This is a genomic window from Stenotrophomonas sp. KH_029, assembly GCF_057839765.1.
The window spans coordinates 1,552,560-2,005,408 of sequence record NZ_CM174498.1 but is presented as its reverse complement, the minus strand read 5'-3'; the positions used below and the strand labels follow the sequence as shown (position 1 = coordinate 2,005,408).

Annotated in this window: 412 protein-coding genes, 11 tRNA genes, 1 other RNA gene and 4 pseudogenes (2 of these 428 cut by a window edge); 190 read left to right on the top strand and 238 right to left on the bottom strand. The window is 67.9% G+C overall.

The window, feature by feature from the left end; all coding sequences use genetic code 11:
• The 42 genes and pseudogenes from rpoN to AC3ITM_RS09030 form a co-directional block, all read left to right on the top strand.
• On the top strand, positions 1–1,325 hold the 3' portion of the coding sequence (gene rpoN / locus AC3ITM_RS09235) for an RNA polymerase factor sigma-54 (protein WP_489269887.1). The gene continues 85 nt to the left of window position 1, outside the view; the window shows 1,325 of its 1,410 coding nt (coding positions 86–1,410); the start codon falls outside the window, past its left edge; the stop codon is at positions 1,323–1,325.
• Positions 1,326–1,339: 14 nt separating this feature from the next.
• On the top strand, positions 1,340–1,717 hold the full coding sequence (locus AC3ITM_RS09230; RefSeq protein WP_228886919.1) for a response regulator: 378 nt from the start codon (positions 1,340–1,342) through the stop codon (positions 1,715–1,717).
• Complete coding sequence (locus tag AC3ITM_RS09225) at positions 1,714–3,210, top strand: sigma-54 dependent transcriptional regulator (protein ID WP_489269886.1); 1,497 nt, start codon at positions 1,714–1,716, stop codon at positions 3,208–3,210. The genes AC3ITM_RS09230 and AC3ITM_RS09225 overlap by 4 nt, the downstream gene beginning before the upstream one ends.
• 636 nt (positions 3,211–3,846) lie before the next feature.
• Positions 3,847–4,209 carry a flagellar hook-basal body complex protein FliE gene (gene fliE / locus AC3ITM_RS09220; RefSeq protein ID WP_489269885.1) on the top strand — a complete coding sequence of 121 codons (363 nt, stop codon included), beginning with the start codon at positions 3,847–3,849 and terminating at the stop codon, positions 4,207–4,209.
• Between the two features lie 27 nt (positions 4,210–4,236).
• Positions 4,237–5,880: a flagellar basal-body MS-ring/collar protein FliF gene (gene fliF, locus AC3ITM_RS09215; RefSeq protein ID WP_489269884.1), complete on the top strand. Its 1,644-nt coding sequence runs from the start codon at positions 4,237–4,239 to the stop codon at positions 5,878–5,880.
• 13 nt (positions 5,881–5,893) lie between these two features.
• Complete coding sequence (gene fliG, locus AC3ITM_RS09210) at positions 5,894–6,880, top strand: flagellar motor switch protein FliG (protein ID WP_489270069.1); 987 nt, start codon at positions 5,894–5,896, stop codon at positions 6,878–6,880.
• Positions 6,877–7,512: a FliH/SctL family protein gene (locus AC3ITM_RS09205; protein ID WP_489269883.1), complete on the top strand. Its 636-nt coding sequence runs from the start codon at positions 6,877–6,879 to the stop codon at positions 7,510–7,512. Before fliG ends, AC3ITM_RS09205 begins: the two co-directional genes overlap by 4 nt.
• Entirely contained in the window at positions 7,509–8,891 is a 1,383-nt protein-coding gene (locus AC3ITM_RS09200; RefSeq protein WP_489269882.1) for a FliI/YscN family ATPase, read from the top strand. The genes AC3ITM_RS09205 and AC3ITM_RS09200 overlap by 4 nt, the downstream gene beginning before the upstream one ends.
• 3 nt (positions 8,892–8,894) lie before the next feature.
• Positions 8,895–9,353, top strand: coding sequence for a flagellar export protein FliJ (gene fliJ / locus AC3ITM_RS09195; protein WP_228886913.1), 459 nt, complete (start codon positions 8,895–8,897; stop codon positions 9,351–9,353).
• The gene (locus AC3ITM_RS09190; RefSeq protein WP_489270068.1) at positions 9,353–10,489 is read left to right on the top strand and encodes a flagellar hook-length control protein FliK; all 1,137 of its coding nucleotides are present in this window, start codon (positions 9,353–9,355) and stop codon (positions 10,487–10,489) included. Before fliJ ends, AC3ITM_RS09190 begins: the two co-directional genes overlap by 1 nt.
• A gap of 499 nt (positions 10,490–10,988) precedes the next feature.
• Positions 10,989–11,522, top strand: coding sequence for a flagellar basal body-associated FliL family protein (locus AC3ITM_RS09185; protein ID WP_489269881.1), 534 nt, complete (start codon positions 10,989–10,991; stop codon positions 11,520–11,522).
• Positions 11,523–11,531: 9 nt separating this feature from the next.
• Entirely contained in the window at positions 11,532–12,539 is a 1,008-nt protein-coding gene (fliM, locus tag AC3ITM_RS09180) for a flagellar motor switch protein FliM (RefSeq protein WP_489269880.1), read from the top strand.
• Entirely contained in the window at positions 12,536–12,874 is a 339-nt protein-coding gene (gene fliN, locus AC3ITM_RS09175) for a flagellar motor switch protein FliN (RefSeq protein ID WP_489269879.1), read from the top strand. Before fliM ends, fliN begins: the two co-directional genes overlap by 4 nt.
• Positions 12,871–13,272 carry a flagellar biosynthetic protein FliO gene (gene fliO, locus AC3ITM_RS09170; RefSeq protein WP_489269878.1) on the top strand — a complete coding sequence of 134 codons (402 nt, stop codon included), beginning with the start codon at positions 12,871–12,873 and terminating at the stop codon, positions 13,270–13,272. Before fliN ends, fliO begins: the two co-directional genes overlap by 4 nt.
• A gap of 2 nt (positions 13,273–13,274) precedes the next feature.
• Entirely contained in the window at positions 13,275–14,057 is a 783-nt protein-coding gene (fliP, locus tag AC3ITM_RS09165; RefSeq protein ID WP_489269877.1) for a flagellar type III secretion system pore protein FliP, read from the top strand.
• A 58-nt stretch (positions 14,058–14,115) separates the two neighbouring features.
• On the top strand, positions 14,116–14,385 hold the full coding sequence (locus AC3ITM_RS09160; protein WP_017356083.1) for a flagellar biosynthetic protein FliQ: 270 nt from the start codon (positions 14,116–14,118) through the stop codon (positions 14,383–14,385).
• Between the two features lie 14 nt (positions 14,386–14,399).
• The gene (fliR, locus tag AC3ITM_RS09155) at positions 14,400–15,191 is read left to right on the top strand and encodes a flagellar biosynthetic protein FliR (protein ID WP_489269876.1); all 792 of its coding nucleotides are present in this window, start codon (positions 14,400–14,402) and stop codon (positions 15,189–15,191) included.
• Between the two features lie 174 nt (positions 15,192–15,365).
• Positions 15,366–17,476 (top strand): annotated as a pseudogene (locus AC3ITM_RS09150) (putative bifunctional diguanylate cyclase/phosphodiesterase).
• A 191-nt stretch (positions 17,477–17,667) separates the two neighbouring features.
• Positions 17,668–18,798 (top strand): flagellar biosynthesis protein FlhB, encoded by a 1,131-nt coding sequence (gene flhB, locus AC3ITM_RS09145; protein WP_489269875.1) that lies wholly within the window; start codon positions 17,668–17,670, stop codon positions 18,796–18,798.
• A complete protein-coding gene (flhA, locus tag AC3ITM_RS09140) occupies positions 18,795–20,903 on the top strand; it encodes a flagellar biosynthesis protein FlhA (RefSeq protein ID WP_489269874.1) in 2,109 nt (702 codons plus the stop codon). The genes flhB and flhA overlap by 4 nt, the downstream gene beginning before the upstream one ends.
• Before the next feature lie 149 nt (positions 20,904–21,052).
• Positions 21,053–22,750, top strand: a complete 1,698-nt coding sequence (flhF, locus tag AC3ITM_RS09135) for a flagellar biosynthesis GTPase FlhF (RefSeq protein ID WP_489269873.1) — start codon at positions 21,053–21,055, stop codon at positions 22,748–22,750.
• On the top strand, positions 22,737–23,624 hold the full coding sequence (locus tag AC3ITM_RS09130) for a MinD/ParA family ATP-binding protein (protein WP_489269872.1): 888 nt from the start codon (positions 22,737–22,739) through the stop codon (positions 23,622–23,624). Before flhF ends, AC3ITM_RS09130 begins: the two co-directional genes overlap by 14 nt.
• Complete coding sequence (locus AC3ITM_RS09125) at positions 23,621–24,367, top strand: RNA polymerase sigma factor FliA (protein WP_228886902.1); 747 nt, start codon at positions 23,621–23,623, stop codon at positions 24,365–24,367. Before AC3ITM_RS09130 ends, AC3ITM_RS09125 begins: the two co-directional genes overlap by 4 nt.
• 16 nt (positions 24,368–24,383) lie before the next feature.
• Positions 24,384–24,776 (top strand): chemotaxis response regulator CheY, encoded by a 393-nt coding sequence (gene cheY, locus AC3ITM_RS09120; RefSeq protein WP_228886901.1) that lies wholly within the window; start codon positions 24,384–24,386, stop codon positions 24,774–24,776.
• Positions 24,776–25,390 carry a protein phosphatase CheZ gene (locus AC3ITM_RS09115; RefSeq protein WP_489269871.1) on the top strand — a complete coding sequence of 205 codons (615 nt, stop codon included), beginning with the start codon at positions 24,776–24,778 and terminating at the stop codon, positions 25,388–25,390. The genes cheY and AC3ITM_RS09115 overlap by 1 nt, the downstream gene beginning before the upstream one ends.
• Positions 25,391–25,660: 270 nt before the next feature.
• Positions 25,661–27,472: a chemotaxis protein CheA gene (locus AC3ITM_RS09110; RefSeq protein ID WP_489269870.1), complete on the top strand. Its 1,812-nt coding sequence runs from the start codon at positions 25,661–25,663 to the stop codon at positions 27,470–27,472.
• A gap of 110 nt (positions 27,473–27,582) precedes the next feature.
• Positions 27,583–28,323 (top strand): flagellar motor protein, encoded by a 741-nt coding sequence (locus tag AC3ITM_RS09105; RefSeq protein ID WP_489269869.1) that lies wholly within the window; start codon positions 27,583–27,585, stop codon positions 28,321–28,323.
• A gap of 1 nt (position 28,324) precedes the next feature.
• Positions 28,325–29,293 carry a flagellar motor protein MotD gene (motD, locus tag AC3ITM_RS09100; protein WP_489269868.1) on the top strand — a complete coding sequence of 323 codons (969 nt, stop codon included), beginning with the start codon at positions 28,325–28,327 and terminating at the stop codon, positions 29,291–29,293.
• A gap of 4 nt (positions 29,294–29,297) precedes the next feature.
• On the top strand, positions 29,298–30,080 hold the full coding sequence (locus AC3ITM_RS09095; RefSeq protein ID WP_489269867.1) for a ParA family protein: 783 nt from the start codon (positions 29,298–29,300) through the stop codon (positions 30,078–30,080).
• A complete protein-coding gene (locus AC3ITM_RS09090) occupies positions 30,077–31,345 on the top strand; it encodes a chemotaxis protein CheW (protein ID WP_489269866.1) in 1,269 nt (422 codons plus the stop codon). The genes AC3ITM_RS09095 and AC3ITM_RS09090 overlap by 4 nt, the downstream gene beginning before the upstream one ends.
• Before the next feature lie 388 nt (positions 31,346–31,733).
• On the top strand, positions 31,734–32,042 hold the full coding sequence (locus tag AC3ITM_RS09085; protein WP_228886894.1) for an STAS domain-containing protein: 309 nt from the start codon (positions 31,734–31,736) through the stop codon (positions 32,040–32,042).
• A complete protein-coding gene (locus AC3ITM_RS09080) occupies positions 32,039–32,404 on the top strand; it encodes a response regulator (protein ID WP_228886893.1) in 366 nt (121 codons plus the stop codon). The genes AC3ITM_RS09085 and AC3ITM_RS09080 overlap by 4 nt, the downstream gene beginning before the upstream one ends.
• Before the next feature lie 57 nt (positions 32,405–32,461).
• Positions 32,462–34,444 carry a chemotaxis protein CheA gene (locus tag AC3ITM_RS09075; protein WP_489269865.1) on the top strand — a complete coding sequence of 661 codons (1,983 nt, stop codon included), beginning with the start codon at positions 32,462–32,464 and terminating at the stop codon, positions 34,442–34,444.
• A 647-nt stretch (positions 34,445–35,091) separates the two neighbouring features.
• The gene (locus AC3ITM_RS09070) at positions 35,092–37,332 is read left to right on the top strand and encodes a methyl-accepting chemotaxis protein (RefSeq protein ID WP_489269864.1); all 2,241 of its coding nucleotides are present in this window, start codon (positions 35,092–35,094) and stop codon (positions 37,330–37,332) included.
• 168 nt (positions 37,333–37,500) lie between these two features.
• Entirely contained in the window at positions 37,501–38,283 is a 783-nt protein-coding gene (locus tag AC3ITM_RS09065; protein WP_489269863.1) for a flagellar brake protein, read from the top strand.
• A gap of 722 nt (positions 38,284–39,005) precedes the next feature.
• Positions 39,006–39,497: a chemotaxis protein CheW gene (locus AC3ITM_RS09060; RefSeq protein WP_489269862.1), complete on the top strand. Its 492-nt coding sequence runs from the start codon at positions 39,006–39,008 to the stop codon at positions 39,495–39,497.
• A 150-nt stretch (positions 39,498–39,647) separates the two neighbouring features.
• Positions 39,648–40,031 carry a hypothetical protein gene (locus AC3ITM_RS09055; RefSeq protein WP_489269861.1) on the top strand — a complete coding sequence of 128 codons (384 nt, stop codon included), beginning with the start codon at positions 39,648–39,650 and terminating at the stop codon, positions 40,029–40,031.
• Positions 40,032–40,127: 96 nt separating this feature from the next.
• Positions 40,128–42,488, top strand: a complete 2,361-nt coding sequence (locus AC3ITM_RS09050) for a methyl-accepting chemotaxis protein (protein WP_489269860.1) — start codon at positions 40,128–40,130, stop codon at positions 42,486–42,488.
• Positions 42,489–43,568: 1,080 nt separating this feature from the next.
• The gene (locus AC3ITM_RS09045) at positions 43,569–45,836 is read left to right on the top strand and encodes a methyl-accepting chemotaxis protein (protein WP_489269859.1); all 2,268 of its coding nucleotides are present in this window, start codon (positions 43,569–43,571) and stop codon (positions 45,834–45,836) included.
• A gap of 59 nt (positions 45,837–45,895) precedes the next feature.
• The gene (locus tag AC3ITM_RS09040; RefSeq protein ID WP_489269858.1) at positions 45,896–46,762 is read left to right on the top strand and encodes a CheR family methyltransferase; all 867 of its coding nucleotides are present in this window, start codon (positions 45,896–45,898) and stop codon (positions 46,760–46,762) included.
• Positions 46,759–47,355 carry a chemoreceptor glutamine deamidase CheD gene (cheD, locus tag AC3ITM_RS09035; RefSeq protein ID WP_228884916.1) on the top strand — a complete coding sequence of 199 codons (597 nt, stop codon included), beginning with the start codon at positions 46,759–46,761 and terminating at the stop codon, positions 47,353–47,355. Before AC3ITM_RS09040 ends, cheD begins: the two co-directional genes overlap by 4 nt.
• Positions 47,352–48,407: a protein-glutamate methylesterase/protein-glutamine glutaminase gene (locus AC3ITM_RS09030; protein WP_489269857.1), complete on the top strand. Its 1,056-nt coding sequence runs from the start codon at positions 47,352–47,354 to the stop codon at positions 48,405–48,407. Before cheD ends, AC3ITM_RS09030 begins: the two co-directional genes overlap by 4 nt.
• 300 nt (positions 48,408–48,707) lie before the next feature.
• On the opposite strand, the gene acnB is transcribed toward AC3ITM_RS09030, so the two are convergent.
• The 3 genes from acnB to AC3ITM_RS09015 all read right to left on the bottom strand — a co-directional run bounded on the left by acnB (position 48,708) and on the right by AC3ITM_RS09015 (position 51,985).
• Complete coding sequence (gene acnB / locus AC3ITM_RS09025; protein WP_489269856.1) at positions 48,708–51,293, bottom strand: bifunctional aconitate hydratase 2/2-methylisocitrate dehydratase; 2,586 nt, start codon at positions 51,291–51,293, stop codon at positions 48,708–48,710.
• Between the two features lie 61 nt (positions 51,294–51,354).
• Positions 51,355–51,753, bottom strand: a complete 399-nt coding sequence (locus tag AC3ITM_RS09020) for a type II toxin-antitoxin system VapC family toxin (RefSeq protein WP_228884936.1) — start codon at positions 51,751–51,753, stop codon at positions 51,355–51,357.
• A gap of 7 nt (positions 51,754–51,760) precedes the next feature.
• Positions 51,761–51,985 (bottom strand): AbrB/MazE/SpoVT family DNA-binding domain-containing protein, encoded by a 225-nt coding sequence (locus tag AC3ITM_RS09015; RefSeq protein WP_228884937.1) that lies wholly within the window; start codon positions 51,983–51,985, stop codon positions 51,761–51,763.
• Positions 51,986–52,269: 284 nt separating this feature from the next.
• Between AC3ITM_RS09015 and acnA the strand changes: the two genes are divergently transcribed.
• The gene (gene acnA, locus AC3ITM_RS09010) at positions 52,270–55,023 is read left to right on the top strand and encodes an aconitate hydratase AcnA (protein ID WP_489269855.1); all 2,754 of its coding nucleotides are present in this window, start codon (positions 52,270–52,272) and stop codon (positions 55,021–55,023) included.
• A 131-nt stretch (positions 55,024–55,154) separates the two neighbouring features.
• Here the strand turns inward: acnA and AC3ITM_RS09005 are convergent, their stop codons facing one another.
• Both AC3ITM_RS09005 and AC3ITM_RS09000 read right to left on the bottom strand, forming a co-directional pair.
• Positions 55,155–55,628 (bottom strand): hypothetical protein, encoded by a 474-nt coding sequence (locus AC3ITM_RS09005; protein ID WP_489269854.1) that lies wholly within the window; start codon positions 55,626–55,628, stop codon positions 55,155–55,157.
• Between the two features lie 145 nt (positions 55,629–55,773).
• Complete coding sequence (locus AC3ITM_RS09000) at positions 55,774–56,466, bottom strand: hypothetical protein (RefSeq protein ID WP_489269853.1); 693 nt, start codon at positions 56,464–56,466, stop codon at positions 55,774–55,776.
• Positions 56,467–56,552: 86 nt separating this feature from the next.
• Here AC3ITM_RS09000 and AC3ITM_RS08995 point away from each other — a divergent pair, with 86 nt between their 5' ends.
• From AC3ITM_RS08995 to rpfF, 7 genes are all read left to right on the top strand, one after another.
• Positions 56,553–56,744 carry a hypothetical protein gene (locus AC3ITM_RS08995; protein ID WP_489269852.1) on the top strand — a complete coding sequence of 64 codons (192 nt, stop codon included), beginning with the start codon at positions 56,553–56,555 and terminating at the stop codon, positions 56,742–56,744.
• Between the two features lie 166 nt (positions 56,745–56,910).
• Positions 56,911–57,189 carry a hypothetical protein gene (locus tag AC3ITM_RS08990; RefSeq protein WP_489269851.1) on the top strand — a complete coding sequence of 93 codons (279 nt, stop codon included), beginning with the start codon at positions 56,911–56,913 and terminating at the stop codon, positions 57,187–57,189.
• Between the two features lie 209 nt (positions 57,190–57,398).
• Complete coding sequence (locus AC3ITM_RS08985) at positions 57,399–58,055, top strand: hypothetical protein (RefSeq protein WP_489269850.1); 657 nt, start codon at positions 57,399–57,401, stop codon at positions 58,053–58,055.
• A 12-nt stretch (positions 58,056–58,067) separates the two neighbouring features.
• Positions 58,068–60,143 carry a hypothetical protein gene (locus tag AC3ITM_RS08980; protein ID WP_489269849.1) on the top strand — a complete coding sequence of 692 codons (2,076 nt, stop codon included), beginning with the start codon at positions 58,068–58,070 and terminating at the stop codon, positions 60,141–60,143.
• A gap of 6 nt (positions 60,144–60,149) precedes the next feature.
• Positions 60,150–61,808 (top strand): XVIPCD domain-containing protein, encoded by a 1,659-nt coding sequence (locus tag AC3ITM_RS08975; RefSeq protein WP_489269848.1) that lies wholly within the window; start codon positions 60,150–60,152, stop codon positions 61,806–61,808.
• Positions 61,809–62,228: 420 nt separating this feature from the next.
• On the top strand, positions 62,229–63,905 hold the full coding sequence (locus AC3ITM_RS08970; protein ID WP_489269847.1) for a long-chain fatty acid--CoA ligase: 1,677 nt from the start codon (positions 62,229–62,231) through the stop codon (positions 63,903–63,905).
• A gap of 209 nt (positions 63,906–64,114) precedes the next feature.
• Positions 64,115–64,984, top strand: a complete 870-nt coding sequence (rpfF, locus tag AC3ITM_RS08965; protein WP_228884944.1) for a diffusible signal factor synthase RpfF — start codon at positions 64,115–64,117, stop codon at positions 64,982–64,984.
• A gap of 55 nt (positions 64,985–65,039) precedes the next feature.
• Here the strand turns inward: rpfF and AC3ITM_RS08960 are convergent, their stop codons facing one another.
• From AC3ITM_RS08960 to AC3ITM_RS08920, 9 genes are all read right to left on the bottom strand, one after another.
• The gene (locus AC3ITM_RS08960; RefSeq protein ID WP_489270067.1) at positions 65,040–67,217 is read right to left on the bottom strand and encodes a response regulator; all 2,178 of its coding nucleotides are present in this window, start codon (positions 67,215–67,217) and stop codon (positions 65,040–65,042) included.
• A gap of 544 nt (positions 67,218–67,761) precedes the next feature.
• Positions 67,762–68,901, bottom strand: coding sequence for a cyclic di-GMP phosphodiesterase response regulator RpfG (rpfG, locus tag AC3ITM_RS08955; protein WP_489269846.1), 1,140 nt, complete (start codon positions 68,899–68,901; stop codon positions 67,762–67,764).
• 196 nt (positions 68,902–69,097) lie between these two features.
• Positions 69,098–70,609 carry a lysine--tRNA ligase gene (lysS, locus tag AC3ITM_RS08950; protein WP_489269845.1) on the bottom strand — a complete coding sequence of 504 codons (1,512 nt, stop codon included), beginning with the start codon at positions 70,607–70,609 and terminating at the stop codon, positions 69,098–69,100.
• Between the two features lie 120 nt (positions 70,610–70,729).
• Complete coding sequence (locus AC3ITM_RS08945) at positions 70,730–72,373, bottom strand: acetolactate synthase large subunit (protein ID WP_489269844.1); 1,644 nt, start codon at positions 72,371–72,373, stop codon at positions 70,730–70,732.
• Positions 72,374–72,435: 62 nt separating this feature from the next.
• Positions 72,436–73,821, bottom strand: coding sequence for an NAD-dependent succinate-semialdehyde dehydrogenase (locus AC3ITM_RS08940; RefSeq protein WP_489269843.1), 1,386 nt, complete (start codon positions 73,819–73,821; stop codon positions 72,436–72,438).
• Between the two features lie 221 nt (positions 73,822–74,042).
• Positions 74,043–74,825, bottom strand: coding sequence for a helix-turn-helix transcriptional regulator (locus tag AC3ITM_RS08935; RefSeq protein WP_489269842.1), 783 nt, complete (start codon positions 74,823–74,825; stop codon positions 74,043–74,045).
• Between the two features lie 99 nt (positions 74,826–74,924).
• Positions 74,925–76,050 (bottom strand): peptide chain release factor 2 gene (gene prfB / locus AC3ITM_RS08930; RefSeq protein WP_489269841.1). Its coding sequence is split into 2 segments (ribosomal slippage): positions 74,925–75,974 and positions 75,976–76,050, totalling 1,125 coding nucleotides; the frame shifts between segments, so codons are not numbered across the junction.
• A 55-nt stretch (positions 76,051–76,105) separates the two neighbouring features.
• Entirely contained in the window at positions 76,106–77,011 is a 906-nt protein-coding gene (locus AC3ITM_RS08925) for a LytTR family DNA-binding domain-containing protein (RefSeq protein WP_489270066.1), read from the bottom strand.
• A gap of 128 nt (positions 77,012–77,139) precedes the next feature.
• Positions 77,140–80,022: a DUF2135 domain-containing protein gene (locus AC3ITM_RS08920; RefSeq protein ID WP_489270065.1), complete on the bottom strand. Its 2,883-nt coding sequence runs from the start codon at positions 80,020–80,022 to the stop codon at positions 77,140–77,142.
• A 163-nt stretch (positions 80,023–80,185) separates the two neighbouring features.
• Here AC3ITM_RS08920 and AC3ITM_RS08915 point away from each other — a divergent pair, with 163 nt between their 5' ends.
• On the top strand, positions 80,186–81,238 hold the full coding sequence (locus AC3ITM_RS08915; RefSeq protein WP_489269840.1) for a DUF1176 domain-containing protein: 1,053 nt from the start codon (positions 80,186–80,188) through the stop codon (positions 81,236–81,238).
• 51 nt (positions 81,239–81,289) lie between these two features.
• Here the strand turns inward: AC3ITM_RS08915 and AC3ITM_RS08910 are convergent, their stop codons facing one another.
• The 7 genes from AC3ITM_RS08910 to dapB all read right to left on the bottom strand — a co-directional run bounded on the left by AC3ITM_RS08910 (position 81,290) and on the right by dapB (position 90,880).
• Complete coding sequence (locus tag AC3ITM_RS08910; protein ID WP_489269839.1) at positions 81,290–81,856, bottom strand: hypothetical protein; 567 nt, start codon at positions 81,854–81,856, stop codon at positions 81,290–81,292.
• Positions 81,857–81,986: 130 nt separating this feature from the next.
• Complete coding sequence (recJ, locus tag AC3ITM_RS08905) at positions 81,987–83,744, bottom strand: single-stranded-DNA-specific exonuclease RecJ (protein ID WP_489270064.1); 1,758 nt, start codon at positions 83,742–83,744, stop codon at positions 81,987–81,989.
• Between the two features lie 216 nt (positions 83,745–83,960).
• Positions 83,961–84,881 (bottom strand): phosphoglycerate mutase, encoded by a 921-nt coding sequence (locus AC3ITM_RS08900; RefSeq protein WP_489269838.1) that lies wholly within the window; start codon positions 84,879–84,881, stop codon positions 83,961–83,963.
• 7 nt (positions 84,882–84,888) lie between these two features.
• Positions 84,889–85,353, bottom strand: coding sequence for a transcription elongation factor GreA (gene greA, locus AC3ITM_RS08895; RefSeq protein WP_228885244.1), 465 nt, complete (start codon positions 85,351–85,353; stop codon positions 84,889–84,891).
• Between the two features lie 8 nt (positions 85,354–85,361).
• The gene (gene carB, locus AC3ITM_RS08890; RefSeq protein WP_489269837.1) at positions 85,362–88,604 is read right to left on the bottom strand and encodes a carbamoyl-phosphate synthase large subunit; all 3,243 of its coding nucleotides are present in this window, start codon (positions 88,602–88,604) and stop codon (positions 85,362–85,364) included.
• A 147-nt stretch (positions 88,605–88,751) separates the two neighbouring features.
• Complete coding sequence (carA, locus tag AC3ITM_RS08885; protein WP_489269836.1) at positions 88,752–89,882, bottom strand: glutamine-hydrolyzing carbamoyl-phosphate synthase small subunit; 1,131 nt, start codon at positions 89,880–89,882, stop codon at positions 88,752–88,754.
• A 257-nt stretch (positions 89,883–90,139) separates the two neighbouring features.
• The gene (dapB, locus tag AC3ITM_RS08880; protein ID WP_489269835.1) at positions 90,140–90,880 is read right to left on the bottom strand and encodes a 4-hydroxy-tetrahydrodipicolinate reductase; all 741 of its coding nucleotides are present in this window, start codon (positions 90,878–90,880) and stop codon (positions 90,140–90,142) included.
• A gap of 197 nt (positions 90,881–91,077) precedes the next feature.
• On the opposite strand from dapB, the gene AC3ITM_RS08875 reads away from it, so the two are divergent.
• Complete coding sequence (locus AC3ITM_RS08875; RefSeq protein WP_489269834.1) at positions 91,078–91,479, top strand: MerR family transcriptional regulator; 402 nt, start codon at positions 91,078–91,080, stop codon at positions 91,477–91,479.
• A gap of 52 nt (positions 91,480–91,531) precedes the next feature.
• On the top strand, positions 91,532–92,113 hold the full coding sequence (locus AC3ITM_RS08870) for an NAD(P)H-dependent oxidoreductase (RefSeq protein ID WP_489269833.1): 582 nt from the start codon (positions 91,532–91,534) through the stop codon (positions 92,111–92,113).
• A gap of 42 nt (positions 92,114–92,155) precedes the next feature.
• On the opposite strand, the gene AC3ITM_RS08865 is transcribed toward AC3ITM_RS08870, so the two are convergent.
• The 3 genes from AC3ITM_RS08865 to AC3ITM_RS08855 are packed head-to-tail and all read right to left on the bottom strand — an operon-like array spanning position 92,156 to position 94,520.
• Positions 92,156–92,410, bottom strand: coding sequence for a DUF6587 family protein (locus AC3ITM_RS08865; RefSeq protein ID WP_489269832.1), 255 nt, complete (start codon positions 92,408–92,410; stop codon positions 92,156–92,158).
• Positions 92,410–94,269 (bottom strand): ferrous iron transporter B, encoded by a 1,860-nt coding sequence (feoB, locus tag AC3ITM_RS08860; RefSeq protein ID WP_489269831.1) that lies wholly within the window; start codon positions 94,267–94,269, stop codon positions 92,410–92,412. The genes AC3ITM_RS08865 and feoB overlap by 1 nt, the downstream gene beginning before the upstream one ends.
• On the bottom strand, positions 94,266–94,520 hold the full coding sequence (locus AC3ITM_RS08855; RefSeq protein WP_228885245.1) for a FeoA family protein: 255 nt from the start codon (positions 94,518–94,520) through the stop codon (positions 94,266–94,268). Before AC3ITM_RS08855 ends, feoB begins: the two co-directional genes overlap by 4 nt.
• Positions 94,521–94,666: 146 nt before the next feature.
• On the opposite strand from AC3ITM_RS08855, the gene AC3ITM_RS08850 reads away from it, so the two are divergent.
• From AC3ITM_RS08850 to AC3ITM_RS08820, 7 genes are all read left to right on the top strand, one after another.
• The gene (locus AC3ITM_RS08850) at positions 94,667–95,455 is read left to right on the top strand and encodes an enoyl-CoA hydratase-related protein (protein WP_228884975.1); all 789 of its coding nucleotides are present in this window, start codon (positions 94,667–94,669) and stop codon (positions 95,453–95,455) included.
• Between the two features lie 10 nt (positions 95,456–95,465).
• Entirely contained in the window at positions 95,466–95,852 is a 387-nt protein-coding gene (locus AC3ITM_RS08845) for a VOC family protein (protein WP_489269830.1), read from the top strand.
• A gap of 174 nt (positions 95,853–96,026) precedes the next feature.
• A complete protein-coding gene (locus tag AC3ITM_RS08840) occupies positions 96,027–96,920 on the top strand; it encodes a hydroxymethylglutaryl-CoA lyase (RefSeq protein WP_489269829.1) in 894 nt (297 codons plus the stop codon).
• Positions 96,917–99,481: a sensor domain-containing protein gene (locus AC3ITM_RS08835; RefSeq protein ID WP_489269828.1), complete on the top strand. Its 2,565-nt coding sequence runs from the start codon at positions 96,917–96,919 to the stop codon at positions 99,479–99,481. Before AC3ITM_RS08840 ends, AC3ITM_RS08835 begins: the two co-directional genes overlap by 4 nt.
• 92 nt (positions 99,482–99,573) lie before the next feature.
• On the top strand, positions 99,574–100,344 hold the full coding sequence (locus AC3ITM_RS08830; RefSeq protein ID WP_489269827.1) for an SDR family NAD(P)-dependent oxidoreductase: 771 nt from the start codon (positions 99,574–99,576) through the stop codon (positions 100,342–100,344).
• Between the two features lie 78 nt (positions 100,345–100,422).
• Positions 100,423–100,989: an elongation factor P-like protein YeiP gene (gene yeiP / locus AC3ITM_RS08825; protein ID WP_489269826.1), complete on the top strand. Its 567-nt coding sequence runs from the start codon at positions 100,423–100,425 to the stop codon at positions 100,987–100,989.
• Complete coding sequence (locus AC3ITM_RS08820) at positions 100,979–101,521, top strand: hypothetical protein (RefSeq protein WP_489269825.1); 543 nt, start codon at positions 100,979–100,981, stop codon at positions 101,519–101,521. The genes yeiP and AC3ITM_RS08820 overlap by 11 nt, the downstream gene beginning before the upstream one ends.
• 12 nt (positions 101,522–101,533) lie before the next feature.
• On the opposite strand, the gene AC3ITM_RS08815 is transcribed toward AC3ITM_RS08820, so the two are convergent.
• The 4 genes from AC3ITM_RS08815 to AC3ITM_RS08800 form a co-directional block, all read right to left on the bottom strand.
• Entirely contained in the window at positions 101,534–102,049 is a 516-nt protein-coding gene (locus tag AC3ITM_RS08815) for a hypothetical protein (RefSeq protein WP_489269824.1), read from the bottom strand.
• 98 nt (positions 102,050–102,147) lie between these two features.
• Entirely contained in the window at positions 102,148–102,537 is a 390-nt protein-coding gene (locus AC3ITM_RS08810) for a nuclear transport factor 2 family protein (RefSeq protein ID WP_489269823.1), read from the bottom strand.
• Between the two features lies 1 nt (position 102,538).
• Positions 102,539–105,652: a multidrug efflux RND transporter permease subunit gene (locus AC3ITM_RS08805; protein WP_489269822.1), complete on the bottom strand. Its 3,114-nt coding sequence runs from the start codon at positions 105,650–105,652 to the stop codon at positions 102,539–102,541.
• Between the two features lie 69 nt (positions 105,653–105,721).
• Positions 105,722–106,873, bottom strand: a complete 1,152-nt coding sequence (locus tag AC3ITM_RS08800; protein ID WP_489269821.1) for an efflux RND transporter periplasmic adaptor subunit — start codon at positions 106,871–106,873, stop codon at positions 105,722–105,724.
• 128 nt (positions 106,874–107,001) lie between these two features.
• Here AC3ITM_RS08800 and AC3ITM_RS08795 point away from each other — a divergent pair, with 128 nt between their 5' ends.
• Positions 107,002–107,748, top strand: a complete 747-nt coding sequence (locus tag AC3ITM_RS08795; protein ID WP_489270063.1) for a response regulator — start codon at positions 107,002–107,004, stop codon at positions 107,746–107,748.
• Positions 107,748–108,815: an ATP-binding protein gene (locus AC3ITM_RS08790; RefSeq protein ID WP_228884993.1), complete on the top strand. Its 1,068-nt coding sequence runs from the start codon at positions 107,748–107,750 to the stop codon at positions 108,813–108,815. The genes AC3ITM_RS08795 and AC3ITM_RS08790 overlap by 1 nt, the downstream gene beginning before the upstream one ends.
• Here the strand turns inward: AC3ITM_RS08790 and AC3ITM_RS08785 are convergent.
• From AC3ITM_RS08785 to AC3ITM_RS08775, 3 genes are all read right to left on the bottom strand, one after another.
• Positions 108,793–110,610: a DUF7844 domain-containing protein gene (locus AC3ITM_RS08785; RefSeq protein WP_489269820.1), complete on the bottom strand. Its 1,818-nt coding sequence runs from the start codon at positions 110,608–110,610 to the stop codon at positions 108,793–108,795. The genes AC3ITM_RS08790 and AC3ITM_RS08785 overlap by 23 nt on opposite strands.
• A complete protein-coding gene (locus AC3ITM_RS08780) occupies positions 110,610–110,906 on the bottom strand; it encodes a DUF2388 domain-containing protein (RefSeq protein WP_489269819.1) in 297 nt (98 codons plus the stop codon). Before AC3ITM_RS08780 ends, AC3ITM_RS08785 begins: the two co-directional genes overlap by 1 nt.
• A gap of 61 nt (positions 110,907–110,967) precedes the next feature.
• Entirely contained in the window at positions 110,968–112,356 is a 1,389-nt protein-coding gene (locus tag AC3ITM_RS08775) for an FAD-binding oxidoreductase (protein ID WP_489269818.1), read from the bottom strand.
• Between the two features lie 185 nt (positions 112,357–112,541).
• Here AC3ITM_RS08775 and serA point away from each other — a divergent pair, with 185 nt between their 5' ends.
• Complete coding sequence (serA, locus tag AC3ITM_RS08770; protein WP_228884999.1) at positions 112,542–113,783, top strand: phosphoglycerate dehydrogenase; 1,242 nt, start codon at positions 112,542–112,544, stop codon at positions 113,781–113,783.
• A 183-nt stretch (positions 113,784–113,966) separates the two neighbouring features.
• Here the strand turns inward: serA and AC3ITM_RS08765 are convergent, their stop codons facing one another.
• Positions 113,967–114,551 (bottom strand): NUDIX hydrolase, encoded by a 585-nt coding sequence (locus AC3ITM_RS08765; RefSeq protein ID WP_489269817.1) that lies wholly within the window; start codon positions 114,549–114,551, stop codon positions 113,967–113,969.
• A 184-nt stretch (positions 114,552–114,735) separates the two neighbouring features.
• Between AC3ITM_RS08765 and AC3ITM_RS08760 the strand changes: the two genes are divergently transcribed.
• From AC3ITM_RS08760 to mtnC, 5 genes are all read left to right on the top strand, one after another.
• The gene (locus tag AC3ITM_RS08760) at positions 114,736–116,214 is read left to right on the top strand and encodes an amino acid permease (protein WP_489269816.1); all 1,479 of its coding nucleotides are present in this window, start codon (positions 114,736–114,738) and stop codon (positions 116,212–116,214) included.
• Positions 116,215–116,283: 69 nt separating this feature from the next.
• Positions 116,284–117,711, top strand: a complete 1,428-nt coding sequence (locus AC3ITM_RS08755; RefSeq protein WP_489269815.1) for an amino acid permease — start codon at positions 116,284–116,286, stop codon at positions 117,709–117,711.
• Positions 117,712–118,298: 587 nt separating this feature from the next.
• A complete protein-coding gene (locus AC3ITM_RS08750; protein ID WP_228885006.1) occupies positions 118,299–118,934 on the top strand; it encodes a methylthioribulose 1-phosphate dehydratase in 636 nt (211 codons plus the stop codon).
• 175 nt (positions 118,935–119,109) lie between these two features.
• Complete coding sequence (locus AC3ITM_RS08745) at positions 119,110–119,673, top strand: 1,2-dihydroxy-3-keto-5-methylthiopentene dioxygenase (protein ID WP_489269814.1); 564 nt, start codon at positions 119,110–119,112, stop codon at positions 119,671–119,673.
• Positions 119,674–119,676: 3 nt separating this feature from the next.
• On the top strand, positions 119,677–120,375 hold the full coding sequence (gene mtnC / locus AC3ITM_RS08740; RefSeq protein ID WP_489269813.1) for an acireductone synthase: 699 nt from the start codon (positions 119,677–119,679) through the stop codon (positions 120,373–120,375).
• Positions 120,376–120,513: 138 nt separating this feature from the next.
• Here the strand turns inward: mtnC and AC3ITM_RS08735 are convergent, their stop codons facing one another.
• From AC3ITM_RS08735 to AC3ITM_RS08705, 7 genes are all read right to left on the bottom strand, one after another.
• Entirely contained in the window at positions 120,514–120,966 is a 453-nt protein-coding gene (locus tag AC3ITM_RS08735; protein WP_489269812.1) for a hypothetical protein, read from the bottom strand.
• Between the two features lie 69 nt (positions 120,967–121,035).
• A complete protein-coding gene (locus AC3ITM_RS08730; protein WP_489269811.1) occupies positions 121,036–123,678 on the bottom strand; it encodes a beta-mannosidase in 2,643 nt (880 codons plus the stop codon).
• Between the two features lie 70 nt (positions 123,679–123,748).
• Positions 123,749–124,942: an AGE family epimerase/isomerase gene (locus AC3ITM_RS08725; protein ID WP_489269810.1), complete on the bottom strand. Its 1,194-nt coding sequence runs from the start codon at positions 124,940–124,942 to the stop codon at positions 123,749–123,751.
• On the bottom strand, positions 124,939–125,934 hold the full coding sequence (locus AC3ITM_RS08720) for a carbohydrate kinase family protein (protein ID WP_489269809.1): 996 nt from the start codon (positions 125,932–125,934) through the stop codon (positions 124,939–124,941). Before AC3ITM_RS08720 ends, AC3ITM_RS08725 begins: the two co-directional genes overlap by 4 nt.
• A 6-nt stretch (positions 125,935–125,940) precedes the next feature.
• The gene (gene fucP / locus AC3ITM_RS08715) at positions 125,941–127,227 is read right to left on the bottom strand and encodes an L-fucose:H+ symporter permease (RefSeq protein WP_489270062.1); all 1,287 of its coding nucleotides are present in this window, start codon (positions 127,225–127,227) and stop codon (positions 125,941–125,943) included.
• A 69-nt stretch (positions 127,228–127,296) separates the two neighbouring features.
• Positions 127,297–128,340: a LacI family DNA-binding transcriptional regulator gene (locus AC3ITM_RS08710; protein ID WP_489269808.1), complete on the bottom strand. Its 1,044-nt coding sequence runs from the start codon at positions 128,338–128,340 to the stop codon at positions 127,297–127,299.
• 117 nt (positions 128,341–128,457) lie between these two features.
• Positions 128,458–130,923 carry a GH92 family glycosyl hydrolase gene (locus AC3ITM_RS08705; RefSeq protein WP_489269807.1) on the bottom strand — a complete coding sequence of 822 codons (2,466 nt, stop codon included), beginning with the start codon at positions 130,921–130,923 and terminating at the stop codon, positions 128,458–128,460.
• A gap of 449 nt (positions 130,924–131,372) precedes the next feature.
• Here AC3ITM_RS08705 and AC3ITM_RS08700 point away from each other — a divergent pair, with 449 nt between their 5' ends.
• Entirely contained in the window at positions 131,373–134,447 is a 3,075-nt protein-coding gene (locus AC3ITM_RS08700; RefSeq protein ID WP_489269806.1) for a TonB-dependent receptor, read from the top strand.
• Between the two features lie 405 nt (positions 134,448–134,852).
• On the opposite strand, the gene AC3ITM_RS08695 is transcribed toward AC3ITM_RS08700, so the two are convergent.
• The 15 genes from AC3ITM_RS08695 to hisS all read right to left on the bottom strand — a co-directional run bounded on the left by AC3ITM_RS08695 (position 134,853) and on the right by hisS (position 148,891).
• Positions 134,853–135,581 carry a copper homeostasis protein CutC gene (locus AC3ITM_RS08695; RefSeq protein WP_489269805.1) on the bottom strand — a complete coding sequence of 243 codons (729 nt, stop codon included), beginning with the start codon at positions 135,579–135,581 and terminating at the stop codon, positions 134,853–134,855.
• Between the two features lie 2 nt (positions 135,582–135,583).
• A complete protein-coding gene (locus tag AC3ITM_RS08690) occupies positions 135,584–136,582 on the bottom strand; it encodes a glycosylasparaginase (protein ID WP_489269804.1) in 999 nt (332 codons plus the stop codon).
• Positions 136,583–136,640: 58 nt separating this feature from the next.
• Positions 136,641–137,696 (bottom strand): glucokinase, encoded by a 1,056-nt coding sequence (locus AC3ITM_RS08685; protein WP_489269803.1) that lies wholly within the window; start codon positions 137,694–137,696, stop codon positions 136,641–136,643.
• A 121-nt stretch (positions 137,697–137,817) separates the two neighbouring features.
• Positions 137,818–139,416 (bottom strand): calcineurin-like phosphoesterase C-terminal domain-containing protein, encoded by a 1,599-nt coding sequence (locus tag AC3ITM_RS08680; protein WP_489269802.1) that lies wholly within the window; start codon positions 139,414–139,416, stop codon positions 137,818–137,820.
• Positions 139,417–139,555: 139 nt separating this feature from the next.
• Positions 139,556–140,176: a bifunctional phosphoribosyl-AMP cyclohydrolase/phosphoribosyl-ATP diphosphatase HisIE gene (gene hisIE, locus AC3ITM_RS08675; protein ID WP_489269801.1), complete on the bottom strand. Its 621-nt coding sequence runs from the start codon at positions 140,174–140,176 to the stop codon at positions 139,556–139,558.
• A complete protein-coding gene (hisF, locus tag AC3ITM_RS08670; protein WP_489269800.1) occupies positions 140,166–140,942 on the bottom strand; it encodes an imidazole glycerol phosphate synthase subunit HisF in 777 nt (258 codons plus the stop codon). Before hisF ends, hisIE begins: the two co-directional genes overlap by 11 nt.
• Positions 140,936–141,670, bottom strand: coding sequence for a 1-(5-phosphoribosyl)-5-[(5-phosphoribosylamino)methylideneamino]imidazole-4-carboxamide isomerase (hisA, locus tag AC3ITM_RS08665; protein ID WP_489269799.1), 735 nt, complete (start codon positions 141,668–141,670; stop codon positions 140,936–140,938). The genes hisF and hisA overlap by 7 nt, the downstream gene beginning before the upstream one ends.
• Positions 141,667–142,269 carry an imidazole glycerol phosphate synthase subunit HisH gene (hisH, locus tag AC3ITM_RS08660; protein WP_489269798.1) on the bottom strand — a complete coding sequence of 201 codons (603 nt, stop codon included), beginning with the start codon at positions 142,267–142,269 and terminating at the stop codon, positions 141,667–141,669. The genes hisA and hisH overlap by 4 nt, the downstream gene beginning before the upstream one ends.
• Positions 142,266–143,339 (bottom strand): bifunctional histidinol-phosphatase/imidazoleglycerol-phosphate dehydratase HisB, encoded by a 1,074-nt coding sequence (gene hisB, locus AC3ITM_RS08655; RefSeq protein ID WP_489269797.1) that lies wholly within the window; start codon positions 143,337–143,339, stop codon positions 142,266–142,268. Before hisB ends, hisH begins: the two co-directional genes overlap by 4 nt.
• Complete coding sequence (gene hisC / locus AC3ITM_RS08650) at positions 143,336–144,427, bottom strand: histidinol-phosphate transaminase (RefSeq protein WP_489269796.1); 1,092 nt, start codon at positions 144,425–144,427, stop codon at positions 143,336–143,338. The genes hisB and hisC overlap by 4 nt, the downstream gene beginning before the upstream one ends.
• Positions 144,424–145,719, bottom strand: coding sequence for a histidinol dehydrogenase (gene hisD, locus AC3ITM_RS08645; protein ID WP_489270061.1), 1,296 nt, complete (start codon positions 145,717–145,719; stop codon positions 144,424–144,426). Before hisD ends, hisC begins: the two co-directional genes overlap by 4 nt.
• A gap of 11 nt (positions 145,720–145,730) precedes the next feature.
• Positions 145,731–146,642 (bottom strand): ATP phosphoribosyltransferase, encoded by a 912-nt coding sequence (gene hisG, locus AC3ITM_RS08640; protein WP_489269795.1) that lies wholly within the window; start codon positions 146,640–146,642, stop codon positions 145,731–145,733.
• An 11-nt stretch (positions 146,643–146,653) separates the two neighbouring features.
• Complete coding sequence (locus AC3ITM_RS08635) at positions 146,654–146,980, bottom strand: YerC/YecD family TrpR-related protein (RefSeq protein ID WP_489269794.1); 327 nt, start codon at positions 146,978–146,980, stop codon at positions 146,654–146,656.
• A 208-nt stretch (positions 146,981–147,188) separates the two neighbouring features.
• Entirely contained in the window at positions 147,189–147,497 is a 309-nt protein-coding gene (locus AC3ITM_RS08630) for a hypothetical protein (protein WP_489269793.1), read from the bottom strand.
• Complete coding sequence (gene hisS, locus AC3ITM_RS08625) at positions 147,494–148,891, bottom strand: histidine--tRNA ligase (protein WP_489269792.1); 1,398 nt, start codon at positions 148,889–148,891, stop codon at positions 147,494–147,496. Before hisS ends, AC3ITM_RS08630 begins: the two co-directional genes overlap by 4 nt.
• A gap of 139 nt (positions 148,892–149,030) precedes the next feature.
• Between hisS and AC3ITM_RS08620 the strand changes: the two genes are divergently transcribed.
• A complete protein-coding gene (locus tag AC3ITM_RS08620; RefSeq protein WP_489269791.1) occupies positions 149,031–149,792 on the top strand; it encodes a helix-turn-helix domain-containing protein in 762 nt (253 codons plus the stop codon).
• A 54-nt stretch (positions 149,793–149,846) separates the two neighbouring features.
• Positions 149,847–150,020, top strand: coding sequence for a hypothetical protein (locus tag AC3ITM_RS08615; protein ID WP_489269790.1), 174 nt, complete (start codon positions 149,847–149,849; stop codon positions 150,018–150,020).
• A gap of 240 nt (positions 150,021–150,260) precedes the next feature.
• On the opposite strand, the gene thrC is transcribed toward AC3ITM_RS08615, so the two are convergent.
• The 6 genes from thrC to AC3ITM_RS08585 all read right to left on the bottom strand — a co-directional run bounded on the left by thrC (position 150,261) and on the right by AC3ITM_RS08585 (position 157,132).
• Positions 150,261–151,553 (bottom strand): threonine synthase, encoded by a 1,293-nt coding sequence (gene thrC, locus AC3ITM_RS08610; RefSeq protein WP_489269789.1) that lies wholly within the window; start codon positions 151,551–151,553, stop codon positions 150,261–150,263.
• A gap of 34 nt (positions 151,554–151,587) precedes the next feature.
• Positions 151,588–152,517 (bottom strand): homoserine kinase, encoded by a 930-nt coding sequence (locus AC3ITM_RS08605; protein ID WP_489269788.1) that lies wholly within the window; start codon positions 152,515–152,517, stop codon positions 151,588–151,590.
• On the bottom strand, positions 152,514–155,033 hold the full coding sequence (thrA, locus tag AC3ITM_RS08600; RefSeq protein ID WP_489269787.1) for a bifunctional aspartate kinase/homoserine dehydrogenase I: 2,520 nt from the start codon (positions 155,031–155,033) through the stop codon (positions 152,514–152,516). The genes AC3ITM_RS08605 and thrA overlap by 4 nt, the downstream gene beginning before the upstream one ends.
• A gap of 89 nt (positions 155,034–155,122) precedes the next feature.
• Positions 155,123–155,260, bottom strand: a complete 138-nt coding sequence (locus AC3ITM_RS08595) for a hypothetical protein (protein ID WP_489269786.1) — start codon at positions 155,258–155,260, stop codon at positions 155,123–155,125.
• A 124-nt stretch (positions 155,261–155,384) separates the two neighbouring features.
• Complete coding sequence (locus tag AC3ITM_RS08590; protein ID WP_489269785.1) at positions 155,385–156,332, bottom strand: DMT family transporter; 948 nt, start codon at positions 156,330–156,332, stop codon at positions 155,385–155,387.
• A gap of 71 nt (positions 156,333–156,403) precedes the next feature.
• Positions 156,404–157,132: a helix-turn-helix transcriptional regulator gene (locus tag AC3ITM_RS08585; RefSeq protein WP_489269784.1), complete on the bottom strand. Its 729-nt coding sequence runs from the start codon at positions 157,130–157,132 to the stop codon at positions 156,404–156,406.
• 179 nt (positions 157,133–157,311) lie between these two features.
• Between AC3ITM_RS08585 and AC3ITM_RS08580 the strand changes: the two genes are divergently transcribed.
• Positions 157,312–157,791: a GNAT family N-acetyltransferase gene (locus AC3ITM_RS08580; protein WP_489269783.1), complete on the top strand. Its 480-nt coding sequence runs from the start codon at positions 157,312–157,314 to the stop codon at positions 157,789–157,791.
• On the opposite strand, the gene AC3ITM_RS08575 is transcribed toward AC3ITM_RS08580, so the two are convergent.
• Together AC3ITM_RS08575 and AC3ITM_RS08570 are read right to left on the bottom strand one after the other, a co-directional pair.
• Complete coding sequence (locus AC3ITM_RS08575; RefSeq protein ID WP_228885057.1) at positions 157,792–158,079, bottom strand: hypothetical protein; 288 nt, start codon at positions 158,077–158,079, stop codon at positions 157,792–157,794. It lies immediately after the preceding gene.
• Positions 158,080–158,233: 154 nt separating this feature from the next.
• Positions 158,234–158,683: a PA2169 family four-helix-bundle protein gene (locus AC3ITM_RS08570; RefSeq protein WP_489269782.1), complete on the bottom strand. Its 450-nt coding sequence runs from the start codon at positions 158,681–158,683 to the stop codon at positions 158,234–158,236.
• 484 nt (positions 158,684–159,167) lie between these two features.
• Between AC3ITM_RS08570 and AC3ITM_RS08565 the strand changes: the two genes are divergently transcribed.
• Entirely contained in the window at positions 159,168–159,641 is a 474-nt protein-coding gene (locus tag AC3ITM_RS08565; protein ID WP_489269781.1) for a hypothetical protein, read from the top strand.
• A gap of 303 nt (positions 159,642–159,944) precedes the next feature.
• Here the strand turns inward: AC3ITM_RS08565 and AC3ITM_RS08560 are convergent.
• Positions 159,945–160,250 (bottom strand): annotated as a pseudogene (locus AC3ITM_RS08560) (BLUF domain-containing protein).
• Between the two features lie 153 nt (positions 160,251–160,403).
• On the opposite strand from AC3ITM_RS08560, the gene AC3ITM_RS08555 reads away from it, so the two are divergent.
• Positions 160,404–160,625 (top strand): hypothetical protein, encoded by a 222-nt coding sequence (locus AC3ITM_RS08555; protein WP_228885060.1) that lies wholly within the window; start codon positions 160,404–160,406, stop codon positions 160,623–160,625.
• On the opposite strand, the gene AC3ITM_RS08550 is transcribed toward AC3ITM_RS08555, so the two are convergent.
• A complete protein-coding gene (locus AC3ITM_RS08550; protein ID WP_489269780.1) occupies positions 160,603–160,893 on the bottom strand; it encodes a hypothetical protein in 291 nt (96 codons plus the stop codon). The genes AC3ITM_RS08555 and AC3ITM_RS08550 overlap by 23 nt on opposite strands.
• 148 nt (positions 160,894–161,041) lie before the next feature.
• Here AC3ITM_RS08550 and AC3ITM_RS08545 point away from each other — a divergent pair, with 148 nt between their 5' ends.
• Positions 161,042–161,533 carry a DUF6265 family protein gene (locus AC3ITM_RS08545; RefSeq protein ID WP_489269779.1) on the top strand — a complete coding sequence of 164 codons (492 nt, stop codon included), beginning with the start codon at positions 161,042–161,044 and terminating at the stop codon, positions 161,531–161,533.
• Between the two features lie 12 nt (positions 161,534–161,545).
• On the opposite strand, the gene AC3ITM_RS08540 is transcribed toward AC3ITM_RS08545, so the two are convergent.
• The 3 genes from AC3ITM_RS08540 to kdsA all read right to left on the bottom strand — a co-directional run bounded on the left by AC3ITM_RS08540 (position 161,546) and on the right by kdsA (position 163,512).
• The gene (locus AC3ITM_RS08540; protein WP_489269778.1) at positions 161,546–162,316 is read right to left on the bottom strand and encodes a DUF2306 domain-containing protein; all 771 of its coding nucleotides are present in this window, start codon (positions 162,314–162,316) and stop codon (positions 161,546–161,548) included.
• A 152-nt stretch (positions 162,317–162,468) separates the two neighbouring features.
• Positions 162,469–162,545: transfer RNA gene (locus tag AC3ITM_RS08535), tRNA-Arg, on the bottom strand.
• 121 nt (positions 162,546–162,666) lie between these two features.
• Positions 162,667–163,512 carry a 3-deoxy-8-phosphooctulonate synthase gene (kdsA, locus tag AC3ITM_RS08530; RefSeq protein ID WP_489269777.1) on the bottom strand — a complete coding sequence of 282 codons (846 nt, stop codon included), beginning with the start codon at positions 163,510–163,512 and terminating at the stop codon, positions 162,667–162,669.
• Positions 163,513–163,746: 234 nt separating this feature from the next.
• Between kdsA and amaB the strand changes: the two genes are divergently transcribed.
• The 9 genes from amaB to AC3ITM_RS08485 all read left to right on the top strand — a co-directional run bounded on the left by amaB (position 163,747) and on the right by AC3ITM_RS08485 (position 171,987).
• Positions 163,747–165,279 (top strand): L-piperidine-6-carboxylate dehydrogenase, encoded by a 1,533-nt coding sequence (amaB, locus tag AC3ITM_RS08525; protein WP_489269776.1) that lies wholly within the window; start codon positions 163,747–163,749, stop codon positions 165,277–165,279.
• Positions 165,276–166,040, top strand: a complete 765-nt coding sequence (locus AC3ITM_RS08520; RefSeq protein ID WP_489269775.1) for an SDR family NAD(P)-dependent oxidoreductase — start codon at positions 165,276–165,278, stop codon at positions 166,038–166,040. Before amaB ends, AC3ITM_RS08520 begins: the two co-directional genes overlap by 4 nt.
• A 46-nt stretch (positions 166,041–166,086) precedes the next feature.
• Positions 166,087–166,371 carry a DUF4190 domain-containing protein gene (locus AC3ITM_RS08515; protein ID WP_489269774.1) on the top strand — a complete coding sequence of 95 codons (285 nt, stop codon included), beginning with the start codon at positions 166,087–166,089 and terminating at the stop codon, positions 166,369–166,371.
• A gap of 13 nt (positions 166,372–166,384) precedes the next feature.
• Positions 166,385–167,155: a class I SAM-dependent methyltransferase gene (locus AC3ITM_RS08510; RefSeq protein WP_489269773.1), complete on the top strand. Its 771-nt coding sequence runs from the start codon at positions 166,385–166,387 to the stop codon at positions 167,153–167,155.
• Positions 167,156–167,164: 9 nt separating this feature from the next.
• Positions 167,165–168,220, top strand: coding sequence for a quinone-dependent dihydroorotate dehydrogenase (locus AC3ITM_RS08505; protein ID WP_489269772.1), 1,056 nt, complete (start codon positions 167,165–167,167; stop codon positions 168,218–168,220).
• Complete coding sequence (murB, locus tag AC3ITM_RS08500; protein WP_489269771.1) at positions 168,217–169,269, top strand: UDP-N-acetylmuramate dehydrogenase; 1,053 nt, start codon at positions 168,217–168,219, stop codon at positions 169,267–169,269. The genes AC3ITM_RS08505 and murB overlap by 4 nt, the downstream gene beginning before the upstream one ends.
• Positions 169,270–169,301: 32 nt before the next feature.
• On the top strand, positions 169,302–170,189 hold the full coding sequence (locus AC3ITM_RS08495; RefSeq protein ID WP_489270060.1) for a DMT family transporter: 888 nt from the start codon (positions 169,302–169,304) through the stop codon (positions 170,187–170,189).
• A 146-nt stretch (positions 170,190–170,335) separates the two neighbouring features.
• On the top strand, positions 170,336–170,683 hold the full coding sequence (locus tag AC3ITM_RS08490; RefSeq protein ID WP_489269770.1) for a helix-turn-helix domain-containing protein: 348 nt from the start codon (positions 170,336–170,338) through the stop codon (positions 170,681–170,683).
• The gene (locus AC3ITM_RS08485) at positions 170,680–171,987 is read left to right on the top strand and encodes a type II toxin-antitoxin system HipA family toxin (protein WP_489269769.1); all 1,308 of its coding nucleotides are present in this window, start codon (positions 170,680–170,682) and stop codon (positions 171,985–171,987) included. Before AC3ITM_RS08490 ends, AC3ITM_RS08485 begins: the two co-directional genes overlap by 4 nt.
• A 21-nt stretch (positions 171,988–172,008) precedes the next feature.
• Here AC3ITM_RS08485 and AC3ITM_RS08480 read toward each other — a convergent pair whose 3' ends face one another.
• The 6 genes from AC3ITM_RS08480 to AC3ITM_RS08455 form a co-directional block, all read right to left on the bottom strand.
• Complete coding sequence (locus AC3ITM_RS08480) at positions 172,009–173,043, bottom strand: phosphotransferase (RefSeq protein WP_489269768.1); 1,035 nt, start codon at positions 173,041–173,043, stop codon at positions 172,009–172,011.
• A 240-nt stretch (positions 173,044–173,283) separates the two neighbouring features.
• Entirely contained in the window at positions 173,284–174,093 is an 810-nt protein-coding gene (locus AC3ITM_RS08475; protein WP_489269767.1) for an APH(3') family aminoglycoside O-phosphotransferase, read from the bottom strand.
• Between the two features lie 43 nt (positions 174,094–174,136).
• Positions 174,137–175,177, bottom strand: a complete 1,041-nt coding sequence (locus tag AC3ITM_RS08470) for a DUF418 domain-containing protein (protein WP_489269766.1) — start codon at positions 175,175–175,177, stop codon at positions 174,137–174,139.
• The gene (locus tag AC3ITM_RS08465; RefSeq protein ID WP_489269765.1) at positions 175,174–175,761 is read right to left on the bottom strand and encodes a TetR/AcrR family transcriptional regulator; all 588 of its coding nucleotides are present in this window, start codon (positions 175,759–175,761) and stop codon (positions 175,174–175,176) included. Before AC3ITM_RS08465 ends, AC3ITM_RS08470 begins: the two co-directional genes overlap by 4 nt.
• A gap of 102 nt (positions 175,762–175,863) precedes the next feature.
• Positions 175,864–177,042, bottom strand: a complete 1,179-nt coding sequence (locus tag AC3ITM_RS08460; protein ID WP_489269764.1) for an MFS transporter — start codon at positions 177,040–177,042, stop codon at positions 175,864–175,866.
• A gap of 171 nt (positions 177,043–177,213) precedes the next feature.
• Entirely contained in the window at positions 177,214–178,119 is a 906-nt protein-coding gene (locus tag AC3ITM_RS08455; protein ID WP_489269763.1) for a LysR family transcriptional regulator, read from the bottom strand.
• Positions 178,120–178,275: 156 nt separating this feature from the next.
• On the opposite strand from AC3ITM_RS08455, the gene AC3ITM_RS08450 reads away from it, so the two are divergent.
• From AC3ITM_RS08450 to AC3ITM_RS08435, 4 genes and pseudogenes are all read left to right on the top strand, one after another.
• Positions 178,276–178,662 carry a GNAT family N-acetyltransferase gene (locus tag AC3ITM_RS08450; protein WP_489269762.1) on the top strand — a complete coding sequence of 129 codons (387 nt, stop codon included), beginning with the start codon at positions 178,276–178,278 and terminating at the stop codon, positions 178,660–178,662.
• Positions 178,663–179,064: 402 nt separating this feature from the next.
• Positions 179,065–182,100 (top strand): galactose-binding domain-containing protein, encoded by a 3,036-nt coding sequence (locus AC3ITM_RS08445; protein WP_489270059.1) that lies wholly within the window; start codon positions 179,065–179,067, stop codon positions 182,098–182,100.
• 277 nt (positions 182,101–182,377) lie between these two features.
• A complete protein-coding gene (locus tag AC3ITM_RS08440; protein WP_228885099.1) occupies positions 182,378–182,692 on the top strand; it encodes an ArsR/SmtB family transcription factor in 315 nt (104 codons plus the stop codon).
• Between the two features lie 2 nt (positions 182,693–182,694).
• Positions 182,695–183,139: pseudogene (locus AC3ITM_RS08435) on the top strand (SRPBCC family protein).
• A 100-nt stretch (positions 183,140–183,239) separates the two neighbouring features.
• Here AC3ITM_RS08435 and AC3ITM_RS08430 read toward each other — a convergent pair.
• Positions 183,240–183,875: a helix-turn-helix domain-containing protein gene (locus tag AC3ITM_RS08430; protein ID WP_228885101.1), complete on the bottom strand. Its 636-nt coding sequence runs from the start codon at positions 183,873–183,875 to the stop codon at positions 183,240–183,242.
• Between the two features lie 343 nt (positions 183,876–184,218).
• Between AC3ITM_RS08430 and AC3ITM_RS08425 the strand changes: the two genes are divergently transcribed.
• From AC3ITM_RS08425 to AC3ITM_RS08395, 7 genes are all read left to right on the top strand, one after another.
• Positions 184,219–186,177, top strand: a complete 1,959-nt coding sequence (locus tag AC3ITM_RS08425) for a serine hydrolase domain-containing protein (RefSeq protein ID WP_489269761.1) — start codon at positions 184,219–184,221, stop codon at positions 186,175–186,177.
• A 33-nt stretch (positions 186,178–186,210) separates the two neighbouring features.
• Positions 186,211–187,209, top strand: coding sequence for a dipeptide epimerase (locus AC3ITM_RS08420; RefSeq protein ID WP_489269760.1), 999 nt, complete (start codon positions 186,211–186,213; stop codon positions 187,207–187,209).
• The gene (locus AC3ITM_RS08415; protein WP_489269759.1) at positions 187,206–189,224 is read left to right on the top strand and encodes a serine hydrolase domain-containing protein; all 2,019 of its coding nucleotides are present in this window, start codon (positions 187,206–187,208) and stop codon (positions 189,222–189,224) included. The genes AC3ITM_RS08420 and AC3ITM_RS08415 overlap by 4 nt, the downstream gene beginning before the upstream one ends.
• Before the next feature lie 19 nt (positions 189,225–189,243).
• Positions 189,244–190,542, top strand: coding sequence for a peptide MFS transporter (locus AC3ITM_RS08410; protein ID WP_489269758.1), 1,299 nt, complete (start codon positions 189,244–189,246; stop codon positions 190,540–190,542).
• Positions 190,543–190,738: 196 nt separating this feature from the next.
• Entirely contained in the window at positions 190,739–191,782 is a 1,044-nt protein-coding gene (locus AC3ITM_RS08405; RefSeq protein WP_489269757.1) for an N-acetyltransferase DgcN family protein, read from the top strand.
• Positions 191,779–192,780: a class A beta-lactamase gene (gene bla, locus AC3ITM_RS08400; RefSeq protein WP_489269756.1), complete on the top strand. Its 1,002-nt coding sequence runs from the start codon at positions 191,779–191,781 to the stop codon at positions 192,778–192,780. Before AC3ITM_RS08405 ends, bla begins: the two co-directional genes overlap by 4 nt.
• A complete protein-coding gene (locus AC3ITM_RS08395) occupies positions 192,777–193,919 on the top strand; it encodes a YkvI family membrane protein (protein ID WP_489269755.1) in 1,143 nt (380 codons plus the stop codon). Before bla ends, AC3ITM_RS08395 begins: the two co-directional genes overlap by 4 nt.
• Here the strand turns inward: AC3ITM_RS08395 and AC3ITM_RS08390 are convergent.
• Positions 193,889–194,800, bottom strand: a complete 912-nt coding sequence (locus AC3ITM_RS08390) for a LysR family transcriptional regulator (protein ID WP_489269754.1) — start codon at positions 194,798–194,800, stop codon at positions 193,889–193,891. The genes AC3ITM_RS08395 and AC3ITM_RS08390 overlap by 31 nt on opposite strands.
• Positions 194,801–195,064: 264 nt before the next feature.
• On the opposite strand from AC3ITM_RS08390, the gene AC3ITM_RS08385 reads away from it, so the two are divergent.
• The 4 genes from AC3ITM_RS08385 to lpdA are packed head-to-tail and all read left to right on the top strand — an operon-like array spanning position 195,065 to position 200,114.
• Entirely contained in the window at positions 195,065–196,315 is a 1,251-nt protein-coding gene (locus AC3ITM_RS08385; protein WP_489269753.1) for a 3-methyl-2-oxobutanoate dehydrogenase (2-methylpropanoyl-transferring) subunit alpha, read from the top strand.
• A 4-nt stretch (positions 196,316–196,319) separates the two neighbouring features.
• A complete protein-coding gene (locus AC3ITM_RS08380) occupies positions 196,320–197,363 on the top strand; it encodes an alpha-ketoacid dehydrogenase subunit beta (RefSeq protein WP_489269752.1) in 1,044 nt (347 codons plus the stop codon).
• Positions 197,364–197,366: 3 nt separating this feature from the next.
• Positions 197,367–198,704, top strand: coding sequence for a dihydrolipoamide acetyltransferase family protein (locus AC3ITM_RS08375; protein WP_489269751.1), 1,338 nt, complete (start codon positions 197,367–197,369; stop codon positions 198,702–198,704).
• A gap of 3 nt (positions 198,705–198,707) precedes the next feature.
• The gene (lpdA, locus tag AC3ITM_RS08370; protein WP_489269750.1) at positions 198,708–200,114 is read left to right on the top strand and encodes a dihydrolipoyl dehydrogenase; all 1,407 of its coding nucleotides are present in this window, start codon (positions 198,708–198,710) and stop codon (positions 200,112–200,114) included.
• Between the two features lie 218 nt (positions 200,115–200,332).
• Here lpdA and AC3ITM_RS08365 read toward each other — a convergent pair whose 3' ends face one another.
• Both AC3ITM_RS08365 and AC3ITM_RS08360 read right to left on the bottom strand, forming a co-directional pair.
• Positions 200,333–201,607: an MFS transporter gene (locus AC3ITM_RS08365; RefSeq protein ID WP_489270058.1), complete on the bottom strand. Its 1,275-nt coding sequence runs from the start codon at positions 201,605–201,607 to the stop codon at positions 200,333–200,335.
• A gap of 92 nt (positions 201,608–201,699) precedes the next feature.
• Positions 201,700–202,152 (bottom strand): hypothetical protein, encoded by a 453-nt coding sequence (locus AC3ITM_RS08360; protein ID WP_489269749.1) that lies wholly within the window; start codon positions 202,150–202,152, stop codon positions 201,700–201,702.
• Positions 202,153–202,240: 88 nt separating this feature from the next.
• Between AC3ITM_RS08360 and AC3ITM_RS08355 the strand changes: the two genes are divergently transcribed.
• Both AC3ITM_RS08355 and AC3ITM_RS08350 read left to right on the top strand, forming a co-directional pair.
• Positions 202,241–202,831 (top strand): helix-turn-helix domain-containing protein, encoded by a 591-nt coding sequence (locus AC3ITM_RS08355; RefSeq protein WP_489269748.1) that lies wholly within the window; start codon positions 202,241–202,243, stop codon positions 202,829–202,831.
• A 26-nt stretch (positions 202,832–202,857) separates the two neighbouring features.
• The gene (locus AC3ITM_RS08350; RefSeq protein WP_489269747.1) at positions 202,858–203,187 is read left to right on the top strand and encodes a hypothetical protein; all 330 of its coding nucleotides are present in this window, start codon (positions 202,858–202,860) and stop codon (positions 203,185–203,187) included.
• An 84-nt stretch (positions 203,188–203,271) separates the two neighbouring features.
• On the opposite strand, the gene AC3ITM_RS08345 is transcribed toward AC3ITM_RS08350, so the two are convergent.
• On the bottom strand, positions 203,272–204,168 hold the full coding sequence (locus AC3ITM_RS08345; RefSeq protein WP_489269746.1) for a LysR family transcriptional regulator: 897 nt from the start codon (positions 204,166–204,168) through the stop codon (positions 203,272–203,274).
• 158 nt (positions 204,169–204,326) lie between these two features.
• Between AC3ITM_RS08345 and AC3ITM_RS08340 the strand changes: the two genes are divergently transcribed.
• Positions 204,327–204,962: an FMN-dependent NADH-azoreductase gene (locus AC3ITM_RS08340; RefSeq protein ID WP_489269745.1), complete on the top strand. Its 636-nt coding sequence runs from the start codon at positions 204,327–204,329 to the stop codon at positions 204,960–204,962.
• A gap of 175 nt (positions 204,963–205,137) precedes the next feature.
• Here AC3ITM_RS08340 and AC3ITM_RS08335 read toward each other — a convergent pair whose 3' ends face one another.
• The 4 genes from AC3ITM_RS08335 to AC3ITM_RS08320 form a co-directional block, all read right to left on the bottom strand.
• Positions 205,138–206,346 carry a hypothetical protein gene (locus AC3ITM_RS08335; protein WP_489269744.1) on the bottom strand — a complete coding sequence of 403 codons (1,209 nt, stop codon included), beginning with the start codon at positions 206,344–206,346 and terminating at the stop codon, positions 205,138–205,140.
• Between the two features lie 136 nt (positions 206,347–206,482).
• A complete protein-coding gene (locus AC3ITM_RS08330; RefSeq protein ID WP_489269743.1) occupies positions 206,483–206,806 on the bottom strand; it encodes a hypothetical protein in 324 nt (107 codons plus the stop codon).
• Positions 206,764–208,947: a M20/M25/M40 family metallo-hydrolase gene (locus AC3ITM_RS08325; RefSeq protein WP_489269742.1), complete on the bottom strand. Its 2,184-nt coding sequence runs from the start codon at positions 208,945–208,947 to the stop codon at positions 206,764–206,766. Before AC3ITM_RS08325 ends, AC3ITM_RS08330 begins: the two co-directional genes overlap by 43 nt.
• A gap of 218 nt (positions 208,948–209,165) precedes the next feature.
• Positions 209,166–210,068: a LysR family transcriptional regulator gene (locus AC3ITM_RS08320; protein WP_489269741.1), complete on the bottom strand. Its 903-nt coding sequence runs from the start codon at positions 210,066–210,068 to the stop codon at positions 209,166–209,168.
• A gap of 138 nt (positions 210,069–210,206) precedes the next feature.
• Here AC3ITM_RS08320 and AC3ITM_RS08315 point away from each other — a divergent pair, with 138 nt between their 5' ends.
• Complete coding sequence (locus tag AC3ITM_RS08315; RefSeq protein WP_489269740.1) at positions 210,207–211,397, top strand: MFS transporter; 1,191 nt, start codon at positions 210,207–210,209, stop codon at positions 211,395–211,397.
• Between the two features lie 345 nt (positions 211,398–211,742).
• On the opposite strand, the gene guaA is transcribed toward AC3ITM_RS08315, so the two are convergent.
• The 12 genes from guaA to ndk form a co-directional block, all read right to left on the bottom strand.
• Positions 211,743–213,308, bottom strand: a complete 1,566-nt coding sequence (gene guaA, locus AC3ITM_RS08310; RefSeq protein WP_228885136.1) for a glutamine-hydrolyzing GMP synthase — start codon at positions 213,306–213,308, stop codon at positions 211,743–211,745.
• Between the two features lie 111 nt (positions 213,309–213,419).
• Positions 213,420–214,877, bottom strand: a complete 1,458-nt coding sequence (guaB, locus tag AC3ITM_RS08305) for an IMP dehydrogenase (protein WP_228885138.1) — start codon at positions 214,875–214,877, stop codon at positions 213,420–213,422.
• A gap of 198 nt (positions 214,878–215,075) precedes the next feature.
• Complete coding sequence (gene folD, locus AC3ITM_RS08300) at positions 215,076–215,960, bottom strand: bifunctional methylenetetrahydrofolate dehydrogenase/methenyltetrahydrofolate cyclohydrolase FolD (RefSeq protein WP_489269739.1); 885 nt, start codon at positions 215,958–215,960, stop codon at positions 215,076–215,078.
• A 101-nt stretch (positions 215,961–216,061) separates the two neighbouring features.
• Complete coding sequence (locus tag AC3ITM_RS08295; protein WP_228885142.1) at positions 216,062–217,891, bottom strand: monovalent cation:proton antiporter-2 (CPA2) family protein; 1,830 nt, start codon at positions 217,889–217,891, stop codon at positions 216,062–216,064.
• 286 nt (positions 217,892–218,177) lie between these two features.
• The gene (gene moeB / locus AC3ITM_RS08290) at positions 218,178–219,314 is read right to left on the bottom strand and encodes a molybdopterin-synthase adenylyltransferase MoeB (protein ID WP_489269738.1); all 1,137 of its coding nucleotides are present in this window, start codon (positions 219,312–219,314) and stop codon (positions 218,178–218,180) included.
• A 108-nt stretch (positions 219,315–219,422) separates the two neighbouring features.
• Positions 219,423–220,814 (bottom strand): ribosome biogenesis GTPase Der, encoded by a 1,392-nt coding sequence (der, locus tag AC3ITM_RS08285; RefSeq protein WP_489269737.1) that lies wholly within the window; start codon positions 220,812–220,814, stop codon positions 219,423–219,425.
• A 12-nt stretch (positions 220,815–220,826) separates the two neighbouring features.
• On the bottom strand, positions 220,827–222,035 hold the full coding sequence (gene bamB, locus AC3ITM_RS08280) for an outer membrane protein assembly factor BamB (protein ID WP_228885148.1): 1,209 nt from the start codon (positions 222,033–222,035) through the stop codon (positions 220,827–220,829).
• A complete protein-coding gene (locus AC3ITM_RS08275) occupies positions 222,035–222,673 on the bottom strand; it encodes a YfgM family protein (RefSeq protein WP_489269736.1) in 639 nt (212 codons plus the stop codon). The genes bamB and AC3ITM_RS08275 overlap by 1 nt, the downstream gene beginning before the upstream one ends.
• 58 nt (positions 222,674–222,731) lie before the next feature.
• Positions 222,732–223,595, bottom strand: coding sequence for a helix-turn-helix domain-containing protein (locus tag AC3ITM_RS08270; RefSeq protein WP_489269735.1), 864 nt, complete (start codon positions 223,593–223,595; stop codon positions 222,732–222,734).
• A gap of 6 nt (positions 223,596–223,601) precedes the next feature.
• Positions 223,602–224,399 (bottom strand): tetratricopeptide repeat protein, encoded by a 798-nt coding sequence (locus tag AC3ITM_RS08265; protein WP_489269734.1) that lies wholly within the window; start codon positions 224,397–224,399, stop codon positions 223,602–223,604.
• On the bottom strand, positions 224,386–225,591 hold the full coding sequence (gene rlmN / locus AC3ITM_RS08260; RefSeq protein ID WP_228885153.1) for a dual-specificity RNA methyltransferase RlmN: 1,206 nt from the start codon (positions 225,589–225,591) through the stop codon (positions 224,386–224,388). The genes AC3ITM_RS08265 and rlmN overlap by 14 nt, the downstream gene beginning before the upstream one ends.
• Positions 225,592–225,601: 10 nt before the next feature.
• A complete protein-coding gene (ndk, locus tag AC3ITM_RS08255; RefSeq protein WP_489269733.1) occupies positions 225,602–226,027 on the bottom strand; it encodes a nucleoside-diphosphate kinase in 426 nt (141 codons plus the stop codon).
• 321 nt (positions 226,028–226,348) lie between these two features.
• Here ndk and AC3ITM_RS08250 point away from each other — a divergent pair, with 321 nt between their 5' ends.
• The 3 genes from AC3ITM_RS08250 (at position 226,349) to AC3ITM_RS08240 (ending at position 230,724) form a co-directional block, all read left to right on the top strand.
• Entirely contained in the window at positions 226,349–227,008 is a 660-nt protein-coding gene (locus tag AC3ITM_RS08250) for a TetR/AcrR family transcriptional regulator (RefSeq protein ID WP_489269732.1), read from the top strand.
• Between the two features lie 44 nt (positions 227,009–227,052).
• Positions 227,053–229,425, top strand: coding sequence for a 3-hydroxyacyl-CoA dehydrogenase/enoyl-CoA hydratase family protein (locus AC3ITM_RS08245; RefSeq protein WP_489269731.1), 2,373 nt, complete (start codon positions 227,053–227,055; stop codon positions 229,423–229,425).
• 90 nt (positions 229,426–229,515) lie between these two features.
• A complete protein-coding gene (locus AC3ITM_RS08240) occupies positions 229,516–230,724 on the top strand; it encodes an acetyl-CoA C-acyltransferase (protein ID WP_489269730.1) in 1,209 nt (402 codons plus the stop codon).
• A 169-nt stretch (positions 230,725–230,893) separates the two neighbouring features.
• Here the strand turns inward: AC3ITM_RS08240 and galU are convergent, their stop codons facing one another.
• From galU to cmk, 8 genes are all read right to left on the bottom strand, one after another.
• On the bottom strand, positions 230,894–231,778 hold the full coding sequence (gene galU / locus AC3ITM_RS08235; RefSeq protein WP_489269729.1) for a UTP--glucose-1-phosphate uridylyltransferase GalU: 885 nt from the start codon (positions 231,776–231,778) through the stop codon (positions 230,894–230,896).
• Positions 231,775–233,682 carry a polysaccharide biosynthesis protein gene (locus AC3ITM_RS08230; RefSeq protein WP_489269728.1) on the bottom strand — a complete coding sequence of 636 codons (1,908 nt, stop codon included), beginning with the start codon at positions 233,680–233,682 and terminating at the stop codon, positions 231,775–231,777. The genes galU and AC3ITM_RS08230 overlap by 4 nt, the downstream gene beginning before the upstream one ends.
• A 4-nt stretch (positions 233,683–233,686) precedes the next feature.
• Positions 233,687–234,673 carry an MraY family glycosyltransferase gene (locus tag AC3ITM_RS08225; protein ID WP_489269727.1) on the bottom strand — a complete coding sequence of 329 codons (987 nt, stop codon included), beginning with the start codon at positions 234,671–234,673 and terminating at the stop codon, positions 233,687–233,689.
• Positions 234,674–234,676: 3 nt separating this feature from the next.
• Positions 234,677–235,855 (bottom strand): lipopolysaccharide assembly protein LapB, encoded by a 1,179-nt coding sequence (lapB, locus tag AC3ITM_RS08220; RefSeq protein WP_489269726.1) that lies wholly within the window; start codon positions 235,853–235,855, stop codon positions 234,677–234,679.
• 6 nt (positions 235,856–235,861) lie between these two features.
• The gene (locus AC3ITM_RS08215) at positions 235,862–236,152 is read right to left on the bottom strand and encodes a hypothetical protein (protein WP_228885170.1); all 291 of its coding nucleotides are present in this window, start codon (positions 236,150–236,152) and stop codon (positions 235,862–235,864) included.
• A 122-nt stretch (positions 236,153–236,274) separates the two neighbouring features.
• A complete protein-coding gene (locus tag AC3ITM_RS08210; protein WP_017355596.1) occupies positions 236,275–236,580 on the bottom strand; it encodes an integration host factor subunit beta in 306 nt (101 codons plus the stop codon).
• A gap of 87 nt (positions 236,581–236,667) precedes the next feature.
• The gene (rpsA, locus tag AC3ITM_RS08205; RefSeq protein WP_228885171.1) at positions 236,668–238,353 is read right to left on the bottom strand and encodes a 30S ribosomal protein S1; all 1,686 of its coding nucleotides are present in this window, start codon (positions 238,351–238,353) and stop codon (positions 236,668–236,670) included.
• Positions 238,354–238,548: 195 nt separating this feature from the next.
• Entirely contained in the window at positions 238,549–239,229 is a 681-nt protein-coding gene (gene cmk / locus AC3ITM_RS08200) for a (d)CMP kinase (RefSeq protein WP_489269725.1), read from the bottom strand.
• A gap of 194 nt (positions 239,230–239,423) precedes the next feature.
• Between cmk and ykgO the strand changes: the two genes are divergently transcribed.
• From ykgO to AC3ITM_RS08170, 6 genes are all read left to right on the top strand, one after another.
• Entirely contained in the window at positions 239,424–239,549 is a 126-nt protein-coding gene (ykgO, locus tag AC3ITM_RS08195; RefSeq protein WP_017355593.1) for a type B 50S ribosomal protein L36, read from the top strand.
• A gap of 166 nt (positions 239,550–239,715) precedes the next feature.
• Positions 239,716–240,042: a hypothetical protein gene (locus tag AC3ITM_RS08190; RefSeq protein ID WP_489269724.1), complete on the top strand. Its 327-nt coding sequence runs from the start codon at positions 239,716–239,718 to the stop codon at positions 240,040–240,042.
• A 44-nt stretch (positions 240,043–240,086) separates the two neighbouring features.
• Positions 240,087–241,124: an agmatine deiminase family protein gene (locus AC3ITM_RS08185; protein WP_489269723.1), complete on the top strand. Its 1,038-nt coding sequence runs from the start codon at positions 240,087–240,089 to the stop codon at positions 241,122–241,124.
• Between the two features lie 281 nt (positions 241,125–241,405).
• Positions 241,406–242,293: a carbon-nitrogen hydrolase gene (locus AC3ITM_RS08180; RefSeq protein WP_489269722.1), complete on the top strand. Its 888-nt coding sequence runs from the start codon at positions 241,406–241,408 to the stop codon at positions 242,291–242,293.
• 20 nt (positions 242,294–242,313) lie between these two features.
• Positions 242,314–242,844 carry a GNAT family N-acetyltransferase gene (locus AC3ITM_RS08175; protein WP_228885178.1) on the top strand — a complete coding sequence of 177 codons (531 nt, stop codon included), beginning with the start codon at positions 242,314–242,316 and terminating at the stop codon, positions 242,842–242,844.
• On the top strand, positions 242,837–244,069 hold the full coding sequence (locus tag AC3ITM_RS08170) for a TraB/GumN family protein (protein ID WP_489269721.1): 1,233 nt from the start codon (positions 242,837–242,839) through the stop codon (positions 244,067–244,069). The genes AC3ITM_RS08175 and AC3ITM_RS08170 overlap by 8 nt, the downstream gene beginning before the upstream one ends.
• Positions 244,070–244,492: 423 nt before the next feature.
• Here AC3ITM_RS08170 and AC3ITM_RS08165 read toward each other — a convergent pair whose 3' ends face one another.
• Genes AC3ITM_RS08165 through AC3ITM_RS08155 form a run of 3 tightly spaced genes read right to left on the bottom strand, consistent with a single transcriptional unit; the run spans position 244,493 to position 252,239 of the window.
• A complete protein-coding gene (locus tag AC3ITM_RS08165) occupies positions 244,493–247,588 on the bottom strand; it encodes an efflux RND transporter permease subunit (RefSeq protein ID WP_489269720.1) in 3,096 nt (1,031 codons plus the stop codon).
• The gene (locus tag AC3ITM_RS08160) at positions 247,585–251,100 is read right to left on the bottom strand and encodes an efflux RND transporter permease subunit (protein WP_489269719.1); all 3,516 of its coding nucleotides are present in this window, start codon (positions 251,098–251,100) and stop codon (positions 247,585–247,587) included. The genes AC3ITM_RS08165 and AC3ITM_RS08160 overlap by 4 nt, the downstream gene beginning before the upstream one ends.
• Positions 251,097–252,239: an efflux RND transporter periplasmic adaptor subunit gene (locus AC3ITM_RS08155; protein ID WP_489269718.1), complete on the bottom strand. Its 1,143-nt coding sequence runs from the start codon at positions 252,237–252,239 to the stop codon at positions 251,097–251,099. The genes AC3ITM_RS08160 and AC3ITM_RS08155 overlap by 4 nt, the downstream gene beginning before the upstream one ends.
• A 204-nt stretch (positions 252,240–252,443) precedes the next feature.
• On the opposite strand from AC3ITM_RS08155, the gene AC3ITM_RS08150 reads away from it, so the two are divergent.
• Positions 252,444–252,839, top strand: coding sequence for a c-type cytochrome (locus AC3ITM_RS08150; RefSeq protein WP_489269717.1), 396 nt, complete (start codon positions 252,444–252,446; stop codon positions 252,837–252,839).
• A gap of 8 nt (positions 252,840–252,847) precedes the next feature.
• Complete coding sequence (locus AC3ITM_RS08145; protein ID WP_228885184.1) at positions 252,848–253,309, top strand: c-type cytochrome; 462 nt, start codon at positions 252,848–252,850, stop codon at positions 253,307–253,309.
• 132 nt (positions 253,310–253,441) lie between these two features.
• Here AC3ITM_RS08145 and AC3ITM_RS08140 read toward each other — a convergent pair whose 3' ends face one another.
• Both AC3ITM_RS08140 and AC3ITM_RS08135 read right to left on the bottom strand, forming a co-directional pair.
• Positions 253,442–255,322 (bottom strand): ATP-binding cassette domain-containing protein, encoded by a 1,881-nt coding sequence (locus tag AC3ITM_RS08140; protein WP_489269716.1) that lies wholly within the window; start codon positions 255,320–255,322, stop codon positions 253,442–253,444.
• A gap of 36 nt (positions 255,323–255,358) precedes the next feature.
• Positions 255,359–256,258, bottom strand: a complete 900-nt coding sequence (locus AC3ITM_RS08135; protein WP_489269715.1) for a LysR family transcriptional regulator — start codon at positions 256,256–256,258, stop codon at positions 255,359–255,361.
• A 106-nt stretch (positions 256,259–256,364) separates the two neighbouring features.
• Here AC3ITM_RS08135 and AC3ITM_RS08130 point away from each other — a divergent pair, with 106 nt between their 5' ends.
• From AC3ITM_RS08130 to dbpA, 3 genes are read left to right on the top strand one after another with little or no spacing between them, the layout of a single operon-like run.
• On the top strand, positions 256,365–257,441 hold the full coding sequence (locus AC3ITM_RS08130; RefSeq protein WP_489269714.1) for a YeiH family protein: 1,077 nt from the start codon (positions 256,365–256,367) through the stop codon (positions 257,439–257,441).
• A 27-nt stretch (positions 257,442–257,468) separates the two neighbouring features.
• Positions 257,469–257,753 carry a hypothetical protein gene (locus AC3ITM_RS08125; protein WP_489269713.1) on the top strand — a complete coding sequence of 95 codons (285 nt, stop codon included), beginning with the start codon at positions 257,469–257,471 and terminating at the stop codon, positions 257,751–257,753.
• 48 nt (positions 257,754–257,801) lie between these two features.
• A complete protein-coding gene (gene dbpA / locus AC3ITM_RS08120) occupies positions 257,802–259,178 on the top strand; it encodes an ATP-dependent RNA helicase DbpA (RefSeq protein WP_489269712.1) in 1,377 nt (458 codons plus the stop codon).
• Between the two features lie 448 nt (positions 259,179–259,626).
• Here the strand turns inward: dbpA and AC3ITM_RS08115 are convergent, their stop codons facing one another.
• The 5 genes from AC3ITM_RS08115 to AC3ITM_RS08095 form a co-directional block, all read right to left on the bottom strand.
• Positions 259,627–260,163, bottom strand: a complete 537-nt coding sequence (locus AC3ITM_RS08115) for an adenine phosphoribosyltransferase (protein ID WP_489269711.1) — start codon at positions 260,161–260,163, stop codon at positions 259,627–259,629.
• 137 nt (positions 260,164–260,300) lie between these two features.
• Positions 260,301–261,866: a protein adenylyltransferase SelO gene (locus tag AC3ITM_RS08110; RefSeq protein ID WP_489269710.1), complete on the bottom strand. Its 1,566-nt coding sequence runs from the start codon at positions 261,864–261,866 to the stop codon at positions 260,301–260,303.
• Positions 261,867–261,903: 37 nt separating this feature from the next.
• Positions 261,904–262,596 carry a glutathione S-transferase gene (locus AC3ITM_RS08105; protein ID WP_489269709.1) on the bottom strand — a complete coding sequence of 231 codons (693 nt, stop codon included), beginning with the start codon at positions 262,594–262,596 and terminating at the stop codon, positions 261,904–261,906.
• Positions 262,597–262,746: 150 nt separating this feature from the next.
• A complete protein-coding gene (locus AC3ITM_RS08100; protein ID WP_006451993.1) occupies positions 262,747–262,956 on the bottom strand; it encodes a cold-shock protein in 210 nt (69 codons plus the stop codon).
• A gap of 364 nt (positions 262,957–263,320) precedes the next feature.
• Positions 263,321–264,229 carry a pseudouridine synthase gene (locus tag AC3ITM_RS08095; protein ID WP_489269708.1) on the bottom strand — a complete coding sequence of 303 codons (909 nt, stop codon included), beginning with the start codon at positions 264,227–264,229 and terminating at the stop codon, positions 263,321–263,323.
• A 41-nt stretch (positions 264,230–264,270) separates the two neighbouring features.
• Between AC3ITM_RS08095 and AC3ITM_RS08090 the strand changes: the two genes are divergently transcribed.
• The 3 genes from AC3ITM_RS08090 (at position 264,271) to AC3ITM_RS08080 (ending at position 268,167) form a co-directional block, all read left to right on the top strand.
• Complete coding sequence (locus AC3ITM_RS08090) at positions 264,271–264,822, top strand: YaeQ family protein (RefSeq protein WP_228885195.1); 552 nt, start codon at positions 264,271–264,273, stop codon at positions 264,820–264,822.
• On the top strand, positions 264,819–266,003 hold the full coding sequence (locus AC3ITM_RS08085; RefSeq protein WP_489269707.1) for a BaiN/RdsA family NAD(P)/FAD-dependent oxidoreductase: 1,185 nt from the start codon (positions 264,819–264,821) through the stop codon (positions 266,001–266,003). The genes AC3ITM_RS08090 and AC3ITM_RS08085 overlap by 4 nt, the downstream gene beginning before the upstream one ends.
• Positions 266,004–266,094: 91 nt before the next feature.
• On the top strand, positions 266,095–268,167 hold the full coding sequence (locus AC3ITM_RS08080) for a GGDEF/EAL domain-containing response regulator (RefSeq protein WP_489269706.1): 2,073 nt from the start codon (positions 266,095–266,097) through the stop codon (positions 268,165–268,167).
• Positions 268,168–268,234: 67 nt separating this feature from the next.
• Here AC3ITM_RS08080 and AC3ITM_RS08075 read toward each other — a convergent pair whose 3' ends face one another.
• On the bottom strand, positions 268,235–268,831 hold the full coding sequence (locus AC3ITM_RS08075) for a TetR/AcrR family transcriptional regulator (protein ID WP_489269705.1): 597 nt from the start codon (positions 268,829–268,831) through the stop codon (positions 268,235–268,237).
• Between the two features lie 132 nt (positions 268,832–268,963).
• Between AC3ITM_RS08075 and AC3ITM_RS08070 the strand changes: the two genes are divergently transcribed.
• The 3 genes from AC3ITM_RS08070 to AC3ITM_RS08060 are packed head-to-tail and all read left to right on the top strand — an operon-like array spanning position 268,964 to position 271,407.
• Positions 268,964–270,205 carry an MFS transporter gene (locus AC3ITM_RS08070; RefSeq protein ID WP_489269704.1) on the top strand — a complete coding sequence of 414 codons (1,242 nt, stop codon included), beginning with the start codon at positions 268,964–268,966 and terminating at the stop codon, positions 270,203–270,205.
• Positions 270,202–270,948 carry an MFS transporter gene (locus AC3ITM_RS08065; protein WP_489269703.1) on the top strand — a complete coding sequence of 249 codons (747 nt, stop codon included), beginning with the start codon at positions 270,202–270,204 and terminating at the stop codon, positions 270,946–270,948. The genes AC3ITM_RS08070 and AC3ITM_RS08065 overlap by 4 nt, the downstream gene beginning before the upstream one ends.
• Before the next feature lie 27 nt (positions 270,949–270,975).
• Complete coding sequence (locus AC3ITM_RS08060) at positions 270,976–271,407, top strand: hypothetical protein (protein WP_489269702.1); 432 nt, start codon at positions 270,976–270,978, stop codon at positions 271,405–271,407.
• Positions 271,408–271,459: 52 nt separating this feature from the next.
• On the opposite strand, the gene fabV is transcribed toward AC3ITM_RS08060, so the two are convergent.
• The 6 genes from fabV to queA all read right to left on the bottom strand — a co-directional run bounded on the left by fabV (position 271,460) and on the right by queA (position 278,818).
• Positions 271,460–272,719 (bottom strand): enoyl-ACP reductase FabV, encoded by a 1,260-nt coding sequence (gene fabV, locus AC3ITM_RS08055; RefSeq protein ID WP_489269701.1) that lies wholly within the window; start codon positions 272,717–272,719, stop codon positions 271,460–271,462.
• Between the two features lie 433 nt (positions 272,720–273,152).
• The gene (gene secF, locus AC3ITM_RS08050) at positions 273,153–274,130 is read right to left on the bottom strand and encodes a protein translocase subunit SecF (protein WP_228885202.1); all 978 of its coding nucleotides are present in this window, start codon (positions 274,128–274,130) and stop codon (positions 273,153–273,155) included.
• A gap of 15 nt (positions 274,131–274,145) precedes the next feature.
• Positions 274,146–275,999, bottom strand: a complete 1,854-nt coding sequence (gene secD, locus AC3ITM_RS08045; protein ID WP_228885203.1) for a protein translocase subunit SecD — start codon at positions 275,997–275,999, stop codon at positions 274,146–274,148.
• 61 nt (positions 276,000–276,060) lie between these two features.
• A complete protein-coding gene (gene yajC, locus AC3ITM_RS08040) occupies positions 276,061–276,405 on the bottom strand; it encodes a preprotein translocase subunit YajC (RefSeq protein WP_228885204.1) in 345 nt (114 codons plus the stop codon).
• Between the two features lie 148 nt (positions 276,406–276,553).
• The gene (tgt, locus tag AC3ITM_RS08035; protein WP_489269700.1) at positions 276,554–277,684 is read right to left on the bottom strand and encodes a tRNA guanosine(34) transglycosylase Tgt; all 1,131 of its coding nucleotides are present in this window, start codon (positions 277,682–277,684) and stop codon (positions 276,554–276,556) included.
• A 66-nt stretch (positions 277,685–277,750) separates the two neighbouring features.
• A complete protein-coding gene (gene queA, locus AC3ITM_RS08030; RefSeq protein ID WP_228885206.1) occupies positions 277,751–278,818 on the bottom strand; it encodes a tRNA preQ1(34) S-adenosylmethionine ribosyltransferase-isomerase QueA in 1,068 nt (355 codons plus the stop codon).
• Positions 278,819–279,028: 210 nt separating this feature from the next.
• Here queA and AC3ITM_RS08025 point away from each other — a divergent pair, with 210 nt between their 5' ends.
• Both AC3ITM_RS08025 and AC3ITM_RS08020 read left to right on the top strand, forming a co-directional pair.
• Positions 279,029–280,525, top strand: a complete 1,497-nt coding sequence (locus AC3ITM_RS08025) for an aminotransferase class III-fold pyridoxal phosphate-dependent enzyme (RefSeq protein ID WP_489269699.1) — start codon at positions 279,029–279,031, stop codon at positions 280,523–280,525.
• 182 nt (positions 280,526–280,707) lie between these two features.
• A complete protein-coding gene (locus AC3ITM_RS08020) occupies positions 280,708–281,301 on the top strand; it encodes an LOG family protein (protein ID WP_489269698.1) in 594 nt (197 codons plus the stop codon).
• A 1-nt stretch (position 281,302) separates the two neighbouring features.
• Here AC3ITM_RS08020 and AC3ITM_RS08015 read toward each other — a convergent pair whose 3' ends face one another.
• Positions 281,303–284,182, bottom strand: coding sequence for a bifunctional diguanylate cyclase/phosphodiesterase (locus AC3ITM_RS08015; RefSeq protein WP_489270057.1), 2,880 nt, complete (start codon positions 284,180–284,182; stop codon positions 281,303–281,305).
• A 243-nt stretch (positions 284,183–284,425) separates the two neighbouring features.
• Between AC3ITM_RS08015 and AC3ITM_RS08010 the strand changes: the two genes are divergently transcribed.
• The 5 genes from AC3ITM_RS08010 (at position 284,426) to AC3ITM_RS07990 (ending at position 288,547) form a co-directional block, all read left to right on the top strand.
• Positions 284,426–284,944 (top strand): RNA polymerase sigma factor, encoded by a 519-nt coding sequence (locus AC3ITM_RS08010; protein ID WP_228885209.1) that lies wholly within the window; start codon positions 284,426–284,428, stop codon positions 284,942–284,944.
• Positions 284,941–285,876, top strand: a complete 936-nt coding sequence (locus AC3ITM_RS08005) for a hypothetical protein (RefSeq protein WP_489269697.1) — start codon at positions 284,941–284,943, stop codon at positions 285,874–285,876. The genes AC3ITM_RS08010 and AC3ITM_RS08005 overlap by 4 nt, the downstream gene beginning before the upstream one ends.
• Before the next feature lie 39 nt (positions 285,877–285,915).
• Positions 285,916–286,524 (top strand): IMPACT family protein, encoded by a 609-nt coding sequence (locus AC3ITM_RS08000; protein ID WP_489269696.1) that lies wholly within the window; start codon positions 285,916–285,918, stop codon positions 286,522–286,524.
• A complete protein-coding gene (locus AC3ITM_RS07995; protein WP_489269695.1) occupies positions 286,517–288,283 on the top strand; it encodes an ABC transporter transmembrane domain-containing protein in 1,767 nt (588 codons plus the stop codon). The genes AC3ITM_RS08000 and AC3ITM_RS07995 overlap by 8 nt, the downstream gene beginning before the upstream one ends.
• Before the next feature lie 69 nt (positions 288,284–288,352).
• Complete coding sequence (locus tag AC3ITM_RS07990; RefSeq protein WP_228885213.1) at positions 288,353–288,547, top strand: hypothetical protein; 195 nt, start codon at positions 288,353–288,355, stop codon at positions 288,545–288,547.
• Positions 288,548–288,694: 147 nt separating this feature from the next.
• Here the strand turns inward: AC3ITM_RS07990 and AC3ITM_RS07985 are convergent, their stop codons facing one another.
• The 6 genes from AC3ITM_RS07985 to hrcA all read right to left on the bottom strand — a co-directional run bounded on the left by AC3ITM_RS07985 (position 288,695) and on the right by hrcA (position 296,548).
• Positions 288,695–289,804 (bottom strand): prephenate dehydrogenase, encoded by a 1,110-nt coding sequence (locus AC3ITM_RS07985; protein WP_489269694.1) that lies wholly within the window; start codon positions 289,802–289,804, stop codon positions 288,695–288,697.
• Positions 289,801–290,709, bottom strand: a complete 909-nt coding sequence (gene pdxY / locus AC3ITM_RS07980) for a pyridoxal kinase (RefSeq protein WP_489269693.1) — start codon at positions 290,707–290,709, stop codon at positions 289,801–289,803. Before pdxY ends, AC3ITM_RS07985 begins: the two co-directional genes overlap by 4 nt.
• A gap of 806 nt (positions 290,710–291,515) precedes the next feature.
• Positions 291,516–292,649, bottom strand: a complete 1,134-nt coding sequence (gene dnaJ, locus AC3ITM_RS07975; RefSeq protein WP_228885216.1) for a molecular chaperone DnaJ — start codon at positions 292,647–292,649, stop codon at positions 291,516–291,518.
• 161 nt (positions 292,650–292,810) lie between these two features.
• A complete protein-coding gene (gene dnaK / locus AC3ITM_RS07970) occupies positions 292,811–294,739 on the bottom strand; it encodes a molecular chaperone DnaK (protein ID WP_228885217.1) in 1,929 nt (642 codons plus the stop codon).
• A 142-nt stretch (positions 294,740–294,881) separates the two neighbouring features.
• Positions 294,882–295,397, bottom strand: a complete 516-nt coding sequence (gene grpE, locus AC3ITM_RS07965; RefSeq protein ID WP_228885218.1) for a nucleotide exchange factor GrpE — start codon at positions 295,395–295,397, stop codon at positions 294,882–294,884.
• A gap of 83 nt (positions 295,398–295,480) precedes the next feature.
• Positions 295,481–296,548: a heat-inducible transcriptional repressor HrcA gene (gene hrcA, locus AC3ITM_RS07960; protein ID WP_489269692.1), complete on the bottom strand. Its 1,068-nt coding sequence runs from the start codon at positions 296,546–296,548 to the stop codon at positions 295,481–295,483.
• Positions 296,549–296,659: 111 nt separating this feature from the next.
• Here hrcA and recN point away from each other — a divergent pair, with 111 nt between their 5' ends.
• Positions 296,660–298,321, top strand: a complete 1,662-nt coding sequence (gene recN / locus AC3ITM_RS07955) for a DNA repair protein RecN (protein WP_489269691.1) — start codon at positions 296,660–296,662, stop codon at positions 298,319–298,321.
• 78 nt (positions 298,322–298,399) lie between these two features.
• On the opposite strand, the gene AC3ITM_RS07950 is transcribed toward recN, so the two are convergent.
• Complete coding sequence (locus AC3ITM_RS07950) at positions 298,400–299,317, bottom strand: LysR family transcriptional regulator (protein ID WP_489269689.1); 918 nt, start codon at positions 299,315–299,317, stop codon at positions 298,400–298,402.
• A gap of 97 nt (positions 299,318–299,414) precedes the next feature.
• On the opposite strand from AC3ITM_RS07950, the gene AC3ITM_RS07945 reads away from it, so the two are divergent.
• The gene (locus AC3ITM_RS07945; RefSeq protein ID WP_489269687.1) at positions 299,415–300,656 is read left to right on the top strand and encodes an SGNH/GDSL hydrolase family protein; all 1,242 of its coding nucleotides are present in this window, start codon (positions 299,415–299,417) and stop codon (positions 300,654–300,656) included.
• Between the two features lie 168 nt (positions 300,657–300,824).
• On the opposite strand, the gene fur is transcribed toward AC3ITM_RS07945, so the two are convergent.
• Entirely contained in the window at positions 300,825–301,232 is a 408-nt protein-coding gene (gene fur, locus AC3ITM_RS07940; protein WP_228885224.1) for a ferric iron uptake transcriptional regulator, read from the bottom strand.
• 103 nt (positions 301,233–301,335) lie between these two features.
• On the opposite strand from fur, the gene AC3ITM_RS07935 reads away from it, so the two are divergent.
• Complete coding sequence (locus tag AC3ITM_RS07935) at positions 301,336–301,731, top strand: outer membrane protein assembly factor BamE (protein ID WP_489269685.1); 396 nt, start codon at positions 301,336–301,338, stop codon at positions 301,729–301,731.
• Positions 301,732–301,748: 17 nt separating this feature from the next.
• On the opposite strand, the gene AC3ITM_RS07930 is transcribed toward AC3ITM_RS07935, so the two are convergent.
• Together AC3ITM_RS07930 and AC3ITM_RS07925 are read right to left on the bottom strand one after the other, a co-directional pair.
• Positions 301,749–302,006, bottom strand: coding sequence for an RnfH family protein (locus tag AC3ITM_RS07930; protein ID WP_489269683.1), 258 nt, complete (start codon positions 302,004–302,006; stop codon positions 301,749–301,751).
• Between the two features lie 3 nt (positions 302,007–302,009).
• The gene (locus AC3ITM_RS07925) at positions 302,010–302,438 is read right to left on the bottom strand and encodes a type II toxin-antitoxin system RatA family toxin (protein WP_489269681.1); all 429 of its coding nucleotides are present in this window, start codon (positions 302,436–302,438) and stop codon (positions 302,010–302,012) included.
• 61 nt (positions 302,439–302,499) lie between these two features.
• Between AC3ITM_RS07925 and smpB the strand changes: the two genes are divergently transcribed.
• Positions 302,500–303,003, top strand: a complete 504-nt coding sequence (smpB, locus tag AC3ITM_RS07920) for an SsrA-binding protein SmpB (RefSeq protein WP_228885229.1) — start codon at positions 302,500–302,502, stop codon at positions 303,001–303,003.
• Positions 303,003–303,428 (top strand): GNAT family N-acetyltransferase, encoded by a 426-nt coding sequence (locus AC3ITM_RS07915; RefSeq protein WP_489269679.1) that lies wholly within the window; start codon positions 303,003–303,005, stop codon positions 303,426–303,428. The genes smpB and AC3ITM_RS07915 overlap by 1 nt, the downstream gene beginning before the upstream one ends.
• A 90-nt stretch (positions 303,429–303,518) precedes the next feature.
• Here the strand turns inward: AC3ITM_RS07915 and AC3ITM_RS07910 are convergent, their stop codons facing one another.
• Positions 303,519–304,199, bottom strand: a complete 681-nt coding sequence (locus tag AC3ITM_RS07910; protein ID WP_489269677.1) for an isochorismatase family protein — start codon at positions 304,197–304,199, stop codon at positions 303,519–303,521.
• A gap of 117 nt (positions 304,200–304,316) precedes the next feature.
• On the opposite strand from AC3ITM_RS07910, the gene AC3ITM_RS07905 reads away from it, so the two are divergent.
• The 3 genes from AC3ITM_RS07905 (at position 304,317) to ssrA (ending at position 306,335) form a co-directional block, all read left to right on the top strand.
• Complete coding sequence (locus AC3ITM_RS07905) at positions 304,317–305,243, top strand: LysR family transcriptional regulator (RefSeq protein WP_489269675.1); 927 nt, start codon at positions 304,317–304,319, stop codon at positions 305,241–305,243.
• A 93-nt stretch (positions 305,244–305,336) separates the two neighbouring features.
• Positions 305,337–305,693, top strand: a complete 357-nt coding sequence (locus AC3ITM_RS07900) for a hypothetical protein (protein WP_489269673.1) — start codon at positions 305,337–305,339, stop codon at positions 305,691–305,693.
• Positions 305,694–305,932: 239 nt separating this feature from the next.
• Positions 305,933–306,335, top strand: a transfer-messenger RNA (tmRNA) gene (ssrA, locus tag AC3ITM_RS07895).
• 391 nt (positions 306,336–306,726) lie between these two features.
• Here ssrA and AC3ITM_RS07890 read toward each other — a convergent pair.
• Entirely contained in the window at positions 306,727–307,149 is a 423-nt protein-coding gene (locus tag AC3ITM_RS07890) for a hypothetical protein (RefSeq protein ID WP_489269671.1), read from the bottom strand.
• Between the two features lie 108 nt (positions 307,150–307,257).
• Here AC3ITM_RS07890 and AC3ITM_RS07885 point away from each other — a divergent pair.
• Positions 307,258–307,434, top strand: a pseudogene (locus AC3ITM_RS07885) (helix-turn-helix transcriptional regulator); the annotation flags it as partial.
• Between the two features lie 204 nt (positions 307,435–307,638).
• Here AC3ITM_RS07885 and AC3ITM_RS07880 read toward each other — a convergent pair.
• Positions 307,639–307,950, bottom strand: a complete 312-nt coding sequence (locus tag AC3ITM_RS07880; protein ID WP_489269669.1) for a hypothetical protein — start codon at positions 307,948–307,950, stop codon at positions 307,639–307,641.
• A gap of 86 nt (positions 307,951–308,036) precedes the next feature.
• Positions 308,037–308,573 (bottom strand): GNAT family N-acetyltransferase, encoded by a 537-nt coding sequence (locus tag AC3ITM_RS07875; protein ID WP_489269667.1) that lies wholly within the window; start codon positions 308,571–308,573, stop codon positions 308,037–308,039.
• A gap of 287 nt (positions 308,574–308,860) precedes the next feature.
• Between AC3ITM_RS07875 and AC3ITM_RS07870 the strand changes: the two genes are divergently transcribed.
• Together AC3ITM_RS07870 and AC3ITM_RS07865 are read left to right on the top strand one after the other, a co-directional pair.
• The gene (locus AC3ITM_RS07870) at positions 308,861–309,727 is read left to right on the top strand and encodes an endonuclease/exonuclease/phosphatase family protein (RefSeq protein WP_489269665.1); all 867 of its coding nucleotides are present in this window, start codon (positions 308,861–308,863) and stop codon (positions 309,725–309,727) included.
• 79 nt (positions 309,728–309,806) lie between these two features.
• Positions 309,807–310,190, top strand: coding sequence for a VOC family protein (locus tag AC3ITM_RS07865; RefSeq protein WP_489269663.1), 384 nt, complete (start codon positions 309,807–309,809; stop codon positions 310,188–310,190).
• A gap of 165 nt (positions 310,191–310,355) precedes the next feature.
• On the opposite strand, the gene AC3ITM_RS07860 is transcribed toward AC3ITM_RS07865, so the two are convergent.
• The 6 genes from AC3ITM_RS07860 to AC3ITM_RS07835 all read right to left on the bottom strand — a co-directional run bounded on the left by AC3ITM_RS07860 (position 310,356) and on the right by AC3ITM_RS07835 (position 318,063).
• Positions 310,356–311,786, bottom strand: coding sequence for an efflux transporter outer membrane subunit (locus AC3ITM_RS07860; RefSeq protein WP_489269661.1), 1,431 nt, complete (start codon positions 311,784–311,786; stop codon positions 310,356–310,358).
• The gene (locus AC3ITM_RS07855) at positions 311,780–312,517 is read right to left on the bottom strand and encodes an SDR family oxidoreductase (RefSeq protein ID WP_489269659.1); all 738 of its coding nucleotides are present in this window, start codon (positions 312,515–312,517) and stop codon (positions 311,780–311,782) included. Before AC3ITM_RS07855 ends, AC3ITM_RS07860 begins: the two co-directional genes overlap by 7 nt.
• Before the next feature lie 25 nt (positions 312,518–312,542).
• Positions 312,543–315,713, bottom strand: coding sequence for an efflux RND transporter permease subunit (locus tag AC3ITM_RS07850; RefSeq protein ID WP_489269657.1), 3,171 nt, complete (start codon positions 315,711–315,713; stop codon positions 312,543–312,545).
• A gap of 106 nt (positions 315,714–315,819) precedes the next feature.
• Positions 315,820–317,037: an efflux RND transporter periplasmic adaptor subunit gene (locus tag AC3ITM_RS07845; protein WP_489269655.1), complete on the bottom strand. Its 1,218-nt coding sequence runs from the start codon at positions 317,035–317,037 to the stop codon at positions 315,820–315,822.
• A gap of 91 nt (positions 317,038–317,128) precedes the next feature.
• Positions 317,129–317,902, bottom strand: coding sequence for an SDR family NAD(P)-dependent oxidoreductase (locus AC3ITM_RS07840; protein WP_489269653.1), 774 nt, complete (start codon positions 317,900–317,902; stop codon positions 317,129–317,131).
• Entirely contained in the window at positions 317,899–318,063 is a 165-nt protein-coding gene (locus AC3ITM_RS07835; protein ID WP_489269651.1) for a hypothetical protein, read from the bottom strand. The genes AC3ITM_RS07840 and AC3ITM_RS07835 overlap by 4 nt, the downstream gene beginning before the upstream one ends.
• 211 nt (positions 318,064–318,274) lie before the next feature.
• Between AC3ITM_RS07835 and AC3ITM_RS07830 the strand changes: the two genes are divergently transcribed.
• A complete protein-coding gene (locus AC3ITM_RS07830) occupies positions 318,275–319,297 on the top strand; it encodes a LysR family transcriptional regulator (protein WP_489269649.1) in 1,023 nt (340 codons plus the stop codon).
• A gap of 296 nt (positions 319,298–319,593) precedes the next feature.
• Positions 319,594–322,638 (top strand): TonB-dependent receptor, encoded by a 3,045-nt coding sequence (locus tag AC3ITM_RS07825; protein ID WP_489269647.1) that lies wholly within the window; start codon positions 319,594–319,596, stop codon positions 322,636–322,638.
• Positions 322,639–323,031: 393 nt separating this feature from the next.
• Here the strand turns inward: AC3ITM_RS07825 and AC3ITM_RS07820 are convergent, their stop codons facing one another.
• Together AC3ITM_RS07820 and AC3ITM_RS07815 are read right to left on the bottom strand one after the other, a co-directional pair.
• A complete protein-coding gene (locus AC3ITM_RS07820) occupies positions 323,032–323,727 on the bottom strand; it encodes a YiaD family glycine zipper/OmpA-like lipoprotein (protein ID WP_489269645.1) in 696 nt (231 codons plus the stop codon).
• Between the two features lie 135 nt (positions 323,728–323,862).
• The gene (locus AC3ITM_RS07815) at positions 323,863–325,278 is read right to left on the bottom strand and encodes a cryptochrome/photolyase family protein (protein WP_489269643.1); all 1,416 of its coding nucleotides are present in this window, start codon (positions 325,276–325,278) and stop codon (positions 323,863–323,865) included.
• A 215-nt stretch (positions 325,279–325,493) separates the two neighbouring features.
• On the opposite strand from AC3ITM_RS07815, the gene AC3ITM_RS07810 reads away from it, so the two are divergent.
• The 3 genes from AC3ITM_RS07810 to AC3ITM_RS07800 are packed head-to-tail and all read left to right on the top strand — an operon-like array spanning position 325,494 to position 327,014.
• Positions 325,494–326,123, top strand: coding sequence for a superoxide dismutase (locus tag AC3ITM_RS07810; RefSeq protein ID WP_489269641.1), 630 nt, complete (start codon positions 325,494–325,496; stop codon positions 326,121–326,123).
• Entirely contained in the window at positions 326,123–326,677 is a 555-nt protein-coding gene (locus tag AC3ITM_RS07805; RefSeq protein ID WP_489269639.1) for a flavin reductase family protein, read from the top strand. The genes AC3ITM_RS07810 and AC3ITM_RS07805 overlap by 1 nt, the downstream gene beginning before the upstream one ends.
• 10 nt (positions 326,678–326,687) lie before the next feature.
• Entirely contained in the window at positions 326,688–327,014 is a 327-nt protein-coding gene (locus AC3ITM_RS07800) for a tetratricopeptide repeat protein (protein WP_489269637.1), read from the top strand.
• A 25-nt stretch (positions 327,015–327,039) separates the two neighbouring features.
• Here the strand turns inward: AC3ITM_RS07800 and AC3ITM_RS07795 are convergent, their stop codons facing one another.
• Genes AC3ITM_RS07795 through AC3ITM_RS07780 form a run of 4 tightly spaced genes read right to left on the bottom strand, consistent with a single transcriptional unit; the run spans position 327,040 to position 332,729 of the window.
• On the bottom strand, positions 327,040–327,678 hold the full coding sequence (locus AC3ITM_RS07795; RefSeq protein WP_489270056.1) for an inorganic diphosphatase: 639 nt from the start codon (positions 327,676–327,678) through the stop codon (positions 327,040–327,042).
• 52 nt (positions 327,679–327,730) lie between these two features.
• Positions 327,731–329,080, bottom strand: coding sequence for a purple acid phosphatase family protein (locus AC3ITM_RS07790; protein ID WP_489270055.1), 1,350 nt, complete (start codon positions 329,078–329,080; stop codon positions 327,731–327,733).
• A 32-nt stretch (positions 329,081–329,112) separates the two neighbouring features.
• On the bottom strand, positions 329,113–330,225 hold the full coding sequence (locus AC3ITM_RS07785; RefSeq protein WP_489269635.1) for a phytase: 1,113 nt from the start codon (positions 330,223–330,225) through the stop codon (positions 329,113–329,115).
• Entirely contained in the window at positions 330,225–332,729 is a 2,505-nt protein-coding gene (locus tag AC3ITM_RS07780) for a TonB-dependent receptor (RefSeq protein WP_489270054.1), read from the bottom strand. Before AC3ITM_RS07780 ends, AC3ITM_RS07785 begins: the two co-directional genes overlap by 1 nt.
• 600 nt (positions 332,730–333,329) lie before the next feature.
• On the opposite strand from AC3ITM_RS07780, the gene upp reads away from it, so the two are divergent.
• Positions 333,330–333,965, top strand: a complete 636-nt coding sequence (upp, locus tag AC3ITM_RS07775) for a uracil phosphoribosyltransferase (RefSeq protein ID WP_489269633.1) — start codon at positions 333,330–333,332, stop codon at positions 333,963–333,965.
• Positions 333,966–334,073: 108 nt separating this feature from the next.
• Entirely contained in the window at positions 334,074–334,358 is a 285-nt protein-coding gene (locus AC3ITM_RS07770) for a PsiF family protein (RefSeq protein ID WP_489269631.1), read from the top strand.
• A 154-nt stretch (positions 334,359–334,512) separates the two neighbouring features.
• On the opposite strand, the gene AC3ITM_RS07765 is transcribed toward AC3ITM_RS07770, so the two are convergent.
• From AC3ITM_RS07765 to rsmD, 6 genes are all read right to left on the bottom strand, one after another.
• Positions 334,513–335,400: an MBL fold metallo-hydrolase gene (locus AC3ITM_RS07765; RefSeq protein WP_489269629.1), complete on the bottom strand. Its 888-nt coding sequence runs from the start codon at positions 335,398–335,400 to the stop codon at positions 334,513–334,515.
• Between the two features lie 91 nt (positions 335,401–335,491).
• Positions 335,492–337,219 carry a gamma-glutamyltransferase gene (gene ggt / locus AC3ITM_RS07760; protein ID WP_489269627.1) on the bottom strand — a complete coding sequence of 576 codons (1,728 nt, stop codon included), beginning with the start codon at positions 337,217–337,219 and terminating at the stop codon, positions 335,492–335,494.
• A complete protein-coding gene (locus AC3ITM_RS07755) occupies positions 337,216–337,497 on the bottom strand; it encodes a YfhL family 4Fe-4S dicluster ferredoxin (protein ID WP_228887506.1) in 282 nt (93 codons plus the stop codon). Before AC3ITM_RS07755 ends, ggt begins: the two co-directional genes overlap by 4 nt.
• A 127-nt stretch (positions 337,498–337,624) precedes the next feature.
• Positions 337,625–338,116: a hypothetical protein gene (locus AC3ITM_RS07750; protein ID WP_228887507.1), complete on the bottom strand. Its 492-nt coding sequence runs from the start codon at positions 338,114–338,116 to the stop codon at positions 337,625–337,627.
• 47 nt (positions 338,117–338,163) lie between these two features.
• Positions 338,164–338,673, bottom strand: a complete 510-nt coding sequence (gene coaD, locus AC3ITM_RS07745) for a pantetheine-phosphate adenylyltransferase (RefSeq protein ID WP_489269624.1) — start codon at positions 338,671–338,673, stop codon at positions 338,164–338,166.
• A 7-nt stretch (positions 338,674–338,680) separates the two neighbouring features.
• Positions 338,681–339,286 (bottom strand): 16S rRNA (guanine(966)-N(2))-methyltransferase RsmD, encoded by a 606-nt coding sequence (gene rsmD, locus AC3ITM_RS07740; protein WP_489269622.1) that lies wholly within the window; start codon positions 339,284–339,286, stop codon positions 338,681–338,683.
• 362 nt (positions 339,287–339,648) lie between these two features.
• On the opposite strand from rsmD, the gene htpG reads away from it, so the two are divergent.
• Positions 339,649–341,553, top strand: a complete 1,905-nt coding sequence (gene htpG / locus AC3ITM_RS07735) for a molecular chaperone HtpG (protein ID WP_489269620.1) — start codon at positions 339,649–339,651, stop codon at positions 341,551–341,553.
• Positions 341,554–341,718: 165 nt separating this feature from the next.
• Here the strand turns inward: htpG and AC3ITM_RS07730 are convergent, their stop codons facing one another.
• Positions 341,719–342,015: a hypothetical protein gene (locus AC3ITM_RS07730; protein ID WP_489269618.1), complete on the bottom strand. Its 297-nt coding sequence runs from the start codon at positions 342,013–342,015 to the stop codon at positions 341,719–341,721.
• Between the two features lie 145 nt (positions 342,016–342,160).
• On the opposite strand from AC3ITM_RS07730, the gene ftsY reads away from it, so the two are divergent.
• From ftsY to AC3ITM_RS07715, 3 genes are all read left to right on the top strand, one after another.
• Positions 342,161–343,483, top strand: a complete 1,323-nt coding sequence (gene ftsY / locus AC3ITM_RS07725; protein ID WP_489269616.1) for a signal recognition particle-docking protein FtsY — start codon at positions 342,161–342,163, stop codon at positions 343,481–343,483.
• Between the two features lie 116 nt (positions 343,484–343,599).
• On the top strand, positions 343,600–344,739 hold the full coding sequence (mutY, locus tag AC3ITM_RS07720; protein WP_489269614.1) for an A/G-specific adenine glycosylase: 1,140 nt from the start codon (positions 343,600–343,602) through the stop codon (positions 344,737–344,739).
• A gap of 5 nt (positions 344,740–344,744) precedes the next feature.
• Complete coding sequence (locus AC3ITM_RS07715; protein WP_228887514.1) at positions 344,745–345,014, top strand: oxidative damage protection protein; 270 nt, start codon at positions 344,745–344,747, stop codon at positions 345,012–345,014.
• A gap of 204 nt (positions 345,015–345,218) precedes the next feature.
• Here AC3ITM_RS07715 and AC3ITM_RS07710 read toward each other — a convergent pair whose 3' ends face one another.
• From AC3ITM_RS07710 to AC3ITM_RS07665, 10 genes are all read right to left on the bottom strand, one after another.
• Positions 345,219–345,683: a DUF6491 family protein gene (locus tag AC3ITM_RS07710; RefSeq protein WP_489269612.1), complete on the bottom strand. Its 465-nt coding sequence runs from the start codon at positions 345,681–345,683 to the stop codon at positions 345,219–345,221.
• Positions 345,684–345,769: 86 nt separating this feature from the next.
• Positions 345,770–346,483 (bottom strand): lipoprotein-releasing ABC transporter ATP-binding protein LolD, encoded by a 714-nt coding sequence (gene lolD, locus AC3ITM_RS07705; RefSeq protein WP_489269610.1) that lies wholly within the window; start codon positions 346,481–346,483, stop codon positions 345,770–345,772.
• Positions 346,476–347,717 (bottom strand): lipoprotein-releasing ABC transporter permease subunit, encoded by a 1,242-nt coding sequence (locus AC3ITM_RS07700; RefSeq protein ID WP_489269608.1) that lies wholly within the window; start codon positions 347,715–347,717, stop codon positions 346,476–346,478. The genes lolD and AC3ITM_RS07700 overlap by 8 nt, the downstream gene beginning before the upstream one ends.
• 23 nt (positions 347,718–347,740) lie before the next feature.
• On the bottom strand, positions 347,741–348,190 hold the full coding sequence (locus AC3ITM_RS07695; protein ID WP_489269606.1) for a hypothetical protein: 450 nt from the start codon (positions 348,188–348,190) through the stop codon (positions 347,741–347,743).
• Positions 348,141–348,389, bottom strand: a complete 249-nt coding sequence (locus AC3ITM_RS07690; protein ID WP_038689039.1) for an FAD assembly factor SdhE — start codon at positions 348,387–348,389, stop codon at positions 348,141–348,143. Before AC3ITM_RS07690 ends, AC3ITM_RS07695 begins: the two co-directional genes overlap by 50 nt.
• Positions 348,390–348,560: 171 nt before the next feature.
• A complete protein-coding gene (locus tag AC3ITM_RS07685; protein WP_088432210.1) occupies positions 348,561–349,346 on the bottom strand; it encodes a succinate dehydrogenase iron-sulfur subunit in 786 nt (261 codons plus the stop codon).
• A gap of 163 nt (positions 349,347–349,509) precedes the next feature.
• Positions 349,510–351,300, bottom strand: a complete 1,791-nt coding sequence (gene sdhA / locus AC3ITM_RS07680) for a succinate dehydrogenase flavoprotein subunit (protein ID WP_228887519.1) — start codon at positions 351,298–351,300, stop codon at positions 349,510–349,512.
• A gap of 31 nt (positions 351,301–351,331) precedes the next feature.
• Positions 351,332–351,718, bottom strand: coding sequence for a succinate dehydrogenase, hydrophobic membrane anchor protein (gene sdhD / locus AC3ITM_RS07675; RefSeq protein WP_489269602.1), 387 nt, complete (start codon positions 351,716–351,718; stop codon positions 351,332–351,334).
• Positions 351,715–352,107, bottom strand: a complete 393-nt coding sequence (gene sdhC / locus AC3ITM_RS07670) for a succinate dehydrogenase, cytochrome b556 subunit (RefSeq protein ID WP_489269600.1) — start codon at positions 352,105–352,107, stop codon at positions 351,715–351,717. Before sdhC ends, sdhD begins: the two co-directional genes overlap by 4 nt.
• A 56-nt stretch (positions 352,108–352,163) precedes the next feature.
• Positions 352,164–352,337 (bottom strand): DUF1674 domain-containing protein, encoded by a 174-nt coding sequence (locus tag AC3ITM_RS07665; RefSeq protein ID WP_228887522.1) that lies wholly within the window; start codon positions 352,335–352,337, stop codon positions 352,164–352,166.
• 39 nt (positions 352,338–352,376) lie between these two features.
• Between AC3ITM_RS07665 and ygfZ the strand changes: the two genes are divergently transcribed.
• On the top strand, positions 352,377–353,240 hold the full coding sequence (gene ygfZ / locus AC3ITM_RS07660; protein ID WP_489269597.1) for a CAF17-like 4Fe-4S cluster assembly/insertion protein YgfZ: 864 nt from the start codon (positions 352,377–352,379) through the stop codon (positions 353,238–353,240).
• Between the two features lie 225 nt (positions 353,241–353,465).
• Here the strand turns inward: ygfZ and AC3ITM_RS07655 are convergent, their stop codons facing one another.
• Positions 353,466–354,560, bottom strand: coding sequence for an ABC transporter ATP-binding protein (locus AC3ITM_RS07655; RefSeq protein ID WP_489269595.1), 1,095 nt, complete (start codon positions 354,558–354,560; stop codon positions 353,466–353,468).
• Positions 354,561–354,913: 353 nt separating this feature from the next.
• Here AC3ITM_RS07655 and zwf point away from each other — a divergent pair, with 353 nt between their 5' ends.
• The 5 genes from zwf (at position 354,914) to AC3ITM_RS07630 (ending at position 360,860) form a co-directional block, all read left to right on the top strand.
• On the top strand, positions 354,914–356,350 hold the full coding sequence (gene zwf, locus AC3ITM_RS07650) for a glucose-6-phosphate dehydrogenase (protein WP_306433113.1): 1,437 nt from the start codon (positions 354,914–354,916) through the stop codon (positions 356,348–356,350).
• Positions 356,347–357,354: a glucokinase gene (gene glk / locus AC3ITM_RS07645; RefSeq protein ID WP_489269593.1), complete on the top strand. Its 1,008-nt coding sequence runs from the start codon at positions 356,347–356,349 to the stop codon at positions 357,352–357,354. The genes zwf and glk overlap by 4 nt, the downstream gene beginning before the upstream one ends.
• Positions 357,351–358,073: a 6-phosphogluconolactonase gene (pgl, locus tag AC3ITM_RS07640; protein WP_228887527.1), complete on the top strand. Its 723-nt coding sequence runs from the start codon at positions 357,351–357,353 to the stop codon at positions 358,071–358,073. The genes glk and pgl overlap by 4 nt, the downstream gene beginning before the upstream one ends.
• Positions 358,074–358,117: 44 nt before the next feature.
• Positions 358,118–360,034, top strand: coding sequence for a phosphogluconate dehydratase (gene edd, locus AC3ITM_RS07635; RefSeq protein WP_489269591.1), 1,917 nt, complete (start codon positions 358,118–358,120; stop codon positions 360,032–360,034).
• A 166-nt stretch (positions 360,035–360,200) separates the two neighbouring features.
• Positions 360,201–360,860, top strand: coding sequence for a bifunctional 4-hydroxy-2-oxoglutarate aldolase/2-dehydro-3-deoxy-phosphogluconate aldolase (locus tag AC3ITM_RS07630; RefSeq protein WP_489269589.1), 660 nt, complete (start codon positions 360,201–360,203; stop codon positions 360,858–360,860).
• Between the two features lie 236 nt (positions 360,861–361,096).
• On the opposite strand, the gene AC3ITM_RS07625 is transcribed toward AC3ITM_RS07630, so the two are convergent.
• The 4 genes from AC3ITM_RS07625 to ispG all read right to left on the bottom strand — a co-directional run bounded on the left by AC3ITM_RS07625 (position 361,097) and on the right by ispG (position 364,359).
• The gene (locus AC3ITM_RS07625; RefSeq protein WP_489269587.1) at positions 361,097–361,429 is read right to left on the bottom strand and encodes a hypothetical protein; all 333 of its coding nucleotides are present in this window, start codon (positions 361,427–361,429) and stop codon (positions 361,097–361,099) included.
• 106 nt (positions 361,430–361,535) lie between these two features.
• Positions 361,536–362,183 (bottom strand): response regulator, encoded by a 648-nt coding sequence (locus AC3ITM_RS07620; RefSeq protein ID WP_228887530.1) that lies wholly within the window; start codon positions 362,181–362,183, stop codon positions 361,536–361,538.
• A 222-nt stretch (positions 362,184–362,405) separates the two neighbouring features.
• Complete coding sequence (locus AC3ITM_RS07615) at positions 362,406–363,113, bottom strand: phosphatase PAP2 family protein (RefSeq protein WP_489269585.1); 708 nt, start codon at positions 363,111–363,113, stop codon at positions 362,406–362,408.
• Positions 363,094–364,359 (bottom strand): flavodoxin-dependent (E)-4-hydroxy-3-methylbut-2-enyl-diphosphate synthase, encoded by a 1,266-nt coding sequence (gene ispG, locus AC3ITM_RS07610; RefSeq protein ID WP_228887532.1) that lies wholly within the window; start codon positions 364,357–364,359, stop codon positions 363,094–363,096. The genes AC3ITM_RS07615 and ispG overlap by 20 nt, the downstream gene beginning before the upstream one ends.
• 143 nt (positions 364,360–364,502) lie before the next feature.
• Here ispG and AC3ITM_RS07605 point away from each other — a divergent pair, with 143 nt between their 5' ends.
• Positions 364,503–365,729 carry an ATP-binding protein gene (locus tag AC3ITM_RS07605; protein WP_489269583.1) on the top strand — a complete coding sequence of 409 codons (1,227 nt, stop codon included), beginning with the start codon at positions 364,503–364,505 and terminating at the stop codon, positions 365,727–365,729.
• 2 nt (positions 365,730–365,731) lie between these two features.
• Positions 365,732–366,295, top strand: coding sequence for a response regulator transcription factor (locus tag AC3ITM_RS07600; RefSeq protein ID WP_489270053.1), 564 nt, complete (start codon positions 365,732–365,734; stop codon positions 366,293–366,295).
• A 36-nt stretch (positions 366,296–366,331) separates the two neighbouring features.
• Here AC3ITM_RS07600 and AC3ITM_RS07595 read toward each other — a convergent pair whose 3' ends face one another.
• From AC3ITM_RS07595 to pcnB, 8 genes are all read right to left on the bottom strand, one after another.
• Positions 366,332–366,769 carry an XVIPCD domain-containing protein gene (locus AC3ITM_RS07595; protein WP_489269581.1) on the bottom strand — a complete coding sequence of 146 codons (438 nt, stop codon included), beginning with the start codon at positions 366,767–366,769 and terminating at the stop codon, positions 366,332–366,334.
• Positions 366,770–366,782: 13 nt separating this feature from the next.
• Entirely contained in the window at positions 366,783–368,297 is a 1,515-nt protein-coding gene (pgi, locus tag AC3ITM_RS07590; RefSeq protein WP_489269579.1) for a glucose-6-phosphate isomerase, read from the bottom strand.
• Positions 368,294–368,674 (bottom strand): aspartate 1-decarboxylase, encoded by a 381-nt coding sequence (panD, locus tag AC3ITM_RS07585; RefSeq protein WP_228887537.1) that lies wholly within the window; start codon positions 368,672–368,674, stop codon positions 368,294–368,296. Before panD ends, pgi begins: the two co-directional genes overlap by 4 nt.
• A gap of 150 nt (positions 368,675–368,824) precedes the next feature.
• The gene (locus AC3ITM_RS07580; RefSeq protein WP_489269577.1) at positions 368,825–369,142 is read right to left on the bottom strand and encodes a DUF5076 domain-containing protein; all 318 of its coding nucleotides are present in this window, start codon (positions 369,140–369,142) and stop codon (positions 368,825–368,827) included.
• A gap of 20 nt (positions 369,143–369,162) precedes the next feature.
• Positions 369,163–370,005: a pantoate--beta-alanine ligase gene (panC, locus tag AC3ITM_RS07575; protein ID WP_489269575.1), complete on the bottom strand. Its 843-nt coding sequence runs from the start codon at positions 370,003–370,005 to the stop codon at positions 369,163–369,165.
• A complete protein-coding gene (gene panB, locus AC3ITM_RS07570; RefSeq protein ID WP_489269573.1) occupies positions 370,002–370,817 on the bottom strand; it encodes a 3-methyl-2-oxobutanoate hydroxymethyltransferase in 816 nt (271 codons plus the stop codon). Before panB ends, panC begins: the two co-directional genes overlap by 4 nt.
• A 31-nt stretch (positions 370,818–370,848) precedes the next feature.
• Positions 370,849–371,337, bottom strand: a complete 489-nt coding sequence (gene folK / locus AC3ITM_RS07565; protein WP_489269571.1) for a 2-amino-4-hydroxy-6-hydroxymethyldihydropteridine diphosphokinase — start codon at positions 371,335–371,337, stop codon at positions 370,849–370,851.
• 3 nt (positions 371,338–371,340) lie between these two features.
• Complete coding sequence (gene pcnB / locus AC3ITM_RS07560; RefSeq protein ID WP_489270052.1) at positions 371,341–372,708, bottom strand: polynucleotide adenylyltransferase PcnB; 1,368 nt, start codon at positions 372,706–372,708, stop codon at positions 371,341–371,343.
• Between the two features lie 50 nt (positions 372,709–372,758).
• On the opposite strand from pcnB, the gene AC3ITM_RS07555 reads away from it, so the two are divergent.
• Positions 372,759–372,833: transfer RNA gene (locus AC3ITM_RS07555), tRNA-Glu, on the top strand.
• A gap of 149 nt (positions 372,834–372,982) precedes the next feature.
• Here AC3ITM_RS07555 and AC3ITM_RS07550 read toward each other — a convergent pair.
• On the bottom strand, positions 372,983–374,413 hold the full coding sequence (locus tag AC3ITM_RS07550) for a sugar porter family MFS transporter (protein ID WP_489269569.1): 1,431 nt from the start codon (positions 374,411–374,413) through the stop codon (positions 372,983–372,985).
• 314 nt (positions 374,414–374,727) lie between these two features.
• Here AC3ITM_RS07550 and AC3ITM_RS07545 point away from each other — a divergent pair, with 314 nt between their 5' ends.
• Together AC3ITM_RS07545 and fdxA are read left to right on the top strand one after the other, a co-directional pair.
• Complete coding sequence (locus AC3ITM_RS07545; protein WP_489269567.1) at positions 374,728–375,666, top strand: SMP-30/gluconolactonase/LRE family protein; 939 nt, start codon at positions 374,728–374,730, stop codon at positions 375,664–375,666.
• Between the two features lie 105 nt (positions 375,667–375,771).
• Positions 375,772–376,095: a ferredoxin FdxA gene (gene fdxA / locus AC3ITM_RS07540; protein WP_228887545.1), complete on the top strand. Its 324-nt coding sequence runs from the start codon at positions 375,772–375,774 to the stop codon at positions 376,093–376,095.
• Positions 376,096–376,264: 169 nt separating this feature from the next.
• Here fdxA and AC3ITM_RS07535 read toward each other — a convergent pair whose 3' ends face one another.
• Together AC3ITM_RS07535 and dapA are read right to left on the bottom strand one after the other, a co-directional pair.
• Positions 376,265–376,786, bottom strand: coding sequence for a hypothetical protein (locus AC3ITM_RS07535; RefSeq protein ID WP_228887546.1), 522 nt, complete (start codon positions 376,784–376,786; stop codon positions 376,265–376,267).
• A gap of 26 nt (positions 376,787–376,812) precedes the next feature.
• Positions 376,813–377,706 carry a 4-hydroxy-tetrahydrodipicolinate synthase gene (gene dapA / locus AC3ITM_RS07530; protein ID WP_489269564.1) on the bottom strand — a complete coding sequence of 298 codons (894 nt, stop codon included), beginning with the start codon at positions 377,704–377,706 and terminating at the stop codon, positions 376,813–376,815.
• A gap of 96 nt (positions 377,707–377,802) precedes the next feature.
• Here dapA and AC3ITM_RS07525 point away from each other — a divergent pair, with 96 nt between their 5' ends.
• The 10 genes from AC3ITM_RS07525 to AC3ITM_RS07480 all read left to right on the top strand — a co-directional run bounded on the left by AC3ITM_RS07525 (position 377,803) and on the right by AC3ITM_RS07480 (position 383,784).
• Positions 377,803–378,432: a glycine cleavage system transcriptional repressor gene (locus AC3ITM_RS07525; protein WP_429000410.1), complete on the top strand. Its 630-nt coding sequence runs from the start codon at positions 377,803–377,805 to the stop codon at positions 378,430–378,432.
• A gap of 78 nt (positions 378,433–378,510) precedes the next feature.
• A complete protein-coding gene (locus AC3ITM_RS07520) occupies positions 378,511–378,990 on the top strand; it encodes a peroxiredoxin (RefSeq protein WP_489269562.1) in 480 nt (159 codons plus the stop codon).
• 81 nt (positions 378,991–379,071) lie between these two features.
• A complete protein-coding gene (locus AC3ITM_RS07515) occupies positions 379,072–380,469 on the top strand; it encodes a PhoH family protein (RefSeq protein WP_489269560.1) in 1,398 nt (465 codons plus the stop codon).
• Positions 380,466–380,966, top strand: a complete 501-nt coding sequence (locus AC3ITM_RS07510) for a hypothetical protein (RefSeq protein WP_489269558.1) — start codon at positions 380,466–380,468, stop codon at positions 380,964–380,966. The genes AC3ITM_RS07515 and AC3ITM_RS07510 overlap by 4 nt, the downstream gene beginning before the upstream one ends.
• A gap of 29 nt (positions 380,967–380,995) precedes the next feature.
• Positions 380,996–381,664: a YoaK family protein gene (locus AC3ITM_RS07505; RefSeq protein WP_489269556.1), complete on the top strand. Its 669-nt coding sequence runs from the start codon at positions 380,996–380,998 to the stop codon at positions 381,662–381,664.
• 46 nt (positions 381,665–381,710) lie between these two features.
• Positions 381,711–382,520, top strand: coding sequence for a bifunctional hydroxymethylpyrimidine kinase/phosphomethylpyrimidine kinase (thiD, locus tag AC3ITM_RS07500; protein WP_489269554.1), 810 nt, complete (start codon positions 381,711–381,713; stop codon positions 382,518–382,520).
• A complete protein-coding gene (locus AC3ITM_RS07495) occupies positions 382,517–383,356 on the top strand; it encodes an alpha/beta hydrolase family protein (protein ID WP_489269552.1) in 840 nt (279 codons plus the stop codon). Before thiD ends, AC3ITM_RS07495 begins: the two co-directional genes overlap by 4 nt.
• Before the next feature lie 61 nt (positions 383,357–383,417).
• Positions 383,418–383,494: transfer RNA gene (locus AC3ITM_RS07490), tRNA-Arg, on the top strand.
• A gap of 54 nt (positions 383,495–383,548) precedes the next feature.
• Positions 383,549–383,625 (top strand) — tRNA-Arg (locus AC3ITM_RS07485).
• Between the two features lie 82 nt (positions 383,626–383,707).
• Positions 383,708–383,784, top strand: a tRNA-Arg gene (locus tag AC3ITM_RS07480).
• A gap of 155 nt (positions 383,785–383,939) precedes the next feature.
• Here the strand turns inward: AC3ITM_RS07480 and AC3ITM_RS07475 are convergent.
• Together AC3ITM_RS07475 and AC3ITM_RS07470 are read right to left on the bottom strand one after the other, a co-directional pair.
• Positions 383,940–385,085, bottom strand: coding sequence for an alpha/beta hydrolase family protein (locus AC3ITM_RS07475; protein WP_489269550.1), 1,146 nt, complete (start codon positions 385,083–385,085; stop codon positions 383,940–383,942).
• A 342-nt stretch (positions 385,086–385,427) separates the two neighbouring features.
• Positions 385,428–386,354, bottom strand: a complete 927-nt coding sequence (locus AC3ITM_RS07470; protein ID WP_489269548.1) for a LysR family transcriptional regulator — start codon at positions 386,352–386,354, stop codon at positions 385,428–385,430.
• A gap of 141 nt (positions 386,355–386,495) precedes the next feature.
• On the opposite strand from AC3ITM_RS07470, the gene AC3ITM_RS07465 reads away from it, so the two are divergent.
• Positions 386,496–387,197: a pirin family protein gene (locus AC3ITM_RS07465; RefSeq protein WP_489269546.1), complete on the top strand. Its 702-nt coding sequence runs from the start codon at positions 386,496–386,498 to the stop codon at positions 387,195–387,197.
• A gap of 58 nt (positions 387,198–387,255) precedes the next feature.
• Here AC3ITM_RS07465 and AC3ITM_RS07460 read toward each other — a convergent pair whose 3' ends face one another.
• Positions 387,256–389,385 carry a TonB-dependent siderophore receptor gene (locus tag AC3ITM_RS07460; protein WP_489270051.1) on the bottom strand — a complete coding sequence of 710 codons (2,130 nt, stop codon included), beginning with the start codon at positions 389,383–389,385 and terminating at the stop codon, positions 387,256–387,258.
• A gap of 275 nt (positions 389,386–389,660) precedes the next feature.
• On the opposite strand from AC3ITM_RS07460, the gene AC3ITM_RS07455 reads away from it, so the two are divergent.
• Positions 389,661–390,356 (top strand): hypothetical protein, encoded by a 696-nt coding sequence (locus tag AC3ITM_RS07455; RefSeq protein WP_489269544.1) that lies wholly within the window; start codon positions 389,661–389,663, stop codon positions 390,354–390,356.
• A gap of 111 nt (positions 390,357–390,467) precedes the next feature.
• Here AC3ITM_RS07455 and AC3ITM_RS07450 read toward each other — a convergent pair.
• The 16 genes from AC3ITM_RS07450 to rlmE all read right to left on the bottom strand — a co-directional run bounded on the left by AC3ITM_RS07450 (position 390,468) and on the right by rlmE (position 406,180).
• A tRNA-Ser gene (locus tag AC3ITM_RS07450) sits at positions 390,468–390,560 on the bottom strand.
• A gap of 82 nt (positions 390,561–390,642) precedes the next feature.
• Entirely contained in the window at positions 390,643–390,846 is a 204-nt protein-coding gene (gene csrA, locus AC3ITM_RS07445; protein WP_019183311.1) for a carbon storage regulator CsrA, read from the bottom strand.
• Between the two features lie 141 nt (positions 390,847–390,987).
• The gene (gene alaS / locus AC3ITM_RS07440; protein ID WP_489269541.1) at positions 390,988–393,633 is read right to left on the bottom strand and encodes an alanine--tRNA ligase; all 2,646 of its coding nucleotides are present in this window, start codon (positions 393,631–393,633) and stop codon (positions 390,988–390,990) included.
• Positions 393,634–393,740: 107 nt separating this feature from the next.
• Positions 393,741–394,232 (bottom strand): recombination regulator RecX, encoded by a 492-nt coding sequence (gene recX / locus AC3ITM_RS07435; RefSeq protein ID WP_489269539.1) that lies wholly within the window; start codon positions 394,230–394,232, stop codon positions 393,741–393,743.
• 111 nt (positions 394,233–394,343) lie between these two features.
• Positions 394,344–395,384: a recombinase RecA gene (recA, locus tag AC3ITM_RS07430; protein ID WP_489269537.1), complete on the bottom strand. Its 1,041-nt coding sequence runs from the start codon at positions 395,382–395,384 to the stop codon at positions 394,344–394,346.
• A gap of 203 nt (positions 395,385–395,587) precedes the next feature.
• Complete coding sequence (lexA, locus tag AC3ITM_RS07425; RefSeq protein ID WP_228887662.1) at positions 395,588–396,238, bottom strand: transcriptional repressor LexA; 651 nt, start codon at positions 396,236–396,238, stop codon at positions 395,588–395,590.
• A gap of 440 nt (positions 396,239–396,678) precedes the next feature.
• Positions 396,679–398,358 carry a 2-polyprenylphenol 6-hydroxylase gene (gene ubiB / locus AC3ITM_RS07420; protein ID WP_489269535.1) on the bottom strand — a complete coding sequence of 560 codons (1,680 nt, stop codon included), beginning with the start codon at positions 398,356–398,358 and terminating at the stop codon, positions 396,679–396,681.
• Between the two features lie 35 nt (positions 398,359–398,393).
• Positions 398,394–398,888, bottom strand: coding sequence for a CinA family protein (locus AC3ITM_RS07415; RefSeq protein WP_489269533.1), 495 nt, complete (start codon positions 398,886–398,888; stop codon positions 398,394–398,396).
• A 134-nt stretch (positions 398,889–399,022) separates the two neighbouring features.
• Positions 399,023–400,333, bottom strand: a complete 1,311-nt coding sequence (gene hflX, locus AC3ITM_RS07410) for a ribosome rescue GTPase HflX (RefSeq protein WP_489269531.1) — start codon at positions 400,331–400,333, stop codon at positions 399,023–399,025.
• Between the two features lie 26 nt (positions 400,334–400,359).
• Positions 400,360–400,641 (bottom strand): RNA chaperone Hfq, encoded by a 282-nt coding sequence (hfq, locus tag AC3ITM_RS07405; protein WP_123728913.1) that lies wholly within the window; start codon positions 400,639–400,641, stop codon positions 400,360–400,362.
• 106 nt (positions 400,642–400,747) lie between these two features.
• Complete coding sequence (gene miaA / locus AC3ITM_RS07400; RefSeq protein ID WP_489269529.1) at positions 400,748–401,701, bottom strand: tRNA (adenosine(37)-N6)-dimethylallyltransferase MiaA; 954 nt, start codon at positions 401,699–401,701, stop codon at positions 400,748–400,750.
• Positions 401,701–402,600, bottom strand: a complete 900-nt coding sequence (gene folP / locus AC3ITM_RS07395) for a dihydropteroate synthase (protein ID WP_489269527.1) — start codon at positions 402,598–402,600, stop codon at positions 401,701–401,703. Before folP ends, miaA begins: the two co-directional genes overlap by 1 nt.
• Before the next feature lie 57 nt (positions 402,601–402,657).
• Positions 402,658–403,161: a hypothetical protein gene (locus AC3ITM_RS07390; RefSeq protein ID WP_489269525.1), complete on the bottom strand. Its 504-nt coding sequence runs from the start codon at positions 403,159–403,161 to the stop codon at positions 402,658–402,660.
• 91 nt (positions 403,162–403,252) lie between these two features.
• Positions 403,253–403,441 carry a hypothetical protein gene (locus AC3ITM_RS07385; RefSeq protein WP_489269523.1) on the bottom strand — a complete coding sequence of 63 codons (189 nt, stop codon included), beginning with the start codon at positions 403,439–403,441 and terminating at the stop codon, positions 403,253–403,255.
• Positions 403,442–403,547: 106 nt separating this feature from the next.
• The gene (gene ftsH, locus AC3ITM_RS07380; RefSeq protein WP_489269521.1) at positions 403,548–405,494 is read right to left on the bottom strand and encodes an ATP-dependent zinc metalloprotease FtsH; all 1,947 of its coding nucleotides are present in this window, start codon (positions 405,492–405,494) and stop codon (positions 403,548–403,550) included.
• A gap of 53 nt (positions 405,495–405,547) precedes the next feature.
• Complete coding sequence (gene rlmE, locus AC3ITM_RS07375; protein ID WP_228887670.1) at positions 405,548–406,180, bottom strand: 23S rRNA (uridine(2552)-2'-O)-methyltransferase RlmE; 633 nt, start codon at positions 406,178–406,180, stop codon at positions 405,548–405,550.
• 66 nt (positions 406,181–406,246) lie between these two features.
• Between rlmE and yhbY the strand changes: the two genes are divergently transcribed.
• Positions 406,247–406,552: a ribosome assembly RNA-binding protein YhbY gene (gene yhbY / locus AC3ITM_RS07370; RefSeq protein ID WP_228887671.1), complete on the top strand. Its 306-nt coding sequence runs from the start codon at positions 406,247–406,249 to the stop codon at positions 406,550–406,552.
• 18 nt (positions 406,553–406,570) lie between these two features.
• The gene (locus AC3ITM_RS07365) at positions 406,571–406,945 is read left to right on the top strand and encodes an Mth938-like domain-containing protein (protein WP_489269518.1); all 375 of its coding nucleotides are present in this window, start codon (positions 406,571–406,573) and stop codon (positions 406,943–406,945) included.
• A 169-nt stretch (positions 406,946–407,114) separates the two neighbouring features.
• Here the strand turns inward: AC3ITM_RS07365 and AC3ITM_RS07360 are convergent, their stop codons facing one another.
• The 4 genes from AC3ITM_RS07360 to surE are packed head-to-tail and all read right to left on the bottom strand — an operon-like array spanning position 407,115 to position 409,975.
• A complete protein-coding gene (locus AC3ITM_RS07360; protein ID WP_489269516.1) occupies positions 407,115–407,891 on the bottom strand; it encodes a peptidoglycan DD-metalloendopeptidase family protein in 777 nt (258 codons plus the stop codon).
• The gene (locus AC3ITM_RS07355) at positions 407,888–408,502 is read right to left on the bottom strand and encodes a YqaA family protein (RefSeq protein WP_489269514.1); all 615 of its coding nucleotides are present in this window, start codon (positions 408,500–408,502) and stop codon (positions 407,888–407,890) included. The genes AC3ITM_RS07360 and AC3ITM_RS07355 overlap by 4 nt, the downstream gene beginning before the upstream one ends.
• 19 nt (positions 408,503–408,521) lie before the next feature.
• Positions 408,522–409,199: a protein-L-isoaspartate(D-aspartate) O-methyltransferase gene (locus AC3ITM_RS07350; protein WP_228887257.1), complete on the bottom strand. Its 678-nt coding sequence runs from the start codon at positions 409,197–409,199 to the stop codon at positions 408,522–408,524.
• Positions 409,196–409,975, bottom strand: coding sequence for a 5'/3'-nucleotidase SurE (gene surE / locus AC3ITM_RS07345; RefSeq protein ID WP_489269512.1), 780 nt, complete (start codon positions 409,973–409,975; stop codon positions 409,196–409,198). The genes AC3ITM_RS07350 and surE overlap by 4 nt, the downstream gene beginning before the upstream one ends.
• A gap of 186 nt (positions 409,976–410,161) precedes the next feature.
• Here surE and AC3ITM_RS07340 point away from each other — a divergent pair, with 186 nt between their 5' ends.
• Positions 410,162–410,701: a Smr/MutS family protein gene (locus AC3ITM_RS07340; RefSeq protein WP_489269510.1), complete on the top strand. Its 540-nt coding sequence runs from the start codon at positions 410,162–410,164 to the stop codon at positions 410,699–410,701.
• 164 nt (positions 410,702–410,865) lie between these two features.
• On the opposite strand, the gene truD is transcribed toward AC3ITM_RS07340, so the two are convergent.
• The 8 genes from truD to AC3ITM_RS07300 all read right to left on the bottom strand — a co-directional run bounded on the left by truD (position 410,866) and on the right by AC3ITM_RS07300 (position 417,506).
• Positions 410,866–411,909 (bottom strand): tRNA pseudouridine(13) synthase TruD, encoded by a 1,044-nt coding sequence (gene truD, locus AC3ITM_RS07335; protein ID WP_489269508.1) that lies wholly within the window; start codon positions 411,907–411,909, stop codon positions 410,866–410,868.
• Entirely contained in the window at positions 411,906–412,403 is a 498-nt protein-coding gene (gene ispF, locus AC3ITM_RS07330) for a 2-C-methyl-D-erythritol 2,4-cyclodiphosphate synthase (protein WP_489269506.1), read from the bottom strand. The genes truD and ispF overlap by 4 nt, the downstream gene beginning before the upstream one ends.
• A gap of 35 nt (positions 412,404–412,438) precedes the next feature.
• Positions 412,439–413,134, bottom strand: a complete 696-nt coding sequence (gene ispD, locus AC3ITM_RS07325) for a 2-C-methyl-D-erythritol 4-phosphate cytidylyltransferase (protein ID WP_489269504.1) — start codon at positions 413,132–413,134, stop codon at positions 412,439–412,441.
• A complete protein-coding gene (ftsB, locus tag AC3ITM_RS07320) occupies positions 413,134–413,484 on the bottom strand; it encodes a cell division protein FtsB (protein WP_489269502.1) in 351 nt (116 codons plus the stop codon). The genes ispD and ftsB overlap by 1 nt, the downstream gene beginning before the upstream one ends.
• A gap of 4 nt (positions 413,485–413,488) precedes the next feature.
• Positions 413,489–414,775, bottom strand: coding sequence for a phosphopyruvate hydratase (gene eno, locus AC3ITM_RS07315; protein WP_489269500.1), 1,287 nt, complete (start codon positions 414,773–414,775; stop codon positions 413,489–413,491).
• 64 nt (positions 414,776–414,839) lie between these two features.
• Positions 414,840–415,178 (bottom strand): hypothetical protein, encoded by a 339-nt coding sequence (locus tag AC3ITM_RS07310; protein WP_489269498.1) that lies wholly within the window; start codon positions 415,176–415,178, stop codon positions 414,840–414,842.
• Between the two features lie 44 nt (positions 415,179–415,222).
• Entirely contained in the window at positions 415,223–416,887 is a 1,665-nt protein-coding gene (gene pyrG / locus AC3ITM_RS07305; protein WP_489269496.1) for a CTP synthase, read from the bottom strand.
• 379 nt (positions 416,888–417,266) lie between these two features.
• A complete protein-coding gene (locus AC3ITM_RS07300; protein WP_228887248.1) occupies positions 417,267–417,506 on the bottom strand; it encodes a hypothetical protein in 240 nt (79 codons plus the stop codon).
• A gap of 164 nt (positions 417,507–417,670) precedes the next feature.
• Here AC3ITM_RS07300 and parE point away from each other — a divergent pair, with 164 nt between their 5' ends.
• The gene (gene parE, locus AC3ITM_RS07295) at positions 417,671–419,560 is read left to right on the top strand and encodes a DNA topoisomerase IV subunit B (protein WP_228887247.1); all 1,890 of its coding nucleotides are present in this window, start codon (positions 417,671–417,673) and stop codon (positions 419,558–419,560) included.
• Positions 419,561–420,409: 849 nt separating this feature from the next.
• The gene (locus AC3ITM_RS07290; RefSeq protein ID WP_489269493.1) at positions 420,410–420,961 is read left to right on the top strand and encodes a GNAT family N-acetyltransferase; all 552 of its coding nucleotides are present in this window, start codon (positions 420,410–420,412) and stop codon (positions 420,959–420,961) included.
• A 279-nt stretch (positions 420,962–421,240) separates the two neighbouring features.
• Here the strand turns inward: AC3ITM_RS07290 and AC3ITM_RS07285 are convergent, their stop codons facing one another.
• Complete coding sequence (locus AC3ITM_RS07285) at positions 421,241–422,362, bottom strand: inorganic phosphate transporter (RefSeq protein WP_489269491.1); 1,122 nt, start codon at positions 422,360–422,362, stop codon at positions 421,241–421,243.
• An 11-nt stretch (positions 422,363–422,373) separates the two neighbouring features.
• Positions 422,374–423,000 carry a DUF47 domain-containing protein gene (locus AC3ITM_RS07280; RefSeq protein WP_228887243.1) on the bottom strand — a complete coding sequence of 209 codons (627 nt, stop codon included), beginning with the start codon at positions 422,998–423,000 and terminating at the stop codon, positions 422,374–422,376.
• 282 nt (positions 423,001–423,282) lie between these two features.
• Here AC3ITM_RS07280 and AC3ITM_RS07275 point away from each other — a divergent pair, with 282 nt between their 5' ends.
• Together AC3ITM_RS07275 and AC3ITM_RS07270 are read left to right on the top strand one after the other, a co-directional pair.
• Positions 423,283–424,593: a hemolysin family protein gene (locus AC3ITM_RS07275; protein WP_489269489.1), complete on the top strand. Its 1,311-nt coding sequence runs from the start codon at positions 423,283–423,285 to the stop codon at positions 424,591–424,593.
• The gene (locus tag AC3ITM_RS07270; protein ID WP_489269487.1) at positions 424,577–425,233 is read left to right on the top strand and encodes an exopolysaccharide biosynthesis protein; all 657 of its coding nucleotides are present in this window, start codon (positions 424,577–424,579) and stop codon (positions 425,231–425,233) included. Before AC3ITM_RS07275 ends, AC3ITM_RS07270 begins: the two co-directional genes overlap by 17 nt.
• 120 nt (positions 425,234–425,353) lie before the next feature.
• On the opposite strand, the gene AC3ITM_RS07265 is transcribed toward AC3ITM_RS07270, so the two are convergent.
• The 4 genes from AC3ITM_RS07265 to AC3ITM_RS07250 form a co-directional block, all read right to left on the bottom strand.
• Positions 425,354–425,863, bottom strand: a complete 510-nt coding sequence (locus AC3ITM_RS07265; RefSeq protein ID WP_228887240.1) for a pyridoxamine 5'-phosphate oxidase family protein — start codon at positions 425,861–425,863, stop codon at positions 425,354–425,356.
• Positions 425,864–426,051: 188 nt separating this feature from the next.
• A complete protein-coding gene (locus AC3ITM_RS07260; protein ID WP_489269484.1) occupies positions 426,052–427,038 on the bottom strand; it encodes an LLM class flavin-dependent oxidoreductase in 987 nt (328 codons plus the stop codon).
• Positions 427,039–427,191: 153 nt separating this feature from the next.
• Complete coding sequence (locus AC3ITM_RS07255; protein WP_489269482.1) at positions 427,192–427,947, bottom strand: sulfurtransferase; 756 nt, start codon at positions 427,945–427,947, stop codon at positions 427,192–427,194.
• Between the two features lie 49 nt (positions 427,948–427,996).
• Positions 427,997–428,362: a DUF6164 family protein gene (locus AC3ITM_RS07250; protein WP_228887237.1), complete on the bottom strand. Its 366-nt coding sequence runs from the start codon at positions 428,360–428,362 to the stop codon at positions 427,997–427,999.
• Positions 428,363–428,427: 65 nt separating this feature from the next.
• On the opposite strand from AC3ITM_RS07250, the gene AC3ITM_RS07245 reads away from it, so the two are divergent.
• Complete coding sequence (locus tag AC3ITM_RS07245; RefSeq protein ID WP_489269480.1) at positions 428,428–428,868, top strand: FKBP-type peptidyl-prolyl cis-trans isomerase; 441 nt, start codon at positions 428,428–428,430, stop codon at positions 428,866–428,868.
• Between the two features lie 9 nt (positions 428,869–428,877).
• Positions 428,878–430,137, top strand: coding sequence for a TIGR03862 family flavoprotein (locus AC3ITM_RS07240; protein WP_489269478.1), 1,260 nt, complete (start codon positions 428,878–428,880; stop codon positions 430,135–430,137).
• A gap of 65 nt (positions 430,138–430,202) precedes the next feature.
• Here AC3ITM_RS07240 and AC3ITM_RS07235 read toward each other — a convergent pair whose 3' ends face one another.
• The 5 genes from AC3ITM_RS07235 to AC3ITM_RS07215 all read right to left on the bottom strand — a co-directional run bounded on the left by AC3ITM_RS07235 (position 430,203) and on the right by AC3ITM_RS07215 (position 435,487).
• Positions 430,203–430,712, bottom strand: coding sequence for a GNAT family N-acetyltransferase (locus AC3ITM_RS07235; RefSeq protein ID WP_489269476.1), 510 nt, complete (start codon positions 430,710–430,712; stop codon positions 430,203–430,205).
• The gene (locus AC3ITM_RS07230; RefSeq protein ID WP_489269473.1) at positions 430,712–432,334 is read right to left on the bottom strand and encodes an FMN-binding glutamate synthase family protein; all 1,623 of its coding nucleotides are present in this window, start codon (positions 432,332–432,334) and stop codon (positions 430,712–430,714) included. The genes AC3ITM_RS07235 and AC3ITM_RS07230 overlap by 1 nt, the downstream gene beginning before the upstream one ends.
• A gap of 31 nt (positions 432,335–432,365) precedes the next feature.
• Entirely contained in the window at positions 432,366–433,652 is a 1,287-nt protein-coding gene (locus AC3ITM_RS07225) for a nucleotide sugar dehydrogenase (RefSeq protein WP_489269471.1), read from the bottom strand.
• Between the two features lie 299 nt (positions 433,653–433,951).
• Entirely contained in the window at positions 433,952–434,407 is a 456-nt protein-coding gene (locus tag AC3ITM_RS07220; RefSeq protein WP_489269469.1) for a BLUF domain-containing protein, read from the bottom strand.
• 108 nt (positions 434,408–434,515) lie between these two features.
• Positions 434,516–435,487 (bottom strand): TraB/GumN family protein, encoded by a 972-nt coding sequence (locus AC3ITM_RS07215; protein ID WP_489269467.1) that lies wholly within the window; start codon positions 435,485–435,487, stop codon positions 434,516–434,518.
• A gap of 168 nt (positions 435,488–435,655) precedes the next feature.
• Between AC3ITM_RS07215 and AC3ITM_RS07210 the strand changes: the two genes are divergently transcribed.
• On the top strand, positions 435,656–436,084 hold the full coding sequence (locus AC3ITM_RS07210) for an HD domain-containing protein (RefSeq protein WP_489270050.1): 429 nt from the start codon (positions 435,656–435,658) through the stop codon (positions 436,082–436,084).
• 14 nt (positions 436,085–436,098) lie between these two features.
• Here the strand turns inward: AC3ITM_RS07210 and AC3ITM_RS07205 are convergent, their stop codons facing one another.
• Positions 436,099–436,791 (bottom strand): glutathione S-transferase family protein, encoded by a 693-nt coding sequence (locus tag AC3ITM_RS07205; protein ID WP_489269465.1) that lies wholly within the window; start codon positions 436,789–436,791, stop codon positions 436,099–436,101.
• 190 nt (positions 436,792–436,981) lie between these two features.
• Positions 436,982–437,896: an IS110 family RNA-guided transposase gene (locus tag AC3ITM_RS07200; protein WP_489266115.1), complete on the bottom strand. Its 915-nt coding sequence runs from the start codon at positions 437,894–437,896 to the stop codon at positions 436,982–436,984.
• A gap of 424 nt (positions 437,897–438,320) precedes the next feature.
• On the opposite strand from AC3ITM_RS07200, the gene AC3ITM_RS07195 reads away from it, so the two are divergent.
• On the top strand, positions 438,321–438,719 hold the full coding sequence (locus tag AC3ITM_RS07195) for a hypothetical protein (RefSeq protein ID WP_489269463.1): 399 nt from the start codon (positions 438,321–438,323) through the stop codon (positions 438,717–438,719).
• A gap of 45 nt (positions 438,720–438,764) precedes the next feature.
• Here the strand turns inward: AC3ITM_RS07195 and AC3ITM_RS07190 are convergent.
• The 3 genes from AC3ITM_RS07190 to AC3ITM_RS07180 form a co-directional block, all read right to left on the bottom strand.
• Positions 438,765–438,851, bottom strand: a tRNA-Leu gene (locus AC3ITM_RS07190).
• Between the two features lie 60 nt (positions 438,852–438,911).
• The gene (hemN, locus tag AC3ITM_RS07185; RefSeq protein WP_489269461.1) at positions 438,912–440,321 is read right to left on the bottom strand and encodes an oxygen-independent coproporphyrinogen III oxidase; all 1,410 of its coding nucleotides are present in this window, start codon (positions 440,319–440,321) and stop codon (positions 438,912–438,914) included.
• Positions 440,322–440,365: 44 nt separating this feature from the next.
• The gene (locus tag AC3ITM_RS07180) at positions 440,366–440,803 is read right to left on the bottom strand and encodes a group III truncated hemoglobin (RefSeq protein ID WP_489269459.1); all 438 of its coding nucleotides are present in this window, start codon (positions 440,801–440,803) and stop codon (positions 440,366–440,368) included.
• 184 nt (positions 440,804–440,987) lie between these two features.
• Between AC3ITM_RS07180 and AC3ITM_RS07175 the strand changes: the two genes are divergently transcribed.
• Together AC3ITM_RS07175 and AC3ITM_RS07170 are read left to right on the top strand one after the other, a co-directional pair.
• Positions 440,988–441,284 (top strand): hypothetical protein, encoded by a 297-nt coding sequence (locus tag AC3ITM_RS07175; RefSeq protein ID WP_489269457.1) that lies wholly within the window; start codon positions 440,988–440,990, stop codon positions 441,282–441,284.
• Positions 441,285–441,286: 2 nt separating this feature from the next.
• Entirely contained in the window at positions 441,287–442,366 is a 1,080-nt protein-coding gene (locus AC3ITM_RS07170; RefSeq protein WP_489269455.1) for a 4Fe-4S dicluster domain-containing protein, read from the top strand.
• A gap of 58 nt (positions 442,367–442,424) precedes the next feature.
• On the opposite strand, the gene AC3ITM_RS07165 is transcribed toward AC3ITM_RS07170, so the two are convergent.
• The 6 genes from AC3ITM_RS07165 to AC3ITM_RS07140 all read right to left on the bottom strand — a co-directional run bounded on the left by AC3ITM_RS07165 (position 442,425) and on the right by AC3ITM_RS07140 (position 445,278).
• Positions 442,425–442,661 (bottom strand): hypothetical protein, encoded by a 237-nt coding sequence (locus AC3ITM_RS07165; protein ID WP_489269453.1) that lies wholly within the window; start codon positions 442,659–442,661, stop codon positions 442,425–442,427.
• 315 nt (positions 442,662–442,976) lie between these two features.
• A complete protein-coding gene (locus AC3ITM_RS07160; protein ID WP_489269451.1) occupies positions 442,977–443,426 on the bottom strand; it encodes a BLUF domain-containing protein in 450 nt (149 codons plus the stop codon).
• Between the two features lie 154 nt (positions 443,427–443,580).
• Positions 443,581–443,654 (bottom strand) — tRNA-Cys (locus AC3ITM_RS07155).
• A gap of 74 nt (positions 443,655–443,728) precedes the next feature.
• Positions 443,729–443,804: transfer RNA gene (locus tag AC3ITM_RS07150), tRNA-Gly, on the bottom strand.
• A gap of 147 nt (positions 443,805–443,951) precedes the next feature.
• Positions 443,952–444,027, bottom strand: a tRNA-Gly gene (locus AC3ITM_RS07145).
• A gap of 138 nt (positions 444,028–444,165) precedes the next feature.
• Positions 444,166–445,278 carry an NAD(P)/FAD-dependent oxidoreductase gene (locus AC3ITM_RS07140; RefSeq protein WP_489269449.1) on the bottom strand — a complete coding sequence of 371 codons (1,113 nt, stop codon included), beginning with the start codon at positions 445,276–445,278 and terminating at the stop codon, positions 444,166–444,168.
• 254 nt (positions 445,279–445,532) lie between these two features.
• On the opposite strand from AC3ITM_RS07140, the gene cqsA reads away from it, so the two are divergent.
• Positions 445,533–446,774: an alpha-hydroxyketone-type quorum-sensing autoinducer synthase gene (gene cqsA, locus AC3ITM_RS07135; protein WP_489269447.1), complete on the top strand. Its 1,242-nt coding sequence runs from the start codon at positions 445,533–445,535 to the stop codon at positions 446,772–446,774.
• A 72-nt stretch (positions 446,775–446,846) separates the two neighbouring features.
• Positions 446,847–447,194, top strand: coding sequence for a hypothetical protein (locus AC3ITM_RS07130; protein WP_489269445.1), 348 nt, complete (start codon positions 446,847–446,849; stop codon positions 447,192–447,194).
• A 95-nt stretch (positions 447,195–447,289) separates the two neighbouring features.
• On the opposite strand, the gene AC3ITM_RS07125 is transcribed toward AC3ITM_RS07130, so the two are convergent.
• From AC3ITM_RS07125 to lpxK, 6 genes are all read right to left on the bottom strand, one after another.
• Positions 447,290–447,365, bottom strand: a tRNA-Gly gene (locus AC3ITM_RS07125).
• Positions 447,366–447,411: 46 nt separating this feature from the next.
• A complete protein-coding gene (pgsA, locus tag AC3ITM_RS07120; RefSeq protein ID WP_228887205.1) occupies positions 447,412–448,035 on the bottom strand; it encodes a CDP-diacylglycerol--glycerol-3-phosphate 3-phosphatidyltransferase in 624 nt (207 codons plus the stop codon).
• A 9-nt stretch (positions 448,036–448,044) separates the two neighbouring features.
• Positions 448,045–449,889, bottom strand: coding sequence for an excinuclease ABC subunit UvrC (gene uvrC / locus AC3ITM_RS07115; RefSeq protein WP_489269443.1), 1,845 nt, complete (start codon positions 449,887–449,889; stop codon positions 448,045–448,047).
• A complete protein-coding gene (locus AC3ITM_RS07110) occupies positions 449,886–451,301 on the bottom strand; it encodes a hypothetical protein (protein ID WP_489269441.1) in 1,416 nt (471 codons plus the stop codon). The genes uvrC and AC3ITM_RS07110 overlap by 4 nt, the downstream gene beginning before the upstream one ends.
• A 102-nt stretch (positions 451,302–451,403) precedes the next feature.
• Positions 451,404–452,177, bottom strand: a complete 774-nt coding sequence (gene kdsB / locus AC3ITM_RS07105; protein WP_489269439.1) for a 3-deoxy-manno-octulosonate cytidylyltransferase — start codon at positions 452,175–452,177, stop codon at positions 451,404–451,406.
• 94 nt (positions 452,178–452,271) lie between these two features.
• Positions 452,272–452,849, bottom strand: the 3' portion of a protein-coding gene (gene lpxK / locus AC3ITM_RS07100) for a tetraacyldisaccharide 4'-kinase (protein WP_228887201.1). It continues 445 nt past the right edge of the window; only the last 578 of its 1,023 coding nucleotides appear in the window; the start codon falls outside the window, past its right edge; the stop codon is at positions 452,272–452,274.

The following is a 452,849-nucleotide window of genomic DNA, read 5'->3' as shown; positions in this document are numbered from 1 at the left end:
ATGGCATGCAGCTGGAGCTGGAGATCCGCCGCGCCCTGGACACCAATCCGCTGCTGGAACTGGAAGAAGCGCCCGAGCCGGCCGCCGAGGAGGCCAGCGAGCCGACCACCACGCTGGAAGTGGCCGCCTTCGACGAGCTGCCGGAAAGCGCGATGTGGGACGTGGCCGGCGCCAGCTGGCAGGACGGCGACGACGACCGCCTGCAGCGCATCGCCGCCGACGAGTCCAGCGACCCGCAGCTGCGCGCCCTGCAGCGCCTGGCGCTGGAGCTGGATGCGCGCGAACTGGCGGTGGCCAGCTTCTGGCTGGAGCACTGCGACGACGCCGGCTACCTGCAGGCGCCCCTGGCCCAGCTGCAGCTGCTGGCCAGTGCCCGCTGCGACGTCGACGCGGCCGGGGTGGAAGCGGTGCGCCAGCAGATCCTGCACGGCGACCCGGCCGGCCTGGCCGCCTGCGACCTGCACGAATGCCTGAGCGTGCAGCTGCGCGCCCTGCCCGGCCGCGTGCCGGCCCGGCACCTGGCCCAGCGCGTGCTCGATGAAGGGCTGGCCAGCCTGGCCGCCCACGATTACACGGCTCTGTCCAGCCAGCTCGACGCCGAGGTGGCCGACATCCGCGAGGCGGTGCGGCTGATCCTGTCGCTGCAGCCGCGCCCGGGCGAAAGCCTGCTGCCGGACCGCACCGGCGTGGTCATCCCCGATGTCATCGCCTGGCACGCCGACGGCCAGTGGCGGGTGGCGCTGAACCCGGCCACCAGCCGCCGCCTGAGCATCAACCCCGGCTACGAACACGCCCTGGCCGAGGCCGGCGAGGCCGCCCAGCCGCTGCGCGAGATGCTGCAGGAAGCGCGCTGGCTGACCCGCGGGCTGTCGATGCGCTATGACACCCTGCTGCGCACCACCCGGGTGATCATCGAACGCCAGGCCGGGTTCCTGACCCGCGGCGAGGAAGCGATGGCGCCGCTGACCCTGAAGGAAGTGGCCGATGCGATCGGCATGCACGAATCCACTGTGTCGCGCATCACCACCGGCAAGTACCTGCAGACCCCGCGCGGCACGCTGGAGCTCAAGCACTTCTTCGCCGTCAGGCTGGAAGGCGCCAGCGTCTCCGGGCAGGCGGTCAAGGCCATGGTGCGCCGGCTGATCGACGCCGAACCGGCCGGCCGGCCGCTGGCCGATGAGGCCATCGCCGGCCTCCTGTCGCGCCAGGGGGTGAACATCGCCCGTCGCACCGTTGCAAAATACCGCGAACAACTGGACATCGCCCCGGCCCGCGAACGCCGCCGTGGCAATGCCCGCACCCCGCAATTGGCCCGGGTGGGCTGAAGGAAATGCACGCCATGAACAAGCTCACCGTCCTGCTGGTCGACGACCACGAGGGCTTCATCAACGCTGCCATGCGCCACTTCCGCAAGGTCGACTGGCTGGAAGTGATCGGCAGCGCGGCCAACGGCCTGGAGGCGATCGAACGCTCCGAGTCGCTGCGCCCGCAGGTGGTGCTGATGGACCTGGCGATGCCGGAGATGGGCGGGCTGCAGGCCACCCGCCTGATCAAGTCGCAGGACGATGCGCCCTACATCGTCATCGCCAGCCACTTCGATGACGTCGAACACCGCGAACATGCCCTGCGTGCCGGTGCCGACAACTTCGTCAGCAAACTGTCCTACATCCAGGAAGTCATGCCGATCCTGGAAAGCCTGAAGGGGAATGCAGCATGAGCGAATCACGCATCCTGGTGCTGGACAACGACGCGGTGCGGGCCGAACGCACCGTTGCCCTGCTCGAATTCATGGACTTCAACCCGCGCTGGGTTGCCGACGCAGCCGACATCGACACCACCCGCCAGCGCCCCAACGACTGGATGGCGGTGATCATCGGCACGCTGGACCCCGGCGCGCGCAGCGATGCGCTGTTCGCCTGGGCCGGCAAGGGCCCGTTGCCGCCGCCGGTGATGCTGATCGACGGCGATGCCGGCGCGTTCGCCCGCCAGCATGGCCTGCACGATGCCAATGTCTGGCCGCTGGAGGCGCCGCTGCGGCATGCGCAGATGGAAGCCCTGCTGCGCCGCGCCAGCCTCAAGCGGCTGGACGCCGAGCACCAGGCCGGCGCCGTGCAGGAACAGGGGCCCACCGGCGACGGCGCGGCGGTCACCGCGTTGCGCCGGATGATCGACCAGGTCGCCGCCTTCGACACCACCGTGCTGGTGCTGGGCGAGTCGGGCACCGGCAAGGAAGTGGTGTCGCGCGCGATCCACCAGCGTTCGCCACGCCGCGATGGCCCGTTCGTGGCGATCAACTGCGGCGCGATCCCGGCCGATCTGCTGGAAAGCGAACTGTTCGGTCACGAAAAAGGCGCGTTCACCGGCGCGTTGAATGCGCGCAAGGGCCGCTTTGAAATGGCCGAGGGCGGCACCCTGCTGCTGGATGAAATCGGCGACATGAGCCTGCCGATGCAGGTCAAGCTGCTGCGCGTGCTGCAGGAGCGCAGCTTCGAGCGGGTCGGCGGCAACCAGACCATCCGCTGCAACGTGCGGGTGATCGCCGCCACCCATCGCGACCTGGAATCGCGCATCGCCGACGGCAAGTTCCGCGAGGATCTGTTCTACCGCCTCAATGTGTTCCCGATCGAAGTCCCGGCGCTGCGCGAGCGCAGCGAAGACCTGCCGGCGCTGGTGACCACCATCGCCGGCCAGCTGGCCCGCACCGGCCGCGGCGAAGTGCGCTTCACCGCCGAGGCCCTGCAGGCGCTGGCCGGGTATGAGTGGCCGGGCAACGTGCGCGAGCTGACCAACCTGGTCGAACGCCTGGCGGTGCTGCATCCGTCCGGTCACGTGCGCGTGCAGGACCTGCCGGCGCGCTACCGCGGCGATTTCGCTGCCAGTGCCGTCGTCGCCACGCCTGCGCCGGCTCCGGCCGTCGACGAGCGCCTGGACCTGCGCAGCTTCTCCTTCCACACCCCGGCCCCGGGCGCCGCGGCGCCACTGGAAAACGGCATCGGCCCGGTCACCCGCAGTGCCGCCCTGCCCGACGCCGGGCTGGACCTGCGCAACCACATGGCCAACATCGAGTTGAACCTGATCAACGAAGCCCTCGAGCGCACCCAGGGCGTGGTCGCCCACGCCGCCCAGCTGCTCGGCCTGCGCCGCACCACCCTGGTGGAAAAGCTGCGCAAGTACGGCATCGAACGCGACCACGCCGAACTGGCCGGTTGAACCAGGCACCACGCCGGTAGGGTCGGTTCCCAAACGACTGCCGGCGTACCCCCACCGTTCGATGGCGCCATGACCTGCCTCGGGGAAGGTGCCGTTTCGATCCCGGGTCATGCGTGCAACGGCATGGCGCGGTCCATCGGCGGTCGCTAGGCCCGCCCTGGTAGGGTCGGTTCCCAAACGACTGCCACGACACCCCCACCATTCGATGGCGCCATGACCCACAACGGGGAGGCGCTTTTCCGATCACGGGTCATGCGTGCAACGGCGTGGCACGTCCATCGGCAGTCGTTTGGGAACCGACCCTACCAAGGCCGACGCGACGGGGCGGATTTTCGGCCGTCGTCCGGCATCGTCCGACGCCCATCGCAATGCCACGCCGGCAGGCCCGGTTCCCGGCCTCGCCCCGCTTCGATATCGCCATGGCCAACAACGCGAACAGCGCCCTGCTGGTTTTCTGACGCCGGCGATCCGTCACCGTACGCGCCCGCCATCGCCGTTGCCCGGCCCCACCCCGCACCGGCGACGCCGCGACGGAAATCCGTTCACCACCACCTTGCTGAACGGTGCAGCGGTTTCGGCACGCCACTTGCAACGTCTTCACCTGTATCCCCCATCCCAGCTTACGGAACGTTCCAGATGTCGCACTCCGTCAACTCCGTCCTCACCCAGATCCGCTCCTTCCAGACCCAGATGGGCCAGTCCGCCGTCAGCCCGCTGACGGAGGCGCCGAAGAGCAATGCCATCCAGGGCTTGGTCTCTCCCCAGGAAGTGCAAGGCCCCAGCTTCACCGAAACCCTGCGTGGCGCCATCGCCGGCGTCAACGAAGCGCAACAGAAATCCGGCGCCCTCGCCAAGGCCTTCGAACTGGGTGAGCCCGGTGCCGACCTGGCCAAGGTGATGGTCGCCTCGCAGCAGTCCCAGATCGCCTTCCGCGCCACCGTGGAAGTCCGCAACCGTCTCGTCCAGGCTTACCAGGACGTGATGAACATGCCGCTGTAAAGCGCGCTGTCGCAAGGATAGAAACGCATGGCCCTGTCGCTTTCCAAGGAATCCCTGAACGCCGAAAAGGCCGGCCAGTGGTTCGACCGGCTGCAAAGCCTGCAGATCACCCGTCGGCTCGGCATGATGGCGATGATCGCCGTGGCCGTGGCGGCGGGGCTGTTCGTGTTCTTCTGGTCGCAGAAGCCGGGCATGGTGCCGCTGTACACCGGGCTGGACCAGAAGGCCACCGCCGAGGCCACCGACCTGCTGCGCACCGCGCAGATTCCGTTCGAACTGGACCCGGCCACCGGCGGCATCACCGTGCCGGAAAAGAACCTGCACGATGCACGGCTGAAGCTGGCCGGCTCCGGGCTGACCGACAGCGGCCGGCTCGGGTTTGAGCTGATGGAACGCGACCCCGGCTTCGGGGTCAGCCAGTTCATGGAGAACGCGCGCTACCAGCATTCGCTGGAGACCGAACTGTCGCGCACCATCAACACCCTGCGCCCGGTCCGCGATTCGCGCGTGCACCTGGCCATTCCCAAGCCCAGCGCGTTCACCCGCCAGCGCGACGTGGCCAGTGCCTCGGTGGTGCTGGAACTGCGCGGCGGCCAACAGCTCGAGCGCGGCCAGATCGATGCGATCGTGCACATGGTCGCCGCCAGCATCCCCGACCTGGCGCCGGAACGGGTCACCGTGGTCGACCAGAGCGGGCGCATGCTCAGCGTGTCCGACCCCAACAGCGATGCGGCGATGAATGCCGCCCAGTTCGAACAGGTGCGCCGCCAGGAAACCTCGTTCAACCAGCGCATCCGCGAACTGCTCGAACCGATGACCGGCCCGGGCCGGGTCAACCCGGAAACCAGCGTGGACATGGATTTCTCGGTGATCGAGGAAGCCCGCGAGCTCTACAACGGCGAGCCGCAGAAGCTGCGCAGCGAGCAGATGAGCGAAAACAGCACCAGCACCCCCGGCCCGCAGGGCGTGCCCGGCGCCGCCAGCAACACCCCGCCCGGCCCGGCCGCCGCGCCGGCCACCGCCGCGGTGCCGACCGAAACGGCCAAGAACGCCACCCGCAACTACGAGCTGGACCGCACCCTGCAGCACACCCGGCAACCGGCCGGCCGGATCAAGCGGGTCTCGGTGGCGGTGCTGGTGGACAACGTGCCGCGCGCCGGCGCCAACGGCAAGAGCACCGAGCAGGCGCTGTCGGCCGCCGAGCTGACCCGGGTCGAAGCCCTGGTCAAGCAGGCGGTCGGCTTCAACGCCGAGCGTGGCGACACGGTGTCGGTGATGAACGCCCCGTTCGTGCGTGAGGTCGTCCCGGTCGAAGGCCCCAAGTGGTGGGAACTGCCGCAGGTGCAGGACGGCCTGCGTCTGCTGCTCGGCGCGATCGTGGTACTGGCCCTGGTGTTTGGCGTACTGCGCCCGGCGCTGCGCTCGATCACCGGCCAGAACAGGAAGGACAGCGACCAGGCCCTGGAACCGCACACGGCCGACGTACAGCTGGTCGATGACGGCGAAGGCCTGCCCGTACTGGGCAGCGACCGCCTGCATGCGGCCGGGCATGAACCGCTGGCACTGCCGGTGGACTCCTACGAGGAACGACTGCGCATGGCGCGTGAAGCTGTAAAGACCGATTCCAAGCGCGTGGCCCAGGTGGTCAAGGGCTGGGTGGCCAATGACTGATGCAATCCCACCGCTGACCGGCGTCCAGCGCGCTGCCGTGCTGCTGCTGTCGTTGGGCGAACTGGACGCGGCCGAAGTGCTGCGCCACATGGAACCCAAGGAAGTACAGAAGATCGGCATCGCCATGGCGACCATGACCGACATCACCCGCGACCAGGTCGAATGGGTCATGGACCAGTTCAATTCCGAACTGGGTTCCAAGACCTCGCTGGGGGTGGGCTCGGACGACTACATCCGCAACATGCTGGTGCAGGCGCTGGGCAGCGAGAAGGCCGGTAACCTGATCGACCGCATCCTGCTCGGGCGCAACACCACCGGCCTGGATGCGCTGAAGTGGATGGACCCGCGCGCGGTCGCCGACCTGGTGCGCAACGAACACCCGCAGATCATCGCCATCGTCATGGCCCACCTGGAAACCGACCAGGCCGCCGACGCGCTCAAGCTGCTGCCCGAACGCACCCGGGTGGACGTGCTGCTGCGCATCGCCACCCTGGACGGCATCCCGCCCAACGCGCTCAACGAACTCAACGAGATCATGGAGCGCCAGTTCGCCGGCAACCAGAACCTGAAGTCGTCCAACATCGGCGGCGTGCAGTGCGCGGCCAACATCCTCAACTTCATGGACAGCGGCCAGGACCAGGCGATCCTGGGCGAAATCGCCCGCATCGACGCGCCATTGAGTACCCGCATCCAGGACCTGATGTTCGTGTTCGACGACCTGGTCGACCTGGACGACCGCGAGCTGCAGCTGGTGCTGCGCGAAGTCAGCGGCGAACGGCTGGGCCTGGCCCTGCGCGGGGCCGACATCAAGGTGCGCGACAAGATCACCCGCAACATGTCCCAGCGCGCCGCCGAAATCCTGCTCGAGGACATGGAAGCGCGCGGCCCGGTGCGGTTGTCGGATGTGGAAGTGGCCCAGCGCGAGATCCTGGCCATCGTCAAGCGCATGGCCGATGAAGGCACCGTCACCATCGGCGGCAACGCGGAGGCGATGCTGTGAACAATGCCGTGCGCTGGCTTGCCCCGGACCTGCTGGCGGTGCCCGAACCGCTGCAGGACGAGCAGTTCGAACTCACCGACTCCGATCCCGAACACGAGCCGGAACCGTTGCTGCAACTGCCGACCCTGGAAGAGATCCAGGCGATCCAGGAAAGCGCCGAAAAGGACGGCTTCGAGCAGGGCCACGCCGACGGTCTGGCCCAGGGCCAGGCCGAAGTGCGCCGCCTGATCGCGCAGATCGAGGGCATCCTGGACAACTTCGGCCGGCCGCTGGTACGGCTGGAAAACGAAGTCGTGGCCGCGCTGGGCGAACTGGCCGTGCGCATCGCCGGCACCCTGGTCGGCCGCGCCTACCAGGCCGACCCGGCGCTGCTGGCGCAGCTGGTGGATGAAGCGGTGGATGCAGTCGGCGGTGCCAACCGCGAGGTCGAGGTGCGCCTGCACCCGGACGATATCGCCGCGCTCACCCCGTTGCTGCAGCTGTCGGCCAACCAGCGCCTGAGCGCCGACCTCAGCCTGAGCCGGGGCGACCTGCGCGTGCATGCCGAAGCGGTACGCATCGACGGCACCCTGGAGGCGCGCCTGCGTGGCGCGCTGGACGCGGTGCTGCGCAAATCCGGAGCCAGCGCATGAACACCGACCCGGTGATTCCGCCCGCCGCCGACTGGGCCGCCGCGCGCAACCTGCGCCTGGCCGCCCGCCTGGACGGCATCCAGCCCGACGGGGCCCATGGCCGCGGGCTGATCCGCGAAGGCGTGCTGCGCCGTGCGGTCGGCCTGACCCTGGAAGCGGTCGGCTGCGAATCGCCGATGGGCGCCAGCTGCAAGGTCGAAGTGGCCGATGGCGGCTGGGTCGATGCCGAAGTGGTCGGCTTCGCCGGCGAACGCACCTACCTGATGCCCAGCGCCGAACTGCATGGCCTGCTGCCCAATGCACGGGTGATTCCGGTCCTGGGGCGCGGCGGCGTGGAAGTGGGCGAAGGCCTGCTCGGCCGGGTCATCGACAGCGATGGCGTGCCGCTGGACGGCAAGGGCCCGATCCGCGCCGAAGGCACGGTGAGCATGGCCGGGGTATCGATCAACCCGCTGGCGCGCGAACCCATCACCCAGCCGCTGGATGTCGGCGTGCGCGCGATCAACGCGCTGCTGCCGATCGGCCGCGGCCAGCGCGTGGGGCTGTTCGCCGGCTCGGGCGTGGGCAAGTCCACCCTGCTGGGCATGATGACCCGCTATACCGCCGCCGACGTGATCGTGGTCGGCCTGATCGGCGAACGTGGGCGCGAAGTGCGCGATTTCGTCGAAAGCACCCTGGGCGAGGAAGGCCTGCGTCGCGCGGTGGTGGTGGCCAGTCCGGCCGACCGGCCGCCGCTGGCGCGCCTGCACGGCGCCTACCGCGCCACCGCCATTGCCGAATGGTTCCGCGACCAGGGCCTGAACGTGCTGCTGCTGATGGACTCGCTGACCCGCTTTGCCCAGGCCCAGCGCGAAATCGGCCTGTCGGTCGGCGAGCCGCCCACCACCCGCGGCTACCCACCGTCAGTGTTCGCCAAGCTGCCGGCGCTGGTCGAGCGCGCCGGCAACGGCGCCAAGGGCCGCGGTTCGATCACCGCCTTCTACACCGTGCTGACCGAAGGCGACGACCCGCAGGACCCGATCGCCGATGCGGCGCGCGCCATCCTCGATGGCCACATCCTGCTCTCGCGGCGGGTCGCCGACAGCGGCCTGTATCCGGCCATCGACGTGGAATCGTCGGTCAGCCGGGTGGTCACCGAAATCGCCGACGAACCGTGGCGGCTGCGCATCCGCAAGCTCAAGCGGCTGGTCTCGGCGTATTCGTCCAACCGCGACCTGATCGCGATCGGCGCCTACCAGCGGGGCAATGACCCGGCCACCGACGAAGCACTGGAACGCTGGTCGGACATCGTTGAATTCCTCGGCCAGGACGTTGGCAAGGCCGCCGACCTGCCACACAGCCAGGCCGCACTCAAGCGCCTGGTGGAACCAGAGAGCTAAGCCATGATGCAATCCAAGCGATTCGACCCATTGCTCAAGCGTGCCCAGGACCACGAAGACGAGGTGGCCCGCGACCTGGCCGAACGCCAGAGTGCGCTGGACACCCATCTGTCGCGCCTGGACGAGTTGCGCCGCTACGCCGAGGAATACGCCAACGCGCAGCTGGCCGCCACCAGCCCGGCCCAGTTGCTCAACCGCCGCGCGTTCCTGGACCGCCTGGACAGCGCGGTGGCCCAGCAGCGCCAGACCGTGGACCACAACCGCGAAAAGGTCGACGCCGAACGCGCCCGCCTGATCCTGGCCAGCCGCGACAAGGCGGTGCTGGAGCAGTTGGCGGCCAGCTACCGCGCGCAGGAAAAAGTGGTCACCGACCGCCGCGACCAGCGCGAGATGGACGACCTGGGCGCGCGCCGCAGCCGCCTGGCCCGCAACGAAGACACCGACAGCGGAGAGACCCCGTGATGCCCCCCACCCTGCTTGGCAGCAGCGCCCCGGCTTCCACCGGCGGCGCCGGTACGCCCGGCGCCGGCCCACGCAGCACGGGCGCCGGCAGCGACCGTCGGGACTTTGACGCGCTGCTCAAGGCCGACAGCGGCGGCAAGACCACCGCGCCCACGCCAGCCGCCACCGCGCCTGCCGACAACGGCAGCCCCGCGGCCGACGAGGCCCCGCCCCGCCCCGGCAGCAGCGAACCGGCCCCGGCCGGCGACCCCGCCGCCACGCCCGCTGCCGCCGCCACCGACAAGCCCGCCCCCGGCGAGCCGGCCGACGACAGCGACGCCGCGCCGTGGCCGCCGCTGGGCCTGGCCGGGCTGGCCCTGGCCGGCCTGGAAGCGGTGAGCGTGATGGCCCCACCCGCCGCCAATGCCGATGCACCGGCAACGGCCAAGGCAGATCCGCTGTTGCCGGCGTTGCCGACGGCCGCAGCCGCCGCTCCGAACGCGTCGACCGGCCTGCCCGCGACGGCAGCCACGGCGACCAGCACTGCGGCTGCGCCGATCGCCCTGCCGCTGGACGCCGAGGTCGACACCGACACCGTCCTGCCGACGGCGGTGACCGACGCCATCGCCGGCGCAGGAGCCGATGCCGATGCCCCGCCCACCCCGCTGCTGCACGCCCTGCACAGCGTGGCCGAGCTGAAGACGGCCGTCGCCGCGGCACCGTTCAGTGGCGACCCGACCGCGCCGGTACAGGTAGGCGGCGATGATTTCGACGACGCCATTGGCGCCCGCATCGGCTGGCTGGCCGACCAGAAGATCGGCCACGCGGTCATCAAGGTCACCCCGCACGACCTGGGCCAGATCGAAGTGCGCCTGCAGATGGACGGCGACAAGGTCCACGCCAGCTTCAGCAGCGCCCATGCCGAGGTCCGCCACGCGCTGGAAACCAGCCTGCCGCGCCTGCGTGAACTGCTGGGCGAACAGGGCTTCCAGCTCGGCAACGCCGACGTGGGCCAGCAGCACACCGCCCAGGACGGCAAGGCCGGCAGCGGTCAGGCCGGCCAGGCCGGCCCCGACGCGGACCCGGCGCTGGCCGACACCACCGTCTCGCCGTCGCAGTTGATGCGTCAGCGCGGTTTGGTGGATGCGTACGCCTGATCCTGCGAAGGACCACCAGGGCCGCTGGCCGTTGCCAGCGGCTTCATGCATTCAGGCTAACAGCCGCTGGTTGATGGCATGCCCCGAACTGGGCCGTCCGGTGCGGGTTTGCGGGATCGGTCCTCATAGGAAGAGCAGACTCGCCTAGCGAGTCCGAAGCATGGTGGTTTCACCGTGCTATTGCTCTCCCGTGGCAACGACACACCGTCAAAGGCGGGTCGGGGCGGGTCGGGGCGGGTTTGCGGGGGTGTGAGCCGCATGGATGCGGCGACCAAGCCCCCATGGATGGGTTCACGGCGTCCCCCGCAAACCCGCACCGTCCCGCCCAACCAGAGGATCGCTGGCCACCGGCTGTTCGCCTGAGCGCATGACGCTGCCGGGCAAGGCCCGGCATCCCACTGACTGTCGAGTTCCGGCGTCGCCTTCGCCGTCAAATTTCCGGCAACGAGAAACCGTCGTGGTTCGGCACACCCTTTGCATGTAGCCAGGAAGCAATCCAATGGAGCTTCCCCTCGTGGCCGCAGCCGCCGACAAAACCAAGAAATCCGCCGACAAGGACAAGGCCGCCAAACCGCGCAGCCCCTTGCTGGTCACCGCCCTGGTGGCCGTGCTCGCCGCCGGCGCCGCCGGTGGCGGTGCGTGGTATTTCGCCACGTCCTCCCAGCACGACAAGGCCCCGGCCAAGCCGGCCGCGTCCAAGGCCGTGCCGGCACCGGCACAGTACTTCGGGCTGGAACCGCCGTTCGTGGTCAACCTCAACAGCAGCCTCGACGGCCCGCGCTACCTGCAGGTGGAAGTGCAGCTGATGACCCGCGACCCGGCCGCGCTGGAGAGCATCAAGCTGCATGCCCCGGCCATCCGCGCCAAGCTGCTGATGCTGTTCTCGCAGGTCCAGCCGAGCCAGATCGCCGACCGCGCCGGCAAGGAACGCCTGCAGGCCGACTCGCTGGCCGAAGTGCAGAAGCTGCTCAAGGCCGAAACCGGCAAGCCCGGCGCCGACGAACTGCTGTTCACCAGCTTCGTCACCCAGTAAGGGCACACCATGAATGACCTGCTCTCCCAGGACGAAATCGATGCGCTGCTGCACGGCGTGGATTCGGGTGCGGTCGAAACCGAGATCGATGCCGCCCCCCCCGGCGAAGCGCGCAACTACGACTTCGCCAGCCAGGACCGCATCATCCGCGGGCGCATGCCAACCCTGGAAATGGTCAACGAGCGTTTCGCCCGGCTGTGGCGGATCGGCCTGTTCAACCTGATCCGGCGCTCGGCCGAGCTGTCGGTGCGCGGCATCGAGCTGATCAAGTTCAACGACTACATGCACTCGCTGTATGTGCCCACCAACCTCAACCTGATCCGCTTCAAGCCGCTGCGCGGCACCGGGCTGATCGTGTTCGAGCCGACCCTGGTGTTTGCGATCGTGGACAACTTCTTCGGCGGCGACGGGCGTTACCCGACCCGCATCGAAGGCCGCGAATTCACCCCCACCGAGATGCGGGTGATCCACCTGCTGCTCAAGCAGACCTTCGCCGACCTGCGCGAAGCCTGGGCGCCGGTGATGGACGTGGAGCTGGAATACATCAACTCGGAAATCAACCCGCACTTCGCCAACATCGTCACCCCGCGTGAGTACGTGGTGGTCTGCCGCCTGCACGTGGAACTGGACGGCGGTGGCGGCGACATCCACGTCACCCTGCCCTACTCGATGCTCGAGCCGATCCGCGAACTGCTCGATGCCGGCATCCAGAGCGACCGCAACGACCGCGACGAAAGCTGGGGCACGATGCTGCGCGAGCAGCTCAACATCGCCGAGGTCACCCTGTCCAGCGTACTGGCCAGCAAGCGCATGAGCCTGCGCGAGCTGACCAACCTGAAGGTCGGCGACATCCTGCCGATCGAACTGCCGCCGCAGGTGCCGCTGTGCGTGGAGAACATCCCGGTGTTCACCGGCCAGTTCGGCGTCGCCAACGGCATGAACGCCGTGAAGATCACCGCCACCCATCCGCCGGGCACCCGCCCGCGTGTTCCCGTTATCCAGGAAGACCCGCAATGAACGACATCCTATCCAATGAACCGGCACCGGCGCAGTTCACCACCCTGCAGTCCGACGACACCAGCGCGGGCCCGGAACTGAACCTGGACGTGATCCTGGATGTACCGGTCACGCTGTCGCTGGAAGTGGGCCGCGCCCGCCTGCCGATCCGCAACCTGCTGCAGCTCAACCAGGGCTCGGTGGTGGAACTGGAGCGCGGCGCCGGCGAATCGCTGGACGTGTTCGTCAACGGCACCCTGATCGCCCATGGCGAAGTGGTGGTGATCAACGACCGCTTCGGCGTGCGCCTGACCGACGTGGTCAGCCCCAGCGAACGGATCCGGAGACTGCGTTGATCGCATCGCTGCTCATCGCCGCCGGCGCGCCGGCGGTCAAGGTCGGCCAGCATGCCGCCGCCGCGCCGAGCATGTTCGGCGCGGTGTTGGCCCTGCTGGCGGTGCTGGCGTTGATCGTCGGCCTGGGCTGGCTGCTCAAGCGCATGCCCGGCAGCGGCTTCCGCCCGGCCGAAGGCCTGCGGGTGGTAGCCAGCCTCAACGTCGGCGCCAAGGAACGGGTGGTGGTGGTGGAGGTCAACGGCGAGCAGCTGCTGCTGGGCGTCACCGCCGGCGGCATCCGCACCCTGCACCAGCTGCCCGAGCCACTGCCCACGCCGGCGCCGGCACGCCTGCCGGACTTCAAACACCTGCCCAATTTCGCCCAGCTGCTGCAACAGCGGCTGCGCAAGGAACCCTGATCATGCGTGGCCCGACCGTTTCCTGGAGCCGTTACCTGCCGTTGCTGCTGACCCTGCTGCTGTGCGCGCTGCCGGCGCTGGCCATGGCCGCGCCCGGCCTGCCCGCCACCCCGTCGCTGCCGGATGTGACCGTGGGCAAGATCGGCGGCGCGCCGGTCAGCCTGCCGCTGCAGACCCTGCTGCTGATGACGGCGATCACCCTGATCCCCTCGATGCTGCTGGTGCTGACCGCCTTCACCCGCATCATCATCGTGCTGGGCCTGCTGCGCCAGGCGCTGGGCACCGGCCAGACCCCGTCCAACCAGGTGCTGCTGGGCCTGGCCCTGTTCCTGACCGCGATGGTGATGCTGCCGGTGTGGCAGAAGGCCTGGGGCAGCGGCATGGCGCCCTACCTCGATGGCCGGATCGACTTCCAGACCGCCTGGACGCTGACCACCCAGCCGCTGCGCGCCTTCATGCTGGCGCAGATCCGCGAAACCGACCTGATGACCTTCGCCGGCATGGCCGGGCATGGCACCTATGCCAGCCCCGACGCGGTGCCGTTCCCGGTACTGGTGGCCTCGTTCGTCACCAGCGAACTGAAGACCGCCTTCGAAATCGGCTTCCTGATCTTCATCCCGTTCGTGATCATCGACCTGGTGGTGGCCAGCGTGCTGATGTCGATGGGCATGATGATGCTCTCGCCGATGCTGGTATCGGCCCCGTTCAAGATCCTGCTGTTCGTGCTGGTCGACGGCTGGGTGCTGGTGGTTGGCACGTTGGCCGCCAGCTTCAACGCGGTGTAGAGGGCCACACCGCCACAGGCGCCCGGCCCACCTCACCTCAACGTAATAGTGACCTCTTATGACTCCAGAACTTGCCCTGACCGAACTGCGCGGCGGCCTGATCACCGTGTTGTGGGTGGCCGGCCCGCTGCTGCTGACCGTGCTGATCGTCGGCGTGGTGGTGGGCGTGGTACAGGCCGCCACCCAGCTCAACGAACCGACCATCGCCTTCGTGGCCAAGGCGGCGGCTTTGACTGCAGTGCTGTTCGCGCTGGGCAGCCTGCTGATCGGCCACCTGGTCGAGTACACCACGCTGCTGTTCCAGCGCATTCCGCACCTGATCGGCTAGCGCGAGGCGCCCTGATGGACTCCGCCACCCAGATGGCCGCCGATGGCCTGCAGGCCTTCGGCATGATCGGCACCATCCTGTGGACCATGCTGCGCATCGGCGCAATGCTCATGGCCATGCCGCTGATCGGCACCCGCGCGGTGCCCTCGCGGGTGCGGGTGATGCTGGCCGGTGCCCTGGCGATCGCCCTGTCGCCGCTGCTGCCGCCGGTGCCGGCCTGGACCGGCTTCGATGCGGCCACGGTGTTGAGCATTGCCCGCGAACTGGCCATCGGCGTGTCGATCGGGTTCCTGCTGCGGCTGGTGTTCGAAGCCGGCGCGATGGCCGGCGAGCTGGTTGCCCAGGGCACCGGCCTGGCCTTCGCGCAGATGAGCGACCCCCTGCGCGGCGGCAGCTCGGGGGTGATCGGGCAGTGGTTCTACCTGCTGTTCGGGCTGCTGTTTTTCGCCAGCAATGGCCACCTGGCGTTGATCGCGCTGGTGATGGACAGCTACAAGGCGGTGCCGATCGGCGCGCAGCTGCCCGATATCGATGGTTTCCTCAGCGCCGCGCCCACCTTCGTGCTGCAGGTGTTCCGCGGCGCGCTCGGGCTTGCCCTGCCGCTGACGGTGGCGATGCTGGCGGTGAACCTGGCCTTCGGCGTACTGGCCCGCGCCGCGCCGGCACTGAACCCGATCCAGCTCGGCCTGCCGGTGGCGCTGCTGCTGGGCCTGTTCCTGCTCACCGCGCTGGCCGGGGAAATGGGCCCGCCGGTGCAGCGCCTGTTCGATGCCGCCTTCCAGGCCGCCGACGGCGTGACCGGCTGATCCACCGGCCACCACCAAATAATGTCGTTTACCCCTTGCGAGCCCCCCCGGCACTGGCGGTAGGCTGTGGGCTCCGCACGGTGTACCGGTGTCGGTCAGTGGCAGCCCGGCTTGGGCATGCCTGCGCCATCGCCCCTACGCCCACGCAGATGTGCAGACCAGGGAGAGTCATCGATGCTCATCGGCAGCTATGCCCCGTCGTTGGTGGTGGTTTCGCTGCTGGTGGCCATGCTCGCCTCGTTCACCGCACTGGACATGGCCAACCGGGTCACCACCGCGCCCACCCCGCGGCTGAGCGCGCTGTGGTTGTTCGGCGGCGGTTGCGCGATGGGCCTGGGCATCTGGTCGATGCATTTCATCGGCATGCTCGCCTTCCGCCTGCCGATCCCGCTGGGTTACGACCTGGGCTGGACCTGCGTGTCGCTGCTGGCCGCGATGGCCTCCTCGATCTTCGCCCTGTGGCTGGTCTCGCGGCCGACCCTGCCGCATTCGCGGCTGGCGCTGGGCGCGCTGCTGATGGGCAGCGGCATCGCTTCGATGCATTACCTGGGCATGGCCGCGCTGCGCATGCAGCCGGGCATCGACTACCACCCCGGCTGGCTCACGCTGTCGCTGCTGATCGCGGTGGCCGCCTCGTGGGTGGCCCTGTTCGTGGCCTTCCGGCTGCGCCTGAGCCAGCGCCGGCTGCGCCACCGCGTGCTGCCGGCGGTGGTGCTGGGCACGGCCATCGTCGGCATGCACTACACCGGCATGGCCGCCGCGCGGTTCCCGGCCGACAGCATCTGCGGCGCAGCCGGCGCCGCGGGCCTGCAGACCCAATGGCTGGCCGCGACCGTACTGGTGCTCACCCTGGCCATCCTCGCCGTGGTGCTGATCGTGTCGTGGCTGGACCAGCGCATGCAGGCGCAGCTGTTGCGCCTGCGCAATGAACGCCTGCGCACCTCGCTCGACGATGCCCAGGCCGAACTCACCCAGGCCGCCCTGCACGACCCGCTGACCCGCCTGCCCAACCGCCGGCTGCTGCAGCAGCGCATCGAACAGGCACTGGCCGACGCCGAACAGCATGGCCGGCGTTTTGCGGTGATGTTCATGGACCTGGATGGCTTCAAGCAGGTCAACGATGCCTACGGCCACCAGACCGGCGACGCCCTGCTGGTGACCGCACCCGCCAGCTGCTGCGCCCCAGCGACGTGCTGGCGCGGCTGGGTGGCGACGAGTTCGTGCTGGTGGTGCACATCGACAACGATGAAGACATCGCCACCCTGGCCAGCCGCATCATCCAGGCCGTCGGCGGCGGCCCGCTGCTGCCCGACCACGACCTGCAGGTCACCGCCAGCATCGGCATCGCCATCTGCCCCGACCATGCCGCCACCGAACGGCAGCTGATGGCCTTTGCCGACGCGGCCATGTACCAGGCCAAGGAAGCCGGCCGCAACGCGTATGCGGTGTTCGCCGACTGGATGAACGACAGCGCCGAGCAGCAGTTCCAGCTGCTGGCCGACCTGCGCCGTGCGATCGGCACCGACCAGCTGTTCCTGCATTACCAGCCCAAGATCCGCGTGGCCGGCCAGGGCGTCAGCGGCGCCGAAGCCCTGATCCGCTGGCGCCACCCGCAGCAGGGCCTGATTCCGCCGGACCGCTTCATCCGCCTGGCCGAACGCAGCGGGGTGATCAACGACATCGGCCGCTGGGCGCTGGACGAAGCCTGCCGCCAGCTGCGCCAGTGGCAGGATGCCGGCCATGACAGCTGGACCGTATCGGTGAATCTTTCGCCGATCCAGTTCAGCGCCCCGCACCTGCTGCAGGAAGTGCGCGACGTACTCAAGACCCACCGCCTGGAGCCGCGCCGGCTGGTGCTGGAGATCACCGAAAGCACGGTGATGCGCGATACCGAGGCCAGCCTGAAGCTGCTGCAGGCCATGGCCGGCCTGGGCGTGGGCATTTCCATCGACGACTTCGGCACCGGCTATTCCAGCCTGCTGTACCTCAAGCGCCTGCCCGCCACCGAGATCAAGATCGACCACGCCTTTGTGCGCGACCTGGAAAACAGCTCCGAAGACGTGGTGATCGTCTCGGCCATCGTCGCCCTCGGCCACGCCCTGGACATGGACATCGTCGCCGAAGGGGTGGAAACCGCCGGCCAGCGCGTCTACCTGGAACGGCTGGGCTGCGACTACCTGCAGGGCTACCTGCTCGGCCGCCCGGTCGACCCGGAGCGGTTCATGCAGCTGCATGACCACCCGCGCCCGCGGGTGGAGGTGGCGGCAGGCTGGCAGAAGCCGTAGTGCCGGCCGCTGGCCGGCTCCTCATGAACCCGACGCCGGATGCTTCTGACATCGCCTGGAGCCGGCCGGCGGCCGGCACTACCGGTCGCGCGCGGCCATGTGAAGCCGGCCAGCGCGCATTGTCGAGGCCCGCCCCCGTCACGGAACGGTTCTTGCACGACTCCGGGTAATCCCCCTGCGTCGTGTCCCTGATGTCCGAGAACGAACAAGCCGGCGAAAAAACCGAACAACCTACCGAAAAACGCCTGCGCGACGCCCGCGAGCAGGGCAACATCCCGCGTTCGCGGGAGTTGGCCACCGCCGCGGTGTTCGGCGCCGGGGTATTGGCGCTGCTGGCCTATTCGGGGGCGATCAGCAGCAACGCCAAGGCCTGGATGCAGTTGGCACTGAGCCCCGAGCCGGGCCTGCGCCTGCAGCCGCAGGCCCTGTTCGGGCATTTCGGCCAGCTGCTGCTGCAACTGCTGTGGGCGATGTGGCCGCTGGTGCTGATCTGCCTGCTGGCCAGCTTCCTGTCACCGGTGCTGATGGGCGGGCTGCGCTGGTCGAACAAATCGATGATGCCCGACTTCAAGCGGATGAGCCCGATGGCCGGGATGAAGCGCCTGTACGGGCCGGAGGCGATCGCCGAATTCACCAAATCCCTGCTGCGCATCGCCTTTGTCGGCACCGCCGCCGGGCTGGTGGTCTGGCACGGGGTCCGGCCGCTGCGCGACCTGCTCAACCAGCCGCTGGAAGCGGCCATGGTGCACGGACTGGGCTTCACCCTGAAGCTGCTGCTGGCCACCGGCGGGGCGATGCTGCTGCTGGCGGCCATCGATGCGCCCTACCAGCGCTGGAACTGGATGCGCAAGCTGAAGATGACCCGCGAAGAGCTGCGCCGGGAGATGAAGGAAAGCGAGGGCAGCCCGGAGGTGAAGGGCCGCATCCGGCAGCTGCAGCAGCAGCTGGCCAACCGCCGGATGATGGAGGCCGTGCCGACCGCCGATGTGGTGGTGGTCAATCCCACCCACTACGCGGTGGCCCTGAAATACGAGGGCGGCAGGATGGGCGCGCCCACCGTGGTGGCCCTGGGCGTGGATGAAACCGCCCTGCGCATCCGTGAAGTGGCCGACGGCAACAAGGTCGCCATCGTCGCGGCGCCGCCTTTGGCACGCGCCTTGTATCGGGAAGGTCAACTTGGCAAGGAAATTCCCGTGAGACTGTATTCGGCCGTGGCCCAGGTCCTGTCCTACGTTTACCAGCTGCGCACCTGGCGCGGCGGCCCGATGCCGGCTGCGCCCAGCATCGATGTGGATGAATTTGCCAGGGGAGCGCGCCCATGAGCGCCCAGTCGGCCGCTACCGGCATGAACATCCGCAAGGCGCTGGACATGATCCGGCACGGCCTGGGCGCCCCGCTGATCGTGCTGGCGCTGCTGGCCATGGTGGTGGTGCCGCTGGCTGCCCCGGTGCTCGATGCGCTGTTCACCTTCAACATCGCCATCTCGCTGATGGTGCTGCTGGCGGTGGTGTACGTGAAGCGCCCGCTGGATTTCACCATCTTCCCGATCGTGCTGCTGATCACCACCATGCTGCGGCTGGCACTGAACGTGGCCTCCACCCGGGTGATCCTGCTCAACGGCCAGAACGGCCACGAAGCGGCCGGCAAGGTGATCGCCGCGTTCGGCGAGTTCGTGATCGGCGGCAACTACGCGGTTGGCATCGTGGTATTCGCGATCCTGACCATCATCAACTTCGTGGTGATCACCAAGGGTGCCGGCCGGGTCTCCGAAGTGACCGCCCGCTTCATCCTCGATGCCATGCCCGGCAAGCAGATGGCCATCGATGCCGACCTCAATGCCGGTTTGCTGACGCGTGAGGAAGCCAAGGCCCGGCGCGAGGAAGTGCGCGAGGAGGCCGACTTCTACGGCGCGATGGACGGTGCCAGCAAGTTCATCCGCGGCGATGCGATCGCCGGCATCCTGATCCTGTTCATCAACCTGCTCGGCGGGCTGGCCGTGGGCGTGCTCCAGCACGGCATGCCGTTCGGCGATGCGGCGGCCACCTATACGCTGCTGTCCATCGGCGACGGCCTGGTAGCGCAGCTGCCCGCGCTGCTGGTGTCCTCGGCGGTGGCCATGCTGGTCACCCGCGCCTCGCGCTCGCAGGACATGGGCCAGGCCATGATGGGCCAGGTATTCGGCCAGTACCGCGCGCTGACCATCGCCGCCGTGATCCTGGGCCTGGTCGGCCTGGTGCCGGGCATGCCCAACGTCGCCTTCTTGACGCTGGCGGCGATCCTCGGCTTCGTGGCCTGGAAGGCGTGGAAGAAGAGCCTGGCCGCGACCGGCGGCGGCGACGCCCCGGCCATCGGCCGCGGCGAGACGCTCGGCCTGCCCGGCGCCGCCCCGCCGCCCACCGCCGAGCTGACCTGGGACGAGCTGCGCCCGGTCGACCCGCTGGGGCTGGAAGTGGGCTACCGGCTGATTCCGCTGGTGGACAAGAACCAGGGGGGCGAGTTGATGGCGCGCATCAAGGGCGTGCGGCGCAAGCTCACCCAGGACATCGGCTTCCTGATTCCCTCGGTCCACATCCGCGACAACCTGGAGCTGCCGGCCACCGCCTATCGCCTGCTGATCCATGGCGTGCCGGTAGCCACCGCCGAGATCCATCCCGACCGCGAACTGGCGCTGGATCCGGGCAGCGCGCTGGGCGCGCTGGAAGGCATCGCCGGCAAGGACCCCGCCTTCGGCCTGGATGCCACCTGGATCCAGCCGCACCAGCGCGCCCATGCCGAATCGATGGGCTACACCGTGGTCGATCCGGCCACCGTGGTGGCCACCCACCTGTCGCACCTGATCCGCGAACACGCCCCCGAGCTGCTCGGCCATGAAGAAGTGCAGCAGCTGCTGGCCAACCTGGCCAAGAGTGCGCCCAAGCTGGTCGAGGACCTCACCCCCAAGACCCTGCCGCTGTCGGTGGTGGTGCGGGTGCTGCAGAACCTGCTGATCGAACGCATCCCGGTCCGCCAGCTGCGCAAGATCGTCGAATCGCTGGTGGAAAACGGCCCGGCCAGCCAGGACCCGGCCGTGCTGACCGCCGCGGTGCGCAATGCGCTGGGCCGTTTCATCGTGCAGGAGATCGCCGGGATGTCGGCCGAATTGCCGGTGTTCACCCTCAACCCGCAACTGGAACGCGTCTTGCAGGAGTCCACACAGGGCAACGGCGCCGCGCTGGAACCCGGACTCGCCGAGCGACTGCATCAAAGCCTGGCCGAATGTGTCGGCAAGCAGGAAGCGAAGAACGAGCCGGCGGTCGTGCTGGTACCCGGCCCGGTACGTGCCGCGCTGGCACGGCTGGTGCGCCACAGCGTCCCCTCGCTGTCGGTGCTGGCCTACAGCGAGGTGCCCGAGGACAAACGGTTGAAGCTGGTCGGCACGATCAGCTGAGCCGGAACTCCGACGGCAACGCGCCAGAAAACAGACACCTCATTCGATACCACCGCAGCAGGAAATAAAGGGAAACCCGGACCGTGCAGACCACCGACAACCAGAGCTTCCCTTCGCCCACTCCGCCGCCCCAGTCCCGGTACCACAGCATGAAAATCAAACGCTTCGTCGCCCCCGATATGCGCTCGGCCATGAACCTGGTGCGCAAGGAACACGGTCCTGATGCGGTGATCCTGTCCAACCGCCGGATCGAGGAAGGCGTCGAAATCGTGGCGGCGGCCAACTACGACGAAGGTGCCGTGCAGCGCGCCCTGGAAGCGGCGCGCAAGGACGTCGCACCGGCACCGGCGCCGGCACGCCCGCGCAATGCCGCCGATGCGGTGATCGCCGCGGTGACCCGGCGCAGGGCGCCGGTGGCCGTGCCCGAACCGGTGGCGGCCACCACCTCGGCGGTAGCCGCGCTGGCCCGTGCCGCGGTCGGCGCCACCGGGCGCACCCTGGACAGCGCCAACGAAATCGTGTCGCCGCCGGGCAGCAGCGGTTTTGCCGCCACCCTGGCCCGCGCCACCCTGGCCCGCGCCGGCCTGGACACCGCTGCCAACGCGGTGGCGCTGCCGGAAAATATCTTCTCCACCTATCCGCTCGAGCCGGCCGCAGCCGCCGCCCCGGCCGCCCCGCTCAACCGCGCCCGTTTCATCATCGACCCGCCGCTGGACGAGCTTGCCGAAGACCTGCCGTACACCCCGGTGGCGGCCAGCGTGGCGATGCCGCCGCTGCCGGTGACCATCACCGCCGTGGCGATACCGGCCCAGGCGCCGGCCCTGCCCGCCGAACCGGTCGCGCTGGCCGAACCGGCCGCCAGCACCGCAGCGGTCATCGCCGTCGACCCCGCCAGCACCCAGCCGGCGCCGGCCCCGGAACTGGTGATGGTGCCGCGCGATGACGAGGAACTGCGCCAGCTGCGCCATGAAGTGGCCGGCATGCGCCAGGTCATCGAACGCGAAATGCACCGCTTCACCGACGAGCGCCTCCGCGGCAGCCCGGTGCGCGCCTCGGCGCTGGACCTGATGGACGAATACGGCTTCGATGCCGGCATCAGCCGCGATGTGGCCATGCAGATCCCGCTGGACACCGAAGCCCACCGCGCCCGCGGACTGATGCTGGGGCTGCTGTCCAAGAAGCTGCCGATCGCCCCGGTCGATCCGCTCGAGGCCGGCGGCGTGATCGCCCTGGTCGGCCCCACCGGCGCCGGCAAGACCACCACCATTGCCAAGCTGGCCTCGCGCTTTGCCGAAAAGCACGCCGCCCGCGACGTGGCCCTGGTCACCACCGACACCGGCCGCATCGGCGCCCGCGAGCAGCTGTACGGCTTCGGCCGCCAGCTCGGCATCGCCGTGCACGAGGCCAGCAGCGGCAGTGACCTGAACCAGCTGCTGGAGCGCCTGCGGGACTACAAGCTGGTGCTGATCGACACCGCCGGGCTGGGCCCGCGCGACCGCGCCCTGGCCGCCCAGTTGCAGTGGCTGCGCGCGGCCGAACAGATCCGCACCCTGCTGGTGCTGCCGGCCAACACCAGTTTCGGCGACATGGACGAGGTGGTGCGCCGCTTCAGCGCGGCCAACCCGCAGGGCGTGGTGCTGAGCAAGCTGGATGAAACCGGCCGCTTCGGCAGCGCCCTGTCGGTGGCCGTGGACCACCGCCTGCCGATCACCTGGGTCACCAATGGCCAGGACGTTCCCGAAGACCTGCACCGGGCCAGTGCGGCCAATCTAGTCCTTCGCCTTGAAGATTTGCGCCGCGCGGCCGATATGCCCTGCAACCCGGAGTTCAACCATGCCGTCGCGTGAGTATGCCAAGCTGACCAAGACCTTCCCGCTGTCGGCCACCCGCAGCCAGCCGCTGGGGCCTGTGCGCACCATCGCCGTGACCGGCGGCAAGGGCGGCGTGGGCAAGACCAACGTGTCGGCCAACCTGGCCGTGGCCCTGGCCGACATGGGCAAGCGCACGCTGTTGCTGGACGCCGACCTGGGCCTGGCCAACATCGATGTGATCCTGGGCCTGCAGCCCAAGCTGACCCTGGCCGACCTGGTCGCCGGGCGCTGTTCGCTGGACGAGGTGATCCTGGAAGGCCCCGGCGGCGTGCTGGTGGTACCGGCCGCGTCCGGCCGCCGCCACATGGCCGAACTGCAGCCGGCCGAACATGTCGGCCTGGTCAATGTGTTCTCCGAACTGGAGCGCGAGCTGGACTTCATGGTGGTGGACACCGCCGCAGGCATCACCGACGGCGTGCTGACCTTCTGCCAGGCCGCGCAGGATACCGTGGTGGTGGTCTGCGACGAGCCGGCCTCGATCACCGACGCCTACGCGCTGATCAAGGTGCTCTCGCGCGAACGCGGCGTGGACCGCATCCAGGTGGTGGCCAACATGGTGCGCGACCCCAACGAGGGCCGGGTGCTGTACGAAAAGCTGACCCGGGTCTGCGACAAGTTCCTGGCCGATGTCTCGCTGAACTACCTGGGCTGCGTACCGCAGGACGACTGGCTGCGCCTGTCGGTGCAGCGCCAGCAGCCGGTGGTCAAGGCCTACCCGTCCAGCCCGGCCGCGCAGGCGATCACCGAGATCGCCCGCCGCACCGCGCGCTGGCAGGCCCCCACCGAACCGCGTGGCGGGGTCGAATTCTTCCTGGAACGCATCCTCAAGCAACGCGGGGTGGCCGCATGAAAGGCGCCGCACAATACAAAGAAGTCCAGCGCACCGCCGCCAACGAGTGCATTGCCCAGCACTCGGACCTGGTCCGGCGCATCGCCCACCACCTGGCCGCACGCCTGCCCGCCAGCGTGGAGGTGGATGACCTCATCCAGGCCGGCATGATGGGCCTGATCGAGGCCTCGCGCAGCTACGATGCCGACCAGGGCGCCTCGTTCGAGACCTACGCCTCGATCCGCATCCGCGGCTCGATGATCGACGAGATCCGCCGCGGCGACTGGGTACCGCGCTCGGTGCACCGCCGCGCCCGCGATGCGGCCTCCACCATCCGCCGCCTGGAACAGACCACCGGCCGCGCCGCCAGCGCCACCGAGGTTGCCGCCGCGATGGAGATGCCGCTGCCCGACTACCTGCGCCTGATGGAAGACGCCGCGCGCGGCCAGGTGCTGAGCCTGGAATCGCGGATCGAAGACCAGGGCGAGCTGGACACCGTCGCCCAGGGCGGGCCGACCCCGCAGCAGGTACTGGAACGCGGCGAGTTCGGCCGCGAACTGGGCAATGCGATCGGCCTGCTGCCCGAACGCGAACAGCTGGTGCTGTCGCTGTACTACGAGCAGGAACTGAACCTGAAAGAGATCGGCGCCGTGCTGGGCGTCAGCGAATCGCGTGTGTGCCAGATCCATGGCCAGGCCGTACTGCGCCTGCGCGGCCGATTGAAGATCTTCGAGGCGGCTGACGCCGGCCTTGAGAACCACTGATACCGAGGAAAGTGCTTTGAACAAGAACATGCGTATCCTGATCGTCGACGATTTCTCGACCATGCGTCGTATCGTCAAGAACCTGCTGGGCGATCTGGGCTTCACCAATACGGCCGAAGCCGAGGACGGGCATGCCGCGCTGTCTCTGTTGCAGAGCCAGTCGTTCGATTTCGTGGTCACCGACTGGAACATGCCGGTGATGACCGGCATCGACCTGCTCAAGGCGATCCGCGCCGATGCCAAGCTCAAGACCCTGCCGGTACTGATGGTCACCGCCGAAGCCAAGCGCGAGCAGATCATCGAAGCGGCCCAGTGCGGGGTCAATGGCTACATCATCAAGCCGTTCACCGCCCAGACCCTGGAAGAGAAGCTCGGCAAGATCTTCGAACGCCTGGCAGCGAGCGCCTGATGGAAACCCTCAGCGAAAAATCGGCGCTGGTGCAGCGCCTGCAGGATGCCCTGGCCGCGCTGGAAAGTGGCGACGAAGCCGGCTGGCGCCGGGAAATCGACGCACTGGCCGCCCTGCGCACCCAGCCGATGATGGCCGGGCTGAACCGGCTCGCACGCGAGCTGGGCCAGGCGCTGGGCGAGCTGCCCAGCCTGCCCAGCGAAGCCGGCGAACTGGACGATGCCTGCGCGCGCCTGGATCACGTGGTGGCGATGACCGAACAGGCCACCCACCGCACCCTGGACCTGGCCGAGGAATGCCGGGCGCTGACCGAACAGCTGCGTGCCAACGGCCTGACCGCCGACCAGGGCCAGCAGCTGGACCAGATCCGCCACAACCTCACCGAAATCGCGCTGACCCAGAGCTACCAGGACCTGACCGGGCAGATCATCCGCCGCGTGGTCGGCATCGTGCGCCGCGTGCATGAAGGTTTCAGCGCGCTCGGCCTGCCGCCGCAGGACGACGCCGCCAGCAAGCGAGACAACGGCCTGGCCGGCCCGGCCGTGTCCGGCCTGGACCGCCACCAGGTGTCACAGGTCGACGCCGACGACCTGCTCTCCGATTTGGGGCTTTGAGGAGGGATCCATGAACATTCAAATGAGTGCGAAGGCCGCTGACGCGGGTCGAGACAAGGCGGACGCCGCAGCGCAGGCAGGCCGCCTGGGCAAGGCGTTCAACACAGTATCGGCCCGCGTCAGGGGCCTTCCCGAAGGGCCGGGTGCCTGTGGCGCTGTGGACTACGGCGCGCGGCTTGGCTTGGGGCCCACCCAAGCCGGCGCCACGCACCTTGCCACACCGCCACAGGCGCCCGGCGCACCTCATTTCAATGCTCATGGAGCCCTCCTATGAGCGCTGTTCCAGACGATATTGCCGCCGACTTCATCCTCGAGGCCCAGGAAATCCTGGACCGGCTCGGCGAACAGCTGGTGTCGCTGGAGCAGTCGCCCCAGGACAGCGACCAGCTCAACGCGGTGTTCCGCGGCTTCCACACGCTCAAGGGCGGCGCCGGCTTCCTCGGCATCCAGGCCATGGTCGAGCTGTGCCATGCCGCCGAGGAAACCCTGGGCATGGCCCGTTCGGGCAAGGCCACCCTGCAGGCGCATCACTTCGATGCCGCCCAGCAGTCGCTGGACTACCTGCAGTCCATGCTCGATGCGGTCTCGGCCGGCACCGAACCGGGGTTTGCCCCGCCGGAGCTGATCGCCCAGTTCGACGTCAACGGCCCGGCCACGCCGGCGCCGGTAGCCGCTGCGGCCAGCGGTGAGCTGATCACCGATGACGAGTTCGAGAACCTGCTCGACCAGTTGCATGGCGGCGCGGCGCCCAGCGCGGTGGCGCCGACGAAGAAGGCCGATGACGGCCTGATCGGCGAAGACGAATTTGAAGCCCTGCTCGACCAGCTGCATGGCGGCGCCGTGCCCGGCGCCAAGGCGGCGCCGGCGGCCACGCCTGCCGCGCCGCGCGCGCCGGCACCGGCCGCAGCGCCCAGGCCGGCCGCCAACAAACCGATGGCCGAAGCCGAACACACCGTGCGCGTGGACACCAAGCGGCTGGACGCGATCGTCAACCTGATCGGCGAGCTGGTGCTGTCGCGCAACCGGCTCAAGACCCTGCGCGCGCGCCTGCACGATGAGGAACTCGACCGCGCCGTGTCCACCCTGGACATCGCCACCGCGCGCCTGCAGTCGGCGGTGATGCGCACCCGCATGCAGCCGGTCGGCAAGGTGTTCTCGCGCTTCCCCAAGGTCGCCCGTGATGTTGCCCGCAACCTGAAGAAGGAAGTGGAGCTGGAGCTGGTCGGCGCGGAAACCGAGCTGGACCGCAACCTGGTCGAGGCCCTGGCCGATCCGCTGGTGCACCTGGTGCGCAACGCGATCGACCACGGCGTGGAAACCCCGGAACTGCGCGAAGCCCAGGGCAAGCCGCGCAGCGGCCACGTGCGCCTGTCGGCGCAACAGGAAGGCGACTACGTCAGCATCGAAGTGCAGGACGACGGCGCCGGCATCGACCCCGAGCGGCTGCGGCAGAAGGCCCGCGAAAAGGGTTTGATCGACCCCGAGGCGGCCGCCCGCCTGAGCAGCGAGGAATGCCTGCACCTGGTGTTCCTGCCCGGTTTTTCCACCAAGCAGGAAGTCACCGACATCTCCGGCCGCGGCGTGGGCATGGACGTGGTGCAGTCGCGCATCCGCGAACTCAGCGGCCAGATCCAGATCCAGTCCGAACTGGGCCGCGGCAGCCGTTTCCTGATCCGCGTGCCGCTGACCCTGGCGATCCTGCCCACCCTGCTGGTGCAGGCCGGCGAGGACGTCTACGCGCTGCCGCTGGCCCGGGTGATGGAAGTGCTGCACGCGCCCAACACCTCGCTGGGCTGGTTCGACGGCCGCGCCGTGCTCGACCGCAAATCGCACACCCTGCCGCTGGTGGACCTGCGCCACTGGCTGGCAGTGGAACCGGCCGCCTCCCCGCTGCTGACCATCGTGGTGCTGCAGGCCGGCGAAGCCCGCTTCGGGCTGGTGGTGGACCAGGTGCGCGGCCGCGAGGAAGTGGTGATCAAGCCGCTGCCCAAGGCCCTGCGTGGGCTGCGCGGCTACGCCGGGGCCACCCTGATCGGCGACGGCCGGATGTCGCTGATCCTGGACGTGGATGGTCTTCGGTGAGGCGGGCCGGGTGTTCCCGGCGGCCTCAAATCGCCCCAAAAGTGTGACCGCCGCAACACCGCTCCCGGTCGGCGTCTCAAGTCCCCTTCACGCAAGCCGATAACGGACCCATGGACAGACTCAGCCTCATTGGACTTTTCCTCGCCCTGGCCTCGCTGGTCGGCGGCAGCATCCTCAAGGGAGCCGGTCTGGCGTCGCTGTGGTCGCCGGCCGCCTTCGTGATCGTCATCGTCGGCACCATCGCCTCGATCCTGCTGCACACCTCCCCGGCGGTGTTCAAGCACGCCTTCAGGATCGTGCGCTGGGTGATCCTGCCGCCCAGCAGCGACCGCCACGCGCTGATCCGCCAGATCGTGGACTGGAGCAACATCGCCCGCCGCCAGGGCCTGCTGGGCCTGGAGGCGCAGGTCGAGGCGCAGGACGACCCGTTCCTGCGCAAGGGCCTGCAGCTGCTGGTCGACGGCGTCGAGCCGGAAACCATCCGGCACATGATGGAAATCGAATTGAGCAGCCAGGAACACCAGGACCTGGCCGCGTCCAAGGTATTTGAGGGCATGGGCATCTATGCGCCGACGCTGGGCATCATCGGCGCGGTACTGGGCCTGATCGCGGTGATGAAGAACCTGGCCGACCCCAGCAAGCTCGGCCACGGCATCGCCGCGGCGTTCACCGCCACCATCTACGGCATCGCCTCGGCCAACCTGCTGTTCCTGCCGGTGTCGGCCAAGCTCAAGAGCGTGATCCAGCACAACAGCCGCGACCGCGAAATGATCATCGAAGGGCTGATCTCCATCGCCCAGGGCGAAAACCCGCGCAACATCGAAACCAACCTGTCCGGATTCCTGCACTGACATGGCCCGTCGCAAGCACCACGAAGAGCATGCCAACCATGAGGCCTGGGCGATTCCGTACGCCGACCTGATGACGTTGCTGCTCGCGTTTTTCGTGGTGATGTATGCCATTTCCTCGCTCAACGAGGGCAAGTACCGGGTCATGGCCGATGCGCTGACCACCGCCTTCGGCGGCGCGCCGCGCACCATCAACCCGGTCCAGGTCGGCAACCAGCAGGTACAGGGCGGCGGCTGGGACAGCCCCTCGGTGATCAAGGCCGGCAACCGGGTCGGCCCGGCCGCGCCGGCGCCGTCCAACGACCCTACCCTGCTGCCGGCGATGGCCGCGCAGATGCGCATGCCGGTCTCGGTGCGCAACCAGGAACAGCTGCAGCGCGCCGAGCGCCAGCTCAACACCATCGCCGACAAGCTCACCGCCACCCTGGCCCCGCTGATCGAGCGCGGCATGATCACCGTGCGCCGCACCGAGCTGTGGATCGAGGTGGAAATCAACAGCGACATCCTGTTCCCGACCGGCTCGGCCACGCTGGACGTGCATGCGCGCGACACGCTCTCCAAGCTGGCCCAGGTCCTGCGCGATTCGCCCAACGGGGTGCGCGTGGAAGGCCACACCGACAACATTCCGATCGCCACCGCGCTGTTCCCGTCCAACTGGGAACTCTCGGCCGGGCGCGCGGCCAGCGTGGTGCACCTGTTCGCCGACCAGGGCCTGCAGCCGTCGCGGCTGGCGATGGTCGGCTACGGCCAGTTCCGCCCGCGCGAAGACAACGCCAACGCCGAAGGCCGCAACCGCAACCGGCGGGTGATGGTGATCATCCTGGCCGATACCGCCCAGCGCGTGGACCCGATCGGCCCGCAGCTCACCGCCGATACCCCGATCGCCCCCATTGGTTCCGACCCGCGGTCGGAACGTCTCACCCCGGCCGGCAGCCACGTTGGCGCCACCGCTCCCCCTGCAATGAAGGACTGAACCGATGCGCATCTGGGCAATCGCCAATCAGAAAGGCGGCGTGGGCAAGACCACCACCAGCCTGGCCCTCGGCCGTGGCCTGGCCACGCTTGGCCACCGCGTGCTGTTGATCGACCTCGATCCGCATTCCTCGCTGACCCGCGCCTTCGGCGTGCCGCTGGATCCGCCGCCGTCGGGCGTGCTGGAACTGTTCGCCACCCCGCCGGCCGAGCTGTCCACGCTGGCCCACCGCAGCGATATCCCCGGGCTGGACTACGTCTGCGCGCAGGCGGCGCTGGCCACGCTGGAACGGCGCAGCGCCAACCAGCCCGGCCTCGGCCTGGCGCTGCAGCACGCGCTGGCCCGCCACCAGGGCCAGCACGACTACATCCTGCTGGACTGCGCGCCCACCCTGGGCCTGCTGATGATCAACGCGCTGGCCGCCGCCGACCGCCTGGTCATTCCCACCCAGGCCGAACCGCTGGCCCTGCACGGGCTGGATGGCATGGTCCGCACCGGCGAAATGGTCGAACGTTCGCGCCGCCGCCCGCTGCCGATGTCGATCCTGCCGACCCTGTTCGACCGCCGCACCCGCGCCGGCAACGAAACGGTCAAGCTGATGCAGGACAAGCACGGCCACCGGGTCTGGGAAGACGCGATCCCGGTGGACACCCGCATCTGCAACGCCGCCAGCCTGACCGTGCCACCGCAGTCGGAGGACTACCCCGGCCGCGGCCTGGCCGCCTACCGCCGCGCCCTGGAATGGATCCTGGCCGACGACGCGCTGCAGATGGAGCGCGCGGCATGAGCACCGTCGGCGTACTGGACGACTATCTGGAACAGCTGCTGGGCGATGCCGTGCCGGATGTCGCCGCGCCGCTGGAGATGTCCGTCGCCCCGGCCGCGGCCGTAGTCGCGCAGGATGAGGCCGAAGCCGAAGGCGTCGCCCTGGCGATCAGCGCCGAATTCGCGCCGCCGGCGGAGGGTGACGCCGCGCCATGCGCGGCTGACGCGGCCGTGCTCAAAGAACGAATGAACGATCCGGCGCTCGACCCACCGGTCGAGACCGTTGCCATCGCGCACGACAGCCCGACCGCGCCCGGAACGCCCGCCAACCTGGCCCTGCTCGACGAGTTGATGAACGACCCCGCGCTCGGCCCGCCGGTCGAGGCCGTTGCGGTCGTGCACGACAGCCCGACCGCACCCGGAACGCCGGCCAACCTGGCCCTGCTCGACGAACTGATGAACGACCCCGCGCTCGGCCCGCCGGTCGAGGCCGTTGCGGTCGTGCACGACAGCCCGACCGCACCCGGAACGCCGGCCAACCTGGCCCTGCTCGACGAACTGATGAACGACCCCGCGCTGGGCCCGGTCATGGCCGCCGATGCCGCCAGCGACGCACGCCCCGGCTGGGACGACCTGCCCGACGAGGTCGTCCACGATACCCCCGCCCCGGTCGCCACCGTAGCCGCACCGGCTCCGGCCGCACGCCCGGCGCCGGCGCCCCGCGCCCTGCCGGCAGCGCTGCCGATGAGCGCGCCCAGTGCCCGCACCGCCGCCCCGGCGCACACCCGCCCGGGCAGCTGGCAGGAACTGCAGGCGCAGGCGCACAACCCGGCCTCCAGCCCACGCGAGAACCGCCGCGCCAGCGAACGCACGTCGCGCTGGCTGCGCCTGCGTTGTGGCCCCCAGGCCTATGCGCTGGAACTGCTGAAGGTGCAGGAAGTGGTGCTGCCGGTCCCGCTGCTGCCGCTGCGCGGTACCGCTGCGGCGATGCTGGGCATCATGAACCTGCGTGGCCAGGTGGTGCCGGTGATGGACCTGGGCATCCACCTCGGTGCCGGCCCGGCCCAGGACGATGCCAATACCCGCATCGTGGTGCTGGAAGAAGACGGCGAGACCATGGGCCTGCGCGTGTCGGCGGTGGAGGACGTGGCCAACCTCACCGAATCCCAGATCGAACCACCCGATACCGCACGCATCTGCCAGATCTCCAACGACCTGTTCCGCGGCGTCGCGCGCGTCACCGCCCAGCCGATGATCCTGCTCGATGCCACGCAGCTGTTGAATTGAGCGGTGATCCTGCTCGATCCCACGCAACCGTTGAATTGATCGGTAGATCCACGCCATGCGTGGATGCTCTCCGTTCAGGCGTGATGACCGCCCGACCGGCGGCTTCGACCATTGTTCAACCTCAGCGGGGGCCGGCGGGATGTCATCGATCGGTCTGCGGACGATGGTGCCGCGCTGCGCGCGGTATCCACGCATGGCGTGGATCTACGCGGACCTGCCCCGTGCGAGGGGACGGATGCGGCGCATCGGCATTCCACCCGGCCGCGCACGCGCGGTTCGCCGCGCGACGCCGGGAACGGCGGTCCACCTGGATGCCCTTGGCGCCCCCCCCTAAAGGTTTGGCGAAATGGGCCGTTATAAACCTCGGAACCGTTTGTCCGGAGCAACAATGAGCACTGTGGCCCTGGGTGGTGATCTCGGCATCGAGACCAGCACCGAGCTCAAAACCCGACTGGCCCCCTTGGTGGACCAGCCCGGGCAACTGACGCTGGATGCCAGCGAAGTCAGTCGTATCCATACCGCGGCAATGCAGGTCCTGTGCGCCTTCGTCCACGCCCGCCACCAGGCAGGCCACCGGACCGCATTCGACGCCTGCACTGCCACCTTCCGTGACGCCGCGCGCCTGCTCGGCGTCACCCAGGCCCTGGGCCTGGATGCACCCCATGACAACCTGAAATCTGTGGAGAACCCGGCATGAGCGCACGTATCCTGGTGGTGGACGACTCGGCGTCGATGCGCCAGATGGTCTCTTTCGCCCTCACCTCGGCCGGTTTTTCCGTCGAAGAAGCCGAAGACGGCGCCGTCGCCCTGGGCCGGGCCAAGGGCCAACGCTTCAACGCGGTGGTCACCGACGTCAACATGCCCAACATGGACGGCATCTCGCTGATCCGCGAACTGCGCCAGCTGCCGGACTACAAGTTCGTCCCGATGCTGATGCTGACCACCGAATCGGCCGCCGACAAGAAGTCCGAAGGCAAGGCCGCCGGTGCCACCGGCTGGCTGGTCAAGCCGTTCAACCCCGAACAGCTGGTCGCCACCGTGCAGAAAGTGCTGGGCTGATCCCCGCACCGTTCGCCGCTCCACCCTTCCCTTTCCCGCAACCGGACCCCACGCCCCATGAGCATGGATCTGCAACGTTTCCACGCCACGTTCTTTGAAGAAAGCCGCGAGGGGCTGGATGCGATGGAGGCTGGCCTGCTGGCGCTCGAATCGGGCCAGCAGGACCCGGAGATCATCAACTCGGTGTTCCGCGCCGCGCATTCGATCAAGGGCGGCGCCGGCACCTTCGGCTTCGACGCGATCGCCGCGTTGACCCACGTGCTGGAAACCCTGCTGGACGAACTGCGCGCCGGCAAGCGTGCGCTGGAAGCCACCGCGGTGGATGCCATGCTGTCATCGGTGGACGTGCTGCGCGCCCTGCTGCGCGAAGCCGAGCACGGCCAGCCGGCCGACCCGCAGGCGGTGGCCGCGATCAAGGCGCGCCTGGAAGCGGTGCTGTCCGGCCAGGCCGTGGCGGCCAGCGCCGCGCCGGCCGCCGCCAAGGCCGATGACACCCCCGAAGCCTGGCAGATCGGCTTCGCGCCGGCGCCGTCGCTGTTCATGAGCGGCAACGACCCGCTGCGCATCATCCGCGAACTGGAACACCTTGGCGCACTGCAGGTGGCCGCGCGCATGGACCGCCTGCCCGGCTTCGACCAGCTCGACCCGCTCGAAGCGCACCTGGCCTGGGACCTCGGCCTGGTCGGCAAGGTGCCACGCAGCAAGATTGAAGACACCTTCGCCTGGGTAGTGGACGACTGCGAACTGGACATCCGCCCGGCCGCACCGCCCAGCCTGGCCACCAGCGCCCCGGCCGCCGCCGTGGCCGCCCCGGCAGCAGCGGCCAGCGCCGCACCTGCCGCAGCGCCCGCTGCCGCCGCCGCGCATGAAGCGGAAACCTCGATCCGCGTCGCCGTGGAAAAGGTGGATGCCCTGATCAACCTGGTCGGCGAACTGGTGATCACCCAGGCCATGCTCAAGCAGGTCTCCCATGCGCTGGACCCGGCCCACGCCGAGCAGCTGCTGACCGGCCTGGACCTGCTCGAACGCAATACCCGCGACCTGCAGGAAGCGGTGATCGGCGTGCGCATGCTGCCGGTGGACGCGGTATTCCGGCGCTTCCCGCGCCTGGTCCGCGACCTGTCCTCGCGGCTGGGCAAGCAGGTGCGCCTGCGCACGCTGGGCGAAGGCACCGAACTGGACAAGGGCCTGATCGAAAAGATCGCCGACCCGCTGGTCCACCTGGTGCGCAACTCGATCGACCACGGCCTGGAAATGCCCGACGTCCGCCGCGATGCCGGCAAGGACGAGACCGGCACGATCACCCTGGCCGCCTCGCACCAGGGCGGGCATATCGTGATCGAAGTCAGCGACGACGGCCGTGGCCTGAACCGCGACAAGATCCTGTCCAAGGCACTGGAACGCGGCCTGAGCGTGCCCGACAACCCCACCGACGCGCAGGTCTGGGACCTGATCTTCCAGCCTGGCTTCTCCACCGCCGATGCGGTCACCGACCTGTCCGGGCGCGGCGTGGGCATGGACGTGGTCCGCCGCAACATCCAGGCGCTGGGTGGCGAAGTGCAGCTGGAAAGCCGGGCCGGCAACGGCACCCGCGTACTGATCCGGCTGCCGCTGACCCTGGCCATCCTGGACGGCATGACCGTGTCGGTGGCCGGTGAAACGGTGATCCTGCCGCTGGCCTACGTGCTCGAAGCGCTGCAGCCGCAACCCGATGACGTGCGCACCATGGCCGGCGAAGGCCGCGTACTGCGCGTGCGCGGCGAATACCTGCCGATCCTGTCGCTGAGCGAGTACTACGGCTTCGGCGGGCGCACCCGCGATGATTCGCTGGTGGTGGTGGTCGAAGGCGATGGCCAGAAGATCGCGCTGGAAGTGGACGAACTGGTCGGCCAGCAGCAGGTGGTGGTCAAGAACATCGAGAACAACTACCGCCGCATCAGCGGCGTGTCCGGCGCCACCATCCTCGGCGATGGCCGGGTCTCGCTGATCGTGGACATCGGCGGGCTGGTGCGCTCGCTGCGGGTGCCACAAGCCGCGTGATACTTCGCAATCGCGAAGTATCCCCAAGGTTTGCGTTGCAAACCTCGGGCCCCGGCTTACAACCACCCAACACCCCCCGCCGTCGGCGCGCCCCTCGGTACGCCACCGCATGCGCGATGGCTCCCCACGTTCGGCTGCGCAGAACGTGGGCCCCGACTTACTACCTTCCAACACCCCGCGCCGTCGGCGCGCCCCCGCTACTAGCGGGAGCTCCTGGTCTGCCGGTTGTGCGCACCCGCCGGTGGTGCCGGCCGCTGGCCGGCCTTTCGGTTTGTCTGATGGGTTCATGGTTGCCGGCCGGAGGCCGGCACTACGGGTGTGCCGTTCCTGGGATTTCCGGCCGGCGGCGTCCGCAGAAACTGTGATGTCGCGCGGCGGCTATACGTTGGCGTATTGAGGCGTCTGCGCGGCCTGCCGGCCCAATCCCTTGCCAATACTTGCTCCTGCAACCACTTCCGATGCGACCGGCCTGCGGCCCTTACAAAAAAAATGTGACATCCAACACTCAAGTTGCGGCACTGCAGCGCCGTTATCCCGGGAGAGCGATGACGCCATCGTCACGCGGCCTGCGCCCCACCCGCACTCGCAACCACCTTTCGCCCAGCACCCCACGGCTGTGCGCCACCGCCCTGTCCGGAGTTCACACCATGAAGTGGTTCCACGATCTGCCCATCGCCCGCAAGCTGGCGGTAGGGTTCACCCTCACCACACTGATGACCGTCGTCCTGGGCGTGTTCGCCCTGGTCCGCCTCAACGGCGCCAATGCCGAACTGGCGTCGATGGCCGGCAACAACATTCCCAGCCTGCGGCACCTGGGCGAAGCGCGCTCGGTACTGGGCGAGTTCCGCACCTATGAGCTGGCCCAGCTGAGCATGCTCGACCAGCCCGACAAGGTGGCCGACTACAACAAGCGCATGGACGCCTCGGCCAAGCTGGTCCGCGACGAGCTGGCCGCCTATGCGGCGCTGCCGGCCGATGACCGCGAGCGCGCGCTGTATGCCAAGGTGGCCGCCGATACCACCGCCTACTTCGCCGCCAACACCGAGATGCGCGCAGCGGTGGCCGCCGGCGACGGCGTGCTGGCACGGGATGTGTCGGACAACAAGTCGCGCCCGGCGCGCCGCCAGCTGTTCGACGACCTCAAGGAGCTGGGCACCTACAGCAACGGCCTGATGGCCAGCCGCATCGACGACGCCAACGCCACCCACCGCACCAGCGTGATCGCCATCATCATCTGCATGGTGCTGCTGTCGCTGGTCGCCGCCGCGCTGGCCTGGACCATCTCGCGGGTGATCACCCGCCCGCTGTCGCAGGCCGTGCATGCGATCAAATCGGTGGCGCGCGGCGACCTCAGCGTCACCATCCGCAGCACCAGCGCCGACGAGGCCGGGCAGATGCTGGCCGCCACCGGCGAAATGACCAGCATGCTGCGCCGCTACTCCGATGAAACCCGGCAGATGGCGGCCATGCATGCCGGCCCGGACATCTCCCACCGCATGCCGGTGGACTTCCCGGGCGTCTACGGCGAGCTGGCAGTGGGCACCAACACGGTGGTGTTCGACCACCTCGATGCGATCCAGGACGCCATCACCGTGCTCAACCAGTACGCGGCCGGCGACCTGTCGCAGAATGCGCGCCGCCTGCCCGGCAGCCGCGCGATCCTGCACGAATCGATGGATGCGGCCAAGGCCAGCCTGCTGGCGATCAATACCCAGATCCAGTCGCTGGCCCAGGCAGCCGCCGCCGGCGATTTCAGCCAGCGCGGCGATGCGATGCGCTTCGACCACGATTTCCGGGTGATGATCCAGCACCTGAATACCATGATGGAAGTGGCCGACGGCAACCTCACCCAGCTCTCGCAGCTGCTGCAGGCCATCGCCAACGGCGACCTCACCGCGCGCATGCACGGCCAGTTCCATGGCGTGTTCGCCAGCATGCGCGACGATGCCAACGCCACCGTAGCCCAGCTGACCCAGATCGTCGGCCGCATCCAGCAGGCATCCTCCAGCATCAGCACCGCCGCCGGTGAAATCGCCTCGGGCAACAACGACCTGTCGCAGCGCACTGAGCAGCAGGCCGCCAACCTGGAAGAGACCGCCGCCTCGATGGAGGAACTGACCTCCACCGTACGCCAGAACGCCGAGCACGCCCGCCAGGCCAACCAGCTGGCCATCGGCGCGCACAGCGTGGCCACCCAGGGCGGCGAAGTGGTCGGCCGCGTGGTCAGCACCATGCACGAGATCGACGCGTCCTCGCGCCGCATCGCCGACATCATCACCGTGATCGACGGCATCGCCTTCCAGACCAACATCCTGGCCTTGAACGCCGCGGTCGAAGCGGCCCGCGCCGGCGAACAGGGCCGCGGTTTCGCCGTGGTCGCCTCCGAAGTGCGCACCCTGGCCCAGCGCTCGGCAGGCGCGGCCAAGGAGATCAAGGGCCTGATCGATGAGTCGGTCGGCAAGGTCGCCGAAGGTTCGGCCCTGGTCAACCAGGCCGGCGCCACCATGGGCGAGATCGTCGCCTCGGTACAGCGCGTCACCGACATCATGGCCGAGATCTCGGCGGCCTCGCAGGAACAGTCGGCCGGCATCGAACAGGTCAACCAGACCGTGGTGCAGATGGACGAAACCACCCAGCAGAACGCCGCCCTGGTCGAAGAAGCCACCGCTGCGGCACGCTCGATGGAAGAGCAGGCCGGGCACCTGACCGATGCGGTCGCGCTGTTCAAGCTGGACGGCCAGGCCGCCCCGGCACAGGCCGCCGTTGCCCCGCGCGCAAGCCACGCGGCAATGGCGCCCCGCGCACGCACGGCGGCCGCTGCCCCGGTACGTCGCCTGCCGGCCCGCGAGCCGGTACTGGCCAACGAGGGCGACTGGCAGGAATTCTGAGCCCGCCCCGCGCCTAACCCTGGACACCCCGCTTCGGCGGGGTGTTTTTGTTGCGGCGCACAGCAACTGCGCCGGGGATTGCCCCTACATAATTGTGACGCACTGCCGATAAACGGAAAGAGCCGCCCTGTCCTGCGACACCGGCACCCGCCCAACCCAGCAGATTCCATGTCCGAAGGCAGCCTTCCCGCACACGACCAATCCCATGCCGGGCCCGACGCCGGTACGGACGACAGGTTCCTGGTCCGCAACCCCCGGCAGATCCGGCAATTGCTGCAGGCGCTGATCGACCAGCGTTCGCTGATCAACGCGCACATCGACGGCCGCGACCAGTCCTTCCCGACCGCGATCCTGGAGCTGGACGAAGACGAGGACGAACTGCTGCTGGACGGCAGCCCGTCAGAGTCGTCCAACCGCGCCGCCGAACAGGCCGACCACCTGCTCTGCTTCGGCCAGCTCGAACGGGTGATGGTGCGCTTCCGCCTGGACGGGCTGCAGCGCGTCCACAACGATGGCCACATCGGCTTCCGCACCGCCTTCCCCAGCGAGCTGGTGCACCTGCAACGGCGCGAGCTCTACCGCCTGGAAACCCCGATCACCGATTCACCACAGCTCACCCTGCCCGCCAACGAGGACCGCGGCGAGCCCTTGTCGCTGCGCGTGGTCGATATCAGCGGCGGCGGCCTGGCAGTCACCGTGGCCACCGACTGCAACGTATTTGGCCTGCAGAAACGCTACGACGGCTGCCGCCTGGACCTGCCCGACAGCGCCCCGATCACGGTGTCGCTGGTGACCTGCAACATGCGCGCGCAGAAGCTGCCCAACGGGGCGGAAATGAAGCGCGTGGGCCTGCGCTTCGACAACCTTCCCCGCGGCGCCGACAGCGCGATCCAGCGCTACATCTTCCGCATCGACCGGCAACGTAGCGCACGCAAGAACGGGGAAAGTTGAGGGCTGCTGCTTTATCGTTTTTTAGGAAGAAGCGGCGGTTGGGGATGCTGTGGGCGGGGCGGTGGGAGCGGGTTGGCGGGACACGCCGTAAACCCATCCGTGGGGGCTTGGCGAAAACATCCATGTTTTCGACAGTCCCGCCAACCCACTCCCACCGCCCCGCGGATAGATTGTCGGCGCCGTATTGAGAGCAGCAGCTGGATGGTGGTGGGAGGTGCCGAGCATGGCTCGGCACTACCCTCCCTCAACCCCACGGGCGACCACTTCACCCAAACGCAGCAGCGCCTTGGGTAGGTCCGAGCCATGCTCGGCAGCAGAGCACCCGATACACCCACCCGCAAAGCGCCATGACCGTTTTTCCCATGCGAACCAGCCAACCGTCAAAGGCCAGGCGTGGGTGGGTTGGCGGGACTGTCGAAAACATGGGTCCGGCGCATGCGCCGGACGGGTTGGGCACGACGCCCAACCCCGGCCTTGCCGGATGCGCAGGACAGCGCATGCGAGCAAGTTTTCGCCAAGCCTACAGGGACGTACTTGCGGCGTGTCCCGCCAACCCACCCACGCCTGGCCCTCCCCGGCACCAGCACACCGCCTTCGCTTTCAGCTTTCAGCTTTCAGCTCCAAGCCCAATCCCCACAATCCTAAAGTCGCCCCCATCCAGGCCGATATCCAGCGTGACGCCCGGTTTTCTTGACCGCCACGCCCGACCCAGGATCCCCTCGATGAACGACCACAATCCCAACGCCGCCAGCAGCGGTGGCGAGTACCTCAGCTTCACCCTCGGCGCCGAGCACTATGGCGTGGACATCCTCAAGGTGCAGGAAATCCGCGGCTACGACTCGGTTACCCGCGTGCCCGACGCGCCCGATTACATCAAGGGCGTGATCAACCTGCGCGGCACCATCGTCCCGGTCATCGACCTGCGCCTGAAGCTGCGCCTGGAAAACGCCACCTACGACGCCTTCACCGTGATGATCGTGCTCAACGTCGAAGACCGCGTCGTCGGCATCGTCGTCGACAGCGTCTCCGACGTCATCCCGCTCAGCGCCGAACAGATCCGCCCCACCCCCGAGTTCGGCGCCGCCGTCGATACCCGCTTCATCTCCGGGATCGGCACCCAGGACGACCGCATGCTCATCCTGCTGGACATCGAAACCCTGCTCGACAGCGCCGACATGGGCCAGCCCCAGGTCGTCGAAGACGCCGCCGCCTGACCCTGCCCACCACCCGGCCGCTGAATTGCACAGCATCGTGAAAAAAATCTTAAGTTCCGCCCAGGACGGCCGATAGCTGGTTCAGGACCCGGCCGTCCAGGGCTGCCCAAGGCCGGGCCAACTTGTCCATATCCCCCGGAGAAACTCCCGATGAAGTCCCTGTTTGCGCTGTTCTCGGTCGCCGTGCTCGCCGCCACCGCCTCGTCCGCCTACGCCCAGTCGGCCGACATGATCCCGCCGGAAATGGCACCGCGCTCGGTCGGCAAGGACGGCATGGTCTGCGGCAAGGTCGAAAAGGCCCGCTACGCCGAAGGCTCCGAAGGCCAGCCGACCTTCCTGTACATGGGCGGCGCCTTCCCGCGCCACACCTTCTCGGCGCGTATCGCCGGCGCCAACCGCAGCAAGTTCAGCTTCCCGCTGGAATCGCTGGAAGGCAAGACCGTCTGCGTGATCGGCAAGATCGCCCGCGATGCCTCGCGCGCTGAAATCGAGGTCAGCTCGCCGGCCGGCCTGAAGCTGGCCAACATCAAGTAATCCGCCCCACGCCCTGCCACGCCGGCCCAGGCCGGCGTGGTCGCTGCAACCGGGTGCCAAGCCCGGACGCGTTTGCCACTGGAGACCGCACCGACCATGCCGTGGATCAACAACCTCAAACTGATGCCCAAGCTGATGCTGACCTTCGGCATCCTCCTGCTGGTGATGCTGCTGCAGGGCATCGTGGCCTACCAGGGCCTGCACTCGCTCAACAACGTCACCACCGAGTTGGCCGGGCACCGGATGGAAAGCATCCGCACCGCGGGCGAAATCCGTGGCATGGTCGGCGAGTACCGCAATTCGGCCTACCAGGGCCTGATCCGCGCCAGCGATGAGGTCAAGGCGCAGGCCAAGACCCGTGCGGTCGAGCTGCGCGGCAAAATCGACCTGGCCGTCAAGAAATACCCCGAACTGATCGACAATCCCCAGCAGAAGAAGTTGTTCGACACCTTCGCCAAGGATTGGAAGGAGACCCTGGCGTCCTACGACGCGGTCACCGAAATGCTGGAACTGGACCTGCCCGACGATGCCATCGATACCTTCGTCGGTGAAACCCGTGCCAAGCATTTCAAGGCGTCGGCCGCCCTGGAGGCCCTGATCGCCGAAGACAACCGGCTGGCCCGCGCATCGCGCGAGGAAGCCGAATCCACCTATGCCACCTCCGCCACGCTGACGATCATCGCCCTGCTCGGCGGCGCCGCTGCCGGCCTGGTGCTGGTGTGGCTGTTCGCCCGCTCGCTGGTGGGCAGCGTACGCGGCGCGGTATCGGTGGCCAACGATGTCGCCGGCGGCAAGCTCGACGGCCATATCGACCTTACCCGCAAGGATGAAGTGGGCGACCTGCTGCAGGCCATGCAGCGCATGCAGCGCGACCTGCGCGAGCGCACCGAGACCGACCAGGCCATCGCCCGCGAGAACCTGCGCATCCGCACCGCGCTGGACTACAGCTCCACCGGCGTCTACCTCACCGACGACAGCCTCAACATCGTCTACAGCAACCGCGCCCTGCAGCAGACCCTGAGCCAGTACCAGGACGACATCCGCCAGGCACTGCCGGACTTCGACGCCGGCGCCTCGCTGATCGGCCGCCCGGTCAGCAGCCTGGAACACCGTGGCGAGATGGACCCCAACGTGCTGTCCAGCCTCAAGCAGCACGGCGTGGCCCGCCGCCCGATGCAGTTCGGCCAGGCCCAGTTCGCCCAGGTCATTTCCAGCATCCGCAACGAAGACGGCCAGACCGTGGGCCACGTGGTGGAATGGCGCGACCGCACCCCCGAAGCCCTGGTCGAAGCCGAAGTGGCGCGCGTGATCGCCCAGGCCGCCGCCGGCGACCTGTCCGGCCGCATCAGTGCCGAAGGCAAGGACGGCTTCTTCCTGCAGCTGGCCCAGCAGATCAACGGCCTGCTCGACGCCAACGCGGCCAGCATCGAACAGATCTCCGGCCTGCTCACCGCACTGTCGCAGGGCGACCTGAGCGTGCGCATGCACGGCGATTTCCAGGGCGTGTTCGCCAGCATGCGCGACGACGCCAACGCCACCGCCGAACAGCTCAGTGGCATCGTCACCCGGATCAAGCACTCCAGCCAGGCCATCAGCTCGGCCGCCAGCGAGATCGCCACCGGCAACAGCGACCTGTCGCGGCGCACCGAGCAGCAGGCCGCCAACCTGGAGGAAACCGCCGCTTCGATGGAGGAACTGACCTCCACCGTGCGCCAGAACGCCGAGCACGCCCGCCAGGCCAACCAGTTGGCCATCGGCGCGCACAGCGTGGCCACCCAGGGCGGCGAAGTGGTCGGCCAGGTGGTCACCACCATGAGCGCGATCCAGACCTCCTCCAGGAAGATCGCCGAAATCATCTCGGTGATCGACGGCATCGCCTTCCAGACCAATATCCTGGCGTTGAATGCCGCAGTCGAGGCCGCGCGTGCCGGCGAACAGGGCCGCGGCTTTGCCGTGGTCGCCTCCGAAGTGCGCACCCTGGCCCAGCGCTCGGCGGCAGCGGCCAAGGAGATCAAGGGCCTGATCGACGACTCGGTCGGCAAGGTCAACGACGGCTCGGCCCTGGTGCACAAGGCCGGCGCCACCATGGGCGAGATCGTCGCCTCGGTGCAGCGCGTCACCGACATCATGGCCGAGATCTCGGCGGCCTCGCAGGAGCAGTCGGCGGGCATCGAACAGGTCAACCAGACCGTGGTGCAGATGGACGAAACCACCCAGCAGAACGCCGCCCTGGTCGAAGAAGCCACCGCCGCGGCGCGCTCGATGGAAGAGCAGGCCGGCCAACTCAGCGACGCGGTGTCGATCTTCAAGCTCGACGAATACGACCTGCCGGCCGCCGTTGCCGCCCCTGCCCCGCGCGCGCCACGCCCGGTGGCGGCTGCGCCGGCCCCGGCCCGCCGGACCACTGCCCGCCCGGTCGCCACCGAGCTGGCCGACGGCGACTGGCAGGAGTTCTAAGCACGCCAAGCGTCCATGCATCTGCAACGCAGAAAGCCCCGATGCTTCGGCATCGGGGCTTTTTTGTTGGTTCTTCACCGATTTGCGGGTAGTCAACTGCGAACTACAGCATCAGATCAAAGGCAGTGACCGATGTTTGCGCTGATTGGGCTGGCGCGGGTGGGTTGGCGGGACACGCCGTGAACCCATCCGTGGGGGCTTGGCGAAAACATCCATGTTTTCGACAGTCCCGCCAACCCACCCGCGCCAACCCTCCACACATGGCCGGTGCGCACCGGAAAGCGTAGGTCCGAGCCATGCTCGGACAACGTGATGCCGAGACCAAGTGTGTCCGATCACGGGTCGGACCTACCTCCGATGGGGTGCCAGGAATTAGAGCAGCAAGGCCGACCGATGGTTGGATGCCGTTGCCGTTGCTGTCGCTGGTAATCTTGACCTTGATTTACCTTCCCCTTGGAGCGAGCCGAGCATCGCAATCCCATTCGTCCGGGAACAGGCGCGTGGCGACGCGTTCTTCACTACGGACATTCATTGCTACGGAGGCGCGGGCGAAGAGGTGCGGGCCAAGCGTGAAGCGTGCTGAGGGCTGCGTGGCAGCACATGGGCGCGTGGCGACGCGCTGGACCAATCGGCGCCCGTTGGTCTGGGGGCGCGAGCGTAGCGAGTTCCGCACCGTCCCTTGCCGACGCGAGAAGCGCAGGGAACCGGCGGGCATAGCCCGCCGGCGAGCGGACGGGGGCGTGTTCTTTGGTTACTTTCTTGCACGAGCACCAGCGCTGCCGGAGCGGCGCGGAACAGCGTAGCTGGCCCGTAGGGTGGCGCACAGGGATGTGCGCCATCAGAAAGTGACTCGCGCCCCGCAGGGGCACGAAACGCCTTTGAATTTGTCCGCGAAACGGAAACAGCAGCGCCAACGCATCCGGACGTAGCTCCGCCCCCTCCGTGGATGCTCCCTGCCGCGGCGAGCGGATCATCCCAGGCACAACCTGAATACGCTCAGCCAGCCCACCTCAATAGGTGCCGTGCGCGGCCGATAACAGCATTGCCGCGACACGAATGTCGACCCTCGATGCCCTGCCCATGAATCTGATCAGCCGCTGGAACCAGTACTTCTCCAACCTGTCCGTCAGGCGCAAGCTCAACCTGCTCACCGTGCTGATCGCCGTGGGCGTGATCGCGCTGTCGGTGATCGCCGCGCGCATGCAGTACCTGGACCTCACCGAGACCCGCAAGGACAGCCTGAAGATCCAGGTCGAACTCACCTACGGCATCCTGGAGCATTACCACCGCCTGGCCGAAACCGGCGAGCTGACCGAACCGGCGGCCAAGGCCGCTGCGCTGCAGGCCCTGGAGCGCATGCGCGCCGACAAGGACGCCTACTACTACAGCATCTACGACACCCGCTACCGCGTGCTGATGCACCCGTTCCGCAAGGACCTGATCGGCAAGGACATGAAGGACTTCCGCTCCGAGGACGGCGTGCGCCTGTTCCACGACATGGTCCAGGTCGCCGGCCAGGGCGGCGGCGTGGTGTCCTACAAGTGGGCCAAGGCCGGCGAGGAAGGCCTGTTCGACAAGGCCTCCTATGCCGGGATGTACAAGCCCTGGCAGTGGGTGGTCAGCAGCGGCGTCTACATGCACGACGTCCAGCAGCAGGCCCTGGTGTTCACCGCGATCATGGCCGCCAGCGGCGGCGCCGTGGTCCTGGTCGTGCTGGCCCTGAGCTGGCTGATCGGCAACCGCATCACCCTGCCCCTGCGCCAGGCCACCCACGTCGCCGAAAGCATCGCCGCCGGCAAGCTGGACAGCCGCATCGGCGAGCAGCCCCACGACGAACCCGGCCGCCTGCTGGAAAGCATGGCGCGCATGCAGAGCCAGCTGCATGCGGTGATCGGCGGCCAGCGCGAGATGGCCCGCCAGCATGATGCCGGCCAGACCAGCTTCCGCATCGACGAAAGCGCCTTCCCCGGCGAATACGGGCTGATGGTGCATGAAACCAATACCCTGGTCGGCGCGCACGTGCAGACCATGCAGGAGGTGCTGCAGGTGGTGCAGGCCTATGCGGTTGGCGACCTGTCGGCCGACATCGCCCGCTATCCCGGGCAGAAGGCCGCCATCACCGCCACCGTCGACACGGTCAAGCACAACCTGGGCAGCATCAATGCCGAGATCAAGCGCCTGGCCGCGGCCGCAGCCGCCGGCGACTTCAGCCAGCGCGGCGACAGCGCCCGCTTCGATCATGATTTCGGCCTGATGATCGCCAACCTCAACGCGATGATGCAGGTCAGCGACGACAACCTGGGCAAGCTCTCCCTGCTGCTCTCGGCCATCGCCGAAGGCAACCTCACCGTGCGCATGCAGGGCGATTTCCAGGGCGTTTTCGCGCGCATGCGTGACGATGCCAATGCCAGCGTGTCCCAGTTGACCCGGATCGTCGGCCAGATCCAGACCGCGGCCGGCAGCATCAACCTGGCGGCCGGTGAGATCGCCAGCGGCAACAGCGACCTGTCGCGGCGTACCGAGCAGCAGGCCGCCAACCTGGAGGAAACCGCCGCTTCGATGGAGGAACTGACCTCCACCGTGCGCCAGAACGCCGAACACGCCCGCCAGGCCAACCAGCTGGCCATCGGCGCGCACAGCGTGGCCACCCAGGGCGGCGAAGTGGTCGGCCAGGTGGTCACCACCATGAGCGCGATCCAGACCTCTTCCCGGAAGATCGCCGACATCATCGCGGTGATCGACGGCATCGCCTTCCAGACCAACATCCTGGCCTTGAATGCCGCAGTCGAGGCCGCCCGTGCCGGCGAACAGGGCCGCGGCTTTGCCGTGGTCGCCTCCGAAGTGCGCACGCTGGCCCAGCGCTCGGCGGCAGCGGCCAAGGAGATCAAGGGCCTGATCGACGACTCGGTCGGCAAGGTCAACGATGGCTCGGCCCTGGTGCACAAGGCCGGCGCCACCATGGGCGAGATCGTCGCTTCGGTGCAGCGGGTGACCGACATCATGGCCGAGATCTCGGCGGCCTCGCAGGAACAGTCGGCCGGCATCGAACAGGTCAACCAGACCGTGGTGCAGATGGACGAAACCACCCAGCAGAACGCCGCCCTGGTCGAAGAAGCCACCGCTGCGGCACGCTCGATGGAAGAACAGGCCACCCAGCTGGCCGATGCGGTGTCCATCTTCCGCCTGGACAACCAGGTGGCCGCTGCGGTCAGCGCGGTCACCGCACGCATCGCCGTGCCTGCACCGCGCACGACCCGCAGCGCCGCCAGCCAGGCGCGGCGCGCGCCGGCCACCCCGGTGCAGGCGCATGGCCGCGCGCCCGACGACGGCCAGTGGCAAGCATTCTGACCCGATCCTTCGCGGTGGCCGCCCGGCCACCGCAACGTTCCTCTACAGCGAGCCCGCCCGTGTCCACGCCCCCAGTTTCGGCTGCCGCCGCCTCCCAGAACGGCCGCGAATTCGAGTTCGCCGACCGCGATTTCCGCCGCGTCTGCGACCTGATCTACCAACGCGTCGGCATTTCGCTGGCACCGGCCAAACGCGACATGGTCTATGGCCGCCTGTCGCGGCGCCTGCGCGCGCTCGGCCTGCGCAATTTCTCGGACTACCTGGACCAGCTCGAAGCGCACGGCGGCGAGGAATGGCAGGCCTTCACCAATGCGCTGACTACCAACCTCACCGCGTTCTTCCGCGAACCGCATCATTTCGAAAAGCTCGACACCGAGCTGCGCGCGCGGGGCGGCCACGGCACCCTGCAGCTGTGGTCGTGCGCGGCCTCCACCGGCGAAGAACCCTATTCGATGGCGATCACCGCCTGCGAAGCCTTCGGCACGCTCAAGCCACCGGTGCGCATCCTGGCTACCGATGTGGACACCCAGGTGCTGGCCACCGCCAGCCGTGGGGTGTATGCGATCGACCGCGTGGCCGGGCTCGACCCGGCGATCAAGAAGCGTTACTTCCAGCGCGGCAGCGGCCCCAACGAGGGCCAGTGCCGGGTCCATCCGGCACTGCGCGACCTGATCGATTTCCGCCCGCTCAACCTGCTGGCCAGCCGCTACGACGTCGGCGGCCCGTTCGACGCGCTGTTCTGCCGCAACGTGATGATCTACTTCGACAAGCCCACTCAGCGCGGCATCCTTTCGCGGCTGATCCAGCACATGGGCGATGACGGCCTGCTCTACACCGGCCACTCGGAAAACTACCTGCACGCCGCCGACCTGATCCAGCCGTGCGGGCGCACCCTGTACAAGCGTGCCCCGGGGGCTCCGGCATGAACCTGGCCGCACGCAACGACGAGGTGATGCGCTATTACGACAGTCGCTTCAAGGTCACCGCGGCCAAGCTGCTGCCCACCCAGTACCTGGTGGTGGACGATGACACCGCGCTGACCACCACCCTGGGCTCATGCGTGGCCGCCTGCCTGCGCGACCCGGTGCTGAAGATCGGCGGGATGAACCACTTCCTGCTGCCCGAGGGCAATGTCGGCGACGGCGCGCCGGCGCGCTATGGCAGTTACGCGATGGAACTGCTGATCAACGACCTGCTCAAGCGCGGCGCCCACCGCAAGCGCCTGGAAGCCAAGGTGTTCGGCGGCGCCAACGTGCTCAAGGGCTTCACCAGCAACCCGGTCGGTACCCGCAACGCCGAGTTCGTGCGCCAGTACCTGCAGGCCGAACACATTCCGGTGCTGGCCGAAGACCTGTGCGGCATCCATCCGCGCAAGGTGTGGTTCTTCGCCACCACCGGCCGGGTGGTCGTCCAGCGCCTGCCGCATGCCCACGAGGCCGAAGTGGCCGCGACCGAATCGGCCGTGCGTGCGCGCCTGTCCAAGGCCCCGGTCACCGGTGGCGTGGAGCTGTTCGAATGACCCAGAACGGCCCTTGCCGCGTGCTGATCGTCGACGACTCCGCCGTCGTCCGGCAGATGCTCAGCGAAATCCTGGCCAGCGACCCGGCCATCGAAGTGGTCGGTACCGCGGCCGACCCGTTGCTGGCCCGCGAGAAGATCAAGCGCCTGGCGCCAGATGTGATCACCCTGGACGTGGAAATGCCGCGCATGGACGGGTTGGCGTTCCTGGAAAATCTGATGCGCCTGCATCCGCTGCCGGTGGTGATGATTTCCTCGCTGACCGAGCGCGGCGCCGACACCACCCTGCAGGCGCTGGCGCTGGGCGCGGTGGATTTCGTCTCCAAGCCGAAGTTCGACGTGGCCCATGGCCTGCAGGCCTACGCCGAGGAAATCATCGACAAGGTCAAGATGGCCGCCCGCTCGCGGGTACGCACCCTCGCCCGCCCGCCCACGCCGCGCATCACCCTGGATACGGTGGCAGCGACGGCGCCGGCGCGCAGCATCCAGTTCCGCACCACCGACCGCCTGATCGCCATCGGCGCCTCGGCCGGCGGCACCGAAGCACTGCGCGTGGTGCTCGAAGGCATGCCGGCCGACGCCCCGGCCGTGGTGTTGACCCAGCACCTGCCGGCCACCTTCAGCACCCCGTTCGCCGAACGCCTGGACCGCCATTCGGCGATGTCGGTGCGCGAGGCCAGCGATGGTGAAGCGGTATTGCCGGGCCACGCCTACCTGCCGCCGGGCGGCAAGCACCTGCGGATCATCCGCGACGGCGCCCGCTGGCGCTGCCGGGTCGACGACGGCCCGGCGGTCAACCGGCACAAGCCGGCGGTGGATGTGCTGTTCCGTTCGGTGGCCGAAAGCGCCGGCGCCATCCTCACCGGCATGGGCGACGACGGTGCGCGCGGCCTGCTCGAACTGCGCAATGCCGGCGCGCCGACCCTGGTGCAGGATGAAGCCACCAGTGTGGTCTGGGGCATGCCCGGCGCGGCGTTCAAGCTCGGCGCCACCGACGAGCAGGTCCCGCTGGAGCGGATCGCCGAGCGGTTGATGGCAATGGCGCGCGGGTAACGCAAGGGGCGGCAGGCTCTGCTCGCTGCCGACGCGATGCATGGCGGCATCGATCCGACCGGCACGGCCTTGCCGCTCCGGTAGGGTCGGTTCCCAAACGACTGCCGACGCACTGCCCGGGTGCATTGACGCATGGACCCCACCGAAGCGCCATGCTCTTCAACGCCGGTCGGACACTGCCGTCGATTGCGCCACAAACGATATTGCCGTCGTTGGCAACCGGTCGTGCGGCATCATGACAAAGAAAAACCCCCAGCTTTCGCCGGGGGTTTTCGTTCAACGCATCAAACCATCAGTGGATCAGGCAGCAACCGTGTTGGCCACGTCCTGGTAGTCCTCGATCTGGTCGAAGTTCATGTAGCGGTAGATGTCCTTGCTGCTGGCATCGAGCACGCCGATGTCGGCCATGTACTCTTCCTTGGTCGGGATGCGGCCCAGACGCGAGCAGATCGCGGCCAGCTCGGCCGACCCCAGGTACACGTTCGAGTTGCGCCCCAGGCGGTTGGGGAAGTTGCGGGTGGAGGTGGAGAACACCGTGGCGCCCTCGCGCACCTGCGCCTGGTTGCCCATGCACAGCGAGCAGCCCGGCATTTCCATGCGCGCCCCGGCGGTGCCGAAGGTGCCGTAGTGGCCTTCCTTGGTCAGCTCGGAGGCATCCATCTTGGTCGGCGGGGCAACCCACAGCTTGGTCGGGATGTCGCGCTTGCCTTCCAGCAGCTTGGCCGCCGCGCGGAAGTGACCGATGTTGGTCATGCACGAACCGATGAACACTTCGTCGATCGCCGCACCGGCAACCTCGGACAGCGTCTTGACGTCGTCCGGGTCGTTCGGGCAGGCCACGATCGGCTCGTGGATGTCGGCCAGGTCGATCTCGATGACAGCGGCGTATTCGGCATCGGCATCCGGTGCCAGCAGCTCCGGGTTGGCCAGCCAGGCTTCCATCTTCTCGATGCGGCGGGCCAGCGAACGGGCATCCTGGTAGCCTTCGGCGATCATCCACTTGAGCAGCGTGATGTTGCTGGTCAGGTATTCGATGATCGGTTCCTTGTTCAGGTGCACCGAGCAACCGGCCGCCGAACGCTCGGCCGAGGCATCGGACAGCTCGAAGGCCTGTTCGACCTTCAGCTCCGGCAAGCCTTCGATTTCCAGGATGCGGCCGGAGAAGATGTTCTTCTTGCCGGCCTTGGCCACGGTCAGCAGGCCGGACTTGATCGCGTACAGCGGGATCGCGTTGACCAGGTCACGCAGGGTCACGCCCGGCTGCATCTTGCCCTTGAAGCGGACCAGCACCGATTCGGGCATGTCCAGCGGCATCACGCCGGTGGCAGCCGCGAAGGCCACCAGGCCCGAGCCGGCCGGGAACGAAATGCCCACCGGGAAACGGGTATGCGAGTCGCCGCCGGTGCCCACCGTGTCGGGCAGCAGCATGCGGTTGAGCCAGCTGTGGATCACGCCGTCGCCCGGGCGCAGCGAGATGCCGCCGCGGGTGGAGATGAATTCCGGCAGGGTGTGGTGGGTCTTGACGTCCACCGGCTTCGGGTACGCCGCGGTGTGGCAGAACGACTGCATCACCAGGTCGGCCGAGAAGCCCAGGCAGGCCAGGTCCTTCAGTTCGTCACGGGTCATCGGGCCGGTGGTGTCCTGCGAGCCCACCGAGGTCATCTTCGGTTCGCAGTAGGTGCCCGGGCGCATGCCCTGGCCTTCCGGCAGGCCACACGCACGGCCGACCATCTTCTGCGCCAGCGAGAAGCCCTTGCCGGTATCGGGCGGGTCCATCGGCAGGCGGAACAGGTCGGTCGGGGCCAGGCCCAGCGCTTCACGCGCCTTGGCGGTCAGGCCGCGGCCGATGATCAGCGGAATGCGGCCACCGGCACGCACTTCGTCGAACAGCACGTCGGACTTGACCTTGAACTCGGCGATCACCGCGCCGTCCTTCAGGGCCTTGCCGTCGTACGGGCGCAGCTCGATCACATCGCCCATGTTCATCTGGGTGACATCCAGCTCGATCGGCAGCGCGCCGGCATCTTCCATGGTGTTGTAGAAGATCGGGGCGATCTTCGAGCCCAGGCAGACGCCGCCGAAGCGCTTGTTCGGGATGAACGGAATATCTTCGCCGGTGAACCACAGCACCGAGTTGGTGGCCGACTTGCGGCTGGAACCGGTGCCGACCACGTCGCCCACGTAGGCCACCAGGTGGCCCTTATCCTTCAGCGATTCGATGAACTTGACCGGGCCGCGCTTGCCGTCTTCTTCCGGCTCGATGCCATCACGCTTGTTCTTCAGCATCGCCAGGGCGTGCAGCGGGATGTCCGGGCGGGTGGTGGCATCCGGGGCCGGCGACAGGTCGTCGGTGTTGGTTTCACCGGTCACCTTGAGCACGGTGATGGTCAGGCTCTCGGGCACCTGCGGGCGGCTGGTGAACCACTCCGCATCGGCCCAGCTGCGCAGCACGCCCTGGGCGTTGGCATTGCCGGCCTTGGCCTTTTCCTGCACGTCATGGAAGGCATCGAACACCAGCAGGGTCTTCTTCAGCGCCTCGGCGGCGATCGCGCCGACGGTGGCGTCGTCCAGCAGTTGGACCAGCGGGGCGACGTTGTAACCGCCGAGCATGGTGCCCAGCAGTTCGGTGGCGCGCTCACGGCTGATCAGCGGGTTGGTTTCGCTGCCGAAGGCGATCGCGGCCAGGTAGGAGGCCTTGACCTTGGCGGCGTCATCAACGCCGGCCGGAACGCGCTGGGTCAGCAGGTCGAGCAGGAACTCGGCCTCGCCGACCGGCGGGTTCTTCAGCAGTTCGATGACCTCGGCCGTCTGCTGGGCGCTCAGCGGCAGCGGCGGGATGCCCAGCGCGGCGCGCTCGGCTACGTGGTGGCGGTAGGCTTCCAACATGACAACTCCCGGGAAATTCTTTGAAGAAACTTCGGTTGAATACTACGGTTGAAAAATGGGCTCAGGCTTGCGGCACGATCAGCTTCAGGCCCTTGAAGTAGTCGCGGTAAAACGTGTCGTTCCAGGTGATCAGGCCATCGCACTGCAGCAGTGCGTGCGAGCCAACCATGAATTCGTCGATGCCGCGCCGGCCGCCGCCGCGCTGGCGGTGGCGGCGGTGCATCTCGCCGGCGCGCAGGGCGGACTTGGCTTCCAGCGGGCTGAAGTGGATGCCCATTTCTTCCAGCGCTTCGAGCACCTCGGCGCCGCCGTGCAGCGACGCGCAGATTTCGGCCAGGGTCACCGCGCACACCACCACGCGCCCGCCGACCAGGCTCTGGCGCAGGCAGGCTTCCACCGCGTCGGCCTGCGGGCCGTTGCTGAGCAGTTCGATCAGGACCGGGGAATCGACGGCGATCATCGCGCGCTCATTCGGCGTCGCGCACCGCATCGACCGCGGCCTGGGCCGAATCGAAGCCGTCCAGCGCGAACTTGCCGCGGGCGCGCGAGATGGCATCGTCCACGCTCTTGCGCAGGATGATCCGGCTGCCGTCCAGCTCGACTTTCAACAAGGTGCCCTTGGTCAGGCCCAGCGCATCCCGGACCGCCTTGGGCAGGGTGATCTGTCCGCGTTCTGCAACGGTGGCTTCCATGGGTAGGCCCTCCAAAGTATGCACAAATTATACATACTTCCGGGAGCATACTTCCACCACCGCCCCGCGTCGGGCCGACCGGCTGTTGGCCGGTAAAGGATCCGCCTTATCAGTGACATCGACGATACAACTCTCCGTGTAGCCTGAGACCAACGGCCGCAGGCGCATCACCGGATGAATCGTTCATACTCGGGACGATCGCCGGCCTGGTCCGCCACCGGCACACGCAAGCACGGCCCGCCCCGCAGGCCATTGCAAGCCATCCGCAAGAGGAGTCACCCCGCATGAGCGATTCGTTCTCCACCCGCAGCCAGCTGGACGTCGCCGGTACCACCTACGACTACTTCAGCCTGCCCAAGCTGGGCCAGCAGTTCGATATTTCCCACCTGCCCTATTCGATGAAGATCCTGCTGGAGAACCTGCTCCGGCACGAGGATGGCGGGGTCACCGTCGGCCGCGATCACATCGAAGCGGTCGCCCGCTGGAACCCGAAGGCCGAGCCGGACACCGAGATCGCCTTCATGCCCGCCCGTGTGGTGCTGCAGGACTTCACCGGCGTGCCCTGCGTGGTCGACCTGGCCGCCATGCGCGATGCGGTGGTCAAGCTGGGCGGCCGCCCGGAGCAGATCAACCCGCAGATCCCCTCCGAACTGGTGATCGACCACTCGGTGCAGGTGGATGTGTTCGGCACGCCCGACGCGCTGGACCTCAACGGCAAGATCGAGTTCCAGCGCAACCAGGAACGCTATGGCTTCCTGCGCTGGGGCCAGAAGGCGTTCGACAACTTCAAGGTGGTGCCGCCCAATACCGGCATCGTCCACCAGGTCAACCTTGAGAACCTGGCCCGGGTGGTGATGACCGCCGACAAGGACGGCAAGGCGGTTGCGTATCCAGACACCGTGTTCGGCACCGACAGCCACACCACCATGATCAATGGCATCGGCGTGCTCGGCTGGGGCGTGGGCGGCATCGAAGCGGAGGCGGCCATGCTCGGCCAGCCGTCCTCGATGCTGATCCCGCAGGTGGTCGGCTTCAAGCTGACCGGCCGCATGCCCGAAGGCGCCACCGCCACCGACCTGGTGCTGACCGTCACCCAGATGCTGCGCAGCCACGGGGTGGTCGGCAAGTTCGTCGAGTTCTTCGGCGAAGGCCTGCAGCACCTGCCGCTGGCCGACCGCGCCACGATCGGCAACATGGCCCCCGAGTACGGCGCCACCTGCGGCATCTTCCCGATCGATCACGAATCGCTGACCTACCTGCGCCTGTCCGGGCGCAGCGAAGCGCAGATCGCGCTGGTGGAAGCCTATGCCAAGGCCCAGGGCCTGTGGCACGACGCGCAGACCGCGCACGCCAGCTACAGCGCCACGCTGGAACTGGACATGGGCACGGTCAAGCCGTCGCTGGCCGGCCCCAAGCGCCCGCAGGACCGCGTGCTGCTCGAAGACGTCAAGCAGAACTACCGCGACAACCTCGGCGGGTTGACCACCCAGCGCGACAAGCGCAATGAAGCGGTGTCCACCTTCGTCAACGAAGGCGGCGGCGCGGCGGTGGGCAACGAACAGCTGGCCAAGGGCTATGCCGACGTGGAGATCGACGGCAACCGCTTCCGGCTCAAGGACGGTGCGGTGGTGATCGCCGCGATCACTTCGTGCACCAACACCTCCAACCCGGCGGTGATGATCGGTGCCGGCCTGCTGGCGCGCAACGCCGCCGCCCGCGGCCTGGACCGCAAGCCATGGGTCAAGACCTCGCTCGGGCCGGGCTCGCGGGTGGTCACCGACTATCTCGAGAAAGCCGGCGTGCTCACCGAACTGGAGAAGATCGGCTTCTACGTGGTCGGCTACGGCTGCACCACCTGCATCGGCAACTCCGGCCCGCTGCCCACCGAAGTCAGCGCCGGCATCGCCAGCGGCGACCTGGTGGTGACCTCGGTGCTGTCGGGCAACCGCAACTTCGAAGGCCGCGTGCACCCGGAAGTGAAGATGAACTACCTGGCCAGCCCGCCGCTGGTGGTGGCCTATGCGATCGCCGGCACCGCCGACATCGACCTGACCACCGAACCGCTGGGCACCGGCAGCGATGGCCAGCCGGTGTACCTGCGCGACATCTGGCCCAGCAACAAGGAAATCGGCGATGTGATCGCCGCCACCATCGGCCCGGAGATGTTCAAGCAGAACTACGCCGATGTGTTCAAGGGCGATACCCGCTGGAACACCATCCAGTCGCCCGACGGCGACCTGTACGACTGGGACGGCAACTCGACCTATATCAAGAACCCGCCCTACTTCGACGGCATGACCATGCAGGTCGGCCATATCGAAGACGTGCACGGCGCGCGGGTGATGGGCCTGTTCGGCGATTCGATCACCACCGACCACATCTCCCCGGCCGGCAACATCAAGAAGGATTCCCCGGCCGGCCGCTTCCTGCAGGAACGTGGCGTGCAACCGGCCGACTTCAACAGCTACGGCAGCCGCCGCGGCAACGATGACGTCATGGTCCGCGGCACCTTTGCCAACATCCGCATCAAGAACCTGATGTTCGGCGGCGAGGAAGGCGGCAACACGCTGTACTTCCCCAAGGCCGGCGGGCAGCCGGAGAAGCTGGCGATCTACGACGCGGCCATGCGTTACAAGGCCGAAGGCGTGCCGCTGGTGGTGTTCGCCGGCAAGGAATACGGTACCGGCTCCTCGCGCGACTGGGCGGCCAAGGGCACCAACCTGCTGGGCGTCAAGGCGGTCATCGCCGAAAGCTTCGAACGCATCCACCGCTCCAACCTGGTCGGCATGGGCGTGCTGCCACTGCAGTTTGCCGCGGGCGAGAATGCCCAGAGCCTGGGCCTGGACGGTTCGGAAACGATCGATATCACCGGCCTGAACGACGGCGCCAGCAAGACCGCCACCCTCACCGCCACCAGGGCCGACGGCACTGCCACCTCCTTCCAGGCCCACGTCATGCTGCTGACGCCCAAGGAAGTGGAGTACTTCAAGCACGGCGGCCTGCTGCAGTACGTACTGCGCCAACTGGCGGCAAAGTAAGCGGAAGCGGCTCCCGGCCGCGAGTGCATCGGCCGGCCACCCCCTAGTCGGGGTGGCCGCGCAGCGGCCGAGGCTCCGGTTGCTGGCGGGATGGGCCCCAAGGTCTGCAGCGCAGACCTTGGCCGGCGCAGCTAGCGCCCGGCCCGCACCCCATACAGATACCAGTCGGCATCGCGGCGCCCGCCGTACAGCACCACCGCGCTCAAGCCCCCCTTGCCGACGGTTTCACCGTCAGCGGCGGCTACGTTGCGTACTTCCACCAGCATCACGAACGGCGGATGCGGCGCATTGCCGTGCCGGTAGCAGACCACCCCGCGGTCGTCCGGATGCACGTTGGCGTCGAACCCGTCCGGGCATGCCACGCGGCCGAAACGGTAACCGTAGTCATGCCCGATAGCCGGATCGACCGCAAAGGCCGCATAGGCCACCGTGCCCTGCCCGCCCGCATGCGCGGGAACCTGCAGCCGCATGGTGGCGGTCTGGCCGGGGGCCAGTATCGGGAAATCCAGCTGCTGGATCGGCGACGGCTGTTGCGCCAGGGCGCCGCCGGCCGGCGTGGCCAGGCACAGCAGCAGGAAGGTCATCGGGGCTCTGACAGCCATCATCGGCATCTCGTTACGCGGCAGGGACGATCAGTCTGTGCGCCGAAGCACCGGCTTGGCTGTCGGAACCGTTGCAACCAAGTAAATGTGTCGATTCCGTCACACGCTGACACCACCCGGGATGTACACAGCATTGGTTAAAGTTTCCCTAGCCGGACATCATGATCGGCGCACGGCATTCGTCCTGGAAATTCGCCATCTTCTTGTCGAGCATACGGCGCAGCTTTGGAATTTTCGAGACCTTGTCGCGCATCACCGCGATTGGAATGACACCCTTGGCGATGACCTGCGTACCGCCGAATTCATTGGGCTGGCCTCTGATGTTCCATACCAGTGCGTCAAACCCCTTGCCAAAAGCCAGCAGATCGTCAAGCGGGATGACTGCCTTGCTGCTCAGGTTGCCATTGCTGAACTGGTTCCAGAGCATCATGTTTGTCAGGCTGGTGGAGGTCGGCGAAAAGACGTGTTCCGGCCTGGATGATCGGTAGAGATGGATCCAGCTGCGTTGCGGGTTCTTCAAGGGGCGATCGATCTGTTTCGCATCGAACCAGAAGCTAAGTATCACTGCGACGTCGTCTTCAGGGACCGTCTTCTGCGCCGTAGCTTGGGCGGGCCAATGATAGCTAATAACCAATTTCAAGCTCATTCCGGGATCAAACAGAATACTCTCCTTCGGCTGCCACTGGTAAGTGTCCGATGTCGATGACGTGGCCACTCCATTGTTGACGGTCAGACTGCGGGACGCAACCCACTCTCCGCCGGCATCCTCTTCTGCAACAACACAACTCAGATTCACGCCCTGAGCCTGAACCGGATAGATAGCCAATAGAATTGCAATCATGCAAAACCGCCTGCCGACACTAGTAAAAACAGATCTTCTCAACACTTTAAATCCCTCTTCAATGCACTTATTCACAATTCCGGATGATGGACACCAAGAAGATGCGTAGCCAACATGCAGACTACTACGCCCGCAACGATGCCTGCATTGCCGATGCACTGAACCCTCCATCCAGACTCGAGCACGGCGACCTGCGTATTAATGCCGCCGGCCAGCCAGCCATCAATGTACTGCAGGAAGAACTAGCGCCGCATCAGCATTGCCGCCAATCCTTGTAGGAATTTCCTGATAGAGGAATGTCAATGCATGACTGCCTGGACTCAAATTCCAAGTGTCACTCCCCGAAATCACGCAGGATGTCAGAATGGAAGGGCAGTACAGCCGCTGCCGCCGTTCAGATCCTCACCAATGCATAGCCGTCGCCGATGGTGGAAAATGAGACCCATGTCCTCTGTGGATTGTTTCGACCATGTCAGCATGCAGGCGTCAATCATGACCCCGGCTGCGGCCGTGTCTATGCAAGCCTCTCGGGCATTCGCCGCGACTGGCCTGGACGGGGCAACATACTTCGGCGAGATCAAACGGGCATATCTGGAAAATAACAATGATTTCAATATTGTGGTCGACTCTTTCGAGTACAGATCCGAAAGGGACGTCAGCATGCCTGGCACGGATGTGCGAGAGATTTTTCGCCAGTTGAGGAAATCGCTGCTCGGGCCATGATCGTCCAGCTCATCCAGGCTGGTCTCAAGTTCGAGACACCGCCATCTCGGTTAAGGCAGACAGATACATCCCATTTCATGGGAGAGGTGGTTTTTAGCGAGGGATGGGTGCTCTTCAGGAGGATAGACGCTCTTCAGTGCAGATCAAACAGGAGCATTCAGTGACCGGCACTTCGCCCCAATGATGCGAACATCAGCATTGGAGATGGAGTGAATCTGTCGCTCCGAATGGTGAAAAATGAGCGCCATTTCTCCTCCGAAGAAGTGGCGATTGTGCGACCATGCAGCCATCAACCAAGGCCGCCGGTTGAAGACACGCCCAATAGACGCTTGATGATATCTGCAACATTCAGTAAAGGAGTGCGCATGTCTTTTGATTTCAAGTCACGATCAAGATCATCATTTGACGAAGAGAGCGGCGTCTCCATCCCGCAGCCGCGAATGCTTCCGGCCTCTTGCGCCGGAAGCGATGACAATATTGAGTATCAATACTCATTCTTCCTTGATGGCAAGGATATTGGCGGACTTGGCCTTCTAGGAACTTGTGGATTTACCGAGAGACAAGGGCGTCGGGAGCAGTTATTTACCCTTGATCTTGGCCGTGAAGGGGTCTTGAGAAGTGCGCTTGGATTCAGGGAGACCCTAGGCAACTCCGACGATGAATTTGTGTTTCTTCGCGGACTGGCGCAGGGCCTGGTTATGGCGTATGCAGGGCGAACCGACAATGATGACGATGTGCGCTATGTTGCAATCGCCGACGCGGACTCCCTAGCCCGCGCTGGAATGCATATCCCTGATGATGTTATTTCCTGGGTCGAAGGAGTGATTCTATTAGCTGAGGCTTATGTCCCGGCTCATATTGACTAAGGACTGCGCCTTGTGAACGACTTCACTTTCGATCAATTCGCTCGCACCACTCTGGGAGGAGCTCGTAATGCCGCGGATGGTGCGCGGCTGTCGCCGCAGCAGATGGAGAGTCTGGTTGCCTATCTGAAGTCACCCGAGTCTGGCCCGGACGGTTCGACGAGCTTTGCAGGATACCTCGCTGACAAGATGCAGGCTCATCCACCAGAGTTTTCTCCAGGCAGGGACTACGTCGGCTTCTCAGGGATTGATAGCGGCGGCTCCTCGAATTTTGATAACGCCAAGAACTATATTCGTCATCTTGGGGGAAAGGCAGGGGTTATTGGCGAAACCCCCTGGGGCCAATTAGTCCAAGACTTGGAACTGGATGCGTCGCGCCATCCGGACTTCAATGTGATGGAAGGCAACTTTAGAAGCTTCATGAGAGCGCAGGGGGCTGTGCCGTACGGTGGGAATTACCGGAGCGCCCTGCTTGACATCATGTGGAACGCCGGTAGCCCAAAGTACTTCGAGAACGCGATCGCCACTGGCAAGCCCATCCTGGCCTTCGTCGAGAACGCGCCGGAGGGGCGCGGCTTCAGCACTTTCGAGCTGCCTACGGTGCTCAAGTATCCGAACGCGGTAATCAACGGCTACCCCAGCGCGATGTTCGGGCCGGACCCGCTTGCGTTTGTCAGCAGATCCGCAGCCGAGTATCAGAGCCTGGAGCGGACCATCGTGCAGGCAGCTACGGCCAACAGCGGGCATGACGTGAGCCTTGCCCGGATGCGTGCCGAGCTCAGGCCGATCGACGGCTACGACGCCGTCAACAAGGCGTTGTTCAACCGGCCAGTGGACGAGTTCAGATCGCTGAGCTTCGCCGAGATGACGGCCACCCGTTCGCATTGGGCGGCCACGCGCGTTGGTCTGGCGATCGAGCCCCGCGGTGTCGTCGATGCGCCCGAGCGTTTGCTGCGTACGCCAACCGAACCCGGCGCGCCACGTGGCCCACCTGTCACTGCCGAGTTTTCGTCGGATTCGGCCATGCGTGGGCTGCATCCTGAGGTGAGCCCCGGCCTCAAAGCCGCCGGCATCGCCGGCACCGCGCTGCTGGCCCACGACTTCGCCACCTCCGGCCACAAGTGGGTGCAGCTGCAGTCGCAGGGCAACCAGACCGGTGCGGACTCCACCGCCGCGCATTTTGTCGGCCGCAATGTCGGCGGCGCGATGGGTGGGTTCGTGGCTGGCGCCGGCGTGGGCCTGCTGAGCGGCTCCTGGACCGGCCCCGTTGCGCTGGGCGCCGGGCTGGGCGGCGGGGTGATCGGCGCCTATATGGGCGAACGCTGGGCCGAGCAGAAGGATATCGACCGGATCTACACGCAGGAAGATCCGCTGGGCCGGGTGTGGACGCGCCAGCCGGGCGATGCCGATGGGCGTTGGCTGCGCGCTGCGCACCAGCAGCAGGTACAGACCACCGCGCTGGGCGGCGAGGTGGAGGTGCGGCCGGTGCAGACCGCGCTGGGCCAGGACGTGTACTTCCGCGAGCAGTATGTGGCTACCGGGCGGCTGGAGCGGCTGTTGAACTATCAGGCCGCCAACGCCTCTTACGCGTTGGGCCTGACCAACCCGCCGCCGCCGAAGGATCCCTACCGGCTGGACGCCAGCGCGCAGACGCAGCCGCCGCGCGCGCCGTTCGAGCAGCAGCGCGACTTCGTGCGCGATGCGCAGTCCGGGCAGTGGCAGTTGGAGATCAAGGAACTGCTGGACGGCCGTGTTCCCAGTATCCACAAGCACCCGGTGGAGCCCGAACGCGCGCTGGACCTGGACCAGCAGGCGCGCACGGTGATCGCGCAGAACGCGGCCAATACCCCGGCGGCGATGGCGGCACGCTACGCGGTGGCCCATGCGCAGGGCCGCTGGAGCGACTTCGACCCGGCGCTGCCGCCGGCGATCCGCGCCGCGCAGGCGCAGGCCGATACGCTGCGCGCCAGCGACGGCAACGCGTACACCCGCCAGGTCGATGGCCAGTGGATACGCGGCGGGCGGGTGTTCGACAGCACCGCCACGCTCAACCTGCGCGACGAACTGGAACTGACCTGGCAGAGCCAGTAGGCCGGCGTGCAGGACACCCGGGCGATGGCCCGGGAGGCGGCGGCCACCCTGCAGCTGGCCCCGGAAGGCGTGCGCGGGCAGCTGGCGGCGCTGTATGCCCAGCACGGTATCGAACGCAGCGAAGCGCAGCTCGATGCCAGTGCCGCCACGGTGGAACACCACCATGCCCGCGATGGGCTGCAACACGACTTCACCCTGGCACTGATGCCCGACCCGCGCACGCACGCGCCCAGCGCGGACAGCGCGGACAGCGCCATTGCCAGCTTCGCCGCCGACGGCGGCAACCGCATGCTGCTCAGGAGCACCACCACCGCCGAGGAGGTCGCGCAGCTGCAGGCGCGGCGCGCACCGGGAGGCGCGGGCGAGGAAAACCCGCTGCCCGATGCCCTGGAACTGCGCATCGATGCGCTGTCGCCGCAGCAGCGCGAGGCTTACCAGCAGGCGCTGCGCGAAGCCAACCGGCAGGGCGTGTCGACCCAGGCCGCGCAACAGGCGGCCAGCTTTGCGGCGGTCAACCTGCATGCGCCGCCGGCAGAAGCGACCCGGGCGCCGCAGGCGGTGGTCGAACTGGAGCGGCAGCGCGATGCGCCCGGCCCGCCTGCCGCTGCGACGCAGGCGGTGCCATCCGGGCCGCCGCCGAGCGTGCCCCACAGCCTCCCGGCGCACCTCGCAGCGGTCGGACCGGTCGCGCAACCTGATGCTGCCCAGCCCCGTTACGAGCGGGAAGCGCCGCCGGCACCGGCCGCCACCGAACATCCCGCCCCGCCACAGCCACCGGCCAGCCAGCCGGCTGCCGGGCAGGCCACGCCAACGCCTGGGGCGCCGCCCGCGCCGGAGCATCCGCTCCCACCTGCCCAGCCCCAGGACACAACGCGACAGGCGGTGGCGCCCGCTGCACGGGAACCGCTGGCACCACCGTCGCCACCGAATACGCCGGCCGAGACCATGCAGCGCCACGCTGCCGACGATCACGTCCATCAACATCCCGGGCTGTCGGGCAACACGGCAGCCTCCGTGCAGGGCGCACCGATGCGCCCGTTGCCGGACGCGGCAGCGCAGGCCACGCCTGCCCCGGCGATCACGCCGGATATCCCTCAGGAACGACAGCACCCGCCGGCAGGGCATTCCGCGCCAGCCTCCGCGACGGACGCGCGCCCGCATACCGGCACCGAAAGCCCGTACCCGCAAAGCACACCACCTCTCACCGCTCCCGCCACGCCCGCACCGGCGTTGACGCCGATGCAGGCCGGCCATCCCGACCACGCGCTCTACCAGCAGGTGCGCGACGGGGTAGCCGCCCTGGACGCCAAACACGGGCGCCAATTCGATGAGACCAGCGAACGCATGACCGCCAGCCTGCTGGTGCTGGCCAAGGGCAGCGGGCTGGAGCGGGTGGACCATGTGCTGCTCAGCAATGCCACTGCCCAGCTGCCGGCGGCGCACAATGTGTTCGTGGTGCAGGGCGAGCTGAACGATCCGGCGCACCAGCGTGCGCTGATGCCCACCCTGCAGGCCGCGCAGACCCCGGTGGACGAATCGCTGCAGCAGTTGGATGGGGTCAGCCGCGAGCAGCAGCAACGCCTGCAGGCGCAGCAGCTGGAACAGCAGCTGCATGACGAGCGCGAGCAGCAGGTCATCCAGTCGCGTGCGGCCAGCATGGGCTGAGGCACGGCCGCGCGCCCTGCCCGGCTGCGACCTGATACTGCGTTAGTGCTTCCGGTCGCACGAGGACGCCCGCAAGAGCCGGCAGGTGGGGCCACGAGCTCGGCCGTCCTGCCATCGAACGGCGGAACATCCTATCTGTTCAGATTCGCATTATCAGGACGCCAAGCCAGACCGACAGGGGGCCACGTACTTGCCATGCCGGGCCGGCAAGGCGCAGCTATCGACGCTGGGGGACAGCACTCCACCCAAAGCCGGATGCGTCATGCAGCAGGGGCTTTCCCTGGCCACGTCGATGCGATGTGCAACCCTTTTTCACCAGACCTTCGCGTTTCCCATTCGGAACGGTATGCTGCGAAGGTATGAAACGGCCGATACTGTCGGTCATCGCACCACACCACCCATGATTCCTGGAGGGGGAATATGAGTCTGGAACGTCCCTGGCTGCAGAGCTATCCCACCGGCGTGCCTGCCGAGATCGACGTCAACGAGTTCCACTCGGTCTCGGCCGTGTTCGATACCTCGGTGGCCAAATACCGCGACCGCCCCGCCTACTCCAGTTTCGGCAAGGTGCTCACCTACGGGGAAACCGACGCCCTGGTCGAACAGTTCGCCGCCTACCTGCTCGGCGAGCTGCAGCTCAAGAAGGGCGACCGCGTCGCGCTGATGATGCCCAACTGCCTGCAGTACCCGGTGGCTACCTTCGGCGTGCTGCGCGCCGGGCTCACCGTGGTCAACGTCAACCCGCTCTATACCGCACGCGAACTGCGCCACCAGCTGGTCGATTCGGGCGCTGCGGTGCTGGTGGTGGTCGACAACTTCGGCGACACCGTGCAGCAGGTCATCGCCGACACGCAGATCAAGCAGGTGATCACCACCGGCCTGGGCGACATGCTCGGTGCAAAGGGCGTGGTGGTGAACTTCGTGCTGAAGTACATCAAGAAGATGGTGCCCAACTACAGCCTGCGCGGCGCGGTCCGCTTCAGGCAGGCCCTGAAGCTGGGCAGCGCCCACACCCTGCCCACGGTCGAAATCGACCACGACGACGTCGCCTTCCTGCAGTACACCGGCGGCACCACCGGCGTGGCCAAGGGTGCGATGCTGACCAACCGCAACCTGATCGCCAACATGCAGCAGGCCTCGGCGTGGCTGTCCACCTCGGGCATCGAGCCGGGCAAGGAAGTGATCATCACCGCCCTGCCGCTGTACCACATCTTCGCGCTCACCGCCAACGGCCTGGTCTTCATGAAATTCGGTGGCTGCAACCACCTGATCACCAACCCGCGCGACATGAAGGGCTTCGTCAAGGAACTCAAGGCGACCCGCTTCACCGCCATCACCGGGGTCAACACGCTGTTCAACGGCCTGCTCAACACCCCCGGCTTCGAGGAGATCGACTTCTCTTCGGTGAAGTTCACCCTGGGCGGCGGCATGGCGGTGCAGCGCGCGGTGGCCGAACGCTGGAAGAAGGCCACCGGGGTGACCCTGGTGGAAGCCTACGGGCTGACCGAAACCTCGCCGGCGGCCTGCATCAACCCGCTCGACCTGCCCGAGTACAACGGCGCGATCGGCCTGCCGATTCCCTCCACCGATGCCTGCGTGAAGGACGACAACGGCGTGACCCTGGCCAGTGGCGAGGTCGGCGAGCTGTGCATCAAGGGCCCGCAGGTGATGAAGGGCTACTGGCAGCGCCCGGAGGAAACCGCCCAGGCGATCGACGCCGACGGCTGGCTGCACACCGGCGACATGGCGCGGATGGACGAACACGGCTTCTTCTACATCGTCGACCGCAAGAAGGACATGATCCTGGTGTCCGGCTTCAACGTGTACCCCAACGAGATCGAGGATGTGATCGCGATGATGCCCGGCGTGCTGGAAGTGGCCGCGGTCGGGGTACCCGATGAAAAGTCCGGCGAGGTGGTCAAGGTGGTCATCGTCAAGAAGGACCCCAACCTGACCGTGGAGATGGTCAAGGAGCATGCCCGGGCCAACCTGACCGGCTACAAGCACCCCAGGATCGTGGAATTCCGAAAAGAGCTGCCGAAGACCAACGTCGGCAAGATTCTGCGCCGCGAACTGCGTGACAGCCCCGCCCCGTAAGGGTTTGCGGGCACTGGATGGGCATTGGGCCCCTGCCGGCGACGGCGGGGGCCTTTGCGTTGGGGCCGCCCCGGCCCCGGCGGCCCCGGGGGGCGCTTGCGGGGGGTTCACGACACGCGCATAGAATCACTCGCCGCCGCAGGTTCTGCTCGCCCCCTTCATTCTCCGTCCGCATTGCGGTCGGCCGGACGGTCTTACGGAGAACACCCATGTCTGCTGTCCATCCCTTTGCCCCCCGCCCACAACCCCACCCCACCCTGCGCATCACCGAAGAGCCGCAGCGCGAGGTGTACTGGATCCACATGCACGCCAACCTGGCCGGCCAGCCCGGCCGGCCCTGCTTCGCCTCGCAGCTGGTGGACGACATCGTGGGCTACCAGCGCGAGCTGGGCGAACGACTGCGCATTTCCCACGCGTTGTCCCCGCACGTGGTGCTGGCCTCGGACAGCGACGTGTTCAACCTGGGCGGCGACCTGGAGCTGTTCTGCCGGCTGATCCGCGAGGGCGACCGCGCGCGCCTGCTCGACTATGCGCAGCGCTGCGTGCGCGGCGTGCATGCCTTCCACGCCGGGCTGGGCGTGCGCGCCCACAGCATCGCCCTGGTCCAGGGCAATGCGCTGGGCGGCGGCTTCGAGGCGGCGTTGAGCTGCCACACCATCGTGGCCGAGGAAGGCGTGCTGATGGGCCTGCCGGAGGTGCTGTTCGACCTGTTCCCCGGCATGGGCGCCTACTCCTTCATGTGCCAGCGGGTCAGCCCGCGCCTGGCCGAGAAGATCATGCTCGACGGCAACCTGTACACCGCCCACCAGCTCAAGGAAATGGGCTTGGTCGATGTGGTGGTGCCGGCCGGCGAAGGCGTGGCCGCGGTCGAGCGGGTGATCAAGGACAGCAGGCGCATTCCGCATGCCTGGGCGGCGATGCGCGAGGTGTCCGAGGTGTCCAGCATGGTGCCGCTGCACGAGATGATGCGGATCACCGAGATCTGGGTCGATACCGCCATGCAGCTGGGCGAAAAGTCGTTGCGGACCATGGACCGGCTGGTGCGCGCGCAGGGGCGGCGCAGCGGCGACGCCCGCTGACCTGCGGCCATGTGCGGCACGGCAGGTTCCAACAGGCTCGTTCAGGCGACAGGGGTCAGGACGGAGAGCGCTCGTCGCCGCCGTGTTGCCGTAGCGCGGCAGCACGGGCGTCGAGTGCCTTTCTGCCCTGGCGCAGCGCATTGACCAGGTTGGACAGCCGCAGGCTCCATTCGGCCTTCAACTGCCAGTCCGGCATGCGCATCAATTCGCCGCCGGCCGTGGCCACCTGTACCAGCCCCAGGTTGCTGGCCACCCCGCGCAACGCGTGGGCGTGCTCGCGCAACTGGTCCCAGGACTGCTGATCGCCACTGTGCTGGATGCGGGCCATGCAACCGTCCACATCGCTCAGGCACTGGGCAATGAACTGCTGTTCGAAGCCCTCGCCCATGCCCAGCGCGGCAAGCTCGTCGAGCACCGCAGGATCCAGCGCACCGGCTGCCATCGGTGCCGCAGATACGGCCTGGATGCCGGCCTCGGGGCGGATGTTGGCCGCGATATCGGCCAGCACGTCGAGCAACCGCGTGGCCACCACCGGCTTGGCCAGGAAGGCCCGGGCACCGGCCTGCTCGCAGCGCAGGATCGAGTCGGGGGTGACATCGGCACTGAGCACCATCACCGGCATGTACGGCATGCCGCTGGCCTGCATCACCCGCAACTGCTTGAGCAGGTCCAGGCCGCTCATGCCGGGCATGTGCAGGTCCACGATCGCGGCATCGAAGTCGGCCTGCTCCATCAGGTCCAGCACCTGCTCGCCGCCGTTGACGCAGAATACCTTGTGCCCGGCCTTTTCCAGCAGGCGCTGCAACACCATGCGGTTGGCCTCGTGGTCGTCGGCCACCAGAACGCGCAGGCTGCGTACCCGCGCGCGATGGCGCAGGAACGGGTTGGAGAAGGCGATCACATTGCCGCCTTCGGCCGATTCGGCGCCCAAGGGCGGGGCCGAGGCCACGTCCAGCGCGATTTCCACCCAGAACACACTGCCGCGCGGTGCGTTGGCCAGGTAGCCGATGCGCCCGCCCATCGCCTCGACCAGCCCCTTGGCGATCGACGTGCCCAGGCCGGTGCCCTCGTGGCGCCGGGCCAGACCCACATCGGCCTGCTCGAAGGCCTCGAACAGGCGTTCGCGCAACGCCGCCGGCACGCCGATGCCGCTGTCGCGCACCTCGAAACGCAGGGTCGCCCGCCCACCCTCGCCGACCGGCCCGTCCAGCACCGATACCTGCAGGTGCACGAAGCCGGCATCGGTGAACTTGACCGCATTGCCCATCAGGTTCAACAGGATCTGCTGCAGATGGCCGGCATCGCCGCTCAACCGCGGCGGCACCTGCTCATCGACCATCACCCGGTATTCCAGCGCCTTGGTCCGCGCCTGCGGGGTGAGGATCAGGTTGATCGCCTGCAGCACATCGGCCAGCGCGAATTCATGGCGCTCCACCCGCACCTTGCCGGCCTCGATCGCCGAGATGTCCAGCACTTCCTCCACCAGCGCCAGCAGGCTGCGCGCCGAGGCCTGGATGGTGTTCAGGCACTCGCGCTGCTCCTCGTCCAGGCGCGTGGTGGCCAGCACCTCGGTCATGCCGGCCAGGCCATTGAGCGGGGTGCGGAACTCATGGCTCATGTTGGCCAGGAAACGGCTCTTGGCCTCGTTGGCCTGGCGCGCTTCGGCCACTGCCCGGGTCAGCGCGTGCAGCAGCGAATCGAAGTACAGCGGGATGGCGCCCAGCCCCAGCAACAGGCCCCAGCCCAGGTAGCTGTGCTGCTGCCAATACGGCGACAGGGTCACCGTGCACAGGAAGGCCAGGCAGCCCATCGCGGTGGCCACGCGCAGGTAGGTGCTGCCATAGCGCATGCCGTTGCCGATGGTGACCCACAGGCAGACCGCGTACAGCGGCGCGGCCGGCTCGCCCTGGATGGTCATGATCACGCCCATGCAGGAGTAGTCGGTCAGCATGCCGATCACCCGGCGCACATGCGACACCCCCGGCCGGATCAGGATGCCGACCAGCAGCCCGGCGGAAATGGTCAGCTCGAAGGCCAGGATCAGCCAGGTCGCCAGCAGCGTGTCGCCGTCGGTTTCCAGGTAGCGCCAGCCCAGGTAGATGATGAACAGCGCCGTGATCGCGATGCGGATCAGGTTCTGCGCGTGCTCGCTGTCGGGCCGGCCGGCCAGCCGCTGCCTGAAGCGGGCCAGCAGATGGCCCCTGGCCGGTTTCAGCTTTGCGGTGTCATGCATGGTCGGCACCTGCGTGCGTCGGCGCAGCAGGGTGGAACAGCACAGCGGCACCGCCGCCAGCCCCAGCCACAGGAAGAAAGCCAGCCGGGCATTGTCCATCCAGTACGGCGTCAGCAGCACGGTGGTACCAAACCCGAGCAGGGCCAGGGCGATGGCGCCGGCCAGGTACCGGTTGCCATAGCGCAGCCCGTTGCCCACCGTCACCCACATCACCACCGCATACACCCAGGCCAGCGGCTCGCCCATCTGGATCATGCCCAACGCGATCAGGCCGTAGTCGGACAGCATGCCCACCACCCGGCGCGCATGCGACCGCTGCGGCCGCCACAGCAACCAGGCAAACAGCAGCAGCGACATCGCCAGCCCGGTCAGGGTGGTGGCCAGCACCCCGTGGTACTGCTCCAGCAGATGCTGGCGGGCGCCGGACAGCAGCACATACACCAGGATCAGCGTGATCAGGGCCATCCGCACGATCACCTGCCCGTGCTCGGTATCCGGACGATGCGCCAGCCGGCGCTTCAGCCGCGGGTACAGGGACGGCATCTCACATCCCCGGGCGCAATGAAGCGGTCGAGTGCTGGGCGCAGATATCGTCGAGCTGCTCGCGGCCGCGCAGCAGGGCATCCACACAGCGCGGGTCGAACAGGCGCCCGCGCTGGGCGTACAGGTAGGCCAGGGTCGCCTCCATCGTCCATGCTTCCTTGTAGGGACGCGGCGAAATCAGCGCGTCGAACACATCGGCCACCGCCACGATCCGCGCTTCCAGCGGGATCGCATCGCCGATCAGGCCATCGGGGTAGCCGCTGCCGTCGTAGCGCTCGTGGTGGCGCAGCGCGATCAACGCGCCCACCTGGATGAAGCGGTTCTGGCTGCCGCTGAGCAGTTCATAGCCGATCCGCGGATGGCGGCGCATGATCGCCAGCTCTTCCTCGTTGAGCTTGCCCTGCTTGAGCAGCACTGCATCGGGAATGGCGATCTTGCCCATGTCGTGCAGTGGGGCGGCCATTTCGATCAGTTTGGCTTCTTCTTCGGGCAGGCCCAGCTGCTCGGCGATCAGCCCGGCCACGTGCGCCATGCGCTCCAGGTAGGCGCTGGTACCGGCATCACGGAACTCGATCGCCCGCGCCAGCCGCGACAGCGTCTCGCGTTCGCGCTCTTCCACCTCGTGCATGCTGGCCAGCAGCCGCTGCTCCAGCGACAGGGCGCGTTGCTTGACGTTTTCCGACTGCTGGCGCAGCTGCAGCAGGTTGTAGCAGCGGGCACGCAGTTCGCGCGGGCGGATCGGCTTGACCAGGAAGTCGATCACGCCCGCCTCCAGCGCGGCCTGGCGGACCGGCTCGTCGCCGACCACGGTGATCAGGATCACCGGGATGTCGCGGTGCTTGGGCAGCCGGCGGAAGCGGCGGGCGAACTCCAGCCCGTCCATCTCCGGCATGCGGTAGTCGAGCAGCAGCAGGTCCACCGCCTGCGACTCGCACCAGGCCAGCGCGGTCAGCGGATCGCCGAAGTCATGCACGCTCAGCTCCGGCGCGATGTCCTCAATCACATGGCGCAGCATGGTTCGCGCGGACGTCTGGTCGTCAACGATGACAATATTCAAGGCTGCTTCCGTCGTCTTCCTGGACCACACTGGGACATGCTGCGGAGAGGATACTCCGCTACTCTGCACACTGGCACCTTGCATGGCTCCGCCTCCGACATGATCTCCCGGTTCATGATCGTGGTCACAGTGTGATGCCGATGTCACGCATCGCCGAACCCGTCCATGTGCCTGCACCATCCCGACTGCTGCGGTCGATGGCTACGTGGGCACCATACCCGGGCCGCCCCGGCAGCGGAACCCCGCCCGGGCGCCCATCGGGCCACCCGGGACGCAGTTCTCAGTTTTCCGGGCGCATGTACGGGAACAACAGCACGTCACGGATCGAGCTGCTGCCGGTCAGCAGCATCACCAGCCGGTCGATGCCGATCCCCAGCCCGCCGGTCGGGGCCATGCCGTACTCCAGCGCACGGATGTAGTCGGCGTCGTAATGCATGGCCTCGTCGTCGCCGCCTTCCTTGGCCGTAACCTGGGCCTGGAACCGCGCCGCCTGGTCTTCCGGGTCGTTCAACTCGGAGAAGCCGTTGGCCAGCTCCTTGCCGTTGATGAACAGTTCGAAGCGGTCGGTGTAGCCGGGCTGGTCGTCATTGGCACGGGCCAGCGGCGACACCTCGACCGGGTGGTCGGTGATGAAGGTCGGCTGGATCAGGGTGTGCTCGACGGTGGCTTCGAAGATTTCCAGCAGCAGCTTGCCCCAGCCGTAGGACGGCTTGATGCGGATCTTCAGGCGCTCGCAATGGGCGGCCAGCGCATCGCGGTCGGTGCAGTCGGCGGCGCTGATCTCCGGGTTGTGGTGGCGTACCGCCTCGTCCATGCGCCAGCGGCGGAACGCCGGGGCCAGGTCGATCGTGGCGCCGTCCCAGACCACCGTGGTGGTGCCCAGCACCTGGCTGGCCACGTCGCGGATAACCCCTTCGGTCAGGTCCATCACTTCGGTGTACGTGGCATAGGCCTCGTACAGTTCCATCATGGTGAATTCCGGGTTGTGCCGGGTGCTCACGCCTTCATTGCGGAAGTTGCGGTTGATCTCGTATACGCGCTCCAGGCCACCCACGACCAGGCGCTTGAGATACAGCTCCGGGGCTACCCGCAGGTACAGGTCCAGGTCCAGCGCGTTGTGGTGGGTGGTGAACGGCTTGGCCGTGGCGCCGCCGGGGATGTAATGCATCATCGGCGTTTCCACTTCGAGGAAATCGCGCTGGTCCAGCCAGGCGCGCATCGCCCGGATGATCCGCGAGCGCTTGATGAACACCTCGCGCGACTCGGGAGTCACGATCAGGTCCACGTAACGCTGGCGGTAGCGCTGCTCCACGTCGGCCAGGCCGTGCCACTTGTCCGGCAGCGGGCGCAGCGACTTGGTCAGCAGACGGATGCTGCTGGCCTTGACCGACAACTCGCCGGTCCTGGTGCGGGTCAGCCCGCCCTCCACGGCGATGATGTCGCCCACGTCCCAGCCCTTGAAGGCGGTGTAGGCATCGCCCAGGGTGCTGCCCTGCAGGAACAGCTGGATGCGGCCGGATTCGTCCTGGATCTGGGCGAAGCTGGCCTTGCCCATCACCCGCTTGGCCATCAGCCGGCCGGCCATCTTCACCTGGCGGTCGGCGGCTTCCAGCGCCTCGGCAGTCCACCGCTCGGCGTCGGCAAACTCTTCCTGCAGGCTGCCGGCGAATTGCGCGCGACGGAAATCGTTCGGATACGCGATCCCCTGCCCGCGCAGCGCGTTGAGTTTCTCACGGCGCTCAGCGATCAACTTGTTTTCGTCGACGGGGAGGGTATCGGTAGCTTCGCTCATGGATCTGCGGGAATCGGGTAGTTGAGGGGGGCTTGCAGCCGGCACAGGCCGGTTGTACAGCATAGCAAAACCGCCCTGCCCGCCGCCGGGCCCGCCCCGGCCCGGCCGCCTCCTGCCCGCTCAGCCCGCCGCCGGCGGGAAGGCCTGGCGCAGTTCGTCGACCAGCACCCGCTGGTTCTCCGAATAGTCGATGGGCACCGACACCAGGTGCACGCCGCCGGCGTTGAAGGCCGCTTCCAGGGTCGGGATGAACTGCTCGATAGCGCTCACCGCGTGGCCGGTGCACCCATAGGCCTGTGCGTACTTGACGAAATCCGGATTGCCGAAGGTCATGCCGTAGTCGGCGAAGCCATCCACCGCCTGCTTCCAGCGGATCATGCCGTAGGCGCCGTCGTCGAGGATCAGCACCACCAGGTTCAGGCCGAGCCGGCGCGCGGTTTCCAGCTCCTGGCTGTTCATCATGAAGCCGCCGTCGCCGCATACCGCCAGCACCCGTCGCTGCGGGTACAGGATCGCGGCCATGATCGCCGAGGGCAGGCCGGCGCCCATGGTCGCCAGCGCGTTGTCCAGCAGCAGCGTGTTGGCCACCTGGGTGCGGTAGTTGCGTGCGAACCAGATCTTGTACATGCCGTTGTCCAGCGCCACGATGCCGTCCGCCGGCATCACCTGGCGTACGTCGTGCACCAGCCGCTGCGGGGTGAAACCCGGTGCGTCGGCGCGATCGGCGATGTGCTCCAGGATCGTGGCGCGCAGCGGCAGCAGCGCAGCGGCGTTGGCGACCCGGCCTTCGATACGGTCGGCCAGCAGGGTCAACGAACGGCCAATATCGCCGATCACCTCCACCTGCGGGAAATACACCTGCTCCACCGCGGCCTGCGAATACCCGATGTGGATGACCGTGGGGCCGCCCGGTCGCATCACGAACGGCGGCTTCTCGGTGACCTCATGGCCGATGGTGACGATCACGTCGGCCTGGTCGATGGCCATGTGCACGTAGTCGCGCTCACTCAATGCCGCGGTGCCCATGTACAGACCGGAGCCACCGGCCACCGCCCCCTTGCCCATCTGGGTAGTGACAAACGGAATGCCGGCGCGCAGCACGAACGCCGACAAGGCCTCGCTCGACTGCGGCCGCGACGCCGCCGAAGCGATCACCAGCAGCGGTCGCTGGGCGTCGCCAATGATCTGCGCGGCGCGATCCAGCGCTTCGGGGCTGGCCACCGGCCGGTCGACCGGGTGGGTCGGGATCAGCGCCACGTCCTCGACCTGCATCGCCGCGATGTCCTCGGGCAGCTCCAGCAGCACCGGGCCGGGGCGCTCTTCCTGGGCGGTACGGAACGCCTCGCGCACGATGGTGGGAATGGTGCGCGCCGAGACGATCTGGCGAGCGGATTTGGTCAGCGGCTTCATCGTGGCGACGATGTCCACGATCTGGAAGCGCGCCTGCTTGCTGGCCACGATGCCCTTCTGCCCAGTGATCATGATCACCGGCCACGCCCCCAGCAGCGCGTAGGCCGCACCGGTGGTGAAGTTGAGCGCCCCTGGGCCGAGCGTGGCCAGGCACACCCCCGGCTTGCCGGTCAGACGGCCGTAGGTTGCCGCCATGAACACCGCCGCCTGCTCATGGCGGGTGATAACCAGTTCGATGCGCGAATGGCGGAGCGACTCGACGACGTCGAGGTTCTCCTCGCCGGGAATGCCAAAAATACGCTCGACACCCTCGTTTTCGAGTGCGGCGACGAGCAGATCGGAACCCTTGGACATGGAATGACGTCCTTCTTGCTGTAAGTGTTGTGGATCGTTGCAAACAAGGGCAGTGGCCGGCGTCAACGGCGGTCGAACCACACCGTCTGCGCGTTGACGAACTCGCGGATACCGAAATGCGACAGTTCACGACCGAAGCCGCTCTTCTTCACCCCACCGATCGGCACGCGCGGGTCGGAGGCGGAGAAGCCGTTGACGAACACGCCACCGGTCTGCAGCCGGCGCGCCAGCTGCCTGGCACGTTCGAGATCGGCGCTCCACAGGTTGCCACTGAGGCCGAATTCGCTCTGGTTGGCCAGTGCCACCGCATGGTCGGCATCGCGCGCACGGCTGATCGAGGCCACCGGACCAAAGGTCTCGGTATCGAAGGCCTGCATGCCCGGTTCGACATCGCCCAGCACGGTGGGCGCATAGAAGCTGCCGGGACGGTCCAGCTGGTAACCGCCGGCCAGCAGTTGCGCGCCGGCATCGACCGACGCACGTACCTGCGCATCCAACTGCTCCAACAGGTCCTGGCGGGCGATCGGGCCGATGCGGCTGCCGGCCTCGCGGCCATCGCCGACGGTAAGTGCCTTGACCCGCTCGCAGAACAACGCCACGAAACGCGGGTACACCGCGTCTTCGACGATGATGCGCTTGCCGGCGATGCAGACCTGCCCGGCATTCTGGAAGCGCGACGCAATCGCGGCATCGGCCGCGGCCTCCAGGTCGGCATCGGCCAGCACGATGAACGGGTCCGAGCCCCCCAGCTCCAGCACCACCTTCTTCAACGCCTGCCCGGCCTGGGCGGCGATGCTGCGGCCGGCGGCCACGCTGCCGGTGAGGGTCACTGCGGCGATGCGGTCATCGGCAATCGCCGCGCTGGTGCCCTCGCGGCTGATGTTGGCGGCGATGAACGTACCGGCCGGCAGGCCCGCGTCGCGCCAGGCGGCATCCAGCAGTTGGGCGGTGCCGACGATGTTCTCCGCCGGCTTGAGCAGGAAGCCGTTGCCGCCCATCAGGATCGGCACCGCCGCGCGCATCACCTGCCAGTACGGGAAGTTCCACGGCATGATGCCCAGCACCACCCCCAGCGGCAGGTAGGACACATAGGCCTTGTTGTCGGCCACCGCGGTGGCCTCGTCGCGCAGCCATTGCGCGCCGTTGTCGGCGTACCACTCGCATAGCACGGCGCATTTCTCGATTTCGGCCAGCGCCTCGGCGCGGACCTTGCCCATCTCGGCGGTGGCCAGTGCGGCCAGCGGCTCACGGTCGCGGCGCAGCACCGCCGCCATCGACCGTAGCACGCCGGCGCGCTGCTCCAGCGACTGCGCGCTCCAGGCCGTGAAGCCGGCGCGGCCCTGGCCCAGCAGCGCGCCCAGCGCAGCGTCGGTGATGAAGGGGTGGCTGGCGATCTCCTGGCCGGTGGCCGGATCGCGCGAAATGGCGGCGGTGGGGGAAGCGGACATGCGGTTCTCCTGTCGTCTCGACAACGGGCCGGTGGCCCGTTTCCTGACAGGAATGTGGACCCGTTGAACCGGGACAACAAGGCGTCTGCGTATCCTGTGACCTGGAGTTGCCTGTCTGAATGCGGGTTGGAGAGGCATCCACGCATGGCGTGGATCTACGACCGCGCCGACCATCTGTGGATCCACGCCAGGCGTGGATGAAGCGCTACCGGTGTCCGCCGTCAGCGCCGCGGCAGGTAGGTGACCAGGGACAGGTCGTGCCGGCTTTCCGGTACCAGCGCCACGTACTGCAGGTCCAGCAGGCCGCGGGTGGGATGGTTCAGGCGCTTGGCGCCTTCATCGAAACGACGCACATCGTGCTCAGGCCACCACCGGCGGAAATCCTCACTGTGCGCGGCCATGTCCTCGACCAGCGCCAGGAACGGCGCCTTGTCCTGCGCCTGCGCCATCGCCGCGCGGAAACCGGCAAGCAGTCCGCGGGCCATCTCTTCCCAGTTCAGGATCAAGCTGCGGTAAGGCGGGTACAGGAACATCAAGCGCAACGTATTGCGCTCATGCCGCGCCAGTTGGCTGTAGTCGACGAACAGATCGGCGATGGCCGGATTCCACGCCAGGATGTCGAACCGGGTATTGCGCACATAGGCCGGGATCGGCTGCATGGCCTCGACCAGCTGGCGCAGGCCCGCGGTGACCGATTCGTCCGGGGAGTCCAGCGGCACCCCGTAGCCGGACAGCGCAAAGGCATAGGCGCGCTCGTCATCGCTCATCCGCAATACCCGTGCCAGCCGATCAAGCACCTCCGGCGAGGCACGCACTTCACGCCCCTGCTCGATCCAGGTGTACCAGCTGACGCTGACCCCGATCGCCAGCGCGACCTCCTCGCGCTTCAGCCCCGGGGTGCGCCGGCGCCCGGCCGGCAGGCCCAGCGTGGCCGGGTCGACCCGGTCGCGGCACGCCTTGAGGAAGCCGCCCAGTTCCTTGCGCTCGCCCTCGCTGCGCATCATCGCCCTGCCTGGCAAGGACCAAAGGCGGCGCGGGACGTCATCGACATCCCGCGCCGGGTCGCCCGGGCAGCGTGCAACACGGCTGCCGCCGGGCCGGCCTCAGGCATCGATGCGCTTGGAACCGACCGCCAGGCCCGACTTCAGGCTGGCTTCGACGAATTCGTCCAGGTCGCCATCGAGCACCTTCTGCGTATCCGAACGTTCGATGCCGGTGCGCAGGTCCTTGATCCGGCTCTGGTCGAGCACGTAGTTGCGGATCTGGCTGCCCCAGCCGATATCGGACTTGGTGGCTTCCACCGCGTCGCGCTCGGCGTTGCGCTTCTGGATTTCCAGCTCGTACAGCTTGGCGGCCAGCATCTTCATCGCGTTGTCGCGGTTCTGGTGCTGGCTGCGGCCGGTCTGGCAGGCCACCACCGTGTTGGTCGGGATGTGGGTGATACGCACCGCCGACTCGGTCTTGTTGACGTGCTGGCCGCCGGCGCCGGAGGAGCGGTACACGTCGGTACGCAGATCGGCCGGGTTGATGTCGATCTCGATGTTGTCATCCACTTCCGGCGACACGAACACCGAGGTGAAGCTGGTGTGGCGGCGGTTGTCCGAGTCGAACGGCGACTTGCGCACCAGGCGGTGCACGCCGGTCTCGGTCTTCAGCCAGCCATAGGCGTAATCGCCTTCCACGCGCAGGGTGGCCGACTTGATCCCGGCCACATCGCCGCCGGAGACTTCCATCAGCTCGGTCTTCCAGCCGCGCGATTCGCACCAGCGCAGGTACATGCGCAGTAGGATTTCGGCCCAGTCCTGGGCTTCGGTGCCGCCGGCGCCGGCCTGGATGTCGACGAACGCCGCGGCGGTATCCATCTGGCCGGAGAACATGCGCTGGAACTCCAGCTGTTCGACGTGCTTCTGGTACTTGTCCAGGTCGGCGACCACGGCCAGGGCGGTCTCCTCATCCTGTTCGCTTTCGGCCAGTTCCAGCAGTTCGCCCGATTCGGACAAGCCGTCAAGGATCGTGGCGATGCCGCCCACGGTCTTTTCCAGGTTGGCGCGTTCGCGGCCAAGGTTCTGGGCGTACTCGGCGTTGTTCCAGATGTCTGGGTTTTCCAGTTCCCGGGTTACTTCTTCCAGACGCTCTTGTTTGGCGTCGTAGTCAAAGATACCCCCTGAGCGAGACCACGCGATCGGTCAGATCGGTGATTCGCTGGCGCACGGGATTGAGCTCTAGCATGGCGGCAGTGTTGAAGGCTTGGGACAAGACCGGAATTGTAGCCCAGGCCGCCCGTTCATGCTGGCGCGGCGGCAGGCCCCGGCAGCGTGCCGCCCTGCCCCAGCGCCGCGCGCAGCACCGGCAGCTGGCGGCGGCTGCAGGGCAATGCGCTGCCATCGGCCAGGTGCACCCGCGCCTCGCCGCTGTCCAGCGGCTCGATGGAGACCAGGAAGCCCAGGTTGAGCACGTAGCTGCGGTGGATCCTGACGAACCGGGCCGGGTCCAGCCGGGCCTCCAGCGCGGCCAGGGTGCTGCGCAGCGGGTAGTCGTGGCCGCGCACGTGCAGGTTCATGTAGTTGCCGGCGGCCTGGGCGTACTCGACGTCGGCGGTGGCCACCAGGAAGTCGCGCCCCAGCTTGCGCACCAGGAACCGCTCGGGCCGGTCCACCGGCTCCACCGGCGGCGCATCCTCGGGCGCGGCCAGCAGGTGCGCCTCGCCCTGGCGGCGGCGACCGAACCAGCTGAAGAAGTGTTCGATCGCCACGAAGGTGAAGAACGCGCGCACGTCCTTGAGGTATTCGTAGAGCAGCCGGGTGGGCCACGCCGAACCGTCCTGGTAATGCTCGCCCACGCTGGCATAGGCCAGCTGGCGCAGCAGCATCATGCCCGCCACGTGCACCAGCGACCAGGCCACGCTGGCCAGCAGGTACAGCGGCAGCCGCCGCTTCCAGGTATCGGCATGCAGCGGCCAGCGCTGGCACCCCCACCACAGCACCGGCAGGGTCAGCACGATGATGCCGACGCTGCTCAGTTCCCAGACCAGCGGCTCCCACAATGCCAGGCTGCCGCCGCGACGCTGGGTATCCATCACCTCGACCAGGGCATTGGCCAGCGCGGTGGCCAGCAGGATCGCTGCCCAGACCAGCCAACGGCTCGAAGGGCGCCAACGGGGGGAGGTGCGGGAGGTCATCGGGCGGTCCATGCGCAGGGGCGGCAAGCAGGCATCAACCGCAGATGGTAACGGCGCCGCCGGCCCGCGGGGTGGCGCACAAGGAAGTGCGCCACCTCGGTCCGGCCCATGGCCGGAAACGCTTCGTTCCGCCCCGCAGCTCATTTCACCTCGAACTCCCCCACCAGCACGGTTTCGGCACGGTCCTTCAAACGCATCGTGACCTGCTGGTCGCGCTGCCTGGCGGTGCCCCAATGCGTGCTAAGGCGCAGGCTCAGCGTGGTGGCGCCGGTGACCAGCTGCTCGCGGCTGCCGAAGAAGTTGGCCTCCACCTTGTACTTGCCGGGCTTGGCCTGGCGCAGCGAGAACTGCTCGGGGCCATAGCCGCCGGTGAAGTCCTGCGACATCTGCCCGCCCTGGTAGGTCAGGCGGTTGCCGTAGTAGGCGCGCTCGCCATTGGGGTCGGTCACCCACAGGTCCATGTCGCTGTTGTCGCTGTCCCAGCTCAGCACCACGCGCAGGTCCAGCGGCATGGCGTGGCGCAGGCGCGGATCGACCGCCGCCGCATCCACCCGCTCGCGCGCGATCAGGGTGTTCAGCTCATCCAGCGCGATCAGCGAAATACCATCGAAGCGGCTGTCCCAGGGCCGCACCACCACCTCGTACAGGCTGGCCAGCGCGGCCTGGTACTGGCCGCTGGCCTCCAGCGCCAGGCCCAGGTCGCGGAAGCTCTGCGGCTCTTCCTCGCCCATCGCCAGTACCGCCTGGAACACCGGCACCGCCAGCTCGGGCGCGCCGGCCTGCAGCAGCCGGTAACCGAGCACGCGCAGTACGTGGCGGTTCTCCAGCTGCATCTCGGCCAGGTTGGACAGCACCCGCAGCGCCAGGTCGCTCTGGCCCTTGGCCAGCAGCAGGTCGGCCACGTCCAGGTAGAAGGCGCTGCTGCCGGCATGCTGGTCGCGTTCGGACAGGTAGGTGGCATACAGCTGCGCCGGCGGCGCGTCGCGCAGGCGGCGCGCATAGGCCGAGTCCGGCGCCCACGGCGCCAGGGCGATGCCGATGGCACCGCTGTTGGCGGTGTCGCTGGCCTTGCCGCCGGTCACCTCGACCGAATCCAGCTCGGTGGCACGCGCACGCTGTGCCCGTGCCATCGGCGCAGCCGGTGCGGGCGGGGCCGGCCGGGCCATCGCGTCGCTGGCCGGCGCCGGCAGGTACGCCATGCTTTCCTCGACACCAGCCGCCACGGCGGCCACCGCCATCGGCTTGATCAGTCCGGCCACCCCGATCGGCGCGGCCTTCGGCCAGGGCGTGTTCCACCACTGCTGGCGCTGGGCAAACTGCAGCGCCAGCTGGTCCAACCGCTGCCTGCGCGCCTGCTGCGCATCGTCGATGCGCACCGCATGCAGGCGGTCGTAGTCGGCCTGCATGGGCGCCGGCGGACGGATGCCGTAGCGCAGGTAGTCGTCCAGGGTTTCCAGTACCAGCAAGGAGGTGTCCGCACCAACCAGCCCGAACTGCCGCGACAACGTGCGCATCGCCTCGGCATTGGCCACCGGGTCGGCCGCATACCCGGCCAGCGTCGCGCTGGCCCAGGCCTGCGCCACCAGGCCACCGTCCAGTGCGCGCGCGGCAGACACCGCCACGCGCTGCGCATGCACCCGGCCATCGGCCAGCCGCACGCGCACGCTCAGTTCGCCGTCCGGCTGCTGCACCCGCCCCATCACCCGCAGCCAGCCCTGGCCGGCACGGCTGGCGTCGGCCACCAGCCGGTCCACCCCACGCCCTTCCAGCCCGACCACCTCGGCGCGCTGCTGCAACAGCAGCGGCAGCGCCGCCTCCACCTCGGCCAGGCTGGACAGCACCAGCGCCTGGCCCTGGTGGGCCCCGGTCCAGGCGCGCAGGCGCGCCGCATCGGTGCGCGCACCGGCACTGCTCAGTGCAAACAGCCGCTGGCCACGCTGCAGCGTCGGCAAGGCCCCGCTGCCGTAGTTGGACAGGCCATCGCTGACCAGCAGGTATTCCTGAACCTGCGCGCGCGGCGTCCACGCGCCCAGCGCGCTGGCGCCGTCCAGCGGCAGCGTGGCCAGATATGCACGCAGCGCGCTCCAGTCGCCACCGTGGATATCGAAGCTGCGCACCGGCTCGGGCCGGTCGCGCAGCACCGTCAGCTGCACCTGGCCCTCGCCGATCGCGGCGAAGTAGCGGTCCAGCACCGCCAGCTCGACGGCGCGGTCGCGCTGCCGCGCCGAGCCGGACGCATCCCACAGCAGCCCCAGCCGGGTCGGCAGCGGGCGTGCCACCGTCTGCACCGGCAGCGGAATCTGCGCCAGCAGGTAGCGCTCGCCGTCATGCCCACCGGTCACCGCATCCAGCTGCCGCACCTGTGGCAGCCGCCACTGCGCCTGCGCCGGCAACGCATCGCCGCGGCCCTGCCACTGCGCACGGTACACGCCGTCCTGCACCCGGAACTGCCATGGCAGTGGCGTGCTGGGCACCGGCGCCCCGCTGCCGCTGGCATCCATGTGCACGCTGACCTCCGCAGCGCCGCGCGCGAACTGCAACGGCAGGTTCCAGCGCAGGCCCTGCGCATCGGCCGGCAGCGTCTGCCGAAGGGTCAGCGCAACGCGGCGGCTGCCGCGCGCGGGGATCGGATACACGCGCAGCCGGAACTGGTTGCCGGCGGTCTGTTCGAGCAGGCCCGGGTCGACCTGGCGCCGCTCGATCGCCTCGAACACCTGGCGCCCCTGCGCCTTGGGTACCGGCACCGCCTCACGCAGGGTGCCACCGATATCCAGCGCGAAGCCGGCTACCTGCTGGCCATCGGCCAGCGGGAATTCCAACTGTCCCTCCAGCACCCGCGCATTGGGGTTGTGGAACTCCATTTCGATGCGGGTCTCGCCCATGCCCGCCACCACGTGGCTGTCCAGGCGCACCCGGCGCAGCTGCACCGGCACTTCCGCGCCGGACACCTGCAGCAGCGGGGCCACTGCCGGACGCGTCTGCGCCATGCCCACCTGCGTTCCCAACCACAGCATGCCGAGCATGCCGATCCCACCCAGTGCGCGTTGCATGTGACGCTCCCGATCCGATGACAGCAGGTTGAACGGATCATGCCGGCAAACGGGGTTGGCCGCCGCACCGCTTGGCGCACATCGCCGGGTAGGCCAAGATGCGTCTCCCCCGCTTGCCTGCCTACAAGGACGTTCCATGCGCCTGCCTGCCCTGCTGCCCCTGCTGCTGTTGGCCCCCTTGGCTCCGGCCCACGCCGCCGCGCCCATCGCCGGGGTGAGCTTCACCCACCACGACTGGACCGTGGCCTGCGACAACACCCGCACCTGCCGCGCGGCCGGTTACCAGGCCGGCGAGAACGGCGGCGAGCCGGTCTCGATCCTGCTCACCCGCAAGGCCGGCCCGGACCAGCCGGTCGGTGCCGAGGTCATGCTGGGCCAGTACGACCCGATCACCCTGCCCGGGCAGCTGTCCCTGCAGATCAACGACGCCGCGCCGGGCGCCTTGAAGTACAACGCCGCCGACGGCACCGCCACCCTGTCACCGCCGCAGGTCACCACCCTGCTGGCATCGCTGGCCGGCAACAGCCGCATCGTGCTGCGCGGCAACGATGGCAAGCAATGGACCGTGTCCGACCGCGGCGCCTCGGCGGCCCTGTTGAAGATGGACGAATTCCAGGGCCGCCTAGGCACCCCCGGCGCGTTGATCCGCAAGGGCAGCAAGGCCGAAACCATCGTACTGCCGGCCCTGCCGATGCCGGTGGTCGTACTGGGCAAGGTGGTCGCCGCACGGCCGGCCGATCAAGCCCTGGCCAACTCCGCCGCGCTGCGCAAGGCACTGGCCGCAGCCACCCCGGCCGACAGCTGCGAAGCGCTGCATCCGGGCGACAGCATGATCGCCAATGAAGGCCCGCAGGACATCACCGTGCAGCGCCTCAGCGCCGACAAGCTGCTGGTCTCCCAGCCGTGCTGGCGCGCGGCCTACAACACCGGCGACGGCTACTGGGTGGTCAACGACCACGCGCCCTACCAGCCGCAGCTGGTCACCGCCTCGGCGGTCGGCGACGAACTGCGCACCATCGAGCAAGGCCACAAGGGCCGCGGCCTGGGCGATTGCTGGCACTCCACCAGCTGGAGCTGGACCGGCACCGGGTTCGTCAAGACCGCCGAGTCCAGCGCCGGCCTGTGCCGCCTGGTCGCCGCCGGTGGGGCGTGGGAGATGCCGACGCTGGTGAGCAAGGTGGTGGAGTAACGCGGCGCACCGGGGCATCCACGGTCCCGCGGTGCTCCGGGCATGGGCCACTCAGTCCTCGTCCTGCTCCCAGCCATCGAACGGGAACAACGCGGGCAGGATGGTTTCCATGACGGCCATGCTCTGCATCACGGCATGGTCGGCAGTGTACGGGCGCGACCACGTCGCATGCTGTGCGTGCACCGGCCTGTCCGGCGCATTGGACAGGTGATCGACGTAAGCAGCCAGCAGGCGCTGCGTGGCCTGCTGGCGTTCGGCATCGTTGCCCGCCGTACGCAGCGCCGCATGCAGGGGACGCAGCGGTGCGGGATCGGGCAGATGGCAGGTGTATGCCAGCGTGCCGGTCTGGTCGTCCGCATCGCGGTAGTCGTCTGGATCGTCCGACGGCTGGTAGCCGGTGGCGACGCAGCGGGTCCTGCCCAGGCGCGCCATCACGGCGGCAACCGCGTCGTCGACCGTGACGGCGTTTGTCGATATGCCGCCCTCGCCCGCCACGCGCGCAGCCAGCTCCTGCCCCAGCAACCACGCCACGCTCTGGCGTGAGCCTTCCAGGTCCGGAAAATCAAAGCCCTCGCGGGCCGACAGTTCAGTGCGGGCCGCTTCATCGGCCTGCAGCACGACGCGGCTCTGCAGGTCGAAACGTTCGGTAGGCGATGGCAGCATGTGGGCGTGTGTAGTGAGGGAGAACGCAGTCAGCAGCAAGCTTGCCGACGACAGGCTGATCGACAGCCGCAGGCAACGGCGCCGGTCAGGCATCCGCACAATGCTCGATGATCAACTGGATCGCCCCACCGCCGCGGTAGTCGTCGCTGACCAGCCGGTAGGCGATGTGGACGTGGTTGGCCGGCGCATTGCCCTTCCAGCCGCTGAAGTGGATCGCGTTGATCGGTTCGGCGCGGCCGGGTACGCGCAGGCTGAGTTTGAGATGCTTTTCCTTCAGCACCTGCCAGCGCGCCACCTGGAAGTGGCCGTCGAACAGCGGCTCGGGGAAGCCCTGGCCCCACGGCCCGGCCAGACGCAGCGCCTCGGCATGCGCGAAGTCCAGCTCCTGCGGCAGCAACTCGCCGTCGGTGAGCAGCAGCTGCTGCAGCGAGAACGGATCCAGCGTGCGCTCCACCACGTCGACGAAGGCCTGTTCGAACGCGGCCAGCTGCGCGTGCGGCAGACTCAGTCCGGCAGCCATGGCGTGGCCACCGAACTTGTCGATCAGCCCAGGATGCGCCGCGTTGACCATGGCCAGCGCGTCACGGATATGGAAGCCGGGAATCGAGCGTGCCGAGCCGCGCAGTGAATCGCTGCCCGGTTCGGACGGGGCAAACGCGATCACCGGCCGGTGCAGGCGGTCCTTCATCTTCGAGGCGACCAGGCCGACCACGCCGGGATGCCAGTCGGCATCGAACAGGCACGCGGCGATCGGGCGCTCGCCTTCGGCAGTCAGCATCGCGCGCGACACCGCCAGTTCGGCGTCGTCGGTCATCAGCTGCTGCACCGCACGGCGCTCGGCGTTGATCTGCTCCAGGGTCTGGGCGATCTCGCGGGCCTGGGCGCGGTCTTCGGTGAGCAGCAGTTCGATGCCCAGCGCCATGTCTTCCAGGCGCCCGGCGGCATTCAAACGCGGGCCCAGCGCAAATCCGATGTCGGTGGCGCTCAGCCGTGCCGGGTCGCGGCCGCTGGCCTCGATCAGTGCCTGCAGGCCCACGCAGCCCTGCCCTGCGCGCAGGCGGCGCAGCCCGGCAGCGACCAGCGCACGGTTGTTGGCATCCAGCGCGACCAGGTCGGCGACGGTGCCGACCGCGACCAGATCCAGCAGGGTCAGCAGGTCCGGCTCGGCGCCATCGGCAAAGGCGCCCTGCGTGCGCAGGTGGCGGCGCAGCGCCATCAGGACATAGAAGATCACCCCGACCCCGGCCAGCGCCTTGCTCGGGAACGCGTCGCCGTTGATGTTGGGGTCAACGATGGCGTCGGCCGGCGGCAGCCGTTCGCCGGGCAGGTGATGGTCGGTGACCAGCACCTTCCAACCCAGCGCCTTGGCCGCCGCCACGCCGGCATGGCAGGCAATGCCGTGGTCGACGGTGACCAGCAGGCCCGGCTGCAGGTGCGCCAGGTCGGCCACCAGCGCTGGCGACAACCCATACCCGTGCAGGACCCGGTTCGGCACCGCGTGCACCACGTCGCGCGCACCGAGCATGCGCAGCCCGCGCACGCCCACCGCACAGGCAGTGGCGCCATCGCAATCGAAATCGCCGACCACCAGGATACGGGCGTTGCTGGCGATGGCCGCAGCCAGCAGGTCCACCGCGGCCTGCATGCTGCCCATCAGCTCCGGCGCGTGCAGCTGGGCCAGTTTCGGCTGCGCCTGCGCAGCGCTGGTCACCCCGCGCGCGGCATACAGGCGCTGCAGCAGCGGCAGCACGTCGGCCGGCCACTCCGCCAGCGGCACCGGCGCACGGCGCTGGATCGTCACGACATCAGGGGAAAGCGGCGCGGTATCGGCGGTGAGAGACATCGGCAGCGCCGGTTGCAAAGGTGCGGCCATGATACGCCGCTGGAAGCAGCGACGGCCCGGCGTAGATCCACGCCGCGCCCCATGACCAAGGGGCGCCAATCCCATGAACGCATCGCCATGCGCAGAGCGGCTGCCGCCGGGCACGTAGCATGATTCATGCGTGGATGGCGCGGTGCCTGCAATCAAACCGCCCCCTGCCCGATGTGGATCGACGCCTCAGGCGTCGTGCAGCTGCACCGGCTTCTTCCAGAACCGCCAACGCTGGCCGTTGTCGATCTCAAAGCGCATCCCGTCTTCGAAATCCAGCACCAGCCGCTTCAACTCCCCGCCCGCGATCGCCGCCAGCAACGGCCGGATCGCATCCTGGCTCAACTGTTCCAGCGAGCGCAGCTGACGCAGGTCCACCAGGGCATCCACGGTGTGCTCGCCATCGGCCTGCAAACCCGCTGCCTTCGCCAGCGCCTGCAGCAGCGCATCACGGCTGCGGACTTGGGCATGTGCGGTGGTCACGCGTTCGGGCAGCTCGCCGCCGCCCCAGAACCACAACGAGTTGATCGCCCGTTTGCCGTCGGCCACGCGCTGCTGGTTCCACCCGTGCTGGTGCAACACCACCTGCGCTTCGGTCAGCAGGGCGCGCCAGCGGCGGCCGGCATCGCCTTCGGGCAGGTGGGCAAACAGATCATCGCCCAGCACTTCATCGGGCTCGGCGAATACCGGCAACGTGGTGCCTGGCGGCAGGCGCAGGTACCAGCGCGACGGCACCGGCGCATCCAGCACGAAGCCGTAGCCGGCGAACAACGGCTGCAGCGCCGGCAGCAGATGCATCACGTCGGCCAGATCGGGGCGCAGGGTATCCCCGTGCCCCATCAGGCGTGCGCCATGCATGTCCGGCACCACATTTGCCGGATCGGCCCGCAGCCACACCGCCCCGTCGGCATCGCCGACATCCAGCTGGCGGGTCAGGGCTGCGGCGGACCACGCGTCCGGCTGCGTCTGGAAATGCCGACGCAACTGGGCGCGCTCGCCCGCCTCGGCGCTGCGGCGTTCCGCCCGCCCCAGCGCCCTGGCGACGTCATCAGGCAACGGCGCGGCCGGGAAACGGCTGCGTGCCGGCAGCAGCAGCGTTGCCGTGGCCATGGTCGGCTCAGTCCAGGTACTGGACGCTGACGATTTCGTACTCGCGCTGGCCGGCCGGTGCGTCGATGGTGACCGCATCGCCTTCCAGCTTGCCGATCAACGCCCGCGCCAGCGGCGAGGAGATCGCGATCAGGCCCAGCTTGATGTCCGCTTCCAGGTCGCCGACGATCTGGTAGCGCTTGCCTTCGTCGCTCTCCACGTCCGACAACTCGACCGTGGCGCCGAACACCACCTTGCTGCCGGCGTTGAGCTTGGTGATGTCGATGATCTCGGCATGCGACAGCTCGCCCTCGAGCTGCTTGATGCGGCCTTCGATGAAGCCCTGCTCCTCGCGCGCGGCGTGGTACTCGGCGTTCTCCTTCAGATCGCCGTGCTCGCGCGCCTCGGCAATGGCGGCGATGACCTTGGGCCGCTTGACCGACTTGAGGTGGTCGAGCTCTTCGCGCAGACGCTGCGCGCCCTTCAGGGTGATCGGTGCTCTCATGCGTTCAACTCCTTGTGCAGTTCCTGCAGCGACCAGACCGGGCCGGTCCCGCGGAATTCCAGTGATTGCACCAGCGCCTTGGCGCCGGCAATGGTGGTCGAATAGGTGACGCGGTGCTGCAGCGCCTCGCGACGGATCGAGAACGAGTCGTTGATCGCCGCACGCCCTTCGGTGGTGTTGACGATATACACGATCTCGCCGTTCTTGATCGAATCGACGATGTGCGGCCGGCCTTCGACCACTTTGTTGACGATCTCGCAGTCCATGCCGTGCTGCTGCAGCCACGCACCGGTGCCACGGGTGGCCACCAGGGTATAACCGCGCTCCAGCAGCAGCTTGGCCACCGGCAGCACGCGCTGCTTGTCCGGGTCACGCACCGACACGAAGGCCTTGCCCAGCGGCGGTGCCTTGATGCCGCCGGCTTCCTGCGCGCGCGCGAAGGCGGCGCTGAAGCTGCGGCCCACGCCCATCACCTCGCCGGTGGAGCGCATCTCCGGCCCGAGGATCGGGTCCACGCCCTGGAACTTGGCGAACGGGAAGATCGCCTCCTTGACCGAATAGTAATCGGGCACGATTTCCTTGAGCGCGCCCTGCTCGGCCAGGGTCTTGCCGGCCATGCAGCGCGCGGCGATCTTGGCCAGCGCCATGCCGGTGGCCTTGGACACGAACGGCACGGTGCGCGAGGCACGCGGGTTCACTTCCAGCAGGTAGACGATGTCCTCGCCGTTCTCGCCGGCCTGGATCGCGAACTGGGTGTTCATCAGGCCGACCACGTTCAGCGCCTTGGCCAGCTCGACGACCTGGCGACGCAGCTCGGCCTGGGTGTCGGCCGACAGCGAGTACGGCGGCAGCGAGCAGGACGAATCGCCCGAATGCACGCCGGCTTCCTCGATATGCTCCATCACCCCGCCGATCAGCACGTTGCCGTCCTTGTCGGCAATGATGTCCACGTCCACTTCCACCGCGTTGTCGAGGAAGCGGTCCAGCAGCACCGGCGAATCGTTGGAGACCTTGACCGCGTCGCGGACATAGCGCGCCAGGTCGGATTCGCCGTAGACGATTTCCATCGCACGGCCGCCCAGCACGTAGCTGGGGCGCACCACCAGCGGGTAGCCGATCTCGCGGGCCAGCAGCAGCGCTTCCTGGTCGTTGCGGGCGATGCGGTTCGGCGGCTGCTTCAGGCCCAGCTTGTCGACCAGCTGCTGGAAGCGCTCGCGGTCTTCGGCCAGGTCGATGGAGTCCGGCGAGGTGCCGATCACCGGCACGCCGTTGGCTTCCAGCGCGCGCGCCAGCTTCAGCGGGGTCTGGCCGCCGTACTGCACGATCACGCCCTTGGGCTGTTCCAGCTCGACGATCTCCAGCACGTCTTCCAGCGTCAGCGGCTCGAAGTACAGGCGGTCGGAGGTGTCGTAATCGGTGGAGACGGTTTCCGGGTTGCAGTTGACCATGATGGTTTCAAAGCCATCTTCGCGCAGCGCCAGCGCGGCATGCACGCAGCAGTAGTCGAACTCGATGCCCTGCCCGATCCGGTTCGGGCCGCCGCCCAGGATCATGATCTTGTCGCGGTTGCTCGGCGCCGCCTCGCACTCGTCCTCGTAGGTCGAATACAGGTAGGCGGTGCTGGTGGCGAACTCGGCCGCGCACGAATCCACGCGCTTGTAGACCGGGCGCACCTTGTGCGCACGGCGCAGCGCGCGCACGGCCGCTTCGTTGGTGCCGGTCAGCTCGGCCAGGCGGGCATCGGAGAAACCGGCGCGCTTGAGCTTGCGCAGGCGCGCGGCGTCCAGCGCGTCGATGCCGTCGGCGGCCAGCTGGGTCTCGGCCTGGATGATCTCTTCGATCTGGTCCAGGAACCACGGGTCGATGTGCGACAGCGCGAACACCTCTTCCACGCTGAAACCGGCGCGGAAGGCATCGCCCACGTAAAACAGGCGCTCAGGGCCGGGGGCCTTGAGCTCGCGCTTGATGGTGGTGATGTCGTCTTCGTTGGCCAGGTCCAGGCCGGTCGGGTCCAGCCCAATCTTGCCGGTTTCCAGGCCACGCAGCGCCTTCTGCAGCGATTCCTGGAAGGTGCGGCCCATCGCCATCACCTCGCCCACCGACTTCATCTGGGTGGTCAGGCGCGCATCGGCGGCCGGGAACTTCTCGAAGGCAAAGCGCGGGATCTTGGTGACCACGTAGTCGATCGACGGCTCGAACGAGGCCGGGGTCAGGCCGCCGGTGATTTCGTTCTTCAGTTCGTCCAGGGTGTAGCCCACCGCCAGCTTGGCGGCGACCTTGGCGATCGGGAAGCCGGTGGCCTTGGAGGCCAACGCCGAGGAACGCGACACGCGCGGGTTCATTTCGATCACCACCACCCGGCCGGTGGTCGGGCTGATGCCGAACTGCACGTTGGAGCCGCCGGTGTCCACGCCGATCTTGCGCAGCACCGCGATGGAGGCATCGCGCAGGCGCTGGTATTCCTTGTCGGTCAGGGTCTGGGCCGGGGCCACGGTGATCGAGTCACCGGTGTGCACGCCCATCGGGTCCAGGTTCTCGATCGAGCAGACGATGATGCAGTTGTCGGCGGTGTCGCGCACCACCTCCATCTCGAATTCCTTCCAGCCCAGCACCGATTCTTCCACCAGCACTTCGGTGGTCGGCGACAGTTCCAGGCCGCGGGTGACGATGTCCACCAGCTCTTCGCGGTTGTAGGCGATGCCGCCGCCGCTGCCGCCCAGGGTGAAGCTGGGGCGGATGATGGTCGGGTAACCGACCCGGGTCTGGATATCCAGGGCTTCTTCCAGCGTATGGGCCACGGCCGCCTTCGGGCAGTCCAGGCCGATCTCGCCCATGGCCACGCGGAACAGCTCGCGGTCTTCGGCCATGCGGATCGCATCGCGCTTGGCGCCGATCAGCTCGACGTTGTACTTCTCCAGCACTCCGTGCTCGGCCAGGTCCAGCGCGCAGTTCAGCGCGGTCTGGCCGCCCATGGTCGGCAGCAGCGCATCGGGCTTTTCCTTGGCGATGATCTTTTCGACCGTCTGCCAGTTGATCGGCTCGATGTAGACCGCATCGGCCATCTCCGGGTCGGTCATGATCGTGGCCGGATTGCTGTTGACCAGCACCACGCGGTACCCCTCGTCGCGCAGGGCCTTGCAGGCCTGGGCGCCGGAGTAGTCGAACTCGCAGGCCTGGCCGATGACGATCGGGCCGGCACCGATGATGAGGATGGTTTTTAGGTCAGTGCGCTTGGGCATTGTCTTCTCTAAGTCAGTACAGCGTGTCGGGGTGATCGCACGCTGTCGATCAGGAAACTTCCGGGCTGCAGCGCCGCGCCGAAGGCAGCGGCAGTGCAGGAACTCGCGATCCGTCGCGATGCCGCCGGGCGCGCCGGCGGCGGGCGATCAGGCCTTGGCCTGCGCCATCAGGGTCACGAAACGGTCGAACAGCGGGCCCACGTCATGCGGGCCCGGCGAGGCTTCCGGATGGCCCTGGAACGAGAACGCCGGCACGTCGGTGCGGGCGATGCCCTGGTTGGTGCCATCGAACAGCGAGCGGTGGGTCACCCGCAGGGTGGCCGGCAGGGTGGCTTCATCCACCGCGAACCCGTGGTTCTGCGAGGTAATCATCACCCGGCCGTCGTCCAGGTCCTGCACCGGGTGGTTGGCGCCGTGGTGGCCATGGCCCATCTTGACCGTCTTGGCGCCGGAGGCCAGCGCCAGCAGCTGGTGGCCCAGGCAGATGCCGAACACCGGCAGCTTCTTGTCCAGGAACACCTTGATCGCCTCGATCGCGTAGACGCACGGTTCCGGATCGCCCGGGCCGTTGGACAGGAACACGCCGTCGGGGTTCATCGCCAGCACCTCGGCGGCCGGGGTCTGCGCCGGCACCACGGTGAGCTCGCAGCCGCGCTCGGCCAGCATGCGCAGGATGTTCAGCTTGGCGCCGAAGTCATAGGCCACCACCTTGAAACGCGGGGCGGCGCTGACGAATTCGTTGCTGTTCAAGTCCAGCTGGCCTTCGGTCCACGGGTAGGCCTTGTCGGTGCTGACCACCTTGGCCAGGTCCATGCCCTTCAGGCCGGGGAACTTGCGTGCCGCTTCCAGTGCCTGCTCCACGTCCAGCCCCTCGCCGGCCATCAGCGCCCCGTTCTGCGCGCCGCGCTCGCGCAGGATGCGGGTCAGCTTGCGGGTATCGATGCCGGAGATGGCCACCACGCCACGCTGCAGCAGCCAGTCCTGCAGCGACACCTGGCTGCGCCAGTTGCTCGGGCGGCGCGGCACATCGCGCACGATCAGGCCGGCCGACCACACCTTGTGGGCCTCATCGTCCTGGTCGGTCATGCCGGTGTTGCCGATATGCGGGTAGGTCAGCGTGACCATCTGCCGGGCGTAGGAAGGGTCAGTCAGCACTTCCTGGTAGCCGGTCATGGCGGTGTTGAACACCACCTCGCCGACGGACAGGCCGGGCGCGCCTACGGATTCGCCCTCGAATACGGTGCCGTCTTCGAGGACGAGGATTGCGGCTTGGGTCACGGAATTCTCACTTTGGCTACCGAGGGGGCACCGAAGTCACGCCTGCGCTCCACGAAAAAGCGGCTGCAAAAAAGCGCGGACGGCGGTTCGGGACCGGTCCGGCTGTCGTGATTCGGCGAGCGGGAATTGTAAAGGCACCGGGCCTGCGATGCCAGCGTTTACATGCATGCGCTGACGTACGGCGGCGCCGGGCCGGCCCTGGGTTCAGGCTGACCCGCCCAGGTTCAGGGCTCCCGGCCCGCCCCGACCGGCCGGACTCAGCCGGCGTTCGGCGGCACCGGCGCGGCCAGCAGGTCGCGGACCCGGTAGCTGCCGGGCGCCCGCCCGTTCAGCTGGACGGCGGCAAACAACGCCCCGCGCGCGAAGATGTCGCGGTTGGTGGCCCGGTGGGTCAGCTCCAGGCGCTCGCCCAGCCCGGTGAACTGGACCAGGTGCTCACCGACGATATCGCCGGCGCGCAGGCTGGCATAGCGCGGTTGCGCCCCGCCCTGCTGCGCGGCCGTGCCCAGGGTCAGCGCGGTGCCCGAGGGCGCGTCCTGCTTGTGCACATGGTGGGATTCGACGATATCGCAATCCCAGCCGGCCAGTGCCGCGGCCGCCCGCTCGACCAGTTCATCGAGCACCGCCACGCCCAGGCTGAAGTTGGACGCCCACACCAGCGCGATGCTGTCGGCGGCCTGGATCAGCGCCTGGCGCTGGCCCGGGCTGATCCCGGTGGTGCCCGAGACCAGTCCGGCGCCGCGCTCCACGCACAGCGCCAGGACCGGGTCGAAGCCCTCGGGCAGGCTGAAATCGATGGCCACGTCGAACGGCGGCGCACCGCCCAGCTCGGCGCTGGCGAAGTGCGGTACGCCCTCGACTACGCGCTGGGCCGGAGCGCGGCCGGTCACCGCGGCAACCACCTGCAGATCGGAGCGAGCGGCGGCCAGGCGCAGCAGGGCCTGGCCCATGCGCCCGGAAGCGCCGTGGATGAGCAAACGAAGCGGGACTGTATTCATGCCCGCAGGCTAGCCGGTGCCGGCAAGGCTGCACAAGGGCTGAAACTGTCTGTCCGCACACCCAGGCGGCGCCAGGCGCACTGCGGTCGGCATCTCTGGCGGCAGGCAGGACTTGCTAGGCTTGTCGGCCCGTTGGTTCCACGCCCTGCCATGCATCCTTCGCTCCACCCGATCATTCCAGCCGCCGGGCACGCCTGATGCGCATTTCCGAGGTCGCCCGGCGCAGCGGCGCCAGCCAGAAGGCGATCCGCCTGTACGAAGCGCGGGGCCTGCTGGCCACCGTGCCGCGCATCAACCGCTACCGCCACTACAGCGACCACGATCTGAACATGGTGCTGCTGATCCGCCAGGCGCAGGCATTGGGCTTCCGCCTGGCCGACGTGGCGGCGCTGCGCCGGGCCGACGGCAGCATCGACTGGGCCGGGGTAAATGCACTGCTGGCTGCCCGCCAGCACGCGGTGCGCGCGGAGGTGCAGCGCCTGCAGTTGCTGGATACCGCCCTGCACCGCCTGCGCGACGAGGTCGCCGGGCTGCTGGCGCTGGGCGACACCGGCCCGCTGGATGCCTGCATGGGCAACGGCGACTGCGTGGCCGCTTGACTCTGCCCCATGGGGCAGACCGTAACCTGCGCACTTTCCACGGAATCTGCGCATGTCCAAACACATCGTCATCCTGCTCGGCCATCCCGACCGCGACAGCCTGTGCGGTGCGCTCGCCACGCACTACCAGCAGGCCGCGCACGCGGCCGGCCACCGCGTGCAGCTGTTCGCCCTGGGCCAGATCGACTTCGACCCGGTCCTGCGCCACGGCTACCGGCAGGTCCAGCCTCTGGAACCGGGGCTGCAACAGATCAATGACGCCATCGCGCAGTGCCAGCACCTGGTGCTGGTCTACCCGACCTGGTGGGGCGGCATGCCGGCCCTGCTCAAGGGCTTCTTCGACCGCGCCTTCCTGCCCGGGGTGGCGTTCCGCTACCGCAAGGATTCGCTGTGGTGGGACCGCCTGCTCAGCGGCCGCAGCGCGCGGGTGATCACCACGATGGATACGCCGCCCTGGTACTACCGCTGGGTCTACCGCATGCCCGGCCACCAGCAGATCCGCCGCACCATCCTTGAATTCTGCGGCATCAAGCCCATCAGGATCAGCGGCTTCGGGCCGGTGCGCAGCAGCACCCAGGCGCAGCGCGATGCATGGCTGCTACGGGTCGGGCGGCTGGGCAGCCGGGCCCGGTGACGGGGTCGTGGCGCCACGCACGGCGTGGCGCTACGGATGATGTCAATGCTGTTTGGGTGTACTCGGGCCGCAGCTGTCGCAGCCACCGCAGGCACCACCGCCGCCGCTGGCCGGCGGGGCGATCTTCCGCCCCAACGCCTGCAGCCATGCGGCCCGCTGCGGCTTCACCAGCGCCAGCGCGATGGCGCCGCGCGCCTTGCGCACCACCCCGGGGAACTGCTTCTTCAGCACCACCCACGCACTGACCACCACCGCCAGCGCGATCACCGCGTATTGCAGCAGCAGCCCGGTGTCCATCAACCGCCGCCCAGCGCCACGGTCACCTGGTAGGTGACCAGCGAGGCGATATAGGCTGCGGCAAACAGATAGAACGTAGCAAAGCCCATCTGCTTCCACGAATTGGTTTCGCGCTTGATCGTGGCCAGCGTGGAAATGCACATCGGCGCGTAGATGTACCAGACCAGCAGCGACAACGCCGTGGCCAGCGACCAGCCATCACTGATCAACGGGGTCAGCGCCTGGCTGGCCGCATCGTCGTCGGCCGCCGACAGCGCATACACCGTGGCCAGCGATGCCACCGCCACCTCACGCGCGGCCAGGCCCGGAATCAGCGCGATGCAGATCTGCCAGTTGAAGCCCAGCGGCGCGAAGAACACCGCCATCGCATGGCCGATCCGCCCGGCAAAGCTGTAGTCGATCGCCGGCATCGTCGCATCCACCGGCGCGGCCGGGAACGACAGCAGGAACCACAGCAGGATGGTCAGCGCCAGAATGATGCCGCCCACCCGCTTGAGGAAGATCATGCCGCGCTCGTACAAACCCACCGCCAGGTCGCGCGGGTGCGGAATGCGGTAGGACGGCAGCTCCAGCATCAACGGATGCTCGCTCTTGTCACGGCGCCACTTCTTCATCGTCCACGACATCGCCAGCGCACTGAGGATGCCGGCCGCATACAGGCCAAACAGCACCAGCCCCTGCTGGTTGAACACGCCCCACACCGTCTGGGCCGGAATGAACGCACCAATCAACAGCGCATACACCGGCAGGCGCGCCGAACAGGTCATCAGCGGCGCCACCAGGATCGTGGCCAGGCGGTCGCGCGGGTCCTGGATGCTGCGCGTGGACATGATCCCCGGCACCGCACAGGCGAAGCTGGACAGCAGCGGAATGAACGAACGCCCGGACAGACCGGCGGCGGACATCATCCGGTCCAGCAGGAAGGCCGCCCGCGGCAGGTAGCCCGATTCCTCCAGCGCCAGGATGAAGGCGAACAGGATCAGGATCTGCGGCAGGAAGATCACCACCCCGCCGACACCGGCGATGATGCCCTTGGTCAGCAGGCTGTTGAGCGGCCCTTCGGGCAAGGTACTGCCCACCCAGTCGCCGAGCGCGCCGGTACCGGCGTCGATCAGGTCCATGACCGGGGTGGCCCAGGCATACACCGCCTGGAAGATCAGGAACATCACCACCGCCAGGGTCAGCAGCCCGAACACCGGGTGCAGCAACCAGCGGTCCAGCGCGTCATCCACCTTCGCCGTACGGGTCGGCATGCTCACCGAGGCGGCCAGGATGTCGCGCACGCGGGCGTGGTAGTCGCTGTCCGGCGCAGGCACCTCCACCGGCGCCTGCAGGTGCGGCACCATCGCATCCAGCCGTTCCACCAGCTGCTGGGCGCCATGCCGGCGCACCGCCACGGTTTCCACCACCGGCACGCCCAGGGCCTGTTCCAGCGCCGGCACGTCGATCTTGATGCCGCGGCGCTGCGCCGCATCGACCATGTTCAAGGCCACGATCATCGGCTTGCCCAGCTCGCGCAGCTCCAGCGCAAAGCGCAGGTGCAGGCGCAGGTTGGTGGCATCGATCACGCACAGCAGCACGTCCGGCGCCGCCTCGCCGGGGTAGAAGCCCCGGCACAGGTCGCGGGTGATCGCCTCGTCCAGGCTGGCCGGCTGCAGGCTGTAGGCGCCGGGCAGGTCGAGCACGGCGAATTCGCGGCCCGATGGCGCGCGCAGGCGGCCTTCCTTGCGCTCGACGGTGACCCCGGTGTAATTGGCCACCTTCTGGCGGCTGCCGGTGAGCTGGTTGAACAGCGCGGTCTTGCCGCTGTTGGGGTTGCCCACCAGCGCCACCCGCAGCATCTGCGCGGCCGCGCTCATGCCGTGCCCCGCGCGGGGCCGGGGGCGATCAGGATGCGTGCCGCTTCGCTGCGCCGCAGGGCAAACCGGGTGAACCCGACCTGCACCAGCAACGGTTCACCGCCGACCGGGCCGCGGGCGACCAGGCGCACGTCCTCGCCCTTGACGAACCCCAGTTCGCGCAGCCGGCGGGCGATGGCATCGTTTGCATGCAGGTCCTGTACCGATTCGACCAGGGCCGAGCTATGCATGGGCAGATCAGACAGCGTCACGCTGTGCATGGGCAGATCAGACAGCGACACAGGGCGCCTTCTGGTTGATAGGAATGGTTATCAATTCTAGCATCGCCGCGTCGCGTCATGGTCTGGCTGCCCAGGCCAGCTATGATCGGTACATGTATGGACACGTGTAGCCCCCCATGAGTGATGCACTACAGATAGAACGCAGCGCCTCGGTGCTGACCCTGTGGCTGAACCGCCCGACCCTGCACAACGCCTTCGACGCGGCCCTGATCGCGCAGCTGACCGCGGCGCTGGAAGCGGCCGGCCGCGACCACCATGTGCGCGCGGTGGTGCTGGCCGGCCACGGCGCCTCGTTCTCGGCCGGCGCGGACATGCAGTGGATGCGCGGCATGGCCACGGCCAGCGAGGAGGACAACCGTCTGGACGCGCTGGCCCTGGCCCGGCTGATGCGCACCCTGGACGAGCTGCCCAAGCCGACCATCGCCCGCATCCAGGGCGCCGCCTTCGGTGGCGGGGTCGGCCTGGTGGCCTGCTGCGATATCGCCATCGCCAGCAGCGCGGCCCGCTTCGGCCTGACCGAAAGCCGGCTGGGCCTGCTGCCGGCGGTGATCTCGCCGTATGTGATCGACGCGATCGGGCCACGCCAGGCGCGCCGCTGGTTCGCCACCGGCGAGCATTTCGATGCCGAGACCGCATTGCGGATCGGCCTGGTCCATCAGCTGGTCGAACCTGAACGCATCGACGAAGCGGTGCAGCGCCAGCTCGGCCTGCTCGACAAGGCCGGCCCGATCGCCTCGGCGTCGGCCAAGGAGCTGGTCCGCCAGGTCGGCAGCGGCCGCGACCGCGACGCGCTGGACCGCGACAACGCGGCCCTGATCGCGCGGCTGCGGGTCTCGGCCGAGGGCCAGGAGGGCCTGGGCGCCTTCCTGGACAAGCGCGCCCCGCATTGGGTCACCCAGGACTGAGGAGAACGGCATGCTTGACCATATTGGAATCCGCTGCGCGGATTTCGCGCGCAGCCTGGGGTTTTTCCAGCAGGCCCTGGCCCCGCTGGGCATCACCGTGGTGATGCAGGTCAGCGCCGCCCAGACCGGTGACCACGACCACGCCGGCTTCGGCCGCGACGGCAAGCCGGACTTCTGGATCGGCAACGCGCCCGGCGCCCACGGCGGCGTGCACGTGGCCTTCGCCGCCGGCAGCCGCGCCGAGGTGGACGCCTTCCACCAGGCCGCGCTGGCCGCGGGCGGGCGCGACAATGGTGCGCCGGGCATCCGCGAGCACTACCATCCCCACTATTACGGCGCCTTCGTGCTCGACCCGGACGGCAACAACATCGAAGTGGTCTGCCACCGCCCGGGCTGAGCCGGCCGGGTTTTCCACCGCGGGGTGGCCGCTTTTCCGCCGATCCCGCGTATCCCCCTTTCGTGGCCCGCCGGGGAAGGCGGGCCACCTTTCACCTGCCAGGAATCCCCGTGACCCGACCCCTGCCCCGTCCGTTGTTGGCCGTGCGCCTTACCGTCCGCCGGGAGACCGGCCGTGGATGATTTTGTCCGCATCGTCGAAGTGGGCCCGCGCGATGGCCTGCAGAACGAAGCCCAGCCGGTGGCCACCGCCGACAAGATCGAACTGATCCGGCAGCTGTCGCTGACCGGGCTGTGCACCATCGAGGCCACCAGCTTCGTCAGTCCGCGCTGGGTACCGCAGCTGGCCGATGCGGCCGAGGTGTATGCCGGCATCGAACGCCGGCCCGGCATCGCCTACCCGGTGCTGGTGCCCAACGAACAGGGCTACGACCGCGCGCGCGCGGTGGGCGTGGCCGAAGTGGCGGTGTTCACCGCGGCCTCGGAAACCTTCAACCGCACCAACACCAATGCCGGCATCGACGAATCGCTGGCGCGCTTTGCGCCTATCCTCGAACGCGCCAAGGCCGATGGGGTCAAGGTGCGCGGCTATGTGTCCACTGTGCTGGGCTGCCCCTACCAGGGCGAGGTCGCACTCGGCGAGGTGGTGCGCGTGGCGCGCGCCCTGCATGAAATGGGCTGTTACGAAATCTCGCTGGGCGACACCATCGGCGTTGGCACTCCGCGCAAGGCGCGGGCGATGCTGCAGGCGGTGGCCACCGAAGTCCCGATGGCCGCGCTGGCGGTGCACTTCCACGATACCTATGGCCAGGCCCTGGCCAATATCGACGCCTGCCTGGAAGAAGGCGTGCGCGTGGTCGATGCCGCCGTCTCCGGCGCCGGCGGCTGCCCCTACGCCAAGGGCGCCAGCGGCAACGTCGCCAGCGAGGATGTGGTGTACCTGCTGCACGGCATCGGCATGCGCACCGGCATCGACCTGCCGGCGCTGGCCGCCACCGGCCGTTGGCTGGCCGCGCGGCTGGGCCGGCAGACCGGCAGCAAGACCGGCAAGGCGCTGGCGGCCACATGAGCCGCCGCGGCCAGCGCCGGGGCGCGGCGGTCGGTGACCATCTCACCGCCCACGTCCACGCGCTGGCCGCCCTGGAGCACGCCCTGGCGCGCCCGCCGGGCCAAGACCTGCATGCCCTGCTGCGCGATGCGCGGCAGGCCCTGCAGGAAGCCATGGACCAGCGCCAGTCGGCCCTGCGCCGCTACGCCGCACTGTTCGATGCGGTACCCGACCCGGTCAGCATCCTCAGCCAATCGGGGGTGGTGCTGGACCTCAACCAGGCCGGCGTGCGCGCCTACGGGCGTGCCCGCGAAGACATCATCGGGCAACCGATCGAGCTGTTGAACCCGGACCTGCCCAGCGACCACCTGGACCCGGTATGGGAAGCGCTGGGCCGCGGTGAGACCTATGTCATCGAAGTCACCAACATGCGCGGCGACGGCAGCCGCTTCCCGGTGGAAGTGCATTCGGCCGGGTTCGAACACCAGGGCGAGCACTGCATCGTGGCGGTGGCGCGCGACCTGAGCAGCCGCTGGCAGGCCGAGTCGCGCTACCGGCTGCTGATGGAATCGATCGACAAGGGCGTGGTGCTGTTCAACCGCGACCTGCGCGTGGTCTCGGCCAATCCGGCCGCGCACCGCATCCTGGGCATCCCCGGCAACGGCAACAGCCTGCAGACGATGCTGTCGCCCGACGACTGGATCAGCGTGGACGAACACGGCCATCCGCTCAACCGCGACCAATGGCCGGCGGCGGTGTCGCTGCGCACCGGGCGCATCATCCGTAGCACCATCGTCGGCCTGTACCACCGCCCGCGCGGGCGCATGATCTGGATTTCCACCACCAACGTGCCGGTGTTCGGCACTGGCCGCGACTGCCCGGACCATGTGTTTGGGCTGTTCAGCGACATCACCGAGCTCAAGCGCAACAACACCCTGTTCGACCGCGCCCAGTCGCTGGCCCACATCGGCGGCTGGGAATGGGACCGCGGCCTGCAGCGCCTGTACCTGACCGACGAGGCCGCGCGCATCCTCGGCCAGGCGCTGCCGATGCAGGACATGTCGCACCTGCTCGACTGCCTGCGCGTGGACGACCGCGCCCAGCTGCAGCAGGCGCTGCTGGAGGTGATCGACAGGCAGCTGCCGTTCGAGCTGGAACTGCAGGGCCAGCGCAGCGACGGCCACTCGTTCTGGGTGCGCATGATCGGCGAGGCCGAGGCCGGCGATGTGGATGCCGCACGCATCGCCGGCACCGTGCAGGACATCACCGCGCGCAAGCAGGCCGAGGAAACCCTGCGCATCCAGGCGCGTACCGACCCGCTGACCGGGATCATGAACCGCGATGCGGTGCTCAACGACCTGGGCACGCGCATGGCCAACCCCACCCATTGCCGGGTGGCGGTGCTGTACATCGACCTGGACCGCTTCAAGACCGTCAACGACCTGCTCGGCCACAATGCCGGCGATGAGCTGCTGATCGACGCCACCCGCCGCATCGCCACCGCGATCGGCACCGAAGGGTTGCTCGCGCGCTTCGGCGGCGATGAGTTCCTGGTGGTCTGCGACACCCGCGACCAGCCCGACCAGCCCGAACGCCTGGCCGCGGCGATCACCCACGCCTTCAGCACCCCGTTCCGGTTCGGCAGCGACGAGTTCGCGGTCACCACCAGCATCGGCATCGCGCGCGCACCGCAGGATGGGCTGCGCCCGCAGCAGTTGATCCAGAACGCCGACATCGCCATGTACGACTGCAAGCGCCGCACCCGCAACGGCTGGCAGGTGTTCTCGGCCGAACTGGCGCAGCGCCAGCACGACCGCCTGCAGATCGAAAGCCGGCTGCACCGCGCGTTGGACGACGATGAGTTCCATCTGGTCTACCAGCCGCAGGTGGACCTGCGCAGCGGCCAGCTGATCGCCGCCGAGGCCCTGATCCGCTGGCGCAACTCGCAGTTGGGCGAGCTGCGCCCGGACATCTTCATCGGCCATGCCGAAAGCACCGGCGACATCGTGCGGATCGGGCTGTGGGTGCTGCGCGAAGCCTGCCGCCAGGTGCGCCAGTGGCAGGACGCCGGGTTGGGCATCGTGCGCGTGGCGGTCAATGTGTCCTATCGGCAGTTCGTCGGTGACGACCTGGCCCGGCAGGTGGCCCAGGCCCTGGATGCGTTCGGCCTGCCTGGCAGCGCGCTGGAACTGGAGTTCACCGAGCGGGTACTGATCGAGGACGCCCCGGACACCCTGCGCACCTTCGCGCGGCTGCGCGAGATGGGCGTACTGCTGACCATCGACGACTTCGGCGAGGGCTACAGCGCCTTGAACTACCTGCGCCGGCTGCCGATCCACGGGCTGAAACTGAACCAGCTGTTCGTCGAGGGCGTACCCGGCAACCGCTCGGACGTGGCGGTGTGCGAGGCGGTATGCGGCATCGCGCGCAGCCTGGGGCTGGGCCTGGTCGCCGAGGGCATCGAATCGGAACCGCAGCGCCAGTTCCTGCAGGGCCTGGGCGTGGCGGTCGGCCAGGGCTTCCTGTTCGCCCCGGGGCTGCTGCCCGACGAGTTCGCCCGGCGCCTGGCCCAGCGCCACTGAGCGCGATGCCGCCCTGCCCCGGGCACGGCGGTCCGGTTGCGCCAGCCCGGTTCCGTTAGAATCGGCGGTTCTTGAACCAGCGGAACCGTGCCATGCAACTGTCTTCTGTCCGCGCCGTCATCACCGGTGGCGTGTCCGGCCTGGGCCTGTCGGTGGCCCGGCACCTGGTCGCCCATGGCGCCAAGGTGGCCCTGTTCGATCTCAATGACGACAAGGGCGCGGTCGCGGTGGCCGAACTGGGCGCGGCCAATGCGCGCTACTTCAGCACCAACGTCAGCGACGAAGCCGCGGTGGCGGCGAACATCGATGCCGCCCACGACTTCCTCGACGGCCTCAATGCAGCGATCAGCTGTGCCGGCATCCTCGGCGCCGGCCGCGTGTTGGGCAAGGAAGCACCGATGCCGCTGGCCAACTTCCAGAATACGGTGATGGTCAACCTGGTCGGCAGCTTCAACGTCGCCAAAGCAGCCGCCAACCGCATGCAGCACAACGCCGCCGGCGACGACGGCGAACGCGGGGTGATCATCAACACCGCCAGCGTGGCCGCCTACGAGGGCCAGATCGGCCAGGCCGCCTATGCCGCCTCCAAGGGCGGCGTGGTCGGCATGACCCTGCCGATGGCGCGCGAGCTGTCGCGCTTCGGCATCCGCGTGATGACCATCGCTCCGGGCATCTTCTGGACGCCGATGGTCGATGGCATGCCGCAGGCCGTGCAGGAATCGCTGGCCGCCTCGATCCCGTTCCCGCCGCGGCTGGGCAAGCCGGAAGACTTCGCCGGCCTGGTCGCGCACATCCTGGGCAACACCTACCTCAACGGCGAGACCATCCGTCTGGACGGGGCGGTGCGCCTGGCACCGAAGTAAGCGCAGCCGCACCGCCGGCCGCAACCGCAGGGCGCCCGGCATGGCGCCCGCCACCTCCACGAACCGACCTTCATTCCCATGAAAGCCAACGACATCAAGAAAGGCAACGTCGTCGAATTCAACAACGGCGTCTACCAGATCCGCGACATCGAACGCAGCTCGCCGCAGGGCCGCGGCGGCAATGTCCGCTTCCGCTTCATCATGTACAGCGTGCCCGGCGGCAACAAGCTCGACGCCAGTTTCGATGCCGACGACAACCTGCCGGAAGTGGAACTGCTGCGCCGCCAGGCCACCTACTCGTACATGGATGGCGATGTGTACGTGTTCCTGGACGATGAGGACTACACCCCCTACATGGTCGATGCCGACGTGCTCGGCGATGACGCCGGCTACATCACCGACGGGCTGAGCGGCATCTACGTGCAGGTCATCGACGAGACCCCGGTGGGCGTGCAGTTGCCGACCAGCGTGGTGCTGGAAGTGGTGGAAACCCCGCCGGAACTGAAGGGCGGCACCGCCACCAAGCGCCCCAAGCCGGCCAAGCTCAACACCGGGATCGAAATCATGGTGCCGGAGTACATCGCCAACGGCGAGCGCGTCCTGGTCAACACCACCACCGGTGAATTCGCCGGCCGTGCCGACTAGGCGTCTGGTCCTGCTGTGTGGCCTGTCCCTGCTCGCGGCGTGTTCGCCGCGGGCAGCGGACCACAGTGCCGAGTCGCCGGCGGCGGCCCCGCCGGTCGCAACTGCAACTGCACCGGCAGCGACTGCCGACAGCGCCGCGCTGGCAGAGTCGGACGCCAGCACCGCCCTGCCCGGCCTGGACGCGTTGCAGCAGGCGCATGCGCAGGCTGGCTGCGACGTCCCTCGGGATCTGGGCAACCTGGACGACATCGGCATCTACTGCACGATGCCGGCCGATGTCCGCGCCTTTCTCGAACGCGAGAACACCTGCCAGCATTTCGCCGGTGAAGAAGCCTACGACGCGGCACGCAAGCGCGACCTGGAGGCGGCATGGGCGGAATTCTGCGACGGCCGCGAAGGCCGGTTCGAGGCGCTCTACGAACGCTACTTCGATGACTGCGCCATCCGCCACGCGCTGATCGGCGTCGGCAAACGCTACGACCTGTTCACCAATACCGCGCCGGACTACTGCCGCCCGCAGGACATGCGCTGAGGCGACGGTACGTTACGGCCTGGCGGCCAGCGCCGGTGCCCCGACGAAATCGCCGCAGCCGTGGTACTGGCGCGCGCCCACGGTCAACCTGACGGTGGCACCGAACGCCTGTCCGCTCATGTCGTCCTGGCACACCGTGCGCTGGAAGGTCAGCTTGATCTCGGTCCCGTCGGCCGCCTTGCCCGACCAGCCATCCTTGCCCTGGGTGGGCGCGGCGATCTCGAACGTGCGCTCGCCGTAGCCGGTTTCCACGCGCAGGCGCGGGGCCGCACCGGGGGTGAATTCGGCCAGCCAGCCCGGCTCGTTGCCGGTGGCACGGAAGCCAGCGCTCGCGCCGGCAGCGGCCGCCGGAACCGTGGCGCCCTGCGCGCCGGCATCGGTGACGCCGCCCGTCGCAGGGCCGGCCACAGCCGCCGGCGCCGGCTTGCCCGCGTCCGCCGCAACGGCACTCCCGCCCTGCTGCGCCGGCTGGCAGGCACTCAGCCCGGCCACGATGGTCAGGCTCAACAGCCATGGAAATGCACGCATGTTCGACTCCTTGCAGTTGTTGCGGTCAACCCCTGATCCTAGCCGCGGCGCTACCGCCGGAGGTGAAGCGGCACTGACTCCGGCCCTCCTGCAACGCCTCAGCGCCCGCGCGCCGGCAATACCCCGACCGACAGCAGGTGCACCCCGGCCGGGCTGGAACAGCTGGCCCAGACCCGCAGCAGGCGCAGCGCATGCACCTGCTCGCCATCGGCGCCGGCACAGCCCAGCCGTACATCACTGGACACCAGCGCCAGCTGGCCACACAGCAGGTACTCCACCGCGCCCTGGTCCAACGCCGTAATCGCCAACCGCTGCGCCGACCACGCCGCCATGCACGGATGCACCCCCAACCACTGCCCCACCTGGTCGGTGAAGAACAGCGACGGCGACAGCCACGCCTGCACTGCGGCCACGTCCTGGGCCAGCAGCAAGCGCTGCAGCTCCGCCTCGGCACGGGCGATGTTGGATTCCAGCAATGCCTCGCTCATCTCATCCTCCGCGGCGTCGCCGCCCTGGCCACTGCCAACGCCGCACGTTCTGCATCAGCACGTAGAACAACGGCACGAACAGCACGGCCAGCACCGTGGCGCTGAGCATGCCGCCAAACACCCCGGTGCCGATCGCATGCTGGGTCTCGGCCGATGCGCCGCGGGCCAGCATCAGCGGCACCACGCCCAGCGCGAACGCCAGCGAGGTCATCAGGATCGGGCGCAGCCGCAGCCGCGCGGCCTCGATGGCCGCATCCACCGGGCTGCGCCCCTGCTGCTGCAGCTGGCGCGCGAATTCCACGATCAGGATCGCGTTCTTGGCCGACAGGCCGATCACGGTGATCATCCCGACCTTGAAGAACACATCGTTGGGGAGGCCACGCAGCAACACCGCCGCCACCGCGCCCAACAGCCCCAGCGGCACCACCAGCATCACCGCCGCCGGAATGGTCCAGCTTTCATACAGCGCGGCCAGCACCAGGAACACCACCAGCATCGACAGCAGCATCAGCCACGGCGCCTGCGCGCCGGACTGGCGCTCCTGCAGCGACTGCCCGGTCCAGGCCAGCGCAAAGCCGGGCGGCAGCTGCCGCGCCAGCCGCTCCATTTCGGCCATGGCCTGGCCGCTGGAGGTACCCGGCGCGGCAGCGCCGGACAGGCTCAGCGCCGGGAAGCCCTGGTAGCGCTCCAGCTGCAGCGGCGCCTGCGACCACACCGGAGTGACCAGCTCGGACAGCGCCACCATGCCACCGCCGGCATTACGCACGTGCAGCTTCAACACATCCTCGATATGCATGCGGTGCGGCGCATCGGCCTGTACGATCACCTGCTGCATGCGCCCGGCATTGGGGAAATCGTTGACGTACTGCGAGCCCATCGCCGCCGACAAGGTATCGCTGATGTCGGCAAACCCCACCCCCATCGCCTCGGCCTTGTGCCGGTCGATCTCCAGCCGCACCGTACTGCCCGCCGGCAGCCCTTCGGCATACACATCGCGCAGCTTCGGGCTGGCCTGGGCCAGTGCCAGCAACTGCTGCTGGGCCGCCTGCAGCTGCGCGTGATCCTGCCCGGCGCGGGCCTGCAGGCGCAGCTCGAAACCGGAGGAACTGCCCAGGCTGTCGATCGCCGGCGGCATCAGGCTCATGATCTGCCCTTCGGGCACCCTGGCCATCGCCGCCTGCGCGCGCGCCACTTCCCCGGCGGCGGTGGCGCCGGCACGCTCGCCCCAGTCCTTGAGCATGGTGTAGGCCAGCGCCGCATTCGGCCCGGAGCCGGCGAAGCTGTAGCCCAGGATCGACTGGTTGGAAGCGATGCCCGGGCGCGAGGCGACATGCGCCTCATAGGTCTGCACCGCTTCCAGGGTGCGCTCGGCGGTGGCATCGGCCGGCAGCTGGATGGAGGTCATGAAATAGCCCTGGTCCTCCTCGGGCAGGAAGGCACCGGGCAACAGGTGCAGGCCCAGCCCCAGCGCCACCACCAGCGCGGCGAACACCGCCATGCTGCGCCCGCCGCGCCGCACGATGCGCACCACCCAGCCCTGGTAACGGCCGGTCATGCGGTCCAGGCCACGGTTGAAGCGGCCGAACACACCGCCCCGGCCATGGTGGCCGCGCGTGCTCGGCGCCAGCAAGGTGGCGCACAGTGCCGGGGTCAGGCTCAGCGCCAGCAGCGCCGAGAACAGGATCGACACCGCCATGGCCAGGGTGAACTGCCGGTAGATCGCGCCCACCGAACCATCGGCCAGCGCCATGGGAATGAACACCGCCGTCAGCACCAGAGTGATCCCGACCACCGCCCCGGTCAGCTCCTTCATCGCCTTGACGGTGGCCTCGCGCGGCGGCAGCCCTTCTTCGGCCATGATCCGCTCCACGCCTTCCACCACCACGATCGCATCGTCGACGATGATGCCGATCGCCAGCACCATGCCGAACATGGTCAGCACGTTGATCGAGAACCCCGCCGCCAGCATCACCGCGAAGGTACCCAGCAATGCGATAGGCGCCACGATCGCCGGAATCAGCGTGTAACGGATGTTCTGCAGGAACAGGTACATCACCGCAAACACCAGCACCATCGCCTCGACCAGGGTGGTCAGCACCTTGCGGATGGAGATCTCCACGAACGGTGCGGTGTCGAACGGCACGCTGGCTTGCATGCCGGCCGGCAGGGTCGGCGCCAGTTCTGCCATGCGCGCGCGCACCGCCGCGGCGGTACGCACGGCGTTGGCCCCGGGCGAAAGCTGGATCGCCGCGGCGGTGGCCGGGGTACCGTCCTCGCGGGTGGACCAGGCATAGCTCTGCGCGCCCAGCTCGACCCGGGCCACATCACCGATCACCACCCGGGAGCCGTCCGGGTTGGCGCGCAGCACGATCGCCGCGAACGCTTCGGGCGTGCTCAGCTGGCCTTCGGCGGTCAGCGGAATGGTGACCCGCTGGCCCGGCAACGCCGGCGAATCGCCGACCCGGCCCGGCGCGATCTGCGCATTCTGCGCATTGATCGCCGCCGCCAGGTCGGCCAGGGTCAGCCCATAGCCGACCAGTTGGGCAGGATCGACCCAGATCCGCATCGCGCGCTCGGCACCGAACAGCTGCACCCGGCCGACGCCGTCGATGCGCCGCAGTTCCTCGACGATGCTGCGCGCCATGTAGTCGCCCAGCGCCACCTCGTCCAGCCGCCCGTCGCTGGATTTGAGCCCGACCAGCATCAGGAAGCCCGAATCGGCCGCCTCCACGCTCAGCCCGTTCTGCCGCACCACCTGCGGCAGCCGCGGCTCGACCGCCTTGATCCGGTTCTGCACGTCCACCTGGGCCAGCTCCGGATCGGTACCGGGGCGGAAGGTGGCGGTGATGGTGGCTTCACCGGAGGTATCGGTGGACGAGGCGAAGTACAGCAGGTGCTTGACCCCGGACAGCTCGCGCTCGATCAGCCCGACCACGGCATCGTTCATGGTCTGCGCGGTGGCGCCGGGGTAACTGGCATAGATACTGACGCTGGGCGGGGCCACCGCCGGATAGCGTTCGATCGCCAGGCGCGGGATCGCCAGTACCCCGGCCAGCACCACGAAGATCGCCAGCACCCAGGCGAACACCGGGCGGTCAATGAAAAACTGCGGCATGCCACGTCCTTTGTGCATCGGCCGCAACGGCCGACACCATCATCCAGGGGAAAGTTGATCCAATCGCTGTCAGGGCGCGGCCAGCGCGTCGGTGTCCGGCCGGGATTGCCACGGCCGGGCGGCGACCGCCATGCCCTCCTGCAGCCGCTCCTGGCCTTCCACCACCACCCGCTCGCCGGCACGCAGCCCGCTGCGGACCACGTAGCGGCGGTGGACCTGGCCGTCGATCTCGATGGTGCGGATCACCGCCTTGCCATCGCTGCCGATCACCCACGCATAGGCCTGCCCGCCACTGCTGCGCAGCACCGCCTGCTGCGGCAGCAGCAGGGCGGCCGGCTGCACCCCGCGCGGCACCCGGGCCCGCACGAACATGCCCGGCAGCAAGCGGCGGTCGGGGTTGTCGACCACCACGCGCAGCACGATGTCACCGGTCTGCGCGTCCACGTTGATGCCCGAGAACAGGATCCGCCCCTGCTCGGGGTAGACCTGGCCTGCGCTGCCGACCAGGGTCACCGGCAGGCCGTCGGCCTTGTTCAAGCGGCCCGCCGCCAGGCTGCGCTGGATGCTCTCCAGCATCGAGGCCGGCTGGCGCACGTCCACGTACACCTGGTCCAGTTGCTGCACCACCGCCATCGGGGTGGCATCGCTGGTGGTCACCAGCGCCCCTTCGGTGACCAGGGCCTGGTCGATGCGGCCGGAGATCGGCGCCTGCACCGTGGCATAGCGCAGGTCCAGCCGACGCCGCGCCAGCGTGGCGCGCGCGTGGGCCACATCGGCCAGCGCCTGCTGGTGTTCGGCGCGCGCGTCATCGCGCGCCTGCTGGCTGACCGCCTGCGCGGCGGCCAGCGACTGCAGCCGTTCGGCCTGCACCCCGGTCCGCAGCAAGGCGGCCTCACTGCGCTGCAGCAGCGCGGCGGCACTGTCCAGGTCGGCACGGAACGCGGCCGGGTCGATCTGGAACAGCGGCGTACCGGCCTGGACCTCGGCACCCTGCTCGAACAGGCGCTTGAGCACGATGCCGCCGACCTGGGCACGGATCTGCGCGGTACGCAGTGCCGCCACCCGGCCGGGCAGTTCATCGTCGCGCTGCACCGCCGCCGGCGACAACGCCAGTACGCTGACCTGCGGCACCGCCGGCAGTTCGGCCTGCGGGTTGGAACAGGCCGTCAACACGACGGCCAGCAGCGCACACAGCGCGGCATATTGCTTGAAGGTTTTCATCGGTCGCACAAGGGGCCGGACGCCCGGCCAGAATCATGAACGGCGAAGTCTGCGTGGCCTGCGTGGGGTTTCGATGGAGGAAATGTGGAGATACGATGGAGTACAAGCACCTTCCGGCCATGGCCCGCATGCACGCCACCGAATCATCCAGCGCGCAGGCGCAATGGGACCGCTCGCTCACCGCGCTGGTGCTGATCGTCGAAGACGAGCCGGACATCGCCGACATCGTCGCCGCCTACCTGCACCGCGAAGGCCTGCGCACGCTGCGCGCCCACGACGGCTTGAACGCCCTGGCACTGCACCGCAGCGCCCGCCCGGACCTGGTCCTGCTGGACGTGCAGATGCCCGGCATGGATGGCTGGACGGTACTCAATACCCTGCGCCAGCGCGGCGATACGCCGGTGATCATGCTGACCGCGCTGGACCAGGACCTGGACAAGCTGACCGCGCTGCGCATGGGCGCCGACGACTACGTGGTCAAACCGTTCAACCCGGCCGAGGTCGCCGCGCGGGTCCGTGCGGTGTTGCGGCGCACGCTCAATGCCCCGCGCGAGGCCGCACCGGGCATCCTGCGGGTGGGCCCGCTGGTGATCGACCCGCAGAACCATTCGGTGCATGTGGAAGGCGACGGCTACAGCCATGAGCTGCTGCTGACCCTGACCGAATACAAGCTGCTGCACTGCATGGCGCTGGCGCCGTCGCGGATCTTCAGCCGCAGCGAGCTGATGCTGCAGTGCCTGCCCGAGAGCGAAGCGCTGGAGCGCACCGTGGACAGCCACGTCAGCAAGCTGCGCCGCAAGCTCGACGACGTCGGCCTGGGCAACGTGCCGGCCAGCGTGCGCGGGGTCGGCTACCGGCTCACGGCCGACCACTGATGCGCCGCTCCGGTCTGAGCCGGCACATCGTGCTGTCGATGTCGCTGATGGTGCTGGCGGTGATCGTGATGATCCTGCTCAGCTCCTACTTCCTGTATGCCGTACTGGTGGAGTTCTTCCCGCTGGCCGCCGAGGAACCGGTCGGCTGGATGCCCAGCGGCCCCGAGCTGGTCTGGATGGCCGGGGTCACCCTGATCGGGCTTGCCCTGGCGGTGGCCGCCTCGGTGCGGCTGTCCCAGCGCATCCTGACCCCGCTCAACTCGGTGGTGGACAGCATCGGCAAGCTGGCCGGCGGCGACCTGGGCGCACGCGCCACCGCCAGCGACCACTCGCTGGGCGAGGTGGCCCTGCTGGTGGACGACTTCAACGCGATGGCGCGCCGGCTGCAGAACATGGAGGCCGACCGGCTGATGTGGCATGCGGCCATCGCCCACGAACTGCGCACCCCGGTGACCATCCTGCGCGGGCGCCTGCAGGGCCTGGCCGAAGGCGTGTTCCAGCCCGACCAGGCGCAGTTCCGCAGCCTGCTGGCCCAGGTGGAAGGGCTGTCGCGGCTGATCGAAGACCTGCGCGTGCTCAGCCTGGCCGACAGCGCACGGCTGGACGTGCGCCGTGCCCGCAGCGATGTGGTGCACGAAGTGCACACGGTGATGACCCTGGTCGACCCCGGCTTCCGCAGCGGCGGCTTCGTGCTGGAACTGGAAACCTCGCGCGAAGAACACCCCGCCCACTGCGACCCGACCCGGGTCCGCCAGGCCTTGATGGCGCTGCTGGAAAACGCGCGCCGCTATGCCGCCCCCGGGCGGGTGCGGATCGCCGTGCACGACACGCTCACCCATGTGCAGGTGTCGGTCGACGATGAAGGCCCGGGCATCGACCCGGCTTTGAGCGCGAACATCTTCGATCCGTTCATGCGCGGCGATGGCTCGCGTTCGCGCCAGCGCGGCGGCAGCGGGCTCGGCCTGGCCGTGGTCAAGGCGATCGCCGATGCGCACGGTGGCCGCGTGTCCTGCACCGCCAGCCCACTGGGCGGTGCGCGGTTCGTCATCGAATTGCCGCGCCAGTAGCCGCATCGGCGCCGGCCAGTGCGCGCATCCGCGCGCCCAGCCGGGCCAGGGAGTCATCGATGGTGGCCAGTTCGCGCTGCTGCGCCGCCGGCAGCAGCGCGCGCAACTGCTGCTGCAGCTGCTGCCAGGCCGGTACGCCGTGGGCGCTGAGCTGCGCGGTCGCCGCCGCTGCCGCGTCGCGCTCGCTGCCCAGTGGCAGCCCGTACCCGCCGGACGGTACCAGCGTGGACGGGCTGACCAGCTGGCCGCTGTCGCGCAGCAAGGCCATCAGCGCATCGCGGGCCGTATCAGTGCCCGCGGCCGAATTGCCCAGCGCGCGCTTGAGCACGTCGCGGGCGCGCAGTTCCTCGCGCTGGCGCGCGGCCTGTTCCAGCAACAGCAGGGCCGACGTCGTGCGCAGGCCGGCGGCGTCCACGTACCCTGCCCGCTGCGCTGCCGGGCGCCGCAGCCAGTCCTCCACGCGCACGTCCTGCAGCGGCAGTTCGGCGCGGGCCACGTCGAACAACTGCTGGTAGTGATCCTGCGCCGAGGCGAAGTAGTAGCCCTGCCGGATGGCCAGCGCACGGTCGTCGAGCACACGCGTATCGGCGTGGCCTTCGCGCTGCAGCCGCGCCAGCAGGCCGCGCGGGGTGATCCGGTTCAACCCCGGCGTGGCCCAGCCCGGTACGCCCTCCTGCAGCAGCTTGCCGGTTTCCACCGCACAGTTGTTGCTGACGAACAGGTAGCGGCCGTCGTAGCTCCAATGCACCTGCGCCACCCGCTCGAGCAGGCTGCCGATCTGCGCCGGGGCCAGCCGCAGCGGCACCGACGACAGTCCGCGCAGCTCCACCTGGGTGTATTCGTTGATGACCTGGTTCAACGGCAGCACGAACAGCCGCGACGGGTAGGCGCCGGTGAGCCCGCGCCAGCTGGATATCTGCACGTCGTCGACGAAGGCGCGGAACGACAGCACCCGGTGATGGGCCAGGTCCATCCGGCAGGCCGGACCCGGCGCCCGCCCCGGGGCGCAGATCACCAGGCGCAGCATGCTGTGGCCCCAGCGGCTCATCAGCCGGTCGTTGCCCTCGGCCAGCAGGTAGTCCACCGCGTAGACCCGCGCCGGATCCAGTTCCAGCAGCGATGCCGCGCCGTTGACCGCCTCGGCCTGTACCAGCGGCAGCCGCCCGTCGCAGTGCGCGGCAAGCCCGCTGGCGCCGATGGTGTCGGTGAACCATGCCGCCAGCGCCGGACGCCGGCAGGCATAGCCGGCATCGAGCAGGAAATGTTCGGCGTTCACCGCCAGGAACTCGGCCGGGCTGGTGCGCTCGTACGCATCGGGGCTGCGCTGGCTGAAGCGGTTGGCGCTGCGCCCCAGCCGCCACGGCCGCTGCTGCCAGCCACTGAGATCGCGCCAGCGCCCGCTGCGCGACCAGCCGCCGTGGGCGGAACGGTCGAGCACATGGGTCAGTTCGTGGATCAGCGCGGCCTGCAGCGCGCGCGGCACCGGCTCGGCCGGGAGCACCTGGTCGAGCAGGTCGCCGCGCAGGGTGATCGCGCCCTGGCGGGCGCGCCCATGCACGTGGTCGGGCAGCGTGTCCGACCAGCGGACCGTTACCGGTTGCTCGAAGCGCGCCTGCCAGGCCGGCGGCAGCTGCAGCTGCATCGCCTGCAGCACGCGTTCGGCGGCCGCGCGCCGGGTTGGGTCCAGCCCGTCGGGCTGCAGGTCGAACTGCAGCGCGGCCTGCGCCAGCGGCGCGGCCAATACCGCCGCCAGGACCGCCCAACGCCAGCGGCGGACCCGGCCAGGTGCCTGCATCAGCGCGCCAGCATGGCCCGGGCCAGGGCCAGGTCGCTGGCGCCGCGCTGGGCGGCATCGTGTTCGCGCAGGTGCAGCAACGCCGCTTCCAGGCGCGCACCACGGATGGCGCCGTCGCTGGCGACGAACGCGGCGGCATCGTTGCGCGCGTCCAGCACGATCTTGTCATCGTCCGAGCTGGACGAACCGGCCGAGGACGCGCCGGAGGCGGAGCCGGCCGAAGAACCGGCGAAACTGGAAGCCAGCGCCGACAGCGGCAGGGCAAGCACGGCGAGAAGCAGGATCGGACGCATCATCATGGTGTCGTTCGCGGTGGAAAACGCAGAGCGTATAGGCTGGGTGAAGGCCTGTCGCGGCCTACAGGTCGAACAGCTTGCCGGGATTCAGCAGCCCTTGTGGATCAAACGCATGTTTGACCGCTTTCATCAGGGCGATTTCCGCCGCGCTGCGGGTGCTGTCCAGATACGCCTTCTTGACCAGACCGATGCCGTGTTCAGCCGAGATGCTGCCGTCGAAACGGGCCAGCACCTGGGCCAGCAGCTTGGTCACCTGCTCGCACTGGCCGAGGAACTCGGCGTCGGCGGTGGCATCGGGCTTGAGCACGTTGATATGCAGGTTGCCGTCGCCGATATGGCCGAACCAGACCACGTCGAACTGCGGATACGCCTGCCCGATCAGCGCCTGGGTCTGGGCCATGAACGCGGGCATCGCCGAGATCCGCACCGACACATCGTTCTTGTAGGGCTTGTAGCGGGCCACCGCCTCGGTGATGCCCTCGCGCAGGCGCCACAGCTGCGCGGCCTGCGCATCGCTGGCACTGACCACCCCATCGCTGACCCAGCCCTGCGCCATGCAGGCCTCGAAGGCGGCCATCGCGGCGTCTTCCTGGGCCTGGTCGCCGGCGGCGAACTCGGTGACCACATAGAACGGATGCACCTGCTCGAACGGGGCCTGCGCACCATGGGCAAGCACGTGCTCGAGCGCGCGGTCGGTGAAGAATTCGAAGGCCTGCAGCTGCAGGCGCTCGCGGAAGGCGGCAAATACCTGCATCAGCACCTCGAAGCTGGGCACGGCCAGCAGCATCACATTGCTGGCCGGCGGCGGCTCGGTCAGCCGCAGCGTGGCCTCCACGATCACCCCCAGGGTGCCTTCGGAGGCGATCAGCAGCTGGCGGAAATCGTAGCCGCTGGAGTTCTTGATCAGGCCCTTGTTGAGTTCCAGCAGCTGGCCGTCGGCGGTGACCACCTTGAGCCCGGCGATCCACTCGCGGGTATTGCCGTAGCGGATCACCCGGATACCGCCGGCATTGGTGGCGATGTTGCCGCCGATCGAGCAAGAACCGCGCGCGGCGAAATCCACCGGATAGATCAGCCCGTGTTCCAGCGCGGCGTTGTGCACCGCTTCCAGCGCCATGCCGGCCTGCACGGTCAGGGTGCGGTCGACCGCATCGAAGGCCAGCGGCTTGTTCATCCGCTCCAGGCTGAGCACCAGTTCGCCATGGGCGGCTACCGCGCCACCGGACAGGCCGGTGCGGCCGCCCGAGGGCACCACCGCAACCTGGTGCGCCGAGGCCCAGCGCAGGATCGCCTGCACCTCCTCCACGCTGCCGGGCAGCGCGATCGCCAGCGGCGCCGGGGTCCAGCGCCGGGTCCAGTCGCGCCCGTAGTGCTCCAGGTCGGCCGGCTCGGTGGTGAGCCGCAGCCCGGGGCAGTCCTGCAACAGCGAAGAAAGGCGCGGATCGGTCATGGCATCAGCACGGAACGGGGGTAAGCCGGCAAGGGTAGCAGACCACCGCTGGTGGCCTGAATGCCCCGGTCGCCCAACCCAACGGATGCATCTGAAACCATCCGGCCGCTGTTTGGCGCACTGCACAATCCGGGCCGGGTTCTGGCATAGTTGGGCGCTCCCGCCCTCCATGCTGCCGCTTGCCCATGTCGCCGAAGAAGACCTCGTTCCCGAAGCAGGATATCCGCGTGCTGTTGCTGGAGGGGGTGAGCCAGACGGCGATCGACGTGTTCACCGCAGCCGGCTATTCGCAGATCGAGCTGCACAGCAAGGCCTTGCCCGAGGACGAACTGAAAGCGCGCATCGCCGAGGCCCACATCGTCGGCATCCGCTCGCGCACCCAGCTCAGCGCCGAGGTGCTGGCCAATGCCAAGCGCCTGATGGCGGTGGGCTGCTTCTGCATCGGCACCAATCAGGTCGACCTGGACGCGGCCGAGCATGCCGGCATCCCGGTGTTCAACGCGCCCTACTCCAATACCCGCAGCGTGGCCGAGCTGGTGATCGCCGAAGCGATCATGCTGACCCGCGGCATTCCGCAGAAGAACGCCGAGTGCCACCGCGGTGGCTGGTCCAAGTCGGCCGCCGGCAGCCACGAGGTACGCGGCAAGACGCTGGGCATCATCGGCTACGGCCACATCGGCACCCAGGTCGGGGTGATGGCCGAGGCGATGGGCATGCAGGTGATCTTCCACGACGTGGAAACCAAGCTGTCGCTGGGCAATGCGCGTGCGGCGATCAGCCTGGACGACCTGCTGGCACGCGCGGACATCGTCACCGTGCACGTCCCCGAAACGCCGTCCACGCAGTGGATGATCGGCGCGGCCGAACTGGCGCGGATGCGCCCGGGCGCGCACCTGATCAACGCCGCGCGTGGCACCGTGGTCGATATCGACGCGCTGGATGCGGCGCTGCGCAGCGGCCATATCGGCGGCGCGGCGCTGGATGTGTTCCCGGTCGAGCCCAAGGGCAACGGCGATGCGTTCGTGTCGCCGCTGACCGCGCACGACAACGTGATCCTGACCCCGCATGTGGGCGGCAGCACGCTGGAAGCGCAGGACAACATCGGGGTGGAAGTTGCCGCCAAGCTGGTACGCTACAGCGACAACGGCAGCACCCTGTCGGCGGTGAATTTCCCCGAGGTGACCCTGCCCGAGCACGAGGACAGCCTGCGCCTGCTGCACATCCACCAGAACGTGCCGGGCGTGCTGTCCAGGGTCAACGAAATCTTCTCGCGCCACAACGTCAACATCGACGGCCAGTTCCTGCGTACCGATGCCAAGGTGGGCTACGTGGTGATCGACATCACCGCCAGCGAAGCCCAGGCCGGCGCGGTCCGCGAAGAGCTGGCGGCGATCCCCGGCACCCTGCGCACCCGCGTGCTGTATTGACCCAGCTTCGTTGCCGAGGTGCGTCATCGGTAGATGGCGCGAACCAACGGTATGAGGCCATGCATCAGGTGGAGAGCCCCCCTTGAGTCAAGGGGGGCGCGCCAACGGCGCGGGGGATGTGGGTGTTGGTGAGCGGGGCCCGCGTTTTGCGCAGCAAAGCGTGGGGGCGGAAGCGCGAATGCGCTATCGCCGCTCCAACCACCGCTTTGCCATGCGCGGCAGCGAATCATCCCCGTCCGGGGTATCGATCATCGCGTTGGCCACGTCCGTGATCTCGCGCCAGGCCAGCGCCAGCGATTCCTCGCTGACCGCGAACTGCTCGCTGCCCAGCGCGCGCACCACATAGCGGGCGTCGTAATGCCAGTGACCGGGCACGTCCAGGCGCGCGGGGATCCAGTGCTTGTCGATGTCGAACAACCCGCCATCCTCCAGTACCAGCCCGCCCAGCCCGGACTCCTCTTCGGCCTCCTTCAGCGCCACCTGGGCCAGGTCGCGCTCGCCGTCGGCATGGCCGCCCAGCTGCAGCCAGCGGTCCAGCTTGCGGTGGTGGGTGAGCAGCACGCGCTGCCCGTCGGCGCTGACCAGCCAGGCACTGCCGGTGAAATGGCCGGCCAGGCGCTGGCGCAGGAACGGATTTTCCGGATCGTCCAATAGTGTGCTGAATTCGTCAGCCAGCGCGGCGTGCGCAGGCTGGCGCCGGGCATAGTCGGCCAGCTGGGCGCGCAGTTGGGCATCAACTACGACAATGGATTCGGGGTTCAGCGGCATGGCGGCGGGCGGTTCGGGCGGGATTTGTCGATTATCGCCGGGTCATGCTGCATTTGTGCTTGTGTGCGGGCTTCAGCTTTGGCTAAGGTACAGCGGGCCCCGCTCCGTTGGGGCGCCCAGTTGCCATCAGGGTGCGCGGCAATGTACCGCGCGCCTCACCTTTGTTCATTTAGGGAAGCACTGCATGCTGAAGTCTCTGTTGAGGGTCAAACCGGTCGCACCGGCACCGCACGTCGATGCTGGCGAACCCATCGAAGGCAGCCTGGACGGCGAGCCCACACTGAAACGGACCCTCACAGCCAAACACCTGATCATGCTCGGTATCGGCGCGGTGATCGGCGCCGGCATCTTCGTGCTGACCGGCCAGGCCGCGGCCAACCACGCCGGGCCGGCGGTAATGCTTTCCTTCGTGTTCGCCGGCTTCGCCTGTGCGCTGGCCGGGCTGTGCTACGCCGAGTTCGCCGCGATGATGCCGGTCTCCGGCAGCGCCTACTCCTATTCCTACGCCACCCTGGGCGAAGGCATGGCCTGGTTCATCGGCTGGTGCCTGGTGCTGGAGTACCTGTTCGCCTCGGCCTCGGTCGCGGTGGGCTGGTCGGCCTACCTGATCAGCTTCATCACCACCACGCTGCACATGCCCTTCCCCGACGCGCTCAGTGCCGCGCCGATCGCCTGGACCGGGCAGGAATTCGTCTCCTCGGGCAAGCTGTTCAACCTGCCGGCGGTGCTGATCGTGGCAGCGGTGTCGGGCCTGCTGTACGTGGGCGTGACCCAGTCCGCGTTCGTCAACGCGATCATCGTGGCGATCAAGGTCACCGTGATCTGCCTGTTCATCGGCTTCGGTGCCGCGCACCTGGACCCGGCCAATTGGCACCCCTTCATCCCCGAGAACACCGGGGTCTCCGGCGAGTTCGGCTGGAGCGGGGTGTTCCGTGCGGCCACCATCGTGTTCTTCGCCTACATCGGCTTCGATGCGGTCTCCACCGCCGCCGGTGAAACCAAGGACCCGCAGCGCAACATGCCGATCGGCCTGCTCGGCTCGCTGGCGGTGTGCACCCTGGTCTACATCGTGGTGTGCGCGGTACTGACCGGGATGCTGCCCTACCACCTGCTGGGCACCGACAAGCCGGTGGCCACCGCGCTGGAAGCCTACCCGAGCCTGTCCTGGCTGAAGACCGCCGTAGAGGTCGGCGCGATCGCCGGCCTGTCCTCGGTGGTGCTGGTGATGATGATGGGACAGACCCGCATCGCCTACACGATCTCCCGCGACGGCCTGCTGCCCAAGCTCTTCGGCAAGGTCCACAAGCGTTTCCGCACCCCGTACTGGAGCACCATCGTGGTCGGCGTGCTGGCCGCGTCGCTGGGCGGCCTGGTGCCGCTGAACGTACTCGGCGAGCTGGTCTCGATGGGCACCCTGCTGGCCTTCGCCACGGTCTGCGTCGGCGTGCTGATCCTGCGCTACACCCGCCCCGAGCTGCCGCGCCCGTTCCGAGTGCCGCTGGTGTGGGTGATCTGCCCGCTGGGCGCGCTGTCGTGCCTGTTCCTGTTCTGGCAGGCGTTCGCGGTGCATTGGCACCTGTTCGTGGGCTGGACCCTGCTGGGCCTGTGCATCTACTTCGGCTACGGCATCCGCCACAGCAAGTTGAACACGCCCTCCGCCTGACTGCTTCCGGGCCGGCCCAGCGCCGGCCCGGTCGTTTGATGCCCCGCACCTGAGAAGACATCCAAGACCATGTTCAAGCAACTGTGGGCCACCAAGCATCCGCACGCCGCCCATGAAGACGCCAACGGCCTGAGCCTGCGCCGCACGCTGGGCCCCTGGGGGCTGACCGCGCTGGGCATCGGCGCGGTGATCGGCGGTGGCATTTTCGTGATCACCGGCCAGGCCGCAGCCAACCACGCCGGCCCGGCGATCATGCTGTCGTTCGTGCTGGCCGCGATCTGCTGCGCGTTCTGCGCGATGGCCTATGCCGAATTCGCGGCGATGGTGCCGGTCTCCGGCAGCGCCTACACCTATACCTACGCCACCTTCGGCGAGCTGTCGGCCTGGTTCATCGGCTGGATGCTGGTGCTCGAATACGGGGTGTCGGCCTCGGCAGTGGCGGTCAGCTGGACCGGCTATTTCCTGAGCCTGCTCAGTCATTTCCACATCCAGCTGCCGGCGGCGCTGGTCAGCGCCCCGCTGGACGCGCAGTTGCGCCCCACCGGGGCGATCGCCAATATTCCGGCCGCGGTGCTGGTGCTGCTGCTGACCTGGCTGTGCTATGTGGGCATCAGCAAGTCCTCGGCGATGAACATGGCGATGGTGGTGCTCAAGACCGCGCTGATCGTGCTGGTGATCGTGGTGGGCTGGAAGTACGTGGACCCGACCAACTGGACCCCGTTCATCCCCGAAAACGAAGGCCCGGGCAAGTACGGCTTCGACGGCGTGCTGCGCGGGGCGGCGATGGTGTTCTTCGCCTATATCGGCTTCGAGGCGGTGTCGGTGGCCGCGCAGGAATCGCACAAACCCCAGCGCGACATGCCGATCGGCATGCTGCTGTCACTGGTGATCTGCACCGTGCTGTACATCGCGATGGCGGCGGTGATGACCGGGCTGGTGCCCTACCAGCTGCTGGGCACCGACGAGCCGGTGGTGACTGCAGTGGCCGCCCATCCACAGCTGGACTGGCTGCGCGTGATCGTGGAGATCGGCGCGCTGATCGGGCTGTCCTCGGTGGTGCTGGTGATGGTGATCGCGCAGCCGCGCATTTTCATGATCATGGGCCGCGACGGCCTGCTGCCGCCGATGTTCACCAAGATCCATCCCAGGTACCGTACCCCGCACCTCAACACGGTGATCACCGGCATCGGCATCGCCCTGCTGGCCGCGCTGTTCCCGCTGGACATCCTGGGCGAGCTGACGTCGATGGGCACGTTGATCGCCTTCGCCGCAGTCTGCGCCGGGGTGCTGATCCTGCGCCGCACCCAGCCGGACCTGCCGCGCCCGTTCCGGATGCCGATGGCATGGCTGATCTGCACGCTGGGCGTGCTCAGCTGCATCGCCCTGCTGACGGCGATGACCGCGCACAACTGGATGCTGATGGGAGTCTGGACGGCGCTGGGCTTTGCGATCTACTTCGGCTACGGCTACCGGCACAGCCGCCTGCGCGGGAAGTAATGGGATGCCGGGCCTGCGGCCCGGCGGCCCGCTTTTTCAACAGCAACAGCAACAGCATAGGCTCGGCAGTTGATGTGTGTTTGGCGGGGCGGTATGGGTTTGCGGGGGACGCCGCAAGTACGTCCATGTAGGCTTAGCAGCGCCTTGCTCGGGTGCGCAGTCCTGCGTACCCGGCAAGACCGGGGTTGAGCGTCCTGCCCAACCCGCCGGGCGCATGCGTCCGGCCCATGGCGCCGATACCCCCGCAAACCCATACCGTCCCACCCTTCGACAACATGCGGCGACGGTGCGAAAGACAAAGGCAGGGCAACAACATCGGTTGGTAAGGATCTGGTAGGTGACGACCGTGGGTCGTCACGCACTGGAGCCGGCAAGGCCGGCTCTGCCCTCCCCCCCAAATGCTGGCCCTCGCCTCAACGTGTCGAGGGTCGGGCGGGGTGGGGTTTGTGGGGGTATCGGCGCCATGGATGGCGCTGCTAAGCCTACATGGACGTATTCACGGCGTCCCCCACAAACCCCACCCCGCCCGACCCAGCCACAGAACCTGCTTTATGCTTTTAAAGGCCACACCTAGCTAAAATGCCAGCATGAACACCTCCCCCTACGACACCACCCGCCTCAGCGAACTGGCCCAGCTGCTGATCGACAACGTCCGCGAACTGGCCCACGCCGGCTGGACCCCGGCCACCAGCAGCAACTTCTCCCACCGCCTGGATGATCGCCACGCGGCGATCACCGTATCCGGCAAGGACAAGGGCCGGCTGGTGGAGGACGACATCATGGTGGTGGATTTCGACGGCAAGGCCGTCGGCCGGCCGCTGCGCCCGTCCGCCGAGACCCTGCTGCATACCCAGCTGTACCGCCGCTTCCCGGAAATCGGCTGCGTGCTGCACACCCATTCGCCGGTGCAGACCATCGCCTCGCGCCTGTACGCGCCGCAGGGCCATATCCGCCTGGAAGGCTATGAGCTGCTCAAGGCCTTCCACGGCAACAGCACCCACGAGATGGCCATCGAGGTGCCGGTGTTCGCCAACACCCAGGACATGGACGTGCTGTCGGCCCAGGTCGACGCCCTGCTGGATACCCAATGCCTGTGGGGCTACCTGATCGACGGCCACGGCCTGTACGCGTGGGGCCGTACCATGGCCGAAGCGCGCCGCCATATGGAAGCCTTCGAGTTCCTGTTCCACTGCGAGCTGGAGCTGCGCAAACTGCGGGGCTGACGTGGTGCCGGGGCTACTCCCGCCGTTCATGGGAGCCGGCCAGCGGCCGGCACTACCCCGGGCCAGATTCCTGAAGAGAATCTGTATTCCGCGCTTCACCATCAGCGCACCGCCCCTGTCCCGGCGCCGCACTGGTACCCTTTCCTTCCCCCCTCTTCGCCTCGCTGCCGCCGCCATGAGCCGACTCCGCATTTTTGCCGACACCGCCCCGGACGCCCCGCTGCTGGACAGCCGCGATGGCGCGACGATCGCCGCCGAACTCAAGCAGATCGGGGTCACCTTCGAACGCTGGCAGGCCGCCCATGAGGTCGCCCCGGGCGCCAGCCAGGAGGAGGTGTTTGCCGCCTACAGGGCCGACATCGACCGCCTGGTGGCCACGCACGGCTTCAAGAGCGTGGACGTGGCCTCGATCGCCCCGGACAACCCGAACCGCGCCGAGCTGCGCAGGAAATTCCTTGACGAGCACTTCCACAAGGAAGACGAGGTGCGTTTCTTCGTGGCTGGCTCGGGCCTGTTCACCCTGCACGTGGACGGCAAGGTCTACGAGATCGAGTGCGTCAAGAACGATTTGATCGCCGTGCCCGATGGCATCACCCACTGGTTCGACATGGGCGAAGCGCCCAATTTCGTCGCGATCCGCTTCTTCACCGAAGCCGATGGCTGGGTCGGCCATTTCACCGGCAGCGACATCGCCCAGCAGTTCCCGCGTTACCACCCCCAACAGCACCAGGCCGACTGATCCATGCCGCATCCCACCGTGATCCTCACCGATATCGAAGGCACCACCAGCAGCATTTCGTTCGTCAAGAACGTGCTGTTTCCGTATGCGCGCAAGGCACTGCCGGCGTTCGTCGCCGCGCACGGCCAGCAGCCGCAGGTGCGCCGCTGGCTGGATGCGGTGGCGGTGGAGATCGGCGGGGCCTGCCAGGACAGCCTGATCGTGGAGACGCTGCAGGGCTGGATCGACCAGGACCGCAAGCACACCGCGCTCAAGGCCCTGCAGGGCATGATCTGGGAAGCCGGCTACCGCAACGGCGACTACCAGGCGCACTTCTATCCGGAAGTGGCCGCCGTGCTCAAGGGCTGGCATGCCCAGGGCAAGCCGCTGTACGTGTATTCCTCCGGCTCGGTGCCATCGCAGAAACTGTTCTTCGGCTTCAGCGAAGCCGGCGACCTGACCGGGCTGGTCTCGGGCTGGTTCGACACCGAAGTGGGCGGCAAGCGCGAGGCCGACAGTTACCGCCATATCGTGCAGGCCATCGGCGTGCCGGCCGGCCAGATCGTGTTCCTGTCCGATGTGGTCGAAGAACTCGACGCCGCGCGCGAGGCCGGCCTGCAGACCCGTCTGCTCGACCGCCTGGACGACTACCCGCTGCCGCGCACCGGCGAGGCCACCCACGGCCACGACCGCGTCGAGAATTTCCAGCAGATCGCGCTGTAACGGGTAGATCCATGCCGCGCCCCAAGACAAGGGGCGCCAATCCAATGAACGCATCGCCATGCGCAGAGCGGCTGCCGCCGGGCACGTAGCATGATTCATGTGTGGATGCCTTCCGCGCGATTGCGGCACCCAGCCTCTTCATCCCCAAGCGATGGATAGCTGGTCCGGGCGGTCCAACGGGATGAGGACCGTTGTGCCGCCCGACGAGGTGGCGCGAACGCAATCGTCCTCCAGCGCCAGGGCGACGAACGGGTCCGTTCGGCTCAGCACCAGCAGCCAGATCAACCTATTGGTCGCCGCCTCACTCACTGCGATGAAGCCATCTTCACCTGCGGCGCAGCACTCGCCACAGGTGATCAGCGTGTCTGTCGACAGCGTGATGGCACTCAGTATTGCCAGCCCCTCACAACCATCGGCGTCGGCCTGCCACGCATCCGCCGCCGGAATCCATGTCTTTTCCATCACCTGCGGGTGCTGCTCGGACGTTTCGAACAGGCAGCAGAATCCATTCGCGAAAGCAAGCGAATTCTGGCGGGGATACGCTTCTTCCTGCCACCTGCTCTGGATGATGCGTCGGTCTGCTGCAAACACGTGCGTGGCCTAGTCAACGATACGTTGGAGAATAGCCCAAGCACCGCACGCGCGGGCCAGCTCCCGCCGCTACAGGGCGGCGGTTGTATCGACCAACGAGGTGAGCCTCAGCGCCCTCTGAAGCGTGGCCAGGTCTGCATCCGCGCGCAGCCGGATCGTCATTGTCTCTCCCGGCAGCAGGTCCAGCGCGTTGTCGTCGAGCGTGGCATCCAATCCATCGAAGCCGATCCACAGCGCACGCACCAGCGTGGGCGAACGCAGCGTCAGCACGTAGCCGTCGCCATCGGCATGCAGCGCGCTGTCGATGTTCGCCGGCGCCAGCGCCAGTGCCTTGGCCGGCACGAAATACACGACCTGCCGCGACAGCAGCTTCTCGCCATCCAGCAGCTCGGCCACCGCCACCGTGCGGGTCGGGTCGGCGCCGTTCAACAGGTCCGCATCGGCAAATCGCCCCACCTCCAGCGCCGATAGCGGCGGCAACGCCACGCGGTGTTTCCGTGTACTGCGCAACGTGCCGTCGAGATCGATTACGCGCAACCGCCACGTTGCCTGCAGACCCTGTTGACGGTCATTGAGCAGACTGACCCGGGTCACCCCTTTGTCGCGCAATGCCGCTACCGCCTGGTCGGCGAAGAACCGTTTGGCGCGGAAATGCAGCGCCTTCCAGCGCCCGGCGTAATCGATGCTCGACCACGATGCGCCCGGCCACACATCGTTGAGCTGCCAGTACAGCGAACCCATCGTGTACGGGCGCGAGGCGCGGTGGTGCAGCGCGGCCAGCTGGATACCGTCGGCCTGCATCACCTGACTCAGGTAGACGAAGGCCGGAAAGTCGCGGGGCGTGCCGTACTCCTCTTCGATGTACTTGAGCAGGCGCTGGTTGCCCTCGCCTGCCATGAACTTCTGGTGCGCGCGCACCGTGGCGCTGTCCACGCGCTGCTCGGCACCGGGGATGATGCCCTCCAGGGTGCGCAGCAGCGGCCAGGCCTGCAGGCCGTATTCGGACATGAAGCGCGGCGTTTCGCCCAGGTAGGCACTCACCGGCAGCGCCGGATTGCCCCACACCTGCCAGTAGTGCTTGTCGCCGCGGGTGGAATCGTTGGCCTTTTCGTCCAGATCGTTGCCCGGCGAACTCGACCAGTACGGCACGCCCAGGCCCTCCTCGGCCACCACCTGGCGCAGGTCGTTGCCGAACAGGTCGACGTAGCCCTGCCAGACCTTCGCGGCGAACACAGGATCGGCCGCCGTCAGGTCACGGCCGTGGCCCCAGTCCTTCCACGCGGTCTCTTCTTCGTTGTTGCCGCACCACAGCACCACGCTGGGGTGATGGCGCAGGCGCCGCACGTTGTCGCGCGCTTCGTCGACCACGTTCGCGCGGAACGCCGGATCGTAGCCGGGCTGCATGCCGCCCCCGAACATGAAGTCCTGCCAGACCAGCAGGCCCAGCTCGTCGGCGATGTCGAAGAACACATCATCTTCGTAGTAACCACCGCCCCAGTTGCGCAGCATGTTCATGTTGGCATCGCGCGCCGCGGTCAGCTCGCGCCGGATCCGCGCCTCGTCCACGCGCGCCGGGAACATGTCGAACGGAATCACGTTGGCGCCCTTGGCGAAGATCGGCACGCCGTTGATCACGAAGGCGAAGCCCTGCCCGCCGGCGCGGTCCACCTCGCGGCGCAGCTCCACCGTGCGCAGGCCGATTCGCTGCTCGATGCGCTGCTCGATGCGACCGGCCGCAGCGGCGTCCGGCCCCAGCGTGGCCCGCACGGTGTAACGCGCCTGCTCGCCCTGCCCGGCCGGCCACCAGCGCCGCGGCGGCTGCAGCGCGACCGGAACCGCGACGGTGCTGACACCAGCCTTGAGCAAGGCCTTGCGGTCGATGCGCGCCACGCGCCTGCCGTCCGGGTCCAGCACCTCCACCTGCAGCGCCGCCGAGCCCACCGCCGCGCTCTCCACCTCGACGGCGATCTCAAGCTCCGCCTTGGCCGCATCCAGGGCACGGGTATGCACGGCCAGCGCGGTAAGCCGCTGGGCATCCCAGCTTTCCAGCCGCACCGGCCGCCAGATGCCGGCGGTCACGTAACGCGGGCCCCAATCCCAACCGAAGTGATAGCCGGGCTTGCGCACGAAATTGCCCACCATGGCGTCTTTGGGTTCATCGCCATACGGCGAGGGGTAATTGCCGGCAATCTTGTGCGGCATTGCCTGCACGCCGGGTAGCAGTGTGGATATCGGCGAGCGCAGCACGATGTGCAGTTCATTGCCGGTGGCGCGCAGCCTGCCGTCCACCCGAGCACGCCAGGTGCGGTGGCTGTTGTCGGCCTGCAGCAGCGGCTGGCCGTTGAGGGTGACGGTGGCGAAGGTGTCCAGCCCCTCGAAAGCCAGCTCGGCATGCGCGCGCGCCAGGGTGGCCGCGTCCACGTCGAAGCGTGCGCGGTATTCCCAATCGGCCAGGCCGATCCACTGCAGGCCCGCCTCCGGTGCGCCCACGTAGGGGTCGGGGATCAGTCCCTGGGCCAGCAGGTCGGTATGCACCGCGCCCGGCACCTGCGCCGGACGCCACTGCTGCAGGCCCGGGTGCGCCGCGCCGTGCGCATCGCCGGGCAGCAGCCGGAACTGCCACTGCGCCTGCAGCGGCGCGGCGGCCAGCGGCAGCGCCCACGCTGCCAGCAGCACCAGCAGCCAGGCCATCGAACGGAAACGACAGTGCATGCCCATGCCTACCCCCGGGTTGGGCCGGCCATTGGCCGGCAACGTCATCAAGCCAGCAAAGCAGCCGCGCTCAGCGCACCACGTTGAGCACTTCGTAGCACGCGCCCATGGTGTGGTAATCGGTCTTGCCGGCCGGGCTCTTCTCGTCGCTGTACTTGCGGTTGTCCGCGTCCAGGATGCGATACCAGGCGCCATGGCGGTGGTCGATCATGTGCTGCCAGGCGTAGCCCCAGAGCTTGTCGTACCAGTCCCAGTACACGGCATCGCCGGTGCGCTTGGCCAGCAGCGCGGCGGTGGCCAGCGATTCGGCCTGCACCCAGAAATACTTGTCGTCATCGCAGACGCTGCCATCGGGCGCGAAGCCGTAATACAGCCCGCCACGCGCGGCGTCCCAGCTGCGCTCCACCGCCACATCGAACAGATGCCGCGCGGTCGGCACCAGCCAGTCGGCCTGTACATGGCGGTCCAGGATCAGCAGCAGTTTGGCCCACTCGGTCTGGTGGCCGGGCTGGAACCCCCACGGACGGAACAGGTGCTTGGGGTTGTCGCGGTTGTAGTCCCAGTCGATCTGCCACTGCCGGTCGTAGTGCTCCCAGACCAGGCCGTCGCCCTGCGCCGCCTGGCGGCGGGTCATGTGGTCGGCCAGCAGCAGCGCACGATCGAGATAACGCTGCTCACCGCTGGCCTCGAACGCGGCCAGCATCGCCTCGCACATGTGCATGTTGGCGTTCTGGCCGCGGTAGTCGCTGAAGTTCCATTGCGCGTCGGCTTCGTCCTTGTACAGGCCGAACGCCGGTTCCCAGAAGCGCGTCTCCAGCAGCTGCCAGGTTTCGTCCATCCACGCACGCGCCTCACCGATCCCGGCCTTGAGCGCGCAGCTGTAGGCCAGCAGCACGAAGGCCACGCCGTAGCAGTGGTTGGTGGCATCTTCGACCACGCCATCGCGCAGGGTCCAGGCGTAACCGCCGGTGGTCGGGTTGCGGTGTACCTGGCGCAGGTAGTCCACCCCGTGCACCACCGCAGCCAGGTCTTCGGGCTTGCCGAACTCGCGGTAGGCCATGGCATGGTTGAACACGAAACGGGTACTGCTCACCAGGTGGCGGTGGCCGGCGTCGTAGACGCTGCCGTCGTCACGGTAGTAGTGGAAGAAACCGCCCTTGGGGTCGATTTCGTGCGGCTGGTAGAACGCCATGGTCTGCGCGATATGCGCGCGCAGGAACGCGGGCGAACGGAAGTCGGGGCTGGGCGGAACCGGCGTGGTCATGCGGCGTCATCCTGTTGTTGCTGCAGCAGTTGCTGGACTTCATCGAGGCTGGGCATCGCGGCGAAGGCGCCCTTGCGGGTCACCGCCAGCGCACCGACGGCGGCGCCGAAACGGATCGCACCGGCAAGGGCGGCCGGGTCCTGGCAGAAGCCGGCGAAGGCGCTACCGTCACCGCCGCGCTCGCCGATCCCGAACAGCAGGCCACCGACGAACGCATCGCCGGCGGCGGTGGAATCCACGGTCTGCACCCGGAAGCCGGTGAGCACGCCCTGCCCATGGCGGGTGCGCCAGTGGATCGGCGCGGCACCATCGGTGACCACCACCGCCTGCGCCCGGGCCGCCAGCAGCCGCGCGATGACCGCATCATTGCCGCCGTCCTGCGCGGCGGCCAGGTAGTCCAGTTCTTCGCGCGAGAGCTTGACCAGGTCGGCCAGCGACAGCGCTTCCCACAGCCGCGGCAGCGGATCGACACCGGCCGGCCACAGCGCCGGGCGCAGGTTGAGGTCGATGCTGACCATCGCCCCGGCCTCGCGCGCGCGGCGCATGCCGTCCAGCGTGGCCTCGGCGATCTCCGCCTCGGTCAGGCTGTTGGAACACACATGGAAGCTGCGCGTGCCGGCAAAGCAGTTGGGGTGGAAGTGCCCGCTGCGGAACAGCAGGTCCGCCGCCGGCGGCCGGTAGAAGCTGAAACTGCGCTCGCCCTGCGCGTCCAGCGCGACGAACGCCAGCGCGGTCTTGGCCGCGTCGGTGCGCACGATGCAGTCGGTGGCCACCCCGGCGCCGGCCAGGCTGTCGGCGAGGAAGTCGCCGAACATGTCCTGGCCGAGCATGCCAGCGAAATGGGTGTCGGCACCCAGCCGCGCGGCAGCCACCGCGACATTGGCCGGGGCGCCGCCGGCATACTGCAGGAACGCGCGCGGGGTATCCGGCGAGGCCGGCGGCTGGGCGAGTAGATCGATCAAAATCTCGCCGAAACAGACAATCTTGGACATTTTGGCTCAGCTTTCCGGGCGGAATGCGGCGCTCGGGCGCGAACCCGACAGACCGTAGTAGAGGATGTAGGCGTAGCAGACCAACGGCAGGATGAAGGACTCCTGCAGGCCGATGCGGTCGGCCAGCAGGCCCTGCAGGTACGGCACCACCGCGCCGCCGACGATGGCCATGATCAACAGGCTGGAAGCCTTGTTGGTCAGCGGCCCCAGGCGTTCGATGCTGAGCGCGAAGATGGTGGGGAACATGATCGAGTTGAACAGGCCGATCGCCACCACCGAGTACAGCGCCACCTGGCCCTGGCTGAGCATGGTCAGCGCCAGCAGCGCCACGTTCATGCTGGCAAACAGGGTCAGCAGCAGGCGCGGGGAGAACCGGGTCATGATCGCCGAACCGGCAAAGCGGCCGATCATCGCCATCGTCCAGTACGCAGACAAGTAATGGGTGGCCTGCTGTTCGGTGAAGCCGCCGATGGACGGCATCGACAGGTAGTTGACCAGGAAGCTGCCGATCGACACTTCCGCGCCCACGTAGAAGAAGATCGCCAGCACGCCGAACAGTACGTGCCTGTGGCGCAGCGCATCGAGCAGGGTGTGCCTGCCGCTGTCGCCCTGTTCGGTGGTTTCGGTCAGCGCCGGCAGGCGGAACAGGTAGACGAACACCGCCAGCAGCGCCAGCGCAATGGCCAGGCCCACGTAGGGGCCCTGCACCGACTGCGCTTCCTGCACGCGGTAGGCGATCTGCTCGGCGGCCGGCAGCACCGCCAGTTCGTCGGCACTTTTGACCGTATTGCCCAGGATCAGCAGGCCGCCGAAGATCGGCGCGATCGCGGTACCCAGCGAGTTCAGCGCCTGGGCCAGGGTCAGCCGGCTCGAAGCGGTCTGCTCGGGGCCCAGCAGGGCCACGTATGGGTTGGCCGCCACCTGCAGCACGGTGATGCCGGTGGCCAGCACGAACAGCGCGCCGAGGAAGGCTTCATACACGCGCAGTTCGGCCGCCGGCCAGAAGCCCAGCGCGCCGACCGCGGCGATGGCCAGGCCGGCCACGATGCCCTTCTTGTAGCCCAGGTGCGCCACCAGCCGGCCGGCCGGCAGCGACATCAGGAAGTACGCCCCGAAGAAGGTGAACTGGACCAGCATCGCCTTGGCGTAGTTCAGTTCGAACACCGCCTTCAGGTGCGGGATCAGGATGTCGTTGAGGCAGGTCAGAAACCCCCACATGAAGAAGATCGTGGTGGCCACGGCCAGGGCCATGCGCGTGTTCATCACCGGCGCGGACGAGGACGGGGTCGGCATGCGGGGGGTTGGGGAAATGGGCATTCGGTACGCGCCTCATTGCGCGGAAAGGTAAAGGGGGGAACGCGATCAGGCGGTGGCCGGGCCACTGCTGTCGCGGATACGCAGCTGGACCGGTGCCACAGTACGCTGTGGCGCGGCATCGGGGTGGTCGAGTCGTTGCAGCAGCAGTTCGGCGGCCTGCCGTCCGCGCTCGCGCGGGTTGACCGTCACCGTGGTCAACGGCGGCAGCGCCACGGCGGCCTCGGAGATATCGTCGAAGCCGGTGACGGCGAAGTCGCGGCCCGGTTGCACCCCGCGCGAGGCCAGGCCAAGCATCAGCCCCAGCGCGACGCTGTCGTTGTAGCAGACCGCTGCGGTGGGCGCGACCGCTTCCAGGAACAGCTCGCCGCTGCGTGCGGCCGCATCCAGGCGGCTGGGCGCCGACTCGATCAACCATGGCGGCTGTACCGCGATGCCGGCTTCCTGCAGGGCCTGGGCATAGCCGCTGCGGCGCTGGTGGCAGGAGCTGGATGCGGCATGGCCGCCGAAGAAGGCGATGCGCCGGTGGCCGCGCTCGATCAGGTGGCGGGTGGCCAGGTAGGCGCCCTGCTGGTTGTCCAGGGTCAAAAAATCCCAGTCGGCGCCGGGCAGTTCCCGGTTGAACAGCAGCACGTTGGCATGGCCGAGCACCTGGCGCAGCTGGGCGGTATCGCTGCCTTCGGCCGGTGACAGGATCAGCCCGGCCGGCATGTGTTCCATCAACGTGGTCAGCACCGCCTGCTGGCGCTGCGGCGATTCGCCGGTGCTGCCCAGCAGGGTCACAAAGCCCTTGCCGCCCAGCGCTTCGTCCACGCCCGAGGCGAACTCGGCGAAGAACGGGTTGGACAGGTCGTTGATCACCAGCGCCACGCTGGAGGAAGTACGCCGGCGCAGGTTGGCCGCGCCACGGTTGTAGACATAGCGCTGCCGCCGCAGCTCGGCCTCCACCCGCGCACGGGTGTCGACATTGACCAGCGGGCTGCCGCGCAGCACCAGCGAAACGGTCGCGCGCGATACGCCGATCGCATCGGCGATATCGGTCACGGTCACCGCACGGCTGCCTTTGGCGCTGGAAGTGTCCTTGTCTTTCATCCTGTCGCGGGACTCCTGGGGTGGTGCAAGCCTAAACGATCGCATCCCACTGCGGACCACGCCCGTGCCGGCGGTCGGGGCCGACCGGCCCCGGCCACCGCCAGCGGCGGCCGCAATTCATTCCAGCGCCGCGCCCGGGGTGGCGCAATAGGACACCGGCAACGCATCCACGCCGGTGCCCCAGCCACCGCGCGGGGGCTGGCTGCCCAGCGCGAAATCGATCGTGCCGCCCCGGCGCAGACGCGCCCAGTCCAGCCACACCGGCGCATGCGCCGCGCCGTCGACCTGCACGCCCTGGATGTACTGCAACTGGCGGCCGTCTGCGCCCGCGGCGCTCAGGGCCAGGCGGCGGCCCTGGCCCAGCGCCACCTCGGCACGCGCAAAGCGCGGGGTATGCAGCAGGAACTGGCCACTGCCCGGCACCGCCGGGTAGAAGCCCAGCGCACTGAACAGATACCAGGCCGACATCGTGCCCAGGTCATCGTTGCCGGTGACCCCGTTGGGCGCATTGGTGAACAACTGCTGGGCCGCGCGCAGCACGGTGGCGGTCTTCCACGGCTGGCCGATCAGGGTGTACATCCACGGCGCATGCAGGTCCGGTTCGTTGTTGGGGTTGTAGCGGTACTGGTTGTAGTAGCTGTACGGCCCGACCACCCACTCCTTGCGCGCGGCGGTCAACGGTGCCTGCACCAGCGCGTCATAGGCGAAGAACGTATCCAGCCGGCGCGCGGCCTGCTCGCGGCCGTGCATGGCCGCCACCAGCCCGGGCACGTCCTGCTGCACCAGCCACTGGTACTGCCAGGCGGTGCCTTCATGGAAGCCATGGTGCGACCGTGGGCTGTACTTGCCATCGGCAGGCACATACCAGTTGCCGTCTTCCATCCGCGGCCGCGGGAAGCCGGCAAAGCCGCTCTGTTCATCGCGTACCTGCGGGTCCCAGACCTTCTGCCAGTTGCGCCCGCGCTGGCGCAGCAGCGCGGCATCGTCGGCATGGCCCAGCCCATCGGCCATCTGCGCCAGCGCGCAGTCGGCCAGCGCGTATTCCAGGGTGGCCGAACCGCCATGGTGCGGGTCCACGTCCATGCCCTTGGACGGGAACGCGCGGTCGTACTGCACAAAGCCATTGGCCAGGTAACTGGGGTTGCCCGAGCGGCCGGCATGGCGCGAGTTCATCGGCGGCGTGCCGAACGCGTTCCGGCGTAATGCCGCGTAGGCCTGCGCCTGGCGGCCTTCCAGCGCGCCAAAGCGCCACAGGTCGACCAGGAACGGGGTCACCGGGTCGCCGGTCATGACATTGGTTTCAAAGCTGGCATAGCCCCAGCGCGGCAGCCAGCCGCCCTGCTCGTCGATGGCCAGCAAGCTGCGGCCGATATCGCGGGCGACCTCCGGCTTGGTCAGTGCCAGCCATTGGTTCTGCGCACGGTAGGTGTCCCACAGCGAGAAGTACTCGTAGTAGGTCCAGCCGTCGGCGCGGTGGATGGCATCGTCGTAGCCGCGGTAGCGGCCGTCGGCATCGCTGCCGGTCAGCGGCTGCAGCAGTGCGTGGTACAGCGCGGTATACAGCACGGTGCGGTCATCGCTGCTGCCGCCCTGCACCTTCACCGCGGCCAGTTCCTGTCGCCACTGCTGCTGGGCCAGCAGGCGCATGCGCTCGAAGCCGAGCAGCCGGCCACCGGCCATGCCGTCGCTGCGCAGGTTGGCGCGCGCGCCGTCCGCATCCACATGCGAGATCGCGCTGACCGCGGTCACTGCGCGGCCCTTGCCCAGGTCGAAACTGAGCCAGGCGCCGCTGGGCTTGAGTTCGCCTTCCATGCCATGCCGCGCGCCGGGCAGCCCGCCGCCCTCGCCCCAGGTGCCGAAGGCCTGGAACGGACGGTCGAATTCGATCCGGAACCAGGTGGTGTACTGGTGGCCGCCGCAGAAACTCTTGGTGACCAGCTTGCCTTCCACCACGCGGTCGCCGACCACATCGACCACGCTGCCGATCACCGTATGGCGTTCATTGGCCTGGCCGAGGTTGACCAGCACATGGCCGGTGCCGGCCTCGGCCGGGAAGGTGTAGCGCTCGGCCGCCGCGCGGGTGCGTGCGGTGGCTTCGGCGTCGATGCCGCCATAATTGGTCAGGCGCACCTTGTAGTAACCGGCCTGGCCGACTTCACCCTCATGGGTATAGGCCGAGGCGTAGCGCTTGTGGTCGAAACTCTTGGCATCGTCGGTATCGAAATCGCCACCGGAGCCGATGCTGCCGGTCACCGGCAGCACCGAGACCTGGCCGCCCTGCTCCCAGCAGCCGGCGCCGGACAGGAAGGAATGGCCGAACCCGCGGATCTTCGGGTCGTCATAGCGCCAGCCGGCGTAATGCTCGCCGATCGGGCTGACCTGGATCAGGCCGAACGGGGCCGAGGCGCCGGGAAAGGTGTTGCCGTCGTCCTTGCTGCCGATGAAGGTATTGACCTCCCGTTCCAGCGCGGCGGGCGCGGCGGCCTGCAGCAGCGGGGCGAACGACAGCGCCAGCAGGCAGGCCAGGCCTGCCAGGGGGCGGCGGGCGGGTTTGGGCGCGGTGGCGGACGGCAGTCGGCGCATTGCAGGATCCTGTGGCTCGGTGACGGTGCGGCGGTGGGGACGTGCGGTCCGGGCCGGCGGCATTGCGCCGGCTGCAGACCCCTCAACCCCCCTCCTCGGTGGATTTAGATCGATTCAAGTCGCAGGACAAGTAGAGCACGGGGTTTTCCGCGGTTGCATTCTGCGCCGCAGCATTGCGCCCGCCGCGGCCCCGCCGGCCACGTCCGCCGGGGCTGCATATTGCGCAGCAGCATGCGCGTCCCGCCCGGCCGTGCTAAAAATCCCGCGCCAATCGTTTAGATCGATCCAACTTCAAACGGTCACGATTGCCGGGCGTGGGAGCCGGGGGACTGCCCAATGCATGCGGGATGCATAACGTACAGCGTCGTTCGAAACAGATCCGCCACAAAAATTAGATCGATACAAATTTCCAGTAGCCGCCACCGGTTCAATCCAAGGGAGAGAGTGGAATGAAACAGACTTCACGCATGCACGGCCGCGACACATTGTCCGCCGCGATCGCATTTGCCTTGGCCGCGGTGATGCTGCCGGCCGGCGCGTTCGCGCAGCAGGCCCCCGCCACGGCGGCCTCCTCACCGGAGGCGACCACGCTGGACAGCGTCACCGTCACCGGCTACCGCTATTCCATCGAAAAGAGCCTGCAGCAGAAGCGCGACGCCAACGCCGTGGTCGAAGTGATCACCGCCGAGGATGTTGGCAAGTTCCCCGACAAGAACGTCGCCGATGCGCTGCAGCGCGTGCCCGGCGTGGTGATCACCCGCAGCGGTGGTGAGGGCAAGAGCGTGAGCGTACGCGGCCTGGCCCCGGACCTGACCCTGACCCAGTTGAACGGCAACTACGTCGCCTCCTCGGAAACCAACAACGAAGCCTCGCGTTCGTTCAACTACACCCTGCTGCCGTCGAACATGCTGTCCACCGCCGAGTTGTTCAAATCGCCGGAAGCGCGCATCGACGAAGGCGGCATCGGCGGCACGGTGATCCTGCGCACCCGCCGCCCGCTGGAGATGGAAACCAACTCCGGCTACGTCACCGTGGAAGGCACCTCCTCGGACACCAGCCACGACGTCGATCCGCAGCTGTCGGCGCTGTACTCCTGGCACAGCAAGGACGAGCGGTTCGGCGTGCTCATCGGCGCCACCCAGCAAAAACGCACCAGCCGCACCATGGAAGTGACCACCGAGGACTACCAGTGGTACGGCAACGGCACCGATGCGCGCGATGCGCACGGCAACCTGCTGCCGCAGGATGGCATCCACTACTGGTGGGGCCAGTCGGGTTTCAACAACCAGACCGGGAAGAACTACAGCGAGTTCTTCATGCCCACCTCGGTGAACTTCGCCGTCAAGGAAGAAGAGCGCGAGCGCAAGGGCGGCCAGCTGACCTTCCAGTTCAAGCCGCTGGACAACCTGACCCTGACCGCCAACTACTTCCGCTTCGAGCTGCAGGGTGACTACACCCAGAACATGCTCAAGGTGCCGGAGTGGAACATCGCCCGCTACAACCAGGACGGCAACTGGGCCGGTGGCCGCTTGCTCAACGGGCTGGACTTCGACCCCAGCGGCAGCATCGTCACCGGTGCGCAGTATGAAAAGCTGGCCGGCAAGACCTACTACTGCAGCGAAGAACAGGCCGCCGCGGCCGGCCTGCCGCCCGGCGGCTGGGGCCCGGACGACTGCACCATCCCGACCCCGCAGCTGACCGGTGGCTACAGCAAGGAAAAGGCGCTGTCGCAGACCGCCGACCTGACCGTGGACTGGGACATCAGCCCGCTGTGGAAGGCGTCCTTCAGCGGCGGGCGCACCTGGTCCGAAGGTGGCCCGTCGATGAACTTCCGCATGTCGGCCAAGCCGCGCCGCCAGGTCGACGGCGTGTGGCAGTCCGGCAACAGCTACACCGGCTGGGATTTGACCGGCACCCCGTCGCTGACCGTCTCGCCGAACCTGCAGGACCAGATCATGGCCGGCATCGCCGAGGTCGACACCGGTTCCACCGACTCGTCGTGGATGCAGACCGAGGTCAAGCAGAACTACTTCCAGGCCGATGTCACCAAGCTGTTCGAGAGCGGCTGGCTGGACTCGATCCAGTTCGGCACCAAGTACCGTGACGGCAAGGTGCACCGCAATACCGGCAACACCTACTGGGTGTGCCAGGGCCTGGACCCGGCCGACTACGACAACAACCGCTACCAGGCCGGCTGCGATCCGACCGCCGGCAACGCCCAGCCCGGCTTCTTCCTGTCCAACCCGATCAACAACATCACCGGCGGCTTCAACGCCAACGTGTTTCCGGGCGTGGACTATCCGGCCTACATCAACTACCTCAACCAGACCTACGGCGGATCGCACAGCCGCAAGGAAGAGGACTTCGTCTACAACGTCGAGGAGAAGATCTTCTCTGGCTACTTCCAGGCCAACTTCCGCACCGAGCGCCTGCGCGGCAACGTCGGGGTGCGGGTGGTGCGGACCAAGCAGTTCGCCGAATCCAGCGATTCGGTGGAGCGGTTCAACGATTACTTCGTCGACAACGCCAGTGGCGCGCCGATGAGCTGCAACGACCCGGCCGCCGATCCCAGCCTGCGCTGCCAGGGTGGCTTCGTGCGCCTGCCCGATCCGCAGGTCCGCGACAAGATCTATGCGCTGTCCTCGCTGGAGAAGACCTACACCGACTTCCTGCCCAGCTTCAACATCGCCTGGGACATCACCGACAACCTGGTGCTGCGCGGCGCGGCCTCCAAGGTGATCGCCCGCCCGGGCTACACCGATATCGCCTACCCCGGCGGGCTGCGCTACGTCAGCGAGGAATACAGCAACGATCGTCGCGTCGCCGGCGGCACCGACACCCCCGGCTGGTACGGGTCGGGCAGCAACAAGGGCCTGCAGCCGTTCGAGGCCACCCAGTTCGACATCGGCCTGGAATGGTACTTCCAGCCCGGCGCGGTGGCCGGCCTGGCCCTGTTCCGCAAGAACGTGGACAACTTCACCGTGCCGGTGGTGCGCGACCAGCAGATGAATGTCGGCGGCCAGACGGTGACGGTGCAGAAGTACGAGACCCAGGCCAACGGCCAGGACGGGGTGTCCCAGGGCGTGGAGCTGTACGCGCAGTACAGCTTCGATTTTGGCCTGGGCTTCCAGGCCAACTACACCTACAACGACACCAACCTGGCGGCGGTGGTGCTGGACGGCGTGGAGATCGGCGCCTCGCCGCTGGTCGGCAGCGCCAAGAACCAGGCCAACTTCACCGTGTTCTACGAGAACCAGAAGTTCCTGGCGCGTGCTTCCTACAACCGTCGCGGCGAAGTGGTCGGCGGCCTGAACAACGGGTTGACCCAGTACTCCGAACCCTACGACCAGCTGGACCTCAACGTGGCCTACAACTTCACCGAGGCACTGACCCTGACCGCCTCGGTGCTCAACGCCACCAAGTCCGAACAGCGCATCTATCTGGGCAACGACAGCAAGGCCCGCCTGCTGTCCAACGGCTACACCGGCCGCCAGCTGTACATGGGCATGACCTGGAAGTTCTAAGCCGCACCGGCCCGCCACCGCAGGCGGGCTAACGGTCCTCCACGGCAGCCGCGCTGGTACAGGTGGCTGCCGTTTTTTTTGCTTGCGGCGGCCGCAATGCCGCAGAACCGGGCTCTACCCTGCTGTATGGCTCCAGGTTCTCGATTTCATCCCAGACGTCAAACGGGGCCAGAACACCAATGGTTTTTCGGTCCGCACCTCCGAATGTATCCGGAGGAGGACGGGCAGCCCCATGCGGGACTGTCGAAAACATGGATGTTTTCGCCAAGCCCCCAAGGAGGGGTTTACGTGCGTGTCCCGCATGGGGCTGCCCGTCCTCCTCACGCACATACAAGCAAGACGCTGCTCTAGCTTGATGCATTCATGAGATTGCCGGCCAGCGCCCGGCAGGTACCCTCACCATCGCTACCCGTCGAGCGCGGCGCGCAGTGCGGCTACTTCGGCCGCATCGGCGGCGGTCCAGTCCGGCGACAACCCAAGCAGTGCCGGATTGCGGTGGCGCATGGTCGATTGCCGGGTCGCCTTGGCCGAGGCATGCAGCTCATGGCAGCCACTGCGCGCGGCCACGCTGGCGATGTTGCCGGCGTTGAGCCCGGCCCCGGCCATCACGCCGATGCGTCCACCGGCCTGCGCGACCAGCGCGGCCAGCGTGTCCGCACCCGCTTCAGCACTGGCCTGCCCGCCCGAACTCAACACCCGCTGGCAGCCCAGCGCGATCACCTGCTCCAGCGCCTGCGGCAGATCGCGCGCGGCATCGAAGGCGCGGTGGAAGGTGACCTGCATCGGGCCGGCCGCCCGTACCAGCTCACGGCACAGTTCGATGTCGATGCCGCCATCGGCATCCAGCGCGCCGATCACCACCCCGTCGCAGCCCAGCTGCCGGCAGTTCTCGATATCGCCCAGCATGATCTGCGTCTCGCCGGCGCTGTACAGGAAATCACCGGGACGGGCCCGGATCAGCACGAACAGCGGAATCGTCAGCTGCTCACGGGCCAGTGCGATGCTGCCAAATGACGGGGTGGTACCCCCTTCGGCCAGGTTGTCGAACAACTCGATCCGGTCGGCCCCACCGGCCTGCGCGGCCAATGCCGAGGCCACCGAATTGGACGCTATCTCCAACAGCCGGCGCGGCATGCTCAGGTCTGCCCGCTGCTGTAGACCGAGGCCGAATCGCGCAGCTCGTCCTGGCGGCCCTTGTCGCATACCGCGTAGACGAAACCGCGGTGCAGCGCATAGGCGCCCACTTCGCCGTGCCTGTCCAGCGCCAGGAAGCACACCTGCAGGGTCTTGCTGGCCTCCGGCCGCTTGCGCACCACCCGCGCGATCGCCTCGCGGCAGGCCTGCGCGGGCGAGCGGCCCTGGCGCATCAGCTCCACCACCAGGAACGCGGCCGCATTGCGGATCATTTCCTCGCCCACGCCCGAAGCGGTGGCCGCACCGACCTCGTTGTCGACATACAGGCCGGCACCGATGATCGGGCTGTCGCCCACCCGCCCGTGCAGCTTCCAGGCCATGCCACTGGTGGTGCAGGCCCCGGCCAGCGCACCGCTGGCATCCACCGCCAGCATGCCCAGGGTGTCGTGGTTGCGGCTGTCGCCGGGACGGCCGCGGCGCTCGGCATTGATCTGCGGCGTGTACTGCGCGGTCTTCAGCCATTCGCGCCAGGCCTTCTCCGCTTCCGGGGTCAGCAGCTTCTGCCGTTCAAAGCCCTGCTGCACGGCAAACTGCTGGGCGCCCTGCCCGACGAGCATCACGTGCGGGGTCTGTTCCATCACCCGGCGCGCCACCGACACCGGGTGCAGGATGTCGACCAGCGCCGCCACCGAACCGCAGCGGCCGTCGCCAGCCATGATGCTGGCATCCAGGCTGAGCACGCCATCGCGGTCGGGATTGCCGCAGCGCCCCACGGTGGGATTGCACAGCTCGCTCTCGGCCCAGCGCGCACCGGCTTCCACCGCATCCAGCGCAGTGCCGCCGGCGGACAACACCTTCCATGCCGCCTGGTTGGCGCCCACGCCGAAGTCCCAGGTCGATACCACCCGCGCCCTGCCCTGCACCTGCGCACCCACGCGCGGGAGTGCCATCATCCCGGCGGCCAGTGCACCGGCCTGGAGGAACTGCCTGCGATCGGTCATGCGTCTTCTCCCTGCATGGATTCCCGCCTGCGCCCGGCACGCTGTCGGGCGCACTTGCTTACGCGGCGATGCGGACGCGGTGCTCGGCATGCCACACCGCCGCACCGATCACGCCCAGCTCGCCATGCTCCACCCGCCATACCGGCACCTGCGCCAATACCTCGCCCATCACCCCCTTGGCCAGGAAGCGCGCGCGGAAGCGGCCGTCGTGCAGGAACGCGGCGATGCGGGTGGGAATGCCACCGGCCAGGTAGACCGAACGGGCGCCGAAGGTCACCGCCAGATCGCCGGCCAGGCTGCCCAGCCACGCGCAGAACACCTCCAGCGTTTCCACCGCCAGCGCATCCTCACCGGCATGCGCGGCGGCGATCAGTGCTTCAGGCGACGACCAGTGCGGGGTGACCCCGCGCAGCTCGCACAGGCTGGGGTAGAGGTTCATCAAGCCGCTGCCGGACAGGATGCGCTCGTTGTCCACGTGCTCCCAGCGCTGCTGCATCCGGCCCAGGACCTGCAGCTCCAGTGCATTGCCGGCGGTCAGCGCGGCATGCCCGGCCTCGCTGGCCAGTACCGGCTGCGGGCCGCCGGCAAAGCGCAGCGCCGCGCCCAGGCCGGTGCCCGGGCCGAGCACCAGCGCCGGCCAGCGGCGCTGGTCGGAGGGCGCACCGTTCAAGGCCACCAGGGTGTCGGCGTCCACGTGCGCGATGGCGTAGGCCACTGCTTCGAAATCGTTGATCAGCGCCAGCGACGCCAGCCCGGCCTGGCGGCAGGTGGCGTCCACCGACACCGGCCAGGTCAGGTTGGTATTGACCAGGTGGTCGCCCTCGAGCACGCCGGCGATGGCCACCACCGCGGTATCCAGCGGCAGCGCCGCGGTGGCGATGAAATCGGCCAGGATCGCCGCCAGGCTGGGATAGTCGGCGCAGCGGTAATGGCGCAGGCCGCTGAGCCGGGGCGGCTGGCCGGCGCGTACCTGCGCCAGCGCCAGGCGCGCGAAGGTGCCGCCGACGTCGGCGACGAGCAGCGGTTCAAGCCGGGAATCCAGGCCGGGCGCCGCGTTGGGCGTCGCCTCGGAAGGGGCCGGAACAGGTTCCGGAAACGGTACCGCAACGCTCACTCGCAGGCCTTGGCTGGGATCGAATCAATCCCGGCGATTTTCGGCGATCGACCGGGGTTTGCAAAGCAGACCGTGCCGTACAGGGGCGTATGCGCCACCGGCAACGCAGGCAGGACGCCGTTCACGGCTTGCCCACCTGCAGGCGGTAACTGGTGCTGGCGGCGGCGGTGGGGCCGTCGGCATGCACCGCGCGCACCTCCACCCGATGTTCGCCGGCGGCCAGGTCGGTGGGCAGCGCGCCGCGCCACAGGTGCGGCGACGGGGTCGCCTCGGGCGAACGGTCATAGCCGCGCAGCCGGTCGGCCTGGTCGTCGGCGACGTTTTCCTGCAGCACGCGCGGGTCCGGCTGTTCGACCCGCTTCATGGTCTGCCATGCGCCATCGTCCACGCGGTATTCCACCCGCGTATCGGCCTGGCCCATGAATACATTGGCGTAGACGCCCCAGGCCGGGTAGGCCCCCTTGCGCAGCACCTTGGGGGCGTGCAGCGCGATCTGGTAGTCATCCGGCGCGCGCGCTACGTAGTAGCGCAGGCTGTACTCGCCACCGGGCTTGACCGACAGCAGCGCATAGCCGTTGGGGGTGCCATCGCTCATGGTCGTGTCGGGGATGCCGCTACTGTCCTTGACCCCCGACCAGAACGCCCCACAGGCCGCCCCGACGTTGTACTCGTGCAGCGGCTTGTCGCCCTGCCAGCCCTCGGCGGCGCCATGGTAGTAATGCTGCTGGGTATGGCTGTGGCCACTGAGCACCAGCACGTTGGGGAAACCCTTGAGCAGGGCGAACAGGCGCGTGCGGTCGGCGTGGCGGAAGGTTTGCCGGCCCGGCGCGGCATCGAACAGCGGGATGTGCATGCCCAGCACCACCAGCCGGTCGCGCGGCAGGCCCTTGAGATAGTTGCCCAGGAAGGTGAGCTGGTCCGCGCGCAGCCCGCCGACATAGTTGGGCTTGGCCGTGGGGTCGTAGATCACATCGTCCAGGAACACGAAGCTGGCCCCGCCCTCCTCCACCGCATAGGTGTCCGGGCCATAGACCGCGCGCCAGCTGTCCAGCGAATGGGCATCGCCGGCCGCGTCCATGTCCAGGTCGTGGTTGCCCGGCACGTGGAACCACGGCACCTGCAGCTGCGCGGTGACCTTGTTGATCGCCGGGTACAGGTCCAGGTCGTCGTTGACGATATCGCCCAGGGTGGTGCCCAGCCGCGCCGGGTGCTTGCCGATGATCGGCTCGACGATGGCGCGCTGGTAGTAGTCGATGTCCAGCTTGCTGGCGGTCTGCGAATCGGAGAACACCAGCATCTCGAAGCCGGCGCGCGCCGCCTCGCTGCCCTTGGCCGGTTCCAGCGCGAAATCCCAGTTGCGCACGTTGCTGCCGGTGGCATGGATGCCGTCGTACTTCAGCCGCGGCGAGCCCTGCGGCGCGTAATGCCGCCAGAAGGCCGGCAAGCCGTTGCCGGCGGCCGGGAACCGGTACTCGTCGGGCTTGATCACAAACACCGTCCGGCCTTCGCGCACCGGCAGCGCATAGCTGCCGTCGGCGGCGGTGCGCACGATCACCTCACCGTTGGAAACCTGCACCCCCGCCAGGCCCGGGTCGGTGGGGCCGCGCCCGGGTTTGCCGTCGCGTTCCTGGTAGACCTTGCCGGTTACGGTCACCTCGGCGGCCCAGGCCGGTGCGGTGGTCAACAGCAGGCAGGCCAGCCAGGTTGCAGTGCGGGTCATCGGGTCGGTCCGTTCGGGGTGGGTGATGGAACAGCCGCCTATCATCGCCTGCAGCGCGTTTCACCGGCGTTAAACGGCGTAACTTGCCGGCCTCGCCGTCCGTCCCCGACAGCGTGTCGCCAAAGCTATTGGCGCGTCATCAGGCGTGACGTGCGGCCAGCACCGCCACCGCGTCGTCCAGCGACAAACCGCGGGCGCGCAGCAGCACGATCAGGTGGAACAGCAGGTCGGCCGATTCGCCCAGCAGGGCCGCATCGTCCTGGACCACGCCGGCCAGCGCGGTTTCCACGCCTTCTTCGCCAACCTTCTGCGCGATGCGGCGGGTGCCGCCGTCGAACAGGCTGGTGGTGTAGCTGCCCGCCGGGCGCTGCTGCTGGCGCTGGTGCACCAACGCGTCGAGCCGGCCCAGGAAGTTGCCCGGCGCGCGCGCGAAGCAGCTGTCGCTGCCGGTATGGCAGGTCGGGCCGGCCGGGCGGGCACTGACCAGCAGGGTGTCGTTGTCGCAGTCCACGCGCACGGCGACCACCGCCAGCACGTTGCCCGACGACTCCCCCTTGGTCCACAGCCGCTGTTTGCTGCGGCTGAAGAAGGTCATGTGGCCGGTGGACAGGGTCATCTCCAGCGATTCGGCGTTGGCATAGCCCAGCATCAGCACCGCCAGCGTATCGGCGTCCTGCACCACCACCGGCAGCAGGCCACCACCCTTGTCCCAATCCAGACCATCCAGCGCCTTGCGCGACGGAAGTACCTCAATAGACATCTCGAACCTCGATCTGCTGCTCGCGCAGGAACTGCTTGAGCGCGGGAATGGCGATGGCGCCGCTGTGGAAGACGCTGGCGGCCAGCGCGCCATCGACGTCGGCCTGGTCGAACACATCGGCGAAGTGCTGCATCTGGCCGGCACCGCCGGAGGCAATCAGCGGCACCCCGCACAGGGCGCGCGCCTGGCGCAGCTGGGCCACGTCGTAGCCGCGGCGCACCCCGTCGCTGTCCATGCAGTTCAGCACGATCTCGCCGGCACCGCGCCGCTGCGCCTGCACCAGCCAGTCCAGGGTCCGCAACGGCACCGCCTGGGTCTTGTCCGGGTCGCCGCTGAAACGGCGCACCCGCCACTCGCCGTCGGCCTCGCGCACCGAATCGATGCCGACCACCACGCACTGCACGCCGAACGCATCGGCCAGTTCCTCGATCAACTGCGGACGGCCCAGCGCCGGCGAGTTGATCGAGATCTTGTCGGCGCCGGCGTGCAGCACCCGGCGCGCGGTCTCCACGTCGGAAATGCCGCCGGCCACGCAGAACGGAATGTCGATCAGGCGCGCGATGCGCTCGATCCAGCCGACATCCACCGCACGCCCTTCCGGGCTGGCGCCAATGTCGTAGAACACCAGCTCATCGGCGCCCTGGTCGCGGTAGCGCAGCGCCAGCTCGGCGATGTCGCCCATGTCCACGTGGTCGCGGAAACGCACGCCCTTGACCACGCGGCCGTCGCGCACGTCCAGGCACGGGATCAGGCGGCGGCTCAGCATGCCAGCGCTCCTTCCAGGGTCATGCGTCCTTCCAGCAGCGCCTTGCCCAGGATCGCGCCGCCGCAGCCGACGGCCTTGGCCTGGGCGACGTCATCGGCATCACGCACGCCGCCGGAGGCCTGTACCGCCACGCCCGGCAGCAGGCGTGCCAAGTGCCGATACAGATCGATGTTCGGCCCGGAGAGCATGCCGTCGCGGGCGATATCCGTGCACAGCAGGTGCTGCATGCCGGCCTCGGCATAGCGCTGGGCCAGCACGTCCAGGGTGTCCTCGGCGGTCTCGGTCCAGCCATGCACGGGCAACCGCCAGCGACCGTCATCGGCCTGGCGGGCATCCAGGGCGATGGTCAGCCGTTCCGGGCCGAACTCGCGCAACCAGCCGATCACCGTTTCCGGCTCACGCACCGATACCGAGCCGACCACCACGCGTGCGGCCCCTGCCTCGAGGATGCGGGCGAGATCATCGCGAGAGCGCACGCCACCGCCGGTCTGCACCTTCAGGCCGGTCTGCGACGCGATCGAAGACAGCAGCGGCGCCAGGGTATAACCGCCCGCCCGCGCCGCGTCCAGGTCGACCAGGTGCATCCAGCTCGCCCCGGCCGCGGCGAACGCCCGCGCACGCGGCAGCGGGTCCTCGCCATAGGTGGTCTGCTGGGCGTAGTCGCCCTGCAGCAGGCGCACCACGCTGCCCTGGCGGATGTCCAGCGCGGGATAGACGGTGAAACTCATGTCGGGGGATTCTCGATGAAGTTGCGCAGGATCTGCGCACCGGTGGCGGCTGAACGCTCGGGGTGGAACTGCGCGCCGCTGTAGCGGCCCTGCTGCACCACCGCGGCGAACAGCCCGCCATGGTCGCAGGCGGCCACGGTGTGCTGGCCAAGCGGGGCGGCGTAGCTGTGCACGAAATAGGCGCTGGCGCGCGCCGGCACGCCGTCCAGCAGGGTCGACGGCCGCAACGGCAGCAGGCGGTTCCAGCCCATGTGCGGCACCCGGATACCGGTGGCCGGGTGCAGGTGGCGCACCACCCCGGGCAACAGGCCCAGGCATTCCACATGGCCTTCCTCGGAACCTTCGAACAGCAGTTGCATGCCCAGGCAGATGCCCAGCAGCGGCACCTGCAGTTCGCGCAGCGGCTGCACCAGGCCCTGCGCATGCAGGCGTGCCATGCCATGTGGCGCGGTGCCCACGCCGGGCAGGATCACCTGCGATGCGCCCCGCAGCCCCTGCGCATCGCGCACCAGCCGCACCTGCACGCCTAGCCGCTCCAGTGCATAGCGCACCGAGCCCAGGTTGGCACCGCCGGCATCGATCAGCGCAACCTCGCTCACAGCGCCCCCTTGGTGCTGGGCAGTGCGCTGCCCTGGCGCGGCAGGGCCTGGCGCAGTGCGCGCGCCAACGCCTTGAAGCAGGCCTCGACCTTGTGGTGGTCGTTGTCGCCGCGCACGCTCAGGTGCAGGTTGAGCCCGGCCGCATCGCACAGCGAACGGAAGAAGTGCGGCACCAGTTCGGTGGGCATGTCGCCGACCCGCTCGCGCTTGAACTGGCCCTCGAACACGAAATACGGGCGTCCGCTGAAATCCAGCGCGGCGCTGGCCAGGGTTTCGTCCATCGGCAGGGTGAAACCGTAGCGGCCGATCCCGCGCTTGTCGCCCAGCGCCTCGCGCAGCGCCTGGCCCAACGCCAGGCCGGTGTCTTCGATGGTGTGGTGCTCATCGATGTGCAGGTCGCCCTCGGCCTGCACCCGCAGCGCGAAGCCGCCGTGCTTGCCGATCTGTTCGAGCATGTGGTCGAAGAACGGCAACCCGGTGTGGGTCTGCGGTTCGGCCACCTGGTCCAGGTCGACCTCGACCCGGATCCGGGTCTCCCGGGTGTTGCGCTGTACGGTGGCCCGGCGCGGCGCATCGGCCAGCTCGTGGGCGATCGCGTTCCAGTCCCACTGGCCACCGAACTGCTCGGTGCGCAGCTGGAAACCGCGGATCTTCATGTTCTCGGCGAACTGGATGTCGGTGGGGCGGTCGCCGACCATCGCCGAGCGCGCCCAGTCGATGCTGCGATCCTGCAGGTAGGGCAGCATCATGCCGATGCCCGGCTTGCGGGTGGGCGCATTGTCGTGCGGCCAGCTGCCATCGATGAGCACGTCACGGAACACGATGCCCTGGCTGGCGAAGATCTGCAGCATCAGGTCGTTGGGGCCATCGAAACTGGCCTGCGGATAGCCTTCGCTGCCCAGCCCGTCCTGGTTGCTGACGATCACGAACTGGTAACCGGCGTCGCGCAGCTTGAGCATGGCCGGGATCACATCGCGCACGAAGCGGATCTTTTCGAAGGCGTCGATCTGGAAATCGGCCGGCTCTTCGATCAGGGTGCCGTCGCGGTCGACGAACAGGATGGGCGTCATGCCGCCACCCTCCGCGCCGCCAGTGCGGCCAGCACCCGGTCGTTCTCCGCCGGGCAGCCGATGGTGATGCGCAACGCGTCGTCCAGCTGCGGCGCGGCGCGCTGGTCGCGCACCACCACGCCCGCCGCCAGCAGCGCCTCGAACGCGGACTGCGCATCGGCAAAGCGCACCAGCAGGTAGTTGCCGTGCGAGGGATACACCCGGGTCACGCCCGGCAAGGCCGCCAGGCCCTGCTGCACGCGGCTGCGCTCGGCCTTGACCTGCGCCACCCGCGCGGCGGTGAGCTGCAGGTTGCTGTCGCTGAGCCCGGCCAGGGCCAGCTCGGCGCACGGGCCGGGGATCGGGTACGGGGCCTGGCAGCGGCGCAGCAGCTGGATCAGCGCCGGGCTGGCGATCAGGCTGCCGATCCGCGCCGCGGCCAGTGCATGGGCCTTGGACAGCGTGCGCAGCACGGCGATATTGTCGTGGCTGGCCAGCAGCGATACCGCCGACGGCAGCGCCGAATACTCGGCATAGGCTTCATCGACCACCACCAGCGCCCTGCCCCGCAGCGCCGTGGCCACCCGCTGGATCTGCTCAAGCGCGATCACGCTGCCGGCCGGATTGGACGGCGAGCACAGGAACACCAGCTTGGCGTTGCCGGCCAGCGCAGCGGCGATCACCGCGTCGATGTCGGCACCGAGCGCGCCGCCCTCCTCGCGCAACGGCACTTCCAGCAGCGGCGCGTTCTGCAGGCGTGCGCAGACCGCATACATGCCGAACACCGGCGGGGTCACCAGCACCGCATCGCGGCCGGGCACGCACAGGGCGCGCACCAGCAGGTCGATCGCCTCGTCGCTGCCGCGGCCGATCAGCAGCTGTTCGGGGCTGCAGCCATACAGGCCGGCCAGGCGGGCGCGCAGGGCCGGCGGCTGCGGGTCGGGATAGCGGCGGGCGCGTCCGTCGTGGTCGGCCGGATTGGCCCAGGCCGACTCGTTGGCATTGAGCCAGACATCGCCCACCAGCGCGCTGCTGCGCGCCGAGCAATAGCCGGCGAACGCCCGCAGGTCCGCGCGCACCAGCGACAATACCGTTTCGTTCGTGCTCATGCGGCCACCTCCATGCGCAGTGCCACCGCGTTTTCGTGCGCATCCAGGCCTTCGGCACGGGCCAGCACGCGCGCGCAGCCGCCGATCGCGGCGATGCCCTGCGCGGTGGCCGACTGCACGCTGATCAGGTTCTGGAAACTGGCCACGCTGACCCCGCTGTAGGCGCGCGCGGCACCGGCGGTGGGCAGCACGTGGTTGGTGCCGCTGCAGTAATCGCCCAGGGCTTCGGGGGTGTAGTCGCCGAGGAACACCGAGCCGGCCGCTTCCACCTGCGCCAGCCAGTCGCGCGGTGCGCGCAGGGCCAGGATCAGGTGTTCGGGCGCATAGCGGTTGCTGATCTGGAATGCCTGCGCCAGCGAGTCGACCAGGATCAGCTGCGAGGCCTGCAGGGCCTGGGCGGCGATCGCCGCACGCGACAGCCGCGCCAGCTGCACCTGCACCTGCGCCTGCACCTGTGCCAGCAGCGCGGCGTCATCGGTCAGCAGCAGCACCTGCGAATCGGGGCCGTGCTCGGCCTGCGACAGCAGGTCGGCGGCGACGAAGGCCGGGTTGGCGCCGGCATCGGCAATCACCAGCACCTCCGAAGGACCGGCCGGCATATCGATCGCCGCCGCACCATCGCGCGCCACCTGCTGCTTGGCCTCGGTGACGAAGCTGTTGCCCGGGCCGAACAGTTTGTCGCAGGCCGGCACGCTGTCGGTGCCATAGGCCATCGCCGCAATCGCCTGGGCGCCGCCGAGCTTGAACACGCGGTGCACACCGGTCAGCCGCGCGGCCACCAGCACCGCCGGATCGGCGCTGCCATCCTTGCGCGGCGGGGTGCACAGCACCACTTCGCGGCAGCCGGCCAGCTGTGCCGGCACGCCCAGCATCAAGGCGGTCGAGGGCAACGGCGCACTGCCGGCAGGCACGTACAGGCCGACCCGGCCGATCGGCCGCACCACGCGTTCGCAACGAACCCCGGGCGCGGTCTCGACCGCATAGCCCTGGCTCATCCCGGCCTGGTGGAATACCCGGATGCGCGCGGCGGCATCGACCATCGCCTGGCGCAGCTCGGCCGACACCGCCTGTTCGGCGGCGGCGAACTCGGCCTCATCCACTTCGAACGAGGCCGGTGCCACGCCATCGAAACGCAGGCTGATTTCGCGCAGCGCGACATCGCCATCGGCGCGCACCGCCGCGATCAGGCCGGCCACCGCCTCGCTGGTGCGTGCCGCCACCGCCTGCACCGGGCGCTGCAGCACCTGCGCCTGGGCATCGGCGTCCAGGCCGGACCACTGCTGGACATTCATCGACAGTGCGTTCATGCCAGCGACCGCTCCACGCTCAACACCATCAGGCCCTGCGCGCCGGCACGCTCCAAGTCTTCCAGCCGCTGCCAGGTCAATGCGCCGTGGCACATGGTCTGCAGGCGCGGCTGGCCGCCATCGTCGGGCAGCTGCACCAGCGGATCGGCATCGGGCAGCAGCCGGGACAGTTCGGACACCCGGTCGCGCTCGGCGCGGAACATCAACAGCTTGCTGTCGCGCACCTTGACCACGCCATCGAGCCGGCGCAGCAGCATCGCCATCAGCCCGGCGCGGGCATCGTCGGGGGTGCGCACCGGGCCGGCCAGCACCGCCTCGCTTTCCAGCAGGGTTTCCACCGGCTTGAGCTGGTTGGCCGCCAGGGTGGCGCCGCTGGAGACCAGGTCGCAGATCAACTCGGCGGTCCCCAGCCGCGGCGCGATTTCCACCGAGCCGGACAGTTCCACCACCTGGGCATCCACCCCGCGCGCGGCCAGCCAGTCGGCCAGGATCGCCGGGTAGCTGGTAGCGATGCGCTTGCCGGCCAGTTGTTCCACCCCGCTCCACTCCCATTCCTCGGGCACGGCCAGCATCAGCCGGCACTGGCCGAAGTTGAGCCCGCGCAGCGCCTGGTAGGCATCGGGCAGGCCGATCCGGCGGCGCGCGGCGCCCTGCTCGTCCAGCTCGTTGCGGCCGACGATGCCGAAATCGCAGACGCCGTCGGCGATCAACCCGGGGATGTCGTCGTCGCGGACCAGCAGCAGGTCCACCGGCAGCGATTCGCCGTAGCAGAACAGCTTGTCGCGACTCTGCCGCCAGCTCAGGCCGCAGGCGGTCAGCAGGCTGCGCGCCGGCTCGGCCAGCCGCCCGTTCTTCTGGATGGCGATACGCAGCCGGTCGCGTGCCGGGGCGGTCTGGGTTGCACTCATGGGGCGGGTCTCTACTTGGATTCGGCGGACGTGGGCGTAGCGGTGGCGGCAACAGCGGCGGCATAGCCGCCGTGGCCGTGTTCCAGCGAGCGCGCCACGCGCCCGGTGGTGGTCACGCTGACCCCGGTCAATTCATGGATTTCGCGGTACGGCACGCCCTGTTGCAGCAGCGGCACCACCTTCCAGCGGTCGGCCAGCGCCTCCAGCTCGGCCGGGGTGCACAGGTCGCGCAGGAAGGCGGTGACCTGCCCGGCGCCGGTCAGCGCGGCGAAGGCCTCGGCCAGGCAGGCCAGGTCGGCCTGGGCATCTTTTTCGCGGGGGATCGGACGTAGTTTCATTGTATCAATGTAATAGCGTGCTAATACATTAGCGCAAACCTGGGCCCGGGGTCAAACCGGCCACCGGAGGCGGGATGGCCCGGTTCAGGCAGGGAAAACGCACAACGCCCGCGCAGGGCGGGCGTTGGGGCGTAGTGGGCATCTGCCGCCGATCCCTGGCGGTGTGTGGTGCAATCGCCGGCCGTCCGTACCGGCCAACGGTCGGTACCTACCGGCAGCGCACCTCGGCGCGCAGGGCGCCGCTGCGCAGGCACTCGCCGAACAGGCTGCCCTTGCGGCTGGGAATCTGCTGCAGGGCCTCCAGCGGCCCGGCGCGGCCGCGGCATTTCTGCATGGCCAGGCCTTCCAGGTCCAGCTCCAGCGGATTGCGCTGCTGCGCATCCCGGTAGCCCAGCTGGCAACGATCGGCCACCAGCTGATAGTGCCCCGGACCGATCCGCCGGCTGTGCAGCGACAGATCGCTCTGGCAGCCGGCCAGCAGGAGCGCCAACAGCGCCCCCACCCTCAGCCGCTTCACGGCATGACCTTGGCCTGTTCCAGCTCGACCTGCAGGGCGCTGGCCAGCTCGTCGCGGGAGACTTCGAACTGCTGCTCGCGCAGCAGGTCCTTGACCGCCACCACGCCACGCGCCAGTTCATCCTCACCGGCCAGCACCACAAAGCGGATCCCCGCCTTGGCCGCGTACTGGAACTGCTTGCCGATCTTCTTCGGCTCCATCTGCACTTCGGCATTGATGCCACCGGCGCGCAGGCGGCGGGCGATGTCCAGCGATTGCGGCAGGCTGGCATCGTCCATCAGCGCCACCAGGGCGTGCACGCTGCTGTCTTCGATACCGGCAATCAGCCCGGCCTCGCGCAGCTGCCAGAACAGCCGGGTCAGCCCGATCGAAATACCCACGCCGGGCAGTTTGGACTTGCTGTAATGACTGGCCAGGTCTTCGTAGCGGCCGCCCGAACAGATCGAACCGATCTGCGGGTGGTCGGTCAGCGTGGTCTCGTAGACGGTGCCGGTGTAATAGTCCAGGCCGCGCGCGATCGAGAAGTTCAGGCAGTACGCGGTCTCCGGCACGCCCAGCGCCTTGACCAGCTCCAGCACTTCGCGCAGCTCGGCCACGCCCACCTTCAGGGTGTCGCTGGCGGCAGGATCGGCCAGCAACGCATCCAGCTGCGCCAGCGCATCGGCGTGGCTGGACGAGCGCACCGCCACGAACGCCAGGATCCGCTCGACCTGCCCGGCCGGAATCGCAAACCCTTCGCCCACCAGCGTGTCGCGCACGTAGTCGGCACCGCGCTTGTCCAGTTTGTCCACTTCGCGCAGCACCGCCAGCTGGCGCTCGCCATCGGCCACGCCCAGGCTTTCGAAGAAGCCGCGCAGCAGCTTGCGGTTGTTCAACTGCACCGAGAAATCGCCGATGCGCAATTCGGCGAACACCGCGTGGATCACCGCCAGCACCTCGGCGTCATAGCGGGTGCTCAGCGTGTCCTTGCCGATCACATCGATGTCGCACTGGTAGAACTCGCGGAAGCGGCCGCGCTGGGCGCGCTCGCCACGGTAGACCCGCTGCATCTGGTAACGGCGGAACGGGAAGGTCAGGTCGTGCTCGTGTTCGGCCACGTAACGCGCCAGCGGCACGGTCAGGTCGAAGCGCAGCGCCAGCTCGGGCAGCGCGTTGTCGCCGGTCTCGGCGGCGTTGGCCAGCGCGCCGGTGGACTGCACGAAATACACCTGGCGCTCGGTCTCGCCACCGGACTTGGTCAGCAGCACGTCGGACAGCTCGAACACCGGGGTTTCCACCGGCAGGAACCCGAACCGCTCGTAGTTGCGGCGGATGACGTCCAGCATGCGCTGGAACGCGATCTGCTCGCGCGGCAGCAATTCCATGATGCCGGGCGGCGTACGGGGCTTGATCACTTGCGGGACTCCTGCGGAACGGGGGAATGGGCCAGTTGCATATTCTAGCCGCAGCCGGGCGCGCCACCGCGATGGCGCGTGCAGCCCGGGCAAACGGCGGCATGGCGTATCATGGGCACGCCCCGCTCCCTGGTTCGACATGACCCGGCCCCACCCCGGTACCGCGCTCTCCGCCGTTGAAGACCCTGCCACGCCGGGCTGCTCGCCGCTGCGCGACTGCCTGCACTGCTCGGTCCGCCATCTGGCGGTGTGCTCGGCACTGGCCCCGGAGGAGGTACAGGCGCTGGAACGGGTCACCGTATCGCTGCCGCTGCCGCTGGGCGCCACCCTGGCCCGTGCCGGCGAGCCGCGCCAACATGTCTATACCTTGACCGGCGGCGCATTGCGCCTGGTCCGCACCCTGTCCGACGGCCGCCGCCAGATCAGCGGCTTCGTGCTGCCCGGCGACTACCTGGGCCTGACCGGCAGCGACCACCACCGCTACGACATCGAGGCGATCGCCGACAGCCGGGTCTGCCGGGTGGCGCTGCCGCAGATGAAGGACCTGCGCGCGCGCTTCCCGCACCTGGAACGCAAGCTGCTGCAGCGCGCCTGCCAGGAACTGGACGACGCCCACGACGCGGCGCTGTCGCTGGGCCGCCTGCAGCCGGCCGAGAAGCTGGCCGATTTCCTGCTGCGGCTGGCCGCACGGCAGGCGCGCCTTGGCGAAAACGGCCTGCGCGTGACCCTGCCGATGGGCCGCGGCGACATCGCCGACCATCTCGGCCTGACCATGGAAACGGTCAGCCGCACCTTCACCAAGCTGCGCCAGCAGGGCCTGATCGCCCTGCCCCATCTGAACACCGTCGAGATCCTCGACGAAGACGGCCTGCGCCTGCTGTCGGCCGACGAGACGTACTGAGCGGCACAACCCTCTACTCGTAGGGTGGCACTCTTCCTGCCACTGCAATTGCTGTTGCTGTTGCTGTTGCTGTTGCTGTTGCTGTTGCTGTTGCTGTTGCTGTTGCTGTTGCTGTTGCTGTTGCTGTTGCTGTTGCTGTTGCTGTTGCCCGCGATCTTGATCTACCTCCCCCTTGGAGCGAGCCGAGCATCGCAGCGGCGGCAAGGGCGAAGAGGTGCGGGTGTCTGAGCGTAGCGAGTTCCGCACCGTCCCTTGCCGACGCGAGAAGCGCAGGGAACCGGCAGGCGTAGCCTGACGGCGAGCGGACGGGGGCGTGTTCTTTGGTTACTTTCTTGCACGAGCAAGAAAGTGACTCGCGCCCCGAAGGGGCACGAAACGCTTTTGAAGTTGAACTTCTCCGCGAAGCGGAAAAGCAGCAGCATCCGGCCAACGGCCGGCACTACAAGAAGCAAGAAAAGTTATAGCCCCCTAGCCTTCCAGCAACACCTCACGCAACGCCCCATACTCCGGCGCGCAGGCCTGCGCACTGGCCGGGCGCTGCAACAACGCCTCCAGCGACGCCGGTACCGCCAGTGGCTGCCCGATCAACGGCTCCACCACCGACTCGAACTTGGCCGGGTGCGCGGTCGCCGCCACCGCCCAGTCGCCCTGCACGCCTTCGCCGCGCAGCTTCTCCAGCAAGGCCACCGCCGTGGCGGTATGCGGGCAGAACACTTCACCGGCCTGCGCCCAGCGCCGCGCAATAAGCTCGCCGATGGCCGCATCGTCTACCGCCTCCACCCGGAAATCGGCACGCAAGGCCGCATCGTCGTCGGCGTACAGCCAGCGCAGCCGCTCGAAGTTGCTCGGTGCGCCCACGTCCATCGCATTGGCCACGGTGGCCACGCTGGTGCGCGGCTGGTACTGGCCGCCGGCGAAAAAGCGCGGCAGCACATCGTTGGCATTGGTCGCCAGCGCGATGCGGCCCAGCGGCAGGCCCATCGCCCGCGCCAGCACGGCGGCCATCGCATTGCCCAGGTTGCCGGTGGGAACCACCAGGTTCAGCACATTGCCGGTAGCGGCGTGGTGTTCCAGCGCGGCATGCGCGTAGTAGCTCATCTGCGGCAGCCAGCGGCCCAGGCTGATGCTGTTGGCCGAACTCAACGGCACCTGCGCCTGCAACTGGCGGTCGCCCAGCGCCTGCTTGACCATCGCCTGGCAATCATCGAACGCGCCGGCCACGCGCAGGGTGCGGATGTTGTCGCCAAAGCAACCCAGCTGGTGCGCCTGCCGCGGCGATACCCGGCCATCGGGATAGAGCACCACCACCCGGATGCCGGGCTGGCGATGGAAGGCGGCCGCCACCGCTGCACCGGTGTCGCCGGAGGTGGCCACCACGATCGTCAGCGGCTGCCGCTGGTCGCGCTGCAGCCGTGCCAGGCTGGCGGCAAGGAAGCGCGCGCCAAAATCCTTGAACGCGGCGGTCGGCCCATGGAACAACTCCAGCACATGGTCGCCGGGGCTGGACAAGGCGCGCAGCGGCGCGGGGAAATCGAAGGCCTGCGCGCACAGTGCCGGCAGCGCCCCGGCCAATGCATCACCGGCGAAGTACGGCGCCAGCACGGCAGCGGCATCGCGCGCCAGGCTGCCTTGCCGCTGCCAGGGCTGCGCCAGCGGGCGGAGCCGGGGAACGTACAGGCCGCCGTCGGGTGCCAGCCCGGCGGCAATGGCCTGGCTCAGTGAAACAGCGGGCGAAGCATGGCGGGTGGAAACGAAATTCATCGCAGGTCCTGGCAGAAAGGGAAGATCACAGCATTCACAGCAGGCAGGCGCCGGGCGCGTTCAATGGCGACACCCAGGCCTGGCTGTCGAAACCGGCCTCGGCAAAGGCGCGCTGCACCGCCGCCTGCGCGTGGTGGGCCGCCTCGGCGTGCTCGAACCAGGCGAACACGCTGGGGCCGGCGCCGGAAATGCTGGCGCCCATCGCGCCGGCCGCCAGTGCGGCATCGCGCGCAGCGGCAAAGCCGGCGATCAGGCCGGCGCGGCGCGGCTCGACAAGCACGTCGCGCAGGCCGGCGCGGACCAGCGCGGCATCACCGGTGAAGCAGCCGCTGAGCACCAGCGCCAGGTTGGCGCTCTGTGCGACGAATTCGGGCAATGCGTAGTGGCCCTGCAGCGCGGCGCGGGCCCGCCGGGTTTCCAGCACCGCGTCGGGGTGCACCAGCAGGCTGTGCCAGGCTGCCGGCAGTGGAATCGGCACCAGCTGCTCGGCCGTACTCAGGACCAGCCCGCCCAGCAGCATCGGGCCGAGATTGTCGCCATGCCGGCCGCCGCTGGCCACCGCCTCGCCGGCCAGCGCGAACGGGTACAGCGCCTGGCGCGGCAGCGGCGCGTCCAGCAGCGCATTGGCCGCCACCAGCGCGGCCACGCACGAAGCCGCCGAACCGCCCATGCCCGAGCCCAGCGCGATGCCCTTGTCGATCTCCACCTCGAACCCGTACGGCAGTGCCAATGCCTGCCGCAGCGCGATCAAGGCCACCCCGGCGGTGTTGTCTTCGGCGCGCAGCGGCAAGGCGAACGCGGCGCCGCGGATGGCGGCGATGCGTACCTGCGGCGCATCGATGCGCCGCACCGTGACGGTATCGCCCACCCCGGCCAGGGCATGGCCGAGGATATCGAAGCCCACCGCCACATTGCCCACCGAAGCCGGCGAAAACGCACGTGCCTGCCCGTTGGCTACGCTCACAGCCGCGCCCCTTCGCCCACCGCCACCCGCAGCACGTCGGCGAACACACCGGCGGCGGTCACCTCCGGTCCCGCGCCCGGGCCCTGCACCACCAGTGGGTTGTCGCAATAGCGGCCGGTGGTGAACTGCACTACGTTGTCGGTCAGCCGCAGGTTGGCGAAGGCATGGCCGCGCGGCAGTTCGACCAGCCCGACCTGGGCAGCATCGGCGGACAGGCGCGCCACATAGCGCAATACCGCACCGCGCGCATCGGCCTGGGCCAGCCGATCGGCGAAGGCGGCGTCCATCCCCTCCAGCCCGGCCATGAAGTCTTCCACGCTGGCCTGGCGCAGCACTTCGGGCACCAGGCTTTCCACCTGCACCTGTTCCAGGCTGAGGTCGCGCCCGGCTTCGCGCGCCAGGATCACCAGCTTGCGCGCCACGTCCACGCCGGACAGGTCATCGCGCGGGTCCGGCTCGGTATAGCCCATGCCACGCGCCTGGGCGACCAGCTGAGAAAACGGTACCTGGCCGTCGTACTTGTTGAACAGCCAGGCCAGGGTGCCGGAGAAGATGCCGTCGATGGCCAGCACGTCATCGCCGGTATCGACCAGGTCGCGCAGCGTGGTGATCACCGGCAACCCGGCCCCCACCGTGGCTTCATAGCGGAAGCGCGCACCGCTGGCGGCGGCCGCGGCGCGGATGGCGTGGTAGCGCGGCAGCGGGCCGGCGCCGGCCTGTTTGTTCGGGGTCACCACGTGGATGCCGGCCGCCAGCCAGCCGGCGTAGCGGTCGGCCACCGCCGCGCTGCCGCTGCAGTCGATGATCAGCGCATGCGGCAGGTGCGCCGACAGCAGGTGTTCGGTGAACTGCTCCAGGTCGGTGGCCTGGCCCTGCGCGGCCAACGCGGCGCGCCAGTCGCCCTGCACGCCGCGCTGGTCCAGCAGCATGCGCTGGCGCGAGGCCACCGCCCGCAGCCGCAGATCGACATTGGCCCGGCCCAGCAAGCCGGCCTGCGCGGCCTGCAGCTGCGCCAGCAGCGCCGCACCGACGTTGCCCGGGCCGATCACCCCGACCGAGAAGGTCTGCGGCGACAGCCAGAAACCGGCGTGCGCCGCGCGCAGTGCCTTGATTGCATGGCCGCTGTCGACGGCCACCGAGATATTGCGTTCGGAGGAGCCCTGCGCGATCGCCAGGATATTGACCTGGGCATGGCCCAGCGACTGGAACAGCCGCGCGGCCACCCCCGGCTGCCCGGCCATGCCATCGCCCACCGCCGCCAGCACGCTGACATTGCCGGTGAGCTGCACCCGCTGCACCTGGCCCAGGCTGAGTTCATGGGCGAAGGCGTGCAGCAGCGCATCGCGCGCACGCGCCGCCTCGGCCTGTTTAACCACGCAGCAGATCGAGTGCTCCGAGGAGCCCTGGGAAATCATCACCACCGACACCTGCGCAGTGCGCAGCGCGGCGAACACCCGCTCGGCGGTGCCCGGCACGCCGATCAGGCCGGTGCCTTCCAGGTTCAGCACGGCCAGGTCCGGGCTCAGGGTCAGGCCCTTGATCGGGCCGGATACGGTGCGCTCGGCGGTGATCCGGGTGCCGGGATGGTCCGGGCGGAAGGTGTTGCGGATGATGATCGGCAGGCCGCGCTCGATCGCCGGCGACATGGTCTGCGGATGCACGACCTTGGCGCCGAAGTAGGCCAGCTCGCAGGCCTCGTCATAGCTCAGGGCCTCCAGCTGCACCGCCTCGGGCACCACCCGCGGATCGGCCGAGAGCACGCCGTCGACATCGGTCCAGATATGCAGTTCGTCGGCATTGAACAGGGCAGCGAAGATCGCCCCGGAATAGTCGCTGCCGTTGCGGCCCAGCGTGGTGATCCGGTCGCGGCGGTCGCGGGCGACGAACCCGGTGGCGACCACCCGGGCGCCCGGGTGCGCCTTGCGCCACACGGCCAGCCGCTGCGCGCTCTGCACCCAGTCCACGTCCACGCCCAGCTCGCCGCGGTCCACCACCAGTACCTCGCGCGCATCCAGCACCGCGCAGTCCTCGCCCACGCTCTGCAGGTACTGGCCCAGCAACTGCGCCGAATACACCTCGCCCAGGCCCTGCACGCGGTCCAGTACTTCAACCGGCAACTCGCCGATCACCGCCAGCGCACCGAGCATTTCGGCCAGGTGGTCAAAGCGCGCGTCCAGCCATTCCACGGTTGCCCCGGCATGTTCGCCGAGCAGGGCCACCGCCGCACCGCGATGGCGCGCGCGCAGCGCATGCCAGTGTTCGCGCCACTGCGGGGCATCGTCTGCAGCCAGCCCGACCAGCGCGATCAGCGCATCGGTGACGCCCTTCATCGCCGACACCACGGTGACCTGCACCGCCTCATCGCGGGCCAGCAGCAACTGCGCGACATGGCGGTAGCGTTCGGCGTCGGCCACCGAAGTACCGCCGAACTTGTGCACGACCGTGGTGGTGCCGGCCTGCGGTGCAGGGGCGGCGGCGGACTCAGCGACAGCGGGAATAGCGGCGACGGAAGACATGTAGACCTCGATTCGAGGCCCCGCGTCGGCTCAGGTTGAAGGCGCTCCCCCGCAACCTGTTCCGGGTGCGGGGCCGTTGTTTTCGGAAATTACGCGAAGACGACGGGCCGCACCAGGCCAGTGGTGACGGTGGTAATGGTGGTGGTACCGCGGCTCCGGATCGACACGCCCGCACCGCCCGCAGCAGCGGGGGCGAGCAGTTCGGCGGTGGCGGCAACAAGGACCATGGGTCAAGAAAACTACGTGGCCGGGGGCTTGTCAAGTGTTGCAGCGCAAAAAGACGGCGGTCGGCATCGGCCGACAACGCCGACAAAAAGGTTGCCAATGAGACCATCCAGCCAGCGCAGGCGATCAGCCGGCATGCTCGGCCACCGCGCGCGGCGGCCGATGCGCATGCGCGCACAGCAGCACGCCGGACACCAGGCAGAGGATCGCCACGGTTTCCATCGGTGTCGGCCAGCGCTGCTGCCAACCGAACCCGTACAGCAGCGCGAACAGGGTTTCGAACACGATCATCTGCCCGGTCAGGGTCAGCGGCAGGTGGCGGCTGGCGCGGTTCCAGCACGCATTGCCCAGCACCGAGGCCACCACCGCCACGCCGGCGCTGACCAACCAGAACCCGCCCCATGCCGACGCGCTGTGGCTGGCGCCGGAGGCCATGAACGCACCGGGCACCAACAGCAGCGCCAGCGCGCCGGTGGCAAGCCCGGTCAACAACGACCAGTCGTGGCCGGACAGGTCCGGGCGCCGCGCCAGCCAACGGCTGTTGCCGATCGAATAGACCGCCCACGACAACAACGCCCCCACCGCGCACAGCAAGCCGAGCAGGCGCTGCCCGGCCGAACCTGCGGCGTGCCCGGCCTGCACCGCTTCGTAGCCGACCAGCGCCACCCCGAGCAGGCACAGCAGCAAGGCCGGCGCCAGCCGACGCAGCGGCACCGCGCCGTCTTCGCGTACCCCGGCCAGGGTCACCACCACCGGTATCAGGCCCACGATCAACGACGCCGCCGCGCCGCCGGCCCACTGCACCGCCGTGGCCAGCAACACGAAATACACCAGGTTGCCGGCCAGGCTCAACCACAGCAGGCCGCGCCATTCGGCCCTGCCGATACTGCCGCGCAGTTGCCGCCAACGCGGCGCCAGCAACACGACCGCGATCAACCCGTACACCAGGTAACGGCCGGCCGACAGTTGCACCGCGCTGAAACGGTCGAGCATGGCCGGGGCCAGGAACACCACGCCCCACAACGCACCGGCGGCGATGCCGTTGGCGATGCCCACCCCCATCGATCGTTTCATTGCACGCGCGGCCCGGCCAGCGGAAAGATTCGCCAGTGTAGGCAACTGGCGGCCGGCGATCTTGACCCAGGCTACTGCCGGTGACAGCGCCGGTAATCGGCCGGGGTCATGCCCCATTCGCGGCGCAGTGCACGGGTCAGCGCGCTCTGTTCGGAGTAGCCGGCATGCTGGGCGATGGCCGCAATCGGCAGATCGCCGCTGGCCAGCTGCCCGCGCGCCCAGCGCAGGCGGCAGGCACTGAGCCAGGCCAGCGGGCTGAGCCCGAATGCCTGGGCGAACAACGCGTGCACGCGGCTGCCGCTGACCCCCACCTGCGCGGCAATCCGCGCCACCGGCCATGGCTGGCCCGGCGCAGCGTCGATCTGCGCGCATACCGCCTGCAGCCGGGTGGCACTGCCGGCCAGCGAGAACGCGTGCAGCAGCACCGGCAGTTCATGCGCCACCGTGTCGGCCGCCACCTGCGCCGGCATCCCCGCGCTGACCCGCTGGGCCATCGCCCGCACCGGCGCCGGCAATGCCAGCACCGGCTGCCGATCCAGGCGCTGCAGCGTGTCATCGTCGAGCAGCGTGGCCGGGCAATCCACGATCAGGAACCGGTCCTGATCGCGTGCGCTCTGCGCATGCCTGGCCGTATGCGTCACGAACGCGCCCTGCCACCGGTCCAGGCGTGCGCCGCGGCCTTCCAGTTCGAAGGCCAGCTCGCCCTGCACCGGCAGCACCCACTGCGCGAAGTCGTGCCGGTCCACGCTGGAACAGCGGCCATAGCGGCGCAGGTTGAAGGCGGCAGCGGACAGGGGCACGTGGATATCGAGCGCAGCAGGGAGTCACCACGAGTCTGCGCGCGCCGTGCCGGCGGCGCAATCCGGCGGCGTGGCAGGCCGCCGCTGCTATAGTCCAGCCCGTCCTGTCCGCATGGAATGCGCTGCGCGGTGATCGCCGTCCATCTCTCTGCCGACTATCGCCCCGACCCTGGACCGCCATGACCATCGAACACACCCTGCTCAGCCACGCCCCCGCCCTGCTGCCGGTGGTGGCGCAGTGGTATTTCAGCGAATGGGGCATGCACGTGCCCGGGCTCGGCCTGGCCGACGAGTGCCAGCGGCTGGAAGTGTTCCTGCATGACGCCGAACTGCCCCTGCTGCTGATCGCCATGGACCAGGGCGAACCGGTGGCGGCGGCCCAACTGAAATTCCACGAACGCACCGAGCGTCCCGAGCGCGAGCACTGGCTGGGCGGGGTCTACGTGCAGGCGTCGCACCGTGGCCAGGGCTTGGCAGCGCTACTGATCGACGACCTGATGGCGCGTGCGGCGGCGTTGGGCGTGCGTGAGGTCTATCTGCAGACGCAGGCCGATGACGGCGGCCTGTACCGGCGGCTGGGCTGGGAGCCGTTGGAATCGGTCCAGCATGCCGGTGGCTTCCCGGTGCGCATCATGCGGCGCACGCTTGCGCCGCGCTGATCAGCGGAACCGTACCGGCTGCGGCGCCGGCCGGTCGGCCAGCGAGCCCAGCGTGAAGGTGTAACCGGCTTCTTCCAGCAGCTTGCGCATGCGCAGTTCGGCCCGCTTCGGGTAGGCCAGCGAAGTCGGCGCGTGCAGCGCGTAGGACGTGGACTTTCCGGGCAGCGTTTCGCGCGTAACCGACGATTGGTTGGTCTCGCAGGCGTTGGCCCACAGGTCCAACAGAACCTTCGGTCCGATGGATTGATTGTTGCTAAGACGAAGCGTCAGCCAACGCATGTGTTCCATAGCGAATCCAAGCGGTTCTTTCAATCGAGTATGCACCAAATCCCCTGCCCCCGTACGCCGGCGTGCCTGACCTCTCCAGGCGGTCCACTCAAACCAGGCAGCCCCGGACCGGCCGGGACTGCCTGGCAACGCGACGCGCTCGGCGTCAGCGCATTCAGTGCTTCATCGCGTGCTTGCGCTCACGCATCACCGCATGGCATTCCTGCACCTGCGGCAGCAGGCGCTGCACTTCGGTGCGGGCAGCCGGGGAGGTGTCGGCGTCGGTCAGGGTGTCCTTGAACGCCTTCAACAGGCGGTCTTCGGATTCTTCCAGCTCGGCCACATAGCCGTACTGCGTGTCGCCCAGGGTGGCGCGCACCTTGCCGTAGAACTGCTGCATGGAACCGACCACGGTGCCGTGCTCGGCCGGGGTGCCGCCGGCGGCCAGCACGCTGGTGCTGAGCGAGCGCACGATCTGTTCCTTGACCCCGGCGATGCGGGTGAACAGCGCCGACAGCTCGGCGTCCTTCACCTTGCCTGCCGCCTCGGTATAGAAGTCCTTGCCATCGCGGGCGATCTGGATCAGGTCGTTCAAGCTGTGCGCGGTCGTGGATTCGGTGGTCATCGTGTTGCTCCTGTGGGGCGTGTTGCCCGAGTTGGTGTGGAACGACTTTTCCGCATCGGCAATGAAGTCCACGTGACATGCAAAACGCGCGGTTCAGTGAGGTATGCAGCGCGCAATGCACTTGTTTGCTGCGCGTGTTCAACGCGCGATTGCAACATCACACCCGTGATGTGAGGCACAACCAATCCAGTATCGCGGCAACAGGGGCCACCCCAGCGATAGCACAAGCTGTCCACGCGGCGACACGTCGCCGCCAGCGCTCCGATGCGTGACCAGGCGCTTTCGGATGAATGGCAACCACACCCAGAAGACAGCTGGGCCGATGTCCCAGAAAACATCAGCGGCCCATCACATATCTACGCATGCGTCGCAACTGGCCATGGACCTTGCCCGCCACCGCTGCGACGCTCCAAGAACCCCGGCACTGGTGTACCTGGAAGAAGTGAAACCACTGCCAGACCACCAAACATAAGGACAAAGGATCATGAAGAACGTCATGCTTCTGGCAACTGTGTTGTGCATTGCCGCCGGCAGCACAGTGGTTGCAACGCAACCTGCCCTTGCGACGAACACAAGAACTGCTGTGGTCGTTCTCAATGAAACGTATCGGGCCGGAGAACAGGACGCCGTCCGGATTCTCCAATGGATCGCCCTCCACAGCCCCCAGTACGCTCCACTAAAGGGCCAGGCTGAAGTTCGCCTGGAACGCAGGACCGTTGGAAAGGGCGCACGCGCAGTGCAAAGAGCCACCGCAACCGGGGACGCTCCGATGCCACCCAACGGGTTGCCGGACACCGGCCAACCCGGCGAAATCCTCAAGGTGGAGAGCATTCTTCCGGATGGGTCGACCCAATCCTGGGAGTATCGCTGGGAAGCCCCTTCAACCGGACACGGCGCGGGCTGGGTCTTCGTCGCCTATAGCGTGCGCATTGGACGCGATCCCGTCGAGATCCAGTAAAAACGAGGCTGCCCGTTGATTGATCGAGCCGGCATGGCGCGCCGGCTCGATCATCGGAAGGTCCCGGCTGGGAAGCCAACACCAGCTGTTGCTGCTTCCGTGCCATGCGCTATCGCACGGTTGCCAAGGCCTCCCCCCGCAGGATCGGCACTGCCCTACCCTTGATCACCCAACCGATGTTCACACCGCAGCAGGCGGATCGGCATTCCAGAACGTCGAGAGCAACTGGAGCCCCTCGTTGGCCTGGGCATCATCTAGCAGATGCGGGCGCGCGCGCTCGGTCCAGCGCGCGCTTTCCAGGCGCTAGATCAGCAAGGCATCGGCATGGCGGCAGGCCATCGACCAGTTCCAGAAATGGCGCTGCGCGATCGCGCCCTGCACCAGCACCTGGATGCCGGTGTGCTTGGATGCCGCCTGGATACGTGCAAAACCCGCCTCCAACCCGACCGGCAGGCCTTCGAGGTATTACAGGGAGCGGACGCCGTCATACCGCAATACGCCGGTCACACCGTGCTGCCGGTTGTGGATGGAGGCGTCGACCAGGATGCGTTCCAGGTCGGCATTGGGCAACGCGCCGGCGGCCCTGCTCGCGTAGACGAGCGCGTGGATGGGGGGAAATGAGTCATTCGCAAAAAGCTACCTCGCCCCGTCCTGCCGCCCTGGCGGCACACACTGAACGGTTCAAGCTTGGCCGAGGCCTGGCTGCCACCGTCGGTGGGTTACCCTGCAGCGGTCAAAAACAACGCCCGCAAGGAGAGTGAAATGGAAAAGCAATTGCTGGAAGACATCCAGGTGCTGCTTCTCAGCAACCGTGCCCGCGAACTGCGCATCAACACCGGCCGCGCCGCCTCCGAGGCCGAGCTGGAAGTGATCGAGGTCGACGGTGAGCAGCACACCGTGCTGACCAAGAAGGCCGGCCTGCGCCTGGCGCTGAAGGAGCTGGACGAAGCCAAACAGCTGATCAGCGAACTGTCGCAGGGCTGAGCGCGGATTCCGGGCGCGGCGGTTGTTCCGGCGGCGCCTCGATCGGCGGATCGGTCGGCGGTGGATCCTGCGCCGGCGGTGTTTCGACCGGCGGATCGAGCGGCGCTGGATCCTGCGCCGGTGGCAGCTCGCCGGGCGGTTCGCGCGGCGAGGGATCGGCGGGCATGGGCGTTTCTACGGGCACCGGCGTTGTCTCCGGCGGTGGCTGGGGTTCGGGCGTGGGCACGGGGTGCTGTCCTGCCTGTGCCGACATGTGCAGTGCACGCATGGCGGTCTCCATTTCAGTCCCGGGCCCAGCATGCCGGCGGCCTCGTCAATACCGGGCGAGGATGCGGCCACCACTGCGCAAGATCGGTGTTGCCGGCCCTGCGCCGGGCGCCTACGCTGCCCCACATCCACTCGAGGTGAGGCCGACCATGTACCGCGCATTGGGATTGCTGCTGGTCTCCGCCCTGTCGATGGGCAACGCGCACGCCGCCGCCCGGGACATCGACAACCTGGCCTGGCTGGAAGGCTGCTGGGCGCGCGATGGCGGCGAGCCCGGCTCGGGCGAGCACTGGAGCGCACTGGCCGGCGGCACCCTGCTGGGCGTGGGCCGCACCATCAAGGGCGGCAAGACCGTCGACTTCGAGTTCATGCAGTTGCGCCACCTGGACGCTCCCGATGGACGCCTGGCCTTCATCGCCCTGCCCGCCGGACAGGACCGGACCGTGTTTCCCCTGCTGCGCATCAGCGACACTAGCGCGACGTTCGAACAGCCCGGCCATGATTTCCCGCAGCGGGTGATCTACACCCGCCAGGGCCAAACGCGGCTGCTCGCCCGGATCGAAGGCAGCGTGGATGGCACCACCAGGGCCGTGGATTTTCCGATGACACGGATCGCCTGCGGCAACGCCGACCGCCCCTGACCGCGCCGTCTGTTATCGGGTCGGAACCGTAGCGTCCATCCACCCGGTCGCGCGGCGGCAAGCCTCATACACCAGCCACGGCACCATCCACGCGGCCACCAGCAACACACCAATCACCTGCGGCGACGGCACCACCCCCAGCCGGATCGCCAGCGGCAGCGACAGACGGAACAGCACCGGCGCCAGCGTGACCAGGTAATTGCGGATCATCCAGCGGCGGTGGACAGCCACCCGCCCCTTGCCGATGGCGACCAGCCCGGCCAGCGCGGAGGCAAGCCAAGCCAGTGCGGTGATCGCAAAGCCGGTGAGGATGGGCGCCGGCGCCGGCGAGGTCAGCAACAGGGCCACCACGCCCGTGCAGGCCACCAGCATCCCCACCAGGTAGACCCGCCCAATCCAGCGATGCACGCCCGGAGAGCCTTGCCGCAGGCGTGGCACGAACTGCAGCAGGCCCAGCACGACGGTAAGGGTGCCGCCGGCCAGATGGGTCCACAGCCAGCCCCGCCGGAGCAGGAACATCTGGTAGGCCTGGGAATCCAGAACGCTGTACTTGCGGTAGGTTTCCAGCAGGAACTCCGCACCCATCCCCAGCGCAAGGCACCACACCAGCCCCCACCCCAGGCGCGTCCACAGGCGCGGCGCGCTGTTTCCTCTGGTTGCCATCCGACCCGTCCCGAGACCGATTTGGCCCAGTGTAGACCGCCGCAACTTCACTACGCGATCGGCGTACGCATGGTGATCGCAGCTGAACCACGGCGGCGTGCGCGGTTGTTCGTTGACCACGCGACAACCGCAACGCACTACGCGCCCAGAGGGCGATGAAGGAGCCGTGGCTACGGTGGATTTCTGGCTGCTACCACTATGACCAACGCCTGTTGATACATGGGTAACAGTGGAAAATACACTGGCGTCGACCCGCCCAAGTGCTTGAAATATGGTGACCCCGGCCCGATTCGAACGGGCGACCTTCCCCTTAGGAGGGGGACGCTCTATCCAGCTGAGCTACGGGGCCATGACGGTGCTGCGCTGTCGCCAGACCGCGGGCTGCACCGGCGCGATGCACGGTGCAGCCGTGAAGGATACCCACATTCAGCGGCTGGACCAAGGCCGCCGCGCTGCGTGCCGCTGCCGGATCAGCGGATATCCAGCTCCGGGAAGCCCTTGACCAGCTCGTCCAGCGCCTTGATCTGCACCAGGAACGGCTCCAGCGCCGACAGCGGCAGCGCGCTGGGGCCGTCGCAGCGGGCGTGGTCCGGGTCGCGGTGGGCTTCCAGGAACAGCCCGGCCAGGCCCAGCGCCATGCCCGCGCGGGCCAGTTCGGCCACCTGGCGGCGGCGGCCGCCGGAGGCTTCGCTGCCGGCGTCGCGGCGCTGCAGGCTGTGGGTGACGTCGAAGATCGCCGGCAGGCCGCCGGTGGATTCGACCATCTCGCGGAAGCCGAGCATGTCCACCACCAGGTTGTCGTAACCGAACTGCGCGCCGCGCTCGCACAGGATGATGTTCTCGTTGCCGGCTTCGCGGATCTTGGCCGCGATGTGCTTGATCTGGGTGGGGCTGAGGAACTGCGGCTTCTTGATGTTGACCACCCGCCCGGTCCGCGCGATCGCCTCGACCAGGTCGGTCTGGCGCGCCAGGAACGCCGGAAGCTGCAGCACGTCGACCACCTCGGCCACCGGCGCGGCCTGCGCCACTTCATGCACGTCGGTGATCACCGGCACGCCGAAGCGGCGCTTGACCTCCTCGAAGATGCGCAGGCCTTCGTCCAGGCCGACGCCGCGGTAGGAGGCGATCGAAGAACGGTTGGCCTTGTCGAAGGACGCCTTGAACACATACGGAATGCCGAGCTTGGCGGTGACCGTAGTGAAATGCTCGGCCGCGTGCAGGGTCGAATCGAGGTCTTCGAGCACGTTCAGGCCGCCAAACAGCACGAACGGCAGACGATTGCCGACCACCACACCTTCTGCAACGGTAACGTTCATTCAGACTCCTGGAGACGGGACGACCGGGCCACGGCAGCCGCCGCCCCGGATCAATGGCGCATTCTAGCGGTTGCACGCCGCACGGGGGCGCCGGCGCATTCAGCGCAACGGCCAACGCCGGCGTCGGGGCCACGCCAGCCGGCACACCTACCCCTGCTAGAATCGGCGTTCTGCATGCCGCGCCCCCACCCTGCCAGCGGCTGCGCCCTTTTTTGATACGCAACAGGAGTTTGCATGTCCTCTGAGCTGCTCAAGGCCCTTGGCCTGGACGCGACCAACGCTGGCACCTACCTTGGCAACGGCCAGTGGTCCAGCGCCACCAGCGCCGGGGTGATCACCCCGCTCAACCCGACCACCGGTGAAGCGATCGCCACCGTGCACGCCACCACCGACGCCGATTACGAAACCATCATCGCGCGTGCCCAGGAAGCCTTCAAAGTGTGGCGCACCACCCCGGCCCCGCGCCGCGGCGAAGCAGTGCGCCTGTGCGGCGAAGCGCTGCGCGCGCACAAGGATGCGCTGGGTTCGCTGGTCGCGCTGGAAATGGGCAAGAGCAAGCCCGAAGGCGACGGCGAAGTGCAGGAGATGATCGACATCGCCGACTTCGCCGTGGGCCAGAGCCGCATGCTGTACGGCTACACCATGCATTCCGAGCGCCCCGGCCACCGCATGTACGAGCAGTACCAGCCGCTGGGCCTGGTCGGCATCATCAGTGCGTTCAACTTCCCGGTGGCGGTGTGGGCGTGGAATGCGTTCCTGGCCACCATCTGCGGCGACATCTGCCTGTGGAAGCCGTCCAACAAGACCCCGCTGACCGCCATTGCCTCGATGAAGATCTGCAACGCGGCGCTGCGCGAGGGCGGCTTCCCGGACCTGTTCTTCCTGATCAACGATGCCGGCACCGAGCTGTCGCAGAAGATGGTGGCCGACAAGCGCGTGCCGCTGATCAGCTTCACCGGCTCGACCCAGGTCGGCCGCCAGGTCGCCGAGAAGGTCGCCCACCGCCTGGGCCGCTGCCTGCTGGAACTGGGCGGCAACAACGCGATCATCCTGGACGAAACCGCCGACCTGAAGCTGGCCATCCCCGGCATCGTGTTCGGCGCGGTGGGTACTGCCGGCCAACGCTGCACCACCACCCGCCGCCTGATCGTGCATGAATCCATCCACGACGACGTGCTGGCCACCCTGGTCAAGGCGTACCAGCAGGTGGAAGGCAAGATCGGCGACCCGACCGACCCGGCCAACCTGATGGGCCCGCTCAACAGCGAAGGCGCCGTGCAGCAGTTCCTGGCCTCGATCGAGAAGGCCAAGGCCAGCGGCGGCACCGTCCAGACCGGCGGCACCCGCATCGACCGCCCCGGCAACTTCGTGCTGCCGGCGATCGTGACCGGGCTGAACAACAGCGACGAAGTGGTGCAGCACGAAACCTTCGCGCCGATCCTGTACGTGATGAAGTACAGCACCCTCGATGAAGCCATCGACATGCAGAACGGCGTGCCGCAGGGCCTGTCCTCGTCGATCTTCACCACCAACCTGAAGGTGGCCGAGCGCTTCCTGTCGGCGGCCGGTTCGGACTGCGGCATCGCCAACGTCAACATCGGCACCTCCGGTGCGGAGATCGGCGGTGCGTTCGGCGGCGAGAAGGACACCGGCGGCGGCCGTGAATCCGGTTCGGATGCGTGGAAGGTGTATATGCGCCGCCAGACCAACACCATCAACTACTCCGATTCGCTGCCGCTGGCCCAGGGCATCAAGTTCGACCTGTGAGCGGCCCCTGCCTGGATTTCACCGGCCGCCGGGTACTGGTGGCCGGCGGCAGCAAGGGCATCGGCCGCGCGATGGCGCTGGCGTTCGCTGCGGCGGGCGCCCGCGTTTCGGTCTGCGCACGCGGTGAGCCCGGGCTCGCCGCGCTGCGTGCCGATGCCCGGGCGCTCGGCCTGGACGTGCATACCGCCTCGGCGGACCTGGCGGTGCTGGACGATATCGGCCGCTGGCTCGGTGATGCGGCCGGCGCGCTGGGAGGCATCGATGTGCTGGTCAACAACGCCACCGGCTACGGCATGGACGATGACGAGGCCGGCTGGGAAGCCAGCCTCGGCATCGACCTGATGGCGGCGGTGCGCGCCTCCCGGCTGGCCCTGCCCTGGCTGCGGCAGTCCAGCGATGCCTGCATCCTCAACCTGGCCTCGATCGCCGCGCTGCAACCGCGTCCGGGCGCGGCGCCCTACGCGGCGGCCAAGGCCGCACTGATGCACTACACCACCTCGCAGGCAGTGGCGCTGGCCGCGCAGCGGATCCGGGTCAACGCCATCGCCCCGGGCTCGATCGAGTTCGACGATGGGTTGTGGGCACGCCGCCGCACGCAGGACCCGGCGCTGTACCACGGCACCCTGGCCAGGATTCCGTTCGGCCGTTTTGGTCAGCCGCAGGAGATCGCCGATGCCGCCCTGTTCCTGTGTTCGCCGCTGGCACGCTGGATTACCGGGCACACCTTGAACGTGGATGGCGGCCAGGTGTTGATGGGCTAATCGGGGCGCAGGCACTATCATGGCCGCTCTGCCATGGAGGACCCGGATGAGCCAGCCACCCCGTCAAACCAGTACCACGGCCGTGATCAGCCTGATCATGGGCATCCTCGGCTGGACCTTCCTTCCGCTGATCGGCAGCCTGGTGGCGATCGTCACCGGCCATCTGGCCCGCGCCGAAATCCGCCGCCAGCCCCAGTATTTCGAGGGCGATGGCCTGGCCATCGGCGGGTTGATCCTGGGCTACGTCGTGGTGATCGGCACCGTGCTGGCGGTACTGGCGATGATCCTGTTCTTCGGCGGACTGGCCTGGTTTGCCGCAACCCAATCGTAATGGCGAGGTTCCCGTGAGCCGATCGGATTCCACCGAGCGTTTCAGCAGCCGGGTTGCCGACTACGTGCGCTACCGTCCGGACTATCCGCCGGCCCTGCTGCACTGGCTGCATCACGATATCGGCGTGCCCACCGAAACCCTGGTCGCCGACATCGGCGCCGGCACCGGCATCTCCACCCGCCTGTTCCTGGCCAGCGGCCACCCGGTGATCGCAGTGGAACCCAATGCGGCCATGCGCAGCGCCGCCGAACACTGGCTGGCCCCGGACTACCTGCGCCTGAAACTGGTCGACGGCACCGCCGAGGCGACCACGCTGGCACAGGACAGCGTCGGCCTGGTCGCCGCCGCCCAGGCCTTCCACTGGTTCGACACCGCCGCGGTGCGCCGCGAATGGGCGCGCATCCTGCACCCGGGCGGGATGGCGCTGGTGTTCTGGAACTCGCGCCTGCTCGATGCCTCCCCGTTCCTGGTCGGCTACGAACAGCTGCTGCTGGAGTTCGGTACCGACTACACCCAGGTCGCCGAACGCTACCAGGACGATGACGCCATGCGCGCCTGGTTCGGCCCGGGCCTGCGCGGCCTGGCCAGTTTCCCCAACGTGCAGCGCATGGACCTGGATGGCCTGCGCGGTCGCCTGTTGTCCTCTTCGTATGCCCCCCAGGCCGGGCACCGGCGCCACGCACCGATGCTGGAGGCGCTGCAGCAGCTGTTCGACGCCCACGCGGTGGATGGCCAGGTCGCCTTCCAATACCACACCCGTGCCTTCATCGGCACGCTGGACTGATTGAACGCCATGTATTCGCTTGCCCGCCCCTTCCTGTTCGCCCTCGATGCCGAGCGCGCCCACGGCCTTGGCCTCAACGCCCTGGAGCTGGCCTGGCGCACCGGCACCACGCCGTTGCTGGCCGGCCGCATCGCGCCGTTGCCGACCAACGCCTTCGGCCTGAGCTTCCCCAACCCGGTCGGCCTGGCTGCCGGCCTGGACAAGAACGGCGAGCACATCGATGCGCTGCTGGCGCTGGGTTTCGGCTTCGTCGAGATCGGCACCATCACCCCGCGCCCACAGGAAGGCAACCCGAAGCCGCGGCTGTTCCGGCTGCCGGCCCACCAGGCCATCATCAACCGCATGGGCTTCAACAACCTGGGCGTGGATGCGCTGGTGCGCAACGTCGAGCGCGCCAAGCGCCGCACCGGCCTGCTCGGCATCAACATCGGCAAGAACAAGGACACGCCCAACGAGCGGGCGTTCGACGATTACCAGCACTGCCTGCAGAAGGTGTACCCGCTGGCCGACTACATCACCGTCAACATCTCCTCGCCCAATACCGCCGGCCTGCGTGAACTGCAGGAAGAAAACGCGCTGCGCCAGCTGGTCTCGCAGCTGCGCGACAGCCAGGAAAGCCTGGCCGCGCAGCATGGCAAGCGGGTGCCGATGCTGGTCAAGGTCGCCCCGGACCTGAGCGACCGCGACATCGATGCGGCCGCGCGCGTGCTCAGCGAACTGCAGGTGGACGGGGTGATCGCCACCAACACCACCATCGACCGCAGTGCGGTGGCCGGCGACCGCCAGGCCGACCAGGCCGGCGGCCTGTCCGGCGCACCGCTGATGGGCCAGTCCACGCTGGTGCTGCGCCGGCTGCGCGCGCGCCTGCCCGAGTCGATGCCGCTGATCGGCGTCGGCGGCATCCAGTCCGGCGCCGATGCGGTGGCCAAGATGTCCGCCGGCGCTGCGCTGGTGCAATGCTACAGCGGCCTGATTTTCCGCGGCCCGGCACTGGTGCAGGACTGCGTGGAGGCGATCCGTCGCCGCCGCGAAGCCCCCAGCCGCGGTGCGGTCGCCCCCCTATGAGTAACGCAATGCCTGCCTGGACCCTGACCGAAAACGCCTCGCTGCAGGCGCTCAACACCTTCCACGTCGACGCCACCGCCGACCAGTTGCTGGAGCTGCACGACCCGGCGCTGCTGCCGGAGGTGCTGGCACTGCCGCAGGTGGCCGGCCAGCCGCTGCTGGTGCTGGGCAGCGGCAGCAACGTCCTGCTGGCCGGCCACGTGGACGGCACCGTGCTGGTGTTCGCCAACGCCGACATCCAGATCCTGGAACACCGCGCCGACCACACCGTGGTACGCGCCGGGGCCGGGGTGAACTGGCATGGCCTGGTGATGTGGTCGTTGCAGAACGGGCTGTCCGGGCTGGAGAACCTGGCGCTGATTCCCGGCACCGCCGGTGCCGCGCCGATCCAGAACATCGGTGCCTATGGCGTGCAGGTGGAGGAATTCATCCAGGCCGTGGAAGCCTGGGACCGCCACGGCGGCCAGTGGGTGCGGCTGGACAGCGAAGCCTGCCAGTTCGGCTACCGCGACAGCGTGTTCAAGCGCGAGATGGACCGCTACCTGATCAGCGCCATCGAGCTGCGCCTGCCGCTGCTGCACGACCTGCGCCTGGGCTATGCCGGCATCGGCGAGGAAATGCAGGCGATGGGCGTGGAACTGCCGGTCGCCGCCGATGTCGCCAACGCGGTGATCAACATCCGCCGGCGCAAGCTGCCCGACCCGGACGTGCTCGGCAATGCCGGCAGCTTCTTCAAGAACCCGGTGCTGCCGCTGGAGCAGGTCGAGGTGCTGCTGCAGCACTTCCCCGAGCTGCCGGTCTACCCGGCCGACCAGGACGACACCCGGCGCAAGCTGTCGGCCGCCTGGATGATCCAGGCCTGCGGCTGGAAGGGCTACCGCGACGGCGATGCCGGCGTGTCGGCCGACCATGCGCTGGTACTGGTCAACCATGGCACCGCCAGCGGCCAACAACTGCTGGCGCTGGCACGGCGGATCTCGGCCTCGGTGCTGGAGAAGTTCGGCGTGCCGATCGAACCGGAGCCGCGCCTGATCGGCGCCCAGTGGTGAGCCCGGCCCTGGCAATCCCCACGCCGACGCCGATGCGCGCGGCGCTGTTGATGCTCGGCAGCACGCTGGCGTTCGGCCTGATGGCGGTGGCCATCCGCTACGCCACCGGCTCGGTGCCAACCCAGGAAGTGGCGTTCTTCCGCAACGTATTCGGGCTGCTGGTACTGCTGCCGATGCTGCTGCGCCCCGGCCGCGCCTCGCTGAAAACCCGGCAGTTGCCGCGCTACTTCATCCGCAGCGCGATCGGGCTGGCCTCGATGCTGTGCGCGTTCTGGGCGATCGGCCACCTGCCGATGTCGCAGGCGATTTCGCTGTCCTATTCCACCCCGCTGTTCGTCACCATCGCCGCGGTGCTGTGGCTGGGCGAAACCGTGCGCGCGCGGCGCTGGGCGGCGGTGATCATCGGTTTCATCGGCGTACTGATCATCGTGCGGCCCGGCTCGACCAGCTTCACGCCCGGCACCCTGATGGCGGTGCTGGCCGCGGTGCTCAGTTCGCTGGTGGCGATCCAGATCAAGCAACTCACCCGGGTGGACAGCGCCGATGCCGTGGTGCTCTACACCTACGTGTTCTGGGTACCGCTGTCGCTGCTGCCGGCCGTGTTCGTCTGGATCTGGCCGACCGGCATGGCCTGGCTGTGGCTGGTGGCGACCGGCCTGTTCGGCACCATCGGCCAGCTGCTGTGGACCCGTGCGCTGCGGCTGGGCGAAGTGTCCGCGCTGACCCCGATCAGCTTCATGCAGCTGCCACTGGTGGCCGTGCTGGGCTGGCTGCTGTTTGGCGAAACCCTGGACCGCTGGACGGTGATCGGCGCCAGCATCATCCTGGGCGCCAATGCCTATATCGCCCACCGCGAAGCGGTGCTGTCGCGGCGCGCGGCTTCGGAGGCCGCATCGGCCGGCGCAAAGCCGGGCGAATAAAACGCCAAACATGGCCATTTACATCAAAAATCGCCATTAAAGCGCCACATATGTCGCTTTATGAACATTCAACATTTCCGCCATAAAGCGCCATACTTGACTTCTTAACCCATTGATGGGACATAAAGCGTCAGGAGGGTCGCTTTATGAACATCACACATCTGAGTACCGACCAGGCCGTACTGCTGGAACTGGGCCAACGCCTGGCCAACCTGCGCCTGTCGCGCGGCATCACCCAGGAGCAGCTGGCCCACGCCGCCGGCGTCTCCAAGCGCACCGTGCAACGGCTGGAAGATGGCAGCCCGGCGCAGCTGACCAACCTGATCCGCTGCCTGCGCGCACTGGACCGGCTGGACGCGCTGGATGTGCTGCTGCCCAAACAGGCCGACAATCCGCTGGACCTGCTGCAACGCCGCGGCCAGCCGCGCCGCCGCGCGCGGCCCGGCGTGGCCGAACCGCCTGCCCCGGCCTGGGTCTGGGGCGACGAAAAATGAGCACCACCGCCGAGGTGCGCCTGTGGGGCAGCCGTATCGGCGCGGTCAGCCTGGCCGACGGCGAGCGCGTGGCGCAGTTCGCCTACGACCCGCAGTTCGCCCGCTCCGGCATCGAAGTGGCGCCGTTGATGATGCCGCTGGCCGCCGGGCGCAGCTACAGCTTTCCCGCGCTCCCCCAGGCCAGCTTCCACGGCCTGCCCGGCCTGCTGGCCGATGCACTGCCGGACAAGTACGGCAACACCCTGATCAACGCCTGGCTGGCCACCCAGGGCCGTACCCCGGACAGCTTCAACGCGGTCGAGCGACTGTGCTACACCGGCACCCGCGGCATGGGCGCGCTGGAGTTCGCACCGGTGCACGGCCCACGCGTGCGTACCGCCCACAGCATCCAGATCGATGCGCTGGTCGCGCTGGCCAGTGAAGTGCTCAGCCACCGCCACGACCTGCGCAGCTCCTTCGGCGATGAAGCCCGCGCCGATGCGCTGCGCGACATCCTGCGCGTGGGCACCTCGGCCGGTGGCGCGCGCGCCAAGGCGGTGATCGCCTGGAACCAGGCCAGCGGCGAAGTGCGCTCGGGCCAGGCCACCGCCGCGCCGGGCTTCAGCTACTGGCTGCTCAAGTTCGATGGCGTGCGCAACAACCGCGACAAGGAACTGGCCGACCCCATGGGCTATGGCGTGGTCGAATACGCCTACTTCCTCATGGCACGCGATGCCGGCATCGCCATCGCCGACTGCCGGCTGCTCGAGGAAGGCGGCCGCCGCCACTTCATGACCCGCCGCTTCGACCGCAGCGACGATGGCGGCAAGCAGCACATGCAGTCGCTGGCGGCGATCGCCCACTACGACTTCAACGACCCCACCGCGCATTCCTACGAGCAGGCCCTGCTGGTCATGCGGCAGCTGCAGCTGCCGATGGCGCAGCTGGAAGAACAGTACCGGCGCATGGTGTTCAACGTGATCGCACGCAACCAGGACGACCATGTGAAGAACATCGCCTACCTGATGGACCGCCGCGGGCAATGGTCGCTGTCGCCGGCGTTCGACATCACCTGGGCCTACAACCCCGACGGCGACTGGACCGCGCGCCACCAGATGTCGATCAACGGCAAGCGCGAGGACATCGGCCTGGCCGACCTGGCCGCCTGCGCGGCAACCGCCTCGATCAACGCCAGTCGCGCCCGCGAGATCGTCGAACAGGTCCGCCACAGCGTGCGGCAGTGGCCGCGGTTCGCCGACGAAGCCGGCGTCAGCGCCAACTGGCGCGACCAGGTCGCCGCCAGCCTGCGTACCCATATCGCCTGAGTGCCGGCCTGGGCGCCCGGCTCAGGCCGGCAGCGCCGCGGCATGCCAGCTGCGCGCGGCGTTGTCGACCACATTGCCCGGCGCGAACTGTTCGTCCATGTAACGCAGTGCCTGCCGGCGCTGGGTCGGCGGCCGCGCGGCCGCGCCCGGCTCCAGCATCAGGTCGTGGAACTCCTGGATGTCATGCAGGATCCGCCAATGCCGGTAGTAGGCCAGCCGTGCCCGGTCCACCGTCACCGCACCATAGCCCTGGCGGAAACCCGGCGGGTCTTCGCGGCCCCAGCGCCCGCCGACGCCAGCGCCGACCAGCATCAGGTCGCGCTCGCGCGGTGCCAGCACCATGTCGTCCCAATCGATCAGGCACAGCCCCGCATCGGCGCGCAGCAGCAGGTTGCCCGCGTGCAGGTCGCCATGGCACAACACCCGCGTGAACGGCTGCCGCGCCAGCCGCTCACGCAGCGCCACGCACCGTTGCCAGACCTCGGTGATGCGCAGGCGGTGCTGGCGCCAGCCGCGCAGATACTGCTCGGCCAGTGCATCGGGCAACGGCCAGTGCGCGTCGCCCCGGCGCAACCAGGCCCCCACCCGTTCCACTGCGGTGTCGTCATCGAACCCGGGCTGGGCCAGCCCGGCGGCAAGTTCGGCCGGCAGGCGCACCTCATGCACCTGGCGCAGCACCTGCCCCAGCCGCTGCCACTGCGCCTGCGACAACGCCGCCTCGAACCCGGACTGGCCTTCGATATAGGCAAACAACGTCCATTGCATCCCGGCATGGCGCAGCGCCGGGGCGCCGTCCAGCGCCGGCTGCGGCGCCACCACTTCGGCCAGGCCGGACTGCTGCCGCAGATACTGCAGCACCTTCCACACCGTGTCGTGCACCGCATAGCGCCGGCACTTCAACCACCAGCGCCGGCCATCCTGCGCGGCCACCTGGTAGACCGTCGCACCGGCATCGGCCCCGGCCGGCCGCTGCACCACCGTCGCGGCCTGCACGCCCCAGGCGTGCGCAAGCACCGCGCCAATCTGCGCAGAAGACAATTCCTGTGGATGCAGCATCACTCCGCCATGGCGCACGAACAGAGCATCACTATCGCAGAGTCCATCGCAGCAACACAGCGCATTGCGTCACGTAGTGACGCCTCAATCCCGCTTTAAACAACTACCGGGTGCGATCACGGGGCGGCAGCATCCGCGCGGCCCGGCGGCACCCACCGCCGCTCGGCCCGAACAGCGGGAAATGGTGTTCGGAGCCGCCAAGGACGCGAACCTGCAAGCTCTCAACCATGCTGCGGGCGATCAGAACAATTCGTCCAGGCCGCGGTAGAACGCCAACCGCGAGGGATCGAGCACTACCGCGTAGCGTGCGAAGAACGGCGCCACCCATGTCGCACCGAACTGCAGCGCGATGCTACGTGCGGCCAGGGCCAGGTCCTGGTGCCGGTCGGCCACGCCGAGCCGGGCGCAGTCGATGAAACCGGTGAAGCGGCCGCCGTCGGCCAGCACGTTGGGCAGGCAGGCATCGCCATGGGTCACCACCAGGTCGGCCTGGATCGGCGATTGCGCCAGCAGCTCCCCAAGCACCTGTGCCGCGGACTGCCCGGCGCGCTCGTCATCGAAATCGGACGCATCCACCCTGCCGGCCTCCACCCGGGCCCGCGCCACCGCCAGCCGTCGTGGCAGGCGATGATCGAACGGACACTCCGCCACCGGCAAACGGTGCAACAGCAGCAGTGCATCGGCCAGCAGGGTCACCGCCTGCAGCGGCGTCAGCGCCGGCGACGAGGCCAGATCGGCGCCGGCCACCGCGCTCATCAGCAGCCAGTGGCGGGCGCCGTCATCGACAACGTCCACCACCCGTGCGGCCGGCACTCCCTGCGTCTGCAGCCAGCGCAACCGCGCGATCTCATCGGGCAGTTCGCTGAAGGCATCGGCAGGCTCGGACTTGAGGAACCAGTCCGGCGCATCGCTGCGCTGCACGCGGAATACATCGGCCCGCGACGCGCCGATCGCCTGCGCCTGGATGCGCGCACCGACCAGGCGCTCGCACCAGGCGGCGGGAAGCACCAGGCCTGTGTCGGTGAGCGTGCAATGGGTGGTGGCGGGCATTACCTGTTTCCCGTGATCGTGGGCGTGGAGTGCAAGGACCTGGTCAACCGGTCAACCGCCGCATCACAGCCTCCAGCGGACCCCGCGATGCGCGCCGCGACCATGCCCAGCCCAGTACCGTGGCCAGCAGCAGGAACACACACGCGGCCCATGCCACCTCGCCGAGCGTGCGCCCGTTGCCAAGCATGCCCAATGCCTCCAGCGTCCCCATACCGACCAGGATGTGGGCGACATACAAGGTCAGCGTCATCCGCCCCACCGGCAGCAATGCACGCAGCCCCCTGGCGCCGGCCCGCCGCATCAGCAGCAGGCACGCACCAATGACGGTGCACGCCGCGCCCAGGCCGGCGAGCAGATAGGTCGGCCCGGGCGGCAGCGGCTGCACGTCGAGCAGCGCCTGCCAAGCGCCGCCGGCGGCCAGCGCCTGCACCGCATAGGCCGCAGCCAGCATCAGCGCACCGGTCACCAGCAGGGCGAGCTGCACCCGGGGCTGTGCCAACGGCATCCGTGCCAGCCACATGCCCCCCAGCAGGAACACCATCCACGGCAGCACCGGGTGGAACCCATTGAACAACAGGTTGCGCGCGAAGCCTGGCCACTGCCACATCCCGCTGTACTCCAGCGTCTGCCAGTTCCAGCCCTGGCTGTAGTCCAGGTGCAGCAGGCAGCCCCACGACAGCAGCGCCAGCGCAAGCATGCTGATGGCCAGCGTCCGGGGCGTTGCACGCAGCCACAGCACCGCCAGCACGAAGTAGCAGGCGTAGTAGTGCAGGATGTCTGCCGGGAAGATCAGCAGGTTGACCAGCCCCAGCACCGCCAGGAACAGCGCGCGCCGCCAGGTCTGCCAGACGGCGGCGCGCAGCGTCAGCCGCCGCGTGCCCAGCACCAGCCCCATGCCAGCCAGCACCACGAAGGTCGCCGACGCCTTGCCCTCGAGGAAGTGGAAGAACGCTGCCAACAGGCCGCCCTCGGCGGTGTCCACTTCCATCGCCAGGCGGAAGTTGACCAGCACCATTCCGGCCAGGCTCAGATAGCGCGCCAGATCGATGCCATCAAGCCGCGCTGCGTCATGGCTGCTGCTCATATCGCGCTGCCCAGCAGCGCATCCAGCAGCGCCGGCTGCAGGACCGGTATCCTGGCAGGCATGATCGCGCCATCGGCATCCAGCCCACGCCGCAGCCCATCGCTTTCCACGGCATCCAGCAGCAGCTGTGCGATCAGCGCCGGCGACAACGCCGTCGCACGCGGCAGCCGCGCGATGTACGTCGCCAACGCCTGCAGCAACTGCGCGCGATTGCGCGCGAAGGCAGCGGCAACGGCCGGGTTGCGGACGGATTCGGCCAGTACTTCCACACTCAACCGCGCCCACTCGCGCCGCGTACACAGTGCGTGGTAGTCGCGCAGGAAGCGCTTCAGGGCGGTGCGTCCGCCGCTGCCCGACGCAAGTGCCGCCAGCAGCGGCGCCAGCTCGGTCTGTTCCGCACCGGCCACGGCCAGGATCAGGGCTTCCTTGCTGGCGAAATGGTTGTACAGATTGCCCAGGCTGACACCCGCCGCCTGCGCGATGTCGCGCATGCTGGTGGGGTGGAAGCCCTGCGCAATGAAGCAGGCCATCGCGGCGTCGAGGATGTGGGTGGCGCGCTGCCGGGTCTGGTCGAGTCGTTTCATGCGGCCAAGTATTGAACGAACGACCGTTCATTGAAAGAGCCGGACCGATCGTCAACCTGCGACGCTGTGCTGGCGTTCAGTCCGGCGCACCCTGCAAGGCACTTACGCAGCCGACATCGGCCCCACCGCCGGCCGGGCCTGCCGCCACAGCACCGCTGCGGCCAGCAGCGCTGCCAACGCGCCCAGCAGCGGAATGTGGACCAGGCCACCGCCGGCAATGGCCAGGCCGCCCAGCAGCCCACCCAGCGCGGTGCCCAGGTTGAACGAGGCGATGTTCAGCCCTGCCGCCACCGCCGATGACGCCGGCACGTGGCGCTGGGCCAGGGTCAACAGGCGCAGCGTGAGCAGGGTGACAATGCAGAAAAAGCACACGCCCAGCGCGCCGACCAGCATCATCATCGGCCACGGCCAGTCACGCAGCAGATACAGGCCGAGCAGATTGAGCGCCAGCCCGGCCAGCGCCCACAGCGTGCTGCCGGTGGCGTTGCCGGCGTCGGCCAGCCAACCGCCCAGCAGGTTGCCCAGGATCGAACACCCCCCGAACAACAGCATCGCCACGCTCAGCCAGGACAGCGGCACGGCGGTTACCTGCAGCAGGTACGGGGAGATGAAGGTGAAGAAGCAGAACGTGGCCACGCTCACCAGCACCCCGACCCCGGCGGTGACCAGCAGCTGCGCATGGGTGATGGCCTTCAACGCCGTCCACGCCCCGCCCGTCCTGGCCGCATGCGGCACCTGCCCGCCGCGCATGCACAGCAGCAGGCCAAGCATGCCCGCCACCCCCAGCAGCGCAATGGCCAGGAAAATGCCGCGCCACGACCATACGCTGCCCAGCAGGGTGCCCAGCGGCACGCCCAGCGCCAACGCCAGCGTCAATCCGATCCACACCACCGACAAGGCGCGCCCGGCACGCTGCGGGTCGACCAGGCGGGTGGCCGCATCGGAGGCCACCGCCATGAACACGCCATGGCCCAGCCCGACCAGGAACCGCACCACCAGCAGCAGCGTCAAGGTGGGCGCCAGACTCATCGCCACACTGCCCACAGCCAGTATCGCCATGGCCAGCACCAGGATGTTGCGGTCCTTCCAGTGCGCCACCAGCGCGGTCAGCAACGGCGCCCCGATCGCCGCGCCAGCGGCATAGGCGGCAACGGCCGCACCTACCGCGGAAACCGGCGCGTGCAGATCCACGGCCATGGTCGAGACCAGCCCGGCCACCACGAATTCGGACAGGCCGAAGGCGAACGTACACAACGAAAACACATAGATGACAACAGGCATGGATGCTCCAGGCTCGACCAGCGAAAAGGGCCGCACCGCGATGCCTGCGACGGCCACCGCCGCACTGCCGATCCGCCGCGCAGCCACGGTGCCGGCACAGCCTAGTAGCGCGCCCGGAGCAGGTAAAAGACCGTTTTGGTCCCGTGGCAAGACGTGCCGCGTCTTGCTGGACTACCGGCCCGGCAGTGCCTGCTGGATCTGCTCGATCAACCGGTCGCGCACCGGCGAATGCCGGCCGGGGTTCCAGGCCATCAGCAGTTCCAGGTGCGACAGCGCATCGGGGGCATCGACCTGGATCGGACGGAACACCACCTCCTCCGGCGCCGCGAGTGCGGCCGATTCGGGCACCAGCGCGATCCCGAAGCCGCTGGCTACCAGTGCCACCAGGGTCTGCAGCTGACGGGCCTGCTGCACTACGCGTGGCACGAACCCAGCGGCCTGGCACAACTGCAGCAACTGGTCGTGGAAACCCTGCCCCAGCGGCCGTGGCGAGGCCACGAAATCCTCGCCTGCCAGCGCCGCCAAGGCCACGACGGCATTACCGGCCAGTGCATGCCCGGCCGGCAATGCCACGCAGATGCGCTCACGCAGCAGGGAATGCATACGCAGCTGCGGCGTGCTGGTGCCGGGGGCACGCATGAAACCCAGGTCGGCACTGCCTTCCTCCAACGCCAGCACCTGCGCGTGCGTGCTGGCTTCGTGCAGGGTGAAGGCAACGCCCGGCGACTGCTGGCGGAAGCCACGCAGTGCGCGCAGCAGCGGTGCGTAGGCCACGATATTGATGAAGGTCAGGGTCAGGTGGCCGTCCACGCCGTCGGCAACGCGGCGGGTATGCGCCAGCCCCTCGTCCAGCGATTGCAGCGTGGCCCGCGCCGTGCGCAGGAACGCGACGCCGGTGGCGGTCAACGCCACCCTGCGGTTGCTGCGGTCGAACAGCGCCGCCCCGACCTCGGCCTCCAGCCGGCGGATCGCCTGGCTCAGCGGCGGCTGGGCCATGTGCAGGCGCTCGGCGGCGCGGTTGAAATGCAGCTCTTCGGCTACCGCGATGAATTGCTGCAACAGGCGTGTCTCGATCATCGCGGCCTCCGGGGTCTGCGCTCATCTTAAGTCGTTCGCCCATTCGTTCTGGCGAAGAGCCTGGCACTGGCCTACCCTGGCCACCCCGTTTGCGCAGGACCCACAGTGAACCGCCGCACAAGCTTCCGTCTGGCCCAGCCGGATGATTATTCCAGCGTGGTCGCGCTCGATTCGGCGGCCCCGCACGACCCGCGCCGATCCATCCTGCTCCAGGAATGGATCGGGCAACGCAGCTGCCACCTGCTCCTGCTCGACGGTGTGCCGGCCGCATACGGGGTGCTGCACTATCACTTCTTCGACAACGGTTTCATCGACATGCTGATGGTCGGCGAACCGTTTCGCCGCCGCGGCCTTGGCGCGTTGCTGCTGCAGCATCTGGTTGCACAGTGCGAACGCCCGAAGCTGTTTTCGTCCACCAACCAGTCCAACCGGCCCATGCGTGCGCTGTTCCAACGTTGCGGCTTCGTGGAAAGTGGCAGCATCGACAACCTCGACCCCGGCGATGCCGAGGTGGTGTACTTCCGGGCGGCCTGCCCGGGCTGAATACCCGTGCCGGCCGGACAAGCCTGGTCACCCCTGCGCCGATTGCTGCGCGCCCCTGCGGTTGACCCCGCCTGTCGCAATCGGCAAAAACCGCCCCCATGCCCGCCAGCAGCGGCGTTGCCGCCATGGACCCGGCGTCGCCCCATGCATTTGCCGGCCCCGCCGCTGGCCACAGGGCGGGCGCCACCCTGCGGTGCCGAATGGTGAATTGGCCGCGCGGCGGCGATATTGCGATGCGTCATGTAAACGATTTCAGCCCTTGCTAGCGTGTAGCCCGACCTCACTGTCGAGGCCGACGACATCAGGAGCGCGTTGATGGGGCTGCATGTTGAACGCCGGGCCGTACTGCCCAGGCCGAACCACACCAGGGTGCGCGCCCTGCTGTTCCCCGCCGCACTGGCAATGGCTGCCAGCTGCCTGGCCCAGGACCTGCCGCCGCGCAGCCAGTGGCAGGCCAGTGCCTCCTCGCAGCAGGTGTCGGCCATGGCGGTCAGCCACCTGATCGATGGCGACCCCAAGACCGTCACCGGCGGCGCCTTCAGCCCCGGCCACTGGTTCCAGGTGGACCTGGGCTCGGTGGCCACGCTGGGCGGCGTGCAGCTGACCTGGGACGTCTCCAATCCGGAGGGCTACAGCCTGCAGACCTCGCTGGATGGCCGGCAGTGGCAGACCGCCTACACCATGGGCGACTCGCTGGGCGGCATCGAAACCCTGTTCTTCGCCCCGCGGCAGGCGCGCTACTTGCGCTTGGCCAGCCCTGAGCGCACCTCCGACTGGGGCGTGTCGATCTTCGAACTGCAACCGCTGGACAGCACCACCAGCGCCCGCGTGGCCGGGCTGGACCCGGCGCAGGCCGCCTCGCTGTGGCAAGGCGGCGGCGCGGTGGCCGTCCCCGCCGGCAAGGGCGGCACGCACACGCTGGACATCGCCCTGCCGCGCGCCCAGTCCACCACCGGCCTGGTGGTGGACTGGGCCGGCGCGCACGGTGCGGCGCGGCTGCAGGCGCAAGACGGCCAGGGCCGCTGGATCGAGCTGGCGCGCGATGCGCAGGCGGGCAGCCGCCAGCAGAGTTGGCTGGCCGGCAACGCGCCGGTGACCGCCCAGGCGCTGCGCCTGAGCGTGGACGGCAAGGCACCGCAGGTCGGGCGCGTGCGCCTGCTCGGCCCGGCCGCGGTGATGACGCCGATGAAGCGCTACCAGATCGCCGCCAGCGGCGCGCAACGCGCCCTGTTCCCGGCCTCGCTGCACCTGCAGCAGACCTACTGGACCGCCGTGGGCGTGCATGGCGGCCGGCAGAAGTCGATCTTCGACGAATACGGCAACATCGAAGCCTTCAAGGGCGCCCCGCTGGTGCAGCCGATCTGGCGCAACGCCGACGGCAACGCCGCCGGTGCGGCCGGGCAAGCGGTGCGGCATGCCCTGCGCGACGGCTGGAAGCCGATGCCGTCGGCGGCCTGGACGCCGCAGCCGGGCCTGGAACTGGACAGCGAAGCGTTCGCCATCGAACTGGACGGTCAACCGGTCACCTTCGTGCGCCATCGCCTGCGCAATACCGGCACCACCCCGGTGGACGGCAGCCTGAACCTGGTGGTGCGGCCGATGCAGATGAACCCGCCGTGGCAGAACGGCGGGCTGTCGCCGATCCGCGAGGTCGCCGTTGAAGGCCAATCGGTACGCGTCAATGGCCGCCCGCTGCTGCAGTCGCTGACGCCGATCGATGCGGCCGGCGCGGCCGCGTTCGGCGCCGACGGCAGCAGCGAAATCACCGCCGCGGTCGCCAGCGGCACGTTGCCGCCCAGCCGCCAAGCCCGCGATGCCGACGGGCTGGCCGCCGCCGCGCTGGGTTACCGCATCCAGCTGGCGCCCGGCGCCAGCCGTTCGGTGGTGATCGCCTTCCCGCTGGGCACCGCCGCCGCCGCTGCCGATGGCAGTCTGCCCGCGGCCCCGGCACTGCACCTGGACGCGTTGCCGGCGCAGGCCGATGCCGCCTACGACACGCTGGCCGCGCGGGCGTCGGCCGACTGGCAGGCACGCCTGGGCCAGGTCGGGCTGCGCCTGCCCGATCCGTCGCTGGTGGACATGCTGCGCGCGCAGGCCGCCTACATGCTGATCAACCAGACCGGCCCGGCAATGCAGCCGGGCCCGCGCAACTACAACCGCTCCTTCATCCGCGACGGCATGGCCACCTCGGCGGTGCTGCTGCGCATGGGCGAAGCCAAGGTCGCCCGCGACTACCTGGCCTGGTACAGCGAACACGGCGTGCACGCCAACGGCCTGGTCTCGCCGATCCTCAATGACGACGGCAGCGTCAACACCGGCTTCGGCTCGGACATCGAATACGACAGCCAGGGCCAGTACATCGCCCTGGTCGCCGATGTCGCCCGCCTGGACGGCGGCCCCGAAGCGGTACGCGCCTACCTGCCGAAGGTGAAGGCGGCCATGCAGTTCCTGCAGCAGTTGCGCGAGCGCACCCTGGTACCCGGCTACATGGCCAACCAGCCCGCATCGGAACGCTTCGCCGGCATCCTGGCGCCGTCGATCAGCCATGAAGGCTATCCCTCGCCCACCCACAGCTACTGGGACGACTACTGGGGCCTGAAGGGCTGGCACGACGGCGCCTGGCTGGCCGAATCGCTGGGCGACCACGCCACCGCCGCCTGGGCGCGCCAGCAGGGCCGCCTGCTGCACGATGCGCTGGTCGCCTCGATCCGCGCCACCATGAAATGGAAGGGCATCGACTTCATCCCCTCCTCGGCCGATCTGGGCGACGGCGACCCCACCGGCGTGTCGATCGCGCTGGACCCCACCGGCGCGCAGGATGTACTGCCTGCGCAGGCGCTGCGCACCACCTTCGCCCGCTACCTGGACGATGTACGCAAGCGCAGCCAGCCCGGTGCGCTGTACGCCTACACCCCGTATGAGATCCGCAACGTGCTCAGCTATGTGCACCTGGGCCAGCCTGAAGCGGCCGACGAACTGCTGCGCGGCCTGTTGCACGACCGCCGCCCGCTGGAATGGCAGGTGCTGGCCGAAGTGGTGCATTCGCGGCTGCGCTTCCCGCGCTATCTCGGCGACATGCCGCATACCTGGATCGGCGCCGAGTATGGCCGCACCCTGTTTGGCATGTTGATGCGCGAAGACGACGACGCGCTGTCGCTGCTGCCGGGCACGCCACCATCGTGGGTAGCCGGCGAAGGCCTGGCCATCGACCGCCTGCCCACCGCCTACGGCACCTTGCAGCTGCAGGCGCAACAGCGCGACGGCCGGCTGCAGCTGACGCTGGGCAAGGGCCTGCGCGGCGATGCAGCGGTCCGGGTGTGGTGGCCCTCGCGCACGCGGCCGGCCAGCGTTCGCGTGGATGGGCGCACCATCACCGACTACGACGCCCAGGGCGTGCTGTTGAAGCGCCCGTTCCAGACGCTCCAGGCGCAGTGGTGATACAGACACAGCCGGGGCCGGCCCGGCTGTACCGCGCTCTGGACTGAAACAACGGTGGCCGCCGCCGCGCCGGCCGTTCCGGCGCGCATTCCATCCCGGCTTGACATGCAGTCATTTACCTGCATATTATCGACCCGCAACCACCCGCAACCACCCGCGACGCCGCCGCACCCCGGCGGGCCCTTGTCCGGATACGCCGGAAGGCCCGGTTGCAGACCGGCACGGGCCCGCAGGGTCCGCCCAACCACCGATGGCCCACTGGAACCGAGCGCCCCGGATGGAAGCAGACAAGGTATTCAAGGCATTGGCCGATCCCACCCGCAGGGCGCTGCTGGACGCGCTCTGCGCCAACAACGGCCAGTCGCTGGGCCAGCTCTGCGCGCAGCTGCAGATGACCCGCCAATCGGTCGCCCAGCACCTGGGTCTGCTGGAGGACGCCAACCTGCTCAGTACCGTCCGGCGCGGGCGCGAGAAGCTGCACTTCATCAACCCGGTGCCGCTGTACGAGGTCTACCAACGCTGGGTACGCAAGTTCGAACAGCAGCGGCTTGGCCTGCTGCATGACCTGAAACAAGAACTCGAGGGAGAATGACGATGTCCACCGCATCCACGCGCTTCATCCACGTGATCTACATCGCCTCGACCGCCGACAAGGTGTTCGACGCCATCACCCGGCCGGAAATCGCACGGGCCTATTGGGGCCATGAGAACGTGTCGGACTGGCAGCCCGGTTCGCGCCAATGAGCAGCGCAAGGTCGAGCTGGTCGGCGAGGTGGTGGAAAGCACCCCACCCTCGCGCCTGGTCATTACCTGGGCGGCAGCCTCGCAGGCCGACGACCCGTCCAGCTACAGCCGGGTGACCTTCGACATCGTGCCCTACGACGGCATGGTCAGGCTGACGGTGACCCATGACGCGCTCGAGCCGGGCAGCGGCATGGACAACGGCATCCGTCAGGGCTGGCCGATGGTGCTGTCCAGCCTGAAATCGCTGCTGGAAACCGGCCAGGGAATGGATGTGTTCGCCAAGCCACTGGCGTAGGCAAAGAGTGCGGGGCCGGTCCGACCAACGGGCCGGCCGTGCAAACAAAAAGGGCGCCACTGGGCGCCCTTTTCATGCAACGCCCCTGGCACCCGCACGCTCAGGGGCTGCCCTCATGCTCATGCAGGGTGATCAGCGATTCCATCAGGTCCTCGTCCGCGCTGGCACAGACCGCCAGCAGCACGGCCTCCTCGCAGCCGGCATCGACGATGTAGGCGTGCCCCATCTGGCTGTCGATATAGATGCCCTGCCCGGTCTCCAGCACCACCGGATCGTAGAACTCGGTATGCACCTGGATACGGCCTTCAAGCACGTGCACGTATTCTTCGCCCGGGTGGCGGACCAGCTCGCCGAACTCGGCGGCGGTCTTGGCGCGTATCTTGGTCAGGATGGGGATCATCCGCTTGCGCCGCAGTTCGGTGCACAGATAGTAGTAATCGTAGTTGTCAGTCTTGACCCGCAGCGCATTGTCCAGCGTGCCCAGGCTGCGCCGCGCGGTGACCGGCTTGGGCGTGCTGTCGGTGTCCGGCTCGGAGAACAGCTCGGACATGCGCAGGTTCAGCCGCTGCGCCAGGTGCTGCAGCTTGTCGTAGGTCAAGGTCAGGCGGTCGTGCTCGATCTTGGACAGGGTGGACAGGGGGATTTCCGTGTATTCGCTCATTTCCTTGAGCGTCCAACCCTTGCGCGTGCGCAGACCGCGCAGCAGGGTGCCGAGCGTGGGGCTCTTCGGACTCATCGACGGGACCTTTGGGCTATTGCCAGTGAAGTTGTGGATACGATACTACGCGGACCTGAACTCCATCCTGATCAGGATGGTTTTCCGACGATTCCGAGTGCTTCCGCCTCGTTCCGGGCGCGGAACGCGATATGCCGCCTGGAGGATGCCAGCGGCCGGTGACGATGGGGTCAAATCTGGCGGTCCGACGGGGGATCGGGCGGTGACTTGTGTTTGACTTTTCTCCAATCAGGAATATTGTTATCTGATTGAGATTGTTTTGGCACTCCGAAGCGGCTACCTGGAGTGCATCGTCAGCCAGCTCCCAGAGGATCGTCACATGCGTCCGTTGTCATGGCCTGTCGTGTTCTGTTGTGCCCTGCTGCTGTCCTTCCCGGCCCTGGCCCAGCAGGCGCAGACCGCGCCCGCGGCGGCGGCGGCGCCTGGCGTGGACGCCGCGCCGCGCTTGACCGCTGCCGACGCGACCCGCTGGCTGGATGGGTTCATGCCCTATGCGATCGCGCGCGGCGATATCGCCGGTGCGGTGGTCACCGTGGTCAAGGACGGCCAGATCCTGGTGCGCCGCGGCTATGGCTTTTCAGATGTGGCAAAGCAGACGCCGGTGAACCCGGACCGCACCCTGTTCCGGATGGCGTCGGTGTCCAAGCTGATGACCTGGACGGCGGTGATGCAGCTGGTCGAGGCCGGCAAGCTGGACCTGGACGCGGACATCAACCAGTACCTGGATTTCAAGGTGCCCGAACGCGGCCTGCCGATCACCCTGCGGCAGTTGATGACCCATACCGGCGGCTTCGAAGCCAACCTCAAATACATGTGGACCACCGAGGCGGTGGCCGCAAGCGGCGGCGCCGAACTGGGCCCCTACCTCAAGCAGCGGGTACCGGCGCAGATCTTCCCGCCGGGCACCGTGCCGGCGTATTCCAACTACGGCACCAGCCTGGCCGGCTACATCGTCGAGCGCGTCTCGGGCCAGCCCTTCGCCGAGTACGTGGAGCAGCACATCTTCGCGCCGCTGCAGATGCAGCACGCCAGCTTCCGCCAGCCGCTGCCGCCGGCACTGCGCGGCATGGTCAGCCAGGGCTATGCGCTGGGCTCGGGGACGCCGCGCGCGTTCGAGGTCACCCCCTCGGCGCCGGCCGGTGCCCTGACCGCCAGCGCCACCGACATGGCGCGCTTCATGATCGCCCACCTGCGCGCCGCCGGCGGTACCGACACGGCCATCCTCAAAGCGGCCACCAGCGCGCAGATGCTGACCCCGCAGACCCGCTTCGCACCGCCGCTGAACACCATGGCGCTGGGCTTCTACGAAAGCGATGTCAACGGCCAGCGCGTGGTATCCCATGCCGGCGACACGCTGCTGTTCCACTCCCAGCTGTCCCTGTTCCGTGATCACGACATCGGCCTGTTCGTCTCGTTCAACAGCGCCGGCGCCAATGGCATCACCGGCCCGATCCGGCGGCAACTGCTGGAGAACTTTGCCGACCGCTACTTCCCCAAGGCCGCCGCCGCACCGATGCCGAGGGTCGACCTGGCCCTGGCCAGGCAGCAGGCCCGCGCACTGGCCGCGCCGAGCTATCTCAGCTCGCGCCGCGCGCAAACCGGTATCGGCCTCACCGGCATCCTGTCGCAGACGCGGCTGCAGGCTCTGGACGACGGCGGGCTGCGCCTGGCGCGCCTGAAGCAGCCCAACGGGCAACCCACCACCTTCAAGCCGATCGCGCCCTGGGTATGGCAGGCCACCGACAGCGAACTGCGTCTGGCCGCCATCGTCAAGGACGGGCAGCCGGTGGGCTTTGCGGTGGACTCGTCCTCGCCCTACAACGTGTTCATGCGCGCGGAAGTCTACCGCTCGGCACGCTGGCTGATGCCGCTGCTGATCGCCGCGGCCGCCGTGCTGGCGCTGTCGGCGCTGGGCTGGCCGATCGCCGCGCTGGTCCGCCGCCGCCACGGCCAGGTGCTGGGCTGGCCGCGCACTGCCCTGCGCGCCTATCGCCTCAGCCGCATGGCCTGCTGGTTGCTGCTGCTGGTTCCGGCGGTGGCGCTGGGGTTGATGGCCTGGGTATCGGTCGATTTCGCCCGCATCGACGACCGCCTGGATCCGGCCGTCATCGGGTTGGGCATCGCCTCGGTGATCGCCATCGTCGGCGGCATCGCGGCGATGGCCTGGAACCTGCTGCACACCGTGCGCGCCGGGCGCGGCTGGCTGGCGCGGCTGTGGGCGCTGCTGCTGCTGGCCTCGGCCGCCCTGCTCGGCTACGCGATCTTCCTGATGGGCCTGGCCGATTTCGCTCTCAACTACTGACCCATCGCCCCGCCACGGGGCTGGAGACTTCCTGTGAAACTGACCCTGCAGATCGACTCGCTTGCCTTGCTGGCCCCGTTCCGGATCAGCGGCTACGTGTTCGAACACGCGCCGGTACTGCGCGTGGAACTGGAAGACGGCGGCCATCGGGGCCGTGGCGAAGCCAGTGGCGTGTATTACTTCGATGACAAACCCGAGCAGATGCTGGCCACGCTGGAAGCGCTGCGGGCACGGATCGAAGCGGGCATCAGCCGCGCCGACCTGCAGCAGTTGCTGCCGCGCGGGGGCGCGCGCAACGCGCTCGATTGCGCGCTATGGGACCTTGAAGCCAGCCGTGCCGGCAAGCCGGCCTGGGCACTGGCCGGGCTGAGCCAGGTGCGTCCGCTGCTGACCACCTGGACCCTGGGCGCCGACGATCCGGCGACGATGCAGTCCATCGCCACCGGCCGCTATGCGCCGGCCAAGGCACTCAAGCTCAAGCTCAGCGGCGAGCTGGACACCGACATCGAACGCGTGCGCGCGGTGCGCCGGGTGCGGCCGGACGTGTGGCTCGGCGTGGATGCCAACCAGGGTTACCAGATGGATGCGCTCGACGCGCTGATCCCGGTGCTGCTGGACAACGACGTCAAGCTGCTCGAACAGCCGCTGCCGCGCGGCCGCGAAGCCGACCTCAGGGGCTTCGCGCGGCCGCTGCCGTTCGCCGCCGACGAGAGCGTGCAGGATGCGGCGGAGATCGAGGCGCTGGCCGGCCTGTTCGACGTGATCAACATCAAGCTCGACAAGGCCGGCGGCCTGACCGAGGGCCTGGCGATGGTGGACAAGGCGCGCACGCTGGGCATGCAGGTGATGGTCGGCAACATGATCGGCAGCAGCTGGGCGATGGGCCCGGCCTACATCGTCGGCCAGCACTGCGACGTAGTCGACCTGGATGGCCCGCTGTTCCTGCGCGATGACCGCGTTCCGGGCCTGCGCTACGACGACGGGCTGGTGCATTGCGATGATGCCGTCTGGGGCAAGGGAGTGCAGGCATGAGCATGACGTCGCGTCGCCCGCGCGCTACCGGTATGCGCACCGTTGTCTGCGGCCTGCTGCTGGCCTCCAGCGCCGTGTTCTCGCCGCTGCATGCGCAGGCGCCGGCCGCAGCGCCGGCACCGGCCACCGGCCAGGCACCTGCCGCCGTTGCTGCCGCCCCGGCCAGCGCCGACACGCTGGATGCGGCCCGGGTCGATGCCTTCCTCGATGGCCTGGTGCCCTACCTGATGGCGCAGGGCGACCTGGCCGGTGCGGTGGTCACCGTGGTCGAGAACGGTAAGGTGGTCACCGAACGCGGTTTCGGTTTCTCCGATGTCGAAAAACGCACGCCTGTGGATCCCCGCACCACCCTGTTCCGCCCCGGCTCGATCTCCAAGCTGTTCGTCTGGACCTCGGTGATGCAGCTGGTCGAACAGGGCAAGCTGGACCTGGATGCGGATATCAACACCTACCTGGACATCAAGGTCCCGGCCAAGGGTGAGCCGGTCACGCTGCGCCAGATCATGACCCACACCAGCGGCCTTGAAGAGCGCATGCGCTACCTGATCGTGCTGGGCCCGGACCATCCGGCCAACCGCGACAACTATCTCAAGGAATGGGTGCCCAACCAGATCAACCGGCCCGGCACCGTGCCGGCCTATTCCAACTACGCCACCGGCATCGCCTCCTACATCGTCGAGCGGGTCAGCGGCCAGCGTTTCGAGGACTACGCCGAGCAGCACATCCTGCAGCCGCTGGGCATGCAGTACGCCAGCTTCGAACAGAAGTTGCCGGCCGACCTGCTGCCGCACGCCGCCAAGGGCTACCGGCTGGGTTCGGGCAAGAGCTACCCGGCCGAGAAGAACACCGCGCCGGGCGTGGGCGGCCTGTATGCCTCCGGCTCGGCGATGGCACGTTTCATGATGGCCACGCTCAACCACGGCGAACTCGACGGCCAGCGCATCATGCGCGCCCAGACCAACGCACAGATGCTGACCCCGCAGGCGGCGGTGCTGCCGCACCTGCCGCGCATGACCCTGGGCTGGATGGCCTCAGACACCGGCGGCTACGACACCCGTTCGCACGGCGGCACGATGCTGTTCTTCTATTCGTGGCTGTGGATGATCCCCGAGCGCAACATCGGCGTGTTCGTTTCCACCAACAGCGTCGGCCGCGACGCGGCCGGCTCGGCGCTGCGTGCGCAGGTATGGGAACGCTTCGTCGAAAACTTCCTGCCGACCCTGCCGGTGCAGGCCGCCGGTCCCGGCGTGGACGCCGACACCGCCCGCCAGCACGCCGCCGCGCTGGCCAAGGTGGACTGGCACAGCACCCGTCGCTCGGACAGCTCGTACCTGCGCCTGCTGTCGCTGTTCTCGCCGGTGCGCGTGCACCCGCAGGACGACGGCACCATCACCGTCGACGGCCAGAAGGGCCTCAATGGCCAGCTGCTGCGCTGGCGCGAGGTATCGCCCTGGTTGTGGCAACAGGAGCACGGCCGCAGCCTGCTGGAAGTGAAGGTGGTCGATGGCCGCCCGGTGTATTTCTCCGGCGGCCCGTTCGCCTCGGTGTTCGGCTTTGAACCGATGCCGGGCTGGCGCTCGCCAAGCTGGTTGCGCCCGGCGCTGATCGTCGCGCTGGGGTTGCTGGTGCTGTCGGCGGTGCTGCGCATCGGCGGGGTGTTCGTGCGCCGTTACTACCGCGTGGCCGCACCGGCCGAAGGCCGCGGCCTGCGCCGGCTGCAGACGCTGTCGATCACCGTGGTGCTGGGCAGCGTGATCGCCTGGCTGGCATATGTGAAGTCGATGTCGGCACCGGGCGGTATCTCCAGTTACAGCAACGGACCGCTGATCCTGATGCAGGCGCTGTCCTGGCTGGCGGTCGTGGCCGCGGCGGCATTGGCCTGGGTGGCGCTACGCAAGCCGGCCAGCTGGCCGCGGCTGCGCCGCTTCGGTGCCTGGGTGGTGGCACTGGCCGGGGTGATCGTGGCCTTCGTGGCGATCACCCAGCGGCTGGTCAGCACCGGCCTGCAGCTCTGAAGACCGGACCGGCACGTCGATGAGCATCGATGCCCCGCGCACGGCCTGGTTCGGGCAACCGCCAGGCCTGACCATCCTGTTTCTCACCGAGATGTGGGAGAAATTCTCCTACTACGGCATGCGGGCGCTGCTGGTCTATTACATGACCAAGCAGCTGCTGTTTTCGCAGGAACAGGCCTCGATGGTGTATGGCCTGTATACCGCGCTGGCCTACCTGAGCCCGGTGTTCGGCGGGATGCTCGCCGACCGCTGGCTGGGCAAGCGCCGCGCGGTGGTCCTGGGCGGCACGATCATGGCCTTCGGCCATTTCCTGATGGCCTTCGATGCACTGCTGTATCCGGCCCTGCTGGCGATCGTGCTCGGCAACGGCCTGTTCCTGCCGACCCTGCCCGGCCAGGTCGGCGATCTCTACCAGCGCGATGATCCGCGCCGTGGCTCGGCGTTCAATGTGTACTACGTCGGCATCAACCTCGGCGCCTTCCTGGCCCCGCTGGTCTGCGGCACGCTGGGCGAGGTGTATGGCTGGCATGTCGGTTTCGCCGCCGCCGGCGTGGGGATGCTGCTGGGCCTGGCGATCTACATCGCCGGGCGCCGCCACCTGCCACCGGACCCGCCGCGCAGCGAGCGCGACGCACTGCCCTTCTCGGCCTTGTGGCAACCGGCCTATCGCCCGCTGCTGCAGCTGATGACGATGATTGCCGGATTGATCGTGGTGTTCCGCCTGGCCTACGAGCAGATCGGCAACACCATCGCGATCTGGCTCGATACCGGCGTGGACCGCGTGTTCACCGCGGATTTCACCCTCCCGATGACCTGGTTCTTCTCGCTCAATCCGCTGCTGGTGTTTGTGATCACGCCACTGCTGGTGAGCCACTGGACCCGCCAGGCCCGCGCCGGCCGCGAGCCGGCCGCGCTGACCAAGATGGCGATCGGCGCGGCCGTAGTCGGGCTGTCGTTCGCGCTGGTCGCCGCGCTGGGCGGTGAACCGTCGGCCAAGGTCGGCTGGCTGTGGGCCGCGCTGTTCTTTGCGACCTTCACCTTCGGCGAGCTGTTCATCCTGCCGGTGGGACTGGGCCTGTTCGCACGCCTGGCACCGGCCGGCTTCGGCGCGACGATCATCGCGTTCTGGTTCCTCGCCGCGTTCGGCGGCAACCTGCTGGCCGGCGCGGTCGGCACGCTGTGGTCGACGCTCTCCAGTACGGTGTTCTTCTCGCTGATGAGCGGCACCTGCCTGCTGGTGGCGTTCCTGCTGTGGCAGCTGGAGCGGCGCAGCCGGCCGCTGTTGGCCTGCAATGGCGTGCCGGCACCGACGCGGTGATTGCCGCCCCGGGAGCCGGGCCGGCAGGGCATGAGGCGGCGCCCCACGGCGCCGGGGAATCGGAAAGTAAAACCCCGAATTAGGTTGCATATTCTCTGATTAGGACATATACAGTCCTAACGAGGTCACTCATCCGCGCATCGACGCCGAGAGGGGCACTCACTCCTCTCTGCTTCCCTGACCAACGGACCCCGTCATGACCTCGACTTCGACCGCTGCCGTGCACGCACTGGCCGCCCTGCCCCAGCCCTATCTGCTGTTCCTGGGCGATACCACCGAAGCGGGCTTTGCCAAGACCGCGATCGGCCTGCACGACTGGGCACCGGAAGTCTGCGTGGCCGAATGGAGCCTGCCTGGCTGCCCGATCAGCACCGGCCTGCCGACCATGACGCCGGCCCAGGCCAGTGCGGCCGGCGCCCGCGCCATGGTGATCGGCGTGGCCAACGGCGGTGGCGTGATTTCCGCCACCTGGCTGCCGGCGCTGGTCGAGGCGCTGGAACAGGGCCTGGACCTGGTCAGCGGCATGCACCAGAAGCTCGGCGATATCCCCGAACTGGCCGCCGCCGCCGAACGCAGCGGGCGCCAGTTGATCAACGTGCGCGTGCCGCCGCGCGGCATCCCGGTCGGCAACGGCCGCAAGCGCAGCGGCAAGCGCGTGCTGACCGTGGGCACCGACTGCGCGCTGGGCAAGAAGTACACCGCACTGGCGCTGGCCCGCGGCCTGCGCGGGATCGGCGTGGATGCCGATTTCCGCGCCAGCGGCCAGACCGGCATCCTGATCGCCGGCAGCGGCATCCCGATGGATGCGGTGGTGGCCGACTTCTCCGCCGGCGCGGCCGAACTGCTCAGCCCGGATGCGGCCGAAGACCACTGGGATGTCATCGAAGGCCAGGGCTCGCTGTTCCACCCGGCCTATGCCGGGGTCAGCCTCGGCCTGCTGCATGGCAGCCAGCCGGATGTGTTCGTGGTCTGCCACCAGCCCGGGCGCCAGCATGTGCTCGGCTATCCCGACTACCCGCTGCCGTCCATCGAGGACGTGATCGACCTGACCGTGCGCCTGGGCCGCCGCACCAATCCGGCGATCCGCTGCGTCGGCGTCAGCCTCAACACCCACGGCATGACCGAGCAGGACGCACAGGCGGCCTGCGCCGAAATCAGCGCGCGCCTTGGCCTGCCGACGGCCGACCCGATGCGGCAAGATGGGCGGTTCAACCGTTTGCTGGAGGCCTGCATCGCATGAAGATGACATCCCGTAGCTTGAGCCTGTGCGTGGCGGCATTGCTGGGGCTGAGCCCGCTGGCCGCGTTCGGCGCCACCCGCAGTCCGGTGGAAACCGAAGTGGCACGCCTGGCCACCCTGATCGACGGCAAGGTCGGCGTCTCGGCGTGGCGCCTGGACGGCAAAGGCGCGCAGGTGCATCTGAACCCCGATGAAGGGTTCCCGATGGCCAGCACCTTCAAGGTCGCCGTGGCCGCGGCCATCCTGGCCAAGGTCGATGCCGGCGAACTGGCGCTGACCACGATGGTGCCGGTGCCCAAATCGTTCTACGTCGATTCGGAAGTGATCGCCGACCGCTTCATCCATGACGGGGTGAGCCTGTCGGTGCACAACCTGCTGGAAGTGATGCTCACCCAGAGCGACAACACCGCCACCGACGTACTGGTGGCGCAGGCCGGTGGACCGGCCGCGGTGACCGCCTGGCTGCGCGCGCAGGGCATCGAAGGCCAGCGCCTGGACCGCAACACCCGGCAACTGCTCAGCGACATCTTTGGCCTGGGCGACGAACCGCTCACCAAGGAGCGCGTCGCCGAACTGACCCGTGACCCGGAAGTGCTCAAGCGCACCAAATCCAACAACGCCGCCTTCGACCAGGATCCGCGCGACACCTCCACGCCGCGCGCGATGTCCACCCTGTTGACCCGGCTGTTCACCGGCAAGGCGCTGAGCCCGGCCAGCACCCAGGCCCTGGCGCAGATCATGGAGCGCTGCCGGACCTGCAGCGCGCGCCTGCGCGGCAGCCTGCCGCCGGGCACCACAGTGGCCGACAAGAGCGGCACCGTGGCTGGCACCGTCAATGACGTGGGCGTGGTCACCCTGCCCGACGGCAGCCGCTTTGCGATCTCGGTGTTCGTCAAGGCCAGCAATGCACCGCGCAGCGAACGCGAGCGGGTGATCGCCGAGATCGCACGCACCGTGCGCGATTACTACCTGCTGCAGCCCGTGGCCGTCGGGAAATGACCGCCACCGCCAGCCGGTTCCAGCGCTTCCTGTTGCCCGGCCTGGCGTTCAAGTCGGCGGTGATCGGTGGCGGCTACGCCACCGGTCGCGAGCTGGCCGAGTTCTTCCTGCCGTCCGGCCCCTGGGGCGGCCTGGCCGCGATGCTGTTGTCGATGCTGATCTGGAGCGTGATCTGCATCCTCACCTTCCTGCTGGCACGCGCCATCGGGGCCAACGACTACCGCAGCTTCTTCCGGCATCTGCTCGGCCGTGGCTGGTGGACCTTCGAAGTGGCCTACCTGGCCCTGATCGTGGTGGTGCTGGCGGTGTTCGGCGCAGCGGCCGGGGAACTGGCCGCCACCATGTTCGGCTCGCCGCGGATCATCGGCACCCTGGCGCTGGTGACGGTGGTCACCGCGATCGTGCACGCCGGCACCCAGGCCGTCGAGCGGATGTTCAAATGGATGTCGGCGTTCATGTACCTGGTCTACGCCATCGCCGCCTGCCTGATCCTGTCCCGGTTCGGCAGCGGTTCGATGGCGCAGCTGTCGGGCACCGATGGACTCGGCCCGGGCTGGGTGCTCAATGGCGTGACCTACGCCGGCTACAACATCTTCGGCGCGGTCTCGATCCTGCTGGTGGTGCGTCATCTGCTGCACCGGCGCGATGCGGTGATCGCCGGGGCCCTGGCCGGCCCGCTGGCGATCCTGCCGGCGATCGTGTTCTACCTGTGCATGATCGCCTTCCTGCCGGAGATCGCCGATGCCCCGCTGCCCTCGGACCTGATGCTGGGCCAGCTCGGCCTGCCGTGGTTCCAGTGGCTGTTCCGCCTGATGATCATGGTGGCGCTGGTGGAAACCGGGGTCACCCTGATGGCCTCGGTGGACGGCCGCATCGGCGCCAACTGGAAGGAGCGCACCGGCGCCCCGCCGGCGCCGGGCATCCGCGTGGCGCTGATTGCCGCGCTGCTGCTGGTGGCGGTGTTCCTTGCCGATGCGATCGGCCTGGTGGCGCTGATCGCGCAGGGCTACCGGCTGCTGGCCTACGCCATCCTGGCCACCTACGTGGTGCCGTTGCTGGCCTATGCGCTCTGGCAGTTCTGGAGCCGCCGCGGGCAGGCCTTCCAGGCTCAGCCGCCGCAGGCAAACACCAGGAACTGATGCAGTGCGCGTGCCGGCGCGGACAGTTCCTCGTCGGGGCGCCAGATCAGGCCCACTTCCATCGGCGGCACCGCATCGGTGAGCGTACGCACATCGATCCGGCGCCCTTCCAGCGACCAGGGCCGGTAGACCATGTCCGACAGGATGCTGACCCCGAACCCGTAGGCCACCATGCCGCGCAGGGCCTCCAGCGAAGAGGTGCGGAAGGCGACGTTGGGCTCCAGCCCCAGCGCCTGCCAGTAGCGCAGCGCCGATTGCTGGCCCTCATCGACGGTCAGCATGATGTAGGGATACGGCGCCACGTCGGCCACGCCGATCACCGGCAGCTGCAGCAGCGGGTGCGACTCGGCCAGCCACAGTTGCCGGCGCGAGCGGATCAGCACCTGCCGCCGGAGCACGTAGGGCTGTGGCATGTTGGAGATGATGCACAGCCCCAGGTCGAGCGCGCCGGAGTTGACCCCGTGCTCGATCGCGGCGCGGTCCATGTCGACCAGTTCGATCTCCACCTGCGGGTAGGAGCGCTTGAAACGCGCCAGCAGGCTGGGCAGGAAATAGCCGAGCACCGTATAGGACGCGCCCACCCGCACCGTGCCCGGCAAGGTGTTGGCCAGGAACATCGGCTCGCTGAGCGCATCCTGCAGCGTGTCCAGGATGTGCCGGACGTGCTGGTGGAAGCGATGCCCTTCCACGGTCAGCACCACTCCGTGCGGCATCCGGTCGAACAACCGCAGCCCCAGCGATGCTTCCAGCTGGGCCACCGCCGTGGTGATCACCGACTGGGAAACGTGCAGCTTGCGCGCGGCCTGGGAAAACTGCCCCAATTCAGCGGCCTCGGCGAAGTAGCGCAGTTGCCGCAGGGTCATGTTGGCGGGGATTTGCATGCACCACTCCAGCGGTCGGTAGATATCTGAATAAACAATACCTCATAGTCAATTAAACAAATTTACGATAAGCCCCCGGGGCTCTAGACTTCCCCTCGGGTGCAATGCGCCAGGGTCCCGGCAGCGGCCAACGCCGCCAGTCCCTGCCCGCTTTCGCAGCGATGTCCTCCCCGGTATCGACCGCGTCACCCGCGCCATGTCCGTCGCCCCCCCGCCGGCGGTTTGCCTGTAGCTCCATGACCCATGCCCAGCGAGGCCCCTGACATGTCTTCACCCCAGAATTCCGCCGCCCGTGCACCGCTGCAGTTGCACGTGCCCGAGCCCAGCGCCCGGCCTGGCCAGGCCACCGATTTCTCCTATCTCAAGCTCAGCCCGGCCGGCGCCGTGGACAAGCCGCCGGTGGACGTCAGCGCCAGCCAGACCGCGCCGATGACCGCCCAGCTGATCCGGGTGCTGGATGACAATGGCGACGCGGTCGGCCCGTGGGCGGCCGACATCGACGATGCGCTGCTGCTGCGCGCGATGCGCGCCATGCTCAAGACCCGCGCCTATGACGCGCGCATGCTGATCGCCCAGCGCCAGAAGAAGACCTCGTTCTACATCCAGTGCCTGGGCGAGGAAGCCATCGCGGTCGGCCAGACCCTGGCCCTGCGCGATGACGACATGCAGTTCCCCACCTACCGCCAGCAGGGCATCCTGGTCACCAAGGAAGTCTCCCTGGTCGACATGATCTGCCAGGTGCTGTCCAACGCGGCCGACCCGCTGAAGGGCCGCCAGCTGCCGATCATGTATTCGTACAAGGATTACGGATTCTTCTCGATCTCCGGCAACCTGACCACCCAGTACATCCAGGCGGTGGGCTGGGCGATGGCCTCGGCGATCAAGGGCGACACCCGCATCGCCACCGCATGGGTGGGCGATGGCGCGACCGCCGAAGGCGACTTCCACGCTGCGCTGACCTTCGCGCACGTGTACCGCGCACCGGTGGTGCTCAACGTGGTCAACAACCAGTGGGCGATCTCCACCTTCCAGGCGATTGCCGGCGGTGAGAACACCACCTTCGCCGCCCGCGGCGTGGGCTACGGCATTCCGTCGCTGCGTGTGGACGGCAACGATCTGCTGGCCGTGTACGCGGCCTCGCGCTGGGCCGCCGAACGCGCCCGCAGCAATCTCGGCCCGACCCTGATCGAGTGGGTGACCTACCGCGCCGGCCCGCATTCGACCTCGGATGACCCGTCCAAGTACCGCCCCGCCGACGATGCCCAGCACTTCCCGCTCGGCGATCCGATCGACCGCCTGAAGCAGCACCTGATCAAGCGCGGCCTGTGGAGCGAGCAGCAGCACGAACAGGTCCGCACCGAACTCGATGCCGAGGTCCTGCGTGCCCTCAAGGAAGCCGAGACCCACGGGTTGCTCGGCAGCGACAACCGTCCCGGCGCGGCCCTCATGTTCGAAGACGTCTACAAGGACATGCCCGAACACCTCCGTCGCCAGCGTCAGCAGTTGGGAGTCTGAACACATGAGCGGAATTGAACAGAACAACACCGGCGGCACGCCGATGACCATGATCCAGGCGCTGCGCTCGGCGATGGACGTGATGCTGGAACGTGACGACAACGTGGTGGTGTTCGGCCAGGACGTGGGCTACTTCGGCGGCGTGTTCCGCTGCACCGATGGCCTGCAGGCCAAGTACGGCAAGCAGCGCGTGTTCGATGCGCCGATTTCCGAAAACGGCATCGCCGGCGCGGCGATCGGCATGGCCGCCTACGGCCTGCGCCCGGTCGCCGAAATCCAGTTCGCCGATTACATCTACCCAGCCTACGACCAGATCGTCTCCGAAGCGGCGCGCATGCGCTATCGCTCCGGCGGCAGCTTCACCTCCTCGCTGGTGTTCCGCACCCCGTGCGGCGGCGGCATCTACGGCGGCCAGACCCACAGCCAAAGCCCGGAGGCGATCTTCGCCCATGCCACCGGCCTGCGCACGGTGATGCCGTCCAACCCGTACGACGCCAAGGGCCTGCTGATCGCCTCGATCGAAAACGACGATCCGGTGATCTTCCTGGAGCCCAAGCGCCTGTACAACGGCCCGTTCGACGGCCACCACGACCGCCCGGTCACCGCCTGGTCCAAGTACCCGGACAACCTGGTGCCGGAGGGCTACTACAACGTGCCGCTGGACAAGGCCGCCATCGCCCGCGAAGGCAAGGCGCTGACCATCATCACCTACGGCACCACCGTGTGGGTGGCCAAGGCCGCCGCTGAAGATGCCGGCATCGATGCCGAAGTGATCGACCTGCGCAGCCTGTGGCCGCTGGATCTGGACGCCATCGTCAACTCGGTCAAGAAGACCGGCCGCTGCATCGTGCTGCACGAAGCCACCCGCACCTGCGGCTTCGGCGCCGAACTGGTCGCGCTGGTGCAGGAGCATTGCTTCTACCACCTGCAGGCCCCGGTGGAACGCGTCACCGGCTGGGACACCCCGTATCCGCACGCGCAGGAATGGGACTACTTCCCGGGTCCGTCCCGGGTCATCGATGCAATGCAGCGCGTGCTGGAGGATTGAACCATGGGACATCACGTCATCAAGATGCCGGACATCGGTGAAGGTATCGCCGAAGTCGAACTGATCACCTGGAAGGTCGAGGTCGGTGGCCCGGTCGCCGAAGACCAGGTCGTGGCCGAAGTCATGACCGACAAGGCCATGGTCGAGATCCCCTCGCCGGTGGCCGGTACCGTGGTCTCACTGGGCGGCGTGCCCGGCCAGATGATGGCCGTCGGCAGCGAACTGATCCGGCTGGAAGTGGAAGGCGCCGGCAATGCCAGCGCCGCCAGTGCGCCGGCTGCCGCCGCTCCTGCTGAGCCGGTTGCTGCGCCAAAGGCTGCCGCGCCTGCGCCTGCCGTGGCGGTTGAAGCTGCACCCGTTGCCGCACCGGCCAAGGCCGCCGCGGCTCCCGCGCCCGCCCCTGCGGCCAAGCACGACGAGCGCGGCGCGGTCACCAACGGCGTGCTCACCGCCGGTGAAGCCCCGCTGGCCTCGCCGGCGGTGCGCCGCCGCGCCTGGGACCTGGGCATCGAACTGCGCTTTGTCCCGGCCACCGGCCCGGGTGGGCGCATCCTGCAGGCCGACCTGGACGCCTATGCCGCCGCCGGCGGCAAGGCCCAGCCGGCCGGTACCAGTGCCGGTGGCAGCAGCTATGCGCGGCGTACCGGCGAGCAGCAGGTGCCGATCATCGGCCTGCGCCGCAAGATCGCGCAGAAGATGCAGCAGTCCTGGTCGACCATTCCGCATATCACCTATGTGGAAGAAATCGACGTCACCGAAATCGAAGCCCTGCGCGCCAAGCTCAACACCCGTTGGGGCAAGGAACGCGGCAAGCTCACCCTGCTGCCGTTGCTGGCCCGCGCGGTGGTGCTGGCCGTGCGCGATTTCCCGCAGATGAACGCCCGTTTCGACGACCAGGCCAACATCGTCACCCGCTACGAAGGCGTGCAGCTGGGCATCGCCACCCAGAGCGAGGTCGGGCTGTCGGTACCGGTGGTGGCCCATGCCGAGTCGCTGGACCTGTGGCAGACCGCCGCCGAGATCGCGCGCCTGGCCAACGCCGTGCGCGTAGGCAAGGCCACCCGCGAGGAGCTGTCCGGCTCGACCATCACCATCAGCAGCCTCGGTGCGATCGGTGGCATGGTCTCCACCCCGATCATCAACCATCCGGAAGTGGCCATCGTCGGCGTCAACCGCATCGTCGAACGCCCGATGTTCCGCGACGGCCAGGTCGTGGCGCGCAAGCTGATGAACCTGTCGTCCTCGTTCGACCATCGCATCGTCGATGGCATGGACGCGGCCGAGTTCGTCCAGGCCATCCGTACCCGGCTGGAAACCCCGGCCCTGCTGTTTGTGGAGTAAGCGATGTCCAGCACCCTTGAAACCCAACTGCTGATCATCGGCGGCGGCCCCGGCGGCTACATCGCCGGCATCCGCGCCGGCCAGCTCGGCGTCAAGACCATCGTGGTCGAGGGCGTCAACCCAGGCGGTACCTGCCTCAACATCGGCTGCATTCCGTCCAAGGCGCTGATCCATGCCGCCGAGGAATTCGCCAAGACCACCGCCTATGCCGCCGGCACCTCGCCGCTGGGCATCAGCGTGCAGGCCCCGGCGCTGGATCTGGCCAAGACCGTGGCGTGGAAGGCCGGCATCGTCAAGAAGCTGACCGGCGGCGTGGCCGCGCTGCTGAAGAAGAACGGCGCGCAGCTGGTCAAGGGCTGGGCCACGATCGTCGACGGCAAGACTGTCGATGTGGCCGGCGCGGCCGAAGACGGCGGCACCCTGCGCATCCGCTGCGAGCACCTGCTGATCGCCAGCGGCTCGGTACCGGTGGAACTGCCGTCCCTGCCGTTCGGCGGCAAGGTCATCTCCTCCACCGAAGCCCTGTCGCCGACCTCGCTGCCGAAACGGTTGATCGTGGTCGGCGGTGGCTACATCGGCCTGGAACTGGGCACGGTGTACCGCAAGCTCGGCTGCGAGGTCACGGTGGTCGAAGCCCAGGATCGCATCCTGCCGGCCTACGACGCCGAACTGACCAAGCCGGTGGCCACGCACCTGGAGAAGTCCGGCGTGAAGCTGCTGACCGGCCACAGCGTGCTCGGCCTGTCCGATAGCGGCCAGCTGCGCGTGCGCGACAAGGACGGTAACGAAATCGCGCTGGACGCCGAGCAGATCCTGGTCGCGGTTGGCCGTCGCCCGAAGACCGACGGCTTCAATCTCGAATCGCTGCAGCTGGATCTGACCGGCAAGGCGATCAGGATCGACGACCAGTGCAGGACCTCGATGCGCAACGTCTGGGCGATCGGCGATGTCGCCGGCGAGCCGATGCTGGCGCACCGGGCGATGGCGCAGGGCGAACTGGTGGCCGAGATCGTCAGCGGCAAAAAGCGCCACTTCCTCCCGGCCGCGATCCCGGCGGTGTGCTTCACCGACCCGGAAATCGTGGTGGTCGGGCTGTCGCCGGACGAAGCCAAGGCACAGGGCATCGAGACCAAGGTCGCGCTGTTCCCGTTCGCGGCCAATGGCCGTGCGATGTCGCTGGAATCCACCGACGGCTTCGTGCGCGTCGTGGCACGCAGCAGCGACCACCGCATCCTCGGCTGGCAGGCCGTGGGCGTGCAGGTCTCGGAACTGTCGATCGCCTTCGTGCAGTCCATCGAGATGGGTGCCACGCTGGAAGATATCGCCGGCACCATCCACCCGCACCCGACCCTGGGTGAGGCGGTGCAGGAAGCGGCGCTGCGTGCGTTGGGGCATGCGCTGCATATCTAGCAGGCCTGTAGGTCCGAGCCATGCTCGGACGCCTTGGCTCGCAGCAAGACAAACGGCCCGCATTGCGGGCCGTTTGTTCTAGCGGGTAATGGTAGATCCGAGCCATGCCCGGATGTTGCGCCGCCGCCCAGGAGGCTTCCGGGAAGACCGTCGGCGCAGCCGCCATTCTCGTGAATCACACGGGTAGTCGCCGGCATCGTGCTTGTCGCCACACCTTCCTACGTGTCCACCCGAAGTGCACTCAGAACACCAGCTGCCAGCGTCAGCGTGGCACCGATCCCCAACGCAAGCATCGGCGCCGTGTCGACGGGGAAAAGGGCAAAGATCAGAGTCATGACGACCCCGCCGACGGTTTGCCCCGCCAGACGGGCCGTGGCCTGCATGCCTCCGGCCGCACCGCTTCTTGCGCTGGGCGCCGCCAGGAACATGTTGCGATTGTTGGGCACTTGGAAAAGGCCAAAACCCAGCCCGCACAGCACCGTGAAGATCATCAAGGGGCGCGCGCTCTGCTGTAGATCCCACATTGCGGTCGCAGACAGCCCGACCGCTAGACATGCACCGCCTACGACGCAAAGCCAAGCTGTTGAGACGCGATCAGCAAGACGGCCAACCAATGGCGCCGCGATCGCTACCGTCAGGGGCCAGGGCGCCATGTAGAACGCCGTCATCAAGGGGTCCAGCCCGAGATTGTGCTGCAGGTAGAACGGCAGCGCCAGCAAGCCGAGGGTTATGCCGGCGAAACAGCAGAACGATGCGACCACCGAAGTGCGAAACGAAGGCGTGCGTAGCAGGTCTAGAGGAATCAACGGCATCTCCTTCGGCAGTTCCCGTCGGATCAAGGCCGCCAGGGAGATGGCTCCGGCACCGATCAGCAATGCCGCAGGCACCGAATGCGCAGTCAGTAGTTCCATGCCGACGACGAGCAATGCAAACGCGGCGGCGTTCAAGGCGACACTGATCTTGTCAAGGGGGCACGCCGTGCCCTTGACGTCAGGCAGTGCGCGCGTGGCAAGAAGAACCATTGCACCCAACGGCAGGTTCAGAGCAAATAGCCACGGCCAACTTGCGCCAGCGAGGATCGCTGCGCCGATGGTGGGGCCCGCCGCAGACGAGAGCGCCACGGCCAGCGCGTTCCAGCCGATCGCGGTTCCGAACCGGTCTTGGGGCACGATGGCGCGAAGCAAGGCGATGCCGAGCGCCATGATCGCGGCAGCGCCTAGACCTTGAAGGAAACGTGAAGCGACGAGCCAAGGAAGTGATGGCGACACTGCACACAACACGGACGCGGCCGTGAACAGCGCAACTCCGCCGGTGAAAACTCGGCGATGACCAAGACTATCCCCCAGCGCAGCGCACGGCAGCAGGGCCATCACCAACGCGAGCTGGTAAGCGGTGATGATCCAGATCGATGTTCCCGGGGACACCTGTAAAGAGCGGGCCATGCTCGGTAGTGCAACGTTGACCATGGCTGCGTCGAGGACTGCGAGAACCATGGCCATTAACACGGCAACAGTCGCGGCAGCCCTCCGTCGCCCAGGCAACTTTGGGGATTTTTCCATTGCGGCCGCCGGTGCGAGCGGGGCAGTCACGAGCCTTCCGGCATCCATGTCCCATCACGATCAACGTACCGGGTGACGCGATGCTCTTCTTTGTCCTCCTTCTTCAAGTCTCGCTCCGTGAAGCGGAATAGCAATGCGGGTCCATTTACGCAGCGTGTGTCGTGGATATCCCCCGGAAGATAGACCTGGACCTCGCCTGGACGCACCGTCGTCGACCCTCTCTGCACCAACTGAACGCTGCCGTCGGCGCTGACCAGGCGGGCGTAGGTACCCATTTCGATTTCACCCTGCTGAAGTGCATAGATGACCCACCCCCGGCCGTGGTCGTGAGGCGGCCTATACAGCCCCATTGGTTCGGTGTGTGCCAAGAGGACGAACCCATTGAGGGAGTCGCGGTGCAGCTCCTTGTTTGCGGGCGCATCCCGATGCAGTTCCTCCAGCCAATCCTCAGTGGCCGGCGCCTTGAGGAGATGCTCCAAGTGGCCTCGACACGCAGCGACAACCGCGGTGCTGAGTGGACCCCATTCCTTCGTTATGGCCTCCATCGCGACGTCCAACGAGCTACGAATGGAGCCTGTCTCCAGGCTCTGCGTGGACCGGGAACGTTCAGGGCTGTTCGGTATGTCGTTCAATTTGCTTTTCCTTGACGTGACGGGATACGAGTTGCACTATGCAACTTCAAGTCAACTTGAGGTCAAGGGGTGTCGGATGGACATCGCCGAGGTGGCAAAGCGGTCTGGCGTGCCCGCTTCAGCGCTGCGCTACTACGAGGAGAAGGGCTTGATCGCGTCGACGGGGCGCTCCGGGCTCCGGCGGACCTTTTCGCCTTCTGTCGTGGACCAGCTTGCGCTGATTGCACTGGGGCAATCTGCAGGCTTCTCCCTCGATGAAATCAAGGTCATGTTTTCCGCAGATGGGCGGACGAGCATCAACCGCGGCGCTCTGACAGCGAAAGCCGACGAGGTGGACGCTACAGTCGCAAGGCTAAAAGCACTGAGCAAGGGTCTGCGGCACGCGGCCGTGTGCCCGGCCAAGAATCATGCTGACTGCCCTACTTTCCAGGGCCTGTTGCGCGCAGCAGGATCGGCCAAGCTGTCCTCGCCTAAACATCGGTCCGACCCAATGTCGCCGACTGCCGCTTTCCAGCGCAGCAGGTAAGTTCACTCGATATCGATCCGGAAATCGTGGTGGTCGGGCTGTCGCCGGACGAGGCCAAGGCACAGGGTATCGAGACCAAGGTCGCGCTGTTCCCGTTCGCGGCCAATGGCCGGGCGATGTCGCTGGAATCCACCGATGGCTTCGTGCGCGTGGTGGCACGCAGCAGCGACCACCGCATCCTCGGCTGGCAGGCCGTGGGCGTGCAGGTCTCGGAACTGTCGATCGCGTTCGTGCAGTCCATCGAGATGGGTGCCACGCTGGAAGATATCGCCGGCACCATCCACCCGCACCCGACCCTGGGTGAGGCGGTGCAGGAAGCGGCATTGCGTGCGTTGGGGCATGCGCTGCATATCTAGAAAAACAAACGGCCCGCGGCCAGACTTCGGCTGTCGGAGGCAGGCGCGCGTTTTCGAGCTGCGCTTTTCGGGCGCTTTACTTAATCAGGAGACCAGGCGTCGACGCAAATCGTCGAGCAGCCACCGCCCCGCCACACCCAGCGCACGATCACGGCGGTGCGCGGCATAGATCGTCAACCCTTCCGATGGCGTTGGATCTTCGTGAACCTCAATCGTCGTGAGTACGCCGGTGGCGACCAGGGGCGCGACGAGGTGCTCCGGCATACGGCACCAACCGAATCCCGCCAACAGGAAATCCAACCGGCGGCCCAGATCGACGAATCGCCACAGTCGCGTACCGGCCACGCCATAGTTGGGGCCGCCCGGGTCGGCCGGATCGGAGAGCACCAGCTGGACGTGCGGCGCAAGGTCGTCTTCGGTCGCCGGGCGCCCCAGCGTAGCGAGCGGGTGGCCGGGCGACACGACTGCGTGCATGGGTGCGTGCAACAGCGGATAGGCGGCGAGGTCTTCCGGAACACCTGGCAGCAGCAGGCATAGGCCAATGGCGGCAGAACCGCTGCGAAGCCGCCGCAATGATCCCCCCAGCCCTTCGGTTGAAAAATGCACCGGCAGATCGGGAAAGGTTTCGCTGAGCGCACGCAGGCTGTCGATCAACGGCGCGGTCGGCACCAACGGATCGATCGCGATCGTCAGCTCCGGCTCCACGCCCGCCCTCGTACTGGCCGCGACGGCCTCGAAACGGGAGGCGCTTGCCAGCACCAGGCGCGCCTGGTCCACCAGCACGCGCCCCACATCGGTCAGACGCGGGCGGTGGCCGCCGCGGTCGAACAGGGCAACGCCCTGCAGGTCCTCAAGATTGGCCACCGTTTGGCTGATCGCCGACTGGACGCGCCTGAGGTCGCGGCCGGCGGCAGAGAAACTGCCTGTATCGGCGATGGCCACAAGGACGCGCAACTGGTCGAGGGTAAGCGTGCCGATCATTTTCCATCTCCGAATCAGATGGAAAGTATCAGATTTTTATCGCTTCCGCCGAAGAGTCCCGACGCCTAGATTGTTCCAAAGCGCCGCGAGCCATCCAAGGCCTGCCTTCGCCGCCATTGGCTGCGGCGCATCGCCCACCTATCCGGACAGAACCTTCCATGACCCGACTTCTCGTTGTCCAGACCAGCCCGCGCGGTGCTCAATCGGTCTCGCGCCAAATGACCCAACGCTTCCTGGCAGCATGGCGTGCCGCGCACCCGGACGGCCTCATCGTGCATCGCGACCTGGCCGACTCCGGGCTCCCCTTCGTCTCTGCGCGCTGGCTGCAGGCCTACTTCACACCGCCACCAGCTCAATCGGAAGCGATGAAGGAGGAACTCCAGCTGTCCGATGTTCTGATCGGCGAACTGCTCGCGGCCGATCACCTGGTCATCTCGACACCGGTCTACAACTACAACGTCCCCGCTTCGCTCAAGGCATGGGTGGACCACATCGTGCGCAAGGGGGCAACGCTCGGCTTCGACGGACGGGGGCTCGTCAAAGGCAAGGCGGCGACCTTGCTGATGGCCTCAGGCGGCGTTTACACCGAAGGGTCGCCCATCCGCGACCGCGACCTCGCGACGCAATACCTTCGGCTCATCCTTGGCGTGATCGGTATCGAGGACATCACCGTTGTCGCTGGCGGCGGGGCAAAAGCCGTGGACTTGCAGGAGCAGACGATGGACGGTTTCCTGGGCGCGCTGCAACCACAGATCGACCGCGCTGCGATGGCCGAGATCGAAATCCAGCACTGAATCTGCGTTCTAGGCAGGTCCGAGCCATGATGGGTCCGAACCATGCTCGGACTCCCTGCCAAGCCCCACAACAAACGGCCCGCATTGCGGGCCTTTTTCTTCTAGCACTCAACACAAACGCCGCGCGTCTGCGAACTGACCATTGCAGCGCGGGCGCCCCAGCCGCCCTCACCACTCAATAATGCCGCACCTCATCGAACCAGTGCTGCAGCTGCGCATCGCTCAGCCCAAGCGCCACCACATGGGGCAGCTGGCTGAGCTGCCAGACCGCCTCTCCAATGTCTTCCCGCTGCGCGGTCTCGATGCCTTTCATGACATTGAACTGCACGGTGAAGGTGGTGACCGCCGCCTGCACCGCGGCGACGTTGGCCGCCCCTTCCAGCGCCTCCCGTGCGCTGTCATAAGCTGCATTGGCAGCCTTGGCCAGACGACTGTTCCAGCCCGCGAACGGCCGTCCATATTCGCTCTGCCACCAGGTCGGTTTGCGCAGTTTGCTGATCAACGTATGTCCAGCCCATGCGCGCGCCTTGGCCCGCGCGCCGATCTGCGCCTTCAGCCGCTTTCCTGCGGCCTCGTCCACATTCCAGACGATCATGCTGTCCAGCGATGGCCAGCTATCGAGCGCCGGCAAATCTTGCAGATCAGGCACGAACCGCAGTTCCAGATTGCTCAGATGGCGCAGCCCGACAAGTGCCTGCCAATCGGTGAAACTGCCCGACAGCGACAGGCTCTCCAACGAGGAGAAACGCTCGATGCCCAGCAGCGAAATGGCCTGCCCCAGCGGCGCGCCTTCCAGCGACAACGACGTCACATCCTGCAGCAGGCCCAACGCAGGTAGCACATACGGCGCCTGCCCCGGCCGCCGCCCCAGCGTGGGCCGCAGCAACAGCGCGGCTGGCACACCGCCACCGACCGTCACCCGCGATAGATCGCCTTCAAGACTGAGGCTGCCTGCCGCTGGCAATGCAATCGAAAGATGGCCGCTGACCTGCGCCAGACGGATCTGCAACATACGGATTCTGGCCGCGCTGGCATCGACGCTACGGTCGTCGGCAAATACCGGCGTCCAACGGAACTGCTCGATGGCGCGCCGCTGCGACCAGGCGAAGAATCCGCTGTCATTGCCGCAATAGTCGATATGACGCGGCCATGGCGATCCAGCGGACGTTGCGAACGGATCGAATGCGGGCCAGTGGATGACCTCGTCGGGCGCCACGTGCAGATCGGCCTTCTTGCCCAGGCTGGCTGGCCCGATGACCGCAATGCCGCGCCCGGGCTCGATCACCAGCACATGGCTGCCCGGCCGGGTCAGGTTCAACGCGTAACGACCGTCGGCGGTCACCGACCCCGCCGCGTGGGCAGATACATTCATGGGCTCGGACAAGCCATCTCTCCTCGGGGTGATGGGCATTCGCGGCTCGCGCAGATGGCCGCACACACGCGGCAAACCACCCTCTCCGATTGCGCGTGCTTATTGTACCGGTAGCCCCGAGCCACGCTCGGTGCACCCATTGCCGGACCTAATCAACCACCCGTGTCGCCCCCAATACCCAGGTCATGTCCGAGGTCGACCACGGCACGATATGCGCCGACCGCACCGGCAAAGGAGCCGCATCACGCGGCCAGCCATCGATCCCGGCCGCCACCTGCACCTCGACCGGGCCGCTGCCGGCCGGCCAACGCAACTCAATCCCCTCCGGGCCCGGCGCCTGCCAGCGCAGCCGCGACCAGCGGTCCGCCTCATCCAGCAACGGTGCGCGCTCGCCCTGCAGCTGTACGTCGGCCACTACCGCAGGGCTCTTCAGCCCCACGCGCAGATCGCGGGTGCCCGTCGGTGCCAACACGCGCAGCACCGTCTGCCCGGTTGCGGCATCGTGCGACTGTTCAAAGCGGATCGGCGCCGCAACGGCAATGGCCGGCGTCGGTGTCGCCCAGGCGTCGGTGTCGCCCAGGCCTCGGTGATATCCAGCGCCGGCACCGCCATGCGGACAGGCTCGCCCTGCCCGGCCTGCCCGGCCTGCAAGGCGCGGCGGCTCCAATCCGACAGCTGCGGCAGCACGCTGACCCGGTGGTACTGCCGCTGCTTCGGGTCGGCCACGAAAATCACCTGGGACAGTTCGGGATAGCGCGCACGATCGGCCTGGGTGAACGCCGCCGTAGCCAGTACACCAGCGGCCACCAGCACCGTCACGACCGACGCGGCGCCCAGCCAGCGCCCGCCATCGGCCGCACGCAGCCACGGCAGCAGCATTGCGGCCAGCCACGCCAACGGCAACGCCAGCACCTCGGGGGTGCCGAACCCGACCGCCTCCAACAACTGCAGCGCGAAATGGAATACATGCGCCAACGCATAGGCGGTGACCACCGCCGCCACGATCACGCGCAGCGCATGCAACGGTGCCTGCGCAGGCAACAGCCAGGCCACCGCAGCCAGCGCCAGCAGCGGCCACAGCAGCAGCGGCGCCAGTTCCGGCGCGAGCACCTGCGCGATGATGCCGACGACCCAGGCAACGATCAGGACGCCCAGCCGCACGCTTTCTCCGCGCACCGCGCTGCCGGCACTGCACCAGCCCAGCAGCGCCACCAGCACGCCCAGCACCAGGCCCACCACATCGATACCGCCACGCAACGAGGCGCATGCGCCGGCAACCAGGGCGAGCATGGCAAACGGCTTGCGCCCGCCCTTGCACAGCGTCAACGCCCCCAGCGCCAGCACCACCCCGATCGACAACACTCCCTCGCCGGCCACCAGCGTTGAAAACGCGGCCAGCAGGTCACGGTTATGCACCAGACTGGCATCGCCGCCACCGAGCAGCCGGTACGACACCCGCACCGCCAATGCCACCGACAGCAGCGCCAGCGGCCACCAGGCCAGCCCACTTACCACGCCGCGCCAGCCATCCTGGCCGACGCTGACACGGCGCGCGATCACGACAATCGTCAACAGCCCCAACGCCAGCACGCACCAGCCCGACCACGCCGGCACACTGATCATCCAGCCACCAGGCAGATCGCTGTAGATCGCCTCCTTGCGGGAGGCAGGCAGGGTTGCCGACGTCGCCAGCAGGCGCACCAGCGGCAGCACCTGCGCCCCCATATGCTGCACGCTGCCCGGGTCCAGGTTGGCCACGCTGGCCGTCGCGGCGTGGTAGTCGAACTGGCGACCGATGATCGCGAAGTTGAGCCCGGCAATGCCCTGCTGCGCCGGCACCGTAAAGTCGGTTCCATTGGGCATATATCGGTAGACCAAGCCGGTCAGCGAATTGCCCAGCGGCTGCGGCGCCAGCGACGCGAACGCCTTCAGCAACCCGGCATTGCCCGGCCCGGTTTCAAACAGCACCGCCCGGCCACTGCTGCCGCGCGCTTCCAGATTGATGACCGTTCCGACCCGCGCGACCAGCGGATGCGACGCAAAGAACGCACGCGCGCCCAGCAGCCCCGCCTCCTCGGCATCGGTAAACAGGAACACCACATCGCGCTGCCGGGCGTCGTTCTCCAGCGCCCGCGCGATCTCCAGCATCACCGCCACGCCGAGCCCATCATCGGCCGCACCCGGCGACTGGGCCACGCTGTCGTAGTGCGCCATCAACAGCACCGCCGGCAAGCTGCGGTCGCGGCCCGGCAGCACTGCCACCACGTTCTCCACATTACCGCCGCGCACACCGCGCTTGGCGCCCGAACCGTACTCGGCTGCGGCGTGCCCGCGATGCACCGACGCCTCCAGCCCGGCCTGCTGCAGATGGGCCACCAGCCGATCGCGCACCCGCGCCGCGGCGGCCGAGCCGGTGGGATGCGGTTCGGCGGCGATCCAGGCCAGGTGCTGCATCGCGCGTGCCGCCGAGAACTCAGTGGTGGCGATGGTGGCGGGTTGTGGCGGCGGGGTTTGCTGAGCATGCCAGGCCGACCAGGCGGCGATGAGGATGCTGAGGAGAAACAATGGCAGCAGGCAAGCGGCGATGCCCCGCGGTGCCGGTTGCGCGGTCATGCATGCACCTCGCAGCCAAGGTCTGTCCAACCCGGCAAAGCGACGGACATCATGGACCGGATGAAAGGCCGCGCAGTCGAGTCCGGGGCGTCAATCAACCTGCATCGGAGCATGACCATGAGCACGGCTGGATCCCGAAAGGACTAGGCCTGCAGATTGCAAAGACATTCCAAGCCTGTCAAACAATTTCCTGGTCAGCCAACCGGCGAACTCCCACATCACGCCTTTGAAAGGCGGTGCGGAAACAGGTTCTGCACGATGAAGTCCACGAACACCCTGAGCTTGGGCGACAGGTATCGGCTGGAAGGCCACAGTATCCGGAACGTGGTGCGGTCCTGGTTGTAGTCGTCCAGCACAGTGATCAGTTGGCCTTCGTCCAGTTGACGGCGCACGGCGATGTCAGGGATGCAGGCAATACCGAGACCTTGTTCGGCAAAGCATATCTGCGGATCCAGGGAGTTGGTCACCATGCTGCCTGACAGATCCATGGCGAGCGGACGTCCGTCCCTGCTCAACGGCCATACGTCGGTTTTGCCGGTGCTGGGATACCGATACAGCAGGCAGGCGTGGTCGGCCAGGTCTTCAGGTCGCTGTGGCACTCCCGTGCGCTGGAAATAGTCCGGAGCGCCGACGATGACTCTCCGGTAAGCGCCAAGTACCCGCGCCATCAACCGGGAGTCGCCGGGTTCACCGGTACGGATCACCGCATCGAAACCCTCTTCGATCACATCGACCAACCGATCCGAGCAGTCGATGTCCAGCGCGACATCGGGATAGCACCGTTGGAAGTCCGCCAGCGTGGGCATGAACAAGGCGCCTACCGATGGCACGCTGATGCGCAGCTTGCCCTGCGGAGCGCGTTGCGTTTGCAGCAGCTCGGCCTCGGCCGACTCGACCTCGGAAAGGATGCGGCGGCAGCGCTCCAGAAACAACGCACCTTCCGGGGTCGGGCTGATGGTGCGCGTAGAGCGGTGGAACATACGAACCCCCAGGCCTTCCTCCAACCGCGCGATGGCCTTGCTGACCGCCGATGCGGAGATCCCCAACTGCTGCCCGGCCGCAGTGAAGCTGCGGCAGTCGCATGCGCGCACGAATACATCAAGAGAACCAAGGCTTTCCATTTGTGGCCCATCCATTAATGACATTTATGTCACATATCTTGTTCACTGTAGCCCATTTTTCTTTTATGTGTCTCCCGACACCATGCGCACTGATGCTCCGCAAGCTCCAGAACGACTTCGATTTAAGGAACCTGGTTTATGAATCACACAACAGCGCCTGTTCTACCCAAGAGCACCGAACACTTGCCCTTGGGTGGCCTGCTCGCCTTGGCAATGGCAGCCTTCATCACCCTGCTGACCGAAATCATGCCGGCCGGATTGCTTTCTTCCATCGCGCAAGGCTTGAACGTATCTGAAAGCCTCGCCGGTCAGTTCATTACTGCCTATGCGGTGGGCGCGCTGGTCGCCGCCATTCCAGTGACCAGCCTCACCCAAGGCCTGCGGCGGCGTCCGTTGCTCTTGACTGCAATTTTTGGCTTTGCCGCAGTCAACCTGGTCACTGCATTGTCCGACAGCTATGGCGTCTCGCTGGTGGCACGCTTTTTCGCCGGCGTCTTCGGCGGCATCGTCTGGTCGCTGCTGGCCGGCTATGCGGTGCGCATGTCGCCGTCGCATCTCAGTGGCCGGGCGATTGCGATATCCGGCGCCGGCGCAACCATCGCGTTGGTGCTCGGCGTACCGCTCGGGGCATTGCTTGGCCGCGCGATCGGCTGGCAAGGCGCGTTCGGGTTGATGAGCGCCCTGGCACTCGTCCTGATGGCGTGGGTCGTTGCCGTCGTCCCCGACTTCCCTGGCCAGACCCGGGCACAGCGCCAACCTCTCTCCAGCGTATTTCTGAAAACCGGTATCCGCGCCGTACTGTTCGTTGTGTTCACCTTCGTTGTCGCCCACAACATTCTCTACATCTATATCGAGCCCTTCCTCGAGCCTTCCGGCCTGTCAGCGAACGTGGATATTGTCCTGTTCGTCTTCGGTCTGGGTTCGATCATCGGCCTGTGGTTCGTCGGTGCCATGGTCGATCGCCGGCTGCAGCTTCTTGCCCTGGCCAGCATCATGATCTTTGCCGTCGCGTCCCTGCTGCTGGGTCTTTGGGGCGACCTTGCGCAGATGGTCTACCCGTCGGTGGCGATTTGGGGCCTTGCTGTCGGCGGCTTTGCCACGATCACTCAAACGGCCCTGTCCCGCTTTGCCGGCGAGTCGGTGGACGTGGCGCAATCCATGTACACCACGGGCTGGAACACCGCGGTGGCCAGCGGCGGCGTTGTTGGCGGAATCCTGCTTGACCGGTCAGGCGTGGCGTCCTTCGCCTGGATCGTCATCGGCATTCTTGCCGTCTCGTTGCTGGGCGTCGTCTTCGCCATGAACAGAGCCTTGGCGGCCAGGAACTGAGGGGATGTGCGGGCCCCGCCGGCCAGGCCGGGCGCATGGGCCCGCGCGCCTTGCCGATTCCACGGTCGCTCCATCGGCTCCACGAAGCCCAGGGCCAAACCATCCGATCCTGGATCACTACCGTGGTCGCGTGAGCCGCGTTGCGCGGCCACACCGCAGCCTGCCGGCCAGCTGACGCCTGGAAAGCGCGTGAAACGCGCTTTCCATGGGGGAGACATCTATCGTCAAAGACCGTTTTGGCCTCGATAGCCGACGTGGGGGTCTTCGTCGGACCTCCCGTTCCTGCCATCGGTTCTACCGCCAACCGGTTCTGCCGGCCGGCGGTAGTCACCGAAGGAGGTCAACTCACTCCCACTCAATCGTCGCCGGCGGCTTGCCCGAGATGTCATACACCACCCGCGACACCCCGCGCAGCTCATTGATGATCCGGTTGCTCACCGTGCCCAGGAACTCATACGGCAGGTGCGCCCAATGCGCCGTCATGAAATCGATGGTCTCCACCGCGCGCAGCGCGATCACCCACTCATACGCGCGTGCGTCGCCGACCACGCCCACCGACTTCACCGGCAGGAACACCGCGAAGGCCTGGCTGGTCTTGTCGTACAGGTCGGCCTTGCGCAGTTCTTCGATGAAAATCGCGTCGGCCTTGGCCAGCAGCTCGGCGTATTCGCGCTTCACTTCGCCCAGGATGCGCACGCCCAGGCCCGGGCCGGGGAACGGGTGGCGGTAAACCATGCTGCGCGGCAGGCCGAGTTCGACGCCGAGGCGGCGCACTTCGTCCTTGAACAGTTCGCGCAGCGGCTCGACCAGGCCCAGCTTCATGTGCTCGGGCAGGCCGCCAACGTTGTGGTGGCTCTTGATCACGTGGGCCTTGCCGGTCTTGCTGCCGGCCGACTCGATCACGTCGGGGTAGATGGTGCCCTGCGCCAGCCACTTGGCGTTGCTCAGCTTGTTGGATTCTTCATCGAAGATGTCCACGAACAGGTTGCCGATGATCTTGCGCTTGGCTTCCGGGTCGCTGACGCCTTCGAGCTTGGCGAAGTAGCGGTCGGCGGCATTGACGCGGATCACCTTGACGCCCATGTGCTCGGCGAACATCGCCATCACCTGGTCGCCTTCCTGCCAGCGCAGCAGGCCGGTGTCGACGAACACGCAGGTGAGCTTGTCGCCGATCGCCTTGTGCAGCAGCGCGGCCACCACGGACGAATCGACGCCGCCGGACAGGCCCAGGATCACTTCGTCCTCGCCAACCAGTTCGCGCACGCGGGCGATCTGGTCGTCGATGATGTTGGCCGCCGTCCACAGGGTGCCGCAGCCGCACACGTCGACCACGAAGCGGCGCAGCAGCGCCTGGCCCTGCAGGGTGTGGGTCACTTCCGGGTGGAACTGCACGCCGTACCAGCGCTTTTCTTCGTTGGCCATCGCCGCGACCGGGATGCGGTCGGTGGTGGCGGTGACGGTGAAGCCCGGCGGGGCCACCGAGACGTGGTCGCCATGGCTCATCCACACGTTCAGGCGCGGCTCGCCGGCGTGGTCGCTCAGGCCCTTGAACAGCGCATCGGGGGCGACGACGTTGACTTCGGCATGGCCGAATTCGCGCTGGTCGGCAGCTTCCGTGGCGCCACCGAGCTGGGCGGCCAGGGTCTGCATGCCGTAGCAGATGCCGAAGATCGGCAGGCCGCTGTCGAACACTTCCTGCGGGGCGGCCGGCGCGCCGGGCAGCGTGGTCGATTCGGGGCCGCCGGACAGGATGATGCCCTTGGCGCCGAACGCGGCGATCTCGGCCGGGTTGTGGTCCCAGGCCCAGATTTCGCAGTACACGCCGATCTCGCGGATGCGGCGGGCGATCAGCTGGGTGTACTGCGCGCCGAAATCGAGGATGAGGATCTTGTCGTTATGGATGTTGGTCATGGTGCCCGGGCAATGCTGGAGTGAATACGGGGAACACAGAAACGATTGCGGCGGCCGATAGAGAAAGAGGAACGGGAATCTGCTTCCTCGTTCCTCTTTGCTCGTGCCACGTCAGGCGCGGTAGTTCGGCGGCTCTTTGGTGATCTGCACGTCGTGGACGTGGCTCTCACGCTGGCCGGCGCCGCTGATCTTGACGAACTTGGGCTTGGTGCGCATGTCTTCGACGGTGCCGCAGCCCACATAGCCCATGGTGGCGCGCAGGCCGCCCATCAGCTGGTGGATGATGCCGCCGACCGGGCCGCGGTACGGCACGCGGCCTTCGATGCCTTCGGGCACCAGCTTGTCGGCGCTGGAGGCGTCCTGGAAGTAGCGGTCCTTGGACCCCTTTTCCATCGCGGCCAGCGAGCCCATGCCGCGGTAGCTCTTGTACGAACGGCCCTGGAACAGCTCGGTTTCGCCGGGCGACTCCTCGGTACCGGCGAGCAGGCCACCGATCATGATGGTGGAGGCACCGGCGGCCAGCGCCTTGCCGATGTCGCCCGAATAACGGATGCCACCGTCGGCGATCAGCGGGATGCGGTCCTGCAGGGCTTCGGCGACCAGGTCGATGGCGGTGATCTGCGGCACGCCGACGCCGGCGACGACGCGGGTGGTGCAGATCGAGCCCGGGCCGATGCCGACCTTGACCGCGTCGGCGCCGCTGTCCAGCAGCGCCAGTGCGGCTTCGCCGGTGCAGATGTTGCCACCGACCACCTGCACCTGCGGGAAGTGCTTCTTGACCCAGCTGACGCGGTCCAGCACGCCCTGCGAATGGCCATGCGCGGTGTCCACCACCAGCACGTCCACCCCGGCGGCGACCAGCGCCTCGACCCGGCGGTCGGTATCGCCACCGACGCCGACCGCGGCGCCGACCAGCAGGCGGGTGGCGGTGTCCTTGGCGGCGTTGGGGTAGTCGGTGTTCTTCTGGATGTCCTTGACGGTGATCAGGCCGCGCAGGGCGAACTCGTCGTTGACCACCAGGATCTTTTCGATGCGGTTGCGGTGCAGCAGCTGCAGCACTTCTTCCGATGCGGCGCCTTCCTTGACCGTGATCAGGCGATCCTTCTTGGTCATGATGTGGCGGACCGGATCGTCCAGCTCGGTTTCAAAGCGCATGTCGCGGTGGGTGACGATGCCCACCAGCTGGCCGCCGCCGTCCACCACCGGCACCCCAGAGATGTTGCGCGCCTGGGTCAGGGCCAGCACGTCGCGGATGGTGGTTTCCGGGCCGACCGTGATCGGGTCGCGGATGACGCCGGCCTCGAACTTCTTGACCCGGGCCACTTCGGCGGCCTGCTGCTCCACGCTGAGGTTCTTGTGGATGATGCCCATGCCACCGAGCTGGGCCATGGCGATGGCCAGGCGTGCTTCGGTGACCGTGTCCATGGCCGCGGAGAGGATCGGAAGCTTCAGCCGCAGGTCGCGGGTCAGCCGGGTTTCCAGGCTGACATCCTTGGGCAGGATCAGGGAGTGTGCGGGGACGAGCGAGACGTCGTCGTAGGTGAGAGCTTCAGCCTGGATGCGCAGCATCGGCATACCCGAGATGTGGGGAAGCGCGACATTTTACCCTGATTCGGGCCCGATGGGCAGGGGGCTGGTGCGACGCTGTGTCGCGCCAGGGGCGATGCATTCATCTGCCCTGCGGTAGGTGCCGACCGTTGGTCGGCACGGGCGCGCGCGCCGCATGGGCATCGGGGCAATGTGCCGACCAACGGTCGGCACCTACCGTCAGACCGACGCTTCTGCGGCTTCGATGGTGTTCTGCATCAGGGTCGCCACGGTCATCGGCCCTACCCCGCCCGGGACCGGGGTGATCCAGCTGGCGCGGACGGCGGCGGCATCGAAGCCGACGTCGCCGACCAGGCGGCCGTCGTCGAGGCGGTTGATACCCACATCGATCACCACCGCGCCGGGCTTGACCCATTCCCCCGGGACGATGCCCGGGCGGCCCACGGCCACCACCAGGATGTCGGCATTGCGCACCGACTGCTCCAGCACGTCCTTGGGGGTGAATTTGTGGCAGCTGGTCACGGTGCAGCCGGCGATCAGCAGCTCCAGCCCCATCGGCCGGCCCACATGGTTGCTGACCCCGACGATGGTGGCGTTGCGGCCGCGCACCGGCTGGTCGGTATGGCCCAGCAGGGTCACGATGCCGCGCGGGGTGCACGGGCGCAGGCCGAACTCGCGCAGGGCCAGGTGGCCGACGTTTTCCGGGTGGAAGCCGTCCACGTCCTTGCGCGGGTCGATGCGGTGGATCAGCCGGCTGGCGTCGGGGATGCCCGGCAGCGGCAGCTGCACCAGGATGCCGTGGATCCTGGGATCGGCATTGAGCTGGTCGATCAGGGCCAGCAACTGGGCTTCGCTGGTGCCGGCCGGCAGGTCGTAGTCGAACGCTTCGATGCCGACCTTCTCGGCCGCACGGCGCTTGTTGCGCACATAGACGCTCGACGCCGGGTCGCCGCCCACCAGCACCACCGCCAGCCCGGGCCGGGCGCCACCGGCGGCCAGGCGGGCATCCACGCGCACCTTCAGGCTGTCCAGCAGGTCTTCGGCGATGCGGCGCCCGTCCAGGATGCGGGCGGTAGCGGCGGGTGCGGGGGTCGGTGAGGTCATCGAGGGCGGCAGGCGTGGGGCGGCGGGGAGGCTATTGTCCCCGATTCAGGCCGCCCCGCCCACCGTCGCATGGACCGGCAGGTTGCCGGCCAACGGCCGGATCATTCTTCCTCTTCGGGAATCTCGTCGGCGTTGAGCGTGCGCGCCTTGCGCCGGGGCGCGGTGAACGGGGTGGGCGTGGGCACGCCTGGCAGCGCGGTGCCGAACACCATGTGCGCGCCGGCGCGCAGGCTGCCGCCGGCCATTTCCAGTTCGAACCGCTCGGCGTCGCGTTCGCGGATCTGGTCGGCGATTTCGCGCGCATCGTCCGGGTCGGCGCCCAGCTCGGTCAGCGCGGCCTGGCCGAACAGCAGCGCCGATTCGAAGGTTTCGCGCACCTGGTAGTCGACCCCGGCGTGGATCAGCCGCAGCGAGTGTTCGCGGTCGAACGAGCGCACCAGCAGCTTGGCCTGCGGGAATTGGTGGGCGACCAGCTCGACGATGCGGTCGGCGTCCTGGGCGTTGTTCACGCACACCGCCACCGCACGTGCGCTGGCTGCGCCGGAGGCGTGCAGCACGTCCAGCCGGGTGCCGTCGCCGTAGTAGATCTTGAAGCCGAAGCGTTCGGCGTTGTGGATCATGTCCACGTCGTTGTCGATGATGGTCACGTCCACGTCGCGCGCCAGCAGCGACTGGCTGGCGACCTGGCCGAAACGGCCGAAGCCGATCAGCAGCACGCTGCCGGACAGGCCGTCGGCCGCTTCGACGCCTTCCAGCGAGACTTCGCGGTCGGGCATCAGCTTGTCGTGCAGCAGCACGAACAACGGGGTCAGCGCCATCGACAGCACCACGATCGCGGTCAGGTTGGCATTGACCTCGATCCCGATCACGCCGGCCGCGGCCGCCGCGGAGAACAGCACGAAGGCGAATTCGCCGCCCTGCGCCATCACCACGCCGCGGTCCAGCGCCTGGCGGTGGTCGCTGCCCATGATCCGCGCCACGCCGTAGATGCACACCGCCTTGGCCAGCATCAGCGCGAACACGCCGGACACGATCAACGGCCAGTTGTTGGCCACCACGGTCAGGTCCAGCGCCATGCCCACGCTGAGGAAGAACAGGCCCAGCAGGATGCCGCGGAACGGCTCGATGTCCGCTTCGATCTGGTGGCGGAAGGTGGATTCGCTGAGCAGCACGCCGGCCAGGAACGCGCCCATCGCCATCGACAGCCCGCCCAGCTGCATCAGCAGCGCCGCGCCCAGCACCACCAGCAGGGCGGCGGCGGTCATCACCTCGCGCGCCTTGGCTGCGGCAAGGATGCGGAACAGTGGATTGAGCAGGAAGCGCCCGACCAGCACCAGCCCGACGATGGCGCCGGCGGCGATGCCGATGCTCACCCAACGCGAGCTGTCGCCGGCGTCGGCCTGTACCGGCGCCATGAACGCCACCACCGCCAGCAGCGGCACGATCAGCAGGTCTTCGAACAGCAGGATCGAGACGATCTTCTGCCCCGACGGCAGGGCGATGTCGCCGCGTTCGGCCAGCAGCTGCATCACCACCGCGGTGGAGGTCAGCACGAAACCGAACGCACCGATGAAGGCCACGTTGACCGGGAAGCCGAACAGCATGCACACCCCGGTGAGCACCGCGCCGCAGACCACGATCTGCAGCGTGCCCAGCCCGAAGATCTCGTTGCGCAGGCTCCACAGGTGCGAGGGCCGCATTTCCAGCCCGATCACGAACAGGAACATCACCACGCCCAGTTCGGCGGTATGCAGGATGGCCTGCGGGTCGGAGAACCAGCCAAAGCCGAACGGGCCGATCGCCAGCCCGGCGGCGAAATAGCCCAGCACCGAGCCCAGCCCGAGCCGGCGGAACAGCGGCACCATCACCACCGCCGCGCCCAGCAGCGCCACGACTTTCACCAGCTCACTGGCACCTGCTTCGACCGCCATGCGGTTGTTCCCTGGACTGCGTATAGAGGGTTAACGATAGGGCAAAGCGATGGACGGCAATAGCATCCATGTTGCGTTTTATCGTACTGAATGCAGAACGATCGTTGTCCAGGCGGCCGCATCGTCCCGGAATCACGGCCGTTGCGAGACCGAAGCCTCTACCGCCCGGGGTAGATCCACGCCATGCGTGGATGCCCTGAATGGCTGGCGTCATCGTGGATCGCCGCGAACGGCAACGGCATCCACGCATGGCGTGGATCTACGCGCGCCCGAGCCATCATGACCCTCAGGCGCCGCAGAACGTCGCGTAATCGATATAGCCTGGGAAGGCCCGGCCGGGGGCGCACAGCGGGCAGGCAGGGTCCGGGGCCAGCCGGGTCTGGCGAAAGCGCATGCCCAGCGCATCGAAGCTGAGCAGGCGGCCGACCAGCGGCTCGCCGATGCCCAGCAGCAGCTTGAGCACTTCGGTGGCCTGCAGCAGGCCGACCATGCCCGGCAACACCCCCAGCACCCCGGCCTGCGCGCAGTTGGGCGCGAACTCGGCCGGCGGCGGCTCGGGGAACAGGCAGCGGTAGCACGGTGCCACGCCGCGCTGGCGGCCGGCGTCGAACACGCTGACCTGGCCGCTGAAACGCTCGACCGCGCCATACACCAGCGGGATGCGGTGCTGGATGCAGGCATCGTTGAGCAGGTAGCGCAGCGGGAAGTTGTCCGAACCGTCCAGCACCACGTCCACGCCCTCCAGCAGCGCGTCGATGTTGTGCGAGGTCGCCCGCACCTGCAACGCCTCCACATCCAGCCCCGGGTTCAAGGCCAGCAGCCGCGCGCGCGCCGACAGCACCTTGGGCTGGCCGACGCTGGCATCGGTATGCAGGATCTGCCGGTGCAGGTTGCTGCGCTCCACCACGTCGTCGTCGGCAATGCGCAGGTGCCCTACCCCGGCCGCGGCCAGGTAGAAGCCGGCCGGCGCGCCCAGCCCGCCGGCGCCCAGCACCAGCACGCGCGAGGCCAGCAGGCGCTTCTGACCCTCGACACCGACCTGCGGCAGCAACAGATGGCGCGAGTAACGCGCGTTGAAATCGCGCTCGGCATCGCTCTGCAGCGGCTGCACCAGTGGCAGCCCGGCCGCGCGCCAGGCGGTGGTGCCGCCATGGACCGAGGCGATCCGGGTGTAGCCCAGCCCGGCCAGAAAAGCCGCCGCCTCCATCGAACGCCTGCCGCTCTGGCAGATCAGGACGATCTCCCGGTCCGCGGCCGGCAGGTGCGTGGCGGGCGCGGCCTGCAGATCGCCCGTGGCGATGCCGAGCGCGCCTTCGGCCATGCCGGTGGCACGCTCGTGCGCCTCGCGCACGTCGATCAGCAGCGCGCCATGGGTGAGGCGGGCGCGGGCCTGGGCGGGGGTGAGTTCGGAGATCGTGCGCATGCGGGGATTATCGCGCACGCGCGCGTCGGCCGTGGGTTTGTCGGGGTTGCCGGCCAGCGGCCGGCACTACCCATGAAAAGAGCCGGCTTTCGCCGGCTCTTCTGTGGATCATCTGCCCTTGACGTGCTTGATCAGGCGCCGCTTGCGCTTGATCTGGCGTTCGGTCAGCACGTTCTTCTTGCCCTCGTACGGGTTCACGCCCTCGCGGAAGATGAACTGCACCGGCGTGCCCACCAGCTTGAAACGCTTGCGGAAGAAGTTCTCCAGATAGCGTTTGTACGACTCCGGCAGATCCTTCAGGCGCGTGCCGTGCACGATGAACGTCGGCGGGTTGGAACCACCCGGATGCACATAGCGCAGCTTGGACACATGGCCACGAATGGCCGGCGGCGGGTTGGTCTCATAGGCCACTTCCAGCGCCTTGTTGACCTCGCTGGTGCTGAACTCGTGCGTGGCCGAGGCATGCGCGGCGTGGATGCAGCGGAACAGCTCGCGCAGGCCCGAGCCGTGCTTGGCCGAGATCCGCACCACTTCGGCCCACGGCACAAAGCCCAGCTTGCGCGACACCAGGGCTTCGGCCTGCTCGCGCTGGTAGTCGGTCAACCCGTCCCACTTGTTGATCGCCACCACCAACGCACGCCCGGCGTCGAGCACCGCGCCCAGCACGCTGGCGTCCTGGTCGGTCACGCCCTCGGCCGCGTCCAGCATCAGCACCGCCACCTGGCACTGCTCGATCGCCTGCAGCGTCTTGATCACGCTGAACTTCTCGACCACTTCCTCCACGCGCGCCTTGCGACGCAGGCCGGCGGTGTCGATCAGGCGGTACTCGCGGCCGTCGCGCTCCATGTCCACCGCGATCGAGTCGCGGGTGGTACCGGGCACTTCGGAGGCGATCATGCGCTCCTCGCCCAGCAGCAGGTTGACCAGGGTCGACTTGCCCACGTTGGGGCGGCCGACGAAAGCAATGCGCACCCGGCCCGGATCGGTATCCAGGGTTTCGGTGGCGCCTTCCTCGGGCAGCCGCTCGACCACTTCATCGAGCAGGTCGTCCAGACCCTGGCGGTGCGCGGCCGACACGGTCAGCATTTCGCCGAAGCCGTAGCGGGCGAACTCCGAACGCACGGTATCTTCGTTCATGCCGTCGATCTTGTTGATCAGCAGCAGGGTCGGACGCGCCAGCTTGCGCAGCCAGGACAGGATCTCGTCGTCCATCGGGCCCTCACGGGCATCGACCACGAACAGGATCAGGTCCGCCTCGGCGGCGGCGGCGCGGGCCTGGCGCGCGGTTGCGCCGGCCAGGCCTTCTTCTTCACCGGCGATGCCGCCGGTATCGACCACCAGGAATGGGTGGTCCTCATTAAGACGACAAACACCGTAATTACGGTCCCGGGTCACGCCGGGCTGGTCATGGACCAGCGCGTCGCGCGTACGGGTAAACGCATTAAACAGCGTGGACTTGCCGACATTCGGCCGTCCAACCAGGGCGACCAAGGGCAGCATCGCGGTAACTCCTTATTGTGCCAACCGGAACGCGGTCAGCTTTCCATCAACGTTCTGCACCAGCAGAATCCCATCGGCGGACACCGGCTGCGCCAGCAGGGCGTCGCCGCCACTCTTGGCGCGAGCCGCGAACTCGCCATTGTCGGTCCGCAACCAGTGCAGATACCCCTTGTAGTCACCGACCACGATGTAGTCGCCGTGCACCACCGGACCGGTCAGCGAGCGCCGGGCCAGGCCGGTCTGCGACCACATGGCAGAGCCACTGGTTTTGTCCAGGCCGAACACGCCGCCCTTGTTGTCGGTGACGAACACATTGCCCGAGGTCAGGGCCACGCCACCGGCGCCGCCATGATCGCGCGACCACAGCGGGCGGCCGGTCGGGCCTTCGATCGCCATGGTCTGGTTCTTGAAGCTGCTGACAAACAGCGTATTGCCTTCCAGCACCGGCGCGCCGTCCACGTCGGACATGCGCTCCAGTTCGGTACGGCCTTCGCCGTTGGCGACCATCTGGTCCCACACGGTGCGGCCGTCGGTCATCGCCAGCGCCGACACCGAGCCGTCATCGTTGCCGATGAACAGCACGCCCGGGCCGGTGACCACGGCGGCATTGCCGCGCACGGTCAGCGCCGGCAGTTCGCGCGGGTTGAACCAGCGCTGGGTGCCGTTGCTGACGTCGAAGGCGGTGACGCGGCCATCGTTGCTGCGTACGAACACCATACCCTGGCCAATGGCCGGGGCCGAAATCACTTCACCGCTGACCTTGGCGCGCCACTTCTCGCTGCCGTCGTTGGCGTCCAGCGCGATCACCTGGCCGTCCAGGGTGCCGATCACCACCAAGCCTTCGCCGACGCCGGGGCCACCGGACAGGCGCAGCTTGGGCTGCTTCTTGACCTTGGCCGGCTCGTAGGTCCAGACCTTCTTGCCGGTCTGCAGGTCGATCGCATGCACGCCACCGTAAATGGCCGCCGCGTAGACACGGCCATCGGCCACCACCGGGCCCTGGCGCACGCCGATGCGCTTTTCGCCCTTGCCGACGTTGACGCTCCAGAGCCTGTCGACCTTGGCGGTCGGCTCGAACTTGACCAGCTCGGCCGGTTCCAGCGCCTTCTTGGCGGCGGCGTCCTTGCCGGCGAACCAGCCCTTGACGGTGCTGCAGCCGGACAACGCCACGCCCAGCACAACCAGGGTGGCAACACGCTTGATCATGACCATCTGCTTCATTACACCGACTCCGCAGGATCGGTGACGGTGCCACCGGCATCCGTCAACTTGGTTTCCAGCAGGCGCCGCTGCGGCGCTGCCACGTCCAGCGTCTTGAGCGCCTTCTCATACTGCCCGCGGGCGGCGTCACGCTTGCCCTGCGCCATCAACGCGTCGCCATGGATCTCCAGGCTGGCGCTGTCGGTGGCACTGGCAAGTGCCTTGATTGCTTCGTCGGCCTTGCCGGTGGCCACCAGCAGGCGCGCGATGCGCTGCTCGATCACCGGCTGGAACTCCGGGTCGGCCTTGATCGCGCGCAGGGTTGCCAGCGCGTCCTCGTTCTTGCCGGCCTCGACCTGGGCCTTGGCCAGCTGCAACGCGGCCAGGTCCGAATAGATGTTGGCCTTGCCCGCGTCGAGCGCCTTGACGCCCTTGGCGGCCTGCTCCAGGTCCTTGTCCTGCAGGTGCTTGAGCACCGCCTGGTACTGGACATTGGCGCCGGCCAGCGAGTTGCTGGCTTCCTTCTGCCACCACTGCCAACCGGCGATGCCGCCGATGGCGATCGCCACGCCGGCAAGGATGCTGACACCATTCTTCCGCAGCCAGCTGCGGACGCGTTCACTTTGTTCGTGCTCGTCGAGCAGGTCGTCGATCGCCATGCGTACTCTCGCCCCGTCCGTAAGGAGGAGCTATTTGAATTGGATTGGGAAACGCGGCTCAGTGCGGAACTGGGGCCACGGAGCCGTCAGAGGATACCGTAAAGCGCGCCACGTTGGCTCGCTGGTACGGCGAAAGGTCGACGATAGTGCCGGCCTGCTGAACCTCGACCGCCGAGGCGTTGCCCAGCACCATCCGGCCGACCTGGCCCGGGCTGAAGCTGCGCGTTTCGCCGGATCGGATCAACGCCTTCTCGACGGTACTGCCGTCCGGTGCGGCGATATCGACCCAGCTGTCGCCCTTGAACTGCAGTTCCATCGCGCCGGCAGGCGCCGGTGCGGTGGTGGCCGGGCGCGGCACCGGTGTCAACGAGGCAAGGTAAGGCGCCGACGGCTCGGCGGTGATCGCGGCCACCGGTGCGGCCTCCGGGGTTGCCGCCGGGGCCTGGCCACCGGCCACCGGCATGGCGGCCGGGATCACATCCAGCGAGGCGGTATTGGGGCTGTCGGCGCTGCTGTCGAAATGGCCGCGGGTGGCGAACCAGACCGGGACCGCCAGCACGGCGGTGATGCCCACATACAGCACCCGGCGGCCGAGGCTTTCGGCAATCCGGCGCGCACGCGGGGTATGGGTATGGCTGACCAGCTGCGGCGGCACCACCGGCCCGATCTGGGCCTGGTCGAGCACATCGCCCAGGTCGACCTTGAGCAGGCGCGCATAACTGCGCAGCTGGCCGCGCACGAACACCGGCGCGCCCAGGCGCTCCCACTGTTCTGCTTCCAGCGATTTCACCACCTGCACCGGCATGTGCAACTGCTGCCCGACTGCCTCGAGCGTCAGGCCTGCGGCCTGGCGCGCCTGGGCAAGCCGGGCGCCGCATCCGGTCGCGGCCTCAAAAGCGTTCACCGTCTGGTCATCAATCACAATGCTTCAACCCCGGGGATTAGGAGCCGCATCCTGCGGAAATTCGTCATGAATTCGCTGCAAATAGCGACTGGATGCGGCCTTGTCACCAAGCTGCGCCTCGATATCAGAGGCAAGTTGTAACACGGAACGTGTGGCCGGCGCAGCCGCAAGACGCCGTTGCGAGAAGGCCCGGGCCTCGAAATAGCGGCCCTGGGCGTACTCGCTGCGCGCCATCGACTCCAGCGCATAGGCATTGACCGGGTCCATTTCCAGGGCCGCGCGCAGGTCGCGCCGGGCCCGCTCGGGCTGGCCGGCCTCCAGCGCACAGCCACCGGCATTGGCCAGCGCCGACCCCAGCGTGGCATAGCCGGGCGCGGTCAGGGCGCGGTCGAACCAGGCCAGCGACTCGGCGGCGCGGCCATGCGTGCACAGCCAGGCGCCATAGTTGTTGAGCACATCGCCCTGCCCCGGCGCCAGTTCGGCGGCCTTGCGGTACAGGGTGCCGGCTTCGGCGTCGGCGCCACGCTGGCCGGCCAGGGTGGCCAGCAGCAGGTAGGCCTCCGGGCGGGCACCGTCCATCTTCAGGGCGGCGCGCGCGTTCTTTTCGGCCGTGTCCAGCCGGCCGGCGCGGTAGGCCGCCGAGGCCAGGGTCATCTGGTCCTGGTAGCCGACCCGGCGACGGGTGGCCGGGTCGTCGCGCACCTCATAGGTCGGCGCGACCTCCAGGGGGCCCGACGGGGGTTTTACGCCTGGGTTGCCGCAGCCGGCCAATGCCAGCGCGCAGAACACAGCGGCTGGCAGGCGGCAATCAGGCAGCGGCATCCCGGCTTTTCCCGTCCTGCAGCGTTTTGTTGAACTCGGCCTGGCGGCGCGTGCGGTCCATCACCTGGCCCTTGAGCTGGCCACAGGCCGCGTCGATGTCGTCGCCGCGGGTGCGGCGCACCATGGTCAGTACCTGCGCATCGAGCAGGATCTTCTGGAACGCGCGGATCTCGGTGTCGCCGGACCGCTCGTAGCGGGTGCCCGGGAACGGGTTGAACGGAATCAGGTTGACCTTGCCCGAGTGCGAGGCCTGCACGGCGTTGTCGAACTGGCGCATCAGCCGCGCCAGCTGGCGGGCATGTTCGGGCTGGTCGTTGATGCCCTTCATCAGGGTGTATTCGAAGGTGACCGATTCGCGGCGCTTGTTGGCGCGCAGGTAGCGCGCGCACGAAGCCATCAGCTCGACGATCGGGTACTTCTTGTTGAGCGGCACCAGGGTTTCGCGCAGCGCATCGTTGGGCGCGTGCAGCGACACCGCCAGCGACACGTCGCTCTCGGTGGACAGGCGGTCGATCTGCGGCACCAGGCCGGAGGTGGACAGCGTCACCCGCTTGTTGGCCAGGCCGTAGCCCAGGTCGTCGCGCATCACGCTCATGGCGCGCACGACGTTGTCGAAATTCATCAACGGCTCGCCCATGCCCATCATCACCACGTTGGTGAGACGACGCTGCTTGTGCGGGATGTTGCCCAGGTGGCGCGCGGCGACCCACACCTGGCCGATGATCTCGGCAGTGGAGAGGTTGCGGTTGAAGCCCTGGGTGGCGGTCGAACAGAACGTGCAGTTCAGCGCGCAGCCGACCTGCGAGGACACGCACAGCGTGCCGCGGTTCTTGTCCGGGATGTAGACCGCTTCGATGGCGTTCTTGCCATCGGTGCCCATCGCCAGCAACCACTTGTGGGTGCCATCGGCGGAGGGCTTGTCGAACACGATGTTGGGGACCAGCACCTGCGCATGCTGCTTGAGCTTGGCGCGCAGCGCCTTGCCCAGGTCGGTCATCTCATCGAAATCGGTGACGTAGTGATGGTGGATCCACTTCATCACCTGGTGGGCGCGGTAGCGCGCTTCGCCGAGTGTCTCGGCGAAGAAGCGCTCCAAACCCTCGCGATCGAGGTCGAGCAGGTTCTGCTTGGCCACCGGCGCGCCCGGGACGAGCACGACGGGGATGGCGGTTGGCTGTACGACCTCGTTCACGGCATCACTCTCAGCGCGAAACGACTTCGGTCGCGGCGAAGAAGTAGGCGATTTCAATCGCGGCGTTCTCGACCGAGTCCGAGCCGTGGGCGGCATTGGCATCGATGGATTCGGCGAAGTCGGCGCGGATGGTACCGACCGCGGCTTCCTTCGGATTGGTGGCGCCCAGCAGGTCGCGGTGGGCCAGCACGGCGTTGTCGCCTTCCAGCGCCTGGATCATCACCGGGCCGGAGATCATGAACTCGACCAGCGCGTTGAAGAACGGACGCTCGCGGTGCACGGCGTAGAAGCCTTCGGCTTCACGGCGCGACAGCTGCTTGTACTTGGCGGCGACGACCTTCAGGCCGGCCTTTTCGAAGCGGGCGTAGATTTCGCCGATGACGTTCTTGGCGACGGCGTCCGGCTTGATGATGGAAAGGGTGCGCTCCAGCGCCATGGGAATACTCCGTTGGGCGGGCCACTGATCGGCCCGAGGTTAGCATGAAAAAAACCCGCGTCAAAACGCGGGCTTAGCCTGATATACGTGTGCCAATTCTAACGTGTAACCCCGCCATGCGGTAGTGCCGGCCGCTGGCCGGCAACCCCAAGGCACGCCAAGCGAAGCGGCCCCGTTCCAGCTGGCCGGGGTTGCCGGCCAGCGGCCGGCACTACCGATCCGGGATGAACGAATCCCATGCGGCATTGTGCGCCGCACAATGCCCCAGCGCAGCCCCGGCGCTAATATCAAACAATCGTTTGATTGAAGCCCGCCCCACCCATGGCCAAGCCCGCCCATTTCTCCACCAAGGACCGCATCCTCGGCGCTGCCGAAGAGCTGTTCGCCCAGCACGGCTTCGCCGGGACCTCGCTGCGCCAGGTCACCAGCCAGGCCGATGTGAACATCGCCGCGGTCAACTACCACTTCGGGTCCAAGGAAAACCTGGTCAACGAGGTGTTCCGCCGGCGCATGGACGAAATGACCACCGCGCGCCTGGCCCAGCTGGACGGCGCCCGCCGCGACCATCCCGGCCAGCTGCGCCCGGTGCTGGCCGCCTTCGTCGAGCCGGCCCTGGCCATGGCCCAGGACCGCCAGAGCGGCGGCGCCTTCGTGCGGGTGATCGCCCGCGCCTACGCCGAGAAGAACGACAACCTGCGCAAGTTCCTCTCCGACCACTACGGCCACGTGCTGCGCGAGTTCGGCAAGACCATCGCCGCCTGCCTGCCCGGCCTGAGCAAGGAAGAGCTGTACTGGCGGCTGGACTTCCTGGCCGGCGCGCTGACCTATGCGATGGCCGACTTCGGCCTGATCAAGCGTCCGGCCGGTGTCACCGAAGCGGCGCATCGTGCCCATGCCGCCCACGAACTTATCCATTTCGCCGAAGCCGGGTTCCGCGCCAGCGCGGCCGCCCCGGCGCCGACGCCCCTCTCCACCCCGTAGAGCCGGGCCATGCCCGGCTTCCAGACAACCAAAGGCTTATCGACATGTCCAATTCCCTGCTAGTCCGCCGCGCCGCCGTGCTGGGTGCCGGCGTCATGGGTGCCCAGATCGCCGCCCACCTGACCAACGCCGGCGTCGACACCGTGCTGTTCGACCTGCCTGCCAAGGAAGGCCCGGCCGACGGCATTGTGCTCAAGGCCATCGCCAACCTGGGCAAGCTCAGCCCTGCCCCGCTGGCCAGCAAGTCCTACGCCGAGGCGATCACGCCGGCCAACTATGAGACCGGCCTGGAGCAGCTGCGCGACTGCGACCTGATCATCGAAGCCATCGCCGAACGGATGGACTGGAAGCAGGACCTGTACAAGAAGATCGCCCCGTTCGTGGCCGATCACGCCGTGCTGGCCTCCAACACCTCCGGCCTGGGCATCAACAAGCTCGCCGACGTGCTGCCCGAACAGCTGCGCCACCGCTTCTGCGGCGTGCACTTCTTCAACCCGCCGCGCTACATGCACCTGGCCGAGCTGATCCCGGCCACCACCACCGATGCCGCCGTGCTGGAAGGCCTGGAAGCGTTCCTGGTCACCACCCTGGGCAAGGGCGTGGTGTACGCCAAGGACACCCCGAACTTCATCGGCAACCGCATCGGCGTGTTCTCGATCCTGTCCACCATCCACCACACCCAGGAATTCGGCCTGGGCTTTGACGAAGTGGACGGCCTGACCGGCCCGCTGGTCGGCCGCCCGAAGTCGGCCACCTACCGCACCTCCGACGTGGTCGGCCTGGACACCATGGCGCACGTGATCAAGACCATGGGCGACACCCTGCCCAACGATCCGTGGCATGAATTCTTCAAGTCGCCCAAGTGGCTGGATGCGCTGATTGCCAAGGGCGCCCTGGGCCAGAAGACCGGCGCCGGCATTTTCCGCAAGGTCGGCAAGGACATCGTGGTGCTGGATCTGGAAAAGCAGGACTACCGTGCGGCTGACCGCGCCGCCGCACCGGAAGTGGTCGAGATCCTGAAGATCAAGAACCCGGCCGAGAAGTTCGCCAAGCTGCGCGAGAGCCAGCACCCGCAGGCGCAGTTCCTGTGGGCGACCTTCCGCGACCTGTTCCACTACAGCGCCTACCACCTGGCCGACATCGCCGAGACCGCGCGCGACGTCGACCTGGCCATCCGCTGGGGCTACGGCTGGTCGCTGGGCCCGTTCGAAACCTGGCAGGCCGCAGGCTGGAAGCAGGTGGCGCAGTGGATCGCCGATGACATCGTGGCCGGCAAGAGCATGAGCAACGCCCCGCTGCCCGATTGGGTGTTCGATGGCCGCGATGGCGTGCACGCCGCCGAAGGCAGCTACAGCCCGTCGCGCAACGCCAAGCTGCCGCGTTCGGCGCTGCCGGTGTACCAGCGCCAGCGCTTCCCCGACCCGCTGCTGGGCGAGAAGTTCGCCCCGGGCGAGACCGTGTTCGAGAACGACGGCGTGCGCATGTGGCACGACGGCGACGGCATCGCGGTGGTCAGCTTCAAGACCAAGATGAACACCGTCTCCGACCACGTGCTCAACGGCCTGCAGGAAGCGATCAAGCGCGCCGAGCAGGATTACAAGGGCCTGGTGATCTGGCAGCAGAAGGAGCCCTTCTCCGCCGGTGCCGATCTGGCCGGCGCGCTGGGCCTGCTGCAGGCCGGCAAGGTCGACCAGTTCGAGGAGATGGTGCACAACTTCCAGCGCACCAGCCAGGCGATCAAGTATGCGCTGGTACCGGTGGTGACCGCCGTGCGCGGCCTGGCCCTGGGCGGCGGCTGCGAGTTCCAGATGCACAGCGCCAAGAGCGTGGCCGCGCTGGAAAGCTACATCGGCCTGGTCGAAGCCGGCGTCGGCCTGCTGCCGGCCGGTGGTGGCCTGAAGGAGCTGGCCGTGCGCGCCTCGCAGGCGGCCGGTCCGGGCGGCGACGTGTTCGCCGAGCTGAAGAAGACCTTCGAAACCGTGGCCATGGCCAAGGTCTCCAACTCGGCGGTCAACGCCAAGGAACTGGGCCTGATGCGCGCCACTGACAAGGTCGTGTTCAACAGCTTCGAAGCGCTGCACATCGCCAAGGCCGAAGTGCTGGCGCTGGCCGAAGGCGGCTACCGTCCGCCGATGCCGGCCCGCCGCATCCAGGTCGCCGGCGACGTCGGCATCGCCACCTTCAAGATGATGCTGGTCAACATGCTCGAAGGCCGCTTCATCAGCCCGTACGACTACGAGATCGCCGTGCGCATCGCCACCGTGCTGTGCGGTGGCGAAGTGGACCGCGGCACGCTGGTGGACGAAGAGTGGCTGCTGACCCTGGAGCGCAAGCACTTCGTCGAACTGGCCCAGCAGGAAAAGACCCAGGCCCGCATCGCGCACATGCTCAAGACCGGCAAGCCGCTGCGTAATTGATGGCGCGCCGGGCGCGACGGCCCCGTCCGCGCCCGGTAGGTGCCGACCGTTGGTCGGCACACCTGTCCCCACATTCAAGAGATCACTGCAATGACCAAGCAAATCCAGGACGCCTACATCGTCGCCGCCACCCGCACCCCGGTCGGCAAGGCGCCCAAGGGCGTGTTCCGCAATACCCGCCCCGACGACATGCTCGCCCATGTGCTCCGCGCCGTGGTCGCCCAGGCCCCGGGTATCGACGTCAACCGCATCGATGACGCGATCATCGGCTGCGCGATGCCCGAAGCCGAGCAAGGCATGAACGTGGCCCGCATCGGCGTGCTGCTGGCCGGCCTGCCGGACACCATCGCCGCGCAGACGGTCAACCGCTTCTGCTCCTCGGGCCTGCAGGCCGTGGCGATGGCCGCCGACCAGATCCGGCTGGGCAACGCCGACCTGATGCTGGCTGGCGGCACCGAGTCGATGTCGATGGTGCCGATGATGGGCAACAAGATCGCGATGGCGCCGAGCGTGTTCGACAACGACCATGTCGCCATCGCCTACGGCATGGGCATCACCGCCGAGAAGGTCGCCGAGGAATGGAAGGTCTCGCGCGAAGAGCAGGACGCCTTCGCCCTGGCCTCGCACCAGAAGGCCATCGCCGCGATCCAGAACGGCGAGTTCAAGGACGAGATCAGCCCCTACGACGTGCGGACCCGCCAGCCGGACCTGGCCGACGGCCGCCGCATCATCACCCGCGACAAGATCGTCGATACCGACGAAGGCCCGCGCCTGGATTCGTCCGCCGAAGGCCTGGCCAAGCTGCGCCCGGTGTTCCGCAACGGCCAGTTCGGCGGCACCGTCACCGCCGGCAACTCCTCGCAGATGAGCGACGGCGCCGGTGCTGTGCTGCTGGCCTCCGCGCAGGCGATCAAGGATTACGGCCTGACCCCGCTGGCCCGCTTCGTCAGCTTCTCGGTGGCCGGCGTGCGCCCGGAAGTGATGGGCATCGGCCCGATCGCCGCGATCCCCAAGGCGCTCAAGCAGGCCGGCCTGACCCAGGACCAGCTGGACTGGATCGAGCTCAACGAAGCCTTCGCCGCGCAGTCGCTGGCGGTGATCCGCGATTGCGGCCTGGACCCGTCCAAGGTCAACCCGCTGGGCGGCGCGATCGCCCTGGGCCACCCGCTGGGCGCCACCGGCGCGATCCGCACCGCCACCCTGCTGCACGGCCTGCGCCGCCGCCAGCAGAAGTACGGCATGGTCACCATGTGCATCGGCACCGGCATGGGCGCGGCGGGCATCTTCGAATCGCTGTGATGCAGCGACCGGTGCCGGCCCCAGGCCGGCACCGACCGCGTCGGTAGGCATCGACCGTTGGTCGATGCGGCCAACCGGACCAAACGCAGAAGGGCAGCCGCGAGGCTGCCCTTTTCGTTGGGGTGCATACCGACCAACGGTCGGTACCTACCGGTTGATCGCCTTGCGATCAACCTTCGGCGAGTGCCTTCTTCAGCATTTCGCGCGCCGGCCCGGCCAGCATCTCGTTGTTCAACGCAAAGCGGATGGTGGCCTCGACCAGCCCCAGGTGGGTGCCGCAGTCGAACCGGGTGCCTTCGAAACGGTAGGCATCCACGCGTTCGCTGTTGAGCAGCTCGGCGATGGCGTCGGTCAGCTGGATCTCCCCGCCGGCACCGGTACCGGTGGCCTCCAGCAGGTCGAAGATCTTCGGGCTGAGCACGTAGCGCCCGACCACGGCCAGGTCGCTAGGGGCGTCTTCGGGCTTGGGCTTCTCGACGATGGCGCTGATCCGGCCCTGGCGGCCGTCGAACGCGTCGGTGGCCACGATGCCGTAGCTGCCGGTCTTGTCGTGCGGCACGTCTTCCACCGCGATGATGCTGGCGCCGCTGGCCTGGTTGGCATCGGCCATCTGCTTGAGCGCACCGTCGCCGCGGTTCCAGATCAGATCGTCCGGCAGCAGCACCGCGAACGGTTCGTCACCGACGATCGCCTTGGCGCACAGCACCGCATGGCCCAGCCCCAGTGCCTCGGCCTGGGTGACGAAGATCGCGCGCACGCCATGGGGCAGCACATGCCGCACCAGCTCCAGCTGCTCCAGCTTGCCGGCGCGCTCGAGCTTCTGCTCCAGCTCGTAGGCCTTGTCGAAATAATCGGCCACCGCGTGCTTGTAGCGGTTGGTGATGAAGATCAGGGTGTCGCAGCCAGCCTCGATCGCTTCGTCGACGGCGTACTGGATCAGCGGCCGGTCGATGATCGGCAGCATTTCCTTGGGTACCGTCTTGGTCGCGGGAAGGAACCGGGTACCCAGTCCCGCCACCGGGAAAACCGCCTTGCGGATACGCTTGTTCGTCACAGCCTGTTGGCCTCTCGTGCCGGAAAGGGAAGCACTTTAGCCGATGCGACGTGATCGTCCTGTTGCAGCGGCGAAAACTCCGGCATGGTCGCGAACAGGATGCTGTTGATCGCGTCGGTGTCGTAGGTGGCGATCGCTTCGCGCAGGCGCGGCACATTGCCCAGCACCTGCTCGCGGGCGAAGGTGCGCACGCCTGCCTCGAGGATCTTGGGGTGCGCGGTCGGCCGGTAGTCCTCGTCCGAATAGAACAGGGTCTCGTGCAGCTTCTCGCCCGGGCGCAGGCCGGTGTAGATGATCGCGATGTCCTTGTACGGCTGCTTGCCGGCCAGGCGGATCATCTGCTCGGCCAGGACCCGGATCGGCACCGGCTCGCCCATGTCCAGGGTGTAGATCGCCCCGTGCGAGGCCGAGGCGGCCGCCTGCAGGATCAGCTGGCAGGCCTCGGGAATGGTCATGAAGTAACGGGTCACTTCCGGGTCGGTCACCGTGACCGGGCCGCCCTTGAGGATCTGCTCGCGGAACACCGGCACCACGCTGCCGGCCGAGGCCAGCACGTTGCCGAAGCGCACGGTCACAAAACGGGTATGGCTGGTTTTCTGGTCCAGGCTCTGGCAGATCATCTCGGCGTAGCGCTTGCTTGCGCCCAGCGCATTGACCGGGTCGACCGCCTTGTCGGTGGAGATGAACACGAAATGCTCGATCCGCGCTTCCACGCAGGCACGCGCCACCGTTTCGGTGGACAGGATGTTGTTGCGCACCGCTTCGCGCAGTTGGCGCTCCAGCACCGGTACCTGCTTGTAGGCGGCGGCATGGAACACCGCATCGACGCTGGACAGCGACAGCGCGTGGCGGATCACCGCCGGGTCGCCGCAGTCGCCCAGCACCGCCTGCACGTCCAGGTCCGGGAAGCTGCGGGTCAGCTCGGCCTCGATGGTCAGCAGCAGCAGCTCGCTCATTTCCAGCAGGATGATCCGGCCGGCGCCGTGGCGCGCGCACTGGCGGCACAGCTCCGAACCGATCGAGCCGCCTGCACCGGTGACCAGCACCGTGCGCCCGCCCAGCCAGCCGCGGATCAGCGACCAGTCCGGCAGGATCGGCTTGCGTCCGAGCAGGTCCTCGATCGCCACTTCCTTGAGCTCGCCCGGCAGCGAGTGGCCCAGCAGCACGTCATTGAGCTTGGGCACCATGCGGAACGGCACCCCGGTGCTTTCGCAGATCGCCACCACCCGCTGCATGCCCACCGCGTCCAGCGACGGGATGGCGATCACCAGCAGCTTGGCGGCGGTCTCGCGGACCACCGCCTGGGCATCGTCCAGCGTGCCCAGGATCGGCAAGCCCTGCAGCTTGGCGCCCTGCAGGTGCGGGGCGTCGTCGAGCAGGCCGACCGGTTCGAAATCGCCCGAGCGGCGCAGGTCGCGGACCAGCGCCTCGCCGGCCTGGCCGGCGCCCAGGATCAGTACCCGCCGCGCGGTGGCGTCCGATTGCAGCGACTGGTAGTCCTTCCATGCGCGGTACAGCAGGCGCGGCGCGCCCAGCAGCGCCGACAGCGCGAACGGATAGATCACCAGCACCGACATCGGCACGCCGTTGAAACGCTTGTAGGCCAGCACCATCACGATGGCGAGCAGGCCGATGAAACTGGCCTTGAAGATGTTGAGCAGGTCGGCCACGCTGGCAAAACGCCACAGGCCGCGGTACAGGCCCACCCGCCAGAACACCACCGCCTGGATCACCAGCACCAGCGAGGTATCGACGTTCCACAGCGGAAGCGAGGGGGCATCGGCCAGCATCGAATAGCGGCCGGCATGCAACAGCTGCCAGCACGCCCAGACCATGAACAGGTCGTGGGCCACAATGGCGGCACGGGGCAACATACTGGTGAAACGGTCCTGCCAAGGCGTCATAAAACTAACAATCCTTCTGGTTGCGCATTCCCTTGCGCAGGAGTAGCCAAAGACCGGTCGTCAGGGTCAACCACGACACGGCCACGGCAGCCTCCCACCTCGGCTGCAAATCGTTGCATGCATTAAACACTGTAATACTGAATAGACCAAAAACAAAATAGAGCGCGGTAACCAAAGTGTGGCCGGCGCCACGTTTGACGGCGCGCTGGTACAGATGCTGGGTGTGGGGCTCCATCCATCGTTGCCCGGACAGCATGCGCGACAGCAGTGTGAAGCCGGCGTCCACAAGAAAAGCCGACAGCGGCACCAGCAGCAGCAGCCAATGGATATCGGTACTCACGCTGGCCAGGCACACCAGCGCGGCGATGGCATAGCCCAGCGCGCCACTGCCGACATCGCCCATGAAGATCCGCGCCCGCGGGTAGTTGAACGGCAGGAAACCCAGGCAGGCCAGGGCCAGCACGATGCCGGCCAGGGCAAAGGGCGGAGGCATCACCAGGGCGAAGGCGACCCCGGCCAGGATCGCCTGGGTGGTGGCGATGCCATTGATGCCATCCATGAAGTTCCAGATGTTGATCAGCGAGGTCGTGAACAACAGCGCCAGCAGGGCCTGCCAGGGATTGCCGCTGGCCTGCCAGACCAGGCCCGCCAGCAAGGCGGCGGCCACCACGTGGACCAGCAGCCGACGCACCGCCGGCAACGGCCGATGGTCGTCCCACCAGCCGATCCCGGCCACCAGCACCAGGCCCAGGCCGGACACCAGCAGCGCCATGCGCGCTCCCGGCCACAGCACCGCTGCGGCCAGGCCGGCCAGCAGCAGGGTCAGCACGATGGCGATGCCGCCGCCGCGCGGGGTGGCCACGCCGTGGCTACGGCGCGCGCCGGGCTGGTCGAGCAGGTTGCGGCGCAGCGCGTAGCGGCGCGCGCCCCAGGTAAGCAGCGCCGAGATCGCCAGCACCGCCAGCCATCCGACCATCCAGGCAGCCGGCATGGCTTAAAGCACCGCGTAGTTCAGCAGCGGCTTGACGGTGCCCCACTCCTTGCAGCTCGGGCATTGCCAATGATGGGTGCGGGCGCCGAACCCGCAACGGGTGCAGCGGTAGGCCGGGTTGCGCACCAGCAACTGGTCGGTGATGTGCTTGAGATCGTGCAGGGTCGCGGTGGCATCGGCGCCCTCGGCCAGGGTCAGGTCGATCAGCGCCGACTCGCCACGTACCGAAGGGCGGTCCTTGAGCTGGCGGCCCAGGTAGGCGCGCGCCGGGGCCACGCCTTCCTGCTCTTCCATCAGCTGGGTCAGCGCCAGCACCGGGGCGATGCCGCGGTAGTGCTCGGTCATTTCCGACAGGAATGCACGCGCGCCACCCAGGTCGCCGACCTTGCGGTAGTTCTGCATCAACGCCTGCAGTACTTCGGGCAGGTATTCGGGATCGTTGCGCGCGGCGCGCTCGAAGGCGCGCACCGCGGCCTCGGCGTTGCCGGCATCGGCTTCCAGGCGGCCCTCGATGATGCCGGCGCGGACCGACATCGCATCGGCCTGGTAGGCGCGCGCGATCGCGGCCCTGGCCTCGTCGATCTTGCCGGCGCCGCGGTAGCGTTCGGCCAGCTCGCACTCGAACTGCCCGATCAGCTTGCCCATCGGCTCGCCGGTGACTTCCTCGTAACGGCTGGCGTTGTCGATCGCCTTTTCCCAGTCACGTTCTGCCTGGTAGATGCCGATCAGGTGCTTGAGCGCCTGCGGGGCGCGCTGGTCGATCTGGGCAAGCTCGGTGAACACGGTTTCGGCGCGGTCCAGCAGGCCGGACTTCATATAGTCCTCCCCCAGCGCCAGCAGCGCCTGCACGCGCTGGGCATCGGTGAGGTCGGCCCGGTTGACCAGGCCCTGGTGCAGGCGGATCGCACGGTCCACCTCGCCACGGCGGCGGAACAGATGGCCCAGCGCGACCTGGGTCTCGAAGGTCTCCTTGTCCAGCTCGGCGATATGCAGGAACAGCTCGATCGCCTTGTCCGGCTGCTCGTTGAGCAGGTAGTTCAGGCCGCGAAAATAGGTGCTGGACAGGCGACTGACCTGGTTGTCGCCATGGCGTTGCCCGCCGCGGCGCCCGATCACCCAACCCGACAACGCGGCCAGGGGAAGGAACAGGAAGAACCAGAACCACTCGGAGACAAATTCCATCGGTGCTCAGCGCCCGTCGAGAGGGGAAGAAGAAGTGGAAGCCGGCGCCACGACCACGGCCGGGGTTGCCTTCTGCGCCCTGCGCAGCTTCGCGTACAACGGAATCACCAGGCTGGCCAGCACGATGCCGCCGCCGATGATGGCACCGGACAACAGCGCGACAATGATCGCCAGGCCGGTGGTAGTGGTGATTTGGGTGAAGCCCAGACTCAGGACCATCTTGTCCGAGTTGAGCGCACCGATGATGAGCCCGGCGACCAGAACCGCCAGCAGGATGAGCAGACGTACGACTTTCATGCAGCAGCTCCAGTTCCGGGAGGCTTTAAGAGTAGCGGAATAAAAGAGTAGCGGACGAATAGTCCGCTCTACCAGCATGCCCGGCGGGCACGCCATGCATCCGCCCATGCGGATGCGGACGCTCAGGCAGGATCGCTTTCCAGCGGCACCACGGCGCTGACGCGCTCGCGCAGTTCCTTGCCCGGCTTGAAGTGCGGGACATGCTTGCCCGGCAATGCGACCGATTCCCCGGTCTTGGGGTTGCGCCCCAGCCGCGGCGGCCGGTAGTGCAACGAAAAACTGCCGAACCCGCGGATCTCGATGCGATCCCCGCCGGCCAGCGCCCCACCCATCATTTCCAGCAACGATTTCACGGCCAGATCGACATCGTCCGACTTCAAATGCGCCTGTCGGCGCGCCAGGATTTCGATCAGCTCGGATTTGGTCATTGCGGGCTCTTGGGGAGGAACTCAGACCCTGAAACGGCCCGGACTGATGTCCGGGCCGCCCAGGAAACGACTACAGCGTCAGGCCGATTACTCGGACTTGTTGCCGTTCAGCTGTGCACGCAGCAGCGCGCCGAGCTGGGTGGTGCCGCTGGACGCCGAAGAGGACTGGTATTCCTCCAGCACTTCGCGCATTTCCGCGTCGTCCTTGGCCTTGATCGACAGCTGCAGGGTACGACCCTTGCGATCCATGCCCACGAACTTGGCTTCGACCTTGTCGCCGACCTTCAGGAACTGGGTCGCGTCGTCGACGCGCTCGTTCGCAACATCGCGAGCGGCCACGTAGCCTTCGATGCCGTCAGCCAGTTCGATGGTTGCGCCCTTGGCGTCCACTTCCTTGACCACGCCTTCGACCTTGGAACCCTTCGGGTTGGCAGCCATGTACTGGCCGAACGGATCCTGCTCCAGCTGCTTGACGCCCAGGCTGATGCGCTCGCGCTCCGGATCGACGGCCAGGACGACGGCGTCCAGGTTGTCGCCCTTCTTGAAGTTGCGGACCACGTCTTCGCCGGTGGTATTCCAGCTGATGTCCGACAGGTGCACCAGGCCATCGATACCGCCGTCCAGGCCGATGAAGATGCCAAAGTCGGTGATCGACTTGATCTGGCCCGACACCTTGTCGCCCTTCTTGTGGATGGCAGCGAAGGTTTCCCACGGATTGGCGGCAACCTGCTTCATGCCCAGCGAGATGCGGCGACGCTCCTCGTCCACGTCCAGGACCATGACTTCAACTTCGTCACCGACCTGCACAACCTTGGACGGGTTGACGTTCTTGTTGGTCCAATCCATTTCCGACACGTGCACCAGGCCTTCCACGCCCGGCTCGATCTCGACGAATGCGCCGTAATCGGTGACGTTGGAGACCTTGCCGAAGACGCGGCTGTTGGCCGGGTAACGACGGGCGATGTTGTCCCACGGATCCTCGCCCAGCTGCTTCAGGCCCAGCGAAACGCGGTTGCGCTCGCGGTCGAACTTCAGCACGCGCACGTCCAGCTCGTCGCCGACGTTCACGACTTCGGACGGATGGCGCACGCGCTTCCAGGCCATGTCGGTGATGTGCAGCAGGCCGTCGATACCGCCCAGGTCCACGAATGCGCCGTAATCGGTCAGGTTCTTGACGACACCCTTCAGGATCGCGCCTTCCTGCAGCTTGTCCATCAGCTGCTCGCGCTCTTCCGAATGCTCGCTTTCGACGACGGCACGACGCGACACCACGACGTTGTTACGCTTGCGGTCCAGCTTGATGAGCTTGAATTCCAGCTCCTTGCCTTCCAGGTAGGCCGGGTCGCGCACCGGGCGCACATCCACCAGCGAACCGGGCAGGAACGCGCGGACATCCTTGATGTCCACGGTGAAACCACCCTTGACCTTGCCGCTGATGCGGCCGGTGATGGTTTCGTTCTTTTCCAACGCTTCTTCCAGCTCGTCCCACACCATCGCGCGCTTGGCCTTCTCGCGCGACAGGACGGTCTCACCGAAGCCGTTCTCGATCGAGTCGAGGGCAACCTTGACCTGGTCGCCCACGGCCACGTCGATTTCGCCAGCGTCGTTACGGAACTGTTCGATCGGCACGATGCCTTCGGACTTCAGGCCGGCGTTGATCACCACCACATCGCCGCGGACTTCCACGACGGTGCCGACGACGATGGAACCCGGCTTCAGCTTGGCCAGATTGGCCTGGCTGGCTTCGAACAGTTCGGCAAATGATTCGGTCATTAGATTTACTCTGTTGGACACATGGGCAATGGCCCCCGCAGGGAACCGCTTACTGCCCGCCTGTTGGTCGACCCCGGAAACGCAGGTCGTGTGTTAAGTAGGAAAACCGCCACGCATCATTGCGGGACGGAGCTGTTGTTGCCTTGCGATGGTGCGACTACCGCCACTGTACCGACGGTGCTCCTGTACAACGGATCAGGCACCCGAAACCGGGAGCAGATCCAACACGCTGGCAACGACTGCGTCGATGCCGATGCCACTGGTGTCGATGATGACGGCATCGTCTGCCGGCTTCAGGGGCGCCACTGTGCGCTGTGCATCACGGGCGTCGCGGGCCATGATCTCGCGCAGGAGGTCTTCAAAGTTAACAGAAACCCCCTTGTCTTTCAACTGCTTATGCCGGCGCTCGGCACGCTCCTGGGCACTGGCGGTCAGGAACACCTTGAACGGGGCGTCCGGGAAGATCACCGTGCCCATGTCGCGGCCATCGGCGACCAGGCCGGGCAGAACCCTGAATGCGCGCTGTCGCTCCTTCAGGGCGGCCCGGACCTCGGGGATGGCGGCGATCGCCGAGGCCAGCGCGCCGGTGGTCTCCAGGCGCAGTTCGTCGGTGGCGTCGGTCTCGTTGACCAGCACCCGCAGCCCGCCATCGGCGGTTTCAACGAATTTCACATGGGTGTCGAAGGTGCAGCGAACCAGCGCCGAGGCGTCGGACGTGTCGATATCGGCCCAGCTGGCGGCCACCCCCACGGCGCGGTACAGGGCGCCGGAATCGAGGTAATGCCAGCCCAGACGGCGTGCGACAATGCGGCTGACGGTACCTTTTCCGGCCCCGGACGGGCCGTCGATGGTGAGCACGGGAGGAAGCTGGTTCATGGGGTTCCCAGTGGGTTGGACCGCCCATTCTAGCCCCTGCTCAGCACCGCCTGAGATCCTTTTGGTGCAACCACTTGAAAGGATGGAGAAAAGGCCGGTAGAATGGCGGGCTTGAACGGGCGTCACCTGCCGATTGTCATCTGCATATCGCGGCCGCGCTCCAACCGAATCCAACGTTTACGCCGAGGTATGCAATGAAAGTCCTGTCTTCCCTGAAGTCGGCCAAGTCCCGTCACCGTGACTGCAAGGTCGTCCGTCGCCGCGGCAAGATCTTCGTGATCTGCAAGTCGAACCCGCGCTTCAAGGCTCGCCAGCGCTGAGCCGGCTGGCCTCGCGGCCGCCACCGGTCCTTCAACGGACCGGGCGATGAACAAAAAGCCGCCTCCGGGCGGCTTTTTGCTGCCATTTTTGTTGTAATCGCCGGGTAGCTCACGACCGTCGGTCGTGAGACCTTCCGCATTCTTGACCACTGGGGAGTAGATCGAGATGAAGCGTTACCTGACCACCCTGCCCTTGCTTGCCCTGCTGGCGGCATCCAGCGTCCACGCCGATACCCTGCTGATCGACCGCAGCCAGGAAAAGCCCGCCATCGCCCTGCCCGTCCGCGGCCAGAGCATGCAGCAGGTCCAGGCGCAGTACGGCGACCCGGGCGAACGCCTGGAACCGCGCGGCGGGCAGAAGCGCCAATGGCCGACCATCCACCGCTGGGTCTACCCGCAGTTCACCGTCTACTTCGAAAAGCAGAAGGTGATCGACGTGGTGGCCAACCGGGCCGACGCCAACGAAGTCGGCCCCAAGCCGCCGATCCGCTGAACTTCCACTCCGCCGGCTGCTCGGCGGGTCACCGCACCGAGACCATGAACGACACGCTCCGCTTTCCGGCCGAATGGGAAACCCAGTCCGCCATCCTGATCGCCTGGCCCAACGCCGACACCGACTGGGCCGAGCGCCTGGGCGAGGTGGAGGAAACCTACATCGCCCTGGTGGCGGCCATCACCCGCTTCCAGCCGGTGCTGATCATCGTCGCCGACGATGACCTGGAGGCCTATGCCGATGCGCGCCTGCGCTCCAACCGGATCGACACCGACCGGGTGCATTTCATCACCGCGCCCTACGACGACACCTGGCTGCGCGATTCGGGCCCGATCACGCTCAAGCGCGCCGACGGCGGCTTCCGCCTGCTCGACTTCCGCTTCACCGGCTGGGGCGGCAAGTTCGACGCCAGCCTGGATGACAAGCTGGTGAGCGTGCTGCACCAGGCCGGCGCGTTCGCCGCCAGCGCCGACGTGCAGAGCATTCCGTTCGCCCTGGAAGGCGGCGGCATCGAAACCGACGGCGCCGGCACCCTGCTGACCACCTGGCAGTGCCTGCATGAGCGCCATCCCGAGCGCGACCGCGCCTCGCTCAGCGCCGACCTGGCCGGCTGGCTGGCGCAGGACCGCGTGCTGTGGCTGGACCACGGCTACCTGGAGGGCGACGACACCGACGCCCACATCGATACCCTGGCCCGCTTCGCCTCGGTGGACAGCATCGTCTACCAGGCCTGCGACGACGCCGGCGACTCGCACTACGCCGAACTGCAGGCGATGGGCAACGAGCTGGCCGCCCTGCGCACCGCCGAGGGCCAGCCGTACCGGCTGTTCCCGCTGCCGTGGGCACGCCCGGTACTCGACCAGGGCCGCCGCCTGGCCGCGTCGTACGCGAACTACCTGATCCTCAACGGCGCCGTGCTGATGCCGGCCTACGGCGATGCCGCCGATGACGCCGCGCGCGACGTGCTGGCCCAGGCCTACCCGGGCCGCGAGATCGTCCAGGTACCGTGCCGTTCGCTGATCTGGCAGAACGGCAGCCTGCACTGCATCACCATGCAGTTGCCGGAAGGGTTGCTGGCCTGACGCCGGCTTGGGCCACGACCAACGGTCGTGGCCCAAGCTCTTCATACCTTCCGCGCGGGTGGATATCGGTAGAGCGGGACGGGCAGCGCGATCCAGGACCGTTGGGCGCCATGGATGGCGCCCACGAGCCCCCAAGGATGGGTCCACGGCGTGTCCTGGATCGCGCTGCCCGTCCCGCTCCTTCGCCAACGTCGAGACGCCGCATCTCCATTTACCCGGCAGCACGCCGTGCACACCCATCCGCGATAAACTGGGTTTTTCCCCCGCAGGACCGCACTCGGATGAGCCCACGCCACACCCTTTCCGTCGCCCTGATCCAGGAACGCAACCACGGCGACGCCGCGGCCAACCTGGCCGTGATCGAAACGCGCGTGGCTGAAGCGGCCGCCCAGGGTGCCAAGCTGGTCCTGCTGCAGGAACTGCACAACGGCGCGTACTTCTGCCAGCACGAATCGGTGGACGAATTCGACCTGGCCGAACCGATCCCCGGCCCCAGTACCGAACGCCTGGGCGCGCTGGCCAAAAAGCACGGCGTGGTCATCGTCGGCTCGCTGTTCGAGCGCCGCGCCGCCGGCCTGTACCACAACACCGCCGTGGTCTTTGAAAAGGACGGCACCTTGCTGGGCAAGTACCGCAAGATGCACATCCCCGACGACCCGGGCTTCTACGAGAAGTTCTACTTCACCCCCGGCGATCTCGGTTTCACTCCGATCGACACCTCGGTCGGCCGCCTCGGCGTGCTGGTCTGCTGGGACCAGTGGTACCCCGAAGCGGCGCGGCTGATGGCGCTGGCCGGCGCCGAACTGCTGCTCTACCCCACCGCGATCGGCTGGGACCCGGACGACCAGGCCGACGAACAAGGCCGCCAGCGCGATGCCTGGGTGCTCAGCCACCGCGGCCATGCCGTGGCCAACGGCGTACCGGTGCTGAGCTGCAACCGGGTCGGCCATGAAGCCTCGCCGCTGGGCGCCTCGGGCATCCAGTTCTGGGGCAACAGTCACGTACTCGGGCCGCAGGGCGAGTTCATCGCCGAAGCCGGCGCCGAACCGACCGTGCTGCTGTGCGAGGTCGACCTGCAGCGCAGCGAACACGTGCGCCGGATCTGGCCGTTCCTGCGCGACCGCCGCATCGATGCGTACGGCGACCTGCTCAAGCGTTACATCGACTGATCGCACAGGACCCCTGCCCCGTGACCGTGCTGCTGCGCGACGCCACCGATGCCGACCTCGCCGCCATCACCGCCATCTATGCGGTGGAGGTCACCGACCTGGTCAACACCTACGAGTACGACGTGCCCGACCTGGCCGAAATGCAGCGGCGCATGCACGACATCGTCGGCCGCGGTTTTCCGTACCTGGTGGCCGAGGTCGATGGCCAGGTGGCCGGGTATGCCTATGCCAACACCTACCGCGGGCGCATCGCCTACCAGTGGACGGTGGAAAACTCGGTCTACGTGGACGCGGCCTTCCAGGGCCGCGGCGTCGGCACCGCGCTGATGCAGGGCCTGATCGACGCCTGCGTGGCGCGCGGTTACCGGCAGATGGTGGCGGTGATCGGCGAACCGACCAACACCGCCTCGATCAAACTGCACGAACGCTTCGGTTTCCATACCGTCGGCGTTTTCCGCGGCCTCGGCCGCAAGCACGGCCGCTGGCTGGATACCGTCCAGATGCAGCGCGCGCTCGGCGATGGTGCCGACAGCGCCCCTTCGAATGAATGAAGCAATGACAGATACCCAGATTGAACCCGGCGACACCCTGTTCGCCGGCCAGCCGGTGCGCGTGGTTGAACGCGATGGCGTGCGCTATACCCTGCTGGGCACCGCGCACGTCTCCCAGGCCAGCGTGGAAGCGGTGGAGCGGGCGATCGGCAGCGGGCGCTTCGACGCGGTCGCGGTCGAACTGGACCCGCAGCGGCTGCAGGCGCTGACCAACCCTGATGCGCTGGCCAAGCTCGACCTGGTCGAGGTGATCCGCAAGGGCCGCGTCGCGCTGTTCGCCGCCAACCTGGCCCTGGCCGCCTACCAGCGCCGCCTGGCCGAACAGCTTGGCATCGAGCCGGGCGCCGAGCTCAAGCGTGCGGTGGCCCTGGCCAACGAACACAACCTGCCGGTCCACCTGATCGACCGCGAAGTCGGGCTGACCTTCAAGCGCGCCTCGCAGCGGCTGGGCTTCTTCGGCCGGATCAAGCTGGTGATGGGCCTGGGCGCCGGCCTGTTCGCGTCCGAAGAGGTCGGCGAAGACGAGATCGAGAAGCTCAAGCAGGGCGACATGCTCGAAGCCAGCTTCGGCGAGTTCGCCAGCGAGAGCCCGGCGCTGTACGAAACCATCATCGGCGAGCGCGACCGCTACATGGCCACCCGCCTGCGCGAGGTGCACGACCCGGCCCAGCGCGAGGTACTGGCGGTGGTCGGCGCCGGCCATCTGGCCGGGCTGGCAAAGTACCTGGAAACCGATACCGAAGCGCCCGGCCCGCTGCGCCAGTCGCTGGAAGACGTGCCGAAGAAGCGCAACATCCCGTGGATCACCCTGACCATCCTGGCGGTGGTGCTGGCCGGGATCGCGGTGGGTTTCTACCGTGGTGGGCTGGGCGTGGGCGGCGAGCTGCTGCTGACCTGGGCGATGTATACCGGCGGCCTGGCCGGCCTGGGCTGCCTGCTGGCCGGCAGCCACCCGCTGAGCATCCTGACGGCGATCGTGGTGGCCCCGTTCAAGCCGTTCCGCCTGAGCATCCCGACCGGCGCCTTCGCCGCCCTGGTCGAGACGCGCCTGCGCAAGCCGGCCTACGAGGATTTCCTCAAGCTGCGCGACGATGCGCAGAGCATCAAGGGCTGGTACCGAAACCGCGTCACCCGGGTGGTGCTGACCTTCATGCTGACCAACCTGGGCAGCATGCTGGGCCTGTGGCTGACCGGCTTCCAAGTGTGGGGAAAAGTGGCGGGGTAAGACGGATGCAGGGCATCCGCCCCACGCTTCGCTGCGCGAAGCGCGGGCCCCGCCCGCCGGGTCTTCCAGATCCCCCGCGCCTGTCGGCGCGTCCCCCTTGACTCAAGGGGGACTCTTCATCCGGACGACTATCGAGGCCACGCAATGCGTGGCTATTGTCGTCGGGGCCCCACCAGGTTGCAGGCGTCCATGACGCTGCAACCTGAAGCATCCACGCATGGCGTGGATCTACCGGGATCAACATCGCTTTTCTTTCTGGTAGCGCCGGCCGCTGGCCGGCTTTGCTCTTATTCCCAGGCAGCGCATGTCGTGCCCCCCCCCCGCGAGCCGGCCAGCGGCCGGCACTACCCTCCCACGTGTAGATCCACGCCATGCGTGGATGCGGCTGGTGAAGGAGGCCCACCAGCGGCCCCCCGTCCACCCTCAAACCGATTCTGCGCCGGGCTCGACGACCGGAGCGTCCACACCGCGACCACGCGCGCGGTGGATGATCCGCGACACCGCCGTGCTCATGTCGTCGAGCATCGCGTAGATGGTCGGCAGGAACAGCAGGCTGACCACGGTGGAGAACGCCAGCCCGCCGGCAATCGCGCGCGCCATCGGATAGTAGGGCGGGCCGTCGCCCAGCAGCTGGGTGTCGGTCAGCGAGATCGGCACCATCGCCAGGATCGCCGTGCCCATGGTCATCATGATCGGGCGCAAGCGCTCGCGCGAGCCTTCCACCAACGCCTGGGTCCGCCCTACCCCGCGCCGGCGCAGGTTGTTGATGTGTTCGATCATCACGATGCCGTTGTTCACCACCACCCCCATCAACACCAGGATGCCGATGAAGGACATGATCCCGAACGAGGTACCGGTGATCCAGAACAGCCAGAACACCCCGAAGATCGAGAACACCACCCCGCTCATGATCGCCGCCGGGAACAGCAGCGACTCGAACACCGCGGCCATCACCACGTAGATCATCACCAGCGCGATCACCAGGTTGAACAGCATCTGCTGCATCGCCTTGTCGTCGTCGCCGAAGTCGCCGCCATCGAAGGTGAAGGTGTAGCCGGCCGGGAAGTTCATCGGCTTGAGCGTTTCCTCCATCGCCTTGCGTGCCTCGGGCGTGGTGACTTTCTCGGCCAGGTTGGCCTTGATGGTCAGCGTGGTCTGCCGGTTGGTACGGCCGATCTGGGTCGCCGATGGCTTGATCGATACATCCACCAGGCTCAGCAGCGGCACCGAGCGGCCATCGCCGGTGCGCACGGTGAAGCTGGCCAGGTCTTCCGGGCTGCTCTGCTCGGCCCCGGCAAAACGCACCCATACCGGCACCTCGCTGTCGCCGCGACGGAACTCGCGCAGCGGCGCGCCGCGCAGGGCCAGGCCGACGAAGCTGGCCACCTGTTCGGCATTGAAGCCGAACGCGGCCGCGCGCTCGCGGTCGACGTGGATGGCCAGCTCGCTGCCCTTCTCGCCGTTGTCGATGCGCACATCGCGCAGCTCCTTGCGCCGGGCCAGCAGCGGCACCACTTCCTCGCCGATCTCCTGCAGCATCTTGGTCGAGTCGCCGACCAGCTGCACCTGCACCGACTGGCCACCGCCCCCGCCATCGCCGCCCTGGTTGCCGACGATGTAATCGGCGCGCGCCGAACGTGGCAAACCCTTGCGCAGGGCTTCCTGCACCGCCGGCATGTTGTCGGCGTGCTTCTCGTCGAAGGTGACGATGGTGCTGCTGCCTTCCTGCTCGCTGTACCAGGAATACACCTGGGTGATGTGCAGCTTCTCGCGGTTGGCGTCCAGGTAGCGCTCCACCCGCGCCACTTCATCGGACATCTGCCCGTAGGTGAAGGCGCCCTTCCAGTTGTAGCCGATGAACACCTCGTGGCCGCCTTCGCCACCGAACATGTCGATCTTGGTCAGTTTCATCGGCACCAGGCTGACCAGCACCACCATCACGATGCCGAACACGCTCCAGCCGCGGTGCTCCAACGACCACTGCAGCAGGCCGGCATAGCGCCGCTGCAGCCGCGCGATCACTCCGGTCTGCGAATGCACCAGCTTGGGCGTGGCCATGCGCGCGGACAGCATCGGGATCAGGCTGACCGCGACCAGCCAGGAGGCCAGCAGCGAGACCGAGATGGTGATCGCGATCTGCGCCATGAAGATGCTGATGTTGTTGGTTTCGCCGAACAGGTTGGGCACGAACACGATGCAATGGCACAAGGTGCCGGCGCTGAGCGCGATGGCCACGTTGCGGGTACCGATGATCGAGGCCAGCCGCGGCTGGTCGGGCATGCGCTCGCGTTCCTGGTAGATGCTCTCCACCACCACCACCGCGTTGTCCACCAGCATACCCACCGCCAGCAGCAGGCCCATCATGGTCAGGATGTTGAGGGTGACCCCGGCGAAGTACATGAAGCCCAGGGTGATCACGAAACAGATCGGGATCGCCAGGGTGACCATCAGCGTGGACGGCCAGTGGCGCAGGAAGAAGAACAGTACCGTGACCGACAGCAGCAGGCCGACCGCACCGGCTTCGGCCAGTTCCAGCAGCGAGGAGGTGACGGTCTTGCCCTGGTTGTTGATCACCTTGATCTGCACATCGCGCATCGACGGCTGCTTGCGGATCGCCTCGACCTCGGCCAGCGCCGCGCGCGAGACTTCCACCAGGTTGGCGCTGCGTTCCTTGTAGATGTCCAGGCCCACCGCCGGATTGCCGTCCAGGCGCCGGCCGTAGTTCATCCGGGTCGGCTTGAGCCGGATATCGGCGATGTCGCCCAGGCGCAGGCCCTTGGTATCGATCACCAGGTCGCGCAGTTCCTGCAGGTCGGTGATTTCACCGACCGGCTGGATGCGCACGCGCTGGCCGTTGTCGTCGATCTGCCCGGCCGAGATCGAGAAGTTCAGCGTGCGCAGGCGGTCGCTGAGCTCGTTGATGCTCAGGTTGTGCGCGGTCAGACGATCGGGCCTGATCGCGATCTCAACCTCATTGGGCGGCGCGCCGGAGATGTTGACCCGGGCCACGCCGGGAATGCGCTCGATGCGCCGCTTGAACTCGCGGTCGAGCATGTCGTAGGCGCCGGTCAGGTCGGCACTGCTGGCCAGGCGCACCTTCAGCACCGGCTCGTCGCTGCTGGACCACTTGAACACGTTGTAGCGCTGCAGGTCGTCGGGCAGGTCGCTGCGGATCGCATCGATGCGCTCGCGCGCATCGGAGGCGGCGATGGCGATGTCGCGGTCCCAGTCGGTGAACTCGATGAAGATGCTGGCACCTTCGGAGGTGGCCGAGGAGCGCATGCGCTTGATCCCGGTCATGGTCGCCAGGGCTTCCTCGGTCGGGCGGATGATGTTGCGCTCCACTTCCTCCGGGGTGGAGCCGGTATAGGGCACCTGCACGAACAGGAACGGCGCGGAGATGTCCGGCAACGCCTCCAGCGGCAGCCGGAACGAGGCGATCAGGCCCACCACCACCAGTGAAACGAAACACATGATGGTGGTGATGGGGCGGCGGATCGAGAACTCGGCAATGCTCATGCCGGCTCCTGTGCGCTGCCGTCGTGGGTGCCGCCGGGCTCGGTCGCGCCGGCGTGCTGGCGGCCGCGCGCACGGTAATAGGCATCCCCGCGGCGGTCGAGCAGGTCATACACCACTGGGATCACCAGCAGGGTCAACAGGGTGGATACCAGCAGGCCGCCGATCACGGTGATCGCCATCGGCGCGCGCACTTCGGCACCCTCGCCCATCGCCACCGCCAGCGGCAGGAAGCCGAACAGGGTGCACAGCGTGGTCATGATGATCGGGCGCAGGCGCGAGCGCGCGCCCTCCACCAGCGCCTCGCGCTTGGCCACGCCGGCCTCGCGCAGCTGGTTGACCTTGTCGATCAGGATGATCGCGTTCTTGGTCACCAGCCCCACCAGCAGGATCAGGCCGATGAACACCACCACCGAAATCGGCTTGCCGGTCAACGTCAGCGCCAGGATCGCGCCGACCAGCGCCAGCGGGATGGTGAACAGGATCACGAACGGATGCAGCAGCGATTCGAACTGCGAGGCCATCACCAGGTAGACCAGGAAGATCGCCAGACCAAAGGCAAAGATCAGCGAACGCGCCGACTCGGCCAGCTCCTCGCCCTGCCCGCCGATATGCATGCCCACCCCGGCGCCCAGCGGGTCCTTGGCCACCATGTCCTGCACTTCGCGCACCGCGCCGCCCAGGTCGATGTCGCGCAGGTTGGCCGACACCACCGCCACCCGGGTCTGGTCGGCCCGGTGGATCTCGCTGGGGCCGTTGGTGGCGACCACTTCGGCCACTGCATCCAGGGTCACCGGGCGGGTGCTGCCCGGATTGACGATCAGCCGGCGGATGCTGTCCACGCTGGCGCGGTCGCCTTCCTGCGCACGCACCAGCACGTCGATCTTGCGGTCGCGGAAGCTGTAGCGGGTGGCCACGTCGCCGCGCACCTTCTTGACCACCACGTCGGCGATCTGCCGCGTGGTCAGGCCCAGCGCACCGGCGCGCTCCTGGTCGAAGCGGATCTGGATCTCCGGGAAGCCCTCTTCCACCGTGGATTTGACGTCGGCGTAGTGCGGGTTGTTGCGCAGCATCGCCGCCAGGGACTGGCCGGCGCGTTCCAGCGTGGCCATGTCCTGGCCGCGCAGTTCCACTTCCAGCGGGGTGGAGAAGCTGAACAATGCCGGCCGCGCGAAGTCGACCTGCACGCCCGGGTGCTGCTGCATCGACGCGCGCAGGCGTTCGGTGATCGCCGCCTCGGTGCGCGCATCGCCACCACCGGCCATCACCACGGTCAGCTTGCCGATGTTCTCACCGCTCTCGGTCGGGCTGGCATCCAGCCGCGTGCCGCTGCCGCTGACGCCGTACAGCGAGGCGATGCTGTCGTCCTTGGCGTGTCCCAACTGCAGCTCACGCACCAAGGCATCGGTCTGCTTCAACGGCGTGCCGGCCGGCAGCTTGGCGGTCATTTCGAAGCGGTCCTGGGCCAGCTGCGGGATCAGGTCGGCGCCCAGCATCGGCACCAGCGCCATGCTGGCCACGAATGCCAGCGCGGCCAGGCCCAGCACCTTGCCGGGGTGGTGAAGCGCGCCCGGCAGCAGTTTGAGATAACCGCGCTCGGCGCCGGCGTAGGGCTTCATCGCGATGTCGCTGGCCTTGCGCATCACCGGGCCGACCACGGCCACCAGCCCGCGCCAGACGCGGATCACCGACCAGGCGATACCGAAGCAGATCCAGCGCACCAGCGTGCCCACGCCGCGGCGGCTGCCGGCGACCGGCTTCAGCCAGCGGCTGTCCGGCTGCCACGGCTGGTGCGCCGGCTCTTGCGGGAAGGCCAGCGGCGGGCGGCCCTTGAGCGAGCTGAGCATCGGGATCAGGGTCATCGACACCAGCAGCGAGATCGCAATGGCGATCGCCACGGTCAGCGCCTGGTCGCGGAACAGCTGCCCGGCGATGCCATCGACGAATACCAGCGGCAGGAACACCGCGATGGTGGTCAGGGTCGAGGCGACCACCGCCATGCTCACTTCGCGGGTGCCGGCAATGGCCGCCTGCAGGATGCCCAGGCCGCGCTCGCGCGCCTTGGCAATGCTTTCCAGCACCACGATCGAGTCGTCCACCACCAGCCCGGTGGCCAGTGCCAGCCCGCCCAGCGACATCACATTCAGGCTCAGACCCATCTGGCCCATGAAGAAGAAGGTGGTGATGATCGACACCGGCAGCGACAGGCTGATCACGAACGTGCTCCAGCCATCGCGCAGGAACAGGAAGATGATCAGGATCGCCAGCAGGCCGCCGATCACCGCGTCCTTCTTGACGTCGCTGATGGCGTGTTCGATGAAGCGCGACTGGTCTTCGATGGTGGTCAGCTCGGCATCGCCGGGAATCTGCGCCTTGATCTGTTCCAGGCGCGCGCGCAGGGCCTCGGCGGTGGCCACGGTATTGGCGTCGCCTTCCTTGTAGATGGCAAGCTCCACCGCTTCCCTGCCGCCCAGGCGGATGATCGCCTCGCGCTCCTTGTAGCCCTGGCGCACGCTGGCCACGTCCTTCAGGCGTACCGGCATGCCGTTGGCGATGGTCGCCGAGCTGCTGCTGGACGCGCTCTGCGCAGCCGAGGCGGCGGCCACCGCCGCATCGGACCCGGTCGAGGCGGCGATGGCGAACATCTGCTGCATGGCCGCGTCGGCGGCGCTGCCGTTGCTGCCCTGGGTGGTCACCAGCAGGTTGCGGATGTCGTCCAGGTCGGCGAACTGGTTGACGGTGCGCACCAGGAACCGCTGCGAACCCTCTTCCAGGCGGCCGCCGGAAATATTGATGTTCTCTTCCTTGAGCCGCTTGATCACGTTGTCGATCGGCAGGTTGAGCTGGGCCAGCTTCTGCTGGTCGATATCGACCTGGATCTCGTCCTCCAGGCCGCCGCCGACCTTGACCGCGGCCACGCCGAGCACCGGCTCCAGCTTCTTCTTCAGGTCTTCATCGGCATAGCGGCGCAGCTGCGTGAGCTGGCGTACCGCGTCGGCATCGCTGCTGGCGTCGGCCTTGGCCGAGATCACCAGGCGCATGATCGGCGCGGTGGACGGATTGAAGCGCAGCAGCACCGGGGCCTTGGCCTCCAGCGGCAGGTTCAGCGCTTCCATCTTGTCGCGCACCTCCAAGCTGGCCTGGTCCATGTTGGTGCCCCAGGCGAACTCCAGCACCACATCGCTCTGCCCGGTGCGCGAAACCGACTTGAGCTTGCGCAGGTTCTTGACCACGCCCACGGCCTCTTCGACCGGTTCGCTGATCAGGGTTTCGATTTCCGTTGGTGCCGCGCCGGTGTACTCGGTACGCACGGTCAGGGTCGGATAGCTCAGGTCCGGCAGCAGGTTGACCTTGAGGTTGCCCAGCGCGATGACGCCGAACAGCATCAGCGTCACCGTGCACATGGCGATGGTGACGCGGCGGCGGGTGGCGAACTCCACCAGGCCGCCGCCCTGTGTACCGGGGTGATCGCCGTGGTGCGGATCGTTGCCGTGGTCGTTGCCGGCCGAGGTCATTGACGGCTCTCCGCCTTCTTCGCGGCAGGCGCGGCCGCGGCAACGGCCGGCTTGGCGCCGATCACCTGCACCGCGGTGCCATCACGCAGCGCCACCTTGCCGGCGGTCACCACCTGGTCGCCTTCGGCCAGGCCCTCGCGGATTTCCACCCACGGCCCTTCGGCATAGCCCAGCTTGACCGGCACCCGCGCCACCTTGCCGGCACGCACGCGGAACACCGCCGGCTCGCCATCGTCGAGCAGCGCCAGGCGCGGCACCACCAGTGCGTCGGCGCGCTGGTCGTAGTCGATACGGACGCGGCCGAACATGCCCGGCTGCAGGCCTTGGGCGTCTTCGCCGAAACCGCTGACCACGCGGAAGGTGCCGCTGCCGGCATCGACTACCGGCGAGATGCGGTCGACCACGCCGGGGAAGGACTTGCCCGGCAGCGCGTCGGCCAGCAGGGTCACCGGTTGGCCGGCCCGCAGCGTGGCCAGTTCGCGCTCGGGCACGTTGAGGGTGGCTTCCAGCCGCGAGTTGTCGACGATGCGGAAGATCGGCGTGTTGATCTGCACGAAGTTGCCGGTCTTGATCGAGCGCGAGGCGATCACCCCGGAGATCGGCGCGGTCACCGTGGTGTAGGACAGCTCCAGCGTGGCCAGGCGGTACTGTGCGCGCGCGTTTTCCAGGTCGTAGCGGATCTGGTCGACGTCGGCGGCACTGACCATCTGCTGGCCGATCAGCTTCTGCGCACGCTGGAAGTTGTTTTCCAGCTTGCGCATCTGCGCTTCGCTCTGCGCCACCGCCAGGCGCGCACGGTCCGGGTCCAGCCGCACCAGCGGCTGCCCGGCACGCACGGCCTGGCCTTCTTCGACCAGTACCGCCAGCGCCACGCCGGAGGTCTTGGCCACCACCTGCGATTCGGCGCGGGCTTCCAGAGCGGCGGTGCCGGTGTAGCTGGCGGCCACCGCACGGCGGCTGGCAGCCACCGCTTCGACCGGTACGGCCTCGGCGGCCTTTTCGGCCTCGGCGGCCTTTTCGGCGGCCTGCGCATCGGCGGTGCTGCTGCCACAGCCGGCGGTGAGCAACAGGCAGGTGGTGATCAGCAAGGCGGCAGCACAGGTTCCGGTGCGGTCGTGCAGGAAGGAAATTCGCAACATCGTCGTGTCCCTGAGGGATGCGGTGGCAGGTGTGGTAGCAAAGTAATGCACCACGTCACAATCACACCATATCCCATAGGTCATGGTGACCTGCGGCGACCGCCGCCGGCCCCTGGTTTCAGCTAGATGAAAACGCAGGCTATACTCGGGCCAGTTCCGTACCCCCCGCCGGAACGACCAGACCCGTATACCGGAAAGGACATCATGCGCCCGCAGCCGCTCGCCGCTTGTCTTCTGGCCGTCCTCCTGCCCCTCGGGGCCGCCGCACAGGCCGCAACTGCTCCTGCAGTACCCGCAGCACCTGCCGCACCCGCTTCCCCCCCTGCCGCCGCCACGCCCGCCCCCCTCACCGGGAGCTTCGACAATGGCCGCGTGCTCGCCTACACCTGCCAGGGCTGCCACGGCATCACCGGCTACAAGAACGCCTACCCCAGCTACAAGGTGCCCAAGATCGGGGGGCAGACCCAGCAGTACCTCAGCCAGGCGCTGAGCGAATACCGCCAGGGCAAGCGCAAGCATCCCACGATGCAGGCGCAGTCCATGAGCTTCAGCGAACAGGAGATCGCCGATCTCGCTGTTTACCTGTCCACCGCCAAATAAGCACGCTCATGACGAAAGCCGCGCCGTTCAAGCGTTATGCCATCGCCCTGTCCGTTGCCCTGCTGCTGGCTGGCTGTTCGCAGTCGCAGGTGGAAAACAGCGCAGATTCCGCCGCAGACCCGGGCCACGCCAGTGGCGAGCACGGGTCGGGCTCCTCCGCCGGCCTGCCAAACGGGCGGGTTGCCGCCGGTGAGGCCCGTGCCCAGGTCAAGGGCAAGGCTACCGGGCAGAGCTGCATCGACTGCCACGGGGCCGACGGCAACAAGCCGATCGACCCGACCTACCCGAAGCTGGGGGGTCAGTACGGGGATTACCTTGCCCATGCGTTGCAGGCCTACCGCGCCGGCGACCGCCAGCATGCGTTGATGACCCCCCAGGCAACCGACCTGAGCGACCAGGACATCGCCGACCTGGCCGCGTATTTCGGTTCGCGGCCCAGCCAGCTGCGCGATCTGCACGGGTTGAAGTGACCGCCAGCAGACCGGCGGCCGTGGAAGGCCGATCAAGGTAGTGCCGGCCGCTGGCCGGCTCCTCGGGATTGCCTGGAGCCGGCCAGCGGCCGGCACTACCGCTATGGCACCGCCAGCCGACAAGGGTCGGTTCTACGCGTCCAGCGCTTCCCAACGCGCATAGGCCGCATCCAGCTCGGCCTGCACCTTGTTCAACTGCTGGGTATGGGCGGCCATGTCGGCGGCGCTGCGCTGGTAGAACGCCGGGTCGTTCATCGCCGCGGTCAGGCCTTCGACGTCCTTCTCCAGGGTCTCGATCTTCAGCGGCAGCTGTTCCAGTTCGCGCGCATCCTTGTAGCTGAGCTTGCGTTTGGGCTCGGCCGGCGCCGCGGCGGCGGCCTGGGCAGCCGGCTTGGCGGCTGCCGCGGGGGCCGACGCGGCGGCAGCGGCCACGCGCGCGGCGTGGCGCTGCCAGTCGCTGTAGCCGCCCACGTACTCGCCCACCACGCCGTCGCCTTCCATCACCATCGTGGAGGTCACCACGTTGTCCAGGAAATCACGGTCATGGCTGACCAGCAGCAACGTGCCGGTGTAATCGCTGAGCAGCTCTTCGAGCAGCTCCAGGGTTTCCACGTCCAGGTCGTTGGTCGGTTCGTCCATCACCAGCAGATTGGACGGCTGGGCGAACAGCTTGGCCAGCAGCAGGCGGTTGCGCTCGCCGCCGGACAGGCGGGTGATCGGCGCGCGGGCACGCTCGGGCGAGAACAGGAAGTCCTGCAGGTAGGCATGCACATGCTTGCGCTTGCCATTGAACTCGATGAAATCGCGGCCCTCGGCCACGTTCTCGATCGCGGTCCAGTCTTCGCGCAGCACCGCGCGGTACTGGTCGAAGTAGGCGACCTGCAGGTTGGTGCCGGCGCGCACTTCGCCGCTCTGCGGCTGCAGGTCGCCCAGCAGCAGCTTGAGCAGGGTGGTCTTGCCGCTGCCGTTGGGGCCGATCAGGCCGATCCGGTCGCCGCGCAGGATGACCGTACTGAAATCCTTGACCATCACCCGCTCGCCGAAGGCGAAGGAGACGTCCTTGACGTCGATGACCTTCTTGCCGGAGTTCTCCGCCTGCGCCGCTTCCATGCGCACGTTGCCGCCGAGTTCGCGACGCTGCGAGCGATCGTTGCGCATCGCCTTGAGCCGGCGCACGCGCCCTTCATCGCGGGTACGGCGGGCCTTGATGCCCTGGCGGATCCAGATTTCCTCCTGCGCCAGCAGCTTGTCGAAGCGCGCGTTTTCCTGCGCCTGCGCGTTCATGCGTTCTTCGCGGCGGCGCTCGTAGTTGGCCCAGTCGCCCGGCCAGCTGGTGACCTGGCCGCGGTCGATCTCGACGATACGGGTGGCCAGCGCGCGCAGGAAGCGACGGTCATGGGTGACGAACACCACGCTGCCGTTCCAGTTCTTGAGGAACATTTCCAGCCAGTCGATGGCTTCGATGTCCAGGTGGTTGGTTGGTTCGTCCAGCAGCAGCAGGTCCGGCGAGGACACCAGCGCGCGGCCCAGCAGCACCCGGCGCTTCATGCCGCCGGACAGGCGCGCGAATTCGGCATCGCCGTCCAGGTCCAGCTTGGTCAGGGTTTCGCTGACGCGCTGGTCCAGGCCCCAGCCATTGGCGGCGTCGATCTTGGCCTGCACGGCCGACAGGGCGTCGCCGTCGAATTCTTCGGCCACGCTCAGATGGTGGAATTCGGCCAGCCACTGGCCCAGCTCGCCCAGGCCGTCGGCGACCACGTCGAACACGCTGCCGGCGGCACCGTGCGGTACTTCCTGTTCCAGCCGGGTGATGCGCACCCCCTGCTGCACGCGGACTTCGCCGTCATCGGGCTTGTGATCGCCGGACAGCAGTTTGAGCAGGGTCGATTTGCCGGCGCCGTTGCGGCCGATCAGGGCGATGCGTTCGCCCGGCTCGATCGACAGTTCGGCTTTTTCCAGCAACAGTGGGCCGCCGACGCTGAAGTCGACGTTTTGCAGAGTAATCAGAGGCATCCGGCCATTGTACGGGCTGGCGGCCCGCGCCGTCGCTCAGCCGTGCGCGAAAGTCGCCGGGGGCAGCCCCAGCAACGCCACCAGCGGCGGCGGCACCCGCTTGCCCGGGTGCCGCACCACCCAGAGCTGGCGCGACAGCGGCGGCAGCGGGGTGGGCAGGATGCGCAGCGTGCCCAGCGCCACCAGGTCGGCCACCGCATGCGCGGACAGGCAGGCCACGCCCAGCCCCGCTGCGGCCGCCTGCTTGATCGCCTCGGTGCTGCCCAGCTGCATGGCGCGGGCGAAGTGATGCAGGTAGGGCAACAGGGCCTGCTCGACCGCCTCGCGGGTGCCCGAGCCGGGTTCACGCAGCAACCAGCGCGCGGCCGCCAGCGTGGCCAGGTCCGGCGCGGCGGGCAGCGCCATGCCCGGCGCGGCGACCACTACCAGTGCATCGCGCTGCCACGGCAGCACCTGCAGGCCGCTTGCATGGCAGGGCCCTTCGATCAGGCCCAGGTCCACCTCCAGCCGCTGTACCGCCGCCACCACCTCGGCACTGTTGCCGATGCGCAGATCCACCTGCGCCTGCGGATTGTCGGCCAGCAGCGCGGCGACCCGGGCCGGCAGCAGGTAGTTGCCGATGGTGGTGCTGGCGCCGATCCGCAACAGCAGCGGCAACGCGCCGGCGTCGGCCTGCCCCACCCCGGCCTGCCGCTCCAGGTCGCCGGCCGCCACCAGCAGCGCACGGGCCGGGTCGAGCAGTGCTCGTCCCTGCGCATTGAGCACCAGGCGACGGCCGATGCGGTCGAACAGCGGCGCGGCCAGCTGGCTCTCCAGATCGTTGAGCGCGGCGCTGGTGGCCGACTGCGACAGGGCCAACCGCGCGCCGGCCGCCGCCGTGGTGCCGGCATCGGCGGTGGCGACGAAAACCTGCCATTGGCGAAGGGTCAGATGCACGCAGCAATTAAGTCACAAAACCGGTTGAAATGACACAGACAATGCGTTTTACAGGTTTATTTGAGGCGCGCACGCTGTAGGCCTGATCTGGACAGGAGCCCCACCCGTGAACGCCGCCGCCCTCCCCTTGCCCGCCCCCACCCTGGCCCAGCGCTGGCGCGGGCGCCTGCCCGGGCTGTTGCTGACGGCTGCAGTGGCCACCGCAGCGATGGGGCTGGCGACCCAGCCGTGGTTGCAGGCCCACGGCATCAGTGCGTTGACCCTGGCCATCGTGCTGGGGATCGCGCTGGGCAACACGCTCTATCCGCGGCTGGCCGCACGCGCCGGCGCCGGCGTCGGGTTCTCCAAGCAGTGGCTGCTGCGCGCCGGCATCGTGCTGTACGGCCTGCGCCTGACCTTCCAGGACATCGGTCAGGTCGGCGTGGCCGGCGTGCTGATCGACGCACTGGTGCTGGCCAGCACGTTCGCGCTGGCCTGGTGGGCGGGCACGCGCTGGTTCGGCATGGATCGGAACAGCGCCCTGCTGATCGGGGCCGGCAGCTCGATCTGCGGAGCGGCGGCCGTGATGGCGGCCGAGCCGGTGGTGAGCGGGCGCGCCGAACAGGTGACCGTGGCCGTCTCCACGGTGGTGGTGTTCGGGACGCTCGCGATGTTCCTGTACCCCATGCTTTACCAGCTCAACGCGGCGCACGGGTGGATCCCGATCAGCGCGCAGGCCTACGGCGTGTTCACCGGCTCGACCGTGCACGAAGTGGCCCAGGTGGTTGCGGCCGGGCGTGCGGTCAGCGAGACGGCCGCCGACACGGCGGTGATCGCCAAAATGGTGCGGGTGATGATGCTCGCCCCGTTCCTGGTGGCGCTGTCGCTGCTGCTGGCGCGCGGCGCCGCTGCCCGGGCCGGCGCGGCGCGGGCGAAGATCGTGGTGCCGTGGTTCGCGTTCGGCTTCGTCGCGGTGGCCGGGCTCAATTCGCTGCAACTGCTGCCGGCCGCGCTGGTGGCCCAGGCCGTCGCGGTGGACACCGCGCTGCTGGCCATGGCGATGGCCGCGCTGGGCCTGACCACCCATGTCTCGGCACTGCGCCAGGCCGGGATCAGGCCGCTGCTGCTGGCCCTGCTGCTGTTCGGCTGGTTGCTGGCCGGCGGGCTGGGGATCAACGTTGGCGTGCACGCGTTGCTGGGATGAGCGCGTGCCCCATGCAACACTGGTGCGATGAAGCGTGAGCGTGTTCCCCCCGTCGATCGCCGTCGCCTGCACATCCCGTACCGCCTGGTGCTGGATCGCTACGGGGCGGTCGATGAAGCCGAAGACGACCTGCTCGACCTGCTGCAGCGGGTGCTGGGCCCGGATGTGGTCGTACGCTGGGAGCAAGACATCGGCCACCCCAACCCCTGGTTCCATACGTTGATTCTGGATGTCAGCGACGGCCCGGGCGAGTTCAGCCATGCCCAGCACACCGCGTTGATGGAGGGACTGCAGGCGTTGGATCTGGCCTGAGTAGCGCCGGCACACGCCCGGCAGGCGGCGCAGCGGGTAGAATGCGCCATGAATGAATTCTCCGAACTGCCCCTGTCGGCCTCGCTGGCGGCGGGCATCGACGCGCTGGGCTATACCCGCCTGACCCCCGTGCAGGCGCAGAGCCTGCCGGCCATCCTTGAACGCCGCGACGTGATCGCCCAGGCGCCCACTGGCAGCGGCAAGACCGCCGCGTTCGGCCTGGGCCTGTTGCAGGCGCTGGACCCGTCGGTGATCCGCGCCCAGGCGCTGGTGCTGTGCCCGACCCGCGAACTGGCCGACCAGGTCGGCAAGCAGATCCGCAAGCTGGCCACCGGCATCCCCAACCTGAAGCTGGTGGTGCTGACCGGCGGCATGCCGCTGGGCCCGCAGCTGGCCTCGCTGGAAGCGCATGACCCGCATGTGGTGGTGGGCACGCCCGGCCGCATCCAGGAACTGGGCCGCAAGCGCGCCCTGCACCTGGGCGGGGTGACCACGCTGGTGCTGGACGAAGCCGACCGCATGCTCGACATGGGCTTTGAAGAGCCGATCCGCGAGATCGCCGGGCGCACCAGCAAGGACCGCCAGACGCTGCTGTTCTCGGCCACCTTCCCCGATGAAATCCGCGCGATCGCGCGCGTGCTGCTGCGCGACCCGGTGGAAGTGACGGTGGAAGGCGCCGACCACGCCCCGGCAATCCGCCACCTGTTCTGCGAGACCGACCTGGCTAACAAGCAGAAGGCGCTGGCCGGCCTGTTGCTGAAGTACACGCCCGAATCGACCGTGGTGTTCTGCAATACCCGCCGCGACGTGGACGATGTGGCGGTCTCGCTGCAGCAGTTCGGTTTCTCCGCGCTGCCGCTGCATGGCGAGATGGAACAGCGCGACCGCGACGAGGTGCTGGTGCGCTTCTCCAACCGCAGCTGCAATGTGCTGGTAGCCAGCGACGTGGCCGCGCGCGGGTTGGACGTGCAGGACCTGGCAGCGGTGATCAACTACGAGCTGCCCACCGACATCGAAACCTACGAACACCGGGTCGGCCGCACCGGCCGTGCCGGCGCCACCGGCCTGGCGATCAGCCTGGTCACCAGCCGTGAGCGCAGCCGCGCCGATGCGCTGGAACTGGCGCAGGGCAAGCCGCTGGACTGGCAGAAGACGCCGCTGGCCACCGCACGCCCGGCGGTATTGCCGCAGGCGGCGATGGAGACCCTGCGCATCGACGGCGGCAAGACCGACAAGCTGCGCCCTGGCGACATCCTCGGCGCGCTGACCGGTGAGGCCGGGCTGTCGGCCAAGGTGATCGGCAAGATCGACATCTATGCCACCCGTTCCTACGTGGCCATCGCCCGCGAACAGGTCGGCCGGGCCATCGCGCGGCTGGAAGCGGGCAAGATCAAGGGCAAGCGCTTCCGCGTGCGGAAGATGTAATCACGCAGCCGCAGCGCCGCCGGGCTCTGCCCGGCTGCTGTTGTTGCTGTTGCCGTCGCTGTTGCCCTTGATCTTGATCTACCCCCCCTTGGAGCGAGCCGAGCATCGCAGCGGCAGCGGGGGCGAAGAGGCGCGGTCGAAGCATGAAGCATGCTACGGGCTGATGCGGTGGGACATGGGCGCGTGGCGACGCGCTCTAACAATCGGCGCCCGCTGGTCTGGGCGCGCGAGCGCAGCGAGTTCCGCGCCGTCCCCCGATGACGCGAGAAGCGCAGGGCACCGGCGGGCAACGCCCGACGGCGAGCGGACGGGGCGTGCTTTCTTTTGGTTACTTTTCTTTGCACGAGCAAAGAAAAGTGACTCGCGCCCCGAAGGGGCACGAAACGCTTTTGATCCTTGGCTCCATGCGGAGCCGGCCAGCGGCCGGCACTACCGCATCACGGCCGGATCAATACACCAAATTCGCCAGCAACGGCACGTCCGCGTCCCAGCGGTCGCGGCCTCCCAGGCCAGCCAGCTCGACCAGTACCGCCGCGCCCACCACCTCCACCTGCAGCTGTCGCGCCAGCGACAACGCCGCCAGCAGCGTGCCGCCGGTGGCCAGCACGTCGTCCACCACCAGCACCCGCGCACCGGCCGGCAGCGCATCGGCATGCACCTCGATGCTGTCGGTGCGGTACTCCAACGTGTAGTCCTGCTTCAAGGTGCGGCCCGGCAACTTGCCCGGCTTGCGCACCGGTACGAAGCCCACGCCCAGCACCTGTGCCATCGCTGCGCCCAGGATGAAGCCGCGCGACTCGATGCCCATCACCGCCTGCAGGCCGGCGTCGCGCCACGGTGCCACCATCGCATCGATCGCCGCGGCAAAATCGGCGCCGTCGGCCAGCAGCGGCATGATGTCCTTGAACAGGATGCCCGGCTTGGGGAAATCGGCGACATCGCGCAGGCGGCCGGCCCAGGCAGGCGTGGCGGAGGAATCGGTCATGGGAACAGGCTGCAAACGGGTGGCATAGGGTAACCCGGTCCGTGCGGCGCGCCGTTCACCCTGCCACTGCTCAGGCCGGAAAGCTGCGTTGCGCGGCTCGGCGCACGGCACCTGGCGTCACTTGGCGCAGGACCAGATCAGGAACTGCACGACAAGGTCGAACAGCCGGCCTTGTCACGCGCCCAGTCCGGGCGCTTGCCGGCGTAGTGCTCCCGCCCGGGCTGCTCCTGGTAGGGATGGCGCAGCACCTCCAGCAGGGTGTGCACCCCGCCCGGATCGCCCTGCTCGGCCTGCTCGATCGCCTCCTGCGCCAGCCAGTTGCGCAGCACGTAGAGCGGATTGGCCCGGCCCATCCGCTGCCGCCGCGCCTGCGCGTCCAGGCCATCGGCGCGCAGGCGCGCGGCGTACTGCTGCAGCCACGCCTGCAACGACGGCAGCACCGCCTCGCGGCGTGCCGGGCTGTAGAACGCATCCTCCAGCACCGCCACCGAAGGCGACGCCGGATCGAGTTCCATCAAGCTGCGGAAGGCGATGGTCATGTCCATCTCGCCCTCGTGCAGAATGTCCTGCCACGCCACCATCATCGCCACATCGTCATCGCCGCAGGCCTCCAGGCCCAGCTTCGCGGCGATGTCGGCGCGCTCGCATTGCCCATGCACCTGCTGGAAACGCGCCAGGCCCTCATGCAGCGGGGCCACGTCGTCGAACAGCGGGGCCAGCGCCTGCGCCAGGCGGGTGAGGTTCCAGTACGCCACCTGTGGCTGGGTGCCGAAACGGTAGCGGCGGCCCTGGGCATCGGTGGTGTTGGGGGTCCAGTCCGGATCGTAGTCCTCTACCCAGCCATACGGACCGTAGTCGATGGTCAGGCCGAGAATGGACATGTTGTCGGTGTTCATCACCCCATGCACGAAGCCGACCCGCATCCAGTGCGCCACCATCACCGCGGTGCGCTCGCAGACCTGGGCGAACCACTGCGCATGGCCGGCCGGCCCGGCAGCGGCCAGCTGCGGGAAGTCGCGGGCGATGCAGACATCGGCCAGCTGCCGCAGCAGCGCCACATCGCCGCGCGAAGCCGGCAATTCGAAGCTGCCGAAGCGGATGAACGACGGCGCCACCCGGCACACGATCGCCCCGGGTTCGGCCCGGGGATGACCGTCGTAGAACATGTCGCGCACTACCGCATCGCCGGTGCCGACCAGGCTCAGCGCGCGCGTGGTCGGCACGCCCAGGTGGTGCATCGCCTCGCTGCACAGGAACTCGCGGATCGACGAGCGCAGCACCGCGCGGCCATCGGCGCCGCGCGAGTACGGGGTGCGCCCTGCGCCTTTCAACTGCAGTTCCCAGCACGTCGCGTCCGGGGCGATCAGCTCGCCCAGCGAAATCGCGCGGCCGTCGCCGAGCTGCCCGGCCCAGTGCCCGAACTGGTGCCCGCCATAATTGGCCGCCCAGGGCTGCATTCCGTCATACAGCGCGTTGCCGCCGAACACCCGGGCAAAATCGTCGCTGCCCACCAGTTCCTGGCCCAGGCCCAGCAGGCTGGCCACCTCGTCCGAACAGGCCAGCAGCCGCGGATCGGCCACCGGCGTGGGCATGACCGCAGACCAGGCCGCGTGGCGCACCTCGCGCACGCGCGGGCCGGTTTCCGGGTCGCCGGGCAGTTCACGGATGAAACGGTTGTCAAAGCGCAGCGGGTCGGTACTCATCCGCTTCAGATGGGGCCGCCGGCGCGCCGGCGCAAGTTCAGGCCGCACCGGCCCCCAGGTTCAATGCGCCGCCGCGTTCGGCCGCCCGCTGGTAGGCCGGGCGCTGCTGGATGCGCGCCAGGTAGGCCTGCAGGCGCGGGTAGGCATCCATGCTGCCGGCGCGCGCGGCGGCGGCCTGGATCGGGAAACTCATCTGGATGTCGGCGGCGGTGAAGCGTTCGCCGGCAAACCACGGCGCCTGGCCCAGTTCGCTTTCCATCCAGGCCAGGTGCAGGGTCAACTGGGGGCCGATGAACCCCTTCATCACCTTGTCGACGATGCCACGCGCGATCGGCCTGGCGAAGAACGGCATCGGCGCCTTGCGCACCCGCGCAAACACCAGGCTCATCAACAGCGGCGGCATCCCCGAGCCTTCGGCGTAGTGCATCCAGTAGCGGTAACGCAGCCGCTCGGGGGCCTGGGCCGGCATCGGCTCGGGCGACAGCTGGCGGCCGCTGTCGTAGCGGTCGGCCAGGTATTCCAGGATCGCGCCGGATTCGGCCAGCACCAGGGTGTCGTCCTGCAGCACCGGCGACTTGCCCAGCGGGTGCACCTGGCGCAATGCCTGCGGCGCAAGCCAGGTGGCCCGGTCGCGCTGGTAGTTGACCAGCTGATACGGCAGGCCCAGTTCTTCGAGCATCCACAGCACGCGCTGCGAGCGCGAGTGGTCCAGATGGTGCACCTTGATCATCGACAATCCACGCGGTCAAAGCAGCATCGTACCCGCGCATGCGGGTTCTGCCGACGGCGTTGCGCGCCGGGCGCTGCCGACGGCACAAATAAAAACGCCGGAAGCTTTCGCTCCCGGCGTTTCAAGCAACCTGACGGTTACAGGGGTCGATTAGACCGCCTGCACCTGATCAGCCTGCATACCCTTCTGGCCCTGGACGGCGACGAAGGTGACCTTCTGGCCTTCCTGCAGCGACTTGAAGCCGGTGCCCTGGATGGCGCGGAAATGCACGAACAGGTCCGGGCCGCTTTCCGGGGTGATGAAGCCGAAGCCCTTGGCATCGTTGAACCACTTGACGGTACCGCTCTGACGATCAGACATGTACAAACTCCTGAAACAATAGTTGAAATAATCGCGGCCACCGCGTATCGGAGCCGAGACTGAGTTGCAGGCGTTGGTAAAGCGGATCGATGAGCAGATCGTGAGATCAACTGCACCAGGCCACGATTCACGGTGACCCTAGCAAACACAGTAAGGAGGACGATACGCGTGTTTGGTGGAAAAAGCGATAGCTGGTCAATTCAGTCGTCCAGCCCGTCCCGCCTGACACCGCAAGGGATGGGGCCATCCTGACAGAATTCGCCCCCCCATTCAGATTTTTCCTACCTTAAGTTCAGCCAAATGGCTGGTTCAAGGCCGCCGGATTGTTGACGCGGCTGCACCCGGGTCGCGCCAGCGGCCGGCCCTACCGTTCCCCGCCTCCCGGGCCGCCCAGCACCAGGCCGCTGCTGAACCGGCGCGACTGCCCGGTCAGCGGGTCGTCGAACGCCAGGGCCTGCGCCAGCAGCTGCAGCGGCGGCCCGTCACCGCCCTGCCCGGCGCTGCGCAGCTGCGGGTACAGGTCATCGCCCAGGATCGGCGCGCCCAGCGCGGCCATGTGCACGCGCAACTGGTGCTTGCGCCCGGTATGCGGGTGCAGCCGGTAGTGCCAGACCGGGCCGGCGGCGTCGATCACCTCGATCCGGGTCTGTGCATTGGGCTGGCCGGGTGCCTCGGCCATGCGGAAGAACGGTTCGCCCGGCACCAGCCGGCTGTGCCGCTCCAGCGGAAAATCCAGCCCCGGCAGCGCCGGCGCCAGCGCCTGGTAGGTCTTGGCAATGCGGCGCTCGCGGAACAGGCGCTGGTAGGCATCGCGCGAATCGGGCCGGGCCGAGAACAGCACCAGCCCGGCGGTCAGCCGGTCCAGCCGGTGCAGCGGCACCAGGGCGGTGTTGCCGGTGCGCGCCACCAGCCGCGCCAGCAGGGTCTGCTGCACATAGGCCCCGGCCGGGGTCACCGGCAGGAAATGCGGCTTGTCGGCCACCAGCAGGTGCGCATCCTGGTAGACGATGGCCTCCTGGCAGGGAATGCACGGCTCGTCGGCCACCTCGCGGAAATACTGGATCTCCAGGCCCACCTTCCAGGCCTGGGCGGGGGCCAGCACCCTGCCCTGCGCGTCCAGCACCCGGCCGCGCGCGAAGCGGTCCAGCCACTGCGCGCGGCCGATGCGCGGAAAGCGCGCGCACAGCCCGTCCAGCAGCGTGGCCCAGTCACCGGGGGGCAACTGCAGGCGGCTGGGGGTGGGGGCAACGGGGATCGGATCGGACGGGACCATGGCGAACCATTATCATGGCGCTCTTTGTTCACGGTACCCCCATGGCCCTCACCGCCACCATCCGCAAGGCCGAACTGCAGATCAGCGACATGGATCGCGGCTACTACGCCAATCATGCGCTGACCCTGGCCCAGCATCCGTCGGAAACCGACGAGCGCCTGATGGTGCGGCTGCTGGCCTTCGCGCTGAATGCCGATGACCGGCTGGAATTCGGCCGCGGCCTCAGCGTGGACGACGAACCGGACCTGTGGCGTCGCGACTACACCGGCGACATCGAACTGTGGATCGAGCTCGGCGCGCCGGACGAGTCGCGCCTGCGCAAGGCCGCCGGGCGTGCCCGCGCGGTGCAGCTGATCACCTACGCCGGCCGTGCCACCGATATCTGGTGGGAGCGCAACGCCTCGGCGGCCAACAAGCTGTCGGCGCTGGAAGTGATGGACCTGCCGGCCGAGTTCGTCGGCCAGTGGGGCGAGCAGATCGAACGCACCATGCGCTGGGACGTGATGATCCAGGACAGCGAAGTACAGCTGATCTCGGACAAGGCGCACCTGACCGTCACCCCCGTCTGGCGCAAGCGCAAACCGCAGGCATGAGTGTGATCCGCTGTGACGTGCTGGTCATCGGGGCCGGTGCGGCCGGGCTGATGTGTGCGCTCACCGCGGGCCAGCGTGGCCGCCTCGTGCAGGTGATCGACCATGCCAACAAGGTCGGCAAGAAGATCCTGATGTCCGGCGGCGGGCGCTGCAACTTCACCAACACCGGTACCACCGCGGCCAACTTCCTGTCGGCCAACCCGCATTTCTGCAAGTCGGCGCTGGCCCGCTACACGCCCTACGACTTCATCGGGATGGTCGAGCGCCACGGCATCGCCTACCACGAAAAAGAACTGGGCCAGCTGTTCTGCGATGTGTCCTCCAAGCAGATCGTGCGCATGCTGCTCGACGAATGCCAGGCCGCCGGGGTGCAGATCCGCACCGACTGCGCGGTGAGCACGGTCGAACGCGGCGCCGACGGCTTCCACGTGCACACCACGCAGGGGCACTTCCATGCCGCCTCGCTGGTGGTGGCCACCGGGGGGCTGTCCATTCCCAGCATGGGCGCCAGCGGCCTGGGCTACGAGCTGGCCCGCCAGTTCGGCCACGAGGTGCTGCCGACCCGCGCCGGGCTGGTGCCGCTGACCTTGAGCGGCAGGCACCAGGAGCGTTTCCAGGACCTGAGCGGGGTGGCGCTGCCGGTGGCGGCGCGCTGCAACGAGGTCGAGTTCCGCAACTCGATGCTGATCACCCACCGTGGCATCAGCGGCCCGGCGATCCTGCAGATCTCCTCGTACTGGCAGCCCGGTGACGACCTGCGCCTGGACCTGCTGCCGGGCCAGGACGCCGAGGCCTGGCTGCGCGCGATGAAGCGCGACCGTGGCGCGGCCGAGCTGCGCACGGTGTTGTCCGAGGTGCTGCCGCGGCGGCTGGCGCTGCGCCTGTGCGAGCACTGGCTGCCGGACCGCCCGGTGCGCCAGATCGACGAGCCGCAGCTGCGCCAGGCCGCGGCACTGCTGGGCAGCTTCCCACTGGTGGCCAGCGGCACCGAGGGCTACCGCACCGCCGAGGTCACCCTGGGCGGGGTGGACACGCGCAAGGTATCGTCCAGTACGTTTGAATCACAGTTGGTGCCGGGCCTGCACTTCGTGGGGGAAGTGCTGGATGTGACCGGCTGGTTGGGGGGCTACAACTTCCAATGGGCGTGGGCCTGCGGGCACGCGGCCGGCCAGGTGGTCTGAGCGGACGCAGGTTCCGTGATCGGCGACCGTTTGGCGCATGGACGCCGTCACCCGCATCGTGTATCAAGTTTGCAGTCCGGGGAGTTAGTGAATGCAGAACGCCAATGACATCACCGTCCGCCTGCTGATCGTGGATGACAGCGGTGAAAACGCTGAAACCATCGTCAGCACGCTGCGCAACAGCGGCATCGCGGTGCGCCCGGCGCGCCCGCAGCACAGCCAGGAGCTGGCCCAGATGCTGGGCAGCCAGCCGATCGACCTGGTGCTGGTGGCACCGGCGCAGAGCATTCCGCTGCTGCAGGTGACCCAACAGATCGCGGCCAGCGGCAAGGACATTCCGATGATCCTGCTGGCCGAGTCGATCGACGAGACCGAGTGGGTCGAGGCCGGGGCCAACGGCATCCGCGCCATCGCCCTGCGCCACCGCCCCGAGCACCTGCTGGCAGTGGTGCGCAACGAATGGACCGATCTGCAGGCGCGCCGCGGGCTGCGCCGGATCGAAGCGCAGATGCGCGAAACCGAGCGCCGCTGCGACGCGCTGATCTCCTCCTCGCGCGACCCGATCGCCTATGTTCACGAAGGCATGCACATCCGGGCCAACGAGGCCTACCTGGAGATGTTCGGCTACGAGTCGTTCGATGACGTCGAAGGCATCTCGCTGCTGGACATGGTCGCCCCGCAGCACGTGGACGGCTTCAAGCAGCTGCTCAAGTCGATGAGCAAGGGCGAGGCGCCGCCACCGCAGTACCAGGTGGACGCACGCAACCAGGATGGCGCGGTGTTCCCGGCCACCATGGAATTCACCCAGGCCAGCTACGAGGGCGAATCCTGCCTGCAGGTGGTGTTCCGCCGCCGGCGCATGGAGTTCGACCCGGAACTGGCGCGCGAAGTCGAAGACCTGCGCCAGCGCGACCAGGTCACCGGCCTGCTCAACCGCCCCACCTTCATGCTGCACGTGGAAAACGCGGTGGCCCAGGCCGGGCGCAGCGAGGGCCAGTTCGGCCTGTTGTTGATCGAGCCGGACCACTATGCGCGGCTGCTGCCGGACATCGGCCTGGATTCGGCCGATGCCCTGATCGGCGCGCTGGGCCAGGTACTGGCCGGCAGCGTCGGCGACCGCGCGCAGGTGGCGCGCTTTGGCGAGCACAGCTTCGCGGTACTGACCGAAGGCGTCTACGCGCAGACGGTGGCGCTGGCCGAGCAGATCCGCGAGGCCTTCGCCGCGCAGGTGTTCAGCATCGGCGAGCGTTCGGCCACGGTCACGGTGAGCATCGGTGGGGTGCAGGTCGGCGAGAAGATCGCCAGCATCGGCCAGGTGCTGGCCCGTGCCACCGAGTGCCAGCAGGCCGCCTCCGAGCTGGGCAATACCTGCCGCATCTTCGATCCGGCCGCGGTCGACCGGGTCGAGGAGGAGCGCATCCAGCGCTGGGTGGCGCGGATCGGCGAGGCGCTGGCCGGCGACGGCTTCCAACTGCACTACCAGCCGGTGCTGAACCTGCAGGGCGAGCCGCTGGAGCTGTACGAGGCCTACCTGCGCCTGGAGAACAACGGCGAGCTGCTCAGCCCGACCGCGTTCCTGGGCATCGCCGAGGAACACGGGCTGCTGGCCGATATCAACCGCTGGGTGGTGGCCCATGCGATCGGCGTGCTTGGCCAGCGCGAGCGCGCCGGGCATGCCACGCACATGATGGTCAAGATCACCCCCGAATCGTTCAGCGACCCGCAGATGATCGCCACCCTGCGCCGCGAACTGCTGGCCCACGGCGTGCCCGGCGAGCGGCTGTGGCTGCACGCGCCGGAGGCCAAGGTGTTCACCCACCTGCGCAATGCCCAGCAGTTCCTGGCCGAGCTGGCCCCGCTGGGTTGCCGGATCGGGCTGGAGCAGTTCGGTTCGGGGCTGGATTCGTTCCAGTTGCTGGCGCACTTCCAGCCGCAGTTCCTCAAGCTGGACCGCGACTTCACCTGCGATTTCGCCCGCGCCCGCGAGCACAGCGAGAAGATCGGCGAGATCACCGCACGCGCGCAGGCCGCCAACATCCGCACCATCGCCGAGTTCGTCGCCGATGCCAACTCGATGAGCCTGCTGTTCAGTGCCGGGGTGGACTACGTGCAGGGCGAGTTCGTCGGCCCGGCCGGGCCGCTGATGAACTTCGATTTCGCTTAAGACGCGTCACGACCAACGGTCGTGACCTACCACCAGCGATCGTGATCCACCGCGTGGGTCGGGCGGATCATGGCCGCTGGCTGGCCGCCCGCAGGCCGCGCAGCAGCAGGTCCAGCGCAGCCAGTGCCTGGGTCAGGCGGACCGCAGCGTCGGGGCTCTCCGCGATCCAGAAGGCGGCTTCGGCAAGGCTGCCATAGATCAGCGACGCCAGCGCCTGGGGGTTGGCATCGGCCACCACGCCCAGGCGCACCAGGTTCTCGATCAGGCCCTGCATCGAGGCCACGCAGTGGCGCTGCGCATCCGGTGATGCCCCGCCCAGCACCGCGCGCGCATCGCGCAGCACGATCCGTTGGATATCCGGTTCCAGGGCCATGTGCAGGTACGCCTGGCAGCGGCTGCGAAACCCTTCCCACGGATCGGTGGCAGTGGCCGAGATGGCCTGCAGCCGTGCGTCCATGGCCGCGTCCATCTGCGCCACCAGGGCCTGCAGCAATCCCTTCTTGTCGCCGAAGTGGTGATACAGCGCGCCACGGGTAAGCCCTGCCTGCGCGGTCAGATCGTCCATCGAGGTATCGGCATAGCCGCGCTCGGTGAACACCGCGTGCGCGGTCGCCAACAGGGCGGCGCGGGTTTGTTCCATCTCGGCGCGGGTACGACGTGCCATCCAGCCAACTCCTTACATGCATTTCGCATGATTGTTTACATTCACCGCGTATGTATATAGGATTTTATTCATACGCACCGTATGTATGTGCGCCAGCCCATGCGGGCTGGCAACAAGGTCCTGGAGAAAATGATGCGCAACCCGTACCGAACCCTGTTCGCCGCCCCCGGCACCGGCCGTTTCGCGCTGGCCGGGGTGCTGGCGCGGCTTCCCCTGCCAATGACCGGGATCAGCATCATCACCCTGCTCGCGCAGCTGCGTGGCAGCTACGCCCTGGCCGGCGCGGTGGCCGCCACCTTCGTGCTGACCTACGCCCTGCTTTCGCCGCAGATTTCGCGCAAGGTGGACCGCTACGGGCAATCCCGCGTGCTGCCGGTGGTCACGGCGGTCAGCGTGATTGGCATGGCGCTGCTGCTCGCCGCCGCCTGGCGCCAGGCACCGGCCTGGACGCTGTTCGCCGGTGCGGCGCTGGCCGGGTTCATGCCCAGCATGTCGGCGATGGTGCGCGCGCGCTGGGCCGCGCTGTACCGGGGGCAACCGCGTCTGCAGACGGCGTACTCGCTTGAAACCGTGCTGGACGAAGTCACCTTCATCATCGGCCCGCCGCTGGCGGTGGGGCTGTCGGTGGCGATCGATCCCCTGGCCGGCCTGCTTACCGCCGCAGTGCTGCTGGCGCTGGGCGTGGCCGCACTGGTCGTGCAGCGCGGCAGCGAACCCCCGTTGCATCCCCTCGATCCGGGCGATCGCCATGGGTCGGCGATCGGGGTGGCCGGCATGCGCCTGCTGACCCTGCTGATGGTGGCAATGGGCGTGATCGTCGGCACCGTGGATATCGCCAGCGTGGCCTTTGCCGACCAGCGCGGCGCCCCGGGCGCTGCCAGCGCGGTGTTGTCGGCCTATGCGATCGGCTCGTGCGTGGCCGGGCTGTTGTTCGGCGCCATCCAACTGCGCGTGCCGTTGCACCGGCTGCTGTTGTTCGGTGGCGCGGCAACCGCGCTGTCCACCCTGCCCCTGCTGCTGGTGGACAGCATCGCTGCGCTTGCCGCGGCGGTCCTGGTGGCTGGCCTGTTCTTCGCCCCGACCATGATCGTGGCGATGTCGATCGTGGAGCGGCTGGTGCCTGCGCACCGGCTTACCGAAGGCATGACCTGGCTGCTGGCCGGGCTCAACGTGGGCGTGGCGTTGGGCGCTGCCGGCGCCGGACAGGTCGTCGACATCGTCGGTGCCCGCGCCGGATTCGCCGTCGCACTGGGCGGCGGCGCACTGGTGGCGCTCACCGCGCTGTGGGCGCATCACCGCCGGCCGGCGCATGCCCCGGCCATCTCGTTGCGACCAGCACGCCCGCACGCTCTTTCTGCAGGATCCGATCAATGAAAACCCCTTCCGCTGCGCGTCCCCTTGCCACGCAGCCATGGCTGGCGGTGGCTGCCGCCGGCCTGGCCACGTTCTCGGTGATGACCACCGAAATGCTGCCGGTCGGCCTGTTGACCGGCATCGCCGAACAACTGGGCACCCGCACCGGCACGGTGGGCTTGACCCTCTCGCTGCCCGCGCTATTGGCCGCAGGGTTCGCCCCGATCGCCGTGATCGTTTCCGGTGGCGCGGACCGGCGCTGGATCCTGGCCGGATTGCTGGCACTGCTGGTGGTCGCCAACCTCGCCTCGGCGCTGGCGACGGACATCACCTGGCTGCTCGCCGCGCGCGTGCTGGTCGGGTTCTGCATGGGCGGCATCTGGGCCATCGCCGGCGGCCTGGCCGCCCGGCTGGTGCCGTCCGGGGCGGTCGGGGCGGCCATGTCGATCATCTTCGGTGGCGTTGCTGCCGCATCGGTGCTGGGCGTGCCACTGGGCACCTGGATCGGCGATCTTGCGGGCTGGCGTTGGGCCTTCGCCGGCATGGCGCTGTTCAGTGCAGCCGTCCTGGCCCTGCACATCGTGGCCATGCCCGCGCTGCCGGTGGCGATCTCGCCCACGCTGCGCCAGCTGCGTGGGCAGCTGGGCAACCGCGCACTGCAGGCAGGCCTGCTGATGACGCTGCTGCTGGTCGGCGGCCACTTCATGAGCTTCACCTTCGTGCGCCCACTGCTGGTCAGCGTCGCCGGCGTCGATCCCGACTGAGTCGGTGCGCTGCTGTTCGGCTATGGCGTGGCCGGCATCGCCGGCAACTTCCTGGCCGGCACCGCGGCGGCACGCCGCACTGCGCCCACCCTGGGTGCGATTGCGTTGGGGCTGCTGCTCACCCCGGCGCTGTTCCTCACCATCGGCGACACCGCCGTCGCTGGTGGCGCCGTAATGCTGGTCTGGGGCCTGGCATATGGCGGGGTATCGGTCGCACTGATGACCTGGGTGATGCGGGCCGCGCCCCACGCCATTGAAATCGCCAGCGCGCTCTATGTGGGCGTGTTCAACGTCGGGATCGCGCTGGGGTCGTGGACCGGGGGCCAGCTGGTGGACGGGCCAGGCCTGGCCGCGGTGCTATGGCTGTCGGCCGGGGTCTGCGCCGCCGCCCTGGTGCTTGCGGCAGTGCTTGCTGCAAGGGAGCGGGCAAGCGCCGAGGCAACGACAAACGCCGGGTAATCCCGGCGTTTGTTGTGCTGCCGTACGCAGGCGCCCGGTTGGGCGCCCTGCATCAGGTCAGATCGACCAGGTCCGGGATCTGCACGTCGGTGGCCACGTCGGCGTCGTAATCCACGCCTTCCACGCCAAAGCCGAACAGGCGCAGGAAATCGGCCTTGTAACCGGCCAGGTCGCTGATCTGGTACAGGTTGTCGTCGGTCACCTGCGGCCACAGCGCAACGACCTCACCCTGCACTTCCGGCGCCATTTCCTTGTAGTCCGCGCGCAGGCGGCCGTCGGCGTCGATCAGCTCGACCTTGCGGCCGCCATCGGTGACCAGGTCATGGCGCAGGCGTTCGCCCGCGGTGCCTTCGGCCTTGCCGCCGTAGAGGATGTCGTACAGGGTGTCGAGCTGCTCGATGCAGCCCTCATGGGTGCCCTTGGCCTTCATCACCTTGAACAGCAGCGACAGGTACAGCGGCATGGTCGGAATGGCCGAGCTGGCCTGGGTGACCACCGCCTTGAGCACCGACACGCGGGCATCGCCACCGATCTTTTCCAGCTTTTCGCGCAGGCCCAGCACCTTGTTGTCCAGGTCCTTCTTGGCCGCGCCGATCGAGCCGTTCCAGTAGATCGCCTGGGTGATTTCTTCGCCCACGTAGGTGAAGGCGGTGGTGGTGGCGCCATCGGCCAGCACATCGGCCTCCAGCAGCGCATCGATCCACATCTGCCAGTCTTCGCCACCCATCACCGCCACCGTGCCGGCGATCTCTTCGGGGGTGGCCGGTTCGATCGTGGTTTCGGTGATCCGTTCCTTGTCGGTGTCCAGGCCACGCAGGGTGATCGGCGCGCCGATCGGCTTGAGCGTGGAACTGATCACTTCGCCGGTCCTGGGGTGCTTGCGGCGCGGCGCGGCCAGGCTGTAGACCACCTGGTCGACCTGGCCCAGGTCCTGCTTGATCAGCTCGATGACCTTGGCCTTGACCTCATCGGAGAAGGCATCGCCGTTGACGCTCTTGGCATACAGCCCGGCCTGCCCGGCATACTTGTGGAAGGCTGCCGAGTTGTACCAGCCGGCGGTGCCGGGCTTGGACTCGGTGCCGGGGCGCTCGAAGAACACGCCCAACGTGGCCGCACCGCTGCCGAAGGCGGCGGTGATGCGCGCGGCCAGGCCATAGCCGGTGGACGCGCCGAGCACCAACACCTTCTTGGGGCCGTTGACGATCTTCGGCTTGGCCTGGATATAGTCGATCTGCTGCTTGACGGCCGCATCGCAGCCGACGGGATGGGTGGTGACGCAGATGAAGCCGCGCACACGCGGTTTGATGACCATGAAGACCTCGAGTGGACTGGCGCAGGCCGGGCCTGCGCAATGAAAGGGGGCAACGCGCGCCACCGGGGCGGCTGCGCCGAACGCATGGGATCGTAGTGCGCGGCGCCGCGCAGCACAACCGACGGGGGTGTATGGCGAGTTGCCTGCCACCGGTGTTGCGAGCGACGGGATGGGAGTGGCGGGACACGCCGTGAACCCATCCCTGGGGGCTCGTGGGCGGCATCCATGCCGCCCAACGGTCCCGCCACTCCCATCCCGCCGCTCGCCCGACAGTTGGTTGCTGGCGGATGGAAGAGCTGCCAAGCATGGCTTGGCTTTACCCGCCAGCCTCCCGCCGCGCAACGGAGACGCTGCCGTGCCTGTCCGCAGATCGCCCCAAAAAAGAAAAGCCGCGCAGGGCGCGGCTTCTCAGGTGCTTCATGCAACCGATGGCTTACGGACGACGCTCGAGCGCCTCGATGTCCTTGGCCTTGGGCAGCAGGTCCTGCTTGGTCACCCGCAGTGCGCCGATGGTCAGCATCGGCACGGCCACCAGGATCGAGGACAGCACCACGATCACCGCGCCCACCATGTGGGTCTCGGCCAGGCCTTCCATCGAGGTGCCGCCGTACATGTACAGCGCCAGTGCCGACAGGAAGAACATCACCGCGGTGATCACCGTGCGCGACAGCGTCTGGTTGATCGAACGGTTCAGCACTTCCAGCGGTTCCACGCGCAGGCTGCGGAAGTTCTCGCGGACGCGGTCGAACACCACGATGATGTCGTTGATGGCAAAGCCCATCACCGACAGCAGGCCGGCCAGCACGGTCAGGTCGAACTCGCGGCCGGTGGCCGACACGTAGGCCACCGTGACCAGCAGGTCGAACAGGGCCACGATGCTGGCGGTGATGGCGAACTTCCACTCGAAGCGGAACGCGATGTAGATCAGGAAGCCCACCAGCATGAACAACGTGGCGTACAGGCCGTTCATCGCCAGGTCCTTGCCGACCTGCGGGCCAACGAACTCGTTGCGCAGGATGGTGGCCTTGTTGTCGCCGGTGGAGATCGCCTTGACCACGGCATCGGCGGTGCGCTGGTCACTGGCCGCATTGCCGGTGCCCGGGGCGTGCTCGCCGTGCGGTGCCAGACGGATCAGCAGGTCGGTGTTGCCACCGAAACTCTGCACCTGGGCGCCGTCGAAGCCATTGCCCTCCAGCTTGGCGCGGACCCCTTCGACATCGACCTGACGCTCGAAGCGCGCCTCGATCAGGGTGCCGCCGGTGAAGTCCAGCGCGTAGTTGAAGCCCTTGGTCGCGATCAACGCGATCGAACCCACGAACAGCAGCAGGGTTACGACCAGCGCGGCATGACGCCACCGCATGAAGTCGATCTTGGTGTCGTTCGGGAGGATGTGCAGCGGAAACAGTTTCATGTGCGAGTCGTCCCGTTAGATGGCCACGTTCTGGAGCTTCTTGCGACGGCCGTAGATCAGCGTCGCCAATGCGCGCGACACGGTGATCGCCGTGAACATCGAGGCGAAGATACCGATGATCATGGTCAGCGCGAAGCCCTTCAGCGGACCGGTACCGAAGGCGAACAACGCCACGCCCACGATCAGGCCGGTCAGGTTGGCGTCCAGGATGGTGCCGCTGGCGCGCTCGTAACCGGTGACGATGGCCAGCTTGCCCGGCACACCCGCACGCAGTTCCTCGCGGATGCGCTCGTTGATCAGCACGTTGGCGTCCACCGACAGGCCCACCGACAGCGCCAGGCCTGCAAAGCCCGGCAGGGTCATGGTGGCGCCGAACATCGACATCACCGCCACCACGATCAGCAGGTTGAACAGCATCGCCAGCGAGGTGATCACGCCGAACATGCGGTAGTAGATGCTGAAGAACACCAGGGTGAACAGGAACGCGTAGACCACCGCGGTGATACCGTTCTTGACGTTCTCCGCACCCAGGCTCGGGCCGACCACGCGCTCTTCGACGAAGTCCATGGGCGCGGCCAGCGAGCCGGATTTGAGCAGCTTGGCCAGGTCTTCGGCTTCCTTCTTCTCCAGGCCGGTGGTCTGGAAGTTCTTGCCGAACACCCCGTTGATGTTGGCCACCGAGATCACTTCCTCCTTGACCCGGAAGCTGCGCACTTCCTTGCCGTCGACCATGTTCACGGTCGGGATGCGCTCGGTGTAGACCACCGCCATCGGCTTGTTCACGTTGGCGCTGGTGAAGTCGAACATGCGCTGGCCGCCGACGTTGTTCAGCGTCACGCTGACTGCCGCCGCGCCGTTCTGGTCGGTGGCGGCCTGGGCGGCGACCATCTGGTCGCCGGTGACGATCACCCGCTTGTTGAGCAGGATCGGGCCACGGTTGTCGCGCTGCTGGTAGACCTTGGCCTCCGGCGGGATGCGGCCGCTGGCGATCGCGTCCTGCGCGTTGCCATCGACCACGGCGCGGTATTCCAGCGTGGCGGTGGCACCGATCATGCGCTTGGCTTCGGCGGTGTCCTGCACGCCCGGCAACTGCACCACCACGCGGTCGGCGCCCTGGCGCTGGATGATCGGCTCGGCCACGCCAAGCTGGTTGACGCGGTTGCGCAGCGTATTGATGTTCTGCTCGATCGCGCCGTTGGCGATCTGGCTCAGCTCGGTCTCGGGCACCTTCACCGCAATGCGGTTGTCGGTCACCTCATAGCCCAGCGTGGGCTGCGCCTTGGCCATCACCTCGCGGGCACGGGCCACCGCATCGGCACCGGCCGAGGGGCTGATGGTGGCCAGGATGCTGTTGTCGGCACGACGCTCCACCGACTGGTAGGCGATGCGGGCATCGCGCAGGCTGGTGCGCACGTCTTCGGCGTAGGCGTCCAGGCGCTTGTCCAGCGCGGCCTTCTGGTCGACCTGCAGCACGAAGTGCACGCCGCCCTGCAGATCCAGGCCGAGCACCATCGGGCGGCCGCCCAGCTTGGCCAGCCAGTCCGGTACGGTCGAGGCCAGGTTCAGCGCCACCACATAGTTCTCACCCACGCTGTCGCGCAGCGTGTCGCTGGCGGCGGCCTGCGACTGCAGCCCGGCCAGGCGGACGATCAGGCTGTCGCCTTCCTGTTCGGCACCGAGGGTGGTGATCCCGGCCTGCTTCAGATCGGCCAGAACACGGTCGCGCAGCGCATCGTCGATCTGCCCGCCACGGTTGGCGGTGATCTGGACGGCCGGGTCCTTCTGGTAGATGTTGGGCAGTGCGTACAGCGCGCTGAGCGCCAGCACGATCAGGATGACGAAGTACTTCCAGCGTGGAAATTCGAGCATTGCTTGGGTCCCGCGCGGCGCCCGTCCCGGCGCCGCGGTTGTGCTTCGAGAAAGGGGTGGCTCAGTTGGCCGACTTCAGCGTGCCGGTCGGCAGCACGTTGCCCACGGCGCCCTTCTGCACGCGGATGCGCACGTTGTCGGCCACTTCGATGGTGATGAAGTTGTCGCCGATGTCGGTGACCGTGCCGGCGATGCCGCCGTTGGTCAGCACTTCGTCGCCGCGCTTGATCTTCTCCAGCATCGCCTTGTGTTCCTTCTGGCGCTTCATCTGCGGGCGGATCATCAGGAAGTACATGATCGCGATCAGGATGATCGGGAACAGCAGCGTGGTCAGACCCATGCCACCCGGCTGGCCGCCAGCGGCTTGGGCGTGGGCGGCAGGAATCAGGAAAGCGGTCAGGTTCATTTGGTGTCCTTGGGTTGGGAGGCGCCCCGCTGGAAAGGCCGGGCGCGCCGCGAAACGGTGGTCAGCCTGGAAGTATGCCATGGCCCCGGGGGTTCGTCCTCGGGCCGTTTGGCAGGGTCGGCGCGGCATCCGGTGCTGCGTGAAGGCCTTACAGGGCCGGGGTGGCCGCGCCACGGGCCGCGTAGAAGGACTCGCGGAAGGCGGCAAAGGTTCCCGACGCGATCGCCGCGCGCATGTCGGCCATCAGCTTCTCGTAGTAATACAGGTTGTGGATGGTGCCCAGCATCGGGGCCAGCATCTCGTTGCAGCGGTCCAGGTGGCGCAGGTAGGACCGGGTATAGCCGCTGGTGCAGGCGTGGCAGCCGCAGCCCGGCTCGATGGTGTCCATGTCGCGCTCGTAGCGCGCATTGCGGATGCGGACGGTGCCGAAGGAGGTGAAATAGTGGCCGTTGCGGGCGTTGCGGGTGGGCATCACGCAATCGAACATGTCCACCCCGCGGGCGACGCCTTCGACCAGGTCTTCCGGCCGGCCCACCCCCATCAGGTAGCGCGGGCGGTCGGCCGGCAGGATCGGGTGCAGGTGGTCGAGCATGGCGTTGCGCTCGTGCTCGGGTTCGCCCACCGCCAGGCCGCCGATGGCATACCCGTCAAAACCGATCTGCTGCAGGCCCGCGGCCGAGCGGCTGCGCAGGTCGTGGTGCACCCCGCCCTGGACGATGCCGAACAGCGCCGCGTCGTTGCCCAGCTCATCGTGCGCGTTGCGGCTGCGCTGGGCCCAGCGCAGGCTCAGTTCCATCGAGGTGCGCGCCACCGGCTCGGTGGCCGGGTACGGGGTGCACTCGTCGAAGATCATCACCACGTCCGAATCGAGCACCTTCTGGATGCGCATGCTCTCTTCGGGCCCCAGGAACACCCGCGCGCCGTCGGTCGGCGAGGAGAAGGTCACGCCCTGTTCGGTGATCTTGCGGCGGTGGGCCAGCGAAAACACCTGGAAGCCGCCCGAATCGGTCAGGATCGGCCCGTTCCAGCGCGCGAAGCCGTGCAGGCCGCCATGGTCGGCGATCACCTCCAGGCCCGGGCGCAGGTACAGGTGGAAGGTATTGCCCAGGATGATCTCCGCGCCCAGCGCCCGGATCTGCTCCGGCAGGATGCCCTTGACCGAGCCATAGGTGCCCACCGGCATGAAGGCCGGGGTTTCCACCGTGCCGCGCGGGAAGGTCAGGCGGCCGCGGCGGGCGCGGCCGTCGGTGGTCTGGAGCTGGAACTGGAGTCGGGACATGGAGCGGTCATTCGGGCAAATAATTGCCCATTGTCGCCGAAAACGACCGCCGCTGCCCCGCGTCGGTCATTCGGCCTGCGGGAACAGCAGCATCGCGTCGCCGTAGCTGAAGAACCGGTATTTCTCGGCGATGGCGGCGCGGTAGGCCTCGAATACGCGGTCCTTGCCGGCAAACGCCGAGATCATCATCAGCAGGGTACTTTCGGGCAGGTGGAAGTTGGTCACCATCGCATCCACGCTGGCGATCCGGTAACCGGGGGTGATGAAGATCTGGGTTTCCCCCGCATACGGCAGCAGCTCGCCGTCACGCATCGCGCTTTCCAGGGCCCGCACCACCGTGGTGCCCACGCCGATCACCCGGCCGCCGGCGGCGCGCGTGCGGCGTACCTGCTGGACCAGTTCGGCACCCACGTTCAGCCACTCGCGGTGCATCACGTGTTCGCTCAGGTCGTCCACCCGCACCGGCTGGAAGGTGCCGGCGCCCACGTGCAGGGTGACATGGCCGAAGGCCACGCCCTTGTCCTTCAGCGCGGCCAGCAGGGCCTCATCGAAGTGCAGGCCGGCGGTGGGGGCAGCCACCGCGCCGACCTCCCGGGCGAACACGGTCTGGTAGCGCTCGCGGTCGTCCACGCCCGGCTCGCGCTGGATGTAGGGCGGCAGCGGCAGCCGCCCGGCATGCAACAGCCATTGTTCCAGCGCCTCGGCCACCTCGAAGCGCAGCACATAGAACTCGCCGTCGCGGCCCAGCACTTCGGCCTGGCCACCGGCATCGAGGTCGATCCGGCTGCCGGCCTTGGGCGACTTGCTGGCGCCGACCTGGGCGCGGGCCTGCTGCCCGCCGAGCAGGCGCTCGATCAGGATCTCCACCCGCCCGCCGCTGGCCTTGTGGCCGAACAGGCGCGCCGGAATCACCCGGGTATCGTTGAACACCAGCAGGTCGCCGGGGTTGAGCAGGTCCGGCAGGTCGCGCACCTGCCGGTGCGCAAAGCCGGCCGGGGCCGGCGGCACCACCAGCAAACGGCTGGCCGAACGCTCGGCGAGCGGGGCCTGGGCAATCAGTTCAGGCGGCAGTTCGTAGTTGAAATCGGACTTCTTCAAGGCAGCGCACGGCAACAGGTCGACAATGCCGGCCATTGTACGGCCGGCTCCCGGCGTCGACGCGGCGTTGGCCGAACGTCGCGCAAAATGCTGCTTTGCAACAGTTTTGACGGGGTTATCGTGCCAAAAGCCGCGTGCTAGCATCGAGCCGGAAGTCTGATGCACGAGCAGGAATGCCCGAAGCGCGCGCGAATAGACGCGCGTTTTGCTTTTCCGTCGTGCCGCCATCGTTTCAGGAGATCTGCAATGAGCTTCATCGAACGTCTCGCCCCGCTTCGCGCCCAGCCCGGCACCCGTCTTACCACCGGCCTGGATGACGCCACCCTCGAACGCCTGGCCACCGGCCACCCTGCCCTGGTCGCCGCCATCGATGCCGCCGCCGCCGAGTTCGAGCGCGTGCGCGCCGATCTGGGCGACCTGCTGGCCCTGGACGAGCGCGCCCAGATCGAGGCCATGCAGGACGGTTTCGTCAATTTCTACGCCGACGATGCGGTCACCCCGTACGTCGCCCTGGCCGCCCGCGGCGCCTGGGTGGTGACCCTGAAGGGCGCGGTGCTGTACGACGCCGGCGGTTACGGCATGCTCGGCTTCGGCCACACCCCCGACGCGGTGATGGCGGCGATGGCCGCCCCGCAGGTGATGGCCAATGTGATGACCCCCAACCTGTCCCAGCACCGCTTCGTGCAGGCGCTGCGCCAGGAGATCGGCCACCGCCGCGGCGGCTGCCCCTACAGCCACTTCATGTGCCTGAACTCCGGCTCGGAGGCGGTCGGCCTGGCCGCGCGCATCGCCGATGTCAACGCCAAGCTGCAGACCGACCCGGGCGCCCGCCATGCCGGCGCGAAGATCAAGCGGGTGGTGGTCAAGGGCAGCTTCCATGGCCGCACCGACCGCCCCGGCCTGTATTCGGATTCCAGCCGCAAGACCTATATGCAGCACCTGGCCAGCTACCGCGGCGAAGACAGCGTGATCGCCATCGCCCCCTACGACGAAGAGGCGCTCAAGCGCGTGTTCGCCGAGGCCGAGCAGAACCACTGGTTCATCGAGGCGGTGTTCCTGGAGCCGGTGATGGGCGAAGGCGACCCGGGCCGCTCGGTACCGCCGGCGTTCTACGCGCTGGCCCGCGAGCTGACCGGCCAGCACGGCAGCCTGCTGCTGCTCGATTCGATCCAGGCCGGCCTGCGTGCCCATGGCGTGCTGTCGATCGTGGACTACCCCGGTTTCGAGCAGTTGGCCCCGCCGGACATGGAAACCTATTCCAAGGCGCTCAATGCCGCCCAGTTCCCGCTGTCGGTGCTGGCCGTGACCGAACACGCCGCCCAGTTGTACCGCAAGGGCATCTACGGCAACACCATGACCTCCAATCCGCGGGCGTTGGACGTGGCCTGCGCGACGCTGTCGCTGCTGACCCCGCAGGTGCGCGAGAACATCCGCGTACGCGGCGCCGAAGCGGTGCGCAAGCTGGAGCAGCTCAAGGGCGAGCTGGGCGGGCTGATCACCAAGGTGCAGGGCACCGGCCTGCTGTTCTCCTGCGAACTGGCCCCGCAGTTCAAGTGCTACGGCGCCGGTTCCACCGAGGAATGGCTGCGCAACCACGGCATCAACGTGATCCATGGCGGCGAGAACTCGCTGCGCTTCACCCCGCATTTCGGCATGGACAGCGAGGAGCTGGACCTGCTGGTGGGGCTGGTCGGGCGGGCACTGAAGGAAGGCCCGCGCCGGCAGCAGTCGCAGGCCGCCTGAGGCCGCCAGCCACGCCGGGCCCGGCGGCGCCGGTCGGGCCGGGTTTGGTCCCGGCCGGGTGCACGGGCTAACATCGGCGCCCGCCTGCGCGGAACCAAACCCCCGTCACGAGGCCGGAACAGCGGTCATCGGCGGGGCTTTTTCGTTTCCGCCGCTACGCCTTGTGAACACAGGAAGATTCCATGAAGTCGATTTGCATTTATTGCGGCTCCAACGCCGGCAGCAAGCCCATCTACACCGAACGCGCCATCGCCCTGGGCGACCGCATCGCCCGTGACGGCCTGCGCCTGGTCTATGGCGGCGGCAACGTCGGCCTCATGGGCACGGTGGCCAATGCCGTGCTGGCCGCCGGCGGCGAGGTCACCGGGGTGATCCCCCAGCAGCTGGCCGACTGGGAAGTGGCCCACCGTGGCCTGACCGAGCTGGAAATCGTCGGCTCGATGCACGAACGCAAGTCGCGCATGTTCGAGCTCTCCGATGCCTTCGTCGCCCTGCCCGGCGGCTTTGGCACCATGGAGGAAATCTTCGAGATGCTGACCTGGCGCCAGCTGGGCATCGGCAACAAGCCCTGCGCCTTCCTGGATGTGGACGGCTTCTACGCGCCGCTGATCGGCATGATCGACCGCATGGTCGAGGAGCGTTTCCTGCACCCCGAGCAGCGTGCCGACCTGTGGTACGGCGCGGACATCGACGCCATGCTGGACTGGATGGGCGCCTACCAGCCGGCGCAGGCGTCCAAGTGGATCGATGAGAAGCGGCGCAACGCGCTGGTTTGATTCAGGCGAACGTATCCATCGGCGCCGGCCGGCCGAGCAGGTAGCCCTGGCCGTAGTCGCAGCCCAGCTGCAGCAGGGTCTGGCGCTGGGCATCGGTCTCGATGCCCTCGCCCACCGTTTCGATGCCCAGCGTACGCGCCAGCGACAGCACGCCCTGCACCAGCGCATAGGTGCTCTGCAGCTCCTGGCCATGCAGGCCGGCGATGAAGCTCTGGTCGATCTTCAGGGTGGAGATCGGGAAGCGGTGCAGGTAGGACAGTGCCGAGAAACCGGTCCCGAAATCGTCCAGCTGCACCAGCACCCCACGTTCGCGCAGGGTCTGCAGCACGCGCAGCGTGCGCGGACCATCGTCCAGCAGCGCCACCTCGGTGATTTCCAGCCGCAGCCGTTGCGGGTCGGCGCCGGCGGCGTCGATCAGGCCGAACAGCCGGCTGCTGAAATCGGCCGAACGGAAATGCCGTGGCGACACGTTCACCGACAGGTAGCCCTCGCCGCCGCGCGCCAGCTGTTCGATCACCTGTTCGTACAGCAACCAGTCGACCTGCTCGATCAGGCCGCTCTCCTCGCCCAGGTCGAGGAAGGCGCTGGGCAGCAACAGCCCGCGCCGCTCATGCTGCCAGCGCAGCAGCGCCTCGTAGCCGATCACCCGGCCATCGCCCAGGCGCACGATCGGCTGGTAGTACGGCAGGAAATCGCGGTTGATGATCGCCCGGCGCAGGTCCGCTTCCAGGTCCAGGCTGCGCATCGCCTCCTCGCGCATGGCCTCGTCGAACACCGCGCAGCGGTCTTTGCCCTGGGCCTTGGCCCGGTACATGGCCGCATCGGCGTCGCGCACCAGCTCTTCGCCATTGCGGTAGCGCGGGTTCCACATCGCAATGCCCAGGCTGCCGGACGGGAACAGTTCGCGGCCCTGCACCCACATCGATTCTTCCAGCGCCACCAGCATGCGCCGGGAAAAATCGCGTGCCGATTCCAACCCGCGCTCGCATCGCAGCAGGATCGCGAACTCATCGCCGCCCAGGCGCGCGACCACGTCATCGGCGTCGACCATCGACACGATGCGCTTGGCCACCTCCACCAGCATCTTGTCGCCGGCCGCATGGCCGATGCTGTCGTTGACCAGCTTGAAGCGGTCCAGGTCCAGGAACAGCACCGCGAACGGCGGGCCGCCCGGGGTGCGCGCCCGCACGATCGCATCCTCCAGCCGGTCCAGCAGGTGCAGCCGGTTGGGCAAGCCGGTCAGCGCATCGTGCATGGCCTGGTGGGTCAGCCGCTGTTCGGCGCGCAGCCGCTCGCCGATCTGGCCGAGCAGCTTGTCGTTGACTTCGGCCAGCTCGCGGGTGCGCTCTTCCACGCGCTTTTCCAGCTCGGCGTGCGCATTGCGCAACCGCTCCTGGTCGCGCTGGCGGGCCAGCCCGTTGCCGATGTTCTGCGCCACGAAGGTCAACAGCCGCTGGTCGTGCGCGGTGAAGCTCACTTCCGGCGAATAGCTCTGCACCACGATCACCCCGACCACGTCGTCGTCGCTGAGCAGCGGCACGCCCAGCCAGCAGTGCGAGCGCGCGCCGAATTCGCGCACGTGCCCGGCATCGCGCAACGCGTCGATGTGCGCACGCGTGGCCAGCAGCGGCTGGCGGTTGCGCACGATGAATTCGGTCAGGCCCTGGCTGAACGGACGCGGCGCACGCGCCGGGTTGTACTCGTCCACCGAGTAGACGAAATCCAGCCCGTCGCCGCCCTCGTTGACCAGCGCGATGTAGAAATTGCGCGCGTCCAGCAAGGTCCCGACCACCCCGTGCACCTGCACGTAGAACTGCGCCAGGCTGGCCGCGCTCATCGCCATTTCGGCGATGTTGAACAGCGCCAGCTGCAGCTTCTCGGCGCGGCGGCGTTCGACCACCTCGTCCTGCAGGCTGCGGTTGGCCCGCTGCAGTTCCAGCGTGCGCCGCTCCACCTGGCGCTCCAGCTGCACCTGCGCCTGGCGGCGGTCCATCGCGGTCAGGATGTGCTGGGCCACATAGCCCAGCAGGGTGCGGTCGGCCTCGTTGTAGCGCACGCGCTGTTCATAGCTCTGCACCACGATCGCGCCGCACACCCGGCCCTCGCGCAGCATCGGCACACCCAGCCAGTCCAGGCTTTCCGGGCCGTGCAGCGGGTCGTACTGGTCGTTCAGCGCCGCCAGCAGTTCGTTGGACGGGCCACTCAGTGGCTGGCCATGGCGCAGCAGCGCGAAGGTCAGGCTGCGCGGCATTTCGTGCTCTTCGTAACTGCGGTCCGGGTCGGCCACGAAATTGTCGCGCTGGTCGGCGAAGTACAGGAAACGCACCCGCCGGCGCACGTCGTCGTACTCGACGATGTAGCAGTTCTGCGCATACATCAGGGTGTTGAGCACGCGGTGGAAGTGGCGCAGCATCTCGGCCATTTCCAGGTCGGCGCCGGCCAGGTCGGCGATCTCGTACAAGGCCTGCTGCAGCCGCTTGGAGGTTTCCAGCGAGCGGATCTGCTCGCGCTGCCGGGCCAGGGCCACCGCATCCTGCAGCCATTGCCGGGCCACCGTCCACCAGCCCTCGTCCGGCCCCTGTGCACCCGCGCCCAATGCCCGCACGGCCAACTCGCTGCCATGGTGCTGCCAACGGCGCAGGGCCGGCTGCTGCGGCCCGAGCGCGCCGCCCAGCAGGGCCTCCAGCGTCGCCGTGGCGTCCTGCGGCAGCGCCGGCTCGGCCTGGCAGCCCTCGCCCAGGCCGGGATCGGACCACGCCAGCGCCACCTGCGCGCCGGCCGGCAGCAACGCGCACAACGCCTGCGCCAGTGCCGCGCATACCACGGCGTCACGGTCGGCAAGCCCTGCGGGCGTCACGGTATGGCTGGACACGTCGTTGATCTCTTGTGGCACCGGATGTCCGGCACCTCCCCTGGCCCCGAGCATAGCGCGCGCACCGGGGGGCAATGGAAGAGCGGCAACCCCGATCATCGCCGATGGACGTTGTTGGAGGTGTCCCTTGCCATTGCCCCGGCCATGCCGCTGCCCGCCCCCCTGCCCGTTCCGGTCCGCTATGCCAAATCCCGCCCAGCGCTTACTCTGTGCGCCGTGGACGCCGCTGCCCTGCCAACCGACGAAGCACTGATGCTGGCCTGGGCCGGCGGTGAGCTGCGCGCGTTCGAAACGCTGTATGCGCGCCACCGCAGCCGCCTGTACAGCTTCCTGCTGCGCCAGCTGCGCGATGCGGCGCTGGCCGATGAAATGTTCCAGGACGTCTGGCAGCGGGTGATTGCCGCCCGTGCCGGCTGGCAGCCCGAGGCCGCCTTCACCACCTGGCTGTTCCGGATCGCCCACAATCGGCTCAACGACCACTGGCGTGCCGCGCGGCATCGGCCGCCGGCGCCCGGTGACGCCGACGAACGGGTGGCACGGATGAGCGATACCCGCACCCCGGAGACGCAGCTGTCGGACTTCGAACAACGGCGCCGACTGCAACTGGCGATGGAACAGCTGCCTGAAGAACAGCGCCAAGTCCTGCAGTTGCGCCTGGAGCAGGAACTGAGCCTGGAGGACATCGCAGAGATCACCGGCGTGGGCCGCGAAACGGTCAAATCGCGCTTGCGCTATGCGATGGACAAACTACGCGCAGGGTTGAGCGAATGAACCGGATCGAACCGCTGACCGCCGAAGAACGCGAGCTGGCGCGCCTGATCGGCCGCGCCACGCCAGTCGCGCCACCAGCGGCGCTGGATGACGCCGTGCTGGCCGCCGCGCGCGCCGCCGTGCAGGCACCGCCGGCGGCCAGCATCGTGCCGGCCGCTGCCGTGGCGTCGGGCAAGCGCGCCGCACGCCCGCGCTCGCGCCTGCCGGCCGCCCTGGGCCTGGCCGCCTCGGTGGTGTTCGCGGTCGGTATCGCCTGGCAGCTCAAGCCCGAACCCCCGCAGGTGCCGGCGCTGGAAGCCACGGCACCGGTCCCGACAACGGCACCGACACCAGCGCCGGCCGTTGAAACCGCTGAAAATGTCGCCGCCGACGACCGCCCACCGGCGCCGGCCGGCGCACCGGCCCAGGCCGCGCAGGCACCGATCGCCGAGGCCTTGCCGGCACCGGCGCCAGTCGCCGCACCGGTCGCGCCGCCATCGACGCCGCCACTGGCCCGGCAGGCACCGCCCAGGCCTGCACCGTTGCCGGCCCCGATGGCCGCTCCGCCAGCACCGGTGCAGGCCGATGCGATGGACAGCATGGCCGCGCCCGCGCATGACCAGGTCGAGCTCACTGCGGCGCCGGCGCCAGCCGACACCGCCCGGCTCAAGCACGCCGAGGCCGCGCCGGCCGCCACCGGCCAGGCCGCGCGGGCCGGGGTGATGCGCCGGGCCGAGGCCACGGTCGCGCCCCAGGGGATGCTGTCGTCCCATGCGGTGGAGGCCGCAGTCGCCGCCGACGCCGCGCTGCCGCGCACGCAGTGGCTCAAGCGCATCCGCGAACGTCGCGATGCCGGTGACGTGGATACCGCGCGTGCCAGCCTGGAACGCTACCTGCAGCACTACCCGGAAGTGCGCGTGCCGCACGATCTGCGCCAGCTGCTGGACAACTGAGCCGCCCCGGGCGCGGGCATCCCCACTAGAATGGGCGCAATGCCCGATACGCTCGCCAGCCCCGTCAGCCACAGCCTGGACATCAAGCACAGCCGCTTCACCGCGCAGGCCGCGCCGATCGCCGATGCCGCCGATGCGCTGGCGTTCCTGCAGCAGGTCGCCGTGGCCGATGCCACCCACAACTGCTGGGCCTACCGCCATGGCGGCGCGTACCGTTCCAGCGATGATGGCGAGCCGGCCGGCACCGCCGGGCGGCCGATCCTGGCCGCCATCGATGGCCAGGGCCTGGACCGGGTGATGGTGGTGGTGACCCGCTGGTATGGCGGCATCAAGCTGGGTGCCGGCGGCCTGGTCCGTGCCTATGGCGGTACCGCCGCCGAATGCCTGCGCACCGCGCCACGCCAGCGGCTGATCGCGCTGGCCGAGCTGACCGTGCAGGCCAGCTTCGATGACCTGGGCATCCTGCACGCCGCCCTGGCCAGCCATACCGCCGAAAAACTGGCCGAAACCTTCACCGCCGCAGGGGTGGAACTGCAGGTGCGCCTGCCCGCCGATCAGGTCGACCCGTTGAAAAACCGCCTGCGCGACGCCACCCGTGATCGTATCCGCATCGAAACATGCACCGAACCAGGCCACCTGAATGACTGATACCCCCACCCCGCAGGCCCCGGCCATGCGCCGGCTTGGCAGCCTGGGCACGCTGTGGCCGTTCGTGCGCCGCCATTCCGGGCTGTTCGCTGCCTGGCTGGTGGCGCTGGCGTTGTCTTCGGTGGCCACGCTGAGCCTGCCGCCGGCGGTCAAGCTGATGATCGACCACGGTTTCAACGACAACGGCCAGATCAACCGCGCCTTCGCGCTGCTGTTCCTGGTGGCGGTGCTGCTGGCCCTGGCCACTGCGGCGCGGTTCTTCTTCGTGTCGCTGCTCGGCGAAAAGGTAGTGGCCGACCTGCGCAGCCGCCTGTACGCGCACCTGATCGCGCTGGGCGCCGGCTTCCACGACCGCAGCCGCAGCGGCGAACTGGTTTCGCGCCTGACCGCCGACAGCGAACTGCTGCGCAGCGTGATCGGCTCGACCATGTCGGTGGCCCTGCGCAGCAGCGTCACCGTGATCGGCAGCCTGGTGATGCTGTTTGTGACCAGCCCGACACTGGCGGCCTGGTCGCTGGTCGGCATCCCGCTGGCGGTGCTGCCGATCATCATCGGCGCCCGCCGGCTGCGCAAGATTTCGCGCGCCAGCCAGGACCGCATCGCCGATGCCAACACCCTGGCCGCCGAAACCCTGGGCGCGGTGCGCACCGTACAGGCGCATGCACGCGAACCCTACGAGCGTGGCCGCTTCAATGCCGCGCTGGGCGAATCGATCAAGGCCGCCCGGCGCCGCATCGGCGCGCAGTCGATCGTCACCGCCAGCGCGATCGTGCTGGTGTTCGGCGCGATCGTCGGGGTGCTGTGGCTGGGCGCGCATGACGTCATCGACGGCCGCATGAGCCCGGGCACGCTGGGCCAGTTCGTGTTGTATGCGCTGATCGGCGGCGGTTCGGTCGGCGCCCTGGCCGAGGTCTGGAACGAACTGCAACGCGCCTCCGGCGGCATGGGCCGGATCGCCGAACTGCTGCAGGAAGAAATCGAGATCACCACCCCGGCCGATCCGCAGCCGCTGCCGCAGCCGCTGCGCGGCGAGATCCGCTTCGAAGACGTGGTCTTCCATTATCCGCAGCGCCCGGACACCGCCGCGCTGGCGCATTTCGACCTGCACGTGCGCCCGGGCGAGACCGTGGCCCTGGTCGGCCCGTCCGGTGCCGGCAAGAGCACGGTGCTGTCGATGCTGCTGCGCTTCCACGACCCGTCGGCTGGCCGCATCCTGGTCGATGGCGTGGATGTACGCCGGGTCGACCCGGCCCAGCTGCGTGCGCAGATGGCGCTGGTGCCGCAGCAGCCCACGCTGTTTGCCAGCACCGCGCTGGACAACATCCGCTATGGCCGCCTGGAAGCCAGCGATGAGCAGGTGCAGCGCGCGGCGGCCGCAGCCGAGGCCGACGAGTTCCTGCAGGCCCTGCCCGATGGCTACCTGAGCGAACTGGGCGAACGCGGCGCGCGCCTGTCCGGTGGCCAGCAGCAGCGCATCGCGATCGCGCGCGCCCTGCTCAAGGATGCCCCGATCCTGCTGCTGGACGAAGCCACCAGCGCGCTGGATGCGCAGAGCGAGCGCGCCGTGCAGCAGGCGCTGGAGCGGCTGATGGCCGGGCGTACCACGCTGGTGATCGCCCATCGCCTGGCCACCGTGCTCAAGGCCGACCGCATCGTGGTGATGGACCATGGCCGCATCGTCGCCCAGGGCACCCACGCGCAGCTGCTGGCCGAGGGCGGGCTGTACGCCGAACTGGCACGCCTGCAATTCATCGATTGATGACGGGCCGGTAACACCTGGCATCGCATCCTGCAGCCCATCACCAAGATGCGCTGCAGGAGGTGTTTCATGTCGTTCCGACAGTTCCCCGCCACCGACGCCAACGGCGACGATTACGTCATCATCGAATTCAAGGATGAGCCGGCCGATGCGGCCGCAGGCAACGGCCAGGGCGCGCGTTACGAACTGGCCGATGGCCGCCACCTGATCCGCGACGGCCGGGAGTTCCGCACCGCCGGCGGTGAGCTCACCCTCGTCACCTGAGGCGGTCGAAAAAAGTTGCACGGATGTTGGTCAAATTTTGACCAAGCATCTTGACAGCCTTTCAGTGCAAGGCGCCTGCGCACTTATCCACATGTTTGTGCGCAGATCATCCACACCCCCTGTGGATGAATGTTGCAATGCACCGTGTCAGCGCGGAAGCACGCGGCCGATGCCGGAGGCGTCGATTTCGATCGCGGCCGCCTGCAACGCGAGGGCATCGCTGCCCGCCACGAACCCGACCCGGAAGTGCACTTCACCACCGGGCGTGCGCGAGGAATGGATCGAGGCCAGGCTGACCCGATGGCGTTCGAACACGTGCAGCAGTTCGCGCAGCGAACCGGGGCGGTCCTCGGGCAGGTGCACGCTGATCGCGTTGCGCTCGGTCAGGTCGGCCAGCAGGTAACCGACCCGCTCGAAGGTGTAGTTGCCAGCGGCCAGCACCGCCTCGCCCTGGCTGTCGCGGTTGTCCAGTAGCAGCTGCTGGCGGAAGGCGGCGCGCGCGGCATCGTCGCCCTGCCCGACCTGCGCACGCAACTGCTGCAGCTGTTCCAGCAACCGGTCCAGCATCGGTGCCACATGCGGATTGCCGAACTGGATGTCTTCGTAGATCGCCGGATTGAGCGAGAGGATGCGCGCGATGATCGCGGTATCCAGCTCGAACGATGCCGACCGGTACGGCATCAGCGCCGGCAACGCGCCCAGGATCGGCGCGTACTCGCGCAGCACGCCGGCCTGGGCCAAATGCGTGGCATGCACCATCGCCTGGACCAGCGCCATGACCTGATCGTGATGCTCGGGCGTGGCACGCACGCACTCCGCTTCCAGTGCGTCGCACAGCTGCTGCACGAACGGCTGCCACTGCGACAGGCGCGCCTCGCAGACCACCATCACCCTGCCCTTCAGCGTGGGCGCCTTGGGCGGGGCCGTCATCGGATGCAGGCCCACCACCTCGGCCTGCGAGGCGAGCATCGCCTCCACCGGTGCGGATTTGACCGAGGTGACATCCAGCCACAGGCGACCGGCTTCACGACCCGCCGATCGCGCGACGTACGCGGCGATCAGCGCGGGCGTGTGCCGGATCGGTGCGGAGAAGATCAGCACCTGCGCGCGTTCGAGCAGGGTCTCCGGGCTGTCCGACTGCGGATCGGCTGGATCGTGGCCAATCACCTCCAGACCCAGGCGCTGCTCCAGGAACCGGCGCAGCCAGCGCCCGTAGGCACCGGCACTGCCGACGATGCCAACGACCACTGCGCTCACGCGATGCGCTCGGGCACGAAGCGCGCCGGCAGTGCCAGCGCGGCCGGGGCGGCGGCCAGCACGTCGAATTCCTCATGGCCGTTGGCCAGGGTGGTCTCCAGTGCCACGTGCACGCCGGCGATCGCCCGCGAGATCGCCTGCTCGATGGTTTCGCCACGCAGCAGGAACGCGACCAGCAGCGACATCAGCACATCGCCGGTACCGGCCACGTCCACCGGCAGGTGCGGTGAGGTCCAGCGCCAGATCGCGCCGCGGCTGACCGCCAGGGTCACCAGTTGGCCCGGCTGGCCACCGACGCTGTGCGCCAGCACCCATTCCGGGCCGCGCGCCAGCAGTACCTGGGCGGCGGCGATCGCATCGGTTTCGGCCAGGCTGGGCATGCCGGTCAGCCGGCCCAGTTCGAACGCATTGGGGGTAACCAGCCAGGCATGCGGCAGCAGCCGCTCGGCGAAAATGGCCTCCAACCCGGGCTCCACATAGGGGCCGGTGTGGGTATCGCCGATCACCGGGTCCAGGCAGTAGCGCAGCTGCGGGCAGGCCGGCAGCACCTGGTCGAGCCAGTCGGCGAAGGCCGCGCCATTGCCGACGCTGCCGAAGTACCCGGACACCAGCATCCGTGCCCGCTGCGGCAGGCCGCGCTCGGCGGCGCCCTGCAGCAGTTCGGCGAACCAGTCCGCCGGCAGCACGCGGCCGCGCGTGGTCGGGTAGAACGGCGCATTGCTCAGCAGCGTGGTCGGCACTTCGGCCACGCGCACGCCCAGCGCGCGCAGCGGCGGCACCGCCGCGCTGTTGCCGGCATGGCCGTAGACCAGCTGCGACTGTACCGAGATGACGTCGACCGGCGACGGACCGTCCGGACGCTGGCGGCGGCCGTGGACCAGGTGGCTTTCGAGGGATTCGTTCATACGGGCATTTTACGCCCGATGTTGCGAGGGTGACGGGGGCAAAAAGATGCTATTTGCCCATGTGCGGGGCTACAGCCCGTCAAATGCGGTGGCATTGTGGGGACACATGCCACCGGTAGTGCGGGCCGTTGCCCGGATGCGGTTGCTGTTTCCGCTTCGCGGACAAACTCAACAGCGTTTCGTGCCCCTGCGGGGCGCGAGTCACTTTCTTGCTCGTGCAAGAAAGTAACCAAAGAACACGCCCCCATCCGCTCGCCGTCGGGCTGCGCCCGCCGGTGCCCTGCGCTTCTCGCGTCATCGGGGGACGGCGCGGAACTCGCTTCGCTCAGACACCCGCGCCTCTTCGCCCCCGATGCCGCTGCGATGCTCGGCTCGCTCCAAGGGGGAGGTAGATCAAGGTCAAGATCAACAGCGTCCGACCAGCGCTCGGCCCCACTGCTCTAGTCCCTAGCAACCTCATCGGGGTGGGTCCTACCCGTGGTCGGACACGCTTCGTTCCGGCATCACCTTGTCCGAGCATGGCTCGGACCTACGCTTTCCCGTGCGTGCCAGCCATGTGTGGAGGGTTGGCGCGGGTGGGTTGGCGGGACTGTCGAAAACATGGATGTTTTCGCCAAGCCCCCACGGATGGGTTCACGGCGTGTCCCGCCAACCCACCCGCGCCAACCCAATCAGCGCATACGTGGGTAGCTGCCTTTGATCTGAGGCTGTGCTCCGCAACTGACCTCCCACGTAAATCGGCGAAGAACCAAAAAAGGCCTCCTGTAGCCAGGAGGCCTTCGCTACATCACAGGAACCGGCGTCGCTTACGAGGTCATCCGGTCCCAGAAACCCTTGACCCCGTCGATGAAGGTCGCCGACTTCGGCGAATGCTTGCGCGCTTCCTCGCCGGTGAAGGTGGTTTCAAACTGCTCCAGCAGCTTGCGCTGCTCGGGGGTGAGGTTGACCGGGGTTTCCACCACCACGCGGCAGTACAGGTCGCCTTCGCTGCGGCTGCGCACCGAACGCACGCCCTTGCCGCGCATGCGGAACAGCTTGCCGGTCTGGGTTTCGGCCGGGATGCGGATTTCCGCGTAACCGCCCAGGGTGGCCACGCGCACGGTGTCGCCCAGCGCGGCCTGCGAGATCCGGATCGGCACTTCGCAGTGCAGGTCGTCGCCGTCGCGCTGGAAGATCGCATGCTCGCGCACCCGCACTTCCACATACAGATCGCCCGGCGGCGTCCCGGCCGGGCCGGCCTCGCCTTCGCCGGACAAGCGGATGCGGTCGCCGGTGTCCACGCCTGCTGGCACCTTGACCGACAACACCTTGTCTTCCTCGACACGGCCGTTGCCGTGGCAGGTCTTGCACGGGTTCTGGATGATCTTGCCGCGCCCGTTGCAGTTGTGGCAGGCCTGCTGCATGGCGAAGATGCCACGCTGGATGCGCACCTGGCCATGGCCGTTGCACACGCTGCAGGTATCCACCTTGCCGTCTTCGGAACCGCTGCCGTGGCAGTCGTCGCACTCGGCCAGGGTCGGAATCTCGATGCGGCGTTCCACGCCCATCACCGCTTCTTCCAGGTCCAGCTCCATCACATAGCCGATGTCGGCACCGCGACGCGCCTGGCGCTGGCCGCCACCGCCGCCACCTCCGAAGATGTTGCCGAAGATGTCGCCGAAGATATCGCCCATGTCCGGGCCGCCCGGGCCGCCACCACCGCCGCCCATGCCATGCTCGAACGCCGCGTGGCCGTGGGCATCGTACATGCGCCGCTTGTTGCCGTCCGACAGGGTCTCGTAGGCCTCCTTGCACTCCTTGAAGGCGGCTTCGGCGGCACTGTCACCGGGGTTGCGGTCCGGGTGGAACTTCATCGCGCAACGGCGGTAGGACTTCTTCAGTTCTTCGTCGGTGGCGGTGCGGGACACGCCCAGCACTTCGTAGTAATCGCGCTTGCTCATAGCTTGAATCGGTATCCGGAAGTCGGGATTCGTCAAAGCGGAAGAGCGGAACCAGGTCCGCTCTTTCGTCGTGCGCCCCGACAAGCCGTACTACGGCTGCCAGGACCTGGGGGAAACGACAACGGGACGTTGCCTGCGCAACGCCCCGCGTCTTGTCCGGATCAGGACTTCTTGTCGTCCTTGACTTCGGTGAACTCGGCGTCGACCACGTCGTCGTGGGCGCCGTTGCCGGCACCGGCGTCGGCGCCCGGGGCGGCACCGCCCTGCTCGGCCGCCGCCGAAGCGGCGAACAGCGCCTGGCCGGCTTCTTCGAGCACCTTCGACTTGGCTTCGATCTGCGCCTTGTCGTCGCTCTTCATCGCCGTTTCCAGGTCGGCCAGCGCCGCTTCCACCTTGCCGATCACATCGCCGCCGACCTTGCTGCCGTGCTCGGTGATCGCGGTACGGGTACCGTGGATCAGCGCGTCGGCCTGGTTGCGGGCCTGGACCAGCTCATGGAACTTCTTGTCTTCCTCGCGGTTGGCTTCGGCGTCGGCGACCATGCGCGCGATCTCGTCCTCGGACAGGCCCGAACCGGCCTTGATCTCGACCTTCTGTTCCTTGTTGGTCTTCTTGTCCTTGGCCGACACGTGCAGGATGCCGTTGGCGTCAATGTCGAAGGACACTTCCACCTGCGGCATGCCGCGCGGGGACGGCTCGATGCCGGACAGGTCGAACTTGGCCAGCGACTTGTTGAAGCGGGCCTGCTCGCGCTCGCCCTGCAGCACGTGCACGGTCACCGCCGACTGGTTGTCCTCGGCGGTGGAGAACACCTGCGAGGCCTTGGTCGGGATGGTGGTGTTCTTCTCGATGATCTTGGTGAACACACCGCCCATGGTTTCGATGCCCAGCGACAGCGGGGTCACGTCCAGCAGCAGCACGTCCTTGACGTCGCCACCCAGCACGCCGCCCTGGATCGCCGCGCCCAGCGCCACGGCCTCGTCCGGGTTGACGTCCTTGCGCGGTTCCTTGCCGAAGAACTCGGTCACCGCCTGCTGCACCTTCGGCATGCGGGTCTGGCCACCGACCAGAATCACCTCGCCGATGTCGCTCGAACGCAGGCCGGCATCGTTCAACGCGATGCGGCACGGCTCGATCGACTTCTTGATCAGGTCTTCCACCAGGGCTTCCAGCTTGGCGCGGGTCAGCTTGATGTTCAGGTGCTTCGGGCCGGAGGCGTCGGCGGTGACGTACGGCAGGTTCACTTCGGTCTGCTGGCTGGTGGACAGCTCGATCTTGGCGCGCTCGGCGGCGTCCTTCAGGCGCTGCAGGGCGAGCGGATCCTTGCGCAGGTCGATGCCCTGGTCCTTGTTGAACTCGTCGACCAGGTACTCGATGACGCGGTTGTCGAAGTCTTCGCCGCCCAGGAAGGTGTCGCCGTTGGTGGCCAGCACTTCGAACTGCTTCTCACCGTCGACGTTGGCGATCTCGATGATCGACACGTCGAAGGTGCCGCCGCCCAGGTCGTACACCACGATCTTGCGGTCGCGGCCGTCGCCCTTGTCCAGGCCATAGGCCAGGGCCGCAGCGGTCGGCTCGTTGATGATGCGCTTGACTTCCAGGCCGGCGATGCGGCCGGCGTCCTTGGTCGCCTGGCGCTGGCTGTCGTTGAAGTAGGCCGGCACGGTGATCACCGCCTCGGTGACGGTCTCGCCCAGGAAGGCTTCGGCGGTCTTCTTCATCTTCTCCAGCACGCGTGCGGAGATTTCCTGCGGCGCCATCTTCTTGGCGTCGCTGGTCTGCACCCAGGCATCGCCGTTGTCGTGGGCCATGATGCCGTAGGGCACGTGCGCGATGTCCTTCTGGACTTCAGCGTCGGTGAACTTGCGGCCGATCAGGCGCTTGACGGCGTAGAAGGTGTTCTTCGGGTTGGTCACCGCCTGGCGCTTGGCCGAGGCGCCGACCAGCACTTCGCCATCCTTGGTGTAGGCGACGATGGACGGGGTGGTGCGGTCGCCTTCGGCGTTTTCGATGACGCGGGCCTTGCCGCCGTCCATGATCGCCACACACGAGTTGGTGGTGCCGAGGTCGATACCAATGATCTTGCCCATGAGGGAGACTCCTGAAAGTTCTGGGAACATCCGGCAGCTGCCGGGTTATGAATGGGATGTGTGGGACGCTGCCGGGACTTTCAAGCCATCCACCAAACACAGTGTCCGATGCTGGCAAAACCCGTTCAGCGTCCGCTGCCGGTCAATCGCGGGCGACCACGACCAGCGCCGGCCGCAGCAGGCGGTCGTTGAGCAGGTAGCCCTTCTGGAACACCTGGACCACGCTGCCCGGCGCCGCGTCGGGCGCGTCGGCCTGGCTGATGGCCTGGTGGTGTTCGGGGTTGAACGGCTGGCCGGTCGGGTCCAGCAGGGTCAGGCCGTTGTCGGCGGCCACCTTGAGCAGCTGCTTGTAGGTCAGCTCCAGGCCTTCGCGCAGCGGGCTGGGCTCGCTGCCGGCGGCATTGAGCCCGGCGTCGAGGCTGTCGAACACCGGCAGCAGCTCGCCCAGCAGCTTTTCATTGGCGAAACGGCGGGCCTGCTCGACGTCGCGGGCCACGCGCTTGCGCTGGTTGTCCAGGTCGGCGCGCTCGCGCAGCGACTCGGCGCGCAGCAGCGCCAGCTCGTTGTGCAGGCTGTCCAGCTGCTGCTGCAGCGAATCGGCGGCCGGTTCAGCGGCTGCCGGGGTCTGGGGTGCGATATCTGGCTGGTCTTGGTTCATTTCCGGATCCTTGGCGGTGACTCTCCGCCTCCACCCACCCCTATATGGGCGCGGCGGGTGGATTCAAGAGTCCAGCGGGCGCTTTAGTCCCGATCGCGGGACAATCCGCCGGCAGCGGGCGAACCCAGCGCGGCGCCCAGCACCTGCGCGGTGGCCTCCACCAGCGGAATCATGCGGTCGTAGGCCATCCGCTTGGGGCCGATCACCCCGAGCACGCCCAGCACCTGGCCGTCGGCCGAGTACGGCGCGGTGACCAGCGACACCCCCTCCAGCGGCATCACCCCGGTCTCCTCGCCGATGAAGATGCGCACGCCCGGGGCCTGGATGGTGCGTTCCAGCAGCTGCAGGATCTCGCGCTTGCTGGCGAACACCTCGAACAGCTCGCGCAGCCGCTCCAGGTCGGACAGGTCCTGCACCCCCATCAGCCGGGTCTGTCCGGCCAGCACCATGTCGTCGGCCGGCGGCACCATGGCCTGCTCGGCCAGTTCGATGCTGTGCGCCAGCAGCTGCTCCATCTCCGACTGCGCATCGCGCAGCTCCAGCAGCAGCCGGGCGCGGATCTCGGCCAGCGGCCGGCCGGCGCAGTGCGCGTTGAGGTAATTGGCCACCTGCTCCAGCTCGGCCGGCTCGACGCTGCGGCGCGGCTCGATCACCCGGTTCTGCACTTCATTGTCGGCAAACACCAGGATCGCCAGCACCCGGCGCGCATCCAGCGCCACGAAATCGATATGCCGGAAGGCAAACTGCTCCCGGCGCGGCGCGCTGACCACCCCGACGAAGTGGCTCATCGCCGACAGCAGCTCCGAGGCACTGCCAAGCAGGGCCTGGGTGCCGCTGCCGGTGGCCAGTTCGCTGCGCAGCCGGCTCAGCTCGCCCTCCCCGGGCGGCTGCATCTTGACCAGGCTGTCCACGAACACCCGGTAGCCGTGCGCGGTCGGCACCCGGCCGGCCGAGGTATGCGGCGAACTGAGCAGGCCCAGGTCTTCCAGGTCGCCCAGGATGTTGCGGATGGTGGCCGGGCTGACATCCAGCCCGGCCAGCCGCGCCAGGGTCTGCGAGCCGACCGGCTCGCCGTCCTGGATGTGGCGTGCGATCAGCGTGCGCAGCAGATGCCGGGCACGGGGCGCAAGATGGGAGGCGGAGGGGTGCATGGAATCAACCTGTGAGACGCAACCCTAGATAATGGCTGGCGGGGGCGATGGCAAGTCATTGGAGCCAACGCCGGCCCATGCTAGCGTTGCCCGGCTCGAGAACAGACAACCATGCTAAGACATCTATCGATCAAGGATTTTGCCGTCGTCCGCGCCACCGAACTGGAGTTCGGACCGGGCATGACCGTGGTTTCCGGCGAGACCGGCGCCGGCAAGTCGCTGATGGTCGACGCCCTGGGCTTCCTGTCCGGGCTGCGCGCCGACAGCGGCGTGGTCCGCCACGGCGCGGCGCGCGCCGAACTGTCGGCCGAGTTCGCCCCCGGCCAGGATGCGCCGGCGCGGCGCTGGCTGCGCGACAACGAGCTCGACGACGAAGACCAGTGCCAGCTGCGCCGCATCATCCGCGCCGACGGCGGCTCGCGGGCCTGGATCAACGGCCGCCCGGTCACCCTGACCCAGCTGACCGAACTGGCCGCCACCCTGGTGGAGATCCACGGCCAGCACGAACAGCAGGCCCTGCTGGCCCGGCCCTCGCAGCTGGCGCTACTGGACGCCTTCGCCCGCAACGAGGCCCAGCGCATCCAGGTCCGCCAGGCCGCCGCGCGCTGGCAGGCGCTGGTCGACGAGGCCGACGCGCTGTCGCGCCAGGGCGATGTCAGCGACCGCATCGGCTACCTGGAACACCAGCTGGGCGAGCTGCAGCGCGAAGACCTGGACCCGGCCTCGATCGCCGCGCTGGGCAGCAGCCACCGCCGCCAGGCCCATGCCAGCGCGCTGATCGGCGCCTGCGAGGTGGCCGTCAGCCGGCTCAATGGCGATGACGAGGTGTCGGTGCTGCAACTGCTGCAGCAGACCCGCCACGAACTGTCCCGGGTGGCCGAACACGACACGCGCCTGGGCGAGGTGGACGCGCTGCTGGACAGTGCCGCCATCCAGCTGGACGAGGCGCTGGCGCTGCTGGACCGGGTGCATGACGACCTGGATGCCGACCCGGAGCAGTTCGAGGACATCGAGCGCCGGCTGGGCCGCCTGCACGACCTGGCGCGCAAGCACCGGGTCCCGATGGAGGCGCTGGGCGAGCACCGCGATGCGATGCAGGCGGAGGTCGAGCAGCTGCGCGGCGCCGACGAACGCCTGCAGAAGCTGGCCGGCGAGATCGAACGCGCCGCCGCGCAGTGGCAGGCCGTGGCCGAGGTGCTCAGCGCCAGCCGCCGCACCGCCGCCGCCGCGCTGTCGGACACCACCACCACCCTGATCGGCGAGCTGGGCATGGGCGGCGGCCAGTTCCGCATCGAGATCGAACCGCAGGCGGTGGCCAAGCCTGACCCTAACGGCGCCGAACGGGTCGAATTCCTGGTCGCCGCCAATGCCGGCCAGCCACCGCGGGCGCTGCGCAAGGTGGCCTCCGGCGGCGAACTGTCGCGTATCTCGCTGGCCATCGAGGTCGCCGCGCTGGGCCTGGATGCGGTGCCGACCATGGTCTTTGACGAAGTGGACTCGGGCATCGGCGGCGCGGTGGCCGACATCGTCGGCCAGAAGCTGCGCGCCCTGGGCGAGAAACGTCAGGTGCTGTGCGTCACCCACCTGCCGCAGGTGGCCTCCAAGGGCCACGCCCATTACCGGGTCAGCAAGGCGCCGGTGGACGGCATGACCCAGAGCGCGGTGGAGAAACTGGACCCCAAGGCCCGCGAGGAAGAACTGGCGCGCATGCTGGGCGGGGTGGAAGTCAGCAAGGAAGCCCGGGCGGCCGCGCGAAAGCTGCTCCAGGTCTGACAGGTAGTGCCGGCCGCTGGCCGGCTCCTCTGGATGCCGGCCCGCCCAGCCATCACCGGCCGCTGGCCGGCTCCGCCATCACCCCAACGGTTTGCCCAGGTCCACCCGCTCGACCAGGAAATCCAGCAGCGCGCGCACTCGCAGCGGCAGGTAGCCGCCCTGCCCCTGGAACACCGCGTGCACCTCTTCCAGATCCCCGGGGTTGGCGCTTTCCAGTACCGGCAGCAGGCGACCGGCGGCGATATCGGCCTGCACCTGGAAGGCCGCCAGCCGCGCCAGCCCCACCCCGCCCAGCACCAACCGGCGTAGCGCCTCGCCGTCGCTGGCGCGTGCATTGCCCTGGGTCGGCACCACCTGCCGCGTGCCATCCACCGCCAGCGGCCAGCCGGCCTGGGTGCGTGGGTGGCCGATATCCAGCCGGTTGTGCGCCAGCAGCGCATCGGCGCTGTCGGGCAGTCCGTGCCGGGCCGCATAGGCGGGCGCGGCCACGATCATCATCCGGGTCGCGCCCAGCCGCCGCGCGACCAGGCTGGAATTCTTCAGCGGCCCGGCCCGCACCGCCACATCGGTGCGCTGCTCGAGCAGGTCGATGACCTCGTCGGTGAGCACCAGGTCCACCTCAACCTGCCGATGCCGGTCCAGGAACTCCGGCAGCAACGGCAGCAGGAAATGCTGCCCGAACGGCACGTTGGCGTTCACCCGCAGCCGCCCGCGCGGTGCGGCGTGGGCACTGGCGCAGCGTTCGGCCTCGTCCAGGTCGGCCAGCACCCGCAGCCCCCGCTCGTAGAACGCGCAGCCCTCCTGGGTGAGCTGCAGCTGGCGGGTGGACCGCTGCAGCAGGCGCGTGCCCAGCCGCTGCTCCAGCCGCGACACCAGCTTGCTGACCGCCGACGGGCTCAGCTCCAGCGAGCGCGCCGCTGCGGAAAAGCCGCCGGTTTCGATGACCCGCACGAACACTTCCAGCTCCCCGGAACGATTGATATCGGTGCTAGCCATGCGATGAATCCAATTCACAGATGATTGTCCACGGGCAGTCTAGTTCACAACTGCAGGCCGGATCACCATGGCGCTTCCCTGCCCACGGACTGCCCCGATGCATACCCTCGCCCGCTTTGCCAGCCTTGCCCTGCTCAGTACCTCGGCCGCCACGGCCGCCTCCCCGCCGGCGCCCTGGGTCGCCAGCTGGCAGGCCAGCCCACAGCCGGTCTGGGCCGAAACGTTCCTGTTCCCCAGCCTGGTCCCCGCCCACCTGCAGGGCCAGACGTTCCGCCAGACCGCCCGCCTGAGCCTGGGCGGCGAGCGCCTGCGGGTGCGCCTGAGCAACGCCTATGGCCGGCAGCCCCTGCACATCGGCGCGGCCAGCGTGGCCGGGGCGGCCGGCCAGCCACCGCAGGCGCTGACCTTCGACGGGCAGGCCGCCACCCGCATCGCCCCCGGCCAGGCGCGCCTGAGCGATCCACTGGCCCTGCCGACCGCCGACCTGCAGGCCGTACAGGTCAGCGTCTATGTCCCCGACTTCACGCCACTGCACACCTTCCACTGGGACGGCCGGCAGACCGCGTCGATCGGCGCCGGCAACCAGGCCCTGGCCCCGCAGTTCGATGCTGCGGCCACCACCACGGCCCGCCTGTTCGTGTCGGGCATCGAGGTGCAGGGGCGCGCCGGTGCCCGCAGCGTGGTGGTGATCGGCGATTCGATCACCGATGGGGCAACCGCCAGCCTGGACCGCGACCAGCGCTGGACCGACCACCTGGCCGCGCGGCTGGCACCGCAGGGGGTGGCGGTGGTCAACGCCGGCATTTCCGGCGGCCGCCTGCTGCGCGATGGCATGGGCCAGGCGGCCACCGCACGGTTCGACCGCGACGTACTGGAGCAGCCGGGCGTGGCCAGTGTGATCGTGCTGATCGGCATCAACGACATCGCCTGGCCGGGCACCGCCTTCGCCCGCCATCAGCCGCGCCCGTCGCTGGCCGAGCTGCAGGCCGGCTACCGCCGCCTGGTCGAGCGCGCCCATGCCCGTGGCGTGCGCATCCTTGGCGCCACCCTGCCGCCGTTTGCCGGCGCCCTGCCCGGCACCGCGCTGGACGATTACTACCAGCCCGACAAGGACGCACTGCGCGGCCAGCTCAACGCCTGGCTGCGCCACGACAGCCCGTTCGATGCGGTCATCGACCTCGATGCGGCCCTGCGCGACCCCGCCGATCCGGGCCGGATGGCCGCCGCGCTGGACTCCGGCGACCACCTGCACCCCGGCGATGCCGGCAACCGGGCCATGGCCGCGGCGGTGGATCTGCAGGCCCTGCTGCCCGGGGCGGTGCCGGCCGCCACGCGCTGACGCCTTCCGATCATCCAACCTGGTGTCCGGGCATGGCCCGGGCCTACCGCTGTCGAGCGACCATGGCTGGATGCCTTCGCATCCACAAAAAAACCCCCGGGCCAGGACCCGGGGGTTGTTGATCTGCAGCCGGCGTGGCCCAGGCCGGTCCTGCGACCGGCTACGCCCTTACTTGCGCTTCTTGCGCACGTACAGCACCAGCGAATGCTCTTCCAGTTCGTAGCCATGATCGGCGGCGATCTTGCGCTGCAGCTCTTCGATCTCGTGGCTTTCGAACTCGATGATCTTGCCGTTGTCCACATCGACCATATGGTCGTGGTGGCCGCCGCGGTCCAGTTCGTAAACGGCCTGGCCGCCTTCGAAGTTGTGCTTGAGCACAAGGCCAGCCGCCTCGAACTGGGTCAGCACCCGGTACACCGTGGCCAGGCCGATCTCGTCACCGTGCTCGAGCAGCTGGCGGTAGATGTCTTCGGCGGTCATGTGGTGGTGGGCGGTGCGCTGTTCGAGCAGCGCCAGGATCCGCATCCGCGGATGGGTCACCTTCAGGCCGACTTTGCGCAGGTCGTGGGTTTCCATAGTTCTCCGTTCATTGGCGATTTAGCGCCAGCTGCCTCGGATTGGGTCGCGGCGACACGGCGGGAGTGTATCATCGACTGGATTTCCCAAAACGCCATTCCCGATGCGCAATCTCCTGCTGGTCGCCGCCGTTGCCCTGTCCACCACAGGCTGCGGCATCATTTACAAGCAACCCATCTATCAGGGCAACCTGATCCGGGAGCAGACCGTCGGCCAGCTGCAGGCCGGCCAGAGCAAGCAGCAGGTCAACGCCCTGCTCGGCACGCCGTCGATCCCGGACCCGTTCCACGCCCAGCGCTGGGACTACACCGCCAGCGAGCGGGTCAACCGCCTGGGCAAGACCGAAGTAAAGAACTTCACGGTCTACTTCGAGAACGACCTGGTCACCCGCTGGGAAGGCGAGTACTTCCCGAACCAGGACGCCGAACTTGCCAAGAGCAGCGTGCGCCAGTTCGGCCGCAACCTGGCCAAGGACAAGAAGAAGCGCGGCGGCCGCTGAGGCGGCACGGCCCGGGGTCAGCTGCCGCGGGCGCGCCGGCGGCGGTTGTCCTTGGGGTCGGCCAGCAATGGCCGCAGCAGTTCCACCCGGTCGCCATCGCGCAGCAATTGGGTCGACGGGGCCAGCACCCCGTGCACGGCCACCGCCGGGCACTGCGCACTGCCCTCGATCGCGGCGGCGGCAATGGCCTGGGCTACCGTGGCACCGGGCACCAGCGACAGCTGGCGTGACGCCACCCGGTCCGGCCAGGCCAGCAGCACCTCGACCTGGATCACCGCTCAGTCCTGCGCATCGGCGACGCGGACGAAATCATTGACCATGCGGTCGGCCAAGCCCTGGAAACCCAGCGCCAGCGCCGGCCCGAGCAGGCGCGAGCTGGGCTCGAATTCCAGGGTCAGGGTGACCTTGCAGGCTTCCTCGGCCAGCGCATGGAATTCCCAGCGCCCGTGCAGGCGCTTGAACGGCCCGTCGCGCAGCTGCATATCGATGCTGCTGGGGCGCTGCAAGGTGTTTTCGGTCATGAACCAGGTAGAGAACGCGCCCAGCCCCAGGTCCAGGCGCGCCACCAGGCGGTCCTGGCCCGATTCAAGGATCTGCGCGGCCGAGCACCAGCGGAACCGGCGCGGATAGGCGTCAATATCATTGACCAGGTCGAACATGCGGGCAGCCGAATGTTCGACCAGGGCGCTACGGCGGATAGTTGGCATACGGCAGGACTAGTGTGCTGATGAATCGACCGGGGAGGCCCAAATCAGAGACAATACGGAAATGAGCAAGAACAGCGGCAAGGATAAAGCAAAGAACGCGACGGCCAACAAAACCATCGCGCTCAACAAGCGTGCCCGCCACGAGTACCACATCGAGGACCGTTTCGAAGCCGGCCTGGCCCTGCAGGGCTGGGAGGTCAAGTCGATCCGCGCCGGGCGCGGCAACATCGTCGATGCATACGCCTACGTGCGTGATGGCGAGATCTACCTGATCGGTGCGCAGATCACCCCGCTGATCCAGGCCTCCACCCACGTGGTGGCCAACGATCGGCGCGAGCGCAAGCTGCTCCTGCACCGCAGCGAGATCGACAAGCTGATCGGCAGGGTCCAGCGCGACGGCTACACCATCGTGCCCACCGCGATGTACTGGAGCAAGAACAAGATCAAGCTGGAAATCGCGCTGGCCAAGGGCAAGCAGACCCACGACAAGCGCGATGCCGAAAAGGACCGCGACTGGGCCCGCGAAAAGTCGCGCACCATGCGCCGCCACAACCGCGACGCCTGATGCCCGGCAGCACCCCGCCGCGCATCGACGTAGCCGGCGCCGACGACACGGCGGCAGTATTGGCCGGGCTGCTGGCGTTCAATCGCGACGCCTGCGGCGACGCCCTGGACGACCAGCCGGTGAACCGGGTGGTACGCGATGCGCACGGCCAGCCCTGTGCCGGCCTGGTGGCCGATGTCTACGGCGGCTGGCTGATGGTCCACGCCCTGTGGGTGCACCACAGCCAACGCGGCCGCGGTCTGGGCCAGGCGTTGCTGGCCGATGCCGAGCAGCAGGCGCGCACGCTGGGCGCCCATTCGGCCATGCTCGATACGTTTTCCTGGCAGGCCGAGGGCTTCTACCTCAAGCGCGGCTATGCCGTGTTCGGCCGGCTGGAGGAGTTCCCACCCGGCCACCAGCGCCTGTACCTGCGCAAGCGGCTGTAACCGCCCGGCATCGCCTCGCCGGGCCGGGCACCGCCAAAGAGCGCATCGCCGCCGTGCCCGCACGCCGTCCCGGCGGGCACGGCCGCCACCTCAGGCGCGCTGCGAATCCAGCGCTTCGTGGTTCAACGCCACCTCCTGCGCCTTGGCATGGCTTTCGATCAGCAGCTGGTAGTCCGGGAAGATCTGCGTATAGATCTGCGCCCATTGCGCGGCGTCCTCACGATGCCAGGTCTTCTGCAGCTCCGAAGCCACCGCGGCGGTGTCCATCGGCACCACGCCGGCCTGCACCACGCGCGCCAGGGTGATTTCCTGGGCCATCTTCGAATACGTGCCCGATGCATCGATCACCGCGAACACCTGGTAGCCGTCGGCCACCGCGGCGATCGACGGAAACGCCATGCACACGCTGGTGATGGTGCCGGCGATGATCAGCTGGCGGCGGCCGGTAGCCTTCACCGCGGCGACGAACGCCGGGTTGTCCCAGGCATTGATTTCACCGCGCCGGGCCACGTACTGCGCGTGCGGCGCATTGGCGTGGATCTCGGCGATCAGCGGGCCGTTGGGGCCCTGCGGCACCGAGGCGGTGGTGATCACCGGCATGCCGGTCAGGGTGGCCATCGTCGCCAACGCGCCGGCATGGGCACGCAGGGTGGTCATCGGCATGTCCTTGACGGTCTGGAACAGGCCGCTCTGGTGGTCGATCAGCAGCAGGGCGGCGTTGGCCGGGTCGATGACCGGGGTGGCGCCGTTGAAATTGGCCGGGGTGCTCATGGCGATGTCCTGTAGGTGAGAGAAGGGTCGGCGGCGAAGGCCGGGCGACGGGGTTCAAGGTATCCATGCAACGATGGACCCGGTAGACCGCAGGATTTATCCTCAGCGTCCCACCTGATGAACGATGGCGGCCCGGCGATGATCGACCTCAACGACTTGTCCTACTACGCCCATGTGGTCGAGCACGGCGGCTTCGCCCCGGCCGGGCGCGCCCTGGGCATGCCCAAGTCCAAGCTCAGCCGGCGCATCGCCCTGCTCGAAGAACGACTGGGCGTGCGCCTGATCCAGCGTTCGACCCGCCGTTTTTCGGTCACCGAGGTCGGCCAGGACTACTACGCCCACTGCAAGGCGATGCTGATCCAGGCCGAAGCGGCCGAAGAGACGATCGCACTGTCGCGTGCCGAGCCGCGCGGCACGGTACGCATCGCCGTGCCGGTGGCGATCCTGCACGCGCGCATGGGGGTGATGCTGGCCGACTTCCTGGCCGAGCACCCCAAGGTGTCGCTGCAGCTGGAGGCCACCAACCGCCGCGTCGATGTGATCGGCGAGGGCCTGGACATCGCCATCCGGGTGCGCCCGCCGCCGCTGGAGGACAGCGACCTGGTGGTGCGCCCGCTGGCTACCCGGCGCTGGTGCATCGCCGCCAGCCCGGCGCTGTTCGCCGACCATCCCGCCCCTACCGTGCCAGCCGACCTGGCGCGCTTTCCCAGCGTGGACCTCAGCGCCGCCCAGCAGCTGCATGTCTGGCGGCTCAACGGCGCCGACGGCGCGGCCGCCCAGGTCAACCACGTGCCGCGCCTGGTCAGCGACGACATGATCGCGCTGCGCGCTGCGGCGGTGGCCGGGGTCGGCATCCTGATGCTGCCGACCATGATGGTCTGCGACGAACTGGCCGACGGCCGGCTGGTGCGCCTGCTGCCGGATTGGGAGCCGCCCCACGGCATCGTGCATGCGGTGTTCCCGTCGCGGCGCGGCCTGCTGCCGGCCGTGCGCGCCCTGATCGACTACCTGGCCCTGCGTTTTGAGCAGTTGCAGGAGGATTGAGCGCGGGCCCGGCGCACACGCCGCGCAGACCAACTGCGCCAGCGGCGCCGATCGGTGTCAGAATCCCCGCCTATTAACCGTCTGGAGCGTTGCGTGACACAGGAAATTACCCAGGACACCGCCGCGAGCGCCGATCCGATCGCCGAGCTCCAGGCCGATATCGCCGCCTACGAATCGATCTTCGCCGAACTGACCCGTGCGATGGATCCGGCCGCCCTGCTCAAGGTACTGACCTACCTGGCGCGCAACGCCAAGCGCGATGCCTCGGAAAACCAGACCTTCGATACCCTGGAACATCGCCGCCTGGTCGCCCGCATCGACGCACTGGCGGTGAAGGTACAGCCCGAAGCACGCAAGCAGGCCATGACCCAGCGCAACGAGCAGAACCACCAGCGCAAGCTGAAGGCCAAGCACCAGGCCGACAGCAAGCGCCAGCGCGAAGGCAGGTAAGCGGCGGGGTGACGCCGGCCTGGAACAGCCGGCGCCTGTAGGTCCGACCCATGGTCGGATGCCCTGCCCTCGCCGGATGCCCTAGGCCGCAGCGACGGTTACCGCAGCCCTGGTGATCACCCCGGCCAAATCCGGTATCGGCCCCGTAGCGCAGGTGACTGTTCAGCTGGATTGGAGTAGCATCGTCCCCGTCAAGTAGCGTCTGGGTCGCCAGACGGCTTGCGGTTCTTGAAGAAACCGGGGGTGCATTGGTTTCGACGGGGGTTGTGAAGTTACTTGGTGCATGCCGAGGGGGCAGCTTTCCTCGTTAATCCAGCAGCAAACTTTTAGTTGCCAACGACGACAACTACGGTTCGAACGACTTCGCAATCGCTGCCTAAAAACAGCTTTAGCGTTTAGTTCTACAGCCGCCTAAGGCGAACCCCCGAACCTACTTGTGCCCGTGCTCGTAGATGTAGGGTCATTATCACGGAACCGGTTGTGATGGCTGCCTGTCAGTCACGACTTAACTAAAGCAGGCTGGTCCTGGGGTGCGCTTTGCACACCGTGCTGCCACAGGATGAGATCCAACGGTGAGCTAAGCATGTAGTACCGGGGATGGAGTGCCTTCGGACGGCGGTTCAATTCCGCCCACCTCCACCATTAGACGGTCCCACAAGGGCCACAGAAAGCCGGAACCTCCCGTCACAAGGGGTTCCGGCTTTTTTGTTGTCCGGGGTTGCCCGGCCTGTTCCGTTGCAGCCCATGAGATGCTGAGGGTATATCCAGGGGCATCAGCCCTGCCATGGGCATGGTCGATACGGGATGCAAGGAGTTCGTCGGTGACGGGCTCTACCTGATCAACACTTGGTATGTACACCAGATCAAGGCTCTTCAGGCACAGCCAGACGGGATCTGGGCGCGCAGTTCCGACCAGGTGTCTATCCCCCATTCCGCCTGGCAGACGAGGCCATCATTGGCGGCCGCGTCTATTTGATCCAGCATCTGGAGCGCGTGGCCTAAGCGAGCGAGGCGGGACGTTCCCGCCTTGCCCCTACTGCTCGCGGGTGAGCCGAAGGCTTCCGTCGGAAGGCAGTAGCACCCGATAGACCTGGCGTTCGCCGGCGGCCAGGGTCAAATTCTGGGATGTCGAAATGTTCGGGCAGAGCCCGCCACCCGTCTCCAGCTTGATGAAGTAAGCGCCTGGTGGGAGATGCAGGGTCGCCGTCTCAGCTTGGCGCAGCGCAAGCACCTTCTGATTGTTTACGGAAATAGCGTGCGAGCAGCCGGAGCCGGACAAGCCCTTGTCACGGGCGATGACCACCGTAGCCGATTGTTCCGGCGATGCCTCCAAGAACTGCGGCGCATAGATGCGATCCGCCGGCACTGCTTTGGCCTGCCCTTCTCCGACGGGTACGGTGGAACACCCCGCGGCGAGCGATGCGCACAAAACCAGCAGAAACCCTGAAGCCTTCATGGTGTCCCCTCCTTAGTTGGGCACCAATTCTATCGGTTTCCTGACGCACTTCAGGAGTGAGCCCGGTACCCACACGATTCAGCCGCGCACCGCGGCGAAGGAGACACGATGACCAGCAACGTGCAACCGCTCGCCCCGCGCCGCCTGCTCCGCAGAAGCGAGGTCCAGAACCGAGTCGGCCTGTCGAAATCGACCCTCTATTCGCGCATTTCGGCCGGAACCTTCCCCAAACCGGTCACCCTCGGGTCGTCGGTTCGGTGGGTCGAATCAGAGGTCGAGGCCTGGATTTCGGAGCGCGTTTCGGAGCGGGACCATGAAGCGGAAAATGGGGGTACGGCTGGGGGGTACAGCGCCAGGCCAAAACACGCCACCCCTTGCGGCATAAGGGTTAACCGGACCAACCAAGTAGAGCCCACCTCCACCACATCACCGTTTCGACGGTACATCAAAGGCTGGAACCCTCGGGCCCCGGCCTTTTTTGTGCCCCGCTCACGGCAGGGTGAACTTCCGCGCCATGCGCAGCGGCCATACCGAGGTGAACTGCGCGCCGCCGACCAGCCGGTACGCGGCGGACACGCTGCGCAGTACACCGAGCCGTTCGAGCACGTCCTTGGTGCGCCGGAAGGTCGGACGAGGTTCGGCGGTGAACATGAACAGGTTGATCTCCTTGGCGCTGACGTCATAGCCGTCCAGCGTCGCCGTACTGCCCAGGGCGGTGCTGAGTTCGGCCTCCAGCGTGGCCAGGAATGCCTCGTCGTCCAGCGAGCCGCGCCAGAACTTGATTACAAGCTGGTAATCCATGCGGTATGCCTGTCGTTCAAGGGGAACTGCCAAGGATACCCTGCCTGGTTCGGCCAGACCGCTGCCGCGCCCACCGACGCGCTCCCCTACTCGTCCGCTGCCAGTCGCGCATATACGTCGAAGTCGCGCGGCCGCCCGGCCACGCGGCGCAGCCGGCGCAGGCGCCCTTCATGCTCGAATTCGCAACGGCGCAGTACCGCGGCCGACGCCGCGTTGGTGTCCAGCACGCAGGCCTGGATGCGCTGCCAGCCGAAGCTGGAAAAGCCCCAGGCGCAGACCTGCCGGCAGACCGCGCTGGCAATGCCGCGCCCCTGGTATTCGGGCACCAGTTCGTAGGCGATTTCGGCACTGCCGTGCTGCGCATGGATGCTGTGGAAGCCGATGCTGCCCACCAGTGCGCCGGCCGCGTCGACGATGGCCAGGCGGATCTGCGTTGCGGGGGCCGGCGCTTCCAATGCGTCGAAGATCGGGGCCAGGTCGGCCACCGATGCCAGCTGCCAGCTGGTGTGCTCGAGCAGGCCGGGCCGCGACAGGCAGGCGAACCAGGCATCGGCATCGCTGCGCAGCAGCGGGCGCAGGCGCACCTCGGCGTGGCCGGACGATGGAAGGGGATGGACGCTCATGCCTGGCAGTTCCCGGGTGGGCAAGAACCGCCATTGAAGACCGGGCCGACGACGCGGCGCAAGCGCTGATGGCGCGATCCGCGCCACGATGCCATTCCTGCGCCTGCTTGCCATGCGTCCGGCCGGGGCGACGGGCGATGACGGTGGCATTACGCGCGCCGGCGCTGAACTGAGGCAGCGGTCAAACTCTGCACCCACCGACGGCGATCGGCCAACGCCGGCAATTCCGTCGTGCCGTATTCCATGCGACCCTTCGAAAAACACTGTCATGGAATGGAGGGATTCCAATGTTGCCTGGTTTTCGTGGTACCGCGCTGCTGGCGCTGCTGGCCCTGTCGTTGCCGGCAGGCGCGGCGCCGGCCGAGACGTCCGCCCCGCTGCGGGTGATGTCCTTCAATGTACGCACGCCGGTGGACACCGAGCCGGGCCGGCGCTGGGAAGACCGCCGCGAGGCGATGGTCTCGCTGCTGCGCGAGCAGCACCCGGCCGTGTTCGGCACCCAGGAACTGGTGGAAAAGCAGGCCGACTACCTGGTCGAGCAGCTGCCCGGCTATCGCTGGTTCGGCCAAGGCCGGCGCGGCGGCAGCGGCGATGAGCACATGGGCGTGTTTTACGACAGCGCGCAGCTGCGCGTGGTCGAATCCGGCGATTTCTGGCTGTCCGATACGCCCGAGGTGGCCGGCAGCATCACCTGGGGCAACCTGATGCCGCGCATGGTCAGCTGGGCGCTGTTCCAGCGCCAGGCCGATGGCCGGCGTTTCTATCTGTTCAATACCCACCTGCCCTACCGGCAGGAGGACGAGCCGCGCCGCGTGCGGGCGGCCAAGTTGATCGCCGAACGGCTGGGCGAACTGCCCGCCGACATCCCGGTGGTGCTCACCGGCGATTTCAATACCGAACCGGGCAGCGACACCTATGCCACCTTCACCGCCGCGCTGGGCGATGCGCGCCGGCTGGCCGGCAAGGTCGATGGCCCGCGGCTGACCTTCCACAACTTCAGCGGCACGCCCACGGTGGAGCTGGACTGGATCCTGGTGCGCGGTTTCACGGTGGACCGTTTCCGCACGCTGGACGACACGCCCGGCGGCGTGCTGCCGTCGGATCATTACCCGGTGCAGGCCGAGCTGCGCTTCCCGGCAGCGGCCACGCGCTGAATCCGGCGGGCGCATCACACCGCATGGATGCCGGGGGTGCGATACAGCACATCCGCCCCTTCCCTGGAGCCCCCCCGCCATGGCCCACCGCAGCCGGCTTGCCGGATTCATCATCGATTGCCAGGACACCCCCGCCGATGCGGCCGCCGCCTTCTGGTCGGCGGCGCTGGGTTACCGGGCGCAGCCGGCGTATCGCGAGGACGGCGCCGAATATGCCGACCTGGAAGGCGCACCGGCCGGCCTGAACGTGGAAGTGCAGCGCGTGGCGCACGCCTCGCGCGTGCACCTGGATATCGAAAGCGACGATATCGATGCCGAGGCCGACCGGCTGGAGAAGCTGGGCGCGCGCCGGATCGGCTTCGTCAAACGCTGGTGGGTGATGGAAGCGCCCACCGGGCACCGCTTCTGCATCGTGCGCATGGGCGATGAGGACGGGCATGCAGCCACCAACCTCTGGGAATGACACAGGCCGTCGCGGTTGCGCAATGGATCGACCGACCGCACGGCGCCCGTGCTGATCGCATCTGGTAGGCGCGGGCCGCAAGGCCGGCAACCGGCGACGTCGATCAGGCCAATGCCCAGCGCCGGCCATGCCATGCGGGGGCGACACGCGCCCCCGCAGGTTTTTTTACCGAAGCGTCCCGGCCACTGCCGGGGGCGCTGCATCCTGCTGCTGGCCCCAACCGCCCAGCGCCTTGTATACCCCGACCACACTGACGTTGACCGTGGATTCGGCCGCCGCCAGGGCGTCATCGGCGGCCAGCTGGGTGCGCTGGGCGTCGAGCAGGGTCAGGAAGTCTTCCGAGCCCTCGCGGTAGCGGATCTGCGCCAGCTGTTCGGCACGCCGCGCGGCCTGCGCCTGCTCGGCAACAATGCCTAGTCGTGCCTGCTGCTTGGCGTAACGGGTCAGCGCGTTCTCGGTATCTTCCAGCGCCAGCAGCACCGCCTTTTCGTACTCGGCCGCCGCGCCGTCGGCCTGCGCCTTGCTGGCACGCAGGCGCGCCTTGACGGTGCCGAAGTCGAACGCGGCCCAGCTGATCGACGGGGTCACCGACCAGGCCTTGTTGGCGCCGTTGACCAGTCCGCTGGCATCGCCGGACAGGAAGCCGACGAAACCGGTCAGGCTGATCCGCGGGAACAGATCGGCGGTGGCCACGCCCACCCGGGCGGTCGCCGCGGCCAGGCGACGTTCGGCACTGCGCACATCGGCCCGCTGACGCAGCAGGTCGGTGGTGTCGCCCAACGGCAGCTGCTTGGCATAGGCCGGTACTTCACGCGGCTGCAGCAGTGCATCCAGCGCATCCGGACGCTGCCCCAGCAAGACCGCCAGGCGATGCCGCGACTGCACTTCAGCCACTTCCAGCAGCGGGATGTCCGCCTCGATCGCCTTCAGGCGTGCGCGGCTGCTCTGCACGTCCAGTTCGCTGCCGGCACCCAGTTCCCAGCGCGCTTCGGTCAGCCGCTGGGTGTCACGCAGATTGACCAGGGTGCGCTTGGCCACGTCGATGCGCTTCTGGGTACCGCGCAGTTCGAAGTAGTTGCGCGCCACTTCGGCCGCCACGGTGACCTGTGCATCGGCCAGGTTGTCCTGCTCGGCACCCAGGTCGGCACGCGCCGCTTCGGCGGCGCGGCGCTGGCGGCCGAACAGGTCCAGCTCCCAGCCGGCATCGAAGCCGAGCTGGTAGGTTGCGCTGAAGATCCGTTCGCCACCGGCGGTGGCATCGGGCTGTTTGCGGCGGTCGTAGCTGCCGCCACTGGTCACGTGCGGCAACTGGTCCAGGCGCTGTTCGACGAACACCGCGCGCGCTTCACGCACGCGGGCCATCGCAATGCGCAGGTCCAGGTTTTCGCCCAGTGCGTCGTGCACCAGCTGTTCCAGCACCGGGTCGTCGAACTGCGCCCACCAGCTGGCCACCGGCGAAGTGGTGCTGAACACCGGCGCGGCGGCGCCCTGCAGGCTCACCGGGGTGGCCGGTGGCGCCTGGTAGTTGGGGCCGACGCTGACGCAGCCGGCCAGCAGCGCGCTGGTCACCGCTGCGGTCAACAGGCGGATCACCATGGCAGCACCTCGCCGAGGTAGGTGAAGCTGCCGTTGGGGCCGTCGGCATCGATCAGCGCCATGCCGACGCTGGAACGCGCGCCTTCGCTGATTTCGATCTCACCCTCGCCACCGTTCATGTCGGTTTTGACGTAGCCCGGATGCACGGTGTTGACCTTGGTGGTGCTCTCGCGCAGCTCATAGGCCAGCTGCACGGTCCAGGCGTTCACCGCGCTCTTGGAGGCGTTGTAGGCCGGCACCGCGAAGCCGTAGATCGGCGAACCCGGTTGGCTGTGCAGTGTCAGCGAGCCGAGGATGCTGGACACGTTGACGATGCGGCCGGCCGGCGAGGCGTTGACCAGCGGCAGGAAGGCCTGGGTCACGGCGATCACTGCGAACACGTTGGTGTCGAAGGTGTCGCGCCAGGTCTGCAGGGTCTGCGCCGACGGCGCCAGCTTGATGTCGTCGAGCAGGATGCCGGCATTGTTGACCAGGATGTCCAGGCGGCCGTGACGCTCGGTCACGGTCTGCACGGCGGCGGCAATGCTGGCCGCATCGCCCACGTCGAGCTGGATCGCCTCGACCGGCAGGCCTTCGGCCTGCAGCTTCAGTGCTTCGGCCACGGCCACATCACGCTTGCGCCCGGCCAGCAGGGTGTGCACGCCGGCCTGGGCCAGCTGGCGCACCGTTTCCAGGCCGATGCCGCGGGTGGCACCGGTGACCAGTGCGATCTTTTGGGTAGCGGTATTCATGTAAAAAACCTCGCGGGGGAAGCGATCAATGGTGGATGGTCGGCTCGCCGTGGGTCACCAGCTGCCCGCCGCCATTACGGCTGACGAACTTGCGCAGGGCCACGTAGAACACCGGGGTCAGGAACAGGCCGAACAGGGTGACGCCCAGCATGCCGGCGAACACCGTGATACCGGTCACCGAGCGGACTTCCGCACCGGCGCCATGCGAGAGCACCAGCGGAATGGTGCCGGCGATGAAGGCGATGGAGGTCATCACGATCGGGCGCAGACGCAGGCGGCAGGCTTCCAGCGCGGCTTCCACGATCCCCTTGCCGCCCATTTCCAGCTCGCGGGCGAACTCGACGATCAGGATCGCGTTCTTGCATGCCAGGCCCATCAGCACCACCAGGCCGACCTGCACGAACACGTTGTTGTCGCCGCCGGTGGCCCACACGCCGAACAGCGCAGACAGCAGGGTCATCGGTACGATCAGGATCACCGCCAGCGGCAGCGACCAGCTTTCATACAGCGCGGCCAGCACCAGGAACGCCAGCAGGATGGCCACCGGGAACACGATGAAGGCGGCCTTGCCCTGGGTGGCCTGCTGGTAGCTCAGGTCGGTCCACTCGGTGGTCATGCCCACCGGCAATACCTTGCCGGCGATGTCGGTCAGCTTGGCCATGGCCTCGGCCGAGGACAGCATGCGCGGATCGGCTTCGCCGGCCAGGTCGGCCGCCGGGTAACCGTTGAAGCGCAGCACCGGGTCCGGGCCGTAGGTTTCCTTCACGGTCACCATCGAGCCGATCGGCACCATCTCGCCGCGGTTGTTGCGGGTACGCAGGCGGCTGATGTCTTCCACGCTGTCGCGGAACTGGCCGTCGGCCTGGGCGATCACCTGCCAGGTACGACCGAACTGGTTGAAGTCGTTCACGTACGCCGAACCCAGGTAGGTCTGCAGCGTGTCGAACAACTCGGTCAGTTCCACGCCCTGGGCCTTGGCCTTGACCCGGTCCACTTCGGCATCCAGCTGCGGCACGTTGGCCTGGTAGCTGGTGATCGGGAAGGCCATGCCCGGGGTCTGCGCGACCGCACCCTGCATCGTGCTCACCGCCGTCTGCAGCGCGCCGTAGCCGAGATTGCCGCGGTCCTGGATGAACATCTGGTAGCCGTTGCCGTTGCCCAGGCCGAGGATCGGCGGCGGCATCATGGAGAACGCGAAGCCCTCCTGCAGCCCGGCGATCTTGGCGTTGATTTCGGCATTGATCTGCGCGGCGGTACGGCCCTTGCGCTCACTGAACGGCTTGAGCGGAACGAAGGCCACACCGGTGTTGGGCGTGTTGGTGAACTGCAGTGCGTTCAAGCCGGGGAACTGGATCGTGTGCGCCACGCCATCGGTGTTGCGCGCGATCTCGGCGACCTTGGCCAGCATGGCATCGGTACGCGCGATCGAGGAGCCTTCCGGCAGCTTCACACCGGCGATCAGGTACAGCTTGTCCTGGGTCGGGATGAAACCGGCCGGCACCGCCTTGAACATCAGGCCGGTGGCCAGCAGCAGGCCGGCGTACACCACGAATACCGCGCCACGACGGCCGAGGATCTTCGACACGCCACCTTCGTACTTCTCCGAGCTGGACTTGAAGAAGCGGTTGAACGGACGGAAGATCCAGCCGAACAGCCGATCGATCACGCGGGTCAGGCCATCCTTCGGCGCACCGTGCGGCTTGAGCAGGCGCGCGGCCAGGGCCGGCGACAGGGTCAGCGAATTGATCGCCGAGATCACGGTCGAGATCGCAATGGTGACGGCGAACTGCTTGTAGAACGCACCGGTCACGCCCGACAGGAACGCCATCGGCACGAACACCGCGCACAGCACCAGCGCGATCGCCACGATCGGCCCGGACACTTCACGCATCGCCTGATGGGCCGCAGCCAGCGGGGTCAGGCCTTCTTCGATGTTGCGCTCGACGTTTTCCACCACCACGATCGCGTCATCGACCACGATGCCGATCGCCAGCACCAGCCCGAACAGGGTCAGGGTGTTGATCGAGAAGCCCAGCACGTACAACGCCGCGAACGTACCGACGATGGACACCGGCACGGCGATCAACGGAATGATCGAGGCGCGCCAGGTCTGCAGGAACAGGATCACCACCAGCACCACCAGCGCGATGGCTTCCAGCAGGGTGGAGACCACGGCCTTGACCGAGTCGCGCACGAAGATGGTGGTGTCGTACACCGCCTCGTACTTCACGCCGGCCGGGAACTGCTTGGTCAGCTCATCCATGGTGTGGATGACCGAGTCGCGGATTTCCAGCGCGTTGGCGCCCGGGGCCTGGAAGATACCGATACCGACCGCGTTCTTGCCGTCCAGCTGCGAACGCAGCGTGTAGTCACCGGCGCCCAGTTCCAGGCGGGCGACATCGGACAGGCGCACCACTTCACCATCGTCACCGGCCTTGAGCACGATGTCGCGGAATTCCTGCTCGCTGCGCAGGCGACCCTGCGCGTTGATCAGGGTCAGGAAGTCGCTGCTGGGCATCGGTTCGGCGCCGAGCTGGCCGGCCGAGACCTGCACGTTCTGCTCGCGCATCGCACGCACCACGTCGCTGGCGGTCAGGCCGCGCGCGGCGATCTTGTCCGGGTCCAGCCAGGCGCGCATGGCGTAGTCGCCGCCGCCGAACATCTGCGCATCGCCCACGCCCTGCAGGCGTGCCAGTGCATCCTTGACGTGCAGGCGGGCATAGTTGCGCAGGTACAGCGAGTCGTACTTGCCGTCCGGCGAGGTCAGGTGGACCACCATCAGGAAGGTCGGCGACTGCTTCTGGGTGGACACACCCTGGCGGCGCACGTCCTCGGGCAGGCGCGCCTGCGCCTGGGCGACGCGGTTCTGCACCTTGACCGCGGCTTCGTCCGGGTCGGTGCCCGGGCGGAAGGTCACGGTCATCTGCAGCACGCCGTCGGAGCCGGCGACGGACTTGATGTACATCATGTCCTCCACGCCGTTGATCGCCTCTTCCAGTGGCGTGGCCACGGTTTCGGCGATCACCTTGGGGTTGGCGCCGGGGTACACCGTGCGCACCACCACCGACGGCGGCACCACTTCGGGGTACTCGCTGATCGGCAGCATGGGGATCGCGATCAGGCCGGCGGCGAAGATCACGATCGACAGCACCGCCGCGAAGATCGGCCTGTCAATGAAAAAACGGGAAAAGTCCATGGGTGGATTCCTGGGTGTTCGCCGACACCGGCGTGCAGGGCCCCTGCCGCTGTCGCAGGCGACAGCGGAGACAGGCAGCCCCGCACGGGGCGTCAGCGAGGGAAGATCAGTTCAGTGCGGCGGTGGCTTTCGGGGCAACGGTGCCGGCGGCCGGCTGCATCGGGACCGCCTTGGCCTGGACGGGCATGCCGGGCATGAAGACTTTCTGCACGCCGTCGATGATCACCCGGTCGCCGGCCTTCAAACCCTGCTCGACGATGCGCAGGCCCTCGGCGTTGCGGCCAAGCTGCACGTCGCGGCGTTCGGCCTTGCCGTCCTTGCCGACCACGTAGACGAACTTGCGGTCCTGGTCGGTCAGCACGGCCTTCTCGTCGATCAGCATGGCCTGGAACTGGCCGCTGCCGAGCAGCTGCACGCGTGCGAACAGGCCCGGGGTGAAGGCGCGGTCGGCGTTGTCCAGCAGCGCGCGGACGCGGATGGTGCCGGTGCTGCGGGTGACCTGGTTGTCCAGGAAGTCGACCTTGCCTTCGTGCGGGAAGCCCGCTTCGCCGGACAGGCCTACCTTCACCGGCAGGTCGCTGTCGCGCTCGCTCGGGCGTTCGCCGTTGCGCGCCATCTGCGCATAGCGCAGGAAGGTGCCCTCGTCGGCATCGAAGTAGACAAACACCTTGTCCAGCGACACCAGCGTGGTCAGCACGCTGGCGCTGTCGCCGGCGGTGACCAGGTTGCCGGCGGTGACCATCGCCCGGCCGGCGCGGCCACTGATCGGCGCACGTACCTTGGTGAACTCCAGGTTCAGCGCGGCCGCATCCAGCGCGGCCTGCGCGGCCTGCACACCGGCACCGGCCTGGTCGGCCGCGGCGCGGCGCTGCTCCCAGGTTTCGGTGGAGATGGCCTGCTGATCGGACAGCTTCTTGGCGCGCTCGGACTCGCTGCGCGCCAGCGCGGACTGAGTGCGGGCGCGGGCCAGCTCGGCGCGGGCGCGGTCGTACTCGGCCTGGTAGCTGCGCGCGTCGATGGTGAACAGCACGTCGCCCTTCTTCACTTCGTCGCCTTCGACGTAGTTGACCTTGTCGATATAGCCGGACACGCGCGGGCGCAGCTCGACGCTCTCCACCGCTTCAACGCGGCCGCTGAAATCGTCCCACTGGCTGACCGGCTTGATCAGCACCGGGGCGGCACTGACCTGCGGCGGCGGCGGCATGCCGGCTTCCTCGGCGTGGCCGCCACTGCAGGCGGCCAGCACGGCGGCGGCGAGGATGGACACGCTGGCCATGGCCAGTCGTCGGGTGAAGCGGTGCGGGGTGGGGTTGTTAGAGGTCATGACATGCATCCATACGGAAGGGGTGGTGAGACGAAAACGAAAGGGGGGGAGGAACCGGGCGCATAGCCTGCGACCTGAACCTTGGTAGAGGTCAAGCAGCGCCGGCGGTATCGCGCGACATCGGGGGAGGCCAGTCCAGGTGCAGCAGCCCGCGCGGCAGTTCGGCATCGCGCGCGTCGCAGCGCACGATGGCGCGGTTGTCCGTACAGTTGTCCAGCAGCGAAACCACGCGGCGCCCGACCAGCAGCGCGCTGGGCCATTCGATGCAGGCATTGGCCGCATTGGCCGGGGTGCACACCGGGTTGCACACTTCCAGCATCTGCGCGCGCACGCCCAGCGCCTGCGCTTCCTGGTGCAGCACCTGCGCGTACATGCGCGTGGTGGACATGGTGATGGACGACTCGCCGTGGCCGGCCCACGGCTTGTAGCCGGCCGGGCCGCCGACCAGCACGTAACGGCGCGCCTGCTTGCCCGCGCGCAACAACGGCAGCAGATGGCGGCCGGCATGCACGTGCGGCATCACGTCGGCCTGCAGCGCCTGCAGCAGCGCATCGCCGCTGCGGTCGGTGACCCGGCCACGGTTGTACGGCCCGCCCATCGCATCGACCACCGCCGCCAGCGTGCGCCGGCGCAGCAGCAGGCGTTCGGCCACGGTACGCGCCGAACCATCGTCGCCGAGCGAGCCGAGCAGGGTTTCCAAGCCCGGCTCATCGGCGAACTGGTCCTGCAGGGCGGCCAGCCGCGCGGGGTCGCGGCCGACCACCAGTACCGGGCTGCCGGCCTCCAGCAGGGCGGCCACGATGCCCTGGCCGACGGCGCCGGTGCCGCCCAGCACCAGTACCTCCGGGGCCAGCATCCCACTCATGGGACTTTCACTCCCGTCGCCGGGATAATCCCAATCCGACCCAGTCGATCACCATGGCGGGCACCCAGGCGCAGGCTGCCGCCGCGCTGCAGGTTGGCGGGCGGGGTGAACTCACCAAAAGCCTTGTGGGAGAAGCGCGGAGCACGCTTCTCTACGGTCATGGCCAGGTCCAGAGGGGCTTTGCGGCCGCTGAGTACACGGCCAAGAATGTTCCGCAACCACATGGTTGTCGTCCTTCAATTCGGGAATGGCGCCAGATTAGTCCTCAAACTCCCACTTGATTAGTCCTGATTAAGGGGAATAATCGTCCCGTCCCCGGCACAATCTTTCGGGCACCCTACCGCTCCCCCTCCCCCGACATCGGACTCCGTCATGGCCCACGATCTCAACGACACGCTGATCTTCGTCAAAGTGGTCGAGCAAGGCAGCTTCATCGCCGCCGCCAATGCGCTCGGCCTGCCCAAGACCACGGTCAGCCGCAAGGTGCAGGAACTGGAAACCCGGCTTGGCGCCCGCCTGCTGCACCGGACCACCCGCCGGCTGGGCCTGACCGAGGCCGGTTCGGTCTACCACGAGCATTGCCAGCGCATCGCGCGCGAACTGGAAGAAGCCGAAGGCGCGGTCAACCAGCTGCAGTCCGGCCCGCGCGGCTGGCTGCGTTTCACCGTGCCCTATTCGATCGGCATCACCTGGATCGCACCGTTGCTGGGCGAGTTCCATGCGCAGTACCCGGAAATCCAGCTGGACATGCACCTGGGCAACGAGAAGCTGGACCTGATCGCCGGCGAAGCCGACCTGGCCCTGCGCGTGGGCACCCTGCCCGACTCCAACCTGGTGGCGCGCAAGCTGGGTAGCCTGCGTACCCAGGTGTTCGCCAGCCCGGCCTACATCGAACGCTACGGCGAACCGCTGCACCCCGATGAGCTGCAGTTCCACCGCATCCTGGCCATGCGCAAGGCGCGCAACCTCAACAACAACCGTTTCTTCTGGCAACTGGGCGAAAACGGCGGCGAGCTGCGCGATTTCCCGGTCAACCCGTTGCTGGTGGCCAACGATCCGTCTGCGTTGAACGGTGCCCTGGTGTGCGGCGAAGGCCTGCTGCTGACCGGCGATGTGATGGCCAAGCCGTTCGTCGAATCGGGCATGGTGCGCCGCGTGCTGGCCGGCTGGACCGGCCCGGAAGTGGATTTCAACGCGGTGTTCGCCGGCGGCCGGCTGGTCTCGCCGAAGGTGCGCGCCTTCGTCGACTTCCTGGTGGCCAAGCTCGACTTCGACGCCAACTACATGCTGGCGCAGTGCCCGAATGCGAAGTTCGCCAAGCAGCAGAACAGCCAGGCGGAAGCGGAAATGCAGGCGGCCGGCAAGCGGATCCTGGAGACGGTGACCGCCGGCTGACAGCCGCACACGGTGCCGCGATGACACGGCCGCCTTCGGGCGGCCGTGTCGTTGTTGGCTGATTCGGCGCGGCGTGTCGCACACGGCACGATGGTGCAACGCATCCATTGCAGGTATGCGACATCGTCGACTGCGATCTTCATCACGCCTTGCATGATTGGGTCACGCACTTTTCCCAACCGTGTCACGTTGTGCGCAGCATCGATGAACCCCGCCGTATTTCCACGGTCAGCGCGGCGTTACGTTCGCCCCCACTCGACCCGGCCACCCCGGCCGGACGCATTGGAGGCGACGATATGCATCATTCGTTCCGCGCGCAGCGCACCCGGCCGCGCAAGACCACGCTGTCCCTGCTGCTGGTGGCGTTGCTCACGCCATTGCCGGCCCTGGCCCAAAGCACGGTGGGCGACATCCTCGGCCATGTACCCGACGCGGCCGGCGGCAGCGTGCAGATCCGGCACCTGGAAGCGGGCACCTCGCGCCAGGCCCGCATCCACACCGATGGCAGGTTCCGCCTGCCGGCGTTGTCCACCGGCCAGTATGAGATCGTGGTCACCCGCCCCGATGGCAGCACCGAGCAGCGTCAGGTAACCGTGGTCGCCGGGCAGACCACCCAGGCCGATTTTTCCGCGGCCGCCACGCTGGCAACGGTCAACGTGCGCGCCAGCCACATCGCGCCGATCGACCTGGGCAGCGTGGAAACCCGCACCACCTTCACTGCCGAACAGCTCAACGCGCTACCGGTGGCGCGCGATGTCACCAGCATCTCGCTGCTTACCCCGGGTACGGTGGCCAGCAGCGGCTTCTTCGACAATGCTTCGTTCGGCGGTGCATCGGCGGCCGAAAACAGCTATTACATCAACGGTTTCAACGTCACCAACCTGTTCGACAGCCTGTCCTTCGCCGAAGTACCGTTCCAGGCCATCGACCAGCTCGACGTACAGACCGGCGGCTATGGCGCCCGCTACGGCTTCTCCACCGGCGGGGTCACCAGCGTCAACGTCAAGCGCGGTACCAATACGTGGAAAGGCGGTGCCAGCTGGACCACCGTGCCCAACGCGCTGCGCGAGAACGCGCCGGACACGTTGATGTCCGATGGCAGCGTGCTGCGTTCGTACGACAACAACCGCCAATCCAGCGATGTCGTCAGCGCATGGGGTGGCGGGCCGCTGATCCAGGACAAATTGTTCGTGTTCGCCATCGGCAGCCTGTCACGCGCCGACACCACCACCTTCGGCGGCCGCACCGCCAGCAACGCACGCGATCCCGATGCCCCGGACACTCCCGTACCGCCGACGTCGCTGTCCAGCTCGGCGCAGGACTACCGTTCGCGCGATCCGTACTGGCTGCTGAAACTGGACTGGTACCTCAACGACAGCAACCACCTGGAATACACCGGCGTGGACAACCGCCGCCGCTACCGCTACGACTACTACGATGCCGAGTACAGCGGCCCCGAGCCCGGGGCCGAGGCGGCCAAGACCGACTACCGCGGGCGACTTGAGGGGCGTTCCGGCGGCACCACTCATGTGCTGAAGTGGACCAGCCAGCTCAACGACGACCTTACCCTCAGCCTGCAGCACGGCCGCATGCGCAACATCACCGGCCAGTACACGATCAGCCCCGATGGCCAGCGCGGCGATTACGACGGCGACATCAACGGTGCCGACGGCCAATGCCCGTATGTGATCGACCGGACGCTGGGCAAGCAGGTCGGCTGCGCAGTGAACAGCCAACTGGACCTGCGCGCCGGCAGCAACCAGCGCGTCGGCACCCAGGCCGACCTGGTCTGGCAACTGGGCACCCACCAGCTCGGTGCCGGCTACAGCCGGGAGGACTGGACCTCGGTACAGGGCAGCGCCTATTCCAGCGGCGCCTACTGGAACCTCTACCCCAACTATGCCCAGCGCATCAATTTCCGCACCGGTGGCCGGATCGGCATCAAGCAGGCCTCCTGGTACCTGGAGGACCACTGGCAGGTCACCGACCGGCTGATGCTGTACGCCGGGCTGCGCAACGACTCGTTCGACAACCGCAACGGCAGCGGCGCCACCTTCGTCAAGCAGGCCAACATCTGGCAACCACGGCTGGGGCTGTCCTGGGATCCCAGCGGCGACGGCGACAGCAAACTGTACGCCTCGCTCGGCCGCTACTCGTTGCCGATCGCGGCCAACGTGGCGCTGCGCGCGGCCACCGCCTCGTACTACACCATCAACTACTTCACCTACGACGGCTACGACCCGGTCACCGGCAAGCCGAACATCACCGGCCCCTACCGCGATGGCAGCGCCGACAGCGTGGTCAACGGTGCCGACGGCAGCCCGCCGGATCCGCGCGCGGTCGCCTCGCAGGGGCTAAAGCCGTATACCCAGGACGAGGCGATCCTGGGCTACCAGCGCCAGCTGCGTTCCTCCCACGACTGGCTGGATGGCTGGACCCTGGGCGCCAAACTCACCGTGCGCCGGATCAACCAGGTCATCGACGACACCTGCGACGCCCGGGCGCTGTACAACGCGGCCAAGTCCGCCGGCTACGACGTCTCGCACTGGGACAGCGAATGGGAGGTGCCCAGCGGCCTGCCGGGCTGCTGGCTGTTCAATCCCGGCAGCGACCTGACCCTGGACATCGACGTCGATGGCGACGGCAAGCCCGACCGCATCACCGTGCCGGGCAGCGAACTGGGCCCGAAGGCCAAACGCAGCTACCGCTCGCTGACGCTGTCGGCGGAAAAGCGCAGCGAACGCTGGTATGCCAGCGCCAGTTACACCTGGGCCAAGCTATATGGCAACTACGAAGGCCTGGTGAAGAGCACCAACGGCCAGGACGACACCGGCACCACCTCGGACTTCGACTTCAAGGAACTGTCCTACGGCGCCGACGGCTACCTGTTCAACGACCGCCGCCACAGCATCAAGCTGTTCGGCAGCTACCAGCTCAACCCGCAGTGGCAGCTGGGCGCCAACCTGCTGGTGCAGTCGGGCACGCCGATCAGCTGCCTGGGCGGCGGCAGCGGCAGCTTCGGCACCGAGTTCGGCTATCGCGGCGTGTTCCATACCTGCAATGTCGGCGAGGATGACATCGCCAAGCTGGGCAGCAGCGGGCGCACGCCATGGACGATGTCGTTCAATCCCAATGTGATGTATGCACCGGCGGCGGTGCCGGGCCTGAGCGTGCAGCTGTCGGTGATCAACCTGTTCAACTCGGTCAAGCCGGTGCAGGTGTACGAGACCCGCTACGACGTCAATTCAGCCGGCACCGTCACCGACTATTTCAACTACGCCAGGGCACGCTACAACACCACGCCGCGATATGCGCGGCTGCAGGTGCAGTACGACTGGTGAGCGATAGGTGCCGAGTGTGGGCCGACATGGGCCCGCGAACCGGCCGATGCGTTCATGGTGTACCGGCCAACGGCCGGTACCTACGAGAATGCCGCCTGCAAGGGCGGCATCGTGGCGGCGCGGTAGGTGCCGACCGTTGGTCGGTACAGATCCGCGAATGGGCCGATGCCTTCATGACATACCGGCCAACGGCCGGTACCTGCGGGAATGCCGCCTGCAAGGGCGGCATCGTGGCTGCGCGGTAGGTGCCGACCGTTGGTCGGTACGCCGCGCGAATGGGCCGATGCCTTCATGACGTACCGGCCAACGGCCGGTACCCACCAGAATGCCGCCTGCAAGGGCGGCATTCTGCTCCGGCCTGCGGCCGTAGCGTTACGTCAGTAACGCGCAGCGTTACTGACGCAACGGAATCACCCGGATTTCGACGCGGCGGTTCTGCGCGCGGCCGGCGTCGGTGTTGTTGTCGGCGATCGGGTAGGCCTTGCCGGCGCCGAGGGTTTCGATGCGCGCACTCTGTACGCCCTGGGCGGTCAGGTAGGCGGCGACCGAATCGGCACGCTGCTTGGACAGGCGGTTGTTGACCGCATCGCTGCCGATGCTGTCGGTATGGCCGACCACTTCGATCATGGTCTGGTTGTACTCGGCCAGGGTGCTGGCCACGCCGTTGAGCGAACCGTAGAACTGCGGCTTGAGCGTGGACTTGCCGAAGTCGAAGGTGATGCCGTCGGGCAGGTTCAGGGTCAGGTTGTCGCCGTCGCGGGAGACGTCGATACCGGTATTGGCGGTACGCTCGCGCAGCGCACGTTCCTGGCGGTCCTGGTACTGGCCCACCGCCGCGCCGCTGAGCGCACCGATACCGGCGCCGATCATGGCGTGCTGGCGGCGCTCGGTGGCACTGTCGCCGCTGAGCAGGCCGGCGGCCACGCCGATCGCGGTGCCGATCAGCGCATTGCGGCCGGTCTTGTTCTGCTGCTGGGTCGGGTTGCCATACGGGTCGCTCTGCACGTACGAGCCGCCGGTGGCGCAGGCCGACAAGGCGGCGGCAGTCATCAGGGCCAGTGCCACGTTACGGGTAGCGGGACGAATCATGGGTGTTCTCCTAGGTTGCCGGTGTACCGGCTTGCGGGCCGCCCAGAGCATAAACAGCCAGACGCGATGCCGGCATGACGATGCCAACCGCCATGCCCTCCCTGTTCAGGTTTCCGCCCCGAGCGCAGCCCGGGGTCAGTCCCCGCCGGTCTGCCGGTAGGCAGCCAGCGCCGCATCGCGACCGGCGGCCAGATCCACCAGCGGCAGGGGCGGATAGGTGGGCACCAACTCGGCCAGCAGCAGCGGCTGCTGCCAGGGCGCGAAGCGCGCCTTGACCGGCAACGCGGCCAGCTCCGGCACCCAGCGGGTGATGTAGCGTGCCTGCGGGTCGAACTTCTGCGCCTGGGTCACCGGATTGAAAATCCGGAAATACGGCGCGGCGTCCGCCCCGGTGCCGGCCACCCACTGCCAACCCATGCTGTTGTTGGCCAGGTCGGCATCCACCAGCGTGTCCCAGAACCAGCGCGCGCCTTCGCGCCAGTGTTGGCGCATGTGCTTGCACAGGTAGCTGGCGACGATCATGCGCACGCGGTTGTGCATGTAGCCGGTGGCCCACAGCTCGCGCATGCCGGCGTCGACGATCGGAATGCCGGTGCGGCCCTGCTGCCATGCGCGCAGCGCCTGCGCATCGGGCCTTGCCCACTGGAACTGATCGAAGCGCGGGTTGAGGTTATGGTCCGGGGTCTGCGGGAAGTGATGTAGCAGGTGGTACGAAAACTCGCGCCAGCCCAGCTCGCGGATATAGCCGTCGATGTCGGCATCGCCGCCGGCACTGCGCTCGCCCTGCAGGCGGCGGACGATCTGCCACGGTGCGATCTCGCCGAAATGCAGGTGCGGCGACAGCAGCGAGGTACCGACCCGATCGGGCAGATCGCGTTGCTGGCGATAACCGCCGAGCGCACCGTCGATGAAGACCGTCAGCGCCTCATGGGCACCGGCCTCGCCGGGTTGCCAGTGGTCCCAGAACTGCCGGTCCCACGGGACCGACGGCGCCAATCCCAATGACTCGAGCGTCCCGCTGACCGCGCCGTGCGCGGGAAACCGGTCCGGTACACGGCTCGGCGCCGGCAACTGCAATCGGGTCAACGCATTGCGCCAGAAGGGGGTGAATACCTTGTACGGCCCGCCCTGCTGGGTGGCCAGATCCCAGGGTTCGAACATCAGGCTGCCGTTGTGGCTCTCGGCCTCAATGCCCTGCCCGCGCAATTCGCGTTTGATCTTCGCATCGCGCGGCTGCGTGGCCGGTTCGTATTTGCGGTTCCAGTACACCGCCACCGCACCGGTCTGCTCGATCAGCTGCTGCAGTTGCGCCTGGCTGTCGCCGCGGCGCAGCACCAGACTGGACCCGCGCGCGCGCAGGTCGGCGTCCAGCGCCGCCAGCGAGCGATGCAGCCAGGTGTTGGACGCACCGCCCGGGGCCCAGTCGCCCTCCTCCTGCGGCGCATGGATGTAGACCGGTACCGGCACGTGGCCTGCATCCAAGGCGGCCTGCAAGGCCGGGTTGTCCCGCAACCGCAGGTCACGGCGAAACCACACCAGCGCTACCGACACAGGCCTACCCCGGAAGATGCAAGCGGCAATGATAGCCAGTGCAGGTGAAGGACAGGCAGCGGTCGCGCGTCGGCGGCCCACACTGTTCCACGCCGCCGCGCTTGACCTCAATCATGCTTGAGGTTCTATCGTGGCGTCCGTCGAACCGATGCCGGCGCGCCCAGGCAACCTGTGCAGCGTGCCGGCCCCCTCCCCCTGTACTGCCGGAGATATCCATGGCTTATACCCTCCCCACCCTGCCCTACGCCTACGACGCGCTGGAACCGCACTTCGATGCGCGCACGATGGAGATCCACCACGCGCGCCACCACCAGACCTATGTCAACAACCTCAACGCTGCAGTGACCGATGCCGGGATCCAGGCGCTGCCGGTTGAACAGCTGATCGCCGACATCGCCGCGCTGCCGGAAAGCGTGCGCACGGCCGTGCGCAACAATGGTGGCGGGCATGCCAACCACAGCCTGTTCTGGACCGTGCTCAGCGCCAACGGCGGCAACCCCGAAGGCGCGCTGGCGGCGGCGATCGAACGCGATCTGGGCGGCTACGCGGCGTTCAAGGAGGCCTTCAGCAAGGCCGCGCAGACCCGTTTCGGCAGTGGCTGGGCGTGGTTGACGCTGGCTGCCGACGGCAGGCTGCTGGTCGAAAGCAGCGCCAACCAGGACAGCCCGTTGATGGGCGAATACGCAGGCCTGTCCGGCGGCACCCCGATCCTCGGCCTGGATGTGTGGGAGCACGCCTACTACCTGCACTTCCAGAACCGTCGCCCGGACTACATCGCCGCGTTCTTCGAGCTGATCGACTGGGCCGAAGTCGCGCGCCGCTACCAGGCCGCCGGCGGTCGTTGATGGACGCCGGTCCTGCACCGGGCGTCGGCACGCAGCTCTTCGCCACGCCGTCCGGGGCTGCGGTGCCGGACCGGCCCCTGTCCCCGGCCGCGCTGCGCCATGCCTTCGGCCAGTACCCCACCGGGGTGGCGATCGTCGCTGCACGCGCGGACGACGGCAGCCTGATCGCGATGACGATCAACTCGTTCGCGTCCCTGTCGCTGGAACCGCCCCTGGTGCTGTGGAGCCTGTCGAACCGCTCGCCGGACCTGCCGGCATACCGTATCGGCAGGCCGTTCTCGATCAGCATCCTGGCGGCGCGGCAGATCGCGCTCGCGCGGCATTTCGCCGATGGGAAGCTGCGGCGCGCAGCGCTACCCGGCGCGATGATCGAGCACCCCAGTGGCGTGCCCCTGATCGGCGATGCGGTGGCGCAGCTGGTCTGTAACGTCGAGCAGACACTGCCTGCCGGCGATCATATGTTGATCATCGGCCGGGTCGTGCAGCTGGATACGGCGCCCGGCGATACCCTCGCCTTTCACCGCGGGCGCTATGCCCGCCTCGCCAATGCCTGAGCAGGAGCGCATGGACATCCCCGCGCTGCACCTCCTGCTCGACCGCGGCCGCGACAGCGCCCTGCTGCGCTTCGGCCTGGGCAAGGCGCTGCTGGACGCAGGCGACGCGACGGCAGCGGTCACCCACCTGCAGCACTGCGTCGCACAGGATCCGCGCTACTCGGCGGGCTGGAAATGGCTGGGCAAGGCGCATCTGGCCGTGGGCGATACGGACGCCGCGGCACGGGCGTGGCAGGAAGGCAGTGCCGTTGCCGGGAACAACGGCGACAAGCAGGCGGTCAAGGAGATGGCCGTGTTCCTGCGCCGGCTGCAGAAGGCCAACGCGGGCCGGGCGTGATCGCCCGGGACCACGCACTTGCCCATCAGTCGCCCTTCGCGCGCCGCTGCTGCGCATCGAAGCGCTGCATCGAGGCACGGATCAGCGCCTTGGCCTCGGCGGCATTGCCCCAGCCGTTGAGCTGGACCGGATTGCGGTCGGCCGGCAGGTCCTTGTAGACGCGGAAGAAGGCTTCGATGCGCTGCCGTTCGATCAGCGGCAGGTCGTCGAGATCGCGGATGCTGGCGTAGGTCGGATCGATCTTGTCGGTCGGCACGCCGATCACTTTTTCATCCTGCTCACCGTCATCGACCATCTTCAGGAAGCCGATCGGGCGGAAACGCACGATCACCCCCGGATGCAGCGGCTCGCGGGTCAGCACCAGCGCGTCCAGCGGGTCGTTGTCGCCGGCCAGGGTACGCGGCATCGAGCCGTAGTTGGCCGGATAGGCCACCGGCATGGACTGGAAGCGGTCCACATGCACCAGACCGTCTTCCTTGATCTCGTACTTGGTGAAGCTGCCGGCCGGAATTTCCACCGCCAGGTTGACTTCCTCCGGCGCGTCCCCGGGCTGCGCGGCCAGCAACGGGTGCAGGACCGCGTTGGCGGCCAGGCTGGCACCGGCCAGCAACAGCAGGGCGGCGGCCAGCGCGGCCAGGGGAACCAGACGTTTGCGTCGTTGCATCATGATGCTCTCCACGGAAGGCCGGGCGCGCGATTGCGGCCCGGCCCGACGGTCATTCCCAGCAACGGTCGGCGCGGCCCTTGAGGGTCCGGGCGCGCGTGCAGTCGCGGGGGGCGATGCGTCCCTGCGTCAGTTCGGTCTTCTGTTTGCGGCCATCGGCGCCACGTGTCAACTCGAAGCCGTCGTACAGGCGCCCGGTGACAGTGCGCGCCTCATAGCGCAGGTGGCCCGGATCGATCTTCAACACCTGGAACAGTTGGGTGTCCTCGCCGACCGGCGCCATGCTGGCGCGGGCCTCGTCCGAAAGCCGGTATTGCTTCGGCCCGGCCACGCTGACCACAAACTGCGGGGTTGCGCCCTGCCCTTCGCCGCGGCGGCCGTAGGTGTGGTCGTGGCCCTGCAGGACCAGGTCGACCTGGTGACGACGCACCACCGGCAGCAGCACATCGCGCAGCGCGGTGTTCTGGCGGCCTTCGCGCGGCGAATAGAACGGCTGGTGCAGCAGCACGATGCTCCACGGGTGCGGGTTGTCGGCCAGCACCTGGTCCAGCCAGGTGGCCTGCGCCTTGGCCGTGCCCAGATCGAGCGCGGAGGTGCCATCGAGTACGGCGATGCGCACGCCCTGATAGTCGAACCAGTAGGTGCTGGCGTCGGCGGCGTCCACGCCATTGCGCGGCAACGCAAAGGTCACCGGCCAGTGCCGGCCGAGCACCCGGCGCTCCTGCGGGGTGTCTTCGAACTCCTCGAAATACTCGTGGTTGCCGATCGCCGGGGCGACCGCGGTTTCCTGCGGCAGCCAACCGGCGGCGGCGAACCACTCGCCCCACTCGCTGTCATCCTGTCCATCGCCACCACTGACCAGGTCGCCGGCGAACAGGCTCAGGCGCGCGTCCGGGGCAGCCTTCAGGCCGGCACGCATGACCCGCGACACGTGGCTGAGGTTCTTGTTCTGGGTGTCGCCGAAATACAGCAGCGTCAGCGGCTGGTCGGCACGGCCGGCCGTGCGCAGCTGGTTCCAGGCGCTCCAGGTGGCCTGGCCCTGCACGCGCCACAGGTACAGCGTGTCCGGCTGCAGGCCGGTCACGTCAGCGCGGTGATGATGGGACGCGCCCAGTTCGGTGGTCAGCGGCTGGGTGGTGGCGGTGATGCGGGTAGGCGTGCCGACATCGGGAGAGTCGCCGGCCAGTACCCATTCCAGCACCGGCGCCTGCACCGAGGTGTCGGTCCGCCAGGCGACCGAGAAGCCGCGCGCGGCGTCCTGCGCCGGCGAGGCGACCAGCCGGTCCGGGAAGCCGGTGGCCGCGTAGTGGCGGCTGCCGGCCGGCACCTGGGTGTTCGGCTCGGCATCGGTCTGGGCAGCCTTCCTGGCCAGGGCATCGCCGCTGCACAGCAGCAGCGCCATCGCCAGCGCGGTCAAGGCGGCAGGAACGCGGCTCACGCACCACACTCCAGTGGCAGTGACAACTGCTTGGCGATGCTCGCCCAGTCGAAGGCAACCACGCCCTGGTCGTCGTGCACCGCGTACAGCGCGCCATGCGGGAAGCGCGCCGACGGTGCCTGCATCGACCAGATGCCGTCGGTGTTGGCCACCGTATTGCCCTGGAACGCACCGACGTGCCTGAGGGTATGCCGGTCGAACAGATGGAACACGCTGCGCTGCCTGCCCTGCTCGGTGGTGATCCACCAGCCATCCTTGCCGCAGGTACGCAGCATCACGCCTTCGGCCTGGGCCTGGAACGCATCGCGGCCGAAGGTGGTGCCGGTGAAGCGCCCTTCCAGCGTGTACACCTTGAGCTCGCTGGCATAGCTTTCGTCTTCCTCGGCGATCAGCAGGCGGTCGTTGGCCGGGTCGCCCCAGATCGACTCGACCACGCGCAGCGCGCCGGCCTGGCTGGTATCGCCGATGCTGGCGGTGAGCGTGGCCTGCACCTTGCCGTCCTGCACGGTGAGCGCATAACGGCGCACGCGCTTGTCCAGTTCGGCCAACGGCGGCAGCACGTCATTGCCCTGTGCATCCTCGCCGGCGTGGTAGGAGTCGGTCACGTAAACATCGTAGCCCTGGCGCTGCTTGTTGACCCACAGCCCGTAGGGCTTGCGCAGATCGGTGCCGGCAAACACGCCCAGCGGCTTGAACTCCGGCAGCTGCAGTACCTGCACGCGGTGGTTGTCGCGTTCGACGACCAACACCAGGTCATCGACCACGGCGATGCCGTTGGGACGATCGAACTGGCCCGGCGCGGTGCCCGTGCTGCCGACATCGCGCAGGTGCGCCCCGGTCTGGCCGTCGTAGACCACCAGTTTGTCGGTGGCCTTGGCGGTGGCGATCAGCCACACCGCGCCATCGGGCGTGGCCCAGCTGGCCGGCGAGTCGATGTTGTCGTCCGGGGTCATCGGGGTCAGGAACGCCTCGGCGATGGTGGCGACATCACGCGCGGTGGGGGCAGCGGCCATCGGCGCGGCCGGTGCCGCAGCGTCCGGTGTGGCGGCCGGCGTGCAGGCCGCCAACAGCGCCAGGGCGAGCAGGGTCAGGCAATGGGAGGCGCGCATCACAGGGCCACCTTCAGGCCGAGGGCGTAGGTGCGGCCATATTCTTCGTTCTGCAAGGTGCGCGAGCGCACGCCCTGGTACAGCTCCAACGGCTTGTCGAGCAGGTTCTGCGCTTCGAAGTAGACGCTCACGTTGGGGGTGAACTTGTAGTCCAGGCTGAAATCGAGCTGGGTATTGGGCGCCACGTAGATGTCGTAGGCGCCGCTGTCGCCCAGCGAATCCAGGTACTCGCTGCGGTAGACCGCGGCCACCCGGGTGCTGAAACCGGCCTTTTCATAGCCCAGGTGCGCGCTGTACACATGCTTGGAGGCGCGCGGCAGCGTGAAATCGTCGCGCTCGCGGCCGGCCACGCCGGGATCGAAATCGGTGTCCAGCCAGGTGCCGCTGGCGCCGACCAGCAGGCCGTCCCAGCCCGCCGGCAGGAAGGCGAGCTGCTGCTGCCAGTTGAACTCGGCGCCCTTGACCGTGGCCTTGTTGCCGTTGATCACGCGGGTGACCTCGAAACCCGGGTAAGCCGGGTCGTTGTTGCTCACCGTGTTGACGATGTAGCCGTCGATCGACTTGTGGAACACGCCCAGCGAGACGATGCCGGTGCTGCCGATGTACTTCTCCAGCGAGAGGTCGATGTTCTTCGATTCATACGGGTCCAGCTGCGGATTGCCGATCCGGACTTCCTCGTCGCCCCGGCTCAGGCCGACGCGCGGCGCCACGTCGCCGAACGACGGGCGCGAGACGGTCTTGTTGGCGGCCGCGCGCAGCACCCAGTCATCGCCGGCGTCGTAACGCAGGTGCAGGCCGGGCAACACGTTGGTGTAGCTGCGGCTCACGCTCAACGGCGTGACCGTGAAGCTGCGGCCGTTGCTGGCCACCTCGACACTATTGCCGGTGGCGCTGAACTGGGTGTTCTCCACGCGCACGCCGCCGATGATGCGCAGCGCGCCGACATCCCAGGTGCCCATTGCGTAGCTGGCGAAGATGTCTTCGCTGGCGGTGTAATCCTCTTCCAGCGAGGTCAGCGCGTTGCCGCCGGCATCCTGCGGGCGGGCGCCGTACTTGCCGCCGTTCTGCGCCCAGTAGCGGCGCATCGCGTCCGAGCTCATGCCCTGCCCCAGGCTGCCGCCGCGATGGTCGGGGCTGGTGGTGGTCCAGTCCGACAGCGCGATCGCCGGACCCAGGCGCAGTTCGCGCTCGTCCACATTGACATCGCGGTCGCGCCAACGCCCAAGCAGGCCGAACTTGTAGCTGGACGCGTCGCCATCGAAACGCAGGTTGATCTGCGCGCTGTGTTCCTTGTCGTCCACGCGCTTGGGCGAGAGCACTACACGGTCGAAATCGTAGTTGCCGTTGTCCATCCAGCGCGCGTCGCCGAGCGTATAGCGTGGGATACCGGTGTTCTGGTCCACGGTGGCGCCCAGGTCATCGCCGTCGTACTCGAAGCGCGCTTCCATCTCGTCGTTGACGCGCTCTTCGGTGCGGGTATAGCCGACCTTGTAGTCGACCACCGCGTTGGTCAGGCGGTTTTCGCCGCCGGCGCTGGTGGTGAAGGTGTTTTCCTTCTTGGTGCGGTAGCGCATCCGCTTCTGGATCGCATCGGCCGGCAGGTCATCGACGCGGTACTGGTTATTGCCCAGTGCGGTGACCTGGCCATCACCGAAGTTGAAGATGGTGCGCTGGCGGGTTTCGGCATCGTCGAACTGGCTGTACAGCGTGCGCAGGTAGTAGCGGCTGTCATCGTTCGGACGCCAGTCCAGGTTGAGGTTGGCGCCGATGCGCTTGCGCTCGATTTCGTACTTGCGCTGCTGCAGGCTGTTGGCGAACAGGTCGCCCTCGTCGCCGCCGTCGAACTGGCCGTACTCCACTTCGGTGTTGTCCGACTCGAACTTGCGGTTCTGGTAGTTCACGCCCAGCGCCACGCCGAACGTATCGGCGAACACTTCGCTGTAGTTGATCGCCGCCTTGGGGCTGGTGTTGCCGGAGAGCTGCTGGTGGCTGGCTTCGATCTTGCCGCGCAGGTTGCGTCCTTCCCGGTCGAAGGCCGAGGCCGACTCGACCAGGATCGCGCCGCCGATGGCATCGCCGGGCATGTCCGGGGTGGGCGACTTGACCACGCGCAGGCGTTCGGTCGAGTCGGAGGGAATCACGTCCAGCGGCGCGGCGCGGCTGGAGTCTTCCGGGGTGCCGATGGCGATGCCGTCCACGCTGACGCTGTTGAGGGCGGCATCCAGGCCCCGGATCACCACGAAGCGCCCCTCGCCCTGGTCGCGGGTGACGCTGACGCCGGGCAGGCGCTGCAGCGATTCGGCCACGTTCTTGTCCGGGTAGACGCCCATGGCATCGGAGGACACTGCGTCTTCGATGGCATCGCTGCTGCGTTTGAGGTCGACCGCGCGGGTCTGCGATTCCAGCTGCGGGCGGACCTCGACCCGGTCCAGGTCGACCGCATTGCCGCTGGCCGCTGCACTGGTGGCCAACGCCTCGGCGGCGAAGGCGGACGGACTGGTCATGACCAGCAACGACAGGCTGATGGCCAGCCCCAACGAGGTCTTCTTGTGCACGGTTTCCCCAACGGTGTAAAGATTGGGTCAGCACGTTATGTCCGGCAGGTTGCATGGGCATGACACCGGGGGTATGGCGTGACCTCCAGCCCTATTCCGGTAGTGCCGGCCGCTGGCCGGCAACCTCACTGAAGATCTAAGGCGAAGTGCAGCGTCTCGATCTCCTGCGGGAGGGGAGGACAGGCAGCCCCATGCGGGACACGCCGTAAATACGTCCGTGTAGGCTTGGCGAAAACTTGCTCGCATGCGCTTTCCTGCGCATTCGGCAAGGCCGGGGCTGGGCGTCCTGCCCAGCCCGTCCGGCGCATGCGCCGGCCCCTTGTTTTCGACAGTCCCGCATGGGGCTGCCTGCCCTCCCCTGCATGGATGGCCGTATGCGGATGAGCAAGCCGTCGTGCTACCGCACGGCCGCCGTTGATATGCCTACCTTGCGTAATCGGCGTTCTCTCACATCAATGAACAGCCAAACGCCGGCGGGCATCCACTGGCTTTTGGCTTCGGTTGGGCGTTGCGGCACACTAGGCATCTCCCCTCTTCGTTGCCCTCCCCATGAAAATCGTCGAAGTGCGCCATCCGCTGGTGCAGCACAAGATCGGCCTGATGCGCGACGCGTCGCTGAGTACCAAGGATTTCCGCGAACTGGCCAATGAGCTGGGGGGCCTGCTGGCCTACGAGGCCACCGCCGACCTGGATACCGAAGCCCACACCATGGCCGGCTGGGCCGGTCCGGTGACGGTGCAGCGCATCGCTGGCGCCAAGATCACCGTGGTGCCGATCCTGCGCGCCGGGCTGGGCATGCTCGGCGGCGTGCTGTCGCTGATCCCGGCCGCGCGGGTCAGCGTGGTCGGCTTGCAGCGCGACGAGGAAACCCTGCAGCCGGTGCCGTACTTCGAGCGCCTGACCGGCCGCCTGGAAGAGCGCGATGCGCTGATCCTGGACCCGATGCTGGCCACCGGCGGCACCCTGATCGCCACCATCGACATGCTCAAGCGCGCCGGTGCGCGCCGCATCAAGGGCATCTTCCTGGTCGCCGCACCGGAGGGCATCGCTGCCGTGCAGGCGGTGCACCCGGACGTGGAGATCTTCACCGCCGCGATCGATGCCCAGCTCAACGACAAGGGCTACATCCTGCCCGGCCTGGGCGATGCCGGCGACCGCATCTTCGGCACCCGCGTGGTCGGTTGACCCCGGCGTCTGCAGCGACGGCCGCCACCGGCCGCCGCTGCTTCACATGGTTTAGCCATGCCCGGGAGGAAGCTGCGCGCATCCTCACCCCGTGCGTGGAGCTGCGTCATGAAGACCCTGTCCCTGCTGGCCTGCCTGCTGCTGCTCGGCAGCCCCCTGATCGCCAGTGCGGCCACGCCGCAGCAACAGCGCATGGCCGACTGCTCGGCCAAGAACAAAGGCAAGACCGGCGAGGACTACAAGACCGCGCAGAAGGCGTGCCTGAGTGGCCCCGCCCCGGTGGCGAGCACGCCGCAGGAGCGCATGAAGTCCTGCAACGCCGATGCCGCCGCGAAGAAACTGGCCGGCGATGCGCGCAAGACGTTCATGAGCGGGTGTTTGAAGGCGCATTGAGCGCAGGCGCGGGGTACACCGTGCATCCCGCCATCCACGCGTGGCGTGGATCTATCGGCGACCTGGGCTTCCGGTCATGCATGTATGGCATGGGTACGGTTTCACATCCGATGCGTAGATCCACGCCATGCGTGGATGAAACCCGCCGGCAGCCTTACGCCAGCGCGCGCGCCTTCAATTCGCCCAGTTCGTGGATGGTGCCAAAGCGCCCCTTGTCATCGCGGGCCACCTGGGCCAACGCGCACTGCGGGTCATGGGTGAAGAACAGATGGACGTTGCGGGCGAGCTTGTCTTCCAGGAAGCTGCGCTTCTCGTCGATCAGCAGTTCGGCGTTGCGGTCGTAGCCCATGGTGATCGGCACGTGCACCCACGACCGGCCCGGGATCAGGTCGGCGCAGAACACCACCCCGCCGCGTGGCTGGCCGTCGGCCGCCTGGGGCCCGACGATCTCGGCCAGCATCAGGCCCGGGGTATGCCCGTCGCTGAAACTGAAGCGCACGCTGCGGCCCAGCGCCCTGGAATACGGGCCCTGGACGATCTCCAGCCGGCCGCTGGCCTGCAGCAGGCCCGGCAGTTCGGGAATGAAGCTGGCACGGTCGCGCGGATGCGGGTGCAGGGCGCGCTGCCAGTGCTCGGCACCGACCAGGAAGGTGGCATTGGGGAACAGCAACTCGGGGCTGCGGCCTTCGCTCCACTGCGCCAGCAAGCCGCCGGCATGATCGAAATGCAGGTGGCTGAGCACCACCACGTCGATATCCTCATGCTCGAAGCCGGCTTCGCGCAACGACTCCATCAATACGTGGCGCGATTCCTGCACGCCATAGCGATCGCGCAGTTTCGGCTCGAAGAACGCGCCGATCCCGGTCTCGAACAGCACCGTCTTGCCCGCCAGCGGGCTGGCCAGCAGGGCCCGGCACGCCAGCTCGATCCGGTTCAGGTCATCCGGCGCCGCCCATTTTTCCCAGACCGCGCGCGGGGCATTGCCGAACATCGCACCGCCATCGAGTTTCTGTGTGTTGCCGTGTATCGACCATAGTTTCATCGGCAAATTATCCGGCGATACGCGTTAAATATTCGCTAGGCGTGGCGGCACCTGTAACGAAAATCCCGCCTTGCGGGCGGGATTTCGATTGTTACCTGACCGCGGCGCTGCCTACCGGGTTGCGCGGGTCGCTGCCGCCGCTGAGCACGTTGCTGCGGCGGTTCCATTCCACCGTCTGCAGGTTGCCCCAGACGTGGCTGGACCCGCGGCCGCCGGCGGCGCTGTCGCCGGGCAGGTCGATCTTGTGGCCCATCGCCTGCAGCTGTTTGACGGTGCCGGCATCGAAGGCACCGTTTTCGGCCTCGATCAGGTCCGGCAGCCACTGGTGGTGGTAACGCGGCAGCGCGGCCACCTGCTGTGCATCCAGGCCATCGTCATAGCCGAGGATGCCCAGCAGCACCATGGTGATGATGCGGCTGCCACCCGGGGTGCCCAGCACCACTACCTTGTCGGCCGACTCCATGAAGGCCGGGGTCATCGAACTGAGCATGCGCTTGCCCGGCTTGGGCGCATTGGCGGCATAGCCCATCACCCCGAACGCGTTGGGCGTGCCCGGCTTGAGCGCGAAGTCGTCCATCTCGTTGTTGAGCAGCACGCCGGTACCGGGCGGAATCAGGCCCGAGCCGTACAGCAGGTTGACGGTCTGGGTGGCGCCGACGCGGTTGCCGTCGCGGTCGATGATCGAAAAATGGGTGGTTTCGTCATCTTCCAGCGGGGTTGGATTGCCCGACAGCAGGTCGCTGGGGGTCGCCTTTTCCGGGTGGATGGTGGCGCGCAGGCCCTGGGCGTAGTCCTTGCTGGCCAGCACCTTCTGCGGAACCTGCACGAAGTCCGGGTCGCCCAGGAAGAAGGTGCGGTCGCGGTAGGCGCGGCGCATCGCTTCGACCACCAGGTGGGTACGGTGCGCGGCATCCATCGACTTCAGGTCCCAGCCTTCCAGGATCTGCAGCATCGAGGCCAGCGCGATACCGCCCGACGACGGCGGCGAGGCGGTGGTGATCTTCCAGTCGCGGTAGTTGAACACGATCGGCTCGCGCAGCTTGACCCGGTAGCCGGCCAGTTCCTCGGCGGTCCACTTGCCGCCGGCCTGCTTGACCCCGGCCAGCAGCAGCTTGCCGGTCTGGCCACGGTAGAAGCCGTCGAAGCCCTGGTCGGCCAGGCGTTCCAGGGTGGCCGCCAGTTCCGGCTGGCGGAACAGGTCGCCCTCGGCGATCGGCTTGCCGTTGCGCAGGTAGACTTCGCGGGTTCCGGGGTAACGCTCCATCACCTCGCGGCGCGAGGCGTAGCCGCGGGCCATGCGCGCATACACCGGGAAGCCGTCGGCGGCGATGCGGATCGCCGGCCCCAGCGAGGTGCGCAGCGGCAGCTTGCCGTGTTTGGAGGACAGCTCCACCAACGCCGCCGGCAGCCCGGGAATGCCGGCCGACCAGGCGCCGTTGACCGAGCGGTCGCGGTCAAGGCCGCCCTGCTTGTCCAGGAAGGCTTCCGGCGTGGCGGACTGCGGCGCGGTTTCGCGCGCGTCGAGCATCACGTCCTTGCCGGTTTTCGCATCGTGCAGCAGGAAGAACCCGCCGCCGCCCAGGCCCGAGCTGATCGGCTCGACCACCGACAGCACCGAGGACACCGCCACGGCCGCATCGAAGGCATTGCCGCCCTTGGCCAGGATCTCCATGCCGGCCTCGGTGGCCAGCCGATGGCCGCTGGCAATGGCCGCGCCATCGGGGTGCTGGGCCAGGGTGGCCGGGGCGGCGCCAGCGGACCAGGCCGCCGGCGACCACAGCAGGACGAGCAGCAACCAACGAGGCGAGCGCATGTTCATTCGGATGGGGGCTCCGCATAAAGTTCGGGATGGTCGCGCTGCAGCCCGTACAGCTTGGCCAGCAGGGCGTCCTGGGTTTCGGGGATGTCAGGATCCGGATCGATGCATTCCACCGGGCAGACGACCACGCACTGGGGTTCGTCGAAGTGTCCCACGCACTCGGTGCAGCGGGCCGGATCGATCACGTAGATGGTTTCACCCATCGAGATGGCCTGGTTGGGACAGGCCGGCTCACAGACGTCGCAGTTGACGCAGAGCTCATTGATTTTCAGCGACATGGCGTTATTGCTCCACGCCCGCGCCGGCGGATGAAAACCGGCCTGCGCGGGCGCGCGGGCCGGTCATCGGCGGCCTCCTGCCGGAAGCCGCCCGGGCCGCGCCAGGGCGCGGCCGCCACTGCACGGGTTACTTGGCTTCTACGAAGATGTACTCGGCGCCGGTCGGCTGCACGATGGACTGCACGCGGGCGTTGTCAGCGGCCTGGCCGATGAACACCACGCGCACGCCCTTCATCGAATCGGCGGGCACGTCCTTGAACACGGCCTGGATCATGTCGGCCATCTTCGCCGACGCCGACGAACCGAAGGCCAGCATGTTGCCCGGCTGGATGCCACGGGCCACGGCCTGGGTGGCGCTTTCGACCTGGCGCTCGTACTTGGCGGCGAATTCCGGATCCGATTCGGGCGAGAGGTAGTACAGGAACGGGCTGTTGCTGATGTTGCCCATGTTCTGCACGGCCACCGCCTGCAGGTACTTCTTCCAGCCGGCATCGTCGTTGGCGTCCGGGGCGACCAGCGCCTGCTGGGCTTCGGCGACCGGGGCGGCCTCTTCCTTCTTGCAGGCGGTGAAGGCCAGCGCGAACGACGCGATCAACATGGCACGCATGGTGTTGTTCATGGAATTCCTCCCTTGGTGATTCTTGGTATGTATGGGTCTGACAGGGGTTACGACTGCGCCGTCTTCGCTTCCCGCACCCTGCGCAGTGCTTCAAGCACGGCCGAGGGCACGAAACCGGACACATCGCCGCCCAGGCGGGCGATCTCCCGGACCAGCGAAGACGAAATGAAGCTGTGCTGCTCGGCGGGGGTCAGGAACAGGGTCTCGACCTCCGGGATCAGATGGCGGTTCATGCTCGCCATCTGGAATTCGTACTCGAAATCGGACACCGCGCGCAGCCCGCGCAGCAGGATGCCGCCCTGCACCGAGCGCACGAAATGCGCCAGCAGGGTATCGAAACCGATCACTTCCACGTTGCGGTTGTGGCCCAGCGCATCGCGCGCCAGCTGCACGCGCAGCTCCAGCGGCAGCGTCGGGCCCTTGGACGGGCTCTGCGCCACGCCCACCACGACCTTCTCGAACAATGGCGCGGCCCGGTTCACCAGGTCGATGTGACCGTTGGTGATCGGATCGAAGGTGCCCGGATACACGGCAATGCGGCGGTTGGCCACGGTCATGCGGAAGCTACGCGTTTAGGTCTGGTGAAAGTGTAGCAGTGGCGCGGTGGTACAGGGCAAAACGCACCTCGCGGGTACCGCCTTCACGGTGCAGCAGCCACGGCGCCGGCACCGGCGGCGCCTGCCCGGCCGGCGCCTCCAGGTACAGCCAGGCATCGGTGGCCAGATGCGGCCCCAGCCCGGCCAGCACCTCATTCCAGAGTCCGGCCGCGAACGGCGGGTCGACGAACACGATATCGGCCAATCCCGCCGGCCGCTGGCCCAGCCACTGCAGCGCATCGGCCTGGACCACCTCGACCTGCCCCTGGGCGCCCAGCCTGGCCACCGACTCGCGCAGTTGACGGGCCAATGCCGCATCCCGTTCCACCAGCGTGGCCTGCCCGGCCCCGCGCGACACCGCCTCCAGCCCCAGCGCGCCGCTGCCGGCGAACAGGTCCAGCACCCGCGCCCCGCCGATCCGCGGCATCAACCAGTTGAACAGCGTCTCGCGCACCCGGTCGCTGCTTGGCCGCAGCCCCGGCGACAGCGGCACCGGCAGTTTGGTCCCGCGCCACTTGCCACCGATGATCCGCACCTGGCCCATCGCTGGCGCAAGCGGCTGACGCGGCTTCATGCGCAGCTCCGGGAGGAAAGAGCGGAAGAGTCGAACGGGCAGAAGCGGGTCATGGGCACCAAGGTCAGGCAGTTCAGGCTGCCATTCTAGGCGGTCCGGCCATCGTCTCCACCAAACGGCCCGGTGCCGGACCGGGAAACAACCACGCATGGCGTGGCTCTACCCGCATGGCACGCGCGCCTGACAGAGTCCGGCGGGGGTGCGGTCCCGCCGGACTCCCACGCACACAGGCAGGCGCCGCGCTTCTGCTTTGGATTCGGTCTTGGCTTCTGGCGATGCTCTTGAATTCGGGACAATCCACCCCTACCCCTTGAGCCAGCCGCCGCGCCGGGCGCGGCATCGTCCAAGGAGCATCGCCACCCATGACCGAGCAGACCGCAAAACAAACCCTGGGCTTCCAGACCGAAGTCAAGCAACTGCTGCAGCTGATGATCCACTCGCTGTACTCCAACAAGGAAATCTTCCTTCGCGAGCTGATCTCCAATGCCGCCGACGCCGCCGACAAGCTGCGCTTCGAAGCACTGACCCGGCCGGACCTGCTCGAAGGCGACGGCGACCTGCGCATCCGCATCCGCATCAGCTTCGATGCCGATGCCCACACCCTGACCATCGACGACAACGGCATCGGCATGAGCCGTGACGACGCCATCGCCCACCTGGGCACCATCGCCAAGTCCGGCACCGGCGACTTCCTGCGCCAGCTGTCCGGCGACCAGAAAAAGGACTCCCAGCTGATCGGCCAGTTCGGCGTCGGCTTCTACAGCGCCTTCATCGTCGCCGACCAGGTCGACGTCTATTCCCGCCGCGCCGGCCTGCCCGCCAGCGACGGCGTGCACTGGTCCTCGCGCGGCGAAGGCGAGTTCGACGTCGCGCCCATCGACAAGCCCGAACGCGGCACCCGCATCGTCCTGCACCTCAAGGACGACCAGCACGACTTCGCCGATGGCTGGCGCCTGCGCGGCATCATCAAGAAATACTCCGACCACATCGGCCTGCCGATCCAGATGGTCAAGGAACACCACGGCGAGGACGCCCCGGCCGCGGTCGAATGGGAAACGGTCAACCGCGCCAGCGCGCTGTGGACCCGCCCGCGCACCGAGATCACCGATGCCGAGTACCAGGAGTTCTACAAGCACGCCGCCCACGACCACCAGGACCCGCTGGCCTGGAGCCACAACAAGGTCGAAGGCAAGCTCGAGTACATCTCCCTGCTGTATGTCCCCGGCCATGCGCCGTTCGACCTGTACCACCGCGACGCGCCCAAGGGCCTGAAGCTCTACGTCCAGCGCGTGTTCGTGATGGACCAGGCCGAGCAGTTCCTGCCGCTGTACCTGCGCTTCATCAAGGGCGTGGTCGACTCCAACGACCTCTCCCTGAACGTCTCGCGCGAAATCCTGCAGTCCGGCCCGGTGATCGACTCGATGAAGTCGGCGCTGACCAAGCGCTCGCTGGACATGCTGGACAAGCTGGCCAAGGACAAGCCGGACGTCTATGCCGGTTTCTGGAAGCAGTTCGGCCAGGTACTCAAGGAAGGCCCCGCCGAAGACTATGGCAACCGCGAGAAGATCGCCGGCCTGCTGCGCTTTGCCTCCACCCATGAGGCCAGCGGCGAGCCCAGCGTGTCGCTGGCCGACTATATCGGCCGCATGATCGAGGGCCAGGACAAGATCTATTTCCTGACCGGCGACAGCCACACCCAGGTCAAGGACAGCCCGCACCTGGAAGTGTTCCGCAAGAAGGGCATCGAGGTCCTGCTGCTCACCGACCGCATCGACGAATGGCTGATGGGCTACCTGACCGAGTTCGACGGCAAGTCGTTCACCGACGTCGCCCGCGGCGACCTCGATCTTGGCGCGCTGGAAAGCGCCGAAGACAAGCAGGCGCAGGAAGCGGCCGCCAAGGACAAGCAGGGCCTGGTCGAGCGCATCAAGAGTGCGCTTGGCGAGGACGTGGCCGATGTGCGCGTCTCGCACCGCCTCACCGACTCCCCGGCGATCCTGGCCATCGGCGAACAGGACCTGGGCCTGCAGATGCGCCAGATCCTGGAAGCCAGCGGGCAGAAGGTGCCCGACAGCAAGCCGGTGTTCGAGTTCAACCCGGGCCACCCGCTGATCGGCAAGCTCGACCAGGAAGCCGATGCCGCGCGCTTCGACGACCTGAGCCGGGTGTTGTTCGACCAGGCCGCCCTGGCTGCCGGCGACACCCTGAAGGACCCGGCCGCGTATGTGCGCCGGCTCAACAAGCTGTTGCTGGAATTGTCGGCGTAAGGCGACACAGCCCGGGCGCCGACCCCCGGTGGCGCCCGGCGGGCCCGGTAGTGCCGGCCGCTGGCCGGCTCCTCGCATCACCATGGGTTCCCAGGAGCCGGCCAGCGGCCGGCACTACCGTCGGCGGGCAGGATCCACATTACCGGTGGCAGCCAGACGCCGCGTTCAGACGCGCACGTCCAACAACGCGCCCAGCATCTGGTCGCTGCGACGGATCAGCACCGCATTGGCCGAAAACGCCAGCGCCGCTTCCTTTGCCGCAACCAGATCCGACACCGGGGCCGACGGATCGGGTGGCAGTGCGACCAGACCGGCCGCCACCCCGCCGCCGGCAACCGGGGACTGGGCAACGCCGATCCGTGGCGCGCCGGCCACCGGCAAACGCGCCACGTTCGCTGCGGCGGCCTGCGCCCCCAGGCGGGCGGCGTACAGGCCCGAACCGGCGATGGACATCACGTTCACGGTGGCACGCTCCACGCTGCAAGGGCCGCATCGCATGACGCGGCTGTTCACATCCGTTAGCGGCCAGCGTGCGCCAGCCTTTAGCCCGGCCTGCCAGCGCAGGGCGCAGTGGTAGCATATCCCCCTGATTTCAGCGCCGAATCCAATGCTCAGTTTCTTCCGTCGCAAAAAGCCCCAGGACGCTCCGCAGGACGCGCCCAAGACCCAGCACTACTCGGCTGAAGAGCTGGCCGCGGCGTTCCCGCAGGCCAGTCAGGACGGCCCGACGGCGCCGGTCGATGCGCCTGCCGCTGCCGTCGCAGCGTCGCCGATCGCGGCCGAAGTCGCGGCACCTGTGGCCGCGCCTGCCTTGGCCCCGGTCGCCGTGCCCGATACGGCCGCTGCCATGGCGCCCGCCCCGGCGCCCCTGGTGGTTGCAGAACCCCTGGGGGTTGCAGAGCCCATCGCCGCGCCCTTGCCGCCACCGGTCCTGGTCGCCAGCGCCGTCACCCAGGAAGCGGCCCAGCCCCTGCCCGACGCCGCCCAGGACAGCACCGTGCCGGCCGCCCCGGGCAAGACCGGCTGGCGCGACCGCCTGCGCAACAGCGTGATCGCGCGCAGCTTCGGCGGCCTGTTCTCGCGCAACCCCAAGCTCGACGACGACCTGCTGGACGAGCTGGAAACGGCACTGATCACCGCCGACGTCGGCGTCGGCGCCACCACCGCGCTGGTGGAAAGCCTGCGCAAGCGCATGAAGGCACGCGAGTTCGCCGATGCCAACGCGCTGCTGGCCGCGCTGCGCGGCGAACTGATCGCCATCCTGCAACCGGTCGCCAAGCCGCTGCGGATCGACCCGGCCGCCAAGCCCTTCGTGGTGCTCACCGTGGGCGTCAACGGGGTCGGCAAGACCACCACCATCGGCAAGCTGGCCAAGCGTTTCAAGGACGACGGCCACAGCTTGATGCTGGCCGCCGGCGACACCTTCCGCGCCGCCGCCGTGGCCCAGCTGCAGGCCTGGGGTGAACGCAATGGCGTAGCCGTGGTCGCCCAGGGGCAGAACGCCGATGCCGCCTCGGTGGCCTTCGACGCCCTGCAGGCCAGCAAGGCGCGCGGCACCCAGGTGCTGATCGCCGATACCGCCGGCCGCCTGCATACCCAGGCCGGGCTGATGAACGAACTGGGCAAGATCCGCCGCGTACTGGGCAAGATCGACCCGACCGCCCCGCACGAAGTGCTGATGGTGATCGACGGCACCACCGGCCAGAACGCGCTGTCGCAACTGCGCCAGTTCCATGCCGCAGTCACCGTGACCGGCCTGGTGGTGACCAAGCTGGACGGCACCGCCAAGGGCGGGGTGGTGTTCGCGCTGGCCCGCGAATTCGGCATTCCGATCCGTTACTGCGGCATTGGCGAGCGCCCCGAAGACCTGCGCGTGTTCGACCCGGAAGCCTTCGTCGACGCACTGTTGCCCGAAGCGCTGGGCGCCTGATCAGACAACGCGTGCGCCGGTAGAGCCACCCCATGGGTGGCTGCTTCATCCCCGGTGCATCCGATTGCCGACGCAGCCACGCACGGCGTGGCTCTACCCTTCCGTCCGGAACCTGCATGACCCGCCAGCCTCACGCCAGCGCCCCATTGCCGACCGACGATGCCTTCGTCGCGCGGCTGCTGGCGTGGTTCGACGGCCACGGCCGGCATGACCTGCCCTGGCAGCATCCCCGCGCACCGTACCGGGTCTGGCTGTCGGAGATCATGCTGCAGCAGACCCAGGTCGCCACGGTCATTCCGTACTTCCTGAAATTCCTGCAGGTGTTCCCGACCCTGCCCGACCTGGCCGCAGCCAGCAACGATGCGGTGATGGCCCAGTGGGCCGGGCTGGGCTACTACGCCCGCGCGCGCAACCTGCATGCGGCCGCGCAACGCTGCGTCGAACTGCACGGCGGCGAGTTGCCACGTGATTTCGACGCGCTGCACGCCCTGCCCGGGATCGGCCGCAGCACCGCCGGGGCGATCCTCAGCCAGGCCTGGAACGACCGCTTCGCGATCCTGGACGGCAACGTCAAGCGCGTGCTCACCCGCTACCATGGCATCGATGGCTTTCCCGGGCTGCCGGCGGTGGAAAAGGTACTGTGGGCGCTGGCCGACGCGCACGTGCAGCGCGTGCCCGACGCGCGCCTGGCCGATTACACCCAGGCGCAGATGGATCTGGGCGCCACCGTCTGCACGCGCAGCCGGCCCGCCTGCGTGATCTGCCCGCTGCAGCACGACTGCGTGGCGCGCCGCGACGGCCGCGCGGACCAGTTGCCCACCGCCAAACCGAGCAAGACCCTGCCCGAACGCGAAGCCACCGCGCTGCTGCTGCGCGATGCGCACGGCCGCATCCTGCTGCAGAAGCGGCCGGACACCGGCATCTGGGCGCAACTGTGGACCTTGCCGCAGGCCGACAGCGGCAGCGCACTGCAGGACTGGTTCGATGCACACATCGACGGTTCGCTGGAAGACGCCGAGCCGCTGCCGGTGCTGCAGCACACCTTCAGCCATTACCGGCTGCACCTGCAGGTGCTGGTGCGCCGGGTCCACGGTCTGCGCGTGGAAGACCCCGCCCTGCGCTGGGCCGATGCCGATGCGCTGGCCACGCTGGGCCTGCCTGCGCCGATCCGCAAGCTGCTCGACAGTGGCGCGCCGCCCCGCGCGGCCAAGCGCCGTACAATGCGCGGTGCAGCATCCCCGAACGATTCCGAGTAGACCGCATGCCCCGCACCGTCTTCTGCCAGTACGAACAACGCGACACCGAAGGCCTGGACTTCGTGCCCTATCCCGGCGAGCTGGGCCAGCGCATCTTCAACCAGATCGGCAAGAGCGCCTGGAGCAAGTGGCTGGCGCACCAGACCATGCTGATCAACGAAAACCGGCTGTCGCCGCGCGACCCGCAGCACCGCGCGTTCCTGGAAGCGGAACTGGAGAAATACCTGTTCGGCGGCGGCGCCGAGGCACCGGCCGGGTTCGTCCCGGAAGCCTGATCGCGCCACGCGCATACCGACGCATGCGTACCGACCAACGGTCGGTACCTACCGCCGTATGCATGCCGGCCAACGGTCGGTATCTACCGCGTATGCGTGCGCCCCACACCGATGCGGGTAGGTACCGACCGTTGGTCGGTACGCGCATGATGGCCGGTTCCAGGGAGCCGGCCAGCGGCCGGCACTACCGGTTGCGCGCGGCGGTCATTTTCCGGGCGCAGGCTGCCCTTCTTCGCGCTCCTGCAACTGCGCCTGGCGCAGCTCCTGTTCCGAAGCGCGCAGTGCCTTGACGTCCAGTTTGCGGATGCTGCCGATGAAACACGGCATGTTCATCGGGCCGGCGGTCGGGTCGCGCACCAGCACCTTGTCAAAACGCGCCGAGACCCGCCCCATCTGGCTGGTCAGGCCGATCGCCGGGGCATAGTCCAGCCCCTGGCACGGCCCACGCAGTTCCAGCAGGAACGCCTCGCCGGGCTTGGTCCACACCGCCAGCGCGCTGTCGCCCAGCGCGGTCCAGCCATTGAGCGAGTGGAAGTACTGCAGGCTGTCCTGCGGCGGGCCGGCGTGGGCCCGGTACAGGGCCAACCGCTGTTCATCGGTGAGCCGGCCGGTGGTGGCGCAGGCGGCCAGGGTCAGGCACAGCGCGGCGGTGGCAATCAGTGTCTTCATGGCGCCTCCAACGGGATGACTGCCGCGATCATGCACCCTTGCGGCAACGCCGGCGACGGGCCGCCGCCGGCCATTCAGCGCCCAGCTCAGACCTGGCTGTGGGCCAGCGCGTGCAGGCGCCCTTCGCGCAGTTCCAGCACGCGGTCCAGCTTGCGCGCCAGGCTGCGGTCGTGGGTCACCAGCACCAGGCTGGTGTGGTGGGCGCGGTTGAGTTCCAGCATTAGCTCGAACACCGTCGCGGCGGTCTTGTCGTCCAGGTTGCCGGTGGGCTCATCGCCGAGCACGCAGGCCGGGCGGTTGACCAGCGCACGGGCGACGGCGGCGCGCTGGCGCTCGCCACCGGACAGTTCGCCCGGCTTGTGGTCCATGCGGTGGCCCAGCCCCACCGACTCCAGCAGCGCGCGGGCGCGCGTGGACGCGGCGGGCACGCTGTCGCCGCCGAGCAGCACCGGCATCATCACGTTTTCCAGCGCGGTGAACTCCGGCAGCAGGTGGTGGAACTGGTACACAAAGCCCAGCGCCTGGTTGCGCAGCTTGCCGCGCTGGCTGTCCGACAGGCCGGACATGGCCTGGCCGGCCACGAACACCTCGCCGGCGGTGGGCGTGTCCAGCCCGCCCAGCAGGTGCAGCAGGGTGCTCTTGCCGGCGCCGGAGGCACCGATGATCGCCACCGTCTCCCCGGCCGTCACGCTCAGCGACAAGCCGTTGAACACCGGGGTGCGCATGCGGCCTTCGGCATAGGTCTTGGCCAGTGCCTCGGCGCGGATCACTTCATCGCCATGCTGCATCGGCTCATTCATAGCGCAGGGCCTCCGCCGGCTGGGTGCGGGCGGCGCGCCACGCGGGGTACAGGGTGGCCAGGAAACTCATGGCCAGGGCGATCAGGGTGATGATGACGATGTCCGGGGTCTGCATGTCGGTGGGCAGGCCGGTGATGTAATACACATCCTCGGGCAGCAGCTTGACGTTGAATACGCTCTCGATCGCGCCCAGGATCCGCTCCAGGTTCAAGGTCAGGGTGATGCCGCCGACCACGCCGAGCACGGTGCCGAAGATACCGATCAGCGAGCCCTGCACCATGAACACCTGCATCACCCCGCCCGGGGTCAGCCCCAGCGTGCGCAGGATGGCGATGTCGGCCTGCTTGTCGGTGACCAGCATGACCTGCGAGGACACCAGGTTGAACGCACCCATGGCGATGATCAGCGACAGCAGGATGCCCATCACCACCTTTTCCATGCGCAGCGAGTGGTACAGGTTGGCGTTCTGCTGGGTCCAGTCGCTGACCCGGTAGGCACCGCCCAGGCGGTGGGCCAGGTCCACGCCCACCTCCAGCGCCTTGTCCATGTCGTGCAGCTTCAGGCGCACGCCGGTGACCCCGTCCATGCGCAGCACGCGCTCCAGGTCGTCCATGTTGGCGTAGGCCACGCCGCGGTCGATTTCGTTGTAACCGGCCTCGAAGATGCCGCTGACGGTGAAGCGTTTCAGCCGCGGCATCGCCCCGACCGGGGTGCCCTGCACTTCGGCCAGGGTCACCAGCACGGTGTCGCCGACCTCCACGCCCAGCCAGATCGCCAGTTCCTGGCCGACCAGCAGGTTGTAGCTGCCCGGGGTGAGGCTGTCGAAGCTGCCCTTCTTGATCTTCTGGTTGATCACCGACACGCCCGGCTCCAGCGCCGGGTCGATGCCCTGCACGATCGCGCCCTGCACGCGCGGGCCGCTGAGCATGCCCTGGATCTCGATGTAGGGCGCCGCGCCGGACACGCGCGGATCGCGCTTGGCCACGTCCACCGCACGCTGCCAGTCGGACATCGGCGCGCCGTCGCTGGTGATGGTGGTATGGGCGGTCATCTGCAGCAGGCGGTCGCGGATCTCCTTCTGGAACCCGCTCATCACCGCCAGGGTGGTGATCAGCACGGTCACGCCCAGCGCGATGCCGAGGATGGAGGCCATCGAAATGAAGGAGATGAAGCCATTGCGGCGTTTGGCGCGCAGGTAGCGCAGCCCGATTGAAACAGGTATGGGTTTGAACATGCAGGTGCGCCGGACGATTCAGGCTATGGTGCCACTGCCGGCCGTGAACGGGAAATGCAGTGTGCACGCACGGCCAGTCGCAGTTCACGTCGGCGCCCCGGGGCCAGCGTATCGGGCCAGAACAGCCGCCAGCGGCGGCGTCCGCCCTGCCGCCAGCCAAGCTGCAGCAGCACCCCGCGATCGGACAGCTGCAGGTCCTGGACCGCCTGGCCGGCGACCCGCGCCGGGGCCGGGCCGGGCGCAATGACGATGGCCAGGGCCGGTTGGCGCCAGTAGCGCCACGCCTGCAGGCCGCCGCCGGCCACCGCCAGCAGCGAGGCCGGCCACCACCAGGCGCGGGGCAGCGCGCTGGCGTACAGCGCCCACGGCGCCAGCGCGGTGATCAGCAGCTGCGCGCCGCATTGCCAGCGCGACGGGCGCCATTCAAGCCGGCAGGGCGCGGATCCTGGCGATGAGTGCGGCGGGCTGGGCATGCGGGCATTCCTCGTAACCCATGAACCAACGCCACAACCTATCGTCCTCGCTTTCCAGCAGGAACAGGAAAACCTCGCGTTCTTCGGTAGGTGCCTGCAGCCAGCAGCGGTCCAGGTAACGGCCGAACAGCTGGTCCAGCTCGCGCATGCCGCGCCGGCAGCGCCAGCGCAGCTTCTTCAGTTCGGTGGCTTCGTCCATCGGTGGGGCTCCTTTGATGGCGTAAAGCGGTGCCGCGGGTTACGCGGGCACGCATGGGCGCATGGCGATGCGCCGATCAGCAAGGCGCCCCAACAATGCTGGGGCGCGGCTCTGCCGTTTCGGTCATTTTGCAGGGCCACGCATGGCGTGACGCTACAGGACACACCTGGATCAGGCGCGGCGCGCCATCATCAGCTTCTTGATCTCGGCAATGGCCAGCGCCGGGTTCAGGCCCTTCGGGCAGGTGCGCGAGCAGTTCATGATGGTGTGGCAGCGGTACAGCTTGAACGGGTCTTCCAGCTCGTCCAGGCGCGCACCGGTGTCTTCATCGCGCGAGTCGATGATCCAGCGGTAGGCCTGCAGCAGGATGGCCGGGCCCAGGTAACGCTCGCCGTTCCACCAGTAGCTCGGGCAGCTGGTCGAGCAGCACGCGCACAGGATGCACTCGTACAGGCCGTCCAGCTTCTTGCGGTCTTCCGGCGACTGCAGGCGCTCGCGGTCCGGCGGCGGCGGGGTCTGGGTACGGATCCACGGCTTGATCGAGGCGTACTGCGCGTAGAAATGGGTCAGGTCCGGCACCAGATCCTTGACCACGCTCATGTGCGGCAGCGGGTAGATCGGCACTTCGGCCTTGCCGCAATCGGCAATCGCGCGGGTGCAGGCCAGCGTGTTGGTGCCGTCGATGTTCATCGCGCACGAACCGCAGATGCCCTCGCGGCACGAACGGCGGAAGGTCAGGGTCGGATCGATCTCGTTCTTGATCTTGATCAGCGCGTCCAGGACCATCGGGCCGCAGGCGTCCAGATCGATCTCATACGTATCGGTGCGCGGATTGCTGTCGTCGTCGGGACTCCAGCGGTAGATCTTGAAGGTGCGGGTGTTCTTCGCACCGGTCTGGGCGGGGAAGTGCTTGCCCTTTCCGATCTTGGAATTCTTGGGGAGGGAAAACTCGGCCATGGCTGTTCTCGTTGGCTCAGGCGGCTCGCGCTGCGGAGCAGGCGCGGGTAGCACGGAAGATGAGGAAGTCGACACCACCGGCCAGCGGCGCACGCGCCACCCCACCCGTGCGGGGGGCGGCGGTCGCGAGCGCTGCGTGGACGGAGGTCATGCCGCAGGTCTCTTAGTAAACGCGCGGCTTGGGCGGGACGACGTCCACGTCCTTGCTGAGCGTGTACATGTGGACCGGACGGTAGTCGAACTCGCACTTGCCGTTTTCGTCGACGTTGACCAGCGTGTGCTTCTGCCAGTTGACGTCGTCGCGGTCCGGGAAGTCCTCATGCGCATGCGCGCCGCGGCTTTCCTTGCGCTGTTCGGCCGAGTTGATCGTCGCCACCGCGTTGAGCAGCAGGTTGTTCAGCTCGTAGGTTTCGATCAGGTCCGAGTTCCACACCAGCGAACGGTCGGAGACCTTGACGTCCTGGAAGGAGTCGAAGATCTCGGCCATCTTGCTGCAGCCCTCTTCCAGCGTCTTGCTGGTACGGAACACCGCCGCGTCGTTCTGCATGGTGCGCTGCATGCGATCGCGGATGACCGAGGTCGGGGTGTCGCCGTTGGCGTAACGCAGCTTGTCGAGCAGGCCCAGGGCCTTGTCGCAGGCATCGGACGGCAGGGTCTTGTGCGGTGCGCCGGACTTGATGGTGTCGGCGCAGCGGTTGGCCACCGCACGGCCGAACACGACCAGATCCAGCAGCGAGTTCGAGCCCAGGCGATTGGCGCCATGTACCGACACGCAGGCCGCTTCGCCGATGGCGTACAGGCCCGGCACCACCGCATCGGGGTTGTCGCCGACCTTGCGCACGACTTCGCCGTGGTAGTTGGTCGGGATGCCACCCATGTTGTAGTGCACGGTCGGAATGACCGGGATCGGCTGCTTGTGCACGTCCACGCCGGCGAAGATGCGGGCGCTTTCGGCGATGCCCGGCAGCTTGTCGTCGATGACGCCCGGGCCGAGGTGGGTCAGGTCGAGCAGGATGTGATCCTTGTGCTCGCCGACGCCGCGGCCTTCGCGGATCTCGATGGTCATCGAACGCGACACCACGTCGCGCGAAGCCAGATCCTTGTAGTGCGGTGCATAGCGCTCCATGAAGCGCTCGCCGTTGCTGTTGCGCAGGATGCCGCCTTCGCCACGCACGCCTTCGGTGATCAGGCAGCCCGCGCCGTAGATACCGGTCGGGTGGAACTGCACGAACTCCATGTCCTGCATCGGCAGGCCGGCACGCATGACCAGACCGCCGCCGTCGCCGGTGCAGGTGTGGGCCGAGGTGGCGCTGAAGTAGGCGCGGCCGTAGCCGCCGGTGGCCAGCACCACGCCGTGGGCGCGGAACAGGTGCAGCGAGCCGTCGGCCATGTCCAGCGCGAGCACGCCGCGGCAGACGCCTTCGTCATCGAAGATCAGGTCGAGCGCGAAGTACTCGATCATGAAGCGCGCGTTGTGCGCCAGCGACTGCTGGTACAGCGTGTGCAGCATGGCGTGGCCGGTACGGTCGGCCGCCGCGCAGGTACGCTGCGCCGACGGGCCTTCGCCGTACTTGGTGGTCATGCCGCCGAACGGGCGCTGGTAGATCTTGCCCTCTTCGGTACGGCTGAACGGCACGCCGTAGTGTTCCAGTTCGATGATGGCCGGAATCGCTTCGCGGCACATGTACTCGATGGCGTCCTGGTCGCCCAGCCAATCCGAACCCTTGATGGTGTCGAAGAAGTGGTAACGCCAGTCATCCTCGCCCATGTTGCCCAGCGCGGCGGAAATACCGCCCTGCGCGGCCACGGTGTGCGAACGGGTCGGGAAGACCTTGGTCAGGCAGACGGTCTGCAGGCCCTTGGCCGCCAGACCGAACGTGGCGCGCAGACCGGCACCGCCGGCGCCGACCACGACCATGTCGTACTTGTGTTCGGTAATTTTGTAAGCGGACATCTAATCTGGATTCCTGTCTTGGTGCCTGGGCTCAGGCCACGCCGAGCGCAATGCGGGCGACCGCGAACACGCTGATGATCGCGCCGAGCACGGCGATGAACTTCACCGTGGTCTGCAGCGCCAGGGCCAGCAGCGAGTTGTGGATGTAGTCTTCCAGTACGACCTGCAGGCCGAGCTGGGCGTGCCAGAACATCGCCACCAGGAAACCGACCAGCAGCACCGCGTTCCACGGCTTGGACACCGCCTCGGTGGCGGCCACGTAATCGGCGCCGATCAGGCTCAGCACGAACACCAGGAACCACACGGTCAGCCCGACCAGCGCGGTGGCGGTGAGCCGCTGCATCACGAAGTGTTCGGTACCGGTCTTGGCAGCGCCAAGGCCACGCACGTTCTTGAGCGGGGTACGGAACTTGTTCATGCGGCGGCTCCGGCGAACACGTAGGCCCACACCAGCGCGGTGAGCACCAGGCTAGCGAATACCGAAATCCAGCTGCTGCGCACGAAGGCGGGGATGGAGAAACCGATCGCGAAGTCCTGCACGATGTGGCGCAGGCCATTGCACAGGTGGTAGGCGAACGACCAGGTCCATGCGAACAGGAACAGCTTGCCGTACCAGCTGCCGGCATGGCCGGTGAAGCAGTTCCAGGATTCAGGGCCCATCATCAGGGCGAGCAGGCCGCCGGCGATGATCAGGGCTCCAACAGACAGAAAGATGCCGGTGGCTCGATGCAGGATCGAGGTGGCCATCTGGATCTGCCAGCGATACACCTGCAGGTGTGGGGAAAGGGGGCGTTCTCGGGTCGCCATTCGCTGGGCTCGTTGTCTCGGCTGGGCGGCGCAATGCCGCGTTGGCTCAATGCTGATCAGAAATCGATGCAGCGTCCGTTTTTTTCCCAGTCTCCATACCGCACCGGATCAAGTCCGCCGCGGCCGCCGATTTCCACAGGCACCGCCGGGGTCTGCGGAAGCGGCTGCTTCTGTTCGACCTGCGGGGCTTGGGGTTCGGATTCTGGAGTGGGGGTTGTTTGGCCTATCATGGGTGTTCTCGCAACGCACAAATTTTAGACCCCGTTCACGTGCCTGACAACCTGCCCCTCGATTTTCCCGCGTATCCGCGCCTGCCCGGCCACCAGCTGCTCAGCCTGGATGGCACCGATGCGGCCGCGTTTGCCCATGCCCAGTTCTCCAGCGACGTCACCGCCCTGCCCCTGCGGCACTGGCAGTGGAGCGCCTGGTTGAACGCCAAGGGCCGCACCATTGCTGTGTTCCAGCTGCTTCGGGTGGATCCGGAACAGGTGCTGCTGGTGCTCGCCGACGGCGATGCCGATGCGATTGCTTCGCAATTGCAGCGTTTCGTGTTCCGCCGCAAGGTCAGGATCGCGGTACGCCAGGACCTGGGCGTGGCCGGCAGCTTCACTGCCCCGGAAGCGGCGTCGGGCAGCGCAATCGCGGTTGATGGTGAGACGCTGGAGCTGGATCTGGGCAGCGACGCCCTGCCGCGCACGCTGCGCATCGGCGCCCTGCACGGCGCCGCGACGCCCGACGATGCGGCCTTCGCCCTGGCTTGGCGCCAGGCCGACCTGCGCCATGGCCTGCCACGCCTGGACGCCGGCCAGCGCGAACAATGGACGCCGCAGCAGCTGGGGCTGGACCGGTTGAACGGTTACAGCGTCAAGAAGGGCTGCTACCCGGGCCAGGAGATCGTGGCGCGCACCCATTTCCTGGGCAAGGCCAAGCGCGCCCTGCAGCTGATGCGGGTGGCCGACGGCACCGCCAGCGGCGCACAGGTACAGCAGAACAGCGGGGCGATCGGCACCATTGCCAGCGTGGCCGGCGATCTGGCCTTGGCGGTACTGCCGCTGGAGATCGCGGCAGACCCCTTGTCCGTGGACGGCGTTGAGGCAGTGCACCTGCCGCTGCTGGACGGCCTGGCCCGGTAGGCATCGACCGTTGGTCGATGCGCAGGTGCCCCGCCGGCATCGCGGTCACGACCAACGGTCGTGACCTACCGCCCGGATTGGTAGACATCGACCGTTGGTCGATGCGTGCATGCCCCGCCGGTATCCCGGTCACGACCAACGATCGTGACCTACCACCCGGACAGGTAGGCATCGACCGTTGGTCGATGCGTGCATGCCCCGCCGACGGTTGGTCGGCGCGCCCGCTCAGTTGGCCGCGTTCAACCGCTCGCCGCTGTCGGCATCGAAGAAATGCAGCCCCTGCGGATGGATCGCCACGGCGATGGTTTCGCCCACCTTCGGCAGCGCCTGCGGCGCCACGCGCATCACCAGCGGCTGGCCGCCGGCGGTCATGTTGACGAAGATTTCGTTGCCGACCGGCTCGATGCCATCGATGGTGGCCACCAGCGCGGCCGCATCCCCGGCCGCGGCCGGCTGCAGATGCTCGGGGCGCACGCCCACCGCGAGCGTCCGGCCGATCCAGGCCGGGTCGATCGCGGCCTGGCCCAGCGGCGCGGTCAGCTGCGCCTGGCGCACTTCCACGCCGTTGTCGCCCTGCTGCAGGGTGCCGCGCAACACGTTCATCGCCGGGCTGCCCAGGAAGCCGGCCACGAACAGGTTGGCCGGGCGGTCGTACAGCGCCATCGGCGTGTCGATCTGCTGGATCACCCCGTCCTTGAGCACCACGATGCGCTGGCCCAGGGTCATCGCCTCGACCTGGTCGTGGGTCACGTAGATCATGGTGGTGCCCAGCTTGCGGTGCAGCTGCGCGATTTCGGTGCGCACGCTGTGGCGCAGCTTGGCGTCCAGGTTGGACAGCGGTTCATCGAGCAGGAACACCGCCGGCTCGCGCACCAGCGCCCGGCCCAGCGCCACGCGCTGGCGCTGGCCGCCGGACATGGCCTTGGGCAGCTTGTCCAGCATCTCGGTCAGGCCCAGCGTTTCGGCGGCCTCGTTGACCCGCCTGGCGATGGTGGCCTTGTCGTGCCCGCGCAGCTTCAGGCCGAACGCCAGGTTCTCGGCCACGGTCATGTGCGGGTACAGCGCATAGCTCTGGAACACCATGGCGATGTCGCGGTCCTTGGGCGCCACGTCGTTGACCACCCGGTCGCCGATGCTCAGCGTGCCGCCACTGATTTCCTCCAGCCCGGCGACCATGCGCAGCAAGGTCGACTTGCCACACCCGGACGGCCCGACCAGCACCATCAACTCACCATCGGCCACTTCGAAGGTCGCGCCCTGGACGGCCACCTGGCCGTTGTCGTAGACCTTGCGCACGCCCTGCAACTGCACTTTTGCCATGTCACCCATTCCAGTCCGCCCGCTACCGGGCTGTTGATACGGAACTGCCCTCGGCCCTCCCGATGGCAGGTCGATGGCGTGGTGCCGCATGACGGCGACCACTGCAATCGAATACAGTCTGCGCATTCTGCCATGTAAACGTTTTCACGTGGCAGTATCCAAGGTCGGTCATGCGCACGACGCACCTTCGGGGGCAGATTGTCCCCGGTACGCCACGTGCATAGGCCATCATGGGTTGGTACCCGCCTGTTCATGTTGCCCTGCAACAAGTGGACAAGGCACCCGGCCCGTACCCCGAGAACATAGACGAGAAGCGATTGACAACGATGTCACCCGGATCTGAAACTCGAGCGATGCACGACACCCTCTTCCTGTTTGGCGCCACAGGCGACCTGGCCCAGCGCTATCTGTTCCCCTCCCTGCTGCGCCTGCTCGGCGACGGCCTGCTGCCGGAGGACTTCAAGATCCGCGCACTGGCCCTGTCCGCGCACGACACCGAGGGTTTCCGCGAAATCCTGCGGCCGCGCCTGCAGCAGGCGATGCCGCAGGCCAGCCAGGACGACATCCAGTCGCTGCTGGCACGCATCGACTACCGCTCGGTGGACCTGCGCAATCCGGACTCGGTGGCCGAATCGGTCAGCGACCTGGTCAACCGCCACTGCGTCAGCTACCTGGCCATTCCGCCGGGCCTGTACATTTCCACCTGCGAGGGCCTGGCCAAGGGCGGCGCACTGGCCGCGCCGCACCGGCTGATGCTGGAAAAGCCGATCGGCAGCGACAGCGCCAGCGCCGAGGAGATCATCTCCACCATCGGCCAGTGGATCGATGAAGACCGGGTATTCCGGCTGGACCACTACCTGGGCAAGGCCGCGGTACAGAACCTGATCGCGCTGCGCTTCGGCAACACGCTGCTGGAGGCGGTGTGGAACCGCAACTACATCGAGTCGGTGCACATCGTGGTGGCCGAAAGCGAAGGCGTGGACGGCCGCGATGCCTACTACGCCCGCTCCGGCGCGCTGCGCGACATGGTCCAGAGCCACATCCTGCAGCTGCTGTGCTTGGTGGCGATGGAGCCGCCGGCCTCGCTGGAAGCCGACCGCATCCGCGATGAAAAGGTCAAGGTGCTGCGTGCGCTGCGCCCGCTCGACGCCAAGCACGCCGCGCGCGACAGCGTCCGCGGCCGTTACACCGCCGGCACCATCAACGGCCAGCCCGCGCAGGCCTACCAGCCGCCGGAAGGCAGCGATGTGGAAACCTTCGCCGGGGTCACCGCGCATATCGACAACTGGCGTTGGTCCGGGGTGCCGTTCCACCTGGTCACCGGCAAGCGCCTGGCCGAGCGCACCACCCGCGTGGTGGTCACGCTCAAGCCGGTCACCCACTGGCTGTTCGAGCGCCCGCACCGCGGCAACGCCACCCCCAACCGCATCACCTTCCAGCTGCAGCCGCAGGAAAACATCGAGCTGGGCCTGATGAGCAGCCTGGCCGGCCCGGAATGGGGCGCGCTGGAACTGCATCCGCTGGAACTGGAACTGTCGGTCCCCACCGGCCTGCACCGCCGCATCGCCTACGAACGGCTGTTCCTGGATGCCTTCAACGGCAACCACGCACTGTTCGTGCGCGATGACGAAGTGCGCGCGGCCTGGGCCTGGATCGACAGCGTCAGCGATGCCTGGAAGGCGGCCAAGCTGCCGCTGCAGCCGTACCCGGCCGGGCAATGGGGTCCGGAAGAAGCCGCCGGCTTCCTGCCCGTCGATGCCGACGCCAGTGGCAAGGACGGCACGGCATGACGGCGCAGAACCAGCCGGTGCTGGTCGCCGACATCGGTGGCACCAATGCCCGCTTTGCGCTTGCCGACACCCAGCTGGCCGCGCCCCTGCAGCAGGACAGCATCCGCGAATTCGCGGTCGCCGAGTTCCCCTCGCTTGGCGATGCCGCGCGCCACTATCTGGAGCAGGTCGGCGCCGAAGCCAGGCGCGGGGTGTTCGCGGTGGCCGGGCGCGTGGACGGTGACGAGGCGCGCATCACCAACCATCCGTGGGTGATCTCGCGGATGCGCACCGCGCAGATGCTCGGCTTCGACGAACTGCACCTGATCAACGACTTCGCCGCGCAGGCGATGGCCATTTCGCTGCTGCAGCCGCAGGACGTGATCCAGGTCGGCGGCGCTGCGTGGGTGCCGGGCACACCCGGCCAGCCGCGCAACTACGCGGTGATCGGCCCGGGCACTGGATTGGGCGTGGGCGGGTTGATCCTGCGCCACGGCCGCTGCTATCCGCTGGAAACCGAGGGCGGCCATGTCAGTTTCCCGCCGGGCACGCCGGAGGAAATCCGCATCCTGGAAATCCTGTCCGAACAGTTCGGCCGGGTCTCCAACGAGCGGTTGATCTGCGGCCCGGGCCTGGTCAACATCCACCGTGCGGTGTGCGAGATGGCCAACATCGATCCGGGCCAGCTGCAGCCGGTGGATGTCACCGCCCGTGCCCTGCACGGCGATCCGCAGGCGATGCGCACGGTGGACGTGTTCTGCGCGGTGTTCGGCGCCATCGCCGGCGACCTGGTGCTGATGCAGGGCGCCTGGGACGGGGTGTTCCTGACTGGCGGGCTGACCCCGAAGATGCTGGATTCGCTGCAGCATTCCGGCTTCCGCCAGCGCTTCGAACACAAGGGCCGCTTCTCCTCGATCATGGCCCGGGTGCCCTCGCTGGCGGTGATGCATCCGCATGCCGGCCTGCTCGGTGCGGCCGCCTACGCCGCCGATGTCGAACGCGACCTGCCCGGAGGCAACGCATGAACACCCTGGACATTTCCGATCGCTACACCCTGGTCCGCCATGGCGATGCCGATGCCTGGATCGAGGCCGTCGCCGCTGAAATGGCGCAGGCGCTCAACCACGACATCGCCGCGTTCGGCCGGGCGCGCATGCTGCTGTCCGGTGGCACCACGCCGGCCCCGGTGTACCAGGCGCTGGCCGAGCTGGACGTGCATTGGGACCGGGTCGAAGTAAGCCTGGTCGATGAGCGCTGGCTGTCGCCGCAGGACCGCGACAGCAACGCCTGGCTGGTGCGCGAGAGCTTCCTCACCCGTGCCGAAGGCGCGCACTTCGATCCGCTGGTGCGGGTCGGCAAGCCGCTGCCCGAATGCGTGTACACCGCCAACCTGCAGGCCCAGCACACCCAGGCGCCGTGCCTGAGCGTGCTCGGCATGGGCAACGACGGGCATACCGCCTCGCTGTTCCCCGGCTCCAGGGACCTGGCCCGCGCACTGGAAAGCACCCTGCCCTACGCTGCGCTGGACGCCACCGGCTGCCCCGGCGCCAACCAGTGGCCGCTGCGCATCACGCTGACCCCGCATGGCTTGAAGCAGAGCCGCCAACGCCTGCTGCTGCTGCGCGGCAAGCAGAAGCTGGAAGTGCTCAGGCAGGCGCTGGAAAGCAACAACCCACAGCTGTATCCCATCCTCAATGCGATCGATCTCGACGGCGCGAAACTGCGCATCCACTGGTGCGACTGATCGTGCCCGGTGTCGTTCGTTCGCCCTCTCATAGCCGGTAGCCAATGAGCCTGCATCCCACACTTCATGCCATCACCGAGCGCATCGTCCAGCGCAGCGTCGCCTCACGCGCGGCCTACCTGGCCGGCATCGACGCCGCGCTGCGCGAAGGTCCGTTCCGTTCGCGCCTGAGCTGCGGCAACCTTGCCCACGGCTTCGCCGCCTGCGGCCCGACCGACAAGTCGCGCCTGCGCGGCGGGGTCACCCCGAACCTGGGCATCGTCACCGCCTACAACGACATGCTCTCGGCCCACCAGCCGTTCGAGCACTACCCGGACATCCTGCGCGAGACCGCGCGCGCGATGGGTGCCACCGCCCAGGTCGCCGGCGGTGTGCCGGCGATGTGCGACGGTGTCACCCAGGGCCGCGGCGGCATGGAGTTGTCGCTGTTCTCGCGCGATGTGATCGCCCAGGCCACCGCGATCGGGCTGAGCCACGACATGTTCGACGCCAGCGTCTATCTGGGCGTGTGCGACAAGATCGTGCCGGGCCTGTTGATCGGCGCGCTGGCGTTCGGCCACCTGCCGGCGATCTTCCTGCCGGCCGGGCCGATGACCCCGGGCATTCCCAACAAGCAGAAGGCCGAGGTACGCGAACGCTATGCCGCCGGCCTGGCCTCGCGCGAGGAACTGCTGGAAGCCGAGGCGGCGTCCTATCACGGCGCCGGCACCTGCACCTTCTACGGCACCGCCAATTCCAACCAGACCCTGCTCGAGGCGATGGGCGTGCAGTTGCCGGGCGCCTCGTTCGTCAACCCCGATACGCCGCTGCGCGATGCATTGACCCGCCGCGCGGCCGAACGTGCGCTGGAAATCTGCGCGCTGGGCGATGATTTCCGTCCGCTCGGCCGCTTGATCGACGAACGCGCGATCGTCAATGCGGTGGTCACCCTGATGGCCACCGGTGGCTCGACCAACCACACCATCCACTGGATCGCGGTGGCGCGTGCGGCCGGCATCGTGCTGACCTGGGACGACATGGACCAGCTCTCGCAGCTGGTTCCGCTGCTGGCGCGGGTGTATCCGAACGGCGAGGCCGACGTGAATCGTTTTGCCGCCGCCGGCGGTACCGCGTTCGTGTTCCGCGAACTGATGGAGGCCGGGCTGATGCATGCCGACCTGCAGACCGTGGCCGAAGGCGGCATGCGCCAGTACGGCCAGGAGCCGGCGCTGCGCGAGGGCAAGCTGATCTATCTGGACGGCGTGCGCGACAGTGCCGACCCGAACGTAGTGCGCGGGGTGGCCGAGCCGTTCGAAGCCCAGGGCGGGCTGCGCCTGCTGCGCGGCAACCTGGGCCGTTCGCTGATCAAACTGTCGGCGGTGAAGCCGCAGTTCCGCACGATCGAGGCACCGGCGGTGGTGGTCGATGCGCCGCAGGTGCTCAACAAGCTGCATGCCGCCGGGGTGCTGCCGCACGACTTCATCGCGGTGGTGCGCTTCCAGGGCCCGCGCGCCAACGGCATGCCCGAGCTGCATTCGCTGGCGCCGTTGCTGGGCCTGCTGCAGAACCAGGGCCGGCGCGTGGCGCTGGTCACCGATGGCCGGCTGTCGGGCGCGTCGGGCAAGTTCCCGGCGGCGATCCACATGACCCCGGAGGCCTCGCGCGGCGGTCCGCTGGCGCGCGTGCGCGAGGGCGACATGATCCGCCTGGACGGCGAGGCCGGTACGCTGGAGCTGCTGGTGGATGCGGCCGAATTCGCCGCGCGCGCGCCGGCGCCGAACACCGCACCGGCCGCGCACGACCTGGGCCGCAACCTGTTCGCGATGAACCGCCGCCTGGTCGGCCCGGCCGACCAGGGTGCGATTTCGATTTCGTGCGGGCCGGCCACCGCCGAGGGCGACATCTGGAACTACGACGCCGAGTACGAGTTGGGGCATGACGCTTCGGCGGCGTTGGCGCCGCATGAGTCCAAGGACGCCTGATACGTTTGAAGCCAACGGCAGCGGTGGGATTCCCTGGCTGAACCCATCCCTGGGGACCGTAGAAAACATCCTTGTTTTCTACGGTCCCGAATGGGGCCCGCCACTGCCTCACGACATATCGCGGCGCCTCCCTGCGCCGCATGATCCGGAACAGGAAAAGCGAAACATGAGCATTGCCGAACACCAGAAGCGAGCTGAAACCCTGCTGCATGCCGCCGGCATCCTGCCGGTGGTGACCGTGCACACCCTCGACCAGGCCCGCGCGGTGAGCGCGGCGCTGCTGGAAGGCGGCCTGCCGGCGATCGAACTGACCCTGCGTACGCCGGTGGCGATGGAGGCGTTGGCGATGCTCAAGCGCGAGCTGCCGGACGTGGTGGTGGGCGCGGGCACGGTGCTGACGGTGGAGCAGATGCAGCAGGCCATCGATGCGGGCGCGGATTTCCTGGTGACCCCCGGCACGCCGGCGCACATGGCCGACGCGCTCGCCCAGGCGCCGCTGCCGGTGGTGCCGGGCGCGGCGTCGCCGACCGAAATGCTGGCGCTGTATGCGCGCGGCTTCCGCGTCTGCAAGCTGTTCCCGGCCTCGGCCGTGGGCGGGCTGGCGATGATCAAGGGCCTGGCCGGCCCGATCCCGGACCTGAAGCTGTGCCCGACCGGCGGCATCACCGAGGACACCGCGGCCGAGTACCTGGAGCAGAAGAATGTGGTCTGCATCGGCGGTTCGTGGATGGTGCCGGGCAGCTGGATCGAACACGGCCAGTGGGACAAGGTGCGCGACAGCGCGGCGCAGGCAGCGAAGATCGTCGCACGGGTGCGTTCGCGCTGAGGCGCGTATCAGCGAGCAGCCACGCATGGCGTGGCGCTACCCGGCAACAAACCGAAAAGGACGCCCGGGCATGCCCGGGCGTCCTTTTTGCAGCAACCGCGACCGGCTTTATATCCGGCGCGCCGGGGCCATGAACGTCATGCAACAAGAGTCTTGACGAGTGGGCCCCAAATCACTTCGAAGCGATCTTCGTGAATGAAGGTCCATAGCTCCGAGTACACACTTGTCGGAACTGGTCACCCCTCAATCAGCAGCGACCACGCAGCTGGCGGCACACCGAACTCTTCTTCAGCCTGCCCCATCGCCTCTTCCAATGATTGATGCCAGGTGTCAGCCAGGTGCGACATGTCAATCCCGAACCTGTGAAGAAAATAGCCAACTGACTCCTCTTCGATCCGAAGAAACCTCGTACAAAGGTTTGCATCGAGATTCACGATACCCGCGCCATCCAAAGTGTCGGCGCCGAAATGCGCGACATTGAGAGACCTGATGCCAAAACTACTGAAGTCCGCCTGCCAAATTCTCACGGCATCACGCTCATCGGAAGAACGGTATATTCCCGGAGCCATTTCCTTGTACCCAGAACCCAGCCATATTAAAAGCAGGCCGCCTTCGAACGCACACGCCTAGACTTGTCACGGTTCAGTCACCGGTACATATCTCACCGACAACGTGTTACATCGGTCGCGCCGGATCCACTAGGCCGTACTGGCTGGCCATGCGTGCCAGCGCGATGTTGTCGTGGATGCCCATCTTCTCGAACAGGCGGGCCTTGTGCGTGTTGACGGTCTTGGCACTCAGGCTCAAGCGCTTGGCGATGTCTTCCTGGCGCAGGCCCTGGGTCAGCAGCAAGGCCACTTCCAGCTCGCGCGGCGACAGCGAATCGAACGGCGACTGGCTGCCTTCCACGTTGGACAACGCCAGGTTCTGCGCGATGCTGCTGCCCAGGTAACGCCGGCCCAGCGCCGCATCGCGTACCGCCCGCAGCAGTTCCTGCGCATCGCAGCCCTTGCCGATATAGCCGGACGCGCCGGCCTCCAGCAGCCGTTTGGGCATCGGGCCGTCTTCCAGCACCGATACGATCACCACCCGGGTGCCGTGGTCGCCGCGCACCACCCGCTCGGTGACTTCCATCCCGCTCACGCCCGGCAGGTGCAGATCGCACAGCACCACGTCCGGGCGCAGTTGACGGATGTCGGGCAACGCGTCTTCGCCGGAGTCCGCTTCACCGACTACCTCGATATCGGTCTCGTTGGACAGGATCATCTTCATGCCGGTTCGCACCAGCGCATGATCGTCCACCAGATACACTCGAATCGTCATCCACGCACCTCATCAAACGCTGCGAACGGGGCAAGCCTAGCGGCGGGGTAGCGCGATAACAAGGAACACCGCCCCCTGTCGCCGCGTTCTGATGCCCGCATCACACCCTGCTGTCTTGCCCCTTCCCGTATGCCTTTCACCCCAGGCCTTATCGGTTTACATGGCCTATCGGAATCCGGGGACGCCCTGCCGTTTTCGGCACGCCTGACGCCCCCGTCCCGCTTACATCCGGTCTCCCCAGGGATGCCGGTGGCGGAACATCACCAGGAAGCACCCTACCACCCAAACCAGTGCCGCACACCACCCGGCCAGGATGTCGGAGGGGTAATGCACGCCCAGGTAGACCCGCGACACGCTGACCAGCAGGCTGAACGACGGCGCCAGTACCAGCACCGGCCAGCGCCAGCGCGTGTTCCAGGCCAGCAGCACCACGGTGATCGCCAGCGTCATCGAGCCCATCGCATGGCCGCTGGGGAAACTGAACGTGCTTTCCGGCGCGATCGATTCCCACAGGCTGGGCCGGTCGCGCTGGAAGAACTGCTTGCTGCCCAGGTTCAGCAGCGCCGAACCGACAAAGCAGATCGCCACGAAACTGGCCTCACGCCAGCGCCGGCGCCACAGCAACGCGGCCACGATCAGCACATCGGCCGGAATCAGGAACCACTCATAGCCCAGCTTGGACAGCAGCACGAAGAACCGGTCCAGGCCCGGCGCATGCAGATCATGCAGCGTCCACAGCAGCGGCGCGTCGAAATACAGCGCCTCCAGCTCGTGCACTTCATCGGCCAGGGCCACAAACCCGGCCAGCGGCAGCAGCACCCCCACGAACAGCAGCACCAGGCGCCAGGCGTTGTGCCCCATCCAGCGGCGGAATCCTGCGGCCGGTTCGGGCGCGGCCAGCACCGTCGGTTTATCCGACGCTGCGGACATACTTGCGTTCGACGTAATCGTCGATCAGCGCCACGAACTCCTGGGCGATGTTCTCGCCGCGCAGGGTCACGGTCTTTTCGCCGTCGACGAACACCGGCGCGGCCGGGGTTTCACCGGTGCCCGGCAGCGAGATGCCGATGTTGGCGTGGCGCGATTCGCCCGGCCCGTTGACGATGCAGCCCATCACCGCCAGGGTCATGTTCTCCGCGCCGGGATGGCTGATCTTCCATTCCGGCATTTTCCCGCGCACGTGGTTCTGCACCACCTTGGCCAGTTCCTGGAAGAACTCCGAGGTGGTCCGCCCGCAGCCCGGGCAAGCGGTAACCAGCGGCGTGAAGGCGCGCTGGCCGGTGGTCTGCAGCAGTTCCTGGGCCACGATCACCTCGGCGGTGCGCGACTGGCCCGGTTCGGGGGTGAGCGAAATGCGGATGGTGTCGCCGATCCCTTCCTGCAGCAGCACCGCCAGCGCCGCCGAGGAGGCGACGATGCCCTTGCTGCCGATCCCGGCCTCGGTCAGGCCCAGGTGCAGGGCGAAGTCCGAGCGTTGGGCCAGGTCGCGGTACACCGCGATCAGTTCCTGCACGCCGCTGACCTTGGCCGACAGCACGATGCGGTCGCGCGGCAGGCCCAGCTCCACGGCGGTATGCGCCGAATCCAGCGCCGAGCGGATCAACGCCTCGCGCAGCACCCGGCCGGCATCCCAGGGCTGGGCGCGCTGGCTGTTCTCGTCCATCAGCCGTGCGGCCAGCGACTGGTCCAGCGAGCCCCAGTTGGCGCCGATCCGCACCGGCTTGTCGTAGCGGATGGCGAACTCGATCAGCTGCGCGAACTGGGTGTCCTTCTTCTTGCCGAAGCCGACGTTGCCCGGGTTGATCCGGTATTTGGCCAGCGCCTGCGCGCAGGCCGGCTCCTGGGTCAGCAGCTGGTGGCCGTTATAGTGGAAGTCGCCGATCAGGGGCACCTCAATGCCCATCATCTGCAGCTTTTCCACGATCCGCGGGATCGCCGCGGCCGATTCGGGATTGTTGACGGTCAACCGCACCATTTCCGACCCGGCGCGCCACAGTTCGGCCACCTGCTTGACGCTGCCGGCGATGTCGGCGGTGTCGGTGTTGGTCATCGACTGCACCACCACGGGGTGGCCTCCCCCTACGACCACGCCGCCGATACGGACGGACTGGGTCTGGCGGCGGGCCCACACGGTGGTGTCGGAAGGTTGGGTCGGTTGGCTGACGGCGTCGTGCATCGGGCCATTTTAGCGCGCCCGGCGCGCCGGTAGGTGCCAACCGTTGGTTGGCACTCATCTTGGGCGGCAGGCCCCGGGCGGCCGCCGCCGATGCGGCCGATTGTCGCAGGCAGGCCGCGCCGCGAGCGCATAGGATGTGCGCAATGACCGGTACCGACGCCCCCTTCCTCCGCACCTTGTGCAGCCTGCGCTGGCTGGCCGTGGCCGGCCAGGCCACCACCATCCTGGTCGCCAGCTGGGTGCTGGGGCTGGAGCTGCCGCAGTGGCCGCTGTGGTCGGGGGTGGCGGTGCTGGCGCTGTTCAACCTGTACGCCCAGCTGCGCGTGGACGGGGACGATACCGCGCCACTGACGGCCTTCGGGCATATCCTGGTCGATGTGATCGTGCTGACCTGGATGGTGGGCTGGAGCGGCGGCATCGCCAACCCGTTCGGTTCGCTGTTCCTGATCCTGATCGCGCTGGCCGCGCTGGCCCTGCCGCTGCGCTGGACCCTGGCGGTGGCCGCGACCTGCCTGATCGGCTACGCGGCCAGCGGCATCTTCGGCCTGCCCCTGCCCAGCGGCTACTTCACCGGCGCGCAGATGCAGCAGTGGGGCGTGGTCTGCAATTTCCTGCTGTCGGCCACGGTGGTGCTGGTGTTCGCCACCCGGCTGGCGATCGCCCTGCGCCAGCGCGAGCACGAACTGGCGATGCTGCGCGAACGCTTCGTGCGCAATGAGGGCATCGTCGCCCTGGCCACCCACGCCGCCTCGGTGGCGCATGAACTGAACACCCCGCTGGCGACCATGACCCTGCTGGCCGACGACATCGCCGACCAGAGCGAAAGCAGCGAAATGCGCGACGACGTGGAAACCCTGCGCGAACTGCTGGTGCAGTGCCGCGAGCGGGTGCTGGCGCTGGCCCGGCCGGCTGCCGGCGATGCGCCCGGGCGCGACCGGGTGACCCTGCCGCAGGTGCTGGAACAATGGCGGCTGGTACGCCCGACCATCACGCTCAAGCGCAACGACGATGCGCCGCTGACCCTGCCGCTGGACCCGGGCATCGGCCACCTGCTGATGGTGCTGCTCAACAATGCCGCCGACGCCGGCGAAAAAGCCGAGCGCCCACAGGTAGACCTGAACGTGCGCATCGAAGGCGACCACCTGGTCGGCGAAGTCCGCGACTACGGCCACGGCTTCGATGCGCGCCAGGCCGTGCTGCCCGGCACCCTGTTCAACAGCGGCAAGAGCCAGGGCATGGGCGTCGGCCTGGCCCTGTCCCATGCCACCATCGAGCGCCTGGACGGCGAGCTGTGGATGCGCCCGGCCAGTGGTGCCGGTACCCGCGTCGGCTTCCGCCTGCCGCTTTCGTCTCCGGAGACTTCCGCATGACCCTGCCCTCCCCGCCCGCGGCCAGCCATGGCCTGCTGGTCGACGACGACGAACTGTACCTGCGCACGCTGCAGCGCAGCCTGGCCCGCAAGGGCCTGGAAACGGTGACCGCCAGCGATATCGCCTCGGCGCTGCTGCTGGCCCGCCAGCAGCCGCCGGCCTATGCGCTGATCGACCTGAAGCTGGGTGCCGAATCGGGCCTGTCGCTGATCCAGCCGCTGCGCGCGTTGCGCGAAGACATGCGGATCCTGCTGGTCACCGGCTATGCCAGCATCGCCACCGCGGTGGAGGCGATCAAGCTCGGCGCCGACGATTACCTGCCCAAGCCGGCCACGGTGCCGATGATCCTGCGTGCGCTTGGCGAAGAGGACGATGGCCCGGCCGATGACGGCGAGCTGGAGCCGCCCGATGCGATGACCCCGATCAGCCGCCTGCAGTGGGAGCATATCCAGCAGGCCATGCACGAAACCGGCGGCAACGTATCGGCCGCCGCGCGCCTGCTGGGCATGCACCGGCGTTCGCTGCAGCGCAAGCTGGCCAAGCGGCCGAGCCCGGAACGCCCGTAACCGGGCTGCCGCGGCAACAGCGGCAGCCCCGGCCGCTCAGCCCTGCGAATGCGGGGCGTGCTGCGGGTTCTGCGGCAGCTGCTGCTCGCTGCGTTCGCGGGCCTGGGTCTGACCGTCGACGGCCTGTACCCGTTCGAACGAGGCCGCCACCGGGGTTTCCACTGCCTGTTCGGTGCGCATGTGCGCGCGCAGGTGGGCCGGGTCGTCCAGCGCGCCCTGCACCACGAAGACGTTCTCGCCCGGCTTGGCATGCGTGCCCTGCTGGCTCAGGACCACGTGGTCGACGCGGGTCAACCCGCTCTCCTTGGCCAACGGCAGCAGGCTGGCGGTGAGCCGCTCGCTGGCCTGGTCGAAGCTGCGACCGTGCTGGGCGTCGATCGCGGCCACGCCCTGGCGGATCTGCTGGTACATCGGATGATCGGGATGCCCGGCCTGGTCGGGCGTGGGGCGGCTGGAAGCGGTGTCCTGGTTCATGGTGCGGTCTCCCTCAGCTCTTCAATCGGTCCAGCAGTTCCAGCGTCACCGGGTCGGTGATCGCATGCGGCTGGCCCTGCAATGCCGGCAGCAGCTGGCTGGCCAGTTGTTTGCCCAGCTCCACCCCGAACTGGTCGAAGGCGTTGATGTTCCAGATCAGCGACTGCACGTAGACGGCGTGTTCGTACATGGCGATCAGCGCGCCCAGCGCCTGCGGGGTGAGCGCATCGAGCAGGATCAGGGTGCTCGGGCGGCCACCGGGATACTCGCGGTGCGCATCGTCGCTGCCCTGGCCGTTGGCCAGCGCCTCGGTCTGCGCCAGCAGGTTGGCCATCAGCGCCTGGTGGTTGACCAGATAGGGGTCATCGTTGCGCACGCAGCCGATGAAATCGGCCGGGATCACGCTGGTGCCCTGGTGCAGGGCCTGGAAGAAGCTGTGCTGCACATCGGTACCGGCACCGCCCCACCACACCGGCACGGTATCGCTGGCCACCGGGCTGCCGTCCAGTTGCACGCGCTTGCCCAGGCTTTCCATCACCAGCTGCTGCAGGTAGGCCGGCAGCAGCGCCAGGCGCTGGTCGTAGGTCATCACCGCGTGGGTGGCGTGGCCGAGCAGGTTGCGGTTCCAGATATCGGTCAGCGCATGCAGCACCGGCAGGTTCTGGTCCAGCGGCGCGGTGAGCGCGTGCTGGTCCATCTGCGCGGCGCCGGCAAGCAACTGTTCAAAACGCTCGAAGCCGATCGCCAGCGCGATCGGGAAACCGACCGCCGACCACAGCGAATAGCGCCCGCCCACCCAATCCCACATCGGCAGCACGCGGCCGGCGGCGATCGAGAAGGCCTGGGCGGCACGCTCGGGGTTGGCGCTGACCGCATACAGGCGTTCGCTGCCACCCAGCCAGTCGTGCAGGATCTGCCCGTTGAGCAGGGTCTCCTGGGTGCCGAAGGTCTTGGAAATCAGGATGCCGGCGGTAGTGGCCGGGTCCAGCGTGGCCAGCGTGCGTTGCATCGCCGCGCCGTCCACGTTGGAGACGAAATGCACGCGGAAACGCGCGCCGCTGGCCGGGCGCAGCGCATCGGCAACCAGTCGCGGACCGAGGTCGGAGCCACCGATGCCGACGCTGACGATGTCGGTGACGCCGGTCTTTTCCAGCGCGGCAACCAACTGGCCCATCTGCGCGCGCACCCCGGCGGCGGTGGCGAAGGCCTCGCCGGCCACCGACGCACCGCTGAGGTCGCCGCGCAGGGCGGTATGCAGCGCAGCGCGGCCTTCGGTCGGATTGACCGTTTCACCGCGGAACAGGCGCTGGAAACCGCCGGCGACATCGCGCGCGGCGGCCAGCTGCAGCAGTGCGTCCAAGGCCGCGCGGTCGTACTTCTGCCGCGCGAAATTGACGTACAACGGACCGACCCGCAGCCCCAGCGATTGTGCGCGGCCCGGTTCGGCGGCGATCAACGAAGGGATGCTCGCGCCGCGCAGGCGCTGGGCATGGGAGTGGAGCGGGTCGAATCCGTTGGTCTGTGTCATGCGGCCTGGGTCGGGATGCTGTCGTTGGTGTGGGAGATCTGGTTGTTGCCGTCCACGTATACCAACTTCGGCTTGAAGCTGTCAGCTTCCTGCTCGCTCATGCTGGCGAAGGCGGCGATGATGATGATGTCGCCCACCTGCACGTGGCGCGCGGCGCCACCGTTGAGCGAGACCACGCCGCTGCCGGCGTCGGCGCGGATGGCATAGGTGGAGAAACGCGCACCGTTGGTGACGTCCCAGATATGCACCTGTTCGAACTCGCGGATGCCGGTGGCCTGCAGCAGGTTGTCATCGATGGCGATGGAACCTTCGTAGTTCAGCTCGGAGTGGGTGACGGTGGCGCGGTGGATCTTGGTCTTGAGCAGGGACAGATGCATGGCAACGGGACAACGGTAAAGGAAAGGCAAATTCTAGCACCCACCGGATCGGCGGCAGGTGCCGCCCGCCCCGCCCGGTCGCTGCCGGCCGTTCAGCCAAACCCGGGCGCGCAACCCTCGCCGGGCCTGGGCCGGGGCGAACCGACCCGGTCAGCCATCGCCGTCGACCGCCCCGCCGGGCGCTGCCGCGGCCAGTTGCCCGACCTCGGCCAGGAAATGGCCGACGATCGCCTGCAGCCGCTGCTCCGGGTCGGCGCTGCCATGCAGCCCGGCGATGCCCTCGGCCAGCTGGCGGGCGGTGTCGGCCAGGATCATCCCCCAGGCCCGTTCTTCGGCGATGCCCAGGGTCTGTTCCTGCAGGCCGACCTTCATCGAGCAATGCAGGCCACGCCCGGCGATCCATACCCGCAGCATCTCCACGGCGCGGTCATCGTCGAGCGCGGCCGGCGGTATCGGTCGTTCATTCATCGGGTGTCCGGGGCGGCCCCTCAGAACTCCAGGTTGTCGATCAGGCGGGTGCTGCCGATGCGCGCGGCGATCAGCGCCACGCGGGTGCCGTCGTTGGCGTCGGCCGGCTCGGACAGGTCCGGCAGGCGCAGCACTGCATAGTCCACCTGGAAGCCGGCCGCCTGCAGCGCCACCGTGGCGTCGGCCTCGATCGCGCTGCGGGTCTTGCCGGCGATGAAGCCTTCGCGCATGCCCAGCAGCACCTGGTGGATGCGCGTGGACACCGACCGCTGCTGCTCGTTGAGGTACTGGTTGCGCGAGCTCATCGCCAGGCCGTCGGTTTCGCGCACGATGTCGCCGCCGACGATCTGGATCGGGAAGGCCAGGTCTTCCACCATCTGGCGGATCACCGCCAGCTGCTGGTAGTCCTTCTTGCCGAACGCGGCCACGTCCGGCTGCACCTGGTTGAACAGGCGCGAGACCACCGTGCACACGCCGTCGAAATGACCGGGGCGGTGCGCGCCCTCAAGCAGCCCGCTGATGCCCGGTACGTTGACGCTGGCCGCCAGTTCCACCCCGAACGGGTACATCGATTCCACCGTGGGCAGCCACAGCACATCGCAGCCGGCCTGCTCCAGCCCGGTGGTGTCCGCTTCGGGCGTGCGCGGGTAGCGGGTGAAGTCTTCGTTGGGGCCGAACTGGGTCGGATTGACGAAGACACTGGAGACCACCCGGTCGGCATACTGGCGCGCCAGCGTGACCAGCGAATAGTGGCCTGCATGCAGGTTGCCCATGGTGGGGACCAGCGCGACGCGCAGGCCCTCGCGCTTCCAGCCGTTGACCACGGCGCGCAGGCGGGACAGTTCGGTGACGGTGTCGATCATGAGGCGTAGGCGTGTTCTGCGTCGGGGAAGGTGCCATCGCGCACGGCGTCGGCGTAGGCACGGACCGCGCCGGCCACCGAACCGCCTTCGGCAAGGAAATCCTTGACGAACTTGGGCCGGCGGTGGCCGCTGTCCAGGCCGAGGAAATCGTGCAGTACCAGCACCTGGCCATCGCACTGCGGGCCGGCACCGATGCCGATGGTGGGCACTTCAATGGCAGCGGTGACCTCGGCGGCGACCGGGGTCGGCACGCATTCGAGCACCAGCAGGCTGGCGCCGGCGGCCACCACCGCCCTGGCATCGTCCACCAGCTGGGCGGCGGCGTCGCCGCGGCCCTGCACCCGGTACCCGCCCAGGCGCAGCACCGACTGCGGGGTCAGGCCCAGGTGCGAACACACCGGAATCTCGCGCTCGACCAGGTAACGGATCACCTCCAGCTTGAAGCCGGCGCCTTCGATCTTGACCATCTCCGCACCGGCCTGCAGCAGGCGCAGCGAGGCATCCAGCGCGCGCTCGGGGGTGGCGTCGGCGCCGAACGGCAGGTCGGCCACCAGCAGCGCGCGTTCCAGCACGCGGGCCACCGCGCGGGTGTGGTAGACCATGTCGTCGGTGGTCACCGGCAGCGTGGAATCGTGGCCCTGCACCACCATGCCCAGCGAGTCGCCGATCAGGATCAGGTCCACCCCGTTGGCATCGAAGCTGCGCGCAAAGCCGGCATCGTAGGCGGTCAACATCACCAGCTTCTGCCCGTTGCGCTTGGCCTGCGCCAAGGCGGGGACGGTCCAGGGCTTGCTGTCTGCGTGGGTACTCATGAGCTGATAACCGGTGGCGATAAGCGGCGCATTATCCTCCTATTGGCGCGATCCCGCTGGCCTCCACCCGCATCACAGCATCCCGCACCCGGCCGTGCCCCGGAATCACCGCCTCCGGCGCGATCTCGGCCAGCGGCAGCAGCGCGAAGGCGCGCTCATGCAGATAAGGGTGCGGTACCTGCAGCTGCGGCAGGTCGATCACCGCCTCGCCGTACAGCAGCAGGTCCAGGTCCAGCGTGCGCGGCCCCCACTGCGCGGCCGGGTCACGCACGCGGCCGAAGCGGCGCTCGATCTCCAGCAGCGCATCGAGCAGTTCCGGCGCCGGCAGCGTGGTATCCAGCACCGCGGCGGCGTTGACGAACGCCGGCTGGTCCGGGTTGCCCCAGGCCGGCGTGCTGTACAGCTGCGACTGCGCCTGCAGGCGGCTGCCCGGCAACTGTGCCAGCGCGGCGAACGCCGCGCGCAGGGTCTGCGCGGCATCGCCCAGGTTGGCGCCCAGTCCGATACAGGCCAGGGTCACCGCTTACTCGCCCGCAGCGCCACCGGGACGGCGCCGGCGCCGACGCCGCTTGCGCGGCGCCCCGTCTTCGCCCTCGCCCTCTTCGCGCGCGGCGTCCAGCGCCGAATCCAGCTCGGGGCCGGACTGCAGCTGGGCTTCGCGCCAGAATTCGACGTCGGCCGCATGCTCGCTGGAGGCGACCTGGCGCAGTACCAGGAAATCGTAGGCGGCGCGGAAGCGCGGATGGGTCAGGGTGCGGATCACGCGCTTGCGCTGGCGCGAGCCGAAGCGGCCCTGCAGCAGCCAGATCTCCTGCATCGGCAGCGAGAACCGGCGCGGCAGCGCGATGGTGGTCAGCTGGTGCAGGGTGACCCGGTCGGCGGCGCGCCGCTGCGCTTCTTCCAGCGCCACGCCCTGCTTCTGCAGGCTGGCCAGGGCGCGGCAGAACGCCGGCCACAGCAGCAGCGCGAACAGAAACGAGGGCGAGACCGGTTCGTCGTTGGCAACGCGCAGGTCGGTGTTGTGCAGGCCTTCGATCACCATCCGGCGCAATGCGCCGCTGCGGTTGCTGCGCAGCGCCGCGGCGCTTTCCGGGAACATCACATCCAGCAGGCCGTAGCGCTCCAGGCCTTCGAAGCTGGCCACGCCATGCCCGGACAGGAACAGCTTGAGCACTTCCTCGAACAGCCGCGCCGGCGCCGCTTCGGCCAGCAGGCCGGCCAGGCGCGGCAGCGGCTGGGCGCTGGCATCGTCGATCTGGAAGCCGAGCTTGGCGGCCAGGCGCACCGCGCGCAGCATCCGCACCGGGTCTTCCTGGTAACGCTTTTCCGGGTCGCCGATCAACTTCATCAGGCGGGCCTGGACGTCCTCGAAGCCGCCGGTGTAATCGCGCACCGAGAAGTCCTCGATCGCGTAGTACAGGGCATTGCAGGTGAAGTCGCGGCGGATCGCGTCGTCTTCGACGCTGCCGTAGACGTTGTCGCGCACCAGCATGCCGTTTTCCATCTCACGGTCGCCGCTGCCATCGTCGATGTTGGCGCGGAAGGTGGCCACCTCGATGATCTCGCGGCCGAACACCACGTGCGCCAGCCGGAAGCGGCGCCCGATCAGGCGGCAGTTGCGGAACAGTGCCTTGACCTGTTCGGGGGTGGCGTCGGTGGCCACGTCGAAGTCCTTGGGGTTGCCGCCGACCAGCAGGTCGCGCACGGCACCGCCGACGAGGTAGCCCGCAAACCCGGAGTCGCGCAGCCGGTACAACACGCGCAGTGCGTTGGGGCTGATGTCCTTGCGGGAGATGGTGTGCTGGTCGCGCGGGATCACGCGCAGGCTGAACGGTGATGTAGCAGAGGAATTGATGTTGGCGCTTCCGGTTGAGTTTTCGGGATTGCCCAATGGCATCTAGGTCCATATACTAGCGCGCTGCGCAGTTCGCGACAAAGCATGCTCCCTTCGTCTAATGGTTAGGACGTGGCCCTCTCAAGGCTAAAACAGGGGTTCGAGTCCCCTAGGGAGCACCAGTCGCGGTGCAGAAAGCCAAAAACCCCGCCACGGCGGGGTTTTTTGCGTTCCGGGCCCGGGCCTGTGGCACCTGCCCTGCCAGGCACGGCCCGGGGAGCATCCTCCCCGGGCCCGGCCCGCCGCCCGCTCCGACCGCGCCGCAAGCGGCTCAGCCCTCCATCTGCTCCAGCTCCTTGCCCTTGGTCTCCTTGACGAAGCGCAGCACGAAGAACACCGAGATCACCGCTGCGACCGTATAGATGCCGTAGGCCCCGGCCAGGCCGATGCTGGTCAGCAGGATCGGGAAGGACACGGTGATGGCGAAGTTGGCGGTCCACTGCGCCGCACCTGCCACCGCCAGCCCCGAGCCGCGGATCTGGTTGGGGAACATCTCGCCCAGCATCACCCACATCACCGGGCCCCAGGACATGTTGAAGAAGATCACGTAGACGTTGGCCGCCACCAGCGCCAGCACGCCCATGCGGTCGGTCAGCTGCAGCTTGCCGCCGGCATCGAGCGAGCCGCTGGCGAAGGCCAGGGTGACCAGCGCCAGCGAGATCGCCATGCCGACCGAGCCGACCCACAGCAGCGGCTTGCGGCCGATGCGGTCGATCAGGACCACGGTGATCAGGCAGGCGCCGATGCTCAGCGCACCGGACAGCACGTTGATCAGCAGCGCGTCGTTCTCCGAAAAGCCCACCGCCTGCCACAGCACCGCGCCGTAGTAGAAGACCACGTTGATGCCGACCAGCTGCTGGAATACGGCCAGGCCGATGCCGATCCAGACGATCGGGCGCAGCTTGCCGGTGGCCTTGCTGATCAGGTCGGAGAAGGTCGGGCGGTGCTGGTCTTGGGACAGCGAGCCCTCGATCTCGCTGATCTTGGTCTGCGCTTCGGCCGGGCCGTACAGGCGGGTGAGCACCGCCAGGGCCTGGTCGCGGCGCCCCTTGACCACCAGGAAGCGCGGGCTCTCCGGGATCACCAGCAACAGGCACAGGAACAGCAGCGAGGGAACGGCCTGCATCCAGAACATCCAGCGCCACGCCTCCTGCCCCAACCACAGTTCCTGGGTGGAGGCCCCGGCCGCCTTGGCCAGCAGATAGTTGCTCAGGAAGGCGCAGAATAGGCCGCTGATGATCGCGATCTGCTGCACCGTGGCCAGCCGCCCGCGATAGCGGGCCGAGGCGACCTCGGCGATGTAGGCCGGCGACATCACGCTGGCCGCACCGACGGCGAAGCCGCCGATCACACGGGCGAGGATGAACACCGTGGAGCTGTGCGCCGCACCGGCCCCCAGCGCGGAGAACAGGAACATCACCGCGGCGATGATCAGCACGCCGCGGCGGCCGAGCCGGTCGCCGAGGCGGCCGGCGAAGAACGCACCGATCGCGCAACCCAGCAGCATCGAGGCGACCTCGAAGCCGATCCCGGCCGAACTGGACTGGAAGGTATCCTTCAGGCCATCGACGGTGCCGTTGATCACGCCGCTGTCGAACCCGAACAGGAAGCCCCCGATGGTGGCCACGCAACTGATCAGGACGATGAAGCCGGTGTTCTCGCCGCTGCCGGCGGAGGTACTGCTGAGCGAAGCACTGGGCATGGTGATTCCTGGGTCGGAAGGGAACGTCGGGTCAGCGCAGCGGGTACTGGTAGATCAACCTTTCCTGCCGGCAGCTACGCTGCCGCGCCTGGCCCTGGACCAGGGTCAGGCGATCGGCGGCGGCGGTGGGAAGGTGGCTGTCCGACACATCCCCGCTGCCGGCTGTCTACCGGTAGTCATCCGCATCTTGGCCCGGGCGTCGGCGACGTTGCAATCGTGCACTGCGGCATGGCCTGGACATGGCAGCCCGGCGCATACGGCATTGATCGGGCCGGTGGCACAATGCAACGCCCCTGCCGTGGTGAGCCTGCCCCATGTCCGATGCCGTCGCCGCACCGTCCACCGCTGCCGCTGCCGCCGATGTTCCGCTGCTGGTCGACAGCCGTTGCACCCACGGCGAAGGCGCACTGTGGTCGGCACGGCGGCAGTGCCTGTTCTGGGTGGACATCAGTGAGCGCCGGTTGTGGCAGTACCGCAGCGCCGATGGCAGCCACCGGAGCTGGTTGCTGCCCGACCGCCCCGGCTGCCTGGCCGAGGGGGAAGACGGCCGCCTGCTGATCGCGCTGGCCGGTTCCCTGCAGCGCCTGGACCTGGACCGCGACGGCGATGCCCACGCACCGCCGCTGGAATGGCTGGCCGATGTGCAGCCCGAGGTCGCCGACACGCGCAGCAATGACGGCCGTACCGATCGCGCCGGCAACCTGGTGTTCGGCACCATGAGCGAGGATCCCGCGCGTGCGCCGCTCGGCCGCTACTACCAGTTCTCGATGCGGCACGGCCTGCGCGAGCTGAACCTGCCCGCCGTGGTGATCCCCAACGCGATCTGTTTCAGCGCCGACGGCACCATGATGTACTTCTGCGATTCGGTGCGCCCGGCGCTGTGGTGGTGCCACTACGATGCCGAGCGTGCGCACTGCGGGCCACCCCGCCTGTTCGCCACCCTGCCCGATCCGGGCTGGGAGCCCGATGGCGCCATCGTCGATGCCGAAGGCGGCCTCTGGAACGCGCAGTGGCGGGCCTCGCGCGTGGTGCGCTATCGACCCGACGGCCAGGTCGACCGGGTCGTCCTGCTGCCGGTGCGGAACCCCACCTGCGTCGCACTCGGCGGGCCCTCGCTGCGGCAGTTGATGGTCACCAGTTCCCGGCTCGACCACACCGACGCCGAACTGGCGGCCAGCCCGGGCGCGGGCGGTGTATTTGCGCTGGAAACCGGCATCGCCGGCCTGCCCGAGCGCCCTTTCCGCTGGTCCTGAGCCTTGCGCCAGGGGCATTTCCGGGTTCCAGGCACGATCCGATCCCGCGCCACGGACCAACCTGTTCTAGAATTGTCCGGCTTACTGTCGGATCCAGATCCAGCCATGCCTTTCGTCGTCACCGAAAACTGCATCAAGTGCAAACACACCGATTGCGTGGAAGTGTGCCCCGTGGATTGCTTCCATGAAGGCCCGAACTTCCTGGTGATCGACCCGGACGAGTGCATCGACTGCACCCTGTGCGAACCGGAATGCCCGGTCAACGCGATTTTCCCCGAAGACGACGTGCCGGCCGGGCAGGAAGCCTTCGTTGCGCTCAACGCCGAACTGGCCAAGGCCTGGCCGGTGCTGACCGTGCGCAAGGACCCGCCCGCCGACGCCGGCGAATGGGACGGCAAGCCGGACAAGCTGAAGCTGCTGGAGCGCTGAGTCTTCCAACGGCTCTGCGGGTACGAAGAAGGGCGCCATGGGCGCCCTTCTTGTTTGCATCGCATGGCCGGCTGCGCGCCAACGCCATCAGCATCGGACAGAGACACCATGCAGGGCGTGCCTGCCAGGCAGGCAGCCGACCGACGGTCGGTAGCTACCCCCATTCCCCTTACGGGGCCAGCTTGGCCTTCAGCTCGCCCAGCAGCTTGACCGGGGCGGCGCCGGTGGCCGGCAGGCCGCGCGGGTCCACGGCCGAGATGTAGGCACCGGCTTCCACCGCCACCACGCGGACCAGGAAATCGCTGCCTTCATAGGCCACATCGTAGGAACCCAGCAGCTGGGCCTTGCTGGCCACCTTCACGCCTTCCACCGACTCCAGCGCCGTACCCACCTTGGCGAACACCTCGTCCTTGCCGCCGGACACGGTAAACCCACCGGTATTGGCCTGGGGTGCAGCAGCAGCGGCGGCCGGGGCCGGCTTGGCGGCCTGCGAAGCCAGCACCGGCACCGCCGCGGCCGGGGCGCCGCCCGGTGCGTTCAGGTCCGGCGGCACTTCCAGCGGACGCACTTCCGGGGCGAGCGCGTAGTCGCCCTTGGCACCGCGCTTGAAGCAACCAGTGGTGCCGACCAGGGTGGCCGTCGCCAGGATGGCAAAGGACAGCACGCGGATGGCGGAAACAGATTGACGCATGGGAATCTCCTGGGTGACCACTGTCATCAGTGGTTGGAAAGTGCTTCGAGCGCACCGATGTCGGTGGCAAGGTGTTCGGCAGCGGCCTGGTGGGCCGCAGACAAGGGCAACAGCGGCAGACGCAGGCCGTGGCCGATGCCGATCCGGCGCAGCAGATCCTTCACCGGGATCGGATTGGGTTCCACGCCGCAGAATTCATGGAAGGGGGCCAGGCGCGCATCCCAGGCCTCGGCCGCGTCGCGCTCGCCGGCCGCAGCCAGGTCGCACATGCGCCGGTAGGCGCCGGGCAGCGCGTTGGAGCCGACCGAGATCAACCCGTCCACGCCGGACAGGATCGAGCGCGCGGCGGTGCCGTCATCGCCGCTGAGGACGGCAAAGTCCGCCGAACGCAGGGCCAGCAGCGCCTGCACGCGACCGATCTCGCCAACCGCTTCCTTGATCGCAACGATGTTCGGGTGCGCGGCCAGCGCGGCCACCGTCTCCGGCAGCATGTCGCAGCCGGTACGGCCGGGCACGTTGTACAGGATCACCGGCAGGCCGCCCTGGTCGGCCACCGCGCGGTAGTGCGCGATCAGCCCGGCCTGGGTCGGGCGCACGTACGGCGGGGTCACCACCAGCGCGTGGCTGGCGCCGTTGGCCGCGGCGCGGCGGGTCTGTTCGATGGTTTTGGCGGTGCCCGACAGCCCGGTGCCGGCCAGCACCGGCACCCGCCCAGCCACGGTTTTGACCGCGCTGCGCAGCAACTGGTCGTATTCGTCATCGGACAGGGTCGCCGCCTCGCCGGTGGAACCGGCCACGACCACCCCGTGAACGCCCCCCTCCAGCTGCAGCTGCAGCAGACGCTGCCAAGCGTCGGGATCCAATGCGCCATTGGCCTGGAAAGGCGTGGCCAGCGCGGTGATGAGACCTGAAAGAGACAAGGACGCGATGCTCGCATGAGGGGGGAAGCCCGGCCAGGGTAAACGCCGGCCGGATGTACTTTGCATGTTACTTGCGGGTCGAAAGCACGGGCAAGTATGCTGGACTCCGGCGAACGCGCCGTCGCCGGCGCCGTTCAGACTCAGCTTGCATTACCCGGAACCACTTTGACCGACACCACGCCGCGGCCTGCGCCGACCGAAAACCATCTCCTGATCAACGCCTATACGACGCATCCGGAGTCCCCCCTGCTGCCCGTGACCCGGCGTATCGCCGACAGTGGCTGCAACCTGGTCGATGCCCGCCTGGCCACCGTCGGCCGCGATGTTTCGGTGACCGCACTGGCCACCGGCTCGTGGGATGCGGTGGCCAAGCTGGAAGCGATGCTGACCCGGCTCGAGCGCGAGGAAGGGCTGAAGCTGGTGTGGTACCGCACCGGCGCCAAACAGGCCCAGTCCAACCTGCTGCCCTACATCGTCGAAGTGATCGCCGCCGACAAGCCCGGCATCCTGTTCCAGCTGGCCGATTTCTTCGACCGCCAGGGCATCACCATCGAGAACCTGCAAAGCACCCGCTACCGCGCCATGCAGACCGGTGCGGAAATGTTCTCCGCGCAGGTCACCATCGGCGTGCCGGCCAACATGCACATCGCCGCACTGCGCGATGACTTCCTGGAATTCTGCGACCATCTGAACCTGGATGCCATCATGGATCCGATGAAGTTCTGATCTTTCGCGCGTTCGTCACGGGCGCGCGAGGTTTCATGCAGTTGTAATGGCACGACCCCAGGATCCGGAAAGGAACCCATGAACGACGGCGACACCCTGGACAGCACCACCCTCGCACTGCCGCTGGCCCTGTCCGGCGGCGAGCACACCACCCTCGGCGATCTGGCCGGCCAGTGGCTGGTGTTGTACTTCTACCCGAAGGACAGCACCCCCGGCTGCACCACCGAAGGCATCGACTTCAACGCCCTGCTGCCCCAGTTCACCCGCCTGGATGCGCGCGTGTTCGGCGTCTCCCGCGACTCGGTCAAATCCCACGACAACTTCTGCGCCAAGCAGGGCTTCGCCTTCCCGCTGATCAGCGATGGCGACGAAGCGCTGTGCGCCGCGTTCGACGTGATCAAGCTCAAGAACATGTACGGCAAGCAGGTGCGCGGCATCGAGCGCAGCACCTTCCTGATTTCGCCCGACAGTCGTATCGTGCAGGCGTGGCGCAAGGTCAAGGTGGCCGGCCACGCAGACACCGTCCTTGAAGCCCTGAAGGCCGCGAAAACCCAGTGACCAACCTGCACCCCCCAATGGCCATCACCCTGCCCTGCAGGCTGTGATGGCTTGTCCCTGTTCTGCCACCAGGAAATGACGATGACCCGAGGCAAGCGCATCTACGTTCTGGATACCAACGTGCTCATGCACGATCCGACCGCGCTGTTCAAGTTCGAGGAGCATGATGTCTACCTGCCGATGCAGGTGATCGAAGAGCTGGACAACGGCAAGAAGGGCACCACCGAAGCCAGTCGCAATGCGCGCCAGGTCAGCCGCTTCCTCAATGAGCTGGTGCAGGCCTCGGGCCTGGACAACCTGGCCGATGGCATTCCACTGCAGCGTCCCAACGGCCTGCAGCTGCGCGGCAAGCAGAGCGTGGGCCTGCTGCGCTTCCAGACCAGCCACTTCGAAGCGGGCAAGAGCTTCGGCGCGGTGATTCCGGACAACGCCATCCTCGGCGCGATCCTGGCCCTGAAGGAGCAGGTGCCGGAGATTCCGGTGGTGTTCGTGTCCAAGGACATCAACCTGCGGATCAAGGCGGCGATCGCCGGCATCGTGTCGGAAGATTACGAGAACGACCGCGCGCTCGACGATTTCAGCCTGCTCTACACCGGCGCCACCGAGCTGCCGGAAGATTTCTGGAAGAAGCACACCGACAACCTGCGCAGCTGGAGCGACAAGGGCCGTACCAGTTACGAAATCATCGCCAGCGAAGACGAGGACTGGCACCCCAACCAGTACGCCTACCTGCCCGGCGAGGATGAAGTGGAACTGCGCGTGGCCAAGGTCGAGGCCGACAAGGTCACCCTGGCCCTGGTCAACGACTTCCGCCACGGCAGCCATGCGGTGTGGGGCATCAGCGCGCGCAACCGCGAGCAGAACTTCGCGCTCAACGCGCTGATGGACCCGGAGATCGACTTTGTCACCCTGCTCGGCACCGCCGGCACCGGCAAGACCCTGCTGGCGCTCGCCGCCGGCCTGGCCCAGACCATGGACCAGCAACGCTACCGGGAAATCATCATGACCCGCGCCACGGTCAGCGTCGGCGAGGACATCGGCTTCCTGCCCGGTACCGAAGAGGAAAAGATGACGCCGTGGATGGGCGCGCTGACCGACAACCTGGAAGTGCTCACCCATACCCAGGAAGGCGGTGCATGGGGCCGTGCGGCCACCAACGACCTGATCGCCAGCCGGATCAAGATCCGCTCGTTGAACTTCATGCGCGGGCGTACCTTCCTGTCGCGTTACCTGATCCTGGATGAAGCGCAGAACCTCACCCCCAAGCAGATGAAGACCCTGATCACCCGTGCCGGCCCCGGCACCAAGATCGTCTGCCTGGGCAACGTGGAACAGATCGACACCCCGTACCTGACCGAGACCACCTCGGGCCTGACCTACGCGGTGGACCGTTTCAAGAACTGGCCGCACAGCGCGCATGTCACGCTGCGCCGAGGCGAACGTTCGCGCCTGGCCGATTACGCTTCGGAGGTGTTGTGAACCGTTCCCTGTTACGTGCCGTCCTGCCGCTGGCGCTCGCCGCGCTGGCGGCGGCCTGCACGCCCGCCAATACGCGGCCGGGCGCCAGCGTCCCGACCACGATCAAGACCGGCCAGTCCTGGGTGGTGACGCGACCGTTGGTCGCCGCCCAGGTCCTGGATACCTGCTCGCGCGACAGCCCCGGCCGCGAGGCCGGGCGGGTCACCGGCTACTGGGCGCCCAGCCGCAAGGAGGTTGAACAGCTGGAGGCTGCGCTGCCGACATTGGAGGCGCAGGTCGCCAACGCCGCCGGGTTCGACCGCCAGTACGTCGGCATTGAAATGGGCGGGCGCAAGCTGATCTACATCAACGCTTTCCCATCCGACGCGGACCTGCATCCGGCCCGCGAAGCGGTGCGGGCATGCGACGGTGGCCGACAGTTCTGGGGCGCGGTGTTCGACCCGGCCAGCGCGCAGTTCACCGACGTGCGGTTCAACGGCGCCATCGACGGCCCCTGACCGGCCGTGGCCACGCCCGTGCCAGCCCGATGAGCATCCGCCTGCCTACCTGGGTCTGGATCGGCGCCATCGCCTTGTCGTGCGTGGCCGGCATGGTCAACGTGGTCGGCTTCCTGGGGTTCGAGCACCAGGCGGTCAGCCACATGACCGGCACCACCAGCCAGCTCGGCATGGCGCTCGCCCAGCGCGACTGGCGCGTGGTCGGTCATCTGTGGGGGCTGCTGATCGCGTTCTGCGGGGGCGCCGCGCTCAGCGGGGTCATCATCCAGGACAGCGGCCTGCAGCTGGGCCGGCGCTATGGCGTGGTGCTGGCGCTGGAATCGCTGTTGCTGCTGGTCGCGATCCCGTTGTTCAAGCAGCAGCAGATATGGGGCGCACTGGCCGCGGCCATGGCCTGCGGCCTGCAGAACGCGATGGCGACCACCTTCAGCGGCGCGGTGGTGCGCACTACCCATCTCAGCGGCATGTTCACCGACCTGGGCATCGGCCTGGGCCACCTGCTGCGCGGCCTGCCGCTGCCGATCCGACGGCTGACCCTGAGCGGGTTGATCGTCAGCGGCTTCCTGGCCGGCGGCGTGATCGGCGCCGGGCTGTTCCTGCGCTTCGGCTATGACGCCCTGCTCGCGCCCGCGCTGCTGACCGGCGGCACCGGGCTGGGCTATGTGCTGTACCGCCAATGGACCCTGCTGCGCCGCTGAGCGCAGCCTGGCAGCACGCGCCGGGCAAACATTGCACAATCGCCGCATGACCGCTCCGACTCCCGTTTCCGTCCTGACCATCGCCGGTTCCGATTCGGGCGGTGGCGCCGGCATCCAAGCCGACCTGAAAGCCTTCGCCGCCCACCGCGTGCACGGACTCTCGGTGATCACCGCGCTGACCGCGCAGAACACCCGTGGCGTCAGCGCCGTGCACGTGCCGCCGCCGGCCTTCCTGCAGGCGCAGATCGATGCCTGTTTCGCCGACTTTGATATCCACGCGGTGAAGCTGGGCATGCTGGCCAACGCGGCGGTGATCGACCTGGTCGCCGATGCGCTGGAAAAACACCGCCCGCCACAGGTGGTACTGGATCCGGTGATGATCGCCACCAGCGGCGCCCGTCTGCTGGAAGACAGCGCGCTGGATGCGCTGCGCACGCGGCTGATTCCGCTGGCAACCCTGCTCACGCCCAATATCCCGGAAGCCGAGCTGCTGCTGGGCCGGCGCATCGTCACTGCCGAGGATGCCGAGGATGCCGCAGCGGCCCTGCTCGACCTGGGCGCCGGCGCGGTACTGCTCAAGGGCGGGCATCTGGACGAGGGTGCGCGGGTAGTCGACCGCTATTTCGACGGCGTCACCGGCGAGGACTTCATCCATGCCCGCCTGCCGGTGGACGCGCACGGCACCGGCTGCACGCTGGCCTCGGCCATCGCCGCACAGCTGTGTCAGGGGCTGTCCTTGCCGAACGCCTGCGAAGCGGCCATCGATTACGTCGCGCGCGGGCTGCAGAGCGGCTATTACCCGGGCCGCAGCGAGGTACTGGTGATCGACCACTTCGGCGCGGCGCGCCCGGCATGATCGATGCGCACGCGCTGCCGATCACCGCCGCCGACGGCCATCGCTTCCAATTGCTGGCCCGGGTGCCGGCACGGCCGCGCGTGCGGCTGTTGTGGCTGCCGGCGCTGGGCGTGGCCGCGCGCCATTACCTGCCGTTGGCCGATGCGCTGGCCGCGCACGGCGTGGCGGTGTACCTGCACGAATGGCGTGGCAACGGCAGCAGCAGTCTGCGCCCGTCGCGCATGCAGGACTGGGGCTATCGGGAGATCCTGCAAACGGATCTTCCGGCCAGCCTGGCCGCGCTGCAAGGCAGCGCCGCTGCCGACACCATCCTCGGCGGCCACAGCCTCGGCGGGCAGCTGGCCTGCTGTCTGGCCGGCCAGCATCCCGCGCACGTCCAGCGGCTGTGGCTGGTCGCCAGCGGCACGCCCTACTGGCGCACCTTCCCGGCCCCGCGCGGCTGGACGCTGCCGCTGATCTACCGCTTCCTGCCATGGCTGGCGCAGCGCCAGGGCGTACTGCATGGCCGTCGGCTCGGCTTCGGCGGCACCGAAGCGCGCGGCCTGATCGGCGACTGGGCCAAGGTGGGACTGAACAACCATTACGCAGGCACCGGCATCGCGCAGGACCTGGAAGCCGGCCTGCGCCGGCTGCGCGGGCGCGCCACCGCCGTGGTGATGGCAGACGATTGGCTGGCGCCGACGGGCTCGATGCAGGGCCTGCTGGCCAAGCTGCCCCAGGTCAACGCCACGCTGGCCGTGCTGTCGACTGCCGCCCTTGGCACGCGCGCCGATCACTTCGCCTGGATGAAGTCCCCGCAGGCCGTGGCCGACCTGCTTTTTCGTTCATTCGAGTGAAGGCCTTCACAAAAGCGTTGACGAATGCGGCCTGCATCCGCATAATTCCGCTCCTGTTGACGCGCCCGTAGCTCAGTTGGATAGAGTACCTGGCTACGAACCAGGCGGTCGGGAGTTCGAATCTCTCCGGGCGCACCATCAACAGGCTGACAACCCCGCCGTTGGCAGCAGCAGCACCGTTTCGATGTAAATGCGCCCGTAGCTCAGTTGGATAGAGTACCTGGCTACGAACCAGGCGGTCGGGAGTTCGAATCTCTCCGGGCGCACCATTACATCGAAAGGCAGGCTCGCCTGCCCTCCCGCCAAACGTGGCAACACGCACGGCAGGACACACAACCAGACAATGCAAATGCGCCCGTAGCTCAGTTGGATAGAGTACCTGGCTACGAACCAGGCGGTCGGGAGTTCGAATCTCTCCGGGCGCACCATTGCATCGACGAAGACAGCAGCCATCGGCTGCTGTTTTTTTTTGCGTTGGAGCCGGCTGTCATTCGACAGTGACGGGTAGTGCCGGCCGCTGGCCGGCTCTCATGAATGTTGGACGATCACGTGGAGCCGGCCAGCGGCCGGCACTACCGGGAGCTCATCCCTTCGGTGCGTGTGCCTGGGCTGCCTGCATCGCCATCAGATCGGCTTCACCCGGCAGCTCCGGTGCCGGGCACGCGCCGCCAGCATGGTCGTCATGCGCCAACCAGTCGTCCACCACGCCGCCCAGCAGATCCACGCGCAGCGGGAGCGTGATGTGGTCTTCGCCACGCATCTCGATGTAGTGCACGCGCGGGCTGGCGGCGGCCAGGCGGCGGCCCTGCCCGACCGGCACGTGCTCATCGTCCTGGCCGTGCAGCAGCAGCACGCAGGCGCGGCTGTCGGCCAGCGCGCGGGTGACATCGACGCGATCCAGGTCCAGATCCAGGCGCTGGCTGGCGGCGGCGATCACCTGGTCGATATCCTGCCCGCCATAGCGCCAGCGCCCGTAGGCCGCCATGGCCTGCGCCTTCCAGGCGGTGGGCTGCAGCGACATCAGGTGCGGGATCATGCTGCGGATCGCATCGCCGGCATTGGCGAAGGACTCCATCGCCACCACCCCGGTGACCTGGTCGCCGAGCTTGTCGGCAGTGAACAGCGCAGTGGCCGCACCGTAGGAAACGCCGAACAGGTACAGCGGCCCGACCACCTCGCCGCGCGCCTTCAACGCCGCGATGACATCGACCACGTCATCCGATTCGAACGTGCCGTAGCCGGACGGGCCGGCGCCGGAATGGCCGTGGTTGCGCAGGTCGATGGTGACCACGCGGTAGCCGGACTGCGCCAACTGCAGCGACCACGGCAGCATCGCATCACCGTTCATCATCCAGCCGTGCAGCACCACCACCGTGCCGCGTGGCGCCCGCGGCTGGAACGGATGCGGCAGGTCCAGCGCCATGCCGGTGCGCAGCGGCTCGCCGTTGTCGTGCTGCTGGGCCAGGTATGCGTAGCGCAGCCCGTACTGCCCCGGGTCGAACACCCGCCAGAAGATCGGCACGCCGGCCCGGCCGGTGACCCGGCCGTGGCGATTGGGCACGCTGTCCACCGCCGCGGCGATGCGCGCGGTATCCAGCAGTGTGGATACGCCGCCGGGCGCGACCAGGCGATCGCTCAGCGAGGTCGAGGCAGCGGAGGACGACAGCGATGAGCAGGCAGCCAGCCACAGGCCGGCCCCGGCCAGCAGCAACAGCAGCAAGCGCTTCATGGGGGTACAGGGGGAAACCGATTGAGTCGGGCAGGTTACCGACTGCCCCGCCGCCGCTCTATCGCATCCTCATGACCGTTCGATGACAGTGCAAGCGGGATTCAGCTTGCACGGCGCGATCGGACCGTAAACCATGGCAATGATCCGTAGATCCACGCCATGCGTGGAGACCGCGCGACGCGCGGCACATGCATCCGAGCACGGTCTGCCGACGCGCCGACCATCGGCCGACGCTGAGACCCCACCGGAGCCCTCGGGCAGACCTCACGGCGACGGAACGAAAGGCATCCACGCATGGCGTGGATCTACGCCGGAGGCCCCATTGGCGCCTTCAGTTCCCGCTCACCCCAGCCATTGCTCCATCACCGGCCACCAGCCCTCCATCACCTGCGGCCGCTGCATCCGCTCGCGCCACCAGCGCAGTGCCGCGCCCTGCTCGCCGGTACGCCAGGCCAGCCAGAACGTTTCATCCGGCTTGGGTTCCTCGACCTGCTTGATCACCAGCCGGCCCTGCTGCACGGCCCGCCGGGCATAGGGTTCGGGCAGGAAGCCGAAACCCAGCCCGGCGCACTGCAGGCGGAACTTGCTGACCGTGTCGGGCACGGTCACCGTTTCCTGCCCCATCAGCAGCCCGACCGTGCGCGGCAGCAGCCGTCGCGCCGAGTCGGCCACGGCGATCGCGCAGTGCCCGGCCAGCTGTTCGCGCCCCAGCGGCCCGCTGGCCGCTGCCAGCGGGTGCCCGGGCGCCACCGCAAAGACGAAGGCCACCACGCCCATCGGCTCGACCACGTAGCCGCCGCCACTGGGGCCCTCGCCAGCCGCGCCGACCAGCAGGTCCGCGCGCCGGTCCAGCAGCGCCTCCCAGGTGCCCGACAGCGCCTCGCCGATCAACCGCACCCGGGTCTGCTCGGCGACCGCATTGAATGCACGCACGTCTTCGGCCAGCAGTGCCGGCGGGAACATCGAATCCACCGCCACGGTCAGTTCGGCCTCCCAGCCGGAGGCCACCCGGCGCACCCGCATCTCCAGCTCGCGCGCCGCCCGCAGCAAGTGCCTGCCCTCCTCCAGCAGCGCCTGCCCGGCCTGGGTCAGCTGCGCGCGCGGCCCGACCCGGTCGAACAGCTGCACGCCCAGGTCCTGCTCCAGCTTGGACACCGTGTAGGAAATGGTCGAGGGCACCTTGTGCAGGGCCTTGCCGGCGGCGGCGAACGAACCGCGGCGGTCGATGGCATCGAGGATCTGTAGGGCATCCAGGCTGAGCTTGAGCATTCGAATTTTTCGATGATGGCTTGCGAAACTATCCGTTTTTCAAACCCAAGGTGCAAGCGGATACTGGCGCCAACAGGAAAGGGCAGCGGCAAACGCCCCCTGTCCCATCATCGAAACCATCGAATACCGAGGAGATCCACCATGCTGCAGATCCGCAAGAGCAACACCCGTGGCAAGGCCGACCATGGCTGGCTGAACTCCATGCACACCTTCTCCTTCGCCAACTACTACGACCCGCGCTACACCAGCTTCGGCCCGCTGCGGGTGATCAACGAAGACCGGGTGCAGGGTGGCCAGGGCTTTGGCACCCACAGCCACAGCAACATGGAGATCATCTCCTACGTGCTCGGCGGCGCGCTGGAGCACAAGGACTCGATGGGCACCGGCTCGGTGCTGCGCTACGGCGATGTGCAGCGCATGAGTGCCGGCAGCGGGGTCAGCCACAGCGAGTTCAACCACGCCGCCGACCAGCCGGTGCACTTCCTGCAGATCTGGCTGTTCCCCGACCAGCAGGACATCGCCCCCAGCTACCAGGAGACCCACTTCGCCCCGGACGCCAAGCGCGGCCAGCTGCGCCTGATCGCCTCCCGGGATGGCCGCGACGGCGCGCTGCTGATCCACCAGGACGCCAACATCTACGCCACGATCCTGGACGGCAACGACCGCGTGCAGCTGCCGCTGGCCCCGCGTCGCGGCGCCTACGTGCAGGTCGCCCGCGGCCAGCTGCAGGTCAACGGCATCACCCTGGACACCGGTGATGCGCTGCAGGTCACCGACGAGGCGCAGCTGACCCTGGAACACGCCAGCGATGCCGAAGTGCTGGTGTTCGACCTGCCGCTGTAACGGCCACGGCGGAAAAAACAGACACCCCGGCATGCCGGGGTGTCTGCTGTTGCATCGCTCAGAACCGGTAGGTCACCGCCAGCCGCACGTTGCGCGGCTCGCCCCAGGTGTAGGTGCTGTACCGGTTGAAGATGGTGTAGTAGTGCTTGTCGAGCAGATTGTTGACGTTGAGCGTGGCTGACAGCTGCTCATTGAACTGGTAGCGCGCCATCGCATCGAGCAGCCAGTACGGCTCGGTGCGGTGGACCTGGCTGCTGCGATCGACCGGGTTGGTGATCGTGCCGAACGTGCTGCCCTGCCAGCGCGCGCCACCGCCCACGGTCCAGCCCTGCAACGCGCCGCCCAGCCGGTAGCTGGTGTGCAGGGTGAACTGGTCTTCCGGCTCCAGCGTGGACACCTTGGTGGACTGCTGGCGGGCCACCTTGTGCGCGTAGCCGCCCTGCACCTGCCAGCCCGGTGCCAGCTGGCCGGACATCTCCAGTTCGTAGCCCTTGGTGCGCACGCCCATCAGTCCGCGGTAGGCGATCCCGCCGCTGGGGGTCAGCCCGCCGCTGGCTTCGGCGAAGTTGTCCTGGTCCAGCTGGAACACCGCGGCACTGGCGTTGAAGCGGCCGTCCAGGAACTCGGCCTTCAAGCCGGCCTCATAGCTGCGCCCTTCCATCGGGTCCAGCGCCTTGCCGCGCTCGTCCTGGTTGCCCTGCGGCTTGAAGATGGTGCTGTAGCTGGCGAACACCGAGAAGTTGCGGTTGAGGTCGTAGACCAGGCCCGCATAGGGCACGATCACCCCGCTCTCGTCGATGTCCACGGCCTTGTAGTTGGCGATGCGGCTGCCGACGATCAGCTTCAACGGATCGGCCAGGTCGAAACGGCCGACCACGTACGCGCCGCTTTCGCGGGTGACTTCATTGTTGGCATAGCCCCATTGCCAGTCCGGCTCGGGCACATCGCCGTTCCAGGCGCGGTAGTCGGCCACGGCACTGGTGTAACCGGGCTGCGCCGCGTAGCCGTTGTTGACCCAACGCTTGCGCGACACGCTGCCGCCGACCACCAGCTCGTGCTCGCGGCCGAACCAGCCGAACTTGCCGCTGACGTACAGATCGGCCGCGTTGCTGGTGGTCTTGCCGATGTACTGGCCCAGCCACATGCTCACGCCCTGCCCGGTGGCCGGATCGGGATTGCCGCCGGCCGCGGCGCCGAGCGAGGCGTCGTAACCGTTGACCTGGTGGTTGAGCTGCAGCTTGGCCACCCAGTCATTGGCGAAGCTGTGCTCCAGGGTCGCAAAACCGGTGCGGCTGTACTGCCCCCAGCGGCTCCAGCGCGCACCGTTGTTGAACGAACGCGGCATCTTGTTGAAGTTGCCGGTGCTGTCCAGCAACGGAATGCCGCCCCAGCTGGAGCCCTTGGGATCGCTGTCCTGGTAGTCGGCGCCGACGGTCAGCAGGGTGCTGTCGTCGATGTCCGCTTCGAGGATGCCGTAGAAGACCTGGTTGCTGCGCTGGTAGTGGTCGACGTTGGAATGCCTGTCCTGGTAGGCCGCCACCGCACGGCCACGCACGCGGCCGCTGGCGGTCAACGGGCCGCCGACATCGACCTCGGCACGGTAGCTGTCCCACGAACCCACGCCCAGGGTGGCGCTGCCGGCCAGTTCTCGGGTCGGCTTCTTGCGTACCAGGTTGATGGTCGCGCCCGGATCGCCCATGCCGGTCAACAGGCCGGTGGCGCCCTTGAGCACTTCCACGCGGTCGTAGATGGCCGTGTCGCTGAGCGTGTTGCCGGCCGAGTACGCCGAATCGCGCGCCATCGGGATGCCGTCGTACTGGAAGTTCTGCACCGCGAACCCACGCGCGTAGTACTCGGTGCGTTCGCTGTCGTAGGTGACGATGCTGATGCCCGGCGTGACCTTCATGACATCGTCGATGCCATTGAGGCCGAAATCGTTCATTTCCTGGCGGGTGATCACGCTGATCGTCTGCGGCGTCTGGCGCGGGCTGAGCACCAGGCGGGTGGCGGTGGCGATGGTGCCGGCGGTGTAGGAATCACTGCCTTCGGTGACCGTGCCCAGCTGGTTGGCGGTGACCTGCACCGTGCCCAGGGTCCGGGCCGGTTCCGGTGGCGGCGCGTCGGCCTCGGCCGCCAGCGCTGCGGGCGCAAACAGGGCCAGCCCGAGCACGCAGGACATCGCCTGCATCAAGCCGGTGACCGCCGGCAGCGGAACCTGTTGATGGCCATGGCGGCCAGAATGGGCAACACGAAACAGGGCAACGGACACGGCAAAGCCTCCAGGAAGGAAAGAAATCCTCTGGCGGCGGCTGGAGGGAAAGGGGCGGGGTCCAACGGGGCGCACCCTCGTCGGCTGCGGCATTTTACTCCAGCGCCTGCGCCCACGACAGGTGCACGGCCATCGTACAGCCGCTACAGTGCCCGGCCCGGCGCCCGGGCCGGCTCCCACCACAAGGATGTCCCATGCCGCTCCCCTCCCCTCTGCTGCGTTGCGCGCTGCTGCTGGCCCTGTCCGGCCCGGCCGTGGCTGCCGACGGGCCCGCCCAGGTCACGCTGACCAGCGGCACGTTCAACGGCACCGTGTCATTGGCGGTGGACAGCGACCGCCGCCTGCTGTCGGGCTACTTCGACGATGGTCGCTGCCGCTTCCAGTTCGATGGCCCGTTGCAGCCGGTGGCGCTGCCCCAGCGCAGCGAGCTGGGGGAAGCCTACAGCCTGCGCGGCTGGGATCCACGCACGCCCGAACGCAGTTTCAGCGTGGCGCTGTACACGCTGGCGCGCGGGGGCTTCCGCGACCAGCTGACGATCGAAGCCGACGACCGCGACCCCAACCGCCCCGCCGCGTGCCGCTGGCGTACCAGCCTGGATCGCGACAGCTGGGTCAGCAGCTCCTTCATCGGCGTTCGCGTGGTGTCCGCGCGCCACGCGAAGGTAAGCGCGGGCAAACCCGACGGCGATGGCGTCCGCCTGGAGCGTTCGACCGAAGCGGCCGTGCCGCGCGGCACGGTGGTGTGGGTCGGCAAGACGTATTCGCCCGGCTGGAATCTGCCCGGCCTGGTGCAGGCCAACTGGTACCAGCCGGTGGGCACGCCGCATGGCGGCTATCTGCGCGAGGCGGATCTGTACCGGTTGCCGGCGCAGGAAGAGCAGTTGCCGTAGGTCCGGGCCATGCCCGAACACCGCCATGCCGGCACCCGATGCCGCCAAGCATCGGCCGAGCAAACACCCCAAAAAAAAGCCCCTGAGCGTGCGCTCAGGGGCTCTTACAACTGGCGGAGCGGGAGGGATTCGAACCCTCGATAGAGTTTTAAGCCCTATACTCCCTTAGCAGGGGAGCCCCTTCAGCCACTCGGGCACCGCTCCAGTGTTCTTGTTCCACCGCTGCGTTGATTCATCTCAGCGGGGGCGCGAATCATAACGTTTTCCGCGCCCGAAGGTAAAGCCCTTAATCCGAAGAATTTTCACTTCCGGAAGCATTGGGCTCATCGCCACGCTGGATACGCTGGTAAATCTCTTCGCGGTGCACGGCCACATCCTTCGGAGCGGTGATACCGATACGCACCTGGTTGCCCTTGACGCCGAGCACGGTCACGCTGACCGAGTCACCGATCATCAGGGTTTCGCCTACACGGCGAGTCAGGATCAACATTTTTGCAAGTCTCCAGGGAACCGGTGGATCTTCCCCACCGGTTCGGCGTCCAGCCAAGGAGCGCCACACGACAAAGGGAAAGGATTAGCCATAGTAACGTCAGGCCTCCTGCCCCTTCAAGGAGCAGAGAGCCCGGGGCGTTCAGATACGGGGAGTGACCCAGTCCACCACTGCAGCCAGGGCAGAAGCAAGGGCGGGCCCGTCCTCGCCACCACCCTGGGCGAGATCCGGGCGGCCGCCGCCCTTGCCCCCGATCTGACTGGCGATGTGCGACAACAGTTCCCCGGCCTTGACCTTGCCCGTTGCACTGCCGTTCACGCCCGCAACCAGGGCCGCCTTGCCGTCCTGGGTGCCGGCCAACACGATCACCGCATCGCCCAACTGCTGCTTCAGGCGATCCATCGCATCGCGCAACGCCTTGGCGTCGAAGCCTTCCAGGCGCGAAGCCAGGATCTTGATGCCCTTGACCTCGACCGCGGCTGCGCCGAGATCGGCGGTCGCACCGGCGGCCTGCTTGGCCTTGATCGCCTCCAGTTCGCGTTCGAGCTTTTTCTGGCGCTCGCCGAGCTGGCGGATCTTGTCGACCACCTCGCCGACGTTGCCGCCGAGCAGTGCGGCCGCTTCGCCCAGCTGCGCTTCTTCGTGCGCGACGTAATCCAGTGCACCCTGGCCGGTCACCGCTTCGATGCGGCGCACACCGGAGGACACCCCGCCTTCGGCGGTGATCTTGAACAGACCGATGTCGCCGGTACGCGCCACATGGGTACCACCACACAACTCGGTGGAGTAGTCGCCCATCTTCAACACGCGCACATGCTCGCCGTACTTCTCGCCGAACAGCGCCATCGCGCCGAACTCCAATGCTTCCTGCATGCCCATGTTGTGCACTTCGGCGGCATTGTTGGCGCGCACCTGTTCATTGACCTTGCGCTCGATCACCGCCAGGTCGCCGGCACTGATCGGTGCGAAGTGCGAGAAGTCGAAGCGCAGGCGGTCCGGCGCCACCAGCGAGCCCTTCTGCTGCACATGGGTGCCCAGCACTTCGCGCAGCGCGGCGTGCAACAGGTGGGTGGCCGAATGGTTGAGGATGGTGGCGCCACGACGCTGCGCATCGACCTGCCCGGACAGCACATCGCCGACCTTGAGGCCACCCTGGGCAATCGTGCCGACATGGCCATGGAACTGGCCGGCGAATTTCTGGGTGTCGCTGACCTGCAGCTGCAGGCCTGCGGCGGTGAGCACGCCGGTATCACCGACCTGGCCGCCGGACTCGGCATAGAACGGGGTCTGGTCGGTGATCACAATGACCTCCTCGCCCGCCTGCGCGGCCTGCACCGGACGGCCGTCCTTGAGCACGGCGACCACGCTCAGGCCATCGGCCTGCAGGCGGTCGTAGCCCAGGAACACGGTCGGCTTGAGGGTGGCCACCAGATCGGCCGACAGGGTCACCCCGCCGCCGAACTTGCCGGCCGCCCGTGCAGTTTCGCGCTGGGTATCCATGGCCGCGTTGAAGCCGTCCATGTCCACGCGCATGTCGCGCTCACGGGCGATGTCGGCGGTGAGGTCGACCGGGAAACCGTAGGTGTCGTAAAGGCGGAACGCGTCCACGCCGGGAATCACCCCATCGGTGACCCGGGCGGCGATGTCATCGAAGATCTTCATGCCCGAATCCAGCGTCTCGGCGAAACGCTCTTCCTCGGCCTGCAGCGCACGCACCACCGTATCGGCCTGGGCCGGAAGTTCGGGATAGGCCACGCCCATCTGCGCGACCAGGGTCGGCACCAGCTTGCTGAAGAACGGCTGGCGCACGCCCAGCATCCAGCCATGGCGCAGCGCGCGGCGGATGATCCGGCGCAGCACGTAGCCGCGGCCCTCGTTGGACGGCAGCACGCCGTCGACGATCAGGAACGAACAGGCGCGGATGTGGTCGGCGATCACGCGCAGCGACTTGTTCTCCAGGTCGGCCATGCCGGTCAGTTCGCTGGCCTTGCCGATCAGCGCCTGGAACAGGTCGATTTCATAGTTGGTGTGCACGTGCTGCAGGATCGCCGCCAGGCGCTCCAGGCCCATGCCGGTGTCCACGCACGGCGCCGGCAGCGGCACCAGGGTGCCGTCGGGCTGGCGATCGAACTGCATGAACACCAGGTTCCAGATTTCGATGTAGCGGTCGCCATCTTCATCCGGCGAGCCCGGCGGGCCACCGGCGATGTGGTCGCCGTGGTCATAGAAGATCTCGGTGCACGGGCCGCAGGGACCGGTGTCGGCCATCTGCCAGAAGTTGTCCGAGGCGAACGGGGCGCCCTTGTTGTCGCCGATGCGTACGATCCGTTCTTCCGGGATGCCGACCATGTCGCGCCACAGCGCGTAGGCTTCGTCGTCGGTCTGGTAGACGGTGACCAGCAGGCGTTCGGCCGGCAACTTCCAGACCTGGGTCAGCAGCTCCCAGGCCCAGGCGATGGCGTCCTTCTTGAAGTAATCGCCGAACGACCAGTTGCCCAGCATCTCGAAGAAGGTGTGGTGGCGCGCGGTGTAGCCGACCTGGTCCAGGTCGTTGTGCTTGCCGCCGGCGCGCAGGCAGCGCTGGACGTCGGCCGCGCGCACGTAGCTGCGCTTCTCGGCGCCAAGGAACACGTCCTTGAACTGCACCATGCCGGAATTGGTGAACAGCAGGGTCGGGTCATTGCCCGGCACCAGCGGCGCCGACGGCACGATGGTGTGGCCCTTGCCCTTGAAGAACTCAAGGAAGTCGCTGCGGATCTGGGAGGTGGTGAATTTGGATGCGGTCATGGGGGGCTGGCTTCATGCGGGCCGGTCGGTCCTTGGCACGCAGCCCCAATGGCCGGGTACCTACTGCAGGAGCGCCGAAACCACAAAGGGTATCAGGCCCGGGCCGCTCAGTCGTCAGGGTCGTAGCGGGTGGCGCGGCGGATGCTGTCGCCGTCGAAGCCGCGCCGGGCCAGCAGATCGGCCGCCTTGCGACGCTGGGGGAGCGCTTCCGGCCCGGACGGGCCGAACCGGCGGCAGACCAGCTCCCGGGCGTTCTCGGCCCAATCGCCCTCGAAGGTGTCCATGGCCGCGGCGATCTGCTCGCTGTCCAGCCCGTGGGTGCCCAGTTCGGCGCGGATGTGGATCGGCCCGTAGCCGGTATTGGCGCGGATGCGGACCAGGTTCTCGGCAAAGCGGGTGTCGTCCTGCCAGCCGGCCTGGCTGAGCTTGTCCACCGCCGCCAGCGCCGCCTCGGTCTCGATGCCGCGGGCCTGCAGCTTGCGGGTGAGCTCCTTGCGCGAGTGCTCGCGGCGCACCAGCAGGCCCAGCGCCCGCTGGACCGGGGTCTGTTCACTGATGCGGCGTTTACGGCGGGGTGCCGGGGCGTCGGAATCGGACATGGCAACCTTCGATCAAGTGCGCCGTCCCTGGCGCTCCCCCCGTCGGGGGAATACGGAAACCGCGGGACAAGGCGAGCGTCACTGACGGCGCTGCCCTGCCCCGCAGGAAACTCACTCGGCGTCGTCTTCGACGTCGTCGCCGCCTTCACGCACGGCTTCTTCGGGCTGGAACTTCTCGCGCAGCTCCGCTTCCAGGCGCTGGGCAATCTGCGGGTTGTCGCGCAGATAACCGCGGGCGTTGTCCTTGCCCTGGCCGATGCGCTCATCGCCATAGCTGTACCAGGCGCCGGCCTTCTCGACCAGCTTGGCTTCCACGCCCATGTCGATCAACTCGCCTTCGCGGCTGATGCCTTCGCCGTACAGGATCTCGGTGATGACCTGCTTGAACGGGGGCGCCAGCTTGTTCTTGACCACCTTGATCTTGGTCTGGTTGCCGATGATTTCATCGCCCTTCTTGATCGCGCCGATACGGCGGATGTCCAGGCGCACCGAGGCGTAGAACTTCAGGGCGTTGCCGCCGGTGGTCACTTCCGGGCTCTGGCCCGGCATCATCACGCCGATCTTGTGCCGCAGCTGGTTGATGAACACCACCAGGGTGTTGGAACGCTTGATGTTGCCGGTCAGCTTGCGCAGCGCCTGGCTCATCAGGCGGGCCTGCAGGCCGGGCAGCTGGTCGCCCATTTCGCCTTCGATTTCGGCCTTGGGGGTCAGCGCGGCGACCGAATCGATCACCACGATGTCCACCGAACTGGAGCGCACCAGCATGTCGGCGATTTCCAGCGCCTGCTCACCGGTGTCCGGCTGGGACAGCAGCAGGTCATCGACGTTGACGCCCAGCTTGGCCGCGTAGATCGGGTCCAGCGCGTGCTCGGCATCGATGAAGGCTGCCGTGCCGCCCTTCTTCTGGCATTCGGCGATGGCCTGCAGGGTCAGGGTGGTCTTGCCCGAGGACTCCGGGCCGTAGATTTCCACCACGCGGCCCTTGGGCAGGCCGCCAATGCCGAGCGCGATGTCCAGCATCAGCGAACCGGTGGGGATGACTTCGACCGCCTCCACGACACGGTCGCCCATGCGCATGACAGCCCCCTTGCCGAACTGCTTTTCGATCTGGCTCAGCGCGGCGGTGAGGGCACGCTTTTTGTTTTCGTCCATCGGAGTGGTCCTTGCAGAGGTCGTGTCGTTGGAGGGGGTGTCTTTGGAGGTCTTCTTGACCATGGGTTCACTTTAAGGCGGGCGTATCGCACAGGCTGAGATTCTGCCCGGCGTTCGGAAAAAAATTATCGGACATCCGTACCAACCTCAGCAGAACCAGAGAATCGCCACAAAAGACCGTGCAGGTATTACGTTGGAAAGGGTCAGCGGTTGGGCCGCAGCAGGCCGCAGTACAGGCCTTCAATGGCGAAGTCCTGGTCGGGCATTACTTCGATCGGCTTGTAATCGGGGTTGCGCGGCAGCAGCCGGATCCGGTCCTTGCCCATCTTCAGCAGCTTGACGGTGATTTCATCGTCGATGCGGGCCACCACGATCTGCCCGGAGCGGGCGTCGCGGGTGCGGTGCACACCGATCAGGTCGCCGTCGAAGATGCCCTCATCGATCATCGAGTCGCCCTGGACCTTGAGCAGGTAGTCCGGGGCCGGCGAGAAGAACACCCGGTCCAGCACCACGAAATCGTCCGAGCCGATATCCGCCCCGATCGGCAGGCCGGCCGCGACCCGGCCCAGCACCGGCAGGCGCAGCACATGGTCGGGCAGTGCCGGCACCGACAGCGAGGCCGGCAGGCCGTCCTGCAGCGGCGGCACCTGCACCAGCCGGATGCCGCGGGCCTGGCCGGGGATGCGACGGATCGCCCCGGCCTGCTCCAGGGCTTCCAGGTGGTACTGCGCCGCGCGCACCCCCTTGAAGCCGAAGGCACGTGCGATTTCCGTCTGCGACGGCGGTGCGCCATCGGTCTCGATACGCTCGGCGATCAACTGCAGGATCGCCTGCTGGGTGTCGGTCAGGTCCATGGTTAGTAGTATTACTACTAACGATGCGGGCACGCAAGTGCCCGCAGAGGAAGAGCCGATGGAAGAAGGGTGGTCCCGTCCCGGTCGAAGCCGCCAACAACACCTGTAGCCACCGACCGTTGGTCGGTGACCGCGCGCCAGCGCGGCAATGCCTGGCGGCGCTGGCGCGTGTCGTTTGCGGCCATCTCTCCGGCGTTTACCCTCCGCAATCTGATGGGTCAGGCATTCGTGGGGCCGGATGAGGAGCAGCCACGCATGGCGTGGCTCTACCTGGGGGAAGCGGTGACGGGCCGGAGCAGCCACGCATGGCGTGGCTCTACCCGGGGCAAGCGGTGACGGGCCGGTCAGCAAGGAGCGTCCGACCAACGGTCGGACCTACACGTAATCCCCCGCTTGGGCGGGAGATTACGGGAATCCTGCGGATTCCAGCGGCAAAAACCCTACGGGTTTTTGCCGCTGCGCCAGATCGAAAACAGGATCCATACGCCGCAGAAGCCGGCGCCGATGAAGCCGGCCACGCCCAGCGCCAGCAGCCAGCGGCTGGAGATGCCGCCGACGCTGTGCATGACGATCGAGGAGCCGATGATCAGCGCGGCGGTCACGATGCCCATCACCAGGCGGTTGGCGGCGCGGTTGACCTGGTCGCCGAAGCCCTGCAGCGCGGTGGTTTCCACCTTCAGCTGGAGCCGGCCGCGACGGGCCATCTGCAGCAGCCGGCGCACGTCGCGTGGCAGCTCGCCCATCAGTTCCAGCGCCCCCACCAGGCTGCGCTTGCCGCGCTTGAGCATGGCCGCCGGCGCGTAGCGTTGCCACATCACCCGTTCCAGGTACGGACGCGCGGCGCCGGCCATGTCGAACTGCGGGTCCAACTGCCGGCCCATGCCTTCCAGGGTCAGGAAGGTCTTGATCATCAAGGCCAGGTCGGCCGGCAGGGTCAGCGCGTAGTGGCGCAGCAGCTGGGTGATGTTGCCCAGCATCAGGCCCATGTGCAGGTCTTTGAGCGGCACGCCGCGGTACTGGTCGACGAAGGTGCTGATGTCCTGCTGCAGCCGCGATTCGTCCACGTCCACCCCACCGGCCCAGTCCAGCAGCACGTCGGCCACCGCCTCGGGGTCCTGGCTGACCAGCCCGTGCAGCAGCTGGGCGACCTGGAAGCGGCGCTGTTCGGAGATCGCCCCGACCATGCCGAAGTCGATCACCCCGATGCGGCCGTCGCGCAGGTAGATGATGTTGCCCGGGTGCGGATCGGCGTGGAAACAGCCGTCCTCCAGCACCATCTTGAGCACGATGCGCGCGCCGCGGTGGGCCAGTTGCACCCGGTCCAGCCCGGCCGCATCGACCGCGGCCAGGTCGCGACCGGCGATGCCGTCGACGAAGTCCTGCACGTTCAGGCTTTCGCAGGTCCAGCGCCAGTGCACGTTGGGAATCAGGATGTCGTCGCGGCCGTGGAAATTGCGCGCGATCCGTTCGGCGTTGCGGCATTCGGCGGCGAAATCCAGCTCGCGCCGCAGCGACACCTGGAACTGCTGCACCACCTCGGCCGGCCGGTAGCGCTGCAGGTCCGGCAGCCGCGCTTCGACGATCTCGGCCAGGCGCGCCAGCAGCCGCAGGTCGGCTTCGATCACCTCGCGGATGCCCGGCCGGCGGATTTTCAGCACCACTGCAGTGCCGTCGTGCAGGGTCGCGCGGTGCGCCTGCGCCAGCGAGGCGGCGGCCATCGGCGTTTCATCCAGCCACGCGAACACCTCGCTGGCCGGCGCGCCAAGGTCGCGCTCCAGCTGCTCGCGCACCTGTGCATACGGCAGCGCGGGCACCGCGTTCTGCAGTTCGGAGAATTCGGCGATCCAGTCCGGCGGGAACAGGTCCACGCGGGTAGCCAGCACCTGGCCGAGCTTGACGAAGGTCGGGCCGAGGTCTTCCATCGCCCGGCGCACCCGCACCGGCGCGGTCATGCGCAGCATCTGCTGGGTGTCGTTCCAGTGCAGCAGCCGGCCGGCGCGTTCGAGCACGTCGGCCAGGCCGATCCGGCGCACCAGGTCGCCAAAGCCATAGCGGATCAGCACCGAGGCGATTTCCTGCAACCGCCCCAGGTCCCGCACGGTTCCCAGCGTTTCCCACATCTGCGCGCCCTCCTGTCAGCCGTCGCGTCAGGATGTCACACCAGGGCGAAAATTCCCGTCAGCGCCTGCTGCACGGTCTGCCGGCGGATGGCATCGCGGTCGCCGTCGAACTGGAACAGCTGGGCGCGTGCATAGCCACCGCGGCCCTTCCAGCCGATCCAGACGCTGCCGACCGGCTTGCCCTCGCTGCCGCCGCCGGGACCGGCGATACCGGTCACGGCCACGGCGATGCCGGCACCGGAATTGACCAGCGCACCGGACACCATTTCCAGCACGGTCTCGCGGCTGACCGCGCCGAACTGCTCCAGGGTCTGCGCACGCACGCCGAGCAGGCGCTGCTTGGCTTCGTAGCTGTACACCACCATGCCGCAATCGAAGAACGCCGAGGAGCCGGCGACATCGGTCATCGCCTTGGCAATCCAGCCGCCACTGCAGCTTTCGGCGGTGACCAGCTGCAGCGAGGCCTGCTGCAGGCGCTGGCCCACGTTACTGGCGAGGGCGCCCAGCTCGGCGTCGGAAGGAACGGTCATGGGCAATCCTGGATCAACGGGGGCGAACGCCCCCTGTTTTAGCCGAAAACGCGGGTGGTGTCGTGTGTCGCCGGGTGCGGCGGAGGGCGCGCACCCTCAGGATCATGGGAGCCGGCCAGCGGCCGGCACACCCATCACCACTCCGGGAGCTTTTCCGGGAGCATGGCGCGGATGGGTTCCCCGCCCTCGCCGGCCGCCAGCTTCTCGGCTTCGGCGATCGGAATTTCGACCTGGAGCAGCCAGCCCTCTTCGTCGCTCTCTTCGCCGCGGACGACCTCCAGCTGGTGCAGGCGCGAGCGCAGGCGGCCGGCACTGGGCGGCAGGCGCAGCGCGCCACTGACGTGCTGCAGGCCCAGGCGCTTGCCCAGCACCGATTGCAGCAGCGGCAGGCCGACGTTGTCGCGGGCGGAAATCCAGACCCGTTCGCGGCGTGCGCTGTCGGGGATGCCATCCTGGCCGTCATGGCGCGCCTCGGCCCCATCGATGCGGTCGATCTTGTTGAACACCAGCAGCTGCGGCAGGTCGCCCGCGCCGACGGCGGTCAGCACTTCATCGACCTGCGCGATGCGCTCCTCGCGGTGCGGATCGGCGGCATCGACGATATGCAGCAGGAAGTCCGCTTCGCGGGCTTCGGACAAGGTCGAACGGAACGCCGCCACCAGGTCGTGCGGCAGGTCGCGGACGAAGCCGACGGTATCGGCGAGCACGACGTTGCCGCCCGGCAGCGCGATGCGGCGCACGGTCGGGTCCAGCGTCGCGAACAACTGGTCGGCGGCATAGGCGTCGGCACCGGTCAGCGCGTTGAACAGGGTCGACTTGCCGGCGTTGGTATAGCCCACCAGGGCCACACGCGGCAGCTCACTGCGCACGCGGGCACGGCGCATCTGGCTGTGCTGCACTTCCACCTTTTCCAGCTTCTTCTGCAGCTGCTCGACGCGCTTCTGCAGCAGGCGGCGGTCGGTTTCCAGCTGGGTTTCACCCGGACCGCGCAGGCCGATGGCACCGCCGCGCTGGCGCTCCAGGTGGGTCCAGCCGCGGACCAGCCGGGTGGACATGTGGCGCAGCTGCGCCAGCTCGACCTGCAGCTTGCCTTCGTGGCTGCGCGCGCGCTGGGCGAAGATGTCCAGGATCAGCCCGGTACGGTCGATCACGCGCCGCTCCAGGAAGCGCTCCAGATTGCGCTCCTGCCCCGGCGACAACGCATGGTTGACCAGGATCAGGTCGGCGCCGGTGGCCTCGGCCGCGGCCTTCACCTCGTCCAGCTTGCCGGTGCCGATCAGGATCGACGGATTGGGCCGATCGATGCGCGCGGTCAGCGTGGCCGCGATGGTGGCCCCGGCCGAGCGGGCCAGATCGGTGAACTCTTCAAGCACGTCTTCTTCGAGCCGGCCGGCATGCGGCTGGATCAGGAGTGCGTGTTCGCCTCGCTTGGAACGGTCAAACACGCAGTTCTCCAGAAATCTTCACGCTGTTACTCAACGTCGTCATCACCTTGGACGCCATCGGCGCCATCATTGGATTGCACATAGCCACCACCGGGCCCGACCTTCACATTACGCGCCGGCACCACGGTGGAAATGGCGTGCTTGTACACCATCTGGCTCACCGTATTGCGCAGCAGCACCACGAACTGATCGAACGATTCAATCGTTCCCTGCAGCTTGATGCCATTGACCAGATACACCGACACCGGCACGCGTTCGCGCCGAAGTGCATTCAGAAACGGATCCTGCAGCGATTGCCCCTTGGACATTGCCAACTCCTGATTATTGTTTTTATGGTCTTCCGGCAGTTCCACGGCCCCCGCTGCCCACCGGAACCCTTGATGGTACACGGGCGGGGCGGAGGAAGGCGTGGACTCAGCGTGCGACGAAGGCCGACACGGCCTCGGCCAGGGAAGCTCCCTCTACATGGGGATCGAACCAGCGCGCATCAAGCTCGCCGCGCAACCAGGTCAGCTGGCGCTTGGCCAGCTGGCGGGTGGCGTAGATGGCGCGATCGCGGAACTCGGCCGCACTGCCCTGCCCGTCCAGGTACTCCCAGGCCTGGCGGTAGCCGACCGCACGCACCGCCGGCAGGTCCAGCGGCGCGGCCACCGCGGCCATCGATGGCAGCGCGCGCAGGGCCCGCACCTCGTCGAGGAAGCCGGCCGCCAGCATGGCGTCGAAGCGGGTCTGGATGCGCTGGTGCAGCACCGCACGCTCGCCCGGGGCCAGGATCAGCTTCAGTGCGCGCACCGGCAGCCGGTCCACCCCGGGCAGCTGCTGCCATTGGCTGATCGGGGTGCCGGTCAGCCGGTACACCTCCAGCGCGCGCTGGATGCGCTGCGGGTCGGTGGCGTGGATGCGTGCGGCGGCGGCCGGGTCGACCGCGGCCAACTCGGCGTGCAGCGCGGCCCAGCCCCGTGCGGCGGCCTCGGCGGCGATGCCGGCACGGGTCGTCGGGTCGGCCGGCGGCATCGGCGAGAGCCCCTGCAGCAGGGCCCGGAAATACAGGCCGGTGCCGCCGGCCAGGATCGGCACCCGGCCACGGGCGAGGATGTCGGCGACCGCGCGCGCGGCGTCGGCGGCGAACTCGGCCGCCGAATAGGTCTGCCAGGGGTCGCGCAGGTCCAGCAGGTGGTGCCGGGCCTGGGCCCGCTCGGCGGCGTCGGGCTTGGCCGAACCGATCTCCAGGCCACGGTAGACCAGGGCCGAATCGACGCTGACGATCTCCCCGCCCAGCTGCCGGGCCAGGGCGATCGCGGTGGCGGTCTTGCCCGAGGCGGTCGGGCCCATCAGCGCGATCGCCAGCGGGCGCTGGTCGGCGCCCATCAGTCCTCGTCCGGCCAGCGCGGCAGGGCCGGGGCCGCGTCCACGCGCAGGGCCGGCACGGCATCCACCGCCGCCCATACCTTCAGCGCGTCCACGGTGGCGGCCACATCGTGCACACGCAGCAGCTTGGCACCGCGCTGGGCGGCGATCAGGTGCGCGGCGACCGAGCCGGCCAGGCGGTCGCCGGGCCGGTCGCGGCCGGTCAGCTCGCCGATGCTGCGCTTGCGCGACAGCCCGGCCAGCATCGGCACGCCCAGGTCCAGGAACCGCTCCGAGCGCGCCAGCAGGATCAGGTTGTGCTCGGTGGTCTTGCCGAAACCGAAGCCGGGGTCGATCACCAGGTTGCTGCGCGCGATGCCGGCCATTTCCGCCACCAGCAGGCGTTCGGTGAGGAAGCGGTGCACCTGGCCCACCACATCGTCGTAGTGCGGGGTGTCCTGCATGCTGCCCGGCTCGCCCTGCATGTGCATCAGCACCACCGGCACGCCCAGCGCGGCCGCGGCGTCGAGCGCACCGGGCTGGCGCAGCGCATGGATGTCGTTGATCATCCCGGCGCCGGCGGCCACCGCCGCACGCATCACCTCCGGCTTGAAGGTGTCCACGCTGATCGGCACGCCGGTTTCGCGCGCCAGCCGTTCGATCACCGGAATCACCCGGCGCAGCTCTTCCTCCAGCGGCACCGGGGTACTGCCCGGACGGGTCGACTCGCCGCCGATGTCGAGCAGGTCGGCGCCTTCAGCGACCAGTTGCAGGCCATGGGCCACCGCGGCATCGACGCTGGCATGCTCACCGCCGTCGGAAAACGAATCCGGGGTGACGTTGACGATGCCCATGATGCGCGGGCGGTCCAGCCGCAACCGGCGGCCGCCGCAATCCAGCTGGGGGGAGAGATCGAACATGGGGCCATCCGGAAAGTACGCCAGCATGTAGTTTACGCTGGCGTACGCCGGGAGCCGTCAGAAGTCGCCCAGACGCGCGTTGTCGGTGGGATTGGCCAGCCACTCGGCAAGGTCGCCGCCGATTGCATTCACAACGCGCTCCAGCACGTCGCAGGAACCCTTGAAGCCGCCGAAGGCGCCACCGCGCGAGGTCCGTCGTGCCGTCACGGCGGCAACCTTCTGGCCGTCCTGGAACAGCACGCCACGCGCGGTCGCCGATTTGAAGTGCCCCGAAAACGCGTTGCCGGCGCTCTGCGCCTCCACCAGTTCCAGTTGCAGCACGCGGCCACTGCCGGGAGCCGCCGGGGCGCTGTCGAACACGATCCGGTTGCCGTGGGCCGGTGCGCTGCTACCCAGCGCGCTGGCCAGCTGCGCGCCCATCCGACATTCGGCCTTGATGTTGTCGGCGATGTACGCCGATGCGGAAAACGGCACCGGATCCTGCACGTGGATATCGGCCGCCAGCGCGGGCACGGCACAGCACAACAGCACCGCAACAGCGGCGCACGACAAATGACGCATGGATTTCCCCCTGGAAAGTGTTTGCGCGACTGCAGGCTGCAGACGGCGCTGCTGCATCCTGCCGCGCGCGCCGCCGGCGCGCAAGCGTGGCTCAGCGTTGCTGGCGGCGCTTGCGGTCCACGTACAGGGTCTTGGCGATGCTCAGCAGAATACCCAGCGCGATGCCGATCCCGGCGCCGAGCAGGAAGTTGTCGCGGAACAGACCGATGCCAACGCCGACGACCGTGGCGATCACCATCTCGGTGGTGTGCGAAACCGGGTTGGGGGGCGTGGTGGACATGGCAACTCCGCGACGGGGAACGGAAAACGGGAACGAGCGGCACATTATCGCGCGGAAACGACAAAGGCCGGGTCGCCCCGGCCTTCGTCATTCACATCCAGCCTGTTTACAGCTGCTCGGCCGGCCCTGCGATCGGCGGCAGCGGACGGGCGTCGCCGCCCTTGTCGTTGTTGTTGCTGCTGCCACCGTCCTTGCCGGACTTGTCCCAGCCCATCGGCGGCGGCGGATCACGGCCTTCCATGACTGCATCGATCTGCGGCACGTCGATGGTTTCGTACTGCAGCAGCAGTTGCGACATGGTGTGCAGCTTGTCCAGGTTGGCGGTCAGCAGTTCGGTGGTGCGTGCATAGGCCTTGTCCAGGATGCTGCGCACCACTTCGTCGATGCGCCGGGCGGTATCGTCGGACACGCTCTTGTGCTGGGTCACCGAACGGCCCAGGAACACCTCGTCGTCCTCTTCGCCATAGGCGATCGGGCCGAGCTCGTCGGACAGGCCCCACTTGGTGACCATGTTGCGGGCCATCTTGGTGGCGCGCTCGATGTCGTTGGAGGCACCGGTGGTGACCTTGTCGGTGCCGAAGATCAGCTCTTCGGCGACACGGCCGCCATACAGCGAGCACAGCTGGGATTCGATCGCCACGCGGTTCATCGAATACCGGTCGCCCTCGGGCAGGTACATGGTCACGCCCAGCGCGCGGCCGCGCGGGATGATGGTGACCTTGTAGACCGGGTCGTGCTCGGGCACCAGGCGGCCGACGATGGCGTGGCCGGCTTCGTGGTAGGCGGTGAGCGTCTTTTCCTCTTCGCTCATGGCCATCGAACGGCGTTCAGCGCCCATCAGGATCTTGTCGCGGGCACGGTCGAAGTGGTCCATGCGGACTTCCTTCTCGCCACCGCGCGCGGCGAACAGCGCCGCTTCATTGGCCAGGTTGGCCAGGTCGGCGCCGGAGAAGCCCGGGGTGCCGCGCGCGATCACCATCGGCTCGACATCGTCGGCCAGCGGCAGCTTGCGCATGTGCACCTTGAGGATCTGCTCGCGGCCACGCACGTCCGGCAGGCCGACCACCACCTGGCGGTCGAAACGGCCCGGGCGCAGCAGCGCCGGGTCGAGCACGTCCGGACGGTTGGTGGCGGCGATCACGATCACGCCCTCGCCCCCCTCGAAACCGTCCATTTCCACCAGCAGCTGGTTCAGGGTCTGCTCGCGCTCGTCATGACCGCCGCCCAGGCCGGCACCGCGATGGCGGCCGACGGCGTCGATTTCGTCGATGAAGATGATGCACGGCGCCTGCTTCTTGGCCTGCTCGAACATGTCGCGCACGCGGCTGGCGCCGACGCCGACGAACATTTCCACGAAGTCCGAACCGGAGATCGAGAAGAACGGCACCTTGGCCTCGCCGGCGATGGCACGCGCCAGCAGGGTCTTGCCGGTGCCGGGCGGGCCCACCATCAGCACGCCGCGCGGGATCTTGCCGCCGAGCTTGGTGAACTTGGTCGGGTCGCGCAGGAAGTCGACCAGTTCGCCGACTTCTTCCTTGGCCTCGTCGCAACCGGCCACGTCGGCGAAGGTGACCTTGATCTGGTCTTCGCCCTGCAGCTTGGCCCGCGACTTGCCGAAGGACATCGCGCCCTTGGCCCCGCCGCCGCCGCCCTGCATCTGGCGCATGATGAAGATCCAGAACCCAATGATCAGGATCACCGGCAGGAAGTTCATCAGGATCGCGCCCAGCGAGATGCCGCTGGACGGCTCTTCCTGGACGATTTCCACGTTCTTGCCGCGCAGCACGTTGATCAGGTCACGATCGTAGGGCGCGGTGATGGTGGCGCTCTGGCCGCCGCGGGTGGTGTAGGACAGCTGGCTGGTGCCGCCGCGGACTTCGCCGGCGAAGGTCACCTTCTGCACGTTGCCGCTGTCCACCTGGTCCAGGAACTGCGAATAGGTCGCGCCCTGTGCGCCAGCGCCGCTGCTCTTTGGCGAGAAGCTCTGGAACACCACCATCAACACCACGGCGACGACCACCCATAGCAGGAGGTTCTTGGTCAAGTCGTTCATCCTCATTGGCTCCGGTGTTCCTCTAATTCCTGACGCGATTCGTATGGTTGAGCTTACTTGATCTGTACGCGTTTGCCCTGCCCCAGGGCATAAACCTCGGGCGAGCGCTTACGCGACGCCTCGGGCTTGCGGATGGCGACCTTGTCGTACCGGCGGCGCATTTCGCGCACGTAGTCGTCAAAGCCCACGCCCTGGAACAGCTTGATCAGGAACGCGCCACCCGGCTTGAGGTGCTGGTCGGCGAAATCCATCGCCAACTCGGCCAGGTGCATCATCCGCGGCTGGTCGACCGCGTCCATGCCACTTTTATTGGGGGCCATATCCGAGAGCACAAGGTCTACCGGCTGATCCCCCAGCATGGCTTCGAACTCCGATAGGACCGCCTGCTCCCTGAAGTCCCCGTGAAGGAACTCCACGCCGGCCAGCGGCGGCATCTCCAGGATGTCCAGGGCCAGTACCCGGCCAGTGTCGCCGATCTGGCGCCGCACCTGCTGGGACCAGCCGCCCGGGGCCGCGCCCAGGTCCACCACCACCATATGCGGCTTCAGCAGCCGGTCACGCTCGAGCAGCTCCTCCAGCTTGTAGGCCGCGCGCGAGCGCATGCCTTCGGCCTGGGCCTTCTTCACGAAGGGGTCGGAGAAGTGTTCTTTCAACCAGCGTTGACTGCTTTTGCTGCGGGAAGCCATTGGTGATAGGGCCGGAACGGGTGGTCATGATACCCTGATCGTCCCAGTTAACCGCTTGTTTCCTGAATGTCTATCGCCCTGACGTCTTCCCAAACCCGTTTCCTCCGCGGCCACGCGCACGATCTGAAAGCCCTGCTGCAGATCGGCGGCAAGGGGGTTACACCGGCCTTCCTGGCCGAACTTGAGGAAGTCCTCGAACGCCACGAACTGATCAAGGTGAAGGTCGCCGCCGAGGACCGCGACGCCCGCGATGCCCTGATCGATGCCCTGGTCAAGGCGTCCGACAGCGCGCTGGTGCAGCGTATCGGCCATGTGGCCGTGCTGTACCGCCCGAGCAAGGAACAGCGCCAGATCGTGCTGCCGCGCGGCTGATCCGGTCCAGGTACGCCCATGCAACTGAGCCACGAACTGCCCGACTACGCCTATGCGCTGCGCGCCGCCGATGGCCGCACCGCCAAAGTGAATGAGCGCCTGCTGGCCAGCAGCTTCATCCTGGCCCCGGACACCCTGATCGAGGCCTGGCCGGTAGCCGATATCGCCAACCTGACCCCCGAGCACCTGCAGCCGGTGCTGGCGCTGAACCCGGCGCTGGTGGTGCTGGGCACTGGGGACACCCAGGTATTCCCGCCGGCGGCGGTGATGGCCGCCTGCCTGACCCGCGGTATCGGCCTGGAGGTGATGAGCAACCCGGCCGCGGCGCGGACCTTCAACATCCTGGCCGGCGAAGGCCGCAAGGTGGCCGCGGCGTTCATCCTGACCGGTTGAAACGGGCAGTTTTTGTTCAGGAAAGGCCGCCATTGGCGGCCTTTTTTGTGGGCGGTTGGCCCGTAGGTCCGAGCCACGCCCGGACACTGCAATGCCGAACGGAGCGCGTCCGACCATGGGTCGGACCTACCTGCGGCGCCGGGGATCCGCCCTGCACCGGACCCATCCGTTATTTCGGCGGCAGATACAGCAGTGGATCGACCGGCTTGCCGTTGTAGCGAATCTCGAAGTGCAGCATGTCGCGGCTGGTGCCGGTGCGGCCCATTTCGGCGATCTGCTCGCCGGCCTTGACGCTCTGGCCTTCGTTGACCAGACGCTTGCGGTTGTGGCCATAGGCCGACAGCCACTGGTCGCTGTGCTTGACGATGATCAGCTCGCCGAAGCCGACCAGGCCGGCGCCGGAATAGACCACCACGCCCGCCGCACTGGCCCGCACCGGCTGGCCGCTGGTGCCGGCGATGTCCACGCCCTGCTTGGTCACGTCGGCACCGACGAACTTGCCCACCAGCGCGCCATCGGCCGGCCAGCGCCAGCTGATGCTGCTCTTGATCGCCGTGGTGGGCGCCGGCGTCGGAGCCGGCGTGGCGGTGCCCGGGCGTGGCGCGGTCACCACCGTGGTCGGGGCGCGGCCGGCACCGCTGCCGCCCGGATACAGGCGCAGGGCCTGGCCGGGGTAGATCGTGTACGGCTCGGCCAGCCCGTTCCAGGCCGCCAGGTCGCGCGGGGTGATGTTGTGGATGCGGGCCAGGGCATACAGGGTGTCGCCACGGCGCACCACGGCGGTCTGCCCGGGCTTGGCGACCGAAGCCTGCGGCGTACTGTGACTGCTGCCGCCACGGCCGGGGCCCGGCTTGACCACCGTGGCGGTGCCACAGGCGCCCAGCGTGGATACCACCAGCAGCAGCGCGGTGGCACGCAACCCCTTGCTCATACGATCAGCATTCATGCGAACTTCGACCTCCAGACTAGCCAGGCCACCAGCACGACCAGCAACGCGGTCGCAATCCAGCCCAGCGGTTCAATCCAACGCCGCAGCGCCGCTTCCGCGCGCGGCCCACCAATACGGATAACCGCGGCCAGCACGAACACGCGCTTGCCACGGCCGATCAACATGCTCAGCAGGTACTGCGGCAACGGCACGCCGACGATACCCGATGCCCACGTGAAAACCTTCATCGGGATCGGCATGAAGCCGCCCAGCACCAGGAAGGTGAACACCGCCCACGGCGATTCGGCCATCTTGGCCTGCACGATGGCAATGCCGCCTTCGATGCCGGGCAACATGCCCAGCGCGGCGAACACCGGCTTGAGGGCTTCAAAGGCGTAATGCCCCAGCGCATAGCCGACCAACGCACCGGCCATCGAACCGGCCAGGCTCAAGCTGGCAAACCACCAGCCGCGCTTGGGCTGGGCTACGCACATCGGCGCCAGCATCACTTCGGGCATGACCGGGAAGATGATCGCCTCGATGAAGCTCAACACGGTGAGGTAGGTCGGCGCGCGCTTGTGCGCCGCCCATTTCATCGCCCGCTCGTACAGCGGGCCAAATATCTTCATGACGCAACGCTCCTGGGAATCAATCCAGCATGCCAGACAGCAGCGGCACGAACGTGACCGGTGCCAGTACCTGCTGTTCAATGCTGCCGTCTTCGCGGCGGGTCAGCTGCACCAGCGACTGCGCGCCCGGGCCGCCGACCGGCGCCACCAGGCGCCCGCCCACCGCCAGTTGCTCCACCAGCGCCTCGACCAGCGCCGGGGCCGCCGCGGTCACCACGATCGCATCGAACGGGCCGTGCTCGGCCCAGCCGGCACGGCCGTCGTCGTGCTTGGTGCGGATATTCATGCCCAGCGCGCGGAAGCGTTTGCGCGCCTGGCGCAGCAGGTCGCCGATGCGCTCGACGGTATACACCTCCAGCCCCAGCGCCCCCAGGATCGCGGCCTGGTAGCCCGAGCCGGTGCCCACTTCCAGCACCTTCTTCGGCGCGCACTGCAGCACCGCTTCGGTCATGCGCGCCACCACCCACGGCTGGGAAATGGTCTGGCCGTGGCCGATCGGCAGTGCGGTGTCCTCGTACGCGCGCGAGGCCAGCGCCTCATCGATGAACAGATGCCGCGGCACCACCCGGATGGCGTTGAGGGTGTCTTCGTCGACGATGCCGGCTTCGCGCAGGCGTTCGACCAGGCGGTCGCGCACGCGCTGGGAGGTCATGCCGATACCGACCGCTTCGGGCTGCAGGCGCAGGCGCGGGCTCATGCCGGGCGATCCAGCGCGGCCGTCAGCCCGCCAACCCAGCTGGCCACCTTCTCCAGCGCCTGGTAGCGGGTGAGGTCGACCTGGATCGGGGTGATCGAGATGAACCCATTGCGCACCGCGTGGAAATCGGTGCCCGGGCCGGAATCCTGCTCGCGCCCGGCCGGACCGATCCAGTACACCGGGTTGCCGCGCGGATCGCGCTGGGCGATGCAGCCTTCGGCGCGGTGGCGGTTGCCCAGGCGGGTGACTTCAAAGCCGCGGATCTCGCCCCAGGGCAGGTCCGGCACGTTGACGTTGAGGATGGTGTCGGCCGGCAGCGGATCGGCCTTGAGCCGGGCCACGATCTCCACCGCCGCGCGCGCGGCGGTCTGGAAATGGTGCGCCTCGTGGTTCTGCGTCACCAGCGACATCGCCACCGCCGGCAGGCCGAGGAAACGGCCTTCCATCGCCGCCGATACGGTGCCCGAATAGATGACGTCATCGCCCAGGTTGGCCGCGTTGTTGATGCCCGACACCACGATGTCCGGCTCATACTCGAGCATGCCGGTCAGGGCCAGGTGCACGCAGTCGGTGGGCGTACCGGCCACCGAGCAGGTGTAGTGGTCGATGCGCTTGATGCGGATCGGCAGGTCCAGGGTCAGCGAATTGCTGGCGCCGGAGCGGTCGCGGTCCGGCGCAACCACCATCACCTCATGACCGGCGTCACGCAATACCGAGGCAAGCATCCGGATGCCCGGCGCATCGACACCATCGTCGTTGCTGACCAGGATCCGCATCTGCAATTTAACCGCTTGATTTTTCAAGACTTCGTTTCCATCACTTTCCAGCGTTGGCGGGGCCGGCCATCCCCGGTGCGGGGAACACCGACCGCGCAAGTGCGTCCGCTATTGTGCCGCAAGCGGGCAGATCGTCCTACCCCGGCGGCGGTAGGCAGCCGCCCGCTCCCGCATTAGGCTGTATCCATGTCACATCCTGAAGACGAAGACCCGGCCGCCCTGTTCCGCGCGGCGATCGGCGAGGTCAAGCCGCTGCGCAAGCCGGCCAGCACACCGCCGGCCACACCGCGGCCGAAGCCGCGCGCGCGGATGGCCGAACGCGACGATGCCGAAGCGCGCGGCGAATTCGCCCGGCTGCTGCGCGACAGCAGCCCGCTGGAAGCCGGCGACACCGCCAGCTACCGGCGCGACAACCTGCCGGCGCGGATGTTCCAGCGGCTCAAGCGCGGCCAGTATTCGGTGCAGGACGAGCTGGACCTGCACGGCGCCACGGTCGCCCAGGCCGAGACCCTGCTGCGCCAGTTCCTGCTGGAAGCGCATGCGCACGACCATGGCTGCGTGCGCATCATCCACGGCAAGGGGCTGCAGTCCGATGGCGGCGCCCCGGTATTGAAGAACCTGGTGGACCGCCTGCTGCGCCAACGCAACGACGTACTGGCCTTCCATTCGGCGCCGGCCGGGCAAGGCGGCACCGGTGCGGTGCTGGTGTTGCTGGCCAATCGCTGAGCGCGGGCAACCTGCACGTCGGATCGCAAGGCACCCACGCCTGGCGTGGATCTACCCGGGATGGCTTGCTTGTCATCGGTAGGGCCACGCCAGGCGTGGACGTGGCCTCCCGGGCACCCGGCACCGAACGTTCGTGCCGCCGGGCATCCACGCGAGGCGTGGATCTACGCCTCGGGTGATGCCTGGCTGGCGTCTTCCACCGGGCCCAGTTCGTGCAGCACGGCGGTGGCATAGCAGCCCGGCGGCAAGGTGAAACGCAGCTCCAGCACATCGGCGGCCAGCCACTGGTGCTGCAGCATGGCCGGGCGCAGGCGCAGCGCCCGGCGCTCCTGCTTCAGGCGCGCGCCTTCCAGGCCGGCACGCAATGCCAGCGACTGTTCGTCACCGATCGCGGCCAGTTCCAGTGCGGCCGCCGCGCCGCTGCTGCGCAGTTCGCCCTCGCCCCACAACGGACCACTGGGATGGATGTCGAAGCGGCCCAGGCGGTCGGCCAGCAGGTCGGTCCACGGCTCCGGGCCGAATACGCTGCGGCTGCCGTCGAGCATCCACACCTCCCCGTCCAGCGGGGTGTCCCAGTTGCCCTGCGCGACGCGCTCGGCCAACACCTGGTTGAACAACGCCGAACGCGCCGCCGACAGCAGCAGCGAACGCTGGTCCGGGCGCAGCCGGCGGCCGCCGAACATCGCCAGCGCGGCCGGCACATTGCCACCGTCGCGGCCGAAACGCTGCTCGCCGAACCAGTTCGGCAGGCCGCGGGCGGCGATATGCGACAGCCGCTCATCGATCGCCGCCGCATCGCCCTGCACGGCGCGCAACACCAGCTTGAAACGGTTGCCGGCCAGCGCGCCACGCTGCAGCTTGCGGTTGTGCCAGGTCGACTCGACCACCTCGATCTCATCGGACGCCAGCAGCGCCGGATCGGGCGCCACCCGCTTGGGCAGGTGCACGCTGAACCGCTGGGTGGTGACCGCGTGGCGGTCCTTCATGCCCGCGTAACTGACCGCCATGTCCGGCAGGCCGGCCCAGCGCGCCAGCTGCTTGGCCACGTGCGCGGTGTTGGCGCCGCGCTTGCGGATGGTCAGCAGCAGGTGCTCGCCCTCCCCGCTCGGCTCGAACGCGGGCAGTTCGTCCACCTGGAAATCTTCCGGGGTGCTGCGGATCCTGGCGGTCAGCAGCGGCGCGCCGAACGCCAGCGGCAGCGGGATCACAGCGCCACCAACAGCACCACGGCCTGGGCGGCGATGCCTTCGCCGCGGCCGGTGAAGCCGAGCGTTTCCGAAGTGGTGGCCTTGATGCTGACCGCATCCAGCGGCACCTGCAGCAGTTCGGCGATGCGCTCGCGCATGGCCCAGGCGTGCGGCCCCACCTTGGGGCGTTCGCAGATCACGGTGATGTCGGTGTTGCCGACCTGCCAGCCGCGTTCGCGCAGCAGGCCTTCGCAGTGGTGGACGAAATCGCTGCTGTCGGCATCCTTCCAGCGCATGTCGGAGGGCGGGAAGTGCTGGCCGATGTCGCCCAGCGCCAGCGCGCCGAGCATCGCATCGCACAAGGCATGCAGGATCACGTCGCCATCGCTGTGCGCGAGCACGCCGCAGCTGTGCGGCACGCGCACCCCGCCCAACATGATGTGGTCGCCCGCGCCGAAGGCGTGGACGTCGTAGCCCTGTCCGATGCGGACAGGAGGAATGCGGGGCGTAGTCATGGCAAGAACCTGCAGTTGAGGGCGACGCGTGCGGATCACTGTCCGCGGCGCGACAGCTCGAATTCGAAGCGGGACAGATCGGCCGGGGTGGTGACCTTGAAGTTGTCCTCACTGCCTTCCACCAGCAACGGGCGCAATCCCTGCCGCTCCATCGCCATGGCCTCGTCGGTGACCTCCACGCCCGCCGCGGCGGCGTCCTGCAGCGCGCGCGCCAGCTGGCGGCGGCGGAACAGCTGCGGAGTCAGCGCCCGCCACAACCGCGCCCGCGGCTCGGTTGCATCGATCCCGCCGTCGTCGCCGGCACGTTTGAGGGTGTCGCGCACCGGCGCGGCCAGGATCGCCCCGACCGGGTCGTTGCGGCCCACCTCCAGCAACCGGCCCAGGTCGGCCGCGGCCAGGTTCGGCCGCGCAGCGTCATGGACCAGCACGAAATCGTCGGCACGCACCTGGTCGGGCAGCGCCTGCAGCCCGGCCAGCACCGAATCGGCGCGGGTCGCACCGCCGATGCAGGTCAGGATCGGTTTGTCGGCCAGCGAGCACCAGCCCGGCCAGTCGGCATCCTGCTCGGCGATCACCACCATCACCCCGGCAACCACCGGGTGCGACAGCAGGGCCTGCAGGGTGTGGGCCAGCAGCACCCGGTCGCCGGCGACCAGGTACTGTTTGGGCGTGGCTCCGCCGAAGCGGCTGCCACGGCCGGCCGCCGGCACCACCGCCCAGACGCTGCCCATCAGGGCACGTCCTGCGGCGGCGCGCTTGGATCGACCGCCGCTGCCGGCGGCCGCGCGGGCGCGACCGGGGCGTCTTCGACCACGCGGTAGAACTTTTCACCGGGCTTGATCATGCCCAGCTCGCTACGCGCGCGCTCTTCGATCGCCGCCTGGCCTTCCTTGAGGTCCTTGACCTCGGCAGCCAGCGCATCATTGCGCTGCTGCAGGCCGGCGTTGTCGCGCCGCTGTTTGGCGACCTGGGCTTCGAGCGTCATCACTTCTCCCGAATTGCCCGGGCCGAACCAGAAACGGTACTGCAGCCAGACCAGCAGCATTGCCAGCAGCAGCAGTACCCAGCGCCAGTTGCGCATCGGGTCAGCGCTTCAACGACACGAACGCGTCACGGCCGGCGTAACGCGCACCGGCACCGAGGGCTTCCTCGATACGCAGCAGCTGGTTGTACTTGGCCACCCGGTCGCTGCGGCACAGCGAGCCGGTCTTGATCTGGGTGGCGGTGGTGGCCACGGCGATGTCGGCGATGGTGGTGTCTTCGGTTTCGCCCGAACGGTGCGAGACCACGGCGGCGTAGTTGGCGCTGTGCGCCATCGCGATCGCCTCCAGGGTTTCGGTCAGCGTGCCGATCTGGTTGACCTTGATCAGGATCGCGTTGGCGGTGCCGGACTCGATGCCTTCCTTGAAGATCTTCGGGTTGGTCACGAACAGGTCGTCGCCGACCAGCTGCACCTTGCTGCCGATGCGGTCGGTGAGCAGCTTCCAGCCAGCCCAGTCGTTCTCGGCCAGGCCGTCTTCGATGCTGATGATCGGGTACTGCGCGGCCCAGTCGGCCAGGAAGTCGACGAACTGCTCGGAGGTCAGGCGCTTGTTCTCGCCGACCAGGTTGTACTTGCCGTTCTCATAGAACTCGCTGGACGCCACGTCCAGGCCCAGCAGCACGTCTTCGCCGGCGGTGTAGCCGGCCTTGCCGATCGCCTCGAGGATGGTGTCCAGCGCTTCGACATTGCTGCGGAAGTCCGGCGCGAAACCGCCTTCGTCGCCCACCGCGGTGCTCAGGCCGTGGCCCTTGAGCACCGACTTGAGCGAATGGAAGATCTCGGTGCCGGCGCGCAGCGACTCGGAGAACGAGCTGAAGCCGACCGGCAACACCATGAACTCCTGGAAGTCGACGTTGTTGTCGGCATGCGCGCCGCCGTTGATGATGTTCATCATCGGCACCGGCAGGGTCACATCATTGCCCTTGGCCAGGTACTGCCACAGCGCCTGCTTGCTGGCGGCGGCAGCGGCATGGGCGTTGGCCATCGACACCGCCAGCAACGCGTTGGCGCCCAGCCGGCCCTTGTTCTCGGTGCCGTCCAGGTCGATCAGGCGGCGGTCCAGGGCTTGCTGGTCGGCCGCGTCATAGCCCTTGAGCGCATTGGCGATGGTGGTGTTGACGTTGGCCACGGCATTGCGCACGCCCTTGCCCAGGTAGCGGGTCTTGTCGCCGTCGCGCAGCTCCACCGCTTCCTTGGTGCCGGTGGAGGCGCCGGACGGCACCGCGGCGCGGCCGAACGAGCCGTCCTCCAGCACAACTTCGGCTTCCAGCGTGGGATTGCCACGGCTGTCGAGGATTTCACGGGCGTGGATGCTGCGGATCGTGGTCATAGCGGGCCGGTTACCAGTCAGAAGGGGAGAACGCGAAAGACAAGCCAAACAATATGCCGCGTGATTATCCCTGCACGCCTGCCGCTTGCCAAATCGGCGCGCTGGCGCCGGGGGCAAACACCAGGGAGTGGCTGCGCGAGGCCCACATCGGCAGGAGGACCACCACGGCCAGCACGCCCAGCAGGGCCACGGCCACCACCCCGCCGGCGCGCTGGCGGCGCAGCGCGATGGCCAGCGCACTGGAGACCAGGCAGCCCAGCAGCACCAGCGCCGACAGGGCCAGGGTGGCATACAGATAGGGCGCGGCCGCCCGTATCGCATGGTCGCCGTCGCCGGGCATGCCCACGCTGCCCATCACCACGATGACCAGCATGAACAGGCAGCCCCAGCCCGCGATCGACAAGCCCAGTGCAGCCCAGCCCCAGGGCCAGGCGCGCCAGTGCCGGCTCAGGCGCGCGCCTCCTGCAGCGGCGCGCCACCGGCCTTGCGCTCGCGCGCGGCGCGGATGAAGCCGATGAACAGCGGGTGGCCATCGCGCGGGGTGGAGAGGAATTCCGGGTGCGCCTGGCAGGCCAGGAACCACGGATGCTGGTCGCGCGGCAGCTCGATGACTTCCACCAGGGTGTCGTCCATCGACTTGCCGGCGATCACCAGGCCTGCATCCTCCAGCTGGGTGCGGTAGCGGTTGTTGAACTCATAACGGTGGCGGTGACGCTCGGACACCACGTCCTTGCCGTACAGCTCGCGGGCCAGGGTGCCCGGCTTGAGGCGCTGTTCCTGCAGGCCCAGGCGCATGGTGCCGCCCAGGTCGCTCTTGTCGTCGCGTTTTTCGACATCGCCGGTGGCGGTGCGCCATTCGGTGATCAGGCCGATCACCGGATTGGGCGACTGGCGGTCGTTCTCGGTACTGTTGGCGCCTTCCAGCCCGGCCACGTGGCGGGCGAAATCGACCACCGCCGCCTGCATGCCGTAGCAGATGCCGAAATACGGCACGTGATGCTCACGGGCGAACTGCGAGGTCAGCACCTTGCCTTCGAAGCCGCGGTCGCCGAAGCCGCCGGGCACCAGGATGCCGTCGACATCGTTCAGCGCGCTCATGTCGGTGCCTTCCAGGTCCTGCGCTTCGAGCCACTTCAAGGTGACCTTGGTGCGCTGGCGCAGGCCGCCGTGCTTGAGCGCCTCGCCCACCGACTTGTAGGCGTCCTGGTGGTCCACGTACTTGCCGACCACCGCGATGGTGACCGTATCGAGCGGATGCAGGGTGGCATCCACCGCCGCTTCCCACTCGGACAGGTCGGCCGGGCCGGCCTTGTCGCCGAGCTTGAACTGGTTGATCACGATCTCATCCAGGCCCTGTGCGTGCAGGCCCATCGGGATGCGGTAGAGCACGTCCACGTCCGGCACGCTGATCACCGCGCGCTCGGAAACGCTGGTGAACTGGGCGATCTTGCGGCGCTCCGAATCGGGCACCACCTGCTCGGAACGGCACAGCAGCACGTCCGGCTGGATGCCGATCGAGCGCAGTTCCTTGACCGAATGCTGGGTCGGCTTGGTCTTGAGTTCACCGGCCGCGGCGATGTACGGCACCAGGGTGAGGTGCATGAACAACGCCTTTTCCGGGCCGCGCTCGGTGCGCACCTGGCGGATCGCTTCCAGGAACGGCAGCGATTCGATGTCGCCCACGGTACCGCCGATCTCCACCAGGGCCACGTCGAAGCCTTCGGTGGCTTCGTCCATGCAGCGGCGGATTTCGTCGGTGATGTGCGGGATGACCTGCACGGTGGCGCCCAGGTAGTCGCCGCGGCGCTCCTTGCGGATCACGTTCTCGTAGATGCGGCCGGTGGTGACCGAATTCTTGCGGCTCAGGCGGGTACGCACGAACCGCTCGTAGTGGCCCAGGTCCAGGTCGGTCTCGGCGCCGTCGTCGGTGACGTACACCTCGCCGTGCTGGAACGGGCTCATGGTGCCCGGATCGACGTTGATGTATGGATCCAGCTTCATCATCGTGACCTTCAGGCCACGGGCTTCAAGGATGGCGGCGAGCGACGCGGCGGCAATGCCTTTGCCGAGCGAGGACACTACGCCACCGGTTACGAAGATCAAGGGAGTCATGGCTGGGGGTGTCCTGTCAGGAAGGGGGAAACGACGCCGGCGCAGGGGGCGACAGGCGAGGTGAAGGGGAAATCGGGGCTGAGCGGGCCGTTGGCTGCGGGAAACGCACGCGCCGGGGCCGGGATCGGGGAAGCGGCGTGGGAGCCGGTCGGCGAGGTCGGGGTGGCCGTGCCGGCCGCCGTCGGGACCGTCACCTGCTGCCTACCCTGCTGGCGATCGCGCACGATCAGGCCAGTCCATTCGCTGATGGATGACACGCACTGCTCCCGGAAAGCCATAGTTTACAGATTGGAGGCCACAAGCCCAAGGGCTGGTTTGCGCTCTTCACAAAAAAAGACGCCCCGGCAGGGCCGGGGCGCCTTGGGCGGCAACAGAAGAGTCAGCGCTTCTTCTTGGCTTCCTCTTCTTCTTCCTTCTGCGGGGCCTGCTGGCCGCCGGCCTTCATTTCGGCGTTGGCCGCGGCGCGGCGCTTGGCCTTGGCGTCGGCCTCGGACTGGGCCTTGTCGGCCTGTTCACCCTGCTGCGGCGCGGGCTGGCCCTGTCCGGCGTTCTGCGCCAGTGCCAGCGGCACGGCCACAACGGCGGCGGCAATGGCAACGATGGTCAGCAACTTCTTCATGGGGACTCCTCGCAATGGCGGCTTGGGACGGGGGCAACCGGGCTTCCGGTTTTCCACCCTGCACAGTCTATCGCGGCCTGGTCGGCCGCCCCCTGAACGTGCGGCGTGCAAAAAAACCGCCCAGACCGCAAACTTCGCCGTCGCTTTGCGCTATATGAAGACAGATGAACGCCCGTTATAACGCCGCCGATATTGAAGTCCTGTCCGGCCTGGATCCGGTCAAGCGCCGCCCAGGCATGTACACCGACACCGCGCGCCCGAACCATCTGGCCCAGGAAGTCATCGACAACGCCGTCGACGAAGCCCTGGCCGGGCATGCCCGTACCGTCGAGGTCACCCTGTACAAGGATGGCAGCTGCGAGGTCACCGATGACGGGCGCGGCATGCCGGTGGACATCCACCCCGAGGAAAAGATCCCCGGCGTCGAACTGATCCTGACCCGGCTGCATGCCGGCGGCAAGTTCAACAACAAGAACTACACCTTCTCCGGCGGCCTGCATGGCGTCGGCGTCAGCGTGGTCAATGCGCTGTCGACCCTGGTGGAAGTGCATATCCGGCGCGACGGCAGCGAGCACCGCATCACCTTCCGCAACGGCGACCGCGCCAGCCCGCTGGAAGTGGTCGGCAGCGTCGGCAAGAAGAACACCGGTACCCGCGTGCGCTTCTGGGCCGACCCGAAGTACTTCGACACGCCCAAGTACAACCTGCGCGCGCTGCGCCACCTGCTGCGCGCCAAGGCGGTGCTGTGCCCGGGCCTGACCGTCAAGCTGCGCGATGAGGCCACCGACGAGCAGGACAGCTGGTACTACGAAGACGGCCTGAGCGATTACCTCAAGGCCGAGCTGGGCGAGCGCGAGATGCTGCCGGCCGATCTGTTCGTGGGCCACCTGAAGAAGGAAAACGAGATCGTGGACTGGGCCCTGGCCTGGGTGACCGATGGCGAGCTGGTCCAGGAAAGCTACGTCAACCTGATCCCGACCGCCCAGCACGGCACCCACGCCAATGGCCTGCGTACCGGCCTGACCGAGGCGCTGCGCGAGTTTTGCGACTTCCGCAACCTGCTGCCGCGCGGGGTCAAGCTGGCCCCGGAAGACGTCTGGGACCGGGTGTCCTTCGTGCTGTCGCTGAAGATGACCGACCCGCAGTTCAGCGGCCAGACCAAGGAGCGCCTGTCCTCGCGCCAGGCCGCCGGCTTCGTCGAGGGCGCCGCGCACGATGCGTTCAGCCTGCTGCTCAACCAGAACGTGGAGATGGGCGAGAAGATCGCCCAACTGGCGATCGAGCGCGCCAGCGCGCGGCTGAAGACCGAAAAGCTGGTGACCCGCAAGAAGGTCACCCAGGGCCCGGCCCTGCCCGGCAAGCTGGCCGACTGCATCAGCCAGGACCTGTCGCGCACCGAGCTGTTCCTGGTCGAAGGCGACTCGGCCGGCGGCAGCGCCAAGCAGGCCCGCGACAAGGATTTCCAGGCGATCCTGCCGCTGCGCGGCAAGATCCTCAACACCTGGGAAGTGTCCTCGGGCAGCGTGCTGGCCTCGGAGGAAGTGCACAACCTGGCCATCGCGATCGGCTGCGACCCGGGCAAGCAGGACATCGGTGGCCTGCGCTACGGCAAGGTGGTGATCCTGGCCGATGCCGACTCCGATGGCCTGCACATCGCCACCCTGCTGACCGCGCTGTTCCTCAAGCACTTCCCGGCGCTGGTCGATGCCGGCCATGTGTTCGTGGCGATGCCGCCGCTGTTCCGCGTGGACGTGGGCAAGCAGGTGTTCTATGCGCTGGACGAAGAGGAAAAGCGTTCGCTGCTGGACAAGATCGAGCGCGAGAAGATCAAGGGCCAGGTCAGCGTGACCCGGTTCAAGGGCCTGGGCGAGATGAATCCGCAGCAGCTGCGCGAATCCACCATCCATCCCGACACGCGCCGGCTGGTGCAGTTGACCATCGACGATGGCGAGCAGACCCATTCGCTGATGGACATGCTGCTGGCCAAGAAGCGCGCCGGCGACCGCAAGCAGTGGCTGGAGAACAAGGGCGACCTGGCTTCGCTGGAAGTCTGATTGCGGCACCGGGGCTGCACCTGGAAAAGCCCGCCTTCTGGCGGGCTTTTTTTGGTTCTTCGCCGATAGAAATCAGCTGCGAACGAGAGCCTCAAATCAAAGGCAGTGGCCGGCGTATGCGCTGACTGGGTTGACGCGGGCGGGTTGGCGGGACACGCCGTGAACCCATCCTTGGGGGCTTGGCGAAAACATCCATGTTTTCGACAGTCCCGCCAACCCACCCGCGCCAACCCTCCACACATGGCTGGTGCGCATGGAAAGCGTAGGGCCGAGCCACGCTCGGGCAGCGTGATACTGAGCAGAAGCATGTCCGACCACGGGTCGGACCTACCTGCGATGGGTTTGCCAGGAACTGGAGTAGTAGGGCCGACCGTCGGTCGGGCGCAGCTGCTGTTGCTTGTGATCTTGACCCCCCTCCCCCTTGGAGCGAGCCGAGCATCGCAGTGGCAGCGGGGGCGAAGAGGCGCGGGCCAAGCATGAAGCGTACTGAGGGCTGCGCGGCAACACATGGGCGCGTGGCGACGCGTGGGAACAACGGGCGCCCGCTGGTCTAGGGGCGCGAGCGCAGCGAGTTCCGCGCCGTCCCCCGATGACGCGAGAAGCGCAGGGCACCGGCGGGCAAAGCCCGCCGGCGAGTGGACGGGGGCGTGTTCTTTGGTTACTTTCTTGTACGAGCAAGAAAGTGACTCGCGCCCCGCAGGGGCACGAAACGCTTTTGAAGCTGTCCGCGAAGCGGAAACCGCGCACAAGCGAAGAACCTTTTTTAGCTTCCGCATGCGCTCACTTGCCCGGCAAGGCGATAATCCGGGCTGCCCGGACCTGCCCCGCAGGCCCACGATACGGAGCACCATGTATTTCGACCCCACCCTGCAACTGCGCAGCGCGCGCCTGGTGCTGAGCCCGATCCGGGCCGCCGACGGCCCGGCATTGTTCGCCATCCAGTCCGATCCGGAGGTGATGCGCTACTGGAACCACCCGGCCTGGACCGACATCCAGCAGGCCTACGCGCAGATCCTCGACGACCTGGGCGCGATGCGTGAGGGCACCCAGCTCAAGCTGGGTATCCGCGAGCATGCCGATGCCGCGCTGTTGGGCATCTGCGTGGTGTTCGCCATCGATGCCGGTTCCGGGCGCGCCGAGATCGGTTACAACCTGGCCCCGCAGGCGCAGGGCAAGGGCTATATGGGCGAGGCGCTGCAGTGCTTTGCCGACCACCTGTTCGACCAGCGCGGCCTGCGCCGGCTGGAGGCGGAGATCGACCCACGCAATGTGCCCTCGGCCAGGGTGCTGGAGCGGATCGGGTTCCAGCGCGAAGGGCTGCTGCGCGAACGCTGGTGCGTGGGCGGCGAGCTGTCCGATTCGGCGCTGTACGGCCTGCTGGCGCGCGAACGGACCGCCTGAGCGCCCATCGCAATGGCTACATCGGTAGGGTCGCGCCCCAGCCGACTGCCGATGCCGGCGCAGCGTTCGGTGTCGGCATGACCTGCGATCGGTATCCTGCCCAGCAACAGCGCCGACCCCGATCATGTCCATGCCGACACCTCGGCGGCGGGCTTCACGGCCGTCGGCTGGGGCGCGACCCTACCGCCGTCATGCAATATCAGCGCCTACGAAAAGCCCGCCTTGCGGCGGGCCTTTCGTTGCATCCGGGCATCGCATCCGGGCGTGGCCCGGATCGACCTACGCCCAGCCGAACAGTTCGAACAGGCGCAGGATCAGGTAGGCGCAGCCGCCGGCCGCCGGGATGGTCAGGATCCAGGCCCAGACGATGCGCTCGATCACGCCGAAGCGCAGCGACCGCGGGTTCTTGGCGTAGCCCACGCCCATGATCGCGGTGGAGATGCTGTGCGTGGTCGACACCGGCATGCCGAAGTGCGCGGCCAGGGTGAGGATGGTGGCCGAGCTGGTCTCTGCGGCGAAGCCGTGGATCGGATGCAGCTTGACCATCTTGTGGCCCAGGGTCTTGATGATCTTCCAGCCGCCGGAGGCGGTACCGGCGGCCATCACCACCGCGCAGGTCAGCACGATCCACATCGCGATGCCATCACCGGCACTGGCCTGCGGGTGCATGAAGGCCAGCCACGACGGCAGGTCGTTCAGCGCACCGGTCGCTTCGGCACCGATCAGGGTCATGGCGATGATGCCCATGGTCTTCTGCGCGTCGTTGTGGCCGTGGGCAAAGCCCATGTAGGCCGCCGAGACGATCTGCGCCTTGCCGAAGAACGCATTGACGATGCGCGGGCGGGCCATCCGGCCCAACCAGCCACCGGCCTTGGCCATGCCGGCGATGATCGCCCACAGCAGCAGCATCACCACGATGCCGAGCAGGAAACCGGCGACCGGCGAGGTGATCATCGGCAGGAACACCTTCCACAGCAGGCCCTTGTTCTGGGCCCAGGTGCCGATCCGTTCGGACCAGATCAGCGCGTCCCAGTTGTTGTGGGCTGCGGCCAGGCCGGCGCCGCACAGGCCGCCGATCAGGGCGTGCGAGGACGAGGACGGCAGGCCCTTCCACCAGGTGATCAGGTTCCAGATGATGCCACCCAGCAGCGCGCACAGGATCACCTGCGGGGTGACATCGACCACGTTGGTGTTGAGCAGGCCCGAGGCGATGGTCAGCGCCACGGCGGTGCCGGTCAGGGCGCCGATGAGGTTCATGACGGCAGCGAGCATCACCGCCCAGCCGGGCGAGAGCACTTTGGTCGCCACCACGGTGGCGATGGAGTTGGCGGTGTCGTGGAAACCGTTGATGAACTCGAAGACGAGCGCGGCCAGGATCACCACCAGGACAAGGGTCAGCATGCGGGCGGCCGTCAGCTGTTCTTCAGGACGATCTGGTACGCCACCACGCCGGCCTCGCGGCAACGGTCGATGGCCTTTTCCAGGATCTCGAAGAATTCCTTGAGCAGGAACATCTGCAGGTTGTCCAGGCGCCCGGAGTAGATGTCGCGGTACAGCTCGAGCATCAGCCGGTCGGCCTCGTTCTCCAGCGAGCGCAGCTTCTCGTTGAGCGCGGTCATCCGGTCCAGGTTCATGTGGCGCAGGTCGCCGACCATGTCCACCACCACGCTGGCGGCCTGTTCGAGCATCGCCGCGCGCGGCGCGAAATCGATGTGCTCCAGGTGCTTGGTGGCCAGCGAGTAGCGGTCGGCGAACTTCTCCACCTGCTTGGGGATCTTGTACAACGCCGAGCCCAGCGCTTCGATGTCCTCGCGCTCGATCGGGGTCATGAAGCTGTCCACCAGCGCCTGGCTGATCTTGTCCGATGCGGCGCGTTCGCGCAGGCGGGCCAGCTTGAAGGCGTCCAGCGCCGGCTGGCGGTCGGCCTCGCGCAGCATCGCGTGCAGCGCCTTGGCGCTGTCCTGGGCGGCCTGGGCAGCCTCGTCCAGCAGGGTGTAGAACTGTTTGCCTGAGCCGAAAATGGTCTGCAGAGAGAACATTGAGAAACCTATTCGCCGTCGAGGAAGGACGGCACCGGGCGGAATTATGACGGTTTGATGTCCGATCCGGGTACTCCCCCCGATCTTCACGCCCAGACCGCCCCACCTGAACGACTCTGGTTGCCTCCTCGCCCCGGCGTTTTGTTAAGATGCGCAGGCGCCTTCGGGTGCACCCTATGGAAGACGACCCCTACCCTCCGCCGCACCGCCGCGCTCACGCGCCCTCCGGTAGCCGCTACTGCTTGAACACGCCCTCCCTGCCACCAACCGGGGACCGCGCCCGTGTTTGAACTGATCATCGTCCTGGCCCTGATCCTACTCAACGGCTTTTTCGCCATGTCCGAGATGTCGGTCATGACCTCGCGCAAGAGCCGGCTCAAGCAGATGGCCGCCACCAGCAAGCGCGCCGAACGCGCGCTGGAACTGGCCGAAAAGCCGGAGAGCTTCCTGTCCACCGTGCAGATCGGGATCACCCTGATCGGCATCCTGACCGGCGTATTCGGCGGCGAGGCGATCGGCCTGGCCATTGCCACCTGGCTGCAGGGGCTGTTCCCGGCCTTCACCTATGCCGACGGCGTGGGCAAGGCGCTGGCGGTGGCCCTGATCACCTTCCTGACGCTGATCTTCGGCGAACTGGTGCCCAAGCGGCTGGCGTTGACCCGCTCGGAGGACATCGCCGGCCTGGTCGCGCTGCCGATGGGCTGGCTGGCCAGGATCGCCTTCCCGTTCGTCTGGCTGCTGTCCCACACCACCCGCCTGGTCCTGCGCCTGCTGGGCCTGGGCAAGGACGAATCGGCATCGGTGACCGAAGAAGAGATCCGCATGCTGGTGGCCGAAAGCCACGAAGCCGGCGTGATCGACGCGCACGAGCGCGACATGATGAACCGGGTCATGCGCCTGGGCGACCGCACCGCCGACAGCCTGATGACCCCACGCAACCGGATCGCCTGGCTCGATACCCTGGCCGACCCGGAGAAGAACCTCGGCACCATGCGCGAGAACGAGTTCTCGCGGTACCCGGTGTACCGCGGCAACGACCAGGACATCGTCGGCGTGCTGGAGGTCAAGAGCCTGGTCACCCGCCTGGTGCGCGACGACCACTCGCTGTTCCAGAACCTGCGCGAGCCGCTGTATGTGTCCGAATCCACCCATGCGATGAAGCTGCTGGAGATCTTCCGCGAGGAACAGCAGTCGATGGCGCTGGTGGTGGACGAGTACGGCGAGATCCAGGGCCTGGTCACCATCAGCGACCTGATGGGCGCGGTGGTTGGCCGCCTGCAGTCGGTGGAGAACGTGGACGAGGACGCCCTGGTGGTGACCCGCGAAGACGGTTCGTACCTGGTCGATGGTTCGCTGTCGATCGACGACCTGCGCGAGCTGATGGGCAATGCCGAACTGCCCGATGGCGAAGACGGCGACTACTACACCCTGGCCGGCATGTGCATCCACTACTTCGGGCGGATCCCGCACGCCGGCGAGTACTTCGACTGGGCCGGCTGGCGCATCGAGATCGTCGACCTGGACGGTGCGCGCGTGGACAAGCTGCTGATGCGCACGCTGTCCGAAGAGCAGACCGATGAACTCACCGGCTGAGCGTCCCGCACCGGAGCCGGGCCCGCCGGAATACCGCAACGAAGGCATCCGTACCCTGCTGGCGATGTTCGACCAGGGCGATCCGGAAGCGCGCCTGCTGCTGGGCGACATCCTGCGCGATCTGCAGCAGAGCGCGTTCGGGGTGTTCCTGTTCGTGGCGATCCTGCCGGCCTTCATCCCCCTTCCCGGCGTGGCCGGCGCGGTCAGCGGGCCGCTGATCCTGCTGATCGGCGCGCAGATGCTGTTCGGGATGCGCCGGCCGTGGCTGCCCGGGTTCGTTGCCAGGCGCGGGCCCAAGCGCGGCACCATGCACCGCTTCCTGGCCCGTATCGACGGCCCGCTGCGGCGCCTGGACCGCCTGCTCAAGCCGCGCCTGCCGGGCCTGCTGGCGCCCTGGCCGGCGCATGCCTTCACCGGCATGCTGCTGATCCTGACCGCGCTGCTGCTGTCGCTGCCGATTCCGTTCACCAACTACCTGTTCGGCTTCCAGCTGCTGTTGTTCTCGCTGGCCCTGCTCGAGCGCGACGGCGTGCTGATGCTGTTGAACTGGATCGGGGCGATCGCCGCGGTGCTGTTCTTCGGTCTCAGTTCCGGGCAGCTGGTGAGCTATACGCTGGAGCAGTTCCAGCGCTGGTTCTGAAGTACCGACCCACGGTCGGTACCTACCGCTGAATTACCCGACCAACGGTCGGTACCTACCGCTGAATTACCCGACCAACGGTCGGTAGCCACCGCTGAATTACCGCCCCACGGTCGGTGCCTACGCGCCGGGCTTGAGGTCCACGGTGCCGGTGTCGGACAAGGCGCCCGGGTTGTCGGTCACCGCCGACAGCACGAACGACAGCGCGCTGCCCAGCAGGCCGCCCGGGCCATCCCAGTACTCGGCCGATTCGGCGCGGACATGGATCAGGCGCAGGTTGGGGTCGTCCTTGCCGCCGGGGAAGAACAGCTTCATGGCCGGCGACCACAATTCGTCGATCCTGGCGCGATCGTCGACGATGCGCGCCGTGCCAGCCACCGACACATAGGTGTTGCCCGATGGCGAGGAGTAGGACACGTTGACCTGCGGGTTGAGCGCGATCTCGGCCACCTTGGGGCTGTCGGCGGCGGTGGCGAACCACAGGTCGCCGTCGAACTCCACCTGCTGGGTGCCCAGCGGGCGACTGTACAAGCGGCCGTCGACGCCGACGGTGGTGAACATGGCGATCTCGACATCGGCGATCATGCCGGCCAGTTGTTTGATGTGCTGCTGGCGGTCCTGCTCTGCCATGGGGAACTCCTGTTGCGGGAGCCCCCATCACACCCGATCGGCGTCCACGGTGGCGTGAACCGCGCGGTCACGCGACCTTCGCGCCGCCTGCCCGGTAGCACCGACCCATGGTCGGATGCGCTCGGTTCCGGCACCACGATGTCCGAGCAGCAGGATGTCCGAGCATGGCTCGGACCTACCGCGAACGCCTATGCGTTGGACTTCCACGCCTGCATCGCCAACCCGAACGAACGCTTGCGTGCAGCATGGTCGTAGATGTTGGCGGTCACCAGCACTTCGTCCGGCGTGTGCCGGGCCACGAACGCGGCCAGCCCCTCGCCCACCTGGCGCACGTCGCCGACCACCGCGCAGGCCAGCGCGTTCTGCACGCCGGCCTTTTCATGCGGCTGCCAGAACGCCTCGATGTCCTCGATCGGCGGTGGAATCAGGCCGGGCTTGCCTCGGCGCAGGTTGACGAAACTCTGCTGCTGGGTGGTGAACAGCCGCTTGGCTTCGGCCTCCGATTCGGCGGCCACCACGTTCAGGCCCAGCACCGCATACGGCGCCTGCAGGTAGGCCGAGGCGCGGAACTCGCGGCGGTACACCGCCAGCGCCTCGTCCATCGCATCGGGGGCGAAATGCGAAGCGAACGCGAACGGCAGGCCCATCGCCGCGGCCAGGCGCGCACTGAACAGGCTGGAGCCGAGCAGCCACACCGGTACCGCAATGCCGGCTCCGGGCACCGCGCGCACCGCCTGGCCGGCCTGCGCCGGTTCGAAATAGTGCAGTAGTTCGCGCACGTCCTGCGGGAACTGGTCGGCACTGTCGAAATAGCGGCGCAGGGCGCGCGCGGTCGGCTGGTCGGTGCCGGGCGCGCGGCCCAGGCCCAGGTCGATGCGATCCGGGTACAGCGAGGCCAGCGTGCCGAACTGCTCGGCCACCTGCAGCGGCGAGTGGTTGGGCAGCATGATGCCGCCGGCGCCCACCCGGATGCGCTGGGTACCACCGGCCACGTGGCCGATCAGCACCGCGGTGGCGGCGCTGGCGATGCCGGGCATGTTGTGGTGCTCGGCCAGCCAGTAGCGGTGGTAGCCCCAGCCCTCGGCGTGCTGGGCCAGGTCCAGCATGTTGGCGAAGGCCTGGGTGGTATCGCTGCCTTCGCAGACCGGGGCCAGATCAAGAATCGACAGTTGCATGCACGTTCCATCCAGAAGACATGCCCTTGAGATGGGGCTGGCCATGGCCCACCGCCAGTGCCGGTGGCGGAATGCTGATTCCTGCGGTTCGGGTTCGTGAGGCTGCCGCTGGCCGGCCTACCGTGATGCAGGGCCATGCCCGGCAGGACACGCTCAGGCTGCTTCGGTCCCTGGTTGGTCCACCAGCGGCCTGAGCGCGGCATCCAGCGCCACCCGCTCGTCGAACACGAAGCAGCGGCCGTCATAGCCCTCCCCGCCCACGGCCTGGAAGTAGCCCAGGATGCCGCCGTCCAGCTGCAGCACGTTGTCCATGCCGTCGTTGCGCATCCACAGCGCGGCCTTCTCGCAGCGGATGCCGCCGGTGCAGAAGCTGACCACGGTGCTGTCGCGCAGGGCATCGCGGTGCGGCGCCAGCGCCTGGGGCAGGTCGGTGAACTTGCTGATCGGCAGCACCAGCGCATTGTGGAAGGTGCCGTAGTCGATTTCCTGAGTGTTGCGGGTGTCCAGCATCACCACCGGCTTGCCGGCATCGTCGTGGCCCTGGCGCAGCCAGCGCTGCAGCGTGGCCGGGTCGACCGTGGGCGCGCGCGGGTGGTCCAGCGGCTGGGCATCGTCGATGCGGAAGCTGATGATCTCCGGCTTGACCTTGGCCTTGAGCCGGGCGAACGGCTGCATCCGGCTGTGGCTGGTCTTGACCGGCATGTCCGCAAAACGCGGGTCGGCATGCAGCGCGGCATAGAAGCCCTCGATGCCGGCCTGGCCGCCGGCCAGGAACAGGTTGATGCCCTCTGCGGCCACCAGGATCGTGCCGCGCAGGGCCGCCGCGTCGGCGCGCTCCAGCAGGGTCGCGCACAGCGCGTCCGGGTCGGCGACGGGGGTGAAATGGTAGGCGGCGGTATTGACGATCATCCGGCCATTTTATCCCCTGTCGCCAGGATCCGCCCGTGCCCCCCTGCCATCAGCCGCGCAGCAGCACGAACGGCAGCAGCACCAGCGCCGCGGCAGCGGCCATGCCCAGCAGCACCGCCACCACGAACAGCGGCCGACGCTGCAGCAGGCTGGCGAAGGTCTCGGCGGTGCCGTCGCGCAGCGCGGCCTGCCGCTGGGCGCGCATGCGCTCGCCGCGGGCCTGCTGGTACGGGCCCATCAATGCCCTGGCACGGGCCAGGTCGTCGTCCTCGCGGATCCAGATCCCGCCCCAGGAGATGCCCCACGGGCTGGGCTCGGTGCGGTAATGGGCGATGCCCGCCTGGTCCAGCAGGGCGGTCACGTCCTGGATTTCATCGTCTGCGACGTTGCGCAGGTTGAGCAGCAGTTTCGACATGCGCCCATGATAGCGCCCGGCGATGCGCTACCCTTGCGTCCCCGTTTTTCCGATCCGGAGCCGCCATGCGTCGTCTGCCGATTTACCTGCTCGCTTCCCTGCTGTCGCTGGCGCTGGCCGGCTGCACCCCGCCCGGCCCGCCGCCGGGGGGCAGCATCGCCACCTTCGAGAAGATCGACACCCGGCCCGGCACCGGTGCCGAAGCGGTCCCGGGCAGCAAGGTCACCGTGCATTACACCGGCTGGATCTACGACGAGCACGCCGCCGACAAGCACGGCGACAAGTTCGACAGCTCGCTGGACCGCGGCGAACCCTTCAGCTTCGAGCTCGGCCAGGGCCGGGTGATCAAGGGCTGGGACGAGGGCTTTGCCGGCATGAAGGTCGGCGGCAAGCGCACCTTGATGATCCCGGCCGAGTACGGCTATGGCGACCGTGGCGCCGGCCCGATCCGCCCCAATTCCTCGCTGGTGTTCGATGTCGAACTGCTCGACGTCGCCCCGCGCTGATCGCCGGGCATGAGCATTGAACGCAGCAGCGCGCGCCGGGTAGCGGTGATCGGCGGCGGCCCGGCCGGGCTGATGGCCGCCGAAACCGTGCGCGCGGCCGGGCACCAGGTCGACGTGTACGAGGCCAAGGGCTCGCCCGGGCGCAAGTTCCTGATCGCCGGCAAGGGCGAGCTGAACCTGACCCATTCCGATCCGCCGGCGCTGTTCGTCAGCCGCTACCGCGAGCGGGCCGCGCAGGTGGGCGCCTGGCTGGCCGATTTCGACGCCGAGGCGCTACGTGCCTGGGCGCGTGGATTTGGCGTGGAAACCTATGTCGGCAGTTCCGGCCGGGTGTTCCCGGTCGACCGCAAGGCCGCCCCGCTGCTGCGCGGCTGGGTGCGGCGACTGAAGGAACAGGGCGTGCGCTTCCATGTCCAGCACCGCTGGACCGGCTGGAATGCCGATGGCAGCCTGCGCCTGGACAGCACCACCGGCCCGGTCGCGGTGCAGGCCGATGCGGTGGTGTTCGCGCTGGGTGGCGGCAGCTGGCCGGAGCTGGGCTCCGATGGCGCCTGGGTGGCGCCGATGGCCGCCCACGGCGTGGATATCGCGCCGCTGCAGCCGGCCAACTGCGGTTTCGATCTGGCCTGGACCACCTGGTTCAGCGAGCGCCAGGCCGGGGCACCGCTCAAGCCGGTGATCGCCCATTGGACCGACCTGCACGGGCAGCCACGCGCGCAGCAGGGCGAATGCGTGATCACCGCCAACGGCATCGAAGGCAGCCTGGTCTATGCACTGGCTGCGGACCTGCGCGATGTCCTCGCCCGCGATGGCCAGGTGCTGCTGCAACTGGACCTGTTGCCCGGCCAGACCGAAGCCCAGGTGCTGGACAAGCTGCTGCGGCCGCGCCAGGGGCGCAGTTTCGGCGAACACCTGCGGCGCCAGCTGGGCCTGGGCGGGGTCAAGTCGGCGCTGTTGTTCGAAGTGCTGGGCAAGGATGCCGGACAACTGCCGCCGGCGCAGATCGCCGCCACGCTCAAGCGCCTGCCGCTGTCGCCGCTGCGCCCGCGTCCGCTCGCCGAGGTGATCAGCACCGCCGGCGGCGTACGCCTGGAAGCGCTGGATGCGCAGCTGATGCTGCGCGAGATGCCCGGCAGCTTCTGCGCCGGCGAAATGCTGGACTGGGAAGCCCCCACCGGCGGCTACCTGCTGACGGCCTGCTACGCCAGCGGCCTGCGCGCCGGGCGTGGGGTGATCGACTACCTGCAAACCCCGGCCGCTGCTCCGTAGTGCCGGCCGCTGGCCGGCTCCCCGTGATGTCCAGGGATGTGCATGGAGCCGGCCAGCGGCCGGCACTACGGTAGCGGGCGTTGCATCCGCACCGAGGCCAGGGCCACGCCGCTGGGGTGCGGGTAGGTTTCCTCGCGCAGCGCCTGGAAACCACAGCGCTGGTAGAACGGTACCGCGTTGAGCGAGGCCGACAACACCAGCGGCCGGTCCGGATCGGCCAGTGCCACCAGTGCGTCCATCAGCAGCCTGCCGATGCCGCGCCCGCCGCAATCGGGATCGACGAACAACGCATCGATTTCATTGCCTGCACGGTCGATCACGCCGTAGCCGAGCAGCGCACCGCGCGCGTCCTCGGCGATGAGGCAGCCGCCCTGCGCGATCAGCGCCGGGTAATGCACCGGCGCTGGCGAGGCCGCCCAGGGCGCGATCACGTCGGGCGGATAGGCCGCGCTGCACAGCTCGCGCACGCAACGGGTGCGCAGCGCCCACAGCCTATCGGCCTCATCGGCGCGCCCCCTGCGCAGCGCCGGGCGCTGCCCAACGACATCCGCATCTGGCGCCGCGACGCCGGCCATCAGCGCGACTTGCTCGCGCGCAGCGCCTGGATCCGCGCCGGCGGCTGGAACGAATCGCTGCGCGCATCGGCCCAGTAATCGTGGAACACCGCATGGTCGGGCACCTGGCGCAGCAGTTCGCCCGGCGCCAGGTAGCGGTACAGCGAAGCCAGCGAGCGGATTTCCACCGGCGAGACCCGGCGCAGGATATGTTCCGGGCCCAGTTCGGAGGGATCGTTCAGGCCGGCCGCGCACAGCAGGTCGCGCAGCGCGCGCACGGTGTTCTGGTGGTAGCTGTGCACCCGGGTGGCCTTGTCGGCGGCATCCAGGTGGCGCCAGCGGTGCGGATTCTGGGTGGCGATGCCGGTCGGGCATTTGTCGCTGTGGCAGCTCAGCGACTGGATGCAGCCCAGCGCGAACATGAAGCCGCGCCCGGCATTGCACCAGTCCGCGCCGAGCGCGATGGTGCGTGCGATCTCGAAGGCGCTGCTGACCTTGCCGGCCGCGCCGATGCGGATGCGATCGCGCAGGTCCAGCCCGACCAGGGTGTTGTGCACCAGCAGCAGCGCCTCGTGCATCGGCACGCCGACATGGTCGATGAACTCCGAGGGCGCCGCACCGGTACCGCCCTCGGCGCCATCGACCACGATGAAGTCCGGCACCAGGCCGGTTTCCAGCATCGCCTTGGCGATGCCGAACCACTCCCAGGGATGGCCGATGGCCAACTTGAAGCCGACCGGCTTGCCGCCGGACAGCTCGCGCAGCCGCGCCACGAACTGCAGCAGCTCCACCGGCGTGCTGAACGCCGAGTGCCTGGAGGGCGACACGCAGTCCACGCCCATCGGCACGCCGCGAGTGACCGAGATTTCCGCGCTGACCTTGGCCGCCGGCAACACCCCGCCGTGGCCGGGCTTGGCGCCCTGCGACAGCTTGATCTCGATCATCTTGACCTGGTCGTGGTTGGCATTGACGACGAACCGTTCCTCGCTGAAGCCGCCGTTGTCGTCGCGGCAGCCGAAGTACCCCGAACCGATCTCCCAGACCAGGTCGCCGCCCATTTCGCGGTGGTACGGCGAGATCGAGCCCTCGCCGGTGTCGTGGTAGAACCCGCCGCGGCGCGCGCCTTCGTTGAGCGCGCGGATCGCGTTGGCCGACAGCGAGCCGAAGCTCATCGCCGAAATATTGAACACGCTGGCCGAATAGGGCTTGGCGCAGTTGGGCCCGATCAGGATGCGGAAATCATGGTGGCCGATCTCGGTCGGGGCCAGCGAATGGTTGATCCACTCATAGTCCACCGCGTAGGTGCTGCGCAGCGTGCCGAACGGCACCACGTCCATCTCGTTCTTGGAACGCTGGTAGATCAACGCGCGCTGCTGGCGCGAGAACGGCACATCCTCCAGGTCGCTCTGCACGAAGTACTGGCGGATCTCCGGGCCGATCGATTCGAGCCCATAGCGGAAATGCGCCATCACCGGGTAGTTGCGACGCAGCGTGCTGCGCTTCTGCAGCAGGTCCCAGCTGCCCAGCACCGCCAGCGCGGCGGTCACGCCCACGCCCCAGTACCAGGCCGGCCAGATCGTGGCCAGCCACAGGCAGACCGGGAACAACGCGATGGCGAGCAGGTAGACCAGATACCGGTGCATGGCTTTCCTAAATCCTGGAACACGCTGGAGTCTACAACCGGTCGTCCACCACGTCGCGCGGCCACACCGATTTGACGTCGTACACCACGCCGCCTGGCTTGAGCAGCGCGCGGATGCCCGGCGCATCCAGCGCGCGGAATTCATCGTGCGCCACCGCCAGCACCACCGCATCGTAGCCACCAGCATCGGCGGCCTGGACCCAGTGCACGCCACTGTCGGCCAACGCCGCCGGGCCCACCCACGGGTCGCGCACCTCCACCCGTGCGCCCTGTTCCTGCAGCGCCTGGGCCAGCTCCAGCGCGCGGCTGTTGCGCAGGTCCGGGCAGTTCTCCTTGAAGGTCACCCCCAACACCAGGATGCGCGACTGGCCCGCCGCCTTGCCCCGCCCTTCCAGCAGCGCCAGCACCCGTTGCGCCACATGCGCGCCGACCCGGTTGTTGACCTGGCGCGCGGTGTGGATCAGGTCCGGGTGGTAGCCCACGCTTTCGGACTTGTGCAGCAGGTAGTAAGGGTCCACGCCGATGCAGTGGCCGCCGACCAGGCCGGGGCGGAACGGCAGGAAGTTCCACTTGCTGCCGGCCGCATCGAGCACGTCCTGGGTATCGATGCCGAGCTTGTCGAAGATCAGCGCCAGTTCGTTGACCAGGGCGATGTTGACGTCGCGTTGGATGTTCTCGATCACCTTGGCCGCCTCGGCGACGCGGATCGACGGCGCCGGCCAGGTGCCGGCGGTGATGATCGCCGCATACAGCGCATCGACCAGCGTGGCCACCTCGGGGGTGGAGCCGGAGGTGATCTTGCGGATATCGGCCAGGCGCCGCTGGCGGTCGCCCGGGTTGATCCGCTCGGGGCTGTAGCCGCAGTAGAAATCGCCGTTGAACGCCAGCCCCGAGCCCGCCTCCAGCAACGGCACGCAGACCTCTTCGGTGGTGCCCGGGTAGACGGTGGATTCGTAGATCACCAGGTCGCCGGGCTTGAGCACGCCGGCAATCAGGCTGGAGGCACTGCGCAGCGGCCCCAGGTCGGGCTGCTCGAACGCATCGATCGGGGTCGGCACGGTCACGATGTAGACGTTGCAGCCGGCCAGCTCGGCCGGATCGGCGCTGTAGCGCGCGTGCACGGCCTGGGCCAGCTCGGCCGCGTCCAGCTCCAGGGTATGGTCCAGCCCCTGCTGCAGTTCGGCCACGCGCGCGTGGTCGATGTCATAGCCCAGGGTGGGCTGGCGGCAGCCGAACGCCACGGTCAGCGGCAGGCCGACATAGCCCAGGCCGATCACGCAGATGCGGGCATCGAGGGCGGCGCCGATCGCGGCCGCCATCAGCCCATCCTCCCCGGCACGCGGGGGCAGCAGGACGAGCGCAACGGGAAGGGAGGCATCATGTAGGGCGGCGCCGGAATATCGATGACATAAGCCTAACGCGACGGCGGTGCCCGCACCACAAACAACAAAGCCGCCGCCCGTGGAGAGTACGGACGACGGCCAATAAAGTGGTCCAGCTGCGGTTACTACCCTTTCAGCCAGTCCGGAGAGTAGCCCCCACAAGACTGATCACAGCTGGTAGGCACATGCTAGGCAGTGCAACGTGAGCATTGTGTTACGGGGTTGCAACCTTTGCGTTAGGAGCCCAGCGTCAGTGCCGCCGGCTCCAGTTCGCCGGTCACGCCCGTCCACACTTCCAGCAGGCGCGCAAAGCCGATCCGGCGCTGGCCATCGACCGGCGCGGCGGCAATGAAGCCCTCCCACGGCGTGGCGGTCATCCCATCGAGCACGTCGGCGTCCACTGCCGCCGAGGCCATGGTCCAGCGCGGGAAATGCCGTGTCGCGACCGGCCCGCGCGCCAACTCGTACAGGCGCCTGTGGCTGCGTGCATTGAGCACGCGCTGGTAGACCGAATCGACGCCGTCTTCGGGCCCTTCGAAATACTGCAGGAAACGTGCGCCGTCGAACATCAGCACGCCGGTAACGCCGGCCACCTTGTTGAAGCTGGACGCCGCGACCAGGATGCGATCGATATCCGATGCTTGAATCCCTTCGATGGCGTCGCTGACATAGGCGATCGCACGCAACGGCATGCCGGTAGTCCCCTGTGAACTAGGCTGACTATGCCATGAACCGCACTGGTGTAGATAGGCCGGAAACGCCGTGCCGGGCGCCGCGCATGCACCCGGCGGCGGCCCCGCTCAGGGCGACTGCACGGAGTACCCGGCCTGCTCCAGTTGGCTCAGGAAACCGCCGGGTTCGACCAGCGAATGCACCGGCACCACCGCGAAGGTCACCGCATTGCGGGCCAGCGCCGCGCGCGCGGCCGCCAGCCATTTCCGCGCCGATTGATCGTCCACGTCCTGCAGCCCGCGGCGGCGCCCGAACGCGCTGTGCGCCACCGCCCCCAGGCAGGCCTGGTACTGCCCTTCCACCGCCAGCCGCTGCAGCGCATCGACATCGCCCATCGACCAGGCGTTGGCGCGTTCGACCAGCTGCGGCAGCTCCTGCTCGACCACCGCCAGGGTCTGCTCGAAACACGCCTGGTCCTGCAGCGTGCTGCCGCGCGCCTCCTTGAGCGCCTGCCGCGGATCGTCGACCCTGACCACCACCCGGGTCACCACCGGGGTCAGCCCGCGTGCCTTGTAGGCCGCGTTCAATACCGACGTAACCGGGGTGCCGCCGCCGAGCCCGACCGACTTCAGCGCCGCCGAATACAACCGCGTGGCCGCCACCAGCGGGCGGTCCTTTTCCACGCCGCGGTCGCGGCCCAGATACTGCTGTTTCAGCGGCAGCCAGCGCGCGTACAACGGCGCCGGCAGGATCTCTTCCAACCGCCGCCCCTGCGGGTCATGAGCTGCCTTCAACGCCGACGGCAGCAGGGTCAGCCCCTTGAAGAAGCCCACGTCCGCATCCACCGTCCAGCCCGGAGGGCCGAGCACTTCGCCGGCACTGGCGATCACCGCCTGCACCGCGTCGGCACGCCACTCCAGCTTGGCCGGCAACGGCGAAACCGTGCCCAGGATCCACAGCGTATGCCCGTCGGCCGCGGTGACCTGCCATAGGCCCGGCCCAGGCTGCACGCCGGACACCACCACCGGCGCCAGGTCCACCACCTGCGAGGGCGTCGGCTGCGCCACCGCGTTGCCTGCCCACAGCATGGCCACCATCATCACTGCCCTCCCTGCCCGTGCTGCGCCTGCCATGCTGCCTGCCTGTCGTGGATTGGTGCGCAGCCTACGGGGACGCGCGTGCGGCCGCGTAAAGTTTGCGTTGGCCAGGCTGCGCGGCACGGATCGGCACGCGCATAATGGCGGCGTCGACCCAAGGGAGCACAACGCATCGAAACCCTGCACAACGCCGAAGCCCTGGCCCGCCGCGCCCACGCCAGCCAACGCGACAAGGCCGGCCGGCCCTACATCGGCCACGTCGCCCGGGTCGCCGCCCGCGTAGAGGGCGACGCCGACGCGCAGGCGGTGGCCTGGCTGCATGACGTGGTCGAGGATTGCCCGGAGTTCGCCGCCGAGGTCAACGCGTTCCCGGCGCATATCCGCACCGCGGTAGCCTGCCTGACCCGCCGCGCCGAGGTCGCACCGGCGACCTACTACGCCGCCATCCGCGCCAACCCGCTGGCCTTGAAGGTCAAGCTGGCCGATATCGCCGACAACAGCGACCCGGCGCGGCTGCAATACCTGCCGGCCGACCAGGCGCAACGGCTGGCCGACAAGTATGCGCACGCCCTGCAGGCCCTGGGCGTGGCGCCCGCCTGAGCGCCGGCGCCGGCTCAGTGCGGTGCCGGCGCCTGCCGGTAAGGCTCTTCGAACGGGCGGAAATCGTGCTCGGCCAACGCAGCGGCCACCCACTGCTGCACGCCCGGCAGGGCCAGCACCGCGTCCATGTACTGCCGCACGCGCGGGGCGACCGGCAACGCGTAGGTCTGCAGCCGCATCACCACCGGCGCGAAGAACGCATCGGCAATGCTGAAATGCTCGAACAACAACGGGCCGTCATGCCTTGCCAGCAGGTCCTGCCACAACGACTGCAACTGCTGCAGATCCTGGGCTACCGCCGGCTGTTCGCGCAGCATGCGCGCGCCGACCTCCGGCAGGCTCGCTTCGATGTTCATCGGGAAGTGCTGGCGCAGCGCACCGAAGCCACTGTGCATCTGCGCGCAGACGCTGCGCGCCCGTGCGCGCTCGGCCACCGCCTGCGGCCACAGCGCCTTGTCCGGGAACCGCTCGGCCAGGTACTCGGCAATGGCCAGCGTATCCCACACCACCAGGTCGCCATCGACCAGCACCGGCACCGTGGCCGACGGCGACAACGCAGTGGCCTGGCGCTTGAACTGCGAGTCGGGATCGAAGCTGTCAAAGCGCAGCAGCACCTCCTCGAACGCGATACCGGCCTGGGTCATCAGCACCCACGGCCGCATCGACCAGGACGAGTAGTTCTTGTTGCCGATATGGAGCGTGAGCATGGCGACGGCGCCGGCAGGACGGGAGTACCCATGCTACCGGCAAGGGCCCGGCATCCGGACGCGCTCCCTCGATACATATAAAAACTGCCTAGGAGCAACTGTGTTGCCGGGGAGCTTCCCCGTGCCCGGCGCGCAGGCACGGTAGTGCCGGCCGCTGGCCGGCAGCCTTTTGAGGCCCTACGGGCGCGCGTCAGGCGGGGATCGATCCGCTTTGGGCGTCGCGCACGCGGGCGTTGAGGATCACCAGCATCTTCCGCATCACCGCCACGATGGCCACTTTGCCTTCCTTGCCGCGAGCTCGCAGCGACTGATAAAAGTCGCGCAATCGCGGTTCATGCCGCATGGCCGACATGCTGGCCATATAAAGCACCTGACGGATCTCGGCTCTGCCGCCATGGATGCTTCGTTTCCCACGTATCGTCCCGCTGTCGTGGGACATCGGCGCCACCCCAACCAGACTGGCGATGGCCTTGCCGCTGATCTTGCCCAGCTCGGGCAGATAACTGGCCAGTACCGCCTGCAGCCCTGGACCGACGCCTTTCATCGACTTCAGCACAGCCAGTTGAGGCTGCTGAGAGACCTGCTCGGCAATCTGCTTTCCCAGTCGTTCAACCAGCGTATGCAGGCGTGTGATATTGGTCTGCAGCAGCTGGCGCAATTCACGATTGCCCACCATTTCCTGTTGCTGCCGCGCGACGGTTAGCGCGTGCATCGCCTGTCGACGTGCGCACACGAATTCCCGCATCTTCTGCTGCCAAGGCTCCAGCGGCTGATAGGAAGGCAGTTTCACCAAGGCAGCCATCTGCGCCAATGCATAGGCGTCCAAACGGTCGGTCTTGGCCACCTGGCCAAGGCCTTGGGCCAGTTTTCGGGCCCGCAGGGCATTGGCCCGGACCACCGGATGACCTGCCTTGTGCAGGAAGTCCAGCACGGGCTGCTCGTAGCCGCCGGTGGCCTCCAGCACGATCTGGATCGCCGGGTGTTTCCTCAGCCAAGCGTCCAATTCAGCAAAGCCAGAGCGGGTATTGCTGACCCGCAGGGTCTCCCCGTCCGTCGTGCCAACATCAAGCTGGCGCTTGCTGACATCAATCCCGATCCCGTTCATCGCCCGACTCCGTATAGTCTGGAAGGGTCGAGAGCTCCCCCGCTTGCCCAGTCTTATCACTGCGAGTGTCAGCTCCAGCAACTGTTCGGGCGGATCAAGGGAGATTCCGGCGTGGGCGCCAAGCTCCATGACGATCGTCGAGATCCAAGCTTGCACGGCGGCCCACGCCGGCTCTCGACGCCTACGCTGCCAGATTCCGAACAGATAAGGCTTTCCGCACCGGACTAGATAGGTTCCAGACGCGCCCCACACACCGCTGGCAGGAAGCCGAGCCGGTCCATGGTGCATCCCAGGGTAAGCTGTGGATGGTCTAGCCGGTGGCACGCTGCAGTGCAGAAGTGCCTGACGGGATCGGCCAAGCGATCCGACGCGAGGGAAAAGGACGCTATCCTCATGCCACAACAGCGCAAAGGAAGCCCGCTCGATGGCAAGTCGCCTGCACAACCTGTTGTTTCTCATCGCGCTCGGCGCCCCGGCAGCGGCACAGGAAGGAAAAGTGTTCGCATCTTTTTCGGTCGTCGAGGATGGTGTCGACAAGGCGCCCCGATTCGTCTATTCCGAAGCAGCAGCCAGCGAGGCGGACCCGATCGTCATCAGCATTGAAGGCAGGCCGCTGACCGTCCAGGACCTCACGTACAGAGTCGACCTGCAGAAGAACTGGTTGTCGGTCAACGTCCCAGAGCGGTACACGTTCGTCGACCGCAGCCTGGTCCTCTGCAGCCCCGAGCCCGAGCGCAAAACCGGCCGCTGCGACCGGTACGAATTCACCGAAGCAGACACCGTCCACGCGTACTACTTCCGCGTCGATAGCTGGCCACAATGACGGCGCGGCATGCGCGCATTCCGGTGGACGCCGCGCATACGGTGGTGGTGCCCGGAGCCGGAATCGAACCGGCATGGGGTTGCCCCCGGCGGATTTTAAGTCCGATGCGTCTACCTATTTCGCCATCCGGGCCGCGCCGCACATAGGGTGCCTGATCGGGCCCGGTTTGGGAATCTGCCGGCGCCGCGCCGCTCAGATCGCGCGCGAGTAGCGCACCGGCTGGTCGGGGCGGGCCAGGTAACGGTCGAAGCACATCGCCAACAGGCGCAACAAGGGGCGGCCGCGCGCGGTGCTGCGCACCACGCCGTGTTCGTACTCGGCCAGCCCGTCGGCCTGCAGCGCCTGCAAGGCCTGCAACGCATCGGCGAAGTAGGCGTCGAAGTCCACGCCATGCCGCGCCGCCAGCGTATGCCCGTCCACCTCGCCCTGGCACATCAGCTGGCCGATCAGTTCGGCGCGCAGGCTGTCGTCGGCATCCAGCTGCAGCCCCCGCCACACCGGCAGGCGGCCGGCGTCCACCGCTGCTTCCCAGCCGGGCAGGTCGCGCGGATTCTGGCTGTAGCTGTCACCGACATGGCTGATCGCACTGGCCCCCAGCCCGATCAGGTCGATGTCGGCGTGGGTGGTATAGCCCATGAAGTTGCGGTGCAGCTGGCCGGCACGCTGGGCCTGCGACAGGTCTTCATCGGGCAGCGCGAAGTGATCCATGCCGATGTACTGGTAACCGGCCAGCGACAGGCGCCGCACCGCCAGCCCGAGCAGGGCCAGCTTCTGGTCAGGGCCGGGCAGCGCCGCCGCGGGGATCTGGCGCTGCGCCTTGAACAGGTGCGGCAGGTGCGCATAGCCGTAGATCGCCAGGCGATCGGGACGCTCGCGCAACACCGTTTCCAGGGTCTGCGCGAAGCCGGCCGGGGTCTGGTGCGGCAGGCCGTAGATCAGGTCCACGTTGACCGAGCGCAGCCCGTGCTCGCGGCAGGCGCGCAGGATGTCCAGGGTCTGTTCGACGCCTTGCTCGCGGTTGATCGCACGTTGCACCACCGGATCGAAATCCTGGATGCCCAGGCTGGCGCGGTTGAAGCCCAGCGCGGCCAGCCCGGCGATGTCGTCGCGGCCGACAAAGCGCGGGTCCAGCTCGATGGAGAAATCGCGGGCGGCGGCGCTGCTGAAACCGAAACGACGGCCCAGCCCACCGACCAGTTCGCGCAGCTGCGCGGCGGCCAGGAAGTTCGGCGTGCCGCCGCCCAGATGCAGCTGGATCACCTCGCGCGAGGCGTCCAGCAGCGGCGCGATCCGGTCCGCCTCGCGCAGCACGCGCGCCACATAGGCCGCGCCCTTGCTGTGGTCGCGGGTAATCACCCGGTTGCAGCCGCAGTAGAAGCACGGGCTGCTGCAGTAGGGTACGTGCACGTACAGCGACAGCGACCGCGCGCCGTGGTTGCTGGCCGCCAGCGCTGCGCGCAGCTGCGCTTCGCCGAAGCCTGCGTGGAAATGCGGCGCGGCCGGATAGGAGGTGTAGCGCGGGCCGGGCCGGTCGTGACGACGCAGCAGGTCCGGGTCGAAGTGCCAGGCAAGGCTGGCAGCGGCAGACGGGATCGTATCCATGCCGCCAGCGTGCGCGCCGGCACGCCGGCGTGCATTGCGCCAGATCAATCCAGCCGCGACGCTCCGAAGATCGGCAATGCCGGCCAGCGCAGCATCTGGAAACGGCGCCAGAAGGTGTCGGCGATGCGCGTGGCCACATCGTCGGCCAGGCGCTGCATCGGCGCGTTGCCGCACTCGGTGGTGGTCTGCCGGAACAGCGCCAGCCAGCGGTCGAACAGGTCGCGGTCGAGCTCATCCATGGCCATGTGCTTGGGCATCGGCGCCCCGCTGAAACGGCGCGTACCGCGCAGCATCGCCGACCAGAAATCGACCAGCTGGGCCAGATGCGCATCCCAGTCTTCCACGCGTGCGGCGAACACCGGCGCCAGCCGCGGCTCCAGCCGGACCCGGGCGTAGAAATCATGGACCAGCCGGGTCACCTCCTGCTCGCTGCACAGGTCCGGCGACGGCGTCGGCAATGGCGGGGAAAGCGGATCGGACATGGATTACCTCTACCGGCGATGACGTGCAGCATCGGCGCCGGCACGGCGCGCTGCCTTGATCAGGATCAATGTCGCGGCCGATCCTGCGCCCTAGTCTGTGATTCTCGACAGGATGCGCGTACCCGGCCCACGGTCGGCTCGAAGTATAGCCGCGCCCTGCCCCTCCCTCCTGAGCGTGGCTGCAATGACCGACCCGCACTTCCCGCCCGAAACCCACCGCCGACGGCTGCTGGTCCAGCAATGGGGCGCGATCCTGTGGCCCAGCTTCGTCGCCGCCGGCCTGGCCAGCATGGTCTTCTTCGCCTTCGTCGACCCGCTGCGGCTGCGCGATATCAGCTTCCCGCAGCATGCGTTGAGCCGCGAGCTGGGCTACACGTTGGGCTTCTTCATGTTCTGGGCGGTGACGGCCGCGGCCAGCAGCATCACCTGGTACCTGTTGCGCCCGCTGCCGCGCGACGACGACGAACTGCCGCTGGGGTGAGCATGCCGCCGCCCCCGCACCTGCGCCTGGTCGAACCACCGCCACGCCGCGCCGCGCGTGCGCCGCTGCGCTGGCGCATGGCGCTGTCGTGCGCGCTGCTGGGCGCGTTCTACCTGCTGCCGTGGCTGCGCTGGGATGGGCGCCAGGCCCTGTTGTTCGACCTGCCGGCACGCCGCTTCGATCTGTTCGGCCTGACTCTGTGGCCGCAGGACCTGGGCGTACTGCTGGGGCTGCTGGCCGTACTGGCCACGGCGCTGGTACTGCTCACCCAACTGGCCGGCCGGGTCTGGTGCGGGCATGCCTGCCCGCAGACGCTGTGGAGCGGCCTGTTCGGCTGGATCGAGCGGGCCACCGTGCGGTGGCTGCGCCGGCCGGCCCTGGCGGCGGTGGCCAGGCACCTGCTGTGGGCGGGGGTCGCGCTGTGGACCGGGATCACCTTCGTCGGCCTGTTCAGCCCGATCCAGGCCCTGATCGGCGACCCGGGGGGACCGGCATGGAGCGGCTGGGAAACCTTCTGGGTGCTGTTCTACGCACTGGCCACCTGGGGCAATGCCGGTTTCCTGCGCGAGCAGGTATGCCTGGACCTGTGCCCGTTCGCACGGGTCTGCCCCAGCCTGTGCGACACCGATACCCCGCAGATGCACTACCTGGCCCGCCGCGGCGAACCGCGCGGGCCGCGCCCGCCCGGGCAGGGCGGCGTAGCCGACCGCGGCCGCGGCCTGCTCGATGCGGTCAGTGCCAGCGACTACAGCTTCCGCGCCGCGCACCCGGCCCTGGCCGGTCCGCTGCCACGCTTTGCGTCCGACCGCCTCGGCGATTGCCTGGACTGCCGTGCCTGCGTGGACGTCTGCCCGATGGCGCTGGATATCCGCAGCGGCCCGCACCCGGACTGCATCGCCTGCGGCGCCTGCGTGGACGCCTGCGACACGCAGATGCGCCGCTGGCACTTCCCGACCGGACTGATCGCCCGTGCCAGCCCCCGGGCCATGCAGCAACAGCCCACCCGCTGGCTGCGGCCACGCACACTTGCAGCACTGGGCACCCTGCTGGTGCTGCTGGGAATTGGTCTGTATCGGCTGTAGCCCCCATCCCCCATCACGCCCACCACTCCCCCGAATGGCGCCGCTTTCCCGGCCGCCTTCAGCGCGTACGCGTACTGCGTGGCGGCACCATCTGCGCACGCCGGACAATGCCCAGCTGTTCGATGATCAACGCCAGATCGTTGGTGACCTGGGTACGGCTGCGCCCCTTGGGCACCAGCCGCTCAAGCACCTGTTGATATGTGGTCCAAAATTCCGGGCCGCAGCCGTGTTTGCTGTAACTGGCTTCCAGCTCGGTGCGCACGCCATCAGCCAAGTCATGTACGTCGTAATGCATACGACCTCCCTTGGACTTGCCCTGCATCGGAGACGAGCAACCACCCTGTTTTAAGCATCACGCAAAAGACCATCACATACTGCAAAGAATTCACCTGCGGTTCACCGGAAACTTGCACGGTCTTCGCCCCAAGTCAACCACCAGCGCCACGGCGGCTCAAACACCGCTGAACGGTTCATACATCCCGGTGCACTGAAGACAGCATGCGCCGGCCCTGTAGCACCTTTATGTCAGCTTTGCCCCCTGCCGCCCCATCCCCCATGCGTCGAGACAACGCCGGGCCAGACGGTTGGCCTGCGGCGCCGGCGCGGCGCTTCAGCGGGGGGCCGGCAGCTCGCCGAACGGCTCCATCCGGTGCACTACCAGGTCGGTCAGCTGGCCCAGGGCGCTTTCCACCGCCGGCCCACCGTTCACCGCATGCACAAAGCCCGCCCACTCGCCGTTGACCAAGCGCTGGGTCAGCGCCGGCTCCACCCCCAGCCAGCGCATGCTCCAGTAAGGAAAGAAGCGTTGCGGCACGCGCCCGCGGTTGAGTTCACGGATCTGGTGGTGGCTGCGCGCCTGCACGATGCGTTCGTACACTGCATGCACGCCGTCCTCGGGGCCTTCGAAGTACTGCAGGAAGCGCCCACCGTCAAACAGCAGCACACCGGTGACGCCGGCCACCGCATTGAAGCGCACGGCGTCTTCCACCAGCGCATCCAGACCGGCATTGGACAGGTCGGCCAATGCATCGCTGACATAGGCGATGGCGCGAAGGGGCATGGGCGGAGTCTCCAGGGGAGTGCCTATGCTGGCACTTTCAGATACCTAAATAAAGTTGCCGGCTGAAGCGTTCACACCGAGGTGAAGCGCCGGGGCCCGCCAAGGCTGGGGCCAAACGCAAAAAGCCCGCTTTCGCGGGCTTTCTGCGTGTATCTGGAGGCCTGGACGGGAATCGAACCCATCTAAACGGATTTGCAGTCCGGTGCATAACCACTCTGCCACCAGGCCGGTGACCCTACCGATCATCGAGGTAATCGCTACCCGATAAAACAAGACCCCGAGAACGGGGCCTGGTCAGGATTTGGAGCGGGAAACGAGACTCGAACTCGCGACCTCAACCTTGGCAAGGTTGCGCTCTACCAACTGAGCTATTCCCGCAAAATCAGGCGCATATGATACCGAAACCACCGGCAGCACACCAGCCCTTTCACGCTTTTTTTCGCATCTGCGCCGGCCAGGCCGATCAGCATGCCCGCGTGCCACCGCGGAGAAAAACAAGGCCCCGAGGGGGCCCTGTCGAAATTCTGGAGCGGGAAACGAGACTCGAACTCGCGACCTCAACCTTGGCAAGGTTGCGCTCTACCAACTGAGCTATTCCCGCAGACTTTCGCTTGCCCCGACCGCACCGCACCCTGGGGCGCTGGAGGCTGTCGGCCCCTCGACCTGCGTCGAAGGAGCGCCATTGTGTCGATTTTCCTTCACGCCGTCAACATCCTTGTTCAGCGGTTTGCGCCCATAACTACGGCACCATCCGCATCCCGCGCCGATGGAAGTAGATCTGCTCGGCCACCCGCCGCAGCGCGCGCGAGTGCAGGGCCAGGTTGAGCGGCCAGTCCATCTGCAGGTGATCCATCGCCCAGCGCAGCGCGCGCTTGGCGCGGAAGCGCGGCGCGGCGCGGACCGCGACGGCTTCGGGTGGCGGCCCCTTGCCGCGCAGGTGCAGGGCGACCGCATCGCCCACTGCCCAGCCATGCCGCCAGGAGGAATGGATGCCGCCGGCCGACAGCGGTGAGACGATGCCGGCCGCATCGCCGGTCAGGATCACCCCTGGCGCTGCGATCGGTCCATCGGGCAGGCCGCAGGGCACCAGCCCGGCACGGGTGGCGCTGGGCCGGGCCGAAGCGGGCAGGCCCACCACGCTGCGCACGTGCTGCGCAAAGCCCTCCAGGTCCGGTTGGCGCGCGCGTGCCGGGTCATGGCGCAGGGCCAGGCCGAGCTGGATCCCGGTGGGGTTCTGCGCCACCCAACCAATGTAGCCGGGCGCGAAGCGCGTGCTGGCAAAGTAATGCAGCGCGCCGGCCTCGGGCAGTTGCACCCCGGAAAATTCCTGCTCGACGCCGTATAGCGCATCCTGCACGCGGCCCAGGCCGGTGCGTTGGGCCACCCGCGAAGTCGCGCCATCGGCACCGACCAGATAGCGGGTACGCCCTGCCCCGTCCACCTGCCAACCCTCGCCATCGCGCCGGGCCTGGGTGAAGGACTGCTGCAGGCGCAGGTCCACGCCGCTGGCCTGCAGTTGCGTGGCCAGCCAGCGCATCAGGTTGGGCGTGTCGGTGGTCATGAAGTAATAGCCCGGCGCGGCCAGCAGCACGCTGCGCAGGTTGGGCGCATACAAGCGCACCCGCTCCACCCGCTGCACCAGTTCGGCTGGCAGGCGCCGCAGCCAGGTCTGCTCGACCACTTCCTTGACCAGGATGCCGGTGGTATGCAGCCGCGCACCCGGGTCGGCCTTGCGCTCCAGCACGCACACGCGCAATCCGTAATGCGCCGCAGCCAGTGCACAGGCTGCACCGGCGAAGCTGGCGCCGACCACGACCAGGTCGTAGTCGGCAGTGGAGACGGTGTTGTTCATGCGCGGCGCGGTCCGGTTCAAACAGGATGCACAGCATTCCCGCCCGTCATGGAGAAGCGATGGGCTGACGGTGAAGCGGCGGTGAAGTCGTCGCGCGCGTTACCTGACGCAGAAGTGAGGGGCAACTCGTAATGAACCCGGCTTACCCCATGCAACAAAAGTGATGAAAATCACAATTTCACACGGAAAGGGCCCGCATTCTGTGCGGTGCCGGTAGTCGCCCCTTCCCTGTCGCTCGTCCAGGAAAAATGCTCATGCATGCCCCTGCCGTCCGCCTGCCACCGAGCAGCGACTACGCGCCACTACCCGACTTCGTCCAATCACGGGTGGACGGGCATCGCATCGACCGCGTACAGCAACGCTGGTCAGGCCAGCACCTGCTGCACGGCCAGGCCCCGGGCAGCGACGCCCTGCTGCTGTCGAGCAATGACTATCTGTGCCTGGCCGGTGAAGATGCGCTGATCCAGGCGCAAGCGCGGGCGCTGTTGCAATCGCACCACCAGCTGTTGATGTCCGCGGTATTCCTGCACGGCGACAACCCGACCACCCGGCTGGAACAGCGCCTGGCACAGTTCAGTGGCGCGCAGGACAGCATCCTGTGCCAATCCGGCTGGGCCGCCAACGTGGGATTGCTGCAGGCCATCGCCAGCCCCAGTGTTCCGGTGTACCTGGACATCCACGCCCATATGTCGCTATGGCAGGGCGCGCAGGCCGCCCAGGCCCGCGCGGTCGCCTTTGCGCACAATGATGCCGGGCACGCCGAACGGCAGATTCTCAAACACGGGCGCGGAGTGATCGCGGTGGACGCGGTCTACAGCACCAACGGCAGCTTATGCCCGCTAGCGGATTTCGCCGAGCTGGCGCACCGCTACGATTGCATTCTGGTGGTGGACGAATCGCATTCGATGGGCACCCATGGGCCGCAGGGTGCCGGCCTGGTGGCCCAGCACCAGCTGTTTTCCAAGGTCCACTTCCAGACCGTCAGCCTGGCCAAGGCATTCGCAGGACGCGCCGGCCTGATTACCTGTGCCAGCGCGTTCAAGGACTACTTCGCAATGGAGTCGTTCCCGGCCGTCTTCAGCTCCAGCCTGCTCGACCATGAGCTGGCATGGTTCGGACAAGCCGCCGATTTCCTCCAGCGCGCCGAGCAGCGCCGCCATCGCCTTGGCCACATCAGTGGCCAGGTGCGCACCGCGCTGGCCGGGCTCGGCTATGCGGTGGAAAGCGGCAGCGAACAGATCATCGCCCTGGAACCGGGGCTGGAACTGCTGAACCTGAAGCTGCGCGACGCACTACAGTCACGTGGGATCTTCGGCTCGGTGTTCTGCGCACCGGCCACGGCGCTGAACCGCTCGCTGATGCGCCTGTCGATGAACGCCGGGTTGAGCGATCTGGACGTGGAACGGCTGATCCACACCTGCGCGGCAATCCGCGACGAAGTGGAATTGACCAAGTGGCGGCAGCCGCGGCGAGGAACCGGCCGCCTGTCGCACTGAGCAGGGGTGTTTTGAACCTGCCCGCAGTAGCATGCCTGCTGCTGCCCATCGGTATAACGCCGCCCCATCCTCATGAACCGCGCCTCCCGCAGAAACCTCAAACTGCTCCTCGCCGCGTTGGCGGTCAGCGCGGTCATGACCAGTTGCACCTCCAACCTGGCCTCCAACGCGTGGCTGCTGCTCACCGACCGACACAATTTCATCCCGGCCGAGTCGTCGATATTCTTCTTCGACCCGTACCTCATCGACTCGGGATCCGGGGGCTACTGGCACTACGGCAAGGACCGCAAGTACTACTACCACTTCACTTACGACCCTGCAGCCCCCTATCTGTACATCCCCATCGACAACACGTGCTCCCATTTCAATCGGGAGGACGTCAGCACGTGGTGCAGTGCCAAACCTGGCCAACCGCGATGACGGGGCGGGCGACCAACGCAAACGAAAAAAGCGACCTGAAGGTCGCTTTTCGCGTTTGCGCCGCGCTGCGGTGAAACCGCAGCGGACGCCTTGTCTGGAGCGGGAAACGAGACTCGAACTCGCGACCTCAACCTTGGCAAGGTTGCGCTCTACCAACTGAGCTATTCCCGCTTGGGAGGCGAAATTCTACAGCCAAACACGGGGCTGTCAACAGCCCTCAGCCGTTCTTTTTCGCCCGGGCGTTTTCGCGCGCGGCACGCTCGTCCTCGCGCAGGCTCGGCCACGCCGCGTGCAGGTACTGCAGCCCGGAGAACAGGGTCAGGATCGAGGCGATGGCCAGGGTCCAGTCGCCGATATGGAACACCGGGATGCCCATCCAGATTTCCTGCATCGGCGTATGCGGCGCCACTGAATACAGCAGGCACAGCAGCGCCACCATCTGCGCGGTGGTCTTGATCTTGCCGATCAGCGCCACCCGCACCTTGGCACGCTGGCCGATTTCGGCCATCCATTCGCGCAGCGCCGACACGGCGATTTCACGGCCGACGATCACCGCCGCCCACACCGCCATCCATGCCGTGGGATGCCCCTGCACGATCAGGAACAGGGCCACGGCCACCATCAGCTTGTCGGCAACCGGGTCGAGGAAGGCGCCGAAAGCCGAGGCCAGGTCGTAGCGGCGGGCGATCCAGCCGTCCAGCCAGTCGGTCAACGCGGCCAGGCCGAAGATCGCCGCCGAGGCGAAATTGGTCCACTTGTAGGGGAGATAGAACACCAGCACCAGCACCGGGATCATCAGGATCCGCAGCAGGGTCAGCCAGGTGGGGAGGGTCAACTTCATTGCGTCTCTCTACTCGCCCGCAGTGGGCGTGGGCAGTCCATGCAGGTTAGCGTAGATGCGTGCGGCGAGGGCGTCATTGATGCCCTCCACGTTGGCGATTTCCGCCTCGCCGGCGGCCTTGAGCCCGGTCAGGCCGCCGAAATGCTTGAGCAGGCTGGCGCGGCGGCGCGGACCGATGCCGGGGATATCCTCCAGCTTGCTGGTCATGCGCGCCTTCTGGCGGCGCCCGCGATGGCCGGTGATGGCAAAACGGTGGGCTTCATCGCGCACCTGCTGGATGAACTGCAGCGCCGGGGAGGCCGCGCCGGGGCGCAGCTCGCGGCCATCGGGCAGCACCAGTGCTTCGTGCCCGGCCCGGCGTTCGGCGCCCTTGGCCACGCCGACCAGCATCACCCCTTCCACGCCCAGGTCGGCCAGCGCGGCCTGCGCCTGGCCCAGCTGGCCGGCGCCACCGTCGATCAGCAGCAGGTCCGGCAGCACGCCGTCCTCTTCGACCGCGCGCCGGAAGCGCCGCTCGATGGCCTGGCGCATGGCCGCGTAGTCATCGCCCGGCTCGATGCCGCTGATGTTGAAGCGACGGTACTGGCTGCGCACCGGGCCGCTGGCGTCGAATACCACGCACGAGGCCACCGTGGCCTCGCCCATGGTGTGGCTGATGTCGAAGCACTCCACCCGCTTGACCGGCTCGGCCAGGCCCAGCATCTGCCGCAGGTCTTCGCTGCGCGCATGCTGGGCGCTGCGGCTGGTGAGTTCGCTGACCAGGGTGATCTGCGCATTGCGGCTGGCCAGTTCGACGTAGCCGGCGCGCTCGCCGCGCACGTTCCACTTCAGCTGCACCTTGTGCTCGGCCGAGGCCGACAGCGCCGATTCGATCAGGCCGGCATCGGGAATCTCGCGGTCGAGCAGGATCTCGCGCGGCGGCGAATGCTCGACGTAATACTGCGAAACGAAGGCACCCAGCACTTCCTCGGCGCTCTCCTCGCCGTTGGTACGGGGGTAGAACGGACGCGTGCCCAGGTTGCGGCCGTCGCGGAAGGCCAGCAGCATCACGCAGGCGTTGGCGCCCTGGGTGGCACAGGCCAGCACGTCCAGGTCGGCGGCGCGGCCATCGACGTACTGGCGGGTCTGCATGCTGCGCAGCGCGGTGACCAGGTCGCGCAGGCGCGCGGCCTGTTCGAACTCCAGCGCGTCGCTGGCCGCCTGCATCTGGCTGCCCAGCTCGCGCGTCAGCTGGTCGCTCTTGCCCTCCAGGAACATCGAGGCGCGGCGCACCGATTCGGCGTAGTCCTCGCTGCTGACCAGTTCTACGCATGGCGCGCTGCAGCGGCCGATCTGGTATTGCAGGCACGGCCGGGTGCGGTTGCGGAACACGCTGTCTTCGCAGCTGCGCAGCTTGAACAGCTTGTGCATCAGGTTGAGCGTATCGCGCACCGCGGTCACCCCCGGGTACGGGCCGTAGTAGCGCCCCGGCACCGCGCGCGGGCCGCGGTGCAGCGCGATCCGCGGCCACGGCTCGCGGGTGAGCAGCACCTGCGGGTAGGTCTTGTCGTCGCGCAGGGAGACGTTGTAGCGCGGCGACAGCGACTTGATCAGCTGGTTTTCCAGCAGCAGCGCCTCGGCCTCCGAACGGGTCACGGTCACGTCCATGCGCGCGACCTGCGACAGCATCGACATGGTCCGGGTGGCCTTGGGCGTGCCGTTGAAATAGCTGCCGACGCGGTTGCGCAGCGCACGCGCCTTGCCGACATACAGAAGGCTGTCGTCGGCGGCGTACATGCGGTAGACGCCGGGCGCGGTACTCAGGTGCGCCGCGAATGCCTTGCCGTCGAAGGCCGGAGCGGTGGACGCGGTCATTCGCTGATCGGGACGTCGCTCAGAACGCCGCTGACCGGGTCGAAACGCAGCACGGCGTGCGCGTCGGTTTCGGCAATCCAGACCGCACCGCCGCCCAGCGCCAGCCCGGCCGGCCCATGCAGGCGCCGCGGCAGCTCCAGGGTGCTCAGCTCGCCGCCGCCCAGGCGCAGGGTGCGCAGCCGGCCGTTGCCGGCATCGGCGATCCACAGCAGCGGCGCATCCGGGCTCAGTGCGATCGCCTGCGGGTATTGCAGCTGGGCGATGGCGCGCGCGCCATCCTGTTCGCCGAACGCCCATGGGCCCTGCCCGACCAGGGTCTGGACCAGGTCGCCGCGCAGTTGCATGGCCCGGATCGAGGAACCCAGTGCATCGCACACGTACAGCACCTGCTGCACCGCGGCCACCGAGGCCGGCTGGGCGAACGCGGCCAGGTGAGCGCTGCCGTCGCGTTCGTCGATGGCGCCCGAGCCGGCACGCCAGTTCAGGGTGCGCTGGCCGAGGTGGTAGCTCCAGATGCGGTTGTCGCCGGCCATGGCGATATGGATCTGGTTGTCGGCCACCGCCAGCCCCTGCGGGTGGTTCAGCGCGGTCTGCCGCGGCTGGGCGACCACCCCTTCGGTGGGTTCGCCCGGGCGGCCGGTGCCGCACAAGGTGTCGACCTGGCCGGTCAACAGGTGGATGCGGCGCAGCGCATGGTTGCCGGTGTCGGCCACGTACAGCCACTCGCGTTCCAGGGCCAGGCCCTGGGGGCGGTGGAAGGCCGCTTCACCGGGGCCACCGTCCATGAAATCGGCGGTGCCCAGCCCGAACTGGCGCAGCACGCGTCCGCCGTGGCTGCATTCCAGCACGCGGTGGTGGCCGCTGTCGGCGATGTACAGGCGCTCGGTGGTGACCACCAGCCCCATCGGGAAACGCAGCGGCAGCCGCGGTTCGGGGTGCAGTTCGCGGGCCAGCGCCAGATCGCCGTCTACCGGGCGCGCGCCGCCCTCGCACAGCGCGCTGAGCGCACGTTCCAGTTCGCCACCGAAACCGACCAGGCGCTCACGCTCGCGGCCCTGCGCATCCAGCAGCACCAGGGTTGGCCAGGCGCTCACGCCGAAGCGGCGCCAACCGTCCCAGTCCGCATCCAGCAAGGCCGGGGCGGTCAGGCCCTGGCGGCGCAGCAGCTTGAGTGCCTGCGCCGGGTCGCGCTCGCAATCGAAACGCGGCACCTGCAGCACCAGCACCTGCAATTTACCGGGGTTGCGCGACTGCCACTGGGCCAGCTCGGCCAGCCGTTGCGCGCACCACACCGAGGCGGCGTTGACGAAGGCCAGCACCACCGGGCGCCCCCGCAGTTCGGTCAGGGTGGTCGGGGTGGCGTTGAGCCACGTGGCAAATTCGGGCAGGTCCTGGACAGGCTGTACGTTCATGCCCCGATTATGCCGGAGTCGGCGTCATGCAATCGTCGCGGCCGCGCCAGATTTGCGACGGCGGCCGCGGTCCGCTGCCGCGGCGACGCCGGACAAGCCGGCTCAGGCCTGCGCAGCCAGCCAGGCTTCGGCACGTTCCAGGTCGTGCGGGGTGTCGATGCCCGGCGGGAACTCGGCCGGCGACAAGGCCACGCTCAGCCGGTAGCCGGCTTCCAGCACCCGCAACTGCTCCAGCGATTCCAGCTGTTCCAGCGCACCGGGCGGCAGCGCGGCGAACTGGCGCAGGAAGCCGGCACGATAGCCGTAGATGCCGATATGGCGCAGCCAGTGCGGGCCGGCCAGGGTATCGCGCGACTGCGCGAAGGCGGCGCGGTGCCAGGGAATCGGCGCGCGGCTGAAATACAGCGCGTCCAGGTTCTGCTTGCGCACCACCTTGACCACATTGGGATCGAACAGGGTCTGCGCGTCTTCCACCGGGGTGGCCAGGGTCGACATCTCCGCGCCGCTGTAGACCAGCGCCTCGGCGACGGCACGGATGCCCTCGGCCGGGGCGAACGGCTCATCGCCCTGCAGGTTGACCACCAGGGTGTCGTCGGCCCAACCGGCCTGCGCGGCACACTCGGCCAGGCGGTCGGTGCCGGAGGCATGCGCGGCCGAGGTCATCGCCACCCGTACCGTGGACAGGCCCTGCAATGCCTCGGCGATGCGGGTGTCGTCGGTGGCCACCCATACCTCGCGTGCGCCGGCCTGCAGCGCACGCTCGGCCACGCGCAGTACCAGCGGCTGCCCGCCGAGCAGGCGCAGCGGCTTGCCCGGCAGCCGCGAGGCGGCGTAGCGGGCGGGGATGGCGACGACGAAATCGACGGCTTGGCTCATGCGGGGGCTCTCGGCGATGGCGCAGGGTGGCGGGGATGCAGGCGCCCTGGCCTGTGCGGCAGGGGCGGACAGTGTGCCGCAGGCGGCGGCGCCGTCAACGTTTGCCGAGCTTGTCCAGCCGGTCCAGCAGGTTGACCCAGAACGCGGCCGGCAGGTCGGCCGCCAGCGGCACGGCGAAATGCCATTCGTTGGCGAACACCTTGCACTTCACCGCGTCCTTTTCGGTCATCAGTACCGGCAGTTCGCTGCCAAAGCGCAGGTCGGCGGGCTGGTAGGCGTGGTGGTCGGCGAAGGCGTGCGGCACCACGCCGATGCCCTGCGCGCGCAGCATGTCGAAGAACCGCTGTGGGTGGGCGATGCCGGCCACGGCATGCACGCGCTGGCCGCGGAAATGGCTCAACGCACGCGGGCGGCCGCCGCTCAGCGGCTGGGCGGTGTCGATGTGCAGCTGCATCGGCCATTCGCCGAAGCCGCAGGCCGGCTGCGCGCCGACGCCATCGCTGGCCTGGCCCATGTTGACCACGCGGAAGTCGCAGTCCTGGGCGCGGCTGGCCGGCTCGCGCAACGGGCCGGCGGGAATCAGCCGGCCATTGCCGTAGCGGCGCTGGGCGTCGACCACTTCGATCTCGATGTCGCGCGCCAGCCGGTAATGCTGCAGCCCGTCGTCGCAGA

What these genes read in the sequence shown, in the direction of transcription:
- AC3ITM_RS09230 (WP_228886919.1), top strand. Translation starts at nt 1,340, where the DNA reads ATGAACAAGCTCACCGTCCTGCTGGTCGACGACCACGAGGGCTTCATC.
- AC3ITM_RS09225 (WP_489269886.1), top strand. Translation starts at nt 1,714, where the DNA reads ATGAGCGAATCACGCATCCTGGTGCTGGACAACGACGCGGTGCGGGCC.
- fliE (WP_489269885.1), top strand. Translation starts at nt 3,847, where the DNA reads ATGTCGCACTCCGTCAACTCCGTCCTCACCCAGATCCGCTCCTTCCAG.
- fliF (WP_489269884.1), top strand. Translation starts at nt 4,237, where the DNA reads ATGGCCCTGTCGCTTTCCAAGGAATCCCTGAACGCCGAAAAGGCCGGC.
- AC3ITM_RS09200 (WP_489269882.1), top strand. Translation starts at nt 7,509, where the DNA reads ATGAACACCGACCCGGTGATTCCGCCCGCCGCCGACTGGGCCGCCGCG.
- fliJ (WP_228886913.1), top strand. Translation starts at nt 8,895, where the DNA reads ATGATGCAATCCAAGCGATTCGACCCATTGCTCAAGCGTGCCCAGGAC.
- AC3ITM_RS09190 (WP_489270068.1), top strand. Translation starts at nt 9,353, where the DNA reads ATGCCCCCCACCCTGCTTGGCAGCAGCGCCCCGGCTTCCACCGGCGGC.
- AC3ITM_RS09185 (WP_489269881.1), top strand. Translation starts at nt 10,989, where the DNA reads ATGGAGCTTCCCCTCGTGGCCGCAGCCGCCGACAAAACCAAGAAATCC.
- fliM (WP_489269880.1), top strand. Translation starts at nt 11,532, where the DNA reads ATGAATGACCTGCTCTCCCAGGACGAAATCGATGCGCTGCTGCACGGC.
- fliN (WP_489269879.1), top strand. Translation starts at nt 12,536, where the DNA reads ATGAACGACATCCTATCCAATGAACCGGCACCGGCGCAGTTCACCACC.
- fliP (WP_489269877.1), top strand. Translation starts at nt 13,275, where the DNA reads ATGCGTGGCCCGACCGTTTCCTGGAGCCGTTACCTGCCGTTGCTGCTG.
- AC3ITM_RS09160 (WP_017356083.1), top strand. Translation starts at nt 14,116, where the DNA reads ATGACTCCAGAACTTGCCCTGACCGAACTGCGCGGCGGCCTGATCACC.
- fliR (WP_489269876.1), top strand. Translation starts at nt 14,400, where the DNA reads ATGGACTCCGCCACCCAGATGGCCGCCGATGGCCTGCAGGCCTTCGGC.
- flhB (WP_489269875.1), top strand. Translation starts at nt 17,668, where the DNA reads ATGTCCGAGAACGAACAAGCCGGCGAAAAAACCGAACAACCTACCGAA.
- flhA (WP_489269874.1), top strand. Translation starts at nt 18,795, where the DNA reads ATGAGCGCCCAGTCGGCCGCTACCGGCATGAACATCCGCAAGGCGCTG.
- flhF (WP_489269873.1), top strand. Translation starts at nt 21,053, where the DNA reads ATGAAAATCAAACGCTTCGTCGCCCCCGATATGCGCTCGGCCATGAAC.
- AC3ITM_RS09130 (WP_489269872.1), top strand. Translation starts at nt 22,737, where the DNA reads ATGCCGTCGCGTGAGTATGCCAAGCTGACCAAGACCTTCCCGCTGTCG.
- AC3ITM_RS09125 (WP_228886902.1), top strand. Translation starts at nt 23,621, where the DNA reads ATGAAAGGCGCCGCACAATACAAAGAAGTCCAGCGCACCGCCGCCAAC.
- AC3ITM_RS09115 (WP_489269871.1), top strand. Translation starts at nt 24,776, where the DNA reads ATGGAAACCCTCAGCGAAAAATCGGCGCTGGTGCAGCGCCTGCAGGAT.
- AC3ITM_RS09110 (WP_489269870.1), top strand. Translation starts at nt 25,661, where the DNA reads ATGAGCGCTGTTCCAGACGATATTGCCGCCGACTTCATCCTCGAGGCC.
- AC3ITM_RS09105 (WP_489269869.1), top strand. Translation starts at nt 27,583, where the DNA reads ATGGACAGACTCAGCCTCATTGGACTTTTCCTCGCCCTGGCCTCGCTG.
- motD (WP_489269868.1), top strand. Translation starts at nt 28,325, where the DNA reads ATGGCCCGTCGCAAGCACCACGAAGAGCATGCCAACCATGAGGCCTGG.
- AC3ITM_RS09095 (WP_489269867.1), top strand. Translation starts at nt 29,298, where the DNA reads ATGCGCATCTGGGCAATCGCCAATCAGAAAGGCGGCGTGGGCAAGACC.
- AC3ITM_RS09090 (WP_489269866.1), top strand. Translation starts at nt 30,077, where the DNA reads ATGAGCACCGTCGGCGTACTGGACGACTATCTGGAACAGCTGCTGGGC.
- AC3ITM_RS09085 (WP_228886894.1), top strand. Translation starts at nt 31,734, where the DNA reads ATGAGCACTGTGGCCCTGGGTGGTGATCTCGGCATCGAGACCAGCACC.
- AC3ITM_RS09080 (WP_228886893.1), top strand. Translation starts at nt 32,039, where the DNA reads ATGAGCGCACGTATCCTGGTGGTGGACGACTCGGCGTCGATGCGCCAG.
- AC3ITM_RS09075 (WP_489269865.1), top strand. Translation starts at nt 32,462, where the DNA reads ATGAGCATGGATCTGCAACGTTTCCACGCCACGTTCTTTGAAGAAAGC.
- AC3ITM_RS09070 (WP_489269864.1), top strand. Translation starts at nt 35,092, where the DNA reads ATGAAGTGGTTCCACGATCTGCCCATCGCCCGCAAGCTGGCGGTAGGG.
- AC3ITM_RS09065 (WP_489269863.1), top strand. Translation starts at nt 37,501, where the DNA reads ATGTCCGAAGGCAGCCTTCCCGCACACGACCAATCCCATGCCGGGCCC.
- AC3ITM_RS09060 (WP_489269862.1), top strand. Translation starts at nt 39,006, where the DNA reads ATGAACGACCACAATCCCAACGCCGCCAGCAGCGGTGGCGAGTACCTC.
- AC3ITM_RS09055 (WP_489269861.1), top strand. Translation starts at nt 39,648, where the DNA reads ATGAAGTCCCTGTTTGCGCTGTTCTCGGTCGCCGTGCTCGCCGCCACC.
- AC3ITM_RS09050 (WP_489269860.1), top strand. Translation starts at nt 40,128, where the DNA reads ATGCCGTGGATCAACAACCTCAAACTGATGCCCAAGCTGATGCTGACC.
- AC3ITM_RS09045 (WP_489269859.1), top strand. Translation starts at nt 43,569, where the DNA reads ATGAATCTGATCAGCCGCTGGAACCAGTACTTCTCCAACCTGTCCGTC.
- cheD (WP_228884916.1), top strand. Translation starts at nt 46,759, where the DNA reads ATGAACCTGGCCGCACGCAACGACGAGGTGATGCGCTATTACGACAGT.
- AC3ITM_RS09030 (WP_489269857.1), top strand. Translation starts at nt 47,352, where the DNA reads ATGACCCAGAACGGCCCTTGCCGCGTGCTGATCGTCGACGACTCCGCC.
- acnB (WP_489269856.1), bottom strand. Translation starts at nt 51,293, where the DNA reads ATGTTGGAAGCCTACCGCCACCACGTAGCCGAGCGCGCCGCGCTGGGC.
- AC3ITM_RS09020 (WP_228884936.1), bottom strand. Translation starts at nt 51,753, where the DNA reads ATGATCGCCGTCGATTCCCCGGTCCTGATCGAACTGCTCAGCAACGGC.
- AC3ITM_RS09015 (WP_228884937.1), bottom strand. Translation starts at nt 51,985, where the DNA reads ATGGAAGCCACCGTTGCAGAACGCGGACAGATCACCCTGCCCAAGGCG.
- acnA (WP_489269855.1), top strand. Translation starts at nt 52,270, where the DNA reads ATGAGCGATTCGTTCTCCACCCGCAGCCAGCTGGACGTCGCCGGTACC.
- AC3ITM_RS09005 (WP_489269854.1), bottom strand. Translation starts at nt 55,628, where the DNA reads ATGATGGCTGTCAGAGCCCCGATGACCTTCCTGCTGCTGTGCCTGGCC.
- AC3ITM_RS09000 (WP_489269853.1), bottom strand. Translation starts at nt 56,466, where the DNA reads ATGATTGCAATTCTATTGGCTATCTATCCGGTTCAGGCTCAGGGCGTG.
- AC3ITM_RS08995 (WP_489269852.1), top strand. Translation starts at nt 56,553, where the DNA reads ATGGACACCAAGAAGATGCGTAGCCAACATGCAGACTACTACGCCCGC.
- AC3ITM_RS08990 (WP_489269851.1), top strand. Translation starts at nt 56,911, where the DNA reads ATGTCCTCTGTGGATTGTTTCGACCATGTCAGCATGCAGGCGTCAATC.
- AC3ITM_RS08970 (WP_489269847.1), top strand. Translation starts at nt 62,229, where the DNA reads ATGAGTCTGGAACGTCCCTGGCTGCAGAGCTATCCCACCGGCGTGCCT.
- rpfF (WP_228884944.1), top strand. Translation starts at nt 64,115, where the DNA reads ATGTCTGCTGTCCATCCCTTTGCCCCCCGCCCACAACCCCACCCCACC.
- AC3ITM_RS08960 (WP_489270067.1), bottom strand. Translation starts at nt 67,217, where the DNA reads ATGCATGACACCGCAAAGCTGAAACCGGCCAGGGGCCATCTGCTGGCC.
- rpfG (WP_489269846.1), bottom strand. Translation starts at nt 68,901, where the DNA reads ATGCAAGGTGCCAGTGTGCAGAGTAGCGGAGTATCCTCTCCGCAGCAT.
- lysS (WP_489269845.1), bottom strand. Translation starts at nt 70,609, where the DNA reads ATGAGCGAAGCTACCGATACCCTCCCCGTCGACGAAAACAAGTTGATC.
- AC3ITM_RS08945 (WP_489269844.1), bottom strand. Translation starts at nt 72,373, where the DNA reads ATGTCCAAGGGTTCCGATCTGCTCGTCGCCGCACTCGAAAACGAGGGT.
- AC3ITM_RS08940 (WP_489269843.1), bottom strand. Translation starts at nt 73,821, where the DNA reads ATGTCCGCTTCCCCCACCGCCGCCATTTCGCGCGATCCGGCCACCGGC.
- AC3ITM_RS08935 (WP_489269842.1), bottom strand. Translation starts at nt 74,825, where the DNA reads ATGATGCGCAGCGAGGGCGAGCGCAAGGAACTGGGCGGCTTCCTCAAG.
- AC3ITM_RS08925 (WP_489270066.1), bottom strand. Translation starts at nt 77,011, where the DNA reads ATGGACCGCCCGATGACCTCCCGCACCTCCCCCCGTTGGCGCCCTTCG.
- AC3ITM_RS08920 (WP_489270065.1), bottom strand. Translation starts at nt 80,022, where the DNA reads ATGCTCGGCATGCTGTGGTTGGGAACGCAGGTGGGCATGGCGCAGACG.
- AC3ITM_RS08915 (WP_489269840.1), top strand. Translation starts at nt 80,186, where the DNA reads ATGCGCCTGCCTGCCCTGCTGCCCCTGCTGCTGTTGGCCCCCTTGGCT.
- recJ (WP_489270064.1), bottom strand. Translation starts at nt 83,744, where the DNA reads ATGTCTCTCACCGCCGATACCGCGCCGCTTTCCCCTGATGTCGTGACG.
- AC3ITM_RS08900 (WP_489269838.1), bottom strand. Translation starts at nt 84,881, where the DNA reads ATGGCCACGGCAACGCTGCTGCTGCCGGCACGCAGCCGTTTCCCGGCC.
- carB (WP_489269837.1), bottom strand. Translation starts at nt 88,604, where the DNA reads ATGCCCAAGCGCACTGACCTAAAAACCATCCTCATCATCGGTGCCGGC.
- dapB (WP_489269835.1), bottom strand. Translation starts at nt 90,880, where the DNA reads ATGAATACAGTCCCGCTTCGTTTGCTCATCCACGGCGCTTCCGGGCGC.
- AC3ITM_RS08875 (WP_489269834.1), top strand. Translation starts at nt 91,078, where the DNA reads ATGCGCATTTCCGAGGTCGCCCGGCGCAGCGGCGCCAGCCAGAAGGCG.
- AC3ITM_RS08870 (WP_489269833.1), top strand. Translation starts at nt 91,532, where the DNA reads ATGTCCAAACACATCGTCATCCTGCTCGGCCATCCCGACCGCGACAGC.
- AC3ITM_RS08865 (WP_489269832.1), bottom strand. Translation starts at nt 92,410, where the DNA reads ATGGACACCGGGCTGCTGCTGCAATACGCGGTGATCGCGCTGGCGGTG.
- feoB (WP_489269831.1), bottom strand. Translation starts at nt 94,269, where the DNA reads ATGAGCGCGGCCGCGCAGATGCTGCGGGTGGCGCTGGTGGGCAACCCC.
- AC3ITM_RS08850 (WP_228884975.1), top strand. Translation starts at nt 94,667, where the DNA reads ATGAGTGATGCACTACAGATAGAACGCAGCGCCTCGGTGCTGACCCTG.
- AC3ITM_RS08845 (WP_489269830.1), top strand. Translation starts at nt 95,466, where the DNA reads ATGCTTGACCATATTGGAATCCGCTGCGCGGATTTCGCGCGCAGCCTG.
- AC3ITM_RS08835 (WP_489269828.1), top strand. Translation starts at nt 96,917, where the DNA reads ATGAGCCGCCGCGGCCAGCGCCGGGGCGCGGCGGTCGGTGACCATCTC.
- AC3ITM_RS08830 (WP_489269827.1), top strand. Translation starts at nt 99,574, where the DNA reads ATGCAACTGTCTTCTGTCCGCGCCGTCATCACCGGTGGCGTGTCCGGC.
- yeiP (WP_489269826.1), top strand. Translation starts at nt 100,423, where the DNA reads ATGAAAGCCAACGACATCAAGAAAGGCAACGTCGTCGAATTCAACAAC.
- AC3ITM_RS08815 (WP_489269824.1), bottom strand. Translation starts at nt 102,049, where the DNA reads ATGCGTGCATTTCCATGGCTGTTGAGCCTGACCATCGTGGCCGGGCTG.
- AC3ITM_RS08810 (WP_489269823.1), bottom strand. Translation starts at nt 102,537, where the DNA reads ATGAGCGAGGCATTGCTGGAATCCAACATCGCCCGTGCCGAGGCGGAG.
- AC3ITM_RS08805 (WP_489269822.1), bottom strand. Translation starts at nt 105,652, where the DNA reads ATGCCGCAGTTTTTCATTGACCGCCCGGTGTTCGCCTGGGTGCTGGCG.
- AC3ITM_RS08800 (WP_489269821.1), bottom strand. Translation starts at nt 106,873, where the DNA reads ATGAAAACCTTCAAGCAATATGCCGCGCTGTGTGCGCTGCTGGCCGTC.
- AC3ITM_RS08795 (WP_489270063.1), top strand. Translation starts at nt 107,002, where the DNA reads ATGCACGCCACCGAATCATCCAGCGCGCAGGCGCAATGGGACCGCTCG.
- AC3ITM_RS08790 (WP_228884993.1), top strand. Translation starts at nt 107,748, where the DNA reads ATGCGCCGCTCCGGTCTGAGCCGGCACATCGTGCTGTCGATGTCGCTG.
- AC3ITM_RS08785 (WP_489269820.1), bottom strand. Translation starts at nt 110,610, where the DNA reads ATGCAGGCACCTGGCCGGGTCCGCCGCTGGCGTTGGGCGGTCCTGGCG.
- AC3ITM_RS08780 (WP_489269819.1), bottom strand. Translation starts at nt 110,906, where the DNA reads ATGATGCGTCCGATCCTGCTTCTCGCCGTGCTTGCCCTGCCGCTGTCG.
- AC3ITM_RS08775 (WP_489269818.1), bottom strand. Translation starts at nt 112,356, where the DNA reads ATGACCGATCCGCGCCTTTCTTCGCTGTTGCAGGACTGCCCCGGGCTG.
- serA (WP_228884999.1), top strand. Translation starts at nt 112,542, where the DNA reads ATGTCGCCGAAGAAGACCTCGTTCCCGAAGCAGGATATCCGCGTGCTG.
- AC3ITM_RS08765 (WP_489269817.1), bottom strand. Translation starts at nt 114,551, where the DNA reads ATGCCGCTGAACCCCGAATCCATTGTCGTAGTTGATGCCCAACTGCGC.
- AC3ITM_RS08760 (WP_489269816.1), top strand. Translation starts at nt 114,736, where the DNA reads ATGCTGAAGTCTCTGTTGAGGGTCAAACCGGTCGCACCGGCACCGCAC.
- AC3ITM_RS08755 (WP_489269815.1), top strand. Translation starts at nt 116,284, where the DNA reads ATGTTCAAGCAACTGTGGGCCACCAAGCATCCGCACGCCGCCCATGAA.
- AC3ITM_RS08750 (WP_228885006.1), top strand. Translation starts at nt 118,299, where the DNA reads ATGAACACCTCCCCCTACGACACCACCCGCCTCAGCGAACTGGCCCAG.
- AC3ITM_RS08745 (WP_489269814.1), top strand. Translation starts at nt 119,110, where the DNA reads ATGAGCCGACTCCGCATTTTTGCCGACACCGCCCCGGACGCCCCGCTG.
- mtnC (WP_489269813.1), top strand. Translation starts at nt 119,677, where the DNA reads ATGCCGCATCCCACCGTGATCCTCACCGATATCGAAGGCACCACCAGC.
- AC3ITM_RS08730 (WP_489269811.1), bottom strand. Translation starts at nt 123,678, where the DNA reads ATGCACTGTCGTTTCCGTTCGATGGCCTGGCTGCTGGTGCTGCTGGCA.
- AC3ITM_RS08725 (WP_489269810.1), bottom strand. Translation starts at nt 124,942, where the DNA reads ATGACCACGCCGGTTCCGCCCAGCCCCGACTTCCGTTCGCCCGCGTTC.
- AC3ITM_RS08720 (WP_489269809.1), bottom strand. Translation starts at nt 125,934, where the DNA reads ATGTCCAAGATTGTCTGTTTCGGCGAGATTTTGATCGATCTACTCGCC.
- fucP (WP_489270062.1), bottom strand. Translation starts at nt 127,227, where the DNA reads ATGCCGACCCCGTCCTCGTCCGCGCCGGTGATGAACACGCGCATGGCC.
- AC3ITM_RS08710 (WP_489269808.1), bottom strand. Translation starts at nt 128,340, where the DNA reads ATGAAAGACAAGGACACTTCCAGCGCCAAAGGCAGCCGTGCGGTGACC.
- AC3ITM_RS08705 (WP_489269807.1), bottom strand. Translation starts at nt 130,923, where the DNA reads ATGCGCCGACTGCCGTCCGCCACCGCGCCCAAACCCGCCCGCCGCCCC.
- AC3ITM_RS08700 (WP_489269806.1), top strand. Translation starts at nt 131,373, where the DNA reads ATGAAACAGACTTCACGCATGCACGGCCGCGACACATTGTCCGCCGCG.
- AC3ITM_RS08695 (WP_489269805.1), bottom strand. Translation starts at nt 135,581, where the DNA reads ATGCCGCGCCGGCTGTTGGAGATAGCGTCCAATTCGGTGGCCTCGGCA.
- AC3ITM_RS08690 (WP_489269804.1), bottom strand. Translation starts at nt 136,582, where the DNA reads ATGACCGATCGCAGGCAGTTCCTCCAGGCCGGTGCACTGGCCGCCGGG.
- AC3ITM_RS08680 (WP_489269802.1), bottom strand. Translation starts at nt 139,416, where the DNA reads ATGACCCGCACTGCAACCTGGCTGGCCTGCCTGCTGTTGACCACCGCA.
- hisIE (WP_489269801.1), bottom strand. Translation starts at nt 140,176, where the DNA reads ATGTCTATTGAGGTACTTCCGTCGCGCAAGGCGCTGGATGGTCTGGAT.
- hisF (WP_489269800.1), bottom strand. Translation starts at nt 140,942, where the DNA reads ATGCTGAGCCGCCGCCTGATCCCGTGCCTGGACGTGCGCGACGGCCGC.
- hisA (WP_489269799.1), bottom strand. Translation starts at nt 141,670, where the DNA reads ATGAGTTTCACCGTCTATCCCGCGCTGGACATCCGCCAGGGCAGCGTG.
- hisB (WP_489269797.1), bottom strand. Translation starts at nt 143,339, where the DNA reads ATGACGCCCATCCTGTTCGTCGACCGCGACGGCACCCTGATCGAAGAG.
- hisC (WP_489269796.1), bottom strand. Translation starts at nt 144,427, where the DNA reads ATGAGCACGAACGAAACGGTATTGTCGCTGGTGCGCGCGGACCTGCGG.
- hisD (WP_489270061.1), bottom strand. Translation starts at nt 145,719, where the DNA reads ATGAATGTCCAGCAGTGGTCCGGCCTGGACGCCGATGCCCAGGCGCAG.
- hisG (WP_489269795.1), bottom strand. Translation starts at nt 146,642, where the DNA reads ATGAGTGCAACCCAGACCGCCCCGGCACGCGACCGGCTGCGTATCGCC.
- AC3ITM_RS08635 (WP_489269794.1), bottom strand. Translation starts at nt 146,980, where the DNA reads ATGAAACTACGTCCGATCCCCCGCGAAAAAGATGCCCAGGCCGACCTG.
- AC3ITM_RS08620 (WP_489269791.1), top strand. Translation starts at nt 149,031, where the DNA reads ATGACCCGGCCCCACCCCGGTACCGCGCTCTCCGCCGTTGAAGACCCT.
- thrC (WP_489269789.1), bottom strand. Translation starts at nt 151,553, where the DNA reads ATGAATTTCGTTTCCACCCGCCATGCTTCGCCCGCTGTTTCACTGAGC.
- thrA (WP_489269787.1), bottom strand. Translation starts at nt 155,033, where the DNA reads ATGTCTTCCGTCGCCGCTATTCCCGCTGTCGCTGAGTCCGCCGCCGCC.
- AC3ITM_RS08595 (WP_489269786.1), bottom strand. Translation starts at nt 155,260, where the DNA reads ATGGTCCTTGTTGCCGCCACCGCCGAACTGCTCGCCCCCGCTGCTGCG.
- AC3ITM_RS08590 (WP_489269785.1), bottom strand. Translation starts at nt 156,332, where the DNA reads ATGAAACGATCGATGGGGGTGGGCATCGCCAACGGCATCGCCGCCGGT.
- AC3ITM_RS08580 (WP_489269783.1), top strand. Translation starts at nt 157,312, where the DNA reads ATGACCATCGAACACACCCTGCTCAGCCACGCCCCCGCCCTGCTGCCG.
- AC3ITM_RS08575 (WP_228885057.1), bottom strand. Translation starts at nt 158,079, where the DNA reads ATGGAACACATGCGTTGGCTGACGCTTCGTCTTAGCAACAATCAATCC.
- AC3ITM_RS08570 (WP_489269782.1), bottom strand. Translation starts at nt 158,683, where the DNA reads ATGACCACCGAATCCACGACCGCGCACAGCTTGAACGACCTGATCCAG.
- AC3ITM_RS08565 (WP_489269781.1), top strand. Translation starts at nt 159,168, where the DNA reads ATGAAGAACGTCATGCTTCTGGCAACTGTGTTGTGCATTGCCGCCGGC.
- AC3ITM_RS08555 (WP_228885060.1), top strand. Translation starts at nt 160,404, where the DNA reads ATGGAAAAGCAATTGCTGGAAGACATCCAGGTGCTGCTTCTCAGCAAC.
- AC3ITM_RS08550 (WP_489269780.1), bottom strand. Translation starts at nt 160,893, where the DNA reads ATGCGTGCACTGCACATGTCGGCACAGGCAGGACAGCACCCCGTGCCC.
- AC3ITM_RS08545 (WP_489269779.1), top strand. Translation starts at nt 161,042, where the DNA reads ATGTACCGCGCATTGGGATTGCTGCTGGTCTCCGCCCTGTCGATGGGC.
- kdsA (WP_489269777.1), bottom strand. Translation starts at nt 163,512, where the DNA reads ATGAACGTTACCGTTGCAGAAGGTGTGGTGGTCGGCAATCGTCTGCCG.
- amaB (WP_489269776.1), top strand. Translation starts at nt 163,747, where the DNA reads ATGTCCTCTGAGCTGCTCAAGGCCCTTGGCCTGGACGCGACCAACGCT.
- AC3ITM_RS08515 (WP_489269774.1), top strand. Translation starts at nt 166,087, where the DNA reads ATGAGCCAGCCACCCCGTCAAACCAGTACCACGGCCGTGATCAGCCTG.
- AC3ITM_RS08505 (WP_489269772.1), top strand. Translation starts at nt 167,165, where the DNA reads ATGTATTCGCTTGCCCGCCCCTTCCTGTTCGCCCTCGATGCCGAGCGC.
- murB (WP_489269771.1), top strand. Translation starts at nt 168,217, where the DNA reads ATGAGTAACGCAATGCCTGCCTGGACCCTGACCGAAAACGCCTCGCTG.
- AC3ITM_RS08495 (WP_489270060.1), top strand. Translation starts at nt 169,302, where the DNA reads ATGCGCGCGGCGCTGTTGATGCTCGGCAGCACGCTGGCGTTCGGCCTG.
- AC3ITM_RS08490 (WP_489269770.1), top strand. Translation starts at nt 170,336, where the DNA reads ATGAACATCACACATCTGAGTACCGACCAGGCCGTACTGCTGGAACTG.
- AC3ITM_RS08485 (WP_489269769.1), top strand. Translation starts at nt 170,680, where the DNA reads ATGAGCACCACCGCCGAGGTGCGCCTGTGGGGCAGCCGTATCGGCGCG.
- AC3ITM_RS08480 (WP_489269768.1), bottom strand. Translation starts at nt 173,043, where the DNA reads ATGCTGCATCCACAGGAATTGTCTTCTGCGCAGATTGGCGCGGTGCTT.
- AC3ITM_RS08475 (WP_489269767.1), bottom strand. Translation starts at nt 174,093, where the DNA reads ATGCCCGCCACCACCCATTGCACGCTCACCGACACAGGCCTGGTGCTT.
- AC3ITM_RS08470 (WP_489269766.1), bottom strand. Translation starts at nt 175,177, where the DNA reads ATGAGCAGCAGCCATGACGCAGCGCGGCTTGATGGCATCGATCTGGCG.
- AC3ITM_RS08465 (WP_489269765.1), bottom strand. Translation starts at nt 175,761, where the DNA reads ATGAAACGACTCGACCAGACCCGGCAGCGCGCCACCCACATCCTCGAC.
- AC3ITM_RS08460 (WP_489269764.1), bottom strand. Translation starts at nt 177,042, where the DNA reads ATGCCTGTTGTCATCTATGTGTTTTCGTTGTGTACGTTCGCCTTCGGC.
- AC3ITM_RS08455 (WP_489269763.1), bottom strand. Translation starts at nt 178,119, where the DNA reads ATGATCGAGACACGCCTGTTGCAGCAATTCATCGCGGTAGCCGAAGAG.
- AC3ITM_RS08445 (WP_489270059.1), top strand. Translation starts at nt 179,065, where the DNA reads ATGGCTGCCAGCTGCCTGGCCCAGGACCTGCCGCCGCGCAGCCAGTGG.
- AC3ITM_RS08440 (WP_228885099.1), top strand. Translation starts at nt 182,378, where the DNA reads ATGGAAGCAGACAAGGTATTCAAGGCATTGGCCGATCCCACCCGCAGG.
- AC3ITM_RS08430 (WP_228885101.1), bottom strand. Translation starts at nt 183,875, where the DNA reads ATGAGTCCGAAGAGCCCCACGCTCGGCACCCTGCTGCGCGGTCTGCGC.
- AC3ITM_RS08415 (WP_489269759.1), top strand. Translation starts at nt 187,206, where the DNA reads ATGAGCATGACGTCGCGTCGCCCGCGCGCTACCGGTATGCGCACCGTT.
- AC3ITM_RS08410 (WP_489269758.1), top strand. Translation starts at nt 189,244, where the DNA reads ATGAGCATCGATGCCCCGCGCACGGCCTGGTTCGGGCAACCGCCAGGC.
- AC3ITM_RS08405 (WP_489269757.1), top strand. Translation starts at nt 190,739, where the DNA reads ATGACCTCGACTTCGACCGCTGCCGTGCACGCACTGGCCGCCCTGCCC.
- bla (WP_489269756.1), top strand. Translation starts at nt 191,779, where the DNA reads ATGAAGATGACATCCCGTAGCTTGAGCCTGTGCGTGGCGGCATTGCTG.
- AC3ITM_RS08395 (WP_489269755.1), top strand. Translation starts at nt 192,777, where the DNA reads ATGACCGCCACCGCCAGCCGGTTCCAGCGCTTCCTGTTGCCCGGCCTG.
- AC3ITM_RS08390 (WP_489269754.1), bottom strand. Translation starts at nt 194,800, where the DNA reads ATGCAAATCCCCGCCAACATGACCCTGCGGCAACTGCGCTACTTCGCC.
- AC3ITM_RS08385 (WP_489269753.1), top strand. Translation starts at nt 195,065, where the DNA reads ATGTCTTCACCCCAGAATTCCGCCGCCCGTGCACCGCTGCAGTTGCAC.
- AC3ITM_RS08380 (WP_489269752.1), top strand. Translation starts at nt 196,320, where the DNA reads ATGAGCGGAATTGAACAGAACAACACCGGCGGCACGCCGATGACCATG.
- AC3ITM_RS08375 (WP_489269751.1), top strand. Translation starts at nt 197,367, where the DNA reads ATGGGACATCACGTCATCAAGATGCCGGACATCGGTGAAGGTATCGCC.
- lpdA (WP_489269750.1), top strand. Translation starts at nt 198,708, where the DNA reads ATGTCCAGCACCCTTGAAACCCAACTGCTGATCATCGGCGGCGGCCCC.
- AC3ITM_RS08365 (WP_489270058.1), bottom strand. Translation starts at nt 201,607, where the DNA reads ATGGTTCTCGCAGTCCTCGACGCAGCCATGGTCAACGTTGCACTACCG.
- AC3ITM_RS08355 (WP_489269748.1), top strand. Translation starts at nt 202,241, where the DNA reads ATGGAGCCTGTCTCCAGGCTCTGCGTGGACCGGGAACGTTCAGGGCTG.
- AC3ITM_RS08345 (WP_489269746.1), bottom strand. Translation starts at nt 204,168, where the DNA reads ATGATCGGCACGCTTACCCTCGACCAGTTGCGCGTCCTTGTGGCCATC.
- AC3ITM_RS08340 (WP_489269745.1), top strand. Translation starts at nt 204,327, where the DNA reads ATGACCCGACTTCTCGTTGTCCAGACCAGCCCGCGCGGTGCTCAATCG.
- AC3ITM_RS08325 (WP_489269742.1), bottom strand. Translation starts at nt 208,947, where the DNA reads ATGACCGCGCAACCGGCACCGCGGGGCATCGCCGCTTGCCTGCTGCCA.
- AC3ITM_RS08320 (WP_489269741.1), bottom strand. Translation starts at nt 210,068, where the DNA reads ATGGAAAGCCTTGGTTCTCTTGATGTATTCGTGCGCGCATGCGACTGC.
- AC3ITM_RS08315 (WP_489269740.1), top strand. Translation starts at nt 210,207, where the DNA reads ATGAATCACACAACAGCGCCTGTTCTACCCAAGAGCACCGAACACTTG.
- guaA (WP_228885136.1), bottom strand. Translation starts at nt 213,308, where the DNA reads ATGACCAACATCCATAACGACAAGATCCTCATCCTCGATTTCGGCGCG.
- guaB (WP_228885138.1), bottom strand. Translation starts at nt 214,877, where the DNA reads ATGCTGCGCATCCAGGCTGAAGCTCTCACCTACGACGACGTCTCGCTC.
- folD (WP_489269739.1), bottom strand. Translation starts at nt 215,960, where the DNA reads ATGACCTCACCGACCCCCGCACCCGCCGCTACCGCCCGCATCCTGGAC.
- AC3ITM_RS08295 (WP_228885142.1), bottom strand. Translation starts at nt 217,891, where the DNA reads ATGGCGGTCGAAGCAGGTGCCAGTGAGCTGGTGAAAGTCGTGGCGCTG.
- moeB (WP_489269738.1), bottom strand. Translation starts at nt 219,314, where the DNA reads ATGCGCACGATCTCCGAACTCACCCCCGCCCAGGCCCGCGCCCGCCTC.
- der (WP_489269737.1), bottom strand. Translation starts at nt 220,814, where the DNA reads ATGCTGCCCTTGGTCGCCCTGGTTGGACGGCCGAATGTCGGCAAGTCC.
- bamB (WP_228885148.1), bottom strand. Translation starts at nt 222,035, where the DNA reads ATGAAGCAGATGGTCATGATCAAGCGTGTTGCCACCCTGGTTGTGCTG.
- AC3ITM_RS08275 (WP_489269736.1), bottom strand. Translation starts at nt 222,673, where the DNA reads ATGGCGATCGACGACCTGCTCGACGAGCACGAACAAAGTGAACGCGTC.
- AC3ITM_RS08265 (WP_489269734.1), bottom strand. Translation starts at nt 224,399, where the DNA reads ATGCCGCTGCCTGATTGCCGCCTGCCAGCCGCTGTGTTCTGCGCGCTG.
- ndk (WP_489269733.1), bottom strand. Translation starts at nt 226,027, where the DNA reads ATGGCGCTGGAGCGCACCCTTTCCATCATCAAGCCGGACGCCGTCGCC.
- AC3ITM_RS08250 (WP_489269732.1), top strand. Translation starts at nt 226,349, where the DNA reads ATGGCCAAGCCCGCCCATTTCTCCACCAAGGACCGCATCCTCGGCGCT.
- AC3ITM_RS08245 (WP_489269731.1), top strand. Translation starts at nt 227,053, where the DNA reads ATGTCCAATTCCCTGCTAGTCCGCCGCGCCGCCGTGCTGGGTGCCGGC.
- AC3ITM_RS08240 (WP_489269730.1), top strand. Translation starts at nt 229,516, where the DNA reads ATGACCAAGCAAATCCAGGACGCCTACATCGTCGCCGCCACCCGCACC.
- AC3ITM_RS08230 (WP_489269728.1), bottom strand. Translation starts at nt 233,682, where the DNA reads ATGACGCCTTGGCAGGACCGTTTCACCAGTATGTTGCCCCGTGCCGCC.
- AC3ITM_RS08225 (WP_489269727.1), bottom strand. Translation starts at nt 234,673, where the DNA reads ATGCCGGCTGCCTGGATGGTCGGATGGCTGGCGGTGCTGGCGATCTCG.
- lapB (WP_489269726.1), bottom strand. Translation starts at nt 235,855, where the DNA reads ATGGAATTTGTCTCCGAGTGGTTCTGGTTCTTCCTGTTCCTTCCCCTG.
- AC3ITM_RS08215 (WP_228885170.1), bottom strand. Translation starts at nt 236,152, where the DNA reads ATGAAAGTCGTACGTCTGCTCATCCTGCTGGCGGTTCTGGTCGCCGGG.
- AC3ITM_RS08210 (WP_017355596.1), bottom strand. Translation starts at nt 236,580, where the DNA reads ATGACCAAATCCGAGCTGATCGAAATCCTGGCGCGCCGACAGGCGCAT.
- rpsA (WP_228885171.1), bottom strand. Translation starts at nt 238,353, where the DNA reads ATGACCGAATCATTTGCCGAACTGTTCGAAGCCAGCCAGGCCAATCTG.
- cmk (WP_489269725.1), bottom strand. Translation starts at nt 239,229, where the DNA reads ATGAACCAGCTTCCTCCCGTGCTCACCATCGACGGCCCGTCCGGGGCC.
- ykgO (WP_017355593.1), top strand. Translation starts at nt 239,424, where the DNA reads ATGAAAGTCCTGTCTTCCCTGAAGTCGGCCAAGTCCCGTCACCGTGAC.
- AC3ITM_RS08190 (WP_489269724.1), top strand. Translation starts at nt 239,716, where the DNA reads ATGAAGCGTTACCTGACCACCCTGCCCTTGCTTGCCCTGCTGGCGGCA.
- AC3ITM_RS08185 (WP_489269723.1), top strand. Translation starts at nt 240,087, where the DNA reads ATGAACGACACGCTCCGCTTTCCGGCCGAATGGGAAACCCAGTCCGCC.
- AC3ITM_RS08180 (WP_489269722.1), top strand. Translation starts at nt 241,406, where the DNA reads ATGAGCCCACGCCACACCCTTTCCGTCGCCCTGATCCAGGAACGCAAC.
- AC3ITM_RS08170 (WP_489269721.1), top strand. Translation starts at nt 242,837, where the DNA reads ATGAATGAAGCAATGACAGATACCCAGATTGAACCCGGCGACACCCTG.
- AC3ITM_RS08165 (WP_489269720.1), bottom strand. Translation starts at nt 247,588, where the DNA reads ATGAGCATTGCCGAGTTCTCGATCCGCCGCCCCATCACCACCATCATG.
- AC3ITM_RS08160 (WP_489269719.1), bottom strand. Translation starts at nt 251,100, where the DNA reads ATGACCTCGGCCGGCAACGACCACGGCAACGATCCGCACCACGGCGAT.
- AC3ITM_RS08155 (WP_489269718.1), bottom strand. Translation starts at nt 252,239, where the DNA reads ATGTTGCGAATTTCCTTCCTGCACGACCGCACCGGAACCTGTGCTGCC.
- AC3ITM_RS08150 (WP_489269717.1), top strand. Translation starts at nt 252,444, where the DNA reads ATGCGCCCGCAGCCGCTCGCCGCTTGTCTTCTGGCCGTCCTCCTGCCC.
- AC3ITM_RS08145 (WP_228885184.1), top strand. Translation starts at nt 252,848, where the DNA reads ATGACGAAAGCCGCGCCGTTCAAGCGTTATGCCATCGCCCTGTCCGTT.
- AC3ITM_RS08140 (WP_489269716.1), bottom strand. Translation starts at nt 255,322, where the DNA reads ATGCCTCTGATTACTCTGCAAAACGTCGACTTCAGCGTCGGCGGCCCA.
- AC3ITM_RS08125 (WP_489269713.1), top strand. Translation starts at nt 257,469, where the DNA reads ATGAAGCGTGAGCGTGTTCCCCCCGTCGATCGCCGTCGCCTGCACATC.
- dbpA (WP_489269712.1), top strand. Translation starts at nt 257,802, where the DNA reads ATGAATGAATTCTCCGAACTGCCCCTGTCGGCCTCGCTGGCGGCGGGC.
- AC3ITM_RS08115 (WP_489269711.1), bottom strand. Translation starts at nt 260,163, where the DNA reads ATGACCGATTCCTCCGCCACGCCTGCCTGGGCCGGCCGCCTGCGCGAT.
- AC3ITM_RS08110 (WP_489269710.1), bottom strand. Translation starts at nt 261,866, where the DNA reads ATGAGTACCGACCCGCTGCGCTTTGACAACCGTTTCATCCGTGAACTG.
- AC3ITM_RS08105 (WP_489269709.1), bottom strand. Translation starts at nt 262,596, where the DNA reads ATGATCAAGGTGCACCATCTGGACCACTCGCGCTCGCAGCGCGTGCTG.
- AC3ITM_RS08100 (WP_006451993.1), bottom strand. Translation starts at nt 262,956, where the DNA reads ATGTCTGATCGTCAGAGCGGTACCGTCAAGTGGTTCAACGATGCCAAG.
- AC3ITM_RS08095 (WP_489269708.1), bottom strand. Translation starts at nt 264,229, where the DNA reads ATGGTCCCGTCCGATCCGATCCCCGTTGCCCCCACCCCCAGCCGCCTG.
- AC3ITM_RS08090 (WP_228885195.1), top strand. Translation starts at nt 264,271, where the DNA reads ATGGCCCTCACCGCCACCATCCGCAAGGCCGAACTGCAGATCAGCGAC.
- AC3ITM_RS08085 (WP_489269707.1), top strand. Translation starts at nt 264,819, where the DNA reads ATGAGTGTGATCCGCTGTGACGTGCTGGTCATCGGGGCCGGTGCGGCC.
- AC3ITM_RS08080 (WP_489269706.1), top strand. Translation starts at nt 266,095, where the DNA reads ATGCAGAACGCCAATGACATCACCGTCCGCCTGCTGATCGTGGATGAC.
- AC3ITM_RS08075 (WP_489269705.1), bottom strand. Translation starts at nt 268,831, where the DNA reads ATGGCACGTCGTACCCGCGCCGAGATGGAACAAACCCGCGCCGCCCTG.
- AC3ITM_RS08070 (WP_489269704.1), top strand. Translation starts at nt 268,964, where the DNA reads ATGCGCAACCCGTACCGAACCCTGTTCGCCGCCCCCGGCACCGGCCGT.
- AC3ITM_RS08065 (WP_489269703.1), top strand. Translation starts at nt 270,202, where the DNA reads ATGAAAACCCCTTCCGCTGCGCGTCCCCTTGCCACGCAGCCATGGCTG.
- fabV (WP_489269701.1), bottom strand. Translation starts at nt 272,719, where the DNA reads ATGGTCATCAAACCGCGTGTGCGCGGCTTCATCTGCGTCACCACCCAT.
- secF (WP_228885202.1), bottom strand. Translation starts at nt 274,130, where the DNA reads ATGAAACTGTTTCCGCTGCACATCCTCCCGAACGACACCAAGATCGAC.
- secD (WP_228885203.1), bottom strand. Translation starts at nt 275,999, where the DNA reads ATGCTCGAATTTCCACGCTGGAAGTACTTCGTCATCCTGATCGTGCTG.
- yajC (WP_228885204.1), bottom strand. Translation starts at nt 276,405, where the DNA reads ATGAACCTGACCGCTTTCCTGATTCCTGCCGCCCACGCCCAAGCCGCT.
- tgt (WP_489269700.1), bottom strand. Translation starts at nt 277,684, where the DNA reads ATGTCCCGACTCCAGTTCCAGCTCCAGACCACCGACGGCCGCGCCCGC.
- queA (WP_228885206.1), bottom strand. Translation starts at nt 278,818, where the DNA reads ATGGCCGGCATTGTCGACCTGTTGCCGTGCGCTGCCTTGAAGAAGTCC.
- AC3ITM_RS08025 (WP_489269699.1), top strand. Translation starts at nt 279,029, where the DNA reads ATGAGCTTCATCGAACGTCTCGCCCCGCTTCGCGCCCAGCCCGGCACC.
- AC3ITM_RS08020 (WP_489269698.1), top strand. Translation starts at nt 280,708, where the DNA reads ATGAAGTCGATTTGCATTTATTGCGGCTCCAACGCCGGCAGCAAGCCC.
- AC3ITM_RS08010 (WP_228885209.1), top strand. Translation starts at nt 284,426, where the DNA reads ATGCTGGCCTGGGCCGGCGGTGAGCTGCGCGCGTTCGAAACGCTGTAT.
- AC3ITM_RS08005 (WP_489269697.1), top strand. Translation starts at nt 284,941, where the DNA reads ATGAACCGGATCGAACCGCTGACCGCCGAAGAACGCGAGCTGGCGCGC.
- AC3ITM_RS08000 (WP_489269696.1), top strand. Translation starts at nt 285,916, where the DNA reads ATGCCCGATACGCTCGCCAGCCCCGTCAGCCACAGCCTGGACATCAAG.
- AC3ITM_RS07995 (WP_489269695.1), top strand. Translation starts at nt 286,517, where the DNA reads ATGACTGATACCCCCACCCCGCAGGCCCCGGCCATGCGCCGGCTTGGC.
- AC3ITM_RS07990 (WP_228885213.1), top strand. Translation starts at nt 288,353, where the DNA reads ATGTCGTTCCGACAGTTCCCCGCCACCGACGCCAACGGCGACGATTAC.
- pdxY (WP_489269693.1), bottom strand. Translation starts at nt 290,709, where the DNA reads ATGAACGAATCCCTCGAAAGCCACCTGGTCCACGGCCGCCGCCAGCGT.
- dnaJ (WP_228885216.1), bottom strand. Translation starts at nt 292,649, where the DNA reads ATGAGCAAGCGCGATTACTACGAAGTGCTGGGCGTGTCCCGCACCGCC.
- dnaK (WP_228885217.1), bottom strand. Translation starts at nt 294,739, where the DNA reads ATGGGCAAGATCATTGGTATCGACCTCGGCACCACCAACTCGTGTGTG.
- grpE (WP_228885218.1), bottom strand. Translation starts at nt 295,397, where the DNA reads ATGAACCAAGACCAGCCAGATATCGCACCCCAGACCCCGGCAGCCGCT.
- hrcA (WP_489269692.1), bottom strand. Translation starts at nt 296,548, where the DNA reads ATGCACCCCTCCGCCTCCCATCTTGCGCCCCGTGCCCGGCATCTGCTG.
- recN (WP_489269691.1), top strand. Translation starts at nt 296,660, where the DNA reads ATGCTAAGACATCTATCGATCAAGGATTTTGCCGTCGTCCGCGCCACC.
- AC3ITM_RS07950 (WP_489269689.1), bottom strand. Translation starts at nt 299,317, where the DNA reads ATGGCTAGCACCGATATCAATCGTTCCGGGGAGCTGGAAGTGTTCGTG.
- AC3ITM_RS07945 (WP_489269687.1), top strand. Translation starts at nt 299,415, where the DNA reads ATGCATACCCTCGCCCGCTTTGCCAGCCTTGCCCTGCTCAGTACCTCG.
- fur (WP_228885224.1), bottom strand. Translation starts at nt 301,232, where the DNA reads ATGGAAACCCACGACCTGCGCAAAGTCGGCCTGAAGGTGACCCATCCG.
- AC3ITM_RS07935 (WP_489269685.1), top strand. Translation starts at nt 301,336, where the DNA reads ATGCGCAATCTCCTGCTGGTCGCCGCCGTTGCCCTGTCCACCACAGGC.
- AC3ITM_RS07925 (WP_489269681.1), bottom strand. Translation starts at nt 302,438, where the DNA reads ATGCCAACTATCCGCCGTAGCGCCCTGGTCGAACATTCGGCTGCCCGC.
- smpB (WP_228885229.1), top strand. Translation starts at nt 302,500, where the DNA reads ATGAGCAAGAACAGCGGCAAGGATAAAGCAAAGAACGCGACGGCCAAC.
- AC3ITM_RS07915 (WP_489269679.1), top strand. Translation starts at nt 303,003, where the DNA reads ATGCCCGGCAGCACCCCGCCGCGCATCGACGTAGCCGGCGCCGACGAC.
- AC3ITM_RS07910 (WP_489269677.1), bottom strand. Translation starts at nt 304,199, where the DNA reads ATGAGCACCCCGGCCAATTTCAACGGCGCCACCCCGGTCATCGACCCG.
- AC3ITM_RS07905 (WP_489269675.1), top strand. Translation starts at nt 304,317, where the DNA reads ATGAACGATGGCGGCCCGGCGATGATCGACCTCAACGACTTGTCCTAC.
- AC3ITM_RS07890 (WP_489269671.1), bottom strand. Translation starts at nt 307,149, where the DNA reads ATGAAGGCTTCAGGGTTTCTGCTGGTTTTGTGCGCATCGCTCGCCGCG.
- AC3ITM_RS07880 (WP_489269669.1), bottom strand. Translation starts at nt 307,950, where the DNA reads ATGGATTACCAGCTTGTAATCAAGTTCTGGCGCGGCTCGCTGGACGAC.
- AC3ITM_RS07875 (WP_489269667.1), bottom strand. Translation starts at nt 308,573, where the DNA reads ATGAGCGTCCATCCCCTTCCATCGTCCGGCCACGCCGAGGTGCGCCTG.
- AC3ITM_RS07870 (WP_489269665.1), top strand. Translation starts at nt 308,861, where the DNA reads ATGTTGCCTGGTTTTCGTGGTACCGCGCTGCTGGCGCTGCTGGCCCTG.
- AC3ITM_RS07865 (WP_489269663.1), top strand. Translation starts at nt 309,807, where the DNA reads ATGGCCCACCGCAGCCGGCTTGCCGGATTCATCATCGATTGCCAGGAC.
- AC3ITM_RS07860 (WP_489269661.1), bottom strand. Translation starts at nt 311,786, where the DNA reads ATGGTGATCCGCCTGTTGACCGCAGCGGTGACCAGCGCGCTGCTGGCC.
- AC3ITM_RS07855 (WP_489269659.1), bottom strand. Translation starts at nt 312,517, where the DNA reads ATGAATACCGCTACCCAAAAGATCGCACTGGTCACCGGTGCCACCCGC.
- AC3ITM_RS07850 (WP_489269657.1), bottom strand. Translation starts at nt 315,713, where the DNA reads ATGGACTTTTCCCGTTTTTTCATTGACAGGCCGATCTTCGCGGCGGTG.
- AC3ITM_RS07845 (WP_489269655.1), bottom strand. Translation starts at nt 317,037, where the DNA reads ATGACCTCTAACAACCCCACCCCGCACCGCTTCACCCGACGACTGGCC.
- AC3ITM_RS07840 (WP_489269653.1), bottom strand. Translation starts at nt 317,902, where the DNA reads ATGAGTGGGATGCTGGCCCCGGAGGTACTGGTGCTGGGCGGCACCGGC.
- AC3ITM_RS07835 (WP_489269651.1), bottom strand. Translation starts at nt 318,063, where the DNA reads ATGACCGTAGAGAAGCGTGCTCCGCGCTTCTCCCACAAGGCTTTTGGT.
- AC3ITM_RS07830 (WP_489269649.1), top strand. Translation starts at nt 318,275, where the DNA reads ATGGCCCACGATCTCAACGACACGCTGATCTTCGTCAAAGTGGTCGAG.
- AC3ITM_RS07825 (WP_489269647.1), top strand. Translation starts at nt 319,594, where the DNA reads ATGCATCATTCGTTCCGCGCGCAGCGCACCCGGCCGCGCAAGACCACG.
- AC3ITM_RS07820 (WP_489269645.1), bottom strand. Translation starts at nt 323,727, where the DNA reads ATGATTCGTCCCGCTACCCGTAACGTGGCACTGGCCCTGATGACTGCC.
- AC3ITM_RS07810 (WP_489269641.1), top strand. Translation starts at nt 325,494, where the DNA reads ATGGCTTATACCCTCCCCACCCTGCCCTACGCCTACGACGCGCTGGAA.
- AC3ITM_RS07805 (WP_489269639.1), top strand. Translation starts at nt 326,123, where the DNA reads ATGGACGCCGGTCCTGCACCGGGCGTCGGCACGCAGCTCTTCGCCACG.
- AC3ITM_RS07800 (WP_489269637.1), top strand. Translation starts at nt 326,688, where the DNA reads ATGGACATCCCCGCGCTGCACCTCCTGCTCGACCGCGGCCGCGACAGC.
- AC3ITM_RS07795 (WP_489270056.1), bottom strand. Translation starts at nt 327,678, where the DNA reads ATGCAACGACGCAAACGTCTGGTTCCCCTGGCCGCGCTGGCCGCCGCC.
- AC3ITM_RS07790 (WP_489270055.1), bottom strand. Translation starts at nt 329,080, where the DNA reads ATGGCGCTGCTGCTGTGCAGCGGCGATGCCCTGGCCAGGAAGGCTGCC.
- AC3ITM_RS07785 (WP_489269635.1), bottom strand. Translation starts at nt 330,225, where the DNA reads ATGCGCGCCTCCCATTGCCTGACCCTGCTCGCCCTGGCGCTGTTGGCG.
- AC3ITM_RS07780 (WP_489270054.1), bottom strand. Translation starts at nt 332,729, where the DNA reads ATGACCAGTCCGTCCGCCTTCGCCGCCGAGGCGTTGGCCACCAGTGCA.
- upp (WP_489269633.1), top strand. Translation starts at nt 333,330, where the DNA reads ATGAAAATCGTCGAAGTGCGCCATCCGCTGGTGCAGCACAAGATCGGC.
- AC3ITM_RS07770 (WP_489269631.1), top strand. Translation starts at nt 334,074, where the DNA reads ATGAAGACCCTGTCCCTGCTGGCCTGCCTGCTGCTGCTCGGCAGCCCC.
- AC3ITM_RS07765 (WP_489269629.1), bottom strand. Translation starts at nt 335,400, where the DNA reads ATGAAACTATGGTCGATACACGGCAACACACAGAAACTCGATGGCGGT.
- ggt (WP_489269627.1), bottom strand. Translation starts at nt 337,219, where the DNA reads ATGAACATGCGCTCGCCTCGTTGGTTGCTGCTCGTCCTGCTGTGGTCG.
- AC3ITM_RS07755 (WP_228887506.1), bottom strand. Translation starts at nt 337,497, where the DNA reads ATGTCGCTGAAAATCAATGAGCTCTGCGTCAACTGCGACGTCTGTGAG.
- AC3ITM_RS07750 (WP_228887507.1), bottom strand. Translation starts at nt 338,116, where the DNA reads ATGAACAACACCATGCGTGCCATGTTGATCGCGTCGTTCGCGCTGGCC.
- coaD (WP_489269624.1), bottom strand. Translation starts at nt 338,673, where the DNA reads ATGACCGTGGCCAACCGCCGCATTGCCGTGTATCCGGGCACCTTCGAT.
- rsmD (WP_489269622.1), bottom strand. Translation starts at nt 339,286, where the DNA reads ATGAAGCCGCGTCAGCCGCTTGCGCCAGCGATGGGCCAGGTGCGGATC.
- htpG (WP_489269620.1), top strand. Translation starts at nt 339,649, where the DNA reads ATGACCGAGCAGACCGCAAAACAAACCCTGGGCTTCCAGACCGAAGTC.
- ftsY (WP_489269616.1), top strand. Translation starts at nt 342,161, where the DNA reads ATGCTCAGTTTCTTCCGTCGCAAAAAGCCCCAGGACGCTCCGCAGGAC.
- mutY (WP_489269614.1), top strand. Translation starts at nt 343,600, where the DNA reads ATGACCCGCCAGCCTCACGCCAGCGCCCCATTGCCGACCGACGATGCC.
- AC3ITM_RS07715 (WP_228887514.1), top strand. Translation starts at nt 344,745, where the DNA reads ATGCCCCGCACCGTCTTCTGCCAGTACGAACAACGCGACACCGAAGGC.
- AC3ITM_RS07710 (WP_489269612.1), bottom strand. Translation starts at nt 345,683, where the DNA reads ATGAAGACACTGATTGCCACCGCCGCGCTGTGCCTGACCCTGGCCGCC.
- lolD (WP_489269610.1), bottom strand. Translation starts at nt 346,483, where the DNA reads ATGAATGAGCCGATGCAGCATGGCGATGAAGTGATCCGCGCCGAGGCA.
- AC3ITM_RS07700 (WP_489269608.1), bottom strand. Translation starts at nt 347,717, where the DNA reads ATGTTCAAACCCATACCTGTTTCAATCGGGCTGCGCTACCTGCGCGCC.
- AC3ITM_RS07695 (WP_489269606.1), bottom strand. Translation starts at nt 348,190, where the DNA reads ATGCCCAGCCCGCCGCACTCATCGCCAGGATCCGCGCCCTGCCGGCTT.
- AC3ITM_RS07690 (WP_038689039.1), bottom strand. Translation starts at nt 348,389, where the DNA reads ATGGACGAAGCCACCGAACTGAAGAAGCTGCGCTGGCGCTGCCGGCGC.
- AC3ITM_RS07685 (WP_088432210.1), bottom strand. Translation starts at nt 349,346, where the DNA reads ATGGCCGAGTTTTCCCTCCCCAAGAATTCCAAGATCGGAAAGGGCAAG.
- sdhA (WP_228887519.1), bottom strand. Translation starts at nt 351,300, where the DNA reads ATGTCCGCTTACAAAATTACCGAACACAAGTACGACATGGTCGTGGTC.
- sdhD (WP_489269602.1), bottom strand. Translation starts at nt 351,718, where the DNA reads ATGAACAAGTTCCGTACCCCGCTCAAGAACGTGCGTGGCCTTGGCGCT.
- sdhC (WP_489269600.1), bottom strand. Translation starts at nt 352,107, where the DNA reads ATGGCGACCCGAGAACGCCCCCTTTCCCCACACCTGCAGGTGTATCGC.
- AC3ITM_RS07665 (WP_228887522.1), bottom strand. Translation starts at nt 352,337, where the DNA reads ATGATAGGCCAAACAACCCCCACTCCAGAATCCGAACCCCAAGCCCCG.
- AC3ITM_RS07655 (WP_489269595.1), bottom strand. Translation starts at nt 354,560, where the DNA reads ATGGCAAAAGTGCAGTTGCAGGGCGTGCGCAAGGTCTACGACAACGGC.
- zwf (WP_306433113.1), top strand. Translation starts at nt 354,914, where the DNA reads ATGCACGACACCCTCTTCCTGTTTGGCGCCACAGGCGACCTGGCCCAG.
- glk (WP_489269593.1), top strand. Translation starts at nt 356,347, where the DNA reads ATGACGGCGCAGAACCAGCCGGTGCTGGTCGCCGACATCGGTGGCACC.
- pgl (WP_228887527.1), top strand. Translation starts at nt 357,351, where the DNA reads ATGAACACCCTGGACATTTCCGATCGCTACACCCTGGTCCGCCATGGC.
- edd (WP_489269591.1), top strand. Translation starts at nt 358,118, where the DNA reads ATGAGCCTGCATCCCACACTTCATGCCATCACCGAGCGCATCGTCCAG.
- AC3ITM_RS07630 (WP_489269589.1), top strand. Translation starts at nt 360,201, where the DNA reads ATGAGCATTGCCGAACACCAGAAGCGAGCTGAAACCCTGCTGCATGCC.
- AC3ITM_RS07625 (WP_489269587.1), bottom strand. Translation starts at nt 361,429, where the DNA reads ATGGCTCCGGGAATATACCGTTCTTCCGATGAGCGTGATGCCGTGAGA.
- AC3ITM_RS07620 (WP_228887530.1), bottom strand. Translation starts at nt 362,183, where the DNA reads ATGACGATTCGAGTGTATCTGGTGGACGATCATGCGCTGGTGCGAACC.
- AC3ITM_RS07615 (WP_489269585.1), bottom strand. Translation starts at nt 363,113, where the DNA reads ATGTCCGCAGCGTCGGATAAACCGACGGTGCTGGCCGCGCCCGAACCG.
- ispG (WP_228887532.1), bottom strand. Translation starts at nt 364,359, where the DNA reads ATGCACGACGCCGTCAGCCAACCGACCCAACCTTCCGACACCACCGTG.
- AC3ITM_RS07605 (WP_489269583.1), top strand. Translation starts at nt 364,503, where the DNA reads ATGACCGGTACCGACGCCCCCTTCCTCCGCACCTTGTGCAGCCTGCGC.
- AC3ITM_RS07595 (WP_489269581.1), bottom strand. Translation starts at nt 366,769, where the DNA reads ATGAACCAGGACACCGCTTCCAGCCGCCCCACGCCCGACCAGGCCGGG.
- pgi (WP_489269579.1), bottom strand. Translation starts at nt 368,297, where the DNA reads ATGACACAGACCAACGGATTCGACCCGCTCCACTCCCATGCCCAGCGC.
- panD (WP_228887537.1), bottom strand. Translation starts at nt 368,674, where the DNA reads ATGCATCTGTCCCTGCTCAAGACCAAGATCCACCGCGCCACCGTCACC.
- AC3ITM_RS07580 (WP_489269577.1), bottom strand. Translation starts at nt 369,142, where the DNA reads ATGAATGAACGACCGATACCGCCGGCCGCGCTCGACGATGACCGCGCC.
- panC (WP_489269575.1), bottom strand. Translation starts at nt 370,005, where the DNA reads ATGATCGACACCGTCACCGAACTGTCCCGCCTGCGCGCCGTGGTCAAC.
- panB (WP_489269573.1), bottom strand. Translation starts at nt 370,817, where the DNA reads ATGAGTACCCACGCAGACAGCAAGCCCTGGACCGTCCCCGCCTTGGCG.
- AC3ITM_RS07550 (WP_489269569.1), bottom strand. Translation starts at nt 374,413, where the DNA reads ATGCCCAGTGCTTCGCTCAGCAGTACCTCCGCCGGCAGCGGCGAGAAC.
- AC3ITM_RS07545 (WP_489269567.1), top strand. Translation starts at nt 374,728, where the DNA reads ATGTCCGATGCCGTCGCCGCACCGTCCACCGCTGCCGCTGCCGCCGAT.
- fdxA (WP_228887545.1), top strand. Translation starts at nt 375,772, where the DNA reads ATGCCTTTCGTCGTCACCGAAAACTGCATCAAGTGCAAACACACCGAT.
- AC3ITM_RS07535 (WP_228887546.1), bottom strand. Translation starts at nt 376,786, where the DNA reads ATGCGTCAATCTGTTTCCGCCATCCGCGTGCTGTCCTTTGCCATCCTG.
- AC3ITM_RS07525 (WP_429000410.1), top strand. Translation starts at nt 377,803, where the DNA reads ATGCTGGACTCCGGCGAACGCGCCGTCGCCGGCGCCGTTCAGACTCAG.
- AC3ITM_RS07520 (WP_489269562.1), top strand. Translation starts at nt 378,511, where the DNA reads ATGAACGACGGCGACACCCTGGACAGCACCACCCTCGCACTGCCGCTG.
- AC3ITM_RS07515 (WP_489269560.1), top strand. Translation starts at nt 379,072, where the DNA reads ATGACCCGAGGCAAGCGCATCTACGTTCTGGATACCAACGTGCTCATG.
- AC3ITM_RS07505 (WP_489269556.1), top strand. Translation starts at nt 380,996, where the DNA reads ATGAGCATCCGCCTGCCTACCTGGGTCTGGATCGGCGCCATCGCCTTG.
- thiD (WP_489269554.1), top strand. Translation starts at nt 381,711, where the DNA reads ATGACCGCTCCGACTCCCGTTTCCGTCCTGACCATCGCCGGTTCCGAT.
- AC3ITM_RS07495 (WP_489269552.1), top strand. Translation starts at nt 382,517, where the DNA reads ATGATCGATGCGCACGCGCTGCCGATCACCGCCGCCGACGGCCATCGC.
- AC3ITM_RS07475 (WP_489269550.1), bottom strand. Translation starts at nt 385,085, where the DNA reads ATGAAGCGCTTGCTGCTGTTGCTGCTGGCCGGGGCCGGCCTGTGGCTG.
- AC3ITM_RS07470 (WP_489269548.1), bottom strand. Translation starts at nt 386,354, where the DNA reads ATGCTCAAGCTCAGCCTGGATGCCCTACAGATCCTCGATGCCATCGAC.
- AC3ITM_RS07465 (WP_489269546.1), top strand. Translation starts at nt 386,496, where the DNA reads ATGCTGCAGATCCGCAAGAGCAACACCCGTGGCAAGGCCGACCATGGC.
- AC3ITM_RS07460 (WP_489270051.1), bottom strand. Translation starts at nt 389,385, where the DNA reads ATGCAGGCGATGTCCTGCGTGCTCGGGCTGGCCCTGTTTGCGCCCGCA.
- AC3ITM_RS07455 (WP_489269544.1), top strand. Translation starts at nt 389,661, where the DNA reads ATGCCGCTCCCCTCCCCTCTGCTGCGTTGCGCGCTGCTGCTGGCCCTG.
- csrA (WP_019183311.1), bottom strand. Translation starts at nt 390,846, where the DNA reads ATGTTGATCCTGACTCGCCGTGTAGGCGAAACCCTGATGATCGGTGAC.
- alaS (WP_489269541.1), bottom strand. Translation starts at nt 393,633, where the DNA reads ATGACCGCATCCAAATTCACCACCTCCCAGATCCGCAGCGACTTCCTT.
- recX (WP_489269539.1), bottom strand. Translation starts at nt 394,232, where the DNA reads ATGTCCGATTCCGACGCCCCGGCACCCCGCCGTAAACGCCGCATCAGT.
- recA (WP_489269537.1), bottom strand. Translation starts at nt 395,384, where the DNA reads ATGGACGAAAACAAAAAGCGTGCCCTCACCGCCGCGCTGAGCCAGATC.
- lexA (WP_228887662.1), bottom strand. Translation starts at nt 396,238, where the DNA reads ATGGACCTGACCGACACCCAGCAGGCGATCCTGCAGTTGATCGCCGAG.
- ubiB (WP_489269535.1), bottom strand. Translation starts at nt 398,358, where the DNA reads ATGTGGGAAACGCTGGGAACCGTGCGGGACCTGGGGCGGTTGCAGGAA.
- AC3ITM_RS07415 (WP_489269533.1), bottom strand. Translation starts at nt 398,888, where the DNA reads ATGACCGTTCCTTCCGACGCCGAGCTGGGCGCCCTCGCCAGTAACGTG.
- hfq (WP_123728913.1), bottom strand. Translation starts at nt 400,641, where the DNA reads ATGTCCAAGGGGCAATCGCTGCAGGATCCGTTTCTGAATGCACTTCGG.
- miaA (WP_489269529.1), bottom strand. Translation starts at nt 401,701, where the DNA reads ATGGGCGCCGACCAGCGCCCGCTGGCGATCGCGCTGATGGGCCCGACC.
- folP (WP_489269527.1), bottom strand. Translation starts at nt 402,600, where the DNA reads ATGTTCGATCTCTCCCCCCAGCTGGATTGCGGCGGCCGCCGGTTGCGG.
- AC3ITM_RS07390 (WP_489269525.1), bottom strand. Translation starts at nt 403,161, where the DNA reads ATGCGTCATTTGTCGTGCGCCGCTGTTGCGGTGCTGTTGTGCTGTGCC.
- AC3ITM_RS07385 (WP_489269523.1), bottom strand. Translation starts at nt 403,441, where the DNA reads ATGTCCACCACGCCCCCCAACCCGGTTTCGCACACCACCGAGATGGTG.
- ftsH (WP_489269521.1), bottom strand. Translation starts at nt 405,494, where the DNA reads ATGAACGACTTGACCAAGAACCTCCTGCTATGGGTGGTCGTCGCCGTG.
- rlmE (WP_228887670.1), bottom strand. Translation starts at nt 406,180, where the DNA reads ATGGCTTCCCGCAGCAAAAGCAGTCAACGCTGGTTGAAAGAACACTTC.
- yhbY (WP_228887671.1), top strand. Translation starts at nt 406,247, where the DNA reads ATGTCTATCGCCCTGACGTCTTCCCAAACCCGTTTCCTCCGCGGCCAC.
- AC3ITM_RS07365 (WP_489269518.1), top strand. Translation starts at nt 406,571, where the DNA reads ATGCAACTGAGCCACGAACTGCCCGACTACGCCTATGCGCTGCGCGCC.
- AC3ITM_RS07360 (WP_489269516.1), bottom strand. Translation starts at nt 407,891, where the DNA reads ATGAATGCTGATCGTATGAGCAAGGGGTTGCGTGCCACCGCGCTGCTG.
- AC3ITM_RS07355 (WP_489269514.1), bottom strand. Translation starts at nt 408,502, where the DNA reads ATGAAGATATTTGGCCCGCTGTACGAGCGGGCGATGAAATGGGCGGCG.
- AC3ITM_RS07350 (WP_228887257.1), bottom strand. Translation starts at nt 409,199, where the DNA reads ATGAGCCCGCGCCTGCGCCTGCAGCCCGAAGCGGTCGGTATCGGCATG.
- surE (WP_489269512.1), bottom strand. Translation starts at nt 409,975, where the DNA reads ATGCGGATCCTGGTCAGCAACGACGATGGTGTCGATGCGCCGGGCATC.
- AC3ITM_RS07340 (WP_489269510.1), top strand. Translation starts at nt 410,162, where the DNA reads ATGTCACATCCTGAAGACGAAGACCCGGCCGCCCTGTTCCGCGCGGCG.
- ispF (WP_489269506.1), bottom strand. Translation starts at nt 412,403, where the DNA reads ATGACTACGCCCCGCATTCCTCCTGTCCGCATCGGACAGGGCTACGAC.
- ispD (WP_489269504.1), bottom strand. Translation starts at nt 413,134, where the DNA reads ATGGGCAGCGTCTGGGCGGTGGTGCCGGCGGCCGGCCGTGGCAGCCGC.
- ftsB (WP_489269502.1), bottom strand. Translation starts at nt 413,484, where the DNA reads ATGCGCAACTGGCGCTGGGTACTGCTGCTGCTGGCAATGCTGCTGGTC.
- eno (WP_489269500.1), bottom strand. Translation starts at nt 414,775, where the DNA reads ATGACCACGATCCGCAGCATCCACGCCCGTGAAATCCTCGACAGCCGT.
- pyrG (WP_489269496.1), bottom strand. Translation starts at nt 416,887, where the DNA reads ATGACTCCCTTGATCTTCGTAACCGGTGGCGTAGTGTCCTCGCTCGGC.
- AC3ITM_RS07300 (WP_228887248.1), bottom strand. Translation starts at nt 417,506, where the DNA reads ATGAAGAAGTTGCTGACCATCGTTGCCATTGCCGCCGCCGTTGTGGCC.
- parE (WP_228887247.1), top strand. Translation starts at nt 417,671, where the DNA reads ATGAACGCCCGTTATAACGCCGCCGATATTGAAGTCCTGTCCGGCCTG.
- AC3ITM_RS07290 (WP_489269493.1), top strand. Translation starts at nt 420,410, where the DNA reads ATGTATTTCGACCCCACCCTGCAACTGCGCAGCGCGCGCCTGGTGCTG.
- AC3ITM_RS07285 (WP_489269491.1), bottom strand. Translation starts at nt 422,362, where the DNA reads ATGCTGACCCTTGTCCTGGTGGTGATCCTGGCCGCGCTCGTCTTCGAG.
- AC3ITM_RS07280 (WP_228887243.1), bottom strand. Translation starts at nt 423,000, where the DNA reads ATGTTCTCTCTGCAGACCATTTTCGGCTCAGGCAAACAGTTCTACACC.
- AC3ITM_RS07270 (WP_489269487.1), top strand. Translation starts at nt 424,577, where the DNA reads ATGAACTCACCGGCTGAGCGTCCCGCACCGGAGCCGGGCCCGCCGGAA.
- AC3ITM_RS07265 (WP_228887240.1), bottom strand. Translation starts at nt 425,863, where the DNA reads ATGGCAGAGCAGGACCGCCAGCAGCACATCAAACAACTGGCCGGCATG.
- AC3ITM_RS07260 (WP_489269484.1), bottom strand. Translation starts at nt 427,038, where the DNA reads ATGCAACTGTCGATTCTTGATCTGGCCCCGGTCTGCGAAGGCAGCGAT.
- AC3ITM_RS07255 (WP_489269482.1), bottom strand. Translation starts at nt 427,947, where the DNA reads ATGATCGTCAATACCGCCGCCTACCATTTCACCCCCGTCGCCGACCCG.
- AC3ITM_RS07250 (WP_228887237.1), bottom strand. Translation starts at nt 428,362, where the DNA reads ATGTCGAAACTGCTGCTCAACCTGCGCAACGTCGCAGACGATGAAATC.
- AC3ITM_RS07245 (WP_489269480.1), top strand. Translation starts at nt 428,428, where the DNA reads ATGCGTCGTCTGCCGATTTACCTGCTCGCTTCCCTGCTGTCGCTGGCG.
- AC3ITM_RS07240 (WP_489269478.1), top strand. Translation starts at nt 428,878, where the DNA reads ATGAGCATTGAACGCAGCAGCGCGCGCCGGGTAGCGGTGATCGGCGGC.
- AC3ITM_RS07235 (WP_489269476.1), bottom strand. Translation starts at nt 430,712, where the DNA reads ATGGCCGGCGTCGCGGCGCCAGATGCGGATGTCGTTGGGCAGCGCCCG.
- AC3ITM_RS07230 (WP_489269473.1), bottom strand. Translation starts at nt 432,334, where the DNA reads ATGCACCGGTATCTGGTCTACCTGCTCGCCATCGCGTTGTTCCCGGTC.
- AC3ITM_RS07225 (WP_489269471.1), bottom strand. Translation starts at nt 433,652, where the DNA reads ATGGCGGCCGCGATCGGCGCCGCCCTCGATGCCCGCATCTGCGTGATC.
- AC3ITM_RS07220 (WP_489269469.1), bottom strand. Translation starts at nt 434,407, where the DNA reads ATGCCGTTGCGTGCGATCGCCTATGTCAGCGACGCCATCGAAGGGATT.
- AC3ITM_RS07215 (WP_489269467.1), bottom strand. Translation starts at nt 435,487, where the DNA reads ATGATGGTGGCCATGCTGTGGGCAGGCAACGCGGTGGCGCAGCCGACG.
- AC3ITM_RS07205 (WP_489269465.1), bottom strand. Translation starts at nt 436,791, where the DNA reads ATGCTCACGCTCCATATCGGCAACAAGAACTACTCGTCCTGGTCGATG.
- AC3ITM_RS07200 (WP_489266115.1), bottom strand. Translation starts at nt 437,896, where the DNA reads ATGAACGGGATCGGGATTGATGTCAGCAAGCGCCAGCTTGATGTTGGC.
- AC3ITM_RS07195 (WP_489269463.1), top strand. Translation starts at nt 438,321, where the DNA reads ATGGCAAGTCGCCTGCACAACCTGTTGTTTCTCATCGCGCTCGGCGCC.
- hemN (WP_489269461.1), bottom strand. Translation starts at nt 440,321, where the DNA reads ATGGATACGATCCCGTCTGCCGCTGCCAGCCTTGCCTGGCACTTCGAC.
- AC3ITM_RS07180 (WP_489269459.1), bottom strand. Translation starts at nt 440,803, where the DNA reads ATGTCCGATCCGCTTTCCCCGCCATTGCCGACGCCGTCGCCGGACCTG.
- AC3ITM_RS07175 (WP_489269457.1), top strand. Translation starts at nt 440,988, where the DNA reads ATGACCGACCCGCACTTCCCGCCCGAAACCCACCGCCGACGGCTGCTG.
- AC3ITM_RS07170 (WP_489269455.1), top strand. Translation starts at nt 441,287, where the DNA reads ATGCCGCCGCCCCCGCACCTGCGCCTGGTCGAACCACCGCCACGCCGC.
- AC3ITM_RS07165 (WP_489269453.1), bottom strand. Translation starts at nt 442,661, where the DNA reads ATGCATTACGACGTACATGACTTGGCTGATGGCGTGCGCACCGAGCTG.
- AC3ITM_RS07160 (WP_489269451.1), bottom strand. Translation starts at nt 443,426, where the DNA reads ATGCCCCTTCGCGCCATCGCCTATGTCAGCGATGCATTGGCCGACCTG.
- AC3ITM_RS07140 (WP_489269449.1), bottom strand. Translation starts at nt 445,278, where the DNA reads ATGAACAACACCGTCTCCACTGCCGACTACGACCTGGTCGTGGTCGGC.
- cqsA (WP_489269447.1), top strand. Translation starts at nt 445,533, where the DNA reads ATGCATGCCCCTGCCGTCCGCCTGCCACCGAGCAGCGACTACGCGCCA.
- AC3ITM_RS07130 (WP_489269445.1), top strand. Translation starts at nt 446,847, where the DNA reads ATGAACCGCGCCTCCCGCAGAAACCTCAAACTGCTCCTCGCCGCGTTG.
- pgsA (WP_228887205.1), bottom strand. Translation starts at nt 448,035, where the DNA reads ATGAAGTTGACCCTCCCCACCTGGCTGACCCTGCTGCGGATCCTGATG.
- uvrC (WP_489269443.1), bottom strand. Translation starts at nt 449,889, where the DNA reads ATGACCGCGTCCACCGCTCCGGCCTTCGACGGCAAGGCATTCGCGGCG.
- AC3ITM_RS07110 (WP_489269441.1), bottom strand. Translation starts at nt 451,301, where the DNA reads ATGAACGTACAGCCTGTCCAGGACCTGCCCGAATTTGCCACGTGGCTC.
- kdsB (WP_489269439.1), bottom strand. Translation starts at nt 452,177, where the DNA reads ATGAGCCAAGCCGTCGATTTCGTCGTCGCCATCCCCGCCCGCTACGCC.